420 protein-coding genes, 7 tRNA genes, 3 rRNA genes, 4 pseudogenes and 1 riboswitch (2 of these 435 cut by a window edge) are annotated in these 452,416 nt (G+C 58.6%); of the genes and pseudogenes, 249 read left to right on the top strand and 185 right to left on the bottom strand.

Annotated elements, in window-relative coordinates:
• Positions 1-657 carry the beginning of a CYTH domain-containing protein gene (locus ACWGZX_RS12960; protein WP_452628577.1) on the bottom strand. It extends 711 nt beyond the left edge of the window, so the window shows 657 of its 1,368 coding nt (coding positions 1-657); its start codon is at positions 655-657; its stop codon lies off the left edge, out of view.
• 157 nt (positions 658-814) lie between these two features.
• Between ACWGZX_RS12960 and argE the strand changes: the two genes are divergently transcribed.
• Both argE and argA read left to right on the top strand, forming a co-directional pair.
• Positions 815-1,981, top strand: coding sequence for an acetylornithine deacetylase (argE, locus tag ACWGZX_RS12955; RefSeq protein ID WP_452628576.1), 1,167 nt, complete (start codon positions 815-817; stop codon positions 1,979-1,981).
• Between the two features lie 233 nt (positions 1,982-2,214).
• Positions 2,215-3,513 (top strand): amino-acid N-acetyltransferase, encoded by a 1,299-nt coding sequence (gene argA, locus ACWGZX_RS12950; RefSeq protein WP_452628575.1) that lies wholly within the window; start codon positions 2,215-2,217, stop codon positions 3,511-3,513.
• Positions 3,514-3,642: 129 nt separating this feature from the next.
• Here argA and tauA read toward each other — a convergent pair whose 3' ends face one another.
• Positions 3,643-4,632, bottom strand: a complete 990-nt coding sequence (gene tauA / locus ACWGZX_RS12945; RefSeq protein WP_452628574.1) for a taurine ABC transporter substrate-binding protein — start codon at positions 4,630-4,632, stop codon at positions 3,643-3,645.
• 362 nt (positions 4,633-4,994) lie between these two features.
• Here tauA and ACWGZX_RS12940 point away from each other — a divergent pair, with 362 nt between their 5' ends.
• The 9 genes from ACWGZX_RS12940 to ACWGZX_RS12900 all read left to right on the top strand — a co-directional run bounded on the left by ACWGZX_RS12940 (position 4,995) and on the right by ACWGZX_RS12900 (position 14,000).
• Positions 4,995-6,326 carry an OprD family porin gene (locus ACWGZX_RS12940; RefSeq protein WP_452628573.1) on the top strand — a complete coding sequence of 444 codons (1,332 nt, stop codon included), beginning with the start codon at positions 4,995-4,997 and terminating at the stop codon, positions 6,324-6,326.
• A 408-nt stretch (positions 6,327-6,734) separates the two neighbouring features.
• On the top strand, positions 6,735-8,075 hold the full coding sequence (locus ACWGZX_RS12935) for an OprD family porin (protein WP_452628572.1): 1,341 nt from the start codon (positions 6,735-6,737) through the stop codon (positions 8,073-8,075).
• A gap of 291 nt (positions 8,076-8,366) precedes the next feature.
• Complete coding sequence (locus tag ACWGZX_RS12930; protein WP_452628571.1) at positions 8,367-9,005, top strand: peroxiredoxin; 639 nt, start codon at positions 8,367-8,369, stop codon at positions 9,003-9,005.
• A gap of 316 nt (positions 9,006-9,321) precedes the next feature.
• Entirely contained in the window at positions 9,322-9,915 is a 594-nt protein-coding gene (ssuE, locus tag ACWGZX_RS12925) for an NADPH-dependent FMN reductase (RefSeq protein WP_452628570.1), read from the top strand.
• Positions 9,916-10,004: 89 nt separating this feature from the next.
• Entirely contained in the window at positions 10,005-10,985 is a 981-nt protein-coding gene (locus tag ACWGZX_RS12920; RefSeq protein WP_452628569.1) for a sulfonate ABC transporter substrate-binding protein, read from the top strand.
• 25 nt (positions 10,986-11,010) lie between these two features.
• On the top strand, positions 11,011-12,159 hold the full coding sequence (gene ssuD, locus ACWGZX_RS12915; RefSeq protein WP_077431082.1) for an FMNH2-dependent alkanesulfonate monooxygenase: 1,149 nt from the start codon (positions 11,011-11,013) through the stop codon (positions 12,157-12,159).
• A gap of 8 nt (positions 12,160-12,167) precedes the next feature.
• On the top strand, positions 12,168-12,950 hold the full coding sequence (gene ssuC, locus ACWGZX_RS12910; protein WP_452628568.1) for an aliphatic sulfonate ABC transporter permease SsuC: 783 nt from the start codon (positions 12,168-12,170) through the stop codon (positions 12,948-12,950).
• The gene (ssuB, locus tag ACWGZX_RS12905) at positions 12,947-13,753 is read left to right on the top strand and encodes an aliphatic sulfonates ABC transporter ATP-binding protein (RefSeq protein WP_452628567.1); all 807 of its coding nucleotides are present in this window, start codon (positions 12,947-12,949) and stop codon (positions 13,751-13,753) included. The genes ssuC and ssuB overlap by 4 nt, the downstream gene beginning before the upstream one ends.
• Positions 13,754-13,784: 31 nt before the next feature.
• The gene (locus ACWGZX_RS12900; protein ID WP_003229256.1) at positions 13,785-14,000 is read left to right on the top strand and encodes a TOBE domain-containing protein; all 216 of its coding nucleotides are present in this window, start codon (positions 13,785-13,787) and stop codon (positions 13,998-14,000) included.
• Positions 14,001-14,158: 158 nt separating this feature from the next.
• On the opposite strand, the gene ACWGZX_RS12895 is transcribed toward ACWGZX_RS12900, so the two are convergent.
• Together ACWGZX_RS12895 and ACWGZX_RS12890 are read right to left on the bottom strand one after the other, a co-directional pair.
• Entirely contained in the window at positions 14,159-14,797 is a 639-nt protein-coding gene (locus ACWGZX_RS12895; RefSeq protein ID WP_452628566.1) for a TetR/AcrR family transcriptional regulator, read from the bottom strand.
• Positions 14,798-15,067: 270 nt separating this feature from the next.
• Positions 15,068-16,444, bottom strand: coding sequence for a glutamine synthetase family protein (locus tag ACWGZX_RS12890; protein ID WP_007897683.1), 1,377 nt, complete (start codon positions 16,442-16,444; stop codon positions 15,068-15,070).
• 278 nt (positions 16,445-16,722) lie between these two features.
• On the opposite strand from ACWGZX_RS12890, the pseudogene ACWGZX_RS12885 reads away from it, so the two are divergent.
• The 8 genes and pseudogenes from ACWGZX_RS12885 to ACWGZX_RS12850 form a co-directional block, all read left to right on the top strand.
• Positions 16,723-16,822, top strand: a pseudogene (locus ACWGZX_RS12885) (gamma-glutamyl-gamma-aminobutyrate hydrolase family protein); the annotation flags it as partial.
• Between the two features lie 290 nt (positions 16,823-17,112).
• On the top strand, positions 17,113-18,471 hold the full coding sequence (locus ACWGZX_RS12880) for a glutamine synthetase family protein (protein ID WP_223517865.1): 1,359 nt from the start codon (positions 17,113-17,115) through the stop codon (positions 18,469-18,471).
• 60 nt (positions 18,472-18,531) lie between these two features.
• Complete coding sequence (locus ACWGZX_RS12875) at positions 18,532-19,896, top strand: aspartate aminotransferase family protein (protein ID WP_452628565.1); 1,365 nt, start codon at positions 18,532-18,534, stop codon at positions 19,894-19,896.
• Positions 19,897-20,079: 183 nt separating this feature from the next.
• Positions 20,080-21,177 (top strand): polyamine ABC transporter substrate-binding protein, encoded by a 1,098-nt coding sequence (locus tag ACWGZX_RS12870; RefSeq protein WP_452629009.1) that lies wholly within the window; start codon positions 20,080-20,082, stop codon positions 21,175-21,177.
• A 237-nt stretch (positions 21,178-21,414) separates the two neighbouring features.
• A complete protein-coding gene (locus ACWGZX_RS12865; RefSeq protein WP_452628564.1) occupies positions 21,415-22,512 on the top strand; it encodes a polyamine ABC transporter substrate-binding protein in 1,098 nt (365 codons plus the stop codon).
• A 73-nt stretch (positions 22,513-22,585) separates the two neighbouring features.
• Positions 22,586-23,728, top strand: a complete 1,143-nt coding sequence (locus ACWGZX_RS12860; RefSeq protein ID WP_223517868.1) for an ABC transporter ATP-binding protein — start codon at positions 22,586-22,588, stop codon at positions 23,726-23,728.
• 35 nt (positions 23,729-23,763) lie between these two features.
• A complete protein-coding gene (locus ACWGZX_RS12855; protein ID WP_317849414.1) occupies positions 23,764-24,645 on the top strand; it encodes an ABC transporter permease subunit in 882 nt (293 codons plus the stop codon).
• Positions 24,642-25,532, top strand: coding sequence for an ABC transporter permease subunit (locus ACWGZX_RS12850; protein WP_223517872.1), 891 nt, complete (start codon positions 24,642-24,644; stop codon positions 25,530-25,532). The genes ACWGZX_RS12855 and ACWGZX_RS12850 overlap by 4 nt, the downstream gene beginning before the upstream one ends.
• A gap of 142 nt (positions 25,533-25,674) precedes the next feature.
• On the opposite strand, the gene ACWGZX_RS12845 is transcribed toward ACWGZX_RS12850, so the two are convergent.
• Entirely contained in the window at positions 25,675-26,316 is a 642-nt protein-coding gene (locus tag ACWGZX_RS12845) for an HD domain-containing protein (protein ID WP_452628563.1), read from the bottom strand.
• Between the two features lie 281 nt (positions 26,317-26,597).
• Here ACWGZX_RS12845 and ACWGZX_RS12840 point away from each other — a divergent pair, with 281 nt between their 5' ends.
• The gene (locus ACWGZX_RS12840) at positions 26,598-27,563 is read left to right on the top strand and encodes a GlxA family transcriptional regulator (RefSeq protein WP_452628562.1); all 966 of its coding nucleotides are present in this window, start codon (positions 26,598-26,600) and stop codon (positions 27,561-27,563) included.
• A 119-nt stretch (positions 27,564-27,682) separates the two neighbouring features.
• On the opposite strand, the gene ACWGZX_RS12835 is transcribed toward ACWGZX_RS12840, so the two are convergent.
• Both ACWGZX_RS12835 and ACWGZX_RS12830 read right to left on the bottom strand, forming a co-directional pair.
• Positions 27,683-30,100: a penicillin acylase family protein gene (locus ACWGZX_RS12835; protein WP_452628561.1), complete on the bottom strand. Its 2,418-nt coding sequence runs from the start codon at positions 30,098-30,100 to the stop codon at positions 27,683-27,685.
• A gap of 103 nt (positions 30,101-30,203) precedes the next feature.
• Positions 30,204-30,782 carry a DUF6436 domain-containing protein gene (locus tag ACWGZX_RS12830; RefSeq protein WP_223517889.1) on the bottom strand — a complete coding sequence of 193 codons (579 nt, stop codon included), beginning with the start codon at positions 30,780-30,782 and terminating at the stop codon, positions 30,204-30,206.
• A gap of 97 nt (positions 30,783-30,879) precedes the next feature.
• On the opposite strand from ACWGZX_RS12830, the gene ACWGZX_RS12825 reads away from it, so the two are divergent.
• Entirely contained in the window at positions 30,880-31,857 is a 978-nt protein-coding gene (locus ACWGZX_RS12825) for an alpha/beta hydrolase (protein WP_452628560.1), read from the top strand.
• 10 nt (positions 31,858-31,867) lie between these two features.
• On the opposite strand, the gene ACWGZX_RS12820 is transcribed toward ACWGZX_RS12825, so the two are convergent.
• Positions 31,868-32,620 (bottom strand): DUF2059 domain-containing protein, encoded by a 753-nt coding sequence (locus ACWGZX_RS12820; RefSeq protein WP_452628559.1) that lies wholly within the window; start codon positions 32,618-32,620, stop codon positions 31,868-31,870.
• 108 nt (positions 32,621-32,728) lie between these two features.
• On the opposite strand from ACWGZX_RS12820, the gene ACWGZX_RS12815 reads away from it, so the two are divergent.
• Both ACWGZX_RS12815 and ACWGZX_RS12810 read left to right on the top strand, forming a co-directional pair.
• Complete coding sequence (locus tag ACWGZX_RS12815) at positions 32,729-33,361, top strand: 2OG-Fe(II) oxygenase (RefSeq protein WP_452628558.1); 633 nt, start codon at positions 32,729-32,731, stop codon at positions 33,359-33,361.
• Positions 33,362-33,363: 2 nt separating this feature from the next.
• Entirely contained in the window at positions 33,364-33,849 is a 486-nt protein-coding gene (locus tag ACWGZX_RS12810) for a DUF523 domain-containing protein (protein WP_452628557.1), read from the top strand.
• Between the two features lie 109 nt (positions 33,850-33,958).
• Here the strand turns inward: ACWGZX_RS12810 and ACWGZX_RS12805 are convergent, their stop codons facing one another.
• Complete coding sequence (locus ACWGZX_RS12805) at positions 33,959-34,546, bottom strand: transporter substrate-binding domain-containing protein (RefSeq protein WP_452628556.1); 588 nt, start codon at positions 34,544-34,546, stop codon at positions 33,959-33,961.
• A gap of 135 nt (positions 34,547-34,681) precedes the next feature.
• Between ACWGZX_RS12805 and ACWGZX_RS12800 the strand changes: the two genes are divergently transcribed.
• A complete protein-coding gene (locus ACWGZX_RS12800) occupies positions 34,682-35,107 on the top strand; it encodes a DUF4399 domain-containing protein (protein WP_452628555.1) in 426 nt (141 codons plus the stop codon).
• A 75-nt stretch (positions 35,108-35,182) separates the two neighbouring features.
• On the opposite strand, the gene serA is transcribed toward ACWGZX_RS12800, so the two are convergent.
• Entirely contained in the window at positions 35,183-36,412 is a 1,230-nt protein-coding gene (serA, locus tag ACWGZX_RS12795; protein WP_452628554.1) for a phosphoglycerate dehydrogenase, read from the bottom strand.
• 204 nt (positions 36,413-36,616) lie between these two features.
• On the opposite strand from serA, the gene ACWGZX_RS12790 reads away from it, so the two are divergent.
• From ACWGZX_RS12790 to ACWGZX_RS12775, 4 genes are all read left to right on the top strand, one after another.
• Positions 36,617-38,011, top strand: a complete 1,395-nt coding sequence (locus ACWGZX_RS12790; RefSeq protein WP_033049202.1) for an FAD-binding oxidoreductase — start codon at positions 36,617-36,619, stop codon at positions 38,009-38,011.
• A gap of 36 nt (positions 38,012-38,047) precedes the next feature.
• Positions 38,048-38,713, top strand: coding sequence for a fumarylacetoacetate hydrolase family protein (locus ACWGZX_RS12785; protein ID WP_452628553.1), 666 nt, complete (start codon positions 38,048-38,050; stop codon positions 38,711-38,713).
• Positions 38,714-38,964: 251 nt separating this feature from the next.
• Entirely contained in the window at positions 38,965-39,891 is a 927-nt protein-coding gene (locus tag ACWGZX_RS12780) for an SdiA-regulated domain-containing protein (RefSeq protein WP_452628552.1), read from the top strand.
• A 104-nt stretch (positions 39,892-39,995) separates the two neighbouring features.
• Positions 39,996-40,913 carry an SdiA-regulated domain-containing protein gene (locus ACWGZX_RS12775; protein WP_452628551.1) on the top strand — a complete coding sequence of 306 codons (918 nt, stop codon included), beginning with the start codon at positions 39,996-39,998 and terminating at the stop codon, positions 40,911-40,913.
• Between the two features lie 171 nt (positions 40,914-41,084).
• Here ACWGZX_RS12775 and rpiA read toward each other — a convergent pair whose 3' ends face one another.
• A complete protein-coding gene (rpiA, locus tag ACWGZX_RS12770) occupies positions 41,085-41,759 on the bottom strand; it encodes a ribose-5-phosphate isomerase RpiA (protein ID WP_223517915.1) in 675 nt (224 codons plus the stop codon).
• A 383-nt stretch (positions 41,760-42,142) separates the two neighbouring features.
• Between rpiA and ilvA the strand changes: the two genes are divergently transcribed.
• Both ilvA and ACWGZX_RS12760 read left to right on the top strand, forming a co-directional pair.
• Complete coding sequence (ilvA, locus tag ACWGZX_RS12765; RefSeq protein ID WP_223517916.1) at positions 42,143-43,657, top strand: threonine ammonia-lyase, biosynthetic; 1,515 nt, start codon at positions 42,143-42,145, stop codon at positions 43,655-43,657.
• A 39-nt stretch (positions 43,658-43,696) separates the two neighbouring features.
• Positions 43,697-44,122 carry a DUF2269 domain-containing protein gene (locus tag ACWGZX_RS12760; RefSeq protein ID WP_452628550.1) on the top strand — a complete coding sequence of 142 codons (426 nt, stop codon included), beginning with the start codon at positions 43,697-43,699 and terminating at the stop codon, positions 44,120-44,122.
• A gap of 93 nt (positions 44,123-44,215) precedes the next feature.
• Here the strand turns inward: ACWGZX_RS12760 and ACWGZX_RS12755 are convergent, their stop codons facing one another.
• Positions 44,216-44,872, bottom strand: a complete 657-nt coding sequence (locus ACWGZX_RS12755) for a histidinol-phosphatase (RefSeq protein WP_452628549.1) — start codon at positions 44,870-44,872, stop codon at positions 44,216-44,218.
• Positions 44,873-45,015: 143 nt separating this feature from the next.
• Between ACWGZX_RS12755 and ACWGZX_RS12750 the strand changes: the two genes are divergently transcribed.
• The gene (locus tag ACWGZX_RS12750; RefSeq protein ID WP_095083604.1) at positions 45,016-45,495 is read left to right on the top strand and encodes an RNA pyrophosphohydrolase; all 480 of its coding nucleotides are present in this window, start codon (positions 45,016-45,018) and stop codon (positions 45,493-45,495) included.
• A 22-nt stretch (positions 45,496-45,517) separates the two neighbouring features.
• Positions 45,518-47,797: a phosphoenolpyruvate--protein phosphotransferase gene (gene ptsP / locus ACWGZX_RS12745; RefSeq protein WP_452628548.1), complete on the top strand. Its 2,280-nt coding sequence runs from the start codon at positions 45,518-45,520 to the stop codon at positions 47,795-47,797.
• 124 nt (positions 47,798-47,921) lie between these two features.
• On the opposite strand, the gene ACWGZX_RS12740 is transcribed toward ptsP, so the two are convergent.
• Positions 47,922-48,668 carry an NRDE family protein gene (locus ACWGZX_RS12740; protein WP_452628547.1) on the bottom strand — a complete coding sequence of 249 codons (747 nt, stop codon included), beginning with the start codon at positions 48,666-48,668 and terminating at the stop codon, positions 47,922-47,924.
• Between the two features lie 133 nt (positions 48,669-48,801).
• Here ACWGZX_RS12740 and ACWGZX_RS12735 point away from each other — a divergent pair, with 133 nt between their 5' ends.
• The 3 genes from ACWGZX_RS12735 (at position 48,802) to ACWGZX_RS12725 (ending at position 51,493) form a co-directional block, all read left to right on the top strand.
• A complete protein-coding gene (locus ACWGZX_RS12735; RefSeq protein WP_452628546.1) occupies positions 48,802-49,584 on the top strand; it encodes a sulfite exporter TauE/SafE family protein in 783 nt (260 codons plus the stop codon).
• A gap of 80 nt (positions 49,585-49,664) precedes the next feature.
• Positions 49,665-50,471 (top strand): prolipoprotein diacylglyceryl transferase, encoded by an 807-nt coding sequence (lgt, locus tag ACWGZX_RS12730; RefSeq protein ID WP_452628545.1) that lies wholly within the window; start codon positions 49,665-49,667, stop codon positions 50,469-50,471.
• Between the two features lie 50 nt (positions 50,472-50,521).
• Positions 50,522-51,493: a thymidylate synthase gene (locus ACWGZX_RS12725; protein ID WP_452628544.1), complete on the top strand. Its 972-nt coding sequence runs from the start codon at positions 50,522-50,524 to the stop codon at positions 51,491-51,493.
• A 124-nt stretch (positions 51,494-51,617) separates the two neighbouring features.
• On the opposite strand, the gene cadR is transcribed toward ACWGZX_RS12725, so the two are convergent.
• Positions 51,618-52,067, bottom strand: a complete 450-nt coding sequence (cadR, locus tag ACWGZX_RS12720) for a Cd(II)/Pb(II)-responsive transcriptional regulator (protein WP_452628543.1) — start codon at positions 52,065-52,067, stop codon at positions 51,618-51,620.
• Positions 52,068-52,152: 85 nt separating this feature from the next.
• Here cadR and ACWGZX_RS12715 point away from each other — a divergent pair, with 85 nt between their 5' ends.
• The 8 genes from ACWGZX_RS12715 to ACWGZX_RS12680 all read left to right on the top strand — a co-directional run bounded on the left by ACWGZX_RS12715 (position 52,153) and on the right by ACWGZX_RS12680 (position 61,737).
• Positions 52,153-54,429, top strand: a complete 2,277-nt coding sequence (locus tag ACWGZX_RS12715; RefSeq protein WP_452628542.1) for a heavy metal translocating P-type ATPase — start codon at positions 52,153-52,155, stop codon at positions 54,427-54,429.
• A 16-nt stretch (positions 54,430-54,445) separates the two neighbouring features.
• Complete coding sequence (locus ACWGZX_RS12710) at positions 54,446-55,309, top strand: LysR family transcriptional regulator (protein WP_150781271.1); 864 nt, start codon at positions 54,446-54,448, stop codon at positions 55,307-55,309.
• A 221-nt stretch (positions 55,310-55,530) separates the two neighbouring features.
• Entirely contained in the window at positions 55,531-56,607 is a 1,077-nt protein-coding gene (locus ACWGZX_RS12705) for a putative 2-aminoethylphosphonate ABC transporter ATP-binding protein (RefSeq protein WP_452628541.1), read from the top strand.
• Positions 56,607-58,331 carry a putative 2-aminoethylphosphonate ABC transporter permease subunit gene (locus tag ACWGZX_RS12700; protein WP_452628540.1) on the top strand — a complete coding sequence of 575 codons (1,725 nt, stop codon included), beginning with the start codon at positions 56,607-56,609 and terminating at the stop codon, positions 58,329-58,331. The genes ACWGZX_RS12705 and ACWGZX_RS12700 overlap by 1 nt, the downstream gene beginning before the upstream one ends.
• Positions 58,332-58,382: 51 nt before the next feature.
• Positions 58,383-59,408 (top strand): putative 2-aminoethylphosphonate ABC transporter substrate-binding protein, encoded by a 1,026-nt coding sequence (locus tag ACWGZX_RS12695; protein WP_452628539.1) that lies wholly within the window; start codon positions 58,383-58,385, stop codon positions 59,406-59,408.
• A 119-nt stretch (positions 59,409-59,527) separates the two neighbouring features.
• The gene (locus ACWGZX_RS12690; RefSeq protein WP_452628538.1) at positions 59,528-60,661 is read left to right on the top strand and encodes a TIGR03364 family FAD-dependent oxidoreductase; all 1,134 of its coding nucleotides are present in this window, start codon (positions 59,528-59,530) and stop codon (positions 60,659-60,661) included.
• On the top strand, positions 60,661-61,227 hold the full coding sequence (locus ACWGZX_RS12685; RefSeq protein ID WP_452628537.1) for a phosphonate degradation HD-domain oxygenase: 567 nt from the start codon (positions 60,661-60,663) through the stop codon (positions 61,225-61,227). The genes ACWGZX_RS12690 and ACWGZX_RS12685 overlap by 1 nt, the downstream gene beginning before the upstream one ends.
• 30 nt (positions 61,228-61,257) lie before the next feature.
• Entirely contained in the window at positions 61,258-61,737 is a 480-nt protein-coding gene (locus ACWGZX_RS12680; RefSeq protein WP_452628536.1) for a hypothetical protein, read from the top strand.
• 146 nt (positions 61,738-61,883) lie between these two features.
• Here the strand turns inward: ACWGZX_RS12680 and ACWGZX_RS12675 are convergent, their stop codons facing one another.
• Entirely contained in the window at positions 61,884-63,260 is a 1,377-nt protein-coding gene (locus ACWGZX_RS12675; protein WP_452628535.1) for a GTPase/DUF3482 domain-containing protein, read from the bottom strand.
• Entirely contained in the window at positions 63,253-64,623 is a 1,371-nt protein-coding gene (locus ACWGZX_RS12670; RefSeq protein ID WP_452628534.1) for a DUF2868 domain-containing protein, read from the bottom strand. The genes ACWGZX_RS12675 and ACWGZX_RS12670 overlap by 8 nt, the downstream gene beginning before the upstream one ends.
• 86 nt (positions 64,624-64,709) lie before the next feature.
• Between ACWGZX_RS12670 and ACWGZX_RS12665 the strand changes: the two genes are divergently transcribed.
• The gene (locus ACWGZX_RS12665; protein WP_452628533.1) at positions 64,710-65,222 is read left to right on the top strand and encodes a dihydrofolate reductase; all 513 of its coding nucleotides are present in this window, start codon (positions 64,710-64,712) and stop codon (positions 65,220-65,222) included.
• 122 nt (positions 65,223-65,344) lie between these two features.
• Here ACWGZX_RS12665 and ACWGZX_RS12660 read toward each other — a convergent pair whose 3' ends face one another.
• Positions 65,345-66,736 (bottom strand): L-cystine transporter, encoded by a 1,392-nt coding sequence (locus ACWGZX_RS12660; protein ID WP_452628532.1) that lies wholly within the window; start codon positions 66,734-66,736, stop codon positions 65,345-65,347.
• Positions 66,737-66,978: 242 nt separating this feature from the next.
• On the opposite strand from ACWGZX_RS12660, the gene ACWGZX_RS12655 reads away from it, so the two are divergent.
• A complete protein-coding gene (locus tag ACWGZX_RS12655; RefSeq protein WP_452628531.1) occupies positions 66,979-68,034 on the top strand; it encodes a haloacid dehalogenase-like hydrolase in 1,056 nt (351 codons plus the stop codon).
• A 165-nt stretch (positions 68,035-68,199) separates the two neighbouring features.
• Here the strand turns inward: ACWGZX_RS12655 and ilvD are convergent, their stop codons facing one another.
• From ilvD to ACWGZX_RS12630, 5 genes are all read right to left on the bottom strand, one after another.
• Positions 68,200-70,041 (bottom strand): dihydroxy-acid dehydratase, encoded by a 1,842-nt coding sequence (gene ilvD, locus ACWGZX_RS12650; RefSeq protein WP_452628530.1) that lies wholly within the window; start codon positions 70,039-70,041, stop codon positions 68,200-68,202.
• Positions 70,042-70,299: 258 nt separating this feature from the next.
• Positions 70,300-71,511: an MFS transporter gene (locus ACWGZX_RS12645; protein ID WP_452628529.1), complete on the bottom strand. Its 1,212-nt coding sequence runs from the start codon at positions 71,509-71,511 to the stop codon at positions 70,300-70,302.
• The gene (locus ACWGZX_RS12640) at positions 71,504-72,481 is read right to left on the bottom strand and encodes a diiron oxygenase (RefSeq protein WP_452628528.1); all 978 of its coding nucleotides are present in this window, start codon (positions 72,479-72,481) and stop codon (positions 71,504-71,506) included. The genes ACWGZX_RS12645 and ACWGZX_RS12640 overlap by 8 nt, the downstream gene beginning before the upstream one ends.
• Positions 72,478-73,557 carry a SagB family peptide dehydrogenase gene (locus ACWGZX_RS12635; protein WP_452628527.1) on the bottom strand — a complete coding sequence of 360 codons (1,080 nt, stop codon included), beginning with the start codon at positions 73,555-73,557 and terminating at the stop codon, positions 72,478-72,480. The genes ACWGZX_RS12640 and ACWGZX_RS12635 overlap by 4 nt, the downstream gene beginning before the upstream one ends.
• A gap of 424 nt (positions 73,558-73,981) precedes the next feature.
• On the bottom strand, positions 73,982-75,178 hold the full coding sequence (locus ACWGZX_RS12630) for a class I SAM-dependent rRNA methyltransferase (RefSeq protein ID WP_452628526.1): 1,197 nt from the start codon (positions 75,176-75,178) through the stop codon (positions 73,982-73,984).
• Between the two features lie 230 nt (positions 75,179-75,408).
• Here ACWGZX_RS12630 and ACWGZX_RS12625 point away from each other — a divergent pair, with 230 nt between their 5' ends.
• The 3 genes from ACWGZX_RS12625 to ACWGZX_RS12615 are packed head-to-tail and all read left to right on the top strand — an operon-like array spanning position 75,409 to position 77,443.
• Positions 75,409-76,224 (top strand): HDOD domain-containing protein, encoded by an 816-nt coding sequence (locus ACWGZX_RS12625; protein ID WP_223518208.1) that lies wholly within the window; start codon positions 75,409-75,411, stop codon positions 76,222-76,224.
• A gap of 28 nt (positions 76,225-76,252) precedes the next feature.
• Positions 76,253-77,065: a bifunctional DNA-formamidopyrimidine glycosylase/DNA-(apurinic or apyrimidinic site) lyase gene (mutM, locus tag ACWGZX_RS12620; RefSeq protein WP_223517970.1), complete on the top strand. Its 813-nt coding sequence runs from the start codon at positions 76,253-76,255 to the stop codon at positions 77,063-77,065.
• A gap of 54 nt (positions 77,066-77,119) precedes the next feature.
• On the top strand, positions 77,120-77,443 hold the full coding sequence (locus ACWGZX_RS12615) for a multidrug transporter (RefSeq protein ID WP_452628525.1): 324 nt from the start codon (positions 77,120-77,122) through the stop codon (positions 77,441-77,443).
• Positions 77,444-77,581: 138 nt separating this feature from the next.
• Here ACWGZX_RS12615 and ACWGZX_RS12610 read toward each other — a convergent pair whose 3' ends face one another.
• The 5 genes from ACWGZX_RS12610 to ACWGZX_RS12590 form a co-directional block, all read right to left on the bottom strand.
• Positions 77,582-77,833 carry a YfhL family 4Fe-4S dicluster ferredoxin gene (locus ACWGZX_RS12610; protein WP_007945532.1) on the bottom strand — a complete coding sequence of 84 codons (252 nt, stop codon included), beginning with the start codon at positions 77,831-77,833 and terminating at the stop codon, positions 77,582-77,584.
• Between the two features lie 102 nt (positions 77,834-77,935).
• The gene (gene coaD, locus ACWGZX_RS12605; protein ID WP_007945531.1) at positions 77,936-78,415 is read right to left on the bottom strand and encodes a pantetheine-phosphate adenylyltransferase; all 480 of its coding nucleotides are present in this window, start codon (positions 78,413-78,415) and stop codon (positions 77,936-77,938) included.
• Between the two features lie 115 nt (positions 78,416-78,530).
• Positions 78,531-80,126: a GMC family oxidoreductase N-terminal domain-containing protein gene (locus tag ACWGZX_RS12600; protein WP_452628524.1), complete on the bottom strand. Its 1,596-nt coding sequence runs from the start codon at positions 80,124-80,126 to the stop codon at positions 78,531-78,533.
• Positions 80,127-80,179: 53 nt separating this feature from the next.
• Positions 80,180-80,725 (bottom strand): twin-arginine translocation pathway signal protein, encoded by a 546-nt coding sequence (locus tag ACWGZX_RS12595; protein ID WP_452628523.1) that lies wholly within the window; start codon positions 80,723-80,725, stop codon positions 80,180-80,182.
• A 28-nt stretch (positions 80,726-80,753) separates the two neighbouring features.
• Positions 80,754-82,184 carry a coniferyl aldehyde dehydrogenase gene (locus ACWGZX_RS12590; RefSeq protein ID WP_452628522.1) on the bottom strand — a complete coding sequence of 477 codons (1,431 nt, stop codon included), beginning with the start codon at positions 82,182-82,184 and terminating at the stop codon, positions 80,754-80,756.
• A gap of 146 nt (positions 82,185-82,330) precedes the next feature.
• On the opposite strand from ACWGZX_RS12590, the gene ACWGZX_RS12585 reads away from it, so the two are divergent.
• Positions 82,331-83,002 carry a TetR/AcrR family transcriptional regulator gene (locus tag ACWGZX_RS12585; protein WP_452628521.1) on the top strand — a complete coding sequence of 224 codons (672 nt, stop codon included), beginning with the start codon at positions 82,331-82,333 and terminating at the stop codon, positions 83,000-83,002.
• A 33-nt stretch (positions 83,003-83,035) separates the two neighbouring features.
• The gene (locus ACWGZX_RS12580) at positions 83,036-83,890 is read left to right on the top strand and encodes a sulfurtransferase (protein WP_452628520.1); all 855 of its coding nucleotides are present in this window, start codon (positions 83,036-83,038) and stop codon (positions 83,888-83,890) included.
• A 138-nt stretch (positions 83,891-84,028) separates the two neighbouring features.
• Here ACWGZX_RS12580 and ACWGZX_RS12575 read toward each other — a convergent pair whose 3' ends face one another.
• Genes ACWGZX_RS12575 through ACWGZX_RS12560 form a run of 4 tightly spaced genes read right to left on the bottom strand, consistent with a single transcriptional unit; the run spans position 84,029 to position 88,532 of the window.
• Positions 84,029-85,027 carry a hydrolase gene (locus ACWGZX_RS12575; protein ID WP_452628519.1) on the bottom strand — a complete coding sequence of 333 codons (999 nt, stop codon included), beginning with the start codon at positions 85,025-85,027 and terminating at the stop codon, positions 84,029-84,031.
• A 55-nt stretch (positions 85,028-85,082) separates the two neighbouring features.
• On the bottom strand, positions 85,083-85,694 hold the full coding sequence (gene rsmD, locus ACWGZX_RS12570) for a 16S rRNA (guanine(966)-N(2))-methyltransferase RsmD (protein ID WP_140664229.1): 612 nt from the start codon (positions 85,692-85,694) through the stop codon (positions 85,083-85,085).
• Complete coding sequence (locus ACWGZX_RS12565) at positions 85,694-87,184, bottom strand: M16 family metallopeptidase (protein WP_452628518.1); 1,491 nt, start codon at positions 87,182-87,184, stop codon at positions 85,694-85,696. The genes rsmD and ACWGZX_RS12565 overlap by 1 nt, the downstream gene beginning before the upstream one ends.
• Complete coding sequence (locus tag ACWGZX_RS12560; RefSeq protein WP_452628517.1) at positions 87,177-88,532, bottom strand: M16 family metallopeptidase; 1,356 nt, start codon at positions 88,530-88,532, stop codon at positions 87,177-87,179. The genes ACWGZX_RS12565 and ACWGZX_RS12560 overlap by 8 nt, the downstream gene beginning before the upstream one ends.
• A gap of 344 nt (positions 88,533-88,876) precedes the next feature.
• Here ACWGZX_RS12560 and ftsY point away from each other — a divergent pair, with 344 nt between their 5' ends.
• The 4 genes from ftsY (at position 88,877) to rpoH (ending at position 93,246) form a co-directional block, all read left to right on the top strand.
• Positions 88,877-90,592: a signal recognition particle-docking protein FtsY gene (gene ftsY / locus ACWGZX_RS12555; protein ID WP_452628516.1), complete on the top strand. Its 1,716-nt coding sequence runs from the start codon at positions 88,877-88,879 to the stop codon at positions 90,590-90,592.
• Positions 90,589-91,260 carry a cell division ATP-binding protein FtsE gene (gene ftsE, locus ACWGZX_RS12550; protein WP_007945516.1) on the top strand — a complete coding sequence of 224 codons (672 nt, stop codon included), beginning with the start codon at positions 90,589-90,591 and terminating at the stop codon, positions 91,258-91,260. The genes ftsY and ftsE overlap by 4 nt, the downstream gene beginning before the upstream one ends.
• A complete protein-coding gene (ftsX, locus tag ACWGZX_RS12545; protein WP_452628515.1) occupies positions 91,257-92,279 on the top strand; it encodes a permease-like cell division protein FtsX in 1,023 nt (340 codons plus the stop codon). Before ftsE ends, ftsX begins: the two co-directional genes overlap by 4 nt.
• A 112-nt stretch (positions 92,280-92,391) precedes the next feature.
• Positions 92,392-93,246 carry an RNA polymerase sigma factor RpoH gene (gene rpoH / locus ACWGZX_RS12540; protein ID WP_007897890.1) on the top strand — a complete coding sequence of 285 codons (855 nt, stop codon included), beginning with the start codon at positions 92,392-92,394 and terminating at the stop codon, positions 93,244-93,246.
• Between the two features lie 102 nt (positions 93,247-93,348).
• Here the strand turns inward: rpoH and mtgA are convergent, their stop codons facing one another.
• Positions 93,349-94,071 carry a monofunctional biosynthetic peptidoglycan transglycosylase gene (gene mtgA / locus ACWGZX_RS12535; RefSeq protein ID WP_452628514.1) on the bottom strand — a complete coding sequence of 241 codons (723 nt, stop codon included), beginning with the start codon at positions 94,069-94,071 and terminating at the stop codon, positions 93,349-93,351.
• Between the two features lie 74 nt (positions 94,072-94,145).
• Here mtgA and ACWGZX_RS12530 point away from each other — a divergent pair, with 74 nt between their 5' ends.
• The 4 genes from ACWGZX_RS12530 to trmB all read left to right on the top strand — a co-directional run bounded on the left by ACWGZX_RS12530 (position 94,146) and on the right by trmB (position 96,398).
• Positions 94,146-94,517, top strand: a complete 372-nt coding sequence (locus tag ACWGZX_RS12530; RefSeq protein WP_452628513.1) for a DUF423 domain-containing protein — start codon at positions 94,146-94,148, stop codon at positions 94,515-94,517.
• A gap of 90 nt (positions 94,518-94,607) precedes the next feature.
• Positions 94,608-94,808 carry a sulfur carrier protein ThiS gene (gene thiS / locus ACWGZX_RS12525; protein WP_165557463.1) on the top strand — a complete coding sequence of 67 codons (201 nt, stop codon included), beginning with the start codon at positions 94,608-94,610 and terminating at the stop codon, positions 94,806-94,808.
• A 60-nt stretch (positions 94,809-94,868) separates the two neighbouring features.
• The gene (locus ACWGZX_RS12520; protein ID WP_452628512.1) at positions 94,869-95,663 is read left to right on the top strand and encodes a thiazole synthase; all 795 of its coding nucleotides are present in this window, start codon (positions 94,869-94,871) and stop codon (positions 95,661-95,663) included.
• 9 nt (positions 95,664-95,672) lie between these two features.
• Positions 95,673-96,398, top strand: a complete 726-nt coding sequence (trmB, locus tag ACWGZX_RS12515) for a tRNA (guanosine(46)-N7)-methyltransferase TrmB (RefSeq protein ID WP_007945510.1) — start codon at positions 95,673-95,675, stop codon at positions 96,396-96,398.
• Positions 96,399-96,512: 114 nt separating this feature from the next.
• Here trmB and ACWGZX_RS12510 read toward each other — a convergent pair whose 3' ends face one another.
• From ACWGZX_RS12510 to ACWGZX_RS12465, 10 genes are all read right to left on the bottom strand, one after another.
• Positions 96,513-96,836 (bottom strand): DUF3392 domain-containing protein, encoded by a 324-nt coding sequence (locus tag ACWGZX_RS12510; RefSeq protein ID WP_007945509.1) that lies wholly within the window; start codon positions 96,834-96,836, stop codon positions 96,513-96,515.
• A gap of 22 nt (positions 96,837-96,858) precedes the next feature.
• Positions 96,859-98,064 (bottom strand): radical SAM family heme chaperone HemW, encoded by a 1,206-nt coding sequence (hemW, locus tag ACWGZX_RS12505; protein ID WP_452628511.1) that lies wholly within the window; start codon positions 98,062-98,064, stop codon positions 96,859-96,861.
• Entirely contained in the window at positions 98,061-98,657 is a 597-nt protein-coding gene (gene rdgB / locus ACWGZX_RS12500) for an RdgB/HAM1 family non-canonical purine NTP pyrophosphatase (RefSeq protein ID WP_452628510.1), read from the bottom strand. The genes hemW and rdgB overlap by 4 nt, the downstream gene beginning before the upstream one ends.
• Positions 98,654-99,088, bottom strand: coding sequence for a DUF4426 domain-containing protein (locus ACWGZX_RS12495; RefSeq protein ID WP_223518017.1), 435 nt, complete (start codon positions 99,086-99,088; stop codon positions 98,654-98,656). Before ACWGZX_RS12495 ends, rdgB begins: the two co-directional genes overlap by 4 nt.
• A 26-nt stretch (positions 99,089-99,114) precedes the next feature.
• Complete coding sequence (metW, locus tag ACWGZX_RS12490) at positions 99,115-99,735, bottom strand: methionine biosynthesis protein MetW (protein WP_223518019.1); 621 nt, start codon at positions 99,733-99,735, stop codon at positions 99,115-99,117.
• A 7-nt stretch (positions 99,736-99,742) separates the two neighbouring features.
• The gene (metX, locus tag ACWGZX_RS12485) at positions 99,743-100,882 is read right to left on the bottom strand and encodes a homoserine O-succinyltransferase MetX (RefSeq protein ID WP_223518021.1); all 1,140 of its coding nucleotides are present in this window, start codon (positions 100,880-100,882) and stop codon (positions 99,743-99,745) included.
• 183 nt (positions 100,883-101,065) lie between these two features.
• Complete coding sequence (locus tag ACWGZX_RS12480) at positions 101,066-101,362, bottom strand: DUF167 domain-containing protein (protein ID WP_149659730.1); 297 nt, start codon at positions 101,360-101,362, stop codon at positions 101,066-101,068.
• Positions 101,362-101,949: a YggT family protein gene (locus tag ACWGZX_RS12475; protein ID WP_223518023.1), complete on the bottom strand. Its 588-nt coding sequence runs from the start codon at positions 101,947-101,949 to the stop codon at positions 101,362-101,364. Before ACWGZX_RS12475 ends, ACWGZX_RS12480 begins: the two co-directional genes overlap by 1 nt.
• Positions 101,950-101,973: 24 nt before the next feature.
• Positions 101,974-102,792, bottom strand: a complete 819-nt coding sequence (gene proC / locus ACWGZX_RS12470) for a pyrroline-5-carboxylate reductase (RefSeq protein WP_223518026.1) — start codon at positions 102,790-102,792, stop codon at positions 101,974-101,976.
• Positions 102,793-102,817: 25 nt separating this feature from the next.
• Positions 102,818-103,504, bottom strand: a complete 687-nt coding sequence (locus ACWGZX_RS12465) for a YggS family pyridoxal phosphate-dependent enzyme (protein WP_452628509.1) — start codon at positions 103,502-103,504, stop codon at positions 102,818-102,820.
• 57 nt (positions 103,505-103,561) lie between these two features.
• On the opposite strand from ACWGZX_RS12465, the gene ACWGZX_RS12460 reads away from it, so the two are divergent.
• A complete protein-coding gene (locus ACWGZX_RS12460; RefSeq protein WP_452628508.1) occupies positions 103,562-104,596 on the top strand; it encodes a type IV pilus twitching motility protein PilT in 1,035 nt (344 codons plus the stop codon).
• Between the two features lie 163 nt (positions 104,597-104,759).
• On the opposite strand, the gene ACWGZX_RS12455 is transcribed toward ACWGZX_RS12460, so the two are convergent.
• On the bottom strand, positions 104,760-105,377 hold the full coding sequence (locus ACWGZX_RS12455) for a C40 family peptidase (protein WP_223518210.1): 618 nt from the start codon (positions 105,375-105,377) through the stop codon (positions 104,760-104,762).
• A gap of 250 nt (positions 105,378-105,627) precedes the next feature.
• Here ACWGZX_RS12455 and ACWGZX_RS12450 point away from each other — a divergent pair, with 250 nt between their 5' ends.
• Positions 105,628-106,059 (top strand): NINE protein, encoded by a 432-nt coding sequence (locus ACWGZX_RS12450; RefSeq protein ID WP_452628507.1) that lies wholly within the window; start codon positions 105,628-105,630, stop codon positions 106,057-106,059.
• A 97-nt stretch (positions 106,060-106,156) separates the two neighbouring features.
• Here ACWGZX_RS12450 and ACWGZX_RS12445 read toward each other — a convergent pair whose 3' ends face one another.
• The 7 genes from ACWGZX_RS12445 to gshB form a co-directional block, all read right to left on the bottom strand.
• Positions 106,157-107,428 carry a dihydroorotase gene (locus ACWGZX_RS12445; protein ID WP_452628506.1) on the bottom strand — a complete coding sequence of 424 codons (1,272 nt, stop codon included), beginning with the start codon at positions 107,426-107,428 and terminating at the stop codon, positions 106,157-106,159.
• Positions 107,425-108,444: an aspartate carbamoyltransferase catalytic subunit gene (locus tag ACWGZX_RS12440; RefSeq protein ID WP_223518052.1), complete on the bottom strand. Its 1,020-nt coding sequence runs from the start codon at positions 108,442-108,444 to the stop codon at positions 107,425-107,427. Before ACWGZX_RS12440 ends, ACWGZX_RS12445 begins: the two co-directional genes overlap by 4 nt.
• A 26-nt stretch (positions 108,445-108,470) precedes the next feature.
• Complete coding sequence (gene pyrR / locus ACWGZX_RS12435) at positions 108,471-108,974, bottom strand: bifunctional pyr operon transcriptional regulator/uracil phosphoribosyltransferase PyrR (protein ID WP_452628505.1); 504 nt, start codon at positions 108,972-108,974, stop codon at positions 108,471-108,473.
• Between the two features lie 97 nt (positions 108,975-109,071).
• Positions 109,072-109,509: a Holliday junction resolvase RuvX gene (gene ruvX / locus ACWGZX_RS12430; RefSeq protein WP_003195067.1), complete on the bottom strand. Its 438-nt coding sequence runs from the start codon at positions 109,507-109,509 to the stop codon at positions 109,072-109,074.
• Positions 109,509-110,081, bottom strand: a complete 573-nt coding sequence (locus ACWGZX_RS12425; protein WP_452628504.1) for a YqgE/AlgH family protein — start codon at positions 110,079-110,081, stop codon at positions 109,509-109,511. The genes ruvX and ACWGZX_RS12425 overlap by 1 nt, the downstream gene beginning before the upstream one ends.
• Before the next feature lie 150 nt (positions 110,082-110,231).
• Positions 110,232-111,131: a TonB family protein gene (locus ACWGZX_RS12420; RefSeq protein WP_452628503.1), complete on the bottom strand. Its 900-nt coding sequence runs from the start codon at positions 111,129-111,131 to the stop codon at positions 110,232-110,234.
• A 77-nt stretch (positions 111,132-111,208) separates the two neighbouring features.
• On the bottom strand, positions 111,209-112,162 hold the full coding sequence (gene gshB / locus ACWGZX_RS12415; protein ID WP_223518061.1) for a glutathione synthase: 954 nt from the start codon (positions 112,160-112,162) through the stop codon (positions 111,209-111,211).
• A 223-nt stretch (positions 112,163-112,385) separates the two neighbouring features.
• Here gshB and pilG point away from each other — a divergent pair, with 223 nt between their 5' ends.
• The 6 genes from pilG to ACWGZX_RS12385 all read left to right on the top strand — a co-directional run bounded on the left by pilG (position 112,386) and on the right by ACWGZX_RS12385 (position 122,348).
• A complete protein-coding gene (gene pilG, locus ACWGZX_RS12410) occupies positions 112,386-112,790 on the top strand; it encodes a twitching motility response regulator PilG (protein WP_223518062.1) in 405 nt (134 codons plus the stop codon).
• Between the two features lie 57 nt (positions 112,791-112,847).
• Positions 112,848-113,213: a twitching motility response regulator PilH gene (pilH, locus tag ACWGZX_RS12405; RefSeq protein ID WP_007897961.1), complete on the top strand. Its 366-nt coding sequence runs from the start codon at positions 112,848-112,850 to the stop codon at positions 113,211-113,213.
• Positions 113,214-113,223: 10 nt separating this feature from the next.
• The gene (locus tag ACWGZX_RS12400; protein WP_452628502.1) at positions 113,224-113,757 is read left to right on the top strand and encodes a chemotaxis protein CheW; all 534 of its coding nucleotides are present in this window, start codon (positions 113,224-113,226) and stop codon (positions 113,755-113,757) included.
• Between the two features lie 138 nt (positions 113,758-113,895).
• Positions 113,896-115,953, top strand: coding sequence for a methyl-accepting chemotaxis protein (locus tag ACWGZX_RS12395; RefSeq protein ID WP_223518065.1), 2,058 nt, complete (start codon positions 113,896-113,898; stop codon positions 115,951-115,953).
• Positions 115,954-116,002: 49 nt separating this feature from the next.
• Entirely contained in the window at positions 116,003-121,900 is a 5,898-nt protein-coding gene (locus ACWGZX_RS12390; RefSeq protein WP_452628501.1) for an Hpt domain-containing protein, read from the top strand.
• A complete protein-coding gene (locus ACWGZX_RS12385) occupies positions 121,893-122,348 on the top strand; it encodes a chemotaxis protein CheW (protein WP_452628500.1) in 456 nt (151 codons plus the stop codon). Before ACWGZX_RS12390 ends, ACWGZX_RS12385 begins: the two co-directional genes overlap by 8 nt.
• Positions 122,349-122,474: 126 nt before the next feature.
• On the opposite strand, the gene ACWGZX_RS12380 is transcribed toward ACWGZX_RS12385, so the two are convergent.
• Complete coding sequence (locus ACWGZX_RS12380; protein ID WP_452628499.1) at positions 122,475-122,861, bottom strand: DUF6124 family protein; 387 nt, start codon at positions 122,859-122,861, stop codon at positions 122,475-122,477.
• Positions 122,862-123,571: 710 nt separating this feature from the next.
• Here ACWGZX_RS12380 and mdcA point away from each other — a divergent pair.
• The 9 genes from mdcA to madM all read left to right on the top strand — a co-directional run bounded on the left by mdcA (position 123,572) and on the right by madM (position 130,824).
• A complete protein-coding gene (mdcA, locus tag ACWGZX_RS12375) occupies positions 123,572-125,242 on the top strand; it encodes a malonate decarboxylase subunit alpha (RefSeq protein ID WP_452628498.1) in 1,671 nt (556 codons plus the stop codon).
• Entirely contained in the window at positions 125,242-126,099 is an 858-nt protein-coding gene (locus ACWGZX_RS12370) for a triphosphoribosyl-dephospho-CoA synthase (protein ID WP_452628497.1), read from the top strand. Before mdcA ends, ACWGZX_RS12370 begins: the two co-directional genes overlap by 1 nt.
• Positions 126,099-126,398, top strand: coding sequence for a malonate decarboxylase subunit delta (locus ACWGZX_RS12365; RefSeq protein WP_140671129.1), 300 nt, complete (start codon positions 126,099-126,101; stop codon positions 126,396-126,398). The genes ACWGZX_RS12370 and ACWGZX_RS12365 overlap by 1 nt, the downstream gene beginning before the upstream one ends.
• The gene (locus ACWGZX_RS12360) at positions 126,391-127,254 is read left to right on the top strand and encodes a biotin-independent malonate decarboxylase subunit beta (protein WP_452628496.1); all 864 of its coding nucleotides are present in this window, start codon (positions 126,391-126,393) and stop codon (positions 127,252-127,254) included. Before ACWGZX_RS12365 ends, ACWGZX_RS12360 begins: the two co-directional genes overlap by 8 nt.
• Positions 127,251-128,054 (top strand): biotin-independent malonate decarboxylase subunit gamma, encoded by an 804-nt coding sequence (gene mdcE, locus ACWGZX_RS12355; RefSeq protein ID WP_452628495.1) that lies wholly within the window; start codon positions 127,251-127,253, stop codon positions 128,052-128,054. The genes ACWGZX_RS12360 and mdcE overlap by 4 nt, the downstream gene beginning before the upstream one ends.
• Positions 128,048-128,668 carry a malonate decarboxylase holo-ACP synthase gene (locus ACWGZX_RS12350; RefSeq protein ID WP_452628494.1) on the top strand — a complete coding sequence of 207 codons (621 nt, stop codon included), beginning with the start codon at positions 128,048-128,050 and terminating at the stop codon, positions 128,666-128,668. The genes mdcE and ACWGZX_RS12350 overlap by 7 nt, the downstream gene beginning before the upstream one ends.
• Positions 128,665-129,576 carry a malonate decarboxylase subunit epsilon gene (gene mdcH, locus ACWGZX_RS12345; protein ID WP_452628493.1) on the top strand — a complete coding sequence of 304 codons (912 nt, stop codon included), beginning with the start codon at positions 128,665-128,667 and terminating at the stop codon, positions 129,574-129,576. The genes ACWGZX_RS12350 and mdcH overlap by 4 nt, the downstream gene beginning before the upstream one ends.
• Positions 129,577-129,641: 65 nt before the next feature.
• Complete coding sequence (gene madL, locus ACWGZX_RS12340) at positions 129,642-130,058, top strand: malonate transporter subunit MadL (protein WP_452628492.1); 417 nt, start codon at positions 129,642-129,644, stop codon at positions 130,056-130,058.
• 1 nt (position 130,059) lies between these two features.
• Positions 130,060-130,824, top strand: a complete 765-nt coding sequence (madM, locus tag ACWGZX_RS12335) for a malonate transporter subunit MadM (RefSeq protein ID WP_223518091.1) — start codon at positions 130,060-130,062, stop codon at positions 130,822-130,824.
• A gap of 113 nt (positions 130,825-130,937) precedes the next feature.
• On the opposite strand, the gene ACWGZX_RS12330 is transcribed toward madM, so the two are convergent.
• On the bottom strand, positions 130,938-131,852 hold the full coding sequence (locus ACWGZX_RS12330; RefSeq protein ID WP_452628491.1) for a LysR family transcriptional regulator: 915 nt from the start codon (positions 131,850-131,852) through the stop codon (positions 130,938-130,940).
• Between the two features lie 150 nt (positions 131,853-132,002).
• Between ACWGZX_RS12330 and trhA the strand changes: the two genes are divergently transcribed.
• Positions 132,003-132,620 (top strand): PAQR family membrane homeostasis protein TrhA, encoded by a 618-nt coding sequence (gene trhA / locus ACWGZX_RS12325; RefSeq protein ID WP_452628490.1) that lies wholly within the window; start codon positions 132,003-132,005, stop codon positions 132,618-132,620.
• Between the two features lie 105 nt (positions 132,621-132,725).
• On the opposite strand, the gene ACWGZX_RS12320 is transcribed toward trhA, so the two are convergent.
• Entirely contained in the window at positions 132,726-133,643 is a 918-nt protein-coding gene (locus ACWGZX_RS12320; RefSeq protein ID WP_452628489.1) for a LysR family transcriptional regulator, read from the bottom strand.
• Positions 133,644-133,752: 109 nt separating this feature from the next.
• On the opposite strand from ACWGZX_RS12320, the gene ACWGZX_RS12315 reads away from it, so the two are divergent.
• The 3 genes from ACWGZX_RS12315 to ACWGZX_RS12305 are packed head-to-tail and all read left to right on the top strand — an operon-like array spanning position 133,753 to position 136,312.
• The gene (locus ACWGZX_RS12315; protein ID WP_452628488.1) at positions 133,753-134,994 is read left to right on the top strand and encodes a D-amino acid dehydrogenase; all 1,242 of its coding nucleotides are present in this window, start codon (positions 133,753-133,755) and stop codon (positions 134,992-134,994) included.
• 27 nt (positions 134,995-135,021) lie between these two features.
• Positions 135,022-135,372, top strand: coding sequence for a RidA family protein (locus ACWGZX_RS12310; protein ID WP_452628487.1), 351 nt, complete (start codon positions 135,022-135,024; stop codon positions 135,370-135,372).
• A gap of 37 nt (positions 135,373-135,409) precedes the next feature.
• Positions 135,410-136,312, top strand: a complete 903-nt coding sequence (locus tag ACWGZX_RS12305; RefSeq protein ID WP_452628486.1) for a transporter substrate-binding domain-containing protein — start codon at positions 135,410-135,412, stop codon at positions 136,310-136,312.
• Positions 136,313-136,415: 103 nt separating this feature from the next.
• Here ACWGZX_RS12305 and ACWGZX_RS12300 read toward each other — a convergent pair whose 3' ends face one another.
• Both ACWGZX_RS12300 and ACWGZX_RS12295 read right to left on the bottom strand, forming a co-directional pair.
• Entirely contained in the window at positions 136,416-137,135 is a 720-nt protein-coding gene (locus ACWGZX_RS12300; protein WP_452628485.1) for a 16S rRNA (uracil(1498)-N(3))-methyltransferase, read from the bottom strand.
• A gap of 174 nt (positions 137,136-137,309) precedes the next feature.
• Positions 137,310-138,716: an adenosylmethionine--8-amino-7-oxononanoate transaminase gene (locus ACWGZX_RS12295; RefSeq protein ID WP_452628484.1), complete on the bottom strand. Its 1,407-nt coding sequence runs from the start codon at positions 138,714-138,716 to the stop codon at positions 137,310-137,312.
• A 223-nt stretch (positions 138,717-138,939) separates the two neighbouring features.
• On the opposite strand from ACWGZX_RS12295, the gene ACWGZX_RS12290 reads away from it, so the two are divergent.
• From ACWGZX_RS12290 to ACWGZX_RS12280, 3 genes are all read left to right on the top strand, one after another.
• Positions 138,940-140,664 carry a flavin monoamine oxidase family protein gene (locus ACWGZX_RS12290; protein ID WP_452628483.1) on the top strand — a complete coding sequence of 575 codons (1,725 nt, stop codon included), beginning with the start codon at positions 138,940-138,942 and terminating at the stop codon, positions 140,662-140,664.
• Between the two features lie 263 nt (positions 140,665-140,927).
• Positions 140,928-141,479, top strand: a complete 552-nt coding sequence (locus ACWGZX_RS12285; RefSeq protein ID WP_452628482.1) for a cytochrome b — start codon at positions 140,928-140,930, stop codon at positions 141,477-141,479.
• A gap of 32 nt (positions 141,480-141,511) precedes the next feature.
• On the top strand, positions 141,512-142,108 hold the full coding sequence (locus ACWGZX_RS12280) for a YceI family protein (protein ID WP_452628481.1): 597 nt from the start codon (positions 141,512-141,514) through the stop codon (positions 142,106-142,108).
• A gap of 165 nt (positions 142,109-142,273) precedes the next feature.
• On the opposite strand, the gene ACWGZX_RS12275 is transcribed toward ACWGZX_RS12280, so the two are convergent.
• From ACWGZX_RS12275 to ahcY, 4 genes are all read right to left on the bottom strand, one after another.
• Complete coding sequence (locus ACWGZX_RS12275) at positions 142,274-144,148, bottom strand: DEAD/DEAH box helicase (protein ID WP_223518134.1); 1,875 nt, start codon at positions 144,146-144,148, stop codon at positions 142,274-142,276.
• Between the two features lie 223 nt (positions 144,149-144,371).
• Positions 144,372-145,187, bottom strand: coding sequence for a substrate-binding periplasmic protein (locus tag ACWGZX_RS12270; RefSeq protein WP_223518137.1), 816 nt, complete (start codon positions 145,185-145,187; stop codon positions 144,372-144,374).
• Between the two features lie 124 nt (positions 145,188-145,311).
• Positions 145,312-146,157 carry a methylenetetrahydrofolate reductase [NAD(P)H] gene (gene metF / locus ACWGZX_RS12265; RefSeq protein WP_452628480.1) on the bottom strand — a complete coding sequence of 282 codons (846 nt, stop codon included), beginning with the start codon at positions 146,155-146,157 and terminating at the stop codon, positions 145,312-145,314.
• Positions 146,158-146,325: 168 nt separating this feature from the next.
• Positions 146,326-147,735 carry an adenosylhomocysteinase gene (gene ahcY, locus ACWGZX_RS12260; RefSeq protein ID WP_452628479.1) on the bottom strand — a complete coding sequence of 470 codons (1,410 nt, stop codon included), beginning with the start codon at positions 147,733-147,735 and terminating at the stop codon, positions 146,326-146,328.
• A gap of 23 nt (positions 147,736-147,758) precedes the next feature.
• A riboswitch (S-adenosyl-L-homocysteine riboswitch) is annotated at positions 147,759-147,861 on the bottom strand.
• Between the two features lie 198 nt (positions 147,862-148,059).
• On the opposite strand from ahcY, the gene ACWGZX_RS12255 reads away from it, so the two are divergent.
• Positions 148,060-148,464 carry an acyl-CoA thioesterase gene (locus ACWGZX_RS12255; protein ID WP_317849413.1) on the top strand — a complete coding sequence of 135 codons (405 nt, stop codon included), beginning with the start codon at positions 148,060-148,062 and terminating at the stop codon, positions 148,462-148,464.
• Between the two features lie 63 nt (positions 148,465-148,527).
• Here ACWGZX_RS12255 and ACWGZX_RS12250 read toward each other — a convergent pair whose 3' ends face one another.
• Together ACWGZX_RS12250 and ACWGZX_RS12245 are read right to left on the bottom strand one after the other, a co-directional pair.
• On the bottom strand, positions 148,528-149,361 hold the full coding sequence (locus tag ACWGZX_RS12250; RefSeq protein WP_452624859.1) for an IS3 family transposase: 834 nt from the start codon (positions 149,359-149,361) through the stop codon (positions 148,528-148,530).
• Entirely contained in the window at positions 149,358-149,654 is a 297-nt protein-coding gene (locus tag ACWGZX_RS12245; RefSeq protein WP_452624858.1) for a transposase, read from the bottom strand. The genes ACWGZX_RS12250 and ACWGZX_RS12245 overlap by 4 nt, the downstream gene beginning before the upstream one ends.
• A 219-nt stretch (positions 149,655-149,873) precedes the next feature.
• Here ACWGZX_RS12245 and ACWGZX_RS12240 point away from each other — a divergent pair, with 219 nt between their 5' ends.
• The gene (locus ACWGZX_RS12240; RefSeq protein WP_452628478.1) at positions 149,874-150,758 is read left to right on the top strand and encodes a formate/nitrite transporter family protein; all 885 of its coding nucleotides are present in this window, start codon (positions 149,874-149,876) and stop codon (positions 150,756-150,758) included.
• 106 nt (positions 150,759-150,864) lie between these two features.
• On the opposite strand, the gene ACWGZX_RS12235 is transcribed toward ACWGZX_RS12240, so the two are convergent.
• Entirely contained in the window at positions 150,865-150,990 is a 126-nt protein-coding gene (locus ACWGZX_RS12235; RefSeq protein ID WP_452629101.1) for a hypothetical protein, read from the bottom strand.
• A gap of 218 nt (positions 150,991-151,208) precedes the next feature.
• On the opposite strand from ACWGZX_RS12235, the gene ACWGZX_RS12230 reads away from it, so the two are divergent.
• Together ACWGZX_RS12230 and ACWGZX_RS12225 are read left to right on the top strand one after the other, a co-directional pair.
• Positions 151,209-152,042 (top strand): EamA family transporter, encoded by an 834-nt coding sequence (locus ACWGZX_RS12230; RefSeq protein WP_452628477.1) that lies wholly within the window; start codon positions 151,209-151,211, stop codon positions 152,040-152,042.
• Positions 152,043-152,082: 40 nt separating this feature from the next.
• Positions 152,083-152,466 (top strand): MAPEG family protein, encoded by a 384-nt coding sequence (locus ACWGZX_RS12225; protein ID WP_452628476.1) that lies wholly within the window; start codon positions 152,083-152,085, stop codon positions 152,464-152,466.
• Positions 152,467-152,608: 142 nt separating this feature from the next.
• Here ACWGZX_RS12225 and mltA read toward each other — a convergent pair whose 3' ends face one another.
• Positions 152,609-153,793 (bottom strand): murein transglycosylase A, encoded by a 1,185-nt coding sequence (gene mltA / locus ACWGZX_RS12220; protein WP_452628475.1) that lies wholly within the window; start codon positions 153,791-153,793, stop codon positions 152,609-152,611.
• 128 nt (positions 153,794-153,921) lie between these two features.
• On the opposite strand from mltA, the gene ACWGZX_RS12215 reads away from it, so the two are divergent.
• Positions 153,922-154,371, top strand: a complete 450-nt coding sequence (locus ACWGZX_RS12215) for a c-type cytochrome (RefSeq protein ID WP_452628474.1) — start codon at positions 153,922-153,924, stop codon at positions 154,369-154,371.
• A 68-nt stretch (positions 154,372-154,439) separates the two neighbouring features.
• Here the strand turns inward: ACWGZX_RS12215 and ACWGZX_RS12210 are convergent, their stop codons facing one another.
• The 4 genes from ACWGZX_RS12210 to ACWGZX_RS12195 all read right to left on the bottom strand — a co-directional run bounded on the left by ACWGZX_RS12210 (position 154,440) and on the right by ACWGZX_RS12195 (position 159,090).
• Positions 154,440-154,835: a DUF1090 domain-containing protein gene (locus ACWGZX_RS12210; RefSeq protein ID WP_452628473.1), complete on the bottom strand. Its 396-nt coding sequence runs from the start codon at positions 154,833-154,835 to the stop codon at positions 154,440-154,442.
• Positions 154,836-154,933: 98 nt separating this feature from the next.
• Positions 154,934-156,607, bottom strand: coding sequence for an NAD-dependent DNA ligase LigB (ligB, locus tag ACWGZX_RS12205; RefSeq protein WP_452628472.1), 1,674 nt, complete (start codon positions 156,605-156,607; stop codon positions 154,934-154,936).
• A 278-nt stretch (positions 156,608-156,885) separates the two neighbouring features.
• Positions 156,886-158,076 carry a methionine adenosyltransferase gene (metK, locus tag ACWGZX_RS12200; protein ID WP_452628471.1) on the bottom strand — a complete coding sequence of 397 codons (1,191 nt, stop codon included), beginning with the start codon at positions 158,074-158,076 and terminating at the stop codon, positions 156,886-156,888.
• 18 nt (positions 158,077-158,094) lie between these two features.
• Positions 158,095-159,090, bottom strand: coding sequence for an ArsR/SmtB family transcription factor (locus ACWGZX_RS12195; protein ID WP_452628470.1), 996 nt, complete (start codon positions 159,088-159,090; stop codon positions 158,095-158,097).
• A gap of 273 nt (positions 159,091-159,363) precedes the next feature.
• On the opposite strand from ACWGZX_RS12195, the gene tkt reads away from it, so the two are divergent.
• From tkt to fba, 6 genes are all read left to right on the top strand, one after another.
• Complete coding sequence (gene tkt / locus ACWGZX_RS12190) at positions 159,364-161,361, top strand: transketolase (protein ID WP_452628469.1); 1,998 nt, start codon at positions 159,364-159,366, stop codon at positions 161,359-161,361.
• A 177-nt stretch (positions 161,362-161,538) separates the two neighbouring features.
• Positions 161,539-162,600, top strand: coding sequence for an erythrose-4-phosphate dehydrogenase (epd, locus tag ACWGZX_RS12185; RefSeq protein WP_452628468.1), 1,062 nt, complete (start codon positions 161,539-161,541; stop codon positions 162,598-162,600).
• 17 nt (positions 162,601-162,617) lie between these two features.
• Complete coding sequence (locus ACWGZX_RS12180; RefSeq protein WP_192416742.1) at positions 162,618-163,781, top strand: phosphoglycerate kinase; 1,164 nt, start codon at positions 162,618-162,620, stop codon at positions 163,779-163,781.
• A gap of 34 nt (positions 163,782-163,815) precedes the next feature.
• Entirely contained in the window at positions 163,816-164,037 is a 222-nt protein-coding gene (locus ACWGZX_RS12175; protein ID WP_452628467.1) for a hypothetical protein, read from the top strand.
• A 56-nt stretch (positions 164,038-164,093) separates the two neighbouring features.
• On the top strand, positions 164,094-164,426 hold the full coding sequence (locus ACWGZX_RS12170) for an MliC family protein (RefSeq protein WP_452628466.1): 333 nt from the start codon (positions 164,094-164,096) through the stop codon (positions 164,424-164,426).
• 240 nt (positions 164,427-164,666) lie between these two features.
• On the top strand, positions 164,667-165,731 hold the full coding sequence (gene fba, locus ACWGZX_RS12165) for a class II fructose-bisphosphate aldolase (RefSeq protein ID WP_452628465.1): 1,065 nt from the start codon (positions 164,667-164,669) through the stop codon (positions 165,729-165,731).
• Between the two features lie 137 nt (positions 165,732-165,868).
• On the opposite strand, the gene ACWGZX_RS12160 is transcribed toward fba, so the two are convergent.
• Positions 165,869-167,293: an IS1182 family transposase gene (locus ACWGZX_RS12160; RefSeq protein ID WP_452628464.1), complete on the bottom strand. Its 1,425-nt coding sequence runs from the start codon at positions 167,291-167,293 to the stop codon at positions 165,869-165,871.
• 208 nt (positions 167,294-167,501) lie between these two features.
• Between ACWGZX_RS12160 and ACWGZX_RS12155 the strand changes: the two genes are divergently transcribed.
• Both ACWGZX_RS12155 and ACWGZX_RS12150 read left to right on the top strand, forming a co-directional pair.
• A complete protein-coding gene (locus tag ACWGZX_RS12155; protein ID WP_452628463.1) occupies positions 167,502-167,753 on the top strand; it encodes a helix-turn-helix transcriptional regulator in 252 nt (83 codons plus the stop codon).
• Entirely contained in the window at positions 167,746-169,029 is a 1,284-nt protein-coding gene (locus tag ACWGZX_RS12150) for a type II toxin-antitoxin system HipA family toxin (RefSeq protein ID WP_452628462.1), read from the top strand. The genes ACWGZX_RS12155 and ACWGZX_RS12150 overlap by 8 nt, the downstream gene beginning before the upstream one ends.
• 212 nt (positions 169,030-169,241) lie before the next feature.
• Here ACWGZX_RS12150 and ACWGZX_RS12145 read toward each other — a convergent pair whose 3' ends face one another.
• The 6 genes from ACWGZX_RS12145 to ACWGZX_RS12120 form a co-directional block, all read right to left on the bottom strand.
• Positions 169,242-170,213, bottom strand: coding sequence for a hypothetical protein (locus ACWGZX_RS12145; RefSeq protein WP_452628461.1), 972 nt, complete (start codon positions 170,211-170,213; stop codon positions 169,242-169,244).
• Positions 170,214-170,243: 30 nt separating this feature from the next.
• Complete coding sequence (locus tag ACWGZX_RS12140; protein WP_452628460.1) at positions 170,244-171,299, bottom strand: hypothetical protein; 1,056 nt, start codon at positions 171,297-171,299, stop codon at positions 170,244-170,246.
• A 296-nt stretch (positions 171,300-171,595) separates the two neighbouring features.
• Complete coding sequence (locus ACWGZX_RS12135) at positions 171,596-172,732, bottom strand: hypothetical protein (protein WP_452628459.1); 1,137 nt, start codon at positions 172,730-172,732, stop codon at positions 171,596-171,598.
• 100 nt (positions 172,733-172,832) lie between these two features.
• Positions 172,833-173,969, bottom strand: coding sequence for a hypothetical protein (locus ACWGZX_RS12130; protein WP_452628458.1), 1,137 nt, complete (start codon positions 173,967-173,969; stop codon positions 172,833-172,835).
• A gap of 306 nt (positions 173,970-174,275) precedes the next feature.
• Positions 174,276-174,569 carry a fructose-bisphosphate aldolase gene (locus ACWGZX_RS12125; RefSeq protein WP_452628457.1) on the bottom strand — a complete coding sequence of 98 codons (294 nt, stop codon included), beginning with the start codon at positions 174,567-174,569 and terminating at the stop codon, positions 174,276-174,278.
• 688 nt (positions 174,570-175,257) lie between these two features.
• Positions 175,258-175,926, bottom strand: a complete 669-nt coding sequence (locus ACWGZX_RS12120; protein ID WP_452628456.1) for a polysaccharide lyase family 7 protein — start codon at positions 175,924-175,926, stop codon at positions 175,258-175,260.
• 322 nt (positions 175,927-176,248) lie between these two features.
• Here ACWGZX_RS12120 and ACWGZX_RS12115 point away from each other — a divergent pair, with 322 nt between their 5' ends.
• The 3 genes from ACWGZX_RS12115 to ACWGZX_RS12105 are packed head-to-tail and all read left to right on the top strand — an operon-like array spanning position 176,249 to position 179,231.
• Complete coding sequence (locus ACWGZX_RS12115) at positions 176,249-178,372, top strand: putative bifunctional diguanylate cyclase/phosphodiesterase (protein ID WP_452628455.1); 2,124 nt, start codon at positions 176,249-176,251, stop codon at positions 178,370-178,372.
• Positions 178,373-178,417: 45 nt separating this feature from the next.
• On the top strand, positions 178,418-178,909 hold the full coding sequence (locus tag ACWGZX_RS12110; RefSeq protein ID WP_223520996.1) for a M48 metallopeptidase family protein: 492 nt from the start codon (positions 178,418-178,420) through the stop codon (positions 178,907-178,909).
• Between the two features lie 25 nt (positions 178,910-178,934).
• Complete coding sequence (locus ACWGZX_RS12105) at positions 178,935-179,231, top strand: winged helix-turn-helix domain-containing protein (protein ID WP_452628454.1); 297 nt, start codon at positions 178,935-178,937, stop codon at positions 179,229-179,231.
• A 96-nt stretch (positions 179,232-179,327) separates the two neighbouring features.
• On the opposite strand, the gene ACWGZX_RS12100 is transcribed toward ACWGZX_RS12105, so the two are convergent.
• On the bottom strand, positions 179,328-179,780 hold the full coding sequence (locus ACWGZX_RS12100) for a GNAT family N-acetyltransferase (protein WP_452628453.1): 453 nt from the start codon (positions 179,778-179,780) through the stop codon (positions 179,328-179,330).
• 257 nt (positions 179,781-180,037) lie between these two features.
• On the opposite strand from ACWGZX_RS12100, the gene ACWGZX_RS12095 reads away from it, so the two are divergent.
• Complete coding sequence (locus ACWGZX_RS12095) at positions 180,038-180,775, top strand: substrate-binding periplasmic protein (protein WP_452628452.1); 738 nt, start codon at positions 180,038-180,040, stop codon at positions 180,773-180,775.
• Positions 180,776-180,907: 132 nt separating this feature from the next.
• On the opposite strand, the gene yccS is transcribed toward ACWGZX_RS12095, so the two are convergent.
• From yccS to betI, 9 genes are all read right to left on the bottom strand, one after another.
• Positions 180,908-183,091, bottom strand: coding sequence for a YccS family putative transporter (gene yccS, locus ACWGZX_RS12090; RefSeq protein WP_452628451.1), 2,184 nt, complete (start codon positions 183,089-183,091; stop codon positions 180,908-180,910).
• Between the two features lie 224 nt (positions 183,092-183,315).
• Positions 183,316-184,494 (bottom strand): NAD(P)/FAD-dependent oxidoreductase, encoded by a 1,179-nt coding sequence (locus ACWGZX_RS12085; RefSeq protein WP_452628450.1) that lies wholly within the window; start codon positions 184,492-184,494, stop codon positions 183,316-183,318.
• A 125-nt stretch (positions 184,495-184,619) separates the two neighbouring features.
• A complete protein-coding gene (dbpA, locus tag ACWGZX_RS12080; RefSeq protein ID WP_452629008.1) occupies positions 184,620-185,957 on the bottom strand; it encodes an ATP-dependent RNA helicase DbpA in 1,338 nt (445 codons plus the stop codon).
• Positions 185,958-186,062: 105 nt separating this feature from the next.
• Positions 186,063-187,490, bottom strand: a complete 1,428-nt coding sequence (gene mdtD, locus ACWGZX_RS12075) for a multidrug transporter subunit MdtD (RefSeq protein WP_452628449.1) — start codon at positions 187,488-187,490, stop codon at positions 186,063-186,065.
• 142 nt (positions 187,491-187,632) lie between these two features.
• Positions 187,633-188,970: a TldD/PmbA family protein gene (locus ACWGZX_RS12070; protein ID WP_452628448.1), complete on the bottom strand. Its 1,338-nt coding sequence runs from the start codon at positions 188,968-188,970 to the stop codon at positions 187,633-187,635.
• Positions 188,970-190,412: a TldD/PmbA family protein gene (locus ACWGZX_RS12065; protein ID WP_452628447.1), complete on the bottom strand. Its 1,443-nt coding sequence runs from the start codon at positions 190,410-190,412 to the stop codon at positions 188,970-188,972. The genes ACWGZX_RS12070 and ACWGZX_RS12065 overlap by 1 nt, the downstream gene beginning before the upstream one ends.
• 281 nt (positions 190,413-190,693) lie before the next feature.
• Positions 190,694-192,397 (bottom strand): choline dehydrogenase, encoded by a 1,704-nt coding sequence (gene betA / locus ACWGZX_RS12060; RefSeq protein ID WP_452628446.1) that lies wholly within the window; start codon positions 192,395-192,397, stop codon positions 190,694-190,696.
• A 147-nt stretch (positions 192,398-192,544) separates the two neighbouring features.
• Positions 192,545-194,017: a betaine-aldehyde dehydrogenase gene (betB, locus tag ACWGZX_RS12055; protein ID WP_452628445.1), complete on the bottom strand. Its 1,473-nt coding sequence runs from the start codon at positions 194,015-194,017 to the stop codon at positions 192,545-192,547.
• 107 nt (positions 194,018-194,124) lie between these two features.
• Entirely contained in the window at positions 194,125-194,718 is a 594-nt protein-coding gene (betI, locus tag ACWGZX_RS12050; RefSeq protein ID WP_452628444.1) for a transcriptional regulator BetI, read from the bottom strand.
• Positions 194,719-195,097: 379 nt separating this feature from the next.
• Between betI and ACWGZX_RS12045 the strand changes: the two genes are divergently transcribed.
• On the top strand, positions 195,098-197,047 hold the full coding sequence (locus ACWGZX_RS12045) for a BCCT family transporter (protein ID WP_223515897.1): 1,950 nt from the start codon (positions 195,098-195,100) through the stop codon (positions 197,045-197,047).
• 407 nt (positions 197,048-197,454) lie between these two features.
• Here ACWGZX_RS12045 and choV read toward each other — a convergent pair whose 3' ends face one another.
• The 3 genes from choV to ACWGZX_RS12030 form a co-directional block, all read right to left on the bottom strand.
• Positions 197,455-198,633: a choline ABC transporter ATP-binding protein gene (choV, locus tag ACWGZX_RS12040; RefSeq protein WP_452628443.1), complete on the bottom strand. Its 1,179-nt coding sequence runs from the start codon at positions 198,631-198,633 to the stop codon at positions 197,455-197,457.
• Positions 198,630-199,475, bottom strand: coding sequence for a choline ABC transporter permease subunit (gene choW / locus ACWGZX_RS12035; protein ID WP_223515871.1), 846 nt, complete (start codon positions 199,473-199,475; stop codon positions 198,630-198,632). Before choW ends, choV begins: the two co-directional genes overlap by 4 nt.
• A gap of 67 nt (positions 199,476-199,542) precedes the next feature.
• A complete protein-coding gene (locus ACWGZX_RS12030; RefSeq protein ID WP_223515868.1) occupies positions 199,543-200,490 on the bottom strand; it encodes a choline ABC transporter substrate-binding protein in 948 nt (315 codons plus the stop codon).
• 436 nt (positions 200,491-200,926) lie between these two features.
• Between ACWGZX_RS12030 and ACWGZX_RS12025 the strand changes: the two genes are divergently transcribed.
• On the top strand, positions 200,927-202,303 hold the full coding sequence (locus tag ACWGZX_RS12025) for an L-serine ammonia-lyase (protein ID WP_452628442.1): 1,377 nt from the start codon (positions 200,927-200,929) through the stop codon (positions 202,301-202,303).
• Between the two features lie 554 nt (positions 202,304-202,857).
• Positions 202,858-203,961 (top strand): choline metabolism transcriptional regulator GbdR, encoded by a 1,104-nt coding sequence (gene gbdR / locus ACWGZX_RS12020; RefSeq protein ID WP_150780568.1) that lies wholly within the window; start codon positions 202,858-202,860, stop codon positions 203,959-203,961.
• Positions 203,962-204,073: 112 nt separating this feature from the next.
• On the opposite strand, the gene ACWGZX_RS12015 is transcribed toward gbdR, so the two are convergent.
• From ACWGZX_RS12015 to choX, 6 genes are all read right to left on the bottom strand, one after another.
• Positions 204,074-204,337 carry a hypothetical protein gene (locus tag ACWGZX_RS12015; protein ID WP_401354025.1) on the bottom strand — a complete coding sequence of 88 codons (264 nt, stop codon included), beginning with the start codon at positions 204,335-204,337 and terminating at the stop codon, positions 204,074-204,076.
• A gap of 403 nt (positions 204,338-204,740) precedes the next feature.
• Positions 204,741-205,904: a gamma-butyrobetaine dioxygenase gene (locus ACWGZX_RS12010; protein WP_452628441.1), complete on the bottom strand. Its 1,164-nt coding sequence runs from the start codon at positions 205,902-205,904 to the stop codon at positions 204,741-204,743.
• A 14-nt stretch (positions 205,905-205,918) separates the two neighbouring features.
• Positions 205,919-206,395, bottom strand: a complete 477-nt coding sequence (locus tag ACWGZX_RS12005) for a thioesterase family protein (RefSeq protein ID WP_452628440.1) — start codon at positions 206,393-206,395, stop codon at positions 205,919-205,921.
• Between the two features lie 119 nt (positions 206,396-206,514).
• Complete coding sequence (locus ACWGZX_RS12000) at positions 206,515-207,480, bottom strand: L-carnitine dehydrogenase (RefSeq protein WP_452628439.1); 966 nt, start codon at positions 207,478-207,480, stop codon at positions 206,515-206,517.
• 140 nt (positions 207,481-207,620) lie between these two features.
• Entirely contained in the window at positions 207,621-208,508 is an 888-nt protein-coding gene (locus ACWGZX_RS11995) for a BKACE family enzyme (RefSeq protein ID WP_223515850.1), read from the bottom strand.
• Positions 208,509-208,609: 101 nt separating this feature from the next.
• A complete protein-coding gene (gene choX, locus ACWGZX_RS11990; protein ID WP_452628438.1) occupies positions 208,610-209,554 on the bottom strand; it encodes a choline ABC transporter substrate-binding protein in 945 nt (314 codons plus the stop codon).
• A 224-nt stretch (positions 209,555-209,778) separates the two neighbouring features.
• Between choX and ACWGZX_RS11985 the strand changes: the two genes are divergently transcribed.
• Positions 209,779-210,723 (top strand): GlxA family transcriptional regulator, encoded by a 945-nt coding sequence (locus ACWGZX_RS11985; RefSeq protein ID WP_452628437.1) that lies wholly within the window; start codon positions 209,779-209,781, stop codon positions 210,721-210,723.
• A 147-nt stretch (positions 210,724-210,870) separates the two neighbouring features.
• Here the strand turns inward: ACWGZX_RS11985 and ACWGZX_RS11980 are convergent, their stop codons facing one another.
• The 3 genes and pseudogenes from ACWGZX_RS11980 to ACWGZX_RS11970 all read right to left on the bottom strand — a co-directional run bounded on the left by ACWGZX_RS11980 (position 210,871) and on the right by ACWGZX_RS11970 (position 211,962).
• On the bottom strand, positions 210,871-211,287 hold the full coding sequence (locus ACWGZX_RS11980; RefSeq protein ID WP_452628436.1) for a DUF3010 family protein: 417 nt from the start codon (positions 211,285-211,287) through the stop codon (positions 210,871-210,873).
• A 32-nt stretch (positions 211,288-211,319) separates the two neighbouring features.
• A pseudogene (locus tag ACWGZX_RS11975) lies at positions 211,320-211,553 on the bottom strand (helix-turn-helix domain-containing protein); the annotation flags it as partial.
• 7 nt (positions 211,554-211,560) lie between these two features.
• Positions 211,561-211,962 carry a lysozyme inhibitor LprI family protein gene (locus tag ACWGZX_RS11970; protein ID WP_452628435.1) on the bottom strand — a complete coding sequence of 134 codons (402 nt, stop codon included), beginning with the start codon at positions 211,960-211,962 and terminating at the stop codon, positions 211,561-211,563.
• A gap of 234 nt (positions 211,963-212,196) precedes the next feature.
• On the opposite strand from ACWGZX_RS11970, the gene ACWGZX_RS11965 reads away from it, so the two are divergent.
• From ACWGZX_RS11965 to ACWGZX_RS11930, 8 genes are all read left to right on the top strand, one after another.
• Complete coding sequence (locus ACWGZX_RS11965) at positions 212,197-213,174, top strand: dipeptidase (protein WP_223515836.1); 978 nt, start codon at positions 212,197-212,199, stop codon at positions 213,172-213,174.
• Between the two features lie 213 nt (positions 213,175-213,387).
• Entirely contained in the window at positions 213,388-213,918 is a 531-nt protein-coding gene (locus ACWGZX_RS11960; protein ID WP_007947752.1) for a DUF5943 domain-containing protein, read from the top strand.
• A 15-nt stretch (positions 213,919-213,933) separates the two neighbouring features.
• Complete coding sequence (gene dgcA / locus ACWGZX_RS11955) at positions 213,934-215,994, top strand: dimethylglycine demethylation protein DgcA (RefSeq protein WP_046052432.1); 2,061 nt, start codon at positions 213,934-213,936, stop codon at positions 215,992-215,994.
• Between the two features lie 220 nt (positions 215,995-216,214).
• Entirely contained in the window at positions 216,215-218,164 is a 1,950-nt protein-coding gene (gene dgcB, locus ACWGZX_RS11950) for a dimethylglycine demethylation protein DgcB (RefSeq protein ID WP_223515833.1), read from the top strand.
• On the top strand, positions 218,164-219,384 hold the full coding sequence (etfA, locus tag ACWGZX_RS11945) for an electron transfer flavoprotein subunit alpha (RefSeq protein ID WP_452628434.1): 1,221 nt from the start codon (positions 218,164-218,166) through the stop codon (positions 219,382-219,384). The genes dgcB and etfA overlap by 1 nt, the downstream gene beginning before the upstream one ends.
• 15 nt (positions 219,385-219,399) lie before the next feature.
• Positions 219,400-220,170 carry an electron transfer flavoprotein subunit beta gene (etfB, locus tag ACWGZX_RS11940; RefSeq protein WP_452628433.1) on the top strand — a complete coding sequence of 257 codons (771 nt, stop codon included), beginning with the start codon at positions 219,400-219,402 and terminating at the stop codon, positions 220,168-220,170.
• 21 nt (positions 220,171-220,191) lie between these two features.
• A complete protein-coding gene (locus ACWGZX_RS11935; protein ID WP_452628432.1) occupies positions 220,192-220,758 on the top strand; it encodes an N-acetyltransferase family protein in 567 nt (188 codons plus the stop codon).
• Between the two features lie 175 nt (positions 220,759-220,933).
• Entirely contained in the window at positions 220,934-222,040 is a 1,107-nt protein-coding gene (locus tag ACWGZX_RS11930; RefSeq protein WP_452629007.1) for a retropepsin-like aspartic protease, read from the top strand.
• Between the two features lie 779 nt (positions 222,041-222,819).
• Here the strand turns inward: ACWGZX_RS11930 and gbcA are convergent.
• The gene (gene gbcA, locus ACWGZX_RS11925) at positions 222,820-224,115 is read right to left on the bottom strand and encodes a glycine-betaine demethylase subunit GbcA (protein ID WP_452628431.1); all 1,296 of its coding nucleotides are present in this window, start codon (positions 224,113-224,115) and stop codon (positions 222,820-222,822) included.
• Positions 224,116-224,396: 281 nt separating this feature from the next.
• Here gbcA and gbcB point away from each other — a divergent pair, with 281 nt between their 5' ends.
• Complete coding sequence (gbcB, locus tag ACWGZX_RS11920; RefSeq protein WP_452628430.1) at positions 224,397-225,497, top strand: glycine-betaine demethylase subunit GbcB; 1,101 nt, start codon at positions 224,397-224,399, stop codon at positions 225,495-225,497.
• A gap of 134 nt (positions 225,498-225,631) precedes the next feature.
• Here the strand turns inward: gbcB and ACWGZX_RS11915 are convergent, their stop codons facing one another.
• Together ACWGZX_RS11915 and ACWGZX_RS11910 are read right to left on the bottom strand one after the other, a co-directional pair.
• On the bottom strand, positions 225,632-226,456 hold the full coding sequence (locus ACWGZX_RS11915; RefSeq protein ID WP_452628429.1) for an SDR family oxidoreductase: 825 nt from the start codon (positions 226,454-226,456) through the stop codon (positions 225,632-225,634).
• Positions 226,457-226,689: 233 nt separating this feature from the next.
• A complete protein-coding gene (locus tag ACWGZX_RS11910; protein WP_452628428.1) occupies positions 226,690-227,730 on the bottom strand; it encodes a threonine aldolase family protein in 1,041 nt (346 codons plus the stop codon).
• Between the two features lie 133 nt (positions 227,731-227,863).
• Between ACWGZX_RS11910 and ACWGZX_RS11905 the strand changes: the two genes are divergently transcribed.
• From ACWGZX_RS11905 to fdhA, 8 genes are all read left to right on the top strand, one after another.
• Complete coding sequence (locus ACWGZX_RS11905) at positions 227,864-228,574, top strand: TraX family protein (RefSeq protein ID WP_452628427.1); 711 nt, start codon at positions 227,864-227,866, stop codon at positions 228,572-228,574.
• Between the two features lie 282 nt (positions 228,575-228,856).
• Entirely contained in the window at positions 228,857-230,110 is a 1,254-nt protein-coding gene (glyA, locus tag ACWGZX_RS11900; RefSeq protein WP_223515781.1) for a serine hydroxymethyltransferase, read from the top strand.
• A 23-nt stretch (positions 230,111-230,133) separates the two neighbouring features.
• Complete coding sequence (locus ACWGZX_RS11895) at positions 230,134-231,384, top strand: sarcosine oxidase subunit beta (protein WP_007947735.1); 1,251 nt, start codon at positions 230,134-230,136, stop codon at positions 231,382-231,384.
• 14 nt (positions 231,385-231,398) lie between these two features.
• Positions 231,399-231,728: a sarcosine oxidase subunit delta gene (locus ACWGZX_RS11890; protein WP_007947734.1), complete on the top strand. Its 330-nt coding sequence runs from the start codon at positions 231,399-231,401 to the stop codon at positions 231,726-231,728.
• Entirely contained in the window at positions 231,725-234,742 is a 3,018-nt protein-coding gene (locus tag ACWGZX_RS11885; protein ID WP_452628426.1) for a sarcosine oxidase subunit alpha, read from the top strand. Before ACWGZX_RS11890 ends, ACWGZX_RS11885 begins: the two co-directional genes overlap by 4 nt.
• A 130-nt stretch (positions 234,743-234,872) precedes the next feature.
• Positions 234,873-235,505: a sarcosine oxidase subunit gamma gene (locus ACWGZX_RS11880; protein ID WP_223515774.1), complete on the top strand. Its 633-nt coding sequence runs from the start codon at positions 234,873-234,875 to the stop codon at positions 235,503-235,505.
• A gap of 125 nt (positions 235,506-235,630) precedes the next feature.
• Positions 235,631-236,488 (top strand): formyltetrahydrofolate deformylase, encoded by an 858-nt coding sequence (gene purU, locus ACWGZX_RS11875; protein ID WP_452628425.1) that lies wholly within the window; start codon positions 235,631-235,633, stop codon positions 236,486-236,488.
• A gap of 181 nt (positions 236,489-236,669) precedes the next feature.
• Positions 236,670-237,869: a formaldehyde dehydrogenase, glutathione-independent gene (gene fdhA, locus ACWGZX_RS11870; protein ID WP_007947729.1), complete on the top strand. Its 1,200-nt coding sequence runs from the start codon at positions 236,670-236,672 to the stop codon at positions 237,867-237,869.
• A gap of 67 nt (positions 237,870-237,936) precedes the next feature.
• On the opposite strand, the gene ACWGZX_RS11865 is transcribed toward fdhA, so the two are convergent.
• Genes ACWGZX_RS11865 through ACWGZX_RS11855 form a run of 3 tightly spaced genes read right to left on the bottom strand, consistent with a single transcriptional unit; the run spans position 237,937 to position 239,899 of the window.
• Entirely contained in the window at positions 237,937-238,611 is a 675-nt protein-coding gene (locus ACWGZX_RS11865) for an anti-sigma factor (protein ID WP_452628424.1), read from the bottom strand.
• Positions 238,608-239,252, bottom strand: a complete 645-nt coding sequence (locus ACWGZX_RS11860; RefSeq protein WP_452628423.1) for an RNA polymerase sigma factor — start codon at positions 239,250-239,252, stop codon at positions 238,608-238,610. The genes ACWGZX_RS11865 and ACWGZX_RS11860 overlap by 4 nt, the downstream gene beginning before the upstream one ends.
• A gap of 56 nt (positions 239,253-239,308) precedes the next feature.
• Entirely contained in the window at positions 239,309-239,899 is a 591-nt protein-coding gene (locus ACWGZX_RS11855) for a fasciclin domain-containing protein (RefSeq protein ID WP_452628422.1), read from the bottom strand.
• Between the two features lie 215 nt (positions 239,900-240,114).
• On the opposite strand from ACWGZX_RS11855, the gene ACWGZX_RS11850 reads away from it, so the two are divergent.
• The gene (locus tag ACWGZX_RS11850) at positions 240,115-240,669 is read left to right on the top strand and encodes a DUF2780 domain-containing protein (RefSeq protein ID WP_452628421.1); all 555 of its coding nucleotides are present in this window, start codon (positions 240,115-240,117) and stop codon (positions 240,667-240,669) included.
• 1 nt (position 240,670) lies between these two features.
• Here the strand turns inward: ACWGZX_RS11850 and ACWGZX_RS11845 are convergent, their stop codons facing one another.
• On the bottom strand, positions 240,671-241,558 hold the full coding sequence (locus ACWGZX_RS11845) for an acyltransferase (RefSeq protein ID WP_452628420.1): 888 nt from the start codon (positions 241,556-241,558) through the stop codon (positions 240,671-240,673).
• 311 nt (positions 241,559-241,869) lie between these two features.
• On the opposite strand from ACWGZX_RS11845, the gene rloA2 reads away from it, so the two are divergent.
• The 4 genes from rloA2 (at position 241,870) to creD (ending at position 246,054) form a co-directional block, all read left to right on the top strand.
• Positions 241,870-242,376 carry a retropepsin-like aspartic peptidase RloA2 gene (gene rloA2 / locus ACWGZX_RS11840; RefSeq protein WP_452628419.1) on the top strand — a complete coding sequence of 169 codons (507 nt, stop codon included), beginning with the start codon at positions 241,870-241,872 and terminating at the stop codon, positions 242,374-242,376.
• Positions 242,377-242,435: 59 nt separating this feature from the next.
• Positions 242,436-243,116, top strand: coding sequence for a two-component system response regulator CreB (gene creB, locus ACWGZX_RS11835; RefSeq protein WP_452628418.1), 681 nt, complete (start codon positions 242,436-242,438; stop codon positions 243,114-243,116).
• Positions 243,116-244,534, top strand: a complete 1,419-nt coding sequence (creC, locus tag ACWGZX_RS11830) for a two-component system sensor histidine kinase CreC (RefSeq protein ID WP_452628417.1) — start codon at positions 243,116-243,118, stop codon at positions 244,532-244,534. The genes creB and creC overlap by 1 nt, the downstream gene beginning before the upstream one ends.
• Before the next feature lie 149 nt (positions 244,535-244,683).
• Entirely contained in the window at positions 244,684-246,054 is a 1,371-nt protein-coding gene (gene creD, locus ACWGZX_RS11825; RefSeq protein WP_452628416.1) for a cell envelope integrity protein CreD, read from the top strand.
• A gap of 211 nt (positions 246,055-246,265) precedes the next feature.
• Here creD and ACWGZX_RS11820 read toward each other — a convergent pair whose 3' ends face one another.
• From ACWGZX_RS11820 to ACWGZX_RS11785, 8 genes are all read right to left on the bottom strand, one after another.
• Complete coding sequence (locus ACWGZX_RS11820) at positions 246,266-246,895, bottom strand: glutathione S-transferase (protein WP_452628415.1); 630 nt, start codon at positions 246,893-246,895, stop codon at positions 246,266-246,268.
• A gap of 188 nt (positions 246,896-247,083) precedes the next feature.
• Positions 247,084-247,263, bottom strand: a complete 180-nt coding sequence (locus ACWGZX_RS11815; RefSeq protein WP_007947719.1) for a hypothetical protein — start codon at positions 247,261-247,263, stop codon at positions 247,084-247,086.
• Positions 247,260-248,390 carry a PepSY-associated TM helix domain-containing protein gene (locus ACWGZX_RS11810; protein WP_452628414.1) on the bottom strand — a complete coding sequence of 377 codons (1,131 nt, stop codon included), beginning with the start codon at positions 248,388-248,390 and terminating at the stop codon, positions 247,260-247,262. Before ACWGZX_RS11810 ends, ACWGZX_RS11815 begins: the two co-directional genes overlap by 4 nt.
• Before the next feature lie 73 nt (positions 248,391-248,463).
• A complete protein-coding gene (locus ACWGZX_RS11805) occupies positions 248,464-250,890 on the bottom strand; it encodes a TonB-dependent siderophore receptor (RefSeq protein ID WP_452628413.1) in 2,427 nt (808 codons plus the stop codon).
• Between the two features lie 250 nt (positions 250,891-251,140).
• A complete protein-coding gene (locus ACWGZX_RS11800; protein ID WP_452628412.1) occupies positions 251,141-252,112 on the bottom strand; it encodes a FecR domain-containing protein in 972 nt (323 codons plus the stop codon).
• Positions 252,109-252,627, bottom strand: coding sequence for an RNA polymerase sigma factor (locus ACWGZX_RS11795; protein WP_452628411.1), 519 nt, complete (start codon positions 252,625-252,627; stop codon positions 252,109-252,111). Before ACWGZX_RS11795 ends, ACWGZX_RS11800 begins: the two co-directional genes overlap by 4 nt.
• 221 nt (positions 252,628-252,848) lie before the next feature.
• Positions 252,849-253,556, bottom strand: a complete 708-nt coding sequence (locus tag ACWGZX_RS11790) for a 3'-5' exonuclease (RefSeq protein ID WP_452628410.1) — start codon at positions 253,554-253,556, stop codon at positions 252,849-252,851.
• A complete protein-coding gene (locus ACWGZX_RS11785; RefSeq protein WP_452628409.1) occupies positions 253,553-255,493 on the bottom strand; it encodes a putative nucleotidyltransferase substrate binding domain-containing protein in 1,941 nt (646 codons plus the stop codon). The genes ACWGZX_RS11790 and ACWGZX_RS11785 overlap by 4 nt, the downstream gene beginning before the upstream one ends.
• 251 nt (positions 255,494-255,744) lie before the next feature.
• Between ACWGZX_RS11785 and ACWGZX_RS11780 the strand changes: the two genes are divergently transcribed.
• The gene (locus tag ACWGZX_RS11780) at positions 255,745-256,203 is read left to right on the top strand and encodes a response regulator (protein ID WP_452628408.1); all 459 of its coding nucleotides are present in this window, start codon (positions 255,745-255,747) and stop codon (positions 256,201-256,203) included.
• 57 nt (positions 256,204-256,260) lie between these two features.
• Here ACWGZX_RS11780 and ACWGZX_RS11775 read toward each other — a convergent pair whose 3' ends face one another.
• Positions 256,261-258,438: a malate synthase G gene (locus ACWGZX_RS11775; protein WP_452628407.1), complete on the bottom strand. Its 2,178-nt coding sequence runs from the start codon at positions 258,436-258,438 to the stop codon at positions 256,261-256,263.
• A gap of 591 nt (positions 258,439-259,029) precedes the next feature.
• On the opposite strand from ACWGZX_RS11775, the gene ACWGZX_RS11770 reads away from it, so the two are divergent.
• Positions 259,030-259,548 carry a glycine cleavage system protein R gene (locus tag ACWGZX_RS11770; RefSeq protein WP_027926687.1) on the top strand — a complete coding sequence of 173 codons (519 nt, stop codon included), beginning with the start codon at positions 259,030-259,032 and terminating at the stop codon, positions 259,546-259,548.
• Positions 259,549-259,763: 215 nt separating this feature from the next.
• Here ACWGZX_RS11770 and rarD read toward each other — a convergent pair whose 3' ends face one another.
• The gene (rarD, locus tag ACWGZX_RS11765; protein WP_452628406.1) at positions 259,764-260,651 is read right to left on the bottom strand and encodes an EamA family transporter RarD; all 888 of its coding nucleotides are present in this window, start codon (positions 260,649-260,651) and stop codon (positions 259,764-259,766) included.
• A gap of 102 nt (positions 260,652-260,753) precedes the next feature.
• On the opposite strand from rarD, the pseudogene ACWGZX_RS11760 reads away from it, so the two are divergent.
• Positions 260,754-260,846, top strand: a pseudogene (locus ACWGZX_RS11760) (metal ABC transporter ATP-binding protein); the annotation flags it as partial.
• 13 nt (positions 260,847-260,859) lie between these two features.
• Here the strand turns inward: ACWGZX_RS11760 and ACWGZX_RS11755 are convergent.
• The 4 genes from ACWGZX_RS11755 to ACWGZX_RS11740 form a co-directional block, all read right to left on the bottom strand.
• A complete protein-coding gene (locus ACWGZX_RS11755; protein WP_007947707.1) occupies positions 260,860-261,834 on the bottom strand; it encodes a serine/threonine protein kinase in 975 nt (324 codons plus the stop codon).
• Positions 261,835-262,017: 183 nt separating this feature from the next.
• A complete protein-coding gene (locus ACWGZX_RS11750) occupies positions 262,018-263,919 on the bottom strand; it encodes a PhoX family protein (protein WP_452628405.1) in 1,902 nt (633 codons plus the stop codon).
• Between the two features lie 58 nt (positions 263,920-263,977).
• Positions 263,978-264,742, bottom strand: a complete 765-nt coding sequence (locus ACWGZX_RS11745) for a TOBE domain-containing protein (protein ID WP_452628404.1) — start codon at positions 264,740-264,742, stop codon at positions 263,978-263,980.
• Between the two features lie 63 nt (positions 264,743-264,805).
• Positions 264,806-265,546: a ComF family protein gene (locus tag ACWGZX_RS11740; RefSeq protein ID WP_452628403.1), complete on the bottom strand. Its 741-nt coding sequence runs from the start codon at positions 265,544-265,546 to the stop codon at positions 264,806-264,808.
• 92 nt (positions 265,547-265,638) lie between these two features.
• On the opposite strand from ACWGZX_RS11740, the gene bioB reads away from it, so the two are divergent.
• The 10 genes from bioB to ACWGZX_RS11690 all read left to right on the top strand — a co-directional run bounded on the left by bioB (position 265,639) and on the right by ACWGZX_RS11690 (position 278,016).
• On the top strand, positions 265,639-266,694 hold the full coding sequence (gene bioB / locus ACWGZX_RS11735) for a biotin synthase BioB (RefSeq protein WP_223521027.1): 1,056 nt from the start codon (positions 265,639-265,641) through the stop codon (positions 266,692-266,694).
• Between the two features lie 134 nt (positions 266,695-266,828).
• Positions 266,829-268,007: an 8-amino-7-oxononanoate synthase gene (gene bioF, locus ACWGZX_RS11730; protein ID WP_452628402.1), complete on the top strand. Its 1,179-nt coding sequence runs from the start codon at positions 266,829-266,831 to the stop codon at positions 268,005-268,007.
• Complete coding sequence (locus tag ACWGZX_RS11725; RefSeq protein WP_452628401.1) at positions 268,000-268,731, top strand: alpha/beta fold hydrolase; 732 nt, start codon at positions 268,000-268,002, stop codon at positions 268,729-268,731. The genes bioF and ACWGZX_RS11725 overlap by 8 nt, the downstream gene beginning before the upstream one ends.
• Positions 268,724-269,536 carry a malonyl-ACP O-methyltransferase BioC gene (gene bioC, locus ACWGZX_RS11720; RefSeq protein WP_452628400.1) on the top strand — a complete coding sequence of 271 codons (813 nt, stop codon included), beginning with the start codon at positions 268,724-268,726 and terminating at the stop codon, positions 269,534-269,536. Before ACWGZX_RS11725 ends, bioC begins: the two co-directional genes overlap by 8 nt.
• Positions 269,533-270,213 (top strand): dethiobiotin synthase, encoded by a 681-nt coding sequence (bioD, locus tag ACWGZX_RS11715; RefSeq protein ID WP_452628399.1) that lies wholly within the window; start codon positions 269,533-269,535, stop codon positions 270,211-270,213. The genes bioC and bioD overlap by 4 nt, the downstream gene beginning before the upstream one ends.
• Positions 270,214-270,320: 107 nt before the next feature.
• On the top strand, positions 270,321-270,617 hold the full coding sequence (locus ACWGZX_RS11710) for a pyrroloquinoline quinone biosynthesis protein PqqE (RefSeq protein ID WP_452628398.1): 297 nt from the start codon (positions 270,321-270,323) through the stop codon (positions 270,615-270,617).
• A 275-nt stretch (positions 270,618-270,892) separates the two neighbouring features.
• Positions 270,893-272,698 (top strand): phenylacyl-CoA dehydrogenase, encoded by a 1,806-nt coding sequence (locus ACWGZX_RS11705; RefSeq protein WP_452628397.1) that lies wholly within the window; start codon positions 270,893-270,895, stop codon positions 272,696-272,698.
• A gap of 173 nt (positions 272,699-272,871) precedes the next feature.
• Positions 272,872-274,161, top strand: a complete 1,290-nt coding sequence (locus ACWGZX_RS11700; RefSeq protein ID WP_452628396.1) for a GGDEF domain-containing protein — start codon at positions 272,872-272,874, stop codon at positions 274,159-274,161.
• Positions 274,162-274,251: 90 nt separating this feature from the next.
• The gene (locus tag ACWGZX_RS11695; RefSeq protein WP_452628395.1) at positions 274,252-276,048 is read left to right on the top strand and encodes an acyl-CoA dehydrogenase C-terminal domain-containing protein; all 1,797 of its coding nucleotides are present in this window, start codon (positions 274,252-274,254) and stop codon (positions 276,046-276,048) included.
• Between the two features lie 189 nt (positions 276,049-276,237).
• A complete protein-coding gene (locus tag ACWGZX_RS11690) occupies positions 276,238-278,016 on the top strand; it encodes an acyl-CoA dehydrogenase C-terminal domain-containing protein (RefSeq protein ID WP_452628394.1) in 1,779 nt (592 codons plus the stop codon).
• 228 nt (positions 278,017-278,244) lie between these two features.
• On the opposite strand, the gene ACWGZX_RS11685 is transcribed toward ACWGZX_RS11690, so the two are convergent.
• Positions 278,245-279,174, bottom strand: coding sequence for a LysR family transcriptional regulator (locus ACWGZX_RS11685; RefSeq protein WP_452628393.1), 930 nt, complete (start codon positions 279,172-279,174; stop codon positions 278,245-278,247).
• Between the two features lie 169 nt (positions 279,175-279,343).
• Between ACWGZX_RS11685 and ACWGZX_RS11680 the strand changes: the two genes are divergently transcribed.
• From ACWGZX_RS11680 to ACWGZX_RS11665, 4 genes are all read left to right on the top strand, one after another.
• The gene (locus tag ACWGZX_RS11680; RefSeq protein WP_452628392.1) at positions 279,344-280,579 is read left to right on the top strand and encodes an aspartate aminotransferase family protein; all 1,236 of its coding nucleotides are present in this window, start codon (positions 279,344-279,346) and stop codon (positions 280,577-280,579) included.
• Between the two features lie 250 nt (positions 280,580-280,829).
• Positions 280,830-281,186: a type II toxin-antitoxin system RelE/ParE family toxin gene (locus tag ACWGZX_RS11675; RefSeq protein WP_452629006.1), complete on the top strand. Its 357-nt coding sequence runs from the start codon at positions 280,830-280,832 to the stop codon at positions 281,184-281,186.
• The gene (locus tag ACWGZX_RS11670; protein WP_452628391.1) at positions 281,179-281,499 is read left to right on the top strand and encodes a helix-turn-helix domain-containing protein; all 321 of its coding nucleotides are present in this window, start codon (positions 281,179-281,181) and stop codon (positions 281,497-281,499) included. Before ACWGZX_RS11675 ends, ACWGZX_RS11670 begins: the two co-directional genes overlap by 8 nt.
• A gap of 84 nt (positions 281,500-281,583) precedes the next feature.
• Positions 281,584-281,742: a YqaE/Pmp3 family membrane protein gene (locus ACWGZX_RS11665; protein ID WP_007947822.1), complete on the top strand. Its 159-nt coding sequence runs from the start codon at positions 281,584-281,586 to the stop codon at positions 281,740-281,742.
• Positions 281,743-281,856: 114 nt separating this feature from the next.
• On the opposite strand, the gene ACWGZX_RS11660 is transcribed toward ACWGZX_RS11665, so the two are convergent.
• The 10 genes from ACWGZX_RS11660 to ACWGZX_RS11615 form a co-directional block, all read right to left on the bottom strand.
• Positions 281,857-283,689: a S9 family peptidase gene (locus ACWGZX_RS11660; protein WP_452628390.1), complete on the bottom strand. Its 1,833-nt coding sequence runs from the start codon at positions 283,687-283,689 to the stop codon at positions 281,857-281,859.
• Positions 283,655-284,797: a pyrroloquinoline quinone biosynthesis protein PqqE gene (gene pqqE, locus ACWGZX_RS11655; RefSeq protein WP_452629005.1), complete on the bottom strand. Its 1,143-nt coding sequence runs from the start codon at positions 284,795-284,797 to the stop codon at positions 283,655-283,657. Before pqqE ends, ACWGZX_RS11660 begins: the two co-directional genes overlap by 35 nt.
• Positions 284,798-284,801: 4 nt before the next feature.
• Positions 284,802-285,077 (bottom strand): pyrroloquinoline quinone biosynthesis peptide chaperone PqqD, encoded by a 276-nt coding sequence (gene pqqD, locus ACWGZX_RS11650; RefSeq protein ID WP_223515004.1) that lies wholly within the window; start codon positions 285,075-285,077, stop codon positions 284,802-284,804.
• Positions 285,074-285,826 (bottom strand): pyrroloquinoline-quinone synthase PqqC, encoded by a 753-nt coding sequence (pqqC, locus tag ACWGZX_RS11645; protein ID WP_452628389.1) that lies wholly within the window; start codon positions 285,824-285,826, stop codon positions 285,074-285,076. The genes pqqD and pqqC overlap by 4 nt, the downstream gene beginning before the upstream one ends.
• A 117-nt stretch (positions 285,827-285,943) precedes the next feature.
• Positions 285,944-286,855, bottom strand: coding sequence for a pyrroloquinoline quinone biosynthesis protein PqqB (gene pqqB, locus ACWGZX_RS11640; RefSeq protein ID WP_452628388.1), 912 nt, complete (start codon positions 286,853-286,855; stop codon positions 285,944-285,946).
• 75 nt (positions 286,856-286,930) lie between these two features.
• Entirely contained in the window at positions 286,931-287,005 is a 75-nt protein-coding gene (gene pqqA, locus ACWGZX_RS11635) for a pyrroloquinoline quinone precursor peptide PqqA (RefSeq protein WP_009045898.1), read from the bottom strand.
• A 155-nt stretch (positions 287,006-287,160) separates the two neighbouring features.
• Positions 287,161-289,584: a pyrroloquinoline quinone biosynthesis protein PqqF gene (gene pqqF, locus ACWGZX_RS11630; RefSeq protein ID WP_452628387.1), complete on the bottom strand. Its 2,424-nt coding sequence runs from the start codon at positions 289,582-289,584 to the stop codon at positions 287,161-287,163.
• A 48-nt stretch (positions 289,585-289,632) separates the two neighbouring features.
• Positions 289,633-290,427, bottom strand: coding sequence for a carbon-nitrogen hydrolase family protein (locus tag ACWGZX_RS11625; RefSeq protein ID WP_452628386.1), 795 nt, complete (start codon positions 290,425-290,427; stop codon positions 289,633-289,635).
• A 12-nt stretch (positions 290,428-290,439) separates the two neighbouring features.
• Positions 290,440-292,122 (bottom strand): flavin monoamine oxidase family protein, encoded by a 1,683-nt coding sequence (locus tag ACWGZX_RS11620; RefSeq protein ID WP_452628385.1) that lies wholly within the window; start codon positions 292,120-292,122, stop codon positions 290,440-290,442.
• A 232-nt stretch (positions 292,123-292,354) separates the two neighbouring features.
• A complete protein-coding gene (locus ACWGZX_RS11615) occupies positions 292,355-292,816 on the bottom strand; it encodes an Lrp/AsnC family transcriptional regulator (protein ID WP_452628384.1) in 462 nt (153 codons plus the stop codon).
• Positions 292,817-293,219: 403 nt separating this feature from the next.
• Here ACWGZX_RS11615 and ACWGZX_RS11610 point away from each other — a divergent pair, with 403 nt between their 5' ends.
• Both ACWGZX_RS11610 and ACWGZX_RS11605 read left to right on the top strand, forming a co-directional pair.
• On the top strand, positions 293,220-293,414 hold the full coding sequence (locus ACWGZX_RS11610) for a hypothetical protein (protein ID WP_452628383.1): 195 nt from the start codon (positions 293,220-293,222) through the stop codon (positions 293,412-293,414).
• A gap of 124 nt (positions 293,415-293,538) precedes the next feature.
• Positions 293,539-293,724, top strand: a complete 186-nt coding sequence (locus tag ACWGZX_RS11605) for a hypothetical protein (protein ID WP_452628382.1) — start codon at positions 293,539-293,541, stop codon at positions 293,722-293,724.
• Positions 293,725-293,795: 71 nt separating this feature from the next.
• On the opposite strand, the gene ACWGZX_RS11600 is transcribed toward ACWGZX_RS11605, so the two are convergent.
• The 7 genes from ACWGZX_RS11600 to rpsU all read right to left on the bottom strand — a co-directional run bounded on the left by ACWGZX_RS11600 (position 293,796) and on the right by rpsU (position 303,922).
• Positions 293,796-294,464 carry a hypothetical protein gene (locus tag ACWGZX_RS11600; RefSeq protein ID WP_452628381.1) on the bottom strand — a complete coding sequence of 223 codons (669 nt, stop codon included), beginning with the start codon at positions 294,462-294,464 and terminating at the stop codon, positions 293,796-293,798.
• A gap of 184 nt (positions 294,465-294,648) precedes the next feature.
• A complete protein-coding gene (locus ACWGZX_RS11595; protein WP_452628380.1) occupies positions 294,649-294,954 on the bottom strand; it encodes a DUF3077 domain-containing protein in 306 nt (101 codons plus the stop codon).
• 414 nt (positions 294,955-295,368) lie between these two features.
• Positions 295,369-295,445: transfer RNA gene (locus tag ACWGZX_RS11590), tRNA-Ile, on the bottom strand.
• Positions 295,446-295,466: 21 nt separating this feature from the next.
• On the bottom strand, positions 295,467-299,207 hold the full coding sequence (locus ACWGZX_RS11585) for an EAL domain-containing protein (protein ID WP_452628379.1): 3,741 nt from the start codon (positions 299,205-299,207) through the stop codon (positions 295,467-295,469).
• Positions 299,208-299,329: 122 nt separating this feature from the next.
• The gene (gene rpoD / locus ACWGZX_RS11580) at positions 299,330-301,177 is read right to left on the bottom strand and encodes an RNA polymerase sigma factor RpoD (protein WP_452628378.1); all 1,848 of its coding nucleotides are present in this window, start codon (positions 301,175-301,177) and stop codon (positions 299,330-299,332) included.
• Between the two features lie 67 nt (positions 301,178-301,244).
• Positions 301,245-303,224, bottom strand: a complete 1,980-nt coding sequence (dnaG, locus tag ACWGZX_RS11575; protein ID WP_452628377.1) for a DNA primase — start codon at positions 303,222-303,224, stop codon at positions 301,245-301,247.
• A gap of 482 nt (positions 303,225-303,706) precedes the next feature.
• On the bottom strand, positions 303,707-303,922 hold the full coding sequence (gene rpsU, locus ACWGZX_RS11570) for a 30S ribosomal protein S21 (protein ID WP_002551877.1): 216 nt from the start codon (positions 303,920-303,922) through the stop codon (positions 303,707-303,709).
• 199 nt (positions 303,923-304,121) lie between these two features.
• On the opposite strand from rpsU, the gene tsaD reads away from it, so the two are divergent.
• Positions 304,122-305,147, top strand: a complete 1,026-nt coding sequence (gene tsaD, locus ACWGZX_RS11565; protein ID WP_150780503.1) for a tRNA (adenosine(37)-N6)-threonylcarbamoyltransferase complex transferase subunit TsaD — start codon at positions 304,122-304,124, stop codon at positions 305,145-305,147.
• A gap of 23 nt (positions 305,148-305,170) precedes the next feature.
• Here tsaD and plsY read toward each other — a convergent pair whose 3' ends face one another.
• Positions 305,171-305,740 (bottom strand): glycerol-3-phosphate 1-O-acyltransferase PlsY, encoded by a 570-nt coding sequence (gene plsY, locus ACWGZX_RS11560; protein WP_223514934.1) that lies wholly within the window; start codon positions 305,738-305,740, stop codon positions 305,171-305,173.
• 74 nt (positions 305,741-305,814) lie between these two features.
• On the opposite strand from plsY, the gene folB reads away from it, so the two are divergent.
• Together folB and folK are read left to right on the top strand one after the other, a co-directional pair.
• A complete protein-coding gene (gene folB / locus ACWGZX_RS11555) occupies positions 305,815-306,171 on the top strand; it encodes a dihydroneopterin aldolase (RefSeq protein WP_452628376.1) in 357 nt (118 codons plus the stop codon).
• Entirely contained in the window at positions 306,162-306,680 is a 519-nt protein-coding gene (gene folK / locus ACWGZX_RS11550) for a 2-amino-4-hydroxy-6-hydroxymethyldihydropteridine diphosphokinase (RefSeq protein ID WP_452628375.1), read from the top strand. Before folB ends, folK begins: the two co-directional genes overlap by 10 nt.
• A 112-nt stretch (positions 306,681-306,792) precedes the next feature.
• Here the strand turns inward: folK and ACWGZX_RS11545 are convergent, their stop codons facing one another.
• From ACWGZX_RS11545 to ACWGZX_RS11495, 11 genes are all read right to left on the bottom strand, one after another.
• Positions 306,793-308,022, bottom strand: a complete 1,230-nt coding sequence (locus ACWGZX_RS11545) for a multifunctional CCA addition/repair protein (RefSeq protein ID WP_452628374.1) — start codon at positions 308,020-308,022, stop codon at positions 306,793-306,795.
• 63 nt (positions 308,023-308,085) lie between these two features.
• Positions 308,086-309,648, bottom strand: a complete 1,563-nt coding sequence (locus tag ACWGZX_RS11540) for a SpoVR family protein (protein WP_452628373.1) — start codon at positions 309,646-309,648, stop codon at positions 308,086-308,088.
• The gene (locus ACWGZX_RS11535) at positions 309,645-310,916 is read right to left on the bottom strand and encodes a YeaH/YhbH family protein (RefSeq protein WP_223514919.1); all 1,272 of its coding nucleotides are present in this window, start codon (positions 310,914-310,916) and stop codon (positions 309,645-309,647) included. The genes ACWGZX_RS11540 and ACWGZX_RS11535 overlap by 4 nt, the downstream gene beginning before the upstream one ends.
• A 204-nt stretch (positions 310,917-311,120) precedes the next feature.
• Positions 311,121-313,043, bottom strand: a complete 1,923-nt coding sequence (locus ACWGZX_RS11530; RefSeq protein WP_452628372.1) for a PrkA family serine protein kinase — start codon at positions 313,041-313,043, stop codon at positions 311,121-311,123.
• 297 nt (positions 313,044-313,340) lie between these two features.
• On the bottom strand, positions 313,341-313,670 hold the full coding sequence (glpE, locus tag ACWGZX_RS11525) for a thiosulfate sulfurtransferase GlpE (RefSeq protein WP_008061556.1): 330 nt from the start codon (positions 313,668-313,670) through the stop codon (positions 313,341-313,343).
• 33 nt (positions 313,671-313,703) lie between these two features.
• Entirely contained in the window at positions 313,704-314,585 is an 882-nt protein-coding gene (locus ACWGZX_RS11520; RefSeq protein ID WP_452628371.1) for a symmetrical bis(5'-nucleosyl)-tetraphosphatase, read from the bottom strand.
• Positions 314,585-314,965 carry a Co2+/Mg2+ efflux protein ApaG gene (apaG, locus tag ACWGZX_RS11515; RefSeq protein ID WP_452628370.1) on the bottom strand — a complete coding sequence of 127 codons (381 nt, stop codon included), beginning with the start codon at positions 314,963-314,965 and terminating at the stop codon, positions 314,585-314,587. Before apaG ends, ACWGZX_RS11520 begins: the two co-directional genes overlap by 1 nt.
• A 123-nt stretch (positions 314,966-315,088) precedes the next feature.
• Positions 315,089-315,907 (bottom strand): 16S rRNA (adenine(1518)-N(6)/adenine(1519)-N(6))-dimethyltransferase RsmA, encoded by an 819-nt coding sequence (rsmA, locus tag ACWGZX_RS11510; RefSeq protein ID WP_452628369.1) that lies wholly within the window; start codon positions 315,905-315,907, stop codon positions 315,089-315,091.
• Positions 315,904-316,893: a 4-hydroxythreonine-4-phosphate dehydrogenase PdxA gene (gene pdxA, locus ACWGZX_RS11505; protein ID WP_452628368.1), complete on the bottom strand. Its 990-nt coding sequence runs from the start codon at positions 316,891-316,893 to the stop codon at positions 315,904-315,906. Before pdxA ends, rsmA begins: the two co-directional genes overlap by 4 nt.
• Positions 316,890-318,212: a peptidylprolyl isomerase SurA gene (surA, locus tag ACWGZX_RS11500; protein WP_223514905.1), complete on the bottom strand. Its 1,323-nt coding sequence runs from the start codon at positions 318,210-318,212 to the stop codon at positions 316,890-316,892. Before surA ends, pdxA begins: the two co-directional genes overlap by 4 nt.
• A complete protein-coding gene (locus tag ACWGZX_RS11495) occupies positions 318,187-320,994 on the bottom strand; it encodes an LPS-assembly protein LptD (RefSeq protein WP_452628367.1) in 2,808 nt (935 codons plus the stop codon). The genes surA and ACWGZX_RS11495 overlap by 26 nt, the downstream gene beginning before the upstream one ends.
• 130 nt (positions 320,995-321,124) lie before the next feature.
• Between ACWGZX_RS11495 and ACWGZX_RS11490 the strand changes: the two genes are divergently transcribed.
• From ACWGZX_RS11490 to ACWGZX_RS11480, 3 genes are read left to right on the top strand one after another with little or no spacing between them, the layout of a single operon-like run.
• The gene (locus ACWGZX_RS11490) at positions 321,125-322,144 is read left to right on the top strand and encodes an aminoglycoside phosphotransferase family protein (RefSeq protein WP_452628366.1); all 1,020 of its coding nucleotides are present in this window, start codon (positions 321,125-321,127) and stop codon (positions 322,142-322,144) included.
• Complete coding sequence (gene murU, locus ACWGZX_RS11485; protein WP_452628365.1) at positions 322,141-322,812, top strand: N-acetylmuramate alpha-1-phosphate uridylyltransferase MurU; 672 nt, start codon at positions 322,141-322,143, stop codon at positions 322,810-322,812. The genes ACWGZX_RS11490 and murU overlap by 4 nt, the downstream gene beginning before the upstream one ends.
• A gap of 1 nt (position 322,813) precedes the next feature.
• Positions 322,814-323,581, top strand: coding sequence for a TerB family tellurite resistance protein (locus ACWGZX_RS11480; protein ID WP_452628364.1), 768 nt, complete (start codon positions 322,814-322,816; stop codon positions 323,579-323,581).
• A 139-nt stretch (positions 323,582-323,720) separates the two neighbouring features.
• On the opposite strand, the gene ACWGZX_RS11475 is transcribed toward ACWGZX_RS11480, so the two are convergent.
• Positions 323,721-324,713 carry an alpha/beta hydrolase family protein gene (locus ACWGZX_RS11475; protein WP_452628363.1) on the bottom strand — a complete coding sequence of 331 codons (993 nt, stop codon included), beginning with the start codon at positions 324,711-324,713 and terminating at the stop codon, positions 323,721-323,723.
• Positions 324,714-324,786: 73 nt separating this feature from the next.
• On the opposite strand from ACWGZX_RS11475, the gene ACWGZX_RS11470 reads away from it, so the two are divergent.
• From ACWGZX_RS11470 to trpE, 10 genes are all read left to right on the top strand, one after another.
• Positions 324,787-327,183 (top strand): PAS domain-containing sensor histidine kinase, encoded by a 2,397-nt coding sequence (locus ACWGZX_RS11470; protein WP_452628362.1) that lies wholly within the window; start codon positions 324,787-324,789, stop codon positions 327,181-327,183.
• Positions 327,184-327,283: 100 nt separating this feature from the next.
• Positions 327,284-327,937, top strand: coding sequence for a response regulator (locus ACWGZX_RS11465; RefSeq protein ID WP_223514885.1), 654 nt, complete (start codon positions 327,284-327,286; stop codon positions 327,935-327,937).
• A gap of 302 nt (positions 327,938-328,239) precedes the next feature.
• Positions 328,240-329,364, top strand: a complete 1,125-nt coding sequence (locus ACWGZX_RS11460) for an ABC transporter ATP-binding protein (RefSeq protein ID WP_223514882.1) — start codon at positions 328,240-328,242, stop codon at positions 329,362-329,364.
• 44 nt (positions 329,365-329,408) lie between these two features.
• Positions 329,409-330,452: an ABC transporter substrate-binding protein gene (locus tag ACWGZX_RS11455; RefSeq protein WP_452628361.1), complete on the top strand. Its 1,044-nt coding sequence runs from the start codon at positions 329,409-329,411 to the stop codon at positions 330,450-330,452.
• Between the two features lie 189 nt (positions 330,453-330,641).
• Positions 330,642-331,889 carry an ABC transporter permease gene (locus tag ACWGZX_RS11450; protein ID WP_223514876.1) on the top strand — a complete coding sequence of 416 codons (1,248 nt, stop codon included), beginning with the start codon at positions 330,642-330,644 and terminating at the stop codon, positions 331,887-331,889.
• Positions 331,890-331,901: 12 nt separating this feature from the next.
• Positions 331,902-332,726: an ABC transporter permease gene (locus ACWGZX_RS11445; RefSeq protein WP_452628360.1), complete on the top strand. Its 825-nt coding sequence runs from the start codon at positions 331,902-331,904 to the stop codon at positions 332,724-332,726.
• Positions 332,727-332,948: 222 nt separating this feature from the next.
• On the top strand, positions 332,949-334,097 hold the full coding sequence (locus ACWGZX_RS11440) for an iron-containing alcohol dehydrogenase (protein WP_452628359.1): 1,149 nt from the start codon (positions 332,949-332,951) through the stop codon (positions 334,095-334,097).
• Between the two features lie 115 nt (positions 334,098-334,212).
• Entirely contained in the window at positions 334,213-334,887 is a 675-nt protein-coding gene (gene rpe, locus ACWGZX_RS11435) for a ribulose-phosphate 3-epimerase (protein WP_452628358.1), read from the top strand.
• On the top strand, positions 334,884-335,702 hold the full coding sequence (locus ACWGZX_RS11430) for a phosphoglycolate phosphatase (RefSeq protein ID WP_452628357.1): 819 nt from the start codon (positions 334,884-334,886) through the stop codon (positions 335,700-335,702). The genes rpe and ACWGZX_RS11430 overlap by 4 nt, the downstream gene beginning before the upstream one ends.
• A gap of 71 nt (positions 335,703-335,773) precedes the next feature.
• On the top strand, positions 335,774-337,255 hold the full coding sequence (gene trpE, locus ACWGZX_RS11425; RefSeq protein WP_452628356.1) for an anthranilate synthase component I: 1,482 nt from the start codon (positions 335,774-335,776) through the stop codon (positions 337,253-337,255).
• 204 nt (positions 337,256-337,459) lie between these two features.
• On the opposite strand, the gene estP is transcribed toward trpE, so the two are convergent.
• A complete protein-coding gene (estP, locus tag ACWGZX_RS11420) occupies positions 337,460-339,370 on the bottom strand; it encodes an esterase EstP (protein ID WP_452628355.1) in 1,911 nt (636 codons plus the stop codon).
• Positions 339,371-339,784: 414 nt separating this feature from the next.
• Between estP and ACWGZX_RS11415 the strand changes: the two genes are divergently transcribed.
• From ACWGZX_RS11415 to ACWGZX_RS11400, 4 genes are all read left to right on the top strand, one after another.
• Positions 339,785-340,378 carry an aminodeoxychorismate/anthranilate synthase component II gene (locus ACWGZX_RS11415; RefSeq protein WP_007906885.1) on the top strand — a complete coding sequence of 198 codons (594 nt, stop codon included), beginning with the start codon at positions 339,785-339,787 and terminating at the stop codon, positions 340,376-340,378.
• 9 nt (positions 340,379-340,387) lie between these two features.
• Positions 340,388-341,437 carry an anthranilate phosphoribosyltransferase gene (gene trpD / locus ACWGZX_RS11410; protein ID WP_223514857.1) on the top strand — a complete coding sequence of 350 codons (1,050 nt, stop codon included), beginning with the start codon at positions 340,388-340,390 and terminating at the stop codon, positions 341,435-341,437.
• Complete coding sequence (gene trpC, locus ACWGZX_RS11405; RefSeq protein ID WP_452628354.1) at positions 341,434-342,270, top strand: indole-3-glycerol phosphate synthase TrpC; 837 nt, start codon at positions 341,434-341,436, stop codon at positions 342,268-342,270. The genes trpD and trpC overlap by 4 nt, the downstream gene beginning before the upstream one ends.
• Positions 342,271-342,415: 145 nt before the next feature.
• On the top strand, positions 342,416-343,117 hold the full coding sequence (locus ACWGZX_RS11400; RefSeq protein WP_452628353.1) for a lipoate--protein ligase family protein: 702 nt from the start codon (positions 342,416-342,418) through the stop codon (positions 343,115-343,117).
• On the opposite strand, the gene crp is transcribed toward ACWGZX_RS11400, so the two are convergent.
• Positions 343,114-343,758 carry a cAMP-activated global transcriptional regulator CRP gene (gene crp, locus ACWGZX_RS11395; protein WP_452628352.1) on the bottom strand — a complete coding sequence of 215 codons (645 nt, stop codon included), beginning with the start codon at positions 343,756-343,758 and terminating at the stop codon, positions 343,114-343,116. The two genes, ACWGZX_RS11400 and crp, sit on opposite strands and share 4 nt — an antisense overlap.
• 237 nt (positions 343,759-343,995) lie before the next feature.
• On the opposite strand from crp, the gene ACWGZX_RS11390 reads away from it, so the two are divergent.
• Entirely contained in the window at positions 343,996-344,418 is a 423-nt protein-coding gene (locus ACWGZX_RS11390; protein WP_007941657.1) for an OsmC family protein, read from the top strand.
• A gap of 145 nt (positions 344,419-344,563) precedes the next feature.
• On the opposite strand, the gene coq7 is transcribed toward ACWGZX_RS11390, so the two are convergent.
• From coq7 to hemJ, 6 genes are all read right to left on the bottom strand, one after another.
• Positions 344,564-345,211 carry a 2-polyprenyl-3-methyl-6-methoxy-1,4-benzoquinone monooxygenase gene (gene coq7 / locus ACWGZX_RS11385; protein WP_452628351.1) on the bottom strand — a complete coding sequence of 216 codons (648 nt, stop codon included), beginning with the start codon at positions 345,209-345,211 and terminating at the stop codon, positions 344,564-344,566.
• Between the two features lie 108 nt (positions 345,212-345,319).
• The gene (locus ACWGZX_RS11380) at positions 345,320-345,658 is read right to left on the bottom strand and encodes a histidine triad nucleotide-binding protein (RefSeq protein ID WP_223514819.1); all 339 of its coding nucleotides are present in this window, start codon (positions 345,656-345,658) and stop codon (positions 345,320-345,322) included.
• Between the two features lie 81 nt (positions 345,659-345,739).
• Positions 345,740-346,528: an SDR family NAD(P)-dependent oxidoreductase gene (locus tag ACWGZX_RS11375; protein WP_223514816.1), complete on the bottom strand. Its 789-nt coding sequence runs from the start codon at positions 346,526-346,528 to the stop codon at positions 345,740-345,742.
• A gap of 61 nt (positions 346,529-346,589) precedes the next feature.
• On the bottom strand, positions 346,590-347,567 hold the full coding sequence (locus ACWGZX_RS11370; protein WP_452628350.1) for a DUF805 domain-containing protein: 978 nt from the start codon (positions 347,565-347,567) through the stop codon (positions 346,590-346,592).
• Between the two features lie 97 nt (positions 347,568-347,664).
• Positions 347,665-348,633, bottom strand: coding sequence for an NAD(P)H-dependent flavin oxidoreductase (locus tag ACWGZX_RS11365; RefSeq protein WP_452628349.1), 969 nt, complete (start codon positions 348,631-348,633; stop codon positions 347,665-347,667).
• Between the two features lie 33 nt (positions 348,634-348,666).
• A complete protein-coding gene (gene hemJ, locus ACWGZX_RS11360; protein ID WP_007947971.1) occupies positions 348,667-349,095 on the bottom strand; it encodes a protoporphyrinogen oxidase HemJ in 429 nt (142 codons plus the stop codon).
• 135 nt (positions 349,096-349,230) lie between these two features.
• On the opposite strand from hemJ, the gene argC reads away from it, so the two are divergent.
• Both argC and erpA read left to right on the top strand, forming a co-directional pair.
• Positions 349,231-350,265 (top strand): N-acetyl-gamma-glutamyl-phosphate reductase, encoded by a 1,035-nt coding sequence (gene argC / locus ACWGZX_RS11355; protein WP_452628348.1) that lies wholly within the window; start codon positions 349,231-349,233, stop codon positions 350,263-350,265.
• 168 nt (positions 350,266-350,433) lie between these two features.
• Positions 350,434-350,784 (top strand): iron-sulfur cluster insertion protein ErpA, encoded by a 351-nt coding sequence (gene erpA / locus ACWGZX_RS11350; protein WP_007947969.1) that lies wholly within the window; start codon positions 350,434-350,436, stop codon positions 350,782-350,784.
• A gap of 68 nt (positions 350,785-350,852) precedes the next feature.
• On the opposite strand, the gene ACWGZX_RS11345 is transcribed toward erpA, so the two are convergent.
• Positions 350,853-351,944 (bottom strand): anhydro-N-acetylmuramic acid kinase, encoded by a 1,092-nt coding sequence (locus ACWGZX_RS11345; protein WP_452628347.1) that lies wholly within the window; start codon positions 351,942-351,944, stop codon positions 350,853-350,855.
• Between the two features lie 3 nt (positions 351,945-351,947).
• Positions 351,948-353,360 (bottom strand): peptidoglycan DD-metalloendopeptidase family protein, encoded by a 1,413-nt coding sequence (locus tag ACWGZX_RS11340; RefSeq protein WP_452628346.1) that lies wholly within the window; start codon positions 353,358-353,360, stop codon positions 351,948-351,950.
• A 213-nt stretch (positions 353,361-353,573) separates the two neighbouring features.
• On the opposite strand from ACWGZX_RS11340, the gene tyrS reads away from it, so the two are divergent.
• From tyrS to bfr, 56 genes are all read left to right on the top strand, one after another.
• A complete protein-coding gene (gene tyrS / locus ACWGZX_RS11335) occupies positions 353,574-354,773 on the top strand; it encodes a tyrosine--tRNA ligase (RefSeq protein WP_452628345.1) in 1,200 nt (399 codons plus the stop codon).
• 495 nt (positions 354,774-355,268) lie between these two features.
• Positions 355,269-356,802: ribosomal RNA gene (locus ACWGZX_RS11330) — 16S ribosomal RNA — on the top strand.
• An 81-nt stretch (positions 356,803-356,883) separates the two neighbouring features.
• A tRNA-Ile gene (locus ACWGZX_RS11325) sits at positions 356,884-356,960 on the top strand.
• Positions 356,961-356,990: 30 nt separating this feature from the next.
• Positions 356,991-357,066, top strand: a tRNA-Ala gene (locus ACWGZX_RS11320).
• Positions 357,067-357,314: 248 nt separating this feature from the next.
• Positions 357,315-360,205, top strand: a 23S ribosomal RNA gene (locus tag ACWGZX_RS11315).
• Positions 360,206-360,353: 148 nt separating this feature from the next.
• Positions 360,354-360,469 (top strand): 5S ribosomal RNA (gene rrf / locus ACWGZX_RS11310).
• The 16S, 23S and 5S rRNA genes sit together here with 2 tRNA genes alongside, the layout of an rRNA operon.
• A gap of 135 nt (positions 360,470-360,604) precedes the next feature.
• A complete protein-coding gene (gene birA, locus ACWGZX_RS11305) occupies positions 360,605-361,564 on the top strand; it encodes a bifunctional biotin--[acetyl-CoA-carboxylase] ligase/biotin operon repressor BirA (RefSeq protein WP_452628344.1) in 960 nt (319 codons plus the stop codon).
• Positions 361,554-362,303, top strand: a complete 750-nt coding sequence (locus tag ACWGZX_RS11300) for a pantothenate kinase (protein ID WP_452628343.1) — start codon at positions 361,554-361,556, stop codon at positions 362,301-362,303. Before birA ends, ACWGZX_RS11300 begins: the two co-directional genes overlap by 11 nt.
• 7 nt (positions 362,304-362,310) lie before the next feature.
• Positions 362,311-362,751: a hypothetical protein gene (locus tag ACWGZX_RS11295; RefSeq protein ID WP_223521826.1), complete on the top strand. Its 441-nt coding sequence runs from the start codon at positions 362,311-362,313 to the stop codon at positions 362,749-362,751.
• A gap of 144 nt (positions 362,752-362,895) precedes the next feature.
• Positions 362,896-362,980 (top strand) — tRNA-Tyr (locus ACWGZX_RS11290).
• A gap of 24 nt (positions 362,981-363,004) precedes the next feature.
• A tRNA-Gly gene (locus tag ACWGZX_RS11285) sits at positions 363,005-363,078 on the top strand.
• A 26-nt stretch (positions 363,079-363,104) separates the two neighbouring features.
• Positions 363,105-363,180: transfer RNA gene (locus ACWGZX_RS11280), tRNA-Thr, on the top strand.
• An 84-nt stretch (positions 363,181-363,264) separates the two neighbouring features.
• The gene (gene tuf / locus ACWGZX_RS11275; protein WP_027924378.1) at positions 363,265-364,458 is read left to right on the top strand and encodes an elongation factor Tu; all 1,194 of its coding nucleotides are present in this window, start codon (positions 363,265-363,267) and stop codon (positions 364,456-364,458) included.
• Positions 364,459-364,511: 53 nt separating this feature from the next.
• Positions 364,512-364,587: transfer RNA gene (locus tag ACWGZX_RS11270), tRNA-Trp, on the top strand.
• A 45-nt stretch (positions 364,588-364,632) separates the two neighbouring features.
• A complete protein-coding gene (secE, locus tag ACWGZX_RS11265; RefSeq protein WP_007896620.1) occupies positions 364,633-365,001 on the top strand; it encodes a preprotein translocase subunit SecE in 369 nt (122 codons plus the stop codon).
• 9 nt (positions 365,002-365,010) lie between these two features.
• Positions 365,011-365,544 carry a transcription termination/antitermination protein NusG gene (gene nusG, locus ACWGZX_RS11260; RefSeq protein ID WP_007896622.1) on the top strand — a complete coding sequence of 178 codons (534 nt, stop codon included), beginning with the start codon at positions 365,011-365,013 and terminating at the stop codon, positions 365,542-365,544.
• A 117-nt stretch (positions 365,545-365,661) separates the two neighbouring features.
• Entirely contained in the window at positions 365,662-366,093 is a 432-nt protein-coding gene (rplK, locus tag ACWGZX_RS11255) for a 50S ribosomal protein L11 (protein ID WP_003210097.1), read from the top strand.
• The gene (rplA, locus tag ACWGZX_RS11250) at positions 366,093-366,788 is read left to right on the top strand and encodes a 50S ribosomal protein L1 (protein WP_007896626.1); all 696 of its coding nucleotides are present in this window, start codon (positions 366,093-366,095) and stop codon (positions 366,786-366,788) included. Before rplK ends, rplA begins: the two co-directional genes overlap by 1 nt.
• Before the next feature lie 198 nt (positions 366,789-366,986).
• Positions 366,987-367,487 (top strand): 50S ribosomal protein L10, encoded by a 501-nt coding sequence (rplJ, locus tag ACWGZX_RS11245; protein ID WP_452628342.1) that lies wholly within the window; start codon positions 366,987-366,989, stop codon positions 367,485-367,487.
• Between the two features lie 75 nt (positions 367,488-367,562).
• The gene (gene rplL, locus ACWGZX_RS11240; protein ID WP_140672291.1) at positions 367,563-367,928 is read left to right on the top strand and encodes a 50S ribosomal protein L7/L12; all 366 of its coding nucleotides are present in this window, start codon (positions 367,563-367,565) and stop codon (positions 367,926-367,928) included.
• Between the two features lie 220 nt (positions 367,929-368,148).
• Positions 368,149-372,222: a DNA-directed RNA polymerase subunit beta gene (gene rpoB, locus ACWGZX_RS11235; protein ID WP_452628341.1), complete on the top strand. Its 4,074-nt coding sequence runs from the start codon at positions 368,149-368,151 to the stop codon at positions 372,220-372,222.
• A 64-nt stretch (positions 372,223-372,286) separates the two neighbouring features.
• On the top strand, positions 372,287-376,486 hold the full coding sequence (gene rpoC, locus ACWGZX_RS11230; protein ID WP_008145492.1) for a DNA-directed RNA polymerase subunit beta': 4,200 nt from the start codon (positions 372,287-372,289) through the stop codon (positions 376,484-376,486).
• Between the two features lie 216 nt (positions 376,487-376,702).
• The gene (gene rpsL / locus ACWGZX_RS11225; RefSeq protein WP_002555494.1) at positions 376,703-377,074 is read left to right on the top strand and encodes a 30S ribosomal protein S12; all 372 of its coding nucleotides are present in this window, start codon (positions 376,703-376,705) and stop codon (positions 377,072-377,074) included.
• Positions 377,075-377,192: 118 nt separating this feature from the next.
• Positions 377,193-377,663 carry a 30S ribosomal protein S7 gene (rpsG, locus tag ACWGZX_RS11220; RefSeq protein WP_002555493.1) on the top strand — a complete coding sequence of 157 codons (471 nt, stop codon included), beginning with the start codon at positions 377,193-377,195 and terminating at the stop codon, positions 377,661-377,663.
• 30 nt (positions 377,664-377,693) lie between these two features.
• Entirely contained in the window at positions 377,694-379,799 is a 2,106-nt protein-coding gene (fusA, locus tag ACWGZX_RS11215; RefSeq protein WP_223521829.1) for an elongation factor G, read from the top strand.
• Between the two features lie 30 nt (positions 379,800-379,829).
• Entirely contained in the window at positions 379,830-381,023 is a 1,194-nt protein-coding gene (gene tuf, locus ACWGZX_RS11210) for an elongation factor Tu (RefSeq protein WP_027924378.1), read from the top strand.
• 156 nt (positions 381,024-381,179) lie between these two features.
• Positions 381,180-381,491, top strand: a complete 312-nt coding sequence (rpsJ, locus tag ACWGZX_RS11205) for a 30S ribosomal protein S10 (RefSeq protein ID WP_003186070.1) — start codon at positions 381,180-381,182, stop codon at positions 381,489-381,491.
• 80 nt (positions 381,492-381,571) lie between these two features.
• A complete protein-coding gene (gene rplC, locus ACWGZX_RS11200; RefSeq protein WP_003186059.1) occupies positions 381,572-382,207 on the top strand; it encodes a 50S ribosomal protein L3 in 636 nt (211 codons plus the stop codon).
• A gap of 12 nt (positions 382,208-382,219) precedes the next feature.
• On the top strand, positions 382,220-382,822 hold the full coding sequence (gene rplD, locus ACWGZX_RS11195; protein ID WP_007896707.1) for a 50S ribosomal protein L4: 603 nt from the start codon (positions 382,220-382,222) through the stop codon (positions 382,820-382,822).
• The gene (gene rplW / locus ACWGZX_RS11190; RefSeq protein ID WP_002555488.1) at positions 382,819-383,118 is read left to right on the top strand and encodes a 50S ribosomal protein L23; all 300 of its coding nucleotides are present in this window, start codon (positions 382,819-382,821) and stop codon (positions 383,116-383,118) included. The genes rplD and rplW overlap by 4 nt, the downstream gene beginning before the upstream one ends.
• 14 nt (positions 383,119-383,132) lie before the next feature.
• A complete protein-coding gene (rplB, locus tag ACWGZX_RS11185) occupies positions 383,133-383,957 on the top strand; it encodes a 50S ribosomal protein L2 (protein WP_003176423.1) in 825 nt (274 codons plus the stop codon).
• 16 nt (positions 383,958-383,973) lie between these two features.
• Positions 383,974-384,249 carry a 30S ribosomal protein S19 gene (gene rpsS, locus ACWGZX_RS11180; RefSeq protein ID WP_002555486.1) on the top strand — a complete coding sequence of 92 codons (276 nt, stop codon included), beginning with the start codon at positions 383,974-383,976 and terminating at the stop codon, positions 384,247-384,249.
• An 11-nt stretch (positions 384,250-384,260) separates the two neighbouring features.
• The gene (rplV, locus tag ACWGZX_RS11175; protein ID WP_003103908.1) at positions 384,261-384,593 is read left to right on the top strand and encodes a 50S ribosomal protein L22; all 333 of its coding nucleotides are present in this window, start codon (positions 384,261-384,263) and stop codon (positions 384,591-384,593) included.
• Between the two features lie 13 nt (positions 384,594-384,606).
• Complete coding sequence (gene rpsC / locus ACWGZX_RS11170) at positions 384,607-385,293, top strand: 30S ribosomal protein S3 (protein ID WP_003176422.1); 687 nt, start codon at positions 384,607-384,609, stop codon at positions 385,291-385,293.
• 12 nt (positions 385,294-385,305) lie between these two features.
• Positions 385,306-385,719: a 50S ribosomal protein L16 gene (gene rplP, locus ACWGZX_RS11165; protein ID WP_007896757.1), complete on the top strand. Its 414-nt coding sequence runs from the start codon at positions 385,306-385,308 to the stop codon at positions 385,717-385,719.
• Positions 385,719-385,910 carry a 50S ribosomal protein L29 gene (gene rpmC, locus ACWGZX_RS11160; RefSeq protein WP_008030901.1) on the top strand — a complete coding sequence of 64 codons (192 nt, stop codon included), beginning with the start codon at positions 385,719-385,721 and terminating at the stop codon, positions 385,908-385,910. The genes rplP and rpmC overlap by 1 nt, the downstream gene beginning before the upstream one ends.
• A gap of 2 nt (positions 385,911-385,912) precedes the next feature.
• Entirely contained in the window at positions 385,913-386,179 is a 267-nt protein-coding gene (gene rpsQ, locus ACWGZX_RS11155) for a 30S ribosomal protein S17 (protein ID WP_003176419.1), read from the top strand.
• A 23-nt stretch (positions 386,180-386,202) separates the two neighbouring features.
• The gene (rplN, locus tag ACWGZX_RS11150) at positions 386,203-386,571 is read left to right on the top strand and encodes a 50S ribosomal protein L14 (RefSeq protein ID WP_002555479.1); all 369 of its coding nucleotides are present in this window, start codon (positions 386,203-386,205) and stop codon (positions 386,569-386,571) included.
• An 11-nt stretch (positions 386,572-386,582) separates the two neighbouring features.
• The gene (gene rplX, locus ACWGZX_RS11145; RefSeq protein WP_003176416.1) at positions 386,583-386,897 is read left to right on the top strand and encodes a 50S ribosomal protein L24; all 315 of its coding nucleotides are present in this window, start codon (positions 386,583-386,585) and stop codon (positions 386,895-386,897) included.
• Positions 386,898-386,917: 20 nt separating this feature from the next.
• Positions 386,918-387,457, top strand: coding sequence for a 50S ribosomal protein L5 (gene rplE, locus ACWGZX_RS11140; RefSeq protein WP_003176415.1), 540 nt, complete (start codon positions 386,918-386,920; stop codon positions 387,455-387,457).
• Positions 387,458-387,470: 13 nt separating this feature from the next.
• Positions 387,471-387,776: a 30S ribosomal protein S14 gene (gene rpsN, locus ACWGZX_RS11135; RefSeq protein ID WP_003176414.1), complete on the top strand. Its 306-nt coding sequence runs from the start codon at positions 387,471-387,473 to the stop codon at positions 387,774-387,776.
• 209 nt (positions 387,777-387,985) lie between these two features.
• On the top strand, positions 387,986-388,378 hold the full coding sequence (rpsH, locus tag ACWGZX_RS11130; RefSeq protein ID WP_003186040.1) for a 30S ribosomal protein S8: 393 nt from the start codon (positions 387,986-387,988) through the stop codon (positions 388,376-388,378).
• Between the two features lie 12 nt (positions 388,379-388,390).
• Positions 388,391-388,924, top strand: a complete 534-nt coding sequence (gene rplF / locus ACWGZX_RS11125) for a 50S ribosomal protein L6 (protein ID WP_007896774.1) — start codon at positions 388,391-388,393, stop codon at positions 388,922-388,924.
• 10 nt (positions 388,925-388,934) lie between these two features.
• Complete coding sequence (gene rplR, locus ACWGZX_RS11120; protein ID WP_003186037.1) at positions 388,935-389,285, top strand: 50S ribosomal protein L18; 351 nt, start codon at positions 388,935-388,937, stop codon at positions 389,283-389,285.
• A 3-nt stretch (positions 389,286-389,288) separates the two neighbouring features.
• Entirely contained in the window at positions 389,289-389,789 is a 501-nt protein-coding gene (gene rpsE / locus ACWGZX_RS11115) for a 30S ribosomal protein S5 (RefSeq protein ID WP_007943782.1), read from the top strand.
• A 2-nt stretch (positions 389,790-389,791) separates the two neighbouring features.
• Positions 389,792-389,968, top strand: a complete 177-nt coding sequence (rpmD, locus tag ACWGZX_RS11110) for a 50S ribosomal protein L30 (RefSeq protein ID WP_003186033.1) — start codon at positions 389,792-389,794, stop codon at positions 389,966-389,968.
• Between the two features lie 3 nt (positions 389,969-389,971).
• On the top strand, positions 389,972-390,409 hold the full coding sequence (gene rplO, locus ACWGZX_RS11105; RefSeq protein WP_134103401.1) for a 50S ribosomal protein L15: 438 nt from the start codon (positions 389,972-389,974) through the stop codon (positions 390,407-390,409).
• A complete protein-coding gene (gene secY / locus ACWGZX_RS11100; RefSeq protein ID WP_042610655.1) occupies positions 390,410-391,738 on the top strand; it encodes a preprotein translocase subunit SecY in 1,329 nt (442 codons plus the stop codon).
• Positions 391,739-391,765: 27 nt separating this feature from the next.
• Positions 391,766-391,882 (top strand): 50S ribosomal protein L36, encoded by a 117-nt coding sequence (gene rpmJ, locus ACWGZX_RS11095; protein ID WP_002555468.1) that lies wholly within the window; start codon positions 391,766-391,768, stop codon positions 391,880-391,882.
• Positions 391,883-392,012: 130 nt separating this feature from the next.
• Entirely contained in the window at positions 392,013-392,369 is a 357-nt protein-coding gene (gene rpsM, locus ACWGZX_RS11090) for a 30S ribosomal protein S13 (protein WP_003186020.1), read from the top strand.
• 30 nt (positions 392,370-392,399) lie between these two features.
• The gene (gene rpsK / locus ACWGZX_RS11085; RefSeq protein ID WP_002555466.1) at positions 392,400-392,789 is read left to right on the top strand and encodes a 30S ribosomal protein S11; all 390 of its coding nucleotides are present in this window, start codon (positions 392,400-392,402) and stop codon (positions 392,787-392,789) included.
• 18 nt (positions 392,790-392,807) lie between these two features.
• A complete protein-coding gene (gene rpsD / locus ACWGZX_RS11080) occupies positions 392,808-393,428 on the top strand; it encodes a 30S ribosomal protein S4 (RefSeq protein ID WP_003210056.1) in 621 nt (206 codons plus the stop codon).
• Positions 393,429-393,450: 22 nt separating this feature from the next.
• Positions 393,451-394,452 carry a DNA-directed RNA polymerase subunit alpha gene (locus tag ACWGZX_RS11075; RefSeq protein ID WP_003186012.1) on the top strand — a complete coding sequence of 334 codons (1,002 nt, stop codon included), beginning with the start codon at positions 393,451-393,453 and terminating at the stop codon, positions 394,450-394,452.
• Between the two features lie 42 nt (positions 394,453-394,494).
• The gene (gene rplQ / locus ACWGZX_RS11070; RefSeq protein WP_007943777.1) at positions 394,495-394,881 is read left to right on the top strand and encodes a 50S ribosomal protein L17; all 387 of its coding nucleotides are present in this window, start codon (positions 394,495-394,497) and stop codon (positions 394,879-394,881) included.
• A gap of 189 nt (positions 394,882-395,070) precedes the next feature.
• Positions 395,071-396,525 carry a catalase gene (locus ACWGZX_RS11065; protein ID WP_452628340.1) on the top strand — a complete coding sequence of 485 codons (1,455 nt, stop codon included), beginning with the start codon at positions 395,071-395,073 and terminating at the stop codon, positions 396,523-396,525.
• Positions 396,526-396,674: 149 nt separating this feature from the next.
• Positions 396,675-397,139, top strand: coding sequence for a bacterioferritin (gene bfr / locus ACWGZX_RS11060; RefSeq protein WP_452628339.1), 465 nt, complete (start codon positions 396,675-396,677; stop codon positions 397,137-397,139).
• A gap of 63 nt (positions 397,140-397,202) precedes the next feature.
• Here bfr and uvrA read toward each other — a convergent pair whose 3' ends face one another.
• A complete protein-coding gene (gene uvrA / locus ACWGZX_RS11055; RefSeq protein ID WP_452628338.1) occupies positions 397,203-400,037 on the bottom strand; it encodes an excinuclease ABC subunit UvrA in 2,835 nt (944 codons plus the stop codon).
• 191 nt (positions 400,038-400,228) lie between these two features.
• Between uvrA and ACWGZX_RS11050 the strand changes: the two genes are divergently transcribed.
• The 7 genes and pseudogenes from ACWGZX_RS11050 to ACWGZX_RS11020 all read left to right on the top strand — a co-directional run bounded on the left by ACWGZX_RS11050 (position 400,229) and on the right by ACWGZX_RS11020 (position 406,131).
• Positions 400,229-401,626, top strand: a complete 1,398-nt coding sequence (locus ACWGZX_RS11050) for an MFS transporter (protein WP_452628337.1) — start codon at positions 400,229-400,231, stop codon at positions 401,624-401,626.
• Between the two features lie 9 nt (positions 401,627-401,635).
• The gene (locus tag ACWGZX_RS11045; protein ID WP_007896798.1) at positions 401,636-402,160 is read left to right on the top strand and encodes a single-stranded DNA-binding protein; all 525 of its coding nucleotides are present in this window, start codon (positions 401,636-401,638) and stop codon (positions 402,158-402,160) included.
• A 101-nt stretch (positions 402,161-402,261) separates the two neighbouring features.
• Positions 402,262-402,648 (top strand): hypothetical protein, encoded by a 387-nt coding sequence (locus ACWGZX_RS11040; protein WP_452628336.1) that lies wholly within the window; start codon positions 402,262-402,264, stop codon positions 402,646-402,648.
• Positions 402,645-403,433, top strand: a pseudogene (locus ACWGZX_RS11035) (helix-turn-helix domain-containing protein); the annotation flags it as partial. The gene ACWGZX_RS11040 and the pseudogene ACWGZX_RS11035, both read left to right, overlap by 4 nt.
• 14 nt (positions 403,434-403,447) lie before the next feature.
• Positions 403,448-403,807, top strand: coding sequence for a GtrA family protein (locus ACWGZX_RS11030; protein ID WP_452628335.1), 360 nt, complete (start codon positions 403,448-403,450; stop codon positions 403,805-403,807).
• A complete protein-coding gene (locus ACWGZX_RS11025) occupies positions 403,804-404,712 on the top strand; it encodes a glycosyltransferase family 2 protein (RefSeq protein WP_452628334.1) in 909 nt (302 codons plus the stop codon). The genes ACWGZX_RS11030 and ACWGZX_RS11025 overlap by 4 nt, the downstream gene beginning before the upstream one ends.
• Before the next feature lie 180 nt (positions 404,713-404,892).
• On the top strand, positions 404,893-406,131 hold the full coding sequence (locus ACWGZX_RS11020) for a glycosyltransferase family 87 protein (RefSeq protein ID WP_452628333.1): 1,239 nt from the start codon (positions 404,893-404,895) through the stop codon (positions 406,129-406,131).
• A 105-nt stretch (positions 406,132-406,236) separates the two neighbouring features.
• Here the strand turns inward: ACWGZX_RS11020 and ACWGZX_RS11015 are convergent, their stop codons facing one another.
• From ACWGZX_RS11015 to ACWGZX_RS10965, 11 genes are all read right to left on the bottom strand, one after another.
• Positions 406,237-408,441: an OsmC domain/YcaO domain-containing protein gene (locus ACWGZX_RS11015; RefSeq protein ID WP_452628332.1), complete on the bottom strand. Its 2,205-nt coding sequence runs from the start codon at positions 408,439-408,441 to the stop codon at positions 406,237-406,239.
• Between the two features lie 147 nt (positions 408,442-408,588).
• On the bottom strand, positions 408,589-409,746 hold the full coding sequence (locus ACWGZX_RS11010) for a glutathionylspermidine synthase family protein (RefSeq protein ID WP_452628331.1): 1,158 nt from the start codon (positions 409,744-409,746) through the stop codon (positions 408,589-408,591).
• A 12-nt stretch (positions 409,747-409,758) separates the two neighbouring features.
• Positions 409,759-410,469, bottom strand: a complete 711-nt coding sequence (locus tag ACWGZX_RS11005; RefSeq protein ID WP_452628330.1) for a DUF1190 domain-containing protein — start codon at positions 410,467-410,469, stop codon at positions 409,759-409,761.
• A gap of 19 nt (positions 410,470-410,488) precedes the next feature.
• Positions 410,489-410,917 (bottom strand): DUF350 domain-containing protein, encoded by a 429-nt coding sequence (locus tag ACWGZX_RS11000; RefSeq protein ID WP_452628329.1) that lies wholly within the window; start codon positions 410,915-410,917, stop codon positions 410,489-410,491.
• 14 nt (positions 410,918-410,931) lie between these two features.
• Complete coding sequence (locus tag ACWGZX_RS10995; protein WP_452628328.1) at positions 410,932-411,612, bottom strand: DUF2491 family protein; 681 nt, start codon at positions 411,610-411,612, stop codon at positions 410,932-410,934.
• Positions 411,599-412,633, bottom strand: coding sequence for an ion channel (locus ACWGZX_RS10990; protein ID WP_452628327.1), 1,035 nt, complete (start codon positions 412,631-412,633; stop codon positions 411,599-411,601). The genes ACWGZX_RS10995 and ACWGZX_RS10990 overlap by 14 nt, the downstream gene beginning before the upstream one ends.
• 72 nt (positions 412,634-412,705) lie before the next feature.
• Positions 412,706-413,269: a rhomboid family intramembrane serine protease gene (locus ACWGZX_RS10985; RefSeq protein ID WP_452628326.1), complete on the bottom strand. Its 564-nt coding sequence runs from the start codon at positions 413,267-413,269 to the stop codon at positions 412,706-412,708.
• A gap of 169 nt (positions 413,270-413,438) precedes the next feature.
• On the bottom strand, positions 413,439-414,137 hold the full coding sequence (locus ACWGZX_RS10980) for a PspA/IM30 family protein (RefSeq protein WP_223521848.1): 699 nt from the start codon (positions 414,135-414,137) through the stop codon (positions 413,439-413,441).
• Between the two features lie 21 nt (positions 414,138-414,158).
• Entirely contained in the window at positions 414,159-414,848 is a 690-nt protein-coding gene (locus tag ACWGZX_RS10975) for a YjfI family protein (protein WP_452628325.1), read from the bottom strand.
• 143 nt (positions 414,849-414,991) lie between these two features.
• Entirely contained in the window at positions 414,992-415,816 is an 825-nt protein-coding gene (locus ACWGZX_RS10970; protein ID WP_452628324.1) for an alpha/beta fold hydrolase, read from the bottom strand.
• Positions 415,817-415,852: 36 nt separating this feature from the next.
• Positions 415,853-416,404: a cysteine hydrolase family protein gene (locus ACWGZX_RS10965; RefSeq protein WP_223521852.1), complete on the bottom strand. Its 552-nt coding sequence runs from the start codon at positions 416,402-416,404 to the stop codon at positions 415,853-415,855.
• Positions 416,405-416,506: 102 nt separating this feature from the next.
• On the opposite strand from ACWGZX_RS10965, the gene ACWGZX_RS10960 reads away from it, so the two are divergent.
• From ACWGZX_RS10960 to ACWGZX_RS10950, 3 genes are all read left to right on the top strand, one after another.
• Positions 416,507-417,502: a GlxA family transcriptional regulator gene (locus ACWGZX_RS10960; protein ID WP_452628323.1), complete on the top strand. Its 996-nt coding sequence runs from the start codon at positions 416,507-416,509 to the stop codon at positions 417,500-417,502.
• 302 nt (positions 417,503-417,804) lie between these two features.
• Positions 417,805-418,914 (top strand): DUF3182 family protein, encoded by a 1,110-nt coding sequence (locus tag ACWGZX_RS10955; protein ID WP_452628322.1) that lies wholly within the window; start codon positions 417,805-417,807, stop codon positions 418,912-418,914.
• Complete coding sequence (locus ACWGZX_RS10950) at positions 418,904-419,662, top strand: alpha/beta hydrolase family protein (protein WP_452628321.1); 759 nt, start codon at positions 418,904-418,906, stop codon at positions 419,660-419,662. The genes ACWGZX_RS10955 and ACWGZX_RS10950 overlap by 11 nt, the downstream gene beginning before the upstream one ends.
• Before the next feature lie 81 nt (positions 419,663-419,743).
• Here the strand turns inward: ACWGZX_RS10950 and ACWGZX_RS10945 are convergent, their stop codons facing one another.
• From ACWGZX_RS10945 to ACWGZX_RS10935, 3 genes are read right to left on the bottom strand one after another with little or no spacing between them, the layout of a single operon-like run.
• Positions 419,744-420,730 carry a lysylphosphatidylglycerol synthase domain-containing protein gene (locus ACWGZX_RS10945; protein WP_452628320.1) on the bottom strand — a complete coding sequence of 329 codons (987 nt, stop codon included), beginning with the start codon at positions 420,728-420,730 and terminating at the stop codon, positions 419,744-419,746.
• Positions 420,717-422,009 (bottom strand): cardiolipin synthase ClsB, encoded by a 1,293-nt coding sequence (gene clsB / locus ACWGZX_RS10940; protein WP_452628319.1) that lies wholly within the window; start codon positions 422,007-422,009, stop codon positions 420,717-420,719. The genes ACWGZX_RS10945 and clsB overlap by 14 nt, the downstream gene beginning before the upstream one ends.
• Positions 422,006-422,803 carry an endonuclease/exonuclease/phosphatase family protein gene (locus ACWGZX_RS10935; protein ID WP_452628318.1) on the bottom strand — a complete coding sequence of 266 codons (798 nt, stop codon included), beginning with the start codon at positions 422,801-422,803 and terminating at the stop codon, positions 422,006-422,008. Before ACWGZX_RS10935 ends, clsB begins: the two co-directional genes overlap by 4 nt.
• A 463-nt stretch (positions 422,804-423,266) precedes the next feature.
• On the opposite strand from ACWGZX_RS10935, the gene ACWGZX_RS10930 reads away from it, so the two are divergent.
• Positions 423,267-425,393, top strand: coding sequence for a mechanosensitive ion channel family protein (locus ACWGZX_RS10930; protein ID WP_452628317.1), 2,127 nt, complete (start codon positions 423,267-423,269; stop codon positions 425,391-425,393).
• A 59-nt stretch (positions 425,394-425,452) separates the two neighbouring features.
• Here ACWGZX_RS10930 and ACWGZX_RS10925 read toward each other — a convergent pair whose 3' ends face one another.
• The gene (locus tag ACWGZX_RS10925) at positions 425,453-429,769 is read right to left on the bottom strand and encodes an Lhr family helicase (protein WP_452628316.1); all 4,317 of its coding nucleotides are present in this window, start codon (positions 429,767-429,769) and stop codon (positions 425,453-425,455) included.
• Positions 429,770-430,130: 361 nt separating this feature from the next.
• Here ACWGZX_RS10925 and ACWGZX_RS10920 point away from each other — a divergent pair, with 361 nt between their 5' ends.
• Together ACWGZX_RS10920 and ACWGZX_RS10915 are read left to right on the top strand one after the other, a co-directional pair.
• Entirely contained in the window at positions 430,131-431,015 is an 885-nt protein-coding gene (locus ACWGZX_RS10920) for a sugar nucleotide-binding protein (protein ID WP_452628315.1), read from the top strand.
• On the top strand, positions 431,008-431,937 hold the full coding sequence (locus ACWGZX_RS10915) for an NAD-dependent epimerase/dehydratase family protein (protein ID WP_452628314.1): 930 nt from the start codon (positions 431,008-431,010) through the stop codon (positions 431,935-431,937). The genes ACWGZX_RS10920 and ACWGZX_RS10915 overlap by 8 nt, the downstream gene beginning before the upstream one ends.
• Before the next feature lie 192 nt (positions 431,938-432,129).
• On the opposite strand, the gene ACWGZX_RS10910 is transcribed toward ACWGZX_RS10915, so the two are convergent.
• The 5 genes from ACWGZX_RS10910 to ACWGZX_RS10890 all read right to left on the bottom strand — a co-directional run bounded on the left by ACWGZX_RS10910 (position 432,130) and on the right by ACWGZX_RS10890 (position 436,309).
• The gene (locus ACWGZX_RS10910; RefSeq protein ID WP_452628313.1) at positions 432,130-432,831 is read right to left on the bottom strand and encodes an OmpW/AlkL family protein; all 702 of its coding nucleotides are present in this window, start codon (positions 432,829-432,831) and stop codon (positions 432,130-432,132) included.
• Positions 432,832-433,084: 253 nt separating this feature from the next.
• On the bottom strand, positions 433,085-433,603 hold the full coding sequence (locus ACWGZX_RS10905; protein WP_223521882.1) for a DUF3299 domain-containing protein: 519 nt from the start codon (positions 433,601-433,603) through the stop codon (positions 433,085-433,087).
• 11 nt (positions 433,604-433,614) lie between these two features.
• A complete protein-coding gene (locus ACWGZX_RS10900) occupies positions 433,615-434,880 on the bottom strand; it encodes an ABC transporter permease (protein ID WP_452628312.1) in 1,266 nt (421 codons plus the stop codon).
• A gap of 1 nt (position 434,881) precedes the next feature.
• Positions 434,882-435,592: an ABC transporter ATP-binding protein gene (locus tag ACWGZX_RS10895; protein WP_223521886.1), complete on the bottom strand. Its 711-nt coding sequence runs from the start codon at positions 435,590-435,592 to the stop codon at positions 434,882-434,884.
• 141 nt (positions 435,593-435,733) lie between these two features.
• Positions 435,734-436,309 (bottom strand): DUF2796 domain-containing protein, encoded by a 576-nt coding sequence (locus ACWGZX_RS10890; RefSeq protein ID WP_452628311.1) that lies wholly within the window; start codon positions 436,307-436,309, stop codon positions 435,734-435,736.
• Between the two features lie 135 nt (positions 436,310-436,444).
• Here ACWGZX_RS10890 and ACWGZX_RS10885 point away from each other — a divergent pair, with 135 nt between their 5' ends.
• Complete coding sequence (locus ACWGZX_RS10885; RefSeq protein ID WP_452628310.1) at positions 436,445-436,783, top strand: hypothetical protein; 339 nt, start codon at positions 436,445-436,447, stop codon at positions 436,781-436,783.
• A 91-nt stretch (positions 436,784-436,874) separates the two neighbouring features.
• Here ACWGZX_RS10885 and trxA read toward each other — a convergent pair whose 3' ends face one another.
• The 3 genes from trxA to ACWGZX_RS10870 all read right to left on the bottom strand — a co-directional run bounded on the left by trxA (position 436,875) and on the right by ACWGZX_RS10870 (position 439,059).
• Complete coding sequence (gene trxA / locus ACWGZX_RS10880; protein ID WP_452628309.1) at positions 436,875-437,747, bottom strand: thioredoxin; 873 nt, start codon at positions 437,745-437,747, stop codon at positions 436,875-436,877.
• 197 nt (positions 437,748-437,944) lie between these two features.
• Positions 437,945-438,598: a class I SAM-dependent methyltransferase gene (locus ACWGZX_RS10875; protein ID WP_452628308.1), complete on the bottom strand. Its 654-nt coding sequence runs from the start codon at positions 438,596-438,598 to the stop codon at positions 437,945-437,947.
• Positions 438,595-439,059, bottom strand: coding sequence for a YbaY family lipoprotein (locus ACWGZX_RS10870; RefSeq protein ID WP_223521896.1), 465 nt, complete (start codon positions 439,057-439,059; stop codon positions 438,595-438,597). The genes ACWGZX_RS10875 and ACWGZX_RS10870 overlap by 4 nt, the downstream gene beginning before the upstream one ends.
• A gap of 127 nt (positions 439,060-439,186) precedes the next feature.
• Between ACWGZX_RS10870 and nrdR the strand changes: the two genes are divergently transcribed.
• From nrdR to ACWGZX_RS10810, 12 genes are all read left to right on the top strand, one after another.
• Positions 439,187-439,651, top strand: a complete 465-nt coding sequence (gene nrdR, locus ACWGZX_RS10865; RefSeq protein ID WP_249483906.1) for a transcriptional regulator NrdR — start codon at positions 439,187-439,189, stop codon at positions 439,649-439,651.
• Positions 439,648-440,781, top strand: a complete 1,134-nt coding sequence (ribD, locus tag ACWGZX_RS10860) for a bifunctional diaminohydroxyphosphoribosylaminopyrimidine deaminase/5-amino-6-(5-phosphoribosylamino)uracil reductase RibD (protein ID WP_452628307.1) — start codon at positions 439,648-439,650, stop codon at positions 440,779-440,781. The genes nrdR and ribD overlap by 4 nt, the downstream gene beginning before the upstream one ends.
• A 44-nt stretch (positions 440,782-440,825) precedes the next feature.
• A complete protein-coding gene (locus ACWGZX_RS10855) occupies positions 440,826-441,488 on the top strand; it encodes a riboflavin synthase (RefSeq protein WP_452628306.1) in 663 nt (220 codons plus the stop codon).
• Between the two features lie 31 nt (positions 441,489-441,519).
• The gene (gene ribBA / locus ACWGZX_RS10850) at positions 441,520-442,611 is read left to right on the top strand and encodes a bifunctional 3,4-dihydroxy-2-butanone-4-phosphate synthase/GTP cyclohydrolase II (protein WP_452628305.1); all 1,092 of its coding nucleotides are present in this window, start codon (positions 441,520-441,522) and stop codon (positions 442,609-442,611) included.
• Between the two features lie 91 nt (positions 442,612-442,702).
• On the top strand, positions 442,703-443,179 hold the full coding sequence (ribH, locus tag ACWGZX_RS10845; RefSeq protein WP_003185938.1) for a 6,7-dimethyl-8-ribityllumazine synthase: 477 nt from the start codon (positions 442,703-442,705) through the stop codon (positions 443,177-443,179).
• Positions 443,176-443,676, top strand: a complete 501-nt coding sequence (gene nusB, locus ACWGZX_RS10840; protein ID WP_008153530.1) for a transcription antitermination factor NusB — start codon at positions 443,176-443,178, stop codon at positions 443,674-443,676. Before ribH ends, nusB begins: the two co-directional genes overlap by 4 nt.
• A 16-nt stretch (positions 443,677-443,692) precedes the next feature.
• Positions 443,693-444,658, top strand: a complete 966-nt coding sequence (thiL, locus tag ACWGZX_RS10835; RefSeq protein WP_452628304.1) for a thiamine-phosphate kinase — start codon at positions 443,693-443,695, stop codon at positions 444,656-444,658.
• Positions 444,655-445,158, top strand: coding sequence for a phosphatidylglycerophosphatase A family protein (locus ACWGZX_RS10830; RefSeq protein ID WP_150782649.1), 504 nt, complete (start codon positions 444,655-444,657; stop codon positions 445,156-445,158). The genes thiL and ACWGZX_RS10830 overlap by 4 nt, the downstream gene beginning before the upstream one ends.
• Positions 445,159-445,180: 22 nt before the next feature.
• Positions 445,181-445,915 carry a substrate-binding periplasmic protein gene (locus ACWGZX_RS10825; RefSeq protein ID WP_452628303.1) on the top strand — a complete coding sequence of 245 codons (735 nt, stop codon included), beginning with the start codon at positions 445,181-445,183 and terminating at the stop codon, positions 445,913-445,915.
• A 241-nt stretch (positions 445,916-446,156) separates the two neighbouring features.
• Complete coding sequence (gene ribA / locus ACWGZX_RS10820; protein ID WP_452628302.1) at positions 446,157-446,774, top strand: GTP cyclohydrolase II; 618 nt, start codon at positions 446,157-446,159, stop codon at positions 446,772-446,774.
• Positions 446,771-447,190, top strand: coding sequence for an MFS transporter (locus ACWGZX_RS10815; RefSeq protein WP_452628301.1), 420 nt, complete (start codon positions 446,771-446,773; stop codon positions 447,188-447,190). The genes ribA and ACWGZX_RS10815 overlap by 4 nt, the downstream gene beginning before the upstream one ends.
• Complete coding sequence (locus tag ACWGZX_RS10810) at positions 447,190-447,990, top strand: cobalamin-binding protein (protein ID WP_452628300.1); 801 nt, start codon at positions 447,190-447,192, stop codon at positions 447,988-447,990. Before ACWGZX_RS10815 ends, ACWGZX_RS10810 begins: the two co-directional genes overlap by 1 nt.
• 112 nt (positions 447,991-448,102) lie before the next feature.
• Here the strand turns inward: ACWGZX_RS10810 and ACWGZX_RS10805 are convergent, their stop codons facing one another.
• From ACWGZX_RS10805 to ispA, 3 genes are all read right to left on the bottom strand, one after another.
• Positions 448,103-449,986 carry a TonB-dependent receptor domain-containing protein gene (locus tag ACWGZX_RS10805; protein ID WP_452628299.1) on the bottom strand — a complete coding sequence of 628 codons (1,884 nt, stop codon included), beginning with the start codon at positions 449,984-449,986 and terminating at the stop codon, positions 448,103-448,105.
• A gap of 118 nt (positions 449,987-450,104) precedes the next feature.
• Positions 450,105-452,003: a 1-deoxy-D-xylulose-5-phosphate synthase gene (gene dxs / locus ACWGZX_RS10800; RefSeq protein WP_452628298.1), complete on the bottom strand. Its 1,899-nt coding sequence runs from the start codon at positions 452,001-452,003 to the stop codon at positions 450,105-450,107.
• Between the two features lie 92 nt (positions 452,004-452,095).
• Positions 452,096-452,416, bottom strand: the end of a protein-coding gene (gene ispA / locus ACWGZX_RS10795; protein ID WP_223521910.1) for a (2E,6E)-farnesyl diphosphate synthase. 567 nt of this gene lie beyond the right edge of the window; the window shows 321 of its 888 coding nt (coding positions 568-888); the start codon falls outside the window, past its right edge; the stop codon is at positions 452,096-452,098.

Genomic DNA, 452,416 nt, shown 5'->3' with positions numbered 1-452,416 from the left:
GGTGATTTGCGGCGCTGGCAGGCTCAGCGAATAGCTGTTGGCGTCGTACAAACGATAACCGCGCTCAGCCTTGCTGATGTCACACGGCATCAGGGCCAGGGTCGCGGCCAGTTCGGCAGCCAGTTCCAGCAGGGCCGCCGGCTCGCCTTCGCGCAACTCCAGTTCCAGCTCGCAGATTTCTTCTTTCTGCTTACCGACGATCACGTGGCCCAGGTCCAGTGCGGCTTCGATGACCACTTTGGTCTTGCCACGGCCCCAGGCGATTTCAGCGCGTTCGCGAACGAAGTCGGTGGTGAAAATCGGCTTGAGGGTTTTCTTGTCCAGCTCGGCCAATTCTTCAGGCCAGCATTCGCCGTCGAGTTTCTTCACGTCGAGCTTGGCTTTGGGCAGGTTCCAGTCGTACTCGTTACGCTCGGACAAGCCGGCGACGCTCTGGCCGCGGGTCTTGAGCGTTTGAATCACTTCTTCGCCATCGCGGCGCAGGCGCAGGGCAACCTTGGCGCGGGCCAGGTCGCGCTCAGGCGTGTCGAAGTACTGATTCATCAACTCACGGCGTTCCCAGCCACTTTTGTTGCGTTTTTTCAGGAGCGGGTGCTCGCGCAGGGCGGCGAGGGTTTCGCGGCTGACGCGGAGCTTGATTTCGGTTTCTTTCTGCATGGCCGGAAAATCCAGGATCGGGAGCGCAGCCGGGGGAATGTGTGGCTGCCAAGGTCGTGCAGTGTACAGGACTCGCCGGCCCTCCGTGCCGCGACGGTTTATTCCTGTCACCGGATGGCTCTATGATGGACTTCACTTCGGGAGTTGGGAGTCAGCGATGCCTTTGCCGTCCATGAAAGATCAGTTCGCTGCACTGATCGCTGCGCCGTCGGTCAGCTGCACCCAACCGAACCTGGATCAGACCAACCGCCCGGTGATCGATTTGCTGGCGACGTGGCTGGGTGATCTGGGTTTTGCCTGTGATATCCAGCAAGTCAGCCCTGGTAAGTTCAACCTGCTGGCCAGTTTTGGTTCCGGCCCCGGTGGCCTGGTGCTGGCCGGCCACAGTGACACGGTGCCATTCGACGGCGCGTTGTGGCAGACCGATCCTCTGAAGCTCACCGAAGTTGATGGCCGTTGGATTGGCCTGGGCAGCTGCGACATGAAGGGCTTTTTCGCCCTGGCCATCGAAGCGGTGATCCCGCTGCTCGATCAGCCATTCAAGCAACCGCTGTTGATCCTCGCCACCTGCGATGAAGAAAGCTCCATGTCCGGTGCTCGCGCCCTGGCCGCAGCCGGGCGTCCATTGGGCCGCGCGGCGGTCATCGGCGAGCCGACCGGGTTGAAGCCGATCCGCATGCACAAAGGCATCATGATGGAGCGCATCGACATTCTCGGTCAGAGCGGCCACTCCTCGGACCCAAGCCTGGGCCATAGCGCCCTTGAGGCCATGCACGATGCCATCGGCGAATTACGCGGTCTGCGCCTGTTGTGGCAGCGCGAATTTCGCAACCCGCAGTTTGGAGTGCCGACGCCGACCATGAACTTTGGCTGCATCCATGGTGGCGATAACCCTAACCGTATCTGCGGCCAATGCTCGCTGGAGTTTGACCTGCGGCCATTGCCGGGCATGGACCCAAAAGCCTTGCGCGCGGAGATTCTGCAGCGGCTCAAACCGGTTGCCGAACGGCATCAGGTGAAGATTGATTACGCGCCGCTGTTCCCCGAAGTCCCCCCCTTCGAACAGACCGAGGACGCGGAATTGGTCCGGGTTGCCGAGAAGCTCACCGGCCATCGCGCCGAAGCAGTGGCGTTCGGCACCGAAGCGCCTTATCTTCAGCAACTTGGCTGCGAGACGCTGGTGCTTGGCCCGGGCGATATCGCCTGCGCCCACCAGCCGGGGGAATACCTCGAAATGTCACGTTTGCGGCCTACGGTGCATCTATTACGTCAGCTGATCGAACATTACTGCCTGACACCAATGCCGGTGGGTAAAGCCACATAGCCTGTAGGAGCCGGCTTGCTGGCGATGCAGACGCTGCGGTCCATCAGGTGAACCGCGTCATCGTTCATCGCCAGCAAGCCGGCTCCTACAGGTATAAATTACCAGTGTTAAAACCCGTATCCATGAGGAGAGCGCGCGTGTCGCCAAGCCTGTTCCGACGATAACCATCAGCCCGCTGTGCGTTTTCAGTGTCGCCCATTTTTTTGGCTGCTATTTATTACAGGCCCAGGTTCATGCCCGAATACGTTAATTGGCTTCGTCACGCTTCGCCCTACATCAATGCCCACCGCGATTGCACCTTTGTCGTCATGCTCCCCGGCGATGGAGTGGAGCACCCGAATTTCGGCAATATCGTCCACGACCTGGTGCTGTTGCACAGCTTGGGCGTGCGGCTGGTGCTGGTTCACGGTTCCCGTCCGCAAATTGAAACACGCCTCGCCGCGCGTGGCCTGACCCCGCATTACCATCACGGCATGCGCATCACCGATGCCGCGACGCTGGATTGTGTGATCGATGCGGTTGGACAGCTGCGTATCGCCATTGAAGCGCGCCTGTCCATGGACATGGCCTCGTCGCCGATGCAGGGCTCGCGCCTGCGGGTGGCCAGCGGCAACCTGGTCACGGCGCGGCCGATTGGTGTGCTCGAAGGCGTGGATTATCACCACACTGGCGAAGTGCGTCGGGTCGACCGCAAAGGCATCAATCGCCTGCTGGACGAGCGCTCCATCGTGTTGTTGTCGCCGTTGGGCTACTCGCCGACCGGTGAGATCTTCAATCTCGCCTGCGAAGACGTCGCCACCCGCGCGGCCATCGATCTGGGCGCGGACAAGTTGCTGTTGTTCGGCGCCGACTTGGGTTTGATCGATGAAAACGGTCGTCTGGTGCGTGAATTGCGTCCGCAACAAGTACCGGCGCATTTGCAGCGCTTGGGCAGCAACTATCAGGCTGAGCTGTTGGATGCGGCGGCTGAAGCGTGCCGGGGCGGCGTGGCGCGCAGCCATATCGTCAGTTATGCCGAAAACGGTGCACTGCTGACTGAACTGTTCACCCGCGACGGTGGCGGTACGCTGGTGGCGCAGGAGCAATTTGAAATTGTGCGCGAAGCGGCGATTGAGGATGTCGGCGGTTTGCTGGATTTGATCAGTCCGCTGGAAGAACAGGGGATTCTGGTACGTCGCTCCCGTGAAGTGCTGGAGCGTGAGATCGAGCAGTTCAGCGTGGTGGAGCGCGAAGGCATGATCATCGCCTGTGCGGCGCTGTATCAGATTGCCGATTCGGACGCCGGGGAGCTGGCGTGCCTGGCGGTGAACCCGGAATACCGCCATGGCGGTCGCGGGGATGAACTGCTGGAGCGGATTGAAACCCGTGCACGGGCTCAGGGTTTGAAAACGTTGTTCGTGCTCACCACTCGCACTGCTCACTGGTTCCGCGAGCGCGGGTTTGTGCCGAGCAGCGTCGAGCGCCTGCCATCGGCGCGGGCATCGCTGTACAACTATCAGCGTAATTCGAAGATCTTCGAAAAGACCCTCTGATCTTGTGTCGATAATTTTTTCCTGTGGTGAGGGGGCTTGCCCCCGTTCGGTCGCGAAGCGGCCGCAAGACAATCTTGGGCTGCTCCGCAGCCCAACGGGGGCAAGCCCCCTCGCCACAGGGTTCAGCCGTCACTCAGCAACAAACTTCGCACTGACATACGCCGAATAATCCGGCAGCACCGTTTCAACCTTCCCTTGCTCCTTCAAGAACTTCGCGGTTTCGCCAATCGCCTTGGCCGTACCGCCATCCAATAGTGCGGTGGTCTTCTGCGCCTTGGCATCCGGGAACGCAGAACCGGCCAACAGCTCCGGTACATCGGCCGCGTTGGCACCGGTCAGTTTGGCGATTTTCTGCACGGGCACTGAATCGGCGGTCCAGCTGTCTTTATGCGCGGCGTAGTCGGCGAACGAGTCCAGGGTTACCTTGGCAAATTTGGCCACCACCTCAGGATGTTTTTCGGCGTAATCCTTACGCGCGACCCAGACTTCGAACGTCGGCGCCCCCCACTGACCGACCTGCGCGGCATCCGTCAACGTCTTGCCTGTCTTGCGAATTTCCCCCAGCGCCGGCGACCAGACGAACGCGCCATCAATATCACCACGCTTCCACGCTGCCGCGATCTCCGCCGGTTGCAAATTCACCACTTTGACTTTCGAGGCGTCCAGGCCCCAGTGCTTCAGTGCGCCGAGCAAACTGTAGTGAGAGGTTGAAACGAAGGGGGTGGCGATGGTCTTGCCGATCAGATCTTGCGGATTGTCGATACCGCTCCCGTTGCGCACCACAAGGGCTTCAGCCGCATTGATCTGGGCAGACACGATGAACGCGACTATCGGCAGATTGCGCGAGGCGGCCGCGGCTAAAGGACTGGAGCCGAGGTTGCCAATCTGCACGTCACCGGAAGCGATGGCGGTCACCACTTCAGGGCCGCTGTTGAAGCGGCGCCAGTCAATTTTCTGGCCGATGGTTTGCTCATACAGGCCGTCCGCCTGAGGGACTTTGCTGGGGTCGATGCCGGTTTGATAACCCACAGTCAGGTTGACCGCTTGAGCGGAATGAGAAAATATCAGGGACACACAAACTGTAACAATTAGGCTGGATAGTTCGCGTCTGGTCGTCATGGCGTCGCCTTTCGGTGGGGGTTTGTTTCCGAATTGCTTCAAACGCTAAACGATCTAAAAAACCTCTAATAAATACCATTTAGTAATTAGCTTATGAGCTGGGGCCTCTATTCCGGGGCCGCGTGGGGTGCAGCGCTAAATTCCTAAAAGGTATGAGGAACGAATGGGCTCGTTCTTTGCAGATTTGTAACGAGCTCATGACCAACATGGACCAAAAAACGGGGGATTAGACCATGGTCGTAGACACACATAGTTACGATTGACTTGTGGGTCACGCTCTGGCGCTAATCGCGCATCTTAGGACCTTCGGCCATCGAACCGAGGCCAGGAACACAAGAATTAGAAACGAGAGGAGTTAGACAATGAACAAGTCCACCTTGGCCCTGGCCGTGGCCGTAGGGGTTTTGGCGCAGCAGGCAGGCGCCGCAGGTTTCATCGAAGACAGCAAGGCTTCCGTTAGTTCCCGCACCATGTATTACAACAACGATAACCGTGAAACCGGCCCCGATCAGAAAGAGAGCGCTGAAGGCCTCAAGTTCGATTACTTGTCTGGTTTCACTCAGGGTACTGTCGGCTTCGGTATCGACGCCCAGGCACTGGTCGGCATCCATCTGGACGGCGGCAAGGGGCATCACCCGGATAACAACACCTTCTTCCCAAGCGACAGCGATGGTTCGGCTGTGAACGAGTGGAGCCGCGCAGCGGCCAACGTCAAGGCGCGCATCTCCAAGACCGAAGCCCACCTGGGCGGCGCTATGCAACCGAACATGCCGATTCTGGTAGCGAACGACAGCCGCCTGCTGCCCCAGACCTTCGAAGGTGGCACCCTCTCCTCGAAAGAAATCGACAACTTGACCCTCAACGTAGGTCAGTTCGAACACGCGGCGGGTCGTGCCTCTTCAAACTCCTCCGGCCTGGCCGTGGCGGGCGGTACTGAGGCCAGTAACCAGTTCCGTTACGGCGGTGTTGACTGGAAGGCCACCAAAGACCTCACCCTGCAGTACTACCACTCGGAACTGAAGGATTACTACAAGCAGGACTTCCTGGGGATGGTTCACGTCTGGACGATCGATGCCAAGCAGTCGTTCAAGTCGGATTTTCGCTACTTCGACAGCAGCTCTAATGGCAAGAACGGCGACCCCGGTTTCCGCTTCAACAACAACAACGGTTTCGCCAAGACCCCGGGCGAGGTCGACAACAAGACCTGGAGCGGTATGTTCACCTACACCCTGGGTGGCAACGCATTCCTGCTGGGTCACCAGCGCGTGAGCGATGACGGTGGCTTCGTCTACCTGAACCAGGCCAACGTGGTTGATAGCAACGGTAATAACCAAGGTGAGGGCGGTGCCAGCTTCTACCTGTTCACCGATTCCATGATCAACGGCTTTGTCCGTGCCGGTGAAAACACCACCTTTGGCCAGTACTCCTATGATTTCGCGGCGCTGGGTGTGCCGGGCCTGAAAACCTCGATCGCCTACCTGCACGGCGATGACATCAAAGCAACGAACGGCACGGGCCCTGATGCGTCCGAGTGGGAGCGCGACATGCGGGTCGACTACACCATCCAGCAGGGCGCCCTCAAAGGTTTCGGTGTGACGGTGCGTAATGGTGTCTATCGCGGCAGTGAAGTCAGCAACAACCCCGATGTTGACCAGACCCGTGTGATCTTCAACTACACCTACAGCTTCTTGTAAAAAGCCGGCCAAAGAAGCCTCGCCTGCTGGCGAGGCTTTTTTTTGTCTGCGTATATTCCAATAACTGCTGTTGTGCGTATTTTTTATTCTTTTTGGTTTTTTTCGCAAGCACCTAAAGTAAGCCCCGTCCGGTACTCATCATGAGGCTCGGCTTTAGCACATTGATTCCCGTCAGTAGAGCAGGTCAAGGAATGGGTGTTTTTGCCGATACCTCGAATCTGTGCTGCATAGGCATATTCCTAAATGGAATTAAAAAGAAACACAAAATTCTTTTTAGCTTTATTGAGCTGTATCCTGCACCGCCAAAACGACCGGGCTAGACGGCTCGGCAAAAAATTGCGCGTCTTAGGATCCAGGGCGCTAGACCCAGGACCAGGACCACAAGCATTAGAAATGAGGAGCGAAACAATGAACAAGTCCACCTTGGCCATGGCTGTGGCCGTTGGGGTTCTGGCGCAGCAAGCAAGCGCCGCCGGTTTCATCGAAGACAGCAAAGCCACCCTGGGGCTGCGTAACTTCTACATCAACACCGATTACCGTGATGGCACGGGCCCGAACAAAAACGAAGAGTGGGGCCAAGGCTTCGATCTGCGTTTCATCTCCGGTTATACCCAAGGCCCTGTCGGCTTCGGTATTGATGCAATCGGGCTGTTGGGCGTGAAGCTGGATTCGGGCGGCGGCACCAATGGTGCCACTGCAACTTCTTACGGCGGCACTGTTTTCCCAACCAAATCCAACGGCGAAGCGGTTGATGACTTCTCCAGCCTGGGCCTGACTGCCAAAGCCAAGATCTCCCAGACCGAACTGAAGCTGGGTACCCTGCAACCCAAACTACCGGTCATCGTGACCAACGACGGTCGACTGCTGCCGCAAACCTGGCAGGGTGGCCAGCTCTCTTCCGGTGACATCAAGGACCTGACGTTGATCGGTGGCCAGATCGAAGCCGTTAAGGGGCGTAACTCCAGCAACAACGAGCAGATGTCCATTTCGGGTGCGAACACTCGTGGTCCCAAATTCCGCGACAGCAACAAGTTCAACTTTGCCGGCGGCGACTACAAACTCACCAAGAACCTGACGGCCCAGTATTACTACGGCAACCTGGAAGAGTTCTACAAGCAACACTTCCTGGGTCTGGTTCACAACTGGGCAATCGGCCCGGGCGTGTTGAAGTCGGATTTGCGTTATTTCAACAGCTCTGATGATGGTGCCGACGGTCACGACCCGCTGTACTTCAGCACTGGCAACTACAACGCGCCGAGCGGTAAAGGCAAGGTCGACAACAACCTGTACAGCGGCCTGTTCCTGTACTCCGTTGCCGGTCATACCTTCGGTGGCGGTTACCAGGTCAGCAACGGCAGCAGCGACTTCCCTTACCTGAACCAGGGTGACGGAGCGTCGGCCTACATCATCACCGACTCGCAAATCCAGAAGTTCGCCCGTGCCGGCGAACACACCTGGCAGGCACGCTACTTGTATGACTTCGCCACGGTCGGCGTACCTGGCCTGACGGCAGGTATGGTTTACCTGCACGGTGACGACATCGATACCGTTAACGCTAGCGGTGGAGAGGCGGCCAACGGCGCTTCCGAGTGGGAACGCGATCTGACCGTTGCTTACGTTCTTCAGCAAGGCCCGCTGAAGAACCTCGGCGTTACCTGGAAAAATGCGACCTGGCGTACAGACCTGCCGAATACTCGCACCCAGGATGAAAACCGTCTGATCGTCAGCTACTCGATCCCGCTGTTGTAATAGCGCTCGTGTAACCGAGACAAAAAAGCCCCGCCCGGCATCACGCCCGGCGGGGCTTTTGCGTTTCAAGGCGGGATCATCCCCGTAAACCCGTCTCGAAATTTCCCTCTTTTGCAGCACTCAAGGCCTTCTCGAACCTTGTGGGCGATGTTCGTCTCGTTGCCCAGGCACGTCCAGTGAACAGATCTTTAATATTCTTTTTCATTCTAAATAAATCGATATTTATTCTTTTTAATAACTTTCAAATACAGGCACAGTCGAGCTCAACAAGCACTCATCAGGAGCAGCACCATGAGCCTCAGACTGGGCGACATCGCCCCCGACTTTGAACAGGATTCCAGCGCCGGCACCCTTCGTTTCCACGAGTGGTTGGGCGATAGCTGGGGCGTGCTGTTTTCCCATCCGGCGGACTTCACCCCAGTCTGCACCACCGAACTGGGCTTCACCGCCAGGCTCAAGGATGAGTTTGCCAGTCGTGGGGTGAAAGCCATCGCCCTGTCGGTTGACCCGGTGGACTCGCACCACAAGTGGATCGGGGACATCAACGAAACCCAGAACACCCTCGTCAACTTCCCGATCCTCGCCGACGCCGACCGCAAGGTGTCGGACCTTTACGACCTGATCCATCCCAATGCAAACGACACCCTGACCGTGCGTTCGCTGTTCGTGATCGATCCGAACAAAAAAATTCGACTGACCATCACGTACCCGGCGAGTACCGGCCGCAACTTCCACGAAATTCTGCGGGTGATCGACTCGCTGCAGCTCACCGACAATTACAAAGTGGCCACCCCGGCCAACTGGCAGGACGGTGATGAAGTGGTGATCGTGCCGTCGCTCAAGGATGAGGATGAAATCAAGCAGCGGTTTCCCAAGGGTTATCGCGCCGTTAAGCCTTATTTGCGTCTGACGCCTCAGCCGAACAGGTAAGCATTTTCAGCGTGGCTTGAATCGCCATCGCGAGCAGGCTCACTCCCACATTTGGAATGCATTTCCCTGTGGGAGCGAGCCTGCTCGCGAAGACGGCCTGACAGGCGCCGCAGTATTCAGATTCACAAAGCAGGGGATTTCAGGCCGTTTCGACGGCCTTTTTTTATACCTCGAAATCAGTGTTTGCATATATCTGAAGAGAATAACCAAATGAATAAATATGATTTATAGATATAACAATCACCTGTTAAGGTCACTCCCATCACAGCGAGATCGCAAACCGCGAATCGCCAACACCGTTCAAGGAATCATCTGAATGTTGGTCGTCTCACTCGGTGGCAGTCCCAGCCAACGCTCCCGTTCCGGGGTGTTGCTGGAACGCTCCCAACGCTGGTTACAGGAGCAAGGGGTGGAAGTGGTGAGTTACCAGGTTCGGGACTTCCCGGCAGAAGACTTGCTGCACGCGCGTTTCGACAGCCCCAAGGTCATCGACCTGTTGCAACAGATTGAAAACGCCGACGGCCTGCTGATTGCCACACCGGTTTACAAGGCGTCGTTCTCGGGCGCACTGAAAACCGTGCTGGACCTGCTGCCGGAGCGCGCACTGAGCCACAAGGTCGTGTTGCCGATGGCCACCGGCGGCAGCATCGCCCATATGCTGGCGGTGGATTACGCGCTCAAACCGGTGCTGTCGGCGTTGAAAGCTCAGGAGATGCTTCAGGGTATTTTCGCCGAGGACAGCCAGATCGCTTATGGCGAAGGCAGCGCCCAGGCGCAGTTGACGCCGCAACTTGCACAACGATTGGATGAAGCGCTGGAACAGTTTCTCAGCGCTATGGCGAGACGGCCCAAGCCGCTCGATCCGAACCTGTTGAATGAACGTTTGTTGAGTGCTCGCTGGAGCATTTAAGCCTCCCCGGAAATTGATTTACTCGCCTTACTCAGCCGCTAACGGCCTAGCAGGTGCAGCCAAAACCCAACAGCAAAAAGGAGAGCGCTATGCGCACTGTCATTTTGCGTCGTGGTCTGGTCGCTCTGTTTGTTGCGGCTGTGTCCTTCGGCGCCATTACTCAAGCTCAAGCCGAGACGTTGCGAATCGGTTATCAAAAGTACGGCACCCTGGTGCTGCTCAAAGCCAAAGGCACGCTGGAAAAACGCCTCACCGCCCAAGGCGTGGACGTGCAGTGGACTGAATTTCCCGGTGGCCCGCAACTGCTTGAAGGCCTGAACGTCGGCTCCATCGACTTCGGCGTTACCGGCGAAACCCCGCCGGTATTTGCTCAAGCGGCGGGTGCTGATCTGCTCTACGTCGCCTACGAACCACCGGCGCCACACAGCGAAGCGATCCTGGTGCCGAAGGACTCGCCGATCAAATCGGTGAAGGATCTCAAGGGCAAGAAAGTCGTGCTCAACAAAGGCTCCAACGTTCACTACCTGTTGGTACGTGCGCTGGAAGACGCCGGCCTCAAATACACCGACATCCAGACCGTGTTCCTGCCGCCGGCCGATGCCCGCGCCGCGTTCGAGCGTGGCAGCGTCGACGCCTGGGTCATCTGGGACCCGTACCAGGCCGCCGCCGAGAAACAACTGCAAGCGCACACCCTGCGCGATGGCCAGGGCATCGTCGACAACCATCAGTTCTACCTCGCCACCAAGCCTTACGCGCAGAAAAATCCCGAGGTGATCAAGACCCTCGTCGAAGAAGTGCGCGCAGTCGGTGAATGGTCCAAGGCCAATCCGCAAGACGTCACCCAACAGGTTTCGCCACTGCTCGGCCTGCCGGCGGACATCACCCTGACCTCGGTGAAACGCCAGGGTTATGGCGCGCTGTTCCTCACGCCTGAAGTGGTCGCGGCCCAACAGAAAATCGCCGACAGCTTCTATCAGCTCAAGCTGATTCCGAAGCAGTTGAGCATCAAAGACGTGATCTGGACGCCACCGGCAGCCGTTGCCCAAAGCTCAGTAACCAAAGCCCAGTAACTCGATTCCCCAAGGAGACCACTCCATGAGCCTCAATATCTTCTGGTTCCTGCCAACCCACGGCGACGGCCATTACCTTGGCACCGCCGAAGGCGCTCGCGCCGTTGACCACGGTTACTTGCAACAAGTCGCGCAAGCGGCGGATCGTCTGGGTTTCGGCGGGGTGCTGATTCCTACCGGTCGCTCCTGCGAAGACTCGTGGCTGGTGGCCGCGTCGCTGATCCCGGTGACCCAGCGGTTGAAGTTTCTTGTTGCGCTGCGCCCCGGGATCATTTCCCCGACGGTGGCGGCGCGTCAGGCAGCGACGCTGGATCGTCTGTCCGGCGGTCGTGCGCTGTTCAACCTGGTCACCGGCGGTGATCCGGAAGAATTGGCCGGCGACGGTTTGTTCCTCAGCCACGAAGAGCGCTATCAGGCCTCGGTGGAATTCACCCGCATCTGGCGTCGGGTGCTGGAAGGCGAAACCGTTGATTACGACGGTCAGCACATCAGCGTGAAAGGGGCGAAGTTGCTCTATCCGCCGATCCAGCAACCGCGTCCGCCGCTGTACTTCGGCGGCTCGTCGGAAGCGGCGCAAGACCTCGCGGCAGAGCAAGTGGAAATGGTCCTGACCTGGGGCGAACCACCGGCCGCCGTTGCCGAGAAGATTGAACAAGTGCGCGCCAAAGCCGCGAAGCTGGGTCGTACTGTGCGCTTCGGTATTCGTCTGCATGTGATCGTTCGTGAGACCAATGCCGAGGCGTGGCAAGCGGCTGACAAACTGATCTCGCATCTGGACGACGACACCATCGCCCGCGCTCAGGCCTCTCTGGCGCGCTTCGATTCCGTCGGCCAGCAGCGCATGGCCGCACTGCATGGCGGCAGCCGCGACAACCTCGAAGTCAGCCCCAACCTGTGGGCCGGTGTCGGTCTGGTGCGTGGCGGTGCTGGTACTGCATTGGTTGGCGACGGTCCGACCGTGGCAGCTCGCGTGAAGGAATACGCGGATTTGGGCATCGACACGTTCATCTTCTCCGGTTATCCACACCTTGAAGAGTCGTACCGCGTGGCCGAATTGCTGTTCCCGCACCTCGACATTGAGCGTCCCGAGTTGCCGAAAAGCGCGGGTTACGTCAGCCCGTTTGGTGAGATGGTCGCCAACGACATTCTTCCCAAAGCCGCGTCCCAGAGCTGAGGCGCGCCATGAAGAAAGTTATCCACAGTCTTGCGCCCTGGGCGTTGCCGGTGTTGTTGCTGGCGGTGTGGCAGTTGTCGGGGTCGGCGGGTTGGTTGTCAACACGGATTCTGCCGGCACCCATCGCGGTGATCGAGGCCGGCGTTAGTCTGGTGCGCAGCGGCGAAATCTGGACGCACCTGGCAATCAGTGGCTGGCGTGCCGCGCTGGGCTTCACCATCGGCGGCAGTATCGGTCTGGCACTGGGCTTCATCACCGGCCTGTCGAAATGGGGCGAACGCCTGCTCGACAGTTCGGTGCAGATGATCCGCAACGTGCCGCACCTGGCGCTGATTCCGCTGGTGATTTTGTGGTTCGGCATCGACGAGTCGGCAAAGATTTTTCTGGTGGCGTTGGGCACGTTGTTCCCGATCTACCTCAACACGTATCACGGTATCCGCAACGTCGATCCAGCACTGGTGGAGATGGCGCGCAGTTATGGCTTGTCCGGTTTCAGCCTGTTTCGCCAGGTGATCCTGCCGGGCGCGTTGCCTTCGATTCTGGTCGGCGTGCGCTTTGCACTGGGCTTCATGTGGTTGACGCTGATCGTCGCGGAAACCATATCCGCCAGTTCCGGCATCGGTTATCTGGCGATGAACGCCCGGGAGTTTTTGCAGACCGACGTGGTGGTGCTGGCGATTCTTCTGTACGCGGTACTCGGCAAACTGGCCGATCTCGCGGCCCGTGGGCTTGAGCGTGTATGGCTGCGCTGGCACCCGGCTTATCAGGTTGCCAAAGGAGGTGCGGCATGACGGCTCAACAACCTCCACGCCTGCTGCGCGGGATTCCGCTGGTGGTGCGCAAACTGCAAAAAACCTTTGGCTCGCGGCAGGTGTTGCGCGAGATCGACTTGCACATACCGGCGGGCCAATTCGTTGCGGTCGTCGGTCGTAGTGGCTGTGGCAAAAGTACCTTGTTGCGCCTGCTGGCCGGTCTCGACCAACCCACGGGCGGTTTATTGCTCGCCGGTGCCGCGCCGCTGAGTGACGCGCGTGAAGACACGCGTTTGATGTTTCAAGAAGCGCGTTTGTTGCCCTGGAAAAAGGTCATCGACAACGTCGGCCTCGGGCTCAAGGGCAACTGGCGGCCACAAGCGCTGGAAGCGCTGGAGTCCGTCGGTCTGGCCGATCGCGCCAATGAATGGCCTGCCGCCTTGTCCGGTGGACAGAAACAGCGTGTGGCCCTGGCTCGGGCGCTGATCCATCAACCGCGTTTGCTGTTGCTCGACGAACCGCTGGGTGCACTGGACGCCCTGACCCGAATTGAAATGCAGCAACTGATCGAGCGGCTCTGGCGCAAGCATGGCTTCACCGTGTTGCTGGTGACCCACGACGTCAGTGAAGCAGTGGCGATTGCTGATCGGGTGATCCTGATCGAAGAGGGTGAAGTCGGCCTCGACCTGCTCGTGGAACTACCGCGCCCTCGGGTTCGCGGCTCGCATCGGCTGGCGGCGCTGGAAACCCAAGTGCTCAATCGTGTGCTCGAACTGCCCGGCGAACCGCCGGAACCGGAACCCGTTTCACCCTTGCCCACGCAATTGCGTTGGGCTCATTAACCAGACTTGTTCAACGACAGGAATCAAGCTCATGACTATCAAGGCCATCAACGTTCGCAACCAATTCAAAGGCTCCATCAAGGAAATCGTACTGGGTGACGTGTTGTCGGAAATCGACGTGCAAACCGCGTCCGGCATCGTCACTTCGGTGATCACCACGCGCTCGGTCAAAGAGCTGGAATTGGTGGTTGGCAGTGAAGTGATCGCATTTGTGAAATCCACCGAAGTGTCGATCGCCAAGTTGTAAGGGCGTGGGCGGTGTGAGTCAGTGAGATCGGCGGCGCGGCCTTCGCGAGCAGGCTAGCTCCCACAGGGGATTTTGTCGTACACAAATCCTGTGTTCAATGAAGATCAACTGTGGGAGCGAGCCTGCTCGCGAAGCGGCCAGTGAGGCCGCTGCAGAAATCAGGCTGAAATGGCGCGCTTCGACAAGTAAGGCGGCAGGTACAGGCCCAGATAAGCATCAAATACACGCATGCCTTCTTCGGCCATGCGTGGCGTGATCTGCCCGTGCTGCTGCACCGAGCGTGCATAAACGCGGTCGCCGAGCTCCATGGCCAGTGCAAACACGTCGACGTCCGTGGGCAGCTTGGGCAATTCGAAGTGGTGATCGAAGAGTTTGTGCATCAGGTCGCCCAGTTCGATGTCGTGCTGGCGGTCGGCCTGGGTGACTTCGGTCAGGCCATGCTGGGCGAGGATCAATTGGCGGGCGGCGGCGTCTTCACTGTAGATCGCGAGCATGCGTTGCTCCACCAGTCGTGACAGGTCACGCCAGCCGCTGAGGGCGCCGTGATCGATGGGCGCTTGCAGGCAGGCGCGGAACGCGGCGTGGACGTCGGCCGTCAAGGCTTCAAGCAGTGCCGGGACACTGGCGAAGAAGTGGTAGACGGAGGAGGGCGGGATCTCCGCGCGCTCGGCGACGCTGTAGATCGACAGGCTGCCCACGCCCTCGGCGGCCAGCAGCGTGCGGGCGGCATCGAGTATCGAATCGATCCGGGCCTGGCTGCGGGCGCGGGGTTTGCGTGGGGTGGCGAGTCGGGTCATTGAAGTCTCCTGCGGGGCAGCGGGCATTGTACGCAGAGCAGGCAGATGTTCCATATCCCTGTGGCGAGGGGGCTTGCCCCCGTTGGAGTGCACAGCACTCCCCAATATTGCAAACGCGGTATGTCTGTTGCTATGAAGTTGTCTGTTTTGGGGCTGCTACGCAGCCCAACGGGGCGATGCGGCGTTCCGACAAGCTCCCTCGCCACAGGGGCCATAAAAAAACGCCGTCAACCTTATCAGCCGACGGCGTTCTCTTATTACTGCAACCACTTACACGGTATGCAGGTACCAGTTGTACTCAAGGTCGGAGATGGAGTGTTCGAACTCCTCCAGCTCGCTTTCCTTACAGGCCACGAAGATATCGATGTATTTCGGATCGATGTACTTGGCCATGACTTCGCTGTCGTCCAGCTCGCGCAATGCATCGCGCAGGTTGTTCGGCAGGCTTTGCTCGTTCTGCTCGTAGGAGTTGCCTTCTACGGGGGCGCCCGGCTCGATCTTGTTGGTCAGGCCGTGATGCACGCCTGCCAGGACCGAAGCCATCAGCAGGTACGGGTTGGCATCGGCGCCGGCAACACGGTGTTCGATGCGCACGGCATCGGAGGAACCGGTTGGAACGCGGATCGCCACTGTGCGGTTGTCCAGGCCCCAGCATGGCGAGTTCGGCACGTAGAACTGTGCGCCGAAACGACGGTAGGAGTTAACGTTCGGGCAGAGGAAAGCCATCTGCGCCGGTAGGGTCTCGAGCACACCGCCGATCGCGTGACGCAGTGCGGCGTTCTGCTCGGGATCCTCGCTGGCAAAAATATTCTTGCCGTCTTTATCAAGAATCGAGATATGGACATGCAGACCGTTGCCCGCCTGGCCCGGGTAAGGCTTGGCCATGAAGGTGGTGTCCATTTCATGGTCGTAGGCGATGTTTTTGATCAGACGCTTGAGCAGGACCGCGTAGTCGCAGGCCTTGATCGGGTCGGCCACGTGGTGCAGGTTGACTTCGAATTGCGCCGGGGCGCTTTCCTTGACGATCGCGTCGGCAGGGATGCCTTGCTCTTTCGCACCTTCCAGAATGTCCTGGAGGCAGTCGACGTATTCGTCGAGGTCGTCGATCAGGTAGACCTGAGTCGAATGCGGGCGTTTGCCGGAGATTGGCGAGCGCGGTGGTTGTGGGCGGCCGTTCACGTTCTCCTGGTCGATCAGGTAGAACTCCAGCTCGAAGGCCGCGCAGATGGTCAGACCCATCTCGTCAAACTTGGCGACCACTTGACGCAGGACTTCACGGGGATCCGCGAAGAAAGGGTCACCTTCGAGTTCGTGCATGGTCATCAACAGTTGCGCGGTAGGGCGCTTCTGCCAAGGCTCGTTGCACAGGGTGTCAGGGATTGGATAGCAGATTCGGTCAGCATCACCGATGTCCAGGCCCAGGCCGGTGCTTTCCACCGTCGAGCCATTGATATCCAGAGCAAATAGAGAGGCCGGCAGGTTGATGCCTTTCTCGTAAACCTTGTGGAGGCTGGTGCGTTCAATGCGCTTGCCGCGCACCACACCATTCATATCCGCAATCAGAAGGTCAACGTACAGAACCTCAGGATGTTCCTTAAGGAACGCGTTCGCTTCGTTAAGCTGAACGGCACGCGGGGGTACCGACATGATGCAACACCTTTGTTGTTAAAAATATCAATCATTGAACTCTTCGGATTCCAGTCAACCCGAACGGCATGCCGAAGTCAAGCGAGGCCTTTTTTGCCCTAAAAAAGCGCTCGTAAGGCTTTTTTGAGGCAGTTTGGGGCGTTTTTATGCCTTTGAACGCTTTATCTGCCGCGGGCTTGAGCGGGGCGTGTTGTATTTTTTACGGGGGTGTTGTGTAAAAAAATGAACAAGGCTAAGCTCGATTCAAACCCATAACACCAATAATACCGGGGTGCTTCATGTCTCGCCTGCCGTTAATCGGCGTCACCGACTGCTCTACACAGATCGGTCTGCATGCTTATCACATCAGTGGCGACACTTACGTCCGCGCAGTGGCCTCAGCGCCTGCGGACCTGGCGGTAATCCTGTCATCCATGACGGATAGACTGTCCCCGTCCGATATTCTGGACGGCCTTGATGGCACCCCCATTACGGTTACTTCATTCAATATAGAACCGATTCACAATAGCGGCCCGACTATCGCTTGTGATGCCGCACGCTTGGCGTTTGCCGCACCGTGCGAAAAATCACGATAGCCTGTCGAAGACACCTGTTTCAACGCGACGCCGATGCGTCAACCATTGCCTGACGCAAGCAAGCGGCAGGAAACTCAAAGCCTAGAGGCATTTATGAGTAACAACCTCGACCAGCTCACCGATTGGTTGAAAGACCACAAGATCACAGAAGTCGAATGCATGATCGCCGACTTGACCGGGATTACCCGAGGCAAGATTTCGCCGACCAACAAGTTCATCGCTGAAAAAGGCATGCGCCTGCCCGAAAGCGTTCTGTTGCAGACCGTGACCGGCGACTATGTCGAAGACGACATCTATTACGAACTGCTCGACCCGGCCGACATCGACATGATCTGCCGCCCCGACCAGAACGCCGTATTCCTCGTGCCGTGGGCCATCGAGCCGACCGCTCAGGTGATCCACGACACCTACGACAAGCAAGGCAACCCGATCGAGCTGTCGCCGCGCAACGTGCTCAAGAAGGTCCTCAAACTCTATTCCGACCGCGGCTGGCAACCCATCGTGGCGCCGGAAATGGAGTTCTACCTGACCAAGCGCAGCGACGACCCCGACTACCCGTTGCAACCCCCGGTTGGCCGCTCCGGGCGTCCGGAAATCGGTCGTCAGTCGTTCTCGATCGAAGCGGCGAACGAATTCGACCCACTGTTCGAAGACGTCTACGACTGGTGCGAGTTGCAGGAGCTGGACCTCGATACGTTGATCCACGAGGACGGCACGGCGCAGATGGAAATCAACTTCCGTCACGGCGACGCCTTGTCCCTGGCCGACCAGATCCTGGTGTTCAAACGCACCATGCGCGAAGCCGCGCTCAAGCATGACGTGGCGGCGACTTTCATGGCCAAGCCCATGACCGGCGAGCCAGGCAGTGCGATGCACTTGCACCAAAGCATTATCGACATCGAAACCGGCAAGAACGTCTTCTCCAATGAAGACGGGACCATGAGCCAACTGTTCCTGCACCACATTGGTGGCTTGCAGAAACTGATCCCCGAGCTGTTGCCGCTGTTCGCCCCGAACGTGAACTCGTTCCGCCGCTTCCTGCCAGATACCTCGGCACCGGTGAACGTGGAGTGGGGCGAAGAGAACCGCACCGTGGGCCTGCGGGTTCCGGATGCCGGCCCGCAAAACCGTCGGGTGGAAAACCGCCTGCCGGGCGCCGACGCCAACCCGTACCTGGCGATTGCCGCGAGCCTGCTCTGCGGCTACATCGGCATGGTCGAAGGCCTCAACCCGAGCGCGCCGGTGGTGGGCCGTGGCTATGAACGCCGCAACCTGCGCCTGCCGCTGACCATCGAGGACGCGCTGGAACGCATGGAAAACAGCGCAACCATCGAGAAGTACCTGGGCAAAAAATTCATCACTGGCTACGTCGCGGTCAAGCGGGCCGAGCATGAAAACTTCAAGCGCGTGATCAGTTCGTGGGAGCGCGAGTTCCTGCTCTTCGCCGTCTGATACGCCGGGCGCCGTCGTAGTCGGGCGGCGCTTTCACCTGATTTTTTTTAGGAGATTTGTATGACCAGCAATAATCCGCAAACCCGTGAATGGCAAACCCTGAGCAACGATCACCACCTGGCCCCGTTCAGCGATTTCAAGCAGCTGAAAGAGAAAGGCCCGCGGATCATCACAAACGCCAAGGGCGTTTACCTGTGGGACAGCGAAGGTAACAAGATCCTCGACGGCATGGCCGGCCTGTGGTGTGTAGCGATCGGTTACGGCCGTGATGAACTGGCCGATGCCGCCAGCAAGCAAATGCGTGAACTGCCTTACTACAACCTGTTCTTCCAGACTGCTCACCCGCCGGTACTGGAACTGGCCAAGGCCATCGCCGACATCGCACCTGAAGGCATGAACCACGTGTTCTTCACCGGTTCGGGTTCGGAAGGCAACGACACCATGCTGCGTATGGTTCGTCACTACTGGGCGATCAAGGGCCAGCCGAAGAAAAAAGTCATCATCAGTCGCAAGAACGGTTATCACGGTTCCACCGTGGCCGGCGCGAGCCTAGGTGGCATGACGTACATGCACGAACAAGGCGACTTGCCGATCCCGGGCATCGTCCACATCGCACAGCCGTACTGGTTCACCGAAGGCGGTGACATGACGCCTGAAGAGTTCGGCGTCTGGGCGGCCAATCAACTGGAAGAGAAAATTCTGGAAGTCGGCGTGGACAACGTCGGGGCCTTTATTGCCGAGCCGATCCAGGGTGCCGGCGGCGTGATCATTCCGCCAGACACCTACTGGCCGCGCATCAAGGAAATCCTCGCCAAGTACGACATCCTGTTCGTGGCTGACGAAGTGATCTGTGGTTTCGGCCGCACCGGTGAGTGGTTCGGTACCGATTTCTACGACCTCAAACCCGACATGATGACCATCGCCAAAGGCCTGACGTCCGGCTACATCCCTATGGGTGGCCTGATCGTGCGTGACGAAGTGGTCGAGGTGCTCAACGAAGGTGGCGATTTCAACCACGGTTTCACCTATTCCGGGCACCCGGTGGCCGCTGCGGTGGCACTGGAGAACATCCGCATCCTGCGCGAAGAAAAAATTGTCGAGCGCGTGCGCACAGAAACGGCACCCTATTTGCAAAAGCGTCTACGGGAACTGAACGATCACCCGTTGGTGGGGGAAGTGCGTGGGGTCGGTCTGTTGGGGGCCATCGAACTGGTTCAGGACAAAGCCACCCGCAAACGTTACGAAGGCAAGGGCGTCGGCATGATCTGCCGCACGTTCTGCTTCGAAAACGGCCTGATCATGCGCGCCGTCGGCGACACCATGATCATTGCTCCACCACTGGTGATTACACCGGCTGAAATCGATGAGTTGGTGACCAAGGCACGCAAGTGTCTGGACCTGACCCTGAGTGCGTTGCAGGGCTAAGTGCTAGGCTCTGAGCGAGGTGCGAAGATTGCACTTCGCTCAGTGCAAACAAAGGAGGGGTCTTTCCTTGAAAGCCTGCCTTGGATCTTGCCAGACTACCGGTTGTTTCAGATGCCCAGGAAAGGCCGCTGAGCACGTGGTTAAAAAGAAAAAATTGGAGCATTACCGATGAAGGCATTAGGTATGAAGATAGCTGGCAAGACCCTTCTCGCCATGTCCCTGATGGGCGTGATGGCGGGTGCCGTTCAGGCCGATGACAAGGTGCTGCACGTGTACAACTGGTCCGACTACATCGCACCGGACACCGTCAAGAAGTTCGAAGACGAGTCGGGCATCAAAGTGGTCTACGACGTTTTCGACAGCAACGAAACCCTGGAAGCCAAATTGCTGGCGGGCAAGTCCGGTTACGACATCGTCGTACCGTCGAACAACTTCCTGGCCAAGCAAATCAAGGCCGGCGTTTACCAAAAGCTGGACAAGTCCAAGCTGCCTAACTGGAAAAACCTGAACCCTGAGCTGCTCAAAGCGGTATCGGTGAGTGACCCGGGCAACGAACACGCCTTCCCGTATATGTGGGGTTCGATCGGTATCGGTTTCAACGCCGAGAAGGTCAAGGCTGCACTGGGTGCCGACGCGCCGACCAACTCCTGGGACCTGATCTTCAAACCTGAAAACGCTGCCAAGCTGAAGTCGTGCGGTATCAGCTTGCTGGACTCGCCAACCGAGATGATTCCGGTAGCGTTGCACTACCTGGGCCTGCCAACCGACAGCCAGAAGAAAGAAGACATCGACAAAGCCGAAGCGCTGATCATGAAGGTCCGTCCTTCGATCGCTTACTTCCACTCGTCCAAGTACATCTCTGACCTGGCCAACGGCAACATCTGCGTAGCTGTGGGTTATTCGGGTGACATTTACCAGGCCAAGTCCCGCGCGGCTGAAGCCGGTGACAAGGTGAAAGTCAGCTACAACATTCCGAAAGAAGGTGCAGGCAGCTTCTATGACATGGTCGCCATGCCTAAAGATGCCGAAAACGTTGAAGGCGCCTACAAGTTCATGAACTTCCTGATGAAGCCGGAAATCATGGCGGAAATCACCAACGCCGTGCGCTTCCCGAACGGTAACGCGGCGGCCACTGCACTGGTTGATAAAGACATCACCAGCGATCCAGGCATCTACCCGCCAGCGGACGTGCTGGCCAAGCTGTACGCGATTGCCGACTTGCCGGCCGCGACCCAGCGGCTCCTGACTCGCAGCTGGACCAAGATCAAATCGGGTAAATAAGAAATAAATTTGTAGCAGCTGCCGAAGGCTGCGTTGAAGTCCAAAGGACCTCCGCGTTTTCAACAGTACAACTGCTTCGCAGTTGAACGCAGCCTGCGGCAGCTGCTACAGATCTTCATAAAGTTTGCTGGAACGGTTTTTCGAGGGTAAGTTGCGCGCCGGTTTTGTTGCCGGGCAGCCATGGCTGTCATGTAACGTGGGGCAACTTGGGCCCAACTATTTTTAGAGGACCTCCACTTGCCAATTTTTTCTTTGTTTCGCAATGCCATGCTGGTTGGCGCCGGGCTGACGCTTGCCGTTAGTGTCCAGGCCGCTGGCACTGTGCATATTTATAACTGGTCGGATTACATCGGTCCGACCACCCTGGCGGACTTCCAGAAAGAGACCGGCATCAAGCCGGTTTATGACGTTTTCGATTCCAACGAAACCCTGGAAGGCAAGTTGCTGGCCGGGCGTACCGGTTACGACGTGGTCGTGCCGTCCAACCACTTCCTCGGCAAACAAATCAAGGCGGGCGCTTTCCAGAAGCTCGACAAGTCGAAGCTGACTAACTATTCCAACCTTGATCCGGTGCTGCTCAAACGTCTGGAGCAAAACGATCCGGGTAATCTTTACGCTGTTCCCTACCTGTGGGGTACTAACGGCATCGGTTACAACGTCGAAAAAATCAAGGCGGTACTGGGTGTCGACAAGATTGACTCCTGGGATGTGGTGTTCGAGCCGGAAAACATCAAGAAACTGCACAGCTGCGGCGTAGCCTTCCTCGATTCTGCCGATGAAATGATGCCGACGGTCCTCAACTACATGGGCCTGAACGCCAATAGCACCAACCCCGAAGATTACAAAAAGGCTGAAGCCAAGTTGCTGGCGGTGCGGCCTTACGTGACGTACTTCCATTCGTCCAAGTACATCTCGGACCTGGCCAATGGCGACATCTGCATCGCCATCGGTTTCTCCGGTGACATGTTCCAGGCCAAGGCCCGGGCGGAAGAGGCCGGCAAAGGCGTAAACGTTGCCTACACCATTCCCAAAGAGGGTGGCGCGCTGTGGTTCGACATGCTGGCGATTCCCAAGGATTCGGCCAATGTCAAAGAAGCCCACGCCTTCATCAACTATTTGTTGAAACCCGAGGTGATCGCACAAGTCAGTGATTCTGTTGGCTATGCGAACCCCAACCCCGGCTCGGACAAACTGATGGAACAGTCCATCCGCACCGACGAGTCGGTATATCCACCGCAAGCAGTCCTCGACAAGACCTACGTGTCGATCGAGTTACCACCAAACATTCAACGTTTGATGACCCGCAGCTGGACCAAGGTCAAGTCGGGTAAATAGCTTCAGGGCTCAAACTATCCAAGGTTGGCTCACCTTGAGCGAACTGCACTCTTTTTTTCTGGGAGTTTCGTAAATGGCAGTTGCCTCCGGCGCCTATAAGAAAGCCCTCGAGGGCGACCAGTCACCTAAACAGGTGCTGGTCAAAATCGACCGGGTCACGAAGAAGTTCGACGAGACGATTGCCGTGGACGATGTGTCCCTGGAAATCAAGAAAGGCGAAATTTTCGCCCTGCTCGGCGGCTCGGGATCGGGCAAATCCACGTTGCTGCGTATGCTCGCCGGCTTCGAACGACCGACCGAAGGGCGGATTTTCCTCGATGGCGTAGACATCACCGACATGCCGCCGTACGAGCGGCCGATCAACATGATGTTCCAGTCGTACGCCTTGTTCCCGCACATGACCGTGGCGCAGAACATCGCCTTCGGCCTCAAGCAGGACAAGCTGCCCGCGGCTGAAGTCGATGCGCGAGTGGCCGACATGCTCAAGCTGGTACAGATGAGCCAGTTCGCCAAGCGCAAGCCGCATCAACTGTCCGGCGGTCAGCGTCAGCGTGTGGCACTGGCTCGCTCCCTGGCCAAGCGTCCGAAGCTGCTGCTGCTCGACGAACCGATGGGCGCGCTGGACAAAAAGCTGCGCTCGCAGATGCAGCTTGAGCTGGTCGAGATCATCGAGCGCGTCGGCGTAACCTGCGTCATGGTGACCCACGATCAGGAAGAGGCCATGACCATGGCCGAGCGCATTGCGATCATGCACCTGGGCTGGATCGCCCAGATCGGCAGCCCGATCGACATCTACGAAACCCCGACCAGCCGTCTGGTCTGCGAGTTCATCGGCAACGTCAACATCTTCGACGGTGAAGTGATCGACGACGCCGAAGGCCACGCCACCATCACCTGCAAGGACCTGGACCGTCAGATCTATGTGGGCCACGGCATCAGCACCTCGGTGCAGGACAAATCCGTGACCTACGCGATCCGTCCGGAAAAACTGCTGGTGACGCCGATCATGCCGACCTGCGAATACAACTGGTCCAGCGGCAAGGTGCACGACATTGCCTACCTCGGTGGTCACTCGGTGTTCTACGTCGAATTGCCGAGCGGCAAGATCGTCCAGTCGTTCGTCGCTAACGCCGAGCGCCGCGGTCAGCGCCCAACCTGGGGTGACCAGGTTTTCGTGTATTGGGAAGACGACAGCGGCGTGGTACTTCGCTCATGAACATGCGCAAATTCAAACGCCGCCTCAATCGAATAATTCCCGGTGGCCGCCAGCTGGTCATCGGGGTTCCGTTCATTTGGCTATTCATGTTTTTCATGTTGCCGTTCTTCATTGTCTTGAAGATCAGCTTCGCCGAAGCCGACGTGGCCATTCCGCCGTACACCGAGATCTACAACTTCGTCGACCAGAAGTTGCAGGTGCTGCTCAACCTCGCCAACTACGCGATGCTGGCGGGCGACGAGTTGTACATCGCAGCCTACCTCGGCTCGTTGAAGATGGCGCTGATCAGCACCGTCCTTTGCCTGCTGATCGGTTACCCCATGGCCTACGCCATTGCCAGTGCCCGTAAAGAGATGCAAACGGTGCTGGTGCTGCTGATCATGATGCCGACCTGGACCGCGATCCTGATTCGCGTGTATGCGTGGATGGGCATCCTCAGCAACAACGGTTTGCTCAACGGTTTCCTGATGAGCATGGGCTGGATCAACGAACCGCTGCAGATCCTCAACACCAACCTCGCGGTCTACATTGGTGTCGTTTACTCCTATCTGCCGTTCATGATCCTGCCGCTCTACGCCAACCTGGTGAAGCACGACCACAGTCTGCTGGAAGCCGCCTCGGACCTCGGTTCGAGCACCTTCAACAGCTTCTGGAAGATCACCATTCCACTGTCCAAGAACGGGATCGTCGCCGGCTGCATGCTGGTGTTCATTCCGGTGGTGGGCGAGTTCGTGATCCCGGAACTGCTCGGCGGTCCGGAAACCCTGATGATCGGTAAAGTGCTGTGGCAAGAGTTCTTCAACAACCGTGACTGGCCGGTGGCGTCTGCCCTGGCGGTGGTGATGCTGGCGATCCTGATTGTGCCGATCATCCTGTTCAACCGTAGTCAGGCCAAAGAAATGGAGGGCAAAGAATGAAGCGCTTCAGATTCTCCAGCCTGATGCTGGTGTCCGGTTTGCTGTTTATCTACGCACCGATGCTGATCCTGGTGATCTACTCGTTCAACGCCTCGAAACTGGTGACAGTGTGGGGCGGCTGGTCGATCAAGTGGTACGTCGGCCTGCTCGACAACACCCAACTGATGGGCTCGGTGGTGCGTTCGCTGGAAATCGCCTGCTACACGGCGGTGGCAGCGGTCGCACTCGGTACGCTGGCGGCGTTTGTGCTGACCCGTATCACACGCTTCAAGGGTCGCACGCTGTTTGGCGGCCTCGTGACCGCGCCGTTGGTGATGCCCGAAGTGATCACCGGTCTGTCGTTGTTGCTGCTGTTCGTGGCGATGGCGCAGATGATTGGTTGGCCACAGGAACGCGGCATCATCACCATCTGGATCGCGCACACGACCTTTTGTGCCGCCTATGTCGCGGTGGTCGTTTCCGCCCGCTTGCGTGAGCTGGACCTGTCCATTGAAGAAGCGGCCATGGACCTCGGGGCCAAGCCATTCAAGGTGTTCTTCCTGATCACCATCCCGATGATCGCGCCATCGCTGGCGGCGGGCGGCATGATGTCGTTTGCCCTGTCGCTGGATGACCTGGTGCTGGCGAGCTTCGTGTCGGGGCCGGGTTCGACGACCCTGCCAATGGAAGTGTTCTCGGCAGTGCGCCTGGGCGTGAAGCCTGAGATCAACGCCGTGGCCAGCCTGATTCTGTTGGCGGTATCGATCGTGACCTTCCTGGTCTGGTTCTTCAGCCGCCGCGCCGAAGAAAGTCGCAAACGTGCGATTCAGCAAGCCATCGAAGAAGGCGCTGCCGACTCCTGGAAACAACCGGACGTGCGCCGCGCGCAGGCGCCGGAAGCGGCCTGAGCTTGATGCAGGGCTGGCCACCAATGTGTGGCCAACCCAACCCCCTGTGGGAGCGAGCTTGCTCGCGATAGCGGACTGACATTCAACACTTTCGTTGAATGTTAAGGCCTCATCGCGAGCAAGCTCGCTCCCACAGTTGTTTTCAGGCTACCCAAGGGGATTGGCGGATGATCTCGACGAAGTTCATCGGCTTGAACCCCGCCTCGCTGTCGACCAGCACATCTGCATTCACCGTGCCGAACGTAGTGTCCGGCTTATGCTTGAAGCCGTTGGCGAACGCACACAGGATGCACTCCTTGAACCCTTCACCCCGTGGATGCGCATGCACCACCGCCTCACGCTGCACGGTGGAAAACGCCGCGTAGTCGATGCCAAGCACATCCATTTCAACGCCTGCGGTCACCAGCGCCACGTTCGGCCGCAAGTGCTGCGGCACGCCCGGTGTGGTGTGCAGCGCAATCGACAGCCAGACCTGCTCGATATCGTCGTCGTTCAGCCCGAAAGGCTTGAGGAACGCTTTGGCGGCGTTGGCGCTGTCGACTTCAAAACGCTCGTCATCGCTGCGATGACCTTCCACCAGGCCGAGGTCATGGAACATCGCGCCGACGTACAAGAGGTCCGGGTTATAGGCCAGTTGCTTGCGCTCGCCGCTCAAGGCGCCGAACAAAAACACCCGGCGCGAGTGGTGATACAGCAGGTCGGATTCGACGTCGCGGATGTATTCGGTGGTGGCCTTGGCCAATGCGCTGTCGGGGATGTTGATACCGGCAATGTTGCTGCTCATGGTGCTGTCCTCGCGGGGAACGCCGTGGCGGCGCTGATGGGCAAAGTCTGTGCTGGCCCCCGAAAGCGGACAATCGATCCATGGCTGCGATCCTTGCCAATGAACCTGCATATCGCGCCAACCTCGCTTGTTGTGGCGAGGGGGCTTGCCCCCGTTGGGCTGCGCAGCGGCCCCAAAGGCTGGGAGCGCTACGCACTCCAACGGGGGCAAGCCCCCTCGCCACAGCAGCCCCCTCGCCACAGATTCGTGCCAAACTTGAGTTTTAGAGGGCGTCTGCTTCCATGAGTAAAACCATCGCCATCGTGGTCTTCGCCGGCGTTCAGTCCCTGGACGTCACCGGTCCCATGGATGTGTTTTCTGAAGCCAATCGTTTTCTCGAGCCGCAAGATCACTATCGGCTGGAGGTGATCGGCGTCGGACGCGGAGTAATGCCGTGTTCCAACGGTTTGTCGCTCAACGCCCATCGACACTTCAGCGAGGCGCTGGAGGCGTATGACTTGCTGCTGGTGGCCGGTGGGCCGCAGTTGCCGTTCATGGATTTTGGCGGCGCGTTTGATGCGTGGCTGCGGGGTGCCTGCGCGCGGGCGCAACGCTTTGGCTCGATCTGCAATGGCGCGTTCATACTCGCCCGGGCCGGATTGCTCGATGGACGAACCGTGACGACCCACTGGGACGACGCTACCGCGCTGGCACAGTTGTGTCCGTCGACACGGGTCGAGGCGGATCGCTTGTACGTGCAGGACGGCGAGCTCTATACCTCGGCCGGTGTCACTGCGGGAATCGACTTGTCGTTGTATTTACTGGCCAGGGACCACGGGCCGGACGTTGCGTTGAACGTGGCCAAGCGTCTGGTGGTGTTCACTCAGCGTTCTGGCGGACAATCGCAGTTCAGCCCGTTTCTTATGCCCCACGCCGAACCCACTTCTGTCGTGGCGATGGTTCAGCTCTATGTGCTGGCTAACCTCACAGGTGATCTGACCCTTGCTGACCTGGCGATTGCGGCCAACATGAGCTCGCGCAATTTTTCCCGGGTGTTCGCCAAGGAAGCAAAAATCACTCCGGCGGAGTTCGTCGAGCGGGCGAGGGTGGACGCGGCGCGGGTACTGCTGGAGAGCACGCATTCGCCGCTCAAGACCGTGGCCTACCAATGTGGGTTTCGCGATGCCCAGCACATGCGCAGTGTGTTCAATCGCAGGCTGGGAATTACGCCGCAGCAGTTCAGGCGGAATTTTGCTGCGATGGTTTGAACACAAATTGTTGTTGTCTGGTTGGGCCTCTTCGCGAGCAGGCTCGCTCCCACAGTTGAAATGCATTCCAATGTGGGAGCGAGCCTGCTCGCGAAGAGGCCAGCCCAAACAACAAAAATCTAAGGCACTGCCCGCGCTGGCAAAAACTTCAACGTGCTATGCGTATTGGCGGTGACTTCTTCGTTGTTGAAATGCGCTTCGTAGTAAACCCCTTCGATATACGCCTCGGCCTGGTCGTCGTAGTGGCTGTCGAACGGTACGCCGCTCTGGCCAACCGGGTTGATGGTCAGGCTGTGAGCCGGGTCGGCAAAGTCGACCAGACGCCGCGTCGACGGGCCGTAAGTCACCGGCCAGGGCGCCGGGCCGATTTTGGCCGAGAGGTTGTTAGGTACTTCATGCGTGCCGGGTGCGGCGAACGGCCCGACGTTGAAGACCAGGTCCAGCGGCTTCTGCATGCCCAGTGGATGGCCATGCGTCAGGGTATGTGCCTTGCCCCACTGCCACTGCCACTGCGCCGAATCCGCACCCAAGGTGGTCTTGAGGTGAGCGATGCTCGCTTGCCAGGCAACCTTGACCGTATCGGCCCGGGTTTCCTTGTCGAGGGTGTTGCGGTTGTCCCACCACGGTGAATCAGGCGTGGCAGCCAGTCGTGGCAGTGCGGCATCGATCACCCGGGTCGAGAGCAAGGTTTCGAAGAAATCATTCCCCAGCTCATCGTGCATCGTTGCGTCGGCCAGGTTGAACAGGAACTGGTTGAACAGCGTGGCGCTGGTGGAGTCGAGCGGATAATCGCCTTTCCACTGCGCCAGTTGTTCCACCAGTTTGAGTTCTGCGGGATCGCTCACCACCTCACGCAACACTGGCAACAACGGCGCCAACAGACGGGGACTGTAGGCAGTGGTGGTGCCCAGTTGCAGCTTCTTGCTGGCGTCGATGTCCCATTTCACGTTTTTGTCGCTGAGCTGGTGATGGAGTTGCTGACCGCGATCGGCAAGGTTGTAGTAACCGGGAATTTCCATGCCGGTTGGCGATAGCGGCTGGAAGTTGGCCGAGACGATGTAGCCGCGTGCCGGGTTTTCTTCCTGCGGGTTGGCGCTGAACGGGTAGAAGCCGTCCTTGTCCGGCTGATTGGTGCTGCCGTCGAGGATGAAACCGGGCTTCACCCCGGCCGCGCGTTTTGGCAGCAGCGCCGAGGCCCACCAGCCAATGTCGCCCTTGGCGTTGGCGTAGACAATGTTCAACCCCGGCGCCTGAACCTTGGCGGCTGCGGCGCGCGCCTTGGCCAGGGTGTCGGCGCGGTTGAGCTGGTAGAAGCCTTCGAGAATCGGGTTCGGTGTTTCAAGGAAAGCCCACCACATGGCCACCGGCGTCTTGCCGGCCGCCGTGCCGAGTGCGTCGTTGATGATCGGCCCGTGGGGCGATTGACGCAGCGTCAGCTTGACCGCTTCCTGCCCCTTCACGGCGATCTGTTGCTCGGTGTTGACCATGTCCACCCAGTTGCCGCGATACCAGACCTGATTGGGGTTGTCCGGGTTGGTCTTCTCGGCGATCAGGTCCAGATCGTCGTTCTGGAACATGGTCAGGCTCCAGCCGAAATCCTGGTTGTGGCCCAAAAATGCAAACGGCACCAACGCCTGATGGTGGCCGTACAGCTCAAAGCCTGGTGCCGAGAGTTGCGCCTCGTACCAGACCGCTGGCACCGAGAAGCGAATATGCGGGTCGCCGGCCAGCAGTGGCTTGGCGCTTTTGGTGCGGTTGCCGGCAATTACCCAGGCGTTACTGCCCTCGAATTGTGGCAGGCCATTGTCGGCCAGCACCTGTTCGCTCAAGCGGGCAAGAGCGTTGAGGTCTTTCCAGTCACTGGCGGACAGTGCCGCCGCCGATTTGGACTGCCCCTTGGCCAACACGCCTTTGGGCTGCCAGTCGAGGTCGAATATGTTCAGGTAGTCGGCGCCCAATTGGTCGCGCACAAACGTCAGCAAGGGTTCGGTGCGAAACGCCGCGGCAAAGCTGTACGCCATGTAACCGGCGACGCTGATGCTGTCTTCAGCCGTGAACGGGCGTTTGTGGATGCCCAGCACATCGAACTCGACGGGCGCAGCGTGGTTGTCCTGATATTGATTGATACCGTCCAGATAGGCTTCCAGGGCCTTCCATGCCGGCGACTGCCGATCCAGCGCGGCCACGTAGCTAGCGGCCCGTTCACGGATGCGCAGGCTGCGAAACAGCTTGTCGGTGTCGACCAGTTTCGGACCGAGGATTTCCGCCAGTTCACCACGGGCCAGACGCCGCATGGCTTCCATCTGGAACAAGCGGTCCTGGGCCTGCACATAACCGAGGGTGCGGTAGAGGTCGCTTTCGTTTTCAGCGCGAATATGCGGTACGCCGCGCTCGTCGTAGCGCACGGTCACCGAGCTTTGCAGGCGTTGCAACTCCACCTGGCCCTGGCGCGTCGGCTGCTTGCTGTACACGTACCCGCCGACCCCGATGGCGAGCACGACTACCAGCGAGACAAGTACAGTCAGGACGCGTTTCATGGTGACTCCTTGTTCTTATTGGATTGCCGCCCGTGTGGGCTGCAAACATGTAACACAGACCTTCTGTGTCGGGCATTGCGGTCCTGCAAAAGTCAGGAATGCCTTACTTCACTTCCACCGGCCAAGGGCAGTAGCAACCGATGGCCAGCGTATGGGTTGCGCTCACCGCGCGCCCTTCGCTCAGTGCTTGCAGAATGGGTTCGATAAAGCTGTTGTTCGAATTGCAGGTCAGGCCTTCGCTGTACGGACCGAAATAGGCCAGTTTGCCGCTGCGGTCCCAGATCGCCACGGCCGGGCTGGCGGGGATCTGTTCGGCGCCCGGCAGCACATTGATGGTTTTCAGGCTGCTCAGCGTGGTGGGTAGCTGGCCGTGACTGCCGGGTTTTTGCACGGCGTAAAACTCAACGCCTTGCGGCACATAGCGCTCAACCAGTTCGCTCAAGTGTTGTTGATTGCCGACGTTGCACGGGCAGGCCGGGTCCCAGAAGTGCACGAGGCGGATGGCGCCGGGGCCGGCGAGGTCGTCGGGCAGGCGCAACGGGTCGCCGGAAAACACCGCGGTGTGTTCGCTGAACGCGCGCAAGTAGCGCCCCTGAAACCAGTCATATGCGGCCCACAAAACGCCGGCACACACGAGGGCGAGCAGGCTGGCAAGCAGTGGGGTGCGGTAGGCCGGACGCATGAGTTTGAATCCTCGAAGGTCGGCTAGCTTGCCATGCTTGCTGCGACAGATGAATATCGCAGGCCTATAAAGTCTGTTTAACGCTCTGGAATCCTTCATGTCCGCCACTTTTGCCCCCGATCATTTGCGCGCCAGCCTGCGACCATTGGCCGAAGGGCAGGCGCTGTCGACCGAGGCCATGGCGTATCAGCGTTTTTACGGGCTGGATTTTCCGGGTCGTACGCTGCGCGGGGGGCTGGGGCGTTTCGAGATCGATGGCTATGAATTGGTCAGTCAGTTCTGGTGGCCGGAGCGGGCGAAAGCGACGTTGTTTATGTTCCACGGGTTCTACGATCACACCGGGCTCTACCGCCATGTGATCGAGTGGGCTCTGGACCAGGAGTTCGCCGTGATCGCCTGCGACCTGCCGGGGCATGGTCTGTCCAGCGGCGAGCGAGCGAGCATCAAAGAGTTCGCTGAGTATCAGGACGCGCTGGAAGGTTTGTTCGCCGAGGCGTTGTCCATCGATCTGCCGCAGCCGTGGCACCTGTGCGGGCAGAGCACGGGCGGGGCAATCGTGATTGATCATGTGCTCAATCAAGGTGCGAACAGCCCCGCGCAAGGCCAGGTCATCCTGCTGTCACCCTTGGTCAGGCCGCGTGCCTGGGCTTGGTCAAAGCTCAGCTATTACCTGCTCAAACCTTTCGTCAAAGCCATCGCCCGGCGCTTTAGTGAGAACTCCAACGACCCTGATTTTTTGCCGTTCCTGCAGGCCGACCCTTTGCAGCCGCAGCGTCTGCCAACGGCGTGGGTCGGGGCGTTGGCGCGCTGGATCAAGCAAATCGAGGCCGCACCGAACAGCCCGCGTCGGCCGCTGATCGTGCAGGGGCAGGCGGACATGACGGTGGATTGGGAACATAACCTTGGGGTGTTGAAGGCCAAGTTCGACCGGCCTCAGGTGTTGATGTTGCCAGAGGCGCGGCATCATCTGGCAAATGAGACGCGGGTGATGCGGGAGGAGTATTTCGGGTTTTTGACCAAGCGGATCAAAGGCCGGAATGTAGGAGCTGGCTTGCCAGCGAAGGGGCCTTTGTAGGCGCCGAAAATTACTGGCGAAGACTTGAAGTATCCTGCCCCACCGCCAACCCCGCCCGAATCGCCGCCAGCGCCGCCTGGTAATAAGCCTGGCCCTCGGTGGACTCGGCAAACGTGGCGAACTCTTCCAGTTCGTCATCCGAAAGGTCGCGATAGACATACAGCAACGTGTTGTTCAGATCGCTGCCGATCTGGTCCATCAAGCGCTGACGCTGACCGTTCAACATCCCTTGCGCCTGACCACCACCGAGCAACCCTGGGATCATTGAACTCAGGCTGTCGGCCGCAACGCCTGCAATCGCCAGGCTGACTTCAGCCCCCGCCTCGCGGGCGGGCAGGGCCTGGGCCAGATGGCCGATGATCAACTGACGGCTGTCGCTGGCCTGAATCTTCGGCAGACCCTTGGCGTTTTTCGCCAATTGGTCGCGACGGGTTGCCAGCAGTTCGGCAGCAACGACTTTTTTGCCCAGGGGCGATTGAAAGAAGGTCAGTGCGGGTTTGGGGTCGGCGAGACTCTTGCGCATTTGCGCTTCGGCACGCTGATCGACGGACTGGGCAGCGAAACGCTGATTGCTGTTATTGACCAGTGCTTGAAACACCGCGGGTGGCAGGCTGCTCTCGTAGCGTTGTTGTGCGGCCGTGAGAGCATCGTTGAAATGCGCGCGTTGCTCTGGCCAGCCGGCGACCTTGTACAACTGGTCGTGGCCGTCTGCCCAAGCGGGCAAAACACAGAGCATCAACAGTGAAAAAAGCAACCGGCGCATAGGGACTCCTGTCAGCAGCCGACTATTCTCCGTGTGGCATCCGCACTTGTCGAGAATTCGTATCAACCCGCTGCGCGGCTCTGTCGGATTTTCAGGCACAGGAATACTATGCGCGGCATGCAAATACCCTCGGATGACCCGCTGCTGTTACGTATCGTTGACGACCTGGCTGCACGCGGCTGGTCGCAACAGAATATTTTCCTGCCTCTGGATCTGACCCGAGCGCTGGCGGCTGAGTGCCGTAAACGTGCGGCCGAGGGTGAACTGGCCCCAGCCGCCGTAGGCAGAGGTCCCTCATCGGAGGTTCGCGAGGGGATTCGCGGTGACCATATTCAGTGGATCGACCCCGGCCAGGCCGAGGCGTGCGACAGCTACCTTGCGTTGATGGACAGCCTGCGACAAGCGATGAATCGCGGTTTGTTTCTGGGTCTGGAAGATTTCGAAAGCCATTTCGCGCTGTACCCGCCCGGCGCGTTCTACCTCAAGCACGTCGACCGTTTCCGCGATGACGACCGGCGCATGGTCTCGGCAGTGGTGTACCTCAATGACGGTTGGCTGCCCGAGCACGGCGGACAGTTGCGCATGTATCTGGAGGAGGACAGGGCATACGACGTGGAACCTGTCGGCGGATGCCTGGTGGTATTCCTGTCGGGCGAAGTGCCCCACGAAGTCCTGCCCGCGACCTGGGATCGCCTGTCATTGACTGGCTGGTTCCGGCGTCGGGGTAACGAGCCGTTCTGATCATGCAAAAAATTCTGGTAAGCCGCTGCCTGCTGGGCCACCGCGTCCGTTACGACGGCGGGGCCAGCGGGCCATTCGATCAGCTTCAGCAGTGGCTGAATGAAGGCCGGGTCGTACCGTTGTGTCCCGAGGTTGCCGGCGGCTTGCCGACGCCCAGGGCCGCGGCGGAAATCCCCGGCGGGCAGGGCGCTGAAGTGCTGGATGGCCAGGCTTGCGTGATCACCACCGAGGGCGAGGATGTCAGTGCCGAGTTCCTTTCGGGGGCCTATCAGGCGCTGGAACTGGTGCAAAAGCACGGCATCCGCATCGCCGTGCTCAAGGCCAACAGCCCGTCCTGCGGGAATTTGCTTACGTATGACGGAAGCTTCAGTGGCGTGAAGGTCAGTGGAGAAGGTGTGACCGCGGCGTTGCTCAAACGCCACGGGGTGCAGGTGTTCAGTGAGCTGGAGTTGCCGCAAGCGGCGCAGGCATTGGCAACACTCGATTAACGCCCCACACATAACCCTGTAGGAGCTGGCTTGCCAGCGAAGACGGCATTGCAGGCAACACAGGTGTTGAAGGTTAAGGCCTCTTCGCTGGCAAGCCAGCTCCTACGGGTCATTGATTCGGCACCACACCCGCATCCGTCCCCAACCACTTCTGCTCCAGCGCTTGCAGTCGCCCGTCATCCTTGATCCGCTGCAGCGCGTTTTCCAGGCTGACATGAAACGCCGGATTACCTTTCTGAAACGGAATCGCCAGGCTCACGGGTGAGGCGGCGTTTGGTTTCTCTTCTGTAAACGACTGCACCAACACCATCGGACGCGGTTGCTCTTCTTTCTGCGCGATCAATTGCGCATTGGTTTGAGCGTAAGGCTCGCTGAAGTCGAAGCGATCTTTCAGATCCGGGGTCATCGCTATGTGATTGATGGCGACGTCGTACTTGCCGCTTTCAACGCCGGCCAACAAATCGCCCGAATCGGTGACGACGAAGTCGGCCCGGACATCGAGTTCGTTGGCCAGCAGTTGACCCAACTCGACTTCGAACCCAGTGAGTTTGCCTTCATCCTTGAAATTGAAGGGCGGTGTATTGGCCTCAAGCGCAATACGCAGTTCGCCGCGGTCGTTTATGTCGTCAATCAGTTCGGCATGAGCCAGAGGGCTCAGAAGGGGTAGCAAACAGATCAGGCCAGGCAGAAAACGCATGGTCACTCCTTTGAATTCATTATCGCGATGCTCTGATTCAGGATCGCTTTGCTATGGTTGTCGAGTGCCTTCGACAACGATTGACCATGAAGTTGTCATGGTCACGCGGATTTTACGGAAAAACTGGAGAAGAGAATGAAAACGTTTATGTCTCGTGCTGCTTTGGCTGGCCTGCTGATGGGTGTTTCGGTGCTGGCCATTGCGGCTACGCCAGCCCCGAAGGGCGCTGAAGTGTCCTTCGTTGATCTTGAGGACGGTGACACGGTGCCGCAAATTGTCATCGTCAAGTTCGCTGTCGAGAACATTGCGCTGGCGCCCGCGGGCGACCCCACCAAGAACACTGGCCATCACCACTTGCTGATCGATGTCGATGAACTGCCAGCCGCCGGTGTAGCAATCCCCAAGGATGCCAACCACATGCACTTCGGCAATGCGCAAACTCAGGGTGAAGTAAAGCTGACGCCGGGCAAGCACACCCTGCAGGTGGAACTGGGCGACAGCAACCACATGCCGTTTGATCCTCCGATCGTGTCGGAGAAGATCACCGTCAACGTTAAGTAACCTGCTCGGAATAAAGAACCGCGCCCATGAAAAAGGAGACCGCAAGGTCTCCTTTTTTTGTCGCTCAAGTAGCTATCAGAACAACACACGGCTACGGATGGTGCCGTTGACGTGTTGCAGCTTCTCTTGCGCCAGGTCCGAGTAATCGGCGTCGACGTCGATTACCACGTAGCCGACTTTCTCGTTGGTCTGCAGGAACTGACCGGAGATGTTGATGCCGTTTTCGGCGAAGACCTTGTTGATCTCGCTGAGCACGCCCGGAATGTTTTCGTGGATGTGCAGCAGGCGGTGCTTGCCAGGGTGAGCCGGCAGGGCCACTTCCGGGAAGTTCACGGACGATACCGAAGTACCGTTGTCGCTGTACTTGACCAGTTTTTCCGCCACTTCCAGACCGATGTTGGCCTGGGCTTCAGCGGTGGAACCACCGATGTGCGGGGTCAGGATCACGTTGTCCAGGCCACGCAGCGGGCTTTCGAACTCTTCGTCGTTGGAGCGTGGCTCCACCGGGAATACGTCGATGGCCGCGCCGATCAGGTGCTTGTCCTTGATGGCCGCAGCCAGGTGGTCCAGTTCGACCACGGTGCCGCGGGCGGCGTTGATCAGGATGCCGCCTTTCTTGATGGCGCGGATTTCCTTCTCGCCCATCATCCACTGGGTGGCGGCGGTTTCCGGTACGTGCAGCGAAACGATGTCGGACATCGACAGCAGTTCGTGCAGGTTGCCTACCTGAGTAGCGTTACCCAGTGGCAGCTTGGTGATGGTGTCGTAGAAGTACACCTGCATCCCCAGGCCTTCTGCCAGGACCGACAGTTGAGTACCGATCGAGCCGTAGCCGACGATGCCCAGCTTTTTGCCGCGGATCTCGAAGGAGTTGGCCGCGCTCTTGATCCAGCCGCCACGGTGGCAGGAAGCGTTCTTCTCAGGGATGCCGCGCAGCAGCAGGATCGCTTCGGCCAGCACCAGCTCCGCTACGGAACGGGTGTTGGAGTACGGCGCGTTGAACACCGCGATGCCGCGTTCGCGGGCAGCGTCCAGGTCGACCTGGTTGGTGCCGATGCAGAAACACCCTACAGCCACGAGCTTCTTCGCGTGATCGAAGATCTCTTCGGTCAGTTGAGTGCGGGAGCGAATGCCGATGAAGTGCGCATCAGCGATCTTTTCCTTCAGCTGGGCTTCCGGCAGAGAACCGGTCAGGTACTCGATGCTGGTGTAGCCCGCCGACTTGAGAACGTCGACAGCCGATTGGTGGACGCCTTCGAGAAGAAGGAACTTGATCTTGCTCTTATCGAGAGAAGTCTTGCTCATCTGCGTAAACCTGTATCCCGGAGAAAAATGGCAGGAAATGGTCAACAGACGCTGACCCCGACGGCAAGAAAGCCGTCGCCGCAGAACAGCCTTTGGGCACTATCCTGCGGGGTCGATATGCTAGCATAGGCGCCCCGCTAAACACTCATTCCTGCGACGTGAAGCGTTCTCAGGATGACCATGAATTGTTCGAGAGTTCTGTCGATGACCAATCCTGCCTTGATTGAAGAGCTGAAGACCCTGGTTGAGCCTGGCAAGGTGCTGACCGATGCCGACTCCCTGAATGCTTACGGTAAGGATTGGACCAAGCATTTCGCCCCGGCCCCGACCGCTATCGTGTTTCCCAAGACCACCGAGCAGGTGCAGGCTATTGTCCGTTGGGCCAATGAACACAAGGTGGCGCTGGTGCCGTCCGGCGGTCGTACCGGGCTTTCCGCCGCGGCGGTGGCCGCCAATGGCGAAGTGGTCGTGTCGTTCGACTACATGAACCAGATTCTCGACGTGAATCTCACCGACCGCACGGCCGTTTGTCAGCCAGGCGTGGTCACCGAGCATTTGCAGAACGTCGCTGAAGAAAAAGGCCTGTACTACCCGGTGGACTTCGCTTCGGCAGGTTCCAGCCAGATTGGCGGCAATATCGGTACCAATGCCGGCGGGATCAAGGTCATTCGCTACGGCATGACCCGCAACTGGGTTGCGGGCATGAAAGTCGTCACTGGCAAGGGCGACTTGCTGGAACTGAACCGTGACCTGATCAAGAACGCCACCGGCTACGACATGCGTCAGCTGTTCATCGGCGCCGAAGGTACCCTCGGTTTTGTGGTTGAAGCGACCATGCGTCTGGACCGGGCCCCGAAAAACCTCACTGCCATGGTCCTTGGCACCACTGATTTCGACTCGATCATGCCGGTATTGCACGCCTTCCAGAGCAAACTCGACCTGACCGCCTTCGAATTTTTCTCCGATAAAGCCCTGGCGAAAGTCATGGCGCGCGGCGATGTCCCGGCACCCTTCGAAACCGATTGCCCGTTCTACGCGCTGCTGGAATTCGAAGCGACCACCGAAGAAGTGGCCAACCACGCCCTGGAAACTTTCGAGCACTGCGTCGAGCAGGGCTGGGTGCTGGACGGCGTGATGAGCCAGAGCGAAACCCAGTTGCAGAACCTCTGGAAGCTGCGCGAGTACATCTCCGAAACCATTTCCCACTGGACGCCGTACAAGAACGACATCTCGGTCACCGTGTCGAAAGTCCCGGCGTTTCTCAAGGAAATCGACGCAATCGTCGGCGAACACTACCCGGACTTCGAAATCGTCTGGTTCGGCCACATCGGCGACGGCAACCTGCACTTGAACATCCTCAAGCCGGATAACCTGAGCAAGGACGAGTTCTTCGCCAAATGCGCGACCGTCAACAAGTGGGTGTTCGAAACCGTCGAGAAGTACAACGGTTCGATTTCCGCCGAGCACGGCGTGGGCATGACCAAGCGTGATTATTTGACCTATAGCCGTTCCCCGGTCGAGATCGAGTACATGAAAGCAGTTAAAGCGGTGTTCGACCCGAACGGCATCATGAACCCGGGCAAGATCTTTGCTGTTTGATTTTCGAATGTTAAGAGCACGAACCAGGAGTCGGTAATGAGCTATCAGCACCAGTATGTCGACGGTACGCGTATTCATTTTCCGATGGGGAAAGTGGTGTGCATTGGCCGCAACTACGCCGAACACGCCAAGGAACTGGACAACCCGGTGCCTACCGAGCCGCTGCTGTTCATCAAACCGGGCAGTTGTGTCGTGCCGCTGGAAGACAGTTTTACGATTCCGACCGAGCGCGGTTCAGTTCACTACGAAGCAGAAATTGCTGTGTTGATCGGCAAGCCGTTGTCGACCAGGCCGAGCCGCGAAGAAGTGCTGGATGCCATCTCCGGTTTCGCCCCGGCGCTGGATTTGACCCTGCGCGACAAGCAGGCCGAGTTGAAATCCAAAGGCCTGCCATGGGAAATCGCCAAGTCCTTCGACGGCGCGGCGGTGATCGCGCCGTTCGTGTCCGGCAGCACCTTTGCTGATCTGACCGATATCGGCATTCGCCTGACCATCAACGGCGAAGTGCGCCAGGATGGCAACAGCAGCGCGATGCTCAACCCGATTGTGCCGATGATCCAGCACATGGCCGGCTGCTTCTCGCTGCAGGCCGGTGACGTGATCCTGACTGGCACGCCGGTGGGCGTTGGTCCGTTGAATGTCGGTGATGAGATTGTTCTGGAGTTGCCAGGCGCGAGCCGCTTCACCAGCAGCGTGCGCTAAGTCCAGCGCAAAACCCTGTAGGAGCTGGCTTGTCGGGTCGCCGCATCGCAGCGAAAGCGGTGCAACAGTCAACATGGATGTTGAATGTAAGGGCCTCTTCGCTGGCAAGCCAGCTCCTACAAGGCTTGGGGCAATCCCGCTATTTCCCGTTTTTTTCACATTTTCTCTGGATAATTCCGGCGCTTGCGGCGTTTGAGCCGGTCCCAATTATGCTATTACCCTTAGCCTGAATTTCTGGAACGCATCCCCCAATGGCCACCACACCGCTGCCCACCTTCAAAACTGCCAGCCGCTCCCGCTTCGCCTTGCGTTGGTATTCCTGGCTGTTCCTGGTTGCAGCCATCGCCTACGGCGTGGCGTTTGCGATGCATTGGGATGACCGGGGTGTGCTCTGGGTGAAAGAGCAATTCAAAAGCCCGGCCGAGCGTCAGGCCAGTATCTGGCTTCCTGACTACCGGGCAGTGATCGATGCCAAAACATTGCCGGGTATGGAAAAGGACGAAGCATCGGATCTCGCCTACGACCCTCAGACCAAAACCCTGTTTTCGGTGATGGGTAAAAATCCGTTCTTGGTCGAGTTGTCGTTGCAGGGCGATGTGCTGCGCAAAATTCCATTGGTGGGCTGGAGCAACCCTGAAGGCGTCACCGTGTTGGGCAACGGCCTGCTGGCGATTGTCGATGAGCGCGAACATCTGATCACCATCGTCAAGGTTGATGCCGACACCCGTGAATTGAACATCGCCAACTTTCCGAAGTACGACCTTGGGCCTTCGAAAGACCAGAACAAGGCCTTTGAAGGTGTCACCTGGGATTCGAGCAACCAGCAGCTGCTGCTGGGCGAAGAACGTCCGCCGGCATTGTTTGCCTGGAAAGGTGACGGCCGGGTTCTTACCGGTGACAAGCTGAAGCTGGCCAGTCATGCGCTGGACATGCGCAACCTGTCGGCCTTGGCCATCGACCCGCGGACTGGCCACATGCTGGTGCTGTCCGCCGAGTCCCACTTGTTGATGGAGCTGGACAAAAAGGGTGAGCAAGTCAGTTTCATCGCGCTGTTGAGCGGCTTTAATGGTCTGAAAAAAACCATTCCCCGTGCCGAAGGCGTGGCCATGGACGAAGCGGGCACGCTGTACATGGTGAGTGAGCCGAATCTGTTCTATCGCTTCGAAAAGCAGAAGTAGGCGGCAACACTCGCGCAGTTGTGGTCGAAAGCCACTGGCCATTAAGCTTGAATTCATACAGGCGTGATATTTCATCCGCCTGTTTTGTTTTCGAGCTTGCCTGAATGCGCCGACTTGCCCGTCCCAAACCCCTCATTTTGATCCTGTCAGTGATTGCGCTGATCGTGCTGGTTGCGGTCATGCAATACATGCGCCTGTTCGAACGTGCCTGGTTCAACCTGCATACCCTTTGGCAGCCGCAGAGCAGTGAATCCATTGGCCTGGATCAATACCGGGTGGACATCGAAGCACGGGCGATCGACGGACTGGACGATAACGTCTCGGCGCTGACGTTTGATCCGCTGCGCAAAAGCCTGTTCACGGTCACCAACAAAAACTCCGAGCTGATCGAGCTGTCCCTTGAGGGCGAGATCCTGCGGCGTGTGGCGTTGATTGGCTTTGGCGACCCGGAGGCGGTGGAATTCATCAGCCCCGACACCTACGTGATCACGGATGAAAGCCAGCAGCGACTGATCAAGATTCATCTGGAGAAGGACACCACCTTCCTCGACGGTGCGGACGCCGAGCAGATGACCCTCGGCGTGCACATGGGCAGTAACAAGGGGTTTGAAGGGTTGGCTTACGATTCGGTGGGCAAGCGGTTGTTCGTCGCCAAGGAGCGCGACCCGATGCTGATCTACGAAGTGCAGGGCTTCCCGCATTACAACCTGGAGAAATCCTACGCCGTGCATGTGGTGAACAACCCCAAGCGCGATGCCGGGATGTTCGTGCGAGACCTGTCGAGCCTGCAATACGACGAGCGCAGCGGCCATTTACTGGCGCTGTCTGACGAGTCGCGGCTGATTCTGGAGCTGGATGTGGACGGGCGTCCGTTGAGTACGATGTCACTGAACAAGGGACGCCAGGGTCTGCAAAAGACCGTGCCGCAAGCGGAAGGCATCGCCATGGACGACGATGGCACGATGTACCTCGTCAGCGAACCGAACCTCTTCTACGTCTTCAAAAAACCACCACAACCCTGACCAACACCCCAGAACAACTGTGGGAGCCATGCGCAGATCGTGTGTTCGCCACAAACCACTGTAGGAGCCGAGCTTGCTCGCGATAGCGGTGCATCAGTCGACAGAGATGTTGAATGATGCACCGCTATCGCGGGCAAGCCCGGCTCCTACAGGTTTTGCGTTGTGGCGGGATTATTCGGCGCGCAGGGTTTTCACGCCTTCGCTGGTGCCCAGCAACAGCAAATCCGCCGGACGTGCTGCAAACAGCCCGTTGGTGACCACGCCAACAATCGCGTTGATCTGGCTTTCCAGTTCAACCGGGTTGGTGATCTGCATGTTGAATACGTCGAGGATGATGTTGCCGTTGTCGGTCAGCACGCCTTCACGGTAAACCGGGTCGCCGCCCAGTTTCACCAGCTCGCGGGCTACGTGGCTGCGGGCCATAGGGATCACCTCGACCGGCAGCGGGAACGCACCGAGCACCGGCACCAGTTTGCTGGCATCGGCGATGCAGATGAAAGTCTTGGCCACGGCGGCAACAATCTTCTCGCGGGTCAGGGCTGCGCCGCCGCCCTTGATCAGGTTCAGGTGCTCGTCGCTTTCATCGGCGCCGTCGACGTAGAACTCCAGGTCGCTGACGGTGTTCAGCTCATACACCGGAATGCCATGGCCCTTGAGACGGGCGGCAGTGGCTTCGGAGCTGGCGACCGCGCCGTCGAATGCGCCTTTGTGCTTGGCCAGGGCGTCGATGAAGCAGTTGGCGGTGGAGCCGGTGCCGACCCCGACAATGCTCTTGTCGTCGAGTTTCGGGAGGATGAAGTCGACGGCGGCCTGAGCCACTGCCTGTTTGAGTTGATCCTGGGTCATGCGGGCTCCGAGGTGCCGAAGAGGGACGATAGGCCGGCATTATAGGCCCCGGGGCGGGTAAGGTCATTGCCCGATTGGCCGGTGCGACGGTATGTCAGTGCAAGCAGGATTTTGTGGTGAGGGGGCTTGCCTGTGGTGAGGGGGCTTGCCTGTGGCGAGGGGGCTTGCCCCCGTTGGAGCGCGAAGCGTTCCCTGGCATTCTTTCAGGTAGAGCGCATCAGTAGATTTTACGACTGCTTCGCAGCCGAACGGGGGCAAGCCCCCTCGCCACAATGGATCTCTATCGCCTGCGAGGGTTAAAACCTCTTGATTCGTGTGGTCGCCTGCCCAAAAGCCGGGTTAGACTCCTTGGCCCTGCCCAACCCGCTCAGTGATGCTTTCCGATGCTCGAACAGTACGTCAAAAAGATCCTCACCTCGCGCGTTTATGACGTTGCCATAGAAACCCCATTGCAGACTGCCCGCCAGCTCTCTGAGCGGCTGGGCAACAGTATTTGGCTCAAGCGCGAAGACTTGCAGCCCGTGTTCTCGTTCAAGATTCGCGGCGCTTACAACAAGCTGACCCAGTTGAGCGATGAAGAACGTGCTCGCGGCGTGGTGACGGCTTCGGCGGGCAATCACGCACAGGGTCTGGCCCTGGCAGCGAAAGTGTTGGGTGTCAAAGCCACCATCGTCATGCCCAAGACCACCCCGGAAATCAAAGTCGAAGGCGTGCGTTCGCGCGGCGGCAAAGTGGTGCTGCACGGGGATTCGTTCCCGGAAGCCCTGGCCTACTCGCTGAAACTGGTCGACGAAAAAGGTTACGTCTACATCCACCCTTACGACGATCCTCACACCATTGCCGGGCAGGGCACGGTGGCCATGGAGATTCTGCGCCAGCACCCCGGGCGCCTGGATGCGATCTTCGTCCCGGTGGGCGGCGGCGGGCTGATCGCCGGCATCGCGGCCTATGTGAAATACCTGCGCCCGGAAATCAAGATCATCGGCGTCGAACCGGACGACTCCAACTGCCTGCAAGCCGCCATGGCGGCCGGCGAGCGCGTGGTGTTGCCGACCGTGGGCCTCTTCGCCGACGGCGTCGCGGTGGCGCAGATCGGTCAGCACACCTTCGATATCTGCAAAGACTATGTCGATGAAGTGATCACCGTCAGCACCGACGAGATCTGTGCGGCGATCAAGGATATTTACGACGATACCCGCTCGATCACTGAACCGGCGGGTGCACTGGGCGTGGCCGGTATCAAGAAATATGTCGAGCAGAACGGCGTCACCGGCCATACCTTTGTGGCCATCGACTCCGGCGCCAACGTCAACTTCGACCGTTTGCGCCACGTCGCCGAACGCGCCGAACTGGGTGAGGGGCGCGAAGCAATCATCGCCGTGACCATTCCCGAGAAACCGGGCAGCTTCAAGGCGTTCTGCGAAGCCATCGGCAAACGCCAGATCACCGAATTCAACTACCGCTACAACACCGGCAGCGAAGCGCACATCTTCGTGGGCGTGCAGACGCACCCGGAAACCGATCCGCGCAGTGCGCTCCTGGCGAGCCTCACCGAGCAGGGCTTCCCGGTGCTGGACCTGACCGACAACGAACTGGCCAAGTTGCACATCCGCCACATGGTCGGTGGTCGTGCGGCCCATGTCGTCGATGAAGTGGTGTTGCGCTTCGAATTCCCGGAGCGTCCGGGGGCGTTGTTCAACTTCCTCAACAAGCTCGGTGGGCGCTGGAATATCTCGATGTTCCACTACCGCAACCACGGCGCGGCGGATGGCCGGGTGGTGGCGGGCCTGCAAGTGCCGCATGAAGAGCGTCATCTGGTGCCGGCGGCCCTTGAAGACATCGGCTACCCGTACTGGGACGAAAGCGACAACCCGGCCTATCAGCTGTTTCTTGGCTGAGTGGCTACTCTGAAGGGCAGGCCATAAGGAAACCGAACAATGGAAACGTTAACTGCCCTGAAAGCGGCGCACATGCTTGCAACGGTGGTGTTGCTGATCGGCGCGATGGGTCTTGGGATCTGGGTCTGGCGCACGCGGCGCAATGGCGACGCGACGGCGGCAAGCCGTACCTTGCAGCGACCGCGAGTGTTTATCTGGCTGTTGATGGGCCTGGCGCTGCTGAGCATGCCGGTGACTGGCTGGTGGATGGTGCATCTGGTGGGCTGGTCGTTGGGGCAGACGTGGTTGTTGGCGTCGAGCGTGCTTTACACCGTGGCGGCGCTGGCGTGGTTCTGGTTGCTGGTGCGGCTTAACAAACTGCGTAAGGCGCCGGGTAGCGTCGGTAAATTTACCTTTGCGTTGGCGTTGTTCAGTTTTGTCTGTTTTGTGGCCATTGCGGGTTTGATGGGTGCCAAGCCTGTTTAAGGCTTGAGACCGAGTTGACCCAATCGCTGGCAAGCCAGCTCCTACAAAGGCAGTACGTACCCTGTAGGAGCTGGCTTGCCAGCGAAGGCGTAATCAGTCGCGCAGAGTGATCACCGGCCAACCACGCTTCTCGGCCTCGGCGCGCAGATTTTGATCAGGATCGACTGCCACCGCATGTGTAACCTGCTCCAGCAGCGCCAAATCATTCATCGAGTCGCTATAAAAATAGCTGTCCTCCAGCGAAAACCCGGTCTCTTCCAGCCAACGATTCAACCGCGTCACCTTGCCTTCCCGGAAGCACGGCACGTCGGTACTGCGGCCCGTGTAACGACCATCGACCATCTCACACTCGGTGGCGATCAAGGTCTCAACCCCCAAACGCTGGGCAATCGGCCCGGTCACAAAGCGGTTGGTCGCGGTGATGATCACCAGCTTGTCGCCCGCCTCGCGGTGTTTGGCCAACAGCGCCACGCCCTTGGGCAACACGATCGGCTCGATGCAATCGCGCATGTAATCCAGGTGCCATTGATCCAGCGTGGCCATTTCGGTGCGGCCGAGGACTTCCAGGCAGAAGTTCAGGTAAGCGGCGTTATCCAGCTTGCCGGCCAGGTAATCCTGATAGAACTCGTCGTTGCGGGCCTTGTAGGCGACGGCGTCGAGAAAGCCGCGCTCACACAGGTAATCGCCCCAGGCGTGGTCACTGTCGCCGCCCAGCAGGGTGTTGTCCAAGTCGAATAAAGCCAGCCGCATTGCAGTTACTCGCTGAAAAGTCTGTAGAAAGGCGCCCAGAATACGGACTTTTCACAAGAGTGCACATAAGGTCGGTCGGCGCGTTGCTGCTTTCACAACCTTTGTGGAACAATGCGGCGACATGCGTTTGCGAGGTTGTTGCCGTGATCGACCCCGATGGTTTCCGCCCCAATGTCGGGATCATTCTCACGAATGATGCCGGACAGGTGCTATGGGCTCGCCGTATCAATCAAGATGCGTGGCAGTTTCCACAGGGTGGGATCAACCCCCAGGAGACGCCGGAAGACGCCTTGTACCGCGAGTTGAACGAAGAAGTGGGTCTTGAGCGCGAAGATGTTGAAATTCTCGCCTGCACCCGGGGCTGGTTGCGCTATCGTTTGCCGCAACGTCTGGTCCGTACCCACAGCCAACCGCTGTGCATCGGCCAGAAACAGAAATGGTTTCTCCTGCGCCTGGTCTCCAACGAGCAGCGGGTGCGGATGGATTTGACCGGTAAACCGGAGTTCGATGGCTGGCGCTGGGTCAGTTATTGGTATCCGTTGGGCCAGGTGGTGACATTCAAGCGCGAGGTGTATCGACGCGCTCTCAAAGAGCTTGCCCCGCGCCTTTTAACGCGCGACTGACGACGGAGTTCGACCCCGAGCCATGCTCAATACGCTGCGCAAGATCGTCCAGGAAGTTAACTCCGCCAAGGATCTCAAGGCGGCGTTGGGGATTATTGTGTTGCGCGTCAAAGAGGCCATGGGCAGCCAGGTCTGCTCGGTCTACCTGCTGGACCCTGAGACCAACCGCTTCGTGCTGATGGCCACCGAGGGCTTGAACAAGCGCTCGATCGGCAAGGTCAGCATGGCACCCAACGAAGGTCTGGTCGGCCTGGTCGGTACGCGCGAAGAACCCCTGAACCTCGAAAATGCTGCGGACCACCCGCGCTATCGCTACTTCGCCGAGACCGGTGAAGAACGCTTCGCCTCCTTCCTCGGGGCGCCGATCATTCACCACCGCCGCGTTGTCGGCGTGTTGGTCATTCAGCAAAAAGAACGCCGCCAGTTCGATGAAGGTGAAGAAGCCTTCCTCGTGACCATGAGCGCGCAGCTCGCCGGCGTTATCGCCCACGCCGAAGCCACGGGTTCGATCCGGGGCCTGGGCCGTCAGGGCAAGGGCATTCAGGAAGCCAAGTTTGTCGGCGTGCCAGGTTCGCCGGGTGCGGCGGTCGGTACGGCGGTGGTCATGCTGCCCCCCGCCGATCTGGACGTGGTGCCGGACAAGACTATCGTCGACATCGAAGCCGAACTCGGGCTGTTCAAGACTGCCATCGAAGGTGTGCGCGCCGATATGCGCGCATTGTCGACCAAGCTCGCTACACAGTTGCGCCCGGAAGAGCGCGCCTTGTTCGACGTCTACCTGATGATGCTCGACGATGCCGCGCTGGGCAACGAAGTCACTACCGTCATCAAGACCGGTCAGTGGGCCCAGGGCGCATTGCGTCAAGTGGTCACAGATCACGTCAATCGTTTCGAATTGATGGACGACGCCTACCTGCGTGAGCGCGCCTCAGACGTGAAAGACCTCGGTCGCCGCTTGCTCGCCTATTTGCAGGAGGAGCGTCAGCAAACCCTGGTTTACCCCGACAACACCATTCTGGTCAGCGAAGAACTGACGCCGGCGATGCTCGGCGAGGTGCCGGAAGGCAAGCTGGTGGGTCTGGTGTCGGTCCTCGGTTCCGGCAACTCCCACGTGGCAATCCTGGCGCGTGCCATGGGCATCCCGACGGTGATGGGCCTGGTCGACTTGCCGTATTCGAAAGTCGACGGCATCCAGATGATCGTCGACGGTTACCACGGCGAGGTTTACACCAACCCGAGTGAAGTGCTGCGCAAGCAGTTCGCCGAAGTGGTCGAGGAAGAAAAACAACTGGCCCTCGGGCTGGATGCACTGCGCGACTTGCCGTGCGTGACCCTCGATGGCCACCGCATGCCGCTGTGGGTCAACACCGGCCTGCTGGCAGACGTGGCGCGGGCGCAGAAGCGCGGCGCTGAAGGCGTGGGTCTGTACCGCACCGAAGTGCCGTTCATGATCAACCAGCGCTTCCCGAGTGAAAAAGAACAGCTGGCAATCTACCGCGAGCAGCTCGCCGCGTTCCACCCGCAACCGGTCACCATGCGCAGCCTGGACATCGGCGGCGACAAGGCGTTGTCGTACTTCCCGATCAAGGAAGACAACCCGTTCCTTGGCTGGCGTGGGATTCGCGTCACGCTTGATCACCCGGAAATTTTCCTGGTGCAGACCCGCGCCATGCTCAAGGCCAGCGAAGGCTTGAACAACCTGCGGATTCTGCTGCCGATGATCTCCGGTACTCATGAACTGGAAGAGGCGCTGCACCTGATCCACCGGGCCTGGGGTGAAGTGCGCGACGAAGGCTGCGACGTGCCGATGCCGCCGGTTGGCGTGATGATCGAGATTCCGGCGGCGGTGTATCAGACCAAGGAGCTGGCGCGGCAAGTGGACTTCCTGTCGGTCGGCTCCAACGACCTGACCCAGTACCTGCTGGCTGTAGACCGAAACAACCCGCGGGTAGCCGACCTCTACGACTACCTGCACCCAGCGGTGCTGCAAGCCCTTCAGAGCGTGGTGCGTGACGCTCATGCCGAAGGCAAGCCAGTGAGTATCTGCGGTGAGATGGCCGGCGATCCGGCGGCGGCGGTGCTGTTGATGGCGATGGGCTTCGACAGCCTGTCGATGAACGCCACCAACTTGCCGAAAGTGAAGTGGATGCTGCGTCAGATCAACCTGAGCAAGGCCAAGGATTTGCTCGCGGAGCTGATGACCATCGACAACCCGCAAGTTATCCACAGCTCGCTGCAACTGGCGCTGAAGAACCTTGGGTTGGCGCGGATGATCAATCCGGCGGCGATCAAGCCCCTCTAACTTTGCGGCGGCCCCATCGCGGGCAAGCCATGCTCCTACGGATTTGTGTCGTTCGCGCTGCTGCGTGCAGCCACAACCCTGTAGGAGCAAGGCTTGCCCGCGATGGCGTCAGTCCAGGCAATGCCTAAATCCTGATCTCCACCTCCCCCAAATGCCCGCCATACGGCCCGAAACTCCTTTCGACCATATGCCGCGTCCCATCCGCCCGGACAATCAGCGCCGTACTCGCCCGCGTCCCATAACTCTGGCTGGCAATAAACACACTCGACAACAACGTCTCGGTCGCCAGCCCAACCCCGGTGTCCGGCAGTTCGGCAAACGGCGCCGTCTGCGAATCCGCCAATAACGCCAGCAAAGCCTGAGGCTGTGGATCCCCCAACACTTCCTCCAGCGCCGCCCGTGCCTTGAGCAGTTTCGGCCACGGTGTATTCAGGCCTGCATTCGACAGCCCATAAACACCGGGTGCCAGCATCACCGCTTCAGACGCCCGTGCATTGAAATGCCACAGCTCGTTGGCATTGCCGATCAACAGATTAAACCCGGAATATTCCAGCGAACGTCTGACAACGTCGTCCAAATAGTCAGCAATCGGTTTGTCGCCTAACAGAAAACCGGCCACCAGCTCACCTCGGGATTTGCGCGACGGCGGTTGATGCGGATCACGAATATTGGTCAGCGCGGCGAAGCGCCCGTTAGCGCCGATACCGAGCCAGGTGCCGCCGGCTTCCTGGTCGCGGCCGGCATAAACGTGTGGCGCTTCGGGCCATTGCGCCAGGGGCAGGCTCGGGCGGGCATAGAATTCGTCGCGGTTGGCCGCCACGATCAGCGGCTGGGCGTGGCCGGGCCGCCAGGCGAAGACAATCAGGCACATAAGGTGGTCCTTGTGTGTTTTTTGCCCACTCTACGCAGACATCGCGCGGGTATCCATCGCCATCCAGTGGAGCCCAAGGCCATGCATCCGTTACCATGCCGCTCCGGTTTTGGGTGAAGAGTGGGATGCAGGCATGGATTTTCTGCTCTATCTGGCGCTGGGCGCCTGCGCAGGCGTGCTGGCCGGGCTGTTCGGGGTGGGTGGCGGGATCATCATCGTCCCCGTGTTGGTATTCAGTTTCACCTTGCAGGGCTTTGACACGTCGATCCTGACCCACTTGGCGGTCGGCACGTCCCTGGCGACGATTATCTTTACGTCGATCAACGCTGTGCGCGAACACCAGCGTCGTGGCGCGGTGCGTTGGCCGATTTTCGTCTGGATGACCGTCGGCATTCTGATCGGCGCCGGTTTCGGCGCGCTGACTGCCGAAGCGATCTCCGGCCCGAATTTGCAGAAGATCATTGGCGTATTCGCCCTGGTCATCGCCGCGCAACTGGCGCTGGACGTCAAACCCAAGGCCAGTCGCACGGTGCCGGGCAAACTCGGTCTGACCATGGCCGGTAGCGTGATTGGCTGGGCCTCGGCGATATTCGGGATTGGCGGCGGCTCATTGACAGTGCCGTTTTTGACCTGGCGCAGTGTGCCGATGCAACAAGCTGTGGCCACATCATCGGCCTGTGGTCTGCCCATCGCGTTGGCCAGTGCACTAAGTTTCATGATTCTGGGCTGGCACGATCCGTTGTTGCCGGCTCATAGTCTCGGTTTTATTTATTTGCCGGCGCTGCTGGGGATCGCTCTGACCAGCATGTTTTTCGCCCGTATCGGCGCGCGATTGGCCCACAGGCTGTCGCCGAAGTTGCTGAAAAGACTGTTTGCCGCTTTGCTGTTCTGCGTTGGCCTGAATTTCTTGCTCTGACGCACAGCGCAATCCTGGCTTAATCCTGAGGTGGCAGCGTCGCCCGGGAATTTTGGTTTCAACTCTAACGAGGAGTCGCAATGCTGCCTTACCCGCAGATCGACCCGGTGGCCCTGGCCATCGGTCCGCTGAAAATCCACTGGTACGGGTTGATGTACCTGGTCGGCATTGGCGGCGCTTGGCTGCTGGCATCTCGCCGGTTGAATCGGTTCGACCCGAGCTGGACCAAGGAGAAACTCTCCGACATGGTCTTCTGGATGTCGATGGGCGTCATTGTCGGCGGCCGTTTGGGGTATGTGCTGTTCTACGATCTGCACGCCTACCTGGCCAACCCGGCGCTGATTTTCGAAGTGTGGAAGGGCGGCATGTCGTTCCACGGCGGGTTCATCGGCGTGATGCTGGCGGCGCTGTGGTTTGGGAAAAAGAACAACAAGTCGTTCTTCCAGCTGATGGACTTCGTCGCGCCAATGGTGCCGATTGGCTTGGGTGCCGGGCGTATCGGTAACTTCATCAACGCCGAGTTGTGGGGCAAGGCGACTGACGTGCCGTGGGCGATGGTCTTCCCGACCGATCCGGCGCAACTGGCGCGCCATCCGTCGCAGCTGTATCAGTTCGCGCTGGAAGGCGTCGCGCTGTTCCTGATCTTGTGGTTGTTCTCGCGCAAGCCGCGGCCGACCATGGCGGTGTCCGGGATGTTTGCGCTGTTCTACGGCATCTTCCGTTTCATCGTCGAATTCGTCCGCGTACCGGACGCGCAACTGGGCTATCTGGCCTGGAACTGGCTGACCATGGGCCAAGTGCTTTGCGTACCGATGATCGTCGGCGGTCTGTTCCTGATCTGGCTGGCGTATCACCGCGCTCCGGCGACCCCAGCGGCGGCCGTATAAATTCGAATCCCGGGGGCGACGGCCTCCGGGTTCAAGGACACAGGTAACTCATGAAGCAATATCTCGAACTGGTCGCCCACGTCATCAAGAACGGCACCAAGCAAGCCAACCGCACCGGCGTGAACACCATCAGCTTTCCAGGCGCGATGCTGCGTTATGACCTGAAAGAAGGGTTCCCGGCGATCACCACGCGCAAGATGGCCTTCAAATCAGCCGTCGGCGAGATGTGTGGTTTTCTGCGTGGGGTGAATAACGCCGCGCAATTCCGGGCGCTAGGCTGCAAGGTCTGGGACCAGAACGCTAACGAAAACGCGCAGTGGCTGGCCAACCCGTTCCGTCAGGGCGAAGACGACCTCGGTGAAATCTACGGCGTGCAATGGCGCAAGTGGCCGGCGTACAAGCAGATCCCGGTCAGCAACAAAGCCGCGATCGAGCAGACCTTGAGCCAGGGCTATCGCCAGATCGCTGAAGGCGAAGAAGACGGTCAGGCTTATGTGGTGCTGTACAAGGCAATCGACCAGATCCGTCAGTGCGTCGACACCATCATCAAGGACCCGGGCAGCCGCCGCATCCTGTTCCACGGCTGGAACGTCGCCCAGCTCGATGAAATGGCTCTGCCGCCGTGCCACTTGCTGTACCAGTTCCACCCGAATGTCGAGACCAAGGAAATTTCCTTGACCCTCTACATCCGCTCCAACGATCTGGGTCTGGGCACTCCGTTCAACCTCACTGAAGGCGCCGCGCTGCTGAGCCTGATCGGTCGCCTGACCGGTTACACGCCACGCTGGTTCACCTATTTCATCGGTGACGCCCACGTTTACGAAAACCATTTGGACATGCTCAATGAACAGCTCAAGCGCGAGCCGTTCCCGATGCCCCAACTGGTGATCAGCGACCGTGTGCCGGAGTTTGCCAAGACTGGCGTTTATCAGCCGGAGTGGTTGGAGTTGATCGAGCCGGGCGATTTCTCGCTTGAGGGCTATCAGCACCACGCGCCGATGACGGCGCCGATGGCAGTCTAAAGAACGACCGCAAATCCTGTAGGAGCCGAGCCTGCTCGCGATGGCGGTTTGTCAGACACATCAATGTTGAATGTGCTGCCTCCATCGCGAGCAAGCTCGGCTCCTACAGGGTTATGTGGTGGTTTTAGTGGCCATGACTGCGGCCGACATGGGAGTGCTCAACCTCCGTCGCTACAACCCCTCCACTCACTTCCAACCGCTGCAAAATCCCGCACTGATCAATCTCCGGCCCTTCGCCACAGCGTTGGCGCAGGTCGAGCAGTTGTGTCTGCAATGCCAGTAACCCATCGATTCGCGCTTTGACGTGATGAATATGCTCGTCGATCAACGCATTCACGCTTTCACACTGATCCTGCGGGCTGTCGCGCAATGCCAGCAGGCTGCGGATTTCGTCCAGCGTCATGTCGAGGGTGCGGCAGTTGCGGATGAAAGTCAGGCGTTCGGCGTGGGCCTGGGTGTAGACACGGTAGTTGCCGTCGCTGCGGGCCGGTTCCGGCAGCAGGTTTTCGCGCTCGTAGTAGCGAATGGTTTCCACGGCGCAGTCGGTGAGTCTGGCCAATTCTCCGATCTTCATGACGGCAATCTCCAAATGGGTGCTTGACCCTATAGTGGCTACAGGGTCTTTACTTGGCAACAGGCACCTTCATGGACGCGACCCGATGAGCGATTCCCAACACACCCACATCCCCAAGGCTGAGCACGATCACAGCCACAAACTGCAGCCTGTGCCCCCGCATAATCGTGACAGCCATGAGCATGGCGGCCACGGCGATTCCTGCTGTTCTGCCAAAGTGGCGGCACCGTCGCTGATCAAATTGAGCGAAACGCCAACGGCCGGTGCGCGGCTGAGCAGTTTCCGCATCGACGCGATGGACTGCCCGACCGAGCAGACGCTGATCCAGAACAAACTCGGCAAGCTCGCGGGTGTGCAGCAGCTGGAATTCAACCTGATCAACCGGGTGTTGGGCGTGACCCACGATCTGCCGAGTACTGCGCCGATCATCGAGGCGATCAAGTCGCTGGGCATGGTTGCCGAGCCGTTGGAGCAAGGCGTTGAAGCGCCTGCTCCTGCGCTGGAGAAAAAACCGTGGTGGCCATTGGCGCTGTCCGGTGTGGGGGCGCTGGCTGCCGAGGTCATTCACTTCACCAATGCCGCGCCCAACTGGGTGGTGGCGGTCATCGCGCTGGTCTCGATCCTCAGTGGCGGACTGACCACGTACAAAAAGGGCTGGATCGCCCTGAAAAACCTCAACCTGAACATCAACGCGCTGATGAGCATCGCCGTGACCGGCGCGATCCTGATCGGGCAGTGGCCGGAAGCGGCGATGGTGATGTTCCTGTTCACCGTGGCCGAGCTGATCGAAGCCAAATCCCTGGACCGTGCGCGTAACGCCATCAGCGGCTTGATGCAAATGACCCCGGAACAGGCCACGGTGCAGTTGGCCGACGGCAGCTGGGTCGAGCAAGACGTCAAAACCATCGAGCTCGGCGCGCGAGTGCGAGTGCGGCCCGGTGAGCGGATTGGTCTGGACGGTGAAGTGGTCTCGGGCAGTTCGACTATCGATCAGGCGCCGATCACTGGAGAAAGCCTGCCGGTGGAGAAGACCGTCGGCGACAAAGTGTTCGCCGGCACCATCAATCAGGCTGGTTCTCTGGAATACAGCGTGACCGCTGCGGCCAGCAACTCGACGCTGGCGCGGATCATCCATGCCGTGGAACAAGCCCAAGGTGCGCGGGCGCCAACCCAGCGCTTTGTTGACCAGTTTTCGAAAATCTATACACCTGTGGTGTTCGTACTGGCCTTGGCCGTCGCGGTGATCCCGCCGCTGCTCATGGGCGCAGTCTGGTTTGACTGGATCTATCGCGCGCTGGTGTTGCTGGTGGTCGCTTGCCCGTGTGCTCTGGTGATTTCCACCCCGGTCACCATCGTCAGCGGCCTCGCGGCAGCGGCGCGCAAAGGGATTCTGGTGAAGGGCGGCGTGTATCTGGAGGGCGGTTACAAGCTCGATTACCTGGCTCTGGACAAGACCGGCACGATCACCCACGGCAAACCGGTGCAGACCGATTATTTATCGCTCGATCCAACGGCTGACGAATCTGCCCCGGCGATTGCGGCGGCGCTGGCCGGTCGCTCGGACCACCCGGTGTCGCTGGCCATCGCCAACGCGGCTGTGGATAAACAATTCACGCCGCTGATTGTGGATAACTTCGAAGCGCTGGCCGGTCGCGGTGTGCGCGGCGACATCAATGGCCAGACTTACCACTTGGGCAACCATCGCCTGGTGGAAGGCTTGAACCTCTGCTCGCCAGCGCTGGAAGAGAAGCTGTTTGCCCTGGAAAAACAGGGCAAGTCCGTAGTGCTGCTGCTCGATAATTGCGGCCCATTGGCGCTGTTCGCCGTGGCGGACACAGTGAAAGAATCCAGCCGCGAAGCGATCCGGCAATTGCACGACCTGGGCATCAAAACCCTGATGCTCACCGGCGACAACGTCCACACCGCTCAAGCAATTGCCGCGCAAGTCGGCATCGACGAGGCCAAGGGTGACCTGCTGCCGACCGACAAACTGCAAGCCATCGAAGCCCTTTATGCACAGGGGCATCACGTCGGCATGGTCGGCGATGGCATCAACGACGCACCGGCACTGGCGCGGGCCGAAATCGGTTTCGCCATGGCCGCGGCCGGCACTGACACCGCCATCGAAACCGCCGATGTGGCCCTGATGGACGACGACCTGCGCAAGATTCCGGCGTTCATCCGGTTGTCGCGGCAGACCTCCAGCATCCTGAAACAGAACATCGCCCTCGCTTTGGTCATCAAGGCGATCTTTCTTGGGGTAACCTTCGCCGGGATCGCCACTATGTGGATGGCGGTGTTCGCCGACATGGGCGTGAGCCTGTTGGTGGTGTTCAACGGTTTGCGCCTGCTGCGTAAATAGATGAAGAGGGAAGGGTGTGCTGAGTGCCGAGCTGAAGGCGTTTTATATGGTGGCCCGCCTGGGCAGCATTACCCTGGCGGCGAAGAAGCTCGGCCTGAGTCAACCGACGGTGACAACGCAGATCCGCAACCTGGAAAGTCAGTACTCAGTTGAGCTGTTCTACCGTGGCGGTCGTCGACTCAGCGTCAGCGATGAAGGCGCGCGGCTGCTGCCGATGGTCAAGGCGTTGTTGCAGCAGGAATCCGACATCGAGTTTTTTCTGCGCAACAGCGGTCAGGTGCAGGGCACGCTGCGTATCGCGGCCACGGCGCCGTATTACATCCTTGATCTGGTGAAGACCTTCCGCGAGCGTTTGCCTCAGGTGGAAGTGTCGGTGGAAATCGGCAACTCCCAACAAGTGCTCGAAGCGCTGGAGGATTACCGGGTGGATGTCGCGGCATCGTCGCAATTGCTCGACGATGCGCGATTGATTCGCCGAGTGCTCGGCAGCGATCCGCTGGTGCTGGCGGTGCATCGTAATCATCCGCTGGCGGTGCACGATCATGTGCCGCTCAGTGCGCTGGCCGGGCATACGTTGTTGATGCGTGAATCGGGCTCGACCACTCGCCGATTGACCGAAGAGTTGTTGGATAGCGCCGGGGTGAGTTTCGGGCCGTTACTGGAGATTGGCAGCCGTGAATCGATCCGGGAGGCGGTGCTGCGCAACATCGGCATCAGCATCATTGCCCGGCAGGAAGTACCGCATGATCCGCAATTGCGGGTGCTGACCATCGAGAATGCACCGCAGATTCCCGAGTATCTGTATTGCCTCAAGGAGCGCAAAGGTGCGCGGCTGCCGGCGGCGTTTCTCGGGTTGGCGCAGGAAATGGCCCCGGCCTGAGATGTGTGCTGACTGTTCTGGCCTCTTCGCTGGCAAGCCAGCTCCTACAGGGGAACGCGATAACCCGTAGGAGCTGGCTTGCCAGCGAAGAGGCCAGTACAGGCACCACATGACCCAACCAAAATCCCCGAATACCACTATCAGCCATTTTTGCCTCACTGCCACATGACGGACGCATTACATCCCTAGGATGGCCTTCATCTGCTTGATGAGGCCTGTCCATGAACCACTCGATTGCTACTGCCCTGACCAACCCCGGCGCCCCGATGAAGGTGCGCGGCGTGCAGAAACGCTTTGGCGCCTTTACCGCGCTGGATAACGTTTCCCTCGACGTGGCGGCCGGGGAGTTGGTGTGCCTGCTGGGCCCGTCGGGTTGTGGCAAAACCACCTTGCTGCGCTGCATTGCCGGTCTGGAAAAGCAGGACAGCGGTGAGTTGTACCTGGGGGATCGTGACGTTTCCCATCTGGCCCCTCAGGCGCGGGACTACGGCATTCTCTTCCAGTCCTACGCGCTGTTCCCCAATCTCACTGTCGAAGCGAACATTGCCTACGGCCTCGCGGGCAGTGGTCGTGACGAAGTGCGCAAGCGTGTCGGTCAGATGCTGGAACTGGTCGGCCTGATCGGCAGTGAGAAAAAGTACCCCGGCCAATTGTCCGGCGGCCAACAGCAGCGCGTCGCATTGGCGCGGGCCCTGGCACCAGCGCCTTCGTTATTGCTGCTGGACGAACCGATGTCGGCACTCGACGCCCGGGTTCGCGAGCATCTGTGTACCGAGTTGCGCCAACTGCAACGCAACCTCGGCATCACCACCCTGATGGTCACGCACAATCAGGACGAAGCCATGCTGATGGCCGACCGCATCGCGGTGATGAACAACGGCAAGGTCGAGCAGTACGCCACGCCGCAGGAAATCTATGACCGCCCGGCGACACCATTTGTGGCGGAGTTCGTCGGTCAGGGTAACTGGCTGCCGTTCCAACGCAGCAGCGACAGCCACGCCCAGGTGGGCGGGTTGAACATGCGCCTGGCGAATGGCAGCGCGAAAACCGCGTCGGGCCGTTTGTTTTGCCGTCCGGAAGCCATCAACGTCAACCCGCTGGTGCATGAAGAAAACCTGTTCCCGGCCAAGGTTCGCGAAATCACCTTCCTCGGCAATCGCTGCCGCATGAGCTTCGAACTCGACCAATTGCCGGGTCACCCGTTGTTGGCGGAACTGGCGCCGGAAGCCATGCCGCGCCTCGGCGCCCAGCAGATCATGGTCGCCTTGCCGCCTCGCAGCTTGCAGGTGTTTGCCTGATGAGCGCGAACATCGCGCTGCCGATACCGCACAAGCAGATTCGGCAGATCTCCCGTGTCGAAATCGGCGACCGGGTGTTCGTGGTCGGCGGCAAAGTCCTGTTGCTGGTGTTGCTCGGCGTCGCCGTGTTGATGCCATTGCTGGCGATCTTCTGGCGCGGGTTCAGTTCGGAGGCCGGGCAGGGTGGTGGTCTGGTGGCCGCGCGGGAGTTGGTGACCAGCGAGAATTTCCACTGGTTGCTGGGTAACAGCCTCAAGGTTTCCCTCAGTGTCGCGGCGATTGTCGTACCGCTGGCCTATCTGTTTGCCTACGCCCTGCAACGCACATTGATTCCCGGCAAGGGCATCTGGCGCGGGATTTCGCTGCTGCCATTGATGGCGCCGTCGATGCTGCCGGGTATTGCGCTGGTTTACCTGTTCGGCAATCAGGGCCTGTTGCGCGGTTTGCTCTCGGACAATATCTACGGCTTCTGGGGCATTGTGCTCGGTGAGGTGATCTACACCTTCCCACACGCCTTGATGATTCTGCTGTCGGCGCTTTCCCTGGCGGATGCGCGACTGTTCGATGCAGCGTCCAGCATGGGTGCGAGTCCGGCGAAAGCCTTCCGTAGTATTACCTGGCCGGCGACGCGTCAGGCCGTGTTCGCCGCGTTTTGCCTCGTCTTCACATTGACCATCACCGACTTCGGTGTGCCCGTGGTGGTCGGTGGCGACTATCAAGTGCTGGCGCTGGAAGCCTACAAAGCGGTGGTCGGTCAGCAGCAGTTCGGTCGCGGCGCGTTGATCGGCATGGTCCTGCTGTTGCCGGCGCTGTTCAGCTTCGGTGTTGATGCCTGGTTGCGTCGACGTCATGGCGACTCCATGAGCGGCCGCGCCCAGGTGTTCAAACCCGCAGAATCAAAGATGCGCGACGGCTGCTACCTGTTCATCGTGCTGCTGATCTGCGCGGCGTTGCTGCTGGTGTTTGGCATGGCGATATTCTCTTCGCTGGTCAAATTCTGGCCCTACAACCTGTCGCTGTCGCTCAACCATTACCAGTTCAACGACACGGCGGGCGGCGGCTGGCTGGCCTACGGCAACAGCGTGAAGATGGCCCTGTGCACATCGTTGATCGGCAGCGTGCTGATCTTCACCGGCGCTTACCTGATGGAAAAAACCAAAGGTCAGCGCGGACTGAATCTGAGCTTGCGCATGCTCAGTTTCGTACCGATGGCGGTGCCGGGTCTGGTGCTGGGCCTGGGTTATGTCTTCTTTTTCAACCTCAGCGGCAACCCGTTGCATGTGCTCTACGGGACCATGACCCTGCTGGTGGTCTGCACCATTGCTCACTATTTGACCACCGCGCAAATGACCGCGACCACCGCGTTGCGTCAGCTCGACGCTGAGTTCGAAGCCGCCGCGATGTCGCTCAAGGCGCCGCTGTATCGGCATTACTTGCGGGTCACCGTGCCGATCTGCCTGCCGGCGTTGCTGGACATCGTGCGCTACCTGTTCGTCTCGGCCATGACCACCGTCTCGGCGGCGATCTTCCTCTACAGCCCCGACACCATCCTCGCGGCGGTGGCGGTGCTGAACATGGATGACGCCGGCAATGTCGGCGGTGCGGCAGCGATGTCGACCCTGATTCTGATCACCTCTGCGGGTGTGTCCCTGCTGCTGGCCTGGGCTTCGCGCGGTTTGTTGCGTCGCTCCCAAGCCTGGCGGCAAACGGCGCCCGGCAATTGATTCGCTGCTCCTAAAACCGAAAGCCCTTCAACTCAAAAACAGGAAAAGATCATGTTCAAGCCCCTGGCCCTGGCCGCTGCTGTCCTCACTGCTTTCAGCCTGAACGCCTTCGCGGCGCAAACCGAGTTGACGGTGTACACCGCCCTCGAAGCCGAACAACTGAAGACCTACAAAGAAGCCTTCGAGAAGGCCAACCCGGACGTCGAGATCAAGTGGGTGCGCGATTCCACCGGCATCATCACCGCCAAGTTGCTGGCCGAAAAAGCCCGCCCGCAAGCCGACGCAGTCTGGGGCCTGGCCGCTTCGAGCCTGGCGATCCTCGATCAACAAGGCATGCTGCAAAGCTATGCGCCGAAGGACCTGGGCAAGATCGGCAGCAACTATCGCGACGCCGCCAACCCACCAGCCTGGGTCGGCATGGACGTCTGGGCCGCGACCATTTGCTTCAACACCGTCGAAGCCGAGAAGCAAGGCCTGAGCAAACCCGTGAGCTGGCAAGACCTGACCAAGCCTGAGTACAAAGGCAAAATCGTCATGCCCAACCCGGCCTCGTCCGGCACCGGTTTCCTCGACGTCAGCGCCTGGCTGCAAACCTTCGGCGAGAAGCAGGGCTGGGCGTACATGGACGGTCTGCACCAGAACATCGGCCAGTACGTTCACTCCGGTTCCAAGCCTTGCAAACTGGCGGCCGCTGGCGAATTCCCGATCGGTATTTCCTTTGAATACCCGGCTGTTCAGTTGAAGCGTCAGGGCGCGCCACTGGACATCATCCTGCCGAAAGAAGGCCTGGGCTGGGAGATCGAAGCGACCGCCGTGATCAAGGGCACACCGCATGAAGAGGCGGCGAAGAAGCTGGCTGACTTCTCTGCAAGCCCAGAGGCCATGGAGCTCTACAAAGAGAACTTCGCTGTTCTCGCCCAACCTGGGATTGCCAAGCCGCAAACCGAATTGCCGGCCGATTATGAGCAGCGTTTGATCAAGAACGACTTTGCCTGGGCCTCGAAAAACCGCGACGAGATCCTGACCGAATGGCGCAAGCGCTATGACGGCAAGTCCGAGAAAGTGGCGGCCAAGTAAGATCTTTATCGGCTGTGAGGGCCCTTTCGCGGGCAAGCCTCGCTCCTACAGGGATACGCGTTCCCCTGTAGGAGCGAGGCTTGCCCGCGAAGGCGGCTTCGAATTCAGGACAAGTCTCCATGACACAACACAACGACATGCTGATCGTCGGCGCCGGCATCCTCGGCCTGGCCCACGCCTACGCCGCCGCCAGACGCGGTCTCAAAGTCACGGTTTTCGAACGCAGCGAAACGCCATTGGGCGCCTCGGTGCGCAACTTCGGCCAGGCCCTCGTCACCGGCCAGCCACCAGGCCCGATGCTCGAACTGGCCAAGGCCAGCCGTGAGATCTGGGGCCAATGGGCGCAACTCGCCGGCCTGCAACTCAAACGCAACGGCTCGTACCTGTTCGCCCGCACCGAAGCCGAAGAACACCTGCTGGAGGCGTTTTGCGCCGGCCGTGCTGTGGAACACGGTTACCGTGTCGAGTTGCTGCGCGGCGCTGCACTGCGTGATCTGTACGGCGGCCAGTTCAGCCATCATCGCGCCGCATTGCACGGGATGGACGATCAGCAACTGTATTCCCGCGAGGCGATTCCGGCGCTGATCGATTACCTGCGCCGTGAACTCAGCGTCACCTTTCACTTTTCGACCCTGGTCCGCGACATCGAGCCGGGCCGCTTGCACAGCACTGCCGGCACCTTCAGCGCCGAGCAGATCATCGTGTGCTCCGGCCACGATTATCAGACGTTGCTGGCCGAGCCGATTGCCGCGCTCAACCCGCAAATCTGTCGCCTGCAAATGCTCCGCGCCCGCCCGCAAATCGACCTCAACCTGCAACACGCCTTGCTCACCGGTTTGAGCTGCGTTCACTACGGCGCCTTCGCCGACCTGCCGGAAGCGGAGGCGGTGCAGGCGCAGATTCTGCGAGACGAGCCGCATCTGCATGACAACGGCATTCACCTGCTGATCAGTCCAACGCCCTATGGCGAATTGATCATCGGCGACTCCCACCACTACGGCAGCGATCCATCGCCGTTCAACGCTGAGCAAGTGGACAACTGGATGATCGAACTGGCCGAGCAGACGCTGGGCTGCAAGGTGCAAGTGGTCGAACGCTGGCAGGGTGTCTATGGTTCACGGGGGCCGGGTCCGTTTTCGTTCCTGCGACCGACACTGGGATTGAGCGTGGCGCTGATGCACACCGGAGTCGGCATGAGCGTCGGGCCAGCGATGGCTGAACGTAATGTGGCGACTTTGTTGGGAGAGCGTTGATGAGTAACCACGAACAGGTGATCGCCGAGGTGTTCGGTCTGTACGAACGCTTTGGCGACAGCGACTACATTGGCGAACCAGTGTCACAGATCGAGCACATGTCCCAGGCGGCGCAACTGGCGATGGCCGAAGGCTTCGATGATGAAGTGGTGCTGGCCGCGTTTTTTCACGACATCGGGCACATCTGCGCAGAAAGCGCCAAGAACATGGGCGGCTTCGGCGTGGTCAGCCACGAGCGGCTGGGCGCCGACTACTTGCGCCGAGCCGGTTTCAGCGAGCGCATGGCGCGACTGGTGGAATACCACGTGCAGGCCAAGCGTTACCTGACGTTGAAGGAGCCTGGGTACTACCAGCGCTTGAGTGAAGCCAGCCGCCGCACGCTGGAGTATCAGGGCGGGGTGATGACACCTGCCGAGGCTGAAGCCTTCGAGCAAGATCCGTTGTGCGAGGTCAGTTTGCGCATGCGCCAGTGGGATGAGTTGGCCAAAGAGATGCGCGTGCCGCTGATTGATCTCGACATCTTGAAGCGCAAGGCTGCCGGTCTGTTGTCCCTCAAAGTGCGTTGACTTGTCCCACGTGCGATAGCGTACGGGCGCATGGACCGTATGGCCGATCAGGTCCAGGCTGATCTTTTCGACAGGAGCGCATGGATGCGTTATCTAAAAGTCATCGCACAGGATCAAAGCGGTAGCGGCCGGGCCGATACGCTGCATGTTCACTTTTATGAAGATGAACAGCTGCAGCGCGAAGCAACGCAGGCGGACCTGCTGGGGCTCAAGCGCTTGGGCACGACCTATTTGAAATGTGCCTGGTTCAACGCGGGTGCTGGTGAGGAACGTCACCTGCGGATTTCCTCGGACAACCGGTCAGGTGACGGCACCCCGGAAACGGTGCGGCTGCACTTTCATGATGGGGCGCAGGTTGCCTATAAGGCGGCGGTTCACGACCTGGATAACGACGGGGTATTCGAGGTGGTCTTGTGCAGCGATGTGAACAATGACGGCCGGGCGGATCGCACGGATCGAAGCCGGGTCAGTTCGTTGGTGCGCGAGTTTTTGAAGGTTGGCTGGTGGTGACCGGAACTGAACCGAGTCGCTGCCTTCGCGAGCAGGCTCGCTCCCACATTGAATCTGCGTCTGACCACAAAGAACAGGTCAACACTGAACCTGTGGGAGCGAGCCTGCTCGCGAAGAGGCCAGGCGCGTCACCGTTGATACTAGAGCTAAAGCTGCTGCGCCAACACCTCAATCTGCTCCTGCCGCTCCGCCTGATTCAATTTCGCTTGCGGATTCAGCGACGACCACTGCGGATGCGCCCGAGCCTTGTTCAGTGCCTCGGGTAATTTGCCTTCGCGCCAGGTCTTGTCCTGCGGCGTGGCGACCTGAATGCTGTCCATTGCCGCGTGCCCACGCGCATTCAGCGCCTGTAGCAGCTGGCGCTGACGCAATGCCAGCAACCTCAGAACGCTGTCATCGATGGTCAGTTCTCTTTGGCCTTTGATCTTGCCCAATAACCGGCTGCCATAGCTGCGCGCGGTTTGCAGTGCGCCACCGGCGATGGCCCCGGCCAAGGCTGCCGCGCCCAGGGTAATGCCACCCACCAGCAAGTCGACGCCGGCGCCGGCGGCCGCACCGGCAGCGATTCCGCCGCCGACTCTTACGCCCAGTTGCTTGAGGGTTTCCGGGTTGAACAGATCATCGCCCCAACGGCCATCGAGCAGTGGCAGATCACTGGCCGCTGCATCCTGTGGGCGAAATGCGTAAAGCTTGAGCAGCGCTTCAACACAACGTTGTTCACGTTGGCGCACGGCTTTGTGCAGTTCGCTGATGGCGTGCTGTTCCTGCTCCGCATCGCTGGCCACGCTGCGCCGGCAGGCGGCGCAATCAATCAGCAACTCGGCAATCAGCCGCACCGCGCTTTGCTGACGGGCCAGGCGCTGGGCCTGTTGATCGGCGATCAATCGCTCTAGCTGTTCACGGGAATTTTCCAGCAGCAGCGCGAGGCTTTCATAGAGGCGACGTTCGCCATCTTCCGGCGGTGCGACGCTATCGAAACGCACCAGGGCATGCAAGCCCAGACGCGCCAATGCTTCACGCCAATCCGGCTCGCGGTGGTGAGCGCTGCTGACGAAATTCAGCACCGGCAGCAGTGGTTTGCCGCAACTGGCCAGCACCTCCAGTTCGTCGCGGTACTTGGCCAGCACTGGTTCGCGGGCATCGATCACGTAGAGGCCGGCATCGCAGGTGAGCAGTTGCCGCAACACTTTGGCTTCCTGCTCAAAGCGCTGCCGGGCTTCACTGCCCTCAAGGAATCTGGCCAGGCGTGCCGGCCCGTCGAGGCGTTCGCCGGGACGCTCCAGGCGCTCGAGGTAGTCGAGCAGGGCGATGGCGTCTTCCAGGCCGGGCGTGTCATAGAGGTCAAGCAACGGCTCGCCGTCCACCGACAACCTCGCGCCTTCGACATGACGTGTGGTGCTGGGGCGATGGGACACTTCGCCGAAACCGACATCACGGGTCAGTGTGCGCAGCAATGAGGTTTTGCCGACGTTGGTGTGACCGACCACGGCCAGTTTCAACGGTGCCTTCCAGGCGTTAGTCATGACCGGTCTCCAGCCAGTTCAGCGGTGCGCAATCGGCGAATGGCAACTCCAATTGTTGCAACGCCACATGCCAGTCGCCCAGTCGTTCCGCGTCCAGCGCTTCACCGGGTGGCGCTTGCAGCAGCCAGACGCGGGTGGCGCCAGCATTGCGCGCCAGTTCGGCGATCAGCGCGAGGCTGCCACGGTCCGGCGAGCGACGTGGGTCGCAAGCGATGACCAGACGCGCGGGTGGAAAGCGGCTCAATTGTTCGAGGAGTCGGTTGCGTGATTCTCGGCTGTCGAGAATGCCGGCGTTACCCACGTTTTTCGGCAGGTGCGGCGGCCACGGGCGTTGGTCATCCAGTTCGATGGCGACCAGCAGGGCACCGTCGCTTTTCTGGTCAGTGACACCGCGTTCCACGCGATGAAGTTGCTCTGGCGCAGCATCGCTGATGCCCAGGCGTTCGCTGGTGGGCATCAATCGTTCGCGCAGTTGGGCATAGCCGGGCAGGTTCAGATCCAGATGCAATTTCGCTTGGCCGGTTTTCCAGCGCCACTGGCAAAACAGCATCAGCAGCAAGCGCGGCAGCACCCCGTAAATCAGCAGGACACCCACCAGCCATGCAGCCCAGGCCTGTCGAGCGCTTTCGATGTTGAGCGCGGCATCGCCGCTGGCGCGGATCATCTCCACGGTGGGCACGCTGAAGCCGAGCACGGCCGGCAACGCGCCGAGGGCCTGAGTCATGGCGACGAAGGTGTCAGCGCTCAAAATGGTGGTTTCCCAGACAAAACCGTAGCGCCGGGTGGCCATCAACGTCAGCAGAATCGCCAGTGCGCTGAGCATCGCCAACAGCCACAGGCCGTTGACCAGCATGCCGATGGCCCAGCGATTGAGTTTCCGTCGTTGCAACAACAGCAATAGGGCCGGGGCCAGTTGCGCGGTTTTGGCATCGCGCGCGAGTTTTTCGCTGAGCCACAACCATAAGCGTCCGAGGGTGGCGCCGTTTTCGCCGGCGAAGATCAGGCCCAGCGCCCAGCTCAGCAATAGAATCAGGTTCAGCCCGAGCAGACTGCCCAAGGCCCAGAACACGTTCACCGGGGTCTGCCCGTCGCCCATCGCGGCAAAGGCCAGACCGGCGCCGCTGACCACGGCCAGCACCGCCATCACGATCAGCGCCAGTCGCGCGCCTTGCAGCCAGTGCTGGAGGGCGTTGGCCAAACCATCACGCTCGGCCAGCCATACGGCCCGACGTTGAATCCGTGTCGGCAGGTCACCGCCGGCGCTGCGGGCCAGTCGGTTGGCTTCCAGATCATCAAGAGGCCCGGCGTGTTCTTCGCGCAGGCGGATGGTTTCTGTCAGCCAGAGGTTGTTCAGTTCAGTCACGCGGCATCCCGTCGCTTAGATTGAGTCGTGAGCATAACCGCTGTGGCGCTTATCGGGGTACGGATGGCTCTGGTATCCTCGTCGGCATGACTAAATCACTCCCCCTCAGCCTGATCGCAGCCCTCGGTGAAAACCGTGTGATCGGCGTCGACAACAGCATGCCCTGGCACTTGCCGGGGGACTTCAAATATTTCAAGGCCACCACCCTCGGCAAGCCGATCATCATGGGTCGCAAGACCTGGGATTCCCTCGGGCGTCCGCTGCCGGGCCGGCTGAACATCGTGGTCAGCCGTCAAGTGGATCTGGTGCTGGAAGGCGCCGAGGTTTACCCGTCGCTGGAAGCTGCGGTAGTTCGCGCCGAAGAATGGGCGAAGGAGCAGGGCGTCGATGAGCTGATGCTGATTGGCGGCGCGCAGTTGTATGCGCAGGGGATGGCTCAGGCGGATCGGTTGTACCTGACGCGCGTGGCGCTGAGCCCGGACGGGGATGCGTGGTTTCCGGAGTTTGATTTGGGCCAGTGGAAACTGGTGTCCAACACCCCGAATCCAGCCGTAGATGACAAACCGGCGTACAACTTCGAGGTTTGGGAAAAGGCCTAAAAGCTTCGCGAGCAAGCTCGGCTCCTACAGGGTTAAGTGGTGTTCACACAATGTGTGTTTCACCTCAAAACCCTGTAGGAGCCGGGCTTGCCCGCGATGAGGCCAGCCCAGCCTATAAAGATCTAAGCGTGAGCCAAATCCGCATGCTCATCCGCACCCAGAAGCTCTTTATCCGTCTGCTGCATGATCTGGCTGGTAATCGCCCCAGCCGTCATCGACCCACTGACGTTCAGCGCCGTACGCCCCATATCAATCAGCGGCTCGACCGAAATCAGCAACGCCACCAGTGACACCGGCAAGCCCATCGCCGGCAGCACGATCAGTGCGGCAAACGTCGCGCCACCGCCCACGCCCGCCACACCGGCCGAGCTCAGCGTCACAATCGCCACCAGCGTTGCAATCCACAGCGGGTCCATGGGGTTGATGCCCACGGTCGGCGCCACCATGACCGCCAACATCGCCGGGTACAGGCCGGCACAGCCATTCTGGCCAATGGTCGCGCCGAACGACGCGGCGAAACTGGCAATGGACTGAGGGATGCCCAAACGACTGGTCTGCGCTTCGATGCTCAACGGAATCGTCGCCGCGCTTGAACGGCTGGTAAAGGCAAACGTCAGCACCGGCCAGACCTTGCGGAAGAACCGCAGCGGGTTGATCCCGGCCGCCGACACCAACACGCCGTGAACCACAAACATCAGGCCCAGGCCGAGGTAGGACACCACGACAAAACTGCCGAGCTTGATGATGTCTTGCAGGTTGGAGCCGGCGACCACTTTGGTCATCAGCGCCAATACGCCGTAGGGCGTCAGCTTCATTACCAGACGCACCAGGCGCATCACCCAGGCTTGCAGGGTGTCGATGGCGTTGATCACTTTCTGACCTTTCTCGACGTCATCCTTCAGCAATTGCAAGGCAGCGACCCCGAGGAACGCAGCAAAAATCACCACGCTGATGATCGAGGTCGGCTTGGCGCGAGCCAGATCGGCAAACGGGTTTTGCGGAATGAACGAGAGCAGCAGTTGCGGCACGTTCAGGTCGGCGACCTTGCCGGCGTAGTCGCTCTGGATGGTTTGCAGGCGCGCCAGTTCCTGGGTGCCGGCCACCAGGCCTTCAGCGGTCAAGCCAAACAGGTTGGTCAATCCGATGCCGATCAACGCCGCAAGGGTGGTGGTGAACAGCAGCGTGCCGATGGTCAGGAAGCTGATTTTGCCCAAGGACGACGCGTTGTGCAGACGGGCCACGGCGCTGAGGATCGAGGCGAACACCAGCGGGATCACGATCATTTGCAGCAACTGCACGTAACCGTTGCCCACCAGATCGAACCAGCCGATCGAGGCTTTCAGTACCGGGTTGCCAGCACCGTAAACGGTGTGCAGAGACACACCGAACACCACGCCCAGCACCAGGGCGAGCAGGACTTTTTTCGCCAGGCTCCAGGTGGTGTGACGGGTTTGTGCCAGGCCAAACAGCAGGGCGAGGAACACCAGCAGATTGAGAATCAGCGGCAGATTCATAAAGACTCCAATAAGACGTGTGCTGGCTGCCTTCCTGGACAGCTGCGAACCGGGAATCCTAACAGCTTGATATCTAATGAATTAATACCGAAAACAGAGGTTAACTGTCGTTTTTGGAATAAGGGCGCGTCGCTTACAGAGATGCAGCTGGCGCAATAGGTACGCTAACGGTCGCTGACAGACGAGGACTGTCACACATATTTGTTAGCGTCGATGTCTTTCAAATTCAGGGAGAATCGTCGATGAAATTCGTACCGAAATTACTGGCTGCAGCACTTTGCCTGGGCCTTGCCGGCCAGGTACTCGCAACCGACTTGAAACACTGGCCCGCCGATCAGGCCAAGGCGCTGGACGCAATGATTGCCGCCAACGCCAACAAAGGTAACTACGCGGTGTTCGACATGGACAACACCAGTTACCGCTACGATCTGGAAGAGTCGTTGTTGCCGTTCATGGAGAACAAGGGCCTGATCACCCGCGACAAACTCGACCCCTCCCTGAAGCTGATTCCGTTCAAAGACACCGCCGACCATAAGGAAAGCCTGTTCAGCTACTACTACCGCCTCTGCGAGCTCGACGACATGGTGTGCTACCCATGGGTCGCCCAGGTGTTCTCCGGCTTCACGCTCAAGGAACTCAAAGGTTATGTCGACGAGTTGATGGCGTCCGGCAAACCGGTGCCGGCCACTTATTACGAAGGCGACGTCGTCAAAAAACTCGACGTCAACCCGCCGAAAATCTTCACCGGCCAGAAAGAGCTGTACAACAAACTGATGGAGAACGGTATCGAGGTCTACGTGATGACCGCCGCCTCTGAAGAGCTGGTGCGCATGGTCGCCTCCGATCCGAAGTACGGCTACAACGTCAAACCGCAGAACGTCATCGGCGTGAGCCTGCTGCTCAAGGACCCGAAGTCCGGCGAACTGACCACCGCGCGCAAACAGATCACCGCTGGCAAGTATGACGAGAAGGCTAACCTCGGTCTCGAACTGACCCCGTATCTGTGGACCCCGGCGACCTGGATGGCCGGTAAACAGGCGGCGATCCTGACCTACATCGATCAGTGGAAAAAACCGGTACTGGTCGGCGGCGACACCCCGAGCAGCGACGGTTACATGCTGTTCCACAGCGTCGACGTGAACAAGGGCGGCATCCACTTGTGGGTCAATCGCAAAGACAAATACATGACCCAGATTAACGGCATGATGGCCACAAACGCCGCGGCCCAGGCCAAGGAAGGGCTGGAGGTTACGGCGGACAAGAACTGGGTGATCGTGAAGCCTGAGGAAATTCAATAACACCGAGGTGCAGCCATCGCGAGCAGGCTCACTCCTACATTGGAATGCATTCTCCTGTAGGAGTGAGCCTGCTCGCGATGGGGCCGTCATGTTCAACCATTAAATCGGTCAGACAAAAAAATGCCCCGCACTTGGCGGGGCATTTTTATTGTCGACGGTGAGTGCTTACAGCCCGTCGAGCATCGCCTTGTTACGCACGGCACCCTTGTCGGCGCTGGTCGCCAGCAGGGCGTAGGCTTTCAGTGCGGTGGTCACCTTGCGTGGACGTTTTTCCACAGGCTTCCAGCCTTTCTGATCCTGCTCGGCGCGACGCCCAACCATTTCTTCATCGCTGATCAACAGGTTGATCGAGCGGTTCGGAATGTCGATCAGCACTTTGTCGCCGTCCTGCACCAGACCAATTGCACCGCCCGCCGCCGCTTCTGGCGATGCGTGGCCGATGGACAGGCCCGAGGTGCCGCCGGAGAAACGGCCGTCGGTGAGCAGGGCGCAGGCTTTGCCCAGGCCTTTGGATTTCAGGTAGGACGTCGGGTACAGCATTTCCTGCATGCCCGGGCCGCCTTTCGGGCCTTCGTAACGAATGATCACGATGTCGCCGGCTTTCACTTCGTCTGCGAGGATGCCGCGCACGGCGCTGTCCTGGCTTTCGAAGATCTTCGCGTTGCCTTCGAAGACATGGATCGATTCGTCGACGCCAGCGGTTTTCACCACGCAGCCATCGAGCGCGATGTTGCCGTACAGAACGGCCAGACCGCCTTCTTTCGAGTAAGCGTGCTCGACACTGCGGATGCAGCCGTTTTCACGGTCGTCGTCCAGGGTTTCCCAACGGGTCGACTGGCTGAACGCGGTTTGCGTCGGAATGCCTGCCGGGCCGGCCTTGAAGAAGTGGTGCACAGCTTCGTCGTCGGTCTGGGTGATGTCCCACTTGGCAATGCCTTCGGCCAGGGTCTTGCTGTGCACGGTCGGCAGGTCGGTGTGCAGCAACCCGCCACGGGCCAGCGAGCCGAGGATGCTGAAGATCCCGCCGGCACGGTGCACGTCTTCCATGTGGTACTTCTGGATGTTCGGCGCGACTTTGCACAGTTGCGGAACGTGACGGGACAGACGGTCGATGTCGCGCAGGTCGAAATCGATCTCGGCTTCCTGGGCCGCAGCCAGCAAGTGCAGGATGGTGTTGGTGGAACCGCCCATGGCGATGTCCAGCGTCATGGCGTTTTCGAACGCCTTGAAGTTGGCGATGTTGCGCGGCAGTACTGATTCGTCGTTCTCGCCGTAGTAACGCTTGCACAGCTCGACGATGGTGCGGCCGGCTTGCAGGAACAATTGCTCGCGGTCGCTATGGGTGGCCAGGGTCGAACCGTTGCCTGGCAATGCCAGGCCCAAGGCTTCGACCAGGCAGTTCATCGAGTTGGCGGTGAACATGCCGGAGCACGAGCCGCACGTCGGGCAGGCGCTGCGCTCGTACTCAGCGACTTTCTCGTCAGAAGCGCTGGAGTCGGCGGCGATCACCATGGCGTCGACGAGGTCGAGACCGTGGCTGGCCAGTTTGGTCTTGCCGGCTTCCATCGGGCCGCCGGAGACGAAGATCACCGGGATGTTCAGGCGCAGAGAGGCCATCAACATGCCAGGGGTGATCTTGTCGCAGTTGGAGATGCAGACGATGGCGTCGGCGCAGTGGGCGTTGACCATGTACTCGACGGAGTCGGCGATGATCTCGCGGCTCGGCAGCGAATACAGCATGCCGTCGTGGCCCATGGCAATGCCGTCATCCACGGCAATGGTGTTGAATTCTTTGGCGACACCGCCAGCGCGTTCGATTTCGCGGGCGACCAGTTGGCCCAGGTCCTTGAGGTGGACGTGGCCCGGTACGAACTGGGTGAACGAGTTGGCAATGGCGATGATCGGCTTTTTGAAGTCGTCATCTTTCATCCCCGTGGCGCGCCACAGTGCGCGGGCACCGGCCATGTTGCGGCCGTGGGTGGATGTTTTCGAGCGGTAATCAGGCATGAAGCACTCCGGGCGGCTAATCAGGTATCAAAAGGGAAGTGAGCTTCTATTGACGTCTGGAACACTCAGAAATGGCCGTGTGTCCGGAAGTTGCCGATAACTTTGCGGGATCGCCGCGCGCTTCAGCTTGAGCTCATAAACCCGCCGGGGGATGACTGGCGATGAATGTCGCGATTCTACACGGCTGGCGTCAGGAGGGAATGCCGGCAAGCGTTGATCCCGTGCTGACGGAGCGGACGAAATGACGACTGGCACGTATCACCCGGTATTAAGCGCCTGTTGAGTCTTGTGGTTGATCACTGCGTTCACCCCAAGCCCGGCAACGCTCAGTGTCAGAAAGCCAAGAGCCAGCGTCGTGGTCAGGTTTTCGGGCATCAGATTGATTACTGAACTGGTCACACCGCCGAACATGAAAATCAGCATGGCCCCGACCGAAGTGGAGGCCCCGGCATTCTCTGGGTGAAGACTCATCGCTTTGGAGTTGACGATTGGCCTGGCAATGGTGGTGCCGATGGTGCAGACCAGCATGGAGATCAACACCGTCGCCGCAGAAAGACCGAACTGGCGAGTCAGCCACATCATGAGCCCGCCTGAAACGGCGATCAGGCCCAGGCCGATAATGATCTGGGTGTTGGCTTGCAGGTATCGATGCAACACGCTGGCTAATACCCCGCCGAATACGTACGCCACGCCATATAGCAGCAACGCCCAAGCAAATTCATACGGCGAGAGCGCCAGACGCTCCATGAAGATGATGGGCGAAGAAACGATGAACGAAAAATGGCAGGCGAAGGCCAGGGCCGAAATCAACCAGTAACCCATGAAACGTACATCCGAACATAAGCGCCAATAAACCCTGAAAAATCCCTTGTGTAGCGCCCTGTGGACAGGCGGCATTTCCTTGATTAGCCGGTAGGCACCGAGCCAGGTCATAACCGCCAGTGCAATAAATACATAAAAACTGCCTTGCCAGCCGAAGCACGATTGCAGCCAGGTTCCCAGCAGTGGGGAAATTGAAATAAATACTCCGCCCCCCGTCACCATCCAGATCCTGATGCGCTCCCGTTCTCGACCGGCAAACAGGTCCTGTATCAGCGCCTGAGACAACGAAAATGACCCGCAACCAATCGCCTGAATCACGCGAAAGAACAAAAAACAGCGGTAGTCGCTGGCGACCAAGCAACCAGTCGCTCCAATTGTCGCGATGGCAATGCCTCCCAGCAGCAGCTTCTGGCGCCCCCACACATCCGACAATGGCCCGATCAGCACCACTGACAGTGCCAGTCCGATGGCAAACACGCTGACGGACAGAGCGATCCCGGACGGTGAGGTCTGAAAATAGTCAGAAAGAGCGGGAAATGATGGGAGCACCACGTCGAGGGGAAAAACCCCCAGAAGTGTCATGGTCATCAACAGAATGATCGTAGCCCGACGTTTTTTTGCGTGGGCTATATCGTTTCCTTTATTCATCAAGAAGCCCGGCTCTGGTGAAGAGTTGCCGGTTGTGAGGCAGATCGAAGAACCCTGCTTTTTTCAAGGCGTTCAGGGTGGCCCTGGCACCCGACCGGGCGCGTTGCAGGCACGATTGCGCGTTGAACAGCCCTTCGATGATGTCTGCGCAGGAGGTTTCGCTGAGGCCGACACTGCGAAAGCTTGCCCTCAGCCAACGCTCATCGACCTCAAAGAAAACCCGAATGATCTCCGGCAGCAGCCCGGCGCAGAACAGGCGTTGAGCGCTGTTCAGGTGCAGCCACAGATGGTGGAAAACCTCGGAGAAATAGCGACTGTGCAGCGCCTCGTCGGCGAGGTGGTCCCTGAGCATTTCCTGAACGCCGTCCACCAACGCATCGCGACAGATGTCGAGCAGATCCTTGGCGATGATCGTCTCGGAGACGAAACCGGTGAGGAACCAGGCCAGTGGCTTGTGCCTGTCGGGTGTGCGCTCGAGCAGGGCGTTCAGTCGGGTGATTCGCTGCGGCATGACCGGCCGATCGGCCATGCCGTAGTGAGCGGCAATCTGCTCGGCGAGGCTATTGGAAAACAGGGCGTGGTAACCCTCATCGGTGTACAGCTGCAGCGCGGCCTTTTTCATCCGTTGGGGAACACACACGCCGAGTTCGCCATGGACGATGGCTTCGACAGATCGATTGACGATGCGGTGTTCGAGCAAGGTGGTGTAGTCGAGGAAATGCACCAGATGATTGGCCGATAGTCGATGGGAGATTACCCGGCCGGCGTCTTTGATTGACGGGTGATTCAGATAAGGCAGGAAGGCCGGTGGAAACCAATGGCGGGTTTCCAATTGCTGTTCAACATCCGGCGGCAATAAATAGGTGTGCTTGCTGGTTCGCACGGCTGCCCGGTTATCCCAGGCGCCGAGGGTGAAACGCTGGGCCCAGCCGACGGGAAGCGATGCCTGTTCAAGGAGCGAGCCCGTCATGATTGGGACTCCTGCCGGCTCAGCAGCGCTTTGAGTTCCTTGCACATCACGTCGCCGTCGCTGTTCCCGCAGCCGACAAAAAACAAAGGCTGCTCTGCGCTGTCATTGAGGCCCAGCAGCGTTTCGACCTGATCGTCCGTCAGCGCTCCGGTCAGCCAGGTGTTCAATCCCAAAGAGGTGGCCACTAACTGGAAGGTCTGGGAAATATGTCCGGCTTCAACGTAGGCCATTCGGTAAGCGCGCGAGTGTTCATATTTCCACCACAGTTTGTCGAATCGACTGGTGATGAACAGGCCCACCGGCAGGTTATTAATGAAGTGTTGCCCGCACAGCAGATGGCCCAACGGTCGATTTGGCAGTGGGTTGACGTAGCTCAACGCATGCTCGGTAGGATGGTAGGCATAGAGCCCGGGTTTCAGGCCGCTGACATTTTGTACAAGAAGGAAGCCTTCACAAGCGTTCAGCCCACCTCCGGAAGGACTGGTACGCCGGGCGTCGAGTCCTTCGGCAATGCTTTCGTCGATGTCATCTTCACGTTCTCGCAAGTAGCCCAGGGACAAGTAAAGCAACGTGCTGACCGCTTCGAATGAGAGCGTGTCCCCGGTGAAGGTTCGGCAGGTTTTTCGGTCGATCAGGGTGTTAGCCAGAGAGCCTTCCGGCAGCCATGAAGGTTTCGGCAGCGTAATCAACTCGCCTGCCAGGCGTTCCGCCAGCCGCGTGTCCGGGGTCGGTGTGGCCAAGACTTCGCTGCAATGATTCAGATATTCTCTGGACCATTCATGAATATCTTGTGGGGTGTGTTGGCAGGGAATGTTCTTGGTGCCGATATGGAATATTTTCGACAGATCATCCCAGCCCCACTCAATAGCAGAAGGTGTTGCTGTGGTCAGTATTCCTGCTTCAAGAAGTTGCATGTCTATGCTGTTTTTATTATTGAATCTGTTCGGTTTGTTGATAAGTTCTGCCAGTCGGGTTGAATGCTCAAGATCCAACTCATACTGTTTGTGGTTTTTGTAATCCCACACTATTTGACCTGGCGTGCGAGGAAGTATGAAGAGATAAGGGTTTATCTGCATGGTGGGTGGTTCACTCTGGAGTTTTCCATAGAGAACGCTGGGTAGCCGGCACTCCCCAGCGCTTCATTTACTTAGCGGGCTTTTGGCGCAACCAGAAAAGCCAGGTTGGCGATGTTGTTAGCTTCCAGAGTAATTGCTTTCATGTTTGGAACTCCTTGTAATTGATAGTGATCGTCACTCCAATGTGACAACTCAATCATAGTTGCTAATGCGCTCTTATCAAGGAGAGATTGAGTAGGAATGTTCTAGTAGTTTTGTCAGATGAATCGAGAGTGTGAATAAGTTTTGTAAGGCGTATTCTTTAAAATCAAAAACACAGAGAAACGTCCTGCAAGTCACCAGGACTGCAAGTGTAGGAAGTTGTAGGGTTGAATATCAGATAGTAGAACGGGGAGCCGATCGGCTCCCCGTCAAACCGGCGTAATCAGCTGTTTGGCAGCAGGCGGCAGGTGATGCTCTTGATGTAGCGAGTCTCGGCGATGGCCGGGTGAACCGGGTGGTCCGGGCCCTGACCGCCACGCTCCAGCAACTGGATATTGCGGTCCAGGTGGCGGGCGCTGGTCAGCAGGATGTTTTGCAGGTCATCTTCGGGCAGGTGCATCGAGCACGAAGCACTCACCAGGATGCCGTCCTTGCTGAGCAGGCGCATGGCTTGCTCGTTCAGGCGGCGGTAGGCGCCTTCACCGTTCTTCATGTCTTTCTTGCGTTTGATGAAGGCCGGAGGGTCGGCCACGATCACGTCGAAACGTTCTTCGCTGGCTTTCAGTTCTTTCAGGGCTTCGAACACGTCGCCTTCAATGCAGGTCATTTTGTCGGCGAAACCGTTCAGCGCGGCGTTACGCTCGACGCCGTCGAGGGCGAAGGCGGAAGCATCGACGCAGAATACTTCACTGGCGCCAAACGCGGCAGCTTGCACACCCCAACCACCGATGTAGCTGTACAGGTCCAGCACACGTTTGCCTTTGGCATACGGGGCCAGGCGTGCGCGGTTCATGCGGTGGTCGTAGAACCAGCCGGTTTTCTGGCCTTGCATGACCGGTGCTTCGAATTTCACGCCGTTTTCTTCCAGCGCCACCCACTCCGGTACCAGGCCGAACACAGTTTCGACGTAGCGGTTGAGGCCTTCGGCATCACGGGCGGCGGAGTCATTCTTGAACAGAATGCCGCTTGGCTTGAGCACTTGGGTCAACGCGGCAATCACGTCTTCTTTATGGGCTTCCATGGTCGCCGAGGCGATCTGCACCACCAGGATGTCGCCGAAACGGTCGACCACCAGACCTGGCAGCAGGTCGGAGTCGCCGTAGACCAGACGATAGAACGGCTTGTCGAACAGACGATCGCGCAGCGACAGGGCGACGTTGATGCGGTGAACGAGCAACGACTTGTCCAGCGGCAACTTGATGTCGCGCGACAACAGACGGGCGCAGATCAGGTTGTTCGGGCTCATGGCAACGATCCCCAGCGGCTTGCCGCCGGCGGCTTCGAGGATCGCCTGGTCACCAGCCTTGAAACCGTGCAAAGGAGTGGCGGCTACATCGATTTCGTTGCTGTAGACCCACAAGTGGCCGTTTCGCAGGCGACGGTCGGCGTTGGCTTTGAGGCGCAGGCTAGGCAGGGACATGACGTCGCTCCGGAAAAAAGAGCGGGAGTATAGCGTGTTGCGCAAGGCCACGGTTTGGCGGATAGACATGCGGTGAAGGCCACGGGCGGAGATGAAACTTCAGCAGATGCGCCGTCCAAGGTGTCGGATCCAACTTTTAGAAGCTAGAATCTGCGCCTGGCCCAGAGTGTGTACATATGTCCCAAGAGCTGACTACCGAACAGATTCAACAGTCCCTGCAAGGCATCAGCGTGCCAGCCCAGCCGCAAATCATGGTGGATTTGCAGATGGAGCAGTACATGCCCGACCCGGACCTGGAAGTGATCGCGAAGCTGATATCCCAGGACCCGGGCCTCTCTGGCGCTTTGCTGAAAATCGTCAACTCGCCGTATTACGGATTGAGCAACAAGATCGCCTCGATCCAGCGTGCGGTGAACCTGCTGGGCAGCCGTTCAATTATCAACCTGATCAACGCGCAGTCGATCAAGGGTGAGATGAATGACGACACTATCGTCACCTTGAACCGCTTCTGGGATACGGCTCAAGACGTGGCGATGACCTGCCTGACGCTGGCCAAGCGCATTGGCGCTCAGGCCGGCGATGAAGCGTACGCCCTGGGGTTGTTCCACGATTGCGGTGTGCCGTTGATGCTTCAGCGTTTCCCGCAATACATGACGGTTCTGGAAGAGGCGTATGCTAACGCCAGTACCGAATGCCGGGTGGTGGACACCGAGAACCGGGCGTTTAACACCAACCATGCCGTGGTGGGTTACTACACCGCCAAGTCTTGGCGTCTGCCGGATCATGTGACCGCCGCTATCGCCAATCACCACAATGCGTTGGCGATCTTCAGCGATGAGTCGTCGCGCAATGCGCAGCTCAAGAACCTGCTGGCGATCCTCAAGATGGCCGAACACATTTGTGCGTCTTATCGAGTATTGGGTAACCAGGCCGAAGACCACGAGTGGAACAGCATCGGGCATCTGGTGCTCGATTATGTCGGCCTCTCGGACTATGACTTCGAGACGCTCAAGCAAACGATTCGCGACCTCGGCACTCACCGCTGAGTGTTGGATAGCCTGATTCGAGAGCAATATGCCTGAACTGCCAGAAGTCGAAACCACCCGCCGCGGGATTGCGCCGCACCTGGAAGGCCAACGCGTCAGCCGAGTGATCGTGCGTGACCGGCGCTTGCGCTGGCCGATTCCGGAAGACCTTGATGTGCGGCTGTCCGGGCAGCGCATCGTGCTGGTGGAAAGGCGCGCGAAGTACCTGTTGATCAATGCCGAAGTCGGCACGCTGATCAGCCATTTGGGTATGTCGGGGAATTTAAGGCTGGTGGAAGCTGGCCTGCCGGCGGCCAAGCATGAGCATGTGGACATCGAACTGGAGTCCGGTCTGGCGCTGCGTTACACCGACCCGCGACGGTTTGGCGCGATGCTCTGGAGCCTCGACCCGTATAACCACGAATTGCTGATTCGCCTGGGTCCGGAACCGTTGACCGACCTGTTCGACGGCGAGCGCTTGTTTCAGCAGTCTCGCGGGCGCTCCATGGCGGTCAAGCCGTTCATCATGGATAACGCCGTGGTGGTCGGCGTCGGCAATATCTACGCGACCGAAGCGCTGTTCGCCGCCGGCATCGATCCGCGCCGCGAAGCCAAGAGCATTTCCCGGGCGCGTTATTTGAAGTTGGCGATCGAGATCAAACGCATCCTGGCCGCTGCCATCGAGCGCGGCGGCACCACGTTGCGCGACTTTATCGGGGGAGACGGCCAGCCGGGTTACTTCCAGCAGGAACTGTTCGTGTACGGCCGAGGCCATGAGCCCTGCAAGGTCTGCGGCACGGAACTGCGGGATGTGAAACTCGGGCAGCGCGCCAGCGTCTTTTGCCCTCGCTGTCAGAGCTGAGAGGTCCTGCGGTCTATAGTCAGTGTTCTCACTGCCTCGCATTAGGACCGTGCCATGAACCTGTTTCGAATCCTTGTCGTTGTGGGGCTGCTGGGCGTGGGTGCGTCCGCGCTGGCGGCCAACAGCGGCAGCGGTGACCCGCTCTACACCATCCAGAATCCCCCGGCGTTCGCCATGATCGGTGACTTGCTGATTGCCCGGCCTTTGTTGGTTGTGGCGACGGTGATCGGTGCCGGCGTGTTTGTGGTGTCGCTGCCGTTTACCGCGCTGGGTGGCGGCGTCGGCGATGCGGGACAGGCGTTGGTGGTTGACCCTGCGAAAGCGGCGTTTGTGCGGTGTCTGGGGTGTATCGGGGAGGGGTTTGAGCAGCGGGAGTGAAGGCAGTTATAGCTTCGGTGTTGCTGATGGCCTCTTCGCGGGCAAGCCCGCTCCTACAGTTGACCGCGGTCTAATGTAGGAGCGGCGGTACGACGATTCGACTTGCCCGCGAAGGCGTCGGAGCAGACAGTAAAAGATTCAAGCCTTACCGGTAATCTTCCGGTACTTCTCCATCAATTCGTCTTCAGTCTCCGGATGCGCTTCGTCCAGAGGAATGCAATCCACCGGGCACACTTGCTGGCACTGAGGTTCGTCGTAGTGGCCGACACACTGCGTGCACAGGTTAGGGTCGATCACGTAGATCTCTTCGCCTTGGGAAATGGCGGCGTTCGGGCACTCGGGTTCGCAGACGTCGCAGTTGATGCAATCGTCGGTGATGATCAGGGACATGCTAACTCCAGCCGGGGCGGCAGGCCCGGGCGTAATAAACCAATGCGCACAATTGTGCCGCATTGGCGCCCGCAGTGCACGCGGGCGCCGATTCAGCGGTCGTTACTTCTTGAATCGCTCGGTGAGGGCGTCCGCCACGGCAGGGTGGACGAACTTGGTGATATCGCCGCCAAGCGCAGCGATTTCACGGACCAGCGTTGAAGAAATGAACGAATAACGCTCGGATGGAGTAAGAAAGAGGCTTTCCACATCCGGCGCCAGTTGGCGGTTCATGTTGGCCAGCTGGAATTCGTATTCGAAGTCCGATACCGCGCGCAAACCACGCAAAAACACGTTGGCGTTCTTCTCTTTGGCGAAGTGCGCGAGCAGCGTCGAGAAACCGACGACTTCAACGTTCGGCAGATGTTTAGTGACCTCGCGGGCCAGCTCCACACGCTGTTCCAGAGGAAACAACGGGTTTTTCTTGGGGCTGGCGGCAACGGCGATGATTACATGATCGAACAGGCGCGCGGCGCGTTCGACCAAGTCGCCATGGCCCTTGGTAATAGGGTCGAAGGTACCTGGGTACAACACTCGGTTCATCGCGTCGTCCTGGCGGGAGTCCGTTGGGGAGTCGGATGGTATCGCAGCCTTCCCGGTCGGCCAAGTCGCCTGTTGGGTAAGAAAGCACTATAGACGATAAGAATATTCTCCCTTTTCATGGGTTTTTCAAACGTTCGGCCAGGGAAGTGGCCAGTTGTGCTGTCAGCCCATAGATCGACAATTGCGGGTTTGCGCCAATGCTGGTGGGAAACAGAGAGCCGTCATGGACTGACAGATTGCTGAGCTGGTGATGACGGCCGAGGCTGTCGGTGACGGCGTTTTTCGGGTCTTCACCCATCGCACAACCGCCCATCACGTGGGCGCTGCCCAAGCGTGTTCGATACAACTCAAGGCTCAAACCATCGATCAGCGTGCGCGCTTCGGCCAGGGTTTTTACGTAGCGAGCATCGGCGTGCATCGGCATCACCGCTTTGGCGCCACCGGCGAACTGGATCTCGGCCATGCTGTGGAAGGCTCGGCGCAAGCCGTCCCAGGTGTAGGGTGAGACTTGATAGTCGAGCACTGGCGTATTGTCACCGCGCAGTTCAACACTGCCGCCGGGGCTGTCCGGATGAAAACCGTCGCGCAGCAACGCGAGCATGGCGTGGGTATGGGGCAGGTGCTCCATGTGCTGGGCGTTTTCCTTGCCAAAGCCGCCGAGCAGGGTCGTCGCCAGTGCCGGGTGCAGCGGCGGGACTTCGAGTTTGTAGGCCATCTTGCCGGTGGTGCCGTCCTGCCATTGGAAATGGTCGGAGTAGATCGATTGCGGCGCGCCGTAGAACGGGTTGATCACTTCGTCGAACAGCCCGGCGGACATGTTCACCAAATGCAGGAACGTGCGTTTGCCCAGGCGCTTGTGCGGATCCGGTGCGTCAGAGCGCAAGAGCAGCCCCGGGCTGTTGATCCCGCCGCCGGCCAGTACGTAATGTCGCGCCTTGACCGTGATCGTGCGGCCGGTCGGCGCGACGCAACGGTCGTCCATCGCCACGCATTGCAAACCGGTGACTTTGCCGTCCTTGATCGACAGTTTTTCCGCGCGGGTCAGATACAACAGCTCGCCGCCTTTTTCCAGCGTTGCCGGAATGGTCGTGACCAGCATCGATTGCTTGGCGTTGGTCGGGCAGCCCATGCCGCAATAGCCGAGGTTCCAGCAACCGCGCACGTTGCGCGGGATGACGTGCCAGCTGTAGCCGAGTTTTTCACAGCCTTTGCGGATCACGTCGTTGTTGGCGTTGGGCGGCACCATCCACGGTGCGACGCCGAGGCGTTGTTCCATTTTCTCGAACCACGGCGTCATCTCGGCTGGTGAGTGGCCTTTGACATCGTGCTCCTTGGCCCAGTGTTCGAGCGTCGGGGCTGGCGTGCGAAAGCTCGATGTCCAGTTGATCAGCGTGGTGCCACCCACCGCCCGACCCTGAAGGATCGTGATCGCGCCATCCTTGCTCATGCGCCCGATACCTTCCTGATAGAGGCTGGAGTAGGCCTGGTCTTCGAGCATCTTGAAGTCGCTGCTGGTCTTGAGCGGGCCTTCCTCGATCAGCAGCACCTTGTAGCCGGCGGCGCTGAGGATTTCAGCCGTGGTGCCGCCGCCAGCACCGCTGCCGATGATCGCCACATCCGCTTCGAGGGTCAGGTCTTGGGTCAGTTGCGAGCCATTGTAGGTTTTCCAGCCACGGGACAGGCCTTCTCGGAACGGGTCGGGTACAGGCATTCTCAGATTCTCTAGTTGTTATGGTTTGGATGCAGTGGTGGGGCGACTCGATTTCAGACCGTAGGCGGTCCGGGATACCCGCAATGCGCCCACGATTCCGCCCGGCTGTACCACGCCATCATCACCAGTTGCAGCAACGAGCTATGCCCCATGCGCAACAAGCCCAATGAGCTGTTTTCCCAACGATCAAGGAAGTGCCGGATTTCATCAGCGCTGGCGTTTTCCCAGCTACCCCAAATCCCGGTCAGCGGTCCGCGAGTCACGGCCATCCCCAGCACATCGAACAATTGCTGGGTCAGCTTGAGCATTTCCGGGGACAGGTGATTCAGGCTGTTGTCCAGGCTGTGCAAGGTCTGGTCGACCGAGGCCGGCATTTTTTCGGCTGCGACAGCGCCCTCGAGCATCACCGGGATCAGGGCCCGCAAAAACAGCAGGTCGCCGCTGCGCAGCAACGTGAAGCCGGTCGCCGGAGTGCTCGACGAGCAGCCGCTGAGGCTCGCGCCCAAGCCGGCCGTGGCCAGAAAGGCGCTCGCGCCGAGGCTGAATTTCAGCAAGCCGCGCCGTGACAGCGTGGGTGTATCGGTCAAGCTTGGGTTCATTATTGTTGTTACCCGGTGGTGGTGATGGTTAGCGGATAAACAGCTTCTGGATCAGTTTCTGAATAGATTTTCCGTACGGCGGGTAGATCAGCTTCGATGCGTTGAAGCGCTGTTTGATCAACACGCCTTTGGCCTTGCTGAAGGTCAGGAAGCCTTCGTGGCCGTGGTAATGGCCCATGCCCGAGGCGCCGACGCCACCAAATGGCATGTCGTCCTGAGCGACGTGAAGCAGGGTGTCATTGAGGCAAACACCCCCGGAATGGGTTTCATGGAGCACGCGGTTTTGTTCGCGCTTGTCGTAGCCGAAGTAATACAGCGCCAGTGGGCGAGGGCGTTGGTTGATGTAGGCAAACGCCTCGTCCAGACTCTTGTACGGCACGATTGGCAGCAGGGGGCCGAAGATTTCGTCCTGCATCACGGTCATGTCGTCGGTGACGTTGAGCAGCAGGCTGTGACTCATGCGACGACCCTGACCCTGATCGAACAACGGAATCAGCAGTGCACCTTTGCTGGTGGCATCGCTGATGTAGCCGTTGAGACGCGCCAGTTGCCGCTCGTTGATGATGGCGGTGTAGTCCGGGTTGTCAGCCAGTGTCGGATAAAAACCGCGAATCACCTGACGATAAGCCTCGACGAAATCATCCACACGATCTTCCGGCACCAGTACGTAATCCGGGGCCACGCAGGTTTGCCCGGCGTTCAGGGTTTTGCCGAAGGCGATACGTTCGGCGGCGTCTTTCAATGGCACATCATGGGACACGATGGCCGGGGACTTGCCGCCGAGTTCGAGGGTCACCGGGGTGAGGTTCTCGGCCGCCGCACGCATCACGTGTTTACCGATGCTGGTGGCGCCGGTGAACAGCAGGTGATCGAAAGGCAGGCGAGAGAACGCTACGCCGACATCGGCTTCGCCCAGCACGACGCAGACCAGGTCTTGAGGGAAGACTCGCGCGAGCAATTCCTTGAGCAGCATACCCGTGGCGGGAGTTGATTCGCTGAGTTTGAGCATCACCCGATTACCGGCCGATAGCGCGCCCACCAATGGGCCGATGGCCAGGTACAGCGGGTAGTTCCACGGCACGATCACGCCGACCACGCCCAGCGGTTGGTAAACAACTTTGGCCGCCGCCGGCTGAAAAGCGATGCCCACCTTGCGCCGCGAGTCCTTCATCCAGCCTTTAAGGCGCTGGCTGGCGTAATGAATGCCGTGAAGGCTGGGCATTATTTCGGCGAGCAGAGTTTCATCGGCGCTGCGGTTGCTGAAATCCTGGCTGATCGCCTCGATCAACGCCTGACGTTCGCTGTTCAACAGGTCACGCAGTGCTTTGAGCCATTGCTGGCGCTGGGCGGCCGGCGGCATCGGGTTGGCGGCGTAAGCGGCGCGTTGTGCGTCGAACAGGGTTTGCAGTTCTTCCAGAGACTGATTCATGTTCTGAAGGTAGGCGATATCAGCAGTCATTGTCGGCTCCGGATTAGTTGTAATGAAGACCTTTTTAGAGTCTATACTCTAGAAAGTCAAATGGCATCCTCGAACAGCTTTGTTTTATCCACTCGTGGATAGGTCGTAAGATGCCCATCATCGCACTCTGAATTTAAGCTCAAGCCATGGCCCCTCGGATCAAAACCAGCGAGCGCATCGTGCAGAACAGCCTGGAGCTGTTCAATCAGCAGGGTGAGCGCAGTATCAGCACCAACCACATTGCTGCCCATATGGAAATTTCACCAGGCAACCTTTACTACCACTTCCCCAACAAGCAGGCGATCATCGCCGTGTTGTTCAGTGAGTACGAAAGCCTGGTGGACAGCTTCCTGCGCCCGCCTCAGGGGCGTGCGTCCACAGTGGACGACAAGCGCTTCTACCTTAAGGAGTTGCTGGCGGCGATGTGGCGCTACCGGTTTTTGCATCGTGATCTCGAGCACCTGCTCGACAGCGATCCGGAACTCGCCGCCCGTTACCGGCGGTTTTCCCAGCGCTGCCTGATCCATGGCACGCACATCTACGCGGGCTTCGTCGAGGCCGGCATCCTGCAAATGGACAAGGTGCAGATCGAGTCCCTGACGCTCAACGCGTGGATTATCCTGACGTCCTGGGTGCGGTTTTTGTGCACCACGCGGGAAAACTCCAATCACCTGAGTGAACAAGCCATTAAACGTGGGGTGTATCAGGTGCTGGTGCTTGAGGCCGGTTTCGTGACGGATCAGTCTCGCGATGCAGTGAACGCGCTGTACGAAGAGTTTTACGTGCCGCTGGCCCAAGCCCTTGAAGAAGTGCAGTAGGATTAAAAACCGACTTAGTCACAGGAGCCCGCTATGCCCATTGCGCAACTGATCAGCCCGCAAGCACTGGACCTGAAAAAGGACCAGCCGGGGTTGGTGATTCTGGATTGTCGTTTTGCCCTCGAAGACCCGGACTATGGCCAGCGCAGCTATGCCGAAGGGCACGTCGCCGGGTCGAAGTTTGCCGATCTTGAGCGTGATTTGAGTGGGTCGGTGGTCAAGGGCGTGACGGGGCGTCATCCGCTGCCTGACGCTGAAGCGTTGGTCGAGCGCCTGCAAGCCTGGGGTATCAACGCCGACAGCGAAGTGGTTTTGTACGATGACGGCCCGGGTGCCTTCGCGGCACGGGCCTGGTGGTTACTGGCGTGGCTGGGCAAGCGTGACGGCGTGTTTATTCTGGATGGCGGGCTCAAGGCCTGGCACGCGGCAGGTTTGCCGCTGAGCCTGGATGCGTGCGACACCAAACGCGGCACCTTCAGCGGGACACCGGACAACGCGCTGATCTTGAGCGCCAAACAACTTCAGCAGCGTCTCGGCCAGCCGGCGCTGACCTTGCTGGACGCCCGGGCCTTGCCGCGTTTCAAAGGCGAAGTGGAGCCGATTGATCCGATTGCCGGGCATATTCCGGGAGCGCAATGTGCGGCGTTCAATGAAAACCTGGGCAGCGATGGACGATTCCTGCCGGCTGATCAGCTCAAGCAGCGATTTGCCACAAAACTCGGTGATCGTTCGCCGACCGATCTGGTGGCGTACTGCGGTTCAGGCGTGACGGCTTGCCATAACCTGTTCGCGCTGTGTCTGGCGGGTTATCCGTTGGGTTCGTTGTATGCCGGATCGTGGAGCGAGTGGATCAACGATCCTGCGCGCGGCATTGCCACCGGCGAGTAACCGCTAAACCCTGTGGGAGCGAGCCTGCTCGCGATAGCGGTGTGTCATTCAACTGAGATATCGACTGGTACACCGCTATCGCGAGCAGGCTCGCTCCCACAGTAATGCTCAATTCTTGCCTTGATTGGCGTCGATGGACTACCCGCGCCCTACGGCTGCCAGCCACTGCGGAATGCGCCGCTCCAGGTAATAACCCGGTTGCCTGAACGAGCCATCGACGAAACCGACATGCCCACCTTTGGCTTGTAATTCGAGTTGCGTGCAGGCGGACAGTTCGTCATCTTGCGGCAGGCTGTGGGGGAAAACGAAGGGATCGTCTGCTGCCTGAATGATCAGGGTCGGTGTGCGAATCTCTCCAAGGAAATAACGACTTGAGGCGCGGCGATAGTAATCCTCGGCATCGATAAAACCATTCAACGGTGCTGTGACCCGGCCATCGAAATCCCAGAAGGTGCGCATGTTCTCCAGCGAACCGAGTGCCGCCAATGCCGCCAGGCCATCTTCGCGTCCGTCATGTTGAAACTTGCGTTGTTTGTTCTTGATGTAGGCGAGCATCTCGCGCATGAAATGCGCCTGGTAGACCCTGGAAAAGCCTTGGCCGATACGATCGGCGCAGTGGTCGAGGCGAAACGGTACCGACACCGCCACCGCACCGGCCACGCCACTGTCACTGCCGGATTCGCCCAAGTGCTTGAGCAATATATTGCCGCCCAGGGAATAGCCCACCACATAAAGTGGCGCTAACGGACGTTTGGCCCGCAGGTGCCTGATGACTTCGGCCAGGTCTTCGCTGGCACCAGAATGGTAGCTGCGGGCCAACAAGTTCGGCTCGCCCGAGCAGCCGCGCCAGTTCAGCGCGACACTGGCCCAGCTTTGGGCGGCGAGTGCTTTTTGCACGCCGGCCACATAAGGTGAATTCGACGACCCCGTCAGTCCGTGCAGCACCAGCACCAACGGTGCCGCCGCGCTGTGCGGGCCATGCCAGTCGAGGTCGAGAAAGTCGCCGTCATCGAGCCACAAGCGTTCGCGCTCGCGTTCAATGTGCGTGGTTTTGCGCCATAGCGGTCCCCACAAGGTTTGCAAGTGCGGGTTGCCCAGGCCCAAGGCGGGGGTGAAGCGGTCTGGCAGATGGGACACGATTACTCTCGATGCAGCGGTGCGCAACGGGTGCGCACCTTTTCAGGCCGGTCGATTAACCGGCGATCTCTGCCATACGTTGCCACAATGCGTAGTAAACCCGCCCGGATTTCTGCTCGCGGTGCAGGCGCCAGTTGCCTGGCAAGCCGAGGGACGACGGCGCGTTCTCGCTTTCGGTGTAGATCCAGGCCTCGTTGGCCAGCCACTGACGCTCTTCCAGCAGCGTGCATACGCTCGGCAGCAGGTTCTGGTTAAACGGCGGGTCGAGGAACACCAGGTCGTAGGCCGTGGCTGTCTGGGTTTCCAGGTAGCGCAGGGCATCGGCGGTTTGAATCTGGCCGGTGGTGCAGCGCAGTGTGCCCAGATGCTCCTTGATGCTGGCGACCGCGATGTTGCTGGCGTCCAGCGCCTGGCCCATGGCCGCGCCACGGGACAGGGCTTCCAGAAACAGTGCGCCGCTGCCGGCGAACGGGTCCAGCACCTTGGCGCCCGCAACATAAGGCGCGAGCCAGTTGAACAGGGTTTCACGCACCCGGTCTGGCGTCGGGCGCAAGCCCGGGGCATCAGGGAAGCTCAGCTTTCGGCTGCCCCATTCGCCGCCAATGATGCGTAGTTGATTCACGCCGTTATGGACGTTGTGAACAGGTTTTTTAGGACGCGTGGCCATTAATGCTCCGGAACCCCGAGCGGCTGCTCGGCAGGTTTATCAGATGGGGCCGGTAACGGCTTTTGTGGCACGGTCGGGCCAGCGCTGACGATGACCATTTTGTCCGTGCTCAAGTGTTTGTTCAGTGCGGTTTTGACCTGTTCGACGGTCAGGCTCTGGGACTCACGCATGAAATCATCCAGATAACTGAGCGGCAGGTTGTAGAACCCCATGGCGCCCAATTGGCCGACGATATCGGCGTTGCTGGCGGTCGACAGCGGGAAGCTGCCAGCCAGTTCACGCTTGGCGTCATCGAGTTCTTTCTGAGTCGGGCCGGTTTTAAGGTAGTCGGCCAGCACGTCCTGCACTAGTTTCAGCGTGCCTTCGCTCATTTCGGCGCGAGTCTGCAGGTTGATCATGAACGGGCCGCGCGCCTGCATCGGGGTGAAACCCGAGTACACGCCGTACGCCAGTCCGCGTTTCTCGCGCACTTCGCTCATCAGGCGGGTGCCGAAACCACCGCCGCCGAGGATCTGGTTGCCCATGGACAGTGCGGCGTAGTCCGGATCATCACGGTCGATGCCCAGTTGCGCAAGCATCAGGTTGGTTTGCTTGGACGGGAACTCGATGTGGCCGACGCTGGCTTTGGGGTCTTCCGGCTGCGCGATCTTCGCCAGTGCCGGGCCTTTTGGCAGCGCGCTGGAGACCTGCGCGGCAATCGCCTCCGCCTCGGCGCGGGACAGGTCACCGACCAGAGCAATCACCACGTTGCCAGCCGCATAGGCTTTCTCGTGGAACGCTTTTAACTGAGCCTGTGTGATCGCTGGAACGTTTTTCGCCGTACCGTCACTGGCGTGCGCATATGGGTGATCACCGTACAAACGATTCATCAGCTCCAGGCTCGCCAGTTTGCCGGGGTTTTGCTTCTGGTATTCGAAGCCGGCGAGCATCTGGTTCTTGATGCGCGCGAAGGAGTCGGCCGGGAAGGTCGGTTTGCCAATGACTTCAGAGAACAACTTCAGGGCCGGTTCACGCTTGTCCACGGCACTGAGGCTACGCAAGGAAGCCAGTGCCATGTCTTTAAATGCACCGTTGCCAAAGTCAGCGCCCAGGCCTTCGAAGCCCTCAGCGATGGCGCCGGCATCTTTGCCGGCCACACCTTCGTTGAGCATCGCGTTGGTCAACGTGGCGAGGCCCGCTGCATCGCCGTCCTGGCTGCTGCCGGCGGCGAAGATCAGGCGCATGTCGAACATCGGCAGCTCGCGGGCTTCGACGAACATCACCTTGGCGCCTTCGGCGGTGTTCCAGGTCTGTACGTCAAGGGCGCGGTGGCTCGGTGCCTTGCCATCGAGTTCAGTCAACGATTGCAGCTTCTGGCTGGACTTGGCTTTGTCCAGTGCTTCGCTGGCTTTGGACTCATTGCTTTTGGACAGGTAAAAGGCAGCGGAGCCGATCAGTGCGACAGTGACCAAGCCGATCAGGGCCAGACGTGGTTTTTTACGCTCACTCATGAGTCGTCTCCAGTGGCAGTACATGGGCGACGCTGAGACGTTCGCGGGTGAAATACAGCTTGGCGGCGTTCTGGATGTCTTGCGGCGTTACGCTTTCCAGGTCGGCCAGTTCGGTGTCCATCAGCTTCCACGACAGGCCGACAGTTTCCAGTTGGCCGATGGAAGTGGCCTGGCTGGTGATCGAGTCGCGCTCGAAGACCAGTCCGGCAATCACCTGAGCCCGTACGCGTTCCAGCTCTTCGGCGGACGGTGCGGTGGTTTTCAATTGTTCGAGCAGCTTCCACAGACCGGCTTCAGCCTGGGCCATGGTTTTCTTTTTCTGGGTGTTGGGTGAAGCCGACAAGGTGAACAGACTGTCGCCGCGGGTGTAGGCGTCGTAGCTCGACGAACCGCCAGACACCAACTCTTCGCCTCGCTCCAGTTGTGTCGGGATGCGACCGCTGTAGCCGCCGTCCAGCAGGGCCGAGATCAGGCGCAAGGCGTTTACCGAGCGCTTGTCTTCGGCGGTGGCGATGCTCGGCACGTTGAAGCCCAGCATCAGGCTCGGCAATTGGGTTTGCACATGCAGGGTGATCAGGCGTTCGCCGGGTTCGGCCAGTTCCAGGGGGATTTTCGCCGGGGGTACATCGCGTTTGGCGATGGGACCAAAGTAACGCTGGGCCAAGGCTTTGACCTCGTCCGGGGTTACGTCACCAACCACCACCAGCGTGGCGTTGTTCGGCACGTACCAGGATTGGTACCAGTGGCGCAGATCTTCAACTTTCATGCGGTCCAGGTCGACCATCCAGCCGATGGTCGGCGTGTGGTAACCGCTGGCCGGGTAAGCCATCGCCTTGAAGCGTTCGTAGGCCTTGGACGTCGGCTTGTCGTCGGTGCGCAGGCGACGTTCTTCTTTAATGACCTCGATTTCGCGGGCGAACTCGTCACTCGGCAGACGCAGGCTGGCCATGCGGTCTGCTTCCAGCTCGAAGGCCACGCCCAGACGATCGCGGGCCAGCACTTGATAGTAAGCCGTGAAGTCGTCGCTGGTGAACGCGTTCTCTTCAGCGCCGAGGTCGCGCAGGATCAGCGAGGCCTCACCGGGGCCGACTTTCTCGCTGCCCTTGAACATCATGTGCTCGAGGGCATGGGAAAGACCGGTCTGCCCCGGTGTTTCGTAGCTGGAACCGACCTTGTACCAGACCTGGGAAACCACCACCGGCGCACGATGGTCTTCGCGCACGATAACTTTCAGGCCGTTATCGAGAGTGAATTCGTGGGTGGGTTGTGGATCGGCAGCGAAGGCTGACAGTGGCAGACAAACTGTGCTGAGCAGCAGGCCTGCAGCGCGGCGGGCTAGAGCATTCATTCGTTTTTAAACCTGTTGGACTGCCCGCTTGGTCTTAGCCTAGGCGGGCGAGGAGGTGCTAGGATACTGATCCGTTTTACTGGCGGCCACGCCTATCAGGCCTTTGATCGGTCAGCAGGTTGTTTGGGTTTGCGACGCAAGCTTTGAGTTTGATAGCTAAACTCTGTGTTTTCGCCGACGATGCCGTTCCAGTCCTTCGAATTAGTCGACCTTTGAGGTGCGTTTTTCACCTCGACAAAATGTTGCGCGTGAACAAGCTGGATCAATCGCAGTCTGTTCTGCATCGAATATTTATTTGCCGGGGCGCCCTTGGGCGCGCCGCTACTGTGAGATAGCCGTCCTCCATGTTTGGTTCCAACGACGACAAGAAAGCCCCAGCTGCGGCTGGCGAGAAGAAAAGCCTGTTCGGATGGCTGCGCAAAAAGCCGCAGGAACCCGTCGTCGAACAGCCACAGCCACTTCCTGAGCCCACGCCGGCACCGGTCAAAGAAGTATTCGCACCGACTGTCTTGCCCATCGCCGAACCGGTGCTGCAACCGGTGGTCGAGCCTGATCTTGTTGCCGAAGTCGTTACCCAAGCCTCCCTGACACCGATTGCCGAACCCTGGCTGACGCTGCCGGTGGCCGAAGAGCCAGTGGCACTCGTTGAAGATGAATTGGCGCCACACATTACGCCGCCGATTCCTGCTCCGGCCGCGTTTGCGCCTGGGCCCGTTCAGGTTCCGGTGGTTGAACCGGTTGTAGCACCAGTCGTTGTGGTTGCGCCTGAGCCGGTTGTTGCGCCAGTCGTCGTGGCTGCGCCTGACCCGGTTGTAGCTCCAGTCGTCGTGGCTGCGCCTGAGCCGGTTGTTGCGCCAGTCGTCGTGGCTGCGCCTGAGCCGGTTGTTGCGCCAGTCGTCGTGGCTGCGCCTGAGCCGGTTGTTGCGCCAGTCGTCGTGGCTGCGCCTGAACCGGTTGTAGCTCCAGTTGTAGTGGCCAAGCCTGAGCCGGTTGTTGCAGAGCCTGTGGTTCCTGCTTTCATTGCTCCGGTTGCTCCGGTTGCTCCGGTTGCTCCGGTAGTGCAGGCACCTGCACCGGTCGTCGCTCCCGTTGAAACGCCCGTCGAGCCGCCGCGTACAGAAGAATCCAAAGCCGGTTTCTTCGCCCGCCTAAAGCAAGGCCTGTCCAAGACCAGCGCCAGCATCGGCGAAGGCATGGCCAGCTTGTTTCTGGGCAGAAAGGCCATCGATGACGAGCTGCTCGAAGACCTCGAAACCCGTCTGCTGACCGCCGACGTTGGCGTCGAAGCCACGTCGGTGATCATCCAGCGCCTGACCCAAAAGGTCGCACGCAAGGAGCTGGCCGACTCCGATGCACTGTACAAGTCCCTGCAAGCCGAGCTGGCCGCCATGCTCAAGCCAGTCGAGCAGCCGCTGAAAATCACCTCGCAGAACAAGCCGTTCGTGATTCTGGTGGTGGGCGTCAACGGCGCCGGCAAGACCACCACCATCGGTAAACTGGCGAAGAAGCTGCAGCTTGAAGGCAAGAAAGTCATGCTCGCGGCCGGTGACACCTTCCGCGCCGCAGCGGTCGAGCAATTGCAGGTCTGGGGCGAACGCAACAAGATCCCGGTCATCGCCCAGCACACCGGCGCCGACTCGGCATCGGTTATCTTTGATGCCGTTCAGGCGGCCAGGGCCCGCGGCATTGATGTACTGATCGCCGACACCGCCGGTCGTCTGCACACCAAAGACAATTTGATGGAAGAACTGAAAAAAGTTCGCCGGGTCATCGGCAAGCTTGACGCCGACGCGCCGCACGAAGTGCTGTTGGTGCTCGATGCCGGCACCGGTCAGAACGCCATCAACCAGGCCAAACAATTCAACCAGACCGTCGCACTGACTGGCCTGGCGCTGACCAAGCTCGACGGCACCGCCAAGGGTGGGGTGATTTTTGCCCTGGCCAAGCAGTTTGGCCTGCCGATCCGCTATATCGGCGTCGGTGAAGGCATCGACGATTTGCGTACCTTTGAAGCAGAACCCTTTGTCCAGGCACTGTTTGCCGAGCGGGAGCGTTCATGATTCGTTTCGAACAGGTCGGTAAACGCTACCCGAACGGTCACGTCGGCTTGCATGAGCTGAGCTTTCGAGTCCGTCGGGGCGAATTCTTGTTTGTAACCGGCCATTCCGGCGCCGGTAAAAGCACCTTGTTGCGTCTATTGCTGGCGATGGAGCGTCCGACCACTGGCAAATTGCTGTTGGCCGGCCAGGACCTCGCCACCATCAGCAGCGCGCAGATTCCTTATCTTCGCCGGCAGATCGGCGTGGTGTTCCAGAATCACCAGTTGCTGTTTGATCGCACGGTGTTCAACAACGTCGCGCTGCCCTTGCAGATCCTTGGCCTGTCGAAGGCCGAGATCGTCAAGCGCGTGGATTCGGCCCTGGAGCGCGTGGCGCTGTCGGACAAAACCGATTTGTACCCCGGCGACCTGTCCACCGGTCAGCAACAGCGCGTCGGCATTGCCCGCGCCATCGTTCATCGGCCGGCCTTGCTGCTGGCGGATGAGCCGACCGGTAACCTCGACCCGCGTCTGGCCGCCGAAATCATGGGCGTGTTCGAAGACATCAATCGCTTGGGTACCAGTGTGCTGATCGCCAGTCACGACTTGGCGCTGATCGCCCGTATGCGCCACCGCATGCTGACGCTGCAGCGTGGTCGATTGATTGGCGACGGGGAGGCTGCCGAATGAGTGCGACACGCAGCCCCAAAGTTTCCGAACGTGTAGCCCCGAAGGCTGCCGATCCGCAACCGCAAAAGAAAAAACACGACGATGACGACGGCCCGGACTTCGCCACGTTGTTCCGCGCCTGGGTCGAAAGCCATCGCGCGAGCCTGCTGGACAGCTTGCGTCGCTTGGGCAAGCAGCCCATCGGCAGCTTCTTCACCTGCATGGTGATGGCGGTGGCCTTGAGCCTGCCAATGGGCCTGTCACTTTTGCTGAGTAATGTTGAGCGGCTGGGCGGTTCCTGGCAGCGTGCGGCGCAAATTTCCCTGTACCTGCAATTGGAGGCCAGCCCTGCTGAGGGCGAGTCGTTGCGCGAGCAGATCAAAGGCATGCCGGGCGTAGCGGATGCGCAATATGTTGGTCGCGACCAGGCGCTGGAAGAGTTCCAGCAGCAGTCCGGTTTGGGCGATGCGCTTAAGGAATTGCCGGAAAACCCGTTGCCTGGCGTGGTTCTGGTGACGCCGAAGGAAGTCGACAAGCCCGCGCTTGAAGCATTAAGACAAAAACTTTCCGAGCTGCCGAAGGTACAACAGGCGCAACTTGATCTAGTCTGGGTCGAGCGTCTGGCCGCCATCCTCAAGCTGGGCGACCGTTTTGTCTTCGGTCTGACCGTGCTGCTGGTTTCTGCATTACTTTTGGTGATAGGCAATACCATTCGTCTTCATATTGAAAACCGCCGCACAGAGATAGAAGTGATTAAACTCGTCGGCGGCACTGACAGCTATGTGCGCAGACCCTTTCTGTATATGGGCGCGCTTTATGGCTTCGGTGCGGGGATGCTGTCCTGGGGTTTACTGGCGTTTGGCTTGAACTGGCTGAATGAATCGGTGGTTGGGCTGGCCGGTTTATACGGCAGTGATTTCGCGCTGGCCGGAGTGCCAGCTGCCGACGGTCTGTCTCTCTTGCTTGGCGCGGTGCTGTTGGGGTATATCGGTGCATGGATTGCAGTCGCACGCCACCTGAGGGAGCTTGCGCCTAAGTAGTATCATTTTGCTCGTATTGACCTTTCAGCGTTTATGGGAACTTGTCTTTCGGTTTCCGGTCAATTTTCGCAGTGCTGAACTGCACGAGTTTGTAAGTGGGAGGTTTTTTCGTATGACCAATTCTTTGCAACCTGCATATGCTCTGGTCCCGGGTGCGAACCTGGAGGCCTATGTGCACACCGTGAACAGCATTCCATTGCTGACGCCGGAGCAGGAGCGTGAACTGGCCGAGAGTCTCTATTATGAGCAGGATTTGGGGGCGGCTCGGCAGATGGTGCTCGCCCACCTGCGTTTTGTCGTACATATCGCCCGTAGCTATTCCGGCTACGGTCTGGCTCAGGCTGACCTGATCCAGGAAGGCAACGTCGGCCTGATGAAGGCGGTCAAGCGCTTCAACCCGGAAATGGGTGTGCGTCTGGTTTCGTTCGCGGTGCACTGGATCAAGGCGGAAATCCACGAGTTCATCCTGCGCAACTGGCGCATCGTGAAAGTCGCGACCACCAAGGCTCAGCGCAAGTTGTTCTTCAACCTGCGCAGCCAGAAGAAGCGTCTGGCCTGGTTGAACAACGAGGAAGTCCACCGTGTGGCGGAAAGCCTCGGCGTAGAGCCGCGGGAAGTCCGTGAGATGGAAAGTCGCCTGACTGGCCATGACATGGCCTTCGACCCGGCCGCGGAAGCGGACGACGACAGTGCTTTCCAGTCGCCAGCCAACTATCTGGAAGACCACCGGTACGACCCGGCCCGTCAACTGGAAGATGCTGACTGGAGCGACAACTCCAACCACAACCTGCACGAAGCACTGGAAGTGCTGGACGACCGCAGCCGTGACATCCTTTATCAGCGCTGGTTGGCTGAAGAGAAAGCCACGCTGCACGACCTGGCGCAGAAGTACAACGTGTCGGCCGAGCGTATCCGTCAGCTCGAGAAGAGCGCGATGAACAAGCTCAAGTTGTCGATTGCGGCATAACCTGCAAACCGGAAATAAAAAAACGCCCCGATCATTGATCGGGGCGTTTTTGATTGTGCCCAATATTTTTGCCACACCACAGACCCCTGCAGGAGCGTCGAGTTATTGAGACCAAGGTGCCCGGCGCGAATCATTGAGGCCAACCAGATAACTGTCACCCCCCAACTGACTCATCTGCCGCCGAATCCAGCCTGCACGTCGTGCGACGTAGTTGGTCGGATGGCTCGCGCTCCACACTCGCGGATTGGGCAATACGGCGGCCAGCAAGCTCGATTGCTGACGGCTAAGACTTTTAGCACTCACACCGAAGTGATGCTGTGCCGCAGCCTCTGCCCCAAACACGCCGTCATCCCACTCGACGCTGTTGAGGTACACCTCAAGAATCCGCTGTTTGGGCCAGAACACTTCGATCAATCCGGTAAACCAGGCTTCCAGGCCTTTGCGCAACCAACTGCGGCCAGACCACAGGAACAGATTCTTCGACACTTGCTGGCTCAGCGTACTGGCGCCGCGAATCGATCCGCCCAACTCGTTATGAGCCAGTGCCGCCTGAATCGCGCCGAAGTCAAAGCCCCAGTGTTCAGGGAATTTCTGATCCTCACCCGCAATGACCGCGACTTTCAGGTCGTCGGAGATTTCATCCCACGGCTTCCAGGTCCGTTGCAGGTCAATAGGCTCGCCGTCGAACCAGGATTCGATCTTGCGTTCGACCATCAGTGTCGTTCCCGGCGGCGGCACCACGCGAAAGATCAGCACCAGCAATACGCTGCCACCCGCGAACCAGAGTACGGCCTTTGTGAATCGTCGCAAAAATATACGCAGCATAGAGATGGCTTGGCCGAACCCGTTGAGCGGGCCATTATACAGACCCTGTTGATCGAGTCTGACTGGAGTTCTTCATGCTGCGTGGCTTTTTGATGCTGGCCGCTTTCTTCGGCTTCACCGGCGTTGCCTTGGGCGCGTTCGCCGCACATGGCCTGAAAGACCGTCTGACCCCCGAGTACCTGGCGATATTCCACACAGGTGTCACCTACCAACTGGTGCACACCCTGGCATTGCTGGGCTTAGCGTTGCTGACCACGCAGATTCCAGGGCGTTTGATCACCTGGGCCGGCGCCTCGTTTGCCATCGGCATCCTGCTGTTTTCCGGCAGTCTGTACCTGCTGACCCTGACCGGCGTCAGCAAGCTGGGGATCGTCACGCCCTTCGGCGGGCTCGCATTCCTGGTGGGCTGGGTGTGCCTGGGGCTTGCCGCCTGGCGGTTGAGCTGACCGGGTGGTCCATTTCATGACGAATGGCTTGGGTCGCCAAGACTGATCGGGCTAGAATGCCAGCCCCTAAAAATGATGGCGGCATTCGGTATGCGCATTCAGTTGAACGGCGAATCCCTTGAACTGCCCGACGGTGAAACCGTTGCGGCCCTGCTGACCCGTCTGGAACTGACCGGACGCCGGGTGGCGGTTGAACTCAATCTGGATATCGTCCCGCGCAGTCAGCATGCCGACACCACGCTGAACGACGGCGACAACGTCGAAGTCGTCCACGCCATCGGCGGCGGCTAGCCGTGCAGCCCACTAGGGCACAGAATTCTGCAAGAACCTCACCCCTACAGAGGATTTCCCATGAGCATCGTTCGTAGCGACAAGCCCTTCGTCCTGGCCGGTCGTACTTACCAGTCGCGTTTGCTGGTAGGCACCGGCAAGTACCGCGACATGGAAGAAACCCGCCTGGCCATCGAAGCCTCGGGTGCCGAGATCGTCACCTTCGCCGTGCGCCGCACCAACCTCGGCCAGAACCCGGGCGAACCGAACCTGCTCGAAGTCCTGTCGCCGGATCGCTACACCTTCCTGCCGAACACCGCTGGTTGCTTCGACGCTACCGAGGCTGTGCGCACCTGCCGCCTGGCCCGTGAGCTGCTCGGCGGCCACAACCTGGTGAAGCTGGAAGTGCTGGCCGACCAGAAAACCCTGTTCCCCAACGTGATCGAAACCCTCAAGGCCGCCGAAGTGCTGGTCAAGGAAGGTTTCGACGTGATGGTCTACACCAGTGATGACCCGATCATCGCCCGTCAACTGGCGGAAATCGGCGTTATCGCGGTGATGCCGCTGGCCGGTCTGATCGGCACGGGCCTGGGGATCTGCAACCCGTACAACCTGCAGATCATCCTCGAAGAAGCCAAGATCCCGGTGCTGGTGGATGCCGGTGTCGGTACCGCTTCCGACGCCACCATCGCCATGGAACTGGGTTGTGACGCGGTGCTGATGAACTCGGCCATCGCCCACGCCCAGCAGCCGATCATGATGGCTGAAGCCATGAAGCACGCCATTGTCGCGGGCCGCCTGGCCTACCTCGCCGGCCGCATGCCGAAAAAACTCTATGCCAGCGCCTCCTCGCCGCTGGATGGTCTGATCAAGTAAGAGCCATTGATGACTGAATCAAACGACACGCCAATCCAGACGGAAGAAGGCGAAGAGCGCCAACACCGCCGCATCAAGAGTTTTGTGATGCGCGCCGGGCGCATGACTGAAGGCCAACAAAAAGGCCTGGAGCAGGGCACGCCGCTGTTCGTGCTGCCGCTGGCCGATGCGCCGGTGGACTTCGATCAGGTATTCGGCCGTTCGGCGCCGCGCTCGCTGGAAATCGGTTTCGGCATGGGCCATTCGCTGCTGGAAATGGCCGCGGCCTCGCCGGAACAGGATTTCATTGGCGTGGAAGTTCACCGTCCAGGTGTTGGCGCGCTGCTCAATGGCGTGCTGACACAAGGCCTGACCAACCTGCGGGTTTACGATTGCGACGCGATTGAAGTGCTCAATCGCTGCATCGCCGACAACAGCCTCGATCGCCTGATGCTGTTTTTCCCGGACCCGTGGCACAAGAGCCGTCACCACAAGCGCCGTATCGTTCAGGCGTCATTCGCCGAATTGGTGCGCAGCAAGTTGAAGGTCGGCGGTGTGCTGCACATGGCCACCGACTGGGAACCGTACGCCGAGTACATGCTGGAAGTGATGAACGTCGCCCCAGGCTATCGCAACCTCGCCGAAGACGGCAAGTGCGTCCCGCGTCCGACCGAACGCCCGATCACCAAGTTTGAACGCCGCGGCGAACGTCTTGGGCATGGCGTGTGGGACCTGAAGTTCGAAAAGCAGTCCTGATCCGTACAATCTGTAGGAGCCGGCTTGCTGGCGATGGTGTGTCAGTCAACATCGATGTGACTGACACACCATCGCCAGCAAGCCGGCTCCTACAGTTTTTTGCGCAGGCCGAAATCAGCGGCGATCAGCGACGACGCCGATAAGCACCAGCACCACCAACAGCACTGGCGCCAGGCTGTAGTTGTTGAACTGACCCAGGCCTTTGACGATCCACGGCGTGGCGTAGATCAACGCGGCGCCGCTGCCGATCAAGCACAGCAGGGCCATCAGCGGGACGCGCAGGGCGCCGGCAATGCTGCCCAGGCGTTGCTCGACCCAGCCTTTGAAATCCGAACCGAACAGCACCAGCAGGCAGCCCACCAGGGCCAGGGCGATTTCCGATAAGTTGCTGCGGCTCCAGCGGGACACCGTGGCGAGCAGGTCGAGTATCAAATCCATTCGTTTTCCCTTAGGGCTGAAATCAGCTCAGAAATTTTTGCAGCAAGTCATTGAGAAACAGCTGTCCGCGCTCGGTGGCCGCCAGACGTGACGGTTCGACCTGCAACAAGCCACTTTGTTCGGCTTCGCGGCGGTGTTCTGCGAGGCTTTCCAGGCTCAGCCCGGTGCGTTCTGGATAGAGCCGCGATTCGACGCCCTCGGTCAGGCGCAGCGCGTTCATCAAGAACTCGAACGGCATCTCATCGTTGGTCAGTGCTTTCTCACCCGCCTTGAAGCTTTTGGCCGGGTTGAGGTAATCCTTCGGCAAACGCGTCTTCCAGGTACGCACGATGCGCCCGTCCGGATGGCTGAGCTTGCCGTGGGCGCCGGCGCCGATGCCGATGAAGTCGCCGAAGCTCCAGTAATTGAGGTTATGCCGCGCCGGGCGACCGGGTTGCGCGTAAGCCGAGACTTCGTACTGCGCGTAACCGTGTTCGGCGAGCAGCGCCTGACCCGCTTCCTGAATGTCCCACAACGTGTCGTCTTCCGGCAGCGTCGGCGGCTGGTTCCAGAACACCGTGTTCGGCTCCAGCGTCAGCTGGTACCAGGACAGATGGGTCGGCTTCAAGGCGATGGCCTGGCGCAGGTCGCTCAACGCATCGTCCAGCGACTGGTCGGGCAAACCGTGCATCAAGTCCAGGTTGAAGTTATCGAACCCGGCCTGACGCGCCATGCCGGCGGCACGCACTGCTTCGTCACCGTTGTGAATCCGCCCCAAGGCCTTGAGTTTTTCTTCCTGAAAGCTCTGGATGCCAATCGACAGGCGATTGATGCCCAAGGCGCGGTAGGCGACGAACTTCTCTTGCTCGAACGTCCCCGGATTGGCTTCCAGGGTGATTTCGATGTCGCTGGCAAACGGAATGCGTTGCTCCACACCTTTGAGCAAACGGCCCAATGCTTGCGCGCTGAACAGGCTCGGCGTGCCGCCACCGAAGAAGATCGAACTCAGTTCACGGCCATACACCGCGTGCAGATCCTGGTCGAGGTCAGCCAGCAGCGCGTCGACGTACTCTTCTTCCGGCAGTACCGGGCTGGCGGTATGGGAGTTGAAGTCGCAATAAGGGCATTTGCGCACACACCACGGGATGTGGATGTACAACGCCAGGGGCGGCAACACGGGCAATGCCGCTCGTGACGATTGGGCGTCGCCGCCGAAGATCAGCGGAGACGCAGATGAGTCGTGGGTCATTTCAGGCCCAGACGCTGGCGCAGCAGATCCATTGCACGGGCGCGGTGACTGATGAGGTTCTTATCGCTCGGGCTCAGCTCGGCGCTGGAGCACTCGCGCTCTGGCACCCAGAACAGCGGATCGTAACCAAACCCGTGCTCGCCACTGGCGGCCGGCAGAATACGCCCGTGCCACAGGCCTTCGCAGAGAATGGGCAATGGATCGTCGGCGTGACGCACCAGTGCCAGGACGCAGACGAACTGCGCGCTGCGCTCGGCTTCTTGCACGTCTTTCAATACGTCGAGCAGCTTGGCGTTGTTCGCCGCATCGCCCTGACCATCCGCATAACGAGCCGAATAGATGCCTGGCGCACCGCCGAGGAAATCCACCGCCAGCCCGGAATCGTCAGCCAGCGCCGGCAAGCCAGAAATGCGCGCGGCATTGCGGGCCTTGAGGATGGCGTTTTCGACGAACGACAGGCCGGTTTCTTCAGGTTCGACAGTGCTGAACTCGCCGATCGAGCGCAGTTGCACCGAGTTGCCGAGCATCGCTTGGAGCTCTTTGAGTTTGCCGGCGTTGTGGCTGGCCAGTACGAGCTGTGTAAAGTTGATCATTGGCCGGGGAAGAGCTCTTGGTTGAAATTGATGGTGTTGATTTTGTCACCGATCTGCACCTTTATGTCGAAGGTGCGGATTTCCGGCTGGTCCACCGGGTATTGGGCGATGTAGTAAATCGCGCCCTGATCGGTGATCTGTCTGAAGTTCAGCGGCACGCTTTGGCTGGTCAGGTCTTTGACCGTGCCGGTCACCGATGCCATCAGTGGTTTGCCTTCTTTGATCACAGACACATTGATTACGCCCTGATTCTTGCTGCGAATCAGCTCGTTCGTTTTGGCGATGTCCGGTGTCAGGTACGTCGAGTTGAAGGTGTTGTAGTACACCTTCACGTCACCAAATGTTTGTTCGCGCTTGGGATTGATCGCGTCAGCGGCAAAAGCGGTGACGCTCAGGCAGGCAGTGAGTAAAAACAGCGCTAGACGAACCATGATCGTTCTCCTCGAAATGTGGCGGGTCAGACCGCGACCTTGTGGTCTGCAAGTCCTGGGCTGCTGACGCGGTAAATACCGATCTCGCCTAACAGATTAGGCCATAGCTTGCTGGCCCACCCGTGCCGATGCTGTTGATCTACGGCCAGCCGATCAATGACCTTGGCTTCACGTTCGCGGCACAAGGCTTCAAAGTCTGCAAAAGTGCAGAAGTGGATGTTCGGCGTGTTGTACCAGGTGTACGGCAGGAACTCGGAAACCGGCATCCGGCCCTTGCTCGCCAGGTACCAGCGGCAGCGCCAGTGACCGAAGTTGGGGAAGGTGATGATGCACTGGCGCCCGACCCGCAGCATTTCTTCGAGGATCTTGTCCGGGTAGTGCACCGCTTGCAGCGCCTGGGTCATGACCACGACGTCGAAGCTGTTGCTGGCAAAGTTGCCCAGACCCTTGTCCAGGTCCTGCTCGATGACGTTGATGCCCTTGGCCACGCACTCGGCAATGTTGTCCGGGTCGTTTTCCAGGCCATAGCCGGTCACTTGCTTGTTGTCGCGCAGCCAGGTCAGCAGTTCGCCATCACCGCAGCCGAGGTCGAGCACGCGGCTGCCGGCGGGGATCCATTCCTGGATGATTTCCAGATCAGCTCTCATGGCTTTCTCACAACGTAATGCGGTTCATGTAATTGCTGAATGCCTGCAAGTAACGCGGGATCGGAATCAGGAAGGCGTCGTGGCCTTGCGGAGCATCGATCTCGAGGTAGCAGACGTCTTTCTTGGCGGCCATCAACGCGTCCACCAATTCGCGCGAACGGGCAGGGGAGAAGCGCCAGTCGGTGGTGAAAGACATCACGCAGAACTTGGCTTGAGCGTTGGCGAAGGTTTTCGCCAGATCATCGTCGAAGTTCGCTGCCGGGTCGAAGTAGTCCAGCGCTTTGGTCATCAGCAAATAAGTGTTGGCGTCGAACCGCCCGGAGAACTCTTCGCCCTGATAGCGCAGGTAGCTTTCGACCTGGAACTCGACGCTGTGGAAGTCGTAGTTGAGCTTTTCGCTCTTCAGGCCCCGGCCGAATTTTTCGCCCATCGAGTCATCGGACAGGTAGGTGATGTGCCCGACCATCCGCGCCAGCATCAGCCCTCGTTTTGGAATCACGCCGGCTTCCTGAAACGAGCCGCCGTGGAACTCGGGGTCGGTGAGGATGGCTTGGCGTGCCACTTCGTTGAAGGCGATGTTCTGCGCCGACAGCTTGGGGGCCGAGGCGATGGCCAGGCAATGCCGAATGCGCTCCGGGTAGGTGATGCTCCATTGCATCGCCTGCATGCCCCCGAGGCTGCCGCCAATCACCGCTGCCCATTGGCTGATGCCGATGCGGTCGGCCAGACGCGCCTGGCTGTGCACCCAGTCTTCCACGGTCAACACCGGGAAATCGGCGCCGAACGGCTTGCCGGTGTCCGGGTTGATGCTGCTTGGGCCAGTAGAGCCGTTACAACCGCCGAGATTGTTCAGGCTGACCACGAAGAATTTGTTGGTGTCGATCGGTTTGCCGGGGCCGATGCAGCTGTCCCACCAACCGGGTTTACGGTCGTCGGGGCTGTGAAAACCGGCAGCGTGATGGTGACCGGACAACGCGTGGCAAATCAGCACGGCGTTGCTCGCCGTGGCGTTCAGCGTGCCGTAGGTTTCGTAGATCAAGTCATACGCTGGAAGCGAACGCCCGCAGGCCAGGGCCAGGGCTTCGCTGAAGTGCGCCACTTGCGGCGTCACAAGACCAACAGAATCGGGGGGAAAGGCAGTTGGCATCGACCCTGCTCTCGTTGAAATGAGGCGTAAGTCTAAAGACCGGTGGGGTTAGCGGCAAGCAAAGGGCGGGCCTGATTTCATTCAGTCAGACCGAGGTGCGGCCATCGCGGGCAAGCCACGCTCCCACATTGGAATGCGTGCCCTTGTAGGAGCGTGGCTTGCCCGCGATGAACGATGACGCGGTTAGCCTGCGGGACGCACCAGATCAGGCAACTCCGGCAGCTTCTTCGGCGAACAAATCCGCACTCGTTTCTGCCGGTTCAACTCACCGCTGATCAAACTGACCTGGCTCTTGGACACCCCAAAGGCCTTGGCCAGAAACGCCATCAGATACGCATTGGCCTTGCCTTCAACCGGCGGCGCGGTCAGGCGGATCTTCAGCCTATCCCCGTGCAGCCCGCAGAAATCATCACTGCGGGCCGCCGGTTGCAGGTGACACTCCAGAATCAGGTCGTCACCGTCCCAGCGAAAGTAGCTCATCAGATCAAGCCGAGCAGCCCTGGCTGCATGCCGGCGAAGTACGCAAGGCGCGGGATCAGCCAGCTTTGCAGCAGCTGGATCACGATGAACGCAAAGATCGGCGAAATGTCGAGGCCACCCAGGTTCGGGATAATCCGGCGGAACGGCGCGAGTACCGGTTCAGTGATCTGCGCGACCAGCTCGGCGCCCGGATTGTGGCTGCCCGGGGCGACCCAGGACAGAATCACGCTGATGATCATCGCGTAGAACAGAATGTTCAAAAACAGCGAGAACAGCGCGATCAGTGCCCAAGGCACCAGTAGCACGAAGTCGACCATGAAGCCTTTGAGCGCCAGGATGACCACGATCAGCACCATCTGCAGGATCAGCGCCAGCACCAGCGACGACATGTCCAGCCCGAACATGCTCGGGATGACCCGGCGCAGTGGCTTGAGCAGCGGTTGCGTGGCTTTGACGATGAACTGGCAGAGCGGGTTGTAAAAATTCGCCCGAACCAGTTGCAGGATGAAGCGCATCAGTACGATCAGCAGGTACAGGCTGCCAAGGGTTTTAATGATGAAAATGGCAGCGTCATTGAGTCCGAGCATCTTTGATTCCTTTGTAAGAGCTGATTAGCGACCGAGTTGCTCAGCCATCTCGGCCGAGCGATGCGCGGCGGCGCCGAGTGCTGTTTCGACCAGGGCTTCGAAGCCACCGGCCTGGAACGACTTGATCGCGGCTTCCGTGGTGCCCGCAGGCGACGTTACACGACGACGCAGTTCGGCGGCATCAACATCGCTGGCGACCGCCATGTGCGCGGCGCCTAGCGCGGTTTGCAGGGTCAGTTGTGCGGCGATGTCCGCCGGCAGGCCGAGTTTCACGCCGGCGGCGGTCATGGCTTCGATCAGCAGGAAGAAGTACGCCGGCCCCGAGCCGGACACTGCGGTGACCGCGTCCAATTGCTGCTCTTCGTTCAGCCACAGCGCAATGCCGACGGCGGACAGCAGCTCTTGCGCCTGTTGGCGCTGCTCGGCGTTCACTTCGGCGGTGGCATACAAACCGCTCACGCCCTGACGCAGCAACGCCGGGGTGTTGGGCATGCAGCGCACGATCGGCTGGGCGCCGAGCCAGTTGTTCATGCTGGCGCAGGTGATGCCTGCGGCAATCGACACCACCAGTTGATTCGGCTTCAGGCTCGGGCGAATCGCTTCGCACACAGCTTTCATCGCCTGGGGTTTGACCGCCAAAACGACGACGTTGGCATCCTGGATGGCGTCGGCGTTGTCGGCGAAGACTTCGATGCCATGTTCGGCTGCCACTTTGGTGCGGGTTTCAACGCCCGGATCGCTGGCGCGGATTTGCGAGGCGTCCAGACCTTTGGCGCGCAGGCCGCCGATCAGGCTGGCGGCCATGTTGCCGGCACCGATAAAGGCAATACGAGTTTTGCTCATGTCAGGTCCTTAGAAAAGAAAGTGGTCAAGGCTGGCTGTAGTCGCGGGCACCAAACAGGGCCGTACCGATACGGACCCAGGTGGCGCCTTGGGCGATGGCCGACTCAAGGTCGTGGCTCATGCCCATGGAAAGTGTGTCGAGCGGCAGGTTCAGGCTGGCTTGCAGATTTTGCACAGCAGCAAAAGCGGCATCCTGTTCGGCGCGATCATCCGTCGGCTCGGGAATCGCCATCAATCCGCGCAACGTGAGGCGTGGCAATTCGCTGATGGCATTGGCCAGAGCCGGCAGGTCGGCCGGGGTGCAGCCGGATTTGCTGGCTTCACCGCTGACGTTGACCTGGATGCAGATGTTGAGGGGCGGCAAATCGGCTGGTCGTTGTTCGGACAGGCGTTGTGCGATTTTCAACCGATCCACGGAGTGCACCCAGGCGAAGTGCTCGGCGATAGCGCGAGTCTTGTTCGATTGAATGGGGCCGATGAAGTGCCAGATCAAGGGCAGGTCGGCCAATTCGAGCTGTTTGCCCAAGGCCTCCTGCAGGTAGTTCTCGCCAAAGTCACGCAAGCCGGCGGCGTACGCTTCACGCAGGGCCTCGGCGGGTTTGGTCTTGCTCACGGCCAGCAACTGAACGCTGTGCTCATCGCGCTGGGCGGCCAGGGCGGCGGCACGGATGCGTGAACTTACCTGAGCAATGTTGTCTGCTATCGTGGACATTCAATGTGCGCCAGCGGTCTGAAGGTTCGCGGCATTCTACTGGAATTGAGGGGCGCTATGGATATCACTGAGCTGCTGGCTTTCAGCGCTAAACAGGGCGCGTCCGACCTGCACTTGTCCGCCGGCCTGCCCCCGATGATCCGCGTCGACGGCGATGTGCGACGCATCAACGTGCCGGCCCTGGACCACAAACAGGTACAAGCGCTGATCTACGACATCATGAACGACACCCAGCGGGTGGACTTCGAGAAACACCTGGAAACCGATTTCTCCTTTGAAGTGCCCGGTGTGGCGCGTTTCCGGGTCAACGCCTTTAACCAGAATCGTGGCGCAGGCGCCGTGTTCCGAACTATTCCATCGAAGGTCCTGAGCATGGACGACCTTGGCATGGGCGAGGTGTTTCGCAAGATTACCGAGGCGCCGCGCGGGCTGGTGCTGGTGACCGGCCCGACCGGCTCCGGCAAGTCCACCACCCTGGCAGCGATGATCGATTACCTGAACAACCATCGCCATCACCATATCCTCACCATCGAAGACCCAATCGAGTTCGTCCACGAATCGCGCAAATGCCTGATCAACCAGCGCGAAGTCCATCGCGATACGCGCAGCTTTGCGACCGCCTTGCGCTCGGCGCTGCGTGAAGACCCGGACGTGATTCTGGTGGGGGAGATGCGTGACCTGGAGACCATTCGCCTGGCGCTGACCGCCGCCGAGACCGGGCATCTGGTGTTCGGCACGCTGCACACCACGTCAGCGGCGAAAACCATCGACCGGGTGGTGGATGTGTTTCCGGGGGATGAAAAGACGATGGTACGTTCGATGCTGTCCGAGTCGTTACTGGCGGTGGTGTCACAGACTTTGGTGAAGAAGGTTGGAGGCGGGCGGATTGCGGCGCACGAAATCATGCTCGGGACATCGGCGATTCGTAACCTGATCCGTGAAGACAAGGTCGCGCAGATGTACTCGTCGATTCAGACCGGCGGGAACCTGGGGATGCAGACGCTGGATATGTGCTTGAAGGAGTTGGTGACCAAGGGCTTGATCAGTCGCGAGCATGCGCGGGAGAAAGCGCGGTCGCCGGACAATTTTTGAGGATGCAGACCTGTGGCGAGGGGCTTGTCGGAACGCCGCATCGCCCCGTTGGGTTGCGAAGCATCCCCAAAAACCGGGAGCGCTTCGCACTCCAACGGGGCGATGCGGCGGTCCGACAAGCCCCCTCGCCACAAATGCCCGCCTTCAGGTGGGCACTAACAAATCAACGCTGAGCGACGCGCATCTGATTCGGTTCTTTAGGCAGAACCCGCTTGGCAACCACGTAATGTTTTTCCCAGTAAGGCTTTTTCAGCGTATCGATGCTCACCGACTTGCCACGGCGTGGTGCGTGGATGAAGCGGTCGTTGCCCAGGTAGATGGCAACGTGATTGACCCGGCGGCTCTTGATGTTGAAGAAAATCAGGTCGCCCGGCTTCAGGTCGTCGCGATCGATTTTCTCGCCATGACCGCTGGCCATGGCATTGGAGGTGCGCGGCAGGTCAAACGTGGTGTCGTTGAACGCATATTTCACCAGGCCACTACAGTCGAACCCTTTACTTGGGCTACTGCCGCCCCAACGATAAGGAGTACCGAGGACGTTTACGGCGCGGCTCAGCACGTTGCTGCTTTCCTTGCTCGCCATTGGCGGTACAAGTTTGCTGTTGTCGCTCAGCTGGGTCGAATCTTGTGCAGTTTTTTTGTTTTTGCTGGAGGGAGCAGAAACATGGGATTTTGGGGTGTAACCATTAACGTTTGGAAGACGTTGCTCACGATTGGTGGCGTGGGCGGCCAGTGGCATCAAAAGGCAAATGGTTAGCCATGTCTTGAAAAATGGACGCATTAGGCAGGGCTCGAATGGGTGAACGCGCAACTTTATAACAGCTTTTTTTGCCCTTCCGAGGCCGTTGGTCGATTCAACATGGTGGCCATTAGAACCAAACAAGCGGCAGATTGCCGCAATTGTCGGACAGAAGTCAGGTGCTATAAGGCTTTGACGGGAGCCACGGTAGCATTTGCCATACGTCGGCAGCCTGTAAAAAAGTCACAAAGATTTAAAGAATATTTATCTATCGCGTGAGTCGAGGTCCTTAATGAACAGCTATCAACAGTCCGCCGCACATCACGATACGCACAGCAAAGTGATTGGTTATCTGCTGTGGATTTTTGGTTTTACCGGCGCTCACCGCTTCTATTACGGCAAACCGGTGACCGGGACGATCTGGTTCTTCACCTTTGGTTTGCTGGGGATTGGCTGGCTGATCGACCTGTTTCTGATCCCGACTATGGACCGTGAAGCTGACCTTCGGTTCACCGCAGGGCCTATCGAATACAACGTGGCTTGGATTCTGCTGACGTTTCTCGGGGTGTTCGGCGTACATCGGATGTATCAAGGGAAGTGGATCAGCGGGTTGCTGTACCTGGTGACGGGCGGGTTGTTCTTTGTCGGGGTGTTGTATGACTTCTGGACGCTGAATGACCAGGTATCCGTGCGCAACGCCCAGAACAGAGGCGCTTTCCAGTAAGTTGTGGTGAGGGGGCTTGCCCCCGTTGGGCTGCGTAGCAGACCTGTTTTTGGGGCCGCTTCGCGGCCCAACGGGGGCAAGCCCCCTCGCCACAGTTTTAAGCCTGGTGGCTGATCCGTCCATCCACCAAGGTGTAACGCACCACACCCGGCAGGGTATGCCCAATAAACGGGCAGTTCTCACCTTTGGACAGCCAGTTCTCACCGGCCACAGTCGAAGCCGCCGGGTCGAACAGCACGATGTCCGCCGGCCCACCCACCGCCAGCTTGCCGGCCGGCAAACGCAGCGCCTCGGCAGGTCCTGCGCTCAAACGCGCCAGCAACGTTGGCAGATCCAGCAAACCATCCTCCACCAGCGTCATCGCCAGCGGCAGCAGCAATTCAACGCTGCTGATGCCGGGTTCAGTGGCGCCGAACGGTGCCAGTTTGGCATCCCGCTCATGCGGTTGGTGATGGCTGGAGATGGCCGAGATCACGCCCGATTTCACCGCTTCACGCAGGCCGTCGCGGTCGGCGCGGGTGCGCAGTGGCGGCTGGACGTGATAGAGGCTGCTGAAGTCGATCAAGGCCTCATCGGTCAGGATCAGCTGATACAACGCCACATCGGCAGTCACCGGCAGCCCACGGGCCTGGGCCTGAGCGATCAGGGCCACACCGCGAGCGCTGGTGAGTTGGCTGAAGTGCGCACGCACGCCGCTCTGCTCGACCAGCAACAAGTCTCGGGCCAGGGCCACGGTTTCAGCGGTTTCCGGAATGCCCGGCAAGCCAAGGAAGCTGGCAGTCGGGCCTTCGTGGGCTAAACCACCTTCGGCCAGATCATGGTCCTGCGAGTTGAATATCACCGTCAGGTCGAACGTCGCCGCGTATTCCAGCGCCCGGCACAGGGTGCGGGTGTTGCGGAAGCTCTCCAGGCCGTTGCCGAAGGCCACGCAGCCGGCATCGCGAAGGGCGACCAGTTCAGCCAGCTGTTCGCCGTCCAGGCCTTTGCTCAGGGCGCCAATCGGGAAAACTTTGGTGTTGCCGGCTTCGCGAGCGCGGTCGAGGATCAGTTCGGCCACGGCCGAGGTGTCCAGCACCGGTTTGGTTTTCGGCGGGCAGCACAGGCTGGTCACGCCACCGGCCGCCGCCGCGCGGGTTTCGCTGATGATAGAGCCTTTGCGGCTGTAGCCCGGCTCGCGCAGGGCGACGTTCAGGTCAACCAGCCCAGGGGCGGCCACCAGACCTTGGGCGTCGAGGGTGTCGACGGCGACAAAACCGGCTGGAGCGGCGCCCAGGGCGACGATCTTGCAGGCTTCAATGTGGATGTCAGTCACTTTATCCAGCCCCGTGGCTGGATCAATCACGCGGGCGCCGAGAATACTGAGCTTCACTGGGCGTTCTCCTGCTCGAATTGGCCTTGCTCGAATTGACGTTGCGCAGTCTGCCCGCTCATGGCCATGGACAGCACGGCCATACGAATCGCAATACCGTAGGTGACCTGGTTGAGGATCACCGAGTGCGGGCCGTCGGCCACAGCCGACTCAATCTCCACCCCACGGTTGATCGGCCCCGGGTGCATGACGATGCAATCCGGCTTGGCCCCGGCCAGGCGTGCGGTGGTCAGGCCGAACAGGCGGTAGAACTCGCCTTCGCTCGGCAGCAGGCCGCCGGTCATGCGCTCGCGTTGCAGGCGCAGCATGATCACCACGTCGACGTCTTTCAGGCCTTCGGTCATGTCGGTGTAAACCTTCACGCCGTATTGCTCGATGCCGATCGGCAGCAGGGTTTTCGGCGCGATCACGCGGATGTCCGGGCAACCGAGGGTTTTCAGTGCCAGCATGTTCGAGCGCGCCACCCGCGAGTGCAGGATGTCGCCGACGATGGCCACCGAGAGGTTTTCGAAGCCACCCTTGTGCCGACGGATGGTCAGCATGTCGAGCATGCCCTGCGTCGGGTGCGCGTGACGGCCGTCGCCGCCGTTGATGATTGCCACTTGCGGGCACACATGCTCGGCGATGAAGTGCGCGGCACCGGAGTCACCGTGACGGACGACAAACATGTCGGCGGCCATGGCTTCGAGGTTGCGCAGGGTGTCGAGCAGGGTTTCGCCCTTGCTGGCCGACGAGGTCGACACGTTCAGGGTGATCACGTCCGCCGACAGCCGCTGGGCCGCCAGTTCGAAGGTGGTGCGGGTGCGGGTGGAGTTTTCGAAGAACACATTGCACACGGTCTTGCCGCGCAGCAACGGGACTTTCTTCACCGCCCGGGCGCCGACTTCGAGGAACGAGTCGGCGGTGTCGAGGATTTCCGTCAACAGCTCGCGGCGCAAACCGTCGAGCGAGAGGAAGTGGCGCAGCTGGCCCTGATCATTGAGCTGCAGCGGGCGCTTGGTATCTAGAGGCGTCATCGCGAGGGGACTCTCAATAGGGCGGATTAAAGGGCGAGGTCTTGCAATTCAAGCTTGAGCTCGGGGCCAGACAGTTTCACCCGCTCATGGGCGGCCAGCGACAGCGTCGCGCCCACCACGTTCGGGCGGATCGGCAACTCGCCGGCGTCCAGGTCCAGCAGGCAGACCAGCGTTACGCTGGCCGGGCGGCCGTAGTCGAAGAGTTCGTTCAGGGCCGCGCGGATGGTCCGACCGCTCATGAGCACGTCGTCGATCAATACCAGGTGCTGGCCTTCGATTTCGAACGGTAGCGCAGACGGGCGAACCTGCGGGTGCAAGCCGCTCTGGCTGAAATCGTCGCGGTAGAAGGAAACATCCAGGGTGCCGAGCGGCGAGTCGCTGCACAGTTCCTTGAGCAAGGCCTGGGCGACCCAGACACCGCCGGTACGAATACCGATGTAACGCGGTTCGCTGATGCCTCGTTTGGCCAGGTGGGCGTCAAGCCGGATCGCCATCTGGCTGATCAGTTCGGCGGGATTGGGCAGGCTCATGGTTGCTCCTTCTTGGGCCCGAGCCGATGCTAATTGAGGGGGGCTCGGGTTGTCGCTATAAAGAGTCGCTGACAGCGGCTCTTGAGGATTCGTTGCTTCAGGACTCGAACAGTGCGGTGTTTTCGTCGAGCCAGCCTTGCAGCAGCAGGGCGGCGGCGATGGCGTCCACCGGGTTGTCGCGGTAACTGCCTTTTTGCCCGCCGCGATCACGTCGCTCGCCTTTGGCTTCAAACGTGGTCAGGCGTTCATCGTGGGTATAGAAGGGCAGGTTGTAACGACCATTCAGGCGGCGGGCGAACTTTTCCGCGCGCAGGCACATGTCGCTCGGGGTGCCGTCCATGTTCAAGGGCAGGCCGACCACCACGGCGTCGGGTTTCCACTCTTTAATCAGGGCTTCGACCTGATTCCAGTCGGGAACGCCGTTCTGGGCCTTCAAGGTGCACAGCTCGCGAGCCTGGCCGGTAATCACCTGGCCGACCGCGACGCCGATCTGTTTGGTGCCGTAGTCAAAACCCAAAATCAGGCGCAGGGCCATCAGGCGTGCCCCGCCTGGCTGGTGAGTAGGCTGAGGTTGATGCCCAAATGCTTGGCCGCCGCTTCCAGGCGCAGCTCGCTGCTGGTGTTGAACAGGATGTCGGCGTCGAACGGGCAGGTCAGCCAGGCGTTCTGGGCCAGTTCGGCATCCAGCTGCCCGGCTTCCCAGCCCGCGTAACCCAAGGCGATCAGGCTTTTCGCCGGACCCACGCCGTCGGCGATGGCGAACAGCACGTCCTGAGAGGTAGACAAGGACAGCTCGTCTTCCAGATCAGCGGTCGCCTGATAGCTCTGCCCTTTGGGGTGCAGGACAAAGCCGCGATCCGTCTGCACCGGACCGCCCATGAAAATCGGCACATGCCCGCACAGCGCTGGCGGCTCGATGTCCGGGCGCAGTTGCTCAAGGATGTCGGCCAGACTCAGGTCTAGCGGGCGGTTGATCACCAGCCCCATGGCACCATTGGCCGTGTGCTCGACAATGTAGGTCAAGGTGTGCGCAAAGTTCGGGTCGGCCATGTGAGGCATGGCGATCAGGAATTGATGCTTGAGGTAGCTGGGGTCGACGTTTTTCATGAGCGATAGTGTGGCGTTGGAGGGGCGAACTGACAAGCTGGGGAATGGATGTTTGCGTGAGATTGATCTCCTGTAGGAGCTGGCTTGCCAGCGAAAGCGCTGTCGAAAACGCCTTCGCTGGCAAGCCAGCTCCTACAGGTCATATACCAGTCAGTTGCTGGAGAGTCTGTCCCCGCGCGCAAACCTCCACGTGCGGATGATTTCCAAGCGGTCGATGTCCGAAAGATCGCCGGTAAATGGCGCAAACGGTGCCGCGAGCCTCACGATCCGCTGCGCCGCCTGGTCCAGCAGCGGTTGCCCGGACGACTCCAGCACCAGCACTTCATAGAGCGAGCCATCGCTGTTGATCGAAACCATTAACCGCAAATTGCCGTAAATCTGTTTGCGTCGGGCTTCGTCGGGGTAATTGAGGTTGCCGATGCGCTCGACCTTCTTGCGCCATTCGTCCTTATACCAGGCGCCTTTGTCGCGCATGGTCGACGCCGCGCTCAAGCGGTGGATGCGTGGGCGTTTGGCGTACAACTGTTGTTCGTTGGCCAGTTCCGCTTCGAGGCTGGCGATGTCGCTGGACAGCTGGGAACTGTCGAAAGTCGGTGCAGCCACCGCGGGTTTGGTTTGCGGTTTGACCTCTTCGTTCTTGGCCGCCGCTTTTTTCGGCTTGGGTGCGACGGTGGTCACGGCAGCCTTGGGCGCGGCTTCCTGAACTTCAGGCTTGGCGGCGGGCGGTGGCGTGACCTTTTGCACCTTGTTGTCCTGGAACGGCGCGACCTCGGTGGTCTTGGGGATAGCCTTTTTATCCAGGGTGCCGCTGCCCTGCTGATTTTCCTGGGCAAGGAAATCGGCTTTTTCGGGCTTCTTTTCGCTTTTGAAGGTGGCGAGGGTGATTTCCAGGGTTTTGCTGATCTGTTTGGGCTCGACCATCGTAAAGCCGACGCCCAACAGCAAGGCCAGGTGAATCAACGCCGCAAGAAACAGGGTAAAACCGAGACGATCAGCCGGGCGCACGCCACGATGGGCGAGTTCAGCGGGCAGATCGGACGGAAGAGTCATGACAAGAAAACCAACATCGCGTTTTTCACAGGCCGCGCATGATAACGCAATGTTGGTCGTGCCTCGGCCGTTCTATATCAACGAGCCTTGAGCTTCTGATCGATGGCATCCATCAGCAGGCCGCCAATGTCGGTGCCAAAGGCATTGTCGATTTCGCGAATGCAGGTCGGGCTGGTGACGTTGATTTCGGTCAGGTGCTCGCCGATCACGTCCAGGCCCACAAACAACAGGCCTTTTTCGCGCAGGGTCGGGCCGACTTGCGCGGCGATCCAGCGATCCTTGTCGGTTAACGGTCGCGCCTCTCCGCGACCACCGGCCGCGAGGTTGCCGCGGGTTTCACCGGCGGCTGGAATCCGCGCCAGACAGTAATCCACCGGCTCGCCGTCGATCATCAGGATGCGTTTGTCACCGTCGACGATGGCCGGCAGATAACCCTGGATCATGATTTGCTGCTTGCCATGCAGAGTCAGGGTTTCGAGGATCACCGACAGGTTTGGATGGCCGGCGGTGTGACGGAAAATCGAGGAGCCGCCCATGCCGTCCAGCGGCTTGAGAATCACATCGCCGTGATGATCGGCGAATTCGCGCAGCACGTCAGGGCGGCGGCTGACCACGGTCGGCGGCGTGCACTGCGGGAACAGCGTGGCGAACAGCTTTTCGTTGCAGTCACGCAGGCTCTGCGGCTTGTTGACCACCAGCACGCCAGCGCGTTCGGCTTGCTCCAGCAGGTAGGTGGAGTAAACGAATTCCATGTCGAACGGCGGATCCTTGCGCATCAGGATCACGTCCAGATCGCTCAGCAGCGCATCGCTCTCGGCGCCCAGTTCGAACCATTTTTCCGGGTTGGCGAACACTTGCAGCGGACGCATCCGCGCGCGGGCCTGACCTTCGGCCTGGTACAAATCGCGCTGTTCCATGTAGAACAGTTCCCAGCCGCGCTTCTGCGCGGCCAGCAGCATGGCCAGCGAGCTATCCTTTTTATAGGAGATGCTGGCAATAGGATCCATGACAATCCCGACGCGAACGCTCATGGGTTTTTCCTCGAAAATGGCTGGTCCGAATGGACATGAAAAAGTGGCGTCAGAGTGGCGCTGAGTGTGTTCCCGGTCAAGGAAAAACCATCGCGCAAGCCGGCCGATAGATTGGTTTTTGAGACTGTGCTAAAAAGGCTGCCATGTCATGCTGGCCCTTGAGTATCAAGGGTTTCAAGCGCAAACGGACAATTTGTTTCGCAAAGGCGACGGTAGAGCATTTATGGATCAGCATTCCAGCGCCTTGAAGGTCATGGTGATCGACGATTCGAAGACGATTCGACGCACCGCCGAAACGCTGTTGAAGAATGTGGGTTGTGAAGTCATTACGGCCATCGACGGTTTCGATGCGCTGGCCAAGATTGCCGATAATCATCCCGGCATTATCTTTGTCGACATCATGATGCCGCGTCTGGATGGCTATCAGACCTGCGCGTTGATCAAGAACAACAGTGCGTTCAAGTCCACGCCAGTGATTATGCTGTCGTCCAAGGACGGGTTGTTCGACAAGGCCAAGGGGCGCATCGTCGGCTCCGACCAGTTTTTGACCAAGCCGTTCAGCAAGGAAGAACTGCTGAGCGCGATCCAGGCCCATGTTCCGGGCTTCGCCGCCGTTTTGCCGCAGTAGGACAAGCACAGTGACGCTCGGCCAGCGGGCCCGGCGTCGACAAGAATGGGGAAGACCATGGCACGTATTCTGATCGTCGATGATTCGCCGACCGAAATGTACAAACTGACCGGCATGCTGGAAAAGCACGGCCACGAAGTGTTGAAAGCCGAAAACGGTGCCGACGGCGTGGCCCTGGCCCGTCAGGAAAAACCCGACGCGGTGCTGATGGACATCGTCATGCCCGGCCTCAACGGTTTTCAGGCGACCCGCCAGCTGACCAAAGACCCGGAAACCGGGCACATCCCGGTGATCATCATCACCACCAAGGATCAGGAAACCGACAAGGTCTGGGGCACCCGCCAGGGCGCCAAGGACTACCTGACCAAGCCGGTTGATGAAGATACCCTGATCAAAACCCTGAACAACGTGTTGGCCGGTTGATCGTCCGGCCATGAGCGAGTCGCTGACGGCTTTCGAACTGCTGCTGCAGATCGACCAGCGTTGTCGTCTGCTGGCGGCGGATCTTCCATCGCAGCCGATCCGGCAGGACAGCTGGAGCGGCATCGGTTTTCGCTTGGGCGAGGATTGGTACGTCGCACCGATGGGCGAAGTCAGCGAAGTCCTGCATGAACCGCGGTTTACCCAGTTGCCGGGCGTCAAACCCTGGGTCAAAGGGGTGGCCAACCTGCGTGGGCGATTGTTGCCAATCATGGATTTGTACGGTTTCTTTGGCCACGAAGTCTCCGCGGCGCGCAAGCAGCGGCGGGTGTTGGTGGTGGAACATGACGAGGTGTTTGCCGGGTTGCTGGTCGACGAAGTCTTTGGCTTGCAGCACTTTGCCCAGGACAGCCTGGAACCGGCAGATCAGTGGAGTGGGCCAATGTCGGCGTTCGTCAAAGGCCGATTCCAGCGTGAGCAGACCTGGCAAGTGTTCAGCCCGTTTGCGTTGGCGCAGTCGCAAAGCTTTATGCACGTCGCGATTTGACCCCGGCCCCTGTAGGAGCCGGGCTTGCCCGCGATGCAGACGACGCGGTTTTGCAGGCACACCGCGTAATCGTTCATCGCGGGCAAGCCTTGCTCCTACAAGGGCGAGTAGTGAATTGGGTAGGACAGGCGAGGACCGATGATAAAAGCAAAAACAGGCAAGCCAGAAGGAACGCGCAGCCGCTCGCAGATCGTCGCGCTGTTCATCGCGCTGATCGTGTTCATCATGCTGCTGTTCGCCAATTTCGCTTACCTCAACACCCAAGCCATGTACGACAAACAGTACATCGGCCATGCCGGTGAGCTGCGCGTACTGTCCCAGCGCATCGCTAAAAATGCCACCGAAGCCGCCGCCGGCAAAGCGGCTGCGTTCAAGTTGCTCAGCGATGCGCGCAATGACTTTGCGCTGCGTTGGGGTTACCTGAAGAAGGGCGACCCGGCCACTGGCCTGCCACCAGCGCCGTCCACGGTGCGCCCGGAAATGCGCGCCGTGCAGCTCGATTGGGAACGCTTGCTGAAAAACACCGACGCGATCCTCTCCAGCGAGCAGACCGTGCTGTCGCTGCATCAGGTCGCCGCGACCCTGGCCGAAACCGTGCCGCAGTTGCAGGTCGAGTACGAGAAAGTCGTCGAAATCCTCCTGCAACGTGGGGCGCCGGCCGGCCAGGTGGCGGTGGCCCAGCGTCAATCGCTGCTGGCCGAGCGTATTTTGGGCGCGGTGAACACCGTGCTGTCCGGCGATGAAAACTCGCAGCAGGCCGCCGATGCTTTCGGTCGCGATGCCGCGCGTTTCGGCCAGGTACTCAACGGCATGCTTCAGGGCAACGTGGCGCTGAGGATCAGCCAGGTCGAGGACCGCGATGCCCGCGCCCGGTTGAGCGAGATTTCCGAACTGTTCGAATTCGTCTCCGGCTCGGTGGATGAAATCCTCGAGACTTCGCCCGAACTGTTCAAGGTCCGCGAGTCAGCCACCAACATTTTCACCCTGTCGCAAACCCTGCTCGACGAAGCTTCGCACCTGGCCATCGGTTTCGAAAACCTCGCCGACGGGCGCAATGTCGACACCATCGGCGGTTACGTGCTGGGTCTGCTGGCGCTGGCATCGATCATCTTGATCGGCATGGTCATGGTGCGCGAAACCAACCGCCAACTTCGGGAAACTGCCGAGAAAAACGAACGCAACCAGACCGCGATCATGCGGCTTCTGGATGAAATTGCAGACCTGGCCGACGGCGACTTGACCGTTACCGCCTCGGTAACTGAAGACTTCACCGGGACCATCGCCGACTCGATCAACTACTCCGTGGACCAATTGCGCGACCTGGTGGCGACCATCAACCTCACTGCCGGCCAGGTGGCCGCCGCCGTGCAGGAAACCCAGGCCACCGCCATGCACTTGGCGCAGGCCTCTGAGCATCAGGCGCAGCAGATTTCCGAAGCCTCCACGGCTATCAACGACATGGCCCAGTCCATCGACCAAGTGTCGGCCAACGCCGCTGAATCTTCGGCGGTGGCCGAGCGCTCGGTGGAAATTGCCAACAAGGGCAACGAGGTGGTGCACAACACCATCCATGGCATGGACAACATTCGCGAGCAGATTCAGGACACCGCCAAGCGCATCAAGCGTCTGGGTGAGTCCTCGCAGGAAATCGGCGATATTGTCAGCCTGATCGATGACATTGCCGACCAGACCAACATCCTCGCGCTCAACGCGGCCATCCAGGCGTCGATGGCCGGTGACGCCGGGCGCGGTTTTGCGGTGGTGGCCGATGAAGTCCAGCGCCTGGCCGAGCGCTCGTCCGCCGCGACCCGGCAAATCGAAACCCTGGTGCGGGCGATCCAGACGGACACCAACGAAGCGGTGATTTCGATGGAGCAGACCACCACCGAAGTGGTGCGCGGTGCGCGTCTGGCGCAGGATGCCGGTGTGGCCCTGGAAGAAATCGAAGGCGTATCGAAGACCCTCGCCGCGTTGATCCAGAGTATTTCCAACGCGGCGCAGCAGCAAACCTCTTCGGCCGGGCAGATTTCCCTGACGATGAACGTGATTCAACAGATCACCTCGCAGACCTCGTCCGGCTCCACCGCCACTGCCGAGAGCATCGGCAATTTGGCGAAAATGGCCAGTCAGCTGCGGCGTTCGGTGTCTGGCTTCACCTTGCCGACCGTCAAGGCGCAGGCGGCAGACAAAGCGTGAACCGTCCACAGGCGTATGATTTTTGATTGGCGTAGGGACTGGAGTGGTTATGGGTAATCGGCACGACTATGTGGCCCTTGAGTGGGTCAAAGGCGAGATTGCCGAAACGCTGAAGCAGGCCCATCAAGCGATCGAAACCCTGCTTGATGACCCGCAGGCGTTGTACGCCTTGAGTGATTGCCTGGCGTACATCCATCAGGTTCACGGCAGTTTGCAGATGGTCGAATTCTACGGTGCGGCCCTGTTCGCCGAAGAGATGGAGCAGTTGACCCGCGCCTTGCAGCACAACCGCGTCAGCCACCGTGACGAGGCGCTTCACCTGTTGATGCAAGCCCTCGGGCAGCTGCCGATTTACCTCGACCGGGTGCAAGGTGCGCGCCGTGACCTACCCTTGGTGGTGTTGCCGCTGATCAACGATTTGCGCAGTGCCCGGGGGGAAACCCTGCTCTCGGAAACCAGCCTGTTCAGCCCGCAACTGGTGGAGCTGCCACCGCTGGACGAAGCGTCGCTGGCGCTGCTGGAGCCTGCGGATTTCGCCAATGTGCTGCGCAAATTGCGCCAGATGTTGCAGATGGCGCTGGTCGGGTTGCTGCGAGAACAGGATGACGACACCCATTTTAATTATCTGGCCAAGGTTTTTTCACGCCTTGAAGGGTTAAGCGCTGATGCGCCCCTGAGCCCGCTGTGGCAAGTCGCCTCGGCACTGGTCGAAGGCATGCGCACAGACGTGATCGCCAACAGCCCGGCGCTGCGCAGCCTGTTCAAGGACGCCGACAAAGAACTCAAGCGTTTGCTCGAACAAGGCATCCGCGGGATCAATCAACCGGCACCGCCGGAGCTGCTCAAGAGTTTGCTGTTCTACATTGCCAAGGCCGAACTTCCTACCGGGCAGATGCTGACCATGAAAGATCGCTACTCACTGGACGACGCGTTGCCTGACAGCGCGATGGTCGATGAAGAACGCGCACGCCTGGCCGGCCCCGACCGCGATGCCATGCGCTCGGTGCTGGCTGCGCTTTGTGAAGAGCTGGTGCGAGTCAAGGAGCGCCTGGACCTGTTCGTGCGCAGCGACCGCCAGCACACCTCGGACCTCGATAGCCTGTTGGCACCGCTGCGGCAAATCGCCGACACCCTGGCGGTGCTGGGGTTTGGCCAGCCGCGCAAAGTCATCATCGATCAACTGGCGGTGGTGCTGAGCCTGGTTCAGGGCCAGCGCGAACCCAACGACGCGATCCTCATGGACGTCGCGGGCGCCTTGCTCTACGTCGAAGCCAATTTGGCCGGCATGATGGGCACGGTAGAGCCCGAGAGCCAGGAAGAAAGTCGCCTGCCGACCACCGACCTGACGCAGATCCATCAGATCGTCATCCGCGAAGCGCGCATCTGCCTGCAACAGGCCAAGGACATGATCGTCGACTACATCGACGCCGACTGGGATCGCCAGCATTTGCAGGCGTTGCCGGCCTTGCTGACCCAGGTCCGCGGCGCCTTGTCGATGATCCCGTTGAACCGTGCAGCGAGCCTGATCGAAACCTGCAATCACTTCATTCGCGAGCATTTGCTGCTGGAGTCGGACCAGCCCGACTGGCAGGAACTGGACAGCTTGGCCGACGTGGTGACCAGCATTGAGTATTACCTTGAGCGCCTTGGCGACGATCCCGAAGCGCCGGGCGAACAACTGCTCGACGTTGCGGAAAAAAGCCTGGCGTCACTCGGGTTTTTCCCCAGCGAATTCCAGGTGCCAATGCTTGACGATGTGCTTAGCCCGAGTGAAGCCCTGGTCATGCAGGAGATGCAGGAACTCGATGACCCCGAGATCGTGCAGTCGCTGGCCGATGTGCTGGCCAGTCCCGTGTCTTCCGTCAATCCGCCTGCCCTGACCACACCGGGCAGCCTGTTGCCGCCGCCCGCCGGTGAAGAGCCGGTCGACGATGAGCTGCGCGAAGTTTTTCTCGAAGAGACCGATGAAGTCCTGGATATCCTCCAGGAATATTTACCGCGCTGGGCGGCCAACCCCGACGACAAGTCTGCCTTGAGCGAATTGCGCCGAGCCTTTCATACCTTGAAAGGCAGTGGCCGGATGGTCCGGGCGCTGGTGCTGGGCGAGCTGGCCTGGGCGGTGGAAAACCTGCTCAACCGCGTGCTGGAAGACAGCGTCGCGCCTGGGGCGGCCGTGCAGCAACTGCTCACCGATGCACTGAATCTGCTGCCGGAGCTGGTGGCCGAATACGCTGGCAACGCCCAGCGTCAGCGCAATGATGTCGACCAGTTGGCCGCGCGCGCGCATGCGCTCGCCAAGGGCGATGCGCCGGCCAGCGATGAAGATACCCAGGACGTGGCGGCCCTTGACCCGCTGTTGCTGGAGATCTTCCGCAAGGAAGCCGAAACCCATCTGGCCAGCCTCGACCGCTTTCTCGATCAGGCCGCCGAGCATGTGCCACTTCAGGCCAGCGACGAATTGCAGCGGGCGTTGCACACACTGAAGGGCAGTGCCTCGATGGCCGGGGTCTTGCCGATTGCCGAGCTGGCGACGGCACTGGATCAACTGGCCCGCGAGTACAAGGCGCACCTGATCGCACTGGACCTGGACGAAGTCGAGCTGTTGCTGGAAGCCGAAGGGTTGTTCCGGCTCGGGTTGCGACAGCTCAAGACGGATCCGTTGGCGCAGATACGCGGCGCCGGCCCATTGATCGAACGCACCCGGTCGTTACTCGCCGAGCGTCTGCAAACGCTGTCGAGCACGCCCAATACAGCGCTGCGAACCAAGCGCGATCCGCAGTTGATCAACAATTTCCTGTCCCAGGGCATGGACATCCTGCTGGACGCCGAAAGCCTGTTGCAGCGCTGGCAGCAGCATCCCGGCGAGCGTCAGGAGCTGACTGCGCTGCTCGACGAGCTGACCACCCTCGGCGAAGTCGCGCACCTCGCCGATTTGCATCCGGTGGATGCGCTCTGCGAAGCCTTGCTCGACCTGTACGGCGCGGTGGAAGAGAGCAGCCTGGCGGTCAGCGAGCGGTTTTTCCATGAGGCGCAAAGTGCTCATGAAGCGCTGATCAACATGCTCGACGAACTGGCCGCCGGCCAGGAAATCAGCCCGCAACCGGAACGTATCCGGGCCTTGCGCGATTTGCTCGACGAAAGTCTGGATCCGTCGTCCATGGGCCTGATACGCAGTGATGGCAGCCGTACCCTGAGTATCCGGGAGCTGGGCAGCGCCACCGCCGAACTGGAGCAGTCGGCGACCCAGGTTGAACTGGATGACGAAATCGTTTCGATCTTCCTCGAAGAAGCGGTGGATATCCTCGAAAGTGCCGGCCACGCGCTGCAACGCTGGTTGAACGACCCGGACAACGCCGCACCGCTGTTGTCCTTGCAGCGGGATTTGCACACCCTCAAGGGCGGTGCGCGGATGGCAGAAGTCCAGCCGGTCGGCGACCTCGCCCATGAATTGGAAAGCCTTTACGAAGACTTGGTGGACCGCCGTTACAACTACAGTGAAACCCTGGTGCAGCTGTTGCAACAGAGCCATGACCGGCTCGCGGTGTTGCTTGAGCAGTTGCAGAATCAGCAATCGCTGGGGAACCCGGGCGAGCTGATCGAGGCGATTCGCGAGTTTCGTCAGGGCAATGCCAACGCCGCCGAAGTGGCGGAGCCCGAGCCGGTCAAGGATTCTGCGGGGCATGATCCCGAGTTGCTGGAGATCTTCCTCGAGGAAGGTTTCGACATCATCGAAAACTCCGGCGCCGCGCTCGTGCGCTGGCAAGCCGAACCGTCGAACCGACAAGAAATGGAAACCCTGCTGCGTGAACTGCACACGCTCAAGGGCGGCGCGCGAATGGTCGAAATCGCGCCTATTGGCGACCTTGCCCATGAGCTGGAGTTTCTCTACGAAAGCCTCTCGGCGGGCGCGCTGCAACCGAGCGAGGCGTTGTTTACGTTGTTGCAAAGCAGCCACGACCGGTTGGCGCAGATGCTCGATGCGACCCGCGCCGGGCAGCCATTGCCGCCCGCTGACCAACTGATCGACGCGATCAAGAATTTCAGCCATCCGGCCGTGCTGCAACCGGCCGATGTGACGCCCGCCGCCAAGCCAGAGACGCCCGCGATACAAGCGGAAGCGGGCGCCGACATGGTCAAGGTCTCGGCTGAACTGCTCGATGACCTTGTCAATCTGGCCGGTGAAACTTCAATCTTCCGTGGCCGTATCGAACAGCAGGTCAACGATGCGCGGGTCACTCTGAGCGAGATGGAAACCACCATCGAGCGTATGCGCGACCAATTGCGCCGACTTGATACCGAAACCCAGGGCCGCATTCTCAGCCGCCAGCAAGTCGACGCCGAACGCCTGGGCTACGAAGAGTTCGACCCGCTGGAAATGGACCGCCACTCGCAATTGCAGCAACTGTCCCGGGCGCTGTTCGAATCGGCCTCTGACTTGCTCGATTTGAAGGAAACCCTCGATCGGCGCAATCAGGACGCGGAAAACCTGCTGCAACAGCAGGGCCGCATCAATACCGAGTTGCAAGAAGGACTGATGCGCACGCGCATGGTGCCGTTCGAGCGGATGCTGCCGCGTTTGAAGCGCATCGTTCGGCAGGTCTCCAGCGAACTGGGCAAGGACGTGGAGTTCATTGTCGGCAACGCTGAAGGCGAGATGGACCGCAACGTACTTGAACGCATGGCGCCGCCGCTGGAACACATGCTGCGCAATGCCGTGGACCACGGCCTGGAATCGGCCGAGGTGCGAATCGCGGCCGGCAAACCGGCCAAGGGGCGGATCACACTCGACTTGTCCCGCGAGGGCGGCGACATTATTTTCGACATCCGCGACGACGGTGCCGGTGTGCCGCTGGACGCAGTGCGACGCAAGGCGATCAAGCGCGGCTTGCTGGCCGCGGACGCCGATATCAGCGACCACGACGTGCTGCAGTTCATCCTGCAACCGGGGTTTTCCACGGCAGAGAAGATTACCCAGATTTCCGGACGCGGCGTCGGCATGGACGTGGTCCATGAAGAAGTCCGCCAGCTCGGCGGCACGATGGTCATCGACTCGGTGCCGGGGCAGGGCGTGCATTTCCGCATTCGTCTGCCGTTTACCGTCTCGGTCAACCGCGCGCTGATGGTGCAGTGTTTTGATGATCAATACGCGATCCCGTTGAACACCATCGACGGCATTGTCCGTGTGCTGCCCAACGAACTGGAAGGGCATTACCGACTCGATCCTCCAAAGTACAACTACGCCGGACAGGACTATGAGTTGTGCTACCTCGGCGAGTTGCTGAAAACCAGCTCCCGCCCGAAACTGTTGGGCCAAAGCCTGCCGTTGCCGGTGTTGCTGGTGCAATGCAACGAGCGGCACATTGCCGTACAGGTCGACTCCATGGCCGGTACGCGCGAGATCGTGGTGAAAAGCCTCGGCCCGCAGTTCGCGGCGGTGCAGGGCTTGGCCGGCGCGACGATTTTGGGCGATGGCCGAGTGGTGCTGATTCTTGATTTGCTGGCGCCGATCCGGGCCATGCAGGCGCCTGTGCCGCAGCAGGCGCTAACCCAGGACACCGAGGTCGAGCCACACAAGCCATTGCTGGTGCTGGTGGTCGATGACTCGGTGACCGTGCGCAAGGTCACCAGTCGTTTGCTCGAACGCCACGGCATGAATGTGCTGACCGCCAAGGACGGGGTCGACGCCATGCTGCTGCTCGAAGAACACATGCCGGACGTGATGCTGCTGGACATCGAGATGCCGCGCATGGACGGTTTCGAAGTCGCGACCCAGGTGCGCGCCGACGAGCGTTTGCAGCACCTGCCGATCATCATGATCACCTCACGCACCGGCCAGAAACACCGCGACCGCGCGATGGCCATCGGCGTTAACGATTACCTCGGCAAGCCGTACCAGGAATCGGTGCTGCTCGAAAGCATCGCCCTCTGGAGCAAAACCCATGCTTGAGCATCGCACCAGAAACCTCACCGGCCTGTTGCTGCCCTTGGCCGACCGCAATCTGATCCTGCCCAACGTCGCGGTGGCGGAGCTGATCGACTATCAGCCGGGGGCGTTCGATCTGGATACGCCACCGTGGTATCTGGGCCTGGTGAAGTGGCGCGACCGGCAGATACCGTTGCTCAGTTTTGAATCGGCTTGCGGTAATAAAGTCGTCATCGGCGAGCGCGCGAGGATCGTGATTCTCAATGCGCTGGGCGGTCGGCCGGCGTTGAAGTTCATTGCATTGCTGGTGCAGGGGATTCCTCGGTCGCACAAGCTCGACAGTCAGCTGAGCTATGTCGATGTGCCGTTGTGTTCGCTGGAGCAGGCGGCGGTGCAGGTGGGGGAGCAAGTTGCCAAAGTCCCTGACTTATTGGCACTGGAAGAACTGCTTGTAAGTGCTGGGTTGGTCTGACTGGCCCCATCGTCGGAACGCCGCCCGGAGCAGGCTCACTCCTACATTGGATTTGCGGTGTACACAAAACCTGTGGGAGCGAGCTTGCTCGCGATGGCGGCCTTCCATTCACCTCAAACCTGACGGCTAAACCTTGGCCTGAGCCCGCATCTGCATCTGCAACGCCTCGTAATGATCCAGCGCCCGCTCCACCAACAACTGCACCCCATCCGCCATTCGGCTGATCGCCAAGGCTACCGAGCGGCGAGAGCCTTCCACATCGTCTGCCAGATCAGCAGCAATCGCGCTGATCGACAGCATGTCTTCGGAGGCATTGGCCAGCAGGGCTTCGGCGTCGATGTCGGGGCACACCGTGAAGAGCTGGGACTTGTTACGGCGTCTCGATGGTTTGTCGCGAGCAGGGGGGAAGTAATGGGCGAAGGCGCGGTCGGCGGCTTCTTTAAGTTTTTCGGCTTCGAGGGATGCGTCGGAATCGGTGTCGGTTTCCGGGGGATTGGGAGTGGCTTTGAACATAGTGAATCTCCAGTAATGATTTTCAGCTGCTCCCTCGGTTCCAGCCGAAGGGGTGGCAGCTGTACGCGGGCTGGAACCCGAGGTGGAGAAAACCCGGTAGACCCGAAGGTCTCCCGCGCACAGCCGCCATAACGGAGTACACACATTAAAGGTGTGCAAGCATACGTCATGAGGGGGCGCTATTGCGCCTTCTACACCTCGGGATTCCAGACCCGGTCGCTGAATTGGCAGCGACCCACAAACGATAAAGCTCAGCGCAAAACCCCACCAGTCAGCGGCTTCCGGCATTGCTGTAGGCAGCGCCGTCAGACTGCGTAGCCTCGCACCCTTCTTGCGTACAAACTTTTAAACACAAAACCTCAATCGACCGGCAAAAGTTGAAAAGTCCCAAAAAGGGACCGAAAGGTCCTTTTTTGGGACTGATTCGCGTGCATCAGATGACCAGACTGTGATGCTACGGTGAATGTTCTGGCCCCATCGCGAGCAAGCTCGCTCCCACATTTAATCTGCGGCGTACACAAAACCTGTGGGAGCGAGCTTGCTCGCGATGGCGGCCTTCAATTCACCGCAGACCTGACTGGGACACTCCCTCGCCACAGGGTTTTGTTTGATCGTTACGGTGAGCGTAATGATCCGACGCTGCGCTTGATTGATGCCCCCACCCAACACTCCTAAGGTGACTCCCACGAAAGCGAACCCGTGGAGTGGTCATGACAACAACAATATCCCCCGACTCGCGATGGACGCGCCGGCGCAGCGAAAAGCAGCGGCGTCTGGCGTTGGTCAAGGATCTGGCCGACGGTGTGGTCCTGCCCACCGACAAAATAGTCGCGGCGCTGGAAGCATTGATCCTGCCCGGCGACCGCGTGGTGCTGGAGGGCAATAACCAGAAGCAGGCGGATTTCCTGTCCCGCTCACTGGTCAAGGCCGATCCCGCCAAGCTGCATGACCTGCACATGATCATGCCCAGCGTCGGCCGTGCCGAGCATCTGGATCTGTTCGAACGCGGCATTGCGCGCAAGCTCGACTTCTCCTTCGCCGGCACGCAAAGCCTGCGCATCAGCCAGTTGCTGGAAGACGGCCTGCTGGAAATCGGCGCGATCCACACCTACATCGAGCTCTATGCGCGACTGGTGGTCGACCTGATTCCCAACGTCGTGCTTTCCGCCGGTTTCATGGCCGACCGCGCCGGCAACATCTACACCGGGGCGAGCACCGAAGACACTCCCGCATTGATTGAACCGGCAGCCTTCAGCGATGGCATCGTCATCGTCCAGGTCAATCAATTGGTGGACGACGTGACGGACCTGCCTCGCGTCGACATCCCTGCGTCCTGGGTCGATTTTGTGGTGGTCGCCGACAAGCCGTTCTACATCGAACCGCTGTTCACCCGCGACCCACGGCACATCAAGCCTGTGCACGTGTTGATGGCGATGATGGCGATCCGGGGCATCTACGAAAAACACAACGTCCAGTCCCTGAATCACGGGATCGGTTTCAACACCGCCGCCATCGAATTGATCCTGCCGACCTACGGCGAATCCCTCGGCCTCAAAGGCAAAATCTGCCGCAACTGGACGCTCAATCCGCACCCGACCTTGATCCCGGCGATCGAAAGCGGCTGGGTCGAAAGCGTGCATTGCTTCGGCACCGAATTGGGCATGGAAAACTACATCGCCGCCCGGCCAGACGTGTTCTTCACCGGGCGCGACGGCTCGCTGCGTTCCAACCGGATGTTCTGCCAACTGGCCGGGCAATACGCGGTGGACCTGTTTATCGGCGCCACGTTGCAAGTCGATGGCGACGGTCATTCCTCCACCGTGACACGCGGACGCCTCGCTGGTTTTGGCGGTGCGCCGAACATGGGCCACGATCCGCGCGGTCGTCGTCACGGCACGCCGGCCTGGCTCGACATGCGACACACCGACGTGGCCGAACCGATGCTCGAACGCGGTAAAAAACTCGTGGTTCAAATGGTCGAAACCTTCCAGGAGGGTGGCAAACCGACCTTCGTCGAAACCCTCGACGCGATCGACGTGGCGAAGAAAAGCGGCATGCCGCTGGCGCCGATCATGGTCTACGGCGACGACGTCACCCACCTGCTGACCGAAGAAGGCATCGCGTATCTGTACAAGGCGCGTTCGCTGGAAGAACGCCAGGCGATGATCGCCGCTGTCGCCGGGGTGACCGCCATCGGCTTGCGTCACAACCCGAAAGACACCGCGCGCATGCGTCGCGAAGGCCTGATCGCGTTGCCCGAAGACCTTGGCATCCGCCGCACCGACGCCACCCGCGAACTGCTTGCGGCCAAAAGCGTGGCTGATCTGGTCGAGTGGTCCGGTGGCCTCTACAACCCGCCCGCCAAGTTCAGGAGCTGGTAATGCACGCACTTAACCTGCAACCGAAAACCTTGACCCTGGCCGAGCGACTGGCGGACCTGGCGGTGGATGCGCTGATCGACGAAGCGGACCTGTCGCCGAAACCGGCACTGGTCGATCGTCGTGGCAACGGCGCGCATACCGACCTGCACCTGGGGCTGATGCACGCCTCGGCGTTGTCGCTGTGGTCCGCGTTCAAGGAGATGGCGCAAGCCGCTATCGAGATTGGCGAAATCGGATTACCGCTGCGCGAAGCCGTGGGACGGATTGGCCGGGAAGGCGAGCAAGCGATGCTCGCCACCACGGGCGGTGTGAATGCCCATCGCGGGGCGATCTGGGCCTTGGGCCTGTTGGTCACTGCTGCCGCGCTTGAGCCTGAATCCAGTGCGGCCGGTTCCATCACCTTGCGCGCCGCACGCCTGGCGTTACTCGACGACCGATATGCGCCGCGCTCACTCAGCCACGGCGCCCAAGTCGCGCAGCGTTACGGTGCCTGTGGTGCCCGTGAAGAAGCGCAGCTGGGTTTTCCTTCTGTGGTTCAACGGGCATTGCCGCAACTCAAACGCAGTCGCGCCGCCGGTCACGGTGAACAGAACGCCCGGCTCGATGCCTTGCTGGCAATCATGACCCGACTGGCCGACACCTGCGTGCTCTACCGTGCGGGCGAACAAGGTCTGCAAACCATGCAACTTGGCGCCCAGGCCGTGCTCGACGCGGGTGGCAGCGCCAGCCTCGCCGGTCGCCGCCGTTTGCATGAGTTGGATGAACAATTAATCGCGTTGAATGCCTCGCCCGGTGGTGCTGCCGACTTGCTCGCAGCCTGCCTGTTTATCGACCGCATCGAGTCCGGAGCTTTCTGATGGAAACCTTATCCTTTGAATTCCCCGCCGGGCAGCCGCCACGCGGTCGCACGCTGGTGGGCTGTGTCGGCTCGGGCGATCTGGAAGTGCTGATCGAGCCAGGTCAGGCTGGCAAGCTGACGATCAACGTACAGACCTCGGTCAATGGTGCGCAGCAACGCTGGCAACACCTGTTCGCGAGGATGTTCGACGGTCAGACACCACCGGCGATGGACATCGCCATCCACGATTTCGGCGCGACACCGGGCGTGGTGCGCTTGCGTCTGGAACAAGGCTTTGAGGAGATCGGCCATGACTGACAGCTCAGAACTCCTTCAGCCATACCTACAAAGACGCAGCTTCATCGAGCTCGGCGCCCGGCAACGAGCGAAAGCCTTGCTCGACCCCAGCACCTTCCGCGAATTGCTCGACCCGTTTCAACGCGTCATGTCGCCGTGGCTTGAGCGCCAGGGCGTGGTACCGCAAGCCGATGACGGCGTAGTGATCGCCAAGGGCAGCATCGGTGGTTTGCCGGTGGTCATCGCCGCCATCGAAGGTGCATTCCAGGGCGGCAGCCTCGGTGAAGTCGGCGGGGCGAAGATGGCGGGCGCGCTGGAGCTGGCCGCTGAAGACAACCGCAACGGCATTCCAACTCGCGCCGTGCTGCTGCTGGAAACCGGCGGCGTGCGCTTGCAGGAAGCCAACCTTGGGTTGGCAGCGATTGCCGATATCCATGCAGCAATTGTCGATCTACGCCAATACCAACCGGTAATTGGTGTGGTGGCCGGCAGCGTCGGCTGCTTTGGCGGAATGTCGATTGCCGCCGGGTTGTGCAGCTATTTACTGGTCACCCAGGAAGCGCGTCTTGGCCTGAATGGTCCGCAAGTCATCGAACAGGAAGCAGGGCTTGAGGAATACGACTCCCGCGACCGTCCTTTCATCTGGAGCCTGACCGGTGGCGAACAGCGTTTCGCCAGCGGTTTGGTGGATCGTTATGCCGCCGATGATGTGGCGCAGATTCAGCAGCAGGTGTGCGAATTGCTCAAGCAAGGTTTGCCGGCGCAACAACGCAGTCGTCAGGCGGATCTGTACCTGCAACGGCTGGCACGCCTGGACGCCGCACCGCAAATCGAACCGGCGACGGTTCGCGATCTGTATCAAGGAGCGCGCTCATGAGCACCTATTCGCTAAGAGGTTTGAACTGGTTCAACGCCTTGAGCGCAGGGGCCAAGCCGGTCGAAGGTTTGCCGGCTTCATTGAAGGTGGCCGATGGTGTGCTGGGTGATCAGCCTGTCCGGTTTATCGCGGTGGTGGCTGATCCGGACAACCGTTTTGTCCGTGCGCGTAACGGTGAAGTGGGTCTTCTGGAAGGCTGGGGTTTGGCCAAGGCTGTGGATGAAGTCATTGTTGCTGACAGTAAAAAACCGCACAAACGCGCCTTGATCGCCATCGTCGATGTGCCGAGTCAGGCTTATGGCCGACGCGAAGAAGCGCTCGGCATTCACCAGGCATTGGCCGGGGCGGCAGACAGTTACGCCCGTGCGCGGTTGGCTGGTCACGCAGTGATTGGTTTGCTGGTGGGCAAGGCGATGTCCGGCGCATTTCTGGCCCATGGTTATCAAGCCAATCGACTGATCGCACTACGTGATCCGGGTGTGATGGTGCATGCGATGGGCAAGGCCTCGGCGGCGCGAGTGACCTTGCGCAGCGTTGAAGAGCTGGAAGTGCTGGCCGCGAGCGTGCCGCCAATGGCCTATGACATCGACAACTACGCCAGTCTCGGTTTGTTGTGGGAAACCCTGTCGGTGGAACAGATTGAGCAGCCGACTGCAGCCGATCTGGCGCGGGTGGCTGAATGCCTGAATCAGGCGATTGGCGATGTAGCTGCCCACGGTTGCGATCTGAGCAGCCGCTTGGGTGCGAGCAATCGCGGGGCGTCGAGCAAGGTTCGCCAACTGTTGAGAGCGCAGTGGTGAACACGCTTATGGCCCACGATCTGCTCTGGGGAATGACCCCGGAGCAGTTGCCTGCGGACGCGCCTGCGTGGGTGATCGACTCGCTCGGTGCGGGGCAGCCAGTGGTGGTTCGGCGTGCGGTTAGCGCGCCGGGTATGGTCGCGGTCGGCGTGCGTGGGCGCTTGCGTGAACAGCGTTTTGCAACGGTGATGTCGGTCGATGCGATTCAGCGGCGGGTCAAACCGGAAGCCCTTTGTCACGTTTCGACGGATCGGGACTTGCCTGCAATACGCACCCTCAATCGACTGCGGCCGATACTCAACGGCTGTGGTTGGGTGTGGGGTGTCAGCGGTAGCGCCGGGTTTGAATTGGCCAGCGGCTTTGTTGCCTTGCACGAGGGCAGTGATCTCGACTTGATTCTGCGCACGCCGCAAGCGCTGGAGCGTTCTCAGGCGCAGTCATTGGTGAAAATTCTGGATGCGGCTGTGTGCCCGGTGGACATGCAGTTGCAGACGCCGTTCGGCGCTGTGGCCCTGCGCGAATGGGCCGGCTCTGCACGGTGTGTATTGCTGAAAAACGCCACCGAAGCCTGTCTGGTGATCGATCCGTGGAACCCGCAGGAGCAAACCGCGTGAGCAGTTTGCTGGTATTTCCCGGCCAGGGCGCGCAGCAGCCAGGCATGCTCCAGCGATTGCCTCGCGAGACGCTGATCGAAGCGAGTGATGTGTTGGGCGAAGACGCGTTGTCGCTGGATGGCGCCGAGGCCTTGAAGTCGACCCGTGCGGTTCAGCTTTGCCTGTTGATCGCCGGTGTCGCGGCGGCACGTCAGTTATCCATCGCGCCGGATTACGTGGCCGGATTGTCCATCGGCGCTTACCCGGCAGCGGTGGTGGCCGGTGCCTTGAGTTTCAGCGATGCGCTGCATCTGGTCAGCCTGCGTGGTGAGTTGATGCAGCAGGCTTATCCACAGGGCTACGGCATGACCGCGATCATCGGCCTGGAGTTGTCCACAGTGGAAGGCTTGCTGGCGCAGGTTCACAGCGTCGACACGCCGGTTTACCTGGCCAATATCAATGCCGATAACCAGATAGTGGTTGCCGGCAGCGACGGGGCGATGAACGCGGTGGCGGTGCTGGCGAAACGTTGCGGTGCAGGTCTGGCCAAGCGGCTGGCGGTCAGCGTGCCGTCGCATTGTCCGCTGCTGGATGCGTCGGCTAAAACCCTGGCCGAAGCCTTTGCCAAGGTGCCGCTGAAAACGCCGTCGTTGGGTTACCTCAGTGGCAGCCGCGCCCGGCCCATCATCAACGTCGAAGCCTTGCGCGACGACCTGGCTTTCAACATGTGCCGCATCGTTGATTGGCGCGGCACCGTGCAAAGCGCTTACGAGCGTGGCGTACGTCTACAGATCGAACTGCCTCCCAGTGCGGTGCTGACCGGGCTGGCGCGCCGGGTGTTCGAGCAGGGCACCGTGATTGCCTTCGACGGTGCGCGGCTCGATACCTTGCAGGCGCTGTTGCGTGAGGAGGGAAGCCGCCAACTCTAGACCTCCGACTCAGGCCTTCGAACAACAAAAACAACATTCGACGATGCATTTTGAGGACTACAACAATGATTATTTACGGTGTGGCGCTGCTGGCGATCTGTACGTTGGCGGGAGTGATCATGGGCGATGCGCTTGGCATGTTGCTGGGCGTTAAATCCAACGTTGGCGGGGTCGGGATCGCGATGATCCTGCTGATTTGCGCGCGGTTGTGGATGCAAAAACACGGCGGCATGACCAAGGATTGCGAGATGGGCGTCGGCTTCTGGGGCGCCATGTACATTCCGGTGGTGGTCGCGATGGCTGCGCAACAAAACGTGGTGACGGCCTTGCATGGCGGGCCAGTGGCGGTGCTCGCGGCGATCGGTTCGGTGGTGATCTGCGGCTGCACCATTGCCTTGATCAGCCGGACGCATAAAGGCGAACCCTTGCCCGATGAACCGGTGGACATTACCCCGGTCGGCACACCTGTAGGAGGTCGCTGATATGTGGGAACTCATCGAGAAAGGCCTGACCACCAACAGTCTGGTCACCGCGTTCGCGTTCGTTGGCGTGATCATGTGGGTGTCCGTTGTCTTGTCGAAGCGCCTGACATTTGGGCGGATTCACGGCTCGGCGATTGCCATTGTCATCGGGTTGGTGCTGGCGTGGGTCGGAGGCACGCTGACGGGTGGGCAAAAAGGCCTGGCGGATTTGACCCTGTTTTCTGGCATTGGGTTGATGGGCGGCGCGATGTTGCGCGACTTTGCCATTGTCGCCACTGCATTCGAAGTTCAGGCCAGCGAAGCGAAAAAAGCCGGGTTGATTGGCGTGATCGCGCTACTGCTTGGCACGATATTGCCGTTCATTGTCGGCGCGTGCATGGCCTGGGCGTTTGGTTATCGTGATGCGATCAGCATGACCACCATCGGCGCGGGTGCGGTGACGTACATCGTCGGGCCAGTGACCGGCGCGGCGATTGGCGCCAGTTCCGATGTGATGGCGCTGTCGATTGCCACCGGGTTGATCAAAGCGATTCTGGTAATGGTCGGCACGCCGATGGCGGCGCGCTGGATGGGACTGGATAACCCGCGCTCGGCGATGGTGTTTGGCGGGTTGGCCGGGACGGTCAGCGGCGTGACGGCCGGGCTGGCGGCGACGGATCGGCGGTTGGTGCCTTACGGGGCGTTGACGGCGACGTTCCATACCGGGCTGGGGTGCTTGCTGGGGCCTTCGTTGTTGTACTTCATTGTTCGCGGGATTGTCGGTTAAACCGGTAGATCATCGCTGACTGTTCTGGCGCCTTCGCGGGCAAGCCTAGCTCCTACAGGGATCGCGTAAATCCTGTAGGAGCTAGGCTTGCCCGCGATGGTCGCGACGCGGTTTCAGGCCTGGCGATTGGCGTACATCCGGCACTCCGCCAACAACGCCAGCAAGTTCGGATCGCGCTCCTTGGCCTTCAAAAACACCACGCCAATGTGCTGCTGCAACCGATAGCGTTCCTGCAACGGTATCAGCTTCACCCGGTTCTCATACACCGCCGCAATCCGCCCCGGCAGCAACGCATAACCCACCCCCGAACTGACCATGCTCAACAGGGTGAAGATGTCGTTGACCTGCATCGCCACCTTCGGTTCGAACCCGGCTTGCTTGAACACCCGATTACCGTCCTGGTGCGTGGCAAAGCCCTGGGTGAGGGTAATGAACGTCTCGTCGCGCACTTCTGCCAGGTCGACCTCGGCGCGTTGGGCAAACTTTGAGTCCGCCGGCGTGGCGAGAAAAATGTCGTCGGAAAACAGCGGAATCTGCTCGCAGTCCGGGTCATTGACGCTCTCGTCCAGCGACACCAGGATCGCGTCGACTTCCATGTTCTTGAGCTTGTACAACAGGTCGAAGTTCGAACCGAGGATCAAGTCGATGTTGAGTTCGCTGCGGCGGATTTTCAGGCCCATGATCAGCTGCGGCACGGTCTTCACCGTCAGTGAGTACAGCGAGCCGAGCTTGAAGCGTTCAGCGGAAAAACCTGCGGCTTCGCGGGTCAGACGCACGGTTTCGACCACGTCCTGAATCAGCTTCTGTGCTCGCTCTTCGAGCACATACGCACTTTCCAGCGGCGTCAGGTTACGGCCCTCGTGTTTGAACAGCGGGCAGCGCAGGGCGCTTTCCAGGGAGTGGATCGCCCGGTGCACGCTGACGTTGCTGGTCTGCAACTCGGCGGCGGCGCGGGCGAGATTGCCGGTGCGCATGAAGGCCAGGAACACCTCGAGTTTTTTCAGGGTCAATTCTTCATCGATCAGCATGGCCCGGACTCTTATTCGAATGGCTCGATTGTGCACGCTGTAGGAGCTGTCGAGTGAAACGAGGCTGCGAATTTTTGATCGCAGCCTCGTTCCACTCGACAGCTCCTACAGTTTGCGCGATGTTGCATCAAATTTTGAGGTGAGCAACGCATGTATCACGGGGAACGATTGAACGCCTGGACGCATTTGGTCGGGGCGGTGGCAGCAACGGTCGGGGTGGTGTGGATGCTGGTCATCGCCAGTATGGACGGCAGCCCGTGGAAGATTGTCAGCGTGGCGATTTACGGTTTTACCTTGCTGGTGCTTTACAGCGCCTCGACCGTTTACCACAGCGTGCGCGGGCGCAAGAAAGCGATCATGCAGAAGGTTGATCACTTTTCGATCTATCTGTTGATCGCCGGCAGTTACACACCGTTTTGTCTGGTGACCCTGCGCGGGCCGTGGGGCTGGACGCTGTTCGGAATTGTCTGGGGGTTGGCGCTGATCGGCATCCTGCAAGAGATCAAGCCGCGTTCCGAAGCACGGATTCTGTCGATCGTGATTTACGCGGTGATGGGCTGGATCGTGCTGGTAGCGGTCAAGCCGTTACTCGCGGCGTTGGGCACTGCGGGGTTTGCGTGGCTGGCGGCGGGCGGGATCTTGTACACCGTGGGCATTATCTTTTTTGCCCTCGATCATCGGCTGCGGCATGCCCACGGGATCTGGCATTTGTTTGTGATTGCCGGGAGCTTGCTGCACTTTGTGGCGATTTTCTTCTACGTCCTCTAAACCCCCGCAATCCTTGTGGGAGCGAGCCTGCTCGCGAAGGCGGAGCATCAGTCGACATCAATGATTAATGACACACTGCATTCGCGAGCAGGCTCACTCCCACATTTAATGCTGCGCCGGGATCAAGCGATCCAGTTGCTCCTGGGCGCGGCGGCTGAATACCTGCAACAAGTCATTCAAGGTGTGGGGCGGCGGTTCGGTGGCGCGGGTCACCGCGTACAGGGTGATCGGCAGCGGCGGCGTCAACGGGCGGATCGTCGTCGCGGCGGGGGAGGCGCCGAGTGCCGTGAACGGGTCGATCACCGCCAGTCCGGCGCCGGATTCCACCATCGCCCGGGCCAGTGAATAGGTCTGCACCGCGATACGTACCCGGGGCGGCGGCTCCACCGCTTCGAGGTAACTGTCGAGCCGGGCTGCCAACGGGTCGGCGCTGGACAGGCCAATCAAGGGGGCATCGGCCAGGGCCATCAGTGGCAACGGTGTGCCTGCCTCTGCCGCCGACCAGTAACCCGCGGGCGCTAGCGCCACCAGCACGCCGGACGCCAGCGCCTGGGCCTTGAGCCCCGGATGATCCGGTCGTTGCAAGGTCAGGGCGACATCCACTTCGCGCATCAGCAGGTTCTGCACCAGTTCTCGGCTATGGGCGCTGGACAGTTCGCAGGCGATGTCCGGGTAGCGCACGGTCCACTCGTGAATGGCTGGCGGCAGCAATGACAGGGCCAGCGCCGGGGTGGCGCCAATGCGCAGGCTATGGCCCGGCTCGCGGCGCAAGCTCTGGGCCAGGCGCCGCACGCCTTGCAGGCTTTCGGTGACCTTATCGACTTCACGCGCAAGCTCCAGCGCTTCCGGCGTTGCCTGCAATTTGCCGCGAACCCGCAAGAACAGAGGGAAACCTAGTTGCTGCTCGGCGTGCTGCAGCACCTTGGTCACCGCCGGCTGAGAGACGTGCAGCAATTGCGCGGCCGCACTGATCGACCCGGTCTGGCGGATCGCCTGGAAAATCTCGATATGACGAAGACGCATGGCAAGTCCATAACCTTTGTTTATGGGTTCGGCATCTTTATTCATTGTTCGCCGCCTGTCACCTGGCTCTAACCTCGGCCTCGCCTTCACAACGGTTTTAGGGACGGACATGGTTCAGCGTGTGTGCATTATCGGCGGTGGCGTGATTGGCCTGGCAACGGCGTATGCGCTGGTGCGCGACGGTTTTGAGGTGACGGTGGTCGAGGCCCGGGATTCGCTGGGCAGCGAAACCAGTTTCGCCAACGGCGGCCAGTTGTCCTATCGCTACGTGGCGCCACTGGCGGACGCCGGCGTGCCGTTGCAGGCGATCGGCTGGATGCTGCGCGGCGACTCGCCGTTGAAGCTGCGTCCGCGTCTCGATCCGGCGCAATGGCGCTGGATGGCATCGTTCCTCGCCGCATGCCGCCGTTCGGTCAACCGTGAGAACGCCGCGCACTTGCTGCGCCTGGCGCTGTTCAGCCAGAGCACACTGAAAACCTGGCGCGAAGACGATGGGCTGAGCGGTTTCCAATGGCGGCGCAACGGCAAACTGGTGACATTCCGCAACCCCGCCAGCTTCGGGAAAGCGCGCCAAGGCCTGGCCGATCCGCAGCAACAGCAGGTGTTGTCTGCCGCCGAGTGTACGCAGCTGGAACCGGCGCTGGCCGATGCTCCTTTTGTCGGCGCGATCTATACGCCAGACGAAGAAGTCGGCGATTGCCATGGTTTTTGCCAACAACTGGCGGCGCGACTGAAGGCGTCCGGCCGTTGCGAATTTCGCCTGGGGCACGCGGTGACCGGGGTTCAACACCGCAACGGCGCGGTCACCGCCATTGAGTTGGGTGCCGAGGTGTTGCCGGTCGAGCAGCTGGTATTTGCCGCCGGCCATCGCAGTCCGCTGCTGGCACTGCCCGGTCTACGGCTGCCGCTCTATCCACTGAAAGGCTACAGCCTGACGCTGCCGATCGGTGTCGAACACCGGGCGCCCGAACTGAGCATCACCGACTACGACCGCAAGATCGTTTATGCGCGCATTGGTGAGCAATTGCGCGTGGCGGCGATGGTCGACATTGTCGGCTTTGACCCGGCCGTCGATCCCGAACGCTTGAGCCTGATCAAGCGCCAGGCCCGCGACACGTTCCCGAATGCCGGCGATTACGATGCCGCCGTGGAGTGGGCCGGCATGCGTCCAGCGACCCCCAGCGGAGTGCCACTTTTGGGCGCTACGGCCTACCGCAATCTGTGGCTCAATCTCGGTCATGGCGCGCTGGGTTTTACCCTGGCCTGTGGCAGCGGCCAGCTACTCAGCGAGCTGATCAGCCAGCGCCAGACTTCCATTGACCTGCTGGGTTTCAGCCACCCTGCCGCTTGAATTTCCCTATCAGAAAAGGACCCTGTCATGACCATTAAACGTTTTCACAGCAACCCACGCCTGTCAGGCGCCGTGACCTTCGGCGAGCTGGTGTTTCTTTCCGGTCAGGTGCCGGGCGACGCCCTGGATGCCGGCGGTCAGACCCGCGAAGTACTGGCGAAAATCGACGCGTTGCTGGCCGAGGCCGGTAGCGACAAAGATCATTTGCTGAGCGCGACGATTTATCTGAAAGACATCAATGCCGATTTCGCGGCGATGAATGAAGTCTGGTCGGCCTGGTTGTCACCGGGACAGGCGCCGAGCCGCACCACGGTGCAGGCCGATCTGGCGCGCCCGCAAGTGTTGGTGGAAATCACCGTCACGGCGGCCCGCATCTGAACCCACCCGCATCCAACACCCACAACGGAGAATAACAATGCAAAAAATCACGTTGCTCGGCTGCACCCTCGGGCTGTTGCTCGGTAGTCAGGTTCAAGCCAATGAAGCGCCGCTGACCGGCACATTGGGCAAGATCGCCAATGCCAACAGCATCACCCTCGGGTATCGCGATGCGTCGGTGCCGTTTTCCTACGTGGGCGATCACACGGGGCAGCCGATGGGTTATTCAGTGGATCTGGCGAGCAAGATTGTCGAGCGCATTCGCCAGCAACTGGTGCTGCCTGAGCTCAAAGTGAAATACACCCTGGTGACTTCTCAGACGCGGATTCCACTGGTGCAGAACGGCACCGTCGACCTCGAATGCGGCTCTACCGGGGTAACCGCCGAACGGCAGAAGCAAGTGGCGTTTTCCTACGGTTTCATCTACGTCAAAGGCCAGTTGCTGACGGCCAAGGACAGCGGGATCAAGAGCTTCGCCGATCTGCGCGGCAAGAACGTGGTGACCACTGCCGGCACCACCAACGAGCGCTTTCTGAAGAGCTACAACGTCGACAACAAAATCGACATGTTCGTGATTAGCGCCAAAGATCACGGCGAAGCCTTCCAGATGCTGCAGTCAGGTCGGGCGGCGGCGTTCTACATGGACGACGCGTTGCTTTATGGCGAACGTGCCAAGGCGCGGGATCCGCATAAATGGGTGGTAGTCGGCGAGGAACAATCGCGGGAGATCTACAGCTGCATGGTGCGCAAGGATGATCCGCAATTCCTCGCTCTGGTGAATGGCGCATTGGCCGATCTGTACAGTTCGGGCGAGATCAATGGCATCTACCAGCGCTGGTTTGAACAGCCGATCCCTCCGAAGGGGTTGAACCTTGAGTTCCCGATGACCAGCGAACTCAAGGCGATCATCGTCAAGCCGACGAGCGATCCGGTGCAGTAGCAGCCAGATCGACCGCTAGACTGCGCCCGGCCCTTCGCGAGCAGGCTCGCTCCCACAGGAGAATGCATGTCAATGTGGGAGCGAGCCTGCTCGCGAAAGGGCCCTAGAAGTCACCCCAAAGCTGCTGGGCCACAGCTAACGCCACCACCGGCGCGGTTTCGGTGCGCAGCACGCGAGGGCCGAGGCGGGCGGCGTGGAAACCGCTGGCTTTGGCCTGTTCGACTTCGGCGTCGGACAGCCCGCCTTCGGGGCCGATCAGAAACGCCAGGCTGGAAGGTTTGGCGTGACTGACCAACGGCTCAGCAACCGGATGCAGCACCAGTTTCAACTCGGCTTGTGCCTGTTTCAACCAGTCCGCCAACAGCAGCGGTGGATGAATCACCGGCACCCGCGAACGCCCACATTGTTCACAGGCACTGATCGCCACTTGGCGCCAGTGCATCAGGCGCTTGTCGGCGCGCTCATCCTTCAACCGGACTTCGCAGCGGTCGCTGAAGATCGGGGTGATTTCAGTCACGCCCAGCTCCGTGGCTTTCTGAATCGCCCAGTCCATGCGCTCGCCACGGGACAGGCCTTGGCCGAGATGGATCGCCAGCGGTGATTCGACCTGCCCGGCGAAGCTTTCATCGATCTGCACGACGACGCGTTTCTTGCCGACCTCCACCAGCGTGGCGCGAAACTCGTGGCCCGAACCGTCGAACAGCTGCAACGCATCGCCCTCGGCCATGCGCAGTACGCGGCTGATGTAATGGGCCTGGGCTTCGGGCAACTCGTGTTCGCCGGTGCTCAGGGGGGCGTCGATAAAGAAGCGGGACAGTCTCATGCGGGGTCTCTGTAAAAGTGGCTTTTGTGGCGAGGGGGCTTGCCCCCGTTCGGCTGCGAAGCAGTCGTAATTCTGGCGATGCGTTTTAGCTGGATAAACGCGGTTGTCGGTTTTAGGGCCGCTTCGCGACCCAACGGGGGCAAGCCCCCTCGCCACAGGGGTACTCAGTCACTTCTAGCCCGGATCACGGAATCCCGGATGGAAGTCTTTTGGCACCGCCACGCTGACGCTGTCGCGCGTCGCGATGTCGATGCCTTCGCTGGCCACTTCGGCCAGAAAGTCGATCTGCTCCGGTGTGATCACGTACGGCGGCAGGAAATACACCACGCTGCCCAACGGTCGTAGTAAAGCACCACGTTCCAGTGCGTGCTGGAACACCTTCAAGCCACGACGTTCCTGCCACGGGTAGGCTTCTTTCGTAGCCTTGTCCTTGACCATCTCGATGGCCAGCACCATGCCGGTCTGCCGTACTTCCGAGACGTTCGGATGGTCGGCCAGGTGCGCGGTGGAGGAGGCCATGCGCTGGGCGAGCGCCTTGTTGTTCTCGATGACGTTGTCTTCTTCGAAGATGTCCAGCGTCGCCAGTGCGGCGGCGCACGCCAACGGGTTGCCGGTGTAGCTGTGTGAGTGCAAGAAGGCGCGCAGGGTCGGGTAGTCGTCGTAGAAGGCGCTGTAGACGTCTTCGGTCGTCACGCAGGCCGCCAGCGGCAGGTAACCGCCGGTGAGGGCCTTGGACAGACAGAGGAAGTCCGGGCGGATGCCGGCCTGTTCGCAGGCGAACATCGTGCCGGTGCGGCCAAAGCCGACGGCGATTTCGTCGTGGATCAGGTGTACGCCGTAGCGGTCGCAGGCTTCGCGTAGCAGTTTGAGGTAAACCGGGTGGTACATGCGCATGCCGCCAGCGCCCTGGATCAGCGGCTCGACGATCACTGCCGCGACGCTGTCATGGTTCTCCGCCAGGGTCTGTTCCATGGCGGCGAACATGTTGCGCGAGTGTTCTTCCCAGCTCATGCCTTCGGGGCGCAGGTAGCAATCGGGGCTCGGCACCTTGATGGTGTCCAGCAGCAGCGCCTTGTAAGTTTCGGTGAACAGCGGCACGTCGCCCACCGACATCGCCGCCATGGTTTCGCCGTGGTAGCTGTTGGTCAGGGTGACAAAGCGCTTCTTGTTCGGCTGGCCGCGGTTGAGCCAGTAGTGAAAGCTCATTTTCAGTGCGACTTCGATGCAGGACGAACCGTTATCGGCGTAGAAGCACCGGGTCAGGCCTTCCGGGGTCATCTTCACCAGCCGCTCGGACAGCTCGATCACCGGCTGATGGCTGAAGCCGGCGAGGATCACGTGCTCCAGCTGATCGACCTGATCCTTGATGCGCTGATTGATGCGCGGGTTGGCGTGGCCAAACACGTTGACCCACCAGGAGCTGACAGCGTCGAGGTAGCGCTTGCCTTCGAAGTCTTCCAGCCACACACCTTCCCCGCGTTTAATCGGGATCAGCGGCAGCTGTTCGTGGTCTTTCATCTGGGTGCAGGGATGCCACAACACCGCGAGATCGCGTTCCATCCACTGTTTATTCAGGCCCATTTTCTGTCTCCTCGAGGCTACCCGCGACATAGGCGGGCAAACAATCGCGCAAGCCTATGCAATGCGTGGCTTGGGGACAACCCATTGTGTCGATTGAGCTACTTCGTATAGGTCGATAGACGTTGCTGGCGGGCGTCTGAAGCCTGACGTATCCTTCGCGGTTCCTGGAGTCGACTGACTCATAAAAACTGCTTTTTCTTCATGTATTTCCGGAGTTCGCTGAATGTCTGTCGGTTGGCTGCGCGCCTGTGCGCTGGTGATGTTGGGGCTGTTCAGCGTGTCTGCGCTGGCCAAGGATAAAACCGTGATCGTGGTCGGTGGCGGGCTGTCTGGCCTGACCGCGGCTTACGAGCTGCAAAGCAAAGGCTGGCAGGTCACCCTGCTGGAAGCCAAATCGAGCCTGGGCGGTCGTTCCGGCATGGCCACCAGCGAGTGGATCGGCAACGACAAGACTCAGCCGGTGCTGAACAAGTACGTGTCGACCTTCAAGCTGAGCACCACGCCAGCCCCTGAATTCGTGCGGACTCCAGGCTATCTGATCGATGGTGAGTATTTCACCGCCGCCGATCTGGCGACCAAGCAGCCAGCCACTGCCGAAGCGCTTAAGCGCTACGAAAAAACCGTGGATGATCTGGCGCGCTCGATTGACGACCCGTTGAACCCGATCGCCAACAACACGCTGCACGCGCTGGATCAGATCACCGTGTCCAGCTGGCTCGACAAGCAGAACCTGCCAGCGACTGCTCGTCAGCTGATCAATCAGCAGATTCGTACTCGTTACGACGAACCTTCGCGTTTGTCGCTGTTGTACTTCGCACAGCAGAGCCGTGTTTACCGTGGCACTTCCGATCGCGACCTGCGTGCTTCGCGACTGGTTGGCGGCAGCCCGGTACTGGCCCAGGCGTTCGTCAAACAACTGAAAACCATCAAGACCAACTCCCCGGTCTCCTCGATCACTCAGGACAAGGACGGCGTGACCGTCAAAGTGGGTAGCGTCGGCTATCAGGCTGATTACGTGGTATTGGCGGTGCCGTTGCGCGCACTGGGCAAGATCCAGATGACCCCGTCGCTGGATGCCCAGCACATGGGCGCCATCAAAGGCACCAACTACGGCTGGCGCGACCAGATCATGCTGAAGTTCAAGACGCCGGTGTGGGAATCCAAAGCGCGCATGTCCGGCGAGATTTTCAGCAATACAGGCCTGGGCATGTTGTGGATTGAGCCTGCCTTGAAGGGCGGCGCCAACGTGGTGATCAACCTGTCTGGCGACAACGCTCGTGTGATGCAGGCGTTCGGCGACAAGCAAATGGTCGATCAGGTGCTGATTCGCCTGCACGCCTTTTATCCACAGGCGCGTGGTTCTTTCACCGGTTATGAAATCCGCCGCTACAGCACCGACCCGTCGATGGGCGGCGCTTACCTGGCCTTTGGCCCGGGCCAGATCAGCAAATACTGGCGCCTGTGGGAGCGCCCGATTGAGCGCGTAGCGTTCGCCGGCGAACACACTGACACCTTGTACCCGGGCACTCTGGAAGGCGCATTGCGCACCGGCCAGCGTGCGGCCAGTCAGGTTGAAGACCTGGCGGCGGGCAAGTCGTTTGAGCCGGCGAAAGTGGCGACGGCAGCGGCGGCCGGCGCGGTGGCGGCGAAGAAAGGTAACTTCTTCAGCAACCTGTTCGGTGGTTCGGATGACGCCAAGAAGCCAGAGCCGATCAAGGTACCTGAGCCTGTCACTCCACCAGCACCGGCTCCAGCTCCAGTAGCTGCACCGGCACCGGTCGAAGCACCGAAGCCTGCAACGCCAGTGAAAGCCGAGCCTGCCAAAAAGGCACCGGCTAAAGCTCCGGCGAAGAAGCCTGCAGCCAAAACCGAAGCCAAAAAGGCTCCGGTGAAGAAACCAGCGGCTAAACCCGCTGCGACTCCGACAACGGTTACCAAGGCGCAGTAAGCGTCGGGATTAAAAAGACGCGGCAGAGATGCCGCGTTTTTTTATGGGTGAAGAAAACCAGTACCGGGAATCGAATAAACCCTGGGGCGCAGGTGTTCTTCTGTTGGACTTCATTTTTTCTCACGCAGTAGTCTTTAATCTTTCCTTAACACGCTCATTTCAAGCTCCTGATCGTATTTCTCGATATTTCAAAGCGAAACCTTCAGCTTTAATTCGATAGATAACCCGATAGTCTTTGGCCAGCACTTACAGGGATCTAGGCAATGCAGCTACGTAACTCTACCTCCCGCTACGGCTGGGTCAGCATCATCATGCACTGGGGCGTGGCACTGGCCGTATTCGGTTTATTCGCCCTCGGACTGTGGATGGTTGGCCTCGACTATTACGACCCATGGCGCAAAGACGGGCCGGATCTGCACAAGAGCATTGGTTTGATCTTGCTGGGTGTAATGGTGCTGCGGGTATTGTGGCGTTTCGTCAGCCCACCACCACCGACCTTGACCAGCTACAGCCGCATGACGCGTCTGGGTGCTCATTTCGGCCATGCCTTTCTGTATCTTTGCCTGTTCGCTGTGATGATTGCCGGTTACCTGATTTCCACCGCAGAAGGTGCCGGTATTCCGGTGTTTGACTGGTTTGAAGTGCCTGCCCTGGTTTCCGGACTGCCGGACCAGGCAGATAACGCCGGTGCGATTCACCTCTATCTGGCGTGGGTGCTGGTAATTTTTTCCGGCCTCCATGCGTTGGCAGCATTGAAGCACCACTTTATCGACCGTGATGTGACCCTCAAGCGAATGCTGGGTCGCAAAGCCTGAAGTTCAACCTCGACTCCCTAGGAAAACAAAGCATGTTGAAAAAGACTCTCGCCGCTCTGGCAATCGGTTCTGCTCTGCTGTCCGCCAACGTGATGGCCGCTGACTACGTCGTCGACAAAACTGGCCAGCACGCTTTCGTCAACTTCAAGATCAGCCATCTGGGCTACAGCTTCATCACCGGTACCTTCAAGGACATCGACGGAAAGTTCAGCTTCGACGCTGCCAAGCCTGAAGACAGCAAGATCGAATTCAATGTGAACACCGCCAGCGTTTTCAGCAACAATGCTGAGCGCGACAAGCACATATCCGGCGATGATGATCTCCTGAACTCGGGCAAGTTTGCCAAAGCCACCTTCGTTTCCACCAGCGTCACCCCAACGGGTAAAAATGCCGCTGGCAAAGACACTGCCGATGTGGCCGGCGACCTGACTCTCCTGGGCGTGACCAAGCCAATCGTGGTCAAGGCTACTTTCCTGGGTGAAGGCAAGGATCCATGGGGCGGCTACCGTGCCGGTTTCGAGGGTACCTTCGACATCAAGCGTTCCGATTTCGGCAAGCAAAAAAACCTGGGTCCAGCGTCCGATGCGGTCGAGCTGTACGTGACGTTTGAAGGTGTGAAAGCGAAGTAATGCTGAGACGGTAGGAGCTGGCTTGCCAGCGAAAGCGCAATTGGCAATCACACAGAAATCAGTTTGATCCCATCGCCGGCAAGCCGGGCTCCTACAAAAGCAATTCGCCGCACAAAAAAAATGCCCTGATCGCAAGATCAGGGCATTTTTTATGGCAGCGATAAATCAGCGATTGCGGGTCAGCAACGCTGGTTTTTCGCCACGCGGACGGCCTGGCAGTTGATCAAGTTGCTCTGGAGTCGGGAAACGATCGGTTTTCGACTCCTTGTGAATGATCTTCGGCGCTGGACTGCGCGGGTTTTGCACGGCGGGTTCCGAGCGCGGCTGATCGTCACGAGCAGGGCGACGGTTGCGGCTTTCTTCGCGACGGGCCTGACCGTCACGTGGAGCGCCGCTGCGTGGGCCGCTGCGTTTGGCCGGCGGCGTGCCGGTGGTGGCGCCATCGCTGCTGCGCGGACCGCTTTGGCGACCCTGAGGCTTGCCGCCGGTGCGCGGGGCACCTGCGCCAGCGGCCGTGCCTTGTGCCGGAGCACCCGGACGGCGACCACGGCCCTGAGCCGGTTTGGCTTGCGGGACGTAATCAACGCGGTTACCGAAGTTATCGATATCGTCGTCCAGGAACTCGTCCGGAGCGCGGTCAGCAGCGGCGCGAGGGGCCGGGCGCTGTTGCTCGCGAGCCGGGGTGCCTTCGCGTGGCTTGTGTTCACGCGCCGGGCGATCGCCGCGGCCAGTAGCGGCAGGTTTTTCCTTGCCGCCCTTGTCCTTGCCCTTGTCTTTACGACCGCCACCACCACCGGTGCCGTTCGGGCCGTCGCCGCGCGGGCCACGTGGGTTGCGCGGGTTACGCACATCCGGACGCTCGCGCACTTCTGGTTTCTCGGCTTCTACTGCACTTGAGTCGAAGCCCATCAGGTTGCCGTCGGCAATCTTCTGCTTAGTCATGCGCTCGATGCTTTTCAGCAACTTCTCTTCGTCCGGCGCGACCAGCGAGATCGCCTCACCCGAACGACCGGCACGGCCAGTACGGCCGATACGGTGTACGTAGTCTTCGTCGACGTTTGGCAGTTCGAAGTTGACCACGTGTGGCAACTGGTCGATGTCCAGGCCGCGAGCGGCGATGTCGGTGGCCACCAGAATGCGCACTTCACCGGCCTTGAAATCGGCCAGGGCTTTGGTGCGGGCGTTCTGGCTCTTGTTGCCGTGGATCGCGACGGCGCTGAGGCCGTGTTTGTCCAGGTACTCGGCCAGGCGGTTGGCGCCGTGCTTGGTGCGGGTGAACACCAGCACCTGTTCCCAGGCGCCAGCGGTGATCAGGTGGGCCAGCAGCGAACGCTTATGGTTGGCGGCCAGACGGAACACGCGCTGTTCGATACGCTCGACCGTGGTGTTCGGTGGCGTGACTTCGATGCGTTCCGGGTTGTGCAGCAGCTTGCCGGCGAGGTCGGTGATGTCCTTGGAGAACGTCGCCGAGAACAGCAGGTTCTGCCGTTTGGCTGGCAGGCGGGCCAAAACCTTTTTCACGTCATGGACAAAGCCCATGTCGAGCATGCGGTCAGCTTCGTCGAGCACGAGGATTTCCACGTGGGACAAATCGACGCTGCCTTGGCCGGCGAGGTCGAGCAGGCGGCCAGGGCAGGCCACCAGCACGTCAACACCACGGGACATGGCCTGAACCTGCGGGTTCATGCCAACGCCGCCGAAGATGCAGGCGCTGACGAACTTCAGGTCACGGGCATAGACCTTGAAGCTCTCGTGTACTTGAGCCGCGAGCTCGCGGGTCGGGGTCAGGACCAATACGCGCGGTTGGCGCGGGCCATGACGCTGGGATTTGTCCGGGTGACCGTTAGGGAACAACCGCTCCAGGATCGGAAGGGCGAAGCCACCGGTTTTACCAGTACCTGTCTGAGCCGCAACCATGAGGTCGCGACCTTGCAACACGGCGGGAATGGCCCGCTGTTGCACCGGAGTAGGCTCGGTATAGCCCGCTGCCTCGATGGCGCGGACTAAAGCCTCGGAGAGACCGAGGGAAGCAAAGGACATGAGTAATCCTGTTTTAGTTAGGGCTTGGCCCAATGGGAGTCTTGCCTGGCGCGAATGGCGTTTAAGAAGAACGCAATCCCGTCCGGTCCTGCTGGGCCTTGAAAGCTCGTCTGGAGCGCTCGCGCGGGCTGAAGAGCTGCGCTGTAGCGGGGTCAAGATGCCTTTAACAAGTCCGAGCGTCCGGGCGTGAGCCTGGCGGGAAGGCCGGAGTATAACAGAGCAATCACTGCGCGCCGCTTTCCTGCTGCTCAACGGTTTTTGCAGTGGTCGCGGTGGCAGTGTCGGCTTTAAGGGCGGCACCGGGTTCCGCGCCGTAACGGGCGCTCAGCTCCGCGTAGGCGGGTTCGCGCTTGAAGCGCTTGAGCTCGGCACCGAAACGTTGCACCAGCAAATCCATGCCGGCATTTTTACGTACCGCCAGAAACTGACTCTGGTGGCTGATGACGGTCGGGTTTTCAGTGATCTTGTCGCGGATACCCAATTCATCGAGCAAGTGCTGGCCGACCCGGCGATCAGTGATCAACAGGTCGATTCGCCCGCGTATCAGCTTGCCAAAGTTGGCTTCATGGGTCGGCGCCGGTTCACGGGTGAACAGCGGCGATTCGCTGAAGTCCTTGCTGTAGAGATAGCCCGGCGAGGTGCCGATGGTCAGGCCTTTCAGGTCGTTCAGGGTGCGAAACGGATAAGGCCGGTCGTTGGAATAGAACATCACGAACTCGACATCCGAGAGCGGTTCAATGGGATAGAGCAGGGTCGCGTCACGCTCATCGCTGTGGAAAATGTCCAGCACGCCATCCGCCTGGCCGGTTTCGAGCATCGACAGGCAGCGTTTCCACGGCAGGAACTGCCACTCCACTTCGATCCCCAGGCGTTTGAAGACGATGGCAGTGGTTTCGTAATCCAGCCCCAGGGCTTTGCCATTTTCCTCGTAGACGTAAGGCGCCCACGGCTCAGTGACAATGCGCAGCTTCTCGCCCCGGGCTGCGAAGCTCAGGCAAGTAAAAAGCAGCACTGTCAGACATTGAGAAATCAGGGGCATGGCTTGAGATTACGACGAGAAATCATAAAGAGCCAGAAACTGGATCCAGAAGCTCCGGCACAAGACATATTCCATAAAAAAGGCCCTGGATTTCGCCAGAGCCTTTTCATGGTTTTGCACTGTTTCAGCGCGGCAACTTCAAGTTGTTCCACACCGCCAGGCTCGCTTCAGCCTGATTCAGTGTGTAGAAGTGCAGCCCCGGTGCGCCACCTTGTAACAGGCGTTCGCACATTTCGGTGATGACTTGCTCACCAAAGCCTTGAATGCTCTGGGTGTCGTCGCCGTAGGCTTCCAGCTGTTTGCGGATCCAGCGCGGGATTTCCGCGCCGCAGGCGTCAGAGAAACGCGCCAGTTTGCTGTAGTTGGTAATCGGCATGATCCCCGGCACGATCGGGATATTCACGCCCAACGCCCGTACACGCTCGACGAAGTAGAAGTAGCTGTCAGCGTTGAAGAAGTACTGGGTGATCGCACTGTCGGCGCCAGATTTAGCCTTGCGCACGAAATTGGCGATATCGTCTTCGTAATTGCGCGCTTGCGGATGCATTTCCGGGTAAGCGGCGACTTCGATGTGGAAATGATCGCCGGTCTCTTCACGAATGAATTCGACCAGGTCGTTGGCGTGGCGCATTTCACCGCTGGCCATGCCCATGCCCGAAGGCAGGTCACCGCGCAGGGCAACGATACGCTTGATGCCGGCAGCCTTGTACTGGGCCAGCAGGCCGCGCAAGTCGTCCTTGCTGTCGCCCACGCAAGACATATGCGGTGCGGCAGGGATTTTCACTTCGCTTTCGAGCTGCAACACGGTGTTGAGGGTGCGATCACGGGTCGAACCGCCAGCGCCATAGGTGCAGGAGAAGAAATCGGGGTTATACGTAGCCAGCTGACGGGCAGTGGCGAGCAGCTTTTCATGCCCAGCGTCGGTCTTCGTAGGGAAGAACTCGAAGCTGTAGCGACGGTCTTGGGACATGGTCATATCCTTGGAAACGCGAGAGCCAACGGTGTGTCCGTTACGACGTCTTCGCTGGCAAGCCAGCTCCTACAGGGATTGCGTCGTACGCGTTTCCTTTGTAGGGGCCGGCTTGCTGGCGAATCAGGCGATTCGGTGTATCAGAACACCGCATCGCCGGTCAGCGAATCAGTAGCGGTAAGCGTGCGGCTTGAACGGACCTTCGACGGTCACGCCGATATAGTCGGCTTGGGTCTTGGTCAGTTGTGTCACAACGCCGCCGAAACCGCGGACCATTTCCAGGGCCACTTCTTCGTCGAGTTTCTTCGGCAATACTTCTACGGTCAGGCGCTCGGCTTTCTGGGCTGGCGACAGGTCGGCGTACTTCTGGCCGAACAGGAAGATCTGCGCCAGCACCTGGTTGGCGAACGAACCGTCCATGATGCGGCTTGGGTGACCAGTGGCGTTACCCAGGTTAACCAGACGGCCTTCGGCCAGCAGGATCAGGTAGTCGTCGTTCTGAGCGTCGAAAGCACCCGGGCCGGTACGGTGGATTTTGTGAACCTGTGGCTTCACTTCTTCCCATGCCCAGTTTTTGCGCATGAAAGCGGTGTCGATTTCGTTGTCGAAGTGGCCGATGTTGCAGACAACAGCGCGCTTTTTCAGGGCTTTGAGCATGTTCGAGTCGCAAACATTGACGTTGCCGGTGGTGGTCACGATCAGGTCGATCTTGCCCAGCAGTGCTTTGTCGATGCTGGCTTCGGTGCCGTCGTTGATGCCGTCGATGAACGGCGAAACCAGCTCGTAGCCGTCCATGCAGGCTTGCATGGCGCAGATCGGGTCAACTTCGGAGACTTTAACGATCATACCTTCCTGACGCAGGGACTGAGCAGAGCCCTTGCCCACGTCACCGTAACCGATGACCAGCGCTTGCTTGCCGGACAGCAGGTGGTCGGTGCCGCGCTTGATCGCGTCGTTCAGGCTGTGACGGCAGCCGTACTTGTTGTCGTTCTTGCTCTTGGTCACCGAGTCGTTGACGTTGATGGCCGGGATTTTCAGCTCGCCCTTGGCCAGCATGTCCAGCAGGCGGTGAACGCCAGTGGTGGTTTCTTCGGTGACGCCGTGGACGCGGTCCAGGATCGCCGGGTATTTCTTGTGCAGCAGCTCGGTCAGGTCGCCGCCGTCGTCGAGGATCATGTTGGCATCCCAAGGCGCGCCATCCTTCAGGATGGTTTGCTCCAGGCACCACTCGTACTCTTCTTCAGTCTCGCCTTTCCAGGCGAAAACCGCGATACCGGCAGCAGCGATAGCGGCAGCGGCCTGGTCTTGAGTCGAGAAAATGTTGCAGGACGACCAACGCACTTCGGCACCCAGGGCAACCAGGGTTTCGATCAGCACGGCAGTCTGAATGGTCATGTGGATGCAGCCGAGGATTTTCGCGCCTTTGAGCGGCTGCTCACCGGCGTATTTGCGACGCAGACCCATCAGGGCAGGCATTTCGGATTCGGCGATGATAGTTTCGCGACGACCCCAGGCAGCCAGGGACATGTCGGCCACTTTGTAATCGTTAAAATCTGCAGGCGTGATAACAGCGCTCATGAAGAGCCTCCATTCGTAATGTATGCGAATGGGCGCCGTTGTGCGTTTAGTGTCTGGCTGATCACAGCCAAGCAACGCCCCATCCGAGCCTGACAGGTCGAACCTGCTGCAGCGCCCCTCGGACAGGTGGCGGGAAAACGGTATCAACCGAAGATGACCGTTTTGAAACGGTGGCGATTATAGCCGTGTGAGCGATACTTCCAAAGCGTTTCTGTCGGTCAATGTCTGAACGGTAATCGAGACCATAGTCTATGCGTAATAGAGCTCTAGTCCGGGCTCTGCCATGATGCCCCTCATCATTTCGCAAGACGCTCAGGAGTGAATATGAATTTCCACACCCGCAAATGGGTAAAACCTGAAGACCTCAACCCCAACGGCACGCTGTTCGGCGGTAGCCTGTTGCGCTGGATCGATGAAGAAGCGGCGATCTATGCCATCGTCCAGCTGGGCAACCAGCGCGTCGTCACCAAGTACATTTCCGAAATCAACTTCGTCAGCGCCTCGCGCCAGGGCGACATTATCGAGCTGGGCATCACCGCCACCGAGTTCGGTCGCACATCAATCAGCCTGACGTGTGAAGTGCGTAACAAGATCACCCGCAAAAGCATCCTCACCGTGGAAAAGATGGTGTTCGTCAACCTGGGCGAAGACGGCTTACCGGCGCCGCATGGCCGTACCGAGATCAAGTACGTCAAAGATCAGTTTCAGGATGATGTGGCCGGCTCGTAATGCGAGCCCTGTAGGAGCCAAGCTGTTGGGGTCCAGTTTTTTTGGACCACTCTGTAGGAGTTTTTAGGCCGCCTGCTGCTCAAAGAGAGCCGGCGGCAGGTTATTCGAAGCGGTGTGGCAACGACGATGGTTGTAATGCGACACAAAATCGATCACATCCTTCTCCGCTTCGAAATGGTTCTGGTAGCCGCTCTCCGGCATCCAGTCATGCTTCAATGTTCTGAAATAACGCTCGACCACCGCATTGTCCCAGCAGTTTCCACGCCGGCTTACGCTATGCACGATCCGGCTTTCTTCCAGGCATGTCGCGAAGCGGTCAGAGGTGTACTGGCAGCCTTGGTCTGAGTGGAACAACAGCTGCGGCATCGGACGACGCAGCGCAACTGCCAGCTTAAGGGCTTTGATGGACAAGTCCGTGTCAGCCGTCCTGGAACAGGCCCATCCCACAATTCTGCGTGAAAAAAGATCCATCACTACCGCCAAATACAACCAGCTATCCCTCACTTTGATGTAGGTGATATCACCCGCCCATAGCGTGTCCGGCTGGACTGGATTAAAACGACGATCAAGTATGTTTGGTGCCGTGACTCCGGGCTTGGTGGCGCGGCGATAGTGGGCATAACGCGGTCGACGTCTGGCGAGTTCCAAAGTATTTATCAAGGAGCGCATTCGGTGACGCCCAATGAAAACACCACCTTTTCTCAGCTCCTTGGACAACCCGCGCGCACCCAGTGCTTCGCGATGCTCCTTATGTACCGCACGAATTTTCAGCTCCAGGTCCTTCTCGATAACACGCGGCAACGCAGGCTTACGCTTCGCGTAAAAGCTACTGCGAGCCAAACCCAGGACCGAGCACATACGTCGAATCGACATTGCTCCTCTAACGCCATCAATCACTTGGTTCGGTTGAACAGAACTTTCAGATGAGAGGGCAATTGCTTTTTTAAGACATGATTCTCGGCCTCAAGCAGGGCCAATTTTGCCTGCAACGACTCGATCATCTGCTGATCTTGGGGCCGGGAGGCCTGCAAAATCCCCGCATGCTCCCGGCGCCAGTGCAAAACCCATCGGCGTAGAGCTGTGGGCCCCACGCCTGTAAGCTCACAGGCTTTATGAATGGAGCATTTCATCTCCACAACCAAACGAATGGCCTCCGCTTTTTCCTCAGGACTAACAACCCGATATCCCATGATGCTTCCTTAGGTCGATACTCCTACATCATGGTCCAAAAACATTGAGCCACAACAAGCTTGCTCGCGATGGGTTCACTTCGGTTTCGGCGGTGATGCGAATGACGCCATCGCGAGCAAGCTCGGCTCCTACAGGAGTGGTTTCGTTTATTCGAGTACTGAACAGCTCCGAACCGCACGTGTCGTACCTACATGACACGCCACTGGTTCAGGAACGCTATGGACACCCAAAAAGACGGCAAAACCCCGAACCTCTCGGCTGAAGAACAGCACGAAGTCGACAAAAACCAGCCACCCCGTGCGGCGGTGCTGCACGAAATCATCCGCACTCAAGGCGATCAGGAACTCGAGCGCAGTGTCGCTGCCCTGTGGTGGTCGGCGCTGGCCGCTGGCTTGACCATAGGCCTGTCGCTGATGGCCATGGGTTTGCTCAACTCACGATTGCCGGACGGCGAGCACTTCAAAGTGATCGCCAGTTTTGGCTACTGCGCCGGTTTTCTCGCGGTGATCCTCGCTCGTCAACAGTTGTTCACCGAAAACACCCTGACCGCCGTGCTGCCGGTCATGACCAAGCCCACATTCAACAACTTCGGTCGGTTGCTGCGCCTGTGGACGGTGGTGCTGGCAGGCAACCTGTGCGGCACGTTGCTGGTGGCCTATGTGATGCTGAATCTGCCGATTTTCGACAGCAAAACCGACCTGGCTTTTCTCGAAATCGGCCGCAAAGTCATGGAAAACCACACCGGCCAAATGTTCGCCAAGGGCATCGTCTCGGGCTGGATGATCGCCACCATGGTCTGGATGATTCCGTCCATGGAGAGCGCAAAGATGGGGATCATCATTCTTATCACCTACCTTATGGCGCTGGGTGATTTCACCCACATCGTGGTCGGCTCCGCCGAGGTGTCGTACCTGGTGTTTGCCGGCGAGTTGCCGTGGAAAGATTTCTGGCTGGTGTTCGCCGGGCCGACGCTGGCGGGGAATATCATTGGTGGCAGCTTTATCTTTGCTTTGATCAGCCATGCACAGATTCGCAGCGAGAGCGGGCCGCCGAAGAAAAACGCGAATCAGGCACCTGATACGCGCAAGCGCAAAGAGGCGTGAAGACAGGTGTACCGCGTCAACTTCTTCGCGAGCAGGCTCCCACAGGCATAGATGCATGTAGGAGCAAGCTTGCTCGCGATAGCGGTTTCAGCAACAAAGCAATTAATCAGCCGGACACATTGACCGCCGCCGCACCGCGACGTTGCAGATAAATGAAGAACAACGCCATCAGCACCGTCAACCCACTGACCAACGCACCAGTCCCGGCAAGTCCGCGCAAAGCGAGTGGCATGCGCAAGGTCTCTGTCGGTAGTCTTGACGCTGTGATCAGGCATACGCATGCCGATGCCCGCTCTCGGTGAGAGCGGGCATGGACAGAATTTATTGGAATTAGTCTGTGCGCAACTGAGTGCGGCGTGGTCGCTTGCAGTATAAACAGCTGTTGATCTATGGCGAATCAATTCTTCGGGCGCTTTGCGCAGGGAACAAAAACAAATAAAGGAGTGTGCCGTGCTTGCAACAGCACTGGTGTTAGTAGCGGCGCTGTTGCACGCGGCGTGGAATACCCTGATCAAATTCAGTGCGGAACGCTTGTTGGTAGTGGCCTGCATGGACAGCGTGGCGCTGTTGTTTGTCGCCGTGATGTTGCCGTTCGTGAGCGTGCCGCCGGTTGAGATCTGGCCATGGATCCTGGCGTCGGCGGCGTTCGAATTGCTCTATCGCTATCTGCTGATCCAAGCCTATCGGGTCGGTGATCTGGGGCTGGTTTATCCGCTGATGCGCGGACTGTCGCCGTTGGTGGTGTTGGCCTTGACGCTGATCTTTGCCGGGGAAGTGCTGACGAATCAGCAGATATTTGGAATTCTGTTGATCCCGTTCGGCATGGCGTGCCTGCTGTGGCAGGGCGGTGGTGGCGCGCGATTGCCATGGTCAATGCTGCCCGTGGTGGCACTGATCGGCTTGTGCATCGGTTGCTACACCTACATCGACGGTCAGGCGTTGCGGCGCTGGTCACATCCTCTGGACTATCTGGTCTGGGTCACGTTGCTCAGTGCCTGGCCATTCCCGTTGCTGGCGCTGGTGCGCAAGCGCCCGGCGTTCAGGTTGTTCTGGCGTGAACAGTGGCGGCTGGGGCTGGCGGTCGGATTCTGTGTGTTGTTCAGCTACGCTCTGGTGCTGTGGGCTATGCAGCTGGGCTCGATTGCCGAGGCGGCAGCGTTGCGTGAGATCAGCGTGATTCTGGTGGTGCTGTTCGGCATGCGTTACCTGAAAGAACCTTTTGGTCGACCACGACTGCTTGCGTGTGGGCTGGTGATGATTGGCATATTGGTGATGAAGTTTTAACCGAAACCTGAATTCCTAAAACTGAAGAAAGGACTGCTCTATGACGGTTGCCCTGTGGTGCATTTTGATCGCGATTTTCCTGCCGTATATCGGCACGGGTGTCGCCAAGATCAGTGGCGGGTTCAGACTGAAAGACAACCATGATCCCCGGGATTTTCTTGACTCGCTGGAGGGTTTGGGCCGGCGTGCGTATGCAGCGCAACAGAACAGTTTTGAAGTGACCCCGGCGTTCGCTGCAGCGGTGATCGTGGCGCATCTGGCCGGCAATGCCGAACTGGTGACGATCAACGTGCTGTCGGTGTTATTTATCACCAGCCGGTTGCTGTACATCATTTGCTATCTCGCGGACTGGGCGACTTTGCGGTCGTTGGTGTGGTTTGTCGGGATGGGTTTGATTGTCAGTTTCTTTGTGGTGTCGGTCTAAGCATCTGCAGTGTCAGTGATAACCCCTTCGCGAGCAGGCTCGCTCCCACAGTGGATCTTTGGTGAACACAAAATTTGTGCATCAACCCGATCCTGTGGGAGCGAGCCTGCTCGCGAAAGCTATCTATCAACCGCTGCAGAATTCAAGGTTTAGTGTTGGTCGCATCAGCCACCTGAGGCACTTGCGGTAACACCGCACCTTTAGGCCACAGCATCCAGATCTGCCCTTGCTGCTTCATGTCCCCGGCCAATTGCCCGGCCGCTTCACCTGTGCCCCAGAACAGGTCCGCACGGACCTCGCCGGCAATCGCGCCGCCGGTATCTTGAGCCGCCACCGGACGAACCAGTGCAGTGCCGTCCGGTTTGGTGGTGGACAGCCACAACAAGCTGCCCAGCGGAATCACCTTGCGGTCCACGGCCGCGCTATACCCCGCCGTCAACGGCACATTCAGCGAACCGCGAGGCCCTTCATTGCTGTCCGGGTTACGGGTGAAAAACACATAGCTAGGGTTGCTGGCAAGCAGCTCGGGAATGCGTGTCGGGTTGGCCTTGGCCCAGGTGCTGATCGCGCCCATGGTCACGTCTTCTTTCTTCAGCTCGCCTTGCTCCACCAGCCAACGACCGATGGGCCGATACGGATGGCCGTTCTGGTCGGCGTAAGCGATGCGCAGTTGGCGACCGTCATCGAGCTGGATTCGCCCCGAACCCTGGATTTGCAGGAATTGCAGGTTCATCGGGTCAGTCAGCCAGGCAACCACCGGCGCCTTGACCCCTTTGGTTCCGATCGTTGCTGCATCGTCGTAAGGCTTGAGTACTCGCCCTTCAAGTCGACCGCGCAGGCGTTTGCCCTTGAGTTCCGGATAGAGGCTGTCCAGCGAGACAATGATCATGTCCTCGGGTACGCCGTAGACCGGGATGTTTGCCGTCGTGGTCTGGGTCAGGCTGCCAGGGTAGACCGGCTCGTAGTAGCCTGTGATCAACCCATTGGGGTTGTCATTGGCGGCGCGCAGCCCATAAACATCCAGATTTTGTTTCAGAAAATTGCGGATATCAGGGGCGGTTTGCGACACGTTGGCGGAAGCCGCGCAGGTGGTGCCCCAGACCGGGTCGGCTTTGAGTCGGTTGCAGGCACTGCGCCACGAACCGAAACCGGCGACCAGGTCGTTATCGGACACCGTTGGCAGCGCTTCCCAAGTGGCGCTGGAATAGGTGGCCAGTGCGTGGGTTTTTGGCTTGTTGTTATCGCCGCCGGTGCAGCCGGCGAGTACGGCCACCATTGGAAGAGTCCACGCGAGGTGGTGACGCCATGCCTTGAAACGGCTGTTCATGGAGTAATTCCTTTGCCGGTCGCCTGAGTGCTCCATGCGCTCAAACAACCCGTATTGATAATAGGGCTATTGGTCTTTGTCGATGACACGAGGATACTGGCCGCCGTTCCCCGTGACCTGAAGCCACCATGATTTTTAAAAGACTTTCTGTTGTATTGCTGGCGTGCCTGATGTTGTCCGCTTGTGGCGGTGTCGACCCGAATTCGCCGCTGGGTCAGCGCAAGGTGATCTTCAAGCAGATGCTCCAAACCGGTGAAGACCTGGGCGGCATGTTGCGTGGTCGCATTGCGTTTGATGGCCCGAAATTCGCCGATGGCGCCGTAAAGCTCGATACGCTGTCTCGTGAGCCGTGGAAACATTTTCCACAGGTGCGCGAAGAAGATCACACCAGTGCCAAGGACAATGTCTGGCAACAGCAGGCACGTTTTCAGGAAATGTCCCGCAACCTTGAAGCTGCCACCGGTGAATTGGTGATCGCCAGCCAGGTTCAGCCTTACAAGGCCAGCAACCTTGGGCCGGCGGTGCAGAAAGTTGAAGATGCCTGCAGTGCTTGCCATAAACAGTTTCGGGATCATTGATCTGACGTTGTGCGTTCCCTCACCACACAAGCCCCTTACCACACAGGTTCCCTCGTTCAGCGGGCGGCTTATTTATCCAGCTCATCCAGCGCATCCTGCAATTCCTTGCGGGACTCGGCGAGTTTGTCTTTGTGGTTGTTGATCTTCTCGGGGTCACCTTTCTTCATGGCTTTGTCGAGGTCGGCCTGACGCTTGCTGACTTCATGCTTGGCATCGAGGACTTTGTTTTCCCGTTCTTTCTTCAGCGAAGCATCGGTGCAATGAGCCGTGACTTCGCTCAGGGCGGTTTCCAGGCCAGCTTGCTGGTCGGCGTTGCCGTGTGACTTGGCCAGTTCGATCTGGTTGATGATGCCCTGTTTCTTGGCCGCGCAGCCGGTCAACTCCGGCGCTTCTTCAGCCGCCATCAGTGGAGCGGCCAACACACTGCAAAGGGTCAGCAGGGCGAGCGGTGAAAGAAATTTCATAAAAGCTCCATGTGCAAAGGCAAGCGGGTCAGTGTGGCGATGGGCGTTTGAGCACATCGGCACCTAGGGGTTCCCGGGCTGCCGGGCATTGTCGGTCTCTAGAAACCGTCAATTCCGGCAACTCGTAATGTTTCACTCAAGGCCAGGACCTGCGGGTCGCGAAAAAATGCGCTCAGTTGGGCCGCACGTCCCGGGCCGATCCCGGCTTCAGCCTGCCATTGTTCGGTGTTTCGATTCGCCAGTTCCTGCCATGAATTGGCAAGCTGTGCCTGCCCCGTCGGAGGTAAACCCAAGGCTTTCAACCAGCGACTGAAAGGACGCTGTCGAGCACTGTTGAAACTGTTTAAAAGACGAGCACTGCTGCGTTCGCCGAAGCCGTTAATGGTAGCAAGCTCTTGAGCGTCGAAGGTCAACCAATCCAGAAGGCCATTCAGGCGGCCTGTTTCTAAAAGTTTCTCCCAAGTCCCGGGGCCGACATGGGGTAAGGCCAGCCCCTGCTTGCCACTGAGCCAGGCCAGTCGCGCAAGGAATTGGCTTTCGCACCCCGGTGTCGGCTTCCAGCAACTCAAAAGATGGAAGTCGGCTGCCAGCGGAACATTCAACTCGGGGCGTTCGGTGTTGCGCAGTACAACACTGTCGAGCCTGGGAATGGTCAGTCCCGCCAAGCTGATGGACACCTGATCGCCGGGACGGATGTCCAGTGCCTCCCAGCGCCGTAGCGAGCTGACACTCACGCGCTTGATCTGCCGGTCATCGAGCGTCACTGGTGTCAGGTTCAGCACCGGTGTGATCCGACCGGTGCGCCCAATTTTGAACTCGACTGTTCGCACCTGCGCCAGCGCCTGAGCGAATGGGTATTTCCAGGCGACGGCCCAGTAGGGTGTTTTTGCCTGCCAGCGTTCGGCCGAGGGGCGCTGACTTTGGCGCAGGACGACACCGTCACTGGCAAACGGCAGGGACGAGCGATACCAGTGATCGCGCCAGCGCTGCGCATCAGCCAATGTCTGGATCGGTTGGCTGTAGGGCGCAGTGCTCGGGAAGCCCAGCTCATCCAGAGTCGCGTTACGCTCGGGCAGATTGGCCGGGCCTTGTGGCCAGTCCCAGACAAACAGCCTGATGCTTGCGGCGTGTTCAGGGGTGAGCGTCTTGCGGGCCATCAGGCCGGCCACGGTGGAGCGGGCATTGAGGCTGCCGGTCTTGGCTTGTACGTGGTCAGTCAGATGCCAATAGAGTTCGCCTTGCACCAGCAAATCCACTGATTGGGCCAGTTGCCGAGGAATGCTGGGGATCAATCGCGCCGAGGTCGTCCAGTCCTGTCCGTTCACCCCGTCGCCACGACTGATGGCTTGGTGTAGCAGGCCATCGCGATAGATCAAAGTCACGGCCACACCATCGACCTTGGGTTGTATCCAGAGGTCCTTGCGATCGCGCAGCCAGTTTTCCACGGCCTGTTCATCACGGAGTTTGTCCAGGCCGGTGTGGGCGATGGGGTGGGTTGTCTGGCCACTGGCAGTGCGCAAGGGTTCGGGCGCACTGCTCAAGTCAAAACACTCACGCCATTCGATCAATTGCGCGCGGGACTGATCGTAGATGTCGTCGGCGACCAGTGAGCGTCCGCCCCGGTGATAGTGGTCGTCCCAAAGGTCGATTTGTTTTTGCAGGGCGGTAATTTCGTCCAAGGCGCGGGCGGGTGGCCAGTCGGGGCAGTCGGCTGCGTTTGAGCTCAGGCAAAACAAGGTCAGGAAGAAAACGGAAAACAGGCGCAGAAGCATCGTGAGCGTCCTTGCTCAAGTGGAGTGCTTGAAGGCTAGTCAAAATTCTCAGGCGGGAAGGGTAGGTGTTTTGCCTGGTGTTTCAGGGCGACCGGGCTGGCCTCTTCGCGAGCAGGCTCGCTCCCACATTCAATCTGTGGCGTACACAAAACCCCTGTGGGAGCGACGGTGCGACGATTCGACCTGCTCGCGATGGCGGCGATACGGTGCAAAGCGAAAGACAATAAAAAGCCCCGCACGGCGAACCGGACAGGGCTTTGGGTACCGCCAGGGAAGCCTTACAAACCGGCAGCCAGACGCAGGTCGTCGGCGCGGTCGGTTTTTTCCCAGGTGAACGTGGTGAATGTATCGTCGCCCACGGTCTTGGTGGCCGGGGTGCGACCGAAGTGGCCGTACGCAGCGGTTTCCTGATACATCGGGTGCAGCAGGTTGAGCATGGTGGTGATTGCGTATGGACGCAGGTCAAAAATTTCGCGAACCAGTTTGACGATTTTGTCGTCGCTGATTTTGCCGGTGCCGAAGGTGTTCAACGAGATCGACGTAGGCTGAGCAACACCGATTGCGTAGGAAACCTGAATCTCGCAGCGCTCGGCCAGGCCGGCAGCCACGATGTTCTTGGCCACGTAACGACCGGCGTAAGCGGCCGAACGGTCAACCTTCGATGGATCTTTACCGGAGAACGCGCCGCCGCCGTGACGGGCCATGCCGCCGTAGCTGTCGACGATGATCTTGCGACCGGTCAGGCCGCAGTCGCCAACCGGGCCGCCGATGATGAACTGGCCAGTCGGGTTGATGTGGAACTGGGTGTCTTTGCTCAGCAATTCGGCAGGCAGTACGTGCTTGACGATCAGCTCCATCACGCCTTCGCGCAGGTCTTTGTACGACACGTCAGGGTTGTGCTGGGTCGACAGTACAACGGCGTCGATACCGACAACCTTGCCGCCTTCGTAACGGCAAGTCACTTGCGACTTGGCGTCCGGGCGCAGCCAAGGCAGCAGGCCGGATTTACGGGCTTCGGCCTGGCGTTGAACCAGTTGGTGCGAGAAGGTGATCGGTGCTGGCATCAGCACGTCGGTTTCGTTGCTGGCGTAGCCGAACATCAGGCCCTGGTCGCCGGCACCCTGATCTTCAGGTTTGGCACGGTCAACGCCCTGGTTGATGTCGGGGGACTGCTTGCCGATGATGTTCATCACACCGCAAGTGGCGCCGTCGAAGCCGACATTGGAGCTGTTGTAGCCGATGTCGAGAATCACGTTACGGACGATGTCTTCCAGATCGACCCAGGCCGACGTGGTGACTTCACCGGCGATGATTGCCACGCCGGTTTTCACCAGAGTCTCGCACGCCACGCGGGCGAACTTGTCTTCAGCAATGATGGCGTCCAGCACTGCATCGGAAATCTGGTCGGCGATTTTGTCCGGATGCCCTTCAGACACGGACTCGGAGGTGAAGAGGGAGTATTCGCTCATCTCGATGTTTTCCTGAATTTACCGATGGTGAGTGTCGCCAGTCGGTCGCTGAAAGTGGCGGACCTGGATCTGGAAACCATTACGTAAGCCTATATAGAGACTTTCCCCGGGAACGAGTCCCGCAGCGGTGGCCCAACGGGCCAAATCGTCCTGTTCAAACCCCATCCAGAGATCACCGCAGGCCTCCCTGGCCCAACTCTGGTTGTGGCTACATAACTCTGTCACGAGCAGGCTACCGCCCGGATGCAGCAGGTCGGCCATGTGCTTGAGCGCTTCGGCCGGCGCGGCGAAATGGTGCAGCACCATGTTCAGTACAACGCAATCGGCTTGAAGGCTTACACCGTTCAATGCATCGGCCAATTGCAGGCTGACGTTAGCCAGCTTTTCACGTTCACAGACCTGGCGGGCCAGTTCGAGCATCGCCGGGCTGTTGTCCAGCGCGGTGACTTCAGTGAAACGGCGCGCCAGTTCCGGCAGAAACTCGCCGTCACCGGGGCCGACTTCAATGGCCGTGGCGCCTGTGCTGAAACTCAACTTGTCGAGCAAGGCCACCACGCTTTCGCGGTACTGCGGCAGGCCGGCGATCAAGTCTTGCTGGGCGCGAAATTTCTCTGCGACCCGTGAGAAAAAGTCCTGGCTGGCCGCCGCTCGTTGCCCATGCACCTGACCGATCCGCGATTGCACATCGGCCGGCAGGGTCAGGTTGTCCACTTCTTCCAGCAGCGCGGCGTGCAACTTGCCACCCAGCAGGTCGGTATGGGGCAGGGCGCGACGGTAGAAAATCGCGTTACCTTCACGGCGGGTCGCCACCAGACCGGCCTGGGCCAATACCTTGAGGTGATGACTCATGCCGGACTGACCGATGCCGAAGATCTGCGCCAGTTCCAGTACGCCGAACGAATCGTTGGCCAAGGCGCGCAATACATTCAGACGCAGAGGATCGCCGCCGGCCTTGCAGAGGGCCGCCAGCTCGTCGCAATTGTCATGTTGAATGGAAGGCACAGGTAAATTCATAGGGCCAGCAGTCTAGTGACGGGTAGAAATCCCTGCAAGAGCAATATCAAAAAGTTTTGATATTGCTCGATAGATGGCACTTCTCGGCGACAGGTTCAGTCAACAAACGGACAGCGGAAAGGTTTCACCCGTCGAAACCGTCGTTATCAAATGGAAAAACGCCTCCAGATGACTATCTGTCATTGCCCCGAGGCGGCCCGGTGAGGGAAAATGCTCGCCTTTTTTCCATTTCGTTTTATTCACTCTCGTTACAGAACCCGCAGGAGAACAGCGATGCCAAGCCGTCGTGAGCGTGCCAACGCCATTCGTGCCCTCAGCATGGATGCCGTGCAAAAAGCCAACAGCGGCCATCCCGGTGCCCCTATGGGTATGGCGGATATCGCCGAAGTACTTTGGCGTGACTACCTGAAGCACAACCCGAGCAATCCATCGTTCGCCGACCGTGACCGCTTCGTGCTGTCCAACGGTCACGGTTCGATGTTGATCTACTCGCTGCTGCACCTGACCGGTTACGACCTGTCGATCGATGACCTGAAGCAGTTCCGCCAATTGCACAGCCGCACCCCGGGTCACCCAGAACTCGGCTACACCCCAGGCGTTGAAACCACCACCGGTCCACTGGGCCAGGGCCTGGCCAACGCCGTGGGTTTTGCCCTGGCTGAAAAAGTCATGGCGGCGCAGTTCAACCGTCCTGGTCACAACATCGTCGATCACCACACCTACGTGTTCCTGGGTGATGGCTGCATGATGGAAGGTATTTCCCACGAAGTCAGTTCGCTGGCCGGTACTTTGGGCCTGGGCAAGCTGATCGCTTTCTACGATGACAACGGCATTTCCATCGACGGCGAAGTCGAAGGCTGGTTCACCGACGACACGCCAAAGCGTTTCGAAGCCTACAACTGGCAGGTGATCCGCAACGTCGATGGTCACGACCCTGAAGAAATCAAGACCGCGATCGAAACCGCACGCAAAAGCGCGCAGCCAACTCTGATCTGCTGCAAGACCACCATCGGTTTCGGTTCGCCGAACAAGCAAGGTAAAGAAGACTGCCACGGTGCCCCATTGGGTGACGCGGAAATCGCCTTGACCCGCGCTGCACTGAAGTGGAACCACGGTCCGTTCGAAATCCCGGCTGACATCTACGCCGAGTGGGACGCGAAGGAAGCCGGCAAAGCGACCGAAGCCGAGTGGGATCAGCGTTTCGCTGCTTACTCCGCTGCGTTCCCGACCGAAGCCAACGAACTGATCCGTCGTCTGAGCGGTGACCTGCCAGCCGACTTCAGCGAAAAGGCCGCCGCCTACATCGCCGAAGTGGCTGCCAAAGGCGAAACCATCGCCAGCCGTAAAGCCAGCCAGAATGCTCTGAATGCCTACGGTCCGATGTTGCCGGAATTCCTCGGCGGCTCGGCTGACCTGGCCGGCTCCAACCTGACCCTGTGGAAAGGTTGCAAAGGCGTCACCGCCGAAGACGCCAGCGGCAACTACATGTACTACGGCGTGCGCGAGTTCGGCATGACCGCCATCATGAACGGCGTTGCCCTGCACGGCGGCCTGGTGCCTTACGGCGCGACCTTCCTGATGTTCATGGAATACGCCCGCAACGCAGTGCGCATGTCGGCCCTGATGAAGCAGCGTGTGATCCACGTCTACACCCACGACTCCATCGGTCTGGGCGAAGACGGCCCGACTCACCAGCCAATCGAGCAACTGGCGAGCCTGCGTTGCACGCCGAACCTCGACACCTGGCGCCCGGCCGATGCCGTTGAAGCGGCCGTGTGCTGGAAGTACGCGCTGGAGCGTAAAGACGGCCCGTCGGCGCTGATCTTCTCGCGTCAGAACCTGCAGCACCAAACCCGCAATGCGATCCAGATCGCCGAAATCGCCCGTGGCGGTTACGTGTTGAAGGACTGCGAAGGTGAGCCTGAGCTGATCCTGATCTCCACTGGTTCGGAAGTGGGCCTGGCGGTTCAGGCTTACGACAAGCTGACCGAACAAGGTCGTAAAGTGCGCGTTGTTTCGATGCCGTGCACCAGCGTGTTCGATGCTCAAGACGCTGGCTACAAGCAAGCGGTTCTGCCGTTGCAGGTCAGCGCCCGTATCGCCATCGAAGCCTCCCACGCGGACTACTGGTACAAGTACGTGGGCCTGGAAGGCCGCGTGATCGGCATGACCACCTACGGCGAGTCGGCGCCTGCGCCAGCCTTGTTCGAAGAGTTCGGCTTCACCCTGGAAAACATCCTGGGTCAGGCTGAAGAGCTGTTGGAAGACTAAGCACAACGCGGTGGTTTCATGACCACCGCAATCCCCTGTAGGAGCTGGCTTGCCAGCGAAAGCGTCTTTTCAGTCGACAGAAACGTTGAATCTGATGGCCCATTCGCTGGCAAGCCAGCTCCTACAAGGGTTGTGTTGTTAACGAGATTTCGTCTGACTGCGTCTATCGAGAACCCCATGCCTCAACCGCGTCCTTACAAAGTTGCACTCAACGGCTACGGCCGGATTGGTCGTTGCGTCTTGCGTGCGTTGTTTGAGCGAGGCGAAAAGGCCGGGTTTGAAATTGTCGCGATCAACGATCTGGCTGACATGGCCAGCATCGAATACCTGACACGCTTCGACTCCACGCACGGGCGTTTTCCCGGTGAAGTGAAGGTCGACGGCGATTGTCTGCATATTAATGGCGACTGCGTGAAGGTCCTGCGCAGTGCCACCCCCGAAGGCATCGATTGGGCGTCGCTGGGCGTCGATCTGGTGCTGGAGTGCTCCGGCGCTTATCACACCCGTGAAGACGGCCAGCGGTTCCTCGACGCTGGCGCGCCACGAGTGCTGTTTTCCCAGCCTATGGCCAGCGAGGCGGATGTCGACGCCACCATCGTCTACGGCGTGAATCAGGATTGTCTGACCGGCAACGAGCTGCTGGTGTCCAACGCGTCGTGCACCACCAACTGCGGCGTGCCGCTGTTGCGCCTGCTGGATCAGGCCATCGGTCTGGAATACGTGTCGATCACCACCATACACTCGGCGATGAACGATCAGCCGGTCATTGATGCCTATCACCATGAAGACCTGCGCCGCACCCGTTCGGCGTTCCAGTCAGTGATTCCGGTGTCCACCGGTCTGGCGCGAGGCATCGAACGCCTGCTGCCGGAACTTGCTGGGCGAATTCAGGCCAAAGCCGTACGCGTGCCGACGGTGAACGTGTCTTGCCTCGACATCACGATGCAGACCGTCAGCGACACCGACGCCACCGAGGTCAACCGGATTCTGCGTGAGGCCGCCACTACTGGCCCGCTCAAAGGCTTGCTGGCCTATACCGAGTTGCCTCACGCCAGTTGTGATTTTAACCATGACCCACATTCGGCGATCGTCGATGCCAGTCAGACTCGAGTTTCCGGCCCACGGCTGGTGAACATCCTGGCCTGGTTCGACAACGAATGGGGGTTTGCAAACCGAATGCTGGACGTTGCAGAACATTATCTGCAAACAGCTACTCCAACAGCTTCTCCAAAACAGTAACTCAGGAATTGCGACCCATGACCGTGTTGAAGATGTCCGACCTCGATCTGCAAGGTAAGCGCGTACTGATCCGCGAAGACCTCAACGTCCCAGTCAAGGACGGTGTTGTCACCAGCGATGCGCGAATCCTGGCCTCGCTGCCGACCATCAAGCTGGCCCTGGAGAAAGGCGCGGCCGTGATGGTCTGCTCGCACCTTGGCCGTCCGACCGAAGGTGAGTTCTCGGCCGAGAACAGCCTCAAGCCAGTCGCCGACTACCTGAGCAAGGCCCTGGGCCGCGAAGTGCCGCTGGTCGCTGACTATCTGGGCGGCGTTGACGTCAAGGCCGGCGACATCGTGCTGTTCGAAAACGTGCGCTTTAACAAAGGCGAGAAAAAGAACGCTGACGAACTGGCCCAGCAATACGCCGCCCTGTGCGACGTGTTCGTGATGGACGCCTTCGGCACCGCTCACCGCGCCGAGGGTTCGACCCACGGCGTGGCCAAGTTCGCCAAAGTTGCCGCCGCTGGCCCGCTGCTGGCTGCTGAACTGGACGCACTGGGCAAAGCCCTCGGCGCCCCGGCTCAGCCAATGGCCGCCATCGTTGCCGGCTCCAAGGTCTCGACCAAGCTCGACGTACTGAACAGCCTGAGCCAGATCTGCAACCAGTTGATCGTCGGCGGCGGCATCGCCAACACCTTCCTGGCCGCTGCCGGTCACCCGGTCGGCAAGTCCCTGTACGAACCGGACCTGCTGGACACTGCTCGCGCCATCGCCGCCAAGGTCAGCGTGCCGCTGCCGGTCGACGTCGTGGTTGCCAAGGAATTCGCTGAAAGCGCGACCGCGACCGTCAAGCTGATCGCTGATGTGGCCGCAGACGACATGATTCTGGACATCGGCCCACAGACCGCGGCGAATTTCGCCGAGCTGCTGAAGTCGTCCAAGACCATCCTGTGGAACGGCCCGGTGGGCGTGTTCGAATTCGACCAGTTCGGCAACGGCACCAAAGTGCTGGCCCAGGCCATCGCAGAAAGCTCGGCGTTCTCCATCGCTGGCGGCGGCGACACTCTGGCCGCCATCGATAAATATGGCGTGGCCGAGCAGATCTCCTACATTTCTACCGGTGGCGGCGCGTTCCTTGAATTCGTCGAAGGCAAGGTGCTGCCAGCCGTTGAAGTCCTGGAAAGCCGGGCCAAGGCCTGAGGCCGCGCATTTGACCAGGCAAAGGAGTGTTTACATGGTCAAGACGTTAACGCTGCTGATTGCAGCGGGCCTGCTGGCGGCTTGCGGGAGTAACCCGAAAGCCACGCCGGAGCCCGCGCCGCAGAACCAGGAAAAAGGCTGCTACCAGGCCGACTGGCAAGCGGAAACCAATCCTGTGCTCAACAAGCGTTCCGGTCCGGATGGCCTGGATAAATACGAGACACAGACACCCGCCAAGGAACAGGGCTGTCCTTGACGGGTCTGACTCATTACTCAGGGCTGGCGGCGTGCGCCGTCAGTCGAGGAACATGGATGAAAGGTTTTATCGCCGTTACGGCGCTGGCGTTGCTGGCCGGTTGCGCTCAGTTGAACCTGTTCCAGTCGTCTGCACCTGTGGATAACTGGACCACCTGGACCTGCGACAGCCAGGCCAAAGTGCTGTGGCGCTACACCGACGACAGCCGCAAGGAAGTCGACGTGCGTCTCGGCGGGTCTGATCAGGTCTACCGCTTGAAACAGGAGCCGGGCGCCGAAGGTTCGCTGTACAGCAACGACATGCTGGCGTTTCACGTAAAAGGTGAGGAAGGCCTGGTGTACTGGGTCGCCACCAATGATTTGATCGGCCGCGGTTGTAAAGCCGAGTAATAACGGCCCGACGCAACCCCCTGTAGGAGCTGGCTTGCCAGCGAAGAGGCCCTTGAGGCATGTAGTGTCCCGGCGGACGCCTTCGCTGGCAAGCCGGCTCCTACAGGGGATGTGTTGGCCAATATGCATTGACCGAATTCGCAGCCCGGACCAACCCCCGATCTGCAATAACTTGAATAGCCGCCGCCGCTACGGCAGGCTGGCACGATTAACGACCCTCAACCGGGAGAGACACACACAATGGCACTTATCAGCATGCGCCAGATGCTGGACCACGCAGCCGAGTTCGGCTACGGCGTTCCAGCCTTCAACGTCAACAACCTTGAGCAGATGCGCGCCATCATGGAAGCCGCTGACAAGACTGACTCCCCGGTGATCGTCCAGGCTTCGGCCGGTGCTCGCAAATACGCCGGCGCCCCGTTCCTGCGTCACCTGATCCTGGCGGCCATCGAAGAATTCCCGCACATCCCGGTGTGCATGCACCAGGACCACGGCACCAGCCCTGACGTCTGCCAGCGCTCCATCCAACTGGGCTTCAGCTCGGTAATGATGGACGGTTCCCTGGGCGAAGACGGCAAGACCCCGACCGACTACGACTACAACGTCCGTGTTACCCAACAAACCGTGGCCTTGGCTCACGCCTGCGGCGTTTCGGTAGAAGGCGAGCTGGGCTGCCTGGGTTCGCTGGAAACCGGCATGGCCGGTGAAGAAGACGGCATCGGCGCCGAAGGCGTTCTGGATCACAGCCAAATGCTGACCGACCCGGAAGAAGCCGCTGACTTCGTCAAACGCACCCAAGTCGACGCCCTGGCCATCGCCATCGGCACCAGCCACGGCGCGTACAAGTTCACCAAGCCGCCTACCGGCGACGTACTGGCCATCGACCGCATCAAAGAAATCCACAAACGCATCCCGAACACCCACCTGGTGATGCACGGTTCGTCTTCGGTTCCGCAAGAGTGGCTGGCGATCATCAACCAGTACGGCGGCGACATCAAAGAAACCTACGGCGTGCCGGTTGAAGAGATTGTTGAAGGTATCAAGCACGGCGTGCGTAAGGTCAACATCGATACTGACCTGCGTTTGGCTTCGACCGGTGCGATGCGTCGGTTGATGGCGACCAATCCTAGCGAGTTTGATCCGCGTAAGTTCTTTGGTGCGACTGTGACTGCCATGCGGGATGTGTGCATTGACCGTTACAACCAGTTTGGTACCGCGGGTAATGCTTCGAAGATCAAGCCGATCTCGTTGGAAGGGATGTATCAGCGGTATTTGAAGGGTGAGTTGAACGCCAAGGTGAACTGAGTCTGAGCGTTTTGTAACGTTGATGAGAAACCCGCTGATGCAGACTGTGTGAAAACACACTGATGGTGGTTCCAGCAAACGCCCCGACTTGTTCGGGGCGTTTGCTTTTGTGCTCACAGCAGACGAAAAAAGGCTTTTCAGCCCATCAGCGCCATCATCTGACGCACGCCCAGAACGTTAATCGCTCTTTTCAGGTTATAGGCGTTCACCGCCAAGGCCATTTCAGCCCTCGCGCCTTCAAGCTGTCGCAGCAAGAAGCGAGCGTTACCAAATAACCACTGTTTAAGGTTGCCGAAGGGATGTTCGACGATGGATCTTCGGCTGACCATCATTTCGGGGTGTGCCTGCATTCGCCGTTCCATTCGCTCGAAAGCCTTTTCGTGCAGATGGCGTGAGAGGTATCGGCGTTGGGCGTCGGTGCATTGCGCTTTTAACGGGCAGCTTGCGCAGTCGCTGACCGCCGCCTGGTAGATTCGGCCTTTATTGCTGATCTGTTTAAAGATCAGCCATTTTCCGGCAGGGCATTGATATCGATCTTGCGACGCATCGTAGGCAAATGCTGTTCGATCGAAAAACGCCTGCTCCTTGCCGCAGGAGTTGAGTGACCGCGCCACAGGCACATAAGCCGTTATGTTTTCATCCTCGCACGCTTGGAACTGCTTTCCATTCGAGTAGCCCGCATCTGCGGTGACCGTGAGTTCATCTTGTGAAAGTTGTTCCTTGGCGGCCTTGGCTATCGGTTCAAGTTGCTTGCGATCATCGCTGTCCTGAGTCACTTCATGGTGCACAATCATGCAGTGCTCAGCATCCACGACTGTCTGTACGTTGTACCCGACCTGCGGCCCTTTGTGCGTTCGCAGCATTCGGGCATCGCTTTCGTGGCTATTGAATTGCTCAAGCTCCATTGATTTCATCAGCGCTTGGCACGTCAGGTTATTGGAATGCCTGACCTCAAGTTGCGCCAACGCCGTCTTGATCGCACTGCGGTCAACCCTCTCGCCGGCTTCGGTTTTATCCGCCTCATCCAGCTCGGCCAAGTACTGGGCAATGCGTTTATCCAGCTTCTGCTCCTGGTGTTTGAGCCGTTGCAAGCTCGTATGACGCCGCGAGGAAGCAACAGCCTGGAACTTGCTGCCATCAATCGCCACCAGATCACCCGCGATCAAACCTGCCGTTCGGCAAAACTGGACGAAGGCCCGGCACGTCGCGATAAAAGCGGGTTTGTTGTCTTTACGGAAATCGGCGATGGTCTTGAAATCGGGCCTGAGTCGATTGATCAGCCACATCACTTCGATATTGCGCTGGCACTCGGCTTCGAGGCGCCGTGATGAACGGATGCGCTGGAAATAACCGTAGAGGTAGAGTTTAAGTTGATCGGCCGGATCGTAGGAGGGGCGGCCAGTGCTTTTGGGTAGCGCTTTATCAAAGCCCAGTCGCACCAGGTCCAGCTTGGCGACGTAGATGTCGATAACGCGAACGAGGTGATCCTCAGGGATCAACTCCTCCAGCGAAACCGGGAACAAACTGGTCTGGGTACGGGACTGTCCCTGGATGTAGGCCATAACGAAAAATGCTCCGTATCTTTCGATGCGGAGCATTTTCTTTGATCGCCAGGCAGATTGCTAGGTTTTCACACAGTCTGGAGAGGCGGGTTTTTTTATGACGGGGGATTTTTGACCTAGATACCGCCTGACGTAAGGCGCTTGAAATGTCACTTATAGTGGACATAATTAGAGTTATCGCTAAAAAAGTCCGATATGGGTGACATTCATGCTCCTGCACAACCCCTCGGTGTTCGGTGAAAGAGTCCGCCAGTTGCGACGCGCCAAAGGCTATAGCCAGGCAATACTGGCGCACAGGGCACAATGCAGCCGTAAAACCATTATCGACCTTGAGGCCGGTGAAAATGTTGCGCTTTACACTGCGTTCAGGGTGCTCTCAGCGCTGGGCATGGCGCTTGAAATTGTTGATAACCGAATTGACCTCAAATCCCTTGCTGATCTGGTAGAGCACGATGAGTAAGGTCAAGCTGCTCAACGTCATGACACCGCAGGGCTTTTCTGGCGAGCTGTCCAAGGGGTCACAGTTTTCGTTTGCCTACGAATCCGCCGATGCACCCAGGGAGGTCTCACTGGTCATGCCCTATGACCCGACGCCCGCAGTGAGCAACGTGCTGCATCCGATTTTCGATATGAATGTGCCTGAAGGGTTTCTGGCCGATCAGATCAAACGTCGGATGGCTAAACATATGCAGGTGGATGAAATGCGCCTGTTATCGGTCATCGGGGGAAATCAGATCGGGCGTCTCAGTTATCAAAATCCTGCTGACGCACCCGTGTCCGTTCGTGCTCAGGTCGGGCTACAGGAAATTCTGTCGGCGGACGCCTCGCAAGGAATCTTCGAATTCCTCGTAGACACCTACTTCGAGTCGGGCATTTCGGGGGTGCAGCCCAAGGTATTAGTGCCCGATCTGGATAAGCTCACCGGCACTCGAAAAACCATGCTCAGCTCCGACCTGATTGTTAAGTCAGGAGCTGACGAGTATGCGCACCTCGCTCAAAACGAATTTCTCTGCCTGGAAGCTGCTCGTCTCGCAGGGCTCGAAACTCCGCCGTTCTGGCTTTCTGAAAACGGTGATCTGTTCGTGATGGAGCGATTCGATCTGACATCTTCTGGTCGCCTTGGTTTTGAAGACATGGCTGTACTGCTCAGTCTCAACAAGGACCCTCACGACAACTACAAGTATTCGCAGAGTTACGAAACGCTGGCGGCGGTAATAGGTCAGGTGTGCCGGTATGGTGATCCGATTCGTGAGCTAGAACGGTTTTTTTCCTCGGTTTGTCTTTCCGTCATGGTTCGCAATGGTGATGCGCATCTGAAGAATTTCGGCGTGATTTACACTCATCCTGATGCACTGGATACCGTGCAACTGGCACCTGTTTTTGACGTGACAACCACAACGGTCTACGAGAACTACAACCCAAAGTCTGGCCGGTCATTGGTTGATCGCACCTTGGCCATCAAGATGAACAAGGTGAAAACCTACCCAGACCGTCAGCAGTTGATCGAATTTGGTCGCAAGCACTGTGCTGTGGATAGGCCTGCGTTAATCATCGAGCGGATTGCCGAGGCGATGACTGGGGCGCTAGAGGCTAATCAACGCCATATAGACGCGGAACTCTTTTCGGGTATGCAGACTGAATGGGATGCGGGGCGGCTGATGGCGCTTAATGATTCGATAAATCCGGGACTGCGGCGCAAGCGTGTCGTAATGGGCGTGAATAAGCGGGACACCTGATCTGCGTTGGCTGGCGATCCGATCTCGGTGGAAGCGACGTATCAACGGCTTTAGAAAGGTGAGTTGAACGATAAGTTTACTAAACCTTAAGTAGTTAGTTGCATATAAAACCGCAGAAACGGTTTGGGTTGTATTTAGATTACGCTTGCACTGATAGGAAGGGGGTAACACCATTTTGGTAAAGGGCAACCAATATGATCGCCCCCTCTGTTTTAACTGCGGAGCCACGTCCGAAAGAGAGTATCTGTATATGTAAGAAATTCGGGGGCGTGCGTTAAGAAACTGCTCGCATTTTCCTTCGAGTCTTTATTTGAAAAGACAACGGTATTGAATGAGTCAAAGGAAGTGAGTATTTTGTTGACCTCGTTCAGGTATTCTTTTTTTATAGTTGGGATCGATTCATATTCTTTTATATCATTAATTTCATTAACGCAGGCTTTGATTTGGCGATCAATATCATTGCCGCGTAGTTCTGTTGCATTAAGATAGCCAATGATGGTGCGGCGGGAGGTTATCATGTCGTCAAGATGAACTTGCTCTTTTATCAAATTAAACACATTTGACATAATAGATAGACCATGGTCGATTAATTTCTTTTTGAATTCAGCTGGATCGTTCAGGATATCCCTTCCGGTCTCTATCACTTGGTTAAATATAGGCGCTGCTTTATCTAAGGCGCTCTGCTTTTGAAGTGCGTCAATTGATACGTCAAGTTCATATTTATGCATTAGAGCTACATCGTAGTGCTCTGCATCTTTTACTTTTGTGGCAATATCTCGTAAGTTGTTAAGTGTCTGTCTTAGTTCGTTAGATCTATATTGGTTGCTTGTGTAGCTCATTGTTTCAAGGTTGAATATCTTCTTCTGAAGAGTGTTGCGCAACTCAAGAAAATCTTTTTTTCGCTGCTCAATAATGACTTTAAGATCGTTTTTATATTCTGGTGCCAAATCATAATCATCCAGTACATCTTGGATGTCATCCGATTTCATTAAATCAATACTGCTACGTGCCACGTCATTGACGACCTGATCTAGACCTGTCTGATATTGTGCAACGGCTTGGAGATCACTCTTTAATGTTGTGTTCGCAATATTGCTGAGCTTTATGTTTGCATAGTGGCTAATGTAGTTTCGGCAGTCTTTTGCTGCAAAGATGTTCGGTTTTACAAGGTTGACAATGCCCATGTTTAAATTCTCCTAGTGTGGGGAAGAAGTTTATGACTGGATTCTAAATGCTTCTTGTAGCGTCGAAGAGTTTTGCTCAACGATACGCCAGTCGCTAAGCATCTCCTCCATTCGGTTAACAAATTGACCTAGCAGTTTGTAATTGGTGAATTGAGTTGATGAGTGAGCAATAAGTTTTTCGGTCGCTGTCCAATGACTTTGAAGTTGAATTACAGCAATGATGGCAGGCGTGATCACGTCATATAACGAAACCATGCTGATATGGAGAACTTGAAGAAAGCCCTTAAACTTTTTGTTCTGGCTGAGCATGGCGATACTGTCTTCTATCTGTTTGGCCAATTCCTTAACTGTAGGGTCATCTGAAATACCTTTACTTCCATGGATCCAATCGTACAAACGGGGAGCTCTATGTGTTGTGTTATCTGATGTGTTATCTAGTGTGTATTTTTTGATTCCAGCAGCGGCTGCTTTATCATCTTTGAGCTTTACGAGTCGGTTGGTTAAATCTGAAATTGCTGTGTCCAAGGTGTCAGGGTTTGAACTGTTTATCATTGACCCGACCCATGGTTTAATTGTTTCGTTGATCATTCTATGAAAAGTTCTTAGTTCGTTTAGTACGGTGACGCTGCGGCCTCGTTTCTCTGAAATGGACTTTTTGATATAGGTCACTGTTTTATCTAATCCGGGGATTTTTTCTTGATCACCGTTATCCAGGGATATGCTAGGGAATTGATCAAGCTGGTCAGGTGTCAACTGTGAAATTTTGTGGGTCTTATAGCCCTCCATCTCTTTAATAATATTGACGGCATCGTCCCCGTACTCGCAAAGGTCTTTTGCAAAACCCACGAGCAGAGCCGCAACTTCAATCATGTTTGCTTGAACACCTTCCCATGAATTAGCGTGTTTGTTGATTATGGAAAAGTTTGCTGTTATGTCTTTTAGCCATTCTGGCTTTGCGTCCTTATACTTGACTTGCACTCCGGTCTCTGTTGTAGGAAGAGCCTTGCCCTCCCTGGCATAACGTTCAATGACAAATACATCATTTTCGGTTACTACGGGAATAGGATAGTTATCGCTGTATGTCATGACAAGTTTCCTTTAGTTGGTTGGTATTTTGAATGTTTCATAGGTGAATGGGCAAAGGTTTGTATGGGTTTTATACTTTGTAAATATTCGTACTATATAGGCACGAAGTTTTATCGGCTCGGCTCGACTCCATCGCATAAATATCTATACAAAATAGGTCGATTCACAAGATTAACTCGGCCGTTGATGTCGACGAAAAACACCAGTTACGGGTCGTGGTTTTTTATATGCTGCAGTTAAGGTTCTTGTTGTTGTTAATAGTGCAGTATTCTATAAAACAGCGCTGGAGGGATCTATTAGTAAGCTCTCTCTAGCAATTCATTTAATGTTTGTAGGTTTTTATCGGTTTCTTGCCAAACCGCCAGTGCTGACTTCAGGGACTTCACAACACTCTGCAGATCTAAGTACTGCGTCACTTGAGTAACCCTGGCATTAATACGGTCCAGTTCTACAGCTGTATTCCTCCAGAGGGTCCGGACTTGTCCGACGCCTTTATTTGCATCGGTCAAGGGCTTGTCAAACAATTTCAACCAGTCATGCATACTTTCCAATTGTCGGAACAAGACTTGTCCTTTTTTTGTTTGCGTTATTAATGCAGTTACTTGATTTCTGCTGTCATCTGGCAAGTCGTTAAGTGCGTCGTTGTATTCTTTGACATGATTAGGATGCAACTGTGCGGTCACGGCAGCGTCAATGTCATCTACCGGCTGACCGGCAGCATCCTTGATCACCTTTAGCACGAGGCCACGTACAACGCTCATGTAGGTGTCGAAAAATACTCGTTGGTATTGTTCCATCGGTATGAAATTCAATTTTTCGGCCATCTCTGTAGCCGTATCCAAGTTTACAAAGCTATCAGTACCTGTTTGAACAATGTTCATTAGGTATGTTTTAAATGACATGATATTTGTACCAATATCTTTGCTATTTTTTTCCAGTTTTTCGATGGAGGTTTTTGTGCTGTTGATGTTGAGTTTAATATCCGAAAGCCTGGCAAGATCTTCATTGCATAAAGGGCAATAAGATGAAGGCGGATTTCCCAGTGATGCATCAATTTGTTGTTGAAGAGTGCGGGAGTAATCAATGTATCCTGACAGGTTTTCGATCGTGTGCACTATTGAAACGACCTGTGTCTTGAAGATTTGGTAATTTTGTGACGCTGTTGAACAGTAACTTTTTAAGTCGGTTTCTATAATCGGCCACTCTTTTGCGTGCTTCACGACGTTTTTGATAAAGCTGCCTATACCGTTACTGTAAAGAGTGGTAGTTTCTTCATGGTTTATAGGGGTTGTCTCATCTCCCCAGAAGTCATTCATTTGATCAAGGTTTGTGCTGAGTCCACTCGACCGCCTGACGTATGTTTTAATTAGCGCAATCTCGTCGGGGGTAAGGATGGGGGCGGGAGTGATGAGATTTACTGGTTGATCGGACATTATAAAGTTCCTTCTCTCGGCTACTGATAGGGGAGCTATCCTGGATTTCTTGTGCCTGAATAAATAATTTTGCAATATTGTTCTGTTAATAACTTGTTACTTAATAATCGATGTCGCTAAAATATTCACTGGTCAAGATATGTCCAACGAAAAGTCCCTTTTTCGGTGTGAATCGATCGCCGCTCATTGCTGTAAAATTGGTAGTTTCGCTACCTGATGATATGGTGCGTTCGCCCGAAGTTTCGGTACTGCTAGTAGGATAATTTGTGCTACGCATGAGGGTATATTTTCCAAAATCAGTTTTTATTTTTGTTAATTTTTCATCTAGTTCCTCGATAGTAAGATTGAGCATTTTTTGCGTAGAAACACCCCATCGGCTTAAACAAGTCTCAGCGTAATGACGGATTATTTCACCTGGTTCCGGGAGTACTTTAGCTCCGTGTGCACCGTTAGCTGATGCATTGCCTACCAACGTCGCATGGCGCCCGGCCATTGGATAAATGTAGGTCTTGGTGTGTGCATAAGTTTTCGGAACGACGCAGTCAAATCCCCTGGATCGTTCGTCCCTGGCATAAAAGGCTACATACTCTTTGACGTTGCTCCCGATTTCTACTTTTTTATCTTTTGAATATAGGAGTCCCGGAACGGGGTCGATGGCAAATATGTTTACAGGTATATCCCGTAGTTCGCTATCGTTAAGCATGTAATTGGCTAGCATGTGACAACTGATTCCGCCACGACTCCAGCCAACAATATTGACTTGGGTAGGAATGACTCCGTCTCTGCGGAATGTTTTAATAATTTGTTCTTGCAGTTGTTGCTGTGTGAGGTGGCGATTGCCGTAGTCGTACTTTCGCCAAAACCAGCCACCTTCGCTTGTGACTTCGTTTATTGGGACGCCGGCATTTTGAAGTTGTTGGTAATTTTCCTGGGTTAATGTTTCTCGCTGCCAGTCGAATTTCCCCTTCATAATATGGGTAGCATGTTTTACATTTTCCTCCCAGCCCGCACCAAATAATGTCCCATTCCAATTATAATGACCGCCCGGTTTTGTAAATAGATCGTCATCTTGCAGGTTTCCACTTCCCGGGCCGTTAATGACGATCCACTCGGCAAACTCCTTACCCAAGTTGTTTTGAGCAAGCGTAGAGATAAGCTCGCCGTTCCAGTAGCTTGCATTGGTGTCATCAAATTTGGTGGAGCCAGTGCCGCAGAAGTAGACGGTTAAAACTGTCATATTTTTTACTCAAAGAGTTTTATTAGTGTTGAACGGTAGTTAATCAGGGGGTGAGCTAAGGCGAAACTGTTAAAAATACCAGTTTTTTATGCTGTTTGGTTATGGCTGGTTTCTGCTTATAGCGTTTTGCAATAGAATGGGCTCAGTAGCTGCGCTAAAAGAGGAAAGCTATTGTTAGCAAGAAAAAAGGGGGGGCTGAATAGCACTTATTTAGCAGCTAAATAGCTGATATGGCTGGAAAGTTAAAAATTATTCGAAAGGGGGAGATTTATTTAATCGTCCCCCTTTTGTTTGATAGCCGAATACTCAGCTATTTGCTGGCTTATCAAACCCACGCTGTTCAATTACCCCAAACACATCGGCAACATCCTGGACCATGATCCGGGCGATGTTGGTGACAGTGTTGATGTCGTTCTCGGCGTAGTCGGGCAGGCTGGTGCAGGCCATCAGGTTCAGGTATTTGAGGACGGCGTTGAGGCGTTCGCTGAGGCAGTTGTGAAGTTCGCGTAGCGGGGCGTCGCTGTCGATGAGCAGGACGGGGTGGTCGGTGGCGAATTGGGACATGGGGGTGAAGCGGCGCGGCGGGCTGTTCATTGTCATAAGTAAATCTTCCTCGTATCTGAATGAAGAGCTACTACCGTTCGCTGCGAAACGAATGGGGTGGTAGCTATGTGCGGGTTCGCAGACCAGGGATACGGGAACCCGGCAGACCCAAAGGTCTCCCACACACAGCCACCATAAAAAGGAGGGCGAGTGCTGACGCGCCCTCTTTTTTCGAGGCGCTAGGGTACTACACGTATCGTTAGGGCTGCGAAACCCTGTCGCCAACGATGTCAGCGACAGGCCAGACTTTAGGCAGCGATTCAGTCAGCCGCAACCGGCCTGTAGGACGCCTTTGCGTTCGTGTGGCGAGATGGTTTGGCTTCGTTCGTTGGTGCAACTGCAGTAAAACCGGGTGCTGTGGTGTGCCTGAGGAAATCGGGGATAGGGTTTGGGGCTACTTCGTAGCCCAGCGGGAGCAAGCTCCCTCGCCACGGTCGGAGGAGTCCTACGTGTTTTTCGGACGCTCAGATAGTATTTTTGTAGCAGCTGCCGAGCCTGCGAGGCTGCGTTCGGCTGCGCAGCAGTCGTCAATCAGGCAACGTATTCATTCATTCATTCATTCATTCAGGCGGGCCGGGTTTACCGGGATTGCGAGGACTTCGTCCTCGGACGCAGCCTCGCGCTGCTCGACAGCTGCTACAGGGGATGAGGTGTTTTGGGGGGACGCGGAGCGTCCCGGGGGTGGTTACTTATCGTGATCAATATCCAGCTTGCTGAACGTCACCATCCCCCCCTCGCTGGTGTACCCGGTGTTGTCCTGCACATAAACCCCAGCCTTGAAGTACAGCGGTTTATCACGCCAGGTCGCGCTGATCTCGGTGTCCCACTGATACCCCGCCGCACTGATGCCCAGCGCGCCACCCGGACTCAGATGAATCAGGTAGGAAAACTCCTGGTCCAGCTTCACACCCGTCGCAATGGTGATCACCCGGCCTTCATCATCATCCGGGTGCATGCGCACTTTGGCGACGATGTTGCCGGTGGAGGTCGTGGTCTTGTACTGATATTCAACCTTCACCATGGGTTTCTGACTTTGATAGGCATGGATCTGGCCGATGACGATCTTGCCGGAACTGGGCACCTGATTCACCGCCAGGGTCGCGCGCAGGAAATTGTCGGCGTCCGGGTGGTACCAGTTTTTCAGAGTGCCATTGCTGTAGGTTTCGCGAAGTTCGGTACGAGGGTAGATGGCATTTTCGGTGCGCGAACCCGTTACCGGTGTCCAGAAGAACAAAGTGCCGGTGTCGGAATGGAAGTATTGGTCCTTGAAGCCATCCACCAGTTTGGCTGTTTCAACGGTGTACGGCGGATTGCCAACAGGGACGCTGAGGTTCCAGGTTGCGAGATCGATCATAGACAAAACTTCCACAAATTTTACTGCACGCACGTGCCAGAAGCTCTAGTACGCGCCTCGGAGGGCAGTCTTTATAAGCGTAGAAGGCCACTTTGTTAATGCCTGAATGGCAAATGATTGACGTCAACATCCTGTCTAAATGCCATCTCGCCCGGTTTCCGGGGCTTGCAGGACCGACCGTTAGTCGGCAAATTAACGCGTTAGTTAAGTGGTGGCGCTTTGATAGCTTCTGCTTTTGCGGATCGCGGTCTAGAGTGGTGACACAGTATTTGTCCGGTTTTCACGAGAAACCGACCTGACGCCCTCGAACAAGAGAAGCAGCATGGAATGCGCGCAACCCACGCCAACCGAAGGCAGCTCGATCCTTTTAATCGTCGATGACTACCCTGAAAACCTGATTAGCATGCGCGCGTTGCTCCAGCGCCAGGACTGGCAGGTCATGACCGCCGCCTCCGGCTTTGAAGCGCTCGGCCTATTGCTCAAACACGATGTCGACCTGGTATTGCTCGATGTGCAAATGCCGGGCATGGACGGTTTTGAAGTGGCGCGCTTGATGCGCGGTAGCCAGCGAACGCGCCTCACGCCGATCATTTTCCTGACGGCCAACGAACAGTCCCAGGACGCAGTGATCAAGGGTTATGCCAGCGGTGCGGTGGATTACCTGTTCAAGCCGTTCGACCCGCAAGTTCTCAAACCCAAAGTTCAGGCCCTGCTGGAGCATCAGCGTAATCGCCGTGAGTTGCAGCGCCTGAGCCACGACCTGGAAGCCGCTCGCGCTTTCAATGCCTCGGTGTTGGAGAACGCGGCTGAAGGCATTCTGGTGGTGAGTGAGGACGGGGTGATCCGTTTTGCCAACCCGGCCGTGTCGCGGCTGCTCAATGCCACGGTGCAGGAGCTGCAAGGCAAAGAGTTTCTGGATTTTCTGCAAAAACCGCATATCCCGGTCTGGGCGGATTCCGAGATTTACACCGGTTACAAGCGCGGCGAAACCTTGCGCCTGCATGACGCGCTGTTGCGAACCGCCCCCGGCCAGCAGGTGCCGGTGGCGCTGTCGTGCGCGCCATTGCCCGCTGAACAACACGCCATGGTGGTGACGGTGCTGGACATGTCGGTGGTGCGTCACCTGCACCAGCAACTGGAGTTCCAGGCTGTTACCGACCCCTTGACTGGCCTGCTCAATCGCCGGGGGTTCTACCAGACCGTTGAAAACCTGCTGCTGCGGGGTGAGCGCGCCGACAGTGCCTGGGTGCTGCTGTACCTGGATCTCGACGGGTTCAAACGGGTCAATGATTCCCTGGGCCACGATGCCGGGGACCGTGTGCTGCGCTGGGTGTCTGAGCAGTTGAAGGCTTGTTTGCGGCCCTTCGACATTCTGGCGCGCATCGGCGGCGATGAGTTTACGGCGTTGCTGGACCTGGAGTTTCCCGAGCAGGCGGCGAAGATTGCGGAAAAACTCATCGAGCGGGTGTCGATCTGTCAGCAGATTGAAGGCCTGGAAATCACGTTGGGCGCCAGCATCGGGATTGCGACGTTTCCGGATTGCGGGACCAACCTCGACGGTTTGTTGCGGGCCTCGGACATTGCCATGTACGAAGCCAAGCGTGCGGGCCGTCAGCAGTATCGTTTCTACGATCACGAGATGAACGGCCGGGCGCGTTCGCGGCTGATGCTCGAAGAGAGCGTGCGAACGGCCATCGAAAACCGTGATTTCAATTTGGTGTATCAACCTCAAGTGTCCATCGCCAATGGGCAGATCCGCGGGTTCGAGGCATTGCTGCGTTGGCAGCACCCGAGCGTCGGCGATGTCCCGCCGGGGCTGTTTTTGCCATTGCTGGAAGAGGCGCGGCTGATCAGTCGGCTGGGCAGCTGGATTTACCATCGTGGAGTTGGGCAGCGAAAGGCCTGGGAAACCCTGTTTGCCGAGGACCTGGTGCTCGGTGTGAGTTTGAGCAGCACTCAGTTCGGCATGCCCAACCTGGTCACCGAATTGCGCCAGGTGCTGGGGCGCCATGGCCTGGAGCCGCGTCATCTGGAAGTCGAGGTGACGGAAGAAGCGCTGATGAAAAATCCCGAAGAAACCCGAAAGACCCTGCGTTTGCTGCGCAATCTCGGGGTGCGGGTGGCCTTGGATGACTTCGGTTGCGGGCCTTGCTCCCTGTCACATCTGCGCGACCTGGAACTGGACACACTCAAATTCGACCGGCACTTGATCGCCCGCCTGCCCGACTCCTCGCGGGATGCAGCGCTGGTGCGCAATGTAATTGACCTGTGCAAGGAATATGGAATGCGGGTGATCGCCGAAGGGGTGGAAACCATTGCTCAGTATCAATGGCTGCAAGCGAATGGCTGTGAGTACATGCAGGGTTTTCTGGTGGCGCGGCCGATGATGGCCGAGGACGTCGGCGACTTTGTGCAACTGTTCGACTGGAGCGCACTGAACAGTTGAATTCGCTACACTGGCGACCTTTTCGTGATTCGTGTTGCCGCCCCAATGACCGCGTTGAAATACCTCCAGGCCTATCCCGCTGCGTTGCAGGACCAGGTTCGCCAGCTGATCGCCGAAGATCGATTGGGCGACTACCTGAGCAAGCGCTACCCGGAAAAGCACGGTGTCCAGAGCGACAAGGCGCTGTACACCTATGCGCTGGACCTCAAGCAGGAATACCTGCGTAACGCCCCGGCCATCGACAAAGTGCTGTTCGATAACCGTCTGGACCTCACCCATCGCGCGCTAGGCTTGCACACAACTATCTCGCGGGTGCAGGGCGGCAAGCTCAAGGCCAAGAAAGAAATTCGTGTGGCGTCGTTGTTCAAGGAAGCACCTTCAGAGTTTCTGAAAATGATCGTGGTGCATGAACTGGCGCACTTCAAAGAGTCCGATCACAACAAGGCGTTCTACAAACTCTGCGAACACATGCTGCCGGGCTATCACCAGGTGGAGTTTGACCTGCGGGTGTACCTGACCTGGCGGGACATGCAATAACAGATCAACAGCCGGGAGTGTTTGAATGGAAGTCAGCAAGACCAAGAGCAGTTTCTATCGCCGGTTGTATGTGGCGTACCTGATCGACAGTGGACAGGCGAGCAGTGTTCCGGCCTTGACCGACGTGACCGGCATGCCCCGGCGCACGGCGCAGGACACAATTGCGGCGTTGGCGGATCTGGACATTGTTTGCGAGTTCGAGCAGGAAGAGGGCGCGCGCAATCATGCGGGGCGCTACCGGATTCGTGAGTGGGGGGCGATTGATCGGGGGTGGATCGAGCGGAATTTGCGGCAGATAAAAGAAGTGCTGGAGTATCCCTAGATTCTGCGGTGGTGCAGCTGACGCCTTCGCGGGCAAGCCCGCTCCTACAGGGATCACCGAAATCCTGTAGGAGCGGGCTTGCCCGCGAAGGGGCCCTTAAGGCCGACGCATCCCGATATGAGGAATACCATCCTCGACGTATTCCTCACCCGCCACCACAAACCCGTACTGCCCGTAATACCCCTGTAAGTGCACCTGGGCCGACAGATAAACCGGCATGTCCGGCCAGTGCTTCTCAGCCTGCTTCAACGCCTGCGCCATCAGCTCGTGCCCCAGGCCGGTGCCACGTGCCCCCGGGGCAACAATCACCCGACCAATCACCACATCGCCACCCTGCGTCTGTGGATCGAGCAATCGCAGGTAACCCACCAGCCGATTCTCGTCCCACGCCATTAAATGGCAGGTGTCACCTTCCAGATCCTGGCCATCGATGTCTTGATACACGCATTTCTGTTCGACGACGAACACCTCTGCGCGCAGTTGCAGAATGGCGTACAGCTGTTCTTTACCCAGGTCGCTGTGGTGTTTGCAGATCCAGTCAATTGTCATTTTCACGTTCCTTGAACATCGTCGCTCCGATACTAAGCGTACTGAGGACAGTTGTCTTTAAGGCAGGAAAATCTGTGACAAAGGCCAAAGTGCCATCATTCATTTCTCGCGGCATTGTCATCTTTGTGTAATCTGCGGTGAAGCGCTGTGCATTGGCTTCAAAGAGCTATGTTGAGACCTGGCTGCCGGTACATGGGTCTTGGAGTTTGGGCTGAAAAAAACACGCCGGGTAACCCGCCCGCTAAGGATTTTCTAGCATGCCGCGATTGCATCAAGCGTCTGCTTTGATCGTATTGCTGTTGCTGACACAGGGCGCGGCAGCGGAAAAGCTGCGTCTGGTCGCCGATGCCTGGCCACCCTTTACCGACGCCACGCTGGTCAACGGCGGATTGGCGACGGACATCGTCAGTACCGCGCTGGCCCGGGCCGGTTTTGCCAGTGATTTCGAACAGGTGCCGTGGGCGCGAGCCTTGATGGGAGTGGGCGAGGGGCGCTATGACGTGTTGGTCAACGCCTGGTACACCGCTGATCGCACTCAGCTTGGCCAGTTCTCCGGCGAGTATCTGCTTAACCGCGTGCGCTTTCTGAAACGCAAAGACGCGCCCATCGAATACAACGACTTGCAGCAACTGCACACGTATCCGATTGCGATCGTGCGGGGGTATGCCTATTCGCCGGAGTTCGATGACGACGTGTCACTGCAGAAAGTCCCGGTGCATAGCTTTGCCATGGCGGTACGCATGGTGGCGGCGGATCGGGTCAAGTTAACGCTGGAGGATGAATACGTCGCCCGTTATTACTTGGCGCGCGAATCATCCAAAGTGCGCAATGCCGTGGAGTTTTTGCCCAATCCGTTGAGCGAGAACAGCCTGCACATATTGGTCAGCTTGAAAAACCCGCAACATGAACAGATCGTCGCCGGTTTTGACCGCGAGATTGCCGAGATGAAGGCTGATGGCAGTTATGCGCGGTTGATGAAGCAGCATGGGATGTGAGGATTGGTTTTTGTGGTGGGGCTGATGGCCCCTTCGCGAGCAGGCTCGCTCCCACATTGATCTATGGCGTGACACAAATCCCCTGTGGGAGCGAGCCTGCTCGCGAAGTGGCCCGCCCAATCCCCACAAATCTCAAATCTCGCTAGTGTCTTTAATCAAATGCGCCGCCAACGTCCGTAACGGCCCCAGTTGCCGACAAATCAACGCCAACTGCGTCTGCACCAGCCGCTGCCCTTCATCGATTTCATCCGGCATCTGCTCAAGCGAATTGGCCAGCGCTTCTTCCTCGTCACTCTGAATCGCAATCGGCTGTTTGCTTGCCAGACCTTGGGCGATTTCGTCGATGCTGGCTGCGAGGCTCACGCCGGCACCCTCAATCAAATGCTCATGCACATCCGGTGGTAGCGGAGTTTCACGGTGCGCGCCCAACCCGGACAAATAGCTGAGCAACGTGTGCGACAGCACCAGAAAACGAAAGCCGACATCCGCTTCCTTTCGGAAATGCCCTGGCTCCATGAGCATGTTGGCCAGCGTCGTCGACAGCGCGGCGTCGGCGTTGTGTGCGTTGCGTCGAGCCAGGCGATAAGCCAGGTCGTCGCTTTTGCCGGCCGCGTATTGCTGCATGATCTGACGCAGGTAAATGCTGTTGCAGGTCAGGGTGTTGGCCAGCACTTTGTTCAGGCGTCGGCCCTGCCAGTCCGGCAGGAACAGGAACACCGCGAGCCCGGCGATCAGGCTGCCGAGCAAGGTATCGAGCAGTCGCGGCAGGAACAGTCCATAACCGTCCCCGACCTGGTTGAAGCAGAACAGCACCATCAAGGTGATCGCGGCCGTGGCCAAGGTGTAGCGAGTGGTTCTGTTGATAAAGAACACCACGCCGGCGGCAATCGCAAAGCATGACTGGATCAAGGGATTCGGGAACAGATCGAACAGCGCCCACGCCATTGTCAGGCCGATTGCGGTGCCGATGATCCGTTGACCGAGTTTGCGTCGGGTGGCGCCGTAGTTCGGCTGGCAAACGAACAGCGTGGTGAGGATGATCCAGTAACCCTGAGAAGGGTGAATCAAATGCACCATGCCGTAGCCGATGCTCAACGCGAGGGGCAAACGCAGTGCATGGCGGAACAGCAGCGACGTCGGCGTCAGCTGCGTGCGCAAGCGTACCCACACATCTTTGAGGTTGCGGGGCGAACGGTCGAGCAGGCTGCTGTCGGTGGCATCGGCCAAGGCTTCCGGGTTGCTCGCATCGCTGAGTAAATGGTCGAGTGTCGCGAGGTTGGCCGCCAGCGCCCGCAGCGAACGCAACAGCCCGCGCCAGGCCGGGTTGCTCTGGATACGCAGGTGTTCGATGGAGGCGTGCAGGTCGCTCAGGGCTTCGGCGAAGCTTGCGTCATAGACGAACGGCTGACGCATCTGGATCGATTCCGCCAGGGCGCGACAAGCCTTGCCTTGCTGACGCAACAGGCGCTGACAGCGGAACAGCACGTCGCTGTGGAAAAACGCCTCGGCGAGTGCGTTGTAGGGGTAGTGCGAAGAACTGGCGCGCTCGTGGATGTCCTGAGCGAGGAAGTACAGTTTCAGGTAGCGGCTGACTTTCGATCCTGGCCGACCGTTGCCGACCCGGTGCAGAATGATCTCCTTGGCTGCGTTCAAGGCCGCCACCACACGACCGTTCTGCTGAGCCAGTTCCAGGCGCCGCGCTTCCACGTCCATTTGCCGAATCGGTTCGAACAGCGACGATTTCAGCTTCAGGTAGTAACCCAGCTCGCGGAACAATCGCGCCAGGCTCTGCTGCACGGGCTGGTTGGAAAACATCGCCTGCCACAGCACCGACAGCAAACCGTACCAGGCCGCGCCGGCCACCAGCAGCACCGGTTCATGCCAGAAATCGGTGACGGCGCCGCCGCGCTGGTCGACGCCGATCATCGTGTAGACCGACAGAATCAGCGTCGCCGAGGCAATGGCGCCATAGCGCTCGCCGAGGGCGCCGAGCATGGTCAGGCAAAAACTGGCCAGGGCCAGGGCGATGATGAAGATATAGGGGTAGGGGAAGAGCAGTTCGACGGAGAAGGCGGCGACGCTGAAACACACCAGCGTCACGGCGAGCGCGTTGAGGCGGCCCTGCCAACTGTCGTCGGTTTCGGCCAGGGCGCTGGCGATGATCCCCAGGAACAAGGGGATCAGCAGTCCCATTTCATCCTGATACCAACAGACCGCCATGCTGCCGGTCAGGGCAATGAACACCCGCACGCTGTAGCTGAATTTATCCAGCGCCCAGAGGCGACGCAGAGACTGACTGAGAGGAGTCGATGACATGAAGTGCGAAGGCCTTCCGAGGCAATGACGCTAAATTGAGCCAGTAATGACGCCGACGCAATGGCGCCGATCACATCTGACAGCAAAATCTGTTCCTTTAAGCTTCACGCATAACCACTGTGGGAGCGAGCCTGCTCGCGAAAGCGGTCTTATATTCAACATCGATGCTGGATGTTCCGACCTCTTCGCGAGCAGGCTCGCTCCCACAGTGTGTTGGGGTTGTATCAGACGAATTGCGCGGCGGCGTAGCCTGAGGCCCAGGCCCATTGGAAGTTGAAGCCGCCCAGATGCCCGGTCACGTCGAGCACTTCGCCGATGAAGTACAAACCAGGGCTTTTCAGTGATTCCATGGTCTTGGACGACACTTCGTTGGTGTTGACGCCACCCAAGGTGACTTCGGCGGTGCGGTAGCCTTCGGTACCGGCCGGCACCAGTTTCCAGCTCGCCAGTTTTTCGGAGATGTCGGCGATTTCCGCGTGGGTGTACTGCTTCATCGGTTTGGAGGCGAACCAGTTGTCCGCCAGCAGGTTGGCCATCTTCTTGGTGAAGATTTCCCCCAGCAGGGTTTTCAGTTCACTGTTCGGACGTTCGGCCTGCTGCTGTTGCAGCCACTCATGCACGTTGTGGTCCGGCATCAGGTTGATCTCAACCGTGTCGCCAGATTCCCAGAACGAAGAAATCTGCAAAATCGCCGGGCCGCTGAGGCCACGATGAGTGAACAGGATGTTTTCGCGGAAACTCTGATCGTTGCAGCTCACCAGGCAATCCACCGACGTTCCGGACAGCTCGGTGCAAAGCTCTTTCAGCTGATCGGTGATGGTGAACGGCACCAGGCCGGCGCGGGTTGGCAGCAGTTGGTGGCCGAACTGTTTGGCGACCTGATAACCGAAACCGGTCGCGCCCAAGGTCGGGATCGACAAACCGCCCGTGGCAATCACCAAAGACTCACAGGTGATCTGCCCCATCGTGGTGTCCAGCAGGTAGCCGCTTTCGAGTTTTTCGATGGTCTGGATCGAGGTGTCCAGGTGCAGGCTCGCGCCGACCTGATCGCACTCGTTGAGCAGCATCTCGAGGATGTCGCTGGATTTGTTATCGCAGAACAACTGCCCGAGCTTTTTCTCGTGGTATGGCACGCCGTGTTTGGCGACCATGCCGATGAAATCCCACTGGGTGTAGCGCGCCAGTGCGGATTTGCAGAAGTGTTCGTTTTGCGAGAGGAAATTGCCAGGTTCGGTGTACATGTTGGTGAAATTGCAGCGGCCACCGCCCGACATCAGGATTTTCTTGCCGGCCTTATTTGCATGGTCGAGCAACATCACCTTGCGCCCACGCCCGGCGGCAGCCAGCGCACACATCAACCCTGCGGCGCCAGCGCCAATGATCACGACTTCGGTAGAGCGCAAAACGGTGTCCTCACACAAAATTCGAAACGGGTACATCACCTGTAGGAGCTGGCTTGCCAGCGAATCGGGCAACGAGGTGTGTCAGGTGCGCCGCCTTCGCCGGCAAGCCGGCTCCTACAGGGAGATCAGAGGATACGCACGCGTAGCGAACGGCCTTTGATCTTGCCGTCATTCAGGCGCTGCAAGGCTTGCTTGGCGATCCTGCGTTCAACCGCCACAAAAGCCTGGAAGTCGAAAATCGCGATCTTGCCTACCTGGGCGCCCGGAATGCCGGCATCGCCGGTCAGTGCGCCGAGAATGTCGCCCGGACGAACCTTGTCTTTACGGCCGGCGCCGATGCACAGCGTGCTCATGACCGGCAGCAGCGGACCGCCGCCCTGGCTGGTGAGGTTGTCCACCAGATCCCAGGTCAACGGCGTCTGCTGCAGGTGTTCGATGGCTTGGGCGCGCTGCGCTTCGGGCGGTGCGACCAGGCTGATCGCCAGGCCTTTCTCACCGGCACGACCGGTACGGCCGACACGGTGAATGTGGATTTCCGAATCACGGGCCAGTTCGACGTTGATCACCATGTCCAGCGAATCGATGTCCAGACCGCGAGCGGCGACGTCGGTGGCCACCAGTACCGAAGTACTGCGGTTGGCGAACATCGCCAGCACCTGGTCGCGATCACGCTGTTCCAGATCGCCATGCAGACCGACGGCGGAGATGCCTTTGGCGGTCAGGTGGTCGACGGTTTCCTGAACCTGCTGCTTGGTGTAGCAGAAGGCTACGCAGGATGCCGGGCGGAAGTGGCCGAGGACCTTGGTCACGACGCTCATGCGCTCTTCCGGGGAAATCTCGTAGAAGCGCTGTTCGATCTGCGTGTCGTCGTGGAACGCCTCGGCCTTCACTTGCTGCGGGTTGCGCATGAACTTTGACGCAAGCTGCTTGATGCCCACCGGGTACGTGGCGGAGAACAGCAGTGTCTGGCGGCGTTCCGGGGCCTGCATGATGATTTCTTCGATGGAGTCGTAGAAACCCATGTCGAGCATGCGGTCAGCTTCGTCGAGAATCAGCGTGTTCAGGCCGTGCAGTACCAGCGAACCTTTGCGCAGGTGCTGCTGAATGCGCCCCGGCGTGCCGACGATGATGTGTGCGCCATGCTCCAGCGAAGCGATCTGCGGGCCGAGGGATACGCCGCCGCACAGGGTCAGGACCTTGATGTTGTCTTCGGCACGGGCCAGGCGACGGATTTCCTTGGCGACCTGGTCAGCCAGCTCGCGGGTCGGGCAAAGGATCAGCGCCTGGCAACCGAAGTAGCGCGGATTGATCGGGTTCAGCAAGCCGATACCGAAGGCGGCGGTCTTGCCGCTGCCGGTCTTGGCTTGGGCGATCAGGTCCATCCCCTTGAGGATCACCGGCAAGCTTTGCGCCTGGATCGGCGTCATCTGGGCATAACCGAGGGAGTCGAGGTTAGCCAGCATGGCGGCGGACAGCGGCAAAGTATTAAAAGCGGTGGCGATGGTGGTCACGGGACTGGCCTGCAAAACAAAATGTCGCGCAGTGTATCAGTCCCAGGGCCATTCACCCTAAGGCTCGATGTGTTCTTCCGGACGCTTGACGCGCCGTCCGTCTTCCTTTGAGAGCTGCGAGAAGATGGTTGCGGCCAGCATCGCCATGATTCCAACCGTCACAAAGGTCAGTTGGAACGCCCCCAAAACCGTCGCAACGCCATCGTTTCCGATCTCTGCCGTAAAACCGCCGAGCAATGCACCGGCACACGCAACGCCCAGGCTCAGGGACAATTGCGCGACCACCGACAAGAGGCTGTTGCCGCTGCTGGCGCTGGCATCGTCGAGGTCGATCAGGGTGACGGTGTTCATCGCGGTAAATTGCAGCGAGTTGATCGCCCCGAGAATTGCCAGCAGGCACAGCAGCAGCCAGTACGGCGTCTGTTCACTGACCAGGCCCATGCTCGCGAGCATGATGCCCAGCGCCAGGGTGTTGCCGGTCAGCACGATGCGATAGCCCAAACGTTCGATCAGCGGTCGCGCCACCCACTTGGCGATCATCGCCGCCGCAGCCAGCGGCAGCATGCTCATCCCGGCCTGTGAGGGCGAATATCCCAGCGCCACTTGCAGCAGCAACGGCACGAGAAAGGGCAGGGCACCGCTGCCGAGCCGGGCGAACAGGTTGCCGAGAATGCCCACGGCAAAGGTCCGGGTCTTGAACAGCGACGGTGCGAACAGCGGATTTTCAATATGCCCGGCGCGTAACCAATACGCCGCCAGACAGGCCATGCCAGCGAATAGCAGCAACATTACTCGCAGGTGGGGAAGGTGCATTTCCCCCAGGCCTTCCATGGCGATGGTGATCAGAATCATCGCGGCGCCGAACAGCACGAATCCCAGGCTATCGAAACGGGTGCGTTCGGAACCGCGCAGGTCCGGGATGAATTTCCACACGGCGTAGCAGCCGACCAACCCGACGGGCAGGTTGATCAGGAAGATCCAGTGCCAAGTCAGGTACTGCACCATCCAGCCGCCCATGGTCGGGCCGATCAGCGGGCCGAGCAATCCGGGAATGGTGATGAAACCCATGATCCGCACCAGTTCCGAACGCGGGTAGGCGCGCAGCACCACAAGGCGCCCGACCGGCAACATCAGTGCGCCGCCCAGGCCCTGAATCACCCGGGCGCCGATCAGCAGGCTCAGGCTGCTCGACAAGGCGCAGAGCAACGAGCCGAGGCTGAACAAAATAATCGCACCGAAGAAGATTTTCTTGGTGCCGAAACGGTCGGCGATCCAGCCGGAGGCGGGGATCAGCAAGGCGACGGTGAGCATGTAGGCAATAATCACGCCCTGCATGCGCAACGGATCTTCCGCCAGGTCCCGGGCCATGGCCGGCAGGGCGGTATTGAGGATGGTGCCGTCGAGCGATTGCATGAAAAAAGCGATGGCGACGACCCACGGCACCCAACGGGCGGTGACAGCGTCGAGAGGCGGACGGTTGGGCATGGGACCTCTTGTCAGGGAGTATCTGCGTTGCACCGATTTTTGCAGGAGCTGGCTTGCCAGCGAAGAGGTCGGCAAATTCAACGTAATTGTCGACTGACCGATCGCCTTCGCTGGCAAGCCAGCTCCTACAGGTGTTGCGTGTTTACAAGGTCAGGGTCAGTCGGTTGACCAGTGCGCCCGGTAGCAAAGCCGAAGCCGTCGCCCGCTGACTGTAGGTACTCGCCGACAGCAACAATTCCCGCTCTTCGGTCAACGCCTCCAACTGCGAACCCAGCAAGCTGTAGGCACTGTCATCAAAGCGCATAGTGCTGACCGGCGCCTGAATCTCGCCGTTCTCGACCCAGAACGTCGCAAACCGTGTCATGCCGGTCATGCGAGCCCCCGGTTGGTCGGAGTAGTTCAAGTACCAGAGGTTGCTGATGTACAAACCCGTGCCCAATTGCTTGAGGATCTCGGCTTCAGGCAATTTCCCGGCCGCCATGTTCAATGCGCTCGGCATTTCACCGCCGCCCGCCCCGTTGGCGGTCAAACCGTATTCGGCCGCGCTGCGGGAACTGACCATTTGCGCGCCGGCCTTGCCTTTGACGATCAGCCCAAGATCGCTGCGTGGATACCCTTCGCCGGAGAATGCCGGGCTCAGCGAGCCACTGACCTTTTCATCAATGGACACCTGCGGGCTGAACGCACTGTCCCCCGCGTAAAGCTTTTGCAGTGGGCTGGTTTTGCTGGCGATCGACTGCGCCGAAAACCCGCCCCAGCAGAGCATGCCCATGATTTCTTCGAGTGCCGCCGGTGCGAGGTAGGCGCGGTACTGACCCGGTGCCAAGGTGCGCAACGGCCGACCGAGAAACGCCAACTGCTCGCGAGCCTGGCGGAAGCGCTTGGCAAACCCTTCGCTGTTCCAGTCATGCCCGGCGTAGCTGGCTTTCACCGCTTGGCCGTTGTCGTGGAATAGGCTGAAGTCGAAGTTGAAACTGTTGGCCTGATGCCAGCCGAACGCGCCCGACGAACTGGCGAAACCACGACTGATCGGGCCTGCCGCGTAGAAGCCCACCAAGTCCAGGCCTTCGGCGGCCTGAGTGATTTCGGCAACCACCTGCTCGGTGTCCGGCAGCGGATGCTCCTGCACATTCGTGCTCTGCCAGCCGTCGTGGTTGAGCAGCAGGTACGGATCCTGAGGCAGCAACGGCAGGGTGTCGCGCAACTGTTGCAGACCTTCGGCAAGACGCTGCACGTCCACTTCCGGGTCGCCCGCCAGTGTGATGTCGAGGTCGGCGTGTCGGCCATCGTTGATCAGCTTAAAACCAACGCTCGCCTGTTGCACATGACCGGCCTGACGCACCTTGGCGTGGTTGAAACGCACAAAAGCCGACGACTCGGCGGCGTAGCTGAGGGTGAACTGTTCCGGCTCGCGAATCGCATCGCGCAGCCAGTTGACCAAGACCTTGAACGCATCGGCCTGAATTTTCGACGTACTCATCAGGCGTCTCCCCCAAACACATCCACATTGCTGAACACGCAGGCCGGCGACGCATGGCCGACGCGGATCACCTGGTTCGGCTCACCCTTGCCGCAATTCGGCGTGCCGAGCACCTTGACGGTATTGGCGTCGCCGACGGCGCTGAGGCTTTTCCAGAACTGTGCGGAAATCGCCCGGTAGTTGGGGTTTTTCACCACGCCTTTGAGCTCACCATTCTCGATCAGCTGCGCCCATTCACAGCCGAACTGGAATTTGTTGCGCGCATCGTCGATGGACCACGAACGGTTGGTCGACATCATGATGCCGTGTTCGATGTTGCCGATCAGTTGCTCCAGCGGTTGATCGCCGGGCTCGATGTTGAGGTTGGCCATGCGGTCGATCGGTGGACGGTTCCAGCCGCAGGCGCGGCTGTTGGCGACCCCATTCATGCCTGCGCGGAATTGCGACAACGCGCCGCCCAATGGGCGTAGCAACAAACCTTCCTTGATCAAAAATTGCTTGCTCGCGGCGGTGCCGTCGTCGTCATGGCCGTAGCTGGCGAGCTGTTCGGGGATGTCCGGGTCGAACGTCACGTTGAGCAGTTTCGAGCCGTATTGCAGGTGGCCGAAGTCTTCTGCCTTGACGAAACTGGTGCCGGCGTAATTGCGCTCATCGCCCAAGATGCGGTCCAGTTCCAGCGGGTGACCGATGGATTCGTGGATCTGCAGCATCATCTGGTCGGGCATCAGCAGCAGATCGCGCGGGCCTTGCGGGGTGTTCGGTGCGAGCAGCAATTGCAGCGCCTGATCGGCGACTTGCGGGCCGGCACCGATCAAGCCGCAACGACTGATCACGTCGGCGCCACCCTGCTGGCCGAAGTTCTCGCGGCCGAGGCTACGGGTCTGGCTGTCGTTGCCGTCGTAGGCGGTGACGTCGAGGCCCGGATAGACGAAACGTTGGGCCTGGCGCAGTTCAGCGCCGGCGCTGTTGAGGTAGATCTGCTCGACGTGAGTGATGCCGATGCTGACTTGCCAGTTCACCAGCCGTTCGTCCTTGGGCACGGACGCGGATTCGGCACCGAGCAGTTGGTAGCAATCGCTCAGGGACGGGAAGGGCTGGTCGAGGTTGGGCGAAAAATAGTCGGCGCGGTCGCTGGAGACGGGTTGGTCGCGCAGGTCGAGTAGCGCGTGGGGCTTGAGTCGGCGGGCTTGTTGCTCGGCGCGGTCCAGCGCTGATTGCAGGCCCTGTTGCGACAGGTCGTTGGTCGCGGCGTAGGCTTCGACGCCGTTGACGCGCACAGTCAGCATCGCGCCTTCATCACGGCTCAGGCTTGGAGGTTCGGCGACGTTCTTGCGCACCGACAGGTACTGGCCGGACTCGCGCACATAACGCAGCGAAAAGAATTCAGCGCCCGTGCGCAAGGCAGCGAAGCGCTGCTTGAGCTGGGGGTGGAAATCGAACATTCGGGAACCTCCTTGGTATGGAGTGGTGGTGTTGCGGTACTGCGAGGGGGGGGTGAAACGTTTGCGTGGCGCTAGATTAGGCCTGCGCGGGGGGTAGGATCAAGCTTGGATCGGTGTAGGAAGGTTTACCAGGGTGTGTCAGGCAGATATGTATCGATGGGTCGGGCCTCATCGCGAGCAAGCTCGGCTCCTACGGGATTGGGGGGATCACAAAATGTGATTCAACCTCGAACTGTAGGAGCTGAGCTTGCTCGCGATGGGCGCACCTTGGTGTATCGGTCTTACTGAGCAGTAGCGCTCACTTCCCGCAACGGCTTGCCACGCACCGGTGCATCGCCGGCCACGAAGTAGGCAGCCTTGCTGCGCGGCAATGGCTGACGGCCACGAATCTTGTCGGCGATTTTCTCGGCGATCATGATCGTTGGCGCGTTCAGGTTGCCGGTAGTGATGATCGGCATGATCGAGGCATCTACCACGCGCAGACCTTGCATGCCATGCACGCGGCCTTCGCCATCGACCACCGCCAGCTCGTCGGTGCCCATCTTGCACGAGCAGGACGGGTGGAACGCGGTTTCGGCGTGTTCGCGGATGAACTTGTCGAGTTGCTCATCGGTTTGCACGTCGATGCCGGGGCTGATTTCGCGGCCACGGAAAGCGTCCAGCGCAGGTTGCTGCATGATTTCACGGGTCAGGCGGATGCCGTCGCGGAATTCCTGCCAGTCCTGCTCGGTGGCCATGTAATTGAACAGGATGCTCGGGTACTCGCGCGGGTCTTTCGACTTGGCTTGAATACGACCACGGCTTGGCGAACGCATGGAGCCCATGTGCGCCTGGAAACCGTGCTCTTTCACACCGTTGCTGCCGTTGTAGTTAATCGCGACCGGCAGGAAGTGGTACTGGATGTTCGGCCAATCGAATTCCGGACGGGTACGGATGAAACCGCCGGCTTCGAACTGGTTGCTGGCGCCGATGCCGGTGCCGTTGAACAGCCATTCGGCACCGATGGCTGGCTGGTTGTACCAGAGCAGCGACGGGTACAGCGAGACCGGTTGGGTGCAGGCGTATTGCAGGTACAGCTCAAGGTGATCCTGCAGGTTTTCGCCGACGCCTGGCAGGTCATGGACCACCGGGATGTCGAGCTTGTTCAGCAGTTCGGCCGGGCCGACACCGGAGCGTTGCAGGATCTGCGGCGACGCGATGGCGCCGGAGCACAGCAGCACTTCTTTGCGGGCGCGGACTTCAACGCGCTCTTCAGCGGCGCCGATCAGGTAACGCACGCCGACCGCGCGCTTGCCTTCAAACAGGATCTTGTCGGTCAGGGCGTGGGTGACGATGGTCAGGGTCGAACGCTTCTTGGCGACGTCCAGGTAACCGCGAGCGGTGCTGGCGCGACGGCCCTTCGGCGTCACGGTACGGTCCATCGGGCCGAAGCCTTCTTGCTGGTAACCGTTCAAGTCTTCGGTGCGCGGGTAACCGGCTTGCACGCCAGCTTCAACCATGGCGTGGAACAGCGGGTTGTTGCCAGCTTTCGGCGTGGTCACGCTGACCGGACCGTCGCCACCGTGATAATCGTTCGGGCCGATGTCGCGGGTTTCAGCTTTGCGGAAGTACGGCAGGCAGTTCAGGTAATCCCAGTCTTCCAGACCTGGCAGCTTGGCCCAGTTGTCGTAATCCATCGCGTTGCCACGGATGTAGCACATGCCGTTGATCAACGAAGAACCACCGAGGCCCTTGCCGCGACCGCATTCCATCCGGCGACCGTCCATGTGTGGCTCTGGATCGGTTTCGTAGGCCCAGTTGTAGCGACGGCCTTGCAGCGGGAACGCCAGGGCGGCCGGCATTTGCGTGCGGAAATCGAAACGGTAGTCCGGGCCGCCAGCTTCGAGCAGCAGGACGGTGACGCCTTCGTCTTCAGTCAGACGGGTCGCCAGGGTGTTACCGGCCGAGCCGGCACCGATGATGATGTAATCGAATTCTTGGGACATTGAATGCACCCTCTTTGAAGTTGGTCAGGTCTTGGCGAGTGCTGCGCACTCGATCGCCAGCAAGCCGGCTCCTACAGGTATTGCGCTGTCCCTGTAGGAGCTGGCTTGCCAGCGAAAGCGGCCTCACGGGCAATACAAGACTCGGAGTTAGAACACCGAGGCGTAATCGCCCAGTTCGACCTGTACCGATTTGATGCGGGTGAAGTTGTTCAGCGAGCTGATGCCGTTTTCACGACCCACGCCCGACTGCTTGTAACCGCCGACCGGCATCTTCGCGTCGGACTCGCCCCAGGCGTTGATCCAGCAGATACCGGCTTCCAGTTGATGAATCACGCGGTGCGCGCGGTTCAGGTCTTTGGTGACGACGCCAGCGGCCAGGCCGAACTCGGTGTCGTTGGCACGACGGATCACTTCTTCTTCGGTTTCGTAGGTCAGGATTGCCATAACCGGGCCGAAGATTTCTTCGCGGACGATGGTCATCTCGTCGGTGCAGTCGGTGAACACGGTCGGTGCCACGAACGCGCCTTTGGCGAATTCGCCGTCGGTCATACGGTTGCCGCCGCACAGCACGCGAGCGCCTTCTTCCTTACCTTTGGCGATGTAACCCAGCACGCTTTCCATGTGGGCGAAGCTGACCAGAGGACCGAAGTTAGTATTCTCGTCTTCCGGGTTGCCGACGCGGATGCGCGCAACGCGTTCAACGATCTTGGCTTCGAACGCAGCCTTCAGGTGGCTCGGCACGAACACGCGAGTGCCGTTGGTGCAGACCTGGCCGGAGCTGTAGAAGTTGGCCATCATCGCGGTGTCGGCGGCGCGATCGAGGTCGGCGTCGTCGAAAATGATCAGCGGGGATTTGCCGCCCAGTTCCATGGTCACGTCTTTCAAGGACGAAGCAGAAGCGCTGGCCATGACCTTCTTGCCGGTGTCGGTGCCCCCGGTGAAGGAGATTTTTTCGATGCGTGGGTGTTCGGTCAACCAGGTGCCGACTTCACGGCCGCTGCCGGTCAGTACGTTGAACACGCCGGCTGGCAAGCCTGCTTCGGTGTAGATCTCGGCCAGTTTCAGGGTCGTCAGGGAAGTGACTTCGCTTGGCTTGAAGATCATCGCGTTACCGGCCGCCAGGGCCGGTGCGGATTTCCACAGCGCGATCTGGATCGGGTAGTTCCACGCGCCGATACCGGCCACGACGCCCAGCGGCTCGCGACGGGTGTAGACGAACGAGGTGGTGCGCAGCGGAATCTGCTCGCCTTCGATGGCGGGTACCAGGCCTGCGTAGTATTCCAGCACGTCAGCGCCGGTGACGATGTCGACGTACTTGGTTTCGGAGTACGACTTGCCGGTGTCCAGGGTTTCCAGGGCGGCCAGTTCATCGTTGCGCTCGCGCAGGATGTCGACGGCACGACGCAGGATGCGCGAACGCTCCATGGCGGTCATTGCAGCCCAGATTTTCTGGCCCTTTTCGGCACTGACGACAGCGCGCTCAACGTCTTCCTTGGTCGCACGCTGTACTTTTGCGAGGACTTCACCGTTAGCCGGGTTGATGGCTTCGAAAGTGGCGTCGCTGCTGGCATCAGAGTAACCGCCATCGATGTAGAGTTTTTGCAGTTCGAAACGGGCCATAGTGTCCTCGCAAGTGCATAAGTGGTTGGCGTTGACCACTGGGCGTGCCGTGAAGCATTGGCGACGCTGGTCAGTGGCGGTTCGGGGGTTGAGCGTTTATGTGTGCTCTAACTCACCCGCTTGGCCAGTTGGATATCCATGTATTCGTAAGCGATCTGTTGCGCCTGCCCGGTGTCGAAAGCGTCTCCCGACAGCGCGCCGCGCAACCACAAACCGTCAATCAGGGCTGCCAGGCCACGGGCTGCACTGCGCGCATCATCTTGCGGCAATACACGGCGGAACTGGCAGCACAGGTTGGAATACAGACGGTGATCGTTGATCCGCTGCAACCTGTGCAAAGACGGCTGGTGCATGCTGGTGGCCCAGAAGGCCAGCCAGGTTTTCATTGCCGGGCCATTGACCTGGCTGGCGTCGAAGTTGCCTTCGATGATCACCTGCAGATGCGCCCGCGGGCTGTCATCTGTCAGCGCCAAACGGCGCGCGGTGACGTTCTCGCTGAGGACAGTCATCAGGTACCCCATGGTGGCGGCAATCAGGCCATTCTTGTCCTGAAAGTAGTGACTGATGATGCCATTCGAGACACCGGCCAAACGGGCGATCAGCGCAATGCTGGCGTCCCCCATGCCGACCTGATCGACGGCCTGCAATGTGGCTTCGATCAATTGCTGGCGGCGGATGGGTTGCATACCGACCTTGGGCATCTTGCACATCTCCTTAGGCCTTCCGGCGGACGTAAAACGTCTATCGGATTGAAGGCCAGTCTATTTTGTTTTGATTGAACGTTCAATCAACAAAGAATAAGATCTGCGACAATTCGTCGCTGCCTACAGGTTTTTCCTACATGTAGTTGGCGGAAAAACGACATCCAAAAACGCTCGAAACCCACGCGCACTGGCGCTCCCGGGTTTCGGGCTTTTTTCGGGGTGTCTTTATATCACCCGCCGGTCGGCTGCCAACTAATCGATTGGTCGGGTATCGCGTTGCCTTGTGTTCTTCTCTCGCACTTGCTGGAGCATCTGTGCCATGAGTTCTGCCTCCCTTATAAAGACCCCACCCGATAAGGTGACGGTCAACGGTTGGGTGTTCTACACCTCTACCGCGCTGATCCTGCTGTTGACCGCCATTCTGATCATCGCCCCGCAAGAGGCCGGCAGATTGCTCGGTATTGCTCAGGCCTGGTTGTCCCGCAGCTTCGGCTGGTACTACATGGTGGTGATCGCCGCTTACCTGGTGTTCGTCGTCGGGCTGGCGTTTTCCTCCTACGGCAAGCTCAAACTGGGCAGCAAGGACGACACCCCGGACTTCAGCTACGGCGCCTGGGCGGGGATGTTGTTCTCCTCGGGTATCGGCATCTCGCTGTTGTACTTTGGTGCTTCCGAGCCGCTGGATCACTACTTCAATCCGCCGGAAGGCGTGGCCGCCAGCAACATGGCCGCGCGTCAGGCGGTACAGCTGACGTTCCTGCACTGGGGCCTGCATGGCTGGGCGATTTACGCATTGGTCGGTCTGGCCGTGGCTTACTTTGCTTACCGTCACAACCAGCCGCTGGCGTTGCGTTCGGCGCTGTATCCGCTGGTGGGTGAGCGTTGGGTCAAAGGCGCGGCCGGTCATGCGGTGGACGGCTTTGGCATGTTCGTGACCCTGCTGGGTCTGGTGACGAACCTGGGAATTGGTTCGTTGCAAGTGTCCTCGGGCCTCGAAAACCTGTTCGGCATGGAACACAGCAACACCAACCTGCTGATCGTGATCATTGTGATGAGCACCGTGGCGACCATCGCCGCCGTGTCCGGTGTGGAAAACGGTATCCGCCGTCTGTCCAACCTGAACATCGTGCTGTTCAGTGGCCTGCTGATTTTCGTCCTGCTGTTCGGCCCGACCCTTCACTTGCTCAACGGCTTCGTGCAGAACATCGGTGACTACCTGAACGGTGTGGTCCTGAAAACCTTCGACCTGTATGTGTACGAAGGCGACAGTGAGAAGTCCGACCGCTGGTTGGGCCTGTGGACACTGTTCTACTGGGCGTGGTGGATTTCCTGGGCCCCATTCGTAGGCATGTTCATCGCGCGTATTTCCCGTGGTCGCACGGTGCGTGAACTGGTGGCCGGCGTGCTGCTGATCCCGCTGGGCTTCACCCTGGCGTGGCTGTCGATCTTCGGTAACTCGGCCCTGGACCTGGTGATGAACCATGGGGCGGTGGAGCTCGGAAAGACAGCGCTCGAACAGCCGTCCATGGCGATCTACCAGTTACTGGAGCATTACCCGGCATCGAAAGTGGTGATCGGCGTGTCGATCTTTGTCGGTTTCGTGCTGTTCCTGACCCCGGCGGATTCCGGTGCGGTGATGATGGCCAACCTTTCGTGCAAGGGTGGCACCGTCGACGAGGATGCGCCGCACTGGCTGCGGATCTTCTGGTCGGCTGTGATCACGCTGGTGACCATCGGCCTGCTGTTCGCCGGTAACTTCGAAGCCATGCAAACCATGGTGGTGCTGGCCGGTTTGCCGTTCTCGGTGGTGCTGGTGTTCTTTATGTTCGGATTGCACAAGGCCATGCGCCAGGACGTGCAGATCGAACAAGAGCAAGCGGAGTTGGCTGCACGCGGTCGTCGTGGTTTCAGCGAGCGTTTGACTCAGTTGGACTTGCAGCCGAACCAGTCGATCGTTCAGCGTTTCATGGACAAGCAAGTCAGCCCGGCGCTGGAAGACGCGGCGCTGCAATTGCGCGGTCAGGGTCTGGATGTGCAGACGCTGTTGGGCAAGTCCAAGCGTTGCATGGGCGTGCGGATCGAGATGGAAGAGGGCAACCCTTTTGTCTACGAAGTGAGCCTGGATGGCTATCTGGCGGCGGCGAGCGACACGGCGTCGGCTGAAAGTGCTGATGAACCGCGTGCGCGCTACTACCGCGCCGAGGTGTACCTGCACAACGGCAGCCAGGATTACGACTTGATGGGCTTCACCCAGGATCAGATCACCCGTGACGTGCTCGATCAGTTTGAAAGCCATCGGCAGCTCCTTGGCCGGGTTTACAGCTGAGTAATGACGCTACGGTGTGCCTGGACCCACCGCAGCGCTTTTGTAGGCGCTGGCTTGCCAGCGAATGCTCCACCGCGGTGTACCTGACGCTCCGCCTTCGCCGGCAAGCCGGCTCCTACAGAGTCTCGGGAACACCACCTGGCCTTTGTAGGCGCTGGCTTGCCAGCGAATGCCCCCGCCGCGGTGTACCTGACGCTCCGCCTTCGCCGGCAAGCCGGCTCCTACAGAGTCTCGGGAACACCACCTGGCCTTTGTAGGAGCTGGCTTGCCAGCGAATGCTCCACCGCGGTGTACCTGACGCTCCGCCTTCGCCGGCAAGCCGGCTCCTACAGGGATAGCGTCGTTACAAATAACCTGTTCAAACAAAAACGCCGCGATTCTCTCGCGGCGTTTTTGTGTCTGCTTCCTTATCCCAGGTTCTTGCCGAGCAGTGCGTGATACAGCTCGCTGTCACCCAGAATCCCGACCACTTTGTGGTTGTCGTGCAACACCAGTTTATTGCCGGTCTGATAACGAATCTGCAGCGCATCGCGCATGCCGATGTTCGAATCCACCAGTGTCGGCCGACGTCCCAAACCTTCCACCGCTTGCCCTGGAATCCAGTTCTGCAGGTCCAGGCTCGCGCCGTTCTGGCGGGCGCCTTTGATGGTGTTGCCTTCGGCCAGGTCCAGCCACGAATCGCCGCCCGGGTCGAGGCAGACCGAGCCGTTGATGCGCTTGCAGTTGTCCAGCGTGCGCATCAGGCTGCGGCCGCACAACACGTTCAGCGGATTGGTGTGCGCGACGAAGGTCCGCACGTAGTCGTCCGCCGGGTTCAGCACGATCTCTTCCGGCTTGCTGTACTGAATGATCCGGCCGTCTTTCATGATCGCAATGCGGCTACCAAGCTTCAGGGCTTCATCGAGGTCGTGACTCACGAAGACGATGGTCTTGTGCAGCTTGCGTTGCAGTTCCAGCAGTTCGTCTTGCAGGCCTTGGCGGATCAGCGGGTCGAGTGCCGAGAACGGTTCGTCCATCAGCAAAATGTCGGCGTCCATCGCCAGCGCGCGGGCCAGACCCACACGTTGCTGCATACCGCCGGAGAGCTCGTCGGGTTTCTTGTTGCGCCACTGGGACAGGCCCACCAGCTCCAGCTTGTCGTCCACCAGTTTGCGCCGTTCTTTTTCCGGGCGACCCTGCATTTCCAGACCGAAACTGATGTTCTCGCGCACTGTCAGCCAAGGCATCAGGGCGAACTTCTGGAACACCATCGCAATGCGCTTGGTGCGCATCATTTTCAGTTCTGCCGGGGTGCACGAGGCAATGTCGATCTGCTTGCCTTCGTGCTCGACGAACAACTTGCCGCGGCTGACAGTGTTGAGGCCGTTGATGCAGCGCAGCAGGCTGGACTTGCCCGAGCCGGACAGGCCCATCAGTACGCAGATTTCACCTTTTTCGATGTCCAGGCTGGCCTTTTCAACGCCGACAATCTGCCCGGTCTTTTTCAGGATCTGGTCGCGGGTCATGCCCTGATCGAGAAGCTTGAGGGCCTCTCGCGGGTCTTTGGAGAAGATTACGTCGACGTCTTCGAAGCGAATAATGCTCATGCGTCACCCCCTACTTTAGCGTCGGGTTGTTTGCAGATACGGTCGAGCATGATCGCCAGCAATACGATCGCCAGGCCCGCTTCAAAGCCCAGGGCGATATCAGCAGTGTTCAGTGCGTTGACCACGGGTTTGCCCAGGCCGTCGGCGCCCACCAGTGCCGCGATCACCACCATCGACAGCGACAGCATGATGCACTGGGTGATGCCGGCCGCGATGCTTGGCATGGCGTGGGGCAGTTCAATCCGTGAGAGCAGTTGACGGCGCGAGCAGCCGAAGGCTTTGCCGGCGTCCATCAGTTCCTGTGGAACATCGCGAATGCCCAGGTAGGTCAGGCGGATAGGCGCGGCAATCGCGAACACCACCGTCGAGATCAAGCCCGGGACCACACCCAGCCCGAATAGGGTCAGGGTAGGAATGAGGTACACGAAGGTCGGCACGGTCTGCATCAGATCGAGCACCGGGCGCATCAGTGTGTAGAACATCGGTTTGTGCGCGGCGACGATGCCCAACGGCACGCCGATGACCACGCAGACCAGGGTGGCGAACAGCACCTGGGCGAGGGTTTCCATGGTTTCCTGCCAGTACCCCAGGTTGAGGATCAGCAGGAAGGAGGCGATGACGAAAACCGTCAGTCCCCATTTGCGTTGAATAAAGTGTGCCAGTAGCGCGATGAGGCCGATCAATGCCAGCGGGTTGAACCAGGTCAGCGCAAAAGTCACGCCGTGGATCATCGTTTCCAGTGTCATGGCGATTGCGTCGAAGGTGCTGGCGCCGTGTTGCGTCAACCATTCAACGAAGCCCGCGATGTACTGGCCTAAAGGGATTTTTTGATCAATCAGCATGGTAGTGAACGTCCGCATGCAAGGAAATAAACAGCCCGGACGGCCGAAGCCGCCCGGCGTAAGCGATTTACTGCGCGAGCTTGGCTTTCACGGCCTCCAGGCCAGGTTTACCGTCAATGGTGGTCACGCCAGCGAGCCAGGTATCGAGGACCTGTGGATTACTTTTCAGCCAGGCCTTGGCGGCCGCGTCAGGCTTCATCTTGTCGTCCAGGATGTTACCCATCAGAGCGCTTTCCATGTCGACGGTAAATTCCAGGTTCTTCAGCAGTTGGCCGACGTTGCTGCATTCCTGGGTGTAACCCTTGCGGGTGTTGGTTGCCACGGTGGCGGCGCCGAAGTCCGGGCCGAAAAACTCGTCACCACCGGTCAGGTATTGAATCTTGAAGCGCTTGTTCATCGGGTGTGGTGCCCAGCCGAGGAAGACCACGGCGGTGTCGCGCTTCTGCGCGCGATCGACCTGCGACAACATGCCGGCTTCGCTGGACTCGACCACTTTGAAACCAGCGTCTTTAAGGCCGAAGGCGTTCTTGTCGATCATACTCTGGATCAGACGATTACCGTCGTTTCCTGGCTCGATGCCGTAGATTTTGCCGTCGAGTTCTTTCTTGAATTTGGGGATGTCGGCGAAGTCATGCAGCCCTTTGTCGTACAGCGCTTGCGGCACGGCGAGGGTGTACTTGGCGCCTGTCAGGTTGGTGCGCACGACGTCGACGGTGCCGGCATCGCGGTAGGCCTTGATGTCGTTTTCCATGGTCGGCATCCAGTTCCCCAGGAAGATGTCCATGTTCTTGCCATCAGCGAGGGACTTGTAGGTCACAGGCACGGAAATCATCGTGGTTTTGGTCTTGTAGCCGAGGGCGTTGAGCACGACGCTGGTGGTGGCGGTTGTCGCGGTAATGTCGGTCCAGCCGACATCGGAGAAGTTTACGGTGCTGCACTGGGCGGGTTCAGCAGCTTGAGCCAGTAACGGCAGACTCAGCATGGCGGCCAACAACAACGACGGGGAACCTTTCATGGATGGACTCCTTGGTGTTTTTTTTGGCAGTGTTCCGACTGGACCACCGCACTTATAGGTTGCGGTTGGATGGCGTTTTGGAGACATCTCTACCACGGCGCCTTGCAATCGAGTCGATACGATCATGTACCAGTGAAAATCTGACGCCTACAGGGTGCGTCGTAACCAGTACAGGGAGGGTCGCATCCAGTGTCGGTGACGTCGTTTACAGCTTTTTTCAGCCCTCTTTCTGTCTCTGATCCGCTAAAAAACGGCGAAAACATTGCGTCGCCGCCCTGCGGCGTTGGTGGGCATGAGTGCGTCGGTGTGAGACGTCGAACGACATGACAAAAGCCTGATGATGCGGCCATCTCGGCGGATTGCAGCTTGAGCGTAGCAGCTCCGCCACTGGGCGCTTTTTGCGTCTGGAGTCGGCACATCCAGGAGTTCGGCAGTAATGGCTATCAGTGTTTTCGACCTGTTCAAAATCGGCATCGGCCCTTCCAGTTCACACACCGTGGGGCCTATGCGGGCCGCCGCATTGTTTGTTGAATCGCTGCGGGAGAAGCATTTGCTGGAGCAAGTGTGTCGCGTCGAAGTTCAACTGTACGGTTCGCTGTCGGCCACCGGCATCGGTCACGGCAGCGACAACGCGGTGATCATGGGCCTGATGGGCGAGTGGCCGGACGCGATCGACCCGTCGCAAATCGGCATCCGCATCGAAACCCTGCGCGAAACCCACACGTTGCTCCTCGACGGTCGCTTGTCGGTGCCCTTCATCTGGGCACGGGACATGCGCTTGATCGACGAAAACCTGCCTTTCCACCCCAATGCCATGACCCTGATCGTCGAAGGCGATCACGGCGAACTGCATCGCGACACTTACTATTCCATCGGCGGCGGTTTTGTCGTGGATGAAGCCCAGGCGTCCAGCGGTGTGGTCGATCTGGATCGCACCGTGTTGCCGTACGATTTCTCCAGCGCCGTCGAGCTGCTGAGCCTTTGCCAGAAGCACAACCTGCGCGTGGCTGAGTTAATGATGGCCAACGAGAAGGTCTGGCGCAGTGAGGAAGAAATCCGCGCCGGCCTGATGAAGCTTTGGCGCGCCATGCAGGATTGCGTCGACCAGGGCCTCAAGCACGAAGGCATCTTGCCTGGCGGATTGAATGTGCGTCGGCGTGCGGCGAAGTTGCACCGCAGCTTGCAGGAGCTGGGCAAGCCGAACGTGATCGGCTCGACCTTGAGTGCCATGGAGTGGGTCAACCTGTTCGCGCTGGCGGTCAACGAAGAGAACGCCGCTGGCGGGCGAATGGTGACAGCGCCGACCAACGGCGCGGCGGGGATCATTCCAGCGGTGCTGCACTACTTTATGAAGTTCAGCGAATCGGTGACGGATGCCAATGTCGTCGACTATTTCCTCAGCGCCGCAGCCGTGGGGATTCTGTGCAAAAAGAACGCCTCGATCTCCGGCGCCGAAGTTGGTTGCCAGGGCGAAGTCGGTTCGGCCTGCGCGATGGCGGCGGCGGGGTTGGCGGAGATTCTCGGCGCCACGCCGGAACAGCTGTGCAACGCCGCCGAAATCGGCTTGGAACACAACCTCGGCCTGACTTGCGACCCGGTGGGCGGTCTGGTGCAAGTGCCGTGCATCGAGCGCAACGCGATTGCCGCGGTGAAAGCGATCAATGCGGCGCAGATGGCGCTGCGTGGCGATGGTCAGCACTTTATCTCGCTGGACCGGGTGATTCGCACCATGCGTGATACCGGCGCCGATATGCATGACAAATATAAAGAGACATCGCGCGGTGGGTTGGCGGTTAGCGCGGTGGAATGCTGAGACTGAGTTGACCCTGTGGTGAGGGGGCTTGCCCCCGTTGGGTCGCGCAGCGGCCCTGAAATCTTTACGACTGCTGCGCAGCCGAACGGGGCGGTGCGGCGGTCCGACGAGCCCCCTCGCCACACCAGACCAGTCAAAACTGCGCGCTAAGTGAACACCTGACCCCAAACGCGCCACCTTTTGGCGCGTCGCTTACAGATAAGTGCCTTTCCCGAGATCAGGGATCCAACTCCGCTCCGACCACTCGTCACCCGTGCCAGCGGTGACACTCTTTCCCGGCACCTCGCAGCCCTGTTCCCACAAGTGCTACCGATTTGCTCACCACCAGCAGGAGAGGGCACTTGCTCTGCCTGGTGGCACTTTTATCCCCTACTCCACGCGCGTCATATCCAGACACATTCCGACGTCGTTTTCAGGAGTTATTGAACGCGCATTCAATTTTAGGCATGGCAATTGCTCTGTCATTACAAAGCCCGTCTCCCACGCGAGAACGATGGCAATAAAAAGAGCCTCCGCCTGAGGCCATCACCCGCTTTGTGTGAGGAGATACCGCGATGACGACGTTCAACTCCGGGGCCCAACCCCAGAACCGTGCGCCTCAATCCATCGGCTTTCTGCTGTTGGACAATTTCACGCTGATTTCTCTGGCCTCCGCAGTCGAACCCCTGCGCATGGCCAACCAATTGTCCGGCCGTGAGCTGTATCGCTGGACCACGATCACCGTCGATGGCGGTCAGGTCTGGGCCAGTGACGGCCTGCAGATCACCCCCGACTGTTCCATGCACAAAGCCCCCGCCCTGGACACCATCATTGTCTGCGGCGGTATCGGTATCCAACGCACGGTCACCCGTGAGCACGTGTCATGGCTGCAAAGCCAGGCGCGTCAGTCACGTCGTCTCGGCGCGGTCTGCACCGGCAGCTGGGCCCTGGCCTGCGCCGGCCTGCTGGACGGTTTTGATTGCAGCGTGCACTGGGAATGCCTGGCCTCGATGCAGGAAGCCTTCCCGCGTGTGGTCATGAGCACGCGCTTGTTCACCCTGGACCGTAACCGTTTCACCAGTTCCGGCGGCACCGCGCCACTGGACATGATGCTGCACCTGATCAGCCGCGATCACGGCCGTGAACTGTCCGCCGCAATCTCGGAAATGTTTGTCTACGAACGTATCCGCAACGAACAAGATCACCAGCGCGTGCCGCTCAAGCACATGCTCGGGACCAATCAGCCGAAGTTGCAGGAAATCGTTGCGCTGATGGAAGCCAACCTCGAAGAGCCGATCGACCTCGATGAACTGGCGGTGTACGTCGCTGTGTCGCGACGTCAGCTGGAGCGACTGTTCCAGAAGTATCTGCACTGCTCGCCGTCGCGTTACTACCTGAAACTGCGCCTGATCCGCGCCCGGCAGTTGCTCAAGCAAACGCCGATGTCGATCATCGAAGTGGCGTCGGTGTGTGGCTTTGTTTCCACGCCGCACTTCTCCAAGTGCTATCGCGAATACTTCGGCATTCCACCGCGTGACGAGCGCGTAGGTTCCAACACCACGCAACAGGTGGCGATGATGCCGCTGCCGCAGGCACTGGTGCTGTCGCCGTTGTCCGGGCCGTTGTCGGCTTTGAGTCAGGCGCGGAACGAGTCGACTTTTGCCAGTGTAAGGCTTTAAACCGTTGTGGCGAGGGGGCTTGCCCCCGTTGGGTCGCGAAGCGACCCCAAAAACGACTGCTGCGCAGCCGAACGGGGCGATGCGGCGTTCCGACAAGCCCCCTCGCCACAGGTCAGGCGCTACGGCTCTGCTGATACTCCGCCAATGCCGGCAACAACTGCTTATCAATGGCCTGGCGCACGGCCGGCAGGATGGTCGCGCTGCTGGTGTACATCTGCTTGACCATGGTCCGCAGTTCCATTGCCCGTTCGTTGTTCAAGCCCCGTACCGCGCATTCGCAGGCCTGCTCAGCGGTGGCGCCCGGGGGCACTGCAAATCCCAACGCCTTGAGCTGGCCCAACAAGTCTTCCTGGTCGATCAAATCGGCGTACATCATGACGCAATCCTTCTTCAGGGAACGGTGTCTTGGCTCGATTCTCGTAGGGGGATGCGGCGGCGGCAAGGGCGATTTGTCGCAATGGCTGCAATACCTATGAGCAGGTCGTTTTCGGCTATCTTGCGAATCAAGAGAGTGGGCACACTGGACTCAGCTGGCAACACGAAGGTTTGGTCACCCTCGCGCAACGGCTCCTCGACAGTACCCTCCTCAGCTCCGATCTTGTCACGGCTTGATCGGGGTTTTTTTTTGCCTGTGAATCAGGGGGGAATGTGGTGTCTGGGCTGACGCTTTCGCGAGCAGGCTCGCTCCCACATTCAACCGCATTCCCCTGAGAGAACTCGGTCAACTGTGGGAGCGAGCCGGCTCCGGGCGGCGTTCCGACGATGAACGATGACGCGGTCTAGCGTTGCAACACAAGGATGCGCGACAACAACTCATCCCGATCCACATAGCACCCCTGAAAATGCCGGGCGCCACTGGCGGGATCAAACGCGTTGCGGGCGTGGAGGGTGCGGCGATTATCGAAGCACCACAGCTCACCAGGGTTGAGCCGCATCATCACCCGAAACCGCATTTCACGGGTCATTGCAATGAAACGTCGGTAAGCGTGATACAGCCTGGGCATCTGCTCCACCGAGGCATCAAACGGCCCGCGCAGAAAATTCGCCATGCGGATTTCCGACACCTGTCCCAAAGCATTCAGCGCAATGATCGGCGCCAGGCAGCGGTAGTCGCTGTGACGGTCCTTGTTGCGGAACTCCACAGGGATTTCGCAAAGGCTTTGGAACGCCTCGGGATCTTCATTGCGCAAGGCATCGGCAATGGCAAAGCCGTCGACGAAAATACTCTCGCCACCGTCGGCGTCATTGACCAGGCAATGTAGAAATTGCAGTCCCGGTTGCAGCTCCCGGGTTGGCAGATCGCTGTGCAACGGCAGGTTGAAAGCGGTGTAGGCATTGCTGTCGGCATCGGCCTTGGATTGCACGTTGAACAGCACGCCGAAATTGCTCTCGCGGATGAAGGAAATCCGTTGGGCGATCAGCTTCAGCGAACCCGGCTCAGTAGGCACGCCGCGAACCTGGGTCAGGCCGACATCGCGCACCGCCAGCAGCCATTGCAGTAGGGCGTCGTTGTCATTTATCAGCACCTGGTAATCGAACACCGGCAACTGCAAATCGCTGCACCAAAGCCGCGCTTTGGGTTTGCCGGCCTCGCGTTCGGCGCGGGATTCATCGTCATAGGCGTGGGCGCGTAACCAGCCCGGATCGAAGCGGCTGAGGTGGCCATCTTCCCACTCGACGCTGAGACAACCTCCGGTATCGACGTTTGCCTGGCTCGGCATGAGGTTTTGCTCGACATCGACGATTTCCAGCACTTGCTCGCGGGTCACCGTATAGACGCATTGCGGGCACGGGCAGTTGTCCCGCAACCATTGGTAATGAAAGGGGCTGACGCGATCATCGGCCCACTTCACCAGAACCCGGTCCGCCAAGGTTTGCACGCCAGCCAGCGCGCTGATCAACGGATAAGTACGGAAGTCGGCAAAAGCAGCGGCGGTATTCAAGGGCGATCTCCTTGTTATTTTTTTGGAGGTAAAGCGATCACTCGGCCAATGTAGTCAGGGGTGGGCAGGTCGGCTTGCTCGGCAACGATGGCTTGCAGCTTACTCAGCGACAGTTCGCTGAACGGTGCGGATCGTGGCCCGGCGAGGTCGACGTGAAGCAACATTTGCTCGTTACCGGCCAGTTCCTTGTCATCGCCCACCAGATGGAGGCTGTGATAGAGGTGCAGGCGTTTGCTGTCGTGGCCAATGATCTGCGTATGCACTTCGACGTCGGCGTCGAGCTTCACTTCGTGCAGGTAATTGAGGTGCAATTCGAGGGTGAACAGCGAGTGGCCGCTGGCTTCGCGGTTGTTACTGTCCATGCCGAGGCGATCCATCAGCGCGTCGGTAGCGTAGCTGAAAATCAGCAGATAGAAGGCGTCGCGCAGGTGGCCGTTGTAGTCGACCCAGTCGGGGATGATTTTGGTGCTGTAGGTCGTAAGAGCGGGCATGCGATCAGGTCCTGTAGTAAGGAGAGCCTGTAGGAGCCGGCTTGCCGGCGAATGGGGCCGCGCGGTGTGACAGATACACCGCTTTCGCTGGCAAGCCAACTCCTACAGGGGGCCAGCGTTTAGTCGGCAAAGGCCATTCCATGCTTCTCTTTGGTTGTCTTCACTGCCTCCAGCACTGCCAGCAAGCAATCATCACGATAGCGCTCCAGCGCCGAAATGCTGTGCGTGCCCAACTGATCAGTAGTGCCATCCACCACATCATCAATCAATTTGTCGGTCAACTCCGGCGCTGGCAGGTACGTCCAAGGCAACTGCAAGGCCGGACCGAACTGTGCCATGAAGTGGCGCATCCCGGCATCGCCGCCGGCCAGGGTGTACGTCAAGAATGTGCCCATGAACGACCAGCGCAGGCCCGCGCCAAAACGAATCGCGTCGTCGATTTCACCGGTGGTCGCCACGCCGTCGTTTACCAGGTGCAGCGCCTCACGCCAGAGTGCTTCGAGCAAGCGGTCGGCGATAAAACCGGGTACTTCCTTGCGCACATGCAGAGGACGCATGCCCAGGGATTCATAGACTTTCATTGCTGCTTGAACGGCTTCCGGGGCGGTGTTTTTTCCGCCGACCACTTCCACCAATGGCAGCAGGTAAACCGGGTTGAACGGATGGCCGACCACGCAGCGTTCCGGGTGCGTTGCACTCTCGTAGAACTCGCTCGGTAACAAGCCCGATGTACTGGAGCCGATCAAGGCATTGGGCTTGGCCGCCGCGCTGATTTTGCTGTGCAATTCCAGTTTCAGCTCCAGGCGTTCCGGGGCGCTTTCCTGAATAAAATCCGCATCGCGTACGCACTCTTCAATCGTCGCGACAAAGCGCAGGCGATCCTGAGAGGCGCCAGGCGCCAGGCCTTGTTTCTCCAAGGCGCCCCACGCATTGGCAACGCGTTTGCGCAGTGCGGCTTCGGCACCGGGTGCCGGGTCCCAAGCCACGACGTCGAGGCCGTGGGCGAGGGCACGGGACACCCAACCGCTGCCGATGACACCGCTGCCCAGGGCTGCGAAGGTTTTGATTTCGGTGATGAAGGTCATGGCACTTCCTGAAAGTATTCGGTGATCCCCTGTAGGAGCCGGCTTGCCGGCGAAGGCGATTTCAGCACCGCAGACAATGCGGCGGATGTACCGGCCTCTTCGCCGGCAAGCCGGCTCCTACAGGGGTTGGGGATAACGGCTTAACCGCGCTTGGTCAGGCCCATTTTTTTGCGACCTTCAGCCGGGGTCAGCACCCGGGCGCCGAGGCGGCTGAGGATTTCGCTGGCGCGTTCGACCAGTTGGCCGTTGGTCGCCAGTACGCCTTTGTCCAGCCAGATATTGTCTTCCAGACCAACCCGCACGTTGCCGCCGAGCAGCACAGCCTGAGCGGCCATCGGCATCTGCATGCGACCGATACCAAAGCCAGCCCACACCGCGTTAGCCGGCAGGTTGTCGACCATGGCTTTCATGGTGGTGGTGTCGGCCGGCGCGCCCCACGGGATGCCCAGGCACAGTTGGAACAGCGGGTCGTCGAGCAGGCCTTCCTTGATCAACTGCTTGGCGAACCACAGGTGACCGGTGTCGAAAATTTCCAGCTCGGCTTTCACGCCCAGCTCTTGAATGCGTTTGGCGCCGGCACGCAGCTGGGCCGGGGTGGACACGTAAATGGTGTCGCCATCGCCGAAGTTCAGGGTGCCGCAATCGAGGGTGCAGATTTCCGGCAGCAGTTCTTCGACGTGGGCCAGACGGGTCAGTGGGCCGACCAGGTCAGTGTTCGGGCCGAACTCCATCGGGTTCTCGCCGGCGCCGATTTCCAGATCGCCGCCCATCCCGGCGGTGAGGTTGACGATGATGTCGACATCGGCTTCGCGGATGCGCTCCATCACTTCACGGTACAGCGCCACGTCGCGGCTGAACTTGCCGGTTTCGGGGTTGCGTACGTGGCAGTGAACCACGGTGGCACCGGCCTTGGCGGCTTCCACGGCGGCGGCGGCGATTTGTTTCGGGGTGACCGGCACGTGTGGACTCTTGCTGGTCGTGTCGCCAGCACCGGTGAGTGCGCAGGTGATGATGACGTCGTGGTTCATTGGGCGGTTCCTTACAGGCGAGTGCTATTTAGTTGAAAGGCCAGGCGTAGCGATCCCCTTCGCAGCCCGGTCGGGCTGCGAATCGGTGGTTCGGTTCGGGTCTATTTGCTGGTCAGTTTCAGGTTTTCAGCCGCGGGTTTGCCATCGAAGGTGGTCACGCCTTCGAGCCAGCGCTGCTTGTCTTGCGGGTGATCCTTGATCCATTGCCTGGCCGATTCGAAGGCGTCCTTGTGATCCAGCAGCGGCTGCATCATCCGGCTCTCGTCTTCGGCGGTGTAGGTCAGGTTGCTCAGCAAGCGACCGATGTTCGGGCACTGCTCGGCGTATTTCGGTGCGGTGACGGTCCAGACCGTGGCCATGCCTTCGTTCGGGCCGAGGGCGTCGTCACTGCCGGTGAGGTAGGTCATCTTCACGTTGACGTTCATCGGGTGCGGCGCCCAGCCAAAGAACACCACGGCCTCATTGCGGCGTACGGCGCGATCCACTGCGGCGAGCATGCCAGCTTCGCTGGACTCGACCAGTTGGAACTTGCCGAGACCGAACTGGTTCTTGGCGATCATTGCCTTGATCTGGGTATTGGCGCCTGAACCTGGCTCGATACCGTAGATTTTTCCGCCCAGTTCTTTCTCGAACTTGGCAATGTCGGCGAAGGTTTTCAGGCCCTTGTCGGCGAGGTAGGTCGGTACGGCGAGGGTGGCGCGGGCGTCTTTCAGGCTGGGGGCTTGCAGCACTTTGACCTGGTTGCCATCGACGAACGGGGTGATAGTCTGGGTCATCAGCGGGTTCCAGTAACCCAGGAACAAATCCAGGCGCTGGTCGCGGATCCCGGCGAAGATGATTTGCTGGGACGCGCTGGTTTGTTTGGTGTTGTAGCCGAGGCCATCGAGCAGGACCTGGGTCATGGCGCTGGTAGCGATTACGTCAGTCCAGTTCACTACGCCCATGCGCACGTTCTGGCATGAGGCGGGTTCGGCGGCCATGACACTGGCGCTCAGCAAAGCGGTACCGCTGAGTGCAAGAACACAGCTGCTGATCAGTCGTTTCATCTCAGGTTCCTCGGCAGTTCGTTATTGTGGGTCCGGTCGTCTTTGTGCGCCGGTGATGCCAAGTTACGCAGCTACGCTCCCATGAAAGCGCACTACGGCGACCAGCTCTTGCACTGCAGCGACCTGTCCTCTTGAATGCCGCTTGCAAGTGGCGTATCAACGTCCCTACGCTGCCCGCCCTCTCGTTACCTGGCCTCTTGTTACCTGCTAAGCGAGTGCGCTCCATGTCCCAGGATTTCTACTTCTTGTTGATGCCGGGTTTCTCGGCCATTGGATTTATCTCGGCCATCGAACCGCTGCGGGTCGCCAACCGCTTTCGCGGCGAGCTGTATCGCTGGCATGTGTTGAGCGCAGACGGCGGGGCAGTGCTGGCAAGCAACGGCATGTCGGTCAACGCGGACGCGGCGCTGGAGCCGTTGAAGAAAGGCGCGACGTTGCTCGTGGTCGCCGGTTTCGAACCGCTGAAATTCGCCACTCCGGCACTGGAACACTGGCTACGACGTCTCGACAATGAAGGCGTGACCCTCGGCGCCATCGACACCGGTAGTTTCATCCTCGCCGAGGCCGGCCTGCTCGACGGCCATCGCCTGACCCTGCACTGGGAAGCCATCGACGCGTTCAAGGAATCTTATCCACAGCTCAGCGTCACCCAGGAACTGTTCGAGATCGACCGCCGACGCATCACCTCGGCTGGCGGCACCGCCTCCATCGACCTGATGCTCGACCTCATCGCACAGGCCCACGGCCCGGAACTGGCGATCCAGGTCAGCGAACAATTCGTACTCGGCCGCATCCGTCCGCGCAAAGACCACCAGCGCATGGAAGTCGCCACGCGGTATGGCATCAGCAACAAAAAGCTTGTCCACGTTATCGGCGAGATGGAACAGCACAGCGAACCGCCGCTGAGCACGCTGGAACTGGCAGAGTCGATCAAAGTGACGCGACGGCAGCTGGAACGATTGTTTCGCCTGCACCTGAACGACACACCGAGCAATTTCTACCTGCGTTTACGCTTGGAAAAGGCGCGGCAGTTGTTGCGGCAGACTGACATGAGTGTGCTGGAAGTGAGCATTGCATGCGGGTTTGAATCGCCGTCGTATTTCACGCGTAGCTATCGGGCGAAGTTTGAACGGTGTCCAAGAGAGGACCGACGTACCGTCAAGGCATAGTCGGAAGCTGGTCAGAACACAGATAACCCCTGTGGGAGCGAGCCTGCTCGCGAAGAGGTTGGTACATTCGACATGGATGGCGACTGATCCACCGCTTTCGCGAGCAGGCTCGCTCCCACAATTGATCTGCTCAGTCAGAAAGACGGGTTACTTCTTCAGCAACGCCGAACAGGCCGCTTTGTAGGCCTCATGCTGATATTTGTTCAACGTCGCCGGCAGCTCAAAATCAAACTTCTTGTTCTGTGCGTTAATCGTCTGCGGCGACAGCAGCGTCACCTCGCAATTCTCCAGCAACTGGAAAACACCTTCGATCTTGAATGTGGTTGGCCCACCCGCGAATTCGCCTTTCTTGCTGCGCTTCTTGATCGCGATCCGGTCGATGGAGTTCTCACGCACGAACGATGCGACCTGGGCGGCAAAGACTTTAACGTTCGCCGCGTCCTCGTCATCGTCGAGGGCGATTTTCTTGGTGGCCAGCGCAACGTGGCTCAGCACTTGGTCGTCGAGGGAGGCCACGGCGATGATCGCTTCGCTGCCTTTGATTTCGATGCCGCAGACTTTCATTTGAATTCCTTAACTGGCTGATGGCGTGCAGCTTACAGCTCAAGTTGATCGGCATTGATGCCAAAAGCCACGGCAATTTTCTCGCGCGTCGCCTTGCGAGGCTTTGCGACCGTCTCCTGTTGGGCGAAGGCCGGTTGGGAGATACCCATGCGTTTGGCAACCTCATCCTGAGTTAGGTTCAGATGTTCGCGCCAGGCCCTGACGGGTAGGGCGCCGTTAACAATGCGGCTGACAACTTCGTGTGGGATCAAATGATTCTCCATTCTTATGAGTTTATTCCTGCCCAATCGACTCCAAAAACTCCGACCGCTCATCACTCATCCGCGCCACGCAGTCATTCTGCGCAATGGTGAACGCCTTGCTACCGCTGGTCGCCGGAAATGCTTCAACCGCGCAATCCGCATCCCGGGTCTTCAGCCATTGCTGCTGGGCGGTCTTGAGTTTGGCGGTGATGTCGGCCAATTGTGCCGGGTTCTTGCCGTAGGCCGTTTGCATGCGCTCGGCCAGGCTCTGGTAGTTGTCCTTGAGCAAGTCTTCGGCGGTGGTTCTGCTGTAGACCGAGCATTCCAGGGTCTGGATGTCGTTTTCGACTTTGTCGCAGGGGGTGTCTTCGGACTCTTCAGCCGCGTGTACGCAGGTCGCTATCAGTGCCAAAGCCAGGAAGATCGATTTCATTGCGCCGCCGCCCCAATCCAATAGTGCATTCAGTAATGCCGGGAATTCTGGCCCATGCGCAGGCCCTTGAACAGGTGGCCCATGACGTCCGTTGGCGACCCTTTGTCGCAGATTGACGCTTTCGGCAAACCCCCTGTCGTTTTTGCACCCGGCTGCCCCCTCCCTCAGGCATATGCTGGCCCCAAAGCGCCGGCACACGATTCGGCGCATGAATTACTAATAGGGGACAGCCTGATGAGCCCAGCCGAATTGCACGCCGACAGCATCGTTATCGACGGTTTGATTATTGCCAAGTGGAACCGTGAGCTGTTCGAAGACATGCGCAAGGGCGGTCTGACCGCGGCCAACTGCACCGTGTCGGTGTGGGAGGGCTTCCAGGCCACCGTCAACAACATTGCTGCGAGCCAGAAGCTGATCCGCGAGAACAGCGACCTGGTGATTCCGGTGCGCACCACCGCCGACATCCGCAAGGCCAAAGAGCAAGGCAAGACCGGCATCCTTTTTGGCTTCCAGAATGCTCACGCGTTCGAAGACCAGATTGGCTACGTCGAGGTGTTCAAGCAGCTCGGCGTCGGCATTGTGCAGATGTGCTACAACACCCAGAACCTGGTGGGCACCGGCTGCTACGAGCGCGATGGCGGCCTGTCGGGTTTCGGTCGTGAAATTGTCGCCGAGATGAACCGCGTTGGCGTCATGTGCGACCTGTCCCACGTGGGCTCCAAGACTTCTGAAGAAGTCATCCTCGAATCGAAGAAGCCGGTGTGCTACTCCCACTGCCTGCCGTCGGGTCTGAAAGTTCACCCGCGCAACAAGTCTGATGAAGAACTGAAGTTCATCGCCGATCACGGCGGTTTCGTCGGCGTGACCATGTTCGCGCCGTTCCTCGCCAAGGGCATCGATTCGACCATCGACGATTACGCCGAAGCCATCGAGTACGTGATGAATATTGTCGGCGAAGACGCCATCGGTATCGGCACCGACTTCACCCAGGGCCATGGCCAGGACTTCTTCGAATACCTGACCCACGACAAAGGCTACGCCCGCCGTCTCACCAGCTTCGGCAAGATCATCAACCCTCTGGGCATCCGCACCGTCGGCGAGTTCCCGAACCTGACCGAAACCTTGCTCAAGCGCGGCCATTCCGAGCGCGTTGTGCGCAAGATCATGGGCGAGAACTGGGTGAACGTCCTGAAGGACGTCTGGGGCGAGTGAATAACTCTGGAGCCTACTCCGCTCGCCGATAGCTGCGTCAGGTCCTCGCGCCAAGCTCGCCGTACGTCCCGTACTGTCTCGCTTGTCGCTCCGGTCCTTCCTTGCTCTCGACGTGCTCGCTACGGCTCCAAAGTCATTCACACGGCTTTTCTATAAGAGCAAAGCAAAAGCTTTGCTACGTACTGACCACGAATTTTCTGGAGTTAAGTTTCCATGGCCAAGATCGCCCCGCAATTGCCAATCGAAGTCGACAGCGAAACCGGTGTCTGGACCTCCGACGCCCTGCCAATGCTGTACGTGCCACGTCACTTCTTCGTGAATAACCACATGGGCATCGAGGAAGTGCTGGGCGCCGAAGCCTACGCCGAAATCCTCTACAAGGCCGGCTACAAATCCGCCTGGCACTGGTGTGAAAAAGAAGCTGAATGCCACGGCCTGGAAGGCGTTGCGGTATTCGAGCACTACATGAAGCGCCTGTCGCAACGTGGCTGGGGTCTGTTCAAGATCCAGGACATCGACCTCGACAAGGGCACTGCCAGCGTCAAGCTCGAACACTCGGCGTTCGTCTACGTGTACGGCAAGGTCGGGCGCAAGGTCGACTACATGTTCACCGGCTGGTTTGCCGGTGCCATGGACCAGATTCTGCAAGCCCGTGGCAGCAAGATCCGTACAGTTGCCGAGCAAGTCTACGGTGGCTCCGAAGAAGGCCACGACGACGGCCTGTTCACCGTCAAGCCGTTGTAAGTCGAGGAACCCGCCATGGCTTTCGAAGCAATGTTCCAGCCGATCCAGATCGGCAAACTGACCATCCGTAACCGCGTGCTCAGCACCGCGCATGCCGAGGTGTATGCCACCGATGGCGGCATGACCACCGACCGGTACGTCAAGTATTACGAAGAGAAAGCCAAGGGCGGGATCGGCCTGGCGATTTGCGGCGGTTCTTCCAGCGTGGCCATCGACAGCCCGCAAGGCTGGTGGAAGTCGGTCAACCTGGCCGACGACCGGATTATTCCGCACTTCCAGAACCTGGCTGATGCCATGCACAAGCATGGCGCCAAGATCATGATCCAGATTACCCACATGGGCCGTCGTTCCCGCTGGGACGGCGAGCACTGGCCAACCCTGCTGTCGCCGTCGGGTATCCGCGAGCCGGTGCACCGCGCGACCTGCAAAACCATCGAGCCGGAAGAAATCTGGCGGGTGATCGGCAACTACGCCAGCGCAGCAGCTCGCGCCAAGGCCGGTGGCCTGGACGGCGTCGAACTGTCGGCGGTGCACCAGCACATGATCGACCAGTTCTGGAGCCCGCGAGTCAACAAGCGTACCGACGAATGGGGCGGCAGCTTCGAGAACCGCATGCGATTCGGCCTGGAAGTGATCAAGGCTGTGCGGGCGGAAGTCGGCCCGGATTTCTGCGTCGGCATCCGTCTGTGCGGTGATGAATTCCACCCGGACGGCTTGTCCCACGAGGACATGAAGCAGATCGCCAAGTACTACGACGACACCGGCATGATCGACTTCATCGGCGTGGTGGGTTCGGGTTGCGACACCCACAACACCCTGGCCAACGTTATCCCGAACATGAGTTATCCACCGGAGCCGTTTCTGCACTTGGCGGCCGGTATCAAGGAAGTGGTCAAGGCTCCGGTACTGCACGCGCAGAACATCAAGGACCCGAACCAGGCGACCCGTATTCTGGAAGGCGGCTATGTGGACATGGTCGGCATGACCCGCGCCCACATCGCCGACCCGCACCTGATCGCCAAGATCAAAATGGGCCAGGTCGACCAGATCAAACAATGCGTCGGCGCCAACTATTGCATCGACCGTCAGTATCAAGGCCTGGACGTGCTGTGCATCCAGAACGCCGCGACCTCCCGTGAGTACATGGGCGTGCCGCACATCATCGAGAAATCGACCGGTGTGAAGCGCAAGGTTGTGGTGGTCGGTGCCGGTCCTGCCGGGATGGAAGCGGCTCGTGTGTCCGCCGAACGTGGCCACGACGTGACCCTGTTCGAGAAGAAAGAATTCATCGGCGGGCAGATCACCACCGCTTCGAAAGCCCCGCAACGGGACCAGATCGCCGGTATCACCCGTTGGTTCCAGCTGGAACTGGCGCGTTTGAAAGTCGACCTGCGCCTGGGCGTGGCAGCCGATGCAGCGACCATTCTCGATCTGCGTCCGGATGTGGTGGTGCTCGCCGTTGGCGGTCATCCGTTCCTGGAGCAGAACGAACACTGGGGCGCGGCTGAAGGCCTGGTGGTCAGCAGCTGGGACATCCTCGACGGCAAGGTTGCGCCGGGCAAGAACGTGCTGGTCTACGACACCATTTGCGAGTTCACCGGGATGTCGACCGCCGACTTCCTCGCCGACAAAGGCAGCCAGGTCGAGATCGTCACTGACGACATCAAGCCGGGCGTGGCGATTGGCGGCACGTCGTTCCCGACGTACTACCGCAGCATGTACCCGAAAGAAGTGATCATGACCGGGGACATGATGCTGGAGAAGGTCTACCGCGAAGGCGACAAGCTGGTGGCGGTGCTGGAAAACGAATACACCGGCGCCAAAGAGGAGCGGGTGGTGGACCAGGTCGTCGTCGAAAACGGCGTGCGTCCGGACGAAGAAATCTACTACGCCCTGAAGGAAGGCTCGCGCAACAAAGGCCAGATGGACATCGAAGCCCTGTTCGCGATCAAGCCGCAACCTTCACTGAGCCAGGCGGGCGACGGCTACTTGCTGTTCCGCATCGGCGACTGCGTGGCGCAGCGCAACACCCACGCGGCGATCTATGACGCCCTGCGGTTGTGCAAGGATTTCTAACGGATAACCACCATCACTGTGGTGAGGGGGCTTGCCCCCGTTGGGCTGCGTAGCGGCCCCAAAATCTGCCAATGCGGTCTGTCAGAAAAAACGCATTGGCCGGTTTACGACTGCTACGCAGCCGAACGGGGGCAAGCCCCCTCGCCACAGGTAGGTTTCAGGCCTTCACCGGCATGCACATGAACCCATGCAAGACCCTGCGGTCTTTGGGAGCTCCACCATGTTGAACACCCTTCTTCCAATCCTGTTGTTCGCTGCCCTGGGCCTTGCTGTCCTCGGCGCGTTGCGGCGGGTGGCTATGTGGCGCCGGGGCCGGGCTTCGAAAGTCGACCTGATCGGCGGCCTGTTCGCCATGCCCAAGCGCTACATGGTCGATTTGCACCATGTCGTCGCGCGGGACAAATACATCGCCAACACCCACGTCGCCACGGCCGGTGGTGCGGTGGCGTCCATCGTGCTGGCGATTCTGGTGCACGGTTTCGGCCTGCATAACCGCATCCTCGGTTATGCGCTGCTGTTGATGACGGCAGTGATGTTCGTCGGCGCGATCTTTGTCTACCTGCGTCGGCGCAACCCGCCAGCGCGTTTGTCCAAAGGCCCGTGGATGCGCCTGCCGAAAAGCCTGTTGGCGTTCTCGGCATCGTTCTTCCTGTTGACCCTGCCGGTCGCCGGCATCCTTCCGGAAAACTTCGGTGGTTGGCTGGTAGCTGCGATCCTTGGCGTCGGCGTGTTGTGGGGCGTCTCGGAATTGTTTTTCGGCATGACCTGGGGCGGGCCGATGAAGCACGCCTTCGCCGGTGCGCTGCACTTGGCCTGGCACCGTCGCGCTGAGCGTTTTAATGGCGGCCGTTCCACCGGTTTGAAACCGCTGGACCTGAACGACCCGACTGCGCCGCTGGGCGTGGAAAAGCCCAAGGATTTCACCTGGAACCAACTGCTCGGCTTCGACGCCTGTGTGCAGTGCGGTAAATGCGAAGCCGCGTGCCCGGCCTACGCCGCCGGCCAGCCGCTGAACCCGAAAAAGCTGATTCAGGACATGGTCGTCGGCCTGGCCGGTGGTACTGATGCGAAATTCGCCGGTAGCCCGTATCCGGGCAAAGCCATCGGTGAACACGCGGGCAATCCGCATCAACCGATCGTCAACGGTCTGGTGGACGCTGAAACCCTGTGGTCCTGCACCACTTGCCGCGCCTGCGTCGAGGAATGCCCGATGATGATCGAGCACGTCGACGCCATCGTCGACATGCGCCGCCATCTGACCCTGGAAAAAGGTGCCACGCCAAACAAAGGCGCCGAAGTTCTCGAAAACCTGATCGCCACCGACAACCCGGGCGGCTTTGCGCCGGGCGGGCGGATGAACTGGGCGGCGGACCTGAACCTCACGCTGATGAGCGAGAAGAAATCCGTCGACGTGCTGTTCTGGGTCGGCGACGGTGCCTTCGACATGCGCAACCAGCGCACCCTGCGTGCCTTCGTCAAAGTGCTGAAAGCGGCCAAGGTCGACTTCGCGGTGCTCGGTCTGGAAGAGCGCGACAGCGGTGACGTGGCCCGACGCCTGGGCGATGAAGCGACATTCCAATTGTTGGCCAAACGCAACATCCAGACCCTGGCCAAGTACAGCTTCAATCGCATCGTCACCTGCGACCCGCACAGCTTCCACGTGCTGAAAAACGAGTACGGCGCCTTCGACGGCAACTACCTCGTGCAGCACCACAGCACCTACATGGCGGAAATCATCGACGCGGGCGCCCTGAACCTCGGTCAGCACAAAGGCAGCAGCGTGACCTATCACGACCCGTGCTACCTCGGTCGCTACAACGGCGAATACGAGGCGCCGCGTGAAGTGCTGCGTGCCCTCGGGATTGAAGTGAAAGAGATGCAACGCTCCGGTTTCCGCTCACGCTGCTGCGGCGGTGGCGGCGGTGCGCCGATCACCGACATTCCGGGCAAGCAACGGATCCCTGACATGCGCATGGAAGACATCCGCGAAACCGGCGCCGAGCTGGTGGCTGTGGGGTGTCCGCAATGCACCGCGATGCTTGAAGGCGTGGTCGAACCGCGTCCGCTGATCAAGGACATCGCCGAACTGGTCGCCGATGCATTGCTCGAAGATGCCGCACCGAGCAAACCGGCTGCACCGGCCCAACGTGAACCCGCGGAGGCCCACTGATGAGCGATATTATCCGCCGCGACCCCCGCGCCGAATGGATTGCCCGCAACCGCCTGCACCCGCTGCACGCGGCCATGCAACCGGCGCAACACAGCTGGATGGGGCCGAACGGCGTCATCCGCAAGAATCTGCATGGCATCGGTTTTATCGGCCCCAACGGCATCAAACGTATCGACCGTAGCGGCGCTCAGCAGGGTGGGGCGACTAAACGCTCGGCTGCAGTTGAAGTGCAATTGCCACTGCATCAAGTGCCTGCACCTGCGTTTTACATCAGTGTGGTGCCGGACATGGTCGGCGGCCGCTTGAGCAGCCACGACCGCGACTTGCTGGGTCTGGCTCACCAGTTGGCCGGCAAGGAAGGCGCGGTATTGGCCGTGGTCTTCGGCGAACACAAAGAGACGACGTTTACCACGGCGGGCATCGATCGCTTGCTGGTGCTCGACGGTGAAGAATTCAGCGGTTATGCACCGGAACAACGGGTCCAGGGCCTGCGGGCTGTGGATAACCAGTTCAGCCCGCGTCACTGGCTGCTGCCGGACAGCCGCAGCGGCGGTGGTGAATTGGGTCGACGCTTTGCCGCCGCGCTGGGCGAACGCCCGGCCACGCGGGTCTGGCAGGTCAAGGATCAGGAATGCATCGGCCGCGCCGGCGCTGGCTTGCAGGACCTTGCGCGCCCGGTGGCACGCTTGATTCTGGCTGCCGTCGAATGCGCCGAACCGGTCAGCGAAACCCGTCACGAAGCGTTGCCGGTGGAGTTATCCACAGCGGTGGCCCGCAGTCTCTCGCGCATCGAGGATTTGGGCGCCGTGGCAGTGGATCCGGCGGCGATTCCGATGGCCGAAGCCGAGTTCATCTTCTCCGGCGGCAACGGGGTCAAGGACTGGGGACTTTTCCACAGGACCGCCGAAGCGTTGGGCGCCACCGAAGGCGCCTCCCGTGTGGCGGTGGACGATGGCTTCATGGCGCGTGACCGTCAGGTCGGCGCGTCCGGCACTTGGGTCACCGCGCGGGTTTATGTGGCGGTGGGTATTTCCGGAGCGATCCAGCACCTGCAAGGCATCGGTGCCTGCGACAAGGTGGTGGCGATCAATCTCGATCCTGGCTGCGATATGATCAAACGGGCCGACCTGTCGGTGATCGGCGAAAGCGCCGAGATTCTTCAAGCCTTGATCGATGCGGTAGCGGCTTACCGCGATGACGCCAAGCGCGATGCGGCTTAAGGGAAGGAAAGGGTTATGAGCACGAAAATCATCAGCCTGGTGTCCATCGGCGCCCACCCGACCTCTGGCCGGCCACGTCGCGCGGAGCAGGATGCGCGGGCGGTGGAACTGGGCCTGCAACTGGCCGGGGAGAATCTGCAAGTGCTGCATGCCGGCGACGTCGCGGAACCGGCATTGCGCGCTTATCTGGGCATGGGCCTGGAACAGTTACATGTGCTGGAACAACCGTCAGGCGCCGATGCATTACCGGCATTGACCGCTTATCTGCGCGATGCGGGGGCCCAGGTCGTACTGACCGGCAGTCAGGCAGAAACTGGAGAGGGTTCGGGCATGTTGCCGTTCCTGCTGGCGGAAAGCCTCGGCTGGCCGCTGGTGGTCGGATTGGCGCAGGTGGAATCCATCGACGGCAATTCGGCGCTGGTTCTTCAAGCCTTGCCCCGCGGCCAGCGCCGGCGCTTGAAAGTGCGCCTGCCGTTTCTCGCCACTGTGGATAACGCCGCGCCGAAGCCTCGGCAGAGCGCCTACGGTCCGGCTCGACGTGGCGTGCTGCAAGCCGATGAAGTCGAAGTGATCGACGATGAACTGCTGGCGGTCGCCACGTTGCAACCTGCCAAACCCCGACCTAAACGCCTCAAGGTGATCAAGGCCAAGAGCGGCGCAGACCGGATGAAAGCGGCCACGGCCAAGGCCAGTGGTGGCGGCGGGCAAGTGCTTAAAGGCGTGACGGCGCAAGCGGGGGCTGAAGCCATTCTCAAATTGCTGATTGAAGAAGGTGTGGTCCGCTAGCGGTCCGTTGGGGGGAAGTAAATGGCTGTTGAGTTTCGTTCGGCCCGGCGCTGCGATGCGCGGGAGATTGCGCGGTTGTTCCAGATTTCATCAGAGGGCGCTTCGGATTACATCTGGAGCCAGATAGCAGAGCCCGGCCAGGATCTGCTGGACGTCGGCGCCATCCGCTATGCCCGCGACGATGTGGACTTTTCCTATCAAAATTGCCTGATCGCCGAGGCAAACGGGGAAGTCGTCGGCATGATGCACAGCTATGTTATGCGCCACGATCCGCTGGCGGCTCCGGTGACTGATCCTGTGTTGGCGCCCTATGCCACGATGGAAATCCCCGACACCCTGTATATCTCCAGCCTGGCGCTGCATGAGGGTTGGCGGAACCAGGGGCTGGGCAAGCAATTCCTCGCATTCGCCTACGACCGGGCAAACCAGTTGGGGCTCAATGGCCTGAGCCTGATCGACTATGCCGCCAACACCGGCGCCCGGCGGTTTTACGAGCGACATGGCTTTCGTATCGTGGATACCTGCCAGATCACGCCCCACCCGATGATTCGGGTCACGGGGGAAGCCTATCTGATGTACCGGCCTTAAGGGCTGCCACCCGCCGCCGCTCGGTGAGCTACAGTTTTGCTGTGCGCTGGTTAAGGGTGCAGCACGGTTCACGGAGCTTTCAGACGTTCAGCGCTGAGTCATAAAACCCGTTTTTATGAGTGGGTTGAACATGAAGGCGTTGCGTTGGCGTGCGTCCTGGTTGCTCTGCGTGGCAATGTGCGTGCCTGCGGGGTTGATGGCGGCTGATCAGGACTTTTACAAGTGGCTAGAGTCGGACCAAGGGCAAAAAGCATCCTTGGCCCAGCTGCGACAGCAGTGCGACAAGATTGTGGATGCCACGAACAATCTCAATTGTTCAGTGTCCGTTTTCGCCCGAATGTTCGAAGCCAAAGCCGCCAATCAGCTGCCTGATTACTACCTGGCGATCAAGCGCCGCCATGCTCAGGCCATCGCGAGTGACCCTGAGCTCAACGTCTTGTTTTCCATGATTGGCCGCCAATCGATCGCCACCCTGCGCGCGGTCGGCGATTTTTCGGTGACCAGCTCCCGGCGACAAGAGGTGCTGACGATTTATCCACGCCCCAGTGAGGGTTACGTCACGGACGAAGTGCTGCCCTACATCGACGTCAAAGCGGCCAATGGTGTCTCGACACGCTTTATCGTGGATACCGGCGCTCCGCAAACCCGGGTCAACGACGAAACCGCGAAGCGGATGGGCATCACGTTATTAACCGACTCCCATTACGGCTACAGCACCTTTTATGGGGAACATGGTCTGCCTGCAAAACTCGGGATCTTCAAGTCTTTGAAGATCGGCGGGAGCGAGTTCAGGAATGTCCTGGTGTTTGTCAGTGACCGGGATAACTTGTTGGGGCTTGATCTGATCGGAAAGCTGGGGCGTTTGAAGCTCACGAAAAAGACCCTCGAACTCAACGCGAAACCTCCCACGCGGTGCGATTCGCCCGTTATCTATTCGCGTGCGGACATCAATCAAAGACTGACCATTTCCGCACGGCTGGATCGTCGGGCGACGCTGGCGATTCTTGATACCGGGAATGTGGATTACCTGACATCGGCCTCGCCTGGTGACTCGCCCATTCACGTCGCCGAACACTCGCATCACCAGACCTTCAAGGGCGAGTTGGATTTGTCCGGGAACATCAGGGTAGTGACCTACAAATACTACCCGGGCTTCACCATCCCGCCGTCGTTGTTGGACGGGCAGTACGTGCCTTCGATTCTGCTTGGGTGGCGGGCATTCAATGACTATGAATTGAACCTGGACACTGAATCGGGTCGCTCATGCCTGAATAAAATCTGATTTACCCACAAACCCTGTGAGCGCTTCTGTGGATAACGTGTTCGCCCTTCGCTACACCCCATACAAATCAAGCCCTGCGAGCCTTCGTACAAAAAACAACCAGCCTAACTGGCGGTTTTTACAGGCTTTTTTCGGTGGATAAGGTTTCCCGTTCTCCAATACTTGCCCCCAAAGTCTGTTGGCGCTTCTGTGGATAAGATGTTCGCTAACCGCTACAGGCCATGTAAACCGGGTACTTCAGGTGATTGATCAAAAAACGATCAAATCGTCGATCTGGACCAGTAAACATCGTGCAACCCCCGATTTATCACGGCTTTCAGCAGTTTTCCACAGAGCGACGGAAGTTGCCCCCAAAGTCTGTTGGCGCTTCTGTGGATAAGGTGTTTGCCATCCTCTGCAAGCCACGTAGAACGTACCCTGTAAGGTTTTGGTCAAAAAACAACCAGCCGCTGTTCAAAACCCTGCTTCTGGATAAGTCACGGATTTTCTTCGGTTTCTGTGGAGAAAGTTTTCGATAAAGCCACACTTGTCCCCAATAGCTGTGGGTGGAGGTGTGGATAACTTGTTTGTGGAAGGCTGGGAGGTGCGGGCGGTATAGCGCTGAACGGAATAGGTCATATTTCGTACAGTTCTAAGGCTGCCGTGAGTCAGAAGGGGGGGGCGTGACGGGGATGGCGCTATCGCGAGCAAGCTTGCTCCTACAAAGGATCTGAGGTGTATACACATTCTGTGAACGACCCAGACCTGTAGGAGCAAGCTTGCTCGCGAAGCTTTTGCTCTTAACCTTGTACAGGAACCCCTTTGAGGTACGGCGCCGGCTCGGCCCCGAGGTTGTTCAGCAAACGCTCGCTGTACCAGTCCACAAAGTTCACCACGCCAAACTCATAGGTCTTGGAGTAAGGCCCTGGCTGGTACGCGGTGGAGTTGATGCCGCGCTGGTTCTCTTCGGCCAGGCGACGGTCCTGGTCGTTGGTGGCGTCCCAGACCTTGCGCATGTGTTCAACGTCGTAGTCCACGCCTTCGACCGCGTCTTTATGGACGATCCACTTGGTGGTGACCATGGTTTCCTGAGCGCTGATCGGCCACACGGTGAACACGATGATGTGATCGCCCATGCAGTGGTTCCACGAGTGCGGCAGGTGCAGGATGCGCATCGAGCCCAGGTCCGGGTTCTTGATACGGCCCATCAGCTTGGCGCAACCCTGTTTACCATCCATGGTCATCGACACGGTGCCCTTGAGCAGCGGCATGCGCACGATGCGGTTGCGCAGGCCGAAGCTGGCGTGGGCGTAAGGGATCTTCTCGGCTTCCCAAGCGGCGGCAGAGGCGGCGACGTGATCCTTGAAGGCCTGGTCGGCGCGCGGATCGGTGACGTCGTCCCATTCCAGCAGGGTTTTCAGCAGTTCCGGGTGCGACGCGTTGCAGTGGTAGCACTCGCGGTTGTTTTCCAGCACCAGTTTCCAGTTGGCCTTTTCCATCAAGGTGGTGGTAATCGCCACCTTGGTGTTCTCCATGTCGTACGGTTCCATGTAATGGTTGAGCGTCGACAGGAAGTCATCAATGGCCGGCGGGTTCTCCGACAGGCTGATGAAAATGTAGCCGCCAGCGGTTTTCACGTTCACCGGCTTGAGGCCGTACTGGTTCATGTCGAAGTCGGCGCCCATTTCGCTGCCAGCGAACAGCAGGCGACCGTCCAGCTCATACGTCCACTGGTGGTAGTGGCAGACCAGTTTGGCGACTTTGCCTTTTTCACTGGTGCACAGGCGCGAACCACGGTGGCGGCAGACGTTGTGGAATGCATGCACCACGCCTTCGGCGCCGCGAATCACGATGATCGGGTTTTTACCGACCTGCAGGGTCAGGTAGTTGCCCTTGGTCGGGATCTCACAGGTCATGCCGGCGATCAACCACTCTTTCTGGAAGATTTCCTGCATGTCGATATCAAACAGCCGCTCGTCAGAGTAAAACGGCTGCGGCAGTGAGAAAGTACGCTCGCGCTCTTGCAGCATCTGCGCGGTGGCCTTGCGTGCGGGTTCCAGTGGATCGCCGAGGCTCAGGGTAGTAGTGACGTCCATCGTGTTTTTCCTCAAGGCCATCTGCGTGGCCGCGAAAGTGGCTGATCAGGTTTGCTACGCAAGGTGTAAAGGATGTGTCTTGGTATGGGGCGAGTGTGGGGCCGGCGCTGGCCAGAACCTTATCCACGAGCGACATGGCCCACTCTGTTCCCGACGCGCAACCCCCGGTAGCTGCTGGCTGGTCGCGATAAGTATGTGAATGTCGCAGATAGGTAAATGGGTGGTTCGCACGTTACGCAGAATCGCCAACATAAGGCCGAGCATCGGCGGTGGAGAACAGCATGTCCAACAGCTTCCTGAATCCGGTAACGACCCAGACCTGGGCCAATGGTCGACACATCGTCCGTTGCGTCAAAGTCATCCAGGAAACCTGGGATGTGCGCACCTTCTGTTTTATGGCCGACCAGCCGATCCTGTTCTTCTTTAAGCCGGGGCAGTTCGTCACCCTGGAGCTGGAAATCGAAGGCGTGCCGATCATGCGCTCCTACACCATTTCCAGCTCGCCTTCGGTGCCGTACAGCTTTTCGGTGACCATCAAGCGTGTGCCGGGCGGCAAAGTCTCGAACTGGCTGCACGACACCCTGCATGAAGGTCAGGAACTGGCGGTGCACGGGCCGGTCGGGCTGTTCAACGCCATGGACTTCACCGCGCCGAAAGTGCTGTACCTCAGCGGCGGCGTCGGCATCACGCCAGTCATGTCCATGGCGCGCTGGTTCTACGACACCAACGGCAACGTCGACATGGTGTTTATCCACAGCGCCCGCTCGCCCAAAGACATCATTTACCACCGCGAGCTGGAACACATGGCATCGCGGATCGAGAACTTCAGCCTGCACCTGATTTGCGAGAAGCATGGCATGGGTGAGCCCTGGGCTGGTTATCGCGGTTACCTGAACCACAGAATGCTTGAATTGATGGCGCCGGACTTCCTTGAACGCGAAGTGTTCTGCTGCGGCCCGACACCGTATATGAACGCGGTCAAGCGCTTGCTGGAAGCCGCTGGCTTCGACATGTCGCGTTACCACGAAGAATCCTTCGGCGCGACCCCGCCAGAGGCGCGCGCCGATGCAGTGGAACACGCTGAACAAGCGGCCGACGCCCCGGAAATCGATGCGGCGGATCTGCATCAAGTGGAATTCACCGCCTCCGGCAAAAGCATTCGCGTGGCACCGGGTGAAACTGTTCACGCCGCAGCGGCCAAGCTCGGGCTGTTGATTCCGAAAGCGTGCGGGATGGGCATCTGCGGGACGTGCAAGGTGATGAAGCTGGGTGGCGAGGTCGAGATGGAGCACAACGGCGGGATCACCGAAGAAGACGAAGCTGAGGGGTTCATCCTGTCATGCTGCAGCGTGCCGAAGGGCGACGTGCGTATCGAGTTCTGACGGTTGCACAACTACCTTGTAGGAGCTGTCGAGTGAAACGAGGCTGCGATCTTTTGATCTTGATCTTTTGATATCAAAGTCAAAAGATCGCAGCCTCGTTTCACTCGACAGCTCCTACAGGGGGTGTGGAGATTTCAGTCAATAAACAAGTCTGGCATCAGCTTGTCGTTGGTGCCGGGCTCAAAGCGGTAGTGATCGAATTCGGTCACGCCATGCTCTCGCAAAATCACCTCATCAATCAGCAGCCGACCGGTGATGCTGCGACCGCTGCTGTCCAGAATGACGTGGGCGGCATCTGCCATGATCTCTGGCGTGCGCGCATGCTTGAAGGATTCGCGTGAGCCGAGCTGAAATTCGATGGCGGCAGTGGCGATCATGGTCTGCGGCCATAGTGAATTGACGCTGATGCCGTAATTCTTGAACTCCTCACTCATGCCCAGCGTCAGCATACTCATGCCATATTTGGTCACGGTGTAGGGGCTGTATTGCGCGAACCACTTGGTCGCCAGGCTCAACGGCGGCGACAGGTTGAGAATGTGCCCGCCGGTTTTTTTCAAATAGGGCAGGGCGGCCTGGCTACACAGCAAGACGGCGCGGGTATTGATCTGGTGCATCAGGTCGAAACGCTTGAGCTCGATGTGTTGAACCCCGGTCAGCTTGATGGCGCCGGCGTTGTTGATCAGCGCATCGATGCCACCGAAATGTTCGTTGGCCTGGGCCAGCGCTTTTCGCACCGCGTCTTCGTCACGTACATCCACTTGCAAGGCCAACGCCTTGCCACCCGCCGCTTCGACTTCCTGCGCCACACTGAAAATCGTGCCCGGCAACTTGGGGTGTGGCTCGGCGCTTTTGGCCGCAATCACAATGTTGGCCCCGTCACGCGCCGCGCGCAGCGCGATCTCACGGCCGATACCGCGGCTGGCGCCAGTGATGAACAGGGTTTTGCCTTTCAATGACATGCGTGCGCTCCTGATTATTGTTATGAGAGCGGATCAAAACCGCTCGCAGACAATGTAGACCAGGTCAGCAGGGCGCAGCTATTGGTGAGGGCTTTTGTGGCGAGGGGGCTCGCCCCCGTTGGGTAGCGAAGCTACCCCGGGTTTTTAAAGTGTGGTGGTCGGGGGCTCTGCATCTGCCGTTTTTTACGACTGCTTCGCAGCCGAACGGGGGCAAGCCCCCTCGCCACAGGGGATCAGCGGGACATGACTTCGCGAATGTCTGCGGCCAATTCCCGTACGCGCTCTTCTTCGGTGTCCCACGAGCACATGAAGCGTGCGCCGCCGTTGCCGATGAAGGTGTAGAAGCGCCAGCCCTTGGCGGTCAGTGCGGCGATGGCCGGTTCCGAGAGTTGCAGGAATACGCCGTTGGCCTGCACCGGGAACATCAATTCCACGCCGGGAATGTCGCTGACCAGTTCGGCCAGCAACTGCGCGCAGTGGTTGGCGTGGTGAGCGTATTTGAGCCAGGCGTCGTTTTCCAGAATCCCGACCCATGGCGCCGAAAGGAAGCGCATCTTGGATGCGAGCTGCCCGGCCTGTTTGCAGCGGTAGTCGAAGTCTTCAGCCAGTTTTTGGTTGAAGAACAAAATTGCCTCACCGACCGCCATGCCGTTTTTGGTGCCACCGAAGCACAGCACGTCAACGCCGGCCTTCCAGGTCAGGTCTGCTGGCGAGCAGCCGAGGAACGCGCAGGCGTTGGAGAAGCGTGCGCCGTCCATGTGCAGGTTCAGGCCCAGCTCTTTGCAAGTAACGCTGATGGCACGGATTTCTTCCGGGGTGTAGACGCTGCCGACTTCGGTCGCCTGGGTCAGGGTCACGACGCGCGGTTTTGGGTAGTGAATGTCCTGGCGCTTGAGGGCGACTTCGCGGATCGATTCCGGGGTCAGCTTGCCGTTATCAGTGCGGGCGATCAGCAGTTTGGAACCGTTGGAGAAGAATTCCGGTGCGCCGCATTCGTCGGTTTCGACGTGGGCAGTTTCCGAGCAGATCACGCTGTGGTAACTCTGGCACAGCGACGACAGGGCCAATGAGTTGGCAGCGGTGCCGTTGAAGGCGAAGAACACTTCGCAGTCGGTTTCGAACAGTTTGCGGAAATCGTCGGACGCGCGAGCGGTCCATTCGTCGTCGCCGTAAGCGCGTTGGTGGCCGTGGTTGGCCTGTTCCATGGCCGCCCAGGCTTCAGGGCAGATACCGGAATAGTTGTCGCTGGCGAATTGTTGGCTCTTATCGGTCATGGCCCTGCTTTCCGTGGTCGAGACGCTTATGGTGAAGCGACTCGTGGTCAATGATGGTGCGCACTTTACCGAAGATCATCCGGGGAGCACACGCGATGCGTCTGACAGAAAAACACAAAGACGACGGGCAATTATGCACATGACTCAACGGGATGGGGCACTGGATCTGCTCAAGTGGCTGGCGCTATTGAGCATGGTGCTCGATCACCTGCGATATGTCGGTTATTCCGTCGATCTGCTGTATGTCCCGGGACGACTGGCGTTTCCGTGGTTTTGTCTGGCGATGGCGGTGAATGTTTCCCGTGCACGGGAAGTTACACATAAATGGCGGTATTTGGGCTGGTTGTTGCTGTTCAGTGCCATCAGCGAGATTCCTTACCGGTTGTACATTCCTGATCCCGCCACCTTGAATGTGATGCCCACGCTGGTGCTCGGTCTGTTGGTTGCGCGTGGCTGGCAGCACCCGACACTGCCATCGCGACTGCTGGCGGTCGGCGCTCTGGCTCTGGCGGCGGTGTTCTCGGAACATGTGATGTTTGGCTTCTACGGGGTGCTGTTGCCGTTGGCGATGTTGCTGGTGATCAATCGGCCCTGGTACTTCAGCCTGTTGCCGGGTGTGATCTGCTTGGCGGCCAATGAATGGCACGTGCTGTATTACGCCGCGAAGCTGGGCAACAGTGCTGCCGTTCCCGGCATCGTCGCTTGTCTGATCGCGCCATTGCTTGGAATGTTGCTATTGCGACATGCCAAAGGCGTCCACCCACCGCCCATGCGGCGTTGGGCATACGCGCTCTATCCCGCGCATTTCCTGCTGTTACTCGCATTACGACAGGCCATCGCATAACCCTGTAGGAGCTGGCTTGCCAGCGATTGCGGTGGGTCTGCCGATATCAATGCCGGATGTGCTGCCCCATCGCTGGCAAGCCAGCTCCTACAGGGATCTGTGCTGAATCGAAGGTTGTGTTGAGCCTGCCATTTCCCGCTATGTCGTAAACGCACCTTTGCGTGGCGTCCATAGGCATTTGACCTACCTGCGCCGGTCATACCATCGCATTCAAAGGGCACTGCCGAAAGGTACATGCCTCACCGAGACGAATGGCGCACCACCGCCGCTGGGAGAGACGCGATGTTCAGCAAGCAAGACCAGATCCAGGGTTACGACGATGCACTGCTGGCGGCGATGAATGCCGAGGAGCAACGCCAGGAAGATCACATCGAGCTGATCGCGTCGGAGAACTACACCAGCAAGCGCGTCATGGAAGCGCAAGGCAGTGGCCTGACCAACAAATACGCCGAAGGCTATCCGGGCAAGCGCTACTACGGTGGCTGCGAGCACGTCGACAAGGTTGAAGCCCTGGCCATTGAGCGCGCCAAGCAACTGTTCGGTGCCGACTACGCCAACGTGCAACCGCACTCCGGTTCCTCGGCCAACAGCGCCGTCTACCTGGCGCTGCTGCAAGCCGGCGACACCATTCTCGGCATGAGCCTGGCTCATGGCGGTCACCTGACCCACGGCGCCAAAGTGTCGTCCTCGGGCAAGCTGTACAACGCCGTGCAGTACGGCATCGACACCAAAACCGGGTTGATCGACTACGACGAAGTCGAACGTCTGGCCGTTGAATGCCAGCCGAAGATGATCGTTGCCGGCTTCTCGGCCTACTCCAAGACCCTCGACTTCCCACGCTTCCGTCAGATCGCCGACAAAGTCGGTGCCCTGCTGTTCGTCGACATGGCGCACGTCGCCGGTCTGGTCGCCGCCGGTTTGTATCCGAACCCGCTGCCGTACGCTGATGTGGTGACCACCACCACTCACAAGACCCTGCGCGGTCCACGTGGCGGCCTGATCCTGGCCAAGTCCAACGAAGAAATCGAGAAGAAGCTCAACGCTGCGGTTTTCCCTGGTGCCCAAGGCGGCCCGCTGATGCACGTGATCGCTGGTAAAGCGGTGTGCTTCAAGGAAGCGCTGGAGCCTGGTTTCAAGGTTTACCAACAACAAGTGATCGACAACGCCCAGGCCATGGCCGGCGTATTTATCAAACGCGGCTACGATGTAGTGTCCGGCGGCACCGATAACCACCTGTTCCTGGTCAGCCTGATCCGTCAGGGCCTCACCGGCAAAGAGGCGGATGCAGCACTCGGTCGCGCCCACATCACCGTGAACAAGAACGCTGTCCCGAACGATCCACAGTCGCCGTTCGTGACCTCCGGCCTGCGCATCGGCACCCCGGCGGTGACCACGCGCGGCTTCAAGGTGACCCAGTGCGTCACGCTGGCCGGCTGGATCTGCGACATCCTCGACAACCTCGGCGATGCCGATGTCGAGGCCAATGTCGCCGAGCAGGTTTCTGCCCTGTGCGCGGACTTCCCGGTTTATCGCTGAGCGCGGTTTTGGAGTAAATGACTATGCAACGCTACTCGGGCTTCGGCCTCTTCAAACACTCCCTCAGCCATCACGAAAACTGGCAGAAAATGTGGCGCACGCCGACCCCTAAAAAGGTCTATGACGTGGTCATCGTCGGCGGTGGCGGGCATGGTCTGGCGACCGCCTACTACCTGGCCAAGGAACACGGCATCACCAACGTGGCTGTGGTCGAAAAAGGCTGGCTGGGCGGCGGTAACACCGCGCGCAACACCACCATCGTTCGCTCCAACTACTTGTGGGACGAGTCGGCGCACCTGTACGAACACGCGATGAAACTGTGGGAAGGTCTGTCCCAGGACCTGAACTACAACGTGATGTTCTCCCAGCGCGGCGTTTACAACCTGTGCCACACCCTGCAGGACATTCGTGATTCCGAGCGTCGGGTCAGCGCCAACCGCCTCAACGGCGTGGACGGCGAACTTCTGGATGCCAAGCAAGTAGCTGACGAGATTCCGTACCTCGACTGCTCGAAAAACACTCGCTACCCGGTGATGGGCGCTACCGTCCAGCGTCGCGGCGGCGTGGCCCGTCACGATGCCGTGGCCTGGGGCTTTGCCCGTGCCGCTGACGCACTGGGCGTGGACCTGATTCAACAGACCGAAGTGATCGGCTTCCGCAAGGAAAACGGTGTGTGCATCGGCGTTGAAACCAACAAGGGCTTCATCGGCGCCAAGCGCGTCGGTGTAGTGACCGCCGGTAACTCCGGGCACATGGCCAAACTCGCCGGTTTCCGCCTGCCGATCGAATCCCACCCGCTGCAAGCGCTGGTGTCCGAGCCGATCAAGCCGATTATCGACAGCGTGATCATGTCCAACGCCGTGCACGGTTATATCAGCCAGTCCGACAAGGGCGACCTGGTAATCGGCGCCGGTATCGACGGCTACAACGGCTACGGCCAGCGTGGTTCGTACCCGGTGATCGAGCACACCATCCAGGCCATCGTCGAGATGTTCCCGGTGCTGTCCCGCGTACGCATGAACCGGCAGTGGGGCGGCATCGTCGACACCACCCCGGATGCATGCCCGATCATCTCGAAAACCCCGGTACCGAACATGTTCTTCAACTGCGGTTGGGGCACCGGCGGCTTCAAGGCGACACCTGGCTCGGGCAACGTATTTGCCGCAAGCCTGGCCAAGGGTGAAATGCACCCATTGGCCGCACCTTTCTCCATCGACCGTTTCCACAACGGTGCGTTGATCGATGAACACGGCGCTGCTGCGGTTGCCCACTAACAGGAGAAATCCCCATGTTGCATATCTTCTGTCCTCACTGCGGCGAACTGCGCTCCGAAGAGGAATTCCATGCATCCGGCCAGGCGCACATTCCGCGTCCACTGGATCCAACCACCTGCACCGACGAGGAGTGGGGCGACTACATGTTCTTCCGCGATAACCCTCGCGGCCTGCACCACGAGCTGTGGGATCACGTCGCCGGTTGCCGTCAGTACTTCAACGTCACCCGCGACACCGTGACCTACGAGATTCTCGAAACCTACAAGATCGGCACCAAGCCGCAGTTCACCGACAAGACTGAAAGTCCGAAAGCGGCCGCGCAGGCTCTGGGAGCGAAGGTATGAGCCAGATCAATCGCCTGTCCAACGGTGGACGGATCGACCGCAACAAAGTGCTGAACTTCACCTTCAACGGCCAGAGCTACAAAGGCTTTGAAGGCGACTCGCTGGCCGCCGCCCTGCTGGCCAACGGCGTCGACATCATCGGTCGCAGCTTCAAGTATTCCCGCCCACGCGGCATCTTCGCCGCCGGTGCCGAAGAGCCGAACGCCGTGCTGCAAATCGGCGCGACTGAAGCCACACAGATTCCGAACGTACGCGCCACGCAACAAGCGCTGTATCAAGGCCTGGTCGCCACCAGCACCAACGGCTGGCCGAGCGTGAACAACGACATGATGGGGATTCTCGGCAAGGTCGGCGGCAAGCTGATGCCGCCGGGCTTCTATTACAAAACCTTCATGTACCCGCAATCGTTCTGGATGACTTACGAGAAGTACATTCGTAAAGCCGCCGGTCTTGGCCGCTCGCCGACCGAGAACGATCCGGACACCTACGACTATATGAACCAGCACTGCGACGTGCTGATTGTTGGCGCTGGCCCTGCTGGCCTGGCCGCTGCACTGGCCGCTGCGCGCAGCGGTGCCCGTGTGATCCTCGCTGATGAGCAGGAAGAGTTCGGCGGCAGCCTGCTCGACTCCCGCGAAAGCCTCGACGGCAAGCCCGCTGCCGAATGGATCGCCAGCGTCATCGCCGAGCTCAAAGACACCCCTGACGTGCTGCTGTTGCCGCGCGCCACGGTCAACGGTTACCACGACCATAACTTCCTGACCATTCACGAGCGCCTGACCGATCACCTCGGCGACCGCGCCCCGATTGGCCAAGTGCGTCAGCGCATCCACCGGGTTCGCGCCAAGCGTGTGGTTCTCGCCACCGGCGCTCACGAGCGTCCACTGGTTTACGGTAACAACGACGTGCCGGGCAACATGCTCGCCGGCGCTGTGTCGACTTATGTGCGCCGCTACGGCGTGGCACCGGGCAAAAAACTGGTGCTGTCGACCAATAACGATCACGCCTACCGCGTGGCGCTGGACTGGCTCGACGCCAGCCTGCAAGTGGTGGCCATCGCCGACGCCCGCAGCAACCCGCGTGGTGCGCTGGTGGAAGAAGCACGCGCCAAAGGCATTCGCATCCTCACCGGCAGCGCCGTGATCGAGGCCCGTGGCAGCAAGCACGTGACCGCTGCTCGCGTCGCCGCGATCGATGTAAAAGCACACGCCGTGACCAGCCCTGGTGAGTGGCTCGAATGCGATCTGGTTGCCAGCTCCGGTGGTTACAGCCCGGTGGTTCACCTGGCTTCGCACTTGGGCGGCAAGCCGATCTGGCGTGAAGACATCCTCGGTTTCGTACCGGGCGAAGCGCCGCAAAAACGCGTGTGCGTCGGTGGCATCAACGGCGTCTACGGCCTCGGCGATTCCCTGGCCGATGGTTTTGAAGGGGGCGCTCGCGCCGCTGCCGAAGCCGGTTTCCAAACAGTCGAAGGCGTACTGCCAAAAGCCTTGAGCCGTCTGGAAGAGCCAACCCTGGCGCTGTTCCAGGTGCCACACGAAAAAGCTACCGCACGGGCGCCGAAGCAGTTCGTCGACCTGCAAAACGATGTCACCGCCGCCGCCATCGAACTGGCGACCCGCGAAGGCTTCGAGTCGGTCGAGCACGTCAAACGCTACACCGCACTGGGTTTCGGTACGGACCAGGGCAAGCTCGGCAACGTCAACGGCCTGGCCATCGCCGCCCGCTCGCTGAACGTGACCATCCCGCAGATGGGCACCACCATGTTCCGCCCGAACTACACGCCGGTCACTTTCGGCGCTGTGGCCGGTCGTCACTGTGGGCACATCTTCGAACCGGTCCGTCACACCGCACTGCATCACTGGCACGTGAAAAACGGTGCCGAGTTTGAAGATGTCGGTCAGTGGAAACGTCCGTGGTACTTCCCGAAAACCGGTGAAGACATTCATGCCGCCGTGAAACGCGAATGCAAAGCCGTGCGCGACAGCGTCGGCCTGCTGGATGCGTCGACCTTGGGCAAGATCGATATCCAGGGCCCGGATTGCCGTGAGTTCCTCAATCGCATCTACACCAACGCCTGGACCAAGCTCGATGTGGGCAAGGCGCGCTACGGCCTGATGTGCAAAGAAGACGGCATGGTCTTCGACGACGGCGTAACTGCCTGCCTCGCCGACAACCATTTCGTGATGACCACCACCACCGGCGGCGCTGCACGCGTGCTGCAATGGCTGGAAATCTACCACCAGACCGAATGGCCGGACCTGAAGGTGTACTTCACTTCCGTGACGGATCACTGGGCAACCATGACCCTGTCAGGGCCGAACAGCCGCAAGCTGCTTAGCCACGTCACCGACATCGACCTGAGCAACGAAGCCTTCCCGTTCATGACCTGGAAAGAAGGTCTTGTCGGCGGTGTGCCAGCACGGGTATTCCGGATTTCGTTTACCGGTGAGCTGTCGTACGAAGTCAACGTGCAAGCTGACTACGCCGTGGGCGTGCTCGAGAAAATCGTCGAGGCCGGCAAGCAATACAACCTGACGCCGTACGGCACCGAGACCATGCACATCCTGCGGGCCGAGAAGGGCTTCATCATCGTCGGTCAGGACACTGACAGCTCGATGACCCCGGACGACTTGAACATGGGCTGGTGTGTCGGTCGCACTAAACCTTTCTCATGGATCGGTCAGCGTGGCATGAACCGTGAAGACTGCGTGCGTGATCAACGTAAGCAACTGGTGGGCCTGAAGCCGATCGATCCGACCAAGTGGCTGCCGGAAGGTGCGCAATTGGTGTTCAACACCAAGCAAGCGATCCCGATGACCATGGTCGGCCACGTGACCTCCAGCTACCTGCATAACTCCCTCGGCTATTCGTTTGCCATGGGTGTGGTGAAAGGCGGGTTGAAGCGCATCGGTGAGCGTGTGTTCGCACCGCTGGCAGATGGCAGCGTGATCGAGGCGGAAATTGTTTCTTCGGTGTTCTTCGATCCTAAGGGTGATCGCCAGAACGTCTAACACCACATTCCCTTGTGGGAGCGGGCTTGCCCGCGATGAACGATAACGCGGAGCCTCAGACCGTGTTGCTCCCATCGCGGGCAAGCCTCGCTCCCACAGGTGAGATGCAAGAATTCAGGAAAGGTGCTTTATGACCGCAGCCAATGTTTACCAACAACGCCCAACCACCGGGGCCAAGGCCGAGTCGTCGCTGCATCACGCCGACCTCGCCAGCCTGGCGGGCAAGGGCCGCAAAAATGCCGGCGTGACCGTGCGTGAGAAAAAACTCCTCGGCCACCTGACCATTCGTGGCGATGGCCACGATGCTGCATTTGCCGCAGGCGTACACAAAGCCCTCGGCATCGAATTGCCGGGTGCGCTGACCGTCGTCATCAAAGGCGAAACCAGCCTGCAATGGATGGGGCCGGATGAATGGCTGCTGATCGTGCCGACCGGTGAAGAATTTGCCGCCGAGCAAAAACTGCGCAAAGCGCTGGGCGACTTGCACATTGCAATCACCAACGTCAGCGGCGGCCAGCAGATCCTCGAACTGAGCGGTCCGAAGGTGCGCCAGGTGCTGATGAAGTCCACCAGCTACGACGTGCACCCCAACAGCTTCCCGGTGGGCAAGGCGGTGGGCACGGTGTTCGCCAAGTCGCAACTGGTGATCCGCCATACCGCTGAAGACACCTGGGAACTGCTGATCCGTCGCAGCTTCTCGGATTACTGGTGGTTGTGGTTGCAGGATGCGTCTGCCGAATACGGGCTTAGCGTTCAGGCTTGAAATTGCCTTCGCTGGCAAGCCAGCTCCTACAGGTTCGAGGGTGACAATGCGAACGACTGTAGGAGCTGGCTTGCCAGCGATCAACCGCGCAGCGGTTGCCTATAACGAACAGGAGTCACCGCACTATGAGCCGCGCCCCAGACACATGGATTCTGACCGCCGACTGCCCCAGCGTCCTCGGCACCGTGGACGCGGTGACCCGCTTTCTGTTCGAGCAGGGCTGCTACGTCACCGAGCACCATTCCTTCGATGACCGGCTCTCGGGCCGCTTCTTCATTCGCGTGGAATTCCGTCAACCCGACGGTTTCGACGAGCAAGCCTTCCGCGCCGGTCTCGAAGAGCGAGGTGCCAACTTCGGCATGATCTTCGAACTGACCGCGCCGAACTACCGGCCAAAAGTGGTGATCATGGTCTCCAAGGCCGATCACTGCCTCAATGACTTGCTCTACCGCCAGCGCATCGGCCAATTGTCGATGGACGTGGCCGCCGTGGTTTCCAATCACCCGGACCTCAAGCCGCTGGCCGACTGGCACCAGATTCCGTATTACCACTTCCCACTGGACCCGAACGACAAGCCGTCGCAGGAGCGTCAGGTGTGGCAGGTGATCGAAGACTCCGGCGCCGAGCTGGTGATCCTTGCGCGATATATGCAAGTGCTGTCGCCCGAGCTGTGCCGCAAACTCGACGGCAAGGCGATCAATATCCATCACTCCCTGCTGCCCGGTTTCAAGGGCGCCAAGCCGTATCACCAGGCCTACAACAAGGGCGTGAAACTGGTCGGCGCCACGGCGCATTACATCAACAACGACCTGGACGAAGGGCCGATCATTGCCCAAGGCGTTGAGGCGGTGGACCACAGTCATTACCCGGAAGATCTAATCGCCAAGGGGCGGGATATCGAAGGGCTGACGTTGGCGCGGGCGGTTGGTTATCACATTGAGCGGCGAGTGTTTTTGAACGCGAACAGAACCGTTGTTCTTTAGATCGCTTTCGCTGGCAAGCCAGCTCCTACAGTTGATCGCGTTTCCCCTGTAGGAGCTGGCTTGCCAGCGAAGAGGCCCTCACAAACAACGCAAAAAGACACAGGCAATAACCCGAGCAATCAACGCGCCGCCGATCCATGGCGACGCGACCGCTACATAAAAACAACAGCGAGGTGAAAGCATGTCTGGCAATCGTGGTGTGGTGTATCTCGGCAATGGCAAAGTCGAAATACAGAAAATCGACTATCCAAAAATGCAGGACCCGCGCGGCAGGAAGATTAACCACGCTGTCATCCTGCGTGTGGTTTCCACCAACATCTGTGGTTCCGACCAGCACATGGTGCGCGGCCGTACCACCGCTCAGACCGGTCTGGTGCTGGGACACGAAATCACTGGCGAAGTCATCGAGAAGGGCAGCGACGTCGAAAACCTGCAAATCGGCGATCTGGTGTCCGTACCGTTCAACGTGGCTTGCGGGCGCTGCCGTTCCTGCAAGGAAATGCACACTGGCGTTTGCCTGAGCGTTAACCCGGCACGTCCGGGCGGTGCCTACGGTTATGTCGACATGGGCGACTGGACCGGCGGCCAGGCCGAATACGCGATGGTGCCGTACGCCGACTTCAACCTGCTGAAACTGCCGGACCGCGATCGCGCGATGGAGAAAATCCGCGACCTGACCTGCCTCTCCGACATCCTGCCAACCGGTTACCACGGCGCAGTGACTGCCGGCGTCGGCCCAGGCAGCACCGTGTACATCGCCGGCGCTGGCCCGGTTGGCCTGGCCGCAGCTGCTTCCGCTCGCTTGTTGGGCGCGGCAGTGGTGATCATCGGTGACGTCAATACCGTCCGCCTGGCGCACGCCAAGGCTCAAGGTTTCGAAATCGCCGACCTGTCCCTGGACACTCCGCTGCACGAACAAATCGCTGCGCTGCTGGGCGAACCGGAAGTGGATTGCGCCGTCGACGCCGTAGGCTTCGAAGCACGCGGCCACGGCCATGACGGCGTGAAACACGAGGCTCCGGCCACCGTGCTCAACTCGTTGATGGGCGTGGTTCGTGTGGCCGGCAAAATCGGTATCCCTGGCCTGTACGTGACGGAAGACCCGGGTGCGGTGGATGCCGCCGCGAAAATGGGCAGCCTGAGCATTCGCTTCGGTCTGGGCTGGGCCAAATCCCACAGCTTCCACACCGGCCAGACACCTGTGATGAAGTACAACCGCCAGCTGATGCAGGCGATCATGTGGGACCGCATCCACATTGCCGACATCGTCGGCGTGGAAGTCATCAGCCTGGATGACGCGCCACGTGGGTATGGCGAGTTCGATGCGGGCGTGCCGAAGAAGTTTGTGATTGATCCGCACAAACTGTTCAGCGCTGCGTAAGGCTTCAAGCAACGCATAACGGCGACCTTCGGGTCGCCGTTTTTTTTGGGAATCACACAAAAGCGAATCACAGCGCTGCCAACGCACCTTGGTACAGAACTGGCCCGGTCGGTTGCCCGGTCGGCGAGCCGCCCTTCGGTTCAAGACTGACCGCCAGCGCTATCGGTTTGCCAATCAACGCTTTCTGCGCGTCGTTCAACTCAACCTTGCCTTTGCCGCCCGCCGGGATCAGGCCAAGAGATATCGGTTTGCCATCTGCCGCAATGGCCCACAACTCCAGGCTTTGCCCAGGATCAATCGCCGCAAGGGTCAACGGTTCGACGTTCAGGTAATCCTCGTGCGCTTCGACCTTCAGCGCTGGCTGCGCGTTGGCGCTCATCAATGTGGCGCTGTAACGCGCATTGTCACGGTTGTAGATCATGCCCAGGGTCACGGCGATCACCAGCGAACACACCGCTGCCGTGATACGCAACCAATTCCAGAACGGACGTTTTTCCGGAACATGCAGCACTTGCGGTTCGATCCGCGCGGTAATCCCGTGCCACACCCGCTCCGGCACCGGTTGCTCCGGCAGGGCTTCCGTCAGGCTGGCCAGACTTTCCTGCCACTGCGCCAGTTCTGCACGCAACGCCGCGTCTTCCAGCAATAACTGCTCAAAACGCCGACGCGCGGCAGAAGACATCAGGCCTATGGCGTAATCGGCAGCAAGCGCACGGCGCAGGGACGGGGTTTGATAGTTCATGATTCAAGGCACCTGCGCAGGCGTTCCATGCCACGGCGGATCCACGATTTGACCGAGCCCAGCGGCGCCGCCAGATGCTCGGCCAGTTCCGAGCAGGACAAACCTTGAAAGTAAGCCACGGTGATCGACTGGCGTTGCATGCCTTCGAGCGTTTCCAGGCAACGGTTCAAGGCGTTGGCTTCGCGGGCGCTGGTCAATTGTTCGTGGACCGAGGGGCTTTCATCCACCAGCGCCTGCTCTTGCAGGTCAGTCAGCGGCCGATCGCGGTGCTTGCGTAACTGGTCGATGGCCTGGTGTCGCGTGATGTTGATCATCCACGTCAGCGGTGCCGACAGGTGCGCGTCATAGCGCGAGGCGTTGTTCCAGATGCGCACAAAGCTTTCCTGCAGTACTTCTTCAGCCAGATCCGGACGCCCCATGAAGCGCAGGGCCACACCGTGCAAGCGTGGGCCGACGCTGCGGTAAAGCGTCTCGAAAGCGCGGCGGTCACCCAGTGAACACTGGGCCAACAGCTGCCTGAGTTGATCGATGTCGGCGGTGGAAATAGCGCTTCTCCAGACAATCGAGGGACCGGCGGCGGGCTGCGTGATGGGCCGGTTGCAGGCAGAGGTTAGTTCACTGCGCGCGGTTGTTCCATTCACGGCCGGACACCTCGAAAAAACCCGCCGACCCCGCAGGACGGGGCCGGCGGTATGGCTCAGCTTTTCGGCATCAGCACTTTGTCGATGACCTGAATCACCCCGTTGGACTGGTATACGTCATAGGTGGTGATGTCGGCGACGTCACCTTTTTCATCCTTGATGGTGATGTTGTGCGGGCCGTTCATCGTCGCCCAGAGCTTGCCGCCGGCAACGGTGGTGAGTTCGGTCTTGCCGCCACCGGCCTTGATCTTCTCGGCCAGGGTCATCATGTCGAGCTTGCCGGCGACCACGTGGTAGGTCAGGAGTTTGCTCAATGCTGCTTTGTTTTCAGGTTTGAGCAACGTATCGACCGTCCCGGCGGGCAGGGCCGTGAAGGCCGAGTTGACTGGGGCGAACACGGTAAACGGGCCTTTGCCCTTGAGGGTGTCCACTAAGCCTGCGGCTTTCACGGCGGCGACCAGGGTGGTGTGGTCGGCGGAGTTTACCGCGTTATCGATGATGTCCTTGCTCGGCATCATGCTTCGGCCGCCGACGATGACAGCGTGGCTCGTGTCTGCCGCTTGCACGGTGTTCAGGACGAGTCCGCCACCAAGGGCCAGGGTCAGCAGGCTGGCAATCAACGGCGTTTTGATCGATGTGCGTTTCATGGTGATGATCCTCGTGAAGGGAATCGGCCAGGATTGTCTGTCCGTGCTTGATATACGCGGGCGGGGCCAGACTGGATGCAGCGCCGGTACATTCTTTTTCGACTGTTCGTCAGGGGCTCACCAAGGCTTGGAACAATCCCCTGGGATGCCAGTCCAACACATAGTTTTTCGCCGCCCATTGCCGGGCGGTTTTCATGGCACATGAGGATGTCTGGATGAAGATTTCACGCGGTTTTGCACTGGCTTCGCTGATGTGTCTGGCGGCCAGTCCGGTCTTTGCTCAGTTCAGCCTGTTCGATGCGGCCAATGCCATCTCCGGCATGCAGGGCGATGACGCAGCCACCGCGGACGCGCCGACCCCGCAGACGGCTGATCTGCTGAGTGCGCTGACCCAATTGAACGTGACGCCACAACAAGCCGTCGGCGGCGCCGGGGCGATGCTCGGGTTGGCCAAAAATCAATTGAGTTCGACCGATTACTCGGAGTTGGCCAAAAGCGTACCGGGAATCGACATTTTGTCGGGCGGTGGTGAGCTGGGTGCCCTCGCGGGTTTGCTCGGTTCGTCCGGCAAGGCCGCCGGTCTGGACGACGCTCTGGGCAACGTGAAGAACACCAACGACCTGAGCAACGCTTTCAGCGCATTGGGGATGGACAGCGGAATGATCGGCCTGTTTACCCCGGTGCTTCTGCAATTCCTCGGTCAGCAAGGCGTGGGTGGTTCGTTGCTGGAAAACCTGGGCGGAATCTGGGGCGCCGGCGCCAGCATTTGATTCAGCGGCGCTCGGCGCGTAATGCGTCGATCTGTCGATCCTTTTCGATCCAGAGCTGGTTGACCCAGTTCTGGATTTTTTCGCGAAACAGCGGATCGTTTTCATAATCGCCCTGCCACAGCGCGGGGTCGAGTTCGCGGGTCTTGATGTCGATGATGACCTTCGGCACGTTGCCGCTGATCAAATCCCAGAACCCCGGAATCGTCTGCTGCGGATACACCACCGTCACATCGAGCACGGCGTCCAGCTGTTCGCCCATCGCCGCCAGCACGAACGCCACACCGCCGGCCTTGGGCCGAAGCAGGTGAGTGAAGGGTGATTGCTGTTGGGCGCTTTTCGCGGCGGTGTAGCGTGTGCCTTCCAGGTAATTGACCACCGTCACTGGCTGACGCTTGTACAACTCGCACGCTGCTTTAGTAATCTCCAGATCCTTGCCGGCCAACTCTGGATGCTTGGCCAGGAATGCCTTGGTGTAGCGCTTCATGAACGGGTAATCCAGCGCCCACCACGCCAGCCCCAGGAACGGCACCCAGATCAGCTCTTTCTTGAGGAAGAACTTGAAAAACGGCGTCCGCCGATTCAAGGCCTGGATCAACGCCGGGATATCAACCCAGGACTGATGATTGCTGATCACCAGATACGACGTATCGACGCGCAGGCCATCGCCGCCACGGATGTCCCACCGGGTCGGAATGCACAACCGGAAGATCAGCTTGTCAATCTCGGCCCAGGTCTCGGCGACCCACATCACCGCCGATGAGGCGTCATCGCGAAAGCGACCGGGCAGGACCAGTTTGAGCAGGGCAAACACCATCAGCGGCCCGATCAGGATCAGGGTGTTGAGCAACAGCAGCAGGGTAACGAAACAGCCGGTGAGCAGGCGGCGCATAAGTAGCTCTTGGGATCATTTGGGCGCGCCATGATAAGCAGCTTGGGGCGGGAGGCCAAATCGGGGGTGACGAATGTTTCACCTTTGGACCGATATGCTTGAGTGAAATTGGACTGGTCAAGCTGTTGTGGTGATTGATCTGGCCTCTTCGCGGGCAAGCCCGCTCCCACAGGGTTCGTGTCGTTCACAAACCTTGTGTACCCCCAATCCACCGTGGGAGCGAGCCTGCTCGCGAAAGGATCTTAAGAACGAACGAATTCCCAGCTGGCGGTCTAAAATCCCGCTGCCCACTCCTTATGGATGCCCATTACGTGAAATCGATCCTCGCACTGCTTTCCCTGGTGGCCCTGCCGGTCCTGGCCGCCGAGCCGACCCTGTATGGGCGTTACGAATACATCGCGCTGCCGGAAATCGGTGGCGAAGTCCTCAAGGCCAAGATGGACACCGGTGCCCTGACCGCGTCGCTGTCTGCCCGAGACATCGAAACCTTCACCCGCAACGGCGAAGAATGGGTGCGTTTCCGCCTTGCCACCAAGGGCGCCAGCAACAAGGTCTACGAACACAAAGTCGCGCGGATCAGCAAGATCAAGACCCGCTCCGAAGAAGACGAGGATGATGCGGACGTGGTCGCACCCACCAAGCGCCCCGTGGTTGACCTGGAGCTGTGCCTGGGCAACGTCAAGCGCACCGTCGAGGTCAACCTGACCGACCGCAGCAGCTTCAACTACCCTTTGTTGATCGGCGCCAAAGCCTTGCGTGAATTCGGCGCGGCGGTGAACCCGGCGCGACGTTTCACGGCAGACAAACCCGACTGCTGATTGACGGCGAATCAGCCTTGGGGCACCGTTCGCCCACTTAACTGCCGGGCCAGGACGCCATGCCTCATATCTTGATTGTCGAAGACGAAGCGGCGATTGCCGACACTCTGATTTTCGCGTTGCAGGGTGAAGGCTTCACCACGACCTGGCTGAGCCTTGGCGCGGCAGCGCTGGACCATCAGCGCGCCACGCCGGCCGATTTGATCATTCTCGACATTGGTCTACCGGATATCAGCGGTTTTGAAACCTGCAAACAATTGCGCCGTTTCAGCGAAGTGCCGGTGATTTTCCTCAGTGCCCGCGATGCTGAAATCGATCGTGTGGTGGGTTTGGAAATCGGCGCTGACGATTACGTGGTCAAGCCGTTCAGTCCACGGGAAGTGGCCGCGCGGGTCCGGGCCATTCTCAAACGCATGGCGCCAAGAGCGGTGGCCGAGGTCTCATCGGCACTGTTTCGTATCGACATCGAACGGGTGCAAATCAACTATCGCGGTCAAGCGCTGACCCTGACCCGTCACGAGTTCCGCCTGTTGCAATGCCTGTTGGAACAACCCGAGCGGGTGTTCAGCCGCGAGCAATTGTTGGATGCGCTGGGCATCGCCGCCGATGCCGGTTACGAGCGCAGCATCGACAGCCACATCAAGAGCGTGCGCGCCAAATTGCGTCTGGTGCGGGCGGACGCCGAGCCGATCCAGACCCATCGCGGCCTCGGTTATAGCTACAGCCCGGGGCACAGCTGATGCCGCTGGGGATCCGGATTTTCCTGGTCTACGTGCTGTTCATCGGCCTGACCGGTTACTTCGTGCTCAACACCGTGATGGAGGAAATCCGCCCCGGTGTGCGTCAGTCCACCGAAGAAACCCTGGTCGACACGGCCAACCTGATGGCCGAGGTCCTGCGCGACGACTTCAAGGCCGGCACCCTCAATCAGAATCGCTGGCCCGAGTTGCTCAAGGCCTACGGCGAGCGGCAACCGAAGGCAAGCATCTGGGGCTTGCCGAAGAATCAGGTCAATCACCGCATCTACGTCACCGACGCCAAAGGCATTGTGGTGCTGGACTCCAGCGGCGTGGCGGTGGGGCAGGATTACTCGCGCTGGAACGATGTCTACCTGACCCTGCGTGGCGAATACGGCGCACGCTCCACGCGCGCCGATCCGAACGATACGAACTCCTCGGTGATGCACGTTGGCGCACCGATTCGCGACAACGGCCAGATCATCGGCGTGGTGACCGTGGCCAAGCCCAACAGCTCGTTGCAGCCTTACGTCGATCGCACCGAGCGCCGATTGCTGGCCTATGGCGCCGGGCTGATTGGCCTCGGTCTGTTGTTCGGCGCGTTGTTGTCGTGGTGGCTGAGTGCGGCGCTACGACGGTTGACTGCTTATGCACAAGCGGTGAGTGCAGGCCAACGGGTTGAAGTTCCGCACTATCGCGGCGGTGAACTGGAGCAACTGGCGACAGCGGTCGAGCAGATGCGCACGCAGCTCGAAGGCAAAGCCTACGTCGAGCGTTATGTGCATACGCTGACCCATGAGTTGAAGAGCCCGTTGGCGGCGATTCGCGGGGCGGCGGAATTGCTGCAAGGCGAGATGCCGTTGGCGCAGCAGCAGCGGTTTGTCAGCAATATCGAAAGCGAAAGTGTGCGGATGCAGCAGTTGATTGAGCGGTTGTTGAACCTGGCTCAGGTTGAGCAACGCCAAGGTCTGGAAGAGCGGGTGGCGGTGCCGTTGGCCGGGTTGGTGGATGAATTGTTGAAGGCTCAGGCGGCGCGGATCGAGGGTAAGCAGTTGCGCGTGGAAAAACGGATTCCAGCAGATCTGGCGATAACCGGTGAGCCGTTTCTGTTGCGTCAGGCGCTGGGGAATTTGTTGGAGAATGCGCTGGATTTCACGCCGGTTCAGGGTGTGCTGCGTTTTAGCGCCGAGCGACTTGGGGAGCAGGTTGAGTTCAAACTGTTCAACCAGGCCGAGGCGATTCCCGACTACGCACTGCCGCGCTTGAGCGAGCGTTTTTACTCGCTGCCGCGCCCCGACAGTGCCCGAAAAAGCACCGGGTTGGGGCTTAACTTTGTGGAAGAAGTGGTCAAGCTGCATGGCGGTTCGTTGAGCATTGGCAATGTCGAGGGCGGTGTTGAAGTGAGGTTGTGCCTGGCTTAGGACCGCGTCGCGGCATTCGCGAGCAGGTCGAATCGTCGCACCGTCGCTCCCACAGAGGGCTGCCCAGTCTCCACATAATCTCCATATTCCCCCCATAAATTCCCCACACAGCCATTCCAGACTCTCTCTATCCAAACAGGGAGAGTCCCATGAACCGTAGCCTGACCATAAAACTCGGGGCCATTGCCCTTCTGATTCTGTTGTTACTGATCCCGCTGTTGATGATCAACGGCATCATCCAGGACCGCCAGCAACTGCGCGACGGTGTGCTCGAAGACATCGCCCGTAGTTCCAGCTTCAGCCAGCAACTGAGCGGGCCACTGATGGTGGTGCCATATCGCAAAGTGGTGCGCACCTGGAAGCTCAACCAGAAAACCAACGAGCGCTACCAGGACATCGGTGAAGAACGTGGTCGCTTGTACTTCCTGCCAGAGCGCTTCGAACTCGATGGCCAGATCCAGACAGAACTGCGCTCACGTGGCATTTACGAGGCACGCCTGTTCCACGCGCAAAACCACATCAGCGGGCATTTCTCGGTGCCGGCGCAACTGGGCATCAAGGAAGACTTCGCTGATTACCAGTTTGACCAGCCGTTTTTGGCAGTTGGCATCAGCGACATTCGCGGCATTGAAAACGCATTAAAGCTGGACCTGAACGGCCAGATTCTGGACTTCGTTCCGGGCAGTCAGGTGGGCTGGCTGGGTGAAGGTGTACACGTGACGCTGCCAGCGCTGGACGCAAAAAAAACCACGGAACTGGCCTTCGGTTTTGACCTGCGTTTGCAGGGCACCGGTCAGTTGCAGATTCTGCCGGTGGGCAAAACCAGCAAGGTGTCGTTGATCGCCAACTGGCCTCATCCAAGCTTCATCGGCAATTACCTGCCGGCCCAGCGTGAAGTGAACGATCAAGGTTTCACCGCCAATTGGCAGACCTCGTTCTTCTCCACCAACCTTCAAGAAGCGCTGAGCAGTTGCGTGTCGGGCGATGGTTGCGAGGCGTACAACGGGCGCAGCTTCGGCGTGAGCTTCATCGACCCGGTTGACCAGTATCTGAAGAGTGATCGTGCGATCAAATATGCCTTGCTGTTCATCGTCCTGACGTTCGCAGGCTTCTTCCTGTTCGAAGTGCTGAAAAGCCTGGCGGTGCACCCGGTGCAGTACGCGTTGGTCGGCGTGGCCTTGGCGTTTTTCTATCTATTGCTGCTGTCGCTGTCCGAACACTTCGGTTTTGCCCTGGCGTATTTGTTGTCGTCCGCTGGCTGCGTGTTGTTGATCGGGTTCTATGTCTGCCACGTGCTGCACAGCGTGCGGCATGGCCTGAGTTTTTCGGCGGGGTTGGCGGCCTTGTACGGCTTGCTCTACGGCTTGTTGAGTGCCGAGGATTACGCGCTGCTGATGGGCTCGTTGTTGCTGTTCGGCTTGCTCGGGGTGTTTATGGTGCTGACCCGTAAGCTGGACTGGTACGGAATCGGGCAGAAGAGCGCCAAGCCGATGGAGTTTGATCTGGGGGCGGTGGAATGAGCCGGTCGCTGGGGTTGCGGGAGGATCAGCGGGAAGGGGAGGTTTTGGCGACGCTGATATTCGCGTTGTTTCCGTCGGATTCGGTGTGGTGCCATCGCGAGCAGGCTCACTCCTACAGGGGATCTCCAGTGGACTCAAATTCTGTGTACACCAACGATCAAACTGTGGGAGCGAGCCTGCTCGCGATGAGGCCGGAACAGTCAGCGAAGATCTAAACCTTAGGCATCGTCGCCAACATCGAAGGCCGCTGACTCACCTCGAAATACCACGCCGCCAACTGCGGATTCGCCTCGCGCCACTCCAGATCCGGATGGCGCAAGTCGATGTAACCCAACGCACAGGCAACGCTGATCGCCGCGACATCGAAATGGCTGGTCAGCTCGGCAATCGCGTCTTTTTCCAGTAGCGCCAAGCCGCGACGAATCTTGCCGCGCTGGGCATCCAGCCACTCATCCCAGTGTTTCTCCGGGGCGCGCAGGACCAACTCATAACGAACCATCACCGAAGCGTCCATGACCCCGTCGGCCAGCGAGGCCAAGGTCAGGCGCCGCCAGCGGGCCGAACCTTCGCGCGGGATCAGCGGGTTGCCGACGTGCTGGTGGTCGAGGTAATCGAGGATCACCCGGCTGTCATGGATGACGTTGCCGTCGGCCAGGCGCAGGGCGGGGATTTTGCCCAGCGGGTTGTCTTCGTTGAGTGACTGATCGGGGCTGACCGGTGTGAGCACACAGTCTTGCAGCGCCACGCGGCCGGTCTGACCGGTCTCGTGCAGCAACACCATGACTTTACGAACGAAGGGCGATAGAGCGTTGTGGTACAGGGTCATGCTGGGGGCGGACATGGCGACATCTCGGTCTGGGTCAGTGCAGGGCAGCATAGCGCGTTGATGCGGGAGCTCAAGCTGACAAGTACGGATGCCCCCTGTGGGAGCGAGCCGGCTCCGGGCGGCGTTCCGACGAATGCAATCTGCCAGTCGGTACACAAATGACTGACACACCGCTTTCGCGAGCAGGCTCGCTCCCACAAAAATCAGCGGCGTTGCAGCAGGCCGCGCAGGGCGAAGAAGGCGGGAACGCCTAGACCAAGCCAGCTCAAGGCGTCCCACACGCCATCACCCAGCAGCGCCGCGAATAACCCGGCGGCGCTGAGCAAGGCGATAACCGTGGGCGTGCCGAAGACCTTCCAGAAGTTCGATTGCCTTGGCTTCATGCTTGAGCCTCGGCGTGTTCGAGCACAGGTTTTGCCGCTTTGCGCCGCACCACCCACAGGTAAACCCCACTGCCGAGCACAATGATGGTCAGCACATCAAGGGTCGCCCACAGGATCTTCATCGGCATACCGCCATAATCGCCGAAGTGCAGTGGCTGCGACATGCCCATGGCGTCCATGTACCACGGTCGCTCAGCCACGGCGGTGACTTGCAGGGTGCTGGCGTCGATCAGCACCGGAGTCAGCAAGTGCGAAGTCAGGTGGGTGCTGCCTTTCATGAACACCGCGTAATGGTGCTCGCTGGAAAACCGCGTGCCGGGGAAGGCGATGAAGTCCGGCGTCATGTCCGGCGCAACTTCCCTGGCGATGTCGAGCAGGCGGGTCGCCGGTGCGATGTGCGTCAGCGGTGGCGCGTCGCGGTACGGCGCGACCATCGCGTTCAGGCTGTCGTTGCGCCAGGCAGCAATCAGCAGGTCGGCGCAGGCGCTGATGACGCCTGTCACACCGACGACCAGTGCCCAGGTCAGTGTGACCACACCGATCAGGTTGTGTAGATCAAGCCAGCGCAGGCGAGTGGATTTGTCTTGGCGTACCGTGGCGAACTTCAAGCGGCGCATGAACGGCAAATACAGCACCGCCCCGGAAATGATGGCGACCACAAACATCAGCCCCATGAACGCCAGCAACAACTTGCCCGGCAGACCGGCAAACATGTCCACATGCAGGCGCAGCATGACCATCATGAACCCCCTGTTGGCCGATGGCATTTCCACAGCTTCGCCGGTGCGGGCGTCGAGCATGAAGGTGTGTGACGAGTTTGGTTCGGTGCCGGCGGTAGCCGCCATGATTGTTACGGCACCATTGGGCTCATCGTCTTCAAAACCGAAATACTGCATGACCTCACCGGGACGATGCTTTTCAGCCGCCAGCACCAGCTGCTGCAAATCGAGCATCGGCGTGTCCGCCGGCATTTGCTTCAACTCGGCGGCATCTCCCAACAGGTGGTCGATCTCGTGGTGGAAGATTAACGGCAACCCGGTCAGTGCCAGCATCAGCAGGAAGACCGTGCAGATCAGGCTGGTCCAGGTGTGGACAAAGGACCAGCGGCGAATTGTTATACTTTTCATTTCCAGGCCTTCAGAAATACCAAAGCCGCCCGGAATAGGGCAGCCTGGTTTTGGGGCATGTCAGGTCAGACGATTACCACTTGTAGGTTGCACTGGCGACGACACTGCGCAGGTCGCCGTAGTAGCAGTAGAAACCGTCACAAGTGGAGATGTAGTCCTTGTTGAGCAGGTTGGTGGCGTTCAAAGCCAGGGATGCGCCTTTCAGGCTGTTGTCCAGACGACCGAGGTCGTAATGAACAGCGGCGTCGAACACGGTGTAGGCATCTGCCTTGCCCAGTTCGGTGTTGGCCTGATCGCCGTAGGTATTGCCGGTGTAGCGAGCGCCGGCACCCACGCCGAAGCCGTCCAGCACGCCGTTGTGCCAGGTGTAGTCAGCCCACAGCGACGCCTGCTGGTTAGGCATCAGTTGCAGGCGATTGCCCTTGAATTCGCCATCTTGTACTTCGGATTTGGCCAGGGTGTACGCCGCGATGAGCTTGAGGTTTTCGTTGACGTCGGAAACGGCTTCCAGCTCCAGGCCTTTGACTTTGACTTCGCCGGTCTGGCTGGTGATCGACGTGCCGCCAACGTTGGTGGTGACCGAAACGTTTTTCTGGGTCAGGTCGTAGATTGCGGCGGTCAGCAGGGTGTTGCTGCCCGGTGGTTGGTATTTGATGCCCAGCTCCCACTGATTGCCTTTGGTGGGTTTGAACGATTCGGTGGCCGAGGCCGAAGCGCCGGTCGTGGGCTGGAAGGACTCGGCGTACGACAGGTACGGCACAAAGCCCGAGTCGAACACATAGCTGATCGCCGCGTTGCCGCTGAAGTTCTTGTCACGTTGGGTGTTGGTGGCATCGTCTTTGTTGAAGAACTTGGTGCCGGTGTGCACCCAGTCCTCACGTCCGCCGAGTGTCACGAGCCAATGGTCGAGGACCATCTGATCCTGCGCGTACAGGCCGGTCTGGTAGGTCTTCTGGTCGTAATCGTAGAACGCGGTGGAACGGTCCGGACGCTCGATTGGCAAACCGTAGATCGGGTTATTGACGTTGATCGGCGGTGCGGTGCCGAAGATGGAGAGGTAGTTGGTATTGCTGCGCTGGTGGTCGAGACCCAACAGCACGGTGTGACGCACGTCGCCCGTCGCGAAGTCGGCCTGGAAGTTGTTATCCACGGCGAACTGGCTGATGTCTTCTTCGACGCTGGTGGTGGTGCGGCCAACGTTGCCAGCATCATCAACCTGGGTGAACGGATACGCGCCGACGGTGATGGCCTGGAATGACAGGTCCGTCTTGGTGTAACGCAGGTTCTGCTTGAACTGCCAGACGTCGTTCAGGCGATGTTCGAACGCATAGCCCAGCGCGTAGTAGGTGCGGTCGTAGTATTCCCAGTCCGGATCGCCAAGGTTCTTGTGATGTGAAATATCACCAAACGGCATGTCGATTTTGGTGCCTTGCACCGGCAGGAACTGGCTGGTGATGCCGGTATCGTCGCGGGTGAATTGCGTCAGCAAGGTGAACTGGGTGTCCGGGTCGATGTTCCAGGTCAGGCTCGGCGCAATGTTGTAGCGCTTGTTGTCTACGTGGTCGATCTGCGTGCCGCTGTCGCGCACCACACCGCTCAGGCTGTAAAGAAACTGGCCTTCGTCATCAATCTTGCCGGTGTTGGCGAAGTTGATCTGACGATAATTGTAGCTGCCGTATTGCAGATCGATCTCGTTGCTCTCTATAGCCGTTGGACGCCGGCTGACCATGTCCAGCAGGCCGCCCGGCGGAGTCTGGCCGTAAACGGAGGAGGCCGGGCCGCGCAGCACGGACAGGCGATCGAGGTTCCAGGTTTCTTGTTTCGGGTTGGCATACACGCCTTTAGGCAGTGGCAGGCCGTCGAGGAACTGGGTCGGTTCAAAACCGCGAACGCGCAGCCAGTCGGCGCGGGTGTCGCTGCCATAGCTGCTGGCGGTGATACCGGGCATGTAGCGCACGGCATCATCGAGGTTTTGCACATTGCGGTCGTCCATTTGGTCGCGGGTGACGACCGAAATCGAGCGCGGCACGTCGACCAGCGCTGTATCGGTCTTGGTGCCGGCGGCGGTGCGAGTGGCCAGGTAGCCTTCTACCGGGCCCCAGGCGATTTCGCTGGCTCCAAAGCCGATGACGGCGGTTTCCGGCAGGGCCAGTGTGCCCTCGGGAATAGCGACCAGGCTGTAGGTGCCGGCGCTGCTTTGTTCCAGTTGCAGACCCGTGCCACGCAAGGCTTCACGCAGGGCGCCGGCAGCGTCGAACTGACCCTTCACCGGTGCCGAGGACTTGCCTGAGGCCAGCGATGGATTCAACGACAGCGCCAGACCGGCCTGACTCGCAATCTGGTTCAGGGTGCTGGCCAACGGTGCGGCCGGCAGGTTGTAGGCGCGAACGCTGGATGCCTGTTCAGCGGCGATCAGTTGGCTACTGGCCAAAGGCGTGAAAAGGGCAATTGCGACAGCCAGTAAGCTGGGGCGCAACAAGTTGTAGAGCGAACGGGGCATACAGCGGCTCCTGAATAGAAATATTTCTCAATTGCTTAGGTGCCGCACGAGATTCGAAAACTGATAGGGCTGGATGAAAATAATTTCGATTCAGAAAATTGATGAGGCTGATGGCCTCTTCGTCGGAACGCCGCCCGGAGCCGGCTCGCTCCCACATTTGATCTCCTGTGAACACCCCTCTTGTGAACACTGGAGAGTCCATGTGGGAGCGAGCCTGCTCGCGAAGGCGGCCGATCAGACACCGCATGACTTAAGGTTTTAGGTCAGCTTTCGCCACCGTCACCCACCACGGTGTGTACTGTTCAATCTGCACCGGCAGGGTCGGCAACAGGGTGCTCAGGGCCTTGTCGGTGTCGTGTAGCGGAAAACTGCCGGTAATGCGCAGGTCGGCAATCTCCGGTGCTACGCCTAAATACCCGCGACGATACCGAGCGAGCTCATGCACCAGATCTTCCAGGCGAGCGTTGTCGACCACCAGCATGCCGCGGGTCCAGGCGTCGGCGTCGAGGTTGACGGCGACAACCGGCCCCAGGCCATTGCTGCGTATCAGCACTTGCTGACCTTCGTGCAGAATCTGTTCCTCGGAGCTCGATTGCGGATGCGCCGCCACCGCGGACTTCAACACGCTCAGGCGCGTGCCTGCTTCCTCGCGCTTGACCAGGAAGAGCGTCCCTAGCGCTTGCATGCTGCCTTCGCGGGTTTCGACGATAAACGGCCGGGCATCGCCGTGACCGGTCTCGACGAGGATTTCGCCTTCTTGAAGGATGATTCGCCGCTGCTTCTCATCAAAACGGATGTCCACGGCGCTGTGGGTATTGAGGTTGATCAGCGTGCCGTCTGCGAGGCGCAGGGTGCGCTGCTCGCCGGTGGCGGTGCGCTGGTCGGCCAGCCAGTAGTCGAGAGGCAGATAACGATCACCGGCAAACAGGGCCAGCCCGATCACCGCGACAACGCTGGCCACGCCGCTGCCCAGTTTGCGCACACGGCGGCGAATGTTTTCACGCGATTGCAGCAACGCCGTACGGGCCGGGCCGTTGGCAACGCTGAAGCGCTGGTCGAGCATGCCCAGCTGGCGCCAGGCGCGGGCATGTTCCTCGTGGGCCGCGTGCCATTGACTGAACGCTTCGCGCTCCACTGGGTTGCCGGAGTCCAGGGACAATTGCCAGGCAATCGCCGCATCCAGCACCTTGGCCGATACCGGTTTGGAGCTGACCGGGTTCATACCGGCTCACCGTACAACGCGATGTAGCACTGACGAATCCCCTGGGCCAGGTATTGCCGAACACGCGGCACCGAGACGCCCAGTCGCTGGGCGATTTCGGTATGACCGAGGCCGTCGAGGCGGTTATAGAGAAACGCGGCCCGGGCCTTGCTCGACAGCTGACCCAGCAAGCGGTCGATGGCTTTGAGGTCTTCGAGGATCATCTGCTGCTCCTCGACCGACGGTTGTTCGCCTTCGGGGATCAGCATCAGTTCGGCGAGGTAGGCCTGTTCCAGCGCGGCGCGGCGGAAATAGTCGAATAGCAAGCCTTTGGCAATCGCCACCAGAAACGCCCGCGGCTCGCGAGGCTCTATCAGTTCGTCCCGACCCAGCAACCGCACAAAAGTGTCCTGGCTCAGGTCTTCTGCACGTTGCGGGCAAGCCACGTTGCGTCGCAGCCAGGCCAATAGCCAGCTGCGATGGTCGCGATATAACGCACCAACGAGCTCACTGTGGGGGCTTTGGATTGACGACACGCAGCATTACCGATTGGGAAGTGTTAACTAACGAGAATTGTTCGCGATTGTCGCAGAGGAGGGGACGGTACGCAATTGGCGCTGGTCGGGTGGATTGAGCTGTATGCATTCAGCTTTACCGCGTCATCGTTCATCGCGGGCAAGCCACGCTCCCACAGGTGACCGAGTGCCCCTGTAGGAGCGGGCTTGCCCGCGAAGGCGCCAGAACAGTCACTGCATATTTAAAAGGAGGGGGCCTGCTGCCGGCGTTTCCACTGACTCAGCCGCTGTTGCAGGTTCAGCGGGCTATGAATCTGCTGCTGCCGCGCCCGGCTGAACAGGATCAATGCCAATTCGGCCGTCGCCAAGGCGTCGGCACTGGCGTTATGTCGCTCGAACACTTGCAGTTTGAACCAGTCGATCCACTCATCCAGCCCGGCGTCTCGAATGTGAGCCTGTGGACACAGCAGCGGGGCGATGTCTGCCACATCCAGAAACGGATGGGCCAACTTATAGCCCAAGTGGTCTTTCAGTGCCCGGCCAAGCATGTGCTGATCGAAGGGTGCATGAAACGCCAACACCGGGCTGTCACCGACGAATTCCATGAATTCGAGCAAGGCTTGCGCCGGGTCGCTGCCGGCCGCAATGGCGCTTGGGCCCAACCCATGAATCAGCATGCTGGGTGCGAGCTTCAGGTCGGCGCATTGCAGCGTGCGTTCGAACTGCTGGCTGAAGTCGATGGCGCCGTCCTCAATCACCACGGCACCGATGGACAACACCCGGTCCTTGTTCAGGTTCAGCCCGGTGGTTTCCAGGTCGAGCACCACCCAGCGCTGTTCGCGCAGGCTGCATCCACCCAGCTCGGTCGCCGCTGGCAAGCGCTGCAAACGTTGTTGCCATTCGTCTGTCAGGATCGGGGTGACCGGACGCAGCCATGAAAACAGGCTCATAGCTGGTACCGCAGGGTCAGGCTGCTTTGCAGGCGTTGCGCCTGGCGCAGGGATTCACGCAGGATCCGTCGGTCCAGATGATTGAGACTGTCCGGATCGACCCGGTTGGAATAGGGCAAATTCTCCCGGGTCTGTAACTGATGTTGCTGCATGCGGGTTTGCTGAATGAAGTGGTACGCCTCTTCATACGCCGCACCGTCCAGCGGCTGAATGATTTCCTTGGCCACCAGTTGGCGAAAGCGCTCCAGGGTATTGTTGGTCTCGATGCCGTGAGCCAATGCCAGCAACCGTGCGCCGTCGACGAAAGGCGTCAACCCCTGGACCTTCAAGTCCAGCGTGGCTTTTTCACCGTTTTTGCGCGCCAGTACGAACTCACGAAAACGCCCCACAGGGGGACGATTGCGTAAGGCGTTCTCGGCCAACATCCGCTGGAACAACCGGTTATCGCCGACCTGATCGAGAATCCCGCGGCGCAATTGCTCGCACCCTTGCTCGTCACCCCAGACCACGCGCAAGTCGAAATAGATGCTCGAACCCAGCAGGTTCTCCGGCGTCGCCTCGCGGATAAACGCCGCAAACCGTCGCGCCCATTCAGCACGCGACAAGCACAGCTCCGGGTTGCCCGCCATGATGTTGCCCTTGCACAGCGTAAAGCCGCAGAGCGCCAGGCTCTGGTTGATCTGCTGGGCAATGGGCAACAGCTTGCCGCGAATTTCTGCCGCATGCGCCGCATCCCGGGCCTCGAACAGAATGCCGTTGTCCTGATCGGTGTGCAGTGTCTGCTCGCGACGGCCTTCACTGCCGAAGCACAGCCAACTGAATGGCACGCCGGGGTCGCCTTTGTCGGCGAGGGTCAGTTCGATCACCCGGCACACAGTGTGATCGTTGAGCAGGGTGATGATGTGGGTGATCTGCGTCGACGACGCGCCATGAGCCAGCATGCGCTCGACCAGTTGGCCGATCTCGCCACGTATCAGCACCAGGTTTTCGATGCGCTGGGCACTGCGAATCGTCCGTGCCAGGTGCACCAGATCAACCCGCTGCAGGGAAAACAGGTCGCGCTCCGAGACCACGCCGCACAGGCGGTGATCTTTCACCAGGCAGACGTGGGCGATGTGCCGCTCGGTCATGGCGATGGCCGCGTCGAAAGCGCTGTGGTCCGGCGTCAGGAAAAACGGCGCCTGGGTCATGTGCCGCTCGATGGCTTCGTTGAAGTCGTTGTTGCCCTCGGCCACGACATGGCGCAGGTCGCGCAGGGTAAAAATCCCCAGCGGGGCTTTGTGCTCATCGACCACGACGATGCTGCCGACCTGTTGCTCGTGCATCAGCTTCACCGCTTCACGCAACGGCGTCGCCGGGCTGCAAGTCACCGGGTGGCGCATGGCCAATTCGCCCAGGCGCGTGTTCAGCGAATACTGAGTGCCGAGGGTCTCCACGGCTTTTTGCTGGACTTGCTGGTTGACCTGATCCAGCAAGCTACTGACGCCACGCAAGGCAAAATCGCGAAAGGTACTGGAAAGTGCGAACAGTTTGATGAACGCCAGCTTGTTCAGCTGCAGGCAGAAGGTGTCTTCGGCGGCAAGGTGTTCGGTGCGGGTCGCACGCTCACCCAGCAGCGCGGCGAGGGGGAAGCACTCGCCGGTGGTGATTTCGAAGGTGGTTTCGGTGCCGCCCTTGGCGGTGTGCGGGCGCTCACCGACGACGCGGCCCTGTTTGACGATGTAGAAATGCTCAACCGGGCCATCGGCGGGCTTGATGATGCTCTCGCCGGGGGCATAAAAACGCAGCTGACATTGCTCAACCAGGTACGCCAGGTGAGCGTGTTCCATCTGATTGAAGGGCGGAAAACGCTGAAGAAATTGCAAAGTGCCCTGGATGTTCTGCAACACCGCGGTTTTCCCTGCCTGTGTGAAGGCGTCCGCTTTACTCATAACCATTACCGCAGTCGTTGGAGTTATTGTTGTCGGATGACCCAGCCATGGTCGGCCCCTGCGCGCAGGGTGCCCATTGGACGTAAGTCTAGGTAGGCAATGCAGGTGTCGGAAGTTAGGAAATGTTTGACACAACTGTGAGAAAAAACACCTACATTGACTATAGGAAAATTTTCCGACGAAGTGCACATTGAAGGTCTGCTTAGCGATATCTGACGGATGTGCTAAGGAATTGAAATGAAAACGTAGAGAACGCCATGTCCGACCACGATATTTTGAGTGATGCCGAGCGCAAGGCGCTGAGTGACGTCATGCTGGAACCTGACCTGCCGCCGCAGCGGGTGCTGATCGTCGACGACGATAAAGACGCGCGCGAGTTGCTGTCGGAGATTCTGGCGCTGGACGGGGTGCGCAGCATGACTGCCGCCAGTGGCGAAACGGCACTCAGGATGTTGGAGACGATGCCATCGATTGGCCTGGTGATTACCGATCTGCGGATGGGAAATGTCGATGGTCTGGACCTGATCCGCCAGGTTCGTGAGTCGGTTCGGGCGGCAATGCCATTCATCATCGTTTCCGGTGACGCCGACATTAAAGATGCGATCGCCGCGATGCATTTAAGCGTGGTCGACTTCCTGCTCAAGCCTGTCGATACCGGCAAGCTGTTGGCGCTGGTCAAGCATGAGTTGGGAATGGATCCGCAGGTTCCGATTTGAAACAAAAAGGCCCTGATCTTTCGATCAGGGCCTTTTTTGTCCGGCGTTATCGCTTACTTACAGGCCATTGGCAGCCTTGAACTCGCGACGACGACGGTGCAGAACCGGCTCGGTGTAGCCGTTCGGCTGTTTAGTGCCTTCGACCACCAGTTCGACCGCCGCCTGGAAGGCGATGTTGCTGTCGAAGTTCGGAGACAGCGGACGGTACAGCGCGTCATTGGCGTTCTGACGGTCAACCACCGGCGCCATGCGCTTGAGGCTTTCCATCACTTGCTCTTCGGTGACGATGCCATGGCGCAGCCAGTTGGCGATGTGCTGGCTGGAAATACGCAACGTCGCGCGGTCTTCCATCAGGCCGACGTCGTTGATGTCCGGTACTTTCGAGCAACCGACACCTTGGTCGATCCAGCGCACTACATAACCGAGAATGCCCTGGGCGTTGTTGTCCAGTTCGTTCTTGATCTGCTCTGCGGTCCACTGCGGGTTCACCGCCAATGGAATGGTCAGGATGTCGTCCACCGAAGCACGAGCACGTTTGGCCAGTTCAGCCTGACGGGCGAACACGTCAACCTTGTGGTAGTGCAACGCGTGCAGTGCAGCGGCGGTCGGCGATGGAACCCAGGCGGTGTTGGCGCCGGCCAGCGGGTGAGCGATTTTCTGTTCGAGCATCGCGGCCATCAGGTCAGGCATGGCCCACATGCCTTTGCCGATCTGCGCGCGACCTTGCAGGCCAGTGCTCAAACCGATGTCGACGTTCCAGTTTTCGTAGGCACCAATCCACTTCTCGGCCTTCATGTCGGCCTTGCGCACCATTGGGCCGGCTTCCATGGATGTGTGGATTTCATCGCCCGTGCGGTCGAGGAAACCGGTGTTGATAAACACTACGCGCTCGCTGGCAGCCTTGATGCAGGCCTTGAGGTTGACCGTTGTGCGGCGCTCCTCGTCCATGATCCCGACTTTCAGCGTGTTGCGCGGCAAGCCGAGAACTTCTTCGATGCGACCAAACAGCTCGTTGGTGAATGCGGCTTCTTCCGGGCCGTGCATTTTCGGTTTCACGATGTAAACCGAGCCGGTGCGGCTGTTCTTGCGTGAACTGCTGCCGTTGAGGCTGTGAATCGCCGCGAGGCTGGTCACCAGGCCGTCGAGAATGCCTTCCGGCACTTCGTTGCCGTCTTTGTCGACGATGGCGTCGATGGTCATCAGGTGACCGACGTTACGCACGAACAACAGTGAACGACCGTGCAGGCTCAGTTCCTTGCCATCGACACCGGTGTAGGTGCGATCGGCGTTCATGGTGCGGGTAAAAGTCTGACCGCCCTTGGAGACTTCTTCCGACAGGTCGCCCTTCATCAGGCCAAGCCAGTTACGGTAGATCACCACTTTGTCATCGGCATCGACGGCGGCGACGGAGTCTTCGCAGTCCATGATGGTGGTCAGCGCGGCTTCCATCAGAATGTCTTTGACGCCGGCAGCGTCGGTCTGGCCGACCGGGGTGCTGGCATCGATCTGGATTTCGAAATGCAGGCCGTTGTTTTTCAGCAGGATCGACGTCGGAGCCGTCGCATCGCCCTGAAAGCCGATCAACTGTGCATCGCTGCGCAGGCCAGTGTTGCTGCCGCCTTTGAGGGCGACCACCAGTTTGCCGTCGACGATCTTGTAGCCGGTGGAATCGACGTGGGAGCCGGCAGCCAATGGCGCGGCTTCGTCGAGGAAAGCACGGGCGAAGGCAATGACCTTGTCGCCGCGAACCTTGTTGTAGCCTTTGCCTTTTTCCGCGCCGTCAGCTTCGCTGATGGCGTCGGTGCCGTAGAGCGCGTCGTACAGCGAACCCCAGCGGGCGTTCGAAGCATTGAGCGCGAAACGGGCATTCATCACCGGAACCACAAGTTGCGGACCGGCCATGCGGGCGATTTCGTCATCGACGTTTTGCGTCGTTGCCTGGAAATCGGCTGCTTCTGGCAGCAGATAACCGATGTCTTGCAGGAAGGCTTTATAGGCCACGGCGTCGTGCGCCTGACCGGCACGCTGTTGGTGCCAGCCATCGATACGAGCCTGGAAATCATCGCGTTTGGCGAGTAGGGCTTTGTTCTTCGGGGCCAGGTCATGAATGACCTTGTCGGCACCGGCCCAGAACTTATCGGCGGTGAGGCCGGTACCGGGAATGGCTTCGTTGTTCACGAAGTCGAACAGGACTTTGGCGACCTGCAGGCCACCGACTTGAACGTGTTCAGTCATTGCTTGCCTCACTCTGCTCAGCTATTTCGCTTTTCAGCTCTTCAATTTTGACAATGAAGCCTATGGCCATTTAAACCACAAACCCGTCCGCCAGTACATGCCCTTGCGGGCGGCTGGGTTCGGTCCGATCAACGGCTTGTAGGCCTTGCTGATGGGGCTTTTCAGGGTTGCGAGTGTGCCTGTGGCAGACATCGATCCAACGTTATGTAGTGCGCGCTGCGGCATACTACATGATGAATTGCGCTTGTGAAAATTAGACTAATTACGTCGTTCTGCGACCCCATGACGCATTGCAGTCACGTCGAGGCACGGGATGTTCTCAAAAAACCATTAGATTGTTCCAGTTAAATATAAAAACTTGTACACGATTTGTTTTCGGCAGGTTCATCCGTGGGAGGCCATCGCGGGCAAGCCTTGCTCCTACTGGATTGGGGGAGCCCGAATTGAGTGATCGACGCAGACCTGTAGGAGCAAGGCTTGCCCGCGATGAGGCTGGTCCATTCACCGCAAGTCCGGATCTGTCGCATCACCCCTCGGCCCCTTGCCTATACTTGGTTTTCTATAACAAAAGTCATGACAGAGGGCTGCGCCATGGACCACCTCGTACTCACAGTATTTGCTCCAGACAAGGCCGGGCAGGTCGAGCGCATCGCCCAGTGCATTGCCGAGCACGGCGGCAACTGGCTGGAAAGCCGCATGTCGCGCATGGCTGGACAGTTCGCCGGGATTCTTCGAGTAGGCGTACCGGCCGAGGCCTACGATGAATTGGTCGATGCCCTGCAAGCGTTGTCCGCCCAAGGCATTCGCGTGCTGATTGCCGAAAGCGGCATCGAACAGTCCTGCACCTGGAAACCCATTGCGATGGAGTTGGTGGGCAATGATCGCCCTGGAATCGTGCGCGACATCACCCGTCTGCTCAGCGAACAAGGTGTGAATCTGGAAAGGTTGGTCACTGAAGTGCGCCCGGCGCCGATGAGCAGCGAGCCACTGTTTCACGCTGAAGCAATCCTTGCGGTGCCGCTGACCTTGTCGCTGGACGTATTGCAGTCGCGCCTGGAAACCCTGGCGGACGATCTGATGGTCGAGTTGGTGCTGCGCAGTGAGCCTTGACAGGGTTATCCAAGTTAAACGTGCACCCGCCTGTGGATAACCTGTAGAGACAGCCCGCCAGCCCACGCCGGCCGGGCTTCTTCAGGATTTGATCAAAAAACCATCAGTTTCAACGAGTTGCGCACAAACGCCGGGGATCACGCTGTGGATAACCTTGGGAAGGATCGATGCAGGCCACGAGGGACGTGGCCTGTAGAGGTTTGTGTGTTTTTTGATCAGCTGCGGCGGCGCAGACTTATCCACGCATCGACGCTGTAAACCGCCAGGCCCGCCCAAATAAAGATGAACGCCACGAGCGTGCTGGACGACAGGTGTTCGCCAAACAGCAGGACGGCTTGCAACAGTACCAGCGTCGGCGCCAGGTACTGAAGGAATCCCAACGTCGTGTAGGGCAAATGCCGTGCAGCGGCGTTGAAACAGACCAGCGGCACCAGCGTGACCGGGCCGGCGGCCACCAGCCACCAGGCTTCAGAAGTGGTCCAGAACTCGGGCTGAGCGCTTGTGGCGGTTTGATTGAATAGCAGCCAGGCAATGGCAATCGGCACCAGCATCCAGGTTTCCACCACCAGCCCCGGCAGAGCCTTGACCGGAGCCTGTTTGCGGATCAGTCCGTAGAACCCGAACGTCAGCGCCAACACCAGCGACACCCAGGGCAGGCTGCCGACTTGCCAAACCTGCTGTGCGACACCAATCGCCGCCAAACCAACGGCCAACCATTGCATGCGCCGTAGCCGTTCGCCGAGGATCAACATCCCCAGCAACACGTTCACCAGCGGGTTGATGTAGTAACCGAGGCTGGCCTCAAGCATCCGCCCGTTGTTCACCGACCAAACGTAAGTCAGCCAGTTGGCCGCGATCAGCGTGCCGCTCAGGGCCAGGATTGCCAGGCGTTTGGGGTTGTCACGCAATTCGCGCCACCAGCCGGGATGTTTCCAGACCATCAGCAACAAGGCGCCGAACAACGCGGACCACAGCACGCGATGGATGATGATCTCCACGGCGGGCACACTGGCGATGGCTTTGAAGTAGAGCGGGAAAAGTCCCCAGATGATGTAGGCACTCAGGCCCAGAATGTACCCGCGACGCGGGTTGGCGGCTTGCATGCAGAATCCTTGCTTAGGCAGCTAACAAAGAGGGGATTGTAAGGAGATTTGTCTGTGGATGTCCTATCTGAATAGGTTGGGCAATTGTGAACACGCAACCCTGTGGGAGCGAGCCTGCTCGCGAAAGCGTCGGGTCAGTCGACATCGATGTTGATTGATCAACCGCTATCGCGAGCAGGCTCGCTCCCACAGGTGTGGGCTGTGTGGGTCAGAAGAGTTTTAGTGGCTCTTCATTGAGCGCTGCCAGTTGCTCACGCAACGCCAACACCTGATCACCCCAATACCGCTCACTGCCGAACCACGGAAAACTGTGCGGGAACGCCGGGTCGTCCCAGCGACGGGCGAGCCAGGCGCTGTAGTGCATCAGACGCAAGGCGCGCAACGGTTCGATCAACGCCAGTTCTCGCGGATCGAAATCGTGAAATTCGTTGTAGCCGTCCATCAGTTCCGACAACTGCCCGAGACATTCCTGACGGTCACCGGCCAGCATCATCCAGATGTCCTGCACCGCCGGGCCCATGCGGCAGTCGTCGAGGTCGACGATGTGGAACATTTCGTCGCGGCACATCATGTTGCCGGGGTGGCAGTCGCCGTGCATGCGGATGTTCTGGTGCGGCGTCGCCTTGTAGACCTCTTCTACTCGCTTGAGCAGGTCGCGGGCCACGGACTCGTAGGCCGGCAGCAAACTTTTGGGTACAAAATTGCCTTCGAGCAAGGTGGTCAGCGAGTCGTGACCGAAGTTCTTCACGCCCAGCGCTTCACGGTGGTCGAACGGTTTGGTGGAACCCACGGCATGCAGGCGACCCAGCAACTGACCCAGGCGATAGAGCTGATCGAGATTGCCCGGCTCCGGAGCACGGCCACCACGGCGGGGGAACAAGGTGAAACGAAAGCCGTTGTGTTCGTGCAGGCTGGCGCCGTTGTGGATCATCGGGGCGACCACTGGCACATCGCATTCGGCGAGTTCGAAGGTGAATTGATGCTCTTCGAGAATCGCTTCGTTGGTCCAGCGCTGCGGACGATAGAATTTTGCGATCAGCGGCTCGGAGTCTTCGATACCGACTTGATAGACGCGGTTCTCGTAGCTGTTGAGCGCCAGAATGCGCGCGTCGCTGAGAAAGCCGATGCTTTCGACGGCATCGAGCACGAGGTCTGGGGTGAGGGTTGCAAACGGGTGGGCCATGCTGACTCCTGCGCGCAGCAGGCTGCCGCGTCCGGCCAAGCATGGTAGCGCAGACGGGGCTTCTTTAGGGGGTGGGCTTGAGTCGTGTGTTGTTTCGGCTGACGCCATCGCGGGCAAGCCGTGCTCCTACAGAAGATGTGTACGATTCCTGTAGGAGCAAGGCTTGCCCGCGATGGGGCTTTATCAGGCGCCGACGATCCCGTCATCTTCACGGGAAATCGCCATCACCGAGGACCGCGGCTTGCCATTCGGCAGATGCTCAGGGAATGTCGACCCACCGTTCTCTCCCGGATGTTGAATCCCGACAAACAGCGTCTTCTGATCCGGCGAAAAGCTGATCCCGGTGACTTCGCAACCAACCGGCCCGACCATGAACCGGCGAATTTCCCCGGTCGCAGGGTCCGCACACAGCATCTGATTGTTGCCCATGCCCGCAAAGTCACCGGCATTGCTCGAATCGCCATCGGTGAGAATCCACAACCGCCCGGCCTTGTCGAAGCCCAAGCCATCCGGGCTGTTGAACATGTTTTGCGGCGTGATGTTGGACGAGCCACCCTTCGGCGTGCTGGCGTGAACCCCTGGGTTGCCGGCGACCACAAACAGGTCCCAGGCAAAGTTTTTCGAGCCATGATCATCGCGGTCGGTGCGCCAGCGCAGAATCTGCCCGTAGACGTTCTTCTCGCGCGGGTTTGGCCCGCCTACGGGTTGGCCATCTTCGCCACGCTTGGCGTTGTTGGTCAGGGTGCAATACACCTGGCCATCCTTGGGGCTGACGACGATCCATTCCGGACGGTCCATGCGCGTGGCTTTTACTACGCTGGCGGCGAGGCGCGCGTGGATCAGCACTTCGGCCTGATCGGCAAAACCGCTGCTGGCGTCGATGCCGTTTTTGCCGTGAGTCAGTTCGACCCACTCGCCTTGGCCTTTCGGGTGATCGGCATTACCGTCGCCGGCGTCGAAGCGCGCCACGTACAAGGTGCCGTGATCCAGCAGGTCGCGGTTGGCCTTGGGGTTTTTGTGGTTGATCTTGTCGCGGCTGACGAATTTGTAGATGAACTCGCCACGTTCATCGTCGCCCATGTACACCACTGCGTGGCCGTCATGGGTTTCTGCCAGCGCGGCGTTCTCGTGCTTGAAGCGGCCCAGGGCCGTGCGTTTGATCGGGGTCGATTGCGGATCGAACGGGTCGATCTCCACCACCCAGCCGTGACGGTTGAGCTCGTTGGGATTCTTCGCCAGGTCGAATCGCTCATCGTGCTGGTGCCAGTTGATCTCTTTGCTGGTCGCCACCGCGCCGTAGCGTTTCTGCGCAGCGTCGAATTTCTGCTCGGCGTTGCTGCTGCCGAAGCAGTCGGTGAAGTTCTCTTCGCACGTCAAGTACGTACCCCACGGCGTCTTGCCATTGGCGCAGTTCTGGAAGGTGCCCAGGACATTCTTGCCGTGCGGGTCGACGCTGGTTTTCAGCAGTTCATGGCCGGCGGCCGGGCCGCTCAGGCTGATCGGTGCGTTGCCGTGGATACGACGGTTGTAGCGCGAGCCCTGGACGAACTGCCACTGGCCGTTCTTGCGCTGCACTTCGATCACCGTCACGCCCTCACAGGCCAGCGCCTTGCGCACTTCTTCGGCGGACTGCGGCATACCGCCATGCGGGTAGAGGTAGCGGTAGTTGGTGTATTCGTTGTTGATCGCCATCAGCGCCCGGTCTTTTTCACCGGGGAACTCGAACAGGCTCATCCCGTCATTGTTGTCGCCGAACTGGACTTCTTGTTGCTCGGCCGTGCCATTGCCACTGGGATCGAACGCCGGGCCGTTGTTTTGCAGGGGCTGGCCCCAGCTGATCAACACCGAGGATTTGTAACCCGCTGGCAGGCTGATGGCGTCGCTGGTGGCGGCGGGGATGCTGTCAAAACCCAGCAGTTTGCTGGTGCCGGCGCTGACACTCGCGGCCAGCACGCTGCGGCTCAGCAGGTTGCCACCGAGGAACATGGCGGCACCGCAGAGGGCACCGGCGCTGATGAAGCCACGACGGCTGAGGCCGACCATCTTTTCGAGGTCGGTGGACTGGTTTTCTTCTAATAGGCTCACATCAGGCTCCCTGCGGGTTTTTGCAGACACCTTAATGAGCCTCCATGACGTTTTTGTTTCAGAGCGGAGTGCCCAGCAGGATATTGGAGGGCGAAAATTGCACGCGCACGGGTTTATCGATGGCAAGCCCGAGGGTTCTCAAGTGCAGCGGTTCCGCCAGCGCGCACAGCGTCGGGCCATTGGGCAGGCCGATACGCACTTCGCTCGGGCCGTCTTCAGCGTCGAGAATTGCTTCGATAATGCCTGTCAGGCAGTTGTTGCCGGGTATTTCTTCTTGTTCGATGCCCAGCAAATCCAGCCAACCCGCCTTGATCAAGGCGACCACCTCGGTGCCGGTTTCCAGCTCCAGGCGCAGGGTGCTGTCGTGGGTGATCTGCGCATCAATGCTCAAGCCTTCGGCCAGTTCAAGACGGATCAGGTCATTGCACCCCTGAGCTTCAATCTCGACCACCTTGCCGTGCAGCTGATTGCGCGCGCTGGTCCGGAGCATCAGGCGGCCGAGCAGGTCCAGATCGCTGGCATCTTCGGCAGCTTCCAGCACCTGGGCCTGCAAAGCTTGCAGCTTTTGATAAAGGCGCAACACGCGCAGGCCTTCGCTGGAGAGTTTGGCGCCACCGCCGCCCTTGCCGCCGACGCTGCGCTCCACCAGCGGCTTTTGCGCCAGGTTGTTCAGCTCGTCGATAGCGTCCCATGCGGCCTTGTAACTCAGGCCCGCGCTTTTCGCGGCACGGGTAATCGAGCCTTGTTCGGCGATGTGTTGCAGCAACGCAATGCGCTGCGGACGACGGACAATGTGCTGGGACAACAACGTAGGCAAGGACATGGCAGGGCGCTTTGGGCTGTGACAATTGAGAAGACGTTGGCCGCTCGGGACTCGAGAGTCAAGTCAGGCCATGTCGCCCGGTTTGGGTGTGCGGGCGAGGCAGTAGACGTCAACCCGCGCAGCACCTGCGTCCATCAACAGCCGGGCGAGGGCTTGCGCCGTGGCGCCGGTGGTCAGCACGTCGTCGACCAACGCCAAATGACGGCCCTTGATGCGCGCGCCGGGCGCCAGGGAAAAGGCGTTGCGCAGGTTCTTTTTGCGGGCGTCGGCATTCAAATCCTGCTGCGCGTTGGTGTCTTGAGTCCTCAACAGCAGCGTTTCGTCGCAAGGCATGTCCAGATAGGCGCCGAGCCAGCGGGCAAGCAGGGTGGCTTGATTGAAACCCCGTTGGCGCAGACGTTTAGAGGCCAGCGGCACCGGAACGAGCGCGTCGGGACGATTCAGGTCTTCGTCGAAGCGATGTTGCAGGAATTGCGCGAGAAGTTCGGCGAGCAGCCGACCAAACGGCCACTTTGCAGAGTGCTTGAAACGTGTGATCAGGGTGTCCACCGGGAAGCTGTAAGTCCACGGTGCGGCGACTTGCTCGAAGGCAGGCGGTTGATTCAGGCACTGGCCGCAGGTCAGCCCGGCGCCCGGTAAGGGCAGTGCGCAGGTTTGGCAGTGATCTCCAAGCCAGGGCAGCTCCGTTTCGCAGGCCATGCAGATCGGGATGTGTTCATCGGCCGGTTCAGCACAGAGCAAACAGTGCTGTATGTTTTTTAACCAGATGTAAACCGGTCCTTCGTAACGTGGTTGACAGCGCATGAGTCTTCCTTAAATATGCCGAACATCCGTGTCGCGTCTGTGGGTATTCCATCCCCCAGCCGCTTGCCAAGCATAAAACAAAGGAAACGCCCATGAGCGCCAGCACCTCTGCAACCCTGCGTCATGACTGGTCTTTGGCCGAAGTCAAAGCACTCTTCGTTCAGCCATTCAACGACCTGTTGTTCCAGGCACAGACGGTGCATCGCGCGCATTTCGACGCCAACCGCGTCCAGGTTTCCACGCTACTCTCGATCAAAACCGGCGCCTGCCCGGAAGATTGCAAATATTGCCCACAGTCCGGTCACTACAACACCGGCCTGGAAAAAGAAAAGCTGATGGAAGTGCAGAAGGTCCTCGAAGAGGCCGCTCGCGCCAAGGCCATCGGTTCGACCCGTTTCTGCATGGGCGCGGCGTGGAAACACCCGTCGGCCAAAGACATGCCGTACGTGCTGGAAATGGTCAAAGGCGTAAAAGCCATGGGCCTGGAAACCTGCATGACCCTGGGCCGTCTGGACCAGGACCAGACCGAAGCGCTGGCTCAGGCCGGTCTCGACTACTACAACCACAACCTCGACACCTCGCCGGAGTTCTACGGCAGCATCATCACCACCCGCACCTACAGCGAGCGCCTGCAAACCCTGGCGTACGTGCGTGATTCGGGGATGAAGATCTGCTCGGGCGGTATTCTCGGCATGGGCGAGTCCCTCGATGACCGCGCCAACCTGCTGATCCAATTGGCCAACTTGCCGGAGCACCCGGAATCGGTACCGATCAACATGCTGGTGAAAGTCGCCGGTACGCCGCTGGAAAATGCCGAAGAGATCGATCCGTTCGACTTCATCCGCATGCTCGCCGTTGCCCGCATCCTGATGCCGAAATCCCACGTGCGCCTGTCCGCTGGCCGCGAAGCGATGAACGAGCAGATGCAGGCCCTGGCGTTCTTCGCCGGCGCCAACTCGATTTTCTACGGCGAAAAACTGCTGACCACTGCCAACCCGCAGGCCGACAAGGACATGCAACTGTTCTCGCGCCTGGGGATTCTGCCGGAAGCGCGCGAAGAGCACGCGGACGAGGTGCATCAGGCCGCCATTGAGCAGGCACTGGTTGAGCAGAAGAGCAGCGAGCAGTTCTACAACGCCGCTGTTTAAGTCCTCTGTCTTGTAGGAGCAAGGCTTGCCCGCGATGAAAACACCTCGGTCTGTCTGAATGACTGCGGCGATCCTATCGCGAGCAAGCTTTGCTCCTACAGGGGCGGTACCCCATTCCCACTCGCGAGGCCTGCATGTCTTTCGATCTCGCCGCACGCCTTGCTGCCCGTCGTGCCGAAAATCTCTACCGCCAGCGCCCGCTGCTCGACAGCCCTCAAGGCCCGGAAGTGGTGGTCGATGGCCAGCCGTTGCTGGCGTTCTGTAACAACGATTACCTGGGCCTGGCCAATCACCCGCAAGTGATCGAAGCCTGGCGCGCCGGCGCTGCTCGTTGGGGCGTGGGTGGTGGGGCGTCGCACTTGGTCATCGGCCACAGCACGCCCCATCACGCGCTGGAAGAAGCCTTGGCGGATCTGACTGGTCGTCCGCGTGCGTTGTTGTTCACCACCGGTTACATGGCCAATCTCGGCGCGGTCACGGCGTTGATCGGGCAGGGCGATACGGTGCTGGAAGACCGGCTCAATCACGCCTCGCTACTCGATGCCGGTTTGCTGTCCGGCGCACGCTTCAATCGCTATCTGCACAACGACGCGGTGAGTCTGGCCAAGCGCCTGGAGAAAGCCACCGGTAATACGCTGGTGGTCACCGACGGCGTGTTCAGCATGGACGGCGACATTGCCGACCTGCCGGCGCTGGCGCGCGAAGCAAAGGCCAAAGGCGCGTGGCTGATGGTCGATGACGCTCACGGCTTTGGCCCGCTGGGTGCCAATGGCGGCGGGATCGTCGAGCATTTCGGCCTGAGTCAGGAAGACGTGCCGGTTTTGGTCGGAACGCTGGGCAAGGCTTTCGGTACAGCCGGAGCCTTTGTCGCTGGCAGCGAAGAGTTGATCGAAAGCCTGATCCAGTTCGCCCGCCCCTACATTTACACCACCAGCCAGCCACCGGCGCTGGCTTGTGCGACGCTGAAAAGCCTGGAACTGCTGCGCACCGAACACTGGCGACGTGAGCATCTGAAGATCTTGATCCGCCAATTCCGCCAAGGCGCCGAGCAGATTGGGCTGGAGCTGATGGACAGCTTCACTCCAATACAGCCGATCATGATCGGCGATGCCGGGCGTGCGGTTCGACTGTCGCAGATGCTGCGCGAGCGTGGGCTGATGGTGACTGCGATCCGTCCGCCGACCGTGCCGGCCGGCAGCGCCCGTTTGCGGGTGACCCTGACCGCCGCTCACAGCGAGGCGCAGGTGCAACTGTTGTTAAATGGATTGGCCGATTGTTTCGCACAACTGAAATCGGAGCCAAGCCATGCGTGACCGACTGATTCTGTTGCCCGGTTGGGGCCTCGGCATTTCGCCGCTGGAACCTTTGGCGGCAGCATTGCAGGGGCTGGATGAACACCTGCGAGTCGAGATTGAGCCGTTGCCGGAACTGGAATCGAGCGATCTTCAAGAATGGCTCGATGAACTTGATTCGACAGTGCCGCAGGATGCCTGGCTTGGTGGCTGGTCCTTGGGCGGCATGCTGGCGGCCGAATTGGCGGCGCGTCGGGGTGATCGTTGTTGCGGCTTGCTGACCCTGGCGAGCAGTGCCGCTTTTGTCGCTCATGAGCAATGGCCGAACGCGATGCCCGCCGAGACGTTCGATGCGTTTCTGGCCGGCTGCAAGGCAGATCCACGCATGACGTTGAAACGGTTTTCGCTGTTGTGTGCCCAAGGCGCGCAAGACCCTCGCGGGTTGTCGCGGCTATTGCTTGGCGGTGCGCCACAGACTTCTGCCGCGGCGTTGATGAGTGGTCTGGAAGTTCTTGCACAACTGGACACTCGCCAAGCTTTGCAGGCGTTCCGCGGTCCGCAATTACATCTATTCGCAGGCCTCGACGGCCTGGTCCCGGCCGAAGCGGCAGGGGACTTGCTGGCGTTGCTGCCAGATGTCGAAATTGGTCTGATTGAACAGGCCAGTCACGCGTTTCTTCTGGAAGACCCCCACGGTGTGGCGGGGGCGATTCAGGCCTTTTTGCACGAGTCCGGTGATGACTGATTTATCCCTTCCCAGCCTGCCTGGCGGTTTGCCCGACAAGCGCCAGGTGGCAGCCTCCTTTTCTCGCGCGGCGGCGAGCTACGATAGCGTGGCCGAGTTGCAGCGTGACGTTGGCAGTCAGTTGTTGAGTCGTTTGCCGGATGATTTTGTCCCGAGTCGCTGGCTGGACCTGGGCTGCGGCACCGGATATTTCAGTCGCGCGCTGGGTGAGCGGTTTCCGACCGGTCACGGTGTCGCCCTCGATATCGCCGAAGGCATGCTCAATCACGCCCGGCCATTGGGTGGTGCCAGCCATTTCATCGCGGGTGATGCGGAGCGGTTGCCGCTGCAGGGTTCGACCTGCGATTTGATCTTCTCCAGCCTTGCCGTGCAATGGTGTGCGGATTTTGAGTCAGTGCTCAATGAGGCGTATAGGGTGCTGAAACCGGGCGGGATTTTCGCGTTTGCTAGTCTGTGTGCAGGGACGTTGTTTGAGCTGCGTGACAGTTGGCGTCAGGTGGATGGCATGGTGCACGTCAACCGCTTCCGCGAGTTGGGTGTTTATCAGCAACTGTGTGCGACCAGTGGCTTGAAAACGGTCAGCTTGCAAACGCGTCCTCACGTGTTGCATTACCCGGATGTGCGTAGTCTGACTCATGAACTCAAGGCATTGGGTGCGCACAACTTGAACCCTGGACGACCGGGTGGTTTGACGGGGCGGGCGCGGATCGTTGGCTTGATCGAGGCTTATGAGCAATTTCGTCAGGCCCAAGGATTGCCAGCGACTTACCAAGTGGTTTACGCCGTGTTGGAGAAACCTATATGAGCGCAGCCTATTTCATCACCGGTACTGACACTGACGTCGGCAAGACCACCGTTGCCGCCGGTTTGTTGCATGCCGCGCGGTCGGCGGGCTTGAGTACGGCGGCGGGAAAACCGGTGGCCTCTGGCTGCGATGTGACGCCCAAGGGGTTGCGTAACGCCGATGCGTTGGCGCTGTTGGCCGAGTGCTCATTGCCGTTGACGTATGCACAGGTCAACCCGGTCGCGTTCGAGCCGGCCATCGCCCCGCACCTGGCCGCGCGGGAGGCCGGCGTGGCATTGACGGTGCTGTCGCTGTTGACGCCCATGCGCGAGATTCTCGATTTGCAGGCGGATTTCACCTTGATCGAAGGGGCGGGCGGCTGGCGCGTGCCGTTGGCGGATCAGGCCAATCTGTCTGACCTGGCGATGGCGTTGGGTTTGCCGGTGATCTTGGTGGTCGGTGTGCGGTTGGGCTGCATCAATCATGCGCTGTTGACGGCCGAGGCGATTGCCCGGGATGGACTACTGTTGGCAGGTTGGGTAGCCAATATCATTGATCCCAAGACTTCGCGCCTGGAAGAGAATCTTGCGACTCTCGCCGAACGTATCCCCGCGCCATGCCTCGGGCGAGTACCGAAACTCAAATCGGTCACGGCAGAATCCGTGGCGGAGCATTTGCAGCTGGATTTGCTTGACTAGGTTTTAGCTATGGCAAAGCACTGTGCCATTAGTGTTTTTGTCGGGCATTTTGCCATCATGTCTGATTCAATGACCGCTATTGATCCTTTGCAGGACGACGTCTCCCCATGGAAATCTCAGGAAACACCGCTTTTTATGCTGGTCTGAGCACTATTCAGGCAGGGCAGAACCGCGTTGATCAAGCGTCCGGGCAGATCGCCAATATCACCGTCGAACGTTCAGTGGCCAGCCAGTCTTCCGAGGCTCAGGTGGATCGTCTGCGTTCGGTTGACCGCAGTCAGCAATCCGACCTGGCCAGCAATGTAATCGACATGGCCCAAGGTAAATTTCAGGTTGAAGCGGGTGCCAAAGTGGCCAAGGCTTCGGATGAAATGCTCGGAACGTTGATCGACACATTCGCTTGATCCCTCGCTGAATTGTTCACTCGACGCTGCGACAGTTCGCAGCGTTTTCTGCGTAAGTCCTTCTCCCTCAACTAATCTTTTCTACACAGCGCCTGGCTTGTTCAGCGGTGGTGCGCTGCTGCGTGTCTGGTAGATCAACGATGTGATGACAAACGGCTAAAGATCGATGCTTGACAAGATTTGGGCGTAAACGTATGTTTCAAACAACTGTTTGACCGCCACAACAAATCAACGCGGTCGTTCATTCCCGGTTACATCAGCAGAGGTTTTTCGCTATGCCTGACTACAAGGCCCCCTTGCGTGATATTCGCTTCGTTCGTGACGAACTGCTCGGCTACGAAGCGCACTATCAGAGCCTTCCGGCTTGTGCGGACGCAACTCCGGACATGGTTGACGCCATTCTTGAGGAAGGCGCCAAGTTTTGTGAGCAGGTACTGGCCCCGCTGAACCGCGTGGGTGACACCGAAGGCTGCACCTGGAGCGAGTCCGGCGTTAAAACCCCGACTGGTTTCAAAGAAGCCTACAAGCAATTCGTTGAAGGCGGCTGGCCAAGCCTGGCTCACGACGTAGAGCACGGTGGCCAAGGCCTGCCGGAGTCCCTGGGTCTGGCTGTCAGTGAAATGGTTGGCGAAGCCAACTGGTCGTGGGGCATGTACCCAGGCCTGTCCCATGGCGCGATGAACACCATTTCCGAGCACGGTACGCCTGAGCAGCAAGAGGCTTATCTGACCAAACTGGTTTCCGGTGAGTGGACCGGCACCATGTGCCTGACCGAACCGCACTGCGGCACCGACCTGGGCATGTTGCGCACCAAGGCTGAGCCTCAGGCCGACGGTTCCTACAAAGTCTCCGGCACCAAGATCTTCATTTCGGCCGGCGAACACGACATGGCCGACAACATCGTCCACATCGTACTGGCCCGCCTGCCGGATGCACCGGCTGGCACCAAAGGCATTTCGCTGTTCATCGTGCCGAAATTCATGCCGAACGCGGACGGTTCGATCGGCGCACGCAACGCTGTGAGCTGTGGTTCCCTGGAACACAAGATGGGCATCCACGGTAACGCCACTTGCGTGATGAACTTCGACGCGGCCACCGGTTTCCTGATCGGCCCGGCGAACAAAGGCCTGAACTGCATGTTCACCTTTATGAACACCGCACGTCTGGGCACCGCGCTGCAAGGTCTGGCTCACGCCGAGATCGGCTTCCAGGGTGGCCTGAAGTACGCTCGTGATCGCTTGCAAATGCGTTCGCTGACAGGCCCGAAAGCGCCGGAAAAAGCCGCTGACCCGATCATCGTTCACCCAGATGTACGTCGCATGCTGTTGACCATGAAGGCATTCGCCGAAGGCAACCGTGCAATGGTTTACTTCACTGCCAAGCAAGTCGACATCGTCAAGTACGGCGTGGACGAAGAAGAGAAGAAGAAAGCCGACGCACTGCTGGCCTTCATGACGCCAATCGCTAAAGCGTTCATGACTGAAGTCGGTTTTGAATCCGCCAACCATGGCGTGCAAATCTACGGCGGCCACGGCTTCATCGCTGAGTGGGGCATGGAGCAGAACGTTCGCGACAGCCGCATTTCGATGCTGTACGAAGGCACCACCGGTATCCAGGCGCTCGACCTGCTGGGCCGTAAAGTGCTGATGACCCAAGGCGAAGCCCTGAAAGGCTTCACCAAGATCGTCCACAAGTTCTGCCAGACCAACGAAGGCAACGAAGCCGTTCAAGAGTTCGTCGCACCGTTGGCGGCACTGAACAAAGAATGGGGCGAGCTGACCATGAAGGTCGGTATGGCCGCCATGAAAGATCGCGAAGAAGTCGGTGCGGCCTCCGTGGACTACCTGATGTACTCCGGTTACGCCTGCCTGGCCTACTTCTGGGCTGACATGGCGCGTCTGGCGGCCGAGAAACTGGCTGCCGGCACCTCCGAAGAGGCGTTCTACACCGCCAAGCTGCAGACCGCGCGCTTCTACTTCCAGCGTATCCTGCCGCGTACCCGCACTCACGTTGTAACCATGCTGTCGGGCGCCAACAACCTTATGGACATGAAAGAAGAGAACTTCGACCTGGGCTACTAAGCCTTAACGCGGTCCTTCAAAAAAACCGCCGCTTCCTCCGGGAGCGGCGGTTTTTTTTCTTTACACGACTGGCTAAAAAAACCTGACAAATACGCTCAGCAAGTCAGGGTTTCTGCCGTTACAGTAGGTGGGCACAATGCCATCTATTTGTCATGACGGACGGAGCTTTACCCTTGCCGCGTTCTTCCGCTGTGCGTTTAAGCCATTTCCTACCGTCGTTACTGCTCTTACTTGCGGGGCTTGCGGCTGCCTACATCAAGGAACTGAACGTTTTCTTCACCTCGCTGTTCAACGTACTGCCAACACTGGTGCTGTTGCTCGGCGGTGCTTACTGCGCGGTGTACCGACGTCAGCGTGAGCTGTTTCTGATGGTCACGGTGTACATCGCCTACTTTTTGCTCGACACCCAGACCGACTATTACCGCGACTACGGCAAAGTGCGTGATGACGCCGCCGTGGTCTTCCATTTGTGTTGCCTGTTGCTGCCGCTGATGTTTGGCGTGTTCGCCGCCTGGCAGGAACGCACACACCTGTTTCAGGACATGGTGGCGCGCTTCGCTGTGTTGCTGGCCGTTGGCAGTGTGGCGCTGGCGCTGGAGCAAAGTTACCCACAGGCCTTGTTGGTGTGGTTGTCGGAGATCCGTTGGCCGGCGTTGCATGGCGCCTGGATGAGCCTGATCCAGCTGTCTTATCCGGTGTTCATCGCTTCGTTCCTGCTGTTGTGTTGGCAATACTGGCGCAACCCACGACCGCTGCATGCGGCTCAGTTGGTCGGTTTGCTCGGGTTGTTCTGGGCGCTGCCGAAAACCTTCATTCTTCCGTTTACTCTCAACATCATGTGCAGTCAGGTGATGTTGATGATTGCCGCGGCGGTCGCCCACGAGGCCTATCAAATGGCCTTCCGCGACGAACTCACCGGCCTGCCGGGTCGTCGCGCCTTGAACGAACGGATGCAGCGGTTGGGGCGCAATTACGTGCTGGCCATGAGCGACGTCGATCACTTCAAGAAATTCAACGACACCCACGGTCATGATGTCGGTGACCAGGTGTTGCGCCTGGTCGCCAGCAAGCTGTCGAAAATTGGCGGAGGCGGTAGGGCGTATCGCTACGGAGGTGAGGAATTTGCGCTGGTGTTCGCGGGCAAGACGCTCGAAGAATGCATGCCACACCTGGAAGTCATCCGCGAATCCATCGCCACCTACAATATTCAGCTGCGCAATCAGGACAGCCGGCCTCGGGACGATCAGCAAGGTCGCCAGCGTCGCTCGGGCACGGGAGCATCCAGTGTGTCGGTTACGGTCAGCATCGGTGTCGCCGAACGCCTGGAGCAACGGTCCCCCGAAAAGGTCCTCAAGTCAGCGGATGAAGCGCTCTACAGCGCCAAAGGCGCCGGGCGAAACTGCGTGGTGGCGTTCGGTCAGGCGCGCCGTGGCGCGGTGCGCATGGACGCCGCTGCGGGTTGAGTGATGATGGCGCATTCAGCGTTTGGACTGTGATTGTGAGGCGTGGTGGGCGACAGTAGGTTTGAAGCATCTGCTGACGGAGAAACGACCATGCCTGAGTACAAAGCTCCCCTGCGCGACATGCGCTTTCTGATCGACCACGTCTTCGATTTCCACAGCAACTACGCTGCGCTGGGCGCCACCGACGCCAGCCCGGACATGGTCAACGCGATCCTCGAAGAAGGCGCGAAATTCTGTGAGAACGTTTTGGCCCCGCTGAATCGCAGCGGTGACGAAGAGGGCTGCCATTTCGACAATGGCGTGGTGACAACGCCTGCAGGTTTCAAGCAGGCTTTCGCACAATACGTCGAGGGCGGCTGGCATGGTCTGGCGGCGGATCCGGCGTACGGCGGCCAGGGCTTGCCAAGTTCGCTGGGACTGGTCATCGGCGAGATGGTCGGCTCCAGCAACACGTCCTGGGGCATGTATCCGGGCCTGACCCACGGCGCGATGTCGGCGATCCACGCTCACGGCACCGAAGAACAGAAAAACACCTATCTGAGCAAACTCACTGCGGGCCAATGGACCGGCACCATGTGCTTGACCGAAGCCCATTGCGGCACCGACCTGGGCATGATCAAAACGCGTGCCGTGCCTTCAGCCGATGGCAGCTACGCGATCTCCGGCAGCAAGATTTTTATCTCGGCCGGCGAGCACGATATGAGTGACAACATCATTCATCTGGTGCTGGCGAAACTGCCGGACGCACCGGCCGGTACCCGGGGCATTTCGCTGTTTATCGTGCCCAAGTTCTTGCCCAATGCCGAGGGAGAGGCGGGCGAACGCAACGGCGTTTCCTGCGGTTCGATCGAACACAAAATGGGCATCAAGGCTTCGGCGACCTGCGTACTGAACTTCGATGGTGCCAAAGGTTTCTTGATCGGCGAACTGAACAAAGGCCTGAACTGCATGTTCACTATGATGAACCACGCGCGCCTCGGCACCGGGATGCAGGGGTTGTGTCTGGGTGAGGCAAGCTTTCAGGGCGCAATCAAATACGCCAACGACCGCTTGCAAATGCGCTCGCTGACCGGCCCGAAAGCGCCGGAGAAAGCCGCCGACCCAATCATCGTTCATCCTGACGTGCGCCGGATGTTGTTGACCATGAAAGCCTTCAACGAAGGCAACCGAGCGCTGACCTATTTCACCGCGCAGTTGCTGGACGTGGTGCATCTGAGTCCGGATGAAACCGCACGCCAGGACGCCGAAGACCTGCTGGCCTTCCTGACACCCATCTGCAAAGCCTTCATGACCGACACCGGGCTGGAAGTGACCAATCACGGCATGCAGGTGTTTGGCGGGCACGGTTTCATTCGTGAGTGGGGCATGGAGCAGTTGGTTCGCGATTGCCGGATTGCGCCAATCTACGAAGGCACCAACGGCATTCAGGCGCTGGACTTGCTCGGGCGCAAAGTGCTCGGCAGTCAGGGCAAGCTGCTGCGCGGCTTCACCAAAATCGTGCACAAGTTCTGCGCGGCGAACGCCGAGCATCCGCAACTTGCCAGCTATGTGGCGCAGCTCAACGCACTGAATCAGCAGTGGGGCGAGGTGACCACCAACGTCGGCATGGCCGCGATGAAAAATGCCGACGAAGTCGGCGCGGCATCGGTGGATTACCTGATGTACAGCGGTTACATCATCCTCGGCTATCTGTGGCTGCGCATGGCACTGGTGGCTCAGGCGCAACTCGATGCGGGGAGCGCTGATGCCGATTATTGCCAGGGCAAGCTCGCGACCAACGAGTTTTACTTCAAGCGTTTGCTGCCACGCACTGCCGCTCATCGGGCGGCCATCGAGGCGGGAAGTGATTGCCTGATGAAGCTGCCGGCGGAGTTGTTTGCGCTTTAGTCTTTAAAATCCGTCACAAGGGGGAACCCGCGTAATTGCGGGTTTTTTAATGACTGAATAGTCGGTGACTAAACATTACAATATGGTCATGGGCTGACCCTATGTGTCGCAAAAGTTGTTGGGTTACACTCGGACCCAACGAAAGCACCACTCCTACGAATCACCTGTTTAGATCTTGCGAGGTTTGCCATGGCTGACTACAAAGCGCCCCTGCGCGATATGCGCTTCGTCCTCAATGAAGTTTTCGAGGTCGCCAAACTCTGGGCCGAGCTGCCTGCGCTGGCTGAGACCGTCGATGCGGAAACCGTCGAAGCCATTCTTGAAGAAGCCGGCAAAGTCACCAGCAAAAGCATCGCGCCATTGAGCCGTGCGGCTGACGAAGAGGGTTGCCATTGGACAGACGGTGCCGTCACCACGCCGGCAGGTTTCCCACAGGCTTATCAGACTTATGCCGAAGGCGGCTGGGTCGGCGTCGGTGGTGATCCGACTTACGGCGGCATGGGCATGCCCAAGGCCGTTTCGGCGCAGGTCGAAGAAATGGTCAATTCCGCCAGCCTGTCGTTTGGTCTGTACCCGATGCTGACGGCCGGCGCCTGCCTGTCGATCAACGCCCATGCCAGCGAAGAGCTGAAAGCCGCGTACCTGCCGAACATGTACGCCGGCGTCTGGGCCGGTTCCATGTGCCTGACTGAGCCGCATGCTGGTACTGATCTCGGGATCATTCGCACCAAGGCCGAACCTCAGGCCGACGGTTCCTACAAAGTCAGCGGCACCAAGATCTTCATCACCGGTGGCGAGCACGATCTGACCGAGAACATCATCCACTTGGTGCTGGCCAAACTGCCGGATGCGCCGGCGGGTCCAAAAGGCATTTCGCTGTTCCTGGTGCCGAAGTTCATGATTAATGCCGACGGCAGCCTCGGCGCGCGCAACCCTTTGAGCTGCGGTTCGATCGAACACAAAATGGGCATCCAGGCATCCGCGACCTGTGTGATGAACTTCGACGAAGCCGTCGGTTACCTGGTCGGCGAGCCGAATAAAGGCCTGGCGGCGATGTTCACCATGATGAACTACGAGCGTCTGGGCGTCGGTATCCAGGGCCTGGCGACTGGCGAGCGCTCTTATCAGAACGCCGTTGAGTACGCTCGCGACCGCCTGCAAAGCCGTTCGCCGACCGGCGCTCAAAACAAAGACAAGGTCGCAGACCCGATCATCGTCCATCCGGACGTGCGTCGCATGCTGTTGACCATGAAAGCCTCGAACGAAGGCGGTCGTGCATTTTCCACTTACGTGGCGATGCAACTGGACACCGCCAAGTTCAGCGAAGACGCGACCACCCGCAAGCGCGCTGAAGATCTGGTGGCCTTGTTGACCCCGGTGGCCAAGGCGTTCCTGACCGACCTGGGTCTGGAAACCACCGTTCATGGCCAGCAAGTGTTCGGCGGCCACGGTTACATCCGTGAGTGGGGCCAAGAGCAATTGGTACGCGACGTGCGTATCACCCAGATCTACGAGGGCACCAACGGCATTCAGGCGCTGGACCTGGTCGGGCGCAAGATCGTCGGCACCGGCGGGGCGTTCTACAACCTGTTCGCTGACGAGATCCGTCACTTCACCGCAACGGCCAGCGCCGATCTGGCGGAGTTCACCAAACCGCTGAACGATGCCGTGACGACCCTCGACGAACTGACCGCCTGGTTGCTGGATCGCGCGAAAAACAACCCGAATGAAATCGGCGCTGCTTCGGTCGAGTACCTGCAAACCTTCGGTTACGTCGCCTACGCCTACATGTGGGCACTGATGGCCAAGGCTGCTTTTGGCAAGGAAGCGCAGGACGATTTCTATGCGAGCAAGTTGGGCACGGCGCGTTTCTATTTCGCCCGTCTGTTGCCACGCATTCACTCGTTGAGCGCATCGGTGAAAGCCGGTAGCGAATCGCTGTTCCTGCTGGATGCTGCACAGTTCTGATAAATATGACGTCATGTAAGCAATCTCTTACATGACGTGCTGCTGTTCTCCCATAGGCGAAGATTGGATCCAGAGTTAATCTTCTTCACATGGACGTCGCGCAGGAAGCGCAAAGCAACAACACGGACACGTAGGATTCTGCCAGGACGGCGGAGTGAAATGGATGTCAGGGAAACAGTCTGCAAAGCCCCGCTTCGGCGGGGTTTTCTTTTGAGTGCAGAAAAGTGATCAGCTCAGCCCTTCGAGGTTTTTCGAGCGGTTCAAGCGTTCATCAGGCTCGTTCATCACGTCCTCCAGCAACGTGCGCAATAAGGCCAGCGAGGCCTGCTGCCGCTGTACATCCCGACACACCAGACCGACTTTCAGCGGCACTCGCGGCTCGGTCAGCGGTTTCCACAGCAGTTCGTTATTGCCGAGCGCCTTTTGCGAGCGTCCGGGCAGTACTGTCGCCAATTGGGTGTGCAGCAGGCTGTCGAGAATCCCCGCCATGTTATTCAACTCAGCCTGGACCTGTGGACGCCTTCCGAGGCTGGCCAGTTGTGTTTGCCAGATTTGCCGCACCTGGAACTCTTCTCCCAGCAGTAGCATCGGCAATTCGGCAGCCTGACTCATGGAGACTTTCTTGAATTCGCGCAACGGGTGATCGGCGGGGATGACCAGGGTCAGTTCATCTTCATACAGCATCACGCCATGCAACCCGGGCTGACGCGGCGGCAGGTAGCTGATGCCGATGTCCAGCGAGCCGTTAAGCAGGCGTCGCTCGATTTCCAGCCCGGTCAGTTCGTAGATCTGCACCACCAGATGCGGCTGGGCTTTGCGCACCCGTTCGAGCATCTGCGGGACCAGGCTGGTGTGGACCGTCTGCAACACGCCAATCGCCAATGTACGCAGCGCTTGCCCCTTGAAGTTGCCCAGCGCCTCGCGTGCGCGCTGCATGCCGTCCAGCAATGGCACTGCGTGGTTGTACAAAGTGTGAGCAGCTAGCGTGGGCAGCAGGCGTTTGCTGCTGCGTTCAAACAGGCTCACATCGAGGTGCTGTTCGAGGTGGCGGATCTGCTGGGACAACGCGGGCTGGGAGATTGAAAGCCGCTCGGCGGCCCGGCCGACATGGCCTTCTTCGTAGACCGCGACGAAATAACGCAGTTGCTTGAAATCCATAGGAAATACTTATCGAAAATGCTGAGAAATCGAAATAGCCCGAGGCCGTGCCAAAGCCTAGTCTAACTGCATTCACGAGGCTTGCAGGGCCAGAACGCACCATGAATACCGTTTGCAGCGAGGTTATATCCATAGGTAAGGCAAAAAACCTCCATCGAGGTTTTTCCGGATGAGTCTGTTCAATTTACGGCGCACCACGCCGAGTCTTGATGATCTGGCGTTCGACACCTTCCAGCCCTCCAGCAACCACCACCATTCCAGCGAATACCTGATGCCCAGCATCGCGCAGCCGAAACAAATTTTCGTCCGAGGCCAGGGCTCCTGGTTGTGGGACAGCGATGACCGCGCTTACCTGGATTTTACCCAAGGTGGCGGGGCCAATAGTCTGGGGCACAGTCCTTCGGTACTGGTCCAGGCGATTGCGCAACAGGCTCAATCACTGATCAATCCCGGTTTTTCCCTGCACAATCGCGGCATGCTCAACCTTGCCGGGCGCCTCTGCACCGCCACGGGTAGTGATCAGGCGTACCTGCTCAACAGTGGCAGCGAAGCCTGTGAAGCAGCGATCAAACTCGCGTGCAAATGGGGCCGACGCTATCGCGGTGGTGCTTCGCGCATCATCGTTGCCAGCAAAGGCTGGCATGGCCGTAGTTTCGGGACGATGTCGGATTTGCACCACGTACCCTTCAATGATCTTGCAGCCTTGCACGCGGCGGTCGACGCCCGGACCGTGGCAATCATGCTTGAACCGATTCAGAACGAAGCGGGAGTGATCCCGGCCACCGAGCATTACCTCAAGGGCGTCGAACGGCTGTGTCGTGAGCTGGGCATTCTGTTGATCCTCGACGAGGTGCAAACCGGTATAGGGCGTTGCGGCACCTTGCTCGCCGAACAGTCCTACGGTGTTCGGGCAGATGTCATCGTCCTCGGCAAGAGTTTGGGTGGTGGCGTGCCGCTGGCTGCATTGCTGGCGCGGGGCAAGGCCTGCTGTTTCGAAATGGGCGAACCAAGCGGTACCCATCATGGCAATGCCTTGATGTCAGCTGCCGGGCTGGCGGTGCTCGACAGCGTGCAGGACAAGGGTTTTCTCGAACATGTCAGGGACGCCGGTCAACACCTGCGCGAAGGCCTGGGGCGTTTGTCCCATCGCTATGGTCACGGCGAATTGCGCGGTCAAGGGCTGCTCTGGGGGCTGACGCTGTCGGACGATTCGGCTATCGCCGTGGTCAATGCTGCTCTTTACGAAGGCCTGCTGCTCAGTGCCCCGCAACCCGACTGCCTGCGCTTCACTCCCGCACTTACGGTCAGCGACGCGAACATCGACGAAATGCTGCTGCGTTTGACTCGTGCCTTCTCCCGTGTGCGCACCGCGCAATTGCAGTGCCGCAAAGGGATTGCGGTCTGATCAGATCTGTCCCACAAAAATTCCAGAACCGTCTCGCGGTAATAACGCATCGCCCCACGTTTGATTCTTTTCGCGTGGGGCGTTTTTTTGTCTCTGCATTTTGCCAAATGCATTGCGTGCTTGAGCGATAGCGGGATTGGTGGCTTTTTAAAAGGACCGGCAAGGAATGCCGTGCCAATGAAACAGTTTTATTGAAGAACTGGTTTTGAAATCTATACCACTGGGTGGTATGTTTTTGGAAGGGATGCCAATGTCACCAAGGTTATTCAAGGCAAAACGCTTTGCGATGCAAGCCGAAAAAGCATGGATCGGTGACGAGGAGCTTCGAGAGGCATTCACCGAAATGCTCAATGGCCAAGCGGAAAATCTTGGCGGCGGGGTCTGGAAGAAGCGTTTGAATGCCAATCGGCATCGTTCGATTGTCCTGGCCAGAGGGGCCAATTACTGCGTTTATCAGTTTCTGTATGCCAAGAAGGATCAGAGCAATATCACTCCGAGGCAGTTGGCCGATTTACGCGAATTGTCCAAGGTCTACGCAGGGCTGACCGAGATGGAACTCCAGCGCTTGCTGGATATGAAGGAGTTTGTGGAGATACCTCATGAGTAAAAAATACAAAAGTGAAATATCGGAATCGATCCACGAGTCGGCCAGTGCTTTGTTTGCCATCGGTGTAATCAGCAAGGCGACCATGCGTGAATTCGATGAATCATGTCTTGCGACGGTTCCTGATGCGATCCCGGCGGAGCAAATCAAAGCGCTACGTGAGCGCAATAACGTCAGTCAGCCGGTGTTCGCGCGATATCTGAACACCAGCGCTTCGACGGTTAAACAATGGGAGTCGGGTTACAAACAACCCAGTGGCATGGCGCTGAAGTTGCTGAGCATCGTCCAGAAACATGGCCTTGAAATACTGGCCTGAGGCATTGCACTGAACCCTGACGAACGGTACAGGTCGATTAGCTATAGTGCTCATACGAACCCACTTCAAATCAGGAGCTGCCCCATGGACTTTGTTCGAATCATCATCGCCATTCTGTTGCCGCCATTGGGTGTATTTCTGCAAGTCGGTTTCGGCGGGGCGTTCTGGCTGAATATTTTGCTGACGTTGTGCGGGTATATTCCGGGAATCGTGCATGCGGTTTATATCATCGCCAAGCGCTGAGGTTTGCGGGGTTAGATAGACCGCTATCGCGAGCAGGCTCGCTCCCACATTGGATCTAAGGTGTTGCAGAAATCCCTGTAGGAGTGAGCCTGTTCGCGATGGACGCGCCGCTAATCAGGCATTGTCCCCAAGCTCCATCACCCGCCGATAAAACAACCACTCCTGCTCCAGCGCATGGGCTTGATTGCCAGCCTTGCGAAAGCCGTGGCGTTCGTCCGCGTAGTAATGCGCTTCAACCAGAATGCCGTTGTCCTGCAGCGCCGTGACCATGTCGCGGGTCTGTTGCGGCACGACCACCGCATCCAATTCACCTTGAAAGAAGATCATCGGCACGCTGATGTTGCTCGCATGCAGCAAAGGCGTTCGCGCGGCATAGCGTTCTGCATCCTGCACCGGATCGCCGATCAACCAGTCCAGATAATCGCCTTCGAATTTGTGAGTGGCACGGCCCAGTGCGACGGGATCGCTGACGCCGTACAAACTGGCGCCGGCGCGGAAGACGTTGTGAAAGGCCAACGCACAAAGGGTGGTGTAGCCACCGGCACTGCCACCGCGAATAAACGCCTTGTCGCCATCAATCAAGCCTCGTTCGGCCAGATGAGCGACGACCGCGCAGGCATCTTCCACATCCACAACGCCCCAGCTCAAATGCAGTGCCTGGCGATAAGCCCGGCCATAGCCGCTGCTGCCTCGATAATTGAGATCGGCCACGGCAAAGCCGCGTTGCGCCCAGTATTGAATGCGTGGATCGAGCATTGGATAACAGGCCGACGTCGGCCCGCCGTGAATGAACACCACCAGCGGTGGCTTTGTGTCTCCGTTCATCGCCGGATAGAAGAAACCGTGGGCCTCGCCCGAACCGCTCGGGTAACGCAGGGTTTGCGGGACGCTGATCTGTTCGGCAGGTAAGGGTGCAATCCCACCGGCCAATACCTTGACCTGTCGGCTATCGCGGTCGATGGCAATGACCGCCGCCGAACTGATCGGCGATGCGGCGATGCAGTAAATGAATTGCTCATCCAGTGCGAGATGGCGGAAGCGGCTGTAGGTGCCAGTGAAGTCTTCAGCGGTGTCACCGCAAAGGCCCAATTGGCCAAATCCGTCTTCGGTCCAACTGGCCAGATATTTGTTTTCAGCGAAAGGCAGCCAGGTACAACCACCCAGTTGCCAGGGCGCGGGCCCATGATCCGCTGCGGCACTTGGTAAAGGGCTCAAACCGTCTAAAGACTCTATCCATGGCTGCCAATAACCGCCACGATCCGTCAGGCAATACAAACGGCCGCTGCTGTCGAAGCGGGGCTGCTGCAGTGACTCCTGAATACCCTCGCCCGCCACGCAGCGCGGCGGTGCAAACCCGCCATCGCTCTGGCGTTCGGCAATCATCAGTCGAGTCGCGGTCCAGGGCTGATCCGGCCGGCTCCACTCGATCCATGCCAAGCGTTGCGAGTCTGGGCTCAGGGTCGGCGCCGCGTAGAAGTCGGCACCTTCCGCCAGCAGATGACGCCCACCATCATTCACATCAATCGCCACCAGCCGATGCCGGTCACGGTTCTCTTCAACCGCCAAAACGTGTCCGTTGGCGAATTGCAGATCACCGTAACGGTATTCGCTTGAAGTCAGCACTTCAGGCGTTTCACCCTTCAGCGATTGCCGATACAACTGCTGGTCCGCCTCGTTGACGAAAACAATCCCGTCATCGGTCAGACAAAACGCGCCACCGCCATATTCGTACACCCGACTGCGCACACTGAAGCCCGCTGGCGTCAGGCAACGCGCCTGGCCATCACGCCAATGCCAGATCCGGCAGGCGGCATCTTCGGGCCGGTATTCGTTCCAGAACAGGCCATGATGACCGACCTGCAGTTCGGCAAAATCGACACCGGCAGCGACGGCTTTCGCCGCACTGAAGGGCTCAGCTTTTTGCGATGAGTCGTGAATTTCGTTCATTGCGAAAGGCCAGTTGTTCAATGGTCTGGGTTGCGTGCTCGGCTTCTTCGCGGGCCTTGAGAATCACGCCGTGATGTTCCGACTTGCTGCACACCGGGTCTGCGTTGCTCGCGTTACCAGTGAGCATGAACGCCTGGCAGCGACAGCCGCCAAAGTCCTTTTCCTTCTCGTCGCAGGAGCGGCAGGGCTCGGGCATCCAGTCGTAACCGCGAAAGCGGTTGAAGCCGAACGAGTCGTACCAGATGTGCTGCATGCTGTGGTCGCGCACGTTGGGAAATTGTACCGGCAGCTGTCGGGCGCCGTGACAGGGCAGGGCGGTGCCGTCCGGGGTGACCGTCAGAAAGATGCTGCCCCAGCCATTCATGCAGGCTTTCGGGCGCTCTTCATAATAGTCCGGTGTGACGAAAATCAACTTGCACGGATGCCCTTCTGCTTCGAGTTTGGCGCGGTATTCGTTGGTGATGCGCTCGGCGCGGACCAGTTGTTCTTTGGTTGGCAACAGGCCGACCCGATTGAGCTGCGCCCATCCGTAAAACTGGCAGGTGGCGAGTTCGACGAAGTCCGCCTCAAGAGCGATGCACAGCTCAATGATCCGGTCGATCTTGTCGATGTTGTGCCGATGGGTCACGAAATTCAGCACCATAGGGTAGCCGTGAGCTTTCACCGCACGGGCCATTTCCAGCTTCTGTGCAAAGGCCTTTTTCGAGCCGGCCAGCAGATTATTCACTTGCTCGTCGCTGGCCTGAAAGCTGATCTGAATATGATCCAGGCCGGCCTTCTTGAAGTCGCTGATTTTCTGCTCGGTCAGACCGATGCCGGAGGTGATCAGGTTGGTGTAGAAACCCAGCTTGCGCGCCTCGGCAATCAATTCGGCGAGGTCTTGGCGCACCAGCGGTTCACCACCGGAAAAACCCAACTGCGCCGCGCCCATCTCCCGCGCTTCGCGGAACACTTTCAGCCACTGCTCGGTACTCAATTCTTTGCCTTGCTCGGCGAAGTCCAGTGGATTGGAGCAGTACGGGCATTGCAGCGGGCAGCGGTAAGTCAGCTCGGCGAGAAGCCAGAGCGGCAAGCCGATTTCAGGTTTTGGCGGTAACTTGTCTGACAGGGAATCAGGCAAGTTCGATCCAGTGCTGAGCACGCGCGACCTCCATGAATTGCTCGATGTCTTCACCGAGCTCGGGCACGCCGGGGAACTGTGCGTCCAGTTCGGCAATGATCGCCGCGACATCGCGTTCGCCGTCGATCAAGCCGCCGATCAGCGCGGCGCTTTCATTGAGTTTGATCATGCCTTCCGGGTACAGCAACACATGGCCTTTCTGCGCCGGTTCGTACTGGAAACGGTAGCCCATGCGCCAGGTCGGGGTCTTGCTGCGGTCGAAACTCATAAGGCGATTCCTTTGTGCCAGACCCGTTGCTCGGTCACGCTGTGATATGGCGGGCGTTTCAGTTCGTAGGCCATGCTCATGGCATCGAGCATGCTCCAAAGAATGTCCAGTTTGAACTGGAGAATTTCCAGCATGCGCTCTTGGCCTTCCCGCGTCGTGTAGTGCTGCAAGGTGATGGCTAGACCGTGTTCCACATCGCGGCGCGCCTGGCCCAGACGGGTTCGGAAGTATTCGTAGCCGGCCGGGTCGATCCACGGGTAATGCTGCGGCCAGCTGTCCAGGCGCGATTGGTGGATCTGCGGCGCGAACAGTTCGGTCAGCGAGCTGCTGGCGGCTTCCTGCCAACTGGCCCGGCGAGCGAAGTTGACGTAGGCGTCGACAGCGAAGCGCACGCCGGGCAGAACCAATTCCTGCGAGCGCAGTTGATCCGGGTCGAGGCCAACGGCCTGGCCCAGTCGCAACCAGGCTTCGATGCCACCGTCTTCGCCGGGGGCGCCGTCGTGGTCGAGCAGGCGCTGGATCCACTCGCGACGGATCTCGCGGTCCGGGCAGTTGGCGAGGATCGCGGCATCTTTCAGGGGAATGTTCACCTGATAGTAGAAGCGGTTGGCGACCCAGCCCTGGATCTGTTCGCGGGTCGCCCGGCCTTCATACATCGCCACATGGTAGGGGTGATGGATGTGGTAATAGGCGCCTTTGGCGCGCAGGGCGGCCTCGAATTCGGCGGGGGACATTGCGGTGTCAGTCATTGCGTTACTCCGGTGGATTTGCGGTGTCTGATCTGACCTCATCGCGGGCAAGCCACGCTCCCACAGTTGATCGCGTGAACCTGTGGGAGCGTGGCTTGCCCGCGATGGGGCCCTCCGCTACAACACAATACTCATGCCGTCATAAGCCACTTCAACATCGCGCCGAACCAGTTCGGCACGCTCCGGCGAATCCTCATCAAGAATCGGATTGGTGTTGTTGATGTGGATAAGCACCTTGCGCTGTTTCGGCAGTTGCTCCAGCACTTCCAACATCCCGCCCGGGCCATTCTGCGCAAGGTGGCCCATTTCCCGGCCGGTACGGGCGCCGACGCCACGGCGCTGCATTTCATCGTCGTCCCACATCGTGCCGTCCACCAGCAGGCAGTCGCTGTCGGCCATGATTTCCAGCAGCGGCGCGTCCACCTTGCCCAGCCCCGGCGCGTAGAACAGTTTGCCGCCGGTGTTCAGGTCTTCGATGATCAAGCCGATGTTGTCGCCGGGGTGCGGGTCAAAACGGTGTGGCGAATACGGCGGGGCGGCGCTACGCAGCGGCAGCGGGGTGAAACGCAGGCTCGGGCAGGCCGCAATGGTGAAGCTGCGGTCAAGTTCGATCCGGTTCCAGTCCAGCCCGCCATTCCAGTGGGTCAGCATGGTGAACAGCGGGAAGCCAGTGCTCAAGTCTTCATGGACCATGTCGGTGCACCAGACCTGGTGCGGGCAACCTTCGCGCAGGCTGAGCAGGCCAGTGGTGTGATCGATCTGGCTGTCCATCAGGATGATCGCGCTGATGCCGGTATCGCGCAGGGCGCGGCCAGGTTGCATCGGGGCAAAGCTTTGAAGCTGGGCGCGGATGTCTGGCGAAGCGTTGCACAGCACCCAGTTCACACCGTTATCGGAGATCGCGATGGACGACTGGGTCCGCGCCTTGGCGTTCAGGCTGCCATCGCGAAAACCGGCACAGTTCACGCAATTGCAATTCCACTGTGGGAAACCGCCGCCGGCGGCGGAACCTAGAATCTGGACAAACATGACCGCTCCATCATTCGAAACCTGAAAATAAAAACGCCTCGGCGAGCCGAGGCGTAGCACTGCGATACAAAAAGATTAGCGGCTTGCGAAGTACATGGTGACTTCAAAACCGATACGCAGGTCGGTGTAAGCAGGTTTGGACCAGGACATGGGAGCGCTCCTTCAGGTGATGAGACAGTTGAGACCTATACATATAGTCCACCTCCAGGCGGAGATGTTCAGATAGTTAGGTTGCTATGTTACTCAAAATTACAGTGCGGTTGCCCGTGAAACTTTGAGAAAGCTAATTGCAGCGCCTGTAATGATCATTTTGTCACTTGCCAAACCGCACTCGGGGCAGGACCGCTGGCCAGGCAGCGCCAGCCACCGACTGCTTGATTCAATCGCTGCCCGGCGGCCAGTAATGCTTCGCGGTCGATCATCAGAATCGTTTCAGGCAGTTGCTCCAGATAATCCGACGAGTGGCCAGCCAGTTTACCCTGCCAGAGCAGTTCGGCAGCCTGATGGACGGGCAGGGCGTTCAGGTCGAATTGCTCCGCCAAGGACTGACGCTGGGCGATGAAGGTGGCCTCGTCAATGCCTTCGATCATTCCTGGCAACTCACTCAAAAAGTGTTCGATGTGTTCCAGCAGACCGGCAGGTGCAACGCTCGGTGATTGCACGCCGAACAGAATCCCGGTCTGCCCATGGATCTGGCGCAATGCGCTGAACACGGCATAGCCCAGTTGTAAGTCCACCCGCAGGCGCTGGTAGAACGGTGTCTGGCACAGGTGCGCGAGCAAGCGCCAAGCGGCTTCATCGGCGATGTCCGGCGTGGCGATGGGACAGAACAGCAATAGCGCGTGTTCGCTGGAATCGGTATCGACAGTGCTCCACAGGCGCTGCGAGTTGATCGAGGGCTGCGACGATTGTTGATCCGCAACGCCGGGAACGCGGCTCAGTGCCAAGCCCATTGCTGCTTGTGTCTGTGACGACAAGCCAACGGCCAGACCTTCCCAGCGCGCGCTCGACCAAAGTTGCTGCAAGTCCCCTGAGACAACGGCGGGTTCAAGGCACTGATCAGGCAGCGCCTTCAGCAGCTGTTTGATCGGCAGCAACGCAACGCTTGGCAGTTCATCCTGTGAGAATCCGGCTCCGGGTGTGGTCAGCTCTTTCAGCGCGTGTTCGAGGACGGCTGGCATCGGTGCCTGTAGCCCCGTCATCTTCAGCAGCCATTCATTGCCTGAGGCACTGAAGGAAAAGTCGACACCTGCCTGACGCGCATCTTCACGCAATGGCTGCAACTGGTTTTCCAGGGTCGACTGAAGGCTGGCGTGAGGTTTGAAGTCGAGTCGCCAGCGCAGATAAATCGCTCCTTCATCAGTGTTGTCCGGCAAGGCCTGACTGAACTGCATCGGGGAGTTTTCGCGACGACTGCGCGAGCGGTCCTGGGCAAACGTGCGCAGACCACGGTGTTTGCTGGTCTGGCCGCGAATCAGCCCGGCATTGGCAGCGGGTGCCTCAGCGCGCAAAAACGGGTTAGGCGATGGCAGTTGCCATTCACTGCTGAAGTTATCCACAACGCCGATTTTACTCAGGATGTCCTTGAGGGTTGCAACGCCCTGATCGGATAACCCGGTTTCCAGTTGCTCGCTGTCTCGTTGGGCCAGTTGTAAGGGGCCGCTGACTTGCTGTTGGCGTTGAAACCGGGCGATGTACTCTTCGTGCAAGCTGGCCCAATCTTGATGGGAGGCAAAAAAGCCCAGCCAGTCGAGCAACCTCTCGCGGATCACGCTCCCCGGTTGTGTGGTGGTGAATTCGATGTGCAGCAAAGCTTGCCCGGCGAACTGGTAGAGCGGCGCGGCTTTCAGGCTGTCAGCCAGACCCTGTTCACGCAGCTTCGCCATCAGGCCACCAGGTTTTTCGGTGTTCAGCCAATGGCACAGAAACGCCAGCGCTTCTCGTGATGACTCAGACAACGCTTCGAACGCGAACAGAAGATCCAGCCGATGTTCGCCAGTCTGTTGATAAGTTTTTTCCGAGGCGTTCATCAGCAAAGCAGGCGATTGTTGCGGGACTCGTTGCCCGACGGGAATCTCGGCGCCAAAACGCTGAGCCATCTCACGTAACTCATCGAGACTCTGCGGCCCGGCCAGGCTGAGTGTCATCTGCCCGGTCTGATAAAACCGCTGATGGAAATCCTGCAACGCTTGCTGAAACTCAGGCTGCGGCACCGGCAGGCTGTCGCGGTTGCCGGCATGAAACCCGCGCAAGGGATGAGTCGGTGAAAGCCCGTCGAGCAGCGCTAATTGTTGTTGCGCCGCTGCATCCTGTGACCAGGCGACGAATTCCGCGTGCAGCACTTCTCGTTCCCGCAACTGCTCGTCCGGATTCATACGTGGATGAGCGAGCATGTCTGACAGACGCTCCAGCCCTCCGGCAAACGCCTGAGTCGGCAGTTCGAAAAAGAAGTCGGTGGTGCGTTCACTGGTTCGCGCATTGACCTGACCGCCATGACCTTGAACGTAGGCCATCAGTCCCTGGCCGGCAGGAAAACGCTCGGTGCCAAGAAACAGCAAATGCTCAAGAAAGTGCGCCAGACCGGGCCAGGCCAGCGGCACATCGTGACTGCCTGCCGCGACCCTCAGCACCGCCGCACAACGCTTCAAATTCGGGGCATGACGCAGCGTCACCTGCAAGCCGTTGGCCAGGGTTTCAGTGTGGGGGCGAGGGTGATTCAGCGCAGGCATGAGCACTTCCAGAACAGATAAGCGCTAATGCTAGCGGATTACAGGGGATCAGCGCTTGTTAAGGTCGCCGTAAAGCTCGGGACGGCGATCAACGAAGTAGCGATTGGCAGCGCGTGAGTCGACCATCAACTGGCGATCCAACTCGCCGACAATCAGCGCTTCATCCAGGCCGGCCTGGGCGATGCGACTGCCATCCGGCGCGGCGATGCTGCTCTGGCCGCAGTAGTGGATCTCGTCTTCATGGCCGCAATAGTTGGCATAGGCCACATAACATTGGTTTTCGAAGGCGCGGGCGCGGACGGTAACGTCAGCGATGAAGTCATAGGGAATCATGTTTGCCGTCGGCACCAGGATCAGCTCGGCACCGGCCAGGGCCAAGCGCCGGGCGTTTTCCGGGAACTCCATGTCGTAGCAAATCAGGAAGCCCAGCTTCCAGCCGTTGAGTTCCACCAGCGGAAAGTCATCCTCGCCAGCGCTGAACATCGAGTGATCGAGGTCGCCGAACAGGTGAGTCTTGCGGTAGTTGCACAACCGCTTGCCCTGAGCGTCGATCAACTGCACCGCGTTGTAGATCTGCCCATCCTCGGAGCGCTCCGGGTAGCCATACAAAATGGCAATCCCGGCTGCTTTGGCAATGCGCGCAATCTGCTGCGCCGACTCACCGTTGTGCACTTCCGCGAGGACCCTGACGGCATCGACGCCGATGTTGTAGCCGGTCAGGAACATCTCCGGTACCACCAGCAAATCGGCGCCTTTCGCTTCCTGGGCCAATTGCTGTAGGCGTTGCAGATTGCCGGCGACGTCCAGGGGCAGCGGTGGACATTGGTAAAGGGCTACGCGCATTTCGGATTCCTCTTACTCGGGCAGGGCGATCGGACCGATCTCGTTGAACACATCACCTGGACCCGGGTTCTCGGCGTGAGTTTCACCGCCGAAGTGTTTCATGATGCCCCACACCGCATTGAGCGAAGTCTGCACCGCGCCTTCCACCCAGGCCGGGGTCCATGAAACGTCGTCGCCGGCGATGAAAATCCCGCGTTGTTCGGCTGGCATCTCGTCCTGCATGAAGTGCGCGTACATGCGCTGGTTGTAGCGGTAATGGCCGGGCAGGGCGCCTTTGAAGGCACCGAGGAAATGCGGGTCAGCTTCCCACGACACGGTGATCGGATCGCCGATGATACGTGCGGCGATGTCGACTTTCGGGTAGATCTTCTTCAATGCGTCCAGCGCCAGTTTTACGCGCTTTTCCACCGGCTGCGGGAGCATTTTCAGTGCGTCGCTCATCCACGAGTACGACAGGCAAATTACCCCCGGCTTGTCGTCGCCGTTGTCGAACAGATAAGTGCCACGGGTCAGACGGTCGGTGAGGGTCATGCTCATCAGGTCGCGGCCGGTTTCTGGATCCTTGTCCTTCCAGAACGGACGGTCGACCATCACGAAAGTCTTCGACGATTGCATGTAGCGGGTGCGGTCGAGGGCCATCCACATCTTTTGCGAGAACAGGGTTTCGTCGCATTCGATCTGTGTGGTCAGCAGCCAGCTCTGGCAGGTGGTCAACACCGCGGCGTACTCGCGGGTATCGCCCCAATTGTCGGTAACGGCAAAACGGCCGCCTTCGGCATGGGCGATCTTTTTCACCCCGGTACGCGGCGCGCCATTGTGCAGCGAGCTGAGGCTGGTGCCTTCAGGCCAATGCACGCAACGTTCCGGCACATGACGCCAGATGCCCTGCGGCACTTGTTCCACGCCACCGACCACCAAGTGCTGGTGATCGTCGCAGTTGGTCATTACCACGCGGAAGATTTCCAGCATCGAGTTCGGGAAGTCCGAGTCCCAGCCGCCGGTGCCGAAACCGACCTGGCCGAACACTTCGCGGTGATGGAACGACAACTTGGCGAAGGCTTTGGAGGTGGCGACGAAGTCGTAGAAGGTGCGGTCGTCCCACAGCGGCACGAGGGTGTTCCACAGCTCCTTGAGGCGGGGGACGTCGCGGTCGCGGATCGCTTGCTGGATATCGGAGAACTGCGAGCCGGCTTCCAGAGCATCGGCCCAGGCGTCAGCCACTTCCTGGAACAAGGCAGGAAGATCCGCCAGTTTCTGTGCGTAATGGGTTTTGCCTTCCAGATCGATCACGGTGCTGCCCGACGCGGGCGTCAGCGGGTTCGGGAAGGGTTTGGTCTCAAGACCGAGTTTGTCGACGTAGTGATAAAACGCGGTGGACGAGACCGGAAAACGCATGCCACCGAGCTCGGCGATGATGCCTTCGGCGCCATTGAACGCCTGAGAGCGCAGGCGACCGCCCATTTTCGAGGCTTCGTAGACGACCGGTTTCAAGCCCAGTTTCATCAGTTCGTAAGCCGCCACCAGGCCTGCGATGCCAGCGCCGACAATCGCTACTTCGGCACCGTGGTTGTGCGCAGGAATGCTGCCCAGGCCAGCCGGGTGTTCAATCCAGTCGTCGAAGGCGAAAGGAAAGTCCGGGCCGAAAATGGTGACTGGTTTCTTACCGTCTGCAGGATGGCGATTGTTCTTGTTCATGGCTGACCTTGCTGGCGACCCGACGCGGGATGCGCGTCTGAGTATAGGAAAAGATGGCAGCCATTCTAGTGAGCGTAGAACACGTTAATAAGACGCAATGTGTCGTCGTTTTGCAAATTAACCAACCAATGTGACGACAAAATAATACAACCTGACGAAACCAAGTCCCTGTGGGAGTGAGCCTGCTCGCGAAGAGGCCCTATCAGTCACTAATGCGCATCCAGTCAGAATGTTAAACCGGCTGCCCCCGATCAATCTTGCTACTCAAGATGATTGAGGTCGTCGTCTTCTCCACTCCATCCACACTGCCAATCTGATCCAGCAACTGATCCAGCTGCTCTGGCGAGTCAGTACGCAGCCAAGCCACATAATCAAATTCGCCACTCACTGCACACAACTGCTGAACCTGCGCCATCGCACTGAGCCGGCGCAGCACTTCTTTGCCAGAACGAGGTTGAACCGTGATCCCGACATACGCCTGTAACCCGCCATCCACCACACGTTGCCCCAGGCGCACACCATAACCGGTGATGACCCTGGACTTTTCCAGTCGCGCCAGACGCGAGGTGACGGTCGTACGAGCGATGCCCAATTGCCGGGCCAGCATGGCCACGCTCTCGCGGGCGTTGATCTGCAGGGCTGCGATCAATTGGCGGTCGATTTCATCAAGCACGGGCGGGCGTGTATCAGGCAAGGGGTGGCTCCAGTGGCACGGATCAATGGCTGAACATGTTACAGGCTCGTTCGGCGGGGCGCTTGTGGTCGAAATTCGAACTGGGGGTTATGTGATTGCATAGGCATTGCCCAAGTGACGGCTGAATCACGGGCATGAAAAAGCCGCGCAATAGCGCGGCTTATTCGTCTCTGTGCTTTTAGCTGTGTTCAGGTAACTCTATTCAAGAGTGCTGACAAGATGGCAAGACTCCCAATCGCTACCACTACGCAATTCTCGGAGGTTGCCTACAACTGAGTTGGGCGTCATCCGATAACCCGCCGTCCTCAAAAAATATAACTTAGACGGCAGACAGGAAAAAATTTCGCACAACCTGCTGCGCAGCCACACGCATGGCACGCCCCGAGCCCTGACAGGATGCCTGATGCTACAAAATGACCGCGATAATCTGGAGCTCGATAAGCTTCAAGTCGAAATTCGGAAATTCATGGCCGAAACCCGCAAATTTATGGCCGAAGAAAGCAAGCTCAGACAGGAAACATTTTGGTATCCGTTCGCGGTGGGTGCCGGTCTCGTCACCGCCTTCGTCGCCGCAGTCGGGCTATGGTCCAAGTTCTAAAATACCGAGTCGTAAGCGCGGCCAATCATCGGCTGCACTTGAGTTTTGCTATGGACCAGCCCACCTTATCCAACAGTGGCTAGCGCATGAGGTGCGAACCGTGATCTCCACAGGAATACGCAGTATGTCCACACCACCCACTACTCAAACCAGTATTGAGCAGTTGCACCGTGATGTAGCCGCCTTGGCCGAAGAAATGCGTAGCCCGGCCCCCACCGCTACCCAAGCGACCCTGCTGCCGTTTGGGCTTGGTGCTGGTCTTGCTCTGGTGACCTTTATTGTCGTCGTCCTGGTGTTTCGGCTGATCTGATCTCTTGGCCCGAACGCTAGTCTCAGAAAGTCAAAAGCCGCGCATTTGCGCGGCTTTTTTGTTTGGCCAGTTCAGCAGCCAGGAGTCGGCAGTTCGGAACCGATGGTAATCGCGGTAACCTGCACAGCCTGGAAGCTTTGCTGTGCCTGCGCGTCGAAATCTCTCTCACAGTTAAAACGAGTATCCGTGACAAAATCTTCGCCCTTGACCTTGGTCATACTGGCCTGCCACTGGTTAGAGGCCTTCAGCGCTTGATCGCTGACCAGCACAACTTCTAGCAACACCTGACGGAAGTCCGCAGCTCGCGGGCCGTCCCATAGCGCAAAAACCGATGGGTCTGCAGCGTTGCCGCACATGGTCAGGCAGTCCGCGTAGAAACTCAGCTCCCCAGCCGCCTGTTGAAAGTTACCGAAGGTCAGGGGTTTGTTGGCGGCCGGTGCGAACGATTCACCGATGAAGGATTTCAAGTCGGCTTGGCAGGTCGGCGAAAGCTCCATGCGCAGTTCACTGATCGTGCCGCCACCGGCAGTCGCCGTGATTTGGCAGCCTTGAATCTCATAAGAGTGATGATCGCCCGAACTCTCACGTGCGACGCCGGCAACTGATTCGAAGTGACGTAGATTGGTGCCCAACATTTTTCCATTAAAAACATCGGCGACGCTGGCTTTCGCTTGGGCAATCGCAGGGCAGCCTGCAACAATCAGTGCTGTGAACAGGCTGGTAGAAATGACTTTTTTCATCTGCAAATTCCTTTTGTCTCGATTGAGTCGAACGTGCCCTTCGACGATGAGGCGCGACCATACACAACGTTGATAGTGATTTGCCAGTAGTGAGTGCCAGGTCGCGTATCGGCGAATGCGTCACGAAGCTCGTGACGGGAACTGAAGGCCCCGAATGATCGAGGCGCAATTCTGTTGAGTGTTGTTACTCGGATTCCGTCGCGGTCCGAGCAGGTCGCGGTGTCAGTACCTTCACCACATCATCAATCACTGCCTTGCTCATCGCCGTCAGATAATGCTCGGCCCAAGCGTGGCGGTCGGTGTCTTTTGCGTAGGCGGCATCCTTGGCAAAAGATTTGGCGAGAAATAGCAGATCGGAGGCTTGTGACAATGCATCGACGATGGGGACGCCGGCGCGGACGTTGAACAACGCCTGATCCGAGCAGTAGATGAGCGGGGTGAAACCGATGGTTTTTAGTTCTGAAGTCGTGGACGGATCTGTTTTGGTCATTGTTCTGCTCCTGGGTTCTAGGAGCTGCCATTTCCGTTACCACACGAAAGGGAGGCAGCTGTACGCAGGGTGGTAAACCGGGAACCAAGGAAACCGGCACGCCCGAAGGCGTCCCACGCACAGCCGCCATATCAAGAACGCAGGTATAACTGCCTGTGTTCGTGATGAGTGCACTTTTGCGCTGGTTTCACCGGGTTACCACACCCGATCACTGCATTGGCAGTGACGTCCGGGAGAGTATCTCGTCGAAGAAAAGCCCAACAAGGCGGCGAAGTGCCCAAACGCACCCATCACACGATTCTCAGATGTTGCCTACAACCTTCGCGGGCGTCATCTGATAGCTGCGACATACAACTTAAAGAAAACCAGCTCGTCACATACGAAAAAGCCGCGCAATAGCGCGGCTTTTTTGTTTGGTGGGCCCACACGGACTTGAACCGTGGACCAAAGGATTATGAGTCCTCTGCTCTAACCAACTGAGCTATAGGCCCTCAGTAGGCCGCGGATTATAGCTACGGTTTCTCTGCTGTGCTATCCGAAAAATCCGATAAGGCTATACGAAGAAATGTCGCGGCGAATTCTTCGGCGGGAAGAGGTGGGCTCACGATGTAGCCCTGGATCTGTTCGCAGCCTTCTGCGGCGAGGAATTCCTGTTGGGCCTGGGTCTCAACGCCCTCGGCAATGACAGTAAATTGCATGCTGCGGCCCAACGCGATGATCGCTCGAACAATGGCCGCATCATGCGGATCGTCAGGCAGGCCGCGGACGAACGACTGATCGATCTTGAGAATATCCAGTGGCAGTCGCTTGAGGTAGCTCAAGGACGAGTAGCCGGTACCGAAGTCATCGATGGCTAATTGCACACCCAACTGTTTGAGTTGATGCAACACCGCCAGCGCTTCTTCGGCCTGGCTCATGATGAAGCTTTCGGTAATCTCCAGTTGCAAAAAGCTGGGTTGGAGGCGGCTGTCCTTGAGCAGTTGCTCGATCCGTCCCAGCAAGTTTGGTTGGCGAAGTTGGGCGCCTGCGAGGTTGACCGAGAGCGGGCCGAGGCACTCATATACCTGATTCCACTCATACATCTGGTGGCAGGCGGTCTCAAGTACCCAGTCACCGATTTGCAGAATCATGCCGTTTTCTTCGGCCAAGGGAATGAAGTGTTCAGGCGGCACGGTGCCGAAGGTCGGGTGATTCCAACGAATCAGTGCTTCGGCACCGACCAGTCGATGGTCATCAAGGCTGATTTTCGGTTGGTAGTGCAGCGTCAGCTCGTTGCGCTCGATGGCGCGTCGCAATTCATATTCCAGCGCCACGCGTTCGCTGGCCTGGGCGGTGAGGTCACGGGTGTAGCGTTCAATCCGGTTGCGCCCCTTGGCCTTGGAGCGGTACATCGCGGCGTCGGCGTTTTTGACCAGTGTGGCGACATCGCAACCATCCTTGGGGTACAGGCTGGTGCCGATACTGGCGCTGATAAAAAACTCGTGATCACCCGCCTGGAACGGCGCGGCGAAACAATTGAGCAGCTTGGTCGCGATGTTGTCGGCATCGCTATTCTGTTGCAGGCCCGGTAGCAGGATGATGAATTCGTCACCGCCCAGGCGCGCAACGGTGTCGATATCGCGCAACTGCTCTTTGAGGCGCACGGCGATGCCTTTGAGCAGCAGGTCGCCGACCGGATGGCCGAGACTGTCATTGATGTGTTTGAAGCGGTCCAGGTCGAGGAACAGCACGGCACCCTGGCCTCCATTTTCCTGTTGGGTGTTGAGCGCGGTCAGCAGTCGGCTCTCGAACAGTGTGCGGTTTGGCAGGCCGGTCAGCGGGTCGTGGTGCGCCTGGTAGTCGAGTTTGGCCTGGGCGTGTTTGAGGCTGGAAATGTCCGCGAACACTGCCACGAAGTGGGTGATGAACTTATCCCGGTTACGTACCGCGCTGATGGTCAGCCAGCTGGGGTAGAGCTCGCCATTCTTGCGGCGGTTGGAGATCTCGCCTTGCCAATGTCCTTCGGCCGTCAGTTGGTGCCACATTGCCGCGTAAAACGCGCTGTCGTGAAGGCCCGAAGCGAGCAGGCGCGGGGTATGGCCCAATGCTTCGCTCTCGCAGTAGCCGGTAATTTCGGTAAACGCGCGGTTGACCGCACTGATGTGCTGATGGGTGTCGGTGATCAGAACGCCCTCGGCCGTGCTTTCGAACACGGTGGCGGCCTGTTGTAGCTTCTCCTGCATCAGGTGCCGCTCGGTGATGTCCCGGGCAATGGTCAACATGCAGTCGTCATCGCCGATCGGCAATGGGCGGCTCGACACCTCGCACAGTCGGACCTGTCCATCGCTGCGGCGGATGTGGCAACTGAAATCACGGACGAAGCCATCCCTGTGCAGCAGCTCGAGCATCTGTTTGCGTTCGTTGAGGTTGACCCATATCCCCAGCTCCAGGGTGGAACGATCAACGGACATAGCGCTGTTGAAGCCAGTAATGCGGCTGAAACCTTCATTGACCTCCAGCAGCAACCCGTCGCTCTGCCGCGACAACAACAAACCGTCCGGGGAGGCGTGGAACGCCTTGGCGAATTTCTCTTCAGAGGTTTGCAGTTGCTGCTGGGTTTCTTTTAGCTTGCTGATATCACGCACCACCACCACGAGGGCAGGGGTCGTGTCGAGATTGAAAGGCTCGGCGGAAATCAGGCCGGTAAACACCTGGCCGTTGCTGCGGCGAAAAGGCATCTCCAGGTTGCGGATGCTGCCGGACTGCAGTCTTTGCAACAGCCCCGGCCCAACACCGGGGATACCCCAGATATTCAGGTCAGTGGCGGTCTGGCCGATGACTTCTTCGGGCCTGAGGCCGATTTGCTCTACGAACGCTTTGTTCACTTCCAGCAGACAACCGTCGGACAGTCGCGCGATCACCAGAATGTCCGGGTTTTGCTGGAAGACCGAGGCGAATTTTTGCTCGGAGAGGCGCAATGCCTCTTCAGTGCGCTTGGCTTCACTGATGTCAATCATCAACCCGCGCAACACCGGCTCATGACCATGTTCGATCAGGCTGACGATGTCGCGTACCCACAAGCAGCGGCCATCGGCGGTTATGACGCGGTAATCGATGCTGTGATCGCGCCCGGCCAGTACTTCGTGATCGCAGTAGGTTTGGGCGCGAGTCAGGTCCGCAGGGTGGATGATGTTGCGCCAGAACCCCGGAATGAGCCAATGGGACAGCGGATATCCAAGCAAGTCTTCGGCGTGCGGCGATACGTAGCTGTAGGTGTAATCGTCCATCCGTGCTTCCCAGGCGATGGCCGACAGGCTCTCGACCAGTCCGCGATAGTGGTATTCGCTGCTGCGCAGTTCTTGCTCGAGGTCGACCCGGCGGGCAATTTCAGAACTCAATCGTCGGTTGATCCGTATAACCACGGCCAGCATGACCATCAGAAACAGTAGCCCCGGCAGGCCATAAACCAACAGATCCGACCAGAAGGTTCGGTTATCCAGGACATTTCCCACCCAGTGTTCCTGAATGGCGCTGATTTCACTCGGGCTCATGTCCGCCAGCACTTTGTCCAGTATGCCGACCAGCACCTTGTTCTTGGGGGGCACGGCCATTGCCAGTTGAAAGCGATAGGGGGTTTCGCCGCTGACATACAGCCCTTCGAGCTTGAGTTGGCGAAGGCTCCAGACGCTGGAAGCGAGATCGCCGACGACGGCGTCCACTTCATCGGTGGCCAGTGCCTGTAATGCCGAGCTCACATTGGCCATCGGCACCAGATTCAGGTCGGGGTGGTGTGTGCGCAACAGCTCATGGGGTGCATAGTTTTCCACCACGGCGATCTTCAGCCCGTACTGGTCTTTGATTTTGTGCGGTTGGGCGCCGCCGACATGGGCCAGGATGACAATCGGAAAGTCGAGGTAGGGGCGAGTAAACGACAGGTACGTCTGGCGCTCGGGGGTCGACATGATGCCTGGTAAAACGTCTAGCTTGCCTTGCTTGGCCTGTTCAAGGACGACCGTCCAGCTGACCGGTTCGATGGGCGTGAGCTTGATGGCCAGCCGTTGACGGATCACGTTGATGTAGTCCGCTGCCAGGCCTTGATAACGGCCCTTTTCGTCGCGGAACTCAAATGGCGGCCAAGACGCGTCCACACCCAGGCGTAAATTCGGGTGTGCGGCCAGCCAGCTACGTTCGTCTTCGGTCAGAGTCAGCGCGCCAGCCGTTGCAGTCCAGGTCATCAGCGACAGCAAAAAAAGCACGGTCGGCAGTCTGGGCATAACGGTCTCGTTATGGCTCGGGGGAATGTTTCGAGTGTAGACGGGCAAAACGGCAGGGGGGAGGTGCGGGGGATTTAATCTGCATAAAGCAAAACCCCCGGCCTGGGCCGGGGGTTTTGTTGTTACTCGTCGAGGAAGGAGCGCAAATGCTCGCTTCTCGTCGGGTGGCGCAGCTTGCGCAGTGCCTTGGCTTCGATCTGACGAATCCGTTCACGGGTCACGTCGAACTGTTTACCAACCTCCTCAAGGGTGTGGTCGGTATTCATGTCGATACCGAAGCGCATGCGCAGAACCTTGGCTTCACGGGCAGTGAGGCCGGACAGTACTTCGCGAGTCGCTTCTTTAAGGCTCTCAACGGTGGCGACATCGATTGGCGACTGCATGGTCGAGTCTTCGATGAAGTCACCCAGATGGGAGTCTTCGTCATCACCGATCGGGGTTTCCATGGAGATCGGCTCTTTAGCGATCTTCAATACCTTGCGGATCTTGTCCTCAGGCATTTCCATGCGTTCGCCCAGCTCTTCCGGGGTCGGTTCACGACCCATTTCCTGCAACATCTGCCGGGAAATACGGTTGAGCTTGTTGATCGTCTCGATCATGTGCACCGGAATACGGATGGTGCGGGCCTGGTCGGCAATCGAGCGAGTGATCGCCTGACGGATCCACCAGGTGGCATAAGTCGAGAATTTGTAGCCGCGGCGGTATTCGAACTTGTCTACCGCTTTCATCAAACCAATGTTGCCTTCCTGGATCAGATCGAGGAATTGCAGGCCACGGTTGGTGTACTTCTTGGCGATGGAGATCACCAGACGCAAGTTCGCTTCGACCATCTCTTTCTTCGCGCGGCGGGCCTTGGCCTCACCGATCGACATGCGACGGTTGATGTCCTTGATCTCGGCGATCGTCAAACCGGTTTCGGTTTGCAGCGCGGTCAGCTTCTGCTGGCAACGAATGATGTCCGGTTGCAGGCGACCAATGGCTTCGGCGTATTTGCCTTTGCCTTTGGCCAGTGCATCGGACCAGCTTTCGTCGACTTCGTTGCCCGGGAACTGGCGCAGGAAGTCGGCACGCGGCATGCGGGCATCACGAACGCAAAGTTGCATGATCGCGCGCTCTTGCTGACGCAGACGATCCAGGGCACTGCGAACACGCTCGACCAGGCCTTCGAATTGCTTCGGAACCAGTTTGATCGGCATGAACAGCTCAGCCAGAAGCACCAGCTCGGCAATTGCCAGCTTATTGCCACGACCGTGCTTTTTCAGCGCCTTGCGGGTGATTTCCATCTGATCGGAGACAGCGCCAAAACGCTGTGCTGCGATGACCGGATCCGGGCCGCTTTCGGCTTCTTCTTCGTCATCCGTTGCTTCGGCGTCATCGTCGTCGGTGTCGTCGGCAGCTGGCGCGGCTTTCGGATCGATCGGCGGTGGCACTTCTGCAGCAGGCGGCGCAATGCCGTCGTCCGGGTCGATATAACCGCTCAGGACGTCGGACAGGCGGCCACCTTCGGTGGTGACGCGAGTGTATTCGGAGAGAATATGATCAACCGTGCCAGGGAAGTGCGCAATTGCGCCCATCACTTCGCGGATGCCCTCTTCAATACGTTTGGCGATTTCGATTTCGCCTTCACGTGTGAGGAGCTCTACCGTACCCATTTCACGCATGTACATGCGCACTGGGTCGGTGGTGCGACCAATGTCGGTCTCGACCGCTGCCAACGCTGCTGCTGCCTCTTCGGCCGCGGCTTCGTCGGTATCGGCGTCGGCCAGCATAAGGGAATCCTTATCTGGCGCAACCTCGAATACGTTGATCCCCATGTCATTGATCATGCGGATGATGTCTTCCACCTGTTCCGGATCTGAAATATCCTCCGGCAGGTGGTCGTTGACCTCCGCGTAAGTCAGGTAACCCTGCTCACGACCAAGTGTGATCAACTCTTTGATACGAGACTGCTGTTGCGCTTTTCCGGACATAACACCCTATCCACTGAAGGTCTTGGCGGGCAAAAAACAAGCCGAGGATTATACCTGAGCTATGACCTCACGCGCCAGTTGAGGTCGGGTTTGATACAGCCATATTGCGTTTTAATAGGTCGCGCATCTGATTTGCGATCTGATTTGCTTCCTCCGGGGTCAATCCCGGCTGTCTGGCTTTCCTGATAAGTGCTTCCAGGCTATCCGTGTGTTGAGCTGCCGATAACCTAGTAATGGTGTCTAAAAACTGTTGTTCAAGGTTGTCGCCTGCAATCAGCCATTCCTTTTCTGCCAATGCCTTGAGCAAACGTCCCTGTTCGGTCCCGTGCCAGCGCGCCATTAGCTGAATTGAGTTTAGCTTAGGATTTTTTTGCACGGCCTCGATCAGGGCGACGAGCAGTTGTGCGTAGGTATTGCTCTCATTGGCAAAGTGGTTGGCGGTTTCTACCCGGCCAGCCAGATCCGGATGATGAATGAGGGTGCGCAGTGCGATCAGCGTGGGCGCTTCTACGGCAATCGGTGTGCGCGGGGCGCTCGGTTGATCACGATCGCCACCGCGCTTGCCATTCTTGTCCCACGGCTTCTTGTCCCACTTCTTGCCGCCAGCGCCGGGTTTCTTCGGCGTCCATTCCTGCTGCGGCACATACATCTCTTGTGATTGCGGCTGATGGTAGTCGCTGTAATCGGGCATGGCGTCGTAATCGATGCCTGGATCGTAAGCCGGCGGCGCGTCCTGAGGGGCGCTTTGCACCAGTTGGCTGACTGCTTCACCGCTAAGGCCGGTGATTTCGGTCAGGCGCTGGCGCATCAGGATGCGCAGGTTGGCGCCCGGAACTTTATCGATCAGCGGTGCGGCGAGGGTGGCCATGTGGGCCTTGCCTTCAAGCGAGCGCGGGTCCGACTCTTCGGTCAACTGCTGGAAGAAATAATCCGCCAATGGCTGGGCGTGCTGGTTGATCCGCGCACGGAAAGCATCTGTGCCTTCGGAGCGGACCAGCGTATCCGGGTCTTCGCCTTCCGGCAGGAACAGAAAGCGTGCGCGCCGGCCGTCTTGCAGGCACGGCAGTGTCGCTTCCAGTGCCCGCCAGGCGGCATTGCGGCCTGCCTGGTCGCCGTCGAAACAGAACAGCACGTTGGGCACGACACGAAACAGTCGCTTCAAGTGCTCTTCGCTGGTGGCGGTGCCCAAGGTCGCCACGGCATTGCGCAGGCCTTGCTGGGCGAGGGCAATGACGTCCATATAGCCTTCGACGACGATGATTTCGTCGAGGTTGCGGTTGTTTTTGCGTGCTTCATAAAGGCCGTAGAGTTCCTGGCCTTTATGGAATACCGGGGTTTCCGGTGAGTTCAGGTATTTAGGCTTGTCGTCGCCCAGTACCCGGCCGCCGAAGGCGATGATGCGCCCGCGGCTATCGCGAATCGGGAACATCACGCGATCGCGGAAGCGATCATAGCGTTTGCCGGTTTCGGCGTTCTCGATCAGCAGGCCGGCATCGACCATGGCTTTTTGTTGCAGGGTGTCGCTGCTCAAGTGCTTGAACAGATTGTCCCAGCCCGGCGGAGCAAAGCCGAGGCCGAAGTCGCGGGCAATCTCGCCGGTCAGTCCGCGACCTTTCAAGTAATCCACAGCCGCTTTGCGTGATGGATGACTTTTCAGTGCCTGACGGTAAAAGTCGGCGGCGGCGGTGAGCAGTGGGTACAGCGGCGAATCGGTCGGTTGCCGCGGTTTGTGCGGTCGGCCGCTTTCTTCGCGGGGGATTTCCATGCCGGCGGCTTTGGCCAGTTCTTCGACGGCCTGGACGAAGTCCAGGTTGTCGTGGTCCATCATGAAGCCGAGGGCGTTACCGCCAGCACCGCAACCGAAGCAGTAATAGAACTGTTTGTCGGGGCTGACGCTGAAAGACGGGGTTTTTTCTTTGTGGAACGGGCAGCAAGCGGTGTAGTTTTTGCCGGCCTTTTTCATTTGCAGGCGCGAGCTGACCACATCGACGATGTCGGTGCGGTTCAGAAGGTCGTCAATGAAGCTCTGGGGAATTAGCCCGGCCATGGCGTTCTCGTCATCTGCGCTGAAATGGACCCAAAACGAAGTACGGCCGAACGCGGGTCGTTGTTTGAGGCGCGCAAAATGTGCGGCTCGACCGGTGTCGTCTGCGTAATCGCTGTCGGGAAGTGTATCTGCCGAAAATCCACTGACGTTAATACCAATCAGTTATCGACTGTTTGAAAGTGTTGCGCTGAATCCGCTGCGGCCAGCCGTTGGCCTCGGAAAGCTCAGTAAGCGGGCACACAAGCAGGTGCCTTGGGCTGATCGTCGTGAGAGGAATCAGTGGGTGTGCTCGTCAGTAGCCTTGGAAGGCTCGTCAGAAAAGACGTGCACCGCTGGCAAAAGAGCCAGGTCTGACGCTGTAAAGCAGATTTGTCTCGGTCGCGTCTGCGGCGTCGACAGTGAAGCATCAAGCGTTTTACGCAAATGCCATTAGCCCGGCTGAGGGCCGGGCTTGGCAGAAGCTTGCTACGATCGTCTGTGTATTAGTACAGACGAACGGCGCGGCGCTGTTCGCGCTGAACTTTCTTCGCGTGACGCTTAACAGCGGCTGCTGCTTTGCGCTTACGCTCAGAAGTTGGCTTCTCGTAAAATTCGCGGCTACGAACTTCAGCCAGTACACCGGCTTTTTCGCAGGAGCGCTTGAAACGACGCAGAGCTACGTCGAAGGGTTCGTTCTCTTTTACTTTGACGGCTGGCATCCAGAGCTACCTTCATTCATTACCGGGGTCAACATCCTCGCGGCAAAAGAGCACTTGAAGACGTCGGTTTTTAAGGGTTGCGGATGTTAACTCCTCATCGCTCGGAATGCAAAGCCTCTGATCGAAAACCGCTGGTCGGGGCATCACGCGGCGACTATTATGCGCGCCTTCGAATTCAGCCTAAACAAGGCGCAAACCCATGCTAGTACTGGGATTAGAAACCTCCTGCGACGAAACCGGTGTCGCATTATATGACAGTGAACGCGGGCTGTTGGCCGACGCACTATTCAGTCAGATCGACCTGCACCGCGCCTATGGTGGCGTGGTGCCGGAGCTGGCCTCGCGCGACCACGTCAAGCGGATGCTGCCCTTGATTCGTCAGGTGTTGGCCGAAGCTGACTGTGTGCCGACCGAGATCGACGCCATCGCCTATACCGCGGGTCCTGGCCTGGTCGGTGCGTTGCTGGTGGGGGCTTCATGCGCCCAGGCGCTGGCCTTTGCCTGGGGTATTCCGGCCTTGGGCGTGCACCATATGGAAGGCCATTTGTTGGCGCCGATGCTGGAGACGCAACCGCCAGAATTTCCGTTCGTCGCTTTGTTGGTGTCCGGTGGTCATACGCAGCTGGTTCAGGTCGACGGGATCGGTCAGTACACGCTACTGGGTGAGACCCTGGACGATGCTGCCGGTGAGGCTTTTGACAAGACTGCCAAGATGATGGGGCTCAATTATCCGGGCGGTCCGGAAATTGCGCGCCTGGCCGAGCAAGGTGTTGCGGGACGATTCACTTTCCCGCGTCCTATGTGCGACCGCCCGGGTCTGGCATTCAGTTTCAGTGGCTTGAAAACCTTCGCCTTAAACACCTGGCAGCAGAGTGTCAGCGCCGGGGACGACAGCGAGCAAGCCCGTTGCGACATCTCGCTGGCGTTCCAGCAGGCCGTGGTGGAGACTTTGACCATCAAGTGCAAGCGAGCCCTCAAGCAAGCGGGCATGAAGCGTCTGGTGATCGCTGGGGGCGTCAGCGCCAACAAGGCACTACGCACCTCGCTGGAGAAAATGCTCGGCGACTTGAAGGGCGATGTGTTTTACGCCCGTCCGGAGTTCTGCACTGACAATGGTGCGATGATCGCGTTTGCCGGGTGCCAGCGCTTGCAGGCCGGCCAGCATGAAAGCCTGGCCATCAGCGTTCAGGCACGTTGGCCGATGGAGCAATTGTCGGCGCTGTGATGAGCCGCGTTCACGTCCGGTATTTAAAAATGCCGTTCGCGCCCGGCAAACAGGTCGCGTAGATTGCCGCGATGACGCCAGACAATCAGCCCGGTGAGTACGCTCATGGGCAGCAAGGCCGCCGGTTCCTGCCAGGCAAGCAGCGGCAGGGTCAGCGGTGTGGCAATCAGTGCCGCGAGTGAGCTGGTGCGGGTCAGGTAGAACGTCAGCAGCCAGGCGCAGACCGCCAGCAGTGCCGCGGGCGGATAAAGCCCCAGCAGCATGCCGGCAGCGGTGGCGACACCTTTGCCGCCGCGAAAGCGGAAGTACACTGGAAACAGATGGCCGATGACGGCGCAGATGCCGATCCAGGCCTGTTCTTGCAGCGAAAGGCCCGCAAGGCCGGCGATCAGCACGGGCAGCAGGCCTTTGCAGAGGTCGCCGAGCAAAGTCAGGATGGCGAGTTTCTTGCCGGCCAGGCGCAACATGTTGGTGGCACCGGCATTGCCCGAGCCACTCATTCGCGGATCGGGATTACCCGTCAGGCGGCTGAGCAAAATGGCGAAGGACAGAGAGCCAAGCAGGTAGGCGAGGATCGCCAATAACCAAAACATGCTAACTATTCCGGGCGAGGACGCCCTGATTCTAACGGCGCATTGCGCCCTTGTCGTGCAGTGGAGAAGAGTGCTTGGACAGAGTGTTTATCGAGGGCCTGGAAGTCGACACCGTGATTGGTGCCTATGACTGGGAGCGAGGCATCCGGCAATGTCTGCGTCTTGATCTGAGCTTCGCCTGGGATAATCGCCCGGCGGCAGCCGGTGATGACCTGACCCTGGCGCTCGATTACGCCAGTGTTTCATCGCGAATCCAGGCATTTGCCGAGCAGGCGCAGTATCAGCTGGTCGAGACCTTTGCCGAGCGTCTGGTTGAGGTTCTGATGAGTGAATTCAAGATCACCTGGATGCGTCTCAAGCTGACCAAGCCTGGCGCCATTCCGGCTGCCAGGGGCGGTGTGGGCGTGGAGATCGAGCGCGGATGTCGCTGACTCAGGTGTACCTCGGACTCGGTAGCAATATCGAGCGTGAAACCCATTTGCAGGCGGGTCTGGAGGCTTTGGCGGCTTTTTTGGTGGATATCCGCTGTTCGGCCGTGTTCGAAAGTCAGCCGGTGGGCATCAAGAGCGGGCCGTTTTTCAATTTCGTGGTGTCGGCGTACACCGATCTGCCGCTGATGGAGCTGGACCGTCGATTGAAATTCATCGAGGCGGACAATGGTCGTTATGCGCCGGACCGTAAGGGTCTACCGCTGGATATCGACGTGCTGTTGTTTGGTGAGCTGGTGGGCAATTTCGATGGATTGATCCTGCCGCGGGCAGAGATCTTGAAGAATGCTTTTGTATTGTGGCCGTTATCGCTGATAGCGCCGGATCGTGTGCATCCTGGCGTAGGCAAGAGCTTTGCGACCTTGTGGAGTGAAGCGCAGATTGATCAGGTGTTGGCGCCGGTGGCTTTTGAGTGGCGCGGTGAGCAGCTGACCCCTTCGAATTTGTTGTGAGGCGGATGACGCCATCGCGAGCAAGTCGAACGTCGCACCGCCGGCTCCTACAGGATTTAGGTGATCCCTGTAGGAGCCGGCGGTGCGACGTTCGACTTGCCCGCGATGCTTTTCAGGCAGACGCCGCTTCCTTGTAGGCTTTCAGTGCTTTAAGCCGTTCACGCTTGATCGCCTCGCCCAACTCCGGCCCCTTGAATCCCTTCTCCAGCAATGGCTGAACCGCCACGCTCCGCGCTGCCGTCGCCGCACCGCGCAGGTATTCCGCTTGTGGATAACTTCTCTGCTCCAGCCCTTTTCGTCCGCGGGCATCCATCTCGCACGCGGCAATAAACTCCTCGAACCGCTGCGGTCGACGGTAAACGTCAAAACTCTGCAGCAACTCCAGCAAGGTCGATGGCTTCAGCTCCAGCGCCCGATGGCCGTGGGTGTGATATTCGCCCACCAACAATGCCAGCTCCTGACAATCCTTCGGGGCCTTGAAGCGTTCGTTGACCGCTTTGATCAGCTTCAAGCCCTTGTGCTCGTGGGCAATATGGCGTGGCCACTCTTCTTCTGGTGTCAGCCCTTTGCCCAGGTCGTGCAGCAGGCACGCCCAACGCACGGTTAGCGGTTGTTTGTGCAGCGCCGATTGCTCAAGCACGCTTAAGGTGTGCAGCCCGGTGTCGATTTCCGGGTGGTGAGCTTGCGGCTGTGGGACGCCAAACAACGCGTCGACTTCAGGCATCAGCACCTTGAGTGCGCTGCACTCGCGCAGCACTTCAATGAACACTTGCGGCTGATCCTCCAGCAAAGCGCGGGAGATTTCTTTCCAGCTGCGTTCAGCGGTCAAGGCTTCCAGTTCGCCGGATTTGCTGAGCTGTCGCATCAACTCCATAGTCTCTGGCGCGACGGTAAAGCCCAGCGCCGCATAACGCGCAGCAAAGCGGGCAACGCGCAGGACACGGAGTGGATCTTCGGCGAACGCAGGGGAAACGTGACGGAGCAGGCGAGCTTCAAGATCGCGCTGGCCATGGTAAGGATCGGTCAAATTCTGCTGATCGTCTTCGGCCATGGCATTGATCGTCAGGTCGCGGCGAATCAGGTCTTCTTCGAGGGTGACCTCGGGACTGGCTTGAAAGGTAAAGCCGCCATAGCCGCGTCCGCTTTTGCGTTCAGTGCGAGCAAGGGCGTATTCCTCACCGCTTTTTGGGTGAAGAAATACCGGGAAGTCCGCGCCCACCGGGCGAAAACCCTTGGCGAGCATTTCTTCGGTTGTGGCACCCACCACAACCCAGTCGATATCGGTAACAGGTTTGCCCAGCAGGCGATCACGTACCGCACCGCCGACTTTATAAATCTGCATAAAAAACCTCCGTTAGCTCGACAGAATAACCGTTGCGTCGAACTTTCGGAGGTCCTGACTCGCTCAAAGATGAATGACGGCCAGGTCCAGCCGCCCATACTCTCCTTCGCTGTGCTCATTTCTGGGTGGCACATGATGGATTTTCATCACCTGATCCCCTTGCAGGGTTTCCAGGTGAATATCGAAACCCCACAGACGGTGCAGGTGCTTGAGTACTTCCTCGGTGGACTCGCCCAGCGGCTTGCGATCATGTTGCTGGTGCCGCAGGGTCAGGGAGCGGTCGCCACGCCGGTCAATGCTGTAAATCTGCACGTTAGGCTCGCGATTGCCCAGGTTGTATTGCGCTGCGAGGGTTTCACGGATGATGCGATAGCCATCTTCATCGTGGATCGCTGGCACCAGCAGGTCGTCCTTTTGGTCGTCATCGAGAATGCTGAACAACTTCAGGTCGCGGATCACTTTCGGTGACAGGTACTGCAGGATGAAGCTCTCATCCTTGAAGCTGCTCATGGCGAACTTGATAGCCGACAGCCAGTCGGTGCCGGCGATTTCCGGGAACCAGCGGCGATCTTCCTCGGTGGGTTCTTCGCACATGCGCCGGATGTCCCGGTACATGGCAAACCCGAGGGTGTAAGGGTTGATTCCGCTGTAGTAAGGGCTGTCGAAGCCCGGTTGAAAGACCACGCTGGTGTGGGACGTCAGGAACTCAATCATGAAGCCGTCGGTGACCAGGCCTTCGTCGTAAAGGTCATTCATCAATGTGTAATGCCAGAACGTGGCCCAGCCTTCGTTCATCACTTGGGTCTGGCGTTGTGGATAAAAGTATTGAGCAATCTTGCGCACGATCCGCACGATTTCACGCTGCCAGGGTTCCAGTAGTGGCGCGTGTTTTTCGATGAAGTACAGGATGTTTTCCTGAGGTTCGGCGGGGAAACGCGCATTGTCCTTGTCGCTGTATTTGTCTGCACCTTTTGGAATGGTGCGCCACAGATCGTTGATCTGTTTCTGCAAATGCTCTTCCCGGTCCTTTTGCCGGCGCCGTTCTTCTTCAGCGGAAATCGGGTAGGGGCGTTTGTAGCGGTCGACGCCGTAGTTCATCAGCGCGTGGCAGGAATCGAGCAAGTCTTCTACCGCATCAATGCCGTGGCGTTCCTCGCACTGCATGATGTACTGCTTGGCGAACACCAGGTAATCAATGATTGAACTGGCGTCGGTCCAGGTGCGGAACAGGTAATTGCCTTTGAAAAAACTGTTGTGCCCATAGCAGGCATGCGCCACGACCAGCGCCTGCATGCAGATGGTGTTCTCTTCCATCAGATAAGCGATGCACGGGTCTGAGTTGATCACGATCTCGTAGGCCAGCCCCATCTGCCCACGGCTGTAGGATTTTTCAGTGCTGAGGAAGTGTTTGCCATAGGACCAATGGTGATAACCCAGCGGCATGCCGACGGAGGCATAGGCGTCCATCATCTGTTCGGCGGTGATCACTTCGATCTGGTTGGGGTACGTATCGAGTGCGTAACGAGCCGCCAGGCGACTGATTTCTTTGTCGTAGGCCTGGATCAGCTCGAACGTCCATTCGGAGCCGGTAGAAATGGGTTGGCGCTTCTGCTCTTTGGCGGTCATGTCACTAACCTGCGCTGGAAGAGTTCACGGAAGACCGGGTAAATATCCCCGGCCGAGACCAGTTGCTGCTGGGCAAAAGTGTCAGAGAAGGCTTCGGCGATGCGTTCGTATTCGAACCACAGGGCCTGATGTTCGCGCGGGGTGATCTCAACGTAAGTGTAGTACTGCACGAACGGCATGATCTGGTTGATCAGAATGTCGCGGCAGATCGGCGAGTCGTCGTTCCAGTTATCGCCGTCGGACGCTTGGGCGGCATAGATGTTCCACTCATTGCTCGGATAGCGCTCGGCCATGATCTCCTGCATCAGTTTCAAGGCGCTGGACACAATGGTGCCGCCGGTTTCGCGTGAGTAGAAGAACTCTTCTTCATCCACTTCCCGCGCGCTGGTGTGGTGGCGGATGAACACGACGTCGATCTTCTCGTAGTTACGCTTGAGAAACAGGTAAAGCAGGATGAAGAAACGTTTGGCGATGTCCTTGGTCGCCTGCGTCATGGAGCCGGATACGTCCATCAGGCAGAACATCACCGCCTTGGAGCTGGGATTGGGCTGCTTGATGAGCAAGTTGTACTTGAGGTCGAACGTGTCGAGGAACGGGATGCGATGAATGCGCGCACTGAGCTTTTCGATTTCTGCTTCGATTTTCTGAATATCGCCGAAGTTATCCGGTTCTTCCTGCTTGAGTCGCAGAAGTTCTTCTTTGGCTTCACGCAGTTTTGTCCGACTGCTGCCGGACAGGGCAATGCGCCGTGCATGGGCCGAGCGCAAGGTGCGGATGATGTTGATGCGCGACGGGTTGCCTTCGTTGCTGATGCCTGCGCGCACCGTTTTGAACGTGTCGGTGCCGGTCAGGTTGCGTTTGACCAGGTTCGGCAGCTCGAGGTCTTCGAACATGAACTCGAGGAATTCCTCTTGGGTGATCTGGAAGACGAACTCATCCATCCCCTCACCCGAGTTGCCCGCCTTGCCGGGGCCTCTGCCGCCGCCACCTCCGGGCGGACGGGCGATGTGCTCGCCGCTGGTGAATTCCTTGTTGCCGGGGTGCACGACGGTTTGTTTGCCGCCGCGACCATGATGAAGCACCGGTTCGTCGATGTCCCGACCGGGAATGCTGATCTGTTCACCGTGTTCCATATCGGTAATGGAGCGCCGGCTGACCGCCTCTTCGACAGCCTTTTTGATGTGGTCACGGTAACGCCGCAGAAACCGCTGACGGTTCACCGTGCTCTTGTTCTTGCCATTGAGACGTCGGTCGATCACATAGCTCATGACTGCTCCTTAGAAGCTGTCCTGAAAGGGGCGAGCGGTGATGCAGCATCGAACCGAGGGCCAAGGGATATGCGACGCTCCCCCAAGCGCTGTGGATGCTGCTTGAATTCGCTACCGACTTTCGAACACCTTCCAGAGGCTTGTGTAACAGAAAATGCGTACACAGGCCTCTGGCTGACGACAACCGGTCTGACCGGCAGCGGGTTATTGTGATTTTCTGACCCGCAGGTACCACTCGGACAGCAGTCGTACCTGTTTGTCGGTGTAACCGCGCTCGACCATCCGTGTGACGAAGTCGTTGTGCTTCTGCTGGTCCTCTTTGCTGGCCTTGGCGTTGAAGCTGATGACCGGCAGCAGGTCCTCGGTGTTGGAGAACATTTTCTTCTCGATGACCACCCGCAGTTTTTCGTAGCTGAGCCAGGTCGGGTTTTTGCCGTTGTTGTTGGCCCGGGCGCGCAGTACGAAGTTGACGATTTCGTTGCGGAAATCCTTCGGATTGCTGATGCCGGCCGGTTTTTCGATTTTCTCCAGTTCTTCGTTCAGGGCGACGCGGTTGAGGATTTCGCCGGTTTCCGGATCGCGGTATTCCTGGTCCTGGATCCAGAAGTCGGCGTACAGCACGTAGCGATCGAAGATGTTCTGGCCGTACTCGCTGTACGACTCGAGGTAAGCGGTCTGGATCTCCTTGCCGATGAACTCGATGTAGCGCGGTGCCAGATACTCCTTGAGGAATCGCAGGTAGCGTTCGCGGGTTTCGGCCTGGAACTGTTCCTGTTCGATCTGTTGTTCCAGCACGTAGAGCAAGTGCACCGGGTTGGCGGCGATTTCGTGCGGGTCGAAGTTGAAAACCTTCGACAGAATCTTGAACGCGAAGCGGGTAGACAGGCCGTTCATACCTTCGTCGACACCGGCGTTGTCGCGGTATTCCTGAATCGACTTGGCCTTCGGATCGGTGTCCTTGAGGTTTTCACCATCGTACACGCGCATCTTGGAATAGATGTTCGAGTTTTCCGGCTCCTTGAGGCGCGAGAGCACGGTGAACTGGGCGAGCATCTTCAAGGTGTCGGGCGCGCAATGGGCCTTGGCCAGAGAGCTGTTGAACAGCAGCTTGTCGTAGATCTTCACTTCGTCGCTGACCCGCAGGCAGTACGGCACTTTGACGATGTAGATCCGGTCGATGAACGCTTCGTTGTTCTTGTTGTTGCGGAAGGTGTGCCACTCCGACTCGTTGGAGTGGGCGAGCAGGATCCCGGTAAACGGAATCGCGCCAAGGCCTTCGGTACTGTTGTAGTTGCCTTCCTGGGTGGCCGTCAGCAATGGGTGCAGCACCTTGATCGGCGCCTTGAACATTTCGACGAACTCCATCAGGCCCTGGTTGGACCGGCACAGTGCGCCCGAGTAGCTATAAGCATCGGCGTCGTTCTGTGGGTATTCTTCCAGTTTGCGGATATCGACCTTGCCCACCAGGGCCGAGATGTCCTGGTTGTTCTCGTCTCCCGGCTCGGTTTTGGCCACGGCGATCTGATTGAGGATCGACGGATAGAGTTTCACTACCCGGAACTGGCTGATGTCGCCGCCGAATTCGGCCAGGCGCTTGGTGGCCCATGGCGACATGATGGTATTGAGGTAACGCCGCGGGATACCGAAGTCTTCTTCGAGGATCGCGCCATCTTCAGTGGCGTTGAACAGACCCAGTGGCGACTCGAATACCGGTGAGCCCTTGATCGCGTAGAAGGGCACTTTTTCGATCAGCTGTTTCAGTTTCTCGGCCAGGGATGACTTACCGCCACCGACGGGGCCGAGCAGATAGAGGATCTGTTTCTTCTCTTCCAGGCCCTGAGCGGCATGGCGGAAATACGACACGATCTGGTCGATGCATTCTTCCATCCCGTGGAAGTCTTCAAAGGCCGGATAGCGGCGGATCACTTTGTTGGAAAAGATTCGCGACAGTCTCGAGTTGGTCGAGGTGTCGAGCAGCTCCGGTTCTCCGATGGCCAGCAATAGACGCTCGGCGGCGGAGGCGTAGGCGCTGCGGTCCTGTTTGCACAGCTCAAGATACTCTTGCAGCGAGAGTTCTTCCTGGCGTGTGGACTCGAATCGTTGTTGGAAGTGGCTAAAGATACTCATGACGTCACCTCGCTCGATACGTGGAGCCGACGCCGGATCACTCAGTCGATGCTGGCAGCAACCGAACAGGCGGTCGCTGTTTACCCCCCAGAACTCTAACGGAGCTGACCACTCCGAAAGCTACTCCCGATGACCCGCGCGCCGGTGTACCGGCTCTCCCCTGTTTTGGATGGCCTGCGCTTAAGGATAGTTGGGAATTCAGGAGGTAAAGGCGAGATACGTAATTAGTTGTGGCAGACCGTTCGTCTGCCACCGCGCGAACCCGCGGGGGGCGGGGCTTGCACGTTACAAAAATAATTATTCCGAGGTGCCTTGCGCTGTTTCCGCAGGATAAGTCGTGCGCCACAGCTCAAAACCGCCATCCATGCTGTAGACGTCGGAGAAACCCTGACTGATGAGGTAGGCCGCGGCGCCCTGGCTGGAATTGCCGTGGTAGCAGACCACTACAGTCGGTGCGTCCAGATCTGCACCCTGAATAAAGGCATGTAGGGAATGGTTGTCCAGATGCTTCGAGCCGCTGATGTGCAGCGCGGCGAATGTGGCAGGATCACGGACGTCGACCACCACTGCGCCTTGTTCGCGCAGGGCCTGGGCCTGTTCCGGGGGGATACGTTTGAATTCGCTCATGGCGGGCTCCTGTGGCTCGGCTGATAGCGCAGTCTAGCGCGGGGCGCTGGCTGGGGTTAGTTCGGTAATGGTTTGGGCGACGGCGGGTTCGCTGTGGCCCTTATCGTTGCATTGGCAATGCAGGCGCTCAAAGGTGTCGACGTTCATCAGGGTCATCGCTCCACCCCAGACACAACCGGAGTCGAGCGCGAAGATCCCCGGTTCGTCACATTGGCCTTCGAGGGCCGCCCAATGGCCGAAGATGATCTTCAGGTCCTTGGTCTTGCGCTCCTTGTGCATGAACCATGGTTTATAGCCCGGTAGCGCTGTGCCGACACCTTCCTTGCTCTTGAGGTCGAGTTTGCCCTCGCTGGTGCAAAAGCGCATGCGGGTGAAATAGTTGGTGATGACGCGCAGGCGGGTCACGCCCTTGAGGTCGTTGTCCCATTTCGCCGGATCGTTGCCGTACATGCCGTCGAGGTACGGGCCGATACGGTTGTCGTCGCGCAGGGCTTCTTCAACTTCGGCGGCGCATTTCAGGGCTTTGCGCAGTGACCACTGCGGTGGAATACCGGCATGTACCAGAGCGATGTCGCGCTGTTCGTCGTAGTGCATGAGCTTTTGCTGGCGCACCCACTCCAGCAGCTGCGCATGATCGGGTGCTTCGAGAATCTCGCGCAGGGTGTCGTTTTTTTTCAGGCGTTCGATGTTACGCCCGGCGGCCAGCAAGTGCAGGTCGTGGTTGCCCAGTACGCACACCAGCGATTCGCGGATGCCATAAAGAAAGCGCAAGGTTGCCAGCGACTGCGGGCCACGGTTGACCAAGTCGCCCACAAGCCAGAGGCGATCCTTTGCCGGGTCGAAAGCGACTTGCTTGAGCAGGCACTGCAGGGGCTCGAGACAGCCTTGCAAGTCGCCAACGGCGTACGTTGCCATTAGTGCAAGGCTCCGGGCACCGCCAGGCGGAAAGGAGCGATGATGGCGTCGAAATGCTTACCGTCGTCGGCAATCATCTGGTAAGTGCCCTGCATGGTGCCGACTTTGGTGGTCATGACCGTGCCGCTGCTATAGGTGTGACTCTCACCCACTTCGATCAACGGCTGCTGGCCAACCACGCCGGCTCCGCGAACCTCCTCGACATGCCCGTCACCGTCGGTGATCACCCAGTGCCGCGACAAGAGTTTGGCCGGTAGCTCGCCATTGTTGTGCACGGTAATGGTGTAAGCGAAGGCAAAGCGGTTTTGCTCGGGTTGCGATTGTTCTGCCAGATAGCGGGTGACGACGCTGACGTCGACCTGATAACGAGGATCGGACATGCAAGAGGCCTTAAAAACGAAGCGGGACGCGGGGCGCAACTGATGGAGATCAGTCTAGGCCAAGTACCGGGTAGTAAACCAGACATCGCGTCTGGCGTCCTACCCGATAACGCTTGTCACCTGTCAGTCGGCGGCGGGCGGGTTCAGGACTTGTTCGCTGAGCTTGTCGGCCAGGCGCACGAAGGCGGCCAGGTCGAGTTGCTCGGGGCGCAGGCTGCCATCGACGCCGGCGGCTTCGATTTCGGCATTGCTCAGCAGCAACTTGAGGGTATTGCGCAGGGTCTTGCGGCGCTGGTTGAAGGCTTCGCGGACGACACGTTCCAGCAATTTATGGTCTTTGGCCGGATGTGGCAGTACCGCGTGCGGCACCAGGCGCACGATGGCCGAATCAACCTTCGGCGGCGGATTGAATGCGCCCGGGCCGACGTTGAACAGATGCTCGACCCGGCAATGGTACTGAACCATGATCGACAGACGGCCCCAATCACCGCCACCCGGGCCTGCCGCCATGCGCTCGACCACTTCTTTTTGCAGCATGAAGTGCATGTCGCGGATCAGGCTGGCGTTATGCAGCAGGTGAAAAATCAGCGGCGTGGAAATGTTGTACGGCAAGTTGCCGACCACACGCAGGCTACCCGGCGCGGCATTCAGGCTGGTGAAGTCGAACTTCAGCGCATCGCCCTGATGCAGGCTGAAATTGCTCCTGCCGGCGAACTGCTGATTGAGGATCGGGACGAGGTCCTTGTCCAGTTCCACCACGTCCAACTGGGCGCCGCTATTGAGCAGGCCTTGAGTCAGGGCACCCTGGCCCGGGCCGATTTCCAGCACGCGGTCTTCGGCTTTGGCGTGGATAGAGCGCAAGATACGGTCGATAACGCCGGCATCGTGCAGGAAGTTCTGGCCAAAGCGTTTGCGCGCCTTGTGTTGGTAATGCTCGGTCATAAACGGGTCTCGGCCATCTGGTAAGCGGTTTCCAGGGCGACTTGCAGGCTGCCGGTGTCAATTTTACCGCTGCCGGCCAGATCCAGGGCGGTGCCGTGGTCGACCGAAGTGCGGATGATCGGCAAGCCGAGGGTCACGTTGACTGCCGCGCCGAAGCCTTTGTATTTCAGCACGGGCAGGCCCTGGTCGTGGTACATCGCCAGCACTGCGTCGCAGTGCTCCAGATATTTGGGGGTAAACAGAGTGTCAGCGGGCAGGGGGCCGCGAAGGTCCATGCCTTCACCGCGCAGGCGCTCTAATGTAGGTTCGATAATGTCGATTTCTTCATGGCCCAGATGTCCGCCTTCACCGGCATGCGGGTTGAGCCCGCAGACCAGGATGCGTGGCTGGGCGATGCCGAATTTTTCTTGCAGATCGGCGTACAGAATTCGTGTGACCCGCTCCAGGCGCTCCGGCGTGATCGCATCGGCAATCTCGCGAAGGGGCAGGTGAGTGGTGACCAGCGCCACGCGCAATCCACGCGTGGCCAGCATCATCACCACCTGTGCGGTATGGGTCAGGTCAGCGAGAAATTCGGTGTGCCCGGAGAAGGCAATACCGGATTCGTTGATGACACCCTTGTGCACGGGGGCGGTAATCATGCCGGCGAAATGCCCGTCCAGGCAGCCTTGACCTGCACGGGTCAGGGTTTCCAGGACAAACGCGGCATTGGCCTTGTCCAGCTGGCCGGCGGTGACCGGCGCATTGAGCGGTGTATCCCAGACATACAAGCTGTTAGCTGGAGCAGGAACATCCGGCCAGCTGTCCGGGGTTACCGGCAACAAGTCGACAACCACACCCAGCTGTGCGGCCCGCTCAAGGAGCAGGTCGCGGCTGGTAATGGCAATCAGGGGGTGTGGCTGGGCTTGCGAGGCGAGCAGCAGGCACAGGTCAGGACCTATGCCGGCCGGTTCGCCGGGGGTCAGCGCGAAACGCTTGGGTTTCACTGCGCTGCCTGGCTTGCACCAGGGAGTTTGATTTCTACGTACGCTTCGTCACGGATCTGACGCAGCCAGGTTTGCAGCTCTTCGTCGTATTTGCGGTTACGCAGTACGGTCATTGCCTGTTGCTCGCGAGCCTGGGCGGTGCTGTCGGTGGCGCGACGGCCAAGCACTTCCAGAACGTGCCAGCCGTACTGAGTCTGGAACGGCTTGGACAGCTTGCCCTGCGGGGTCTTGGCCATCACTTCGCGGAATTCTGGTACCAGTGCGTTCGGGTCGATCCAGTTCAGGTCGCCGCCGTTGAGGGCAGAACCCGGGTCTTCCGAGTAGTTCTTGGCCAGTTCGCTGAAGTCTTCGCCTGATTCAATACGAGCGTAGAGCGATTCAGCCAAGGCCTTTGTTTTAGCTTCGTCGCGGATCGGGCTTGGTTTGACCAGGATGTGACGCACGTGCACTTCGTCGCGCACCTGGGTCTGGCCGCCACGCTTGTCGAGGATCTTCAGGATGATGAAGCCGCCGGGTGTGCGCATGGGTTGTGTGACTTCACCAACGGACATGGAGCTCAACATGCGATCGAACGGAGGTGGCAATTGGGCGGCTTTACGCCAGCCCATGTCGCCGCCTTCCAGTGCAGTTTCACTGGCAGACTTGGCGATGGCCAATTGACCGAAGTCAGCGCCTTGCTTGAGCTGCTGGTAAACCGCGTCGGCCTGCTTGGCAGCATTCTGAATCGCGTCGGAGTTGGCGCTTTCCGGCGTAGGAATCAGGATGTTGGCCAAACGGAACTCTTCGGACAATTGCATCTTGCCAAGGTCGGAGGCGAGGAAGTTCTTCACTTCCTGTTCGGACACCTGGATGCGCTCGGCCACACGGCGCTGACGCACGCGGCTGATGACCATTTCACGGCGAATCTGTTCACGGGCGTCGTCGTAAGACAGACCGTCGTGAGCCAGCGCGGCGCGGAATTGATCCACGGTCATGTTGTTGCGCTGGGCAATGGTGCCCACCGCCTGGTTCAGTTCTTCATCGGTAATGCGGATGCCCGAACGTTCGCCGATCTGCAATTGCAGGTTTTCGACGATCAAACGCTCTAGCACCTGCTGCTCCAGCACGCTGGCTGGCGGCACGGCAGTGCCACGCTTGGCAATGGTTTGCTGAACTTCACGAACGCGATGGTCCAGTTGGCTCTGCATGACCACGTCGTTGTCGACGATGGCCACCACTTTGTCGATGGACTGTACGGCGGCGTTGGCCGCGGTACCTAGAAACAGCGCGCCCAGCAGTAGCGGGCGCAGACAATCAGAAAGCTTGGTCTTCACGTTCACGATAACCTTGGATGCCTTTGTCGAGGAAGCTCTCTACTTTGGCGCCGGTGAGGCCGCCGAGTCCCTTCAGAACAATTTGGAGGAAGACGCCGTGGTCGCCCTTTTCGTTTTGTGGAGCATTTTGGCTGAACTCGTCGTAATCAACGAAGTAGCGGTTTATCAAGCGCAGCTTCCAGCAGCAATTGTCGTACTCGAAACCACCGAAGGCTTCCAGGGTACGGTTTTGGTTGTAGTCATACTGCCAGCGGCTGATGGCGTTCCACTGAGGCACGATCGGCCACATCACCGAGAAGTCGTGCTGCACGATCTTGTAGTAGTCCTTCACGAAACCAGGCTGGCCCTCAACGCCATAGTCACCGCCGAACTGCCATTGACCGGTGTTCTGGTTATACAGCACCTGATCGTTGCGATAGCGATAGCCGGCGTTGATGATCTTGTTCGGGTTGTCTTCAGGCTGGTAGTGGAACATCGCGCTACCCGAGCGAGGGCTGCGGGTGTCCGGGTCCCAGTTGTAGTCGGCCGTGGTGCGCCAGTCGTGGTTCCAGCGGTATTCGTATTCCAGGGCGTACGGCGAAACGTTGGCTGTAGAATCGGCACGGGTATCTGAGACGCCTGGCATCTGTACTTTGCGGTCCTTGAAGAACAAGGCCTGGCCTACGCTGATGCGTTGACGTTCAAAGCCGTCGTCTTCGATCCAGCGGTTGGTGATGCCCAGCGACAGTTTGTTCTCGTCGCCGACACGGTCGGAGCCGGAGAAACGGTTGTCACGGAACAGCGATGCATAGCTGAAGGTGTATTCGCTGGTGTCGAAAACAGGAATGTCTTCCTGGTCTACCTCTGGCACATAGAGGTAGTACAGGCGCGGCTCAAGGGTCTGGCGATAGTTCTTGCCGAACCATTGGGTTTTGCGATCGAAATACAGGCCGCTATCGATGCTGGCGATCGGCACACCACGATTCTGGTTGCTGTCGAAATGGCCATTTAAATTTTCAGTCCCTGCGGCAGCTGCGGCTTGATCTTGAGCCACGATTTGGCTTTTACCGATACTGTCCAAGTCCAGTTGGTACTGGGTGTATTGGTACTTGAGCGTCGGCTTCAGGAAACCATAAGTCCAGTCCAGCGGCAGGCTGACGGCGGGTGCCAGGTTTAGACGGTCGCCGGTAGCGCGCGCCAAGCCCTGAGTGTTGGTGTCTATCTGAGGGCTCACATTGCCGTCTTGATCGGTGAACGTGCCATTTTTCAGGTCACGATCAAACCGCACGATTTCGGTGTTGTAGCTGAAATTCAGGCCATTTGGATGATTAGGCAGCGCACCATCGAGGGTGATCTGCGGCAAGCGATCGTAAGGGGTGACGTTCTGAACTGTCGCCAACTCAAATGCCTGAGCATTCACGCGCGCCGTATAATTGTCACCACGGTAGGAAACCGAGCCTTGCTGGTTCACGTAGTCAGCGCTTTTCACGCCAATCTGGTCGGTCTGCAGATCCTGGAAGTAATAAGGATCGCTGATCTTGGTGTAGTCGACTTGCGTGTATACGCGCGAATCCAGACCACCCTTGTGCTGCCAGTTATACATGTAGCGGTCTTTACGGTAGTCGGTCTGTTTACTGCGCTCGGTGTCTTCGTCGTTGAGGTACGCACCACCGAACTGACCTTCGCTGGACTGGGTGAGGTAGCGGAATTCGCCTTCCATCAACAAGCCATGCTTTTCCATGTAACGCGGGTACAACGTGGCATCGTAGTTCGGTGCCAGGTTGAAGTAATACGGTGTGACCAGCATGAAGCCGGTATCGCTGCCGGTTCCGATGGTCGGCGGCAGGAAGCCGGACTGGCGACGGTCATCGATCGGGAAATAGATGTACGGCGTGTACAGGACAGGAATGTCCTTGACCCGCAATGTCACGTTGGTCGCGGTACCGAAGCCGGTCGCCGGGTTCAGGGTGATGTTGTTACCCTTGAGCTGCCAGGCGTTGCTGTCCGGTTCGCACGTGGTGTACGTACCATCCTTGAGGCGGATGATCGCGTTTTCGGCACGCTTGGCGTACAGCGCGTTACCGCGGATACGGGATTTGTGCATCACGTATTCGGCGTTGTCGACCTTGGCTTCACCGGTGTCGAGCTGCACATCGGCGTGGTCGCCGACGATCAGTGCGCCGTTGTCGCGGATGCGCACGTCGCCAGTGAGTTCGGCGCGGCTCTCGGCCTGATACAGGCTGGCCTCGTCGGACTCGACCTGCATGCTGCCCTGACGCAACACGACGTCACCGGCCAGCGTGCCGATCTGATCTTCGGTGTTGTAGCGCGAAGCCTTCGCGCCGATAAAGGTAGGTGCGTCACTTTTATTCGTCTTGTCATTCATGCCAGGACGAATCGGTTCGACATAGGCACCAGCGCAGTAAGGACCGGTTTCGGCCAACTGTGCAGCAGTGAGATTTTCGCGTGGCACCCAGTCGAGGTGGCTGTAGTCTTCACTACGCGACTTCAGGCCGCGGCCCTTTGACTCGGTAACGAGTACAGTCTTGGCGCCGGTTTCTTCGCTGGAGCCGTTCTGGACTGCAGCTTCGCCAGTGGCGGAAACTGCGCCTTCTTCATGGACTGGACGCGGTGGCAATGTCGCCGTCGACGCTTTTGGTGCGCAGCTCCAGGCACCCGAAGCAGAGGCAGAGCAGTCATACTGTTCCGCGGCAACCACGAATGAAGTAGCCAGGGGTTGCAGGGCCAGCAAACTGCCGGTAACCAACAACGGAAATTTTTTACGAAACGCGGGGGATTTCAATGCCATCTTATTTGTCCGGGCTTCCTGCGTGCCATCTGCCCGCGGTGTGGGCCGCACGCCTCTCGATGGTCTGAAAAAGATGCTGGATAATAAAGCATGCCCCGCTTGACGGCTAGCGCCGTCGGAGACCCTTGCAATGCCTGATCAAGATGTACGTTTGCAACACCTGAAAGTTTGGCTCGATGACCAGTTGGCAATTCTCTTTGCAGCACAAGGCTGGGGCTCCGTCCCCCCGGCCACGTTGACTGCGGCCAGTAGCGATGCGAGTTTTCGGCGCTATTTTCGCTGGGAAGGCGAGGGTAAAAGCTTCATCGTGATGGACGCTCCACCGCCTCAGGAAAACTGTAAACCCTTCGTAGATATCGCTTTCTTGCTGGCGACATCCGGGATAAACGTGCCACAAATTTATGCCGAAGATCTCGAACGCGGCTTTCTTTTGCTCAATGACTTGGGCAACAAGACCTATCTGGACGTGATCGACCGCGCAAACGCGGACGATTTGTTCAACGATGCCCTACAAGCATTGCTGGCTTTTCAGCAGTTGCCGATGGTTGCGCCGTTGCCGAGTTATGACGTCGCACTGTTGCGTCGCGAGCTGGAACTGTTTCCCGACTGGTATGTAAAACATGAGCTGGGCATCGAGTTCGACGCTGCGCAGAAAATGCTCTGGCAGAACGTGACCGATCTGTTGATTGATAGCGCCCTGGCCCAGCCCAAAGTCCTGGTGCATCGCGACTACATGCCACGCAACCTGATGTTCAGCAAACCGAACCCGGGTGTGCTGGATTTCCAGGACGCGGTGTATGGGCCCGTGACCTACGACGTGACCTGCCTGTTCAAAGACGCCTTCCTCAGTTGGCCAGAAGAGCGTGTGCGCGGCTGGCTCGAACAGTACTGGCAGCAAGCCGGCGCCCTCGACATTCCGGTTCAACCGAAATTTGAAGACTTCCTGCGTGCCAGCGACCTGATGGGCGTGCAGCGTCACCTGAAAGTCATCGGCATCTTCGCCCGCATCTGCCATCGCGACGGCAAGCCGCGCTACCTCGCCGATGTGCCGCGGTTCTTTGCCTATATAGAAGCTGTGATTGCCCGCCGGCCTGAACTGGCCGAGCTAGATGTGTTGCTGCTGAGTCTGCGTGCCGGAGCGAATGCATGAAGGCAATGATTCTGGCGGCAGGCAAAGGCGAGCGCATGCGTCCGTTGACCTTGACCACCCCCAAACCGCTGGTTCGCGCCGGCGGCGTGCCGCTGATCGAGTATCACCTGCGCGCCCTGGCGGCAGCCGGGTTTACCGAAATCGTGATCAACCACGCCTGGCTCGGTCAGCAGATCGAAGATTATCTAGGCGACGGTTCGCGCTACGGCGTCAGCATCCAGTACTCACCGGAAGGTGAGCCGCTGGAAACCGGCGGCGGGATTTTCCACGCGTTGCCGTTACTGGGTGATGAAGCCTTTGTGGTGGTCAACGGTGACATCTGGACCGACTACGATTTCAGCGTGCTGCATCAACCCGGCGCCGGGTTGGCTCACCTGGTGCTGGCGGATAACCCGGCCCATCACCCGGCAGGCGACTTCACGCTGGCCGACGGGCACGTGAGCGACGGTCAGCCAGGCACCACAACCCTGACGTACAGCGGCATCGCGGTGTTGCACCCGCAGCTGTTCGACGGCTGTTCGGATGGGGCGTTCAAGCTTGCGCCGCTGTTGCGCAAAGCCATGGCCGACGGGCAAGTGACGGGTGAACGGCTGAAAGGCCAATGGGTGGATGTGGGCACGCACGAGCGCCTGGCCGAAGTTGAAGCCTTGATAGAAGCGAACCGCTGAGATGTTGTGGCCAGGGACTCTGATCGGAGCCGGAGCAGGCTTTGCCATAGCCAGCATTCCGGGGGCCATGCTCGGTGCTTTGTTGGGGCAGGCGCTGGATCGGCGCTTGCACCTGCAAAGCTTTGGGCATCTGTATGAAAAGCTCGGCGGTCGCCCGATGCTACGCAATGATGAACTGCTTTTCGTGTTGCTGGGACGGTTGGCCAAGAGTGATGGGCGGGTATTGGATGGCCACATCCAGCAGGCCCGTCAGGAAATGCGTTCTTTGGACATGACGGACTCGGCGCAGCGTCGTGCCATTGTTGCGTTCAATCGCGGCAAGTCGGGCAATGATCGATTACGCGGCTATCTGCGACGCTTGAGTGCTCAGCCTCATGCGGCAGAAGGTGTGTTGCGCGCCTGTTGGCGGATGGTCTGGGCCGATGGCCGTGCCGGCCGTCGTGAGCGCGAGTTGATTGCCCAGTGGGGTAAGTGGCTGGGCTGGACGCCGCATCAGGTTCAGGCATTGGCCGCCGATTATGAACAGCACAAGCGGCCAAAGGTCAGCAGCGCGATCAGCTATCAAGATGCGTTGCGGCTTTTGGGGGTATCGGCAACCAGCGAGCCGGAGCAGATAAAGCGCGCTTATCGGCGCCTGCTCAGTCGTCATCACCCGGACAAGGTTGCCGGCAGCGGGGCGACGGCATTGCAGGTTCGTGAGGCTACGGACAAGACTCGCGAGTTGCATACGGCTTATACGTTGATTCGTGAGCGGCGGGGTTTTCGCTAGGTATTGTGTCGCCTGTGAGGACGCCTTCGCGAGCAGGCTCGCTCCCACATTAAATCTTCAGTCGGCACAGAGTTTGTGCGCGACGAAGATCAAATGTGGGAGCGAGCCTGCTCGCGATGGCAGCGCCTCGGTCTATCAGTCAGCCCGCCGCATTCTGCGGATTCAACCAACCGCGCACCCGGCGCACCAGTTGCTCCTGCTCAGCCTTGGCATTCCCGGGCAACGCCTTCAGCGACACCTGGCTGAACGCTGACGTCTTCAAACGCTTGCTGGCCTGCAAACGCTCCAGCGCTGCTTTGCGATCCAGCGGTTTATCCATATAGAAGAGGTCCGCCGTCGCGAGCTTCAACGTCGGCGTCAGTTCGGCCAACTCAGGCTTTGCCGCAACCGGTGTCCGGGCAGCGACCATCACAAATTTCTCCACTTGCGAAGGCTGCCTCTCACTCAGGTAGCGCGCGGCCCAGTAAGCGCCAGTGCCATGGCCCAGCACAACAATGCTGCGGGCGCTTTGTTGTTCGGCATACGCAATGGCAGCGTCGATACGCGCGAAGATTCGTTCAGCGTCGGCTTTGGCTTGCTCCTCGCTGGTTTCGACGATGGCCTTGTCGGCCACTTCCGCTTCACCGCCGGCGGCCTGCTCGATGGGCGCTGCGGTGGTGGAATCCTTGCTGCCGGTATCCGGCGCTTTTGGCGCGGGTGCGACTTCAACGATACGTGGCGCAATGGCGTCGCTTTGCAGGTCTGGCAAGGTGATACTCAGGCTGCTCCACTGGGCGTCCGGCAATTGGCGACGCAAAGGCCCAATTGCTTGCGGCCAGTCAACGGTTTCACCAGCGCCGGGGATGATAATCACTGCGCCCTTGGGCTCGGCGGTATTGGCCGGCTTCCACAAGGCCAGAAAGTTGTCGGTACCGGCTTGCAGTTGTTGCTGTTCCTGAGCAGGGATTTTTCGCTCAAGTGCTTGGGCTTCTTCCTGACTACGCTCAAGCAATGGCTGGCGTTCGGCCGGTTTTTCTTCTGCGGATTTTTCTGCCGCGGCAGGCACCGGGTCGGCGGCCTCGACAGAAAAGGCACAAGGCAGGATCAGCGACAGGCACAATACTGGCAGTGCCAGGCGGTAGACAGGGGGCATTGGATATTCCAGGCCAGAAGTGTTTCCGGCAGCCTAATGGGTTAGTCAGTGTTTGTCAGTGTGTGAGACTTCGATGATGCGTTTTCGCTGCCTGTGGGTTATCGGCTGTTTGTGGTTTCCCTTGATGGGGTGGGCGGCGTCTGCGCCAGCGGTGCATGCCGCGCCATTGTCACCCAGGCAACAGCAATGGCTGGCAGCCCATGGCGAGCTGCGGGTCGGCGTGGTGTTGCAGGCGCCTTATGCGCAATACGATCGCCGCTTGCAGCGATTGTCCGGGGTGAACGTCGAGTTGATGAAATGGTTGGCCGATGCGCTCAAGGTTGAGTTCAGCTGGCGCAATTTTCCAGATGTCGCGCAACTGGAAGACGCCGCACGCGAGGGTGAAATCGACATCGCTGTGGGGCTGACGCAAACGCCGGCCGGTTTGCGCCTGTGGCAATTTACCGATCCGTACATGCGAGTTCCGCAACTGGTGGTCAGCGACCAGAAAAGCACCGGTGTCGTGGAGCTGGAGAAGCTCGACAGCCAGACCCGCGTCGCGGTGCGCATGCCCAGCGCGACCGCCGATTATCTGCGCAGCAACTATCCCCATTTGAACCTGCAAGGCGTGCCCATCGAGCGCCAGGCGCTGCAGTTGTTGCTGAGTCAGCAGGCCGGTTACGCCGTAGTCGACGAGGCTCAGCTGGGCCGCTTGTCCGCCGAGCCTGAGTTCGCCGGGCTGGTTGTGGTGGGCGACATCGGCCTGCCGCAATTGCTGCGAATAGCCACTCGCCGGGATTGGCCGGAGCTGGCCAGCATTGTCGAAAGTGCGCTGCGGGCGATCCCGGCCAAGGACCTGGAGCAACTGCACAACCAATGGTTGCAGCCTAAATATCCAAGGCTTTCCGAATCCCCGGGGTTCTGGCAAAACCTTTGCCTGCTGTTCGCCGTCATGTTGCTGAGCAGCCTGGCCATCGTGTTCTGGCAGCGGCGCCAACAGCACAGTCTGGAGCAGCGCCTGTTGGCCGCGCGCGAAGACATTGCCCTGCGTGAGGCCAGTGAAGAGGCGCTGCGCCTGACCCAGTTTTCCATCGATCAGAGCACCGTCGGCATTCTCTGGGTCAACTGGGACAGCCATGTGCGCTACGCCAACCGCGCCGCCGAAAGCATGCTCGGTTATCCGTCGGGCGGGATCATCGATCGACCGCTGATCGACTTCGAACCCGGCCTGCACATGGATCGCTGGCTGAATCTGTGGAAACGCGCGCGGGCCAGTGAGGATGAACCGCTAAGTTTCGAAACTAACTGCGTGCGGGCTGACGGCAGCATTTTGCCGACGGATGTGTCGTTGAGTTTCCTGCGGTTTCGCGACGGCGAATACCTGGTTGTTTACCTCAACGACGTGACCGAACGCCGCCGAGCACTGGCCGCATTGCAGGAAAGCGAGGCGCGGTTGCAGGGGATCGCCGCCAACGTTCCTGGACTGGTTTTCCGCCTGGAGCGCGCGCCCGTGACAGGACAGATCGACTTTGCCTACATCAGTGAAGGCAGTGAAAGTCTGGTGGGGTACTCGCCGGCCACCCTGGCCCATCGCGATAAAGGCCTGCGCAGTCTGGTGCACCCGGACGACAAGGCCAGCTATCACCTGACTCAGGACCATGCGCTGGACACCGACAGTGACTGGTCATGGCAAGGACGGATTTTGACCCGTTCGGGCGAACAGCGTTGGGCCGAGATCAAAGCCATCACCCGTCGGCTCGACGATGGGGCTTACGTCTGGGACGGTATCGTCTGGGACATCAGCGAGAGCAAGCGTATTGAGCTGGAACTCGCCAGCTCCCGCGAACAACTGCGTGAGTTGTCCGCCCACCTGGAGAGCGTGCGCGAAGAGGAAAAAGCGCGTATCGCCAGGGAAGTTCATGACGAACTGGGCCAGATGCTGACCGTGCTCAAACTGGAAACGTCCATGTGCGAATTGGCCTACGCCCAACTCGACCCCGGGCTGAACGAACGCTTGAATAGCATGAAACGCTTGATCGCTCAGCTGTTCCAACTGGTGCGCGACGTGGCCACGGCGCTGCGACCACCGATTCTTGATGCCGGGATCGCTTCTGCCATCGAGTGGCAGGCTCGGCGTTTCGAGGCGCGCACGCAGATTCCGTGTCTGGTGCAGGTGCCGGACAATCTGCCGGTGCTCAGCGATGCCAAGGCCATCGGCTTGTTCCGGATCCTCCAGGAAGCGCTGACCAATGTCATGCGCCATGCCCAGGCGCATACTGTTGAACTGACGCTGGCGCTGGAAGGCGACGAGTTGTGTCTGACTGTTAGTGATGATGGCGTAGGATTTGTCGCCGCGACCGGCAGGCCGACATCCTTTGGTGTGGTCGGCATGCGTGAGCGGGTATTGATCATGGGTGGGCGGTTGTTGCTTGAAAGTGAGCCGGGGGAGGGCACTACGTTAAGTGTGCGGGTGCCGCTGGATGCAGCCTGATTTTTTGTAGAGTCTTTGCTGGCCCCATCGCGAGCAGGCTCGCTCCTACAGGGTTTTTGTGAACGACGCACATCCAATGTGGGAGCGAGCCTGCTCGCGAATGATCTTGAATCTGGAGAAAAACGTGATCCGTGTACTGGTAGCCGAAGACCACACCATCGTCCGCGAAGGCATCAAGCAATTGATTGGCCTGGCCAAGGATTTGCTGGTGGTGGGGGAGGCGAGCAATGGCGAGCAGTTGCTCGAGACCTTGCGTCATGTGCCGTGCGAGGTGGTGTTGCTGGATATCTCCATGCCGGGCGTGAATGGCCTGGAAGCAATTCCGCGGATTCGTGCGCTGAACAATCCGCCGGCCATCCTGGTGTTGTCGATGCACGACGAAGCGCAAATGGCCGCCCGGGCATTGAAAGTCGGCGCTGCGGGTTACGCGACCAAGGACAGTGATCCGGCGCTACTGTTAACCGCGATCCGTAAAGTGGCGGCGGGTGGGCGCTACATCGACCCGGACCTCGCCGACCGCATGGTTTTCGAAGTCGGCTTGACCGATTCCAGGCCGTTGCACTCATTGCTGTCGGAGCGCGAGTTTTCGGTGTTCGAACGTCTGGCCCAGGGCGTCAACGTCAATGACATCGCCCAGCAACTGGCCCTGAGCAGCAAAACCATCAGCACCCACAAGGCGCGATTGATGCAGAAGCTCAACATCACCTCGCTGGCGGAATTGGTGAAGTACGCGATGGAACACAAACTCCTGTAGGAGCACAGCTTGCTGGCGATGGCGTCTTTGAAATCGCCATCGCCGGCAAGCCGTGCTCCTACAGGAATTTGTGCCGGCCATATCCATTTGCGACACGCCTGCAAACCCGCTTTTACCCGTTCTTGCGGCTTGCAGCTTCAGGATTGCCGCTGCCCCTGTCTATCCCCGCCATCCTTGTAGGGCAATCCCTACCCCCAACCTTCCATCCGGCTGAGGCCATTCTCTCCTGCGCCCCGATTTGCGTGGCCGGCAGTGTCCACTAGGCTTAGCCCACAGCAGTCATCAACAACAAAGGTGCGGGTATGAGCCAGGTCGATTCAAACGCAGGGGCCAGCGACATTCTGGTCAGCTTTCGTGGAGTGCAGAAAAGCTACGACGGCGAGAACCTGATCGTCAAAGACCTCAACCTGGACATTCGCAAAGGCGAATTCCTCACCTTGCTCGGGCCATCCGGCTCCGGCAAGACCACCAGCCTGATGATGCTCGCCGGTTTTGAAACACCGACCGCGGGCGAAATCCTGCTGGCCGGGCGTTCCATCAACAACGTGCCGCCACACAAACGTGACATCGGCATGGTGTTTCAGAACTACGCGTTGTTCCCGCACATGACCGTCGCCGAGAACCTCGCGTTCCCGCTGACTGTGCGTGGCCTGAACAAGAGCGACGTCAGTGCCAAGGTCAAAAAAGTCTTGAGCATGGTGCAACTCGACGCCTTTGCTCAGCGCTATCCGGCACAACTGTCCGGCGGACAGCAACAGCGTGTGGCGCTGGCCCGGGCGCTGGTGTTCGAGCCGCAGCTGGTGCTGATGGACGAACCCCTCGGCGCACTCGATAAACAACTGCGCGAACACATGCAGATGGAGATCAAACACCTGCATCAACGCCTCGGCGTGACCGTGGTCTACGTGACCCATGACCAGGGTGAAGCCCTGACCATGTCTGACCGGGTGGCGGTGTTCCATCAAGGCGAAATTCAGCAGATCGCGCCGCCGCGCACTCTCTACGAAGAACCGAAAAATACCTTCGTCGCCAACTTCATCGGCGAGAACAACCGCCTCAACGGCCGCTTGCACAGCCAGACCGGTGATCGCTGCATCGTTGAACTGGGTCGCGGCGAAAAAGTTGAAGCGCTGGCGGTCAACGTCGGCAAGACCGGCGAACCGGTCACGCTGTCGATTCGTCCCGAGCGCATCAGCCTCAATGGTTCCAGCGAATCATGCGTCAACCGCTTCTCAGGGAGGGTGGCGGAATTCATCTATCTGGGCGATCACGTCCGGGTTCGCCTGGAAGTCTGCGGCAAGACTGACTTCTTCGTGAAACAACCGATTGCCGAGCTCGATCCCGCGCTGGCTGTCGGCGACGTGGTACCGCTTGGCTGGCAGGTCGAACACGTTCGCGCGCTCGACCCACTTTTAGAGGCGAACTGATCGCCCCCTGCTTCAACCAACCCTGCACGTGGAGAGAACAATAAATGTTGAGATCCCTGAAATTCACCGCCCTGGTCATGGGCATGATCGGTGCGGCACACGCGATGGCCGCGGGTCCGGACCTGACCGTGGTGTCCTTTGGCGGGGCGAACAAGGCTGCGCAGGTCAAAGCCTTCTACGCGCCGTGGGAAGCGGCAGGCAACGGCAAGATCGTGGCAGGTGAGTACAACGGCGAAATGGCCAAGGTCAAAGCCATGGTCGACACCAAGAGCGTGTCCTGGGACCTGGTAGAAGTTGAATCGCCAGAACTGTCCCGTGGCTGCGACGAAGACATGTTCGAGCAGCTTGATCCGAAGTTGTTCGGCAAAACCGAAGACTACGTCAAAGGCGCTATCCAGCCGTGCGGCGTGGGTTTCTTCGTGTGGTCGACCGTATTGGCCTACAACGCCGACAAACTGGCTTCCGCGCCAACCAGCTGGGTGGATTTCTGGGATACCAAGAAATTCCCGGGCAAGCGTGGCCTGCGTAAAGGCGCCAAGTACACCCTGGAATTCGCTCTGATGGCCGACGGCGTTGCGCCCAAAGACGTCTACAAAGTACTGGCCGGCAAAGATGGTCAGGACCGCGCGTTCAAGAAGCTCGATGAGCTGAAACCAAGCATCCAGTGGTGGGAAGCCGGCGCACAACCGCCGCAGTACCTCGCTTCCGGTGACGTGGTCATGAGCTCGGCCTACAACGGCCGGATCGCTGCCGTGCAGAAAGAAAGCAACCTGAAAGTGGTGTGGAACGGCGGCATTTACGACTTCGACGCATGGGCGATTCCAAAAGGTCTGGATAAAGCACGTGCAGAAGCGGCGAAGAAATTCATCGCCTACTCGGTGCAGCCACAGCAGCAGAAGACCTACTCGGAAAACATCGCCTACGGCCCGGCCAATATCCTGGCCGTACCGTTGCTGCCCAAGGATGTCCTGAAAGACATGCCGACCACCCCGGAAAACATCGCCAACCAGGTGCAGATCGACGTCAGCTTCTGGGCTGACAATGGCGAGCAACTGGAACAGCGCTTCAATTCCTGGGCTGCGAAGTAACTTGCGATTGAACCTGTAGGAGCTGGCTTGCCAGCGATCCGGGCGGCACGGTGTTTCAGCCAGACCCCGTTATCGTTCATCGCTGGCAAGCCAGGCTCCTACAGGTGATCAGCTGTTATCAAGAACAGAAGTGGCCTTGCCCTCAAAGAATGCCACTTCTGTAACGATCAAAGATTTCCGGAGTACGCCATGGCCACCGCCATTCCCCTGAACGCGGGCACTGACCCCACCTTGAAGCAGCGACTCAAGCACGCCGAGCGGATCAACCGCTGGAAGGCTCAAGCCTTGATCGCGCCGTTGGTGCTGTTTCTGTTGCTGGTGTTCCTGGTGCCCATCGTGGCGCTGCTCTACAAAAGCGTGGGTAACCCGGAAGTGGTCGGCGGCATGCCGCGCACCGTGTCGGCCATCGCTAGCTGGGACGGCCGAGGCCTGCCCGCTGAACCGGTTTACAAAGCGGCCAGCGAAGACCTCGCCGAAGCCCGCAAGAATCAAACCCTGGGCGACTTGTCCAAGCGCTTGAACATGGAGTTGGCCGGCTACCGCAGCCTGCTGACCAAAACCGCCCGCGCCTTGCCGTTCGCCACTGAACCCGCCTCTTATAAAGAAGCACTGGAAGGTCTCGACGAGCGTTGGGGTGACCCGGCCTACTGGCAGGCGGTACGCCGCAACGTCAGCAGTATTACGCCTTACTACCTGTTGGCAGCGGTCGATCATCGTATCGATGACCTCGGTGAACTGGCCCCGGCCACACCCGACCAGGCGATCTACCTCGACATCTTCGCCCGGACCTTCTGGATGGGCCTGATCATTACGGCGATCTGCCTGGTGCTGGCGTATCCATTGGCCTACCTGCTGGCGAACCTGCCTTCGCGTCAAAGCAACCTGTTGATGATTCTGGTCCTGCTGCCGTTCTGGACCTCGATCCTGGTGCGCGTCGCCGCCTGGATCGTGTTGCTACAATCGGGCGGTCTGATCAACAGCGGACTGATGGCCATGGGCATCATCGATAAGCCGCTGGAACTGGTGTTCAACCGTACCGGCGTCTACATCTCCATGGTGCATATCCTGCTGCCGTTCATGATTTTGCCGATCTACAGCGTCATGAAAGGCATCTCACCGACGTACATGCGTGCCGCGATTTCCCTTGGCTGTCACCCGTTCGCCAGTTTCTGGCGGGTGTATTTCCCGCAGACCTATGCCGGCGTCGGTGCTGGTTGCCTGTTGGTGTTCATCCTCGCCATCGGCTACTACATCACCCCGGCGTTGCTGGGCAGCCCGAACGATCAGATGGTCAGCTACTTCGTCGCCTTCTACACCAACACCAGCATCAACTGGGGCATGGCGACCGCACTTGGCGGGTTGCTGTTGCTGGCGACCGTGGTGCTTTATCTGATTTACAGCTGGCTGGTGGGCGCCAGCCGCCTGCGCCTGAGCTAAGGGGAGAACGAAATGCTGAGTCCTTATATGTCGCCCGTTGAGCGGGTGTGGTTCTACAGTTTGCGGATTCTCTGCGGGCTGGTCCTGTTGTTCCTGATCCTGCCGGTGCTGGTGATTATTCCGCTGTCGTTCAACTCCGGGAGTTTTCTGGTGTACCCGCTGCAAGGCTTTTCGCTGCACTGGTACCAGGACTTCTTCGCTTCGGCCGAGTGGATGCGTTCGCTGAAGAACAGCATCATCGTTGCTCCGGCGGCGACTGTGCTGGCGATGATCTTCGGTACGCTGGCGGCAATCGGCCTGACACGGGGTGATTTCCCCGGCAAACCGCTGGTGATGGCGCTGGTGATTTCACCGATGGTGGTGCCGGTGGTGATCATTGGTGTGGCCAGTTACCTGACCTTCGCTCCGCTGGGGTTTGGTAACAGCTTTGTCTCGCTGATCGTCGTGCATGCGGTGTTGGGTGTGCCGTTCGTGATCATTACCGTGTCGGCTACCTTGCAAGGTTTCAACCAGAACCTGGTGCGTGCGGCGGCCAGCCTTGGCGCTTCGCCGCTGACGGCATTCCGCCGCGTGACCTTGCCGTTGATCGCGCCGGGAGTGATCTCGGGGGCACTATTTGCCTTCGCGACATCGTTCGATGAGGTGGTGGTAACGCTGTTCCTCGCCGGCCCCCAACAGGCGACGTTGCCTCGGCAAATGTTCAGCGGCATCCGCGAAAACCTCAGCCCAACGATTGCTGCCGCAGCGACCCTGCTGATTGCCTTCTCGGTAATCCTGCTGCTGACCCTGGAATGGCTGCGCGGCCGTAGCGAAAAACTGCGCACGGCCCAGGTCTGACATTTCACACCGATCACCTGTGGGAGCGAGCCTGCTCGCGATGAGGGACTGACATTCAACATTGATGTCGACTGATAGTCCGCTATCGCGAGCAGGCTCACTCCTACAGTAGATTTATGGTGTTTTCAGGATCTGTGTTCATTCACGTCCTGAATAGCAGACAACCCCCAATCCCCAGCTACTCTTGTGCCCAGCTCCCCTATCTATAAGAGGCTGCGCACGATGAATCTTTCCTCTTTCAAAATCGCTCACAAACTGATCACCGGCGCAGGCGCTATCGAGCAGCTCGCCGCTGAGCTGACGCGTCTTGATGTCGATAACCCGCTGATCGTTACCGATGCGGTGCTGGTCAAGTCCGGCACGGTCGAATTGGCGCTGGCACAACTGGGAGACCGGACCTACGAGATTTTCGACCGGGTCCTGCCAGACCCGGAAATTGCCATCGTCGAAGACTGCATGCGGGTGTATCGCGACGGCGGGCATGACGGCTTGATCGGTCTGGGCGGTGGTAGTGCCATCGATATTGCCAAGAGTGTGGCGGCGTATGCCGGTTACCACGGCGCGCTGGAAGATTTGTTCGGTGTCGATCAAGTGCCGCGCAAAGGTCCGCCGCTGATCGCCATCCCGACCACGGCCGGTACGGGTTCGGAAGTCACTAACGTGGCGATCCTTTCCGACAAGGTCGCGCAGCTGAAAAAAGGCATCGTCAGCGATTATCTATTGCCCGACGTGGCGCTGGTCAGTCCGCAAATGACCCTGACCTGTCCGCGCAGTGTCACCGCTGCCAGCGGCGTCGATGCACTGGTGCATGCCATCGAATCCTACCTGTCGGTCAATGCCTCGCCGATCACCGACGCCCTGGCCATCGGCGCCATCAAGCTGATCGCCAAAGCGTTGCCCAAGGCCTTTGCCAATCCGTCCAGCCTGCAGGCCCGCGAAGACATGGCCACCGCCAGCCTGATGGCGGGCATGGCGTTTGGTAATGCCGGGGTCGGCGCGGTGCATGCGTTGGCGTATCCGCTGGGCGGGCGTTTCAATATCGCCCACGGTGTCAGCAACGCCTTGTTGCTGCCCTATGTCATGACCTGGAACAAGATGGCGTGCGTTGAGCGCATGCAAGATATTGCCGAGGCCATGGGGGTGAAGACCGCTCATCTGAGCGCCAACGAAGCGGCGGACAAAGCCGTGGAGGCGATGACCGCGCTGTGCGCAGCGGTGGAAATCCCGCTGGGCATGCGCAGCTTCGGCGTTCCCGAGGACGCCATCCCGGCCATGGCTGCGGAAGCGGCAGGGATCGAGCGTCTGATGCGCAACAACCCACGCAAATTGAGCACCGCCGATATCGAGAAGATCTACCGAGCGGCGTACTAGAGCCTGCCGTGACTTAATGATCGAAGGCAGCCCCAATCATCGCGGTCACAGTGCGCGCGCCAAAGTATGAGGTATACAATGCGCGCCATCGTGATTCCGCTCAAAAAGGTGCGTCATGCAGCCCTTCGTTATTGCTCCGTCGATTCTCTCCGCCGACTTCGCCCGCCTGGGCGAAGAAGTGGACAACGTCCTGGCCGCTGGTGCCGACTTCGTGCACTTCGATGTCATGGACAACCACTACGTGCCCAACCTGACCATCGGCCCGATGGTGTGCGCGGCGCTGCGCAAGTACGGCGTGACCGCGCCAATCGACGCGCACCTGATGGTCAGCCCGGTGGACCGCATCGTCGGTGACTTCATTGAAGCCGGCGCAACCTACATCACCTTCCACCCGGAAGCCTCGCAGCACGTCGACCGTTCCCTGCAACTGATCCGCGAGGGCGGCTGCAAGTCGGGCCTGGTGTTCAATCCAGCGACCCCGCTGAGTGTGCTCGATCACGTGATGGACAAGGTCGACATGATCTTGCTGATGAGCGTCAACCCGGGCTTTGGCGGACAGAAGTTCATCCCCGGTACCCTCGACAAACTGCGCCAGGCGCGGGCGTTGATCGATGCCTCCGGGCGTGACATTCGCCTGGAAATCGACGGCGGCGTGAACGTGAACAACATCCGTGAAATTGCTGCCGCTGGCGCTGACACTTTCGTTGCGGGCTCGGCGATTTTCAATGCGCCGAACTATCAGGAAGTGATCGAGAAGATGCGCGCCGAACTGGCACTGGCTCGCCCATGAGTGGTTTTGAGCAGTTGTTCCCGGGGCGTCTGCCGCGGCTGGTGATGTTCGATCTGGATGGCACGCTGATCGATTCGGTCCCGGACCTCGCAGCTGCTGTGGATAACATGCTGCTCAAGCTGGGCCGCCAGCCTGCCGGCATCGAGTCGGTACGTGAATGGGTCGGTAACGGCGTGCATACGCTGGTACGCCGGGCCCTGGCCAACCACATCGACGCCCAGGGTGTCGATGAGGTCGAGGCCGGGCATGCCTTGGAATTGTTCAACGGATTTTATGAGGACGGTCACGAGTTGACGGTGGTTTACCCCGGTGTGCGTGACACCCTCAAGTGGCTGAACAAACAAGGCGTGGAAATGGCGCTGATCACCAACAAGCCTGAGCGTTTCGTCGCGCCGCTTCTGGATCAGATGAAAATCGGCCGCTATTTCAAATGGATCATCGGCGGCGATACCTTGCCGCAGAAGAAACCCGATCCGGCCGCGCTGTTTTTCGTGATGAAAATGGCCAACATCCCGGCCTCGCAATCCTTGTTCGTCGGCGATTCGCGCAGCGATGTGCTGGCGGCGAAAGCGGCAGGGGTCAAGTGTGTAGCGCTCAGTTACGGCTATAACCATGGTCGGCCGATTGCCGAAGAGTCGCCGGCGCTGGTGATCGACGATCTGCGCAAACTAATTCCCGGTTGCCTGGATCCAGCCGCTGAGATAACGTTGCGCGACGCTGTTCAACCTCCTGCTGGAAACGCCATCGTGGTGGTCACTCGCAAACTCTGGATGAAAGTCATCAAGGCCCTGGCCCGCTGGCGTTGGCGCGCCTGACTTGTTCCTGGCCGGCGTACCGGCGCGTTTGCATACCTGACCGTTAGACCCTCAAGCCACGAGGCTACCCCATGATCCGCGAAGAATTCCTGCGTTTGGCCGCTGCCGGCTACAACCGCATCCCGCTTGCCTGCGAAACCCTGGCTGACTTCGACACGCCGCTGTCGATCTACCTGAAACTGGCCGACGAGCCGAACTCCTACCTGCTGGAATCGGTTCAGGGCGGGGAAAAGTGGGGCCGTTATTCGATCATTGGTCTGCCGTGCCGCACCGTGCTGCGGGTGCATGACCATCACGTCAGTGTGACCGTCGACGGTATCGAGACCGAAAGCCACGACGTTGAAGACCCGCTGGCCTTCGTCGAAACCTTCAAGGCCCGTTACAACGTGCCGACCATTGCCGGTCTGCCGCGTTTCAACGGCGGTCTGGTGGGGTATTTCGGTTATGACTGCGTGCGGTATGTGGAGAAGCGTTTGGGCAAATGCCCGAACCCGGATCCACTAGGCGTGCCGGACATTTTGCTGATGGTCTCCGATGCGGTAGTGGTGTTCGACAACCTCGCCGGCAAGATGCATGCGATTGTGCTGGCTGACCCGGCGCAGGCCGATGCTTTCGAACAAGGCCTGGAGCGTCTGGAAGAACTGCTGGAAAAGCTCCGCCAGCCGATCACGCCGCGCCGTGGCCTGGATTTCAGCAAGCAGCAGTCGGCTGATCCGGTGTTCCGTTCGAGCTTCACGCAGGACGATTACGAAAAAGCCGTCGACACCATCAAGGAATACATCCTGGCCGGTGACTGTATGCAGGTCGTGCCGTCCCAACGCATGTCGATCGACTTCAAGGCTGCCCCGATTGATCTGTATCGGGCACTGCGTTGCTTCAACCCGACGCCTTATATGTACTTCTTTAACTTCGGCGACTTCCATGTGGTCGGCAGTTCGCCGGAAGTGCTGGTGCGGGTCGAAGATAACCTGATCACCGTGCGCCCGATTGCAGGCACCCGTCCACGCGGCGCCAACGAAGAAGCCGACCTGGCACTGGAAAAAGACCTGCTGTCCGACGACAAGGAAATTGCCGAGCACTTGATGCTGATCGACCTGGGTCGTAACGACACCGGTCGAGTCTCGGAAATCGGCTCGGTGAAACTCACCGAGAAGATGGTCATCGAGCGTTATTCCAACGTGATGCACATCGTGTCCAACGTCACCGGGCAGTTGAAGGCCGGTCTTACGGCGATGGACGCGCTGCGGGCGATTCTGCCGGCTGGCACGTTATCGGGCGCACCGAAGATTCGTGCGATGGAAATCATCGACGAATTGGAGCCGGTGAAACGTGGCGTCTATGGCGGCGCGGTCGGTTACTTTGCCTGGAACGGCAACATGGACACCGCCATCGCAATCCGTACCGCAGTGATCAAGAACGGTGAACTGCATGTGCAGGCCGGTGGCGGCATCGTCGCCGACTCGGTGCCAGCGCTGGAATGGGAAGAAACCCTGAACAAACGGCGGGCGATGTTCCGCGCCGTGGCGCTGGCCGAACAAACCCCGGACACCTGAACCTGTGGGAGCGAGCCTTTGTGGCGAGGGGGCTTGCCCCCGTTCGGCTGCGCAGCAGCCGCAAATCCAAGCGCTTAAGTGGCCCTGAAGGAGCTTAGGGTCGCTTCGCGTCCCAACGGGGGCAAGCCCCCTCGCCACATTAAGTGTTCAGCATAAAAAAAACGCGGCGCCTGTGAGGGCGCCGCGTTTTTTGTTGCCCGCGATTTAGAAGTCCAGCGCAACCCCTACGTTAATACCTTGCTGAGTAAAATCGTCATCCTTGCGAATGTTGTAGCTGGCGCGCAGTGCCAGTTCCTTGGTGAGGTTGTGGCTAACTCCCAAATTCAGCCGGTTCAGATTGGTTTGCGGGGTGTAGCCTTCCAGCGTGAACTGATTGTTCGGTAGGCTGTTGAGGCTGATGGTCACGTCTTGGGCATCGTCGTTGTACTCACGCTCGTGAGCCACTTCGCCGAATACCTGGGTTTGTGGGGTGATCCGGTATTTGCCCTGCAAACCGAAGCCCAGACGTCGGGAAATGCTCTCCTGATCGGCAAAGGTCAGCGCTGTGGAATCACTGGCTTGCTCCGAGTAGCCATCGACTTTTACCTTGGAGAAATCGGCGCTGACAAACGGCGACAGGTGCCAAGGGCTGCTGGTTTGCTGTGCGATGTCGTAACCGATGCGAGCGCTGAAGGCCTCGACGTAGCCACTGGTGTCGCCTTTTTCGCTGCGCTCGTTGACGCCCAACTGGAATTTACGCTTGAGACTGTCGTAATCCAGGTGCCCGCCCGTCAACGCCGCGTCAGCCCACACGCGATTTTGTTGGTACTGGGCGAATGCCGTGCCCAGGTAAGTGTTGAGCTTGTAGTCGGAGTCGTTAGTGCCGGCCTCGAGTTTCTGGTTATAGAAACCGGCCGCCACACCGACGCGCCAGGCATCGTCGAGACGATAGCTGCCGCCGATGTTCAGGTTGTACCCGTTACCATCGGCGCTCACGACGCTGTCCTGCCCGTCAAAATCCTGATGCTGGCCACCGCCGGCAACAATGGCTCGCCATTGGCCGACACCTTGCCAGTTTTCCCAGTCGGCCATCCATTGGTTGCGCAGTTCATCCTGGTGCGAGCGCAGGGTGCCTTGGGCCATTTGCGGCAGTAGCGTCAGCTCCCACGGCGCTGACAACAGCGAATACGCATAATCGGCGATCAGGCGTTGCCCGGCTTCGGTCGGGTGTACCGAGTCGTTGTAGATCAGCTTGGTCGGGTCTGGTGTGGCGCTGTTGATACCGTAACGGGCGTTCTCGGTACAGCTGCTGCCGCTGAAGCAGGTGGCGCTCAGGTTCTGGTCGGTGGCCAGGCCAAACTGCGCCGGGCTGGCGAACGCCTCTTTGAGCAGTACTGGAATGTTGAGCGGGATGATTTCTGCATTGATGTTCTGCAGTCGGCTGACCAGTTCAGTGTTGAACTGGGCGCTGAGTTGGGACGTAAATGCTTGCAGCGGCTTGCCATTGAACGCCGGAGTAAAGCCGATGTCGGGCAGCAGCCAGACCATGATGTATTTGGCGCCGGCGGTTTGCAGCGTCTGCACGCTGTCGGCCAGTCGGTCGGCGGCGGCACTGGCTTGAGGCAGGCTGGTGACACGTCCTTGCAGGAAGTCGTTACCGCCACCCGACAGGTAATACAGTGCGTTCGGGTCGGCACGGAAGTTATTCGACGGCAGGTATCCGGCACGGGTGCGTTCGCCGGTGTCGGCAGTACTGGCGATCGAATCGAGAATCTGATCGGTGCGATAACCGCCGACGGCCCAGTTGTTGCCATCGGGCTGGCCATTGCTGGCGCGTACCGCTGAACTCGATGACGCGGTCTGGTCCGCCGAGTACCCCAGCTTTCCACCCAGTATTTGCGTGGAGTTGAGCGAGCGGACTTCGCCGCTGCCATCCAGATAAACCGGCCCCGTCCGGTTGGTGAAGCGTTCCGTGGCCCCGGCAGGCCCGCCGGTGTCGGCAAAGGTCCCGGCGTCATTGAGGCTGTCGCCGAAGACGACGAAACTGGTGTAAGGATTAGGCGCGGCATTCGCCTGGGCGCAGGCCATTGCGAGCAAGCATCCTGCGAGCGGTACAAACAACGTCTGTCTGATCATGAGCAAGTCCGTTTATTTATTTATTGTTTTAGTTAACGAAACGACAGTACCAAAAACTTCCGGCCTTTTGCCATCTGTCGCGAAGCCTTTGATAGTTTCGCGAGCAGTAGCCCCGGCCATATTGCACGCTCTGCCCGGCTAAGTTACTGTGCCCGGACGTATGAAAGAGACCTTCTCCGTGTTGATCATCAGTAAACTCCTGGATCAAGTCATCAAGGCACACGCCCGCTGGCGTTGGCGCGCCTGAATTCTTTTTGCCGGCCCCGCCGGACTTGTACCCGCTTTGCCTTCTTTACCTGTTTGAAATGCCGCTTTGCTGGCGCTACTCCAGCACCTGACAAAGCGCAGCGCGCTGCGGGTAAATCATTCGAAGGCCATCTTTAAAGTCAGTGAATTCAAGAGGTTCTAAACGCCATGTTGCTGATGATCGATAACTACGACTCCTTTACCTACAACGTTGTGCAGTACCTCGGTGAGCTCGGCTCCCAGGTCAAAGTCGTGCGCAACGATGAACTGACCATTGCTGAAATCGAAGCCCTCAACCCAGAGCGCATCGTGGTGTCCCCCGGTCCTTGCACCCCGACCGAAGCCGGCATCTCGATTGAAGCGATCAAACATTTCGCCGGCAAACTGCCGATTCTTGGCGTCTGCCTCGGTCACCAGTCCATCGGCCAGGCCTTTGGCGGTGATGTGGTTCGCGCCCGTCAAGTGATGCACGGAAAGACTAGCCCGGTATTCCACGAGGACAAGGGCGTATTCGAAGGCCTGAATCGCCCGCTGACGGTGACGCGCTATCATTCGCTGATCGTCAAGCGTGAAACCCTGCCAGATTGCCTGGAGCTCACTGCCTGGACCCAGCTTGAAGACGGTTCGGTCGACGAGATCATGGGCTTGCGCCACAAGACACTGAACATCGAAGGCGTGCAGTTCCACCCCGAGTCGATTCTCACCGAGCAGGGCCACGAGCTGTTCGCAAACTTCCTCAAACAAACCGGCGGCACGCGCTAAGGACTTTTCATGAATATCAAGACAGCCCTGGGCCGTATCGTCGATCACCTCGACCTCAGCACCGATGAGATGCGCGATGTGATGCGCGAAATCATGACCGGCCAATGCACGGATGCGCAGATCGGCGCATTCATGATGGCCATGCGCATGAAGAGTGAAAGCATCGACGAAATCGTCGGCGCCGTGTCGGTCATGCGCGAGCTGGCGGACAAGGTCGAACTCAAGACCCTCGACGGCGTGGTCGATGTGGTTGGTACCGGCGGTGACGGTGCCAACATTTTCAACGTGTCGACCGCCTCGTCCTTCGTTGTTGCAGCGGCTGGTTGTACCGTGGCCAAGCACGGTAACCGTGCGGTGTCGGGCAAAAGCGGCAGCGCCGATTTGCTGGAGGCGGCGGGCATCTACCTGAACCTGACACCGGTTCAGGTGGCTCGTTGCATCGACAACGTCGGCATCGGTTTCATGTTCGCCCAGACTCACCACCGTGCGATGAAGTACGCCGCCGGTCCGCGTAAGGAGCTTGGCCTGCGGACCCTGTTCAACATGCTCGGCCCGCTTACGAATCCGGCCGGTGTGAAGCATCAGGTGGTGGGCGTGTTCAACCACGCGTTGTGCCGGCCATTGGCCGAAGTCCTGCAACGATTGGGCAGCAAGCACGTGCTTGTAGTGCATTCGAAGGATGGCCTGGACGAATTCAGCCTGGCCGCGCCGACCTTTGTGGCGGAATTGAAGAATGACCAGATCACCGAATATTGGGTCGAGCCGGAAGACCTGGGCATGAAGAGCCAGAGCCTGCACGGGCTGGCAGTTGAAAGCCCGGAGGCCTCGTTGGAGCTGATACGTGATGCCTTGGGCAAACGCAAAACCGAAAGCGGTCAGAAAGCCGCCGAGATGATTATGCTCAATGCCGGTGCCGCGCTGTACGCCGCCGACCATGCAACCAGTTTGAAAGAAGGCGTTGCCCTGGCGCACGATGCGCTGCACACAGGCCTCGCTCGGGAGAAACTGGAGGAGTTGGGTGCATTTACCGCGGTATTCAAAGTGGAGAATGAAGGATGAGTGTACCGACGGTTCTGGAAAAAATTCTGGCGCGCAAGGTCCAGGAAGTCGCCGAGCGTAGCGCTCGTGTGAGCCTGGCCGAGCTGGAAAGTCTGGCCAAGGCGGCCGATGCACCCCGTGGTTTTGCCCAGGCGTTGTTGGCGCAAGCCAAGCTCAAGCAGCCGGCGGTGATTGCAGAAATAAAGAAAGCCTCGCCGAGCAAGGGCGTGATCCGCGAGAACTTCGTTCCCGCAGACATCGCCAAAAGCTACGAGAAGGGCGGCGCGACGTGTTTGTCGGTGCTGACCGATATCGATTATTTCCAGGGCGCCGATGCGTATCTGCAACAGGCCCGGGCGGCGTGCAAACTGCCGGTGATCCGCAAGGACTTCATGATCGATCCTTATCAGATCGTCGAAGCGCGGGCGCTGGGCGCCGATTGCGTGTTGTTGATCGTCTCCGCGCTGGATGACGTGAAAATGGCCGAACTGGCTGCCGTGGCAAAAAGTGTCGGCCTCGATGTGCTGGTGGAAGTTCACGACGGCGACGAGCTGGAGCGGGCCTTGAAAACCCTCGACACACCGCTGGTCGGCATCAACAACCGCAACCTGCACACCTTCGATGTCAGCCTGGAAACCACACTCGACCTGTTGCCGCGCATCCCTCGTGATCGTCTGGTGATTACCGAAAGTGGCATCCTCAACCGCGCCGATGTCGAGCTGATGGAAATCAGCGACGTTTATGCGTTCCTGGTTGGCGAGGCGTTCATGCGCGCCGAAAGCCCGGGGACGGAGTTGCAGCGTCTGTTCTTTCCGGAGCGCGGGACTGCGGTGAGTGGTTCTACACTCGACTGATTACACGCAGACCGAGTCGACCCCATCGCGAGCAAGCTCGGCTCCTACAGGAGAACCAATGTAGGAGCCGAGCTTGTCTCCGGGCGGCGTTCCGACGATGGCGGCATAAGTAGCACCATAGACTTCATGTCCAACGGAATACCTAATGACCTCAATCGTCTCTTTGATTGTCGAAGCCGGCCTGCAAGCCGAACAGGATCTGTTGGCGTCGGTCTGTGCCGGCGACGCTGAGTTTGGTCTGCTGTTCTGGCAACCTAATGACCGCGCCCTGGTCATGCCCCGACGCTTGAATCGCCTACCCGGTTTCGACGCGGCCTGCGAAGTTTCAGCCGCTGCCGGTTGGCCGGTCCTATTGCGTGAAACCGGCGGCGAACCGGTGCCGCAATCGGCATCAACCATCAACATTGCATTGGTCTACGCACCACCACGCAGTGAAGGTGATCAGAACCGGATCGAAACCGCCTATCGCCGACTCTGCGATCCGATCTGCCAGTTGCTGGATGAGCTCGGCGGCGTGTCGTCCCTCGGCGAAGTCGATGGTGCATTCTGCGATGGCCGTTTCAACGTCAATCTCGATGGCCGCAAGATGGTCGGTACCGCTCAACGCTGGCGCCAAAGCAAGGGTGGCACGCGCCCGGTCGGGTTGGCGCACGGTGCATTGTTGCTGGATAACGAGCGCGAATCGATGGTGGCGGCGGTCAATCGCTTCAATGAAGCCTGCGGTCTGGAACAGCGCGTTCGCGCCGAAAGCCACATCGCCCTGCATGAGAAGTTCGCCGCGCCCGATGCGCTCGGCCGGCTCGACACTCTTTATCGCCAGTTGCTGGCAGAGATGTTCAAGGCTTAGCGCGTACCGAAGACCACCATGGTCTTGCCTTTGACGTCCACCAGGTTGCGTTCTTCCAGATCCTTAAGCACGCGACCGACCATTTCGCGCGAGCAACCGACAATCCGGCCGATTTCCTGACGGGTTACTTTGATCTGCATGCCGTCCGGGTGGGTCATCGCGTCCGGCTGCTTGCACAGTTCCAGCAGGCAACGGGCGACGCGACCGGTCACGTCGAAGAACGCCAGGTCACCGACCTTGCGCGTGGTGTTGCGCAGACGCTGTGCGATTTGTCCGCTGAGGACGTAAAGAATGTCTGGATCTTGCTGGGACAGCTCACGGAATTTCGCGTAGCTGATTTCCGCGACCTCGCATTCGATCTTCGCGCGGACCCAAGCGCTGCGTGCCTGTTCCAGTCCGGCCTGTTCGAACAGGCCCAACTCCCCGAAAAAGTCCCCGGCGTTCAGGTAGGCGATGATCATTTCACGACCGTCGTCATCCTCGATCAGGATCGTGACCGAGCCTTTGATAATGAAGAACAGTGTTTCCGAGCGATCGCCCGCACAAATAATGTTGCTCTTGGCCGTATAGCGACGGCGCTGGCAATGCATCAACAGCTTGTCGAGGTTTTTGATTTTGGGTACTGGGGTAATAGCAACCATGGTTGTATCCCGAAAAGACTTCACGGTGTGTGTTGGTTTTCTTGTGAGTCGCCGACAACGGTCTATGCAAAAGCTGGCCATGCGCCAGTGAATTGGCGCCAGCTTAACAGACACTTCCTACAAGATTTGAGAATTTACCTACTGTGTAAACACTTGCGTCCCAGGAAGGTGAGACGCTGTCAATCAAGGGCCCTGTGCTAAGCTGGCGACCCTTTTTTAGACAGTGGAGTCTTGGCGATGAAGGCACGCATCCAATGGGCTGGCGAAGCCATGTTCCTCGGTGAATCCGGCAGTGGTCACGTGGTGGTCATGGACGGTCCGCCCGATGCCGGCGGTCGCAACCTGGGTGTCCGGCCGATGGAAATGCTCCTGCTCGGTGTCGGCGGTTGCAGCAACTTCGACGTGGTCAGCATCCTCAAGAAGTCCCGTCAGGCTGTCGAAAGCTGCGAAGCCTTCCTCGAAGCCGAGCGTGCGACCGAGGACCCTAAAGTCTTCACCAAGATTCACATGCATTTCGTGGTCAAAGGTCGTGGGCTGAAAGAAGCCCAGGTCAAGCGCGCCATCGAGTTGTCGGCAGAGAAGTACTGCTCGGCCTCGATCATGTTGGGTGCGGCAGGCGTGGCGATTACCCACGATTACGAGATCATCGAACTCGGTTGAGTCAGGCACAAAAAAGGCGACTCCCTCACGGCAGTCGCCTTTTTTATGTCTGTCGCAAAACCTTTGTAGGAGCAAGGCTTGCCCGCGATAGCGTCCTCGAGATCGCCATCGCGGGCAAGCCATGCTCCTACGAAAAGCCCCTAGGTCAGATCCGATAAGTACTCTTGGTCATCACCTTGGCCATCAGACTCATCCCGAACTTCACCGGAGCCGGAAAACGGAACCCTCCGGCATCCAGCGCGCTTTCCGCGTGATGTTCTTCATCAATACGCATCTGCTCAAGAATCGCCCGGGATTTTTCGTCCTCAGCCGGCAATTGCTCAAGGTGTTCATTCAAGTGCTTGCACACTTGATGTTCAGTGGCGGCAACGAACCCCAGGCTGACTTTGTCGCTGATCAACCCGGCCACCGCACCGATCCCGAACGACATGCCATAAAACAGCGGATTGAGAATGCTGGTGTGACTGCCCAACTGGTGAATGCGTTGCTCGCACCACACCAAATGGTCGATCTCTTCTTCGGCAGCATGCTCCATGGCGGCACGCACATGCGGGAGCTTGGCAGTCAGGGCTTGCCCTTGATACAGCGCCTGAGCGCAGACCTCGCCGGTATGGTTGATGCGCATCAGGCCGGCAACGTGCCGGGTGTCTTCATCGCTCAATTTCGCATCAGGCTGAACGATGGCCGGCGACGGACGGTAGGGCTGACCGCCGAAGGGCAACAGGGTGCGCATGGCGGCGTCGGCTTGCAGCAGAAGACGGTCAATCGGCGAGTAGTGACGTTGGGTAGTCATGCTGATCTCCGGGAAAAATCTCGGCGGCCAGTTTACCCCAATCGGCCGGGGAAGGTTTGCGCTGGGTCATGCGGGAGTGGCTGGCCACTCCCTTGCAACAGTCTGTAATCAGCCCGGCGGCCAGTGCATCTGGCGCTGACCCAGCACATGCATATGAATGTGATAGACGGTTTGCCCACCCAGTTCATTGCAATTCATGACCACACGGAAGCCTTTTTCGCAGCCCAGCTCCAGCGCAAGGCGTTGGGCCGTGAACAGGATGTGCCCGGCCAATGCCTTGTCGTCCTCGGTGAGGTCGTTAAGGGTGCGCACGGGTTTTTTCGGAACAACCAGAAAGTGCACCGGTGCCTGTGGGTTGATATCGTGGAAGGCCAGTACCTGGTCGTCCTCGTAAATGATCTTTGCCGGGATTTCCCGGTTGATGATCTTGGTGAACAGAGTATCCACAGCTGTTTTCTCCGTTGTTTTGGCTGGCCTGAGTGTACTCATGGGAGATGCCCCCGCCCAGTGTTTTACCGAGGGACGTGTTCAGCGTGGGCAGTAAACCTTGTTGACCATGCCGGCGATTGTCCGGTTTAACCAGCGAGAGCCGAGTCGTGGCAGAAAGGCGCGCCAACGGTTGCGTCGGCCCGGAATAATGATCGCGCGATTTTTCTCCAGGGCCCGCACGGTATACAGCGCCACTTCTTCGGGACTCATCAGCATTTTGCTGTCGGTCAGTTTGCCGGTGTCCAATTGCGCGGTACGGAAAAAGCCGGTGCGCGTCGGGCCGGGGCAGAGCACCGAGACCTTGACTGCACATTTTTTCAGCTCGACGCGCAAACCTTCGGAAAAATGCAGCACATACGCCTTGCTGGCGTAATAGGTGCTCATCCACGGGCCGGGCAGAAACGCGGCGACCGAGGCAACATTGAGGATTTGCCCGCCACCCTGTAAGGCCATGCTGTTTCCGATGGCGTGGCAGAGGCGGGTGAGTGCCAGAATATTCACTTCGATCAGGTCCTGCTCGGTCATCCAGTCTTGAGCGAGAAAGGGACCGCAAGTCCCCATGCCAGCGCAGTTCACCAGCAAATCAATTTGACGGTCGCCTTCCTCCAGTTCCAGCAGAAACCCCGACAACCGCAGCGGCTCGCCGAGGTCACAGGCACGGAAAAGCACTTCCACGCCAAAACGTTGAGTCAGTTCAATCGCAATACTTTCCAGCTGATCACGTTGTCGGGCCACCAGAATCAGGCTGCGGCCACGCCGGGCCAGCGCTTCGGCCATCGCCAGGCCGATGCCGCTGGAAGCGCCGGTGATCAGAGCGTAACGGGTCATGCAGTTCTCCATCGCAACAGCTCCGCGCCGCGACGCAGGTGTCACGGGCGGGGAGCGCTGTTTATTCTTTCGCAGAGTCTACAGGGGACGGGGCTTCTTCGGCTTCATCGTCTGCAGAATCCGGTGTGGTTTCGGTCGCTTCGGCCGGCTCGACTTCAACCTCGTCGGTCGTCACCGAGCTGCTGTCATAGCTGCTTTCAGTGGCGCTTTCATACTCTTGCTGAATCGCAGTAAAACCGCCGGACAGCGCCGCCACGAAGACGATGGCGATAAACACCACCCACAACGAAGACAGCACTTTGACAGCGGTGCTGTTGGGCGGTGGCGGCGGGCCGTAGCGATTGGCGATGTTGGAGCCGGGGACGACCATGATCACGAACGGAAAGAGGCTGCCCACGAACGGGACGAAGTTCAACAGCCAAAGCCACCCGGACCAGCCGATATCGTGCAAACGCTGCACGCTGATCTGAATACTGACGACCACGACTGCGATGAACAGGATCAGCGCCACCAGGCCACCGACAATCAGGCCGGCAGTCGAGTCTGCGCTGATCAGCGCAACGGCGAAAACGGCGAGTGCCGATCCGACACCCAGCATCACAAGGGTCAGGACCATCGTCCAGGCCAGATAACGCAAGCGGCCGATGCGCCCTTCAAAGCTGAACGGCTTGAGTGTGGCGAACGCGGGCAGGCTTTCACCGACGCTAGCCTGAGGCGGAGCGTAAGGGGACACCGGGTCGACGAAAACCGGTTGGGCCTTGGCGGGAACGTGTTCGTGAGCGTCGGTCAGTCTCAGCTCTATGGACGATTCGCTTTCGATCCGCGCATTGATGCCGGTTTTTGTCAGTTCCTGAAGGTAGGTTTGCGCCTCGACTTGCGACAAACCTTGCTTGAGCGTGACGGTCTTGCCTGTGAACAGCCGTTCGACCGCAATGACTTCGCGTTTGTACAGCTCGGCGAGATTCTGTTTGGCGGTCGTAAGGTCAAAACCTGGCAGCAGAGCGCCGTCGAATACGATCTTGAAACGGTTTTCGCTCATTTCGAGGCATCCTTGTCGCGAGTGTTTAAGTTAGGAAGTGTTGCAGGCATGGATGGAGTGTAGGGCCAGCCGGGCGGGGCTGGCCGAAACTTTCATCTCAGCGCGGCCAGCGTTTTGGCAGTTGTGCCGCCAATTCCAGTGCCTTGCGATATTCCGCGTCCAGCCGTGCGACCAATTGATCGACACTCGGCAAATCATCGATTTCCCCGACGCCCTGGCCCGCAGACCACACGGTTTTCCAGGCCTTGGCTTCATCGCTGATCGGTTTGAGTTTGGAACCGAAGTTGACCTCTCCTTTGTTTTGCAGGGCTGCCATGTCGAAACCTGCAGCTTCCAGGCTTTGACGCATGAAACTCGCCGGTACGCCGGACACTGCTGGAGTATGGACGATGTCCGCCGCCCTGGAAGTCAGCAGCATCTCCTTGTAGGCGTCAGATGCATGACTTTCAGTGGTGCCGATAAATCGCGTACCGAAGTAGGCCAAATCCGCACCGAGCAATTGCGCCGCAAGAATCTCGTGGCCGTGGTTCAGGCAGCCGGCCAGCAGCAGGGTTTTGTCGAAGAACTGACGAATTTCCGCGATCAGAGAGAACGGGCTCCAGGTGCCAGCGTGGCCTCCAGCGCCCGCGGCCACGGCTATCAAACCGTCCACGCCAGCCTCGGCGGCTTTTTCCGCATGGCGGCGAGTCGTTACGTCGTGGAACACCAGGCCGCCGTAGCTGTGCACTGCGTCGACCACTTCTTTCACGGCACCCAGGCTTGTAATCACAATCGGCACTTTGTGCTCGATGCAGATCTCCAGATCCGCTTGCAGGCGCGGGTTGCTGTTGTGGACGATCAGGTTGACCGCATAAGGTGCCGGATTCTCCAGTGTCGCCAAACCTGCTTCGATCTCTTCCAGCCAGGCCTTGAAACCGCTGCTCTCGCGCTGGTTCAACGCGGGGAAACTGCCAACCACGCCATTACGACAGCAGGCGAGCACCAATTGTGGATTGGAAATCAGGAACATCGGCGCAGCCACCACGGGCAGACGCAAACGTTGTTCGAGCAGAGCGGGCAGCGACATTGGAGGTACCCCGGTGAGTTGTGCTTATTGACGTTAGAACGGCCGAACCACGACCAGAATTACGATAGCCAGCAATATCAGAACCGGGACTTCATTGAACCAGCGATAAAAGACATGGCTGCGGGTGTTTTCGCCACGGGCAAAACGCTTCACCTGCGCACCGCACATGTGGTGATAGCCGATCAGGATCACAACCAACGTCAGTTTGGCGTGAATCCATCCACCCTGACTGAAGATGCTCGGGTTGAGGCCGATCAGCGCAATGCCGAAAATCAGGGTGGCGATCATCGCCGGGCCCATGATGCCGCGGTAGAGTTTGCGCTCCATGATGCTGAAGCGTTCTTTGCTGACGGTGTCTTCACTTTGCGCGTGATAAACGAACAGGCGCGGCAGGTAGAACAGGCCGGCAAACCAGCAGACCATGCTGACGATGTGAAGCGCTTTGAGCCACAGATAAAGCATTTTGAGTTATTCCCAGATTCACGGTAGCGAAGATAGTAGAGGGTAGAGCGTCCGCACGTCACCTTGACGGTTGTCGCAGGACGATACGCACCCTATTATCGACGGCTTTCCAGTGGGTTCGTTGAGGGCAGGTTTATGGTCAAGGTCGGTATCGTCGGCGGCACGGGTTACACCGGTGTCGAACTGCTGCGTCTGTTGGCACAGCATCCGCAAGCTGAAGTGGTAGTGATCACTTCCCGATCCGAGGCTGGCCTGGCCGTGGCCGACATGTACCCGAACCTGCGAGGCCATTACGACGGCCTGGCGTTCAGCGTTCCGGACATCAAGACACTGGGCGCCTGTGATGTGGTGTTCTTCGCCACGCCTCACGGTGTTGCCCACGCGTTGGCCGGCGAACTGCTGGCGGCCGGGACCAAGGTCATCGACCTGTCGGCGGACTTCCGTCTGCAAGATGCCGCAGAGTGGGCCAAGTGGTACGGCCAGCCGCACGGTGCGCCGGAACTGCTGGAAGAAGCGGTTTACGGCTTGCCGGAAGTCAATCGCGCGCAAATCAAGGATGCTCGCCTGATCGCCGTTCCGGGTTGCTACCCGACCGCTACGCAATTGGGTTTCCTGCCCTTGCTCGAAGCCGGCCTGGCTGATACCACTCGTTTGATCGCTGACTGCAAATCCGGCGTCAGTGGTGCCGGGCGTGGTGCCTCCGTGGGATCGCTGTACTCCGAGACGTCGGAAAGCATGAAAGCTTACTCGGTCAAAGGTCATCGTCACTTGCCGGAAATTCGCCAGGGGCTGCGTCGCGCAGCGGGCAAGGATGTCGGTCTGACGTTCGTTCCGCACCTGACGCCAATGATTCGTGGCATTCACTCGACGCTTTACGCGACCGTCGTGGATCGCTCGGTCGATCTGCAAGCGTTGTTTGAAAAGCGTTATGCCAACGAACCGTTCGTCGATGTGATGCCTGCCGGCAGCCATCCGGAAACCCGCAGTGTGCGCGGAGCCAACGTGTGCCGTATTGCCGTGCATCGTCCGCAGGATGGAGATCTGGTGGTGGTGCTGTCGGTGATCGACAACCTGGTCAAAGGTGCGTCGGGTCAGGCGGTGCAGAACATGAACATCCTGTTTGGTCTGGATGAGCGGTTGGGCTTGTCCCACGCGGGCATGCTGCCGTAAGGCTCTAAGCCGCACAGCAAAAAGGCCCATTCAGTGGGCCTTTTTGCATTCTGGTCTGACGATTTGCTTGATTGATATACCGTAACAATAGTTGACCGCTTTTCTAGGACAAGCGGATAATGCGCGTCATCACGCATTATGGCGGCGTAACGCCGGGAGATAGTCAGCATGAGCGTCGAATCCTTCACCCCCACGGCTTTGCAATTCACCCACGGTGCCGCGCACAAGGTGAAGAGCCTGGTCGATGAAGAGGGGAATGATCGCTTGAAGCTGCGCGTATTTGTTACGGGCGGCGGTTGTTCAGGTTTTCAGTACGGCTTTACCTTCGATGAAGAAGTGGCCGATGACGACACCATCGTCGAACGCGAAGGTGTGAGCCTGGTCGTGGATCCGATGAGCTTCCAGTACCTGGCAGGTGCCGAGGTGGATTATCAGGAAGGTCTGGAAGGTTCGCGCTTCGTGATCAAGAACCCGAACGCCAGCACTACTTGTGGCTGCGGCTCTTCGTTCTCGATCTGATCGCACTTCAGCGCAATTCAAAACGCCGCAGAACCTCATGGGTTGTGCGGCGTTTTGCTGTCTGTCGTTCAGGCGGGGTAGATAGCGCCGAGTACGCGCAGGCCGCGAGCGCCGGTGACGCTGGGGCGATTGGCGGCGATGCCTTCGAGACAGCAATGGGCCAGCCAGGCGAATGCCATGGCTTCAACCCAGTCGGGGTCTACACCATGAGTGGCGGTGCTGCTGACTTGCGCATTCGGCAGTAAGTCGGCCAAGCGCTTCATCAGCGTGGCGTTGTGCGCGCCGCCACCGCAGACCAGCAATTCTTGAGTATCCGATTGGGCGTGTTGCAGTGACTCGATGATGGTCATTGCGGTGAGCTCAAGCAGGGTAGCTTGCACGTCTTCGGCAGCGAAAGTCGGTAGTGTCGTGAGGTGCTGCGTCAGCCATGGCAGGTTAAACACTTCGCGGCCGGTGCTTTTGGGGCCTTTGGTCACGAAGAAGGGATCACTGAGTAGTTCATTCAGCAGTGCCGGTTCGACGTTACCGCTGGCAGCCCATTGGCCGTCGCGATCAAAATTGTCGCCGCGCTGCTGATGGATCCAGGCATCCAGCAGCACATTGCCCGGGCCGCAGTCGAAACCCGCAACGGGTTTGCCGGGTTCGATCAGGCTGAGATTACTGAATCCACCAACGTTCAATACCGCGCGATTACCGGCGCGTTCATCAAACAAGGCTTCGTGGAACGCTGGAACCAGTGGCGCACCTTGCCCGCCAGCGGCAACATCGCGACTGCGGAAATCACTGACCACGGTGATGCCGGTCAACTCGGTCAGCAGGGCGGGGTTACCGATCTGCACCGTGAAGCCGCGCGCCGGCTCGTGGCGAATGGTCTGGCCGTGGCTGCCTATCGCGCGAACGTCTTCTGGCTTGAGGTTTTGTTGATCAAGCAGGGTATGAATGCCTTGGGCGGCCAGTTTCACCCAGTTTTGTTGGGCGATGGCGGAGCGGGCAATCTCATCCGGGCCGCTGGCGCACAAGCCAAGCAGCTCGGTGCGCAGGGATTCAGGCATGGGAATGTAGTGCGTGGCGATCAGCTTGATCGCCGGGGAGAGTTCAACCAGTGCGATGTCCAGGCCATCGAGACTGGTTCCGGACATCACACCTATATAGAGCGTCATGGCTTAGCGCTTGCTCGAAGCCAGCATGGTGGATTTCTCTTGATCCATGCGCGCCATCAGCGGTTGGCTCTGCGCAAGGAAACGTGCGCGCTCGGCTTTGGAGATTGGATCAGCCATCGCCACCTTCTGGCCTAGTGGGTCGACGTGCACGCCATTGACCTGGAACTCGTAATGCAAATGCGGCCCGGTGGAAAGTCCGGTGGTGCCGATGTAGCCGATCACCTGGCCCTGTTTAACAGTGCCGCCAGTCTTTACGCCTTTGGCGAAGCCTTGCATGTGGCCATACAGCGTGGTGTAGGTGGCGCCGTGCTGGATGATTACGGTATTGCCGTAGCCACCGCGGCGACCGGCCAACAATACTTTGCCGTCACCGGCAGCCTTGATCGGTGTGCCGCGCGGTGCTGCATAGTCGACGCCTTTGTGGGCGCGGATCTTGTTCAGGATCGGGTGCTTGCGCCCCATGGAGAATTTCGAACTGATGCGGGCAAAGTCTACCGGGGTGCGGATGAACGCTTTGCGCATGCTGTTGCCTTCAGCGGTGTAGTAACTGGCGTTGCCCTGTTTGTTGGTGTAACGCACGGCGGTATAGGTCTTGCCGCGGTTGGTGAACCGCGCTGAGAGTATCGGGCCATTGCCGACAGCCTTGCCGTTGACGACTTTCTGCTCATAGATCACATCGAATTCGTCACCCTGGCGAATATCCTGGGCGAAGTCGACGTCGTAGCCAAACACGCTGGCCATGTCCATGGTCAGGCTGTGGGAGAGCCCGGCGCGAGCAGCGGATTGCGACAACGAACTGTTGATCACGCCATGAACGTAGGCGGAGCGCACGGAAGGCTTGGAGGTGATGCGGTTGAACACATAACCCTTGTCATTCTTTGTCAGGGTAATGCTTTCGAGGTCGCTGAGCTTGCTGTGCAGATTGGTCAGCTGGCCTTCTGGGTTTAGTTCGAATTCGAGCTTCTGGCCATGTTTAAGCTGGCTGAACTGCTTGGCTTGCTTGTCGCTGGCCAGGATTTCATGCACCGACGTGGCCGGGAGGCCGACTTTTTCAAACAGAGTGGACAGCGTATCGCCTTTGGTGACGATCACTTCCCTGTGGCTTGGAGACTTCTTTTCTTCAACCGCAGGCGCGGCTTGAGCGGTTTCCTGCGGTTCTTCGGTGCTGTTTTCGATCTGCGCGAAAGGGGTGACTACAGGCTCATTTGTGGCTTGAGCGGCGTCAGCAGCGTCTTGGTCTTGTGACAGTTGTTCAGCAGGGCTTTCCAGTTCAAGACTCAGGGTGGTCCTTTTGGCTTCAACATCGCTGGAAGGGAATACCAGAAGCGCCAGGCTCAGCAGGGCGGCGATGCCACTTGCTGCGAGCAAGTGAGTCTTCGGGTAAAGCGGCGGCGCTTTAGACGATTCTTTGGTCATAAGTGATTTTTTGACTTTGAAAAAGATGAATTGGAAAAGATGAATGACATGATGAAGATGAAATAACTGTATAAAATATAACCAAATCATCTCTGAAGCAAGTCCGCGGACGCTCTGCCGGCGGATTGGCGTCATTGCGCCGGCCAAACTTTGTATTTGACGCGTGATCTTGTATGGTTGGTCCCCTTTGAATTCGAGCCTTGCGGGTCTGTTATGAAGTCGGTTGAAGAGCAGCTAGCGCTGATTAAACGTGGTGCGGAAGAACTGTTGGTCGAGTCCGAGCTGATCGAGAAGCTCAAACGTGGCCAACCGCTACGTATTAAGGCTGGTTTCGATCCGACTGCGCCGGATTTGCACCTGGGTCACACCGTGCTTATTAATAAGCTGCGTCAGTTCCAGGATCTGGGGCATCAGGTGATCTTCCTGATAGGTGACTTCACCGGGATGATCGGTGATCCGAGCGGTAAGAGCGCGACACGTCCGCCGCTTACCCGTGAGCAGGTTCTCGAGAATGCTGAGACCTACAAGACTCAAGTCTTCAAGATTCTTGATCCGGCAAAAACCGAAGTTGCGTTCAACTCCACCTGGATGGATCAGATGGGGCCGGCAGACTTCATTCGCCTGACTTCGCAGTACACGGTTGCTCGCATGCTCGAGCGCGACGACTTCTACAAGCGCTACACGACCAATCAGCCAATTGCTATCCACGAGTTTCTCTATCCGCTGGTTCAGGGTTACGACTCGGTGGCATTACGTGCGGATATCGAGTTGGGCGGGACCGACCAGAAGTTCAACCTGTTGATGGGGCGCGAGCTGCAGCGCGGGTACGGTCAAGAGCCACAGTGCATTCTGACGATGCCGTTGCTCGAAGGTCTGGATGGCGTGAAGAAAATGTCCAAGTCCTTGGGCAACTACGTCGGTATTCAGGAAGCGCCGGGTGTCATGTACAGCAAGCTGGTTTCCATTCCGGATGCGCTGATGTGGCGCTACTTCGAGCTGCTCAGCTTCCGCTCCATGGATGAGATCAATGCATTCCAATCGGATGTCGAGGCAGGTGCGAACCCGCGCGACATCAAGATCAAGCTTGCTGAAGAGATCGTTGCGCGTTTCCATGGAGAGGAGGCTGCGGCCAATGCTCACCGCGGAGCAGGCAATCGTATGAAAGAGGGCGAGCTGCCAGATGATTTGCCAGAGATCGAATTGACTGCTGCTGAGGATATGCCGATTGCGGCTGTTCTTAATAAAGCAGGGCTGGTGAAGAATTCGGCAGTAGCGCGTGATCTGTTGAGCTCTGGCGGTGTGCGTATAGATGGTGAGGTGGTCGATCGCACCTTTATATACGTATTGGGCGCAACGCACGTTTGCCAGGCCGGCAAGAAGTCATTTGCGCGAATTACGCTGAAATCCGAGTAAAGCAGCAATCAGTGCTTGACGGCAGATTCTGGATGTCTATAATTCGCCCCACTTCCGGCGCAGTCGAAACGGAAAACTCCTTGGTAAACAAAGAGTTACGCAGTTTTCGGCAGCAAGCGGCTTCAGGTCATCGAAGCCCGAAAGGAGTTGAAAAAGAGGTGTTGACAGCAGCGTGTAACGCTGTAGAATTCGCCTCCCGCTGACGAGAGATCGAAAGCGCAAGTGGTTGAAGTTACAAAGGAAACTTTGAAAACTTCTGAAAATAACCGCTTGACAGCAACAGAGGCTGCTGTAGAATGCGCGCCTCGGTTGAGACGAAAGATCTTAACCAACCGCTCTTTAACAACTGAATCAAGCAATTCGTGTGGGTGCTTGTGGGGTCAGACTGATAGTCAACAAGATTATCAGCATCACAAGTTACTCCGCGAGAAATCAAAGATGTAACCAACGATTGCTGAGCCAAGTTTAGGGTTTCTTAAAAACCCAAAGATGTTTGAACTGAAGAGTTTGATCATGGCTCAGATTGAACGCTGGCGGCAGGCCTAACACATGCAAGTCGAGCGGTAGAGAGGTGCTTGCACCTCTTGAGAGCGGCGGACGGGTGAGTAATGCCTAGGAATCTGCCTGGTAGTGGGGATAACGCTCGGAAACGGACGCTAATACCGCATACGTCCTACGGGAGAAAGCAGGGGACCTTCGGGCCTTGCGCTATCAGATGAGCCTAGGTCGGATTAGCTAGTTGGTGAGGTAATGGCTCACCAAGGCGACGATCCGTAACTGGTCTGAGAGGATGATCAGTCACACTGGAACTGAGACACGGTCCAGACTCCTACGGGAGGCAGCAGTGGGAATATTGGACAATGGGCGAAAGCCTGATCCAGCCATGCCGCGTGTGTGAAGAAGGTCTTCGGATTGTAAAGCACTTTAAGTTGGGAGGAAGGGCAGTAACCTAATACGTTGCGGTCTTGACGTTACCGACAGAATAAGCACCGGCTAACTCTGTGCCAGCAGCCGCGGTAATACAGAGGGTGCAAGCGTTAATCGGAATTACTGGGCGTAAAGCGCGCGTAGGTGGTTTGTTAAGTTGGATGTGAAATCCCCGGGCTCAACCTGGGAACTGCATTCAAAACTGACAAGCTAGAGTATGGTAGAGGGTGGTGGAATTTCCTGTGTAGCGGTGAAATGCGTAGATATAGGAAGGAACACCAGTGGCGAAGGCGACCACCTGGACTGATACTGACACTGAGGTGCGAAAGCGTGGGGAGCAAACAGGATTAGATACCCTGGTAGTCCACGCCGTAAACGATGTCAACTAGCCGTTGGGAGCCTTGAGCTCTTAGTGGCGCAGCTAACGCATTAAGTTGACCGCCTGGGGAGTACGGCCGCAAGGTTAAAACTCAAATGAATTGACGGGGGCCCGCACAAGCGGTGGAGCATGTGGTTTAATTCGAAGCAACGCGAAGAACCTTACCAGGCCTTGACATCCAATGAACTTTCCAGAGATGGATTGGTGCCTTCGGGAACATTGAGACAGGTGCTGCATGGCTGTCGTCAGCTCGTGTCGTGAGATGTTGGGTTAAGTCCCGTAACGAGCGCAACCCTTGTCCTTAGTTACCAGCACGTAATGGTGGGCACTCTAGGAGACTGCCGGTGACAAACCGGAGGAAGGTGGGGATGACGTCAAGTCATCATGGCCCTTACGGCCTGGGCTACACACGTGCTACAATGGTCGGTACAGAGGGTTGCCAAGCCGCGAGGTGGAGCTAATCCCATAAAACCGATCGTAGTCCGGATCGCAGTCTGCAACTCGACTGCGTGAAGTCGGAATCGCTAGTAATCGCGAATCAGAATGTCGCGGTGAATACGTTCCCGGGCCTTGTACACACCGCCCGTCACACCATGGGAGTGGGTTGCACCAGAAGTAGCTAGTCTAACCTTCGGGAGGACGGTTACCACGGTGTGATTCATGACTGGGGTGAAGTCGTAACAAGGTAGCCGTAGGGGAACCTGCGGCTGGATCACCTCCTTAATCGACGACATCAGCTGCTCCATAAGTTCCCACACGAATTGCTTGATTCATTGAAGAAGACGAAAGAAGCAGCCCGAAATTGGGTCTGTAGCTCAGTTGGTTAGAGCGCACCCCTGATAAGGGTGAGGTCGGCAGTTCGAATCTGCCCAGACCCACCAATTTTGTGTGGGAAACGCCTGTAGAAATACGGGGCCATAGCTCAGCTGGGAGAGCGCCTGCCTTGCACGCAGGAGGTCAACGGTTCGATCCCGTTTGGCTCCACCACTACTGCTTCTGTCGGTATAAAGCTTAGAAATGAGCATTCCATCGGATGATGGTGAATGTTGATTTCTAGTCTTTGACTAGTTCGTTCTTTAAAAATTTGGGTATGTGATAGAAAGATAGACTGAACGTTACTTTCACTGGTAACGGCTCAGGCTAAGGTAAAATTTGTGAGTTGCTCGTTATGAGCAAGAATCGAATTTTCGGCGAATGTCGTCTTCACAGTATAACCAGATTGCTTGGGGTTATATGGTCAAGTGAAGAAGCGCATACGGTGGATGCCTTGGCAGTCAGAGGCGATGAAAGACGTGGTAGCCTGCGAAAAGCTTCGGGGAGTCGGCAAACAGACTTTGATCCGGAGATGTCTGAATGGGGGAACCCAGCCATCATAAGATGGTTATCTTAAGCTGAATACATAGGCTTAAGAGGCGAACCAGGGGAACTGAAACATCTAAGTACCCTGAGGAAAAGAAATCAACCGAGATTCCCTTAGTAGTGGCGAGCGAACGGGGACTAGCCCTTAAGTGGCTTTGAGATTAGCGGAACGCTCTGGAAAGTGCGGCCATAGTGGGTGATAGCCCTGTACGCGAAAATCTCTTGGTCATGAAATCGAGTAGGACGGAGCACGAGAAACTTTGTCTGAATATGGGGGGACCATCCTCCAAGGCTAAATACTACTGACTGACCGATAGTGAACTAGTACCGTGAGGGAAAGGCGAAAAGAACCCCGGAGAGGGGAGTGAAATAGATCCTGAAACCGTATGCGTACAAGCAGTGGGAGCCCACTTTGTTGGGTGACTGCGTACCTTTTGTATAATGGGTCAGCGACTTATTTTCAGTGGCGAGCTTAACCGAATAGGGGAGGCGTAGCGAAAGCGAGTCTTAATAGGGCGTCTAGTCGCTGGGAATAGACCCGAAACCGGGCGATCTATCCATGGGCAGGTTGAAGGTTGGGTAACACTAACTGGAGGACCGAACCGACTACCGTTGAAAAGTTAGCGGATGACCTGTGGATCGGAGTGAAAGGCTAATCAAGCTCGGAGATAGCTGGTTCTCCTCGAAAGCTATTTAGGTAGCGCCTCATGTATCACTGTAGGGGTAGAGCACTGTTTCGGCTAGGGGGTCATCCCGACTTACCAAACCGATGCAAACTCCGAATACCTACAAGTGCCGAGCATGGGAGACACACGGCGGGTGCTAACGTCCGTCGTGAAAAGGGAAACAACCCAGACCGTCAGCTAAGGTCCCAAAGTTATGGTTAAGTGGGAAACGATGTGGGAAGGCTTAGACAGCTAGGAGGTTGGCTTAGAAGCAGCCACCCTTTAAAGAAAGCGTAATAGCTCACTAGTCGAGTCGGCCTGCGCGGAAGATGTAACGGGGCTCAAACCATACACCGAAGCTACGGGTATCACTTAGGTGATGCGGTAGAGGAGCGTTCTGTAAGCCTGTGAAGGTGAGTTGAGAAGCTTGCTGGAGGTATCAGAAGTGCGAATGCTGACATGAGTAACGACAATGGGTGTGAAAAACACCCACGCCGAAAGACCAAGGTTTCCTGCGCAACGTTAATCGACGCAGGGTTAGTCGGTCCCTAAGGCGAGGCTGAAAAGCGTAGTCGATGGAAAACAGGTTAATATTCCTGTACTTCTGGTTATTGCGATGGAGGGACGGAGAAGGCTAGGCCAGCTTGGCGTTGGTTGTCCAAGTTTAAGGTGGTAGGCTGGAATCTTAGGTAAATCCGGGATTCTAAGGCCGAGAGCTGATGACGAGTTACCCTTTGGGTGACGAAGTGGTTGATGCCATGCTTCCAAGAAAAGCTTCTAAGCTTCAGGTAACCAGGAACCGTACCCCAAACCGACACAGGTGGTTGGGTAGAGAATACCAAGGCGCTTGAGAGAACTCGGGTGAAGGAACTAGGCAAAATGGCACCGTAACTTCGGGAGAAGGTGCGCCGGTGAGGGTGAAGCATTTACTGCGTAAGCCCATGCCGGTCGAAGATACCAGGCCGCTGCGACTGTTTATTAAAAACACAGCACTCTGCAAACACGAAAGTGGACGTATAGGGTGTGACGCCTGCCCGGTGCCGGAAGGTTAATTGATGGGGTTAGCTAACGCGAAGCTCTTGATCGAAGCCCCGGTAAACGGCGGCCGTAACTATAACGGTCCTAAGGTAGCGAAATTCCTTGTCGGGTAAGTTCCGACCTGCACGAATGGCGTAACGATGGCGGCGCTGTCTCCACCCGAGACTCAGTGAAATTGAAATCGCTGTGAAGATGCAGTGTATCCGCGGCTAGACGGAAAGACCCCGTGAACCTTTACTATAGCTTTGCACTGGACTTTGAATTTGCTTGTGTAGGATAGGTGGGAGGCTTTGAAGCGTGGACGCCAGTTCGCGTGGAGCCAACCTTGAAATACCACCCTGGCAACTTTGAGGTTCTAACTCAGGTCCGTTATCCGGATCGAGGACAGTGTATGGTGGGTAGTTTGACTGGGGCGGTCTCCTCCTAAAGAGTAACGGAGGAGTACGAAGGTGCGCTCAGACCGGTCGGAAATCGGTCGTAGAGTATAAAGGCAAAAGCGCGCTTGACTGCGAGACAGACACGTCGAGCAGGTACGAAAGTAGGTCTTAGTGATCCGGTGGTTCTGTATGGAAGGGCCATCGCTCAACGGATAAAAGGTACTCCGGGGATAACAGGCTGATACCGCCCAAGAGTTCATATCGACGGCGGTGTTTGGCACCTCGATGTCGGCTCATCACATCCTGGGGCTGAAGCCGGTCCCAAGGGTATGGCTGTTCGCCATTTAAAGTGGTACGCGAGCTGGGTTTAGAACGTCGTGAGACAGTTCGGTCCCTATCTGCCGTGGACGTTTGAGATTTGAGAGGGGCTGCTCCTAGTACGAGAGGACCGGAGTGGACGAACCTCTGGTGTTCCGGTTGTCACGCCAGTGGCATTGCCGGGTAGCTATGTTCGGAATAGATAACCGCTGAAAGCATCTAAGCGGGAAACTAGCCTCAAGATGAGATCTCACTGGGACCTTGAGTCCCCTGAAGGGCCGTCGAAGACTACGACGTTGATAGGTTGGGTGTGTAAGCGCTGTGAGGCGTTGAGCTAACCAATACTAATTGCCCGTGAGGCTTGACCATATAACACCCAAGCAATTTGCGAACTCGAAAGAGGCCAGATTGCGGTGTGTGAAGACGAAAGAACCGAAAGTTCGAAACGAAACACACAAATCTATTACATACCCATTCGCTGGAGCGTTATGCACATAACGACCTGGCTACCGAATTTCTTGACGACCATAGAGCATTGGAACCACCTGATCCCATCCCGAACTCAGCAGTGAAACGATGCATCGCCGATGGTAGTGTGGGGTTTCCCCATGTGAGAGTAGGTCATCGTCAAGATTAAATTCCGAAACCCCTATCTGCGTACGCAGGTAGGGGTTTTGTTTTGTCCGCAGGAAATCCGTCTTGTCGGGTTTCTATGCAACGGCTCGGGGCATGGCTATCATGCGGGCCTCATTGTGAGGCGAGACTTGCATGCTGACGTTGTTAAAGCTTCTTAAGGATGGCCGGTTCCATTCGGGCCAGGCCCTGGGTGTTGCCCTAGGTGTCAGTCGTAGTGCGGTGTGGAAGCAGCTTCAGCATTTAGAGGCTGAACTCGGCTTGTCAATTCATAAGGTGCGCGGTCGCGGATATCAACTGGCGGCACCGCTGACGTTGCTTGATCCTGTCGCCATAAAAAACAACGCCCCCACGTGTGACTGGCCAATTTTGGTCTTCGATTCAATAGACTCCACCAACGCTGAGGCCTTGCGGGCTATTGAGCGTGGCCAAGCTGCGCCATTTTTGGTGCTTGCCGAGCGTCAGACGGCTGGCCGCGGGCGGCGTGGCCGCAAATGGGTCAGTCCTTTTGCAGAAAACATCTATTACAGTCTGGTATTGCGTATTGAAGGCGGAATGCGGCAACTGGAAGGGTTGAGCCTTGTTGTCGGACTTGCGGTCATGCAGACCTTGCGAGCGCTCGGTGTTCCGGGAGTGGGATTAAAATGGCCCAACGATGTTTTGGTGGGGCAGAAAAAGATCGCCGGGATATTGCTCGAGTTGGTTGGTGATCCTGCGGATGTATGTCACGTGGTTTTGGGTGTTGGCATTAACGTCAACATGCAGATGGCGGATGAGGTTGATCAGTTGTGGACGTCAATGCGTCTGGAGTCAGGCAAGGTGTTTGATCGCAATTGCCTGGTTTCGGAGTTGGGCTCGATGCTCCAGGTATACCTGGCTCGGCACCAGCTCGACGGATTTTCCTCGATCCAGTCAGAGTGGGAGCAAAACCACCTATGGCAGGGGCGGGCAGTGTCTCTGATTGCAGGCGTAAGCCAGATAGATGGTGAGGTATTGGGTATCGACAGTCAGGGGGCTTTGCGCTTGAAAGTGAATGGCGTTGAAAAAGTCTTTAGTGGCGGTGAGCTCAGTCTGAGGTTGCGCGATGATTCTTGAGCTCGACTGTGGAAATAGTTTTATCAAGTGGCGTGTGCTCTGTGCTGATCTCAGGCGGGTGTTTAGCGAGGGCGTAGTTGATTCGGATGACGCTTTGCTGGAGGGTTTGAGCAGGCTTGGTGGGCTCGCTCTTAGGCATTGTCGGTTGGTTAGCGTCAGAACAGCCGAAGAAACCGCTGCTTTAACTTCTATATTGACGCAAACTTTCGGTGTGGACGTGGTGTGTGCGACACCTGCTCGCGAAATGGCTGGAGTGCGCAACGGATACGCCGAGTTTGAGCGGCTGGGGCTCGATCGCTGGCTTGCGATGCTTGGAGGGTACCATCTGGCTTCTGGTGCATGCCTGGTGCTTGATTTTGGTACGGCCGTGACTGCCGACTTCATTGCTCAGGATGGGGAGCACCTTGGCGGCTTTATTTGCCCTGGAATGCCCTTGATGCGCAACCAGCTGCGAACCCATACCCGCAGAATCCGATACGGTGACCTGGCTGCCGAGCGCGCGCTAGAGAGTCTCGCTCCTGGTCGTACAACCGTCGAAGCGGTTGAGCGAGGATGCTCTCTTATGTTGAGGGGGTTTGTCTTGACTCAGTTGGAGATGGCTCGTAGTTATTGGGGGGATGACTTTGCTGTGTTCCTTACCGGGGGGGATGCGACTCTGGTCTCCGGAATCGTGCCCGAGGCCAAGCTGGTTCCAGACCTGATTTTTGTAGGTTTAGCGATGGCGTGTCCATTGTCCTGAGGTTTTTATGCGTTGGTTGTTTCTGTTGCTGCTCGTTCTGAACGTCTTTTATTACATTTGGCATCAGCAAGAAGCCCCGCTACGGGCGAAAGATGTAACGCCTTTGAGCTTGTACCGGGGGGCGCAACAGGATATTCGCTTGCTAAGCGAGGCAACTGATGCGACCCGTGACAAGGGAAAACCCGCAGTGGCGGGAAATGGCTGTCTCTATTTGGGGGGCTTTGTCCGTCAGGAGTCCGCTTTGGCGGCTGGGCGACGTCTGGGCGAGATCGGTGTCAGGTTCCAGACTCTACCGAAAGATTCTGCCGAGTCGTCTGGTTACTGGGTGCGTATAGCGCCCGAAAGCCAGCGTTTACTGGATGATTTGCAACTGATAAACCTTTCTAAAGAATTCAATGAGTTAAAACATAAAATAATGCCGTGCGAGGGGGTTGCACCGGCTGAATAGTTTGAATAGAATGGCGCCCGCTTCGCAGTGAAGACCTTTAACAGTCAACGGTGCGAAAGCGATGTCAACGCAGCTAAGCTCAGGTTTTTAATGAGAAAAATGCTTGACAGAAGGCTGGCATGATGTAGAATGCCGGCTCGCTTAGGAGGGGTTCCCGAGCGGCCAAAGGGATCAGACTGTAAATCTGACGTCTACGACTTCGAAGGTTCGAATCCTTCCCCCTCCACCATTTTTAGCGAGAGCTGCAAGCTCCGCGGGTATAGTTTAGTGGTAGAACCTCAGCCTTCCAAGCTGATGATGCGGGTTCGATTCCCGCTACCCGCTCCAAGTTTGCAGGTCCTGCAAAGTGTTTTGCTCTTGTAGCTCAGTTGGTAGAGCACACCCTTGGTAAGGGTGAGGTCAGCGGTTCAAATCCGCTCAAGAGCTCCATATAACAAGGCAGATATGAAAATATCTGCCTTTGTTTTAATGGTTGATACTGGTTGTTCAATTTTTCTGTTGGGGGTTGTTTCGATGGCTAAGGAAAAGTTCGATCGTTCGCTGCCGCACGTCAACGTTGGTACTATTGGTCACGTTGACCATGGTAAAACCACTCTGACTGCTGCTCTGACTCGTGTTTGCTCCGAGGTTTTCGGTTCGGCTATCGTTGATTTCGATAAAATCGACAGCGCACCAGAAGAAAAGGCTCGTGGTATCACCATCAACACCGCACACGTCGAGTACAACTCGAAGATTCGTCACTACGCTCACGTTGACTGCCCGGGTCACGCTGACTACGTGAAGAACATGATCACTGGTGCTGCCCAGATGGACGGCGCGATCCTGGTTTGCTCGGCCGCTGATGGTCCGATGCCGCAAACTCGTGAGCACATCCTGCTGTCCCGTCAGGTAGGCGTTCCGTACATCGTGGTTTTCCTGAACAAGGCTGACCTGGTAGACGACGCTGAACTGCTGGAGCTGGTTGAGATGGAAGTGCGTGATCTGCTGAGCACTTACGACTTCCCAGGCGACGACACTCCGATCATCATCGGTTCCGCTCGTATGGCTCTGGAAGGCAAAGACGACAACGAAATGGGCACCACTGCCGTTCGTAAGCTGGTTGAAACTCTGGACAGCTACATCCCAGAACCAGTTCGTCTGACCGACAAGCCGTTCCTGATGCCAATCGAAGACGTATTCTCGATCTCCGGTCGCGGTACTGTTGTGACTGGTCGTATCGAGCGCGGTATCGTTCGCGTACAGGATCCACTGGAAATCGTTGGTCTGCGTGACACTACTGTCACCACCTGCACCGGTGTTGAAATGTTCCGTAAGCTGCTCGACGAAGGTCGTGCTGGCGAGAACTGCGGCGTGCTGCTGCGCGGCACCAAGCGTGACGATGTTGAGCGTGGCCAGGTTCTGGTTAAGCCGGGTTCGGTTAAGCCGCACACCAAGTTCACCGCAGAAGTTTACGTTCTGAGCAAGGAAGAAGGCGGCCGTCATACTCCGTTCTTCAAGGGCTACCGTCCACAGTTCTACTTCCGTACGACTGACGTGACTGGTAACTGCGAGCTGCCAGAAGGCGTTGAAATGGTAATGCCGGGTGACAACATCCAGATGACTGTCACTCTGATCAAAACCATCGCGATGGAAGATGGTCTGCGTTTCGCTATCCGTGAAGGCGGTCGTACCGTCGGCGCTGGTGTCGTAGCCAAAATCATCGAGTAATTTGTTGTAATGTCTTTTTCGGGCCGGCATAATGGTCGGCCTGATTTTGTTTTAGGTCAGTAGCTCAATTGGCAGAGCGACGGTCTCCAAAACCGTAGGTTGGGGGTTCGATTCCCTCCTGACCTGCCAGATTCACTTGGTGTGTCTGGCTTTCTTTTCACAGGATCTTCATAGATGACTCCTAAAGCTGAAGCTCAAGGCTCTCGCTTCGATCTGCTCAAGTGGCTAGTAGTAGTCGCTTTGGTGGTTGTTGGCGTTGTTGGCAATCAGTATTACTCTGCTTCGCCGATCCTGTACCGCGTACTTGCATTGCTCGTCATTGCTGCTGTAGCTGCCTTTGTAGGCCTGCAGACAGTCAAGGGCAAGTCTTTCTTTGTACTGGTTAAGGAAGCTCGTACCGAGATTCGTAAAGTCGTATGGCCAACTCGCCAAGAAACCACGCAGACCACGTTGATTGTTGTGGCTGTCGTTCTGGTTATGGCGTTGCTGTTGTGGGGGCTTGATTCCCTGCTCGGCTGGCTTGTTTCCTTGATTGTCGGCTAAGGGTGTCCCGTGGCTAAGCGTTGGTACGTTGTGCATGCTTACTCCGGTTACGAGAAGCATGTCATGCGCTCGTTGGTAGAGCGCGTAAAGCTGGCTGGTATGGAAGATGGCTTTGGCGAAATTCTGGTTCCCACTGAAGAAGTGGTTGAAATGCGTAATGGCCAGAAACGCAAAAGCGAGCGTAAGTTCTTCCCTGGTTATGTGCTGGTACAGATGGACATGAATGAGGGTACTTGGCACTTGGTCAAGGATACTCCTCGGGTGATGGGCTTTATTGGCGGTACTGCCGATAAGCCAGCACCAATCACTGATAAAGAGGCAGAAGCAATTCTGCGTCGCGTTGCTGATGGTAGCGACAAGCCGAAGCCGAAGACGTTGTTCGAGCCGGGTGAGTCGGTACGTGTCAATGACGGGCCGTTTGCTGATTTTACTGGCACGGTTGAAGAAGTTAACTACGAAAAGAGCCGGATCCAAGTGGCAGTGCTCATTTTCGGTCGCTCTACCCCGGTAGAGTTAGAGTTCAGTCAGGTCGAAAAGGTCTAGCTGAACAAGCATCCCAACCCCGCAGCCCTAGGCTGTGGGGTTTTGTCGTCACTGGGATAAACGCGCAAGTAACCGGGGAGCCTTTCGAGGCGTTTGAACCCGTAATTGGAGTGCCTCATGGCCAAGAAAATTACCGCTTACATCAAGCTGCAAGTGAAGGCCGCTCAGGCTAACCCAAGCCCACCTGTTGGTCCTGCTCTGGGTCAGCACGGCGTGAACATCATGGAATTCTGCAAGGCTTTCAACGCCCGTACTCAAGGTATTGAGCCAGGTCTGCCGACTCCAGTGATCATCACTGTCTATAGCGACCGTAGCTTCACTTTCGAAACCAAATCCACACCTGCTTCGGTTCTGCTGAAGAAGGCTGCTGGTCTGACTAGCGGTTCTGCTCGTCCGAACACCGTTAAGGTTGGCACCGTAACCCGTGCTCAGCTGGAAGAAATCGCGAAAACCAAAAACGCGGATCTGACTGCAGCTGATATGGACGCAGCCGTGCGTACTATCGCCGGTTCTGCTCGTAGCATGGGCCTTAACGTGGAGGGTGTGTAATGGCTAAGTTGACCAAGCGTCAAAAGGCTATCGCCGGCAAAATCGAAGCAGGCAAGTCCTACAACTTTGTAGACGCGGCTGCTCTGCTGGCTGAGCTGTCGACTGTCAAGTTCAGCGAGTCGTTCGACGTTGCTGTTAACCTGGGTGTTGACCCGCGTAAATCTGACCAGGTTGTTCGTAGCGCTACTGTGCTGCCACACGGCACTGGCAAGACTGTTCGCGTTGCTGTGTTCACCCAGGGTCCAGCTGCTGAGGCCGCTCTGGCTGCTGGCGCTGACCGTGTAGGTATGGACGACCTGGCTGCCGAAATGAAAGGCGGCGACCTGAACTATGACGTAGTTATCGCATCCCCGGATGCAATGCGCGTTGTTGGTCAGTTGGGTCAGATCCTCGGTCCACGCGGCCTGATGCCTAACCCTAAAGTTGGCACCGTAACTCCAGACGTAGCTACCGCGGTTAAAAACGCCAAGGCTGGTCAGGTTCGTTATCGCACCGACAAAAACGGCATCATCCACACTTCCGTTGGCAAGGTCGGCTTCGACGCCGTCAAGCTGAAGGAAAACGTTGAAGCCCTGATCGCTGATCTGAAGCGTATCAAGCCAGCTTCCTCGAAAGGCATTTACGTCAAGCGCGTTACCCTGAGCACCACTATGGGCCCAGGTCTGGTCATCGACCAAGGCTCGCTCGACGCGTAAGACACAGGTTGGCGCAAGCGATTGCGCCAATTGAAAGATTGGGGTCCCTGCCTGGCGGGGGCTATCCAAGACCGTAGGCGACGCAAGTCTTAAACCTCAAGCCTACGCAGATGGTGCTCCCGGTTCTTTACCGAATCAGACACCAAAACGACATCCGACCCCGGTTGGATGAAACGGTAACAAGCAGGAGTTAAACCCGTGGCAATTAAACTCGAAGACAAGAAGGCCATCGTCGCTGAAGTCAACGAGGCTGCCAAAGTCGCTCTGTCCGCTGTCGTGGTTGATGCCCGTGGCGTAACAGTAGGCGCGATGACCGGACTCCGTAAAGAGGCTCGTGAAGCTGGCGTTTTCGTACGTGTAGTACGTAACACCCTGCTCAAGCGCGCTGTTGCTGACACTGAATTCAGTGTTCTCAACGACGTGTTCACCGGCCCGACCTTGATTGCATTCTCCAACGAACATCCGGGCGCTGCTGCTCGTATCTTCAAGGAATTCGCAAAAGGTCAGGACAAGTTCGAGATCAAGGCAGCTGCGTTCGAGGGCAAGTTCCTCGCAGCTAACCAAATCGACGTACTGGCAACTCTGCCGACCCGTGACGAAGCAATTTCTCAGCTGATGAGCGTGATTCAAGGCGCAACCAGCAAATTGGCTCGTACTCTGGCGGCAATTCGCGACCAAAAAGAAGCAGTTGCAGCCTAAGGCTCGTCTCCTTCTCGCGTTTTTTGTTAATTTCGATGGTCGCGTAGGCCGTCCCCCAATTCAGGAATTAGATTCATGTCTATCTCTCAAGACGATATCCTCAACGCCGTAGCTGAAATGTCGGTTATCCAGGTTGTTGAGCTGATCAAAGCTTTCGAAGAAAAATTCGGCGTTACCGCTGCTGCTGCATCGGCTGGTCCAGCTGCTGCTGCCGCTGTTGTTGAAGAGCAAACCGAATTCAACGTCATGCTGCTGGAAGCTGGCGAGAAGAAAGTTAACGTGATCAAGGCAGTACGTGAACTGACCGGCCTGGGCTTGAAAGAAGCCAAGGCTGTAGTTGATGGCGCTCCTGCCATGGTTCTGGAAGCCGTTTCGAAAGATGCCGGTGACAAAGCCAAAGCTACTCTGGAAGAAGCAGGCGCTAAAGTCGAGCTGAAGTAAGCATCGACTTTGCTCCTCCAGCCCGAGCGTAAAGCGAAAGGCTGATGGCTGGTGGCTCTTGCCACCGGCCTTTTTCCGTTATTGGCAGCCGACTGGGTCGGTGCTGATAACGAGCTGTAACCACCCGATGTGGTGGCGCAAACCATGGGGTTTGCACGATTTTCTGGCTGCTCCCGTCGGGAGGGGCCAAACAAGCAGGTGACCAAGCTGGGGAACGCTGATGGCTTACTCATATACTGAGAAAAAACGTATCCGCAAGGACTTTAGCAAGTTGCCGGACGTCATGGATGTGCCGTACCTCCTGGCCATCCAGCTGGATTCGTATCGTGAATTCTTGCAAGCGGGAGCGACTAAAGATCAGTTCCGCGACGTGGGCCTGCATGCGGCCTTCAAATCCGTTTTCCCGATCATCAGCTACTCCGGCAATGCTGCGCTGGAGTACGTCGGTTATCGCCTGGGCGAACCGGCATTTGATGTCAAAGAATGCGTATTGCGCGGTGTAACTTACGCCGTACCTTTGCGGGTAAAAGTGCGCCTGATCATTTTCGACAAAGAATCGTCGAACAAAGCGATCAAGGACATTAAAGAGCAAGAAGTCTACATGGGTGAAATCCCCCTGATGACTGAGAACGGTACCTTCGTAATCAACGGTACCGAGCGTGTAATCGTTTCCCAGCTGCACCGTTCCCCGGGCGTGTTCTTCGACCACGACCGTGGCAAGACGCACAGCTCCGGTAAACTGCTGTACTCCGCACGCATCATTCCTTACCGCGGTTCGTGGTTGGACTTCGAGTTCGACCCGAAAGACTGCGTGTTCGTGCGTATCGACCGTCGTCGCAAGCTGCCTGCATCGGTATTGCTGCGCGCGCTGGGCTATACCACTGAAGAAGTGCTGGACGCGTTCTACACCACCAACGTCTTCCACGTGCAAGGTGAAAACCTCAGCCTGGAACTGGTGCCTCAGCGCCTGCGTGGTGAAATTGCTGTCCTGGATATCCTGGATGACAAAGGCAAGGTTATTGTCGAGCAAGGTCGTCGTATCACTGCTCGCCACATCAACCAGCTGGAAAAAGCCGGGATCAAAGAGCTGCAAGTGCCTCTGGACTACGTCCTGGGTCGCACTACCGCCAAGGTCATCGTGCATCCGGCAACCGGCGAAATCCTGGCAGAGTGCAACACCGAGCTGAACACCGAGATCCTGGCGAAAATCGCCAAGTCTCAGGTTGTTCGCATCGAAACTCTGTACACCAACGATATCGACTGCGGTCCGTTCGTCTCCGACACACTGAAAATCGACTCCACCAGCAACCAATTGGAAGCGCTGGTCGAGATCTATCGCATGATGCGTCCAGGCGAGCCGCCAACCAAAGACGCTGCCGAGACTCTGTTCAACAACCTGTTCTTCAGCCCTGAGCGCTATGACCTGTCTGCGGTCGGCCGGATGAAGTTCAACCGTCGTATCGGTCGTACCGAGATCGAAGGTTCGGGCGTGTTGTGCAAAGAAGACATCGTTGCGGTATTGAAGACTCTGGTCGACATCCGTAACGGTAAAGGCATCGTCGACGACATCGACCACCTGGGTAACCGTCGTGTTCGCTGCGTAGGCGAAATGGCCGAGAACCAGTTCCGCGTTGGCCTTGTACGTGTTGAGCGTGCGGTCAAAGAGCGTCTGTCGATGGCTGAAAGCGAAGGCCTGATGCCGCAAGACCTGATCAACGCCAAGCCAGTGGCTGCGGCGGTGAAAGAGTTCTTCGGTTCCAGCCAGCTGTCGCAGTTCATGGACCAGAACAACCCGCTGTCCGAGATCACCCACAAGCGTCGTGTTTCTGCACTCGGCCCTGGCGGTTTGACTCGTGAGCGTGCTGGCTTTGAAGTTCGTGACGTACACCCGACTCACTACGGTCGTGTATGCCCGATTGAAACGCCGGAAGGTCCGAACATCGGTCTGATCAACTCCCTGGCCGCTTATGCGCGCACCAACCAGTATGGTTTCCTCGAGAGCCCGTACCGTGTGGTGAAAGACGCTCTGGTCACCGACGAGATCGTGTTCCTGTCCGCCATCGAAGAAGCTGATCACGTGATCGCTCAGGCTTCGGCCACGATGAACGACAAGAAAGTCTTGATCGACGAGCTGGTAGCTGTTCGTCACTTGAACGAGTTCACCGTCAAGGCGCCAGAAGACGTCACCTTGATGGACGTATCGCCGAAACAGGTAGTTTCGGTTGCAGCGTCGCTGATCCCGTTCCTCGAGCACGACGACGCCAACCGTGCGTTGATGGGTTCGAACATGCAGCGTCAAGCTGTACCAACCCTGCGCGCTGACAAGCCGCTGGTCGGTACCGGCATGGAGCGTAACGTAGCCCGTGACTCCGGCGTTTGCGTCGTGGCTCGTCGTGGTGGTGTTATCGATTCCGTCGACGCCAGCCGTATCGTGGTTCGTGTTGCTGATGACGAAGTTGAAACCGGCGAAGCTGGTGTCGACATCTACAACCTCACCAAGTACACCCGCTCCAACCAGAACACCTGCATCAACCAGCGTCCGCTGGTGCGTAAAGGTGATCGGGTTCAGCGCAGCGACATCATGGCTGACGGTCCGTCCACCGATATGGGTGAACTGGCACTGGGTCAGAACATGCGCATCGCGTTCATGGCATGGAACGGCTTCAACTTCGAAGACTCCATCTGCCTGTCCGAGCGTGTGGTTCAGGAAGATCGCTTCACCACGATCCACATTCAGGAACTGACCTGTGTGGCACGTGACACCAAGCTTGGGCCAGAGGAAATCACTGCAGACATCCCGAACGTGGGTGAAGCTGCACTGAACAAGCTGGACGAAGCCGGTATCGTTTACGTAGGTGCTGAAGTTGGCGCAGGCGACATTCTGGTCGGTAAGGTCACTCCGAAAGGCGAGACCCAACTGACTCCGGAAGAGAAGCTGTTGCGTGCCATCTTCGGTGAAAAAGCCAGCGACGTTAAAGACACCTCCCTGCGCGTGCCTACCGGCACCAAGGGTACCGTCATCGACGTACAGGTCTTCACCCGTGACGGCGTTGAGCGTGATGCTCGTGCACTGTCGATCGAGAAGACTCAACTCGACGAGATCCGCAAGGACCTGAACGAAGAGTTCCGTATCGTTGAAGGCGCAACTTTCGAACGTCTGCGTTCCGCTCTGGTCGGCCACAAAGCCGAAGGCGGCGCCGGTCTGAAGAAAGGTCAGGACATCACCGACGAAATTCTCGACGGTCTTGAGCATGGTCAGTGGTTCAAACTGCGCATGGCTGAAGATGCTCTGAACGAGCAGCTCGAGAAGGCTCAGGCCTACATCGTTGATCGTCGCCGTCTGCTGGACGACAAGTTCGAAGACAAGAAGCGCAAACTGCAGCAGGGCGATGACCTGGCTCCAGGCGTGCTGAAAATCGTCAAGGTTTACCTGGCAATCCGTCGCCGCATTCAGCCGGGCGACAAGATGGCCGGTCGTCACGGTAACAAAGGTGTGGTCTCCGTGATCATGCCGGTTGAAGACATGCCGCACGATGCCAATGGCACCCCGGTCGATGTCGTCCTCAACCCGTTGGGCGTACCTTCGCGTATGAACGTTGGTCAGATCCTTGAAACCCACCTCGGCCTCGCGGCCAAAGGTCTGGGCGAGAAGATCAACCGGATGATCGAAGAGCAGCGCAAAGTTGCTGAACTTCGTACCTTCCTGGACGAGATCTACAACCAGATCGGCGGTCGTAACGAAGATCTGGATAGCTTCTCCGACCAGGAAATCCTGGATCTGGCGAAGAACCTGCGTGGCGGCGTTCCAATGGCCACTCCAGTGTTCGACGGCGCCAAGGAAAGCGAAATCAAGGCCATGCTGAAACTGGCAGACCTGCCAGAAAGCGGCCAGATGCAGCTGACCGACGGCCGTACCGGCAACAAGTTCGAGCGCCCGGTTACTGTTGGCTACATGTACATGCTGAAGCTGAACCACTTGGTAGACGACAAGATGCACGCTCGTTCTACCGGTTCGTACAGCCTGGTTACCCAGCAGCCGCTGGGTGGTAAGGCACAGTTCGGTGGTCAGCGTTTCGGGGAGATGGAGGTCTGGGCACTGGAAGCATACGGTGCCGCTTACACTCTGCAAGAAATGCTCACAGTGAAGTCGGACGATGTGAACGGCCGTACCAAGATGTACAAAAACATCGTGGATGGCGATCACCGTATGGAGCCGGGCATGCCCGAGTCCTTCAACGTGTTGATCAAGGAAATTCGTTCCCTCGGCATCGATATCGATCTGGAAACCGAATAACACGTGACGCGAATCGAGAGCGGGGCAGGATTGCCCGCTCTCTGCTCCGCCAGGAGGAAAGGCCTTGAAAGACCTACTGAATTTGCTGAAAAACCAGGGTCAAGTCGAAGAGTTCGACGCCATCCGTATTGGATTGGCATCGCCTGAGATGATCCGTTCGTGGTCGTTCGGTGAAGTTAAAAAGCCGGAAACCATCAACTACCGTACGTTCAAACCTGAGCGTGACGGCCTGTTCTGCGCCAAGATCTTTGGCCCGGTAAAGGATTACGAGTGCCTGTGCGGTAAGTACAAGCGCTTGAAGCACCGTGGTGTGATCTGCGAGAAGTGCGGCGTTGAAGTCGCGCTGGCTAAAGTTCGTCGTGAGCGCATGGCGCACATCGAACTGGCCTCGCCAGTTGCCCACATCTGGTTCCTGAAATCGCTGCCGTCGCGTATCGGCTTGCTGATGGACATGACCCTGCGTGATATCGAACGCGTTCTCTACTTCGAGAGCTATGTCGTTATCGATCCAGGCATGACCACCCTTGAAAAAGGTCAGCTGCTCAACGACGAGCAGTACTTCGAAGCGCTGGAAGAGTTCGGCGACGATTTCGATGCCCGCATGGGTGCCGAAGCTGTCCGTGAACTGCTGCACGCTATCGACCTGGAACACGAGATTGGCCGTCTGCGTGAAGAAATTCCGCAAACCAACTCCGAAACCAAAATCAAGAAGCTGTCCAAGCGTCTGAAGTTGATGGAAGCCTTCCAGGGTTCTGGCAACCTTCCAGAGTGGATGGTGCTGACCGTTCTGCCGGTTCTACCGCCAGATCTGCGTCCACTGGTCCCGCTGGATGGCGGTCGCTTCGCGACTTCCGACCTCAACGATCTGTATCGTCGAGTGATCAACCGTAACAACCGCTTGAAGCGCCTGCTTGATCTGTCCGCTCCGGACATCATCGTGCGCAACGAAAAGCGTATGTTGCAGGAAGCCGTCGACGCACTGCTCGACAACGGTCGTCGTGGCCGCGCTATCACCGGTTCCAACAAGCGTCCTCTGAAATCCCTGGCTGACATGATCAAGGGTAAGCAAGGTCGTTTCCGTCAGAACTTGCTCGGTAAGCGTGTTGACTACTCCGGTCGATCGGTAATTACCGTAGGTCCGACCCTGCGTCTGCACCAGTGCGGTCTGCCGAAAAAAATGGCTCTCGAGCTGTTCAAACCGTTCATTTTCGGCAAGCTGGAAATGCGTGGTCTCGCTACCACCATCAAAGCTGCCAAGAAGATGGTCGAGCGCGAGCTGCCGGAAGTTTGGGACGTTCTCGCTGAAGTCATCCGCGAACACCCGGTTCTCCTCAACCGTGCACCGACCCTTCACCGTCTGGGTATCCAGGCGTTTGAACCGGTACTGATCGAAGGTAAGGCTATCCAGCTGCACCCTCTGGTCTGTGCTGCGTACAACGCCGACTTCGACGGCGACCAAATGGCCGTGCACGTACCGCTGACACTGGAAGCCCAGTTGGAAGCGCGTGCGTTGATGATGTCGACCAACAACATTCTGTCGCCAGCCAACGGTGAGCCGATCATCGTTCCGTCGCAGGACGTTGTATTGGGTCTGTACTACATGACTCGTGAAGCGATCAACGCCAAGGGCGAAGGTCGTGTATTCGCGGATCTGCAAGAAGTTGACCGTGTGTTCCGTGCCGGCGAAGCCGCACTGCACGCTAAAGTCAAAGTGCGGATCAACGAAACCGTCAACGATCGTGACGGTGGCAGCGTCAAGAACACCCGTATCGTCGACACCACTGTCGGCCGTGCGCTGTTGTTCCAGGTTGTTCCACCTGGCCTGTCGTACGACGTCGTCAACCAGCCGATGAAGAAAAAGGCGATCTCCAAGCTGATCAACCAGTGCTACCGCGTGGTTGGTTTGAAAGAGACCGTGATCTTCGCTGACCAGTTGATGTACACCGGTTTTGCTTATTCGACCATCTCCGGCGTTTCCATCGGTGTTAACGACTTCGTTATCCCGGATGAAAAAGCCCGCATCATCAATGCTGCTACTGATGAAGTGAAAGAGATCGAAAGTCAGTACGCCTCCGGTCTGGTAACCCAGGGCGAGAAGTACAACAAAGTGATCGACCTTTGGTCCAAGGCGAACGACGAAGTTTCCAAGGCAATGATGGCCAACCTCTCGAAAGAGAAAGTCATCGACCGCCATGGCGTCGAAGTCGACCAAGAGTCTTTCAACTCGATGTACATGATGGCCGACTCGGGCGCACGGGGTTCTGCTGCGCAGATCCGTCAGCTCGCCGGTATGCGTGGCCTGATGGCCAAGCCGGACGGTTCCATCATTGAAACGCCGATTACTGCGAACTTCCGTGAAGGTTTGAGCGTACTTCAGTACTTCATCTCCACTCACGGTGCTCGTAAAGGTTTGGCGGATACCGCGTTGAAAACTGCGAACTCCGGTTACCTGACTCGTCGTCTGGTAGACGTGGCGCAGGATCTGGTTGTGACCGAGATCGATTGCGGCACCGAACATGGCCTGGTAATGACTCCGCACATTGAAGGCGGTGACGTTGTTGAGCCGCTGGGTGAGCGCGTATTGGGTCGTGTTATTGCCCGTGACGTGTTCAAGCCAGGTACCGAAGAAATCATCGTTCCTGCGGGCACGCTGGTAGACGAGAAGTGGGTCGAGTTCATCGAGCTGAACAGCATCGACGAAGTGATCGTGCGTTCGCCGATCAGCTGCGAAACCCGCTACGGCATTTGCGCCAAGTGCTACGGCCGTGACCTGGCTCGTGGTCACCAGGTGAACATCGGTGAAGCGGTCGGCGTTATTGCTGCCCAGTCCATCGGTGAGCCGGGTACCCAGCTGACCATGCGTACGTTCCACATCGGTGGTGCGGCAAGCCGGACCTCCGCAGCTGACAGCGTTCAGGTGAAGAATGGCGGTACCGTCCGTCTGCACAACCTGAAGCACGTTGAGCGAGTGGATGGTTGCCTGGTTGCTGTGTCCCGTTCGGGTGAGCTGGCGATCGCTGACGATTTCGGTCGTGAGCGCGAGCGTTACAAGCTGCCATACGGTGCTGTGATTTCGGTTAAAGAAGGTGACAAGGTCGACGCTGGCGCAATCGTGGCCAAGTGGGATCCGCACACTCACCCAATCGTTACCGAAATGAAAGGTACCGTGACCTACGTGGGCATGGAAGAAGGCATCACGATCAAGCGTCAGACTGACGAATTGACCGGTATGACCAACATTGAAGTACTCGACGCCAAAGACCGTCCAGCTGCCGGTAAAGATATCCGTCCTGCTGTGAAGATGGTTGATGACAACGGCAAGGATCTCTTGCTGCCGGGTACTGACGTAATTGCTCAGTACTTCCTGCCTGCTAACGCACTGGTTGGTGTAGCGGATGGCGCGAAGATTGCGATCGGTGATGTTATCGCTCGTATCCCGCAAGAGACTTCGAAGACCCGTGACATCACCGGTGGTCTGCCACGTGTTGCCGACTTGTTCGAAGCACGTCGTCCGAAAGAAGCCTCGATTCTGGCTGAAGTCAGCGGCACCATTGCGTTTGGTAAAGAGACCAAAGGCAAACGCCGTCTGGTTATCACTCCGAACGACGGCACCGATCCGTACGAAGAGCTGATTCCGAAGTGGCGTCACCTGAACGTCTTCGAAGGCGAACAGGTAAACCGCGGCGAAGTTATCTCCGACGGCCCGAGCGATCCACACGACATCCTGCGTCTGCTGGGTGTGAGTGCGCTGGCCAAGTACATCGTGAACGAGATCCAGGACGTTTATCGTCTGCAAGGCGTGAAGATCAACGACAAGCACATCGAGACCATCCTGCGTCAGATGTTGCGTAAGGTTGAAATCGCTGAATCCGGCGACTCGACTTTCATCAAGGGCGACCAGATGGAGTTGACTCACGTTCTGGTAGAGAACGAGCGTCTGGCTGGCGACGAGAAATTCGTTTCCAAGTTCACTCGCGTACTGCTGGGTATCACCAAGGCGTCGTTGTCCACCGAATCGTTCATCTCGGCGGCTTCCTTCCAGGAAACCACTCGCGTACTGACCGAGGCGGCGGTAACCGGCAAGCGCGATTACCTGCGCGGCCTGAAAGAAAACGTGGTCGTGGGTCGTCTGATCCCGGCTGGTACCGGTCTGGCTTATCACAGCGAGCGTAAGCGTCGCCGTGATGCTGACAAACCGTTGCGCGTAAGCGCCAGTGAAGTGGAAGCTGCACTGACCGAAGCGCTGAACTCTAGCGGTAACTGAGTTCTGCGATAAATGAGCGTAAGGCCCTGGCAGCTCCGTTCATCGAATCGAGACAATTTGTCGAGGTTGGATGGGTGGGGAGGTCGGGGCCTTGCCTTGACTGGGGGCAAGATCCTCTTTAGACTCTTGTACCCCTAAATTTGGCGGGAATTCGTTCCTGCCATTTTGCTTTTCTTGCAAGACAATAGCGTCGCAAGACAACAGTGGAGCTAGTAGATGGCAACTATCAACCAGCTGGTACGTCAGCCGCGTAAGCGTATCGTCGAGAAATCCGACGTGCCTGCGCTGCAGAACTGCCCGCAACGTCGTGGCGTATGCACCCGTGTGTATACCACCACGCCGAAAAAACCTAACTCGGCACTGCGTAAAGTATGCCGTGTGCGTCTGACCAACGGTTTCGAGGTTTCCTCGTACATCGGCGGTGAAGGCCACAACCTGCAAGAGCACAGCGTGGTACTGATCCGCGGCGGTCGTGTAAAAGACTTGCCAGGTGTTCGTTACCACACCGTACGCGGTTCTTTGGATACTTCCGGCGTTAAAGGTCGTAACCAGGGTCGTTCGAAGTACGGTACCAAGAAGCCTAAGTAGTAGCGGCTTTTTGTAAAAACTGATTTTCTATTTTTCTGAGTCGATAAGAGTAAGGTCGGAGGCGTCCCGCAAGGGCACCGATTCCGAGCGAACCTGAAGACCGTTTGAGGGCTTATCCATGCCAAGAAGACGCGTAGCAGCCAAGCGCGAAGTGCTTGACGATCCAAAGTACGGCAGCCAGATCCTGGCCAAGTTCATGAACCACGTTATGGAAAGCGGTAAGAAAGCCGTTGCCGAACGTATCGTTTATGGCGCGCTGGAAAAAGTTAAAGAACGCAAGAACAGCGATCCCCTGGAAATCTTCGAGAAAGCTCTCGACGCCATCGCTCCGCTGGTCGAAGTAAAGTCGCGCCGTGTAGGCGGTGCTACTTACCAGGTTCCGGTCGAAGTTCGTCCGTCCCGTCGTAACGCTCTGGCAATGCGCTGGTTGGTAGACTTCGCACGCAAGCGCGGCGAGAAGTCTATGGCTCTGCGTTTGGCTGGCGAACTGTTGGACGCCGCTGAAGGTAAAGGTGCTGCAGTTAAGAAGCGTGAAGACGTGCACCGTATGGCTGAAGCCAACAAGGCTTTCTCGCACTACCGCTTCTAATTTTAGCGTCACTAATTTTGCGAGGGCTTTATGGCTCGTACAACACCGATTAATCGCTACCGTAACATTGGTATCGTTGCACACGTGGATGCTGGTAAAACCACCACCACCGAGCGCGTCCTTTTTTACACTGGCAAAAGTCACAAGATGGGCGAGGTGCATGACGGCGCCGCGACCACAGACTGGATGGTTCAGGAGCAGGAGCGTGGTATTACCATTACTTCTGCTGCTATTACCGCCTTCTGGCAGGGTTCCGAGAAGCAGCACAAAGACCAATACCGTTTCAACGTCATCGACACCCCTGGCCACGTAGACTTCACTATTGAAGTTGAGCGTTCCCTGCGTGTTCTCGACGGCGCGGTCGTTGTGTTCTGTGGTACCTCGGGTGTTGAACCTCAGTCGGAAACCGTATGGCGTCAAGCCAACAAGTACGGTGTTCCACGTCTTGTTTACGTAAACAAGATGGATCGTGCTGGTGCGAACTTCCTGCGCGTGATCGGTCAGATCAAGCAGCGTCTGGGTCACACTCCGGTGCCGATCCAGTTGGCTATTGGTTCCGAAGACAATTTCCAGGGTCAGATCGATCTGTTGGCCATGGAAGCTGTTTACTGGAACGATGCTGACAAAGGCATGGTTCCACGTCGCGAGCCTATCCCTGCTGAACTGCAGGAATTGGCTAACGAGTGGCGCGGTAACATGGTTGAGGCTGCGGCCGAAGCCAGCGAAGAGTTGATGAACAAGTACCTCGAAGGTGAAGAGCTCACCAACGCGGAAATCAAGGCCGCTCTGCGTCAGCGTACTATCGCTGGTGAGATCGTTCTGGCTGTTTGCGGTTCTTCCTTCAAGAACAAGGGTGTTCCCCTGGTTCTCGACGCCGTTATCGACTACCTGCCTGCTCCTACCGACATTCCTGCCATCAAGGGTACTGACCCGGATGACGAGACCAAGGAAATGGAGCGTCACGCAGACGACAGCGAGCCGTTCTCGGCTCTGGCGTTCAAGATCGCTACCGACCCATTCGTGGGTACCTTGACCTTTGTTCGAGTTTACTCGGGCGTGTTGGCCTCCGGCGACGGCGTGATCAACTCGGTTAAAGGCAAGAAAGAGCGCGTGGGTCGTATGGTGCAAATGCACGCAAACGCCCGTGAAGAAATCAAGGAAGTACGCGCTGGTGACATCGCGGCCTTGATCGGCATGAAGGACGTCACCACTGGTGAGACTTTGTGCAACGCTGACAAGCCAATCATCCTGGTTCGCATGGACTTCCCGGAGCCGGTTATTTCGGTTGCCGTTGAGCCTAAGACCAAGGATGACCAGGAAAAAATGGGTATCGCTCTGGGCAAGCTTGCTCAGGAAGATCCATCTTTCCGCGTCAAAACCGATGAAGAGACTGGTCAAACGATCATCTCCGGCATGGGCGAGCTGCACCTGGACATCCTGGTTGACCGGATGCGCCGTGAGTTCAACGTCGAAGCCAACATTGGTAAGCCTCAGGTTTCCTATCGTGAGCGCATCACGAAGAACTGTGAAATCGAAGGCAAATTCGTTCGTCAATCCGGCGGTCGTGGCCAGTTCGGCCATTGCTGGATTCGTTTTGCTCCTGCTGACGAAGGTCAGGAAGGTCTGCAATTCGTGAACGAAGTCGTGGGTGGTGTGGTTCCTAAGGAATACATCCCGGCGATCCAGAAGGGTATCGAAGAGCAGATGAAGAACGGCGTTGTTGCCGGCTATCCGCTGATCGGCCTGAAGGCTACCGTGTTTGATGGTTCTTACCACGACGTCGACTCCAACGAGATGGCGTTTAAGGTGGCTGCTTCCATGGCGACCAAGCAACTGGCCCAGAAGGGCGGTGGTGAGTTGCTTGAGCCGATCATGGCGGTAGAGGTTGTTACGCCTGAAGACTATATGGGTGACGTGATGGGCGACCTTAACCGTCGTCGCGGCATGATTTTGGGTATGGAAGACACGGTCTCCGGCAAGGTAATTCGCGCCGAAGTTCCGCTGGGCGAGATGTTCGGTTATGCGACCGACGTTCGTTCCATGTCCCAGGGTCGCGCAAGCTACTCTATGGAATTCAAAAAATACAATACGGCTCCGTCGCACATCGTCGAAACCGTTACCAAAAAACAAGGCTGATTCAGTCCTTTAGGCAAGGAGTTAATTGTCGTGGCTAAAGAAAAATTTGATCGTTCCCTACCGCACGTCAACGTTGGCACCATCGGTCACGTTGACCACGGTAAAACCACTCTGACTGCTGCTCTGACTCGTGTTTGCTCCGAGGTTTTCGGTTCGGCTATCGTTGATTTCGATAAAATCGACAGCGCGCCAGAAGAAAAAGCTCGTGGTATCACCATCAACACCGCGCACGTCGAGTACAACTCGAAGATTCGTCACTACGCTCACGTTGACTGCCCAGGTCACGCTGACTACGTGAAGAACATGATCACTGGTGCTGCCCAGATGGACGGCGCGATCCTGGTTTGCTCGGCCGCTGATGGTCCGATGCCACAAACCCGTGAGCACATCCTGCTGTCCCGTCAGGTAGGCGTTCCGTACATCGTGGTTTTCCTGAACAAGGCTGACCTGGTAGACGACGCTGAGCTGCTGGAACTGGTTGAGATGGAAGTGCGCGATCTGCTGAGCACTTACGACTTCCCAGGCGACGACACTCCGATCATCATCGGTTCGGCTCGTATGGCTCTGGAAGGCAAAGACGACAACGAAATGGGCACCACTGCCGTTCGTAAACTGGTTGAAACTCTGGACAGCTACATCCCAGAACCAGTTCGTCTGACCGACAAGCCGTTCCTGATGCCAATCGAAGACGTATTCTCGATCTCCGGTCGCGGTACTGTTGTGACTGGTCGTATCGAGCGCGGTATCGTTCGCGTGCAAGATCCACTGGAAATCGTTGGTCTGCGTGACACTACCGTCACCACCTGCACCGGTGTTGAAATGTTCCGTAAGCTGCTCGACGAAGGTCGTGCTGGCGAGAACTGCGGCGTGCTGCTGCGCGGCACCAAGCGTGACGACGTTGAGCGTGGCCAGGTTCTGGTTAAGCCAGGTTCGGTTAAGCCGCACACCAAGTTCACCGCAGAAGTTTACGTTCTGAGCAAGGAAGAAGGCGGCCGTCATACTCCGTTCTTCAAAGGCTACCGTCCACAGTTCTACTTCCGTACTACTGACGTGACTGGTAACTGCGAGCTGCCAGAAGGCGTTGAAATGGTAATGCCGGGTGACAACATTCAGATGACTGTCACTCTGATCAAAACCATCGCGATGGAAGATGGTCTGCGTTTCGCTATCCGTGAAGGCGGTCGTACCGTCGGCGCTGGCGTCGTAGCCAAAATCATCGAGTAAGCTCTTTTTGAGTAAGCTTTGATGACTTGAAAAAGCCCCCGCTCAGCGGGGGCTTTTTTATTGGGTTGACACCTATCTGGGGCGTCTATAGAATTGCGCCTCCTTTTAACGGGCGTATTGCGCTCGGTGGGAATAGCAGCCGGAGTCTGAAATCCAATGCAAAATCAGCAAATCCGTATCAGGTTGAAGGCTTTTGACCATCGCCTGATCGACCAATCCACCCAGGAAATCGTGGAAACCGCGAAACGTACTGGTGCTCAAGTGCGTGGTCCAATTCCACTGCCTACCCGTAAAGAGCGGTTCACCGTTCTGGTCTCCCCGCACGTCAACAAAGACGCGCGTGACCAGTACGAGATCCGTACTCATAAGCGCGTTCTGGACATCGTCCAGCCAACGGATAAAACCGTTGATGCTCTTATGAAGCTTGATCTTGCGGCCGGTGTGGAAGTGCAGATCAGCCTCGGCTAAGACTCGGTCTTAGTCGTGTAACGCTCTGAAATGGGCGGCCATAGCGGGTGAAAGCCCCGTACACTCATGAGGTTTACAACATGACTATTGGTGTAGTCGGTCGTAAATGCGGTATGACCCGTATTTTCACCGAAGAAGGTGTCTCCATTCCGGTCACGGTCATTGAGATCGAACCGAATCGCGTCACCCAGTTCAAAACTGAAGAGACCGATGGCTACCGTGCAGTGCAAGTCACTGTAGGCGAGCGTCGTGCTTCGCGTGTTACAGCTGCTCAAGCTGGCCACTTCGCTAAAGCGAACGTTGCCGCTGGTCGTACCGTAATGGAATTCCGTCTTGAAGAAGGCGAGTACCAGGCCGGCGATCTGATCAACGCTGAAATCTTCGCTGCTGGTCAACTGGTTGATGTAACCGGTCAGTCCAAGGGTAAAGGCTTCCAGGGTACGATCAAGCGTTGGAATTTCCGCGGGCAAGATAATACCCACGGTAACTCCGTGTCCCACCGCGTTCCAGGCTCTATCGGCCAGTGCCAGACTCCTGGTCGTGTATTCAAGGGCAAAAAAATGTCCGGTCATATGGGCGCTGAGCGCGTGACCGTGCAGTCCCTCGAAGTAGTGCGCGTGGACGCTGAACGCAATCTGTTGTTGGTCAAGGGCGCTGTTCCTGGCGCTACTGGCGGCAACTTGGTTGTACGTCCAGCAGCCAAGGCTCGCGGTTAAGGGGAAGCTGACATGCAATTAAATGTAAATGACGCTCAAGCGATCGAAGTTTCCGAACTGACATTTGGCGGCGAATTCAACGAGACGCTGGTTCACCAAGCAGTCGTGGCCTACATGGCCGGCGGCCGTCAGGGTTCCAAGCAGCAAAAGACCCGTTCCGACGTTCGTGGTGGCGGTAAGCGCCCATGGCGTCAGAAAGGTACTGGCCGTGCTCGTGCCGGTACTATCCGTAGCCCAATCTGGCGTGGCGGCGGTACCACTTTCGCAGCTCGTCCTCAGGATCACACCCAGAAGCTGAACAAGAAGATGTATCGCGCAGCAATGCGTTCCATCCTTGCTGAGCTGGTGCGTACTGATCGTCTGGTTGTGGTTCAGGACTTCGCTGTTGATGCACCGAAGACCAAAGATCTGCTGAACAAACTGACTGGCATGGGCTTGACTGACGTCTTGATCGTGTCTGAAGTCGTTGATCAGAACCTGTACCTGGCTGCTCGTAACCTGCCACACGTTGATGTACGTGACGTGCAAGGTTCCGATCCAGTTAGTCTGATCGCATACGACAAGGTGTTGATCACCGTGTCGGCCGTGAAGAAATTCGAGGAGCTGCTGGGATGAACCAGGAACGCGTATTTAAAGTTCTGCTTGGCCCGCACGTTTCCGAGAAGGCTACGGTTCTGGCTGACAAGAAAGGCCAGTTCGTTTTCAAGGTTGCAACTGACGCAACCAAGCTGGAAATCAAGAAGGCCGTCGAAAGCCTGTTCAGCGTGAAAGTAGAGCGTGTTACTACCCTGAATGTTCTGGGTAAGAGCAAGCGCACTGCTCGCGGTCTGGGCAAGCGTAATGACTGGAAGAAGGCAGTTATCTCCCTTCAGCCAGGCCAAGATCTCGATTTCAGCAGCAGTGCTGAGTAAGGAAGGGGTGCATCATGGCAATCGTTAAATGCAAACCGACTTCCCCTGGCCGCCGTTTTGTGGTCAAGGTGGTCAACCAGGAGCTGCATAAAGGCGCTCCTCACGCACCGCTGCTCGAGAAAAAATCGAAGACTGGTGGTCGTAACAACAATGGTCGCATTACCACTCGTCACATCGGTGGTGGCCATAAGCAGCATTATCGTCTGGTCGATTTCCGTCGCAACGACAAAGATGGCATCTCTGCCACTGTCGAGCGTATTGAATACGATCCAAACCGTACTGCTCACATCGCTCTGCTGCTGTACGCAGATGGCGAGCGTCGCTACATCATCGCCCCTAAAGGCGTGAGTGCTGGTGACCAGCTGATCGCAGGTGCTCTGGCACCGATCAAGCCGGGCAACGCTCTGCAACTGCGTAACATTCCAGTTGGTAGCACCGTACACGGCATCGAATTGAAGCCAGGTAAAGGCGCGCAAATCGCTCGTTCCGCTGGTGCTTCGGCTCAGCTGATCGCTCGTGAAGGTGTCTACGTGACCCTGCGTCTGCGTTCTGGTGAGATGCGTAAAGTGCTGGCTGAATGCCGCGCGACCCTGGGCGAAGTCTCGAACTCCGAGCACAGCCTGCGTTCGCTGGGTAAAGCTGGTGCCAAACGCTGGCGTGGCGTTCGCCCAACCGTTCGTGGTGTTGCCATGAACCCGGTTGACCACCCACATGGTGGTGGTGAAGGTCGTACCTCTGGTGGTCGTCATCCGGTATCGCCATGGGGCTTCCCGACTAAGGGCGCGAAGACTCGTGGTAATAAGCGTACCGACAAAATGATCGTCCGTCGTCGCAAGTAAATAGAGGGATACGACAGTGCCACGTTCTCTGAAAAAAGGTCCTTTTATCGATCTTCACCTACTGAAGAAGATCGAAGTGGCGGCGGAAAAGAATGATCGCAAACCGGTGAAAACCTGGTCGCGTCGTTCGATGATCCTGCCACAAATGGTCGGTTTGACCATCGCAGTACACAACGGTCGTCAACACGTCCCAGTTCTCGTTAACGAAGACATGGTCGGCCACAAACTGGGCGAGTTCGCCGGTACCCGCACTTATCGTGGGCACGTGGCAGACAAGAAAGCCAAGCGTTAAGGGGTTAGGAAATGGAAGTAGCCGCTAAGTTGTCGGGCGCTCGAATCTCCGCCCAGAAAGCCCGCTTGGTCGCCGACCAGATCCGCGGGAAGAAGGTGGGCGAAGCGCTCAACTTGTTGGCTTTCAGCAGTAAGAAAGCCGCCGAGATCATGAAGAAAGTGCTGGAGTCGGCCGTAGCCAACGCCGAGCATAACGAAGGCGCAGACGTTGATGACCTTAAAGTCAGCACCGTTTTCGTCAACGAAGGGCGTTCGCTGAAGCGCATCATGCCACGTGCCAAAGGCCGTGCTGATCGCATCGTCAAGCGGTCTTGCCATATCACTGTCAAGGTTGCTGACAAGTAACGGAGTCGAAGAGATGGGTCAGAAAGTACATCCCATTGGCATTCGCCTGGGAATCGTCAAGGAGCACACCTCCGTCTGGTACGCAGACGGTCGGACTTATGCGGACTATTTGTTCGCTGATCTGAAGGTGCGTGAGTATCTCCAAGACAAACTAAAAAGCGCGTCCGTAAGCCGTATCGATATCCATCGTCCGGCTCAGACTGCACGTATCACCATCCACACCGCTCGTCCAGGTATCGTTATCGGGAAGAAAGGTGAAGATGTTGAGAAACTGCGTCAGGACCTGACCAAGCAAATGGGTGTGCCTGTGCACATCAATATCGAAGAGATCCGCAAGCCGGAGCTCGACGGTATGCTGGTTGCGCAGAGCGTAGCTCAGCAGCTGGAGCGTCGCGTAATGTTCCGTCGCGCTATGAAGCGCGCTGTTCAGAACGCCATGCGCATTGGTGCCAAAGGCATCAAAATCCAAGTGAGCGGTCGTCTCGGCGGTGCTGAAATCGCACGTACTGAATGGTATCGCGAAGGTCGTGTGCCACTGCACACCCTGCGTGCCGACATCGACTATGCCAACTACGAAGCTCACACCACTTACGGTGTGATCGGTGTAAAGGTTTGGATCTTCAAGGGCGAAGTAATTGGTGGTCGCCAAGAAGAACTGAAACCACAAGCACCAGCGCCTCGTAAAAAAGCTGCTAAGTAAGGGGTACGCCAAATGTTGCAACCAAAGCGTACGAAGTTCCGCAAGCAGATGACAGGCCACAACCGTGGTCTGGCTCAGCGCGGTAGCAAAGTCAGCTTCGGCGAGTTCGCGCTGAAGTCTGTAGCTCGTGGTCGTCTCACCGCTCGTCAGATCGAGTCAGCGCGTCGTGCACTGACCCGTCACGTTAAACGTGGCGGCAAGATCTGGATCCGTGTATTCCCGGACAAGCCTATTTCCAAAAAGCCACTCGAAGTTCGGATGGGTAAAGGTAAGGGTAGTGTGGAGTACTGGGTTGCCCAGATTCAGCCAGGCAAAGTCCTGTATGAAATCGAGGGCGTTTCTGAAGAGCTGGCGCGTGAGGCTTTTGCCCTGGCTGCTGCAAAGCTGCCGCTCGCCACCGCTTTTGTTAAACGGACGGTGATGTGATGAAAGCGAATGAACTTCGTGAAAAAGACGCGCCGCAGCTTAACGAGCAACTGCTCGGCCTGCTGCGCGACCAGTTCAATCTGCGGATGCAGAAAGCAACTGGCCAGTTGGGGCAGTCTCACCTGCTCCGGCAAGTTAAGCGTGACATCGCTCGCGTGAAGACTGTGCTCAAACAGCAGGCAGGTAAGTAATCATGGCTGAAGCCGAAAAAACCGTCCGTACGCTGACTGGCCGTGTTGTCAGCGACAAAATGGACAAGACCATCACCGTTCTGATCGAGCGTCGCGTAAAGCACCCGATCTACGGTAAATACGTTAAGCGTTCGACTAAGCTGCACGCGCACGACGAAACCAATCAGTGCCACATCGGCGACAAAGTCACTATTCGTGAAACTCGTCCTTTGGCCAAGACCAAGTCTTGGGCGCTGGTTGATGTTCTCGAACGCGCTGTGGAAGTCTAAGGACTAGGGGTCGGAGAAATTATATGATTCAGACTCAATCCATGCTCGATGTGGCCGATAACAGCGGCGCACGCCGCGTTATGTGCATCAAGGTGCTGGGTGGCTCCCATCGTCGTTACGCTGGTATCGGTGACATCATCAAAGTTACCGTGAAGGAAGCAATTCCTCGCGGTAAAGTGAAAAAAGGCCAAGTGATGACTGCTGTTGTAGTCCGCACTCGTCACGGCGTACGTCGTGCTGATGGCTCCATTATCCGCTTTGATGGCAACGCTGCTGTTCTTCTGAACAACAAGCAAGAGCCGATCGGCACCCGTATCTTTGGGCCAGTGACCCGTGAACTTCGTACTGAGAAGTTCATGAAGATCGTCTCGCTCGCCCCAGAAGTGCTGTAAGGAGATCCGACATGCAAAAGATTCGTCGTGACGACGAGATCATCGTGATCGCCGGCAAAGACAAAGGTAAGCGCGGTAAGGTGCTTAAGGTTCTCGCTAATAACCGTCTGGTTATTGGTGGTCTGAACCTGGTTAAGCGTCATACCAAGCCTAACCCGATGTCGGGCGTACAAGGCGGTATCGTCGAAAAAGAAGCTCCGCTGGACGCTTCTAACGTCGCCATTTTCAACGGCGAAACCAACAAGGCTGACCGCGTTGGTTTCAAAGTAGAAGACGGCAAGAAAATTCGTGTCTTCAAGTCGACCCAAAAAGCGGTTGATGCTTGAACACTGCTAGGTAGAAGACCATGGCACGACTAAAAGAGATTTACTGGAAGGAAATCGCACCGAAGCTTAAGGAAGAACTTAAGCTTTCGAACGTGATGGAAGTTCCACGCGTTACAAAGATCACCCTGAACATGGGTCTGGGCGAAGCGGTCGGTGACAAAAAAGTCATCGAGCACGCGGTTGCCGACCTGGAAAAGATCACCGGCCAGAAAGTCGTTGTGACCTACGCTCGGAAATCCATCGCTGGCTTTAAAGTCCGTGAAGGTTGGCCGATCGGCGTCAAAGTGACTCTGCGCCGTGAGCGTATGTACGAGTTCCTGGATCGTCTGCTGTCGATCTCCCTGCCTCGGGTTCGCGACTTCCGCGGCCTGAATGCCAAGTCCTTCGATGGTCGTGGTAACTACAGCATGGGCGTTAAAGAGCAGATCATCTTCCCGGAAATCGACTACGACAAGATCGATGCTCTCCGCGGTCTGGACATTACCCTGACCACCACTGCCAAGAACGATGATGAAGGTCGCGCGCTGCTGCGTGCTTTCAAATTCCCGTTCCGCAACTGATTGGAGTAGGAAAATGGCCAAGATGAGCATGAAAAACCGCGAGCTGAAGCGTCAGCTCACGGTTGCCAAGTACGCCAAAAAGCGTGCAGCACTGAAAGCAATCATCGTTGATCTGAACGCAAGTCCAGAAGCGCGTTGGGAAGCTACAGTAGCTCTGCAGAAGCAGCCACGTGACGCAAGCGCTTCGCGCATGCGTAACCGCTGCCGCCTGACCGGTCGTCCACACGGCGTTTACCGCAAGTTCGGCCTCGGCCGTAACAAACTGCGTGAAGCTGCAATGCGTGGTGACGTACCTGGTCTGGTTAAAGCCAGCTGGTAAGCACTATCAAAGTCTCGGTGCTCGGGATCGCAAGATCCTGACCATCGGTGACCTTGAACTTGAATCAAGCCCCTTTTGGGGCTTGATTCATTTGTGGGGTGTGTCTAGAATACCCGGCTCGCCTGAGCCCGTGCTTTTTCCGCATGGATGAGCTCGGCGACAAGTAGTAGCCGCAAGGCTAATTTTTTTGTATTAGGAGCGTCTAGCCCATGAGTATGCAGGACCCGTTAGCGGACATGCTAACTCGAATCCGTAATGCCCAGATGGCTGAAAAGTCCGTCGTAAGCATGCCATCTTCTACTTTGAAGGTAGCTGTTGCCAAAGTCCTGAAGGACGAAGGTTACATTGCGGGTTATCAGATCAGCAGCGAAATCAAACCACTGCTGTCCATCGAGCTGAAGTACTTCGAAGGCCGTCCGGTCATCGAGGAAGTGAAGCGCGTTAGCCGTCCAGGCCTGCGTCAGTACAAGTCCGTCGATGATCTGCCAAAAGTTCGTGGCGGTCTCGGTGTGTCTATCGTCTCCACCAACAAGGGTGTGATGACGGATCGTGCTGCGCGCGCTGCCGGTGTCGGCGGCGAAGTTCTTTGCACTGTGTTCTAAGGGGGGATAAGCATGTCACGCGTCGCTAAGAACCCCGTTAAGCTGCCAGCCGGTGTCGAAGTAAAATTCGCAGGCCAACAGCTTTCGGTGAAGGGTGCCAAGGGCACTCTCGAACTGAACATCCATTCGTCCGTTGAGATCGTTGAAGAAGCTGGTGAGCTGCGTTTCGCTGCTCGCAATGGCGATCAACAAACTCGCGCAATGGCTGGTACCACTCGTGCGTTGGTAAACAACATGGTCCAAGGCGTAAGCCAAGGCTTCGAGCGCAAGCTCCAGCTGGTCGGTGTTGGTTACAAAGCGCAAGCAAAAGGCACAGTGCTGAACCTGGCTCTTGGCTTCTCGCACCCAGTGGATTATGAACTGCCGGAAGGCATCACCGCTGAGACTCCTAGCCAAACCGACATCCTGATTCGGGGTATCGATAAGCAGCTGGTAGGTCAAGTGGCCGCCGAGATCCGCGACTTCCGTCCACCAGAGCCGTACAAAGGCAAAGGTGTGCGCTACGCGGACGAAGTCGTCCGTCGTAAAGAAGCCAAGAAGAAGTAGGGCATAGCAAATGACCGACAAAAAAGTTACTCGACTGCGTCGCGCTCGCAAAGCACGCCTGAAAATGCACGAACTCGAAGTCGTGCGTCTCTGCGTGTTCCGCTCGTCGCAGCACATCTACGCCCAGGTCATTTCGGCCGACGGCAACAAAGTCCTGGCATCTGCCTCGACTTTGGATAAAGAACTGCGTGATGGCGCCACTGGCAACATCGACGCGGCCACTAAGGTTGGCCAGCTGGTCGCTACGCGTGCTAAAGCCGCTGGCGTCTCGCAGGTGGCTTTCGACCGCTCTGGCTTCAAGTATCACGGCCGCGTCAAGGCGCTGGCTGATGCTGCTCGTGAAGCTGGGCTGGAGTTCTAAGTTATGTCAAATAACGACCAAAAGCGCGACGAAGGCTACATTGAGAAGCTGGTTCAAGTTAACCGCGTAGCCAAAACCGTTAAAGGCGGCCGTATCTTCACTTTCACCGCGTTGACCGTGGTTGGTGATGGTAAAGGGCGTGTTGGCTTCGGCCGTGGCAAGTCACGTGAAGTGCCTGCTGCGATCCAGAAGGCAATGGAAGCTGCTCGTCGCAACATGATCCAAGTTGATCTGAACGGCACCACTCTGCAGTACGCAATGAAGTCCGGTCACGGCGCTTCGAAGGTGTACATGCAGCCTGCTTCTGAAGGTACCGGTATCATCGCTGGCGGCGCTATGCGTGCTGTCCTCGAAGTTGCTGGCGTTCAGAACGTTCTGGCCAAGTGCTACGGCTCGACTAACCCGGTAAACGTGGTTCACGCCACTTTCAAAGGTTTGAAAGCTATGCAGTCTCCTGAATCCATTGCCGCCAAGCGTGGCAAAAGCGTCAAGGAGATCTTCTGATCATGGCTACCGTTAAAGTTACGCTGATCAAAAGCATGACCGGCCGTATCCCTAACCACAAACTGTGCGTTAAGGGTCTGGGTCTGCGTCGCATCGGTCACACTGTAGAAGTACTTGATACTCCCGAGAATCGCGGGATGATCAACAAGGCTTACTACATGCTGCGTGTCGAGGGTTAATCGATGAAACTCAATGATCTGAGTCCAGCGCCGGGTTCCCGTCGCGAAAAGCATCGTCCGGGCCGTGGTATCGGTAGTGGTTTGGGCAAGACCGGTGGCCGTGGCCACAAAGGTCAGTCCTCCCGCTCCGGTGGCACCATTGCTCCAGGCTTTGAAGGCGGTCAACAGCCGCTGCATCGTCGCCTGCCGAAGTTCGGTTTCGTTTCCCTGAAAGCCATGGACCGCGCAGAAGTGCGTCTGTCCGAGCTGGCTAAAGTGGAAGGCGACATCGTCACCGTGCAGTCCCTGAAAGATGCCAACGTGATCAACGTCAACGTACAGCGTGTGAAAATCATGCTGTCCGGCGAAGTTGCTCGCGCTGTCACCATCGGAAAGGGAATCGGCGCCACCAAAGGTGCGCGTGCGGCTATCGAAGCAGCTGGCGGCAAGTTCGAGGAATAAATGGCTAAGCAAGGTGCTCTCTCTGCGCTCGGCAAAGGCGGTATGTCTGAACTCTGGGCTCGTCTGCGTTTTCTGTTCCTGGCGATTATCGTCTACCGAATAGGCGCACACATCCCGGTTCCAGGTATCAACCCGGACCGACTCGCGGACCTGTTTCGACAGAATGAGGGGACCATTCTTAGCTTGTTCAACATGTTTTCCGGCGGCGCGCTGGAGCGGATGAGCATCTTTGCACTGGGGATCATGCCGTACATTTCGGCATCGATCATCATGCAGCTGATGACCGCCGTCAGCCCGCAGCTGGAGCAGTTGAAGAAGGAAGGTGAAGCTGGCCGTCGCAAGATCAGCCAGTACACCCGCTACGGCACTGTCGTCCTCGCTCTCGTTCAGGCTATTGGCATGTCCATTGGTCTGGCGGGGCAGGGCGTTGCGTTCACTGGTGACTTTGGCTTCCATTTCGTCGCGGTAACCACTTTTGTGGCTGGTGCGATGTTCATGATGTGGCTGGGTGAGCAGATTACTGAGCGTGGTGTTGGCAACGGTATCTCGATGTTGATTTTTTCGGGTATCGTCGCCGGTCTTCCGAGAGCGATCGGGCAGTCTTTCGAGTCTGCACGTCAGGGTGATATCAACATCTTCGCCCTGGTTGCCATCGGTTTGCTGGCAGTAGCGATTATCGGTTTCGTGGTGTTCATTGAGCGTGGTCAGCGTCGTATTGCTGTTCACTACGCCAAGCGTCAGCAGGGCCGCAAGGTTTTTGCTGCGCAGACTAGCCACTTGCCGCTGAAGGTGAACATGGCCGGTGTTATTCCGGCCATTTTCGCGAGCAGCATTTTGCTGTTCCCGGCTTCGTTGGGTGCCTGGTTCGGTCAGTCTGAAGGTATGGGCTGGTTGCAGGACATCTCGCAGTCGATCGCTCCTGGTCAGCCGTTGAATATTCTGCTGTTTAGTGCAGGGATTATTTTCTTCTGCTTCTTCTATACGGCGTTGATGTTCAATCCGAAAGACGTAGCGGAAAACCTGAAGAAGTCCGGTGCCTTTATTCCGGGCATCCGTCCAGGTGAGCAGTCTGCGCGCTACATTGATGGCGTTCTGACTCGCTTGACCATGTTCGGTGCTCTTTACATGACGGCCGTGTGCTTGTTGCCCCAGTTCCTGGTGGTTGCAGCAAACGTACCGTTCTACCTTGGCGGGACCTCGTTGCTGATCGTCGTCGTGGTTGTGATGGACTTCATGTCCCAAGTACAATCGCACCTCGTTTCGCACCAGTACGAATCCCTGATGAAGAAAGCCAACCTGAAGGGTTACGGCAGCGGCATGTTGCGCTGAGTACCCATAAGGTTCGAGGAGTTGGTGATGAAAGTTCGTGCATCGGTGAAAAAGCTGTGCCGTAACTGCAAAATTATTCGCCGCGAAGGTGTTGTTCGAGTAATTTGCAGCGCGGAACCGCGTCACAAACAGCGCCAAGGCTGAGTGTGATTGTGCTTCAAGCCCGGTAGCTAGTGCGCTACCGGGTTGATTATTTGTTATTACAGCGATATTATCTCGCGCCCTATTTCTTGGCTTCCGGGGCGTAGGTAGCTGTCAATTGGAGTCCCACTGAATGGCCCGTATTGCAGGCGTTAACATTCCAGATAACAAGCATACTGTTATCTCGCTGACCTACATCTATGGTGTTGGTCGCACTACTGCACAGAAGATCTGTGCAGTGACTGGGGTAAACCCAGCCGCAAAGATCAAAGATCTGAGCGACGAGCAGATTGAACAGCTGCGTGGCGAAGTGGCGAAGTTCACCACTGAAGGTGACCTGCGTCGCGAAATCAACATGAAAATCAAGCGTTTGATGGACCTCGGTTGCTATCGCGGTCTGCGTCATCGTCGTGGTCTTCCAGTGCGCGGTCAGCGTACCAAGACTAACGCGCGTACCCGTAAAGGTCCGCGTAAGCCGATCCGCAAGTAATCGCCCCAGCGAATCGACAGGAAATTAATCATGGCTAAACCTGCTGCTCGTCCTCGTAAAAAAGTTAAAAAGACAGTGGTTGATGGCATCGCCCACATCCATGCATCTTTTAACAACACAATCGTGACCATCACCGACCGTCAAGGCAACGCTCTTTCCTGGGCTACCTCCGGTGGTTCGGGTTTCCGCGGTTCCCGCAAGTCCACCCCGTTTGCTGCTCAAGTAGCTGCTGAACGTGCTGGTCAAGCTGCGCTGGAATACGGTCTGAAAAACCTCGACGTTAACGTCAAAGGTCCAGGCCCAGGTCGTGAATCTGCAGTCCGCGCTTTGAACGGCTGTGGCTACAAGATCGCCAGCATCACCGACGTGACGCCAATCCCGCACAACGGGTGCCGTCCGCCGAAGAAGCGCCGCGTGTAATCCAGGAGATTGTAAAGAATGGCTCGTTACATTGGTCCAAAATGCAAACTCGCTCGTCGCGAAGGCACCGATCTCTTTTTGAAGAGCGGCGTGCGCGCGATCGAATCGAAGTGCAACATTGAAGCAGCACCTGGTATCCACGGCCAACGCCGCGGTCGCCAGTCCGATTACGGCACCCAACTGCGTGAAAAGCAGAAGGTCCGTCGTATCTACGGCGTTCTCGAGCGTCAATTCAGCGGCTACTACAAAGAAGCTGCTGGCAAGAAAGGTGCAACCGGTGAAAACCTGCTGCAACTGCTCGAATGCCGTCTGGACAACGTTGTATACCGTATGGGTTTTGGCTCTACTCGTGCCGAGTCCCGTCAGCTGGTATCGCACAAATCCGTCAGCGTTAACGGTCAGACCGTAAACGTACCGTCTTACCAGGTTCGTGCTGGTGACGTGGTCGCGATTCGCGAGAAAGCAAAGAACCAACTTCGCATTGTCCAAGCTCTCGATCTGTGTGCCCAACGTGGCCGCGTAGAATGGGTAGAAGTAGACACTGAGAAGAAGTCGGGCGTTTTCAAGAACGTTCCAGCTCGCAGTGATCTGTCCGCCGACATCAACGAAAGCCTGATTGTCGAGCTCTACTCCAAGTAAGGGCTAGAAAATAGGTGCATCCATGCAGATTTCGGTAAATGAGTTCCTGACACCCCGCCACATTGATGTGCAGGTTGTCAGTCCAACCCGCGCCAAGATCACTCTCGAGCCTCTCGAGCGTGGTTTCGGCCACACCCTGGGCAACGCGCTGCGCCGCATCCTGTTGTCCTCAATGCCCGGCTGTGCAGTAGTCGAGGCCGAGATTGACGGTGTACTCCATGAGTACAGCGCCATCGAAGGCGTACAGGAAGACGTAATTGAAATCCTGTTGAACCTTAAAGGTCTGGCTATCAAGCTGCACGGTCGTGACGAAGTTACGCTGACCTTGTCGAAGAAGGGTTCGGGGGTGGTTACCGCTGCCGATATTCAGCTGGATCATGATGTCGAGATCGTTAACCCCGATCACGTAATCGCTAACCTGGCGTCTAACGGCGCCCTGAACATGAAGCTCACCGTAGCTCGTGGTCGTGGTTATGAACCGGCAGACTCGCGTCAGAGCGATGAAGACGAAAGCCGCAGCATCGGTCGCTTGCAGCTTGACTCTTCGTTCAGCCCGGTTCGCCGTATCGCATACGTGGTGGAAAACGCCCGTGTCGAGCAGCGTACTAACCTGGACAAGCTGGTTATTGATCTGGAAACCAACGGTACTCTGGATCCTGAAGAGGCTATCCGCCGCGCTGCAACCATTCTGCAACAGCAGTTGGCTGCGTTCGTCGATCTCAAAGGTGACAGTGAACCAGTGGTTGTCGAGCAGGAAGACGAGATCGATCCGATCCTGCTTCGCCCGGTTGACGATCTGGAACTGACTGTACGTTCGGCTAACTGCCTTAAGGCGGAAAACATCTACTACATCGGTGACCTGATTCAGCGTACCGAAGTAGAGCTGTTGAAGACTCCGAACCTTGGCAAGAAATCCTTGACTGAAATCAAGGACGTTCTGGCCTCCCGCGGTCTGTCCCTCGGCATGCGCCTCGACAACTGGCCGCCTGCAAGTCTTAAGAAGGACGACAAGGCGACTGCCTGATCGTCGTAATCACCGAACGTCGTGTTTGGTAAGGAATGAACCATGCGTCATCGTAAAAGTGGTCGTCACCTGAGCCGCACTAGCTCGCACCGCAAGGCCATGTTTCAAAACATGGCAGTGTCGCTGTTCGAGCACGAGCTGATCAAAACTACACTGCCGAAAGCTAAAGAACTGCGTCGCGTTGCTGAGCCGCTGATCACTTTGGCCAAGACAGACAGCCTGGCTAACCGCCGTCTGGCTTTCGACCGTACTCGTTCGAAAGCTATCGTTGGTAAGCTCTTCAACGACCTGGGCAAGCGTTACGCTACCCGTGAGGGTGGCTACCTGCGCATCCTCAAGTGCGGCTTCCGCACTGGCGACAACGCGCCTATGGCGTACGTCGAGTTGGTTGATCGTGCTACCGGCGGTGAAGCTGTATCCGCTGAGTAAGACGTCAGTCTGAAACGAAGAACCGGGCCTTGTGCCCGGTTTTTTGTGGGCGGTCGAAAAGTGCCGTGCACGTTAGTAATTTTCTATCGGTTATCAAAGGTTAATGAATTTGTAGGTGTGACGTTGGTGATCAATACTCCTTGTCAGCCGATTAGCCGGCAGTGAAATACTGACAAAGGAAGAGATCGCATGAGCCAAAGTAAAACGCTTACCACCGCCAGTGGCGCTCCTGTCGCCGATAACCAGAATTCCCGCTCCGCCGGCCCGCGTGGCCCACTGCTGCTCGACGACTTTCACCTGATCGAGAAGCTTGCCCACTTCAATCGTGAAAACATCCCGGAGCGCCGTGTGCACGCCAAGGGTTCGGGTGCCTACGGTACGTTCACCGTCACGCGTGACATCACCGAGTACACCAGCGCCAAACTGTTCGAGTCTGTCGGCAAGCAAACCCCAACGTTCCTGGGGTTTTCCACCGTCGGCGGTGAGCGCGGTTCGGCCGATACCGAACGCGATCCGCGTGGCTTCGCCCTGAAGTTCTATACCGAGGAAGGCAATTGGGACATCGTTGGTAACAACACGCCGGTGTTCTTCATTCGCGATCCTTTGAAATTTCCGGACTTCATTCACACTCAAAAACGCCTGCCGCAAAGCAATCTGAAAAGCGCGCAGATGATGTGGGACTTCTGGTCGCATTCGCCTGAGGCGCTGCACCAGGTCACCATCCTGTTCTCGGATCGAGGCATTCCTGACGGCTACCGTCACATGCACGGCTTCGGTAGCCACACCTACAGCCTGATCAACGCCAATGGCGAGCGGCACTGGGTGAAGTGGCACTACAAGACCCAACAAGGGATCAAGAACCTCGCGCCGGCAGAAGCAGCGCGCCTGGCAGGCACCGATCCGGATTACGCACAGCGCGACTTGTTCGGCGCTATCGAACGCGGTGACTTCCCGAAATGGCGCGTTTGCATCCAGATCATGACCGAGGCTCAAGCCGCGGTGCACTACGAGAACCCGTTCGATGTGACAAAAACCTGGTCACAGAAAGAGTTTCCGCTGATCGAAGTCGGTGATCTGGAGCTCAATCGCAATCCGCTGAACTACTTTGCTGAAGTCGAGCAGGCGGCGTTCGGTCCGAGCAATATGGTGCCAGGCGTTGGTTTGTCACCTGACCGCATGCTCCAAGGTCGTGTATTCGCTTACGCGGATGCTCACCGCTATCGCATTGGCACCAATCACCAGCAACTGCCGGTGAATGCGCCTCGCAGCCCGGTGAACAGCTACCAGCGTGATGGGTCGATGGCATTTGGCAGCAACGGCGGTGCGGCACCTAACTATGAGCCGAATAGCTACGTCGAATCGCCGAAGCAAGCGCCTCGTTATGCTGAGCCGCCATTGGCGTTGAGCGGTGCGGCTGATCGCTACGATCACCGCGAAGATACCGATTACTACAGCCACGCCGGTGCGTTGTTCCGTTTGATGAGCGACGAGCAGAAAGCGCTGCTGGTCAGCAACATTGCCGCCGCAATGGCCGGGGTTTCCAGCGATGTGGTTGACCGCCAATTGCAGCATTTCTACAAAGCCGATCCGGCGTATGGAGAAGCAATCGCAAAGCTACTCAACGTACAGCTTAACGAAGTCTAAATGAGAAGCAGAACCGCCCTTGTTTGGGCGGTTTTTGCGTTATTTAAACTACTTTTCTCAGAATATCTTCGCTTTTATCGCGCAAACGAAGTGACCAAACGGTCGCCTTGGTCCAAACTACAGACTTTCAAGCAGGGAGATGTAGGGCGATGCAAGGCCACCCAGACGTAATCGATTACCTCAACACGTTGCTGACCGGCGAACTGGCGGCGCGTGATCAATATTTCGTCCATTCGCGGATGTATGAGGACTGGGGTTTCACCAAGCTCTACGAACGTATCAACCACGAGATGGAAGAAGAGGCCGGGCATGCTGATGCCCTGATGCGCCGGATTCTGATGCTCGAAGGGGCGCCTCGCATGCGTCCGGACGACCTTGATGTCGGCACCACCGTGCCGGACATGCTCGCCGCCGACCTGCGACTGGAATACAAAGTCCGCGCCGCGCTCTGCAAGGGCATCAAGCTCTGCGAGCAGCACAAGGACTATGTCAGCCGCGAGATGCTGCGGGTTCAATTGCATGACACCGAAGAAGACCACACCTACTGGCTTGAAAAGCAGATGGGTCTGATCAAGTTGATCGGTCTCGAGAACTACCTGCAATCCCACGCCTGATTGCACCGATACAAAAAGCCCCTGTCACTGAGCAAGTGACAGGGGCTTTTTTTATAGCCGGATTCAGGCCCGATCGCGCTCCAGCAGCGGCTTGAGGTAGAAGCCGGTGTGAGACTGCTTCATCTCGGACACTTCTTCCGGAGTACCGACGGCAATGATCTGCCCGCCCTTGGAACCGCCTTCCGGACCCAAGTCCACCAACCAGTCAGCGGTCTTGATCACGTCGAGGTTATGCTCGATTACCACCACGGTGTTGCCGTGGTCACGCAGTCGATGCAGTACATCGAGCAGTTGCTGGATGTCCGCGAAGTGCAGGCCGGTGGTTGGCTCGTCGAGGATGTACAGCGTCTTGCCGGTATCGCGCTTGGACAATTCGCGGGACAGCTTGACCCGCTGCGCCTCACCACCGGACAGCGTGGTCGCCGATTGCCCCAGCTTGATGTAAGACAGGCCCACATCCATCAGCGTCTGAAGCTTGCGCGCCAGTGCCGGAACTGCGTCGAAGAACACCCGGGCTTCCTCGATGGTCATCTCGAGGGTTTCATGGATGCTCTTGCCCTTGTACTTGATCTCAAGGGTTTCGCGGTTGTAGCGCTTGCTCTTGCAGACGTCGCACGGGACATAGATGTCGGGCAGGAAGTGCATTTCCACCTTGATCAAACCGTCGCCCTGGCAGGCCTCGCAACGTCCACCCTTTACGTTGAAGGAGAAGCGTCCCGGGCCGTAACCGCGTGAGCGAGATTCCGGTACGCCGGCGAACAGCTCGCGAATCGGTGTGAACAGCCCGGTATAGGTGGCGGGGTTGGAGCGTGGCGTTCGGCCGATAGGGCTTTGGTCGATGTCGACGACCTTGTCCAGATGCTCCAGGCCCTTGATGCTGTCGTGCGCGGCAGCTTCCAGCGTCGTAGCGCCGTTGAGGGCCGTAGCGCTCAAAGGAAACAGCGTATTGTTGATCAGCGTCGACTTGCCGGAGCCGGATACGCCGGTCACGCAGGTCAGCAGACCGATCGGAATGTCCAGGTCGACATTGCGCAAGTTGTTACCGCGAGCACCCTTCAGCGACAGCGACAACTTCTTGTTGCGCGGTGTGCGATTGGCCGGAACGGCGATCTTCACCCGACCCGACAGGTACTTGCCGGTCAACGAGTCAGGGTGAGCCATGACCTCGGCCGGTGTACCTTCGGCAACTATATGCCCGCCGTGTATGCCAGCGCCCGGACCGATATCCACAACGTAGTCCGCCAGGCGAATCGCGTCTTCGTCGTGCTCGACCACTATCACTGTGTTGCCGATATCGCGCAGGTGCTTGAGCGTGCCGAGCAACCGGTCGTTATCCCGTTGGTGCAGACCAATCGACGGTTCGTCGAGGATGTACAGAACCCCCACCAGGCCGGCACCGATCTGGCTGGCCAGACGAATCCGTTGAGCCTCTCCACCAGACAAGGTATCGGCACTACGATCCAGCGAAAGATAGTCGAGACCCACGTTGACCAGGAACTGCAGGCGCTCGCGGATTTCCTTGAGGATCTTGTCGGCGATTTCGCCGCGACGGCCAGTCAGCTTCAGCACGCCGAAGTATTCACAGGCGTCGCCAATCGGCAGATTTGTCACTGCCGGCAGCGTCTTCTCACCCACCCAAACGTGCCGCGCCTCGCGACGCAGGCGCGTGCCGCGGCAATCCGGGCATGGCTGAGTGCTGAGGAACTTGGCCAGCTCTTCACGCACCGAAGCGGACTCGGTTTCGCGATAGCGGCGCTCAAGGTTCGGCACGATGCCTTCGAACGGGTGTGAGCGTTTAACAATGTCGCCACGGTCGTTCAGGTATTTGAAATCGACGTTCTGCGAGCCGCTGCCATGCAGGATGAATTTCTGCTGATCGGCCGGCAGTTGGTTGAACGGTACTTCAAGGCTGAATTTGTAGTGCGACGCCAACGACCCGAGCATCTGGAAGTAATAGACGTTGCGCCTGTCCCAGCCACGAATCGCGCCCTCGGCCAGTGTCAGTTCGCCGTTCACCAGGCGCTTGACGTCGAAAAACTGCTTCACGCCCAGGCCATCGCAAGTCGGGCACGCGCCGGCCGGGTTGTTGAAAGAGAAGAGCTTGGGTTCCAGTTCACTGATGGCATGGCCGCAGATCGGGCAAGCGAAGCGGGCGGAGAAAATCATCTCCTCACCCGGCTCGTCGTCCATCGGTGCAACCAGCGCAATGCCGTCAGCCAGCTTCAGCGCGGTCTCGAACGACTCGGCCAGACGCTGTTGCAGGTCGGCGCGAACCTTGAAGCGATCGACCACGACATCGATCGTGTGCTTCTTCTGTTTATCCAGCTTCGGCAACTCGTCCAGCTCGCAGAGCCGGCCGTTGACTCGCGCCCGCACAAAACCTTGCGCGCGCAATTCTTCGAATACCGACAGATGTTCGCCTTTGCGCTCGCGGATCACCGGCGCCAGCAGCATCAGTTTGCTGCCTTCCGGTTGGGCGAGGACCAGGTCGACCATCTGGCTGACGGTCTGCGCTTCCAGCGGAATATCGTGATCCGGGCAGCGCGGAATACCCACGCGTGCATACAGCAATCGCAGGTAATCGTAGATTTCGGTGATGGTGCCGACTGTCGAGCGCGGATTGTGCGAGGTCGACTTCTGTTCGATGGAAATGGCCGGCGACAAACCTTCGATGGTGTCGACGTCAGGTTTTTCCATCATCGACAAAAACTGCCGGGCGTAGGCCGACAACGATTCGACGTAGCGGCGCTGGCCTTCGGCGTACAGCGTGTCGAATGCCAGGGACGATTTGCCCGACCCGGACAGGCCGGTGATGACGATCAGCTTGTCCCGTGGCAGGGTCAGGTCGATGTTCTTCAGGTTGTGGGTCCGGGCCCCACGAATCAGGATCTTGTCCAAAGTAGCCTCGCTTGGCGGGCGTCGAAAACGTAGGAGTATACGGCCAAATACTGGATGGATGCACACTGTCAAACGAGTGGGTGATTGTCTTACATGAAGAGTCTGTCAGCCGAACGCGTCAAAGCGTCGCGATATACCCTGTCATTCGATGGGACTGGTAGAATCGCGGCCGGTTCACATGAGGTTTTTCCATGCACGATCCCCACAGCGAACGCATGAGTGGCAGTGAGACCCGCGCAGCAAGCGGTCTGGCCCTTGTGTTCGCCTTCCGTATGCTTGGCATGTTCATGGTGTTGCCGGTACTGGCGACCTATGGGATGGATCTGGCAGGCGCAACACCGGCCCTCATCGGGCTGGCGATCGGCGCTTACGGCCTGACCCAGGCAATCTTCCAGATTCCTTTCGGCATCATTTCCGACCGTATTGGTCGTCGTCCGGTTATTTACCTGGGGCTGATCGTCTTCGCCCTGGGTAGCGTACTGGCGGCCAATGCCGATTCGATCTGGGGCGTTATCGCCGGACGAATCCTGCAAGGCGCGGGGGCGATTTCTGCCGCCGTCATGGCGTTGTTGTCAGACCTGACTCGCGAACAGCATCGGACCAAAGCGATGGCCATGATCGGCATGACGATTGGCCTGTCGTTCGCTGTCGCCATGGTGGTCGGGCCATTGCTGACCCGTGCCTTCGGCCTGTCCGGGCTGTTCCTCGCTACGGGCGGCATGGCGCTGTTCGGCATCGTCATCGTGATGTTCATGGTGCCGAAATCCACCGGACCATTGCAGCACCGCGAGTCGGGTGTCGCGCGTCAGGCGTTGATGCCGACGCTCAAGCACCCGGACCTGTTGCGCCTGGACCTCGGTATTTTTGTGTTGCACGCGATGTTGATGTCGAGCTTCGTTGCCTTGCCGTTGGCACTGGTCGAAAAAGCCGGTCTGCCTAAAGAGCAGCACTGGTGGGTGTACCTGACTGCGCTGCTGATTTCCTTTTTCGCCATGATCCCGTTCATTATCTACGGCGAGAAGAAACGCAAAATGAAACGAGTTTTACTCGGCGCCGTCGTGACGCTGATGCTCACTGAGCTATTCTTCTGGCAGTTCGGCGATAGCTTGCGGGCTCTGGTGATCGGGACTGTGGTGTTTTTCACCGCGTTCAATCTGCTGGAAGCTTCGTTGCCTTCGCTGATCAGCAAGGTTTCACCAGCAGGTGGCAAGGGCACGGCGATGGGGGTTTATTCCACCAGCCAGTTCCTCGGTTCGGCACTGGGCGGTATTCTCGGCGGCTGGATGTATCAGCATGGCGGTCTGTCGGTTGTGTTCCTTGGATGCGCCGGTCTGGCTGCCCTCTGGTTGGCCTTTGCTGTTACCATGCGTGAACCTCCCTACGTGACGAGTCTGCGCTTGCCGTTGTCGCCCGAGGCGATCCGCGAAGCGGGTCTGGTCGAGCGCCTGAAGGCTGTCGTAGGGGTAACAGATGCAGTGATCGTCGCAGACGAAGCGGCGATTTACATCAAATTGGACACCGAACTATTGGATCGCACCACCCTCGAGCGCCTGGTGAACAACCCGGCCGAGGCAGCGTGCGTAGCCTAGGAGAACGTTATGGCCCGTGGGGTTAACAAAGTCATATTGGTCGGCACTTGCGGCCAGGATCCCGAAGTTCGCTACTTGCCTAACGGTAACGCCGTGACCAACCTGAGTCTGGCGACCAGCGAACAATGGACCGACAAGCAAACCGGTCAGAAGGTCGAGAAGACCGAATGGCACCGTGTGTCGATGTTCGGCAAGGTTGCCGAAATCGCCGGCGAATACCTGCGTAAAGGTTCGCAGGTGTACATCGAAGGCAAGCTGCAGACCCGCGAGTGGGAAAAAGACGGTATCAAGCGTTACACCACTGAAATCGTGGTCGACATGCAAGGCACCATGCAACTGCTGGGCGGCCGTCCACAACAGGGCGACCAACAAGGCGGGGGCAACAATTACCAGCAGTCCGCCCCGGCTCCACGCCAGCAGGCTCCGCGTCCGCAGCAGTCGGCACCGCAGCAGTCGCGTCCGGCTCCACAGCAGCAGGCCGCTCCTCAGCCGGCTCCGGATTTCGACAGCTTTGATGACGATATCCCGTTCTAGGATATGGCTTAGACTTTTGTAAGGTTTAGCCTCGAAACCCCCGATCGGTCCTCTTGACCGGTCGGGGGTTTTCTTTTGCGCACCATTTTGTAGGAGCCGGCTTGCTGGCGATCCAGGCCCTGTACGCCTGGCAGAGCTACTACTGCATTGATATCGAATCGCGCTTTTCGTGCTGCGAGCGGCTTCAAGCTCATGAAGTGCATTCTTTGCGCGATTTCATGCAGAAACCGTTGGTTGACGAGAATAACGGCAAGGTCGTTTCGATTTCCCTCCGAGGCAAAACGGTCAGCACAAGCAACCAATATGCGCGCATGTCAGTGATTGCCGATTACCTCGACTTCCTCGCGGGTCAGCTTCAAACGCCATCTACGCAGGGCAGTGAAAATATCAAGCGAATGGCTTATGCGCCAATAGTGGAATGGACGGGGGCTTCCCTGAAAACAAGCTATGCTTCCTCCGTCAGCGCAGGGATGGAGGCGAACAGGTGAACTTCCAAAATATCACCCTTACTTCGGAAGCATGTACGGAACTCACTCGTAGTATCAGGACTGCCACCACCAGTAAGCCTAGAGGCTGGCGCGTTCGGGTGATCCTATTGGCCTCCCAAGGCTGCTCGCGGGTTGAAATAGCCCAAGTGGCCGGGTTTTCACTACGTTCAGTAACACGATGGTGCAACAGTTTCCAAGAACAAAAATTGGCGGGCTTGATCGATAAACAGGAACGCTGGCATACGATGTTGTTACCATCGAATGCACTAAGTGGAGTGCTTGAGAAGGTAGTTCAACCACGTATCGGACAGCATTGCTGGAGTTGGCGAAGCATGGCGCGAGTCGCTGACATGTCACCGGCCAGCGTCCAGCATATATGGGCTGCCACCTACGTAAAACCCCATCTGACACGTACCTTCAAACTGTCCAACGATACAAACCTTGAAGAAAAATTCTGGGATGTCATTGGGCTGTATCCCGATTCGCCGGATAAGACCTCGGTGATCTGTTGCGATGCAAGAATCCAGGTTCATGCCCTTGAGTGTACTCCGTTAGGACTAACTCTGAGCATCGATCATATCCGCATACAATCGCACGATTATCTTCAGAGATGCTTGATCAGTTGCATCGAACGCCAACACCGGTATCAAAAGTGGCTGGAGCGATGCAGATTTTTCCACATGCATTTCGCTCAAACGTCCAGTTCGCGGATGAGAGTGGAGCGTTTTTTTCGTGACATAACCCTGTATCTATGTACTAGCGGCGTCGACTCGATTCATAAACTTACGGGTAAGAATCCATGCAATTTATGAGATATTTATCTGTAGGGATATTAAATACTTTTACACGCTGGTTAGTCTTTTTTGTTTTTTATTTCTTGCTCGCGAGCTATCAAATTATTTGCAACGTCTCTGCTTTTTTTGTGGCAGTCACAGTGAGTTTTTTTATTGATTCCAAATGGATATTTAAAAAGGAGGTTACTGGGTGGAGATATTTTCTATATGCCGGATTCATGGGGGGAATAGCTACTAGCATTGGAGCCATATCCAATATAGTAAATCTGAATCCAGTATTCACACTAATGTTGTTTTCTTTCACAGGCTTGGCTGTTGGCTTTGTTTACTCAAGGTTTTTTGTATTCGGAGAGCAGACTCCATGAGAATATCTTTAGTAGTTCCAATCTACAATGAACAAGAGGCGCTGCCTATTTTTTATGAATGTATAAGAGGGCGGAATGACCTAAGCAATTATGATATTGAAATAGTTTTTGTTAACGATGGAAGCAGTGATGGAAGTGCAAATATTATTTATGGATTTATGAAAAATGACGCTCTGGTTAAGCTGGTAGAATTCACGAGGAATTTCGGAAAAGAACCTGCACTTTTTGCTGGTCTTGAGTGTTCATCGGGAGAAGCCGTTATCCCAATTGATGTTGACTTACAAGATCCTATCGAAGTAGTGAGTCGACTGATTGAAAAATGGCTGGATGGTGCTAGTGTTGTCTTGGCCAAACGTATTGATAGACATAGTGACATCATGCTTAAAAGAAAAAGCGCTGAGTGGTTTTATAAGCTTCACAATAAAATAAGCCAGCTTAAGATAGAAGAAAACGTCGGGGATTTTCGATTATTATCACGTCAGGTCGTTGATAACATTTTACTGCTACCCGAAAGAAACCTATTCATGAAAGATATTTTATCATGGGTAGGCGGAAAAACTGAGGTCGTAGAATATTGTAGGCCTGAGCGTGTCGCGGGAAAAAGCAAGTTTAACGGATGGAAATTGTGGAATCTAGCAATAGAAGGGATCACTAGCTGCTCAACTGTCCCTTTGAGGGTTTGGACATACATAGGATTTGGCGTTGCCTTGTTTGCGTTTTTATATGCAGTATGGATGATCTTAGATAAGGTTTTTTTTGGAAATCAAGTTCCTGGATATCCTTCATTGATGACGGTAATATTATTTATAGGTGGAGTCCAGCTGATTGGTATCGGTGTATTAGGAGAATATATAGGAAGAATATATACAGAGGTCAAAGGAAGGCCAAAATACATAAAAAAATAAATTTACAGTGCATAAAATCGAAGCCAGCAGGAGCGCACGCTGACACGCATGCAAGCAGTAAAGAGTCTAAGAGCTGGAGGTTCAGATGGATCAGGATGTGAGGTGATTCACGCAGTGATGACTAGACTGCTTTATGCGTCGATCAGAAAATGCATGACATCTATAACATAGGGAACCCCGATGAAAAATCAGCTAACCGCTGTTGCATACAAGGTAAGCCCAGAACTAAGTAGGATAATAATTTTTACGTGCGTAGGGCTCTTAGTGTTCATGGCTTTTGATTTTCAATACCCATCCCTTTTCAGAACAAAAAAGGCTCTAACTGACTTTGATGTATTTTATATCTCAGGAAAAATGTTTTGGGATGGTACCCTCAATCAAGCCTACCACTATAAAAATCTTTTTGAAGCACAACAAAAACTCTATGGGGCAAGCACCTTTATGGTGTGGTCATACCCGCCACAATTTAATTTCATCACTGCGGCGCTAGCAGTGCTCCCGGCCGGATTGGCATACTTTACGTTTACCGGACTGACGTTTGCATCATACCTGCTCACAATCAAGTCAATATCCTCAGGCTATTTTGGTAGCGTTATTTTGGCAATCTTCCCCGCCATAATCTTAAATATAAGATCAGGTCAAAATGGTTTCCTTACAGGCACAATTGTCGGGTTGTTTTTTTTGGCCTTTATGAAGCGTAAAGCTGTAGCAGGACTGCCTCTAGGGCTGATGATTATAAAGCCACATCTCGCTGTTGGTATAGCGGTACTTTCTTTGATCAGTAAAAGATGGTCAACCTTGGGAGTCGCACTCCTGACGGTCACACTGACCTTAATAGCGTCTACGATTGTATTTGGGCCAAGTATATGGCTTGCGTTTGCTGAAGGAATGAAGGATACAAGCCGCCTCTTAGCACTTGGGGCTTACCCATTATTCCGGATGACATCGATTTACGCCACGCTTCACGAATTCGGAGTTCCTTCTACAATCGCATTGATCATACAGCTTTTAACAGCAGTTGCAGCGTGTTCGACAATAGCGATATCTTATATAAAGCTAAAAAACCCAAGGCATATAGTTGGGATAACCGCTACGGCCTCGCTATACATAAGCCCTTACAGTTTCGACTACGACTTAACACTATTAGGGATCTCTGCCGCAGCACTACTGCCATATATCGCAAGCCGAGCAAAACCTATCGAAATATTTGTATTATTTTTTTTATCGTGGGCTGCCTGTGGGTGGGGGTTGGTGCAGTCTACACTGATAGGAGATAAATATACCAATATAGAAACCACCCATACTGATCCAGTCTATGCACTTTCCAGCATAGCACTCATCCTATTGACCATGCTCACCCTGCACATACTTTTAAGAGGGCGGTTGCAGGAGCTGAGTGCAACACGGCTATTGAATTGAAGCAGGAGTCTCATGTTGCAAACCCATGACTCTCCGAGACTGAACACCTAGTGACAACATCTAAAGCGAAGCCAGTGATCTGGCTTCGCTTTTTTGTGGGCGCTGTTAACTGGGTAAAGCGGTCACGTTGGCCCGTGCCGAGTGCAGCTTCTTGTAGCTATCGATCAACCGCAGGTGCCTGTCGAGCCCCTCCAGTTTCATGCTGGTCGGCGTCAAGCCATGGAAACGCACGCTGCCGTCCACCGATCCGATTGCTGCGTCGGTGCGCTCGTTGCCAAACATCCGGCGGAAATTGGCCTCGTAGTCTTCCAGTTCCAGGTCTTCGTCCAGCTTCATTTCCAGCACCACATTGACGGCCTGGTAGAACAAGCCACGCTCAACCGTGTTGTCGTTGTACTGCAGGAACATTTCTACCGCCTCTTTCGCCTCTTCAAATTGCTGCAAGGCGAGATAAATCAGCAGCTTCAACTCCAGGATCGTCAGCTGACCCCAAGCCGCATTGTCGTCAAATTCGATGCCGATCAAGGAGGTGATGTCGGTGTAGTCGTCCAGCTCACTTTCCACCAGACGTTCAACCAGCGCTTGCAGTTCTTCTTCGTCCAGGCGATGCAGGTTCAGGATATCGGCGCGGAAGAACAGTGCTTTGTTGGTGTTGTCCCAGATCAGATCGTCCGCGGGATAGATTTCCGAGTAGTCCGGTACCAGGATGCGGCATGCCGTTGCGCCGATATGCTCGTAGACCGCCATGTACACTTCCTTGCCCATGCCTTTCAGAATGCCGAACAAGGTCGCGGCTTCCTCGGCATTCGAGTTTTCACCCTGGCCAGAGAAGTCCCACTCCACGAATTCGTAATCCGATTTGGCACTGAAGAAGCGCCACGACACCACGCCGCTGGAGTCGATAAAGTGCTCGACGAAGTTGTTCGGCTCGGTCACCGCATGCCCTTCAAAAGTCGGCTGGGGCAGGTCGTTGAGGCCTTCGAAACTGCGGCCCTGCAACAATTCGGTCAGGCTGCGTTCCAGCGCCACTTCCAGGCTTGGGTGTGCACCGAACGAGGCGAACACACCGCCGGTTCGCGGGTTCATCAACGTGACGCACATCACCGGGAATTCACCGCCCAGGGACGCATCTTTCACCAACACGGGAAACCCTTGCTCTTCCAGCGCCTGGATGCCGGCCAGTATCCCGGGGTACTTACCCAGCACTTCGGCCGGCACATCCGGCAGTGCAAATTCGCCTTCGATGATTTCGCGTTTTACCGCGCGCTCGAAGATCTCCGACAGGCACTGCACCTGGGCTTCGGCCAGCGTGTTACCGGCACTCATGCCGTTGCTCAGGAACAGGTTTTCAATCAGGTTGGACGGGAAATACACCACCTCGCCGTCCGACTGGCGCACGTACGGCAGCGAGCAGATACCGCGCTCTTCGTTGCCCGAGTTGGTATCGATCAGATGGGAGCCACGCAGCTCACCGTCGCGGTTGTAAATCTTCAGGCAGTACTCGTCGAGAATTTCAGTTGGCAGTGCATCTTTACGGCCAGGCTTGAACCAGCGTTCGTCCGGGTAATGCACAAACGGCGCGTTGGCGATGTCTTCGCCCCAGAACTGGTCGTTGTAGAAAAAGTTGCAGTTGAGTCGCTCGATAAACTCGCCCAGCGCCGACGCCAACGCGCCTTCCTTGGTCGTACCCTTACCGTTGGTAAAGCACATCGGCGAATGCGCATCGCGGATGTGCAGCGACCACACATTGGGCACGATATTGCGCCACGAGGCGATTTCAATCTTCATGCCCAGGTCCGCCAGAATGGCTGACATATTGGCGATGGTCTGCTCCAGCGGCAGGTCCTTGCCCGCGATATAGGTGCTCGCCTCTGAGTTAGAAGCAGGCATCAACAACGCCTGGGCATCGGCGTCGAGGTTTTCGACCTCTTCGATCACAAACTCAGGCCCGGCTTGCACCACTTTTTTCACGGTGCAACGGTCGATGGAGCGCAGGATGCCCTGGCGGTCCTTGTCGGAGATGTCCGCCGGCAACTCGACCTGAATCTTGAAAATCTGGTTGTAGCGGTTTTCCGGATCAACAATGTTGTTCTGCGACAGGCGGATGTTTTCGGTGGGAATACTGCGAGTGTCGCAGTACAGCTTCACGAAATAAGCCGCACACAAAGCCGATGAAGCCAGAAAGTAATCGAACGGACCCGGTGCCGAACCATCGCCCTTGTAGCGGATAGGTTGATCGGCCACCACCGTGAAGTCATCGAACTTTGCTTCAAGCCGAAGGTTGTCGAGAAAGTTGACCTTGATTTCCATGGGGGATTACCAGAATAACGGGCTAGACGAATTGGCCGCCATTATCCGGCTTTTCAGGCGTATGTCTTGTCGTTGTCTGGTTCTGAACCTGTTTCACCCTAACGCCCGATGCACGGTACCGGGCGTTTTTCGTGAGGGATGTATTGCTCAGTCGAGTATCAGGTGCGGTAAAAACCGGCTCGAATCCTTGGTGATCAAACTGTTGTCTTCCCGCACACCAATACCGGCGGCCTGATCACCAATCACCCAAGAGCCGATCAGCGTATAGCTGTCGCCAAATTTAGGCAGCGGCGCGAATTCCTGAAGGATAAACGGCGCATCGGTGTAGGGCCCGTCCTCTTTCACGATCAAGCCATCGGCGGTTTGCAGCTCGATGTTGGCGCCTTCCCGGGAGAAGAACGGTTTGCGCACCCAACCCTTGGGCACCGCTTTGTTCGGTTCGATATCCAGGTGCGCCGCGAGCAGGTTCGGGTGACCTTTGTTGAACTCCCACAGCAACGGCAGGATGCCTTTGTTGGAAATGATGGACTTCCAGGCCGGCTCGAAAAACTGCGTATCACTTTGGGCAATTGCAGCGCCGAAGGGCTCGTGGAAGATGAATTCCCAAGCGTGCAGTTTGAACAGATGAGGAATCCAGCGATCCTCAAGATCGACGAAGCGTCCGTCACTGGTCAGGCCGATGTCTTCGATATCGATGTGCCGTGATTCGATGCCGACCTTCTCCGCGACCAGTCGCAGGTAGTCGGTGGTGCCCTTGTCTTCGACCGAGTGTTTCATCGAGGCGAAATAGAACGGTTGCTTGAGCTGCAACTGAGCGAAGGCCTGATGCAGCTTGGTGTCGATGCTGTTGAACTGGTCGGCCTGTTTGGGCAGCAAACCACGTTCGATGCATTGCTCCAGCCAACCCCATTGAAACGCCGCGGCCTCATACAGGCTGGTCGGCGTGTCGTAGTTGAGTTCCAGCAACTTGGCCGGCCCGGTGCCGTTGTAGGAGAAATCCATGCGCCCATACAGATGTGGATGGCCTTCGAGCCATGAGGTGCGAATCATGTCGTAGAACGCCGGGGGAATACTCAGGCGCTCCAGCAATTCCTCGTTCTGAACCACCCGGGCCACCAAATCCATGCACATCTCATGGATCTCGGTGGTCGGGTCTTCCAGATCGTTCTCGATTTGCTTGAGCGTGAACTGGTAATACGCGCTCTCGTCCCAATAAGGTTCGTCGTCGATGGTGTGGAACAGAAAACCGAGACCTTCGGCGGTTTGTTTCCAGTCATGACGCTCTGCGCAATGGATCTTCTTCATGGCCTGGTTTCCTTAACTGCTCGACCCGCCGCCCCAGCCGCTGCGTGCACTGGCCTTGCTGCCGAAGCCGCCACGCGACGTCGACGAAGCAACGGAAACCGGCTTGCTGGCCGATTTGCTGATGGAATTGGTGTAGCTGCCGCCGTACTTTGCCTGGTTGGACCGGTTGAACGTCGAACCGTTGGCAATGCGCTGGTTGAGCGTTGAAGTGCCGTAGTTACCGCGATTATCGCGGTAGCGGTAGACCGGCTGGGAGTAATAGCTGTTGCGGTTGTTGCTCAGCATGTTGCCGATCAACAGTCCGGTCAGCAGGCTGCTGGTGGAGAAGCCCGAGCCGCCGGTGTTGGCTTCCGAGGCCGGCAGTTGCGCCTTGGCGGCGTCCACTTGGGATTGTGTCACCTGGCCATCGGCTGTCAGCTCGAAGCCGCCGAGCTTGGGGATGAACTTGCCGGCCGAATCCTGCTGGCACCAGTCGGCGACGAAGTCGGCATCGCAATCAGCCTGGTTGTCATACACCGGCGCAATACGGCGATGTTCGGCCATGGCGGTCATGTAGGCGTCCGAGCAGACGTCCACCGGGAGCTTTTCATCGGCGCATTGCTGAACAGATTGAAAGTTGTATTGCTTCTGCACCGGGTAGGTTTTTTCCGTTGGCCCGCAACCGGATATCGCCATGGCGACCGATGCTGCCAGCGAGAGCTGAACGTACTTGCTTCGTTTCATCGGGGGCTCCGCTGCGCAATCAATTCTGGGAAGGGGTCATGCACGCGGCATTCAACATGCCGACGCTGATGGCCACTGCCGCGACATAGATACCCGCTGCAATCTCACCTTTTTTAATGCGTTCCGAGGTGCCTTTCAGTACCAGGCTGGTCATCAGGAACGCCAGCAGTTGTACAAACGCAGCGATCACGGCCCAGACGACGAAGTCGAGGAGGCTGATCGAATAGGCAATCACATTGCTGGCCGGAATGGCGAAGCCGATGATGGCGCCACCCAGTGCAATTGCGGCCGCCACGTTGCCCGAACGGATCAGTTCGAATTCCTTGTGCGGTGTGATGCGGGTGTAGATGAACTGGAACAGCGCAAATAGCACGGCAGCGCCGAGGATGTACGTAACAAACCCGAGCACGGCCGCCGGGTTCAGGGAAATGGAGAGTGCTTCTAGCATGGACGTCTTCCTTGTTAAAAAGTATTCAGGTCGGTGGTGTACAGCGAGATGCCCAGCGACGTGCTCAAACTGATGGTGCCTTCGGCGTCTTCTTCTACGGAAAACAGCAGGAATTCCCGGCGATCGGTCAGGCCGGTTTCGCGGGCGTACAGCATCGAACGGTGCTCGATGCTGTAGGACTCATCCGGATTTTTCAGCTGTTCGCTTAGCGCCACCAGTTCTGTCTGGCCATTCTCGGTGCCCCATTCGCGGGTGTATTCGACACCGTTGTGGATGTAGGTCGGCAGCCCTATCGGACTTTGCGGGCCGGCCAGCCGACGCAACTCCGCTTCACTGCTGATAGTGATGTAGCTGAGGTAATTGAACAGGATCACCGACTCTACCTGTCCGGCGCTAGCGCCGGTGGTGTGCACTTGCAGCCAGTAGTCTTCATCGTTCATGTAATAGCGCGAGAGCCAGGTCGACTGCCCGAGATCGACGGTGCCGGCGCTCCAGATCTGTTGGGAGCCCGGGATCGTCACCGTGGTGTTGCCGTCGAGCAACAACCTCAGGCTGGTGTCGAACATCACGCCCTTGCCCAATGCCAGGCCCAGCGGGCCGGTAACCGGCGACGTGTCATTGGCGGTCCATTTCGACTGGGTATTCGTGTCTGTGTTCGGAGCCTCAAGCCCCATCAACTGTTTAAACCATCCCATTGGAAATTTCCTTGAGGCGAGTGGAGGCGATGTAAAAGAGTTCACCGCCCTCAACGCGTGTGGCGCTGGGCGGGTTGATCGAAGGTTGTTGCGCACCTTTGGCGCGATAACCGATGAGGGTGGCGTTATGGCGTTCTTTCATCTGCGTGTACAGATCGCCAAAGGTGGCCTCATACGTCTCGGGCAGTTTCATCAGGTATTGGGTGGCGCCTTCACCCACGCACAGCAACTCATTGATAACCATTGACGACCCCGGGTCCTGAGAGGCGCGCACCAACATCTCGATGGCCATGCTTGAGGTGCATTCCAGGCTGGGGGCGTAGGCGCTGGCGAGTGCGGCGATTTCACTTTCATTGAAGTGTGCGACCACATGCCCGACGGGTTTCAGTTGATTGACCGCCAGCACGGTGGCCAGGGTCAAATCGTCTGACGGGGTTCGCACCAGCACACGCTCGGCACCCGGAACACCGGCGCGCAGTAACAACGCCGCAGAGGACAGGCTTTCACCTTTGATGAGCTCTGCCTTGCCCGGCATGGGGTTTTCTTCAAGGGTGCAATCGCAAATCACGATCAGGTTGTCGTTGGAGGTTTCGTCCTGCAACAACAAATCAATGACCCGTTCGCTGGACGCGCCTTCCCAGCCGATGAGAACGGTATGGCCGACCTTGCCGGTGAAATCGCCTTTGCCCTTCATGCCTTTTCTCCATGCATCGATAACACTGCTGGTGGTTTTGCCGATGGCCGCTGTTAGCAGCGCAATGCCGCCGAGCATGATCCAGGTCGCCACGAAAATTCGTCCGGCCGATGTCTGTGGTGTGAGATCGCCATAGCCGACGGTCAGCGTGGTGGTGAGATAGAAGTAGGTAAATGTGGCGGGGGCGGTGAGGTGTTGTTCGCCCAGAAACACCAGCCCCAGCCAGGCCGTGGTCAGGTGTACGCCTAACGCAATCACCAGGCCCGCCCACCCAAATCGGTGGAAGAGGGACGAGGCGTACATGCGCATTAACAGAAAAATCGACATGGGGTCCCTGACTCAGTGGGCTACTCGTTCCTGGCGATCTCATCGCTTCGGCATCCGAGTGTTCAAGTGCGCTTACCGGGCGGCATTAAATCTGCCGCGTGGTGCAGATAAAAGTACTTTGGCGGCAATAAAACCGGCGAATGCCCCGAACAGATGCCCTTCAAATGAAATGCCCCGCCGAGGTAAAAAGCCAAAGACCAGGCCGCCATACAACAGGGCGACGAGGCCCGCCGTGATCACATTTCCCCAGCTCTTCTGGAACCAGGCGCGCGACAGAATGTACGTCCACAGCCCGAAAACCCAGCCGCTGGCGCCAATGTGTACGCCTGTAAAGCCGAACAGCCAGACCAGCGAGCCGCCCAGCAAAAGAATGATGGCACTGACGGCCATGAACCGATTGAGCCCTTCGATCATCACCAACGTACCCAGGACCAAAAAGGCCACCAGGTTGGCGCTCAGGTGCGAGAAGGACGCATGCAAAAAAGGTGAAGTGACGATGCCGAACAGTCCATGCACGGTTCTCGGGACCAGGCCGAATGCCATAAGGCTGTAGCCGGTCGCGGCATTGATCACTTGGAGCGCGACCATGAAGATGGCCAGGCCGGCGATTATCTTGAAACCCTTCAGGGCATCCATCCGTGACCTCAACTCGACAAAAAACTGAAACGCAATCCATTGTGGGAGCGAGCCGGCTCCGGGCGGCGTTCCGACGAAAGCGGAGTGCCAGCTACATTGATGTTGGCTGACACTCCCCCTTCGCGAGCAGGCTCGCTCCCACAGGTTATGCATCCGGCACCTGAGTCGATTACTCGGCCGATTTTTGCTTCAGGCGTTCCAGAATCGCGTTGGCGCTGCCTTCGTTCGGCGTGATGCCGGCTTCGCGCAGTTTGCGCTCCAGGTCGTTGCCGGTCGATGCGTCGGCCAGTTCGTCCTGCGCTTGCAGTTCTGCGGCGCGTTGCTGCTGCTTGGCCTGCAAACGGTTCAGTGTGCCGACGGCGGTTTCCAGCTTGCCGTTGGCGCCGCCGCTGGCGATGGATGCACTGACCTGGGCTTTCTGTACGCTATCGCGCGCCTTGGCCATGTCTACTTGCTGGCGCAGGCTTTTGATGCGGGCTTCGGCCTTGGTGATGTCTTTGCGCATGCTGTCCGCGTAACCACCAAATTCGCTGGCCTGCTTTTGCTCGACGTCGAGTTCGTTGGTCAGGGTCGAAATCGCTTCGGCCACTTCCATCGCCAGGTCTTCGCGGTTGGCCTGGATCGCGGCCATGGCCTTGGATTCCAGGTCCTTGATTTTGGCGTTGTACTCGCTGACGCGGTCAGCCGACAGTTTGTGCTTGGCCATGATGGTGACCAGTTCACGCTTGGCGTTGGCCAGTGCGCTGTCAGCATCGCGAATTTCCTGGTCGAGGATGCGCAAGGCCTGTTGGTCGACGATCGATTCGCCCACTTCGGTGGCGCCGCCGCGCAACGCGGTGAACAACTTGCTCCAGATGGACTGAGTCATTGAATCTTCCTTTCCTGATAATTACTTGAAGAAGCGTTCGAAGGCTTCGATGGCACGCTGGACGTTGTCGACGAGGGTTTTCACCTCGGTCACCACGTTGGTCAGGCTGGAGTCGGAACTCAGCGCGCCGAACATGTTGTAAACGACTTGGCCGTTGGGCATGGACTCGATACCGATCGAGGACAGCGGGAACATTTCCCGGCTGCGCAGCACGGCATCGTTGAAGGCCGGCACGTCGTTGATGGACTCGACGTCGACCAGCACGGTGTCCACGATGACCTGATCACCAACCACGGCGATGTAAATCGGCAAGCCACCGAAATCGTTCATTTCCAGCTTTATGCTGGACTCGGAACCTTGGACGAGGGAGAGGGTGATGTCGTTCGAAACCACCTCATCAAGCGCCTTGAGGGCATTGAAGAGGCTATCGATGTTCCAGTTGTTGCTTGCGCTCATGTAATTCTCCGACATGAATGATCCAGCCAGAATCGGTTGGCGTAGCTGTTGTTCCATCTGCTTGAGCAAGCTTCGGTTTTCCGGAAGCACCCAAGTTTCGTGTTTCACATAGCCGGCGGCTGCCAGGCCTGCACGCATCTGCTTCATGTAGAAGCTTGATGGTTTTTTCACGGACGGTTTCGAACGCTCTCCCTTGGGGCTCTTTGCTGTAACAGCAGGCTCGCGAGGCGGGTCTGACGGGGAGCGGCTTTTCATGGGGTGACTCCGTTGTGAACATCTCACGCGTGAGCAACCCTACAACCAAAGAAGTACACCATCAACGGCTCACGCGTGAGATTTTGTTACCGCGTGCGAAAAGGCCCGCTGCAAGGCGGGCCTGTAGTATTTCAAGGTGTTTCTCAGCCTTTGGCGAAGTCCAGCATGTCCTCATTCACCTTTACTTTATGGGTGTCCGTCAGTCCATGCGGCGCCCCTGGATACACAATCAGTTGGGCATGTTCGATTAACCGCTTACTCTCCAGCCCCGCAGCCTGAATTGGCACAATCTGGTCGTCATCGCCATGGATGATCAAAGTCGGGACATCAAACTTCTTCAGGTCTTCACGGAAATCGGTTTCCGAGAAGGCCTTGATGCTGTCCAGAGTGTTCTTGTGACCGCCCATCATCCCTTGCATCCAGAACGAGTCGATCAACCCTTGTGATGACGTAGCGCCAGGACGGTTGAAGCCGAAAAATGGGCCGCTGGCGACGTCCTTGTAGAGTTGTGAGCGGTCAGCGATGGAAGCGGCGCGGATACCGTCAAACACCTCGATCGGCAGGCCTTTGGGGTTGGTGTCGGTTTTCAGCATCAATGGCGGTACCGCGGAAATCAGACCGGCCTTGGCCAGACGTTGAGTGCCGTGGCGACCGATGTAGCGGGCGACTTCGCCGCCACCCGTCGAGAAGCCAAAAAGGATCACGTCCTTCAGGTCCAGGTGTTCGATCAACTCCGCCAGGTCATCGGCGTAATGATCCATGTCGTTGCCGTCCCACGGCTGGCTCGACCGGCCATGGCCCCGACGATCATGCGCGATGGCACGGAAACCGTTGTTGGCGAAGTGCAGCATCTGCGATTCCCAACTGTCGGCGTTCAGGGGCCAACCGTGGCTGAACACCACCGGTTGTCCGCTGCCCCAGTCCTTGTAATAAAGCGTGTTGCCTTCGCGAGTCGTCAGAGTAGCCATGTCGATGATCTCCGGTGAGTTGCGTGGGTCGTACGTTTAATTGCGGGACAGGAATTCGTCGGTGGACACCACGCTGGCATAGGCAAAACCCAAGGCCGACATGAACGCGGCATGGACGTGGGCTGCTGGCACAGTAAGGCCGTTAAATTCCAGGTCACGTGAGGCACAGGCATCATGGATGACCGTGACGGTGTAACCGAGGTCGTTGGCGGCGCGGGTGATGCCGTCGACACACATGTGGCTCATGCTGCCGACTACTACCAATTCCTTGATTTCTTGCTCGTCGAGGATCGACTTTAGTTCAGTTTCGCGGAACGAGTTGACGAAGTGCTTGAGGACGACGGGCTCATTGGCGTGGTTGAGCACTTTGGGGTGCAACTTTGCGCCTTCGGAACCGGGGGTGAAGAACGGTGCTGCTTCAGAGGTGAATTCGTGGCGGATGTGCACCACCGAATCACCGGCCTCACGAAAGGCCTTGAGCAGACGAACGGCGTTATCCGCCGCGGCGTCGGCGCCGACCAGCGGCCACTTGCCTTGTGGGAAGTAGTCGTTTTGGATATCAACTACGATGAGTGCTTGCTTGGCCATGACTGTTTCCTCGAAGTGCTTGTTGGGTGTGGAATGAAGTATTGGGTTTAGCAGGCCGTCCGAGGATTGGCCGCACCGACAATAGAAGGGGGAAAACTGACAATGGACGCAGAAAGGCCAATCGCCGAACTGGGCGTGCTGATTTATCCCGGTGCGCAGATGGCGGCGGTGCATGGGCTGACCGACCTGTTCGGGGTGGCCAACCGGATCGCCGCCGAGCATCAGGCTGCGCGATTGCCACTGCTGCGGGTCAGTCATTGGCAGGTGGAGGGCGATCAGGCCCCGGTTCGGGTCTACGACAGTCATCCCGCGCCGGACTCGGCCTTGGTGGCCGTGTTGATCCCGCCATCGATTGCCAGTTTTTGTGCCGGTCAGGTGCCGCAGGCGTTGCTCCAATGGGTTCGTCAGCAACACGCTCGCGGCGCGACCCTTGGTGGCGTCTGCGTGGGCTCGATTCTATTGGCCGAAAGCGGCCTGCTCGATGGCCGCAGCGCTACCACTCACTGGACCTCGGCCCAAACCTTCGCCGAGCGTTACCCGGCGATCAAGCTCAAGGCCGATACGCCGATTGTCGACGACGGGGACCTGATCACCACGGCCGGGCTGATGGCCTGGTCCGAGTTGGGGTTGCGCCTGGTGGACCGTTTGCTGGGGCCGAGCATTGCGACCGGCACAGCGCGGTTTCTGGTGGTGGAACACAGTGACAGTGCGAGCGAGTGCGGCAGCAACTTTTCACCCATTCTCAGTCATGGCGATGCGTCTATTCTCAAGGTCCAACACTGGCTGCAAAGCACCGGGGCGACCGATGTGTCACTGACGGCCATGGCCGAGCGGGCAGGGCTGGAAGAGCGCACATTCCTGCGTCGGTTCCGCGCGGTGACCGGGCTCAAACCGACCGAATACTGCCAGCACCTGCGGGTCGGCAAGGCCCGGGAAATGCTCGAATTCACCAACGGCACCATCGATCACATTGCCTGGACCGTGGGGTATCAGGACCCGAGTGCGTTTCGGGCGACGTTCAAGAAGATTACCGGGCTGGCGCCGAGTGATTACCGGACGCGGTTTGGGGTGTCGCCGACCGCAGCAACGCCTCGGTAGCCAGATCACAACATAGCCCCTGTGGGAGCCGAGCTTGCTCGCGATGGCGCCATAACATTCAACAATGATGTGTCTGATACATCGCCATCGCGAGCAAGCTCGGCTCCCACAGGGTCCTGTGCCAGGTTTGAATCGTGCAAAATGCAGGAGATGAATCGGCTGTCGTGCAGAATAAAACAGGCCTGGTGCCACTACCATTTGAACAACCGACTGATTTATCAGTGGTTTGCATTCCGCCCCGTTTGGCCTGATCTCTGCACCCCTTCCTCTACACTCATCAAACGCCGATTGAAGGGGGACGCATGACCCCGACAAACCGCAAAAAACTGGTGGTCGCCCATTCCGTGCACCCCGATGCGCCGCAACATGAAGTTGAAACCAATCGTGCCCTGGCCCGTTGGCTGGCGCAGATTCTGGGCCTTGAATACGGCGGTAGTTTCGATCAGGAGCGGCATAACGGACGCGACCTTTATGTGCTGCCGACCCAGACGCTGGTGGGCGCCGCTGCCGCGCGGCAAGTGGGCGTAAGAGGGCCGGAAGATTTGTGGGGCGGTTACGTTGACCACGACTTCATCTGCACCAAAGCCATCAGCCATGGCTTGCTCAACAAAAATGCTTACGCCCCGCCAGGCTGGTCACCACTGTTTTCCGAGCGCGTACGCAACGTGGTGCTGGATGGCCTCAGCGTGTTCTCGCTCGACGATGCGCGACCCGCTGCCGAACACTTGCTCTACAACGGCCCGATCCGCCTCAAGCCCGTGCATGCCTGCGCCGGGCGTGGACAGGAAGTGATCGACAGTCTCGACCAGTTCGACGCCATCCTCGCCAGGCCCGACGCCAGCAAGCTGTTCACCGAAGGTGTGGTGCTGGAGCAGGACCTGGGCAAGGTGATTACCCACAGTGTCGGACAGAGTTTTATCGGCGACACCGTACTGAGTTACTGCGGTGATCAATACTTGATCGAAGACGGGCAGTGCGAGCAGGTGTACGGTGGTTCCAACCTGCTGGTGGTGCCGGGTTATTACGAAGATCTGCTCAAGCTGTCCTTGCCTGATGATGTTCGGTTGGCGATCCAGCAAGCCCAGGTGTTTGACAGCGCAGCCGATGAGGCCTATCCCGGTTTTTATGCCTCACGGCGCAATTACGACATCGCCCAGGGCGTGGACAGCAACGGCAAGCAGCGCAGCGGCGTGCTGGAACAATCCTGGCGCATGGGCGGTGCCAGCAGCGCGGAAGTGGCCGCGTTGCAGAGCTTCGTCAACGATCCGGGGATGCGCGCGATTCGTGTGTCCTCAGTCGAAACCTACATCGACCAGCCGTTGCCGGCGGACGCCATCGAGGTGTATCGCGGACCGGCGCAAGCCAGTGACTTTCTCCTCAAGTACGTAACGGTCAAATCCTATGACGGCTAGAAGCGAAACCATTCAGATCGATATCGACGATGAACAGATGAGCGGGACTTTTCTCAGCCCAAAATCCAAAGTCCCCGGCGTGCTGTTCGTGCACGGTTGGGGCGGCAGTCAGGAACGGGATCTGGAGCGGGCCAAAGGCATCGCCGGTCTGGGATGCGTGTGCCTGACGTTCGACTTGCGCGGCCATACCGGCGGCACTGGAATCCCGCTCACGCGCGTCACCCGTGAAGACAACTTGCGCGACCTGTTGGCGGCGTATGACCGATTGCTCGCGCACCCGGCGCTCGACACGTCGGCCATCGCCGTGGTGGGCACCAGTTATGGCGGCTATCTGGCCTCGATCCTGACGTCATTGCGTCCGGTGCGCTGGCTGGCGTTGCGGGTGCCGGCGCTGTACCGCGACGATCAATGGCACACGCCCAAACGTGACCTGGACAAGATTGATCTGCGCGATTACCGCAGCACGCTGATCCGCGCCGACAGCAACCGGGCGCTGCATGCCTGTTCGAATTTCACCGGTGACGTGCTGCTGGTTGAATCCGAGACCGACGACTATGTGCCCCACGCGACCATCATGAGTTACCGCGCGGCCTGTCAGCAGACCCATTCGCTGACCCACCGGATTATCGACGGTGCCGATCACGCCTTGAGCGACCCGGTTTCACAGCAGGCGTACACCTCGATCCTGGTGGGCTGGATTACCGAAATGGTGGTGGGTGAGCGGTTGAGCATTATTCAATCCGGGTGAAAAATTTTCGGTGTTCTTGAGACCGCGATCAACCTGTAGGAGCCGGCTTGCCGGCGAATGCGCCCTCACAGTCACCATAGATCACTTGGGTTTCCTGGAAATCCGCAACGACTTGGCCTTGGCCTCCACCACCAAATACATCACCAACGTAATCAACAACGGCAATATGAAATAAATCGCCCGATACGCCAGCAACCCCGCCACCAGACTGCCCCGCGAAACCTCGTGTTGCAGCAACGCCACAAACACCGCCTCCAGCACGCCAAGCCCCGCCGGAATATGCGTGATGACCCCGGCAATGGCGCTGATCAACAACACCCCCAGCACTAGCGGATAGTCCAGCTTGCTCGGCAACAAGGTAAAAATCACCGCCGCCATCAGCGACCAGTTCAACGCCCCCAGTGCCAGTTGCAGCACCGCCATGCGCAGTGACGGCAGGTTGATTTCCACCCCGCGAATGGCCCATTCCCGACGCTTGGAAAATCGACAGGCCGCCAGATAGCCCGCGCTCACCAGCAGCAACAGCACGCCCACCCCTTGTAATGCGTCGCTGCTCAGTTTCCAGCCGGGCGGCATCCGCACCAGTCCCGTGCTGAACACCGCGCCGGCAATCACCATGTAGCCAAACCAGTTGGTCGCCAGGCTCAAGCCGAGGATTTTTGCGATGTTGCCCTTGCTCACGCCCAACCGTGAATACAGCCGATAACGCATGGCGATGCCGCCCACCCACGCGCTCAAATTGAGGTTGAAGGCATAGCTGATGATCCCCACCGGCAGGATCTGTTTCCACGTCAGGTCCTGGCGAATGTAGCTGCGGCCGATCAGGTCGAAACAGGCGTACACCAGAAAACTCAACAGCGTCAGCCCCGAGGCGATGACCAGGGTACGTACCTTGAAGTCGGCCAGAGTGTCGAACACTTCGTTCCATTCGAGGCGCTGGGCGAGCATCGTCAACAGGACGATCAGCGCCAGGAAAAACAGCATCGTCAACGGTCGTTTCCAGCGGCTCCAGCGGGACTTGCCCGAGTGCGCGGCGTGGCTGGTCGAGTGAGCTTCAGCGCGGGACATGTTGATCACTCCCGGTCGGCTGAGTGAAGGCTTTCAGACGCGGCTTGTGTGCCGGCAGCCAACCCGCCCAGGCCGGGAAATGCCGCAGGAAGTGGAACACCAGGAAGCCGACCGTCATGTGCCAGATACGGCCGCGCGGGGCCGTGTCGACAGACATGGCTTTGCAGTGGTTGTCGCTCAGGTGTTCAAGCCGTTCGAACAGCGTGCGGTTGAATGCCCGGTCGCGGATCAACACATTGGCTTCCAGGTTCATGGACAGGCTCAACGGGTCGAGGTTACTTGAGCCGACGGTGCTCCAGTCCTCATCGACCAGCGCGACTTTGCCGTGTAGCGGTCGCTCGCAATATTCGTAAATCTGCACGCCCGACTTGAGCAAGTAGTCATAGGTCATGCGCGCTGCGAGTTTGGCCACCAGCATGTCCGGTTGGCCTTGCAGAATCAGCCGCACATCGACGCCACGCCGCGCTGCGTTGCGGATCTCGCGCAGCACGCGATAACCGGGAAAGAAGTAGGCGTTGGCGATGACCACGCGGCGCTTGGCAGTGCGCAACACCAGCCGATACACCTCTTCGATATCGGTGTTGTGGTCGCCATTGTCGCGGTACACCAGGCGAACCTGGCCGTCATGATCGTTCAAGGCCAGTTCCGAACGCCGTTGCCGGCGTCGCTGCCACCAGTATTTGGCACGGGCCGGGCGACCGCATTGCAGCAGGGCGAAGTGATGAATGTCGGCCACCGCAGGACCTTGCACTTCAACGGAATAATCCTGCTTGGCCTCGGGACCGAAGTCGCCCAAATGGTCGGCGGAAAAATTGATCCCGCCGATGAAGGCAATCGTTCCGTCGACCACGACGATCTTGCGGTGCAGACGACGGAACCAGTTGGTGCGAATGCCCAGGTGCTTCGGTGCCGGGTCGAATATCTGGATGTGCACACCGGCCTCGCTCAAGGCGGCCAGGAACCCCGTGCTCAACTCGCCACAGCCAAAGCCGTCGAGACTGGCGGTGACCCGCACGCCGCGCCGGGCGGCATCGATCAGCACTTGCTGCATCTCGTTACCGACCTTGTCCTCGAACACAATGAAGGTTTCCAGGAGGATTTCAGTCTTGGCCTGACGCATGGCCTCGAACACCCGTGGGAAATACGCCTCGCCGTTTTCCAACAACTCGACCCGGTTGTTGCCTTGCCAGCCATAGTCGACATCGACTACACCGGGTTTGCCGGTCGTCGGGGCGGCCAGGTGTTCCACGCTGGTTTTTTCCACCGACGGGATGCTCATAACTCGATCTCCACCGACAGCGGTGCATGGTCGGAAAGGTGTGACCAGGGGCGTGCTGCCAACACCTGCGGACGGTTGGCCTTGAGGTTGCGCACGTAGATGCGGTCGAGTCGTAATGCCGGCATTCGCGCGGGAAAACTGCGCGCTGGTTTGCCGTGATGTTCGGCGAACACTTCGCGCAGACCACAGGGTTTGAGCAGCGAATCGGCCCGCTGGCGCCAGTCATTGAAGTCTCCGGCAACGATTACCGGCGCATCGTCCGGCAGCTCTGCAAGGCGTCGGCTCAACAGCTTGAGCTGTTCGGTGCGATGGGTTTCGCGCAGCCCCAGGTGTACGCAGATGGCGTGAACTTCCTGACCGTCGTCGGGCAGGCGCAGAACGCAATGCAGGAGACCGCGGTTCTCGTGGCCACTGATCGAAACGTCAAGGTTGTCGTGGCGAATGATCTGGAATTTCGACAGCAACGCATTCCCATGATCGCCCGCTGGATAGACGGCGTTGCGGCCGTAGGCAAATTGCGGCCATAGGGTGTCAGCAAGGAATTCGTATTGCGGTATCGCCGGCCAATTGCTGTAGCGCATTGGATGCTGTTCATGGGCACCGTGGACTTCCTGCAAAAACACCACGTCCGCAGACACACTGCGCACCGCTTCGCGCAACTCAGGCAGGATGAAACGCCGGTTGAGTGCGGTAAAACCTTTATGTGTGTTGACCGTCAGCACGGTGAAGCGGCGCACGGCGGTGAGGTTTGGCGACGGATCATCGGTTGCGTCGAGCGGCTCGGAAACGTTCATGGCCGTACACCTTTGGCAAACGATTCGCCGGATGCGAAGAAGCTCGCCAGTGGGTGATGGACGTCCCGCAGGCGTTTGAGCCAGCCTGAAATACCAATATGAATCGCCGCCATGTCGCCTCCCGCCTGATGGTCTTCGCACAGCCCTGTCTTTTGATGACTGCCGTGCGTGGGAGAAAGTTTCGACGGGGCTACGGACGGTAATGACCCACACAAATCAAATAAATGTGGGAGCGAGCCTGCTCGCGAAAGCAGTGGATCAGTCACCGTGATATTGACTGACCCACCGCTTTCGCGAGCAGGCTCGCTCCCACAAGGGGGTTGGTGTGGCCGCAACTGATCAGCCGGCCGCAAAGATCGAAGATTCGAGACCTTCAACGCTCTTAGCCGATCTACGCTTGTAGACGCGGACGAAGGCTGCGATCTTTCGCTTTCATTACGGCTATTCAAAAGGAGCACTGCGTTTGCATCAGTTCAAGACTGCGATACTGCTGGCGCTACTGCTCATGACTGGCAGCGCCGGGCTACAAGCGGCGGCGATACCGGGCCTGCCGGCGACCAGCACCGCCGCGACGCCACCGGCCCATCCGGAGCCGCTGGTCCAGGGTGGTTTGCTTGGAGCGATCAGTTCGAGCATCGATGAGGTCGAGGGAAAACTTGATCTCAACGAAGACCTGGTCGATGCCTGGCGTCTGCGCGCAGACCGTGCAGCCGATGAAGTCGATCAACTGGTCAATCATCCATCGGCGCGTTCCAGCTGGAGCGTGGCGGGGGATTTCCTGCTGTTATCCGGCGTGTGGGCGGGCGTCTTTGCGTTGCTCTGGCTGCTTGGCGGGCTGCTGGCCACGCGTCTGAGCCGGCACCGCTTGCTGCTCAACCGCGAACGCGGCCAGGCTGTACTCGGTTATGCATTGCCTTACAGCGTTCCGGCGCTGGTCAGCCTGCCGTTGACGATTTTTGTCAGCCACTACTTACCAGTGTCGGCCGGCCGGGCGCTGGCATTGTGTTTCGCCTATGCCACCAGCAGCGGCATCTTCGCCGCCTCGCTAGTGCTGACATTGGTGCTCCTGTTCAATGCCGGCCACAAGCGTCGGGCGGTGCAGATCCTTCGTCACTACAGCCCACGGCCGTTGTTTGGAATCGGCTTTCTGGTCGCCATCAGCGATGCCTTGACCAGCCCGCAGATCGCTCACCAGTTGGGCAGCAATCTCACCAGCAGTGTCGCGGTATTGACCGGGCTGGGAGCCTCGATTGCCTTTGGTCTGCTGGTGATCAAAATGCGTCGTCCGGTCGCTCATCTGATCCGCATTCTGCCGTTGGCCCAGCGCCTCAAGCAGCCGGCACTGCGCGAGACGCTGCGGATTTTTTCCGGTCTGTGGTATTGGCCGATTCTGTTGATGGTGATGGTCTCGGTCATCAACCTGGTCAGCATCAGCGATGACAACCAACAAGTGCTGCGCAGCGCACTGTTCACCACCGTGTTGTTGATTGCGACGGTGTTTCTCAGCACGACGCTGCATCACCTTTTCAAGTCTCGAAGCGAGCATGCGGCGCGTCGCAGCAATGCCTACAAAGAGCGTTTCCTGAGCCTTTCACACGCCTTGCTGCGGATCGGCATGGCGATTGTTTTCATCGATATCCTGGGGCGTATCTGGGGGGTGTCACTCCTGGAGTTCGCGATGAGCAACACGGTCGGGCGAGCGATCAGTGATTCGCTGAGCCGTATCGGTCTGATTTTCCTGGTGACCTGGATGGTTTGGGTGGTGCTCGACACGGCGATTCAGGAAGCCCTGAAGCCACCGGTCAACAAACGCTCTGCACACCAGCCGAGTACGCGGGTGAAAACCATCCTGCCGCTGCTACGCAACGCGGTCAAAATCCTGCTGGTGGTGATTTGCGCGATCACCACCATGGCTAACCTTGGGATTAACGTGGCACCGTTTCTGGCGGGTGCCGGGGTCGTGGGGCTGGCCATCGGTTTCGGCTCCCAGCAACTGGTGCAGGACGTCATTACCGGGCTGTTCATCATCATCGAAGACACCTTGTCGATTGGTGATTGGGTGGTGCTCGATTCCGGGCATGCGGGTACGGTCGAAGGCCTGACCATCCGCACCCTGCGTCTGCGCGACGGCAAGGGTTTTGTGCACTCGGTGCCGTTCGGCCAGATCAAGGCGGTGACCAACCAGTCCCGGCAATTCGCTTATGCGTTCTTCTCGGTGCAGTTCACCTACGACACCGATGTCGACAAGGCGATTGAATTGATCCGCGAGGCTGGGCATTCGATCAGCGACGACCCGTTTCTCAAGTACAACCTGCAAGGGCCACTCGATGTATTCGGTGTCGACAAAATGGACCTCAATGGCGTGGTGCTGACGGCGCAGTTCCGCACCGTGTCGGGTGGGCAATATGCGGTGAGCCGGGCATTCAACCAGCGTTTGAAAAAGCTTGTGGATAACAGCCCGTGGGTGCATTTCGCGCAGACTTATCCACAACAGGTTTTCATGCCCAAGCGGCAGATGGATGAGCAGGATGACGAGGTGACGCGGGAGCATTCGGCGGTGCTATTGCCGGATCAACCGCGGACTCAATAATTTGTGGTGAGGCTGATGGCCCCTTCGACTTGCCCGCGAAGAGGCCAGTCCGGACGGCATCAATGCCGGATCAGCTTGCTGTGCAGCTCGGCAGTCAACTGCTGATCCAGCTCCAACCAAAAATGCGGCTTCCCGGCAATCTCCGCCGCCGCCGGAAGCCCATCGCGGTACACCAGCCGATTACTCGCCAACGCCGGTACTTTCGCACCGGGTAACAGCGTCCCGGCCAGGTTCAACGGGTCAACCCCGCACACCGCAATCAAACTGCCGTCATGCGGCCGTCGACGTACTTCGCGCAGCAGTGGAATCGCCTCGGGCAACGCAAACTGTTCACCGGCCAAGCCACTGACGAACCGACCGCCACGTATTTCGCCCCGAGCCTCCAGCCGATGGAACGTGCGCAGCAATTCGCGCCAGCTCGGCAGCCAGTCCGCCTCACGTTCCAGCAAGCGCCAGAACACCACGCCGTAGCGTCGCAGCAAGGTCATCGCGATGTGTTCCAGTGTCTCGGTCGGTGTCGGCGCCGGACGTTGGTTGTCCACAACCGGCGCGGCAGGCCCGCGGCGCAACAAGGCCCAGCGCCCGGCATCGTCCATCCCGCCGACAAACGCTCCGCGCCCGCGTCGACTGCTGCGATTTCGGCGTTTGCTGGCCGGGGTGATCAGCGCCCGTAACCCGGCGAAGCTGTCGGCATTCACCAACCCGGCGCCGACCAGTTCCTGCAAGGCGATTTCCAGTTCCGAGCGCAGCAGATGAGCTTCGTGCATCAGCTCATCGAAAAACAGCGCGCCGTGTTGGCTGAGCGCTTCGTGCACTTTTTGCGTTTTGGGTGACAATTCGCTGACCGGTGTCTGCTCGGTCAAGCCGCTCCACAAGCCGACCTGAGTGCGCGGCAACAACAGAATCGGCGTGCTGCGCAATGCCGTGCTGGCGCCCTTGTTGCGGGCGGTCAGGCGCGTCCAGACCAGTTTGCCGCTGCGGCACAGATCATCCAGCCAGCCCGGTGAATAGTCTTTGATTCGTGCCGACAGAATGTCGCTGTCCCAGGCTGATGCGGCGGCGGGATAGCCTTCGAACTGACCGACGAGGGCGGGCAATACCGCGCTGCCCTGGCCCTGAGTTGCCGCCGACAGATGCTGCCAGTCGAACAGAAAACGCATGAAATCCTGCAACGCCACCGGCTCGATTTCGCGCCGCAAACGCTTGACCGTGTAGCGATGAATTCGCGCCAGCAAATGTCGTTCGCACCATTGCTCAAACCCTGCGCCGGGCGTGAAGCGGCCGCGCAACACATAGCCTTCGCGTTCCAGTTGCGCCAAGGCCTGGGTGACATGATTCGCCGCCAATCCAAGCGGCTCGGCAATCGCTGTGAGTGGCAACGGCCCAAACGCGCTGAGCCGTGCGCGGATCACTTCAAGCACGGCCTCGTCTGGCGCCCAGGCCTCATCGAAACCGGGCAACGCTTGCAGCGCCGGCACTAATGTCGCCTGTGGATAAATCGGCTGCAAGCAGGCCAGCCGCTCCACTGCCAGCCACAAACCTTGCCTGGTGTTGATCTGCAACCGGCTGGCGCGACCGCTGTCGGCCAAGGCGTTCAGCCAGTCGAGCCAGTGTGCATTGGCCTGCGCCTCGGCATCGGTGATGCACGCAAGGCTCATCAACGCCTCATGCATTTCATCGATTCCGGTGGGCGTCGGCCAAGCCTCATCGCGTACCGCTTGAATCGCGTCGGCATCCAGCGCACCGAGGTCGTCAGAGGACTGTGGATCGGTCCAGCGCCGGTTGAGCACCGCTTGCGTACGCCGCTCTTCAAGCGGCGCATCGTCCAGAAAGGTGTAGGGTCGGGCGCTGAGGATTTCCGCCGCCAGCGGCGACGGCGCCGGCAGGTCACGACTGATCAGCTGTACGTCGCCACATTCCATGCGCCGCAGCAAAGCCAGCCAACCTTCGCTGTCCATCGCCTCGTGCAGGCAATCGTCGAGGGTCTGTTCCACCAGCGGATGGTCGGGAATTTCACGCTCACCGGCGAGGTTTTCCACGCAGGCAATCTGATCGGGAAAGACGCTGGCGATCAGGTCTTCGCTTTTCATCCGCTGGATCTGCGGCGGGACTTTACGTCCGCCGCTGTAGCGCGGAAGGGCCAGGGCGACGCCGGCATTCCAACGCCAGCGCACGCCGAACAGTGGCGCGTCGAGCACCGCTTGAATCAGCAGGTGCTCGGCGCTGTTGCTGTGCAGGTAGCGCCAGACGTCGTCGAGTTCAAAGCTGTGGCTGGTGGACAGCGACAGCACGATCGCGTCTTCGCTGGCGGCGGCCTGCAATTCGAAGTTGAAAGTGCGGCAGAAGCGCTTGCGCAGGGCCAGGCCCCAGGCGCGATTGATGCGACTGCCGAACGGGGTGTGGATGATGAGTTGCGTGCCACCGGACTCGTCGAAAAACCGCTCCATCAGCAACGTGTCTTGTGACGGCAGGGCACCCAGCGTCAGGCGCGCCCGGGCGAGGTAATCCACCAGTTGCCCGGCGCTGGCGACGTTCAGGCCGAGGGTGTCGGTCAGCCAGTCGAGGGCTGGTTGCAGGTTGCCCGGCGTGGCGCCGAGCAAGTCGTCGAGGTGCGCTTGCAGGCGAGCGACGGCGAACGAAAGCTCCGTGCTGCGCCCCGGTGCTTCACCCAGCCAGAACGGAATGGTCGGCGGTTGGCCCTGAGCGTCTTCGACCCGGACCTTGCCGGTTTCGACCCGCAGGATTCGGTAGGAGGTATTGCCCAACTGGAACACGTCCCCGGCAATGCTTTCCACCGCAAAGTCTTCGTTGACGCTGCCGATATTCAGCCCTTGGGGTTCCAGCAAAACGCTGTAGTCGGCGTTGTCCGGAATGGTCCCGCCACTGGTAACGGCGGTCAGCTTGGCGCCCCGGCGACCGCGCAGGGTGCGGGTGACGGCGTCGCGGTGCAGGTAAGCGCTGCGCATGCCCTGCCGACCGTTGTAGCCCTCGGCGAGCATGTGCAGCAGCGCCTGATAATGTTTTTCGTCGAGTTCGGCATAAGGCGAGGCGTTACGCAGCATCGCCAGCAACGCTTGCTCTGACCATTCCTGGCAACTGACCTCGGCGATGATTTGTTGCGCGAGTACGTCCAGCGGCGCAGTGGGAATCTGCAATGTGTCGAGTTCGCCGCGCCTTACACAATCGAGCAGCGCGGCGCATTCGATCAGGTCGTCGCGGGTGGTGGCAAACAAGCGGCCCTTGGACGTACCGCCGACCTGGTGCCCGGAACGGCCGACCCGTTGCAGAAACCCTGAAATCGAGCGCGGCGAGGCGATTTGGCACACCAGGTCGACATCGCCAATGTCGATGCCCAATTCCAGTGAAGCGGTGGCGATCAGCACTTGCAGGTTGCCACGCTTGAGCCGTTGTTCGGCGTCCAGACGAAACTCTTTGGCCAGGCTGCCGTGGTGGGCGGCCACGGCGTCCTTTCCAAGGCGTTCGCTCAGATGCCGGCTCAGGCGTTCGGCAAGACGCCGGGTGTTGACGAAAATCAGCGTGGTCCGGTGTTCGCGGGCGAGGGCGGCGAGGCGGTCGTAGACCAGTTCCCACACATCGTTGGCCATGACCGCTGACAACGGCACGGGCGGGACTTCGATGTCCAGATCCCGTGGGCGGGCGTGACCGATGTCGATGATGTCGCAAGGACGGTCGCGGCCCACGAGAAAGCGCGACACCGCTTCGATGGGTTTTTGCGTGGCGGACAGACCAATGCGCACCAGCGGTTCTGCGCACAACGCCTGCAACCGTTCAAGGCTCAGGGCCAAATGGCTGCCACGTTTGCTGGCGGCGATGGCGTGGATTTCATCGACAATCACTGTGCGTGTGGTGCCGAGCATCTGTCGGCCGGAGTCCGAGCCGAGCAGCACGTAAAGGGATTCCGGGGTGGTCACCAGAATGTGCGGCGCGATCTTGCGCATGGCCGAGCGATCTTTTTGCGGGGTGTCACCGGTGCGCACGGCGGTGTTGATCTGCAATGGGGGCAGGCCCATCACCCGCAATTGCTCGGTGATCCCGGCGAGCGGGTCTTGCAGGTTGATCTGGATGTCGTTGGACAAGGCCTTGAGCGGCGAGACATAGACCACCAGTGTTTCATCTGGCAGCCCGTCGTCGGTTTCCAGCCCCCGGTGAACCAGGTCGTCGATGACGGCGAGGAAGGCAGTGAGGGTTTTGCCGGACCCGGTGGGCGCGGCAATCAGGGTCGAGCGGCGCTGGCGAATCAATGGCCACGCCCGGGCCTGGGCGGCGGTGACCGTCGGGAAGGTGTTGCTGAACCAGGCGCTGACGGCGGGGTGGAAGCCTGCCAGGGCGCTGTCCGTCGGGATTGGCAGATTCATGTTCTGATTTATGCGGTCGGCCACGGGAAGTTGCAAGCCCCTAAAGCTGACCGGTATCCCTGTGGCGAGGGGGCTTGTCGGAACGCCGCACCGCCCCGTTCGGCTGCGCAGCAGTCGTAAAGTCAGCCAATGCGGCCTTTCAGGAGAAACAGATAGACAGTTTTTGGGGCCGCTGCGCGACCCAACGGGGGCAAGCCCCCTCGCCACAGGGACCACCGAAAATTGCGGGATCTACACTTTACGGATGACGGTTGCGCACTAAACCCGCAAAATGCAACGATTCCAGAAACTATCAACGACATGGCCCGCGGGCCTTGTCGATAAAAGCCATCGTTCCAATCAGACTGGGCCTGCTGACTCTATGCGAATGCGCCTTATGTTACTGGGCGGCGGAAATGCCCTTGGGCAGGCGCTGATTCGCCTCGGTGCGGAGGAAGACATCGGTTTCCTCGCCCCCCGCCCCCCGCAAGACGGCTGGGATGCCGCGAGCCTGACGCAACTGCTCGACGACACCCGTCCGGACGCGTTGATCAACCTCGCCTACTACTTCGACTGGTTTCAGGCGGAAGCGGTCAGCGAGCAACGTCTGGCCGGGCAGGAGCGAGCAATCGAGCGTCTGGCCGAACTGTGCCAGCATCACAACATCGTTCTGCTGCAACCCTCGAGCTATCGCGTGTTCGATGGCTCCCGTGCCACCGCCTACAGCGAGAAGGACGAACCGGTTCCGCTGGGGCTGCGCGGTCAGTCGTTGTGGCGCATCGAACAAAGCGTTCGCGCGACTTGCCCGCAGCACGTATTGCTGCGTTTCGGTTGGTTACTCGATGACAGTCCTGACGGCACGCTCGGGCGTTTCCTCGCGCGGGCCGAGACGCCTGAAGAGCTGTTGTTGGCCGACGACCGCCGGGGCAACCCGACACCGGTCGACGATGCGGCCCGTGTGATCATCTCGGTGCTCAAACAACTCGATTGTGCGGCGCCGCTGTGGGGCACCTATCATTACGCCGGTCATGAGGCGACCACGCCGCTGGCACTGGGTCAGGCTATCCTGACCGAAGCACGCAGCCTGCATCCGCTGGCCATTGAAGCGCCGACTGCCCAGGCTCACGCCGCGCGACCGGATGCCGCCGAAGAGCCGCAACACGCGGTGCTGGCCTGCAAGAAAATTTTGCACACGTTCGGGATCAAACCTCGCGCTTGGCGCGCCGCACTCCCGGGCTTACTGGATAGGTTTTATCGCCATGGCTGACGGCCCTGTTTTAATCACCGGCGGTGCCGGTTTCATCGGCTCGCACCTGACCGATGCCTTGCTCGCCAAGGGGCATTCGGTGCGCATTCTCGATGATCTGTCCACCGGCAAACGCAGCAACCTGCCGCTGGATAACCCCAACCTCGAATTGATCGTAGGTGATGTCGCCGACGCTGCTTTGGTGGCTCGGGCGATGGTCGGTTGCAGCGCCGTGGCGCACCTGGCCGCGGTGGCCTCGGTACAGGCCTCGGTGGCCGATCCGGTGAAGACTCACCAAAGCAATTTCATCAGTTCGCTGAATGTCTGCGAAGCCATGCGCCAGACCGGCGTCAAACGCGTGCTGTTTGCCTCCAGTGCGGCGGTTTACGGCAACAATGGCGAAGGTGAGTCGATCGACGAAGACACGCCCAAGGCGCCATTGACGCCTTACGCAGTGGACAAGTTGGCGAGCGAGCACTACTTCGAATTCTACCGTCGCCAGCATGCGCTGGAGCCGGTGATTTTCCGCTTCTTCAACATCTTCGGCCCGCGTCAGGACCCCTCCTCGCCGTATTCCGGGGTCATCAGCATTTTCAGCGAACGGGCGCGCCAAGGTCTGCCGATTACCGTGTTCGGTGATGGCGAGCAGACGCGCGATTTCGTCTACGTCGAGGATCTGATTGAACTGCTGGTGCAGGCCATCGAAAAGCCGCAAGTTGAAGCCGGTGCGGTGAATGTCGGCTGGAACCAGGCGACCAGTCTCAAGCAATTGCTACAAGCGCTGGAAGCGCTGTTCGGTGAGTTGCCGCCCATCAGCTACGTCCCGGCGCGCTCTGGCGATATCCGCCATTCGCGGGCGAACAACCGGCGTTTGCTGGAGCGCTTTACCTACCCTGCGCAGACACCCATGAGTGTTGGCCTGGCACGGTTGTTGGGGCGCTGAGATTTTCGCGATCACAAAAAAGGCGCCTGTGAAGGCGCCTTTTTTATTGGGGCTGGCTGTGTGCTGTCTGGGCTGACGTCTTCGCGAGCAGGTCGAATCGTCGCACCGTCGCCCCCACAGTGGTTGTGTGTTGATGCACAGATCAAATGTGGGAGCGACGGTGCGACGATTCGACCTGCTCGCGAAGGGGGCTTAGAATTTGTAACCCAAGCCAACCATGTAAACGAACGGGTCTACGTCCACATCGACTTTAGCCCGGGTACCCGGCGCAATCGCGTTGTTTTCAACGGTCGCGGTGGTGTCGATGTCGATGTAGCGCACTTGGGCGTTGATCAAGATGTTGTCGGTGATCATGTAGTCAGCACCAACCTGAAACGTCATGCCCCACGAGTTGTCCGCTTCGAAGTTGCTGAAGCCCTTGGCCTGGGCTTCGCTGCCGACGTTTTCGTCGTAGATCACGGTGTAGTTGATGCCGGCGCCGAGGTACGGTTGGAAAGCGGACTTCGGGTCCAGCGGGTAGTACACGACGCTCAAGGTCGGTGGTAGCTGTTTAATGGTGCCGAGTTTACCGTTGGCCGCAGAGCCCAGGGCAGTGCCTTTGAGTTTCACGTCATGCTCGAACGGGGTGGCTGCCAGCAGTTCGATCCCCCAGTGGCTGGTAAACATGTACGCGAAGTTCAGACCCAGCTGCGTGTCGCTGCTCAGGGTGGCTTCGCCACCCAGGTCTGCACCGGCCAGCGGGCCTTGATCGACCTTAACGCTGGAGCTGTCGGCTTTTGGGTCGACGGTGATTGCGCCGGCACGAATAAGGATGTCGCCAGCCTCGAAGGCGTGGGCGAGCGGGGCTGCGAGCGCGAGGGCAACCAGCGAGGCGCTGAGCAAAGACTTGTGCATGGGAGGGCTCCAAAGGGCGTTAAAAATTTTTGATGCCCAATGGTACAAAGCCGTCTGATGCGGTCTTTTGATTCAGCTCAATGAAAACAGTGATGGGGCTTGTTTCTGTGGTGTAACTGAGGCCCCATCGCGGGCAAGTCGAATCGTCGCACCGCCGCTCCCGCAGGGTTTAGGTGATCCCTGTGGGAGCGACGGTGCGACGATTCGACCTGCTAGCGATAGCTATCTTGTGGGCGACACAGAAATGCCGGATTCACTCCGGCAATTCATACACATAAATCTTGTTCGCCTCCATCTGATATCCGGCATCCGCCAACTCACTGGTTGATGCCTTGACCTGCATCGCCCCCTCGATCCAGTACGGTTGGTACAGCTCATCCAGCTTCACGCCGACTTCGCTTTTCACATGCACGATCTGGTTCGACGGCGGTGGTGGCACATGGATGCACGCGCCGAAATACGGCACCAGCAGAAACTCCGTGGTACGACCGTCTTCACTCACTTCCAGTGGAACGATGTAGCCCGGCAGGCGAATATTCTGACCATCAAGGCTCTTCACCACCGGCGCATTCGGCATGTCCTGTCTGGCGGCGGGTGCCGACTCGGCAGACAGCGTGCTGCTCATCTGCGACAGGTCGTGCAGGGGCGTCATGTTCGGCACTTCCGGCGCGGCATCCGGCGGGATCATTTGCGACCAGGTCAGGTCTTTCGGCTCGGCTGCCCATAGGGGCAGGGCGACCAGCATCAGCAGCGCAAGTAAGGCGCGGGGCATATTCAACGTCCTCATAGTCGGATCGACAGGCCATCGGCCAACGATTGGCGATACGCGCGCCAGGCCGGCACGCTGCCCATCAGCAAGGCGGCGATCAGGATGCCACCGAGCAGCGTCCATTCATATTCGCTGGGCCACGCGAGTGGCAGGTACAAGCCATAATTGGCTTGCACGTAACCTTGGGCGGCGGCGATGCACACATAGAGCAATGCCACGCCGGCAATCACCCCGGACAGCGCCAATGCAAACGCCTCCAACACCAGCAAGGTCGCGATGTGCCACGGCCGGGCTCCCACCGAACGCAGTATCGCCATCTCGCGCCGACGTTCGTTCAGGCTGGTGAGAATCGCCGTGAGCATGCCGATCAACCCGGTCAGCACCACAAACAGCGAGACCACAAACAAGGCTTTTTCCGCCGTGCTCATCAAACTCCACAGCTCTTGCAGTGCAACGCCCGGCAGGATCGCCAGCATCGGCTCGCCACGGAATTCATTGATTTCGCGTTGCATCGCAAAGGTCGAAATCTTGCTGTTGAGGCCGAGCATGAACGCAGTGATCGCTTGCGGCGTGAGGTCCATGTTGCGCGCCTGATCGGCACTGATCCGGCCGTTGCCTTGCGCTGGCACACCGTTGTGCCAGTCGACGTGAATCGCCTCCATGCCGCCAAGGCTGATGTGCAGCGTGCGGTCCACAGGGGTTCCGGTGCGTTTGAGAATGCCGACCACGGTGAACGGTTTATCGTCGTGCTTGACCAGGCTGATCACCGCCACGCCGTGGGCCAGTACCAGTTTGTCGCCGAGCTTGTAGTGCAATGCATCCGCCACTTCGGCACCGAGCACCACTTCAAACGGATCGGTGGCGAAGGCGCGACCGTCGGCCAGTTCCAGATGCTGCTGATGGCCGTACTGGTAATGCTCGAAGTAGGCCTCAGTGGTGCCCATTACTCGATAGCCGCGATGGGAGTCGCCAAGGGACATCGGGATCGCCCATTTCACTTTCGGATTGTTGGCGAAGTGTTCGAAGCTGTCCCAGCGGATGTTGTTGGTGGCGTTGCCGATTCGGAACACCGAGTACAGCAACAGGTTCACCGAACCGGAACGCGCGCCGACGATCAAGTCGGTACCGCTGATGGTGCTGGCGAAACTGGCTTTGGCTTCGGTGCGCACTCGTTCAACCGCCAACAGCAGGCACACCGACAGGGCGATGGCGAACGCGGTGAGGAGGGCGGTGAAGCGCCGGTTAGCCAGACTGGCCATGGCTAGACGAAACAAATACATCTCAGACCTCGAACGGGGTGGCGGCGCGATTGAGTTCGGCCAGCGACAGGTGGCGATCGAACAGCGGTGCGAGGCTCTGATCATGGCTGACAAATAACAGGCTCGAGCCGGCTTCACGGCATTCGGCGAACAACAACCGAATGAAGTTTTCTCGCGCGTCGTAGTCCAGGGCCGACGTCGGTTCGTCGGCGATGACCAATTCCGGTTGGCCGATCAACGCGCGCGCAGCGGCCACGCGTTGCTGCTGGCCGATGGACAGCGAGTCGGCGCGACGGCTGAGGATGCTTTCATCCTTCAAACCCAAATGAGCGAGCAGGGTGGCCGCTGCCTGATCGACGCTGCCGTGGCGCTGTTTCGCCCGTTCGGCACGCAGCCTGGAGAAGTGGCAGGGCAGTTCGACGTTCTCGCGCACTGATAGAAACGGCAGCAAATTGAATTGTTGGAAGATGTAACCGGTGTGATCGACGCGGAAACGGTCGCGCGCACCGGCGCCGAGTTCGGTCAGTTCCTGGCCAAGCAGACGAATGCTGCCGCGATCCGGCTTCTGCACGCCACCGAGCAGGCCGAGCAGGGTGGTTTTGCCACTGCCGCTGGGGCCTTTGAGGAACAGGGTTTCGCCAGGTTCCAGGCGAAACGCCGGGATATCCAGCAACGGTGGGTGACCGGGCCAACTGAAGCCCAGGTCGGACAGTTCGATGAGTGCTTGGGTCATGTGAAACCGGTCAGGTGATAGTTGAACCGCCCATGTGGGAGCGAGCCTGCTCGCGAATGCGGTGTGACAGACAACATCTCTGTTGAATGTGACGGCCCATTCGCGAGCAGGCTCGCTCCCACAGGGGGATTTGAGGTGGATTCAGAATTTCAGGGCGGCCGCCTTGGCTGTCACTTCAACGCCTTGCTGCCCGCTCGGGCTGATCAGTTGTACCTGAATTTTCTGGGTCGCCGGGAACGTGTTGAAGATGTTCGCCAAGTCCAGGTTTTTCAGGGCGCCGGGAGCTGCGCAGGTGAATTGGTAGTGAGCGTGGATTTCGCTGTGATCGTGATGATGTTCGTCTTTGGCGTCTTCATCGTGGTCATCGGCGTCCGGTTTGTCACCGAACAACGGGCTTTCCAGTTCCTGCATGGCGACCACGCAACCGGCCGCTTTTGGCAGGTTGAACAGCACCAGTGGTTTTTCGAGTTGCGCACGAACGGTGGCGACTTTGGCTTTGTCGGTATCTGTGGTGGCGGCATGTTCGAAGCCCACCAGGTTCATCGCCGGGCTTTCCAGTTCCAGCTCCAGGGTCTGGCCATCCAGCGCGGCATTCAAGCGACCGACGCCATGTTCGTGGGCGCCGAGGCTGCCGTGCTCATGATCATGTTCGTCAGCGGCGTGGGCGACGGCCAGCGGCAACAAGGCAAACGGCAAAGCGAGCAGCAGACGGCGCATGGCGGGTCTCCGAAAAGTAAAATGAAGAAATTGTTATGTAATCTTATAACGTAAGTGAGCGGAGTTTGACCGGCTACTTGGCGTTGCACAAGTCCCATGGGAGCATGCAGGTCAGAAATGTGCAGGAGCAGACGTATGTTGCGTATACGCGGAAGCATCGGCGACTGGCCGGTGGATTTGACGCTGGAGATGGATGACGGCGACTGGGCACGGCTCGGCGCGCAGTTGCAGGTGAACAAGCCCGAAGTCAGTTTCGCCCCGGCCAAACCGGTGACTCAGGATGAGGCGTTGTGGCAGATCGCCAGGGACCTGTTGCGTAAGGCCGGGCAATTGAGCGGGCCGGATTTGCTCGATCAGCTGGAAACTCTGACGGGCAGCGCGGCGTCGGGCAAGCGCTTGTTGGTGCGCTTGCGCCATTGCCCGGATGTGAAGGTGGAAAGCGGCGCGGATACGCCGATGTACCGCTGGCTGTAGGAGCCGGCTTGCTGGCGATGCAGACGCTGCGTTTCATCAGGTGAACCGCGTCATCGTTCATCGCCAGCAAGCCGGCTCCTACAGGTCACGATCAGTACAACGCAGCAAACAGCTTGCGGCGGTACGTGGTCACTAGCGGATGGTCATTGCCCAGCAGTTCGAACACCTGCAGCAAGGTCTTGTGCGGCAAGCCTTCGCTGTAGCTGCGATTGCGGATGAACAGTTTCAGCAACGAGTCCAGCGCCGGCTCGTATTGCTGGCGAGCCAGTTGCTGAATGGCCAGTTGATACACCGCTTCATCATCCTGCGGATTTTTCGCCAGGCGCGCTTTCAGGTCTGCCGCATCCGGAAAATCCTTGGCCTGGCCGAGAAACAGGATCTGCGCCTTGGCGCCGGCCAACGCCGCTTTGTGTTCATCGCTCTTGACCGCGTCGAGCACGGTTTGCGCTTCACCCAACTCACCGCGCTCGGTGAGGCAGCGGGCGTAGAGGATCAGCGCTTTGGCGTTAGTGTTGTCTTCGCCCAGCAGCACTTTCAGCACGGCTTCGGCGTCGGCGAAACGACTGTCATCGAACAAGGCCTGAGCCTGCTCGAACGGGTCGGCGGCGGCCGGTGGCGGCATTTGAACATGGGGCTCAAGCATCGCCCTTACTGCGGATTCGGGCTGTGCACCGGCAAAACCGTCGACCGGTTGACCATCTTTAAACAGCACTACGGTCGGCAGGCTGCGAATCCCGAAACGGGCGACGATGTCTTGCTCGATGTCACAGTTGACCTTGGCCAGCAGCAACTCGCCCTGATAGCTCTCGGCGATGGTCTGTAGCAACGGCATCAGCACTTTGCAGGGCGCACACCATTCGGCCCAGAAATCCACCAGCACCGGTTTGTGGAAGGAGTTCTCGATCACCGACTGGTCGAAATCAGCAGTCGTGGCGTCGAAGATGTACGGCGTTTCCTGACTCATGTGGGATCTCTTGGAAGCGTGAATGGGGCAACTATACGGCTTGGTGGGGGGTGGCCGGAAGCGGGGTGACAGTTGGGGATGTGTTGTCTGACAGGACGCCTTCGCGAGCAAGCCCGCTCCCCCAAGTGATCTACGTCACACCGAACATCCCTGTGGGAGCGAGCCGGCTCCGGGCGGCGATCCGACGATGCCTTTAGCTAGCGCAGCGCATGGTAAAGGCTCACATGCCGAAACTCTTCGGGCTCGGCCAGATCCGGCAGGGTCATCGCTTCCAGCATTTCGATGCGCTGATACAGCGAATGACGAAAATCCCTGACACGCGAATCGGCCACCAGCGCCTCTTTGCCGCGGGTTAAAAATTCATCGAGCAATGGCAGGTTCACCCGGTCGTAGAGCACATCGGCGACCAGGATCAAATCAAACCGGTCCGCCTCGGCGAAAAAGTCGGTCGAGTAGTTGAGATGGACATCATTGAGTTGCGCGTTTGCCCGGCACGCGGCAATCGCCAGCGGGTCGAGGTCACAGGCCACCACTTCAAGCGCGCCGGCCTTCACTGCAGCGATGCCCGCCACCCCGGAACCGGCACCGAAATCCAGCACCCGTTTGCCTTTGACCCACTCGGGGAATTCGGCGAGGTAGCGCGCCACTGCCAGGCCACTGGCCCAGCAGAAACTCCAGTACGGCGGCTCATGCAGAATCCGCCGGGTTTCTTCCGGGCTGAATGCGCGGTCCATGTTGTCGCCGTCGATCAGCCAGAGTTTCAGGTCGGTCTCGGGTAATGCGACAGGTACAAGCTGCGCATCACCGAGCAGTTCACCCAAGGCTTGTTGCAGGTCGAGCGGTGCAATCATGGCGCTTTGACAAATTGCAGCTGACCCAAAGCCTGCGTGGTTGGCTGCGAAATGACCCGCGACGGCAGATGCAGAATCAACTGGCCGGACTGGCTGGCACGACCGCGCAGTTCAACGCGGGCACCGGACGGGAACGATTCCGGATTAAAACGCAGGTGAAATGGCAGCACTTGATTGGTGCCGATCAAACTGGAGCTGGCGAGCAATTGTTGCGGGCGATCCTTTTCGTCGATCACCAGCAGCGCCAGTTCGACTTCGGCGCCGGCCGGCACGCCTTGCAAGGTGCCACTCAATTCACGTTGATACGCCGGCAGCGGTCCGAGGTTGGCCGATTCTTGCGCTTTTTTCTGCGCAGCCTGTGGGGCCGGCCCTGGTGTCGGCGGCTGGGACTTGGGTGCATCGCTGCCGCAGGCCACTAGCAGGCTGAATAGACTGAGCAAAACGAGCGGTCTTAGGGACATTTACGGCTCCAGCAAGGTGAAATCCATGGATCAAACACTATAGCCGTCTGTATACCGCAAACCCTATGGCTTGTCTTGCCACGGGGATGCGCTACCATGGCCCTCCCTTTTTTTGTTGCCTGCCACCATGCACTGTCCCTTCTGCGGTGCCAACGACACCAAGGTCATCGACTCGCGTCTGGTCGCCGAGGGCGAACAGGTGCGCCGCCGGCGTGAATGCCTGGCCTGCGGCGAGCGTTTCACGACGTTCGAGACTGCCGAACTGGTGTTGCCGCGCCTGATCAAAACCGACGGCAGCCGTCAGCCGTTCGACGAAGACAAACTGCGCGCCGGTATGCAGCGTGCCTTGGAGAAGCGCCCGGTGAGTGTCGAGCGCCTCGAATCGTCGCTGGTGCACATCAAACACAAACTGCGCGCCACCGGTGAGCGTGAGGTCAAATCCCTCGTGGTCGGTGAGCTGGTGATGGCCGAGCTGCAAAAGCTCGACGAAGTCGCCTACATTCGCTTCGCTTCGGTGTATCGCCGCTTCCAGGACCTCAACGAGTTCCGCGAAGAGATCGATCGCCTGGCCCGTGAGCCGGTGAAAGAATGAATACGCCCGCAGAACTTGCCATCCTCGATGCCCATTACATGGCCCGCGCGCTGGAACTGGCGCGCAAAGGCCATTACACGACGCACCCCAACCCTCGGGTGGGCTGTGTGATCGTGCATGACGGGCAGATTGTCGGCGAAGGCTGGCACGTGCGCGCCGGCGAACCACATGCCGAAGTCCACGCCCTGCAAGCCGCCGGCGACAAGGCCCGTGGCGCCACCGCCTACGTGACGCTGGAGCCGTGCAGCCACCACGGCCGCACGCCGCCCTGCGCCGATGCCCTGGTGAATGCCGGTGTCGCCCGTGTGGTCGCGGCCATGCAGGATCCGAACCCGGAAGTCGCCGGTCGCGGTCTGCAACGCCTGGCCCAGGCCGGGATCGCCACCGAAAGTGGCGTGCTGGAAGGTGAAGCGCGCAAGCTCAATCAAGGCTTCCTCAAGCGCATGGAACACGGCTTGCCGTTCGTGCGGGTCAAGTTGGCCATGAGCCTGGACGGTCGCACCGCTATGGAAAGCGGCGAAAGCCAATGGATCACAGGCACAGCGGCGCGTTCGGCGGTGCAACGCCTGCGTGCCCAGGCCAGCGTGGTGCTGACCGGCGCCGACACGGTGCTGGCGGACAACGCCCGGCTGACCGTGCGCGCTGACGAGTTGGGCCTGGACTCGGAGCAAACCGCTTTGGCCATGAGTCGTCCGCCACTGCGCGTACTGATCGACGGCCGCCTGCGGGTGCCGTTGAATGCGCCTTTCTTCAAGGCCGGCCCGGCGTTGGTCGCCACCTGCGTGGCGGTGGAAGAACAGTACGCCAATGGCCCTGAGTGCCTGATCGTGCCCGGCGTTGACGGTCAGGTCGATTTGCGTCAGTTGCTGGTCGAGCTCGCCCATCGCGGGGTCAATGAAGTGCTGGTCGAAGCCGGCCCGCGTCTGGCCGGCGCTTTCGCGCAGCAAGGCCTGGTGGATGAATTCCAGATTTTCATCGCCGGCAAGTTCCTCGGCTCCTCGGCGCGGCCACTGCTTGACTGGCCGCTCGCGCAAATGAAGGATGCGCCCGAGCTCAAAATCACCGAAATTCGCGCGGTTGGCGATGACTGGCGGGTCACTGCCATTCCTTCACCAGTCGCCAGCGTATAATTCCTGGCCGCCGCCTAGACGGCTTTGTTCTCGAGGAGGACTCCATGTTTACCGGCATCATCGAATCCATCGGCAGTATTCGTGCATTGACCCCTAAAGGCGGAGATGTACGGGTACACGTAGAAACCGGCAAGCTCGACCTGAGCGACGTCAAACTGGGCGACAGCATCGCGGTCAACGGCGTGTGCCTGACCGCCGTTGAGTTGCCTGGCAACGGCTTTGCCGCCGATGTCAGCCGCGAAACCCTCGACTGCACGGCCATGAATGACCTCAAAAGCGGCAGCCCGGTGAACCTGGAAAAGGCCCTGACCCCGACCACTCGGCTCGGCGGGCATCTGGTCAGCGGTCATGTCGATGGCGTGGGCGAAGTGGTTACCCGTACCGAAAATGCGCGTGCCGTGGAATTCCGCATCCGCGCCCCGAAAGAACTGGCCAAGTACATCGCCCATAAAGGCTCGATCACTGTCGACGGCACCAGCCTGACCGTGAACGCGGTCGATGGCGCCGAGTTCCTGCTGACGATCATTCCGCACACCCTGAGCGAAACCATCATGGCGTCGTATCAGCCAGGTCGCCGGGTGAACCTGGAAGTCGACTTGCTGGCGCGTTATCTGGAGCGTCTGCTTATGGGCGACAAGGCCGCAGAGCCGACGTCCAGTAACATTACCGAAAGCTTTCTGGCCCAAAACGGCTACCTCAAATCCTGAAGCTCAAATTTCGAAAGAAGGGGGGTGCCTTGTGGCGCTCAATAGCATCGAAGAACTGGTTGAAGACATCCGCCAAGGCAAGATGGTCATCCTCATGGATGACGAAGACCGCGAGAACGAAGGCGACCTGATCATGGCCGCCGAGTGCTGCAAGCCCGAGCACATCAACTTCATGGCCAAGCACGCCCGTGGCCTGATTTGCATGCCGATGAGCCGCGAGCGCTGCGAACTGCTTAAGCTGCCGCTGATGGCGCCACGTAACGGTTCCGGTTTCGGCACCAAGTTCACCGTGTCCATCGAGGCGGCCGAAGGCGTGACCACCGGCATCTCCGCCGCCGACCGTGCGCGCACCGTGCAAGCGGCCGCCGCGAAAGACGCCAAGGCTGAAGACATCGTCAGCCCGGGCCACATCTTCCCGCTGATGGCCCAGGCCGGCGGCACTCTGGCCCGCGCTGGCCACACTGAAGCCGCCTGCGACCTGGCGCGCATGGCCGGTTTCGAGCCAAGCGGCGTGATCTGCGAAGTGATGAACGACGACGGCACCATGTCCCGTCGCGCCGAATTGGAAACCTTCGCCGCGGAACACGACATCAAGATCGGCACCATCGCCGACCTGATCCACTACCGGATGATCCACGAACGTACCGTTCAGCGGATTGCCGAGCAGCCACTGGACAGCGAACTGGGCCAATTCAACTTGGTGACCTATCGTGATTCCGTGGAAGGCGACGTGCACATGGCCCTGACACTGGGCACTGTCTGCGCCGAAGAACCGACCCTGGTTCGTGTACATAACATGGACCCGCTACGCGACCTGTTGATGGTCAAGCAGCCGGGCCGCTGGAGCCTGCGCGCCGCCATGGCCGCGGTCGCCGAGGCCGGCAGCGGTGTGGTGCTGTTGCTCGGACACCCGCTCGATGGCGACGTGTTGCTGGCGCACATTCGCGAAACCGCCGACCAGGCGGCCGTGAAAAAACCGACCACCTACAGCATCGTCGGTGCCGGTTCGCAGATCCTTCGGGACCTGGGCGTACGCAAAATGCGCCTGATGAGTGCGCCAATGAAATTTAATGCGATATCCGGTTTCGATCTGGAAGTTGTAGAATACGTGCCCTCCGAATAATGACCGGTTGTTTCCAGTCCTTGATTCGCGGCTAAAAAATCACTGAGGGACGCGTAGAAAGCGCGTCCCGGCTCTTTAAGAGATCTAACGAATGACCCTGAAGACCATCGAAGGTACCTTCATCGCCCCTAAAGGCCGCTACGCTTTGGTAGTGGGCCGTTTCAACAGCTTCGTCGTTGAAAGTCTGGTCAGCGGTGCAGTGGATGCCCTGGTTCGCCACGGCGTAAGCGAAAGCGACATCACCATCATCCGCGCTCCTGGCGCCTTCGAAATTCCGCTGGTTGCGCAGAAAGTCGCTCAGAAGGGCGAATACGCGGCAATCATCGCTCTGGGCGCGGTCATTCGTGGCGGTACTCCGCACTTCGAATACGTGGCGGGCGAATGCACCAAGGGCCTGGCCCAGGTGTCCATGGAGTTCGGCGTTCCAGTCGCTTTCGGCGTGCTGACCGTTGATTCCATCGAGCAAGCCATCGAACGTTCCGGCACCAAGGCCGGTAACAAAGGTGCTGAAGCTGCCCTGTCCGCTCTGGAAATGGTCAGCCTGCTGGCGCAGTTGGAGGCCAAGTGATTAGCGACGAAAGCGATCGTTTCAACCCGCGCGATCCAAAGCCTGCGGATGCTGGCAAGCCATCGAAAAGCGTCAAGCGTCGCGAAGCACGTCAGCTCGCGACTCAGGCGCTGTACCAGTGGCACATGGCCAAGCAGTCTTTGAACGAGATCGAAGCGCAGTTCCGGGTCGATAACGATTTCAGTGATGTTGATGCCGCGTACTTCCACGACATCCTGCACGGCGTTCCGGCCCACAAGCCTGAGATCGACGCTGCACTGACGCCGTGCCTGGACATCACCATCGAAGAGCTGGACCCGGTTGAACTGGCGGTTCTGCGCCTGTCGACCTGGGAACTGCTCAAGCGCGTCGACGTACCGTACCGCGTTGTGATCAACGAAGGTATCGAGTTGGCCAAGGTCTTCGGTTCCACCGACGGCCACAAGTTCGTCAACGGTGTACTCGACAAGCTGGCCCCGCGTCTGCGTGAAGCTGAAGTGAAGGCGTTCAAGCGCTAATCGGCGCTTTACCTCTATGGGTGAGTTTGAGCTGATCCGCAACTTCTTCGCCGCCGCGCCCTGTGCGCAAGGCGGCGAAGGCGTTGCCCTCGGGATTGGTGATGACTGCGCCTTGCTGACTGTTCCTCCCGGGGAGCAGTTGGCCATTTCCACCGATACGCTGGTTGCCGGTGTGCATTTTGCAGACCCCTGTGACCCGTTTCTGCTCGGTCAGCGCTCGCTGGCTGTGGCGGTCAGCGATCTGGCTGCCATGGGCGCCACCCCCGTTGCCTTTACCCTTGCCCTGACCTTGCCGACGGTGACCGCCGATTGGTTAGAGGCCTATGCCCGTGGTTTGAGCCTCATGGCGCAACGCTGCGGTGTAGCGTTGGTAGGCGGCGATACCACCAGGGGGCCGCTGAGCCTGACCATGACCGTGTTCGGTCGTGTGCCGGCCGGCAAGGCGCTGACCCGTAGCGGCGCGCAAACCGGCGACTTGCTTTGCGTTGGCGGTGAACTGGGCAACGCGGCGGGGGCTTTGCCACTGGTGTTGGGTCAGCGTACGGCTGACGCGGCCATCGCCGATCCGTTGCTGGCGCATTACTGGTCACCGCAGCCGCAATTGGCGTTGGGCCAGGCATTGCGCGGCAAGGCGACCTCGGCGCTGGACATCTCCGACGGCCTGCTCGCCGACTGCGGGCACATAGCGCTGGCGTCGAAGGTCGGTATTCAGGTTGAGCGGAGTAAGCTGCCCGTGTCGGCGACGTTAGTGGCGTTCCTCGGTCAATCCGGTGCCGAAACGGCAGCCCTGAGTGGCGGCGACGATTATGTGCTGGCCTTCACCTTACCGTCCGTCGAGTTGTCTTCATTGTTGGCGGACGGCTGGCCGATACATGTGGTCGGGCGTGTCGTGACGGGGCAGGGCGTGGCGCTGCTGGATGCCGATGGGCAAGACATCACCCCGCAAGCCCGGGGCTATCAACATTTTCGGGAGACACCGTGACAGATCATCCCAAACAGGTCCCGGCGGAATTCGTGCCGCCATCGGTCTGGCGCAATCCCTGGCATTTCCTGGCGTTCGGCTTCGGCTCGGGCACCCTGCCAAAAGCACCGGGCACCTGGGGTTCGTTAGTGGCGTTACCCTTTATCCCGTTGTGGCAAATGCTGCCCGACTGGGGGTACTGGCTGATGCTCGGTATCACCATGTTGTTCGGCTTCTGGCTGTGCGGCAAGGTGGCCGATGATTTGCGCGTGCACGACCACGAGGGCATTGTCTGGGACGAAATGGTCGGAATGTGGATCACCCTGTGGCTGGTGCCGGAAGGTTGGTACTGGTTGCTGGCGGGATTCCTGATGTTCCGCTTCTTCGACATTCTCAAGCCCTGGCCGATTCACTGGATCGACCGGCATGTGCATGGCGGCGTCGGGATTATGCTCGACGACGTGTTGGCTGGTGTATTTGCGTGGTTGGCAATGCAAGGGCTGGTATGGATTTTCGCCTGACGGGCGAAGCAAGGGGACTAGGATGGCTCGGTGCGGGTTGGCGGTTTTTTTCGCAATGTTTTGTTCACTCGTCCAGGCGGCGGATGCAGCGCCGACGCCGTCAGTGATTCATCTGGCCAGCGAAGAATGGGAAGACTACACCGCCGCTGACGGGCATGGCCTGGGCTGGGACGTGCTGCGAGCTATCTTCGAGCCGGCCGGGGTCAAGCTGGACTTGCGCATCGAACCCTACACCCGCGCCGTGGGCCTGGCCCAACGCGGTGAAGTGGATGCCTGTGTCGGTTCTTACCGTGACGAGGCCAGCGATGTGCTTTATCCGCGCTGGAATTACGATACCGATCACATCTACGCCCTGGGCGTGGCCAGTAATCCGGCGCCGACCCCGCAGACCCTCGGCAACTATCGACTGGCCTGGGTCCGCGGTTACGAGTACCAGAAGTACCTGCCCAACGTGCAGCGCCATAACGAAGTCGTGCGGCGTACCGGCATTTTGTCGATGCTGACCCACAACCGTGCCGACTTTTACATCGATGCGCTGCCCGAGATCGATTACATCGTCAAGCGGGCCAAGGATCCTTCCCAGTACCGCCGCACGCATATCGCTGAATTGCCGCTGTACCTGTGCTTCGCCAATACACCCGAGGCTCGGACGTTGATGGCATTGTTCGACCAGCGCATGGATCTGCTGGTGAAAAGTGGCGCACTGAAACCGATCTTCGTGCGCTGGAAACAGCCCTATCCGTTCGATTCGAACTGAACATGAACCCTGTGGCACATGATTAACCCTGTGGGAGAGAGCCTATTCGCGAAGAAGGTATGTCAGTCGACATCAATGAGTCCGTCATCGCGAGCAGATTCGCTCCCAAAGGGTGCAGTAGTGGCCTGATATCTAACTTTTTGATCGTTATGCCCCATAATTCAGCCTAAGCGTCTGCAGGAATCGGCTGTTACAATGCCGCGTCTGCGAATCTCCAGCACTATTGATCAGGAGCACACCGGTGCCTGTCGTTTTTGTCGCCGCTTCCAAGCTGCCAACGCCTTTTGCGCAATTCACCATGTATGGCTTTCTCGATGAAGCCACCGGCCGCGAGCACGTGGTACTGAGCCTGGGTGAGTTTGCCGACGGTGCCCCGGTACTCGGCCGGTTGCACTCCGAATGTCTGACGGGTGATGCCTTGTTCAGCCAGCGCTGTGACTGCGGCTCTCAACTTGAAGCCGCCTTGCAAGCCATCGCCCGTGAAGGCCGTGGCGTGTTGCTGTACTTGCGTCAGGAAGGCCGTGGTATTGGCCTGCTGAACAAGATCCGCGCCTATGAGTTGCAGGATGGCGGTGCCGACACCGTTGAGGCTAACGAGCGCCTGGGCTTCGCTGCCGACCAGCGTGATTACGCCATATGTCTGCCGATGCTTGAGCACCTGGGCGTGAAATCCCTGCGTCTGATGACCAACAACCCGCGCAAGGTCAAAGCCTTGACCGACATGGGCATCTTGGTCGCCGAGCGCGTGCCGCTGCACACCGGCCACAACCCGCACAACAAACTCTACCTGGCGACCAAGGCCAGCAAGCTCGACCACATGATGGGCAACGAGCATCAGGGCGAGGCGGATCGAGCGTGACCCGCGGTCAGGTTCGGCGGCGGCTGTCGTTCAATTGGTGGCAATACCTGACGCTGGCCTTGTTGCCGCTGTTGGTGATCAATGGCGTATTTGGCCAGGGCGAGGCGATTCTGCCGGTGCTGGCGATGCCGTTGTTCATCGCCGGGGTGGCCTCGATGTTTGTCAGCCTGAAGTTTTTCGGCGGCTACAAGCACGCCCTGATCGCCACCCAAAAAGCCCTCGACACGCCTGAGGAACCCGCCGCCTGGATCGCCTTGGCAGCCAAGCGGCGTACCGCGTTCCTGGCGGCCGCATTGCCCGCCTGGATTGGCGCGCTGGCGGTGTTCGTCGGCCTTGAAGCCGTGCCGTTGATGCTGCTGGCGCTGTCGACCACGGTGCTGTTCTACCTCTACCGTATTCCGCGTCAACTCGGCTGATGCTTCGAGCCTGGCTGGCGGTTCTGCTGCTGGCCGTCAGCGGCTCGGCGGTTGCTGTCGGGCGGGTCGTCAGCCTGGCGCCGTCCCTCTCTGAAATCGTTGTCGAACTGGGTTCAGCCGACCTGCTGGTTGGTGTGCTGGATGCCGGTGAGCGCCCATCCGGGCTTGAACACCTTCCTTCGGTTGGCCGCTACGGTCAATTGGATATGGAGCGTTTGCTCAGTCTCCAGCCCGATTTACTGCTGCTCTGGCCGGGTAGCGTTGGCCCGGCCCAGCGTGAGCAGCTCAAGCGGTTGAACATCCCCACGTACGTCGCCGAACCTCACACGCTCAACCAACTCGCTGCGCAAATAGAAGCGATTGCCACGCAGCTCGGTCGGTCCGAACGGGGTGTAACGTTGGCGGTCGATCTACGCCAAAAACTGGATACCCTGCGTCAGCGTTATCGACGAGATGAGCCGTTGCGGGTGTTTTATCAAGTCTGGGATCGGCCGCTGTACACCGTGGGTGGCGGGCAGATCATCAGTGATGCGCTAGAGGTGTGCGGCGCGCGCAACGTGTTTGCCGACCTGACGTTGCCCGCGCCGCAGGTCAGTGTCGAGGCGGTATTGCAACGTAATCCCGAGGTGATTCTGGCCAGTGATCAGGCCCAACTCGACGCATGGAAGGCGTGGCCGCAGGTGGCGGCAGTGGCGCATGGGCAATTGCTGTTGGTGACGGATAAGGGACTGGAGCGGCCGAGTGGGCAGATGGTTGAAGCGACGGCCAAGCTTTGCCGGGTTATTGCGCCGGACCGGTGAGACCGAGGTGCGGCCATCGCGGGCAAGCCACGCTCCCACATTTGGAATGCATTCCACTGTGGGAGCGTGGCTTGCCCGCGATGACGTCCGCCTAGACACAGCTGACTTCAGGTCAGATCTCGGGTGTCCAGGTCACCCCAAACATCCACGCCCGACCTTCCTCTCGATACCCAAACTGACTGCCTTCATGGCTGTACAACGCCCGGCTATAGCTTTTATCCAGCAGGTTATCGAGCTTCATCTCAAGCTTGATTTCACGATTGAGTTCCCAGCTGCTGCGCAACCCTAACAAGCCGTAGCCACTCAGTGGCTGTTGATTGTTCAAGTCGTCATAGCTGCTGCTGACCGCTTGCCAGCTGCCGCCGAGGCCCAGGCGATCAAATTGTCGATCCAGATCCAGGCTCAACGTCCGCCGTGCACGACGGGCGAGGGTGTGGCCGGTTTCGCGGTCGCGCGGGTCAATGAACGCTATGCCAAGGTTGCTCTGCCAGCCGAACAATTGCTGTTTCAATGCCGCTTCGAAACCATTGATCCGCGCCGAGGCCACGTTTTCTGGCTGAGAGTTACTGCCGAAAATAATCGCGTCTTCAAGATCGATGCGATAGAGCGACGTTTCCAGACGACTGGTTTCTGTTAACTGGCTACGCCATTGCAGCTCATAGTTTTTCGACGTTTCAGGTTTCAGGTCCGGGTTGCTGAAATCCGGGTAATACAAGTCGTTGAACGTCGGTGCGCGAAAGCCTTCGCTGTACGTCAGCAGCACATCATTGTCCGGGTTAAGCGGCAGGGTGAAGGTGCCGCTCCAGCTGTTCTGGCCGCCAAACTGCTGGTTCTGGTCACGACGCAGGCCCAGCTCAGTGGAAAAGCTGTCCGCCCGATAGTGATGCTGGATAAATGCCGCGCGGTTCCAGCGACTGTCTTCATCAAACGCTGTGCTGCTGTTGATCCGGTCTTCGTACCAGTCGCCGCCCAGGAGCAGGCTATTACGGTCGTTGAGCGTCAGGTCGTTCTGCCAGTTCACCGAATCGCGGTAGGTGTTGAAGACGCTACGCTCATCGCTGAGCTTGTCGAGGGTCTTTTCGCGGTTTTCGCTGTGGCCGAATTCGAATCGGGTCTTCCAGGCATCGTTAACCCTTGCGTCGACATAACTGCTGACGCTGCTCACCTCGAACTCGCTGAAAGGCTGCTGCTGGACTGACTCGAAAGTGTCCGGATCAAAGCGGCCAAACGGGTTATCGAACTCGCTTTTGCCTCGGTTATCCAGCACGTTGGCGCCGATTTCCAGGTCATCGGTGAGTGCGTGGCTCAGGCTGAAACTGACCGATTGATTGCGGTACTCATCGTGATCGCTGTCGCTGGGATACGACTCGTGTGTGCGATTGATCCCGGCGGTTTCATTGAGGCTGGCGCCGAGGTTGAAGCGGGTTTTCTCATCGCCACCAGACAGCCCAAGGCTGCGTTCCCAAGTCTGATTGCTGCCAAATCCCACGTGCATCCGCGGTTGCAGGCCTTGTTCGCCGCCGCGCCGGGTGAAGATTTGAATCACCCCGCCGATGGCGTCACTGCCATAAAGCACCGAACGGGAGCCGCGCAGCACTTCCACGCGCTCGACCTGCTCGATGTTGATGTGTTGCAGGTTGCTGTCACCCGAGGTCGAATTGCCGATGCGCTGACCATCCACCAGCACCAGGCTTTGCGCCGACTGGGTGCCGCGAATGTAAACCCCCGGCAGACTGCCGAGCCCGCCGGTTTGCGCCACTTGCACGCCCGGCACTCGTTTGAGCAAATCGGTGATGCTGTCTGGTTGCAGACGGTCGATGTCTTCGCGGGTGAACACCGTATTCGCTGCGCTGCTGTCGTTGCGCGCTTCGACCTGACGATTGGCGGTGATCAACACGTCGGGCAGTTTCAATGCTTGATCGCGTTCGAAGGTGTCGGCCAGCAGTTGACCGGCCGGCAGCAGGGTCAGCGTCAGGGCGAGGGGGGAGAAATTCATGGTCAATTCTTGTGTATCAAGGACGGTGCGGTCCTTGTAGGAGCTGGCTTGCCAGCGAAGCTTTTGGCGCCCATGAGGGCGCCTTCGCCGGCAAGCCGGCTCCTACAGGAGATGGGATTTAGATATTGAGCAGTTGCAGGCGCTCACGCACCGCCGCTTCTATCCCGGCCTCATCCAGCCCACACTCGGCCAGCATCTGCGCAGGCTTGGCGTGTTCGACGTAGAGGTCCGGCAAGCCCAGGTGCAGTACCGACTTGAGGATGTTTTCGCGGGCGAGGAATTCGCTGACCGCGCCGCCGGCACCGCCCATGATTGCGTTTTCTTCGACGGTCACCAACAGCTCGTGGTTGCCGGCGATTTCGCGAACCAGCGCTTCATCCAGCGGTTTGACGAAACGCATGTCAACCACGGTTGCATCCAGCGTCTCGGCGACTTTCAGTGCTTCGGCCAGTTGCACGCCGAACACCAGCAAGGCGACTTTGCTGCCCGGACGACGAACAATGCCTTTGCCGATTTCAATCGGTTGCAGGTCTTTCTCAATGGTCGCATTCGGACCTGAGCCGCGTGGGTAACGCACCGCTGCGGGGCCGTTGTAGAGGTGACCGGTGGTGAGCATTTTGCGCAGTTCGTTTTCGTCGCTCGGGGTCATCACCAGCATGCCGGGGATGCAGCGCAAGAACGACAGGTCGAAGCTACCCGCGTGGGTCGGGCCATCTTCACCCACCAGACCGGCGCGGTCGATGGCGAACAATACGTCAAGGTTTTGCACCGCTACATCATGCACAAGCTGGTCATAGCCACGTTGCAGGAACGTCGAATAGATCGCCACCACCGGTTTAGCGCCTTCACACGCCATGCCGGCGGCGAGGGTCACCGCGTGTTGCTCGGCAATCGCCACGTCGAAGTAGCGCAGCGGGAAACGCTCGCTGAACGCCACCAGATCGGAGCCTTCTTTCATCGCCGGGGTGATACCCACCAAACGCGGATCAGCAGCGGCCATGTCGCACAGCCATTCACCGAACACGCCGGAATACTTCGGCCCGCCGGCTTTCTTCGGCGCAGCGGCCGGTGCGTCCAGCGGTTCGAGTTTAGTGATGGCGTGGTAGCCGATCGGGTCGACTTCGGCCGGGGCGAAGCCTTTGCCTTTCTTGGTGACGACGTGCAGGAACTGCGGGCCTTTGAGATCGCGCATGTTGCGCAAGGTGGCGATCAGGGTCGGCAGATCGTGGCCGTCGATCGGGCCGATATAGTTCCAGCCCAGTTCTTCGAACAGCGTGCCGGGAACCAGCATGCCTTTTGCGTATTCTTCGGTGCGACGGGCGATTTCCCAGGCACCGGGCAGGCGCGACAGAACCTTTTTGCTGCCCTCGCGCATGCTCGCGTAAGTTCGGCTGGAAAGGATTTTCGCCAGGTAGTTCGACAAGCCGCCGACGTTGCGCGAGATCGACATGTCGTTGTCGTTGAGGATCACCAGCATGTTGGCGTCCACTTCCGGCGCATGGTTCAACGCCTCGAAGGCCATGCCGGCGGTCAGCGCGCCATCGCCGATCACGGCAATGGCCTTGCGATCACTGTTCTGCAGGCGGGCGGCAATGGCCATACCCAGCGCTGCGCTGATCGAGGTGCTGGAGTGGCCGACGCCAAAGGTGTCGTACTCGCTCTCGGAGCGGCGCGGGAAGGCTGCGACGCCGTCCTTCTGGCGCAGTGTGCCCATGCGCTCGCGACGGCCAGTGAGGATTTTGTGCGGATAAGCCTGATGACCCACGTCCCACACCAGCCGGTCGTCCGGGGTGTCGAAGACGTAATGCAACGCGATGGTCAGTTCGATGACGCCCAGGCCTGCACCGAAATGCCCGCCGGTCTGACCGACCGTGTAGAGCAATTCCAGGCGCAATTCATCGGACAGGGTTTCCAGCTCGGCTTCGCCTAACCGGCGCAGGCCGTCCGGCGTGTTGGCACGGTCGAGCAGGGGCGTGGTCGGGCGCTTTCGGGGAATCTCATGAAACGTCGTGGGCATCAGGCGAATCGTTATAGGTATAAAAGATGCGGCAGTTTACCTGATGCATCGCCCCCTGCCCACGCGTTGGTCTTAACTTGGCCGATACGCTGTCAGCTACGCCGGTCGACGATGTAGCGGGCCAGATCGCGCAAGGGTTCGGCGGCCGCGTCAAACGGTCGCAGCGCGTGCAGGGCCTGATCGCGCAGTTCCAGGGCATAAGCCTTGGCCGCGTCGAGGCCGAGCAGCGCCGGGTAGGTCGGTTTGTCGCGAGCGATGTCGGCGCCCTGGCGTTTGCCGAGGGTTTCGGTATCGCTTTCAACGTCGAGAATGTCGTCCTGCACCTGAAACGCCAGACCGATGGCCTGTGCATAGGTCTGCAACGCTTTCAGTTCGTCCTTCTCGGCGCGGCCGCTGGCCAGGGCGCCGAGTTT

It is taken from the genome of Pseudomonas sp. CLCA07 (assembly GCF_053615335.1).
The sequence above is the reverse complement of the archived record's forward strand: the minus strand, read 5'-3'. Positions and strand labels throughout refer to the sequence as shown.

What these genes read in the sequence shown, in the direction of transcription:
- ACWGZX_RS11815 (WP_007947719.1), bottom strand. Translation starts at nt 247,263, where the DNA reads ATGAAGCCAAGGCAATCGAACTTCTGGAAGGTCTTCGGCACGCCCACG.
- ACWGZX_RS12160 (WP_452628464.1), bottom strand. Translation starts at nt 167,293, where the DNA reads ATGGCCTACATCCAGGGACAGTCCCGTACCCAGACCAGTTTGTTCCCG.
- ACWGZX_RS11400 (WP_452628353.1), top strand. Translation starts at nt 342,416, where the DNA reads ATGACCTCAATCGTCTCTTTGATTGTCGAAGCCGGCCTGCAAGCCGAA.
- dbpA (WP_452629008.1), bottom strand. Translation starts at nt 185,957, where the DNA reads ATGCTGGCTAACCTCGACTCCCTCGGTTATGCCCAGATGACGCCGATC.
- rpsG (WP_002555493.1), top strand. Translation starts at nt 377,193, where the DNA reads ATGCCAAGAAGACGCGTAGCAGCCAAGCGCGAAGTGCTTGACGATCCA.
- ACWGZX_RS11610 (WP_452628383.1), top strand. Translation starts at nt 293,220, where the DNA reads ATGCTACAAAATGACCGCGATAATCTGGAGCTCGATAAGCTTCAAGTC.
- ligB (WP_452628472.1), bottom strand. Translation starts at nt 156,607, where the DNA reads ATGCTTCTGCGCCTGTTTTCCGTTTTCTTCCTGACCTTGTTTTGCCTG.
- ACWGZX_RS12140 (WP_452628460.1), bottom strand. Translation starts at nt 171,299, where the DNA reads ATGACATACAGCGATAACTATCCTATTCCCGTAGTAACCGAAAATGAT.
- ACWGZX_RS12900 (WP_003229256.1), top strand. Translation starts at nt 13,785, where the DNA reads ATGACTATCAAGGCCATCAACGTTCGCAACCAATTCAAAGGCTCCATC.
- creD (WP_452628416.1), top strand. Translation starts at nt 244,684, where the DNA reads ATGAACCGTAGCCTGACCATAAAACTCGGGGCCATTGCCCTTCTGATT.
- ACWGZX_RS12100 (WP_452628453.1), bottom strand. Translation starts at nt 179,780, where the DNA reads ATGACAATTGACTGGATCTGCAAACACCACAGCGACCTGGGTAAAGAA.
- ACWGZX_RS12530 (WP_452628513.1), top strand. Translation starts at nt 94,146, where the DNA reads ATGCTGCGTGGCTTTTTGATGCTGGCCGCTTTCTTCGGCTTCACCGGC.
- ACWGZX_RS12440 (WP_223518052.1), bottom strand. Translation starts at nt 108,444, where the DNA reads ATGACGCCTCTAGATACCAAGCGCCCGCTGCAGCTCAATGATCAGGGC.
- ACWGZX_RS11705 (WP_452628397.1), top strand. Translation starts at nt 270,893, where the DNA reads ATGCCTGACTACAAGGCCCCCTTGCGTGATATTCGCTTCGTTCGTGAC.
- rplQ (WP_007943777.1), top strand. Translation starts at nt 394,495, where the DNA reads ATGCGTCATCGTAAAAGTGGTCGTCACCTGAGCCGCACTAGCTCGCAC.
- ACWGZX_RS11745 (WP_452628404.1), bottom strand. Translation starts at nt 264,742, where the DNA reads ATGTCCTTGCCTACGTTGTTGTCCCAGCACATTGTCCGTCGTCCGCAG.
- ACWGZX_RS12560 (WP_452628517.1), bottom strand. Translation starts at nt 88,532, where the DNA reads ATGAATGCTCTAGCCCGCCGCGCTGCAGGCCTGCTGCTCAGCACAGTT.
- pqqF (WP_452628387.1), bottom strand. Translation starts at nt 289,584, where the DNA reads ATGCCTGCGCTGAATCACCCTCGCCCCCACACTGAAACCCTGGCCAAC.
- ACWGZX_RS12660 (WP_452628532.1), bottom strand. Translation starts at nt 66,736, where the DNA reads ATGAATCTGCCGCTGATTCTCAATCTGCTGGTGTTCCTCGCCCTGCTG.
- ACWGZX_RS11820 (WP_452628415.1), bottom strand. Translation starts at nt 246,895, where the DNA reads ATGTCCGCCCCCAGCATGACCCTGTACCACAACGCTCTATCGCCCTTC.
- ACWGZX_RS12305 (WP_452628486.1), top strand. Translation starts at nt 135,410, where the DNA reads ATGCAAAAAATCACGTTGCTCGGCTGCACCCTCGGGCTGTTGCTCGGT.
- ACWGZX_RS12690 (WP_452628538.1), top strand. Translation starts at nt 59,528, where the DNA reads ATGACACAACACAACGACATGCTGATCGTCGGCGCCGGCATCCTCGGC.
- rplA (WP_007896626.1), top strand. Translation starts at nt 366,093, where the DNA reads ATGGCTAAGTTGACCAAGCGTCAAAAGGCTATCGCCGGCAAAATCGAA.
- ACWGZX_RS12150 (WP_452628462.1), top strand. Translation starts at nt 167,746, where the DNA reads ATGAGTAAGGTCAAGCTGCTCAACGTCATGACACCGCAGGGCTTTTCT.
- ACWGZX_RS11755 (WP_007947707.1), bottom strand. Translation starts at nt 261,834, where the DNA reads ATGGCCCACCCGTTTGCAACCCTCACCCCAGACCTCGTGCTCGATGCC.
- ACWGZX_RS10920 (WP_452628315.1), top strand. Translation starts at nt 430,131, where the DNA reads ATGCGAATGCGCCTTATGTTACTGGGCGGCGGAAATGCCCTTGGGCAG.
- ACWGZX_RS11490 (WP_452628366.1), top strand. Translation starts at nt 321,125, where the DNA reads ATGCCTGATCAAGATGTACGTTTGCAACACCTGAAAGTTTGGCTCGAT.
- trpE (WP_452628356.1), top strand. Translation starts at nt 335,774, where the DNA reads ATGATCCGCGAAGAATTCCTGCGTTTGGCCGCTGCCGGCTACAACCGC.
- ACWGZX_RS11790 (WP_452628410.1), bottom strand. Translation starts at nt 253,556, where the DNA reads ATGAGCCTGTTTTCATGGCTGCGTCCGGTCACCCCGATCCTGACAGAC.
- ACWGZX_RS12705 (WP_452628541.1), top strand. Translation starts at nt 55,531, where the DNA reads ATGAACCACTCGATTGCTACTGCCCTGACCAACCCCGGCGCCCCGATG.
- madL (WP_452628492.1), top strand. Translation starts at nt 129,642, where the DNA reads ATGATTATTTACGGTGTGGCGCTGCTGGCGATCTGTACGTTGGCGGGA.
- ACWGZX_RS12580 (WP_452628520.1), top strand. Translation starts at nt 83,036, where the DNA reads ATGCCCATTGCGCAACTGATCAGCCCGCAAGCACTGGACCTGAAAAAG.
- ACWGZX_RS12480 (WP_149659730.1), bottom strand. Translation starts at nt 101,362, where the DNA reads ATGAGCTACTTTCGCTGGGACGGTGACGACCTGATTCTGGAGTGTCAC.
- rpsM (WP_003186020.1), top strand. Translation starts at nt 392,013, where the DNA reads ATGGCCCGTATTGCAGGCGTTAACATTCCAGATAACAAGCATACTGTT.
- ACWGZX_RS11430 (WP_452628357.1), top strand. Translation starts at nt 334,884, where the DNA reads ATGAGTGGTTTTGAGCAGTTGTTCCCGGGGCGTCTGCCGCGGCTGGTG.
- betB (WP_452628445.1), bottom strand. Translation starts at nt 194,017, where the DNA reads ATGGCCCGTTTCGAACTGCAAAAACTCTACATCGATGGCGGTTACTCT.
- estP (WP_452628355.1), bottom strand. Translation starts at nt 339,370, where the DNA reads ATGATCAGACAGACGTTGTTTGTACCGCTCGCAGGATGCTTGCTCGCA.
- tyrS (WP_452628345.1), top strand. Translation starts at nt 353,574, where the DNA reads ATGAAGTCGGTTGAAGAGCAGCTAGCGCTGATTAAACGTGGTGCGGAA.
- ACWGZX_RS11865 (WP_452628424.1), bottom strand. Translation starts at nt 238,611, where the DNA reads ATGAACTATCAAACCCCGTCCCTGCGCCGTGCGCTTGCTGCCGATTAC.
- folK (WP_452628375.1), top strand. Translation starts at nt 306,162, where the DNA reads ATGTCGCTGACTCAGGTGTACCTCGGACTCGGTAGCAATATCGAGCGT.
- ssuE (WP_452628570.1), top strand. Translation starts at nt 9,322, where the DNA reads ATGTTGGTCGTCTCACTCGGTGGCAGTCCCAGCCAACGCTCCCGTTCC.
- ACWGZX_RS12330 (WP_452628491.1), bottom strand. Translation starts at nt 131,852, where the DNA reads ATGCTGATCGATGAAGAATTGACCCTGAAAAAACTCGAGGTGTTCCTG.
- ACWGZX_RS11710 (WP_452628398.1), top strand. Translation starts at nt 270,321, where the DNA reads ATGGAAATCTCAGGAAACACCGCTTTTTATGCTGGTCTGAGCACTATT.
- ACWGZX_RS12590 (WP_452628522.1), bottom strand. Translation starts at nt 82,184, where the DNA reads ATGACTGCTGATATCGCCTACCTTCAGAACATGAATCAGTCTCTGGAA.
- ACWGZX_RS12460 (WP_452628508.1), top strand. Translation starts at nt 103,562, where the DNA reads ATGGATATCACTGAGCTGCTGGCTTTCAGCGCTAAACAGGGCGCGTCC.
- ACWGZX_RS12280 (WP_452628481.1), top strand. Translation starts at nt 141,512, where the DNA reads ATGTTGAAAAAGACTCTCGCCGCTCTGGCAATCGGTTCTGCTCTGCTG.
- gbcA (WP_452628431.1), bottom strand. Translation starts at nt 224,115, where the DNA reads ATGGACGTCACTACTACCCTGAGCCTCGGCGATCCACTGGAACCCGCA.
- ACWGZX_RS11670 (WP_452628391.1), top strand. Translation starts at nt 281,179, where the DNA reads ATGAGTAAAAAATACAAAAGTGAAATATCGGAATCGATCCACGAGTCG.
- ACWGZX_RS11470 (WP_452628362.1), top strand. Translation starts at nt 324,787, where the DNA reads ATGATGCGTTTTCGCTGCCTGTGGGTTATCGGCTGTTTGTGGTTTCCC.
- rpsU (WP_002551877.1), bottom strand. Translation starts at nt 303,922, where the DNA reads ATGCCAGCCGTCAAAGTAAAAGAGAACGAACCCTTCGACGTAGCTCTG.
- ACWGZX_RS12180 (WP_192416742.1), top strand. Translation starts at nt 162,618, where the DNA reads ATGACCGTGTTGAAGATGTCCGACCTCGATCTGCAAGGTAAGCGCGTA.
- ACWGZX_RS11780 (WP_452628408.1), top strand. Translation starts at nt 255,745, where the DNA reads ATGTCCGACCACGATATTTTGAGTGATGCCGAGCGCAAGGCGCTGAGT.
- ACWGZX_RS12070 (WP_452628448.1), bottom strand. Translation starts at nt 188,970, where the DNA reads ATGAGTACGTCGAAAATTCAGGCCGATGCGTTCAAGGTCTTGGTCAAC.
- ACWGZX_RS10915 (WP_452628314.1), top strand. Translation starts at nt 431,008, where the DNA reads ATGGCTGACGGCCCTGTTTTAATCACCGGCGGTGCCGGTTTCATCGGC.
- ACWGZX_RS12820 (WP_452628559.1), bottom strand. Translation starts at nt 32,620, where the DNA reads ATGCGCCGGTTGCTTTTTTCACTGTTGATGCTCTGTGTTTTGCCCGCT.
- mdcA (WP_452628498.1), top strand. Translation starts at nt 123,572, where the DNA reads ATGACAACAACAATATCCCCCGACTCGCGATGGACGCGCCGGCGCAGC.
- ACWGZX_RS11375 (WP_223514816.1), bottom strand. Translation starts at nt 346,528, where the DNA reads ATGACCCGTTACGCTCTGATCACCGGCGCTTCCAGCGGCATCGGCCTG.
- ACWGZX_RS12680 (WP_452628536.1), top strand. Translation starts at nt 61,258, where the DNA reads ATGGACCGTATGGCCGATCAGGTCCAGGCTGATCTTTTCGACAGGAGC.
- nrdR (WP_249483906.1), top strand. Translation starts at nt 439,187, where the DNA reads ATGCACTGTCCCTTCTGCGGTGCCAACGACACCAAGGTCATCGACTCG.
- birA (WP_452628344.1), top strand. Translation starts at nt 360,605, where the DNA reads ATGCTGACGTTGTTAAAGCTTCTTAAGGATGGCCGGTTCCATTCGGGC.
- rplX (WP_003176416.1), top strand. Translation starts at nt 386,583, where the DNA reads ATGCAAAAGATTCGTCGTGACGACGAGATCATCGTGATCGCCGGCAAA.
- ACWGZX_RS10945 (WP_452628320.1), bottom strand. Translation starts at nt 420,730, where the DNA reads ATGTCCCGCGCTGAAGCTCACTCGACCAGCCACGCCGCGCACTCGGGC.
- ACWGZX_RS11465 (WP_223514885.1), top strand. Translation starts at nt 327,284, where the DNA reads ATGATCTTGAATCTGGAGAAAAACGTGATCCGTGTACTGGTAGCCGAA.
- ACWGZX_RS12695 (WP_452628539.1), top strand. Translation starts at nt 58,383, where the DNA reads ATGTTCAAGCCCCTGGCCCTGGCCGCTGCTGTCCTCACTGCTTTCAGC.
- trmB (WP_007945510.1), top strand. Translation starts at nt 95,673, where the DNA reads ATGACTGAATCAAACGACACGCCAATCCAGACGGAAGAAGGCGAAGAG.
- ACWGZX_RS12115 (WP_452628455.1), top strand. Translation starts at nt 176,249, where the DNA reads ATGGAATGCGCGCAACCCACGCCAACCGAAGGCAGCTCGATCCTTTTA.
- ACWGZX_RS11930 (WP_452629007.1), top strand. Translation starts at nt 220,934, where the DNA reads ATGTGCGTGCCTGCGGGGTTGATGGCGGCTGATCAGGACTTTTACAAG.
- rplW (WP_002555488.1), top strand. Translation starts at nt 382,819, where the DNA reads ATGAACCAGGAACGCGTATTTAAAGTTCTGCTTGGCCCGCACGTTTCC.
- ACWGZX_RS12840 (WP_452628562.1), top strand. Translation starts at nt 26,598, where the DNA reads ATGAGTAAAACCATCGCCATCGTGGTCTTCGCCGGCGTTCAGTCCCTG.
- ACWGZX_RS10895 (WP_223521886.1), bottom strand. Translation starts at nt 435,592, where the DNA reads ATGACCCAAGCACTCATCGAACTGTCCGACCTGGGCTTCAGTTGGCCC.
- thiS (WP_165557463.1), top strand. Translation starts at nt 94,608, where the DNA reads ATGCGCATTCAGTTGAACGGCGAATCCCTTGAACTGCCCGACGGTGAA.
- ACWGZX_RS11810 (WP_452628414.1), bottom strand. Translation starts at nt 248,390, where the DNA reads ATGAAAAGTATAACAATTCGCCGCTGGTCCTTTGTCCACACCTGGACC.
- ruvX (WP_003195067.1), bottom strand. Translation starts at nt 109,509, where the DNA reads ATGGCCCTGCGCCTGATTTTGGGTTTTGACTACGGCACCAAACAGATC.
- ACWGZX_RS11540 (WP_452628373.1), bottom strand. Translation starts at nt 309,648, where the DNA reads ATGACCGCCAAAGAGCAGAAGCGCCAACCCATTTCTACCGGCTCCGAA.
- ACWGZX_RS12895 (WP_452628566.1), bottom strand. Translation starts at nt 14,797, where the DNA reads ATGACCCGACTCGCCACCCCACGCAAACCCCGCGCCCGCAGCCAGGCC.
- erpA (WP_007947969.1), top strand. Translation starts at nt 350,434, where the DNA reads ATGAGCGTCGAATCCTTCACCCCCACGGCTTTGCAATTCACCCACGGT.
- bioF (WP_452628402.1), top strand. Translation starts at nt 266,829, where the DNA reads ATGTCTTTCGATCTCGCCGCACGCCTTGCTGCCCGTCGTGCCGAAAAT.
- ACWGZX_RS12645 (WP_452628529.1), bottom strand. Translation starts at nt 71,511, where the DNA reads ATGAATAAAGGAAACGATATAGCCCACGCAAAAAAACGTCGGGCTACG.
- choV (WP_452628443.1), bottom strand. Translation starts at nt 198,633, where the DNA reads ATGAGCATTATTCGCTTCGAAGACGTCGACGTAATCTTCTCCAAAGAC.
- clsB (WP_452628319.1), bottom strand. Translation starts at nt 422,009, where the DNA reads ATGAGCATCCCGTCGGTGGAAAAAACCAGCGTGGAACACCTGGCCGCC.
- ACWGZX_RS12615 (WP_452628525.1), top strand. Translation starts at nt 77,120, where the DNA reads ATGAACCTGTTTCGAATCCTTGTCGTTGTGGGGCTGCTGGGCGTGGGT.
- ACWGZX_RS11605 (WP_452628382.1), top strand. Translation starts at nt 293,539, where the DNA reads ATGTCCACACCACCCACTACTCAAACCAGTATTGAGCAGTTGCACCGT.
- hemJ (WP_007947971.1), bottom strand. Translation starts at nt 349,095, where the DNA reads ATGCTTTATCTGTGGCTCAAAGCGCTTCACATCGTCAGCATGGTCTGC.
- rplB (WP_003176423.1), top strand. Translation starts at nt 383,133, where the DNA reads ATGGCAATCGTTAAATGCAAACCGACTTCCCCTGGCCGCCGTTTTGTG.
- ACWGZX_RS12315 (WP_452628488.1), top strand. Translation starts at nt 133,753, where the DNA reads ATGGTTCAGCGTGTGTGCATTATCGGCGGTGGCGTGATTGGCCTGGCA.
- ACWGZX_RS11030 (WP_452628335.1), top strand. Translation starts at nt 403,448, where the DNA reads ATGCAATTTATGAGATATTTATCTGTAGGGATATTAAATACTTTTACA.
- ACWGZX_RS11520 (WP_452628371.1), bottom strand. Translation starts at nt 314,585, where the DNA reads ATGGCAACGTACGCCGTTGGCGACTTGCAAGGCTGTCTCGAGCCCCTG.
- gbcB (WP_452628430.1), top strand. Translation starts at nt 224,397, where the DNA reads ATGTCCAACAGCTTCCTGAATCCGGTAACGACCCAGACCTGGGCCAAT.
- ACWGZX_RS12270 (WP_223518137.1), bottom strand. Translation starts at nt 145,187, where the DNA reads ATGCCCCTGATTTCTCAATGTCTGACAGTGCTGCTTTTTACTTGCCTG.
- ACWGZX_RS12920 (WP_452628569.1), top strand. Translation starts at nt 10,005, where the DNA reads ATGCGCACTGTCATTTTGCGTCGTGGTCTGGTCGCTCTGTTTGTTGCG.
- ACWGZX_RS12780 (WP_452628552.1), top strand. Translation starts at nt 38,965, where the DNA reads ATGGCCACCACACCGCTGCCCACCTTCAAAACTGCCAGCCGCTCCCGC.
- ACWGZX_RS12235 (WP_452629101.1), bottom strand. Translation starts at nt 150,990, where the DNA reads ATGCCACTCGCTTTGCGCGGACTTGCCGGGACTGGTGCGTTGGTCAGT.
- ACWGZX_RS12715 (WP_452628542.1), top strand. Translation starts at nt 52,153, where the DNA reads ATGAGCGATTCCCAACACACCCACATCCCCAAGGCTGAGCACGATCAC.
- ACWGZX_RS12860 (WP_223517868.1), top strand. Translation starts at nt 22,586, where the DNA reads ATGGCAGTTGCCTCCGGCGCCTATAAGAAAGCCCTCGAGGGCGACCAG.
- ACWGZX_RS10855 (WP_452628306.1), top strand. Translation starts at nt 440,826, where the DNA reads ATGTTTACCGGCATCATCGAATCCATCGGCAGTATTCGTGCATTGACC.
- ACWGZX_RS11450 (WP_223514876.1), top strand. Translation starts at nt 330,642, where the DNA reads ATGGCCACCGCCATTCCCCTGAACGCGGGCACTGACCCCACCTTGAAG.
- ACWGZX_RS12240 (WP_452628478.1), top strand. Translation starts at nt 149,874, where the DNA reads ATGGACACCCAAAAAGACGGCAAAACCCCGAACCTCTCGGCTGAAGAA.
- ACWGZX_RS12120 (WP_452628456.1), bottom strand. Translation starts at nt 175,926, where the DNA reads ATGATCGATCTCGCAACCTGGAACCTCAGCGTCCCTGTTGGCAATCCG.
- rplO (WP_134103401.1), top strand. Translation starts at nt 389,972, where the DNA reads ATGAAACTCAATGATCTGAGTCCAGCGCCGGGTTCCCGTCGCGAAAAG.
- ftsE (WP_007945516.1), top strand. Translation starts at nt 90,589, where the DNA reads ATGATTCGTTTCGAACAGGTCGGTAAACGCTACCCGAACGGTCACGTC.
- ACWGZX_RS12595 (WP_452628523.1), bottom strand. Translation starts at nt 80,725, where the DNA reads ATGAACCCAAGCTTGACCGATACACCCACGCTGTCACGGCGCGGCTTG.
- ACWGZX_RS11675 (WP_452629006.1), top strand. Translation starts at nt 280,830, where the DNA reads ATGTCACCAAGGTTATTCAAGGCAAAACGCTTTGCGATGCAAGCCGAA.
- ACWGZX_RS12425 (WP_452628504.1), bottom strand. Translation starts at nt 110,081, where the DNA reads ATGAAAAACGTCGACCCCAGCTACCTCAAGCATCAATTCCTGATCGCC.
- gbdR (WP_150780568.1), top strand. Translation starts at nt 202,858, where the DNA reads ATGACGACGTTCAACTCCGGGGCCCAACCCCAGAACCGTGCGCCTCAA.
- ACWGZX_RS11020 (WP_452628333.1), top strand. Translation starts at nt 404,893, where the DNA reads ATGAAAAATCAGCTAACCGCTGTTGCATACAAGGTAAGCCCAGAACTA.
- pqqC (WP_452628389.1), bottom strand. Translation starts at nt 285,826, where the DNA reads ATGACTGACACCGCAATGTCCCCCGCCGAATTCGAGGCCGCCCTGCGC.
- ACWGZX_RS11695 (WP_452628395.1), top strand. Translation starts at nt 274,252, where the DNA reads ATGCCTGAGTACAAAGCTCCCCTGCGCGACATGCGCTTTCTGATCGAC.
- fusA (WP_223521829.1), top strand. Translation starts at nt 377,694, where the DNA reads ATGGCTCGTACAACACCGATTAATCGCTACCGTAACATTGGTATCGTT.
- rpmD (WP_003186033.1), top strand. Translation starts at nt 389,792, where the DNA reads ATGGCTACCGTTAAAGTTACGCTGATCAAAAGCATGACCGGCCGTATC.
- ACWGZX_RS10805 (WP_452628299.1), bottom strand. Translation starts at nt 449,986, where the DNA reads ATGAATTTCTCCCCCCTCGCCCTGACGCTGACCCTGCTGCCGGCCGGT.
- epd (WP_452628468.1), top strand. Translation starts at nt 161,539, where the DNA reads ATGCCTCAACCGCGTCCTTACAAAGTTGCACTCAACGGCTACGGCCGG.
- ACWGZX_RS11545 (WP_452628374.1), bottom strand. Translation starts at nt 308,022, where the DNA reads ATGCAGATTTATAAAGTCGGCGGTGCGGTACGTGATCGCCTGCTGGGC.
- bfr (WP_452628339.1), top strand. Translation starts at nt 396,675, where the DNA reads ATGCAAGGCCACCCAGACGTAATCGATTACCTCAACACGTTGCTGACC.
- rplN (WP_002555479.1), top strand. Translation starts at nt 386,203, where the DNA reads ATGATTCAGACTCAATCCATGCTCGATGTGGCCGATAACAGCGGCGCA.
- murU (WP_452628365.1), top strand. Translation starts at nt 322,141, where the DNA reads ATGAAGGCAATGATTCTGGCGGCAGGCAAAGGCGAGCGCATGCGTCCG.
- creB (WP_452628418.1), top strand. Translation starts at nt 242,436, where the DNA reads ATGCCTCATATCTTGATTGTCGAAGACGAAGCGGCGATTGCCGACACT.
- ACWGZX_RS11995 (WP_223515850.1), bottom strand. Translation starts at nt 208,508, where the DNA reads ATGAACCACGACGTCATCATCACCTGCGCACTCACCGGTGCTGGCGAC.
- rpsC (WP_003176422.1), top strand. Translation starts at nt 384,607, where the DNA reads ATGGGTCAGAAAGTACATCCCATTGGCATTCGCCTGGGAATCGTCAAG.
- ACWGZX_RS10950 (WP_452628321.1), top strand. Translation starts at nt 418,904, where the DNA reads ATGACGGCTAGAAGCGAAACCATTCAGATCGATATCGACGATGAACAG.
- ACWGZX_RS10990 (WP_452628327.1), bottom strand. Translation starts at nt 412,633, where the DNA reads ATGTCGATTTTTCTGTTAATGCGCATGTACGCCTCGTCCCTCTTCCAC.
- ACWGZX_RS10910 (WP_452628313.1), bottom strand. Translation starts at nt 432,831, where the DNA reads ATGCACAAGTCTTTGCTCAGCGCCTCGCTGGTTGCCCTCGCGCTCGCA.
- ACWGZX_RS12395 (WP_223518065.1), top strand. Translation starts at nt 113,896, where the DNA reads ATGATAAAAGCAAAAACAGGCAAGCCAGAAGGAACGCGCAGCCGCTCG.
- ACWGZX_RS12775 (WP_452628551.1), top strand. Translation starts at nt 39,996, where the DNA reads ATGCGCCGACTTGCCCGTCCCAAACCCCTCATTTTGATCCTGTCAGTG.
- ACWGZX_RS11880 (WP_223515774.1), top strand. Translation starts at nt 234,873, where the DNA reads ATGACCGCAGCCAATGTTTACCAACAACGCCCAACCACCGGGGCCAAG.
- ACWGZX_RS12930 (WP_452628571.1), top strand. Translation starts at nt 8,367, where the DNA reads ATGAGCCTCAGACTGGGCGACATCGCCCCCGACTTTGAACAGGATTCC.
- dgcA (WP_046052432.1), top strand. Translation starts at nt 213,934, where the DNA reads ATGGCTTTCGAAGCAATGTTCCAGCCGATCCAGATCGGCAAACTGACC.
- crp (WP_452628352.1), bottom strand. Translation starts at nt 343,758, where the DNA reads ATGGTTGCTATTACCCCAGTACCCAAAATCAAAAACCTCGACAAGCTG.
- ahcY (WP_452628479.1), bottom strand. Translation starts at nt 147,735, where the DNA reads ATGAGCGCTGTTATCACGCCTGCAGATTTTAACGATTACAAAGTGGCC.
- rpe (WP_452628358.1), top strand. Translation starts at nt 334,213, where the DNA reads ATGCAGCCCTTCGTTATTGCTCCGTCGATTCTCTCCGCCGACTTCGCC.
- ACWGZX_RS12635 (WP_452628527.1), bottom strand. Translation starts at nt 73,557, where the DNA reads ATGCAGATAAACCCTTATCTCTTCATACTTCCTCGCACGCCAGGTCAA.
- ACWGZX_RS12785 (WP_452628553.1), top strand. Translation starts at nt 38,048, where the DNA reads ATGAGCTATCAGCACCAGTATGTCGACGGTACGCGTATTCATTTTCCG.
- ACWGZX_RS12170 (WP_452628466.1), top strand. Translation starts at nt 164,094, where the DNA reads ATGAAAGGTTTTATCGCCGTTACGGCGCTGGCGTTGCTGGCCGGTTGC.
- ACWGZX_RS12215 (WP_452628474.1), top strand. Translation starts at nt 153,922, where the DNA reads ATGATTTTTAAAAGACTTTCTGTTGTATTGCTGGCGTGCCTGATGTTG.
- ACWGZX_RS12700 (WP_452628540.1), top strand. Translation starts at nt 56,607, where the DNA reads ATGAGCGCGAACATCGCGCTGCCGATACCGCACAAGCAGATTCGGCAG.
- ACWGZX_RS11345 (WP_452628347.1), bottom strand. Translation starts at nt 351,944, where the DNA reads ATGACGCTCTATATAGGTGTGATGTCCGGAACCAGTCTCGATGGCCTG.
- ACWGZX_RS12135 (WP_452628459.1), bottom strand. Translation starts at nt 172,732, where the DNA reads ATGTCCGATCAACCAGTAAATCTCATCACTCCCGCCCCCATCCTTACC.
- ACWGZX_RS12155 (WP_452628463.1), top strand. Translation starts at nt 167,502, where the DNA reads ATGCTCCTGCACAACCCCTCGGTGTTCGGTGAAAGAGTCCGCCAGTTG.
- ACWGZX_RS12640 (WP_452628528.1), bottom strand. Translation starts at nt 72,481, where the DNA reads ATGACGGGCTCGCTCCTTGAACAGGCATCGCTTCCCGTCGGCTGGGCC.
- ACWGZX_RS12110 (WP_223520996.1), top strand. Translation starts at nt 178,418, where the DNA reads ATGACCGCGTTGAAATACCTCCAGGCCTATCCCGCTGCGTTGCAGGAC.
- ACWGZX_RS12510 (WP_007945509.1), bottom strand. Translation starts at nt 96,836, where the DNA reads ATGGATTTGATACTCGACCTGCTCGCCACGGTGTCCCGCTGGAGCCGC.
- ACWGZX_RS12800 (WP_452628555.1), top strand. Translation starts at nt 34,682, where the DNA reads ATGAAAACGTTTATGTCTCGTGCTGCTTTGGCTGGCCTGCTGATGGGT.
- rplD (WP_007896707.1), top strand. Translation starts at nt 382,220, where the DNA reads ATGCAATTAAATGTAAATGACGCTCAAGCGATCGAAGTTTCCGAACTG.
- ACWGZX_RS11980 (WP_452628436.1), bottom strand. Translation starts at nt 211,287, where the DNA reads ATGAAAGTCTGCGGCATCGAAATCAAAGGCAGCGAAGCGATCATCGCC.
- glpE (WP_008061556.1), bottom strand. Translation starts at nt 313,670, where the DNA reads ATGAGCGAATTCAAACGTATCCCCCCGGAACAGGCCCAGGCCCTGCGC.
- ACWGZX_RS12130 (WP_452628458.1), bottom strand. Translation starts at nt 173,969, where the DNA reads ATGACAGTTTTAACCGTCTACTTCTGCGGCACTGGCTCCACCAAATTT.
- ptsP (WP_452628548.1), top strand. Translation starts at nt 45,518, where the DNA reads ATGCTCAATACGCTGCGCAAGATCGTCCAGGAAGTTAACTCCGCCAAG.
- mtgA (WP_452628514.1), bottom strand. Translation starts at nt 94,071, where the DNA reads ATGCTGCGTATATTTTTGCGACGATTCACAAAGGCCGTACTCTGGTTC.
- ACWGZX_RS11015 (WP_452628332.1), bottom strand. Translation starts at nt 408,441, where the DNA reads ATGGAAATCAAGGTCAACTTTCTCGACAACCTTCGGCTTGAAGCAAAG.
- ACWGZX_RS12455 (WP_223518210.1), bottom strand. Translation starts at nt 105,377, where the DNA reads ATGCGTCCATTTTTCAAGACATGGCTAACCATTTGCCTTTTGATGCCA.
- ACWGZX_RS11415 (WP_007906885.1), top strand. Translation starts at nt 339,785, where the DNA reads ATGTTGCTGATGATCGATAACTACGACTCCTTTACCTACAACGTTGTG.
- rpsD (WP_003210056.1), top strand. Translation starts at nt 392,808, where the DNA reads ATGGCTCGTTACATTGGTCCAAAATGCAAACTCGCTCGTCGCGAAGGC.
- ACWGZX_RS11960 (WP_007947752.1), top strand. Translation starts at nt 213,388, where the DNA reads ATGGCCAAGATCGCCCCGCAATTGCCAATCGAAGTCGACAGCGAAACC.
- ACWGZX_RS10935 (WP_452628318.1), bottom strand. Translation starts at nt 422,803, where the DNA reads ATGAACGTTTCCGAGCCGCTCGACGCAACCGATGATCCGTCGCCAAAC.
- ACWGZX_RS10890 (WP_452628311.1), bottom strand. Translation starts at nt 436,309, where the DNA reads ATGCGCCGTCTGCTGCTCGCTTTGCCGTTTGCCTTGTTGCCGCTGGCC.
- ACWGZX_RS12310 (WP_452628487.1), top strand. Translation starts at nt 135,022, where the DNA reads ATGACCATTAAACGTTTTCACAGCAACCCACGCCTGTCAGGCGCCGTG.
- ftsY (WP_452628516.1), top strand. Translation starts at nt 88,877, where the DNA reads ATGTTTGGTTCCAACGACGACAAGAAAGCCCCAGCTGCGGCTGGCGAG.
- ACWGZX_RS12755 (WP_452628549.1), bottom strand. Translation starts at nt 44,872, where the DNA reads ATGCGGCTGGCTTTATTCGACTTGGACAACACCCTGCTGGGCGGCGAC.
- ACWGZX_RS12805 (WP_452628556.1), bottom strand. Translation starts at nt 34,546, where the DNA reads ATGCGTTTTCTGCCTGGCCTGATCTGTTTGCTACCCCTTCTGAGCCCT.
- ACWGZX_RS12665 (WP_452628533.1), top strand. Translation starts at nt 64,710, where the DNA reads ATGACTAAATCACTCCCCCTCAGCCTGATCGCAGCCCTCGGTGAAAAC.
- ACWGZX_RS12300 (WP_452628485.1), bottom strand. Translation starts at nt 137,135, where the DNA reads ATGAGACTGTCCCGCTTCTTTATCGACGCCCCCCTGAGCACCGGCGAA.
- argC (WP_452628348.1), top strand. Translation starts at nt 349,231, where the DNA reads ATGGTCAAGGTCGGTATCGTCGGCGGCACGGGTTACACCGGTGTCGAA.
- ACWGZX_RS11445 (WP_452628360.1), top strand. Translation starts at nt 331,902, where the DNA reads ATGCTGAGTCCTTATATGTCGCCCGTTGAGCGGGTGTGGTTCTACAGT.
- ACWGZX_RS11890 (WP_007947734.1), top strand. Translation starts at nt 231,399, where the DNA reads ATGTTGCATATCTTCTGTCCTCACTGCGGCGAACTGCGCTCCGAAGAG.
- ACWGZX_RS12245 (WP_452624858.1), bottom strand. Translation starts at nt 149,654, where the DNA reads ATGGGATATCGGGTTGTTAGTCCTGAGGAAAAAGCGGAGGCCATTCGT.
- etfA (WP_452628434.1), top strand. Translation starts at nt 218,164, where the DNA reads ATGAGCGATATTATCCGCCGCGACCCCCGCGCCGAATGGATTGCCCGC.
- secY (WP_042610655.1), top strand. Translation starts at nt 390,410, where the DNA reads ATGGCTAAGCAAGGTGCTCTCTCTGCGCTCGGCAAAGGCGGTATGTCT.
- ACWGZX_RS10965 (WP_223521852.1), bottom strand. Translation starts at nt 416,404, where the DNA reads ATGGCCAAGCAAGCACTCATCGTAGTTGATATCCAAAACGACTACTTC.
- mdcE (WP_452628495.1), top strand. Translation starts at nt 127,251, where the DNA reads ATGAGCACCTATTCGCTAAGAGGTTTGAACTGGTTCAACGCCTTGAGC.
- ACWGZX_RS12255 (WP_317849413.1), top strand. Translation starts at nt 148,060, where the DNA reads ATGAATTTCCACACCCGCAAATGGGTAAAACCTGAAGACCTCAACCCC.
- ACWGZX_RS12420 (WP_452628503.1), bottom strand. Translation starts at nt 111,131, where the DNA reads ATGACTCTTCCGTCCGATCTGCCCGCTGAACTCGCCCATCGTGGCGTG.
- bioC (WP_452628400.1), top strand. Translation starts at nt 268,724, where the DNA reads ATGACTGATTTATCCCTTCCCAGCCTGCCTGGCGGTTTGCCCGACAAG.
- ACWGZX_RS11010 (WP_452628331.1), bottom strand. Translation starts at nt 409,746, where the DNA reads ATGAAGAAGATCCATTGCGCAGAGCGTCATGACTGGAAACAAACCGCC.
- ACWGZX_RS11460 (WP_223514882.1), top strand. Translation starts at nt 328,240, where the DNA reads ATGAGCCAGGTCGATTCAAACGCAGGGGCCAGCGACATTCTGGTCAGC.
- ACWGZX_RS11910 (WP_452628428.1), bottom strand. Translation starts at nt 227,730, where the DNA reads ATGACCGATAAGAGCCAACAATTCGCCAGCGACAACTATTCCGGTATC.
- ssuB (WP_452628567.1), top strand. Translation starts at nt 12,947, where the DNA reads ATGACGGCTCAACAACCTCCACGCCTGCTGCGCGGGATTCCGCTGGTG.
- ACWGZX_RS11480 (WP_452628364.1), top strand. Translation starts at nt 322,814, where the DNA reads ATGTTGTGGCCAGGGACTCTGATCGGAGCCGGAGCAGGCTTTGCCATA.
- rplC (WP_003186059.1), top strand. Translation starts at nt 381,572, where the DNA reads ATGACTATTGGTGTAGTCGGTCGTAAATGCGGTATGACCCGTATTTTC.
- rpmC (WP_008030901.1), top strand. Translation starts at nt 385,719, where the DNA reads ATGAAAGCGAATGAACTTCGTGAAAAAGACGCGCCGCAGCTTAACGAG.
- ACWGZX_RS12195 (WP_452628470.1), bottom strand. Translation starts at nt 159,090, where the DNA reads ATGAATTTACCTGTGCCTTCCATTCAACATGACAATTGCGACGAGCTG.
- mdtD (WP_452628449.1), bottom strand. Translation starts at nt 187,490, where the DNA reads ATGCCCAACCGTCCGCCTCTCGACGCTGTCACCGCCCGTTGGGTGCCG.
- hemW (WP_452628511.1), bottom strand. Translation starts at nt 98,064, where the DNA reads ATGACCCACGACTCATCTGCGTCTCCGCTGATCTTCGGCGGCGACGCC.
- ACWGZX_RS10905 (WP_223521882.1), bottom strand. Translation starts at nt 433,603, where the DNA reads ATGCCCCGCGCCTTACTTGCGCTGCTGATGCTGGTCGCCCTGCCCCTA.
- ACWGZX_RS11800 (WP_452628412.1), bottom strand. Translation starts at nt 252,112, where the DNA reads ATGAACCCGGTCAGCTCCAAACCGGTATCGGCCAAGGTGCTGGATGCG.
- ACWGZX_RS11075 (WP_003186012.1), top strand. Translation starts at nt 393,451, where the DNA reads ATGCAGATTTCGGTAAATGAGTTCCTGACACCCCGCCACATTGATGTG.
- ACWGZX_RS11440 (WP_452628359.1), top strand. Translation starts at nt 332,949, where the DNA reads ATGAATCTTTCCTCTTTCAAAATCGCTCACAAACTGATCACCGGCGCA.
- ACWGZX_RS12630 (WP_452628526.1), bottom strand. Translation starts at nt 75,178, where the DNA reads ATGTCCCTGCCTAGCCTGCGCCTCAAAGCCAACGCCGACCGTCGCCTG.
- ilvA (WP_223517916.1), top strand. Translation starts at nt 42,143, where the DNA reads ATGCTCGAACAGTACGTCAAAAAGATCCTCACCTCGCGCGTTTATGAC.
- ftsX (WP_452628515.1), top strand. Translation starts at nt 91,257, where the DNA reads ATGAGTGCGACACGCAGCCCCAAAGTTTCCGAACGTGTAGCCCCGAAG.
- ACWGZX_RS11850 (WP_452628421.1), top strand. Translation starts at nt 240,115, where the DNA reads ATGAAGATTTCACGCGGTTTTGCACTGGCTTCGCTGATGTGTCTGGCG.
- ACWGZX_RS11660 (WP_452628390.1), bottom strand. Translation starts at nt 283,689, where the DNA reads ATGAACGAAATTCACGACTCATCGCAAAAAGCTGAGCCCTTCAGTGCG.
- ACWGZX_RS12225 (WP_452628476.1), top strand. Translation starts at nt 152,083, where the DNA reads ATGACGGTTGCCCTGTGGTGCATTTTGATCGCGATTTTCCTGCCGTAT.
- ACWGZX_RS12400 (WP_452628502.1), top strand. Translation starts at nt 113,224, where the DNA reads ATGAGCGAGTCGCTGACGGCTTTCGAACTGCTGCTGCAGATCGACCAG.
- trpC (WP_452628354.1), top strand. Translation starts at nt 341,434, where the DNA reads ATGAGTGTACCGACGGTTCTGGAAAAAATTCTGGCGCGCAAGGTCCAG.
- ACWGZX_RS11390 (WP_007941657.1), top strand. Translation starts at nt 343,996, where the DNA reads ATGAAGGCACGCATCCAATGGGCTGGCGAAGCCATGTTCCTCGGTGAA.
- mltA (WP_452628475.1), bottom strand. Translation starts at nt 153,793, where the DNA reads ATGAACAGCCGTTTCAAGGCATGGCGTCACCACCTCGCGTGGACTCTT.
- ACWGZX_RS11935 (WP_452628432.1), top strand. Translation starts at nt 220,192, where the DNA reads ATGGCTGTTGAGTTTCGTTCGGCCCGGCGCTGCGATGCGCGGGAGATT.
- pqqB (WP_452628388.1), bottom strand. Translation starts at nt 286,855, where the DNA reads ATGTTTGTCCAGATTCTAGGTTCCGCCGCCGGCGGCGGTTTCCCACAG.
- ACWGZX_RS12790 (WP_033049202.1), top strand. Translation starts at nt 36,617, where the DNA reads ATGACCAATCCTGCCTTGATTGAAGAGCTGAAGACCCTGGTTGAGCCT.
- pyrR (WP_452628505.1), bottom strand. Translation starts at nt 108,974, where the DNA reads ATGAGCCTGCCCAATCCCGCCGAACTGATCAGCCAGATGGCGATCCGG.
- ACWGZX_RS11725 (WP_452628401.1), top strand. Translation starts at nt 268,000, where the DNA reads ATGCGTGACCGACTGATTCTGTTGCCCGGTTGGGGCCTCGGCATTTCG.
- ACWGZX_RS10955 (WP_452628322.1), top strand. Translation starts at nt 417,805, where the DNA reads ATGACCCCGACAAACCGCAAAAAACTGGTGGTCGCCCATTCCGTGCAC.
- ACWGZX_RS10875 (WP_452628308.1), bottom strand. Translation starts at nt 438,598, where the DNA reads ATGATTGCACCGCTCGACCTGCAACAAGCCTTGGGTGAACTGCTCGGT.
- rsmD (WP_140664229.1), bottom strand. Translation starts at nt 85,694, where the DNA reads ATGGCCACGCGTCCTAAAAAACCTGTTCACAACGTCCATAACGGCGTG.
- ACWGZX_RS11365 (WP_452628349.1), bottom strand. Translation starts at nt 348,633, where the DNA reads ATGTCGCTGCCCGCTCTGCTCGAACAACGTTTGCGTCTGCCCGTGGTG.
- ACWGZX_RS12870 (WP_452629009.1), top strand. Translation starts at nt 20,080, where the DNA reads ATGAAGATAGCTGGCAAGACCCTTCTCGCCATGTCCCTGATGGGCGTG.
- fba (WP_452628465.1), top strand. Translation starts at nt 164,667, where the DNA reads ATGGCACTTATCAGCATGCGCCAGATGCTGGACCACGCAGCCGAGTTC.
- ACWGZX_RS11740 (WP_452628403.1), bottom strand. Translation starts at nt 265,546, where the DNA reads ATGCGCTGTCAACCACGTTACGAAGGACCGGTTTACATCTGGTTAAAA.
- tuf (WP_027924378.1), top strand. Translation starts at nt 363,265, where the DNA reads ATGGCTAAGGAAAAGTTCGATCGTTCGCTGCCGCACGTCAACGTTGGT.
- ACWGZX_RS12125 (WP_452628457.1), bottom strand. Translation starts at nt 174,569, where the DNA reads ATGACAATGAACAGCCCGCCGCGCCGCTTCACCCCCATGTCCCAATTC.
- rsmA (WP_452628369.1), bottom strand. Translation starts at nt 315,907, where the DNA reads ATGACCGAGCATTACCAACACAAGGCGCGCAAACGCTTTGGCCAGAAC.
- ACWGZX_RS12005 (WP_452628440.1), bottom strand. Translation starts at nt 206,395, where the DNA reads ATGCCCGCTCTTACGACCTACAGCACCAAAATCATCCCCGACTGGGTC.
- ACWGZX_RS10810 (WP_452628300.1), top strand. Translation starts at nt 447,190, where the DNA reads ATGCTTCGAGCCTGGCTGGCGGTTCTGCTGCTGGCCGTCAGCGGCTCG.
- ACWGZX_RS11785 (WP_452628409.1), bottom strand. Translation starts at nt 255,493, where the DNA reads ATGGTTATGAGTAAAGCGGACGCCTTCACACAGGCAGGGAAAACCGCG.
- bioB (WP_223521027.1), top strand. Translation starts at nt 265,639, where the DNA reads ATGAGCGCCAGCACCTCTGCAACCCTGCGTCATGACTGGTCTTTGGCC.
- dnaG (WP_452628377.1), bottom strand. Translation starts at nt 303,224, where the DNA reads ATGGCCGGGCTAATTCCCCAGAGCTTCATTGACGACCTTCTGAACCGC.
- etfB (WP_452628433.1), top strand. Translation starts at nt 219,400, where the DNA reads ATGAGCACGAAAATCATCAGCCTGGTGTCCATCGGCGCCCACCCGACC.
- ACWGZX_RS11965 (WP_223515836.1), top strand. Translation starts at nt 212,197, where the DNA reads ATGAGCCCAGCCGAATTGCACGCCGACAGCATCGTTATCGACGGTTTG.
- ACWGZX_RS12610 (WP_007945532.1), bottom strand. Translation starts at nt 77,833, where the DNA reads ATGTCCCTGATCATCACCGACGATTGCATCAACTGCGACGTCTGCGAA.
- bioD (WP_452628399.1), top strand. Translation starts at nt 269,533, where the DNA reads ATGAGCGCAGCCTATTTCATCACCGGTACTGACACTGACGTCGGCAAG.
- pilG (WP_223518062.1), top strand. Translation starts at nt 112,386, where the DNA reads ATGGATCAGCATTCCAGCGCCTTGAAGGTCATGGTGATCGACGATTCG.
- ssuD (WP_077431082.1), top strand. Translation starts at nt 11,011, where the DNA reads ATGAGCCTCAATATCTTCTGGTTCCTGCCAACCCACGGCGACGGCCAT.
- ACWGZX_RS11680 (WP_452628392.1), top strand. Translation starts at nt 279,344, where the DNA reads ATGAGTCTGTTCAATTTACGGCGCACCACGCCGAGTCTTGATGATCTG.
- pilH (WP_007897961.1), top strand. Translation starts at nt 112,848, where the DNA reads ATGGCACGTATTCTGATCGTCGATGATTCGCCGACCGAAATGTACAAA.
- ACWGZX_RS11985 (WP_452628437.1), top strand. Translation starts at nt 209,779, where the DNA reads ATGTCCCAGGATTTCTACTTCTTGTTGATGCCGGGTTTCTCGGCCATT.
- yccS (WP_452628451.1), bottom strand. Translation starts at nt 183,091, where the DNA reads ATGTCATCGACTCCTCTCAGTCAGTCTCTGCGTCGCCTCTGGGCGCTG.
- dxs (WP_452628298.1), bottom strand. Translation starts at nt 452,003, where the DNA reads ATGCCCACGACGTTTCATGAGATTCCCCGAAAGCGCCCGACCACGCCC.
- ACWGZX_RS11045 (WP_007896798.1), top strand. Translation starts at nt 401,636, where the DNA reads ATGGCCCGTGGGGTTAACAAAGTCATATTGGTCGGCACTTGCGGCCAG.
- ssuC (WP_452628568.1), top strand. Translation starts at nt 12,168, where the DNA reads ATGAAGAAAGTTATCCACAGTCTTGCGCCCTGGGCGTTGCCGGTGTTG.
- ACWGZX_RS10885 (WP_452628310.1), top strand. Translation starts at nt 436,445, where the DNA reads ATGTTGCGTATACGCGGAAGCATCGGCGACTGGCCGGTGGATTTGACG.
- metF (WP_452628480.1), bottom strand. Translation starts at nt 146,157, where the DNA reads ATGTCCCAAGACCGTCGCTACAGCTTCGAGTTCTTCCCTACGAAGACC.
- ACWGZX_RS11775 (WP_452628407.1), bottom strand. Translation starts at nt 258,438, where the DNA reads ATGACTGAACACGTTCAAGTCGGTGGCCTGCAGGTCGCCAAAGTCCTG.
- rpsQ (WP_003176419.1), top strand. Translation starts at nt 385,913, where the DNA reads ATGGCTGAAGCCGAAAAAACCGTCCGTACGCTGACTGGCCGTGTTGTC.
- ACWGZX_RS12760 (WP_452628550.1), top strand. Translation starts at nt 43,697, where the DNA reads ATGGAAACGTTAACTGCCCTGAAAGCGGCGCACATGCTTGCAACGGTG.
- ACWGZX_RS12850 (WP_223517872.1), top strand. Translation starts at nt 24,642, where the DNA reads ATGAAGCGCTTCAGATTCTCCAGCCTGATGCTGGTGTCCGGTTTGCTG.
- ACWGZX_RS12000 (WP_452628439.1), bottom strand. Translation starts at nt 207,480, where the DNA reads ATGACCTTCATCACCGAAATCAAAACCTTCGCAGCCCTGGGCAGCGGT.
- ACWGZX_RS12105 (WP_452628454.1), top strand. Translation starts at nt 178,935, where the DNA reads ATGGAAGTCAGCAAGACCAAGAGCAGTTTCTATCGCCGGTTGTATGTG.
- rplK (WP_003210097.1), top strand. Translation starts at nt 365,662, where the DNA reads ATGGCCAAGAAAATTACCGCTTACATCAAGCTGCAAGTGAAGGCCGCT.
- metX (WP_223518021.1), bottom strand. Translation starts at nt 100,882, where the DNA reads ATGCCAACTGCCTTTCCCCCCGATTCTGTTGGTCTTGTGACGCCGCAA.
- ACWGZX_RS12385 (WP_452628500.1), top strand. Translation starts at nt 121,893, where the DNA reads ATGCTTGAGCATCGCACCAGAAACCTCACCGGCCTGTTGCTGCCCTTG.
- ACWGZX_RS11805 (WP_452628413.1), bottom strand. Translation starts at nt 250,890, where the DNA reads ATGCCCCGTTCGCTCTACAACTTGTTGCGCCCCAGCTTACTGGCTGTC.
- lgt (WP_452628545.1), top strand. Translation starts at nt 49,665, where the DNA reads ATGCTGCCTTACCCGCAGATCGACCCGGTGGCCCTGGCCATCGGTCCG.
- choW (WP_223515871.1), bottom strand. Translation starts at nt 199,475, where the DNA reads ATGCTGATTGATCAAAAAATCCCTTTAGGCCAGTACATCGCGGGCTTC.
- ACWGZX_RS10975 (WP_452628325.1), bottom strand. Translation starts at nt 414,848, where the DNA reads ATGAAAAGCCGCTCCCCGTCAGACCCGCCTCGCGAGCCTGCTGTTACA.
- ACWGZX_RS12175 (WP_452628467.1), top strand. Translation starts at nt 163,816, where the DNA reads ATGGTCAAGACGTTAACGCTGCTGATTGCAGCGGGCCTGCTGGCGGCT.
- rpoH (WP_007897890.1), top strand. Translation starts at nt 92,392, where the DNA reads ATGACCAATTCTTTGCAACCTGCATATGCTCTGGTCCCGGGTGCGAAC.
- rpmJ (WP_002555468.1), top strand. Translation starts at nt 391,766, where the DNA reads ATGAAAGTTCGTGCATCGGTGAAAAAGCTGTGCCGTAACTGCAAAATT.
- ACWGZX_RS12320 (WP_452628489.1), bottom strand. Translation starts at nt 133,643, where the DNA reads ATGCGTCTTCGTCATATCGAGATTTTCCAGGCGATCCGCCAGACCGGG.
- metK (WP_452628471.1), bottom strand. Translation starts at nt 158,076, where the DNA reads ATGAGCGAATACTCCCTCTTCACCTCCGAGTCCGTGTCTGAAGGGCAT.
- rpsK (WP_002555466.1), top strand. Translation starts at nt 392,400, where the DNA reads ATGGCTAAACCTGCTGCTCGTCCTCGTAAAAAAGTTAAAAAGACAGTG.
- coq7 (WP_452628351.1), bottom strand. Translation starts at nt 345,211, where the DNA reads ATGACTACCCAACGTCACTACTCGCCGATTGACCGTCTTCTGCTGCAA.
- tkt (WP_452628469.1), top strand. Translation starts at nt 159,364, where the DNA reads ATGCCAAGCCGTCGTGAGCGTGCCAACGCCATTCGTGCCCTCAGCATG.
- metW (WP_223518019.1), bottom strand. Translation starts at nt 99,735, where the DNA reads ATGAGAGCTGATCTGGAAATCATCCAGGAATGGATCCCCGCCGGCAGC.
- ACWGZX_RS11295 (WP_223521826.1), top strand. Translation starts at nt 362,311, where the DNA reads ATGCGTTGGTTGTTTCTGTTGCTGCTCGTTCTGAACGTCTTTTATTAC.
- ACWGZX_RS12095 (WP_452628452.1), top strand. Translation starts at nt 180,038, where the DNA reads ATGCCGCGATTGCATCAAGCGTCTGCTTTGATCGTATTGCTGTTGCTG.
- ACWGZX_RS10925 (WP_452628316.1), bottom strand. Translation starts at nt 429,769, where the DNA reads ATGAATCTGCCAATCCCGACGGACAGCGCCCTGGCAGGCTTCCACCCC.
- rplP (WP_007896757.1), top strand. Translation starts at nt 385,306, where the DNA reads ATGTTGCAACCAAAGCGTACGAAGTTCCGCAAGCAGATGACAGGCCAC.
- ACWGZX_RS12520 (WP_452628512.1), top strand. Translation starts at nt 94,869, where the DNA reads ATGAGCATCGTTCGTAGCGACAAGCCCTTCGTCCTGGCCGGTCGTACT.
- rpiA (WP_223517915.1), bottom strand. Translation starts at nt 41,759, where the DNA reads ATGACCCAGGATCAACTCAAACAGGCAGTGGCTCAGGCCGCCGTCGAC.
- creC (WP_452628417.1), top strand. Translation starts at nt 243,116, where the DNA reads ATGCCGCTGGGGATCCGGATTTTCCTGGTCTACGTGCTGTTCATCGGC.
- ACWGZX_RS12815 (WP_452628558.1), top strand. Translation starts at nt 32,729, where the DNA reads ATGCGCGGCATGCAAATACCCTCGGATGACCCGCTGCTGTTACGTATC.
- ACWGZX_RS11855 (WP_452628422.1), bottom strand. Translation starts at nt 239,899, where the DNA reads ATGAAACGCACATCGATCAAAACGCCGTTGATTGCCAGCCTGCTGACC.
- ACWGZX_RS10995 (WP_452628328.1), bottom strand. Translation starts at nt 411,612, where the DNA reads ATGGGATGGTTTAAACAGTTGATGGGGCTTGAGGCTCCGAACACAGAC.
- ACWGZX_RS12295 (WP_452628484.1), bottom strand. Translation starts at nt 138,716, where the DNA reads ATGGGCCTGAATAAACAGTGGATGGAACGCGATCTCGCGGTGTTGTGG.
- rpsL (WP_002555494.1), top strand. Translation starts at nt 376,703, where the DNA reads ATGGCAACTATCAACCAGCTGGTACGTCAGCCGCGTAAGCGTATCGTC.
- ribD (WP_452628307.1), top strand. Translation starts at nt 439,648, where the DNA reads ATGAATACGCCCGCAGAACTTGCCATCCTCGATGCCCATTACATGGCC.
- ACWGZX_RS10825 (WP_452628303.1), top strand. Translation starts at nt 445,181, where the DNA reads ATGGCTCGGTGCGGGTTGGCGGTTTTTTTCGCAATGTTTTGTTCACTC.
- ACWGZX_RS12210 (WP_452628473.1), bottom strand. Translation starts at nt 154,835, where the DNA reads ATGAAATTTCTTTCACCGCTCGCCCTGCTGACCCTTTGCAGTGTGTTG.
- rplR (WP_003186037.1), top strand. Translation starts at nt 388,935, where the DNA reads ATGACCGACAAAAAAGTTACTCGACTGCGTCGCGCTCGCAAAGCACGC.
- ACWGZX_RS12030 (WP_223515868.1), bottom strand. Translation starts at nt 200,490, where the DNA reads ATGAAAGGTTCCCCGTCGTTGTTGTTGGCCGCCATGCTGAGTCTGCCG.
- ACWGZX_RS12015 (WP_401354025.1), bottom strand. Translation starts at nt 204,337, where the DNA reads ATGATGTACGCCGATTTGATCGACCAGGAAGACTTGTTGGGCCAGCTC.
- cadR (WP_452628543.1), bottom strand. Translation starts at nt 52,067, where the DNA reads ATGAAGATCGGAGAATTGGCCAGACTCACCGACTGCGCCGTGGAAACC.
- ACWGZX_RS12810 (WP_452628557.1), top strand. Translation starts at nt 33,364, where the DNA reads ATGCAAAAAATTCTGGTAAGCCGCTGCCTGCTGGGCCACCGCGTCCGT.
- betA (WP_452628446.1), bottom strand. Translation starts at nt 192,397, where the DNA reads ATGTCCCAAGAATTCGATTACATCATCATCGGTGCCGGCTCGGCCGGT.
- glyA (WP_223515781.1), top strand. Translation starts at nt 228,857, where the DNA reads ATGTTCAGCAAGCAAGACCAGATCCAGGGTTACGACGATGCACTGCTG.
- ACWGZX_RS11025 (WP_452628334.1), top strand. Translation starts at nt 403,804, where the DNA reads ATGAGAATATCTTTAGTAGTTCCAATCTACAATGAACAAGAGGCGCTG.
- ACWGZX_RS12935 (WP_452628572.1), top strand. Translation starts at nt 6,735, where the DNA reads ATGAACAAGTCCACCTTGGCCATGGCTGTGGCCGTTGGGGTTCTGGCG.
- apaG (WP_452628370.1), bottom strand. Translation starts at nt 314,965, where the DNA reads ATGTCCGATCCTCGTTATCAGGTCGACGTCAGCGTCGTCACCCGCTAT.
- rpoD (WP_452628378.1), bottom strand. Translation starts at nt 301,177, where the DNA reads ATGTCCGGAAAAGCGCAACAGCAGTCTCGTATCAAAGAGTTGATCACA.
- serA (WP_452628554.1), bottom strand. Translation starts at nt 36,412, where the DNA reads ATGAGCAAGACTTCTCTCGATAAGAGCAAGATCAAGTTCCTTCTTCTC.
- ACWGZX_RS12145 (WP_452628461.1), bottom strand. Translation starts at nt 170,213, where the DNA reads ATGGGCATTGTCAACCTTGTAAAACCGAACATCTTTGCAGCAAAAGAC.
- ACWGZX_RS12835 (WP_452628561.1), bottom strand. Translation starts at nt 30,100, where the DNA reads ATGAAACGCGTCCTGACTGTACTTGTCTCGCTGGTAGTCGTGCTCGCC.
- ACWGZX_RS10870 (WP_223521896.1), bottom strand. Translation starts at nt 439,059, where the DNA reads ATGTCCCTAAGACCGCTCGTTTTGCTCAGTCTATTCAGCCTGCTAGTG.
- ACWGZX_RS12845 (WP_452628563.1), bottom strand. Translation starts at nt 26,316, where the DNA reads ATGAGCAGCAACATTGCCGGTATCAACATCCCCGACAGCGCATTGGCC.
- ACWGZX_RS11475 (WP_452628363.1), bottom strand. Translation starts at nt 324,713, where the DNA reads ATGCCCCCTGTCTACCGCCTGGCACTGCCAGTATTGTGCCTGTCGCTG.
- ACWGZX_RS11300 (WP_452628343.1), top strand. Translation starts at nt 361,554, where the DNA reads ATGATTCTTGAGCTCGACTGTGGAAATAGTTTTATCAAGTGGCGTGTG.
- ACWGZX_RS11625 (WP_452628386.1), bottom strand. Translation starts at nt 290,427, where the DNA reads ATGCGCGTAGCCCTTTACCAATGTCCACCGCTGCCCCTGGACGTCGCC.
- rplL (WP_140672291.1), top strand. Translation starts at nt 367,563, where the DNA reads ATGTCTATCTCTCAAGACGATATCCTCAACGCCGTAGCTGAAATGTCG.
- ACWGZX_RS12880 (WP_223517865.1), top strand. Translation starts at nt 17,113, where the DNA reads ATGAGTAACAACCTCGACCAGCTCACCGATTGGTTGAAAGACCACAAG.
- mutM (WP_223517970.1), top strand. Translation starts at nt 76,253, where the DNA reads ATGCCTGAACTGCCAGAAGTCGAAACCACCCGCCGCGGGATTGCGCCG.
- ACWGZX_RS10985 (WP_452628326.1), bottom strand. Translation starts at nt 413,269, where the DNA reads ATGGATGCCCTGAAGGGTTTCAAGATAATCGCCGGCCTGGCCATCTTC.
- ACWGZX_RS12565 (WP_452628518.1), bottom strand. Translation starts at nt 87,184, where the DNA reads ATGAGTGAGCGTAAAAAACCACGTCTGGCCCTGATCGGCTTGGTCACT.
- argE (WP_452628576.1), top strand. Translation starts at nt 815, where the DNA reads ATGCCTTTGCCGTCCATGAAAGATCAGTTCGCTGCACTGATCGCTGCG.
- secE (WP_007896620.1), top strand. Translation starts at nt 364,633, where the DNA reads ATGACTCCTAAAGCTGAAGCTCAAGGCTCTCGCTTCGATCTGCTCAAG.
- ACWGZX_RS11340 (WP_452628346.1), bottom strand. Translation starts at nt 353,360, where the DNA reads ATGACCAAAGAATCGTCTAAAGCGCCGCCGCTTTACCCGAAGACTCAC.
- ACWGZX_RS12360 (WP_452628496.1), top strand. Translation starts at nt 126,391, where the DNA reads ATGACTGACAGCTCAGAACTCCTTCAGCCATACCTACAAAGACGCAGC.
- ACWGZX_RS11370 (WP_452628350.1), bottom strand. Translation starts at nt 347,567, where the DNA reads ATGAGCGAAAACCGTTTCAAGATCGTATTCGACGGCGCTCTGCTGCCA.
- ACWGZX_RS11050 (WP_452628337.1), top strand. Translation starts at nt 400,229, where the DNA reads ATGCACGATCCCCACAGCGAACGCATGAGTGGCAGTGAGACCCGCGCA.
- ACWGZX_RS12735 (WP_452628546.1), top strand. Translation starts at nt 48,802, where the DNA reads ATGGATTTTCTGCTCTATCTGGCGCTGGGCGCCTGCGCAGGCGTGCTG.
- ACWGZX_RS11000 (WP_452628329.1), bottom strand. Translation starts at nt 410,917, where the DNA reads ATGCTAGAAGCACTCTCCATTTCCCTGAACCCGGCGGCCGTGCTCGGG.
- argA (WP_452628575.1), top strand. Translation starts at nt 2,215, where the DNA reads ATGCCCGAATACGTTAATTGGCTTCGTCACGCTTCGCCCTACATCAAT.
- ACWGZX_RS10980 (WP_223521848.1), bottom strand. Translation starts at nt 414,137, where the DNA reads ATGACTCAGTCCATCTGGAGCAAGTTGTTCACCGCGTTGCGCGGCGGC.
- ACWGZX_RS11905 (WP_452628427.1), top strand. Translation starts at nt 227,864, where the DNA reads ATGCACATGACTCAACGGGATGGGGCACTGGATCTGCTCAAGTGGCTG.
- ACWGZX_RS10960 (WP_452628323.1), top strand. Translation starts at nt 416,507, where the DNA reads ATGGACGCAGAAAGGCCAATCGCCGAACTGGGCGTGCTGATTTATCCC.
- ACWGZX_RS12740 (WP_452628547.1), bottom strand. Translation starts at nt 48,668, where the DNA reads ATGTGCCTGATTGTCTTCGCCTGGCGGCCCGGCCACGCCCAGCCGCTG.
- ACWGZX_RS12025 (WP_452628442.1), top strand. Translation starts at nt 200,927, where the DNA reads ATGGCTATCAGTGTTTTCGACCTGTTCAAAATCGGCATCGGCCCTTCC.
- thiL (WP_452628304.1), top strand. Translation starts at nt 443,693, where the DNA reads ATGGGTGAGTTTGAGCTGATCCGCAACTTCTTCGCCGCCGCGCCCTGT.
- ACWGZX_RS11620 (WP_452628385.1), bottom strand. Translation starts at nt 292,122, where the DNA reads ATGAACAAGAACAATCGCCATCCTGCAGACGGTAAGAAACCAGTCACC.
- ACWGZX_RS11895 (WP_007947735.1), top strand. Translation starts at nt 230,134, where the DNA reads ATGCAACGCTACTCGGGCTTCGGCCTCTTCAAACACTCCCTCAGCCAT.
- ACWGZX_RS11845 (WP_452628420.1), bottom strand. Translation starts at nt 241,558, where the DNA reads ATGCGCCGCCTGCTCACCGGCTGTTTCGTTACCCTGCTGCTGTTGCTC.
- ACWGZX_RS11455 (WP_452628361.1), top strand. Translation starts at nt 329,409, where the DNA reads ATGTTGAGATCCCTGAAATTCACCGCCCTGGTCATGGGCATGATCGGT.
- proC (WP_223518026.1), bottom strand. Translation starts at nt 102,792, where the DNA reads ATGAGCAAAACTCGTATTGCCTTTATCGGTGCCGGCAACATGGCCGCC.
- madM (WP_223518091.1), top strand. Translation starts at nt 130,060, where the DNA reads ATGTGGGAACTCATCGAGAAAGGCCTGACCACCAACAGTCTGGTCACC.
- rpoB (WP_452628341.1), top strand. Translation starts at nt 368,149, where the DNA reads ATGGCTTACTCATATACTGAGAAAAAACGTATCCGCAAGGACTTTAGC.
- gshB (WP_223518061.1), bottom strand. Translation starts at nt 112,162, where the DNA reads ATGAGCGTTCGCGTCGGGATTGTCATGGATCCTATTGCCAGCATCTCC.
- rarD (WP_452628406.1), bottom strand. Translation starts at nt 260,651, where the DNA reads ATGCAAGCCGCCAACCCGCGTCGCGGGTACATTCTGGGCCTGAGTGCC.
- ACWGZX_RS11885 (WP_452628426.1), top strand. Translation starts at nt 231,725, where the DNA reads ATGAGCCAGATCAATCGCCTGTCCAACGGTGGACGGATCGACCGCAAC.
- ACWGZX_RS11600 (WP_452628381.1), bottom strand. Translation starts at nt 294,464, where the DNA reads ATGAAAAAAGTCATTTCTACCAGCCTGTTCACAGCACTGATTGTTGCA.
- ACWGZX_RS12600 (WP_452628524.1), bottom strand. Translation starts at nt 80,126, where the DNA reads ATGCCTGTACCCGACCCGTTCCGAGAAGGCCTGTCCCGTGGCTGGAAA.
- coaD (WP_007945531.1), bottom strand. Translation starts at nt 78,415, where the DNA reads ATGAACCGAGTGTTGTACCCAGGTACCTTCGACCCTATTACCAAGGGC.
- ACWGZX_RS12655 (WP_452628531.1), top strand. Translation starts at nt 66,979, where the DNA reads ATGAAATTCGTACCGAAATTACTGGCTGCAGCACTTTGCCTGGGCCTT.
- ACWGZX_RS12365 (WP_140671129.1), top strand. Translation starts at nt 126,099, where the DNA reads ATGGAAACCTTATCCTTTGAATTCCCCGCCGGGCAGCCGCCACGCGGT.
- ACWGZX_RS12465 (WP_452628509.1), bottom strand. Translation starts at nt 103,504, where the DNA reads ATGTCCACGATAGCAGACAACATTGCTCAGGTAAGTTCACGCATCCGT.
- ACWGZX_RS12890 (WP_007897683.1), bottom strand. Translation starts at nt 16,444, where the DNA reads ATGTCGGTACCCCCGCGTGCCGTTCAGCTTAACGAAGCGAACGCGTTC.
- ACWGZX_RS12370 (WP_452628497.1), top strand. Translation starts at nt 125,242, where the DNA reads ATGCACGCACTTAACCTGCAACCGAAAACCTTGACCCTGGCCGAGCGA.
- ribH (WP_003185938.1), top strand. Translation starts at nt 442,703, where the DNA reads ATGACCCTGAAGACCATCGAAGGTACCTTCATCGCCCCTAAAGGCCGC.
- rpsJ (WP_003186070.1), top strand. Translation starts at nt 381,180, where the DNA reads ATGCAAAATCAGCAAATCCGTATCAGGTTGAAGGCTTTTGACCATCGC.
- betI (WP_452628444.1), bottom strand. Translation starts at nt 194,718, where the DNA reads ATGCCCAAGGTCGGTATGCAACCCATCCGCCGCCAGCAATTGATCGAA.
- ACWGZX_RS12065 (WP_452628447.1), bottom strand. Translation starts at nt 190,412, where the DNA reads ATGTTCGATTTCCACCCCCAGCTCAAGCAGCGCTTCGCTGCCTTGCGC.
- ACWGZX_RS11535 (WP_223514919.1), bottom strand. Translation starts at nt 310,916, where the DNA reads ATGAGCTATGTGATCGACCGACGTCTCAATGGCAAGAACAAGAGCACG.
- tsaD (WP_150780503.1), top strand. Translation starts at nt 304,122, where the DNA reads ATGCTAGTACTGGGATTAGAAACCTCCTGCGACGAAACCGGTGTCGCA.
- ACWGZX_RS10970 (WP_452628324.1), bottom strand. Translation starts at nt 415,816, where the DNA reads ATGGCTACTCTGACGACTCGCGAAGGCAACACGCTTTATTACAAGGAC.
- ACWGZX_RS12675 (WP_452628535.1), bottom strand. Translation starts at nt 63,260, where the DNA reads ATGACTAACGCCTGGAAGGCACCGTTGAAACTGGCCGTGGTCGGTCAC.
- rpsE (WP_007943782.1), top strand. Translation starts at nt 389,289, where the DNA reads ATGTCAAATAACGACCAAAAGCGCGACGAAGGCTACATTGAGAAGCTG.
- fdhA (WP_007947729.1), top strand. Translation starts at nt 236,670, where the DNA reads ATGTCTGGCAATCGTGGTGTGGTGTATCTCGGCAATGGCAAAGTCGAA.
- rpsH (WP_003186040.1), top strand. Translation starts at nt 387,986, where the DNA reads ATGAGTATGCAGGACCCGTTAGCGGACATGCTAACTCGAATCCGTAAT.
- dgcB (WP_223515833.1), top strand. Translation starts at nt 216,215, where the DNA reads ATGTTGAACACCCTTCTTCCAATCCTGTTGTTCGCTGCCCTGGGCCTT.
- ACWGZX_RS11685 (WP_452628393.1), bottom strand. Translation starts at nt 279,174, where the DNA reads ATGGATTTCAAGCAACTGCGTTATTTCGTCGCGGTCTACGAAGAAGGC.
- ACWGZX_RS11970 (WP_452628435.1), bottom strand. Translation starts at nt 211,962, where the DNA reads ATGAAATCGATCTTCCTGGCTTTGGCACTGATAGCGACCTGCGTACAC.
- ACWGZX_RS12390 (WP_452628501.1), top strand. Translation starts at nt 116,003, where the DNA reads ATGGGTAATCGGCACGACTATGTGGCCCTTGAGTGGGTCAAAGGCGAG.
- ACWGZX_RS12685 (WP_452628537.1), top strand. Translation starts at nt 60,661, where the DNA reads ATGAGTAACCACGAACAGGTGATCGCCGAGGTGTTCGGTCTGTACGAA.
- plsY (WP_223514934.1), bottom strand. Translation starts at nt 305,740, where the DNA reads ATGTTTTGGTTATTGGCGATCCTCGCCTACCTGCTTGGCTCTCTGTCC.
- ACWGZX_RS12380 (WP_452628499.1), bottom strand. Translation starts at nt 122,861, where the DNA reads ATGTTCAAAGCCACTCCCAATCCCCCGGAAACCGACACCGATTCCGAC.
- rplV (WP_003103908.1), top strand. Translation starts at nt 384,261, where the DNA reads ATGGAAGTAGCCGCTAAGTTGTCGGGCGCTCGAATCTCCGCCCAGAAA.
- ACWGZX_RS12495 (WP_223518017.1), bottom strand. Translation starts at nt 99,088, where the DNA reads ATGGTTCGTCTAGCGCTGTTTTTACTCACTGCCTGCCTGAGCGTCACC.
- ACWGZX_RS12830 (WP_223517889.1), bottom strand. Translation starts at nt 30,782, where the DNA reads ATGCGTCCGGCCTACCGCACCCCACTGCTTGCCAGCCTGCTCGCCCTC.
- ACWGZX_RS11495 (WP_452628367.1), bottom strand. Translation starts at nt 320,994, where the DNA reads ATGGCATTGAAATCCCCCGCGTTTCGTAAAAAATTTCCGTTGTTGGTT.
- rpsN (WP_003176414.1), top strand. Translation starts at nt 387,471, where the DNA reads ATGGCCAAGATGAGCATGAAAAACCGCGAGCTGAAGCGTCAGCTCACG.
- ACWGZX_RS12940 (WP_452628573.1), top strand. Translation starts at nt 4,995, where the DNA reads ATGAACAAGTCCACCTTGGCCCTGGCCGTGGCCGTAGGGGTTTTGGCG.
- ACWGZX_RS11690 (WP_452628394.1), top strand. Translation starts at nt 276,238, where the DNA reads ATGGCTGACTACAAAGCGCCCCTGCGCGATATGCGCTTCGTCCTCAAT.
- ACWGZX_RS12290 (WP_452628483.1), top strand. Translation starts at nt 138,940, where the DNA reads ATGTCTGTCGGTTGGCTGCGCGCCTGTGCGCTGGTGATGTTGGGGCTG.
- purU (WP_452628425.1), top strand. Translation starts at nt 235,631, where the DNA reads ATGAGCCGCGCCCCAGACACATGGATTCTGACCGCCGACTGCCCCAGC.
- rdgB (WP_452628510.1), bottom strand. Translation starts at nt 98,657, where the DNA reads ATGATCAACTTTACACAGCTCGTACTGGCCAGCCACAACGCCGGCAAA.
- rplF (WP_007896774.1), top strand. Translation starts at nt 388,391, where the DNA reads ATGTCACGCGTCGCTAAGAACCCCGTTAAGCTGCCAGCCGGTGTCGAA.
- tauA (WP_452628574.1), bottom strand. Translation starts at nt 4,632, where the DNA reads ATGACGACCAGACGCGAACTATCCAGCCTAATTGTTACAGTTTGTGTG.
- ACWGZX_RS11770 (WP_027926687.1), top strand. Translation starts at nt 259,030, where the DNA reads ATGGACCACCTCGTACTCACAGTATTTGCTCCAGACAAGGCCGGGCAG.
- ACWGZX_RS12725 (WP_452628544.1), top strand. Translation starts at nt 50,522, where the DNA reads ATGAAGCAATATCTCGAACTGGTCGCCCACGTCATCAAGAACGGCACC.
- ACWGZX_RS11005 (WP_452628330.1), bottom strand. Translation starts at nt 410,469, where the DNA reads ATGAAACGAAGCAAGTACGTTCAGCTCTCGCTGGCAGCATCGGTCGCC.
- trhA (WP_452628490.1), top strand. Translation starts at nt 132,003, where the DNA reads ATGTATCACGGGGAACGATTGAACGCCTGGACGCATTTGGTCGGGGCG.
- ACWGZX_RS12875 (WP_452628565.1), top strand. Translation starts at nt 18,532, where the DNA reads ATGACCAGCAATAATCCGCAAACCCGTGAATGGCAAACCCTGAGCAAC.
- ACWGZX_RS12585 (WP_452628521.1), top strand. Translation starts at nt 82,331, where the DNA reads ATGGCCCCTCGGATCAAAACCAGCGAGCGCATCGTGCAGAACAGCCTG.
- ACWGZX_RS10900 (WP_452628312.1), bottom strand. Translation starts at nt 434,880, where the DNA reads ATGTATTTGTTTCGTCTAGCCATGGCCAGTCTGGCTAACCGGCGCTTC.
- ACWGZX_RS11065 (WP_452628340.1), top strand. Translation starts at nt 395,071, where the DNA reads ATGAGCCAAAGTAAAACGCTTACCACCGCCAGTGGCGCTCCTGTCGCC.
- trpD (WP_223514857.1), top strand. Translation starts at nt 340,388, where the DNA reads ATGAATATCAAGACAGCCCTGGGCCGTATCGTCGATCACCTCGACCTC.
- ACWGZX_RS12450 (WP_452628507.1), top strand. Translation starts at nt 105,628, where the DNA reads ATGAACAGCTATCAACAGTCCGCCGCACATCACGATACGCACAGCAAA.
- ACWGZX_RS11585 (WP_452628379.1), bottom strand. Translation starts at nt 299,207, where the DNA reads ATGCCCAGACTGCCGACCGTGCTTTTTTTGCTGTCGCTGATGACCTGG.
- ACWGZX_RS12275 (WP_223518134.1), bottom strand. Translation starts at nt 144,148, where the DNA reads ATGTCCTTTGCTTCCCTCGGTCTCTCCGAGGCTTTAGTCCGCGCCATC.
- ACWGZX_RS11530 (WP_452628372.1), bottom strand. Translation starts at nt 313,043, where the DNA reads ATGAGTATCTTTAGCCACTTCCAACAACGATTCGAGTCCACACGCCAG.
- ACWGZX_RS11595 (WP_452628380.1), bottom strand. Translation starts at nt 294,954, where the DNA reads ATGACCAAAACAGATCCGTCCACGACTTCAGAACTAAAAACCATCGGT.
- pqqD (WP_223515004.1), bottom strand. Translation starts at nt 285,077, where the DNA reads ATGAGTTTCGACCGCAGCAAGACCCCGACCTGGCGCATGGGCTACCGT.
- ACWGZX_RS12825 (WP_452628560.1), top strand. Translation starts at nt 30,880, where the DNA reads ATGTCCGCCACTTTTGCCCCCGATCATTTGCGCGCCAGCCTGCGACCA.
- ACWGZX_RS12285 (WP_452628482.1), top strand. Translation starts at nt 140,928, where the DNA reads ATGCAGCTACGTAACTCTACCTCCCGCTACGGCTGGGTCAGCATCATC.
- ACWGZX_RS12475 (WP_223518023.1), bottom strand. Translation starts at nt 101,949, where the DNA reads ATGCTCGGACTCAATGACGCTGCCATTTTCATCATTAAAACCCTTGGC.
- ACWGZX_RS11915 (WP_452628429.1), bottom strand. Translation starts at nt 226,456, where the DNA reads ATGTCATTGAAAGGCAAAACCCTGTTCATCACTGGCGCCAGCCGCGGT.
- choX (WP_452628438.1), bottom strand. Translation starts at nt 209,554, where the DNA reads ATGAAACGACTGATCAGCAGCTGTGTTCTTGCACTCAGCGGTACCGCT.
- trxA (WP_452628309.1), bottom strand. Translation starts at nt 437,747, where the DNA reads ATGAGTCAGGAAACGCCGTACATCTTCGACGCCACGACTGCTGATTTC.
- rplE (WP_003176415.1), top strand. Translation starts at nt 386,918, where the DNA reads ATGGCACGACTAAAAGAGATTTACTGGAAGGAAATCGCACCGAAGCTT.
- ACWGZX_RS11665 (WP_007947822.1), top strand. Translation starts at nt 281,584, where the DNA reads ATGGACTTTGTTCGAATCATCATCGCCATTCTGTTGCCGCCATTGGGT.
- ilvD (WP_452628530.1), bottom strand. Translation starts at nt 70,041, where the DNA reads ATGCCTGATTACCGCTCGAAAACATCCACCCACGGCCGCAACATGGCC.